The 453,088-nt window shown below is 67.0% G+C and carries 412 protein-coding genes, 1 tRNA gene and 9 pseudogenes (1 of these 422 cut by a window edge); 240 read left to right on the top strand and 182 right to left on the bottom strand.

Annotation, left to right across the window (positions count from 1 at the left end; translation table 11 throughout):
* Positions 1–70 (top strand): annotated as a pseudogene (locus NQV17_RS03325) (porin); the annotation flags it as partial.
* Between the two features lie 60 nt (positions 71–130).
* Here NQV17_RS03325 and NQV17_RS03330 read toward each other — a convergent pair.
* Positions 131–361, bottom strand: coding sequence for a hypothetical protein (locus NQV17_RS03330; RefSeq protein ID WP_257768839.1), 231 nt, complete (start codon positions 359–361; stop codon positions 131–133).
* 30 nt (positions 362–391) lie between these two features.
* On the opposite strand from NQV17_RS03330, the gene NQV17_RS03335 reads away from it, so the two are divergent.
* From NQV17_RS03335 to NQV17_RS03370, 8 genes are all read left to right on the top strand, one after another.
* Positions 392–1,957 carry a PQQ-binding-like beta-propeller repeat protein gene (locus NQV17_RS03335; protein WP_257768840.1) on the top strand — a complete coding sequence of 522 codons (1,566 nt, stop codon included), beginning with the start codon at positions 392–394 and terminating at the stop codon, positions 1,955–1,957.
* A 145-nt stretch (positions 1,958–2,102) separates the two neighbouring features.
* Entirely contained in the window at positions 2,103–2,708 is a 606-nt protein-coding gene (locus tag NQV17_RS03340) for a M17 family peptidase N-terminal domain-containing protein (RefSeq protein WP_257768841.1), read from the top strand.
* A 263-nt stretch (positions 2,709–2,971) separates the two neighbouring features.
* A complete protein-coding gene (locus tag NQV17_RS03345; RefSeq protein ID WP_044847783.1) occupies positions 2,972–3,925 on the top strand; it encodes a choline ABC transporter substrate-binding protein in 954 nt (317 codons plus the stop codon).
* 100 nt (positions 3,926–4,025) lie between these two features.
* Positions 4,026–4,955 carry a 3-keto-5-aminohexanoate cleavage protein gene (locus NQV17_RS03350; protein ID WP_006484708.1) on the top strand — a complete coding sequence of 310 codons (930 nt, stop codon included), beginning with the start codon at positions 4,026–4,028 and terminating at the stop codon, positions 4,953–4,955.
* Positions 4,956–5,040: 85 nt separating this feature from the next.
* Entirely contained in the window at positions 5,041–6,006 is a 966-nt protein-coding gene (locus NQV17_RS03355) for an L-carnitine dehydrogenase (RefSeq protein ID WP_044847784.1), read from the top strand.
* 6 nt (positions 6,007–6,012) lie between these two features.
* Entirely contained in the window at positions 6,013–6,501 is a 489-nt protein-coding gene (locus NQV17_RS03360) for a thioesterase family protein (RefSeq protein ID WP_257768842.1), read from the top strand.
* A gap of 36 nt (positions 6,502–6,537) precedes the next feature.
* Complete coding sequence (locus NQV17_RS03365; protein ID WP_257768843.1) at positions 6,538–7,497, top strand: alpha/beta hydrolase; 960 nt, start codon at positions 6,538–6,540, stop codon at positions 7,495–7,497.
* A gap of 23 nt (positions 7,498–7,520) precedes the next feature.
* Positions 7,521–8,717 (top strand): TauD/TfdA family dioxygenase, encoded by a 1,197-nt coding sequence (locus NQV17_RS03370; protein WP_257768848.1) that lies wholly within the window; start codon positions 7,521–7,523, stop codon positions 8,715–8,717.
* Between the two features lie 223 nt (positions 8,718–8,940).
* Here NQV17_RS03370 and NQV17_RS03375 read toward each other — a convergent pair whose 3' ends face one another.
* The 3 genes from NQV17_RS03375 to NQV17_RS03385 all read right to left on the bottom strand — a co-directional run bounded on the left by NQV17_RS03375 (position 8,941) and on the right by NQV17_RS03385 (position 10,905).
* A complete protein-coding gene (locus NQV17_RS03375; RefSeq protein ID WP_124485209.1) occupies positions 8,941–9,243 on the bottom strand; it encodes a DUF4148 domain-containing protein in 303 nt (100 codons plus the stop codon).
* A 214-nt stretch (positions 9,244–9,457) separates the two neighbouring features.
* Complete coding sequence (locus tag NQV17_RS03380; RefSeq protein ID WP_257768849.1) at positions 9,458–10,444, bottom strand: oxidoreductase; 987 nt, start codon at positions 10,442–10,444, stop codon at positions 9,458–9,460.
* Between the two features lie 170 nt (positions 10,445–10,614).
* Entirely contained in the window at positions 10,615–10,905 is a 291-nt protein-coding gene (locus NQV17_RS03385) for a DUF3331 domain-containing protein (protein ID WP_044847789.1), read from the bottom strand.
* A gap of 677 nt (positions 10,906–11,582) precedes the next feature.
* Between NQV17_RS03385 and NQV17_RS03390 the strand changes: the two genes are divergently transcribed.
* From NQV17_RS03390 to NQV17_RS03430, 9 genes are all read left to right on the top strand, one after another.
* Positions 11,583–12,347 carry an SDR family oxidoreductase gene (locus NQV17_RS03390; RefSeq protein ID WP_124668041.1) on the top strand — a complete coding sequence of 255 codons (765 nt, stop codon included), beginning with the start codon at positions 11,583–11,585 and terminating at the stop codon, positions 12,345–12,347.
* A 54-nt stretch (positions 12,348–12,401) separates the two neighbouring features.
* On the top strand, positions 12,402–13,244 hold the full coding sequence (locus NQV17_RS03395; RefSeq protein WP_257768854.1) for an ureidoglycolate lyase: 843 nt from the start codon (positions 12,402–12,404) through the stop codon (positions 13,242–13,244).
* 23 nt (positions 13,245–13,267) lie between these two features.
* On the top strand, positions 13,268–14,545 hold the full coding sequence (locus NQV17_RS03400) for an L-fuconate dehydratase (RefSeq protein WP_257768856.1): 1,278 nt from the start codon (positions 13,268–13,270) through the stop codon (positions 14,543–14,545).
* Between the two features lie 76 nt (positions 14,546–14,621).
* Positions 14,622–15,398, top strand: a complete 777-nt coding sequence (locus tag NQV17_RS03405) for an SDR family oxidoreductase (protein ID WP_257768858.1) — start codon at positions 14,622–14,624, stop codon at positions 15,396–15,398.
* Between the two features lie 12 nt (positions 15,399–15,410).
* The gene (locus tag NQV17_RS03410) at positions 15,411–16,955 is read left to right on the top strand and encodes a sugar ABC transporter ATP-binding protein (protein WP_257768860.1); all 1,545 of its coding nucleotides are present in this window, start codon (positions 15,411–15,413) and stop codon (positions 16,953–16,955) included.
* Positions 16,956–16,974: 19 nt separating this feature from the next.
* Positions 16,975–18,012: an ABC transporter permease gene (locus NQV17_RS03415; protein WP_257768862.1), complete on the top strand. Its 1,038-nt coding sequence runs from the start codon at positions 16,975–16,977 to the stop codon at positions 18,010–18,012.
* Between the two features lie 92 nt (positions 18,013–18,104).
* The gene (locus NQV17_RS03420) at positions 18,105–19,046 is read left to right on the top strand and encodes an ABC transporter substrate-binding protein (protein ID WP_044847796.1); all 942 of its coding nucleotides are present in this window, start codon (positions 18,105–18,107) and stop codon (positions 19,044–19,046) included.
* A gap of 43 nt (positions 19,047–19,089) precedes the next feature.
* Complete coding sequence (locus NQV17_RS03425) at positions 19,090–19,980, top strand: amidohydrolase (protein WP_257768866.1); 891 nt, start codon at positions 19,090–19,092, stop codon at positions 19,978–19,980.
* Between the two features lie 77 nt (positions 19,981–20,057).
* Entirely contained in the window at positions 20,058–20,819 is a 762-nt protein-coding gene (locus NQV17_RS03430) for a FadR/GntR family transcriptional regulator (RefSeq protein WP_044847798.1), read from the top strand.
* 16 nt (positions 20,820–20,835) lie between these two features.
* On the opposite strand, the gene NQV17_RS03435 is transcribed toward NQV17_RS03430, so the two are convergent.
* From NQV17_RS03435 to NQV17_RS03455, 5 genes are all read right to left on the bottom strand, one after another.
* Entirely contained in the window at positions 20,836–22,077 is a 1,242-nt protein-coding gene (locus NQV17_RS03435; RefSeq protein ID WP_124485219.1) for an FAD-binding oxidoreductase, read from the bottom strand.
* A 115-nt stretch (positions 22,078–22,192) separates the two neighbouring features.
* Positions 22,193–23,533: an amidase family protein gene (locus NQV17_RS03440; protein ID WP_257768870.1), complete on the bottom strand. Its 1,341-nt coding sequence runs from the start codon at positions 23,531–23,533 to the stop codon at positions 22,193–22,195.
* A gap of 14 nt (positions 23,534–23,547) precedes the next feature.
* Entirely contained in the window at positions 23,548–24,888 is a 1,341-nt protein-coding gene (locus tag NQV17_RS03445; protein WP_257768872.1) for an MFS transporter, read from the bottom strand.
* A 90-nt stretch (positions 24,889–24,978) separates the two neighbouring features.
* On the bottom strand, positions 24,979–26,415 hold the full coding sequence (locus NQV17_RS03450) for an amidohydrolase family protein (protein WP_257768874.1): 1,437 nt from the start codon (positions 26,413–26,415) through the stop codon (positions 24,979–24,981).
* Positions 26,416–26,573: 158 nt separating this feature from the next.
* A complete protein-coding gene (locus NQV17_RS03455) occupies positions 26,574–27,461 on the bottom strand; it encodes a LysR family transcriptional regulator (RefSeq protein WP_044847802.1) in 888 nt (295 codons plus the stop codon).
* 469 nt (positions 27,462–27,930) lie between these two features.
* Between NQV17_RS03455 and NQV17_RS03460 the strand changes: the two genes are divergently transcribed.
* The 13 genes from NQV17_RS03460 to NQV17_RS03520 all read left to right on the top strand — a co-directional run bounded on the left by NQV17_RS03460 (position 27,931) and on the right by NQV17_RS03520 (position 43,727).
* Entirely contained in the window at positions 27,931–28,638 is a 708-nt protein-coding gene (locus NQV17_RS03460; protein WP_257768877.1) for a YfiR family protein, read from the top strand.
* On the top strand, positions 28,635–29,903 hold the full coding sequence (locus NQV17_RS03465; RefSeq protein ID WP_257768891.1) for a diguanylate cyclase domain-containing protein: 1,269 nt from the start codon (positions 28,635–28,637) through the stop codon (positions 29,901–29,903). The genes NQV17_RS03460 and NQV17_RS03465 overlap by 4 nt, the downstream gene beginning before the upstream one ends.
* Before the next feature lie 84 nt (positions 29,904–29,987).
* Complete coding sequence (locus tag NQV17_RS03470) at positions 29,988–30,497, top strand: OmpA family protein (protein WP_257768893.1); 510 nt, start codon at positions 29,988–29,990, stop codon at positions 30,495–30,497.
* Positions 30,498–30,836: 339 nt separating this feature from the next.
* Positions 30,837–32,726 carry a type VI secretion system baseplate subunit TssF gene (gene tssF / locus NQV17_RS03475; protein WP_257768895.1) on the top strand — a complete coding sequence of 630 codons (1,890 nt, stop codon included), beginning with the start codon at positions 30,837–30,839 and terminating at the stop codon, positions 32,724–32,726.
* Between the two features lie 134 nt (positions 32,727–32,860).
* The gene (locus tag NQV17_RS03480) at positions 32,861–34,999 is read left to right on the top strand and encodes a type VI secretion system Vgr family protein (protein WP_257768897.1); all 2,139 of its coding nucleotides are present in this window, start codon (positions 32,861–32,863) and stop codon (positions 34,997–34,999) included.
* Between the two features lie 17 nt (positions 35,000–35,016).
* Positions 35,017–35,475 (top strand): DUF1795 domain-containing protein, encoded by a 459-nt coding sequence (locus tag NQV17_RS03485; protein WP_257768906.1) that lies wholly within the window; start codon positions 35,017–35,019, stop codon positions 35,473–35,475.
* A complete protein-coding gene (locus NQV17_RS03490; RefSeq protein WP_257768907.1) occupies positions 35,472–39,830 on the top strand; it encodes an RHS repeat-associated core domain-containing protein in 4,359 nt (1,452 codons plus the stop codon). The genes NQV17_RS03485 and NQV17_RS03490 overlap by 4 nt, the downstream gene beginning before the upstream one ends.
* Entirely contained in the window at positions 39,827–40,204 is a 378-nt protein-coding gene (locus NQV17_RS03495) for a hypothetical protein (protein ID WP_257768908.1), read from the top strand. The genes NQV17_RS03490 and NQV17_RS03495 overlap by 4 nt, the downstream gene beginning before the upstream one ends.
* Before the next feature lie 377 nt (positions 40,205–40,581).
* On the top strand, positions 40,582–41,100 hold the full coding sequence (locus NQV17_RS03500) for a pentapeptide repeat-containing protein (protein ID WP_257768909.1): 519 nt from the start codon (positions 40,582–40,584) through the stop codon (positions 41,098–41,100).
* Between the two features lie 26 nt (positions 41,101–41,126).
* Positions 41,127–41,615 (top strand): competence protein ComJ, encoded by a 489-nt coding sequence (comJ, locus tag NQV17_RS03505; protein WP_257768910.1) that lies wholly within the window; start codon positions 41,127–41,129, stop codon positions 41,613–41,615.
* A gap of 363 nt (positions 41,616–41,978) precedes the next feature.
* Complete coding sequence (locus NQV17_RS03510) at positions 41,979–42,464, top strand: hypothetical protein (RefSeq protein WP_257768911.1); 486 nt, start codon at positions 41,979–41,981, stop codon at positions 42,462–42,464.
* Between the two features lie 216 nt (positions 42,465–42,680).
* Positions 42,681–43,316 carry a hypothetical protein gene (locus NQV17_RS03515; protein WP_257768912.1) on the top strand — a complete coding sequence of 212 codons (636 nt, stop codon included), beginning with the start codon at positions 42,681–42,683 and terminating at the stop codon, positions 43,314–43,316.
* A gap of 147 nt (positions 43,317–43,463) precedes the next feature.
* Entirely contained in the window at positions 43,464–43,727 is a 264-nt protein-coding gene (locus tag NQV17_RS03520) for a hypothetical protein (RefSeq protein ID WP_257768913.1), read from the top strand.
* Positions 43,728–43,899: 172 nt separating this feature from the next.
* Here NQV17_RS03520 and NQV17_RS03525 read toward each other — a convergent pair whose 3' ends face one another.
* Complete coding sequence (locus NQV17_RS03525) at positions 43,900–44,247, bottom strand: hypothetical protein (RefSeq protein ID WP_257768914.1); 348 nt, start codon at positions 44,245–44,247, stop codon at positions 43,900–43,902.
* Between NQV17_RS03525 and NQV17_RS03530 the strand changes: the two genes are divergently transcribed.
* The gene (locus NQV17_RS03530; RefSeq protein WP_257768916.1) at positions 44,234–44,638 is read left to right on the top strand and encodes a hypothetical protein; all 405 of its coding nucleotides are present in this window, start codon (positions 44,234–44,236) and stop codon (positions 44,636–44,638) included. The genes NQV17_RS03525 and NQV17_RS03530 overlap by 14 nt on opposite strands.
* A gap of 189 nt (positions 44,639–44,827) precedes the next feature.
* Here the strand turns inward: NQV17_RS03530 and NQV17_RS03535 are convergent, their stop codons facing one another.
* On the bottom strand, positions 44,828–45,802 hold the full coding sequence (locus NQV17_RS03535; protein ID WP_257768918.1) for a helix-turn-helix transcriptional regulator: 975 nt from the start codon (positions 45,800–45,802) through the stop codon (positions 44,828–44,830).
* Positions 45,803–46,742: 940 nt separating this feature from the next.
* On the opposite strand from NQV17_RS03535, the gene NQV17_RS03540 reads away from it, so the two are divergent.
* Together NQV17_RS03540 and NQV17_RS03545 are read left to right on the top strand one after the other, a co-directional pair.
* Positions 46,743–48,701: an NACHT domain-containing NTPase gene (locus NQV17_RS03540; protein ID WP_257768920.1), complete on the top strand. Its 1,959-nt coding sequence runs from the start codon at positions 46,743–46,745 to the stop codon at positions 48,699–48,701.
* Between the two features lie 391 nt (positions 48,702–49,092).
* Complete coding sequence (locus NQV17_RS03545; protein ID WP_257768922.1) at positions 49,093–50,010, top strand: hypothetical protein; 918 nt, start codon at positions 49,093–49,095, stop codon at positions 50,008–50,010.
* Here the strand turns inward: NQV17_RS03545 and NQV17_RS03550 are convergent.
* The 4 genes from NQV17_RS03550 to NQV17_RS03565 all read right to left on the bottom strand — a co-directional run bounded on the left by NQV17_RS03550 (position 49,915) and on the right by NQV17_RS03565 (position 52,999).
* The gene (locus NQV17_RS03550) at positions 49,915–50,802 is read right to left on the bottom strand and encodes a transposase (RefSeq protein WP_257768935.1); all 888 of its coding nucleotides are present in this window, start codon (positions 50,800–50,802) and stop codon (positions 49,915–49,917) included. The two genes, NQV17_RS03545 and NQV17_RS03550, sit on opposite strands and share 96 nt — an antisense overlap.
* A 7-nt stretch (positions 50,803–50,809) precedes the next feature.
* Positions 50,810–51,340, bottom strand: coding sequence for a hypothetical protein (locus NQV17_RS03555; RefSeq protein WP_257768937.1), 531 nt, complete (start codon positions 51,338–51,340; stop codon positions 50,810–50,812).
* A 294-nt stretch (positions 51,341–51,634) separates the two neighbouring features.
* The gene (locus tag NQV17_RS03560; RefSeq protein ID WP_308235159.1) at positions 51,635–52,627 is read right to left on the bottom strand and encodes a 5'-nucleotidase; all 993 of its coding nucleotides are present in this window, start codon (positions 52,625–52,627) and stop codon (positions 51,635–51,637) included.
* A gap of 138 nt (positions 52,628–52,765) precedes the next feature.
* Complete coding sequence (locus NQV17_RS03565) at positions 52,766–52,999, bottom strand: hypothetical protein (protein ID WP_257768939.1); 234 nt, start codon at positions 52,997–52,999, stop codon at positions 52,766–52,768.
* A 771-nt stretch (positions 53,000–53,770) separates the two neighbouring features.
* Here NQV17_RS03565 and NQV17_RS03570 point away from each other — a divergent pair.
* Positions 53,771–53,989: a hypothetical protein gene (locus NQV17_RS03570; RefSeq protein ID WP_044846844.1), complete on the top strand. Its 219-nt coding sequence runs from the start codon at positions 53,771–53,773 to the stop codon at positions 53,987–53,989.
* An 85-nt stretch (positions 53,990–54,074) separates the two neighbouring features.
* On the opposite strand, the gene NQV17_RS03575 is transcribed toward NQV17_RS03570, so the two are convergent.
* Positions 54,075–54,719: a hypothetical protein gene (locus NQV17_RS03575; protein ID WP_374692671.1), complete on the bottom strand. Its 645-nt coding sequence runs from the start codon at positions 54,717–54,719 to the stop codon at positions 54,075–54,077.
* A gap of 787 nt (positions 54,720–55,506) precedes the next feature.
* Here NQV17_RS03575 and NQV17_RS03580 point away from each other — a divergent pair.
* The 5 genes from NQV17_RS03580 to NQV17_RS03600 all read left to right on the top strand — a co-directional run bounded on the left by NQV17_RS03580 (position 55,507) and on the right by NQV17_RS03600 (position 60,491).
* Entirely contained in the window at positions 55,507–56,625 is a 1,119-nt protein-coding gene (locus tag NQV17_RS03580; protein WP_257768943.1) for a branched-chain amino acid ABC transporter substrate-binding protein, read from the top strand.
* Positions 56,626–56,810: 185 nt separating this feature from the next.
* Positions 56,811–57,737, top strand: a complete 927-nt coding sequence (gene livH, locus NQV17_RS03585) for a high-affinity branched-chain amino acid ABC transporter permease LivH (RefSeq protein ID WP_044846846.1) — start codon at positions 56,811–56,813, stop codon at positions 57,735–57,737.
* Positions 57,738–57,748: 11 nt separating this feature from the next.
* Complete coding sequence (locus NQV17_RS03590; RefSeq protein ID WP_044846847.1) at positions 57,749–59,020, top strand: high-affinity branched-chain amino acid ABC transporter permease LivM; 1,272 nt, start codon at positions 57,749–57,751, stop codon at positions 59,018–59,020.
* A complete protein-coding gene (gene livG, locus NQV17_RS03595; RefSeq protein WP_044846848.1) occupies positions 59,017–59,790 on the top strand; it encodes a high-affinity branched-chain amino acid ABC transporter ATP-binding protein LivG in 774 nt (257 codons plus the stop codon). Before NQV17_RS03590 ends, livG begins: the two co-directional genes overlap by 4 nt.
* Positions 59,790–60,491, top strand: a complete 702-nt coding sequence (locus tag NQV17_RS03600) for an ABC transporter ATP-binding protein (RefSeq protein WP_044846849.1) — start codon at positions 59,790–59,792, stop codon at positions 60,489–60,491. The genes livG and NQV17_RS03600 overlap by 1 nt, the downstream gene beginning before the upstream one ends.
* Before the next feature lie 186 nt (positions 60,492–60,677).
* Here the strand turns inward: NQV17_RS03600 and NQV17_RS03605 are convergent, their stop codons facing one another.
* Positions 60,678–61,529, bottom strand: coding sequence for a LysR substrate-binding domain-containing protein (locus tag NQV17_RS03605; RefSeq protein WP_044846850.1), 852 nt, complete (start codon positions 61,527–61,529; stop codon positions 60,678–60,680).
* Positions 61,530–61,662: 133 nt separating this feature from the next.
* Here NQV17_RS03605 and NQV17_RS03610 point away from each other — a divergent pair, with 133 nt between their 5' ends.
* The 3 genes and pseudogenes from NQV17_RS03610 to NQV17_RS03620 all read left to right on the top strand — a co-directional run.
* Complete coding sequence (locus NQV17_RS03610; RefSeq protein WP_257768950.1) at positions 61,663–62,643, top strand: hypothetical protein; 981 nt, start codon at positions 61,663–61,665, stop codon at positions 62,641–62,643.
* A gap of 36 nt (positions 62,644–62,679) precedes the next feature.
* A complete protein-coding gene (locus NQV17_RS03615) occupies positions 62,680–63,666 on the top strand; it encodes a 2OG-Fe(II) oxygenase (protein ID WP_257768952.1) in 987 nt (328 codons plus the stop codon).
* Between the two features lie 14 nt (positions 63,667–63,680).
* Positions 63,681–64,484, top strand: a pseudogene (locus NQV17_RS03620) (DMT family transporter); the annotation flags it as partial.
* 136 nt (positions 64,485–64,620) lie between these two features.
* Here NQV17_RS03620 and NQV17_RS03625 read toward each other — a convergent pair.
* From NQV17_RS03625 to NQV17_RS03635, 3 genes are all read right to left on the bottom strand, one after another.
* Positions 64,621–65,028, bottom strand: coding sequence for a DUF2000 domain-containing protein (locus NQV17_RS03625; protein ID WP_082088634.1), 408 nt, complete (start codon positions 65,026–65,028; stop codon positions 64,621–64,623).
* 44 nt (positions 65,029–65,072) lie between these two features.
* Positions 65,073–65,942 carry an AraC family transcriptional regulator gene (locus tag NQV17_RS03630; RefSeq protein ID WP_257768955.1) on the bottom strand — a complete coding sequence of 290 codons (870 nt, stop codon included), beginning with the start codon at positions 65,940–65,942 and terminating at the stop codon, positions 65,073–65,075.
* Between the two features lie 86 nt (positions 65,943–66,028).
* Entirely contained in the window at positions 66,029–67,330 is a 1,302-nt protein-coding gene (locus NQV17_RS03635) for an aspartate aminotransferase family protein (protein ID WP_257768957.1), read from the bottom strand.
* Between the two features lie 77 nt (positions 67,331–67,407).
* On the opposite strand from NQV17_RS03635, the gene NQV17_RS03640 reads away from it, so the two are divergent.
* Together NQV17_RS03640 and NQV17_RS03650 are read left to right on the top strand one after the other, a co-directional pair.
* Entirely contained in the window at positions 67,408–68,292 is an 885-nt protein-coding gene (locus tag NQV17_RS03640) for a LysR family transcriptional regulator (protein ID WP_257768959.1), read from the top strand.
* A gap of 693 nt (positions 68,293–68,985) precedes the next feature.
* A complete protein-coding gene (locus tag NQV17_RS03650) occupies positions 68,986–70,191 on the top strand; it encodes an MFS transporter (RefSeq protein ID WP_257768961.1) in 1,206 nt (401 codons plus the stop codon).
* Here NQV17_RS03650 and NQV17_RS03655 read toward each other — a convergent pair.
* Positions 70,188–71,081, bottom strand: a complete 894-nt coding sequence (locus NQV17_RS03655; protein WP_257770207.1) for a LysR substrate-binding domain-containing protein — start codon at positions 71,079–71,081, stop codon at positions 70,188–70,190. The genes NQV17_RS03650 and NQV17_RS03655 overlap by 4 nt on opposite strands.
* Positions 71,082–71,176: 95 nt before the next feature.
* On the opposite strand from NQV17_RS03655, the gene NQV17_RS03665 reads away from it, so the two are divergent.
* The 7 genes from NQV17_RS03665 to NQV17_RS03695 all read left to right on the top strand — a co-directional run bounded on the left by NQV17_RS03665 (position 71,177) and on the right by NQV17_RS03695 (position 79,853).
* Positions 71,177–72,373 carry an MFS transporter gene (locus NQV17_RS03665; protein WP_308235168.1) on the top strand — a complete coding sequence of 399 codons (1,197 nt, stop codon included), beginning with the start codon at positions 71,177–71,179 and terminating at the stop codon, positions 72,371–72,373.
* A gap of 171 nt (positions 72,374–72,544) precedes the next feature.
* Complete coding sequence (locus NQV17_RS03670) at positions 72,545–73,414, top strand: MFS transporter (protein WP_257768963.1); 870 nt, start codon at positions 72,545–72,547, stop codon at positions 73,412–73,414.
* 562 nt (positions 73,415–73,976) lie between these two features.
* Complete coding sequence (locus NQV17_RS03675) at positions 73,977–75,134, top strand: M20 aminoacylase family protein (protein WP_257768965.1); 1,158 nt, start codon at positions 73,977–73,979, stop codon at positions 75,132–75,134.
* A gap of 51 nt (positions 75,135–75,185) precedes the next feature.
* A complete protein-coding gene (actP, locus tag NQV17_RS03680; protein ID WP_257768967.1) occupies positions 75,186–76,865 on the top strand; it encodes a cation acetate symporter in 1,680 nt (559 codons plus the stop codon).
* Positions 76,866–76,879: 14 nt separating this feature from the next.
* A complete protein-coding gene (locus NQV17_RS03685) occupies positions 76,880–77,215 on the top strand; it encodes a DUF485 domain-containing protein (RefSeq protein WP_257768969.1) in 336 nt (111 codons plus the stop codon).
* Between the two features lie 559 nt (positions 77,216–77,774).
* Complete coding sequence (locus NQV17_RS03690; protein WP_257768971.1) at positions 77,775–78,836, top strand: porin; 1,062 nt, start codon at positions 77,775–77,777, stop codon at positions 78,834–78,836.
* A 99-nt stretch (positions 78,837–78,935) separates the two neighbouring features.
* Entirely contained in the window at positions 78,936–79,853 is a 918-nt protein-coding gene (locus NQV17_RS03695; RefSeq protein WP_257768973.1) for a LysR family transcriptional regulator, read from the top strand.
* 109 nt (positions 79,854–79,962) lie between these two features.
* Here NQV17_RS03695 and NQV17_RS03700 read toward each other — a convergent pair.
* A pseudogene (locus NQV17_RS03700) lies at positions 79,963–80,154 on the bottom strand (aminotransferase class III-fold pyridoxal phosphate-dependent enzyme); the annotation flags it as partial.
* Between NQV17_RS03700 and NQV17_RS03705 the strand changes: the two are divergent.
* The 4 genes and pseudogenes from NQV17_RS03705 to NQV17_RS03720 all read left to right on the top strand — a co-directional run.
* A pseudogene (locus NQV17_RS03705) lies at positions 80,154–80,755 on the top strand (LysR substrate-binding domain-containing protein); the annotation flags it as partial. The pseudogenes NQV17_RS03700 and NQV17_RS03705 sit on opposite strands and share 1 nt — an antisense overlap.
* A gap of 624 nt (positions 80,756–81,379) precedes the next feature.
* Positions 81,380–81,823 (top strand): nuclear transport factor 2 family protein, encoded by a 444-nt coding sequence (locus tag NQV17_RS03710; protein WP_257768975.1) that lies wholly within the window; start codon positions 81,380–81,382, stop codon positions 81,821–81,823.
* 18 nt (positions 81,824–81,841) lie between these two features.
* A complete protein-coding gene (locus NQV17_RS03715) occupies positions 81,842–83,347 on the top strand; it encodes an FAD/NAD(P)-binding protein (RefSeq protein ID WP_257768977.1) in 1,506 nt (501 codons plus the stop codon).
* Positions 83,344–84,045 (top strand): glutathione S-transferase family protein, encoded by a 702-nt coding sequence (locus tag NQV17_RS03720; RefSeq protein ID WP_257768979.1) that lies wholly within the window; start codon positions 83,344–83,346, stop codon positions 84,043–84,045. Before NQV17_RS03715 ends, NQV17_RS03720 begins: the two co-directional genes overlap by 4 nt.
* Positions 84,046–84,067: 22 nt before the next feature.
* Here NQV17_RS03720 and NQV17_RS03725 read toward each other — a convergent pair whose 3' ends face one another.
* Positions 84,068–84,796 carry a helix-turn-helix transcriptional regulator gene (locus tag NQV17_RS03725; RefSeq protein ID WP_257768981.1) on the bottom strand — a complete coding sequence of 243 codons (729 nt, stop codon included), beginning with the start codon at positions 84,794–84,796 and terminating at the stop codon, positions 84,068–84,070.
* 194 nt (positions 84,797–84,990) lie between these two features.
* On the opposite strand from NQV17_RS03725, the gene NQV17_RS03730 reads away from it, so the two are divergent.
* The 6 genes from NQV17_RS03730 to NQV17_RS03755 all read left to right on the top strand — a co-directional run bounded on the left by NQV17_RS03730 (position 84,991) and on the right by NQV17_RS03755 (position 92,049).
* Complete coding sequence (locus NQV17_RS03730) at positions 84,991–86,337, top strand: MFS transporter (protein WP_257768983.1); 1,347 nt, start codon at positions 84,991–84,993, stop codon at positions 86,335–86,337.
* Between the two features lie 123 nt (positions 86,338–86,460).
* Positions 86,461–87,789: a lysine N(6)-hydroxylase/L-ornithine N(5)-oxygenase family protein gene (locus NQV17_RS03735; protein ID WP_257768985.1), complete on the top strand. Its 1,329-nt coding sequence runs from the start codon at positions 86,461–86,463 to the stop codon at positions 87,787–87,789.
* Positions 87,786–88,181 carry a cupin domain-containing protein gene (locus NQV17_RS03740; protein ID WP_257768987.1) on the top strand — a complete coding sequence of 132 codons (396 nt, stop codon included), beginning with the start codon at positions 87,786–87,788 and terminating at the stop codon, positions 88,179–88,181. Before NQV17_RS03735 ends, NQV17_RS03740 begins: the two co-directional genes overlap by 4 nt.
* A gap of 2 nt (positions 88,182–88,183) precedes the next feature.
* Positions 88,184–89,245: an FAD-binding oxidoreductase gene (locus NQV17_RS03745; RefSeq protein WP_257768990.1), complete on the top strand. Its 1,062-nt coding sequence runs from the start codon at positions 88,184–88,186 to the stop codon at positions 89,243–89,245.
* Positions 89,246–89,294: 49 nt separating this feature from the next.
* A complete protein-coding gene (locus NQV17_RS03750; protein WP_257768992.1) occupies positions 89,295–90,917 on the top strand; it encodes a methionine--tRNA ligase in 1,623 nt (540 codons plus the stop codon).
* The gene (locus NQV17_RS03755) at positions 90,910–92,049 is read left to right on the top strand and encodes an FAD-binding oxidoreductase (protein ID WP_257768994.1); all 1,140 of its coding nucleotides are present in this window, start codon (positions 90,910–90,912) and stop codon (positions 92,047–92,049) included. Before NQV17_RS03750 ends, NQV17_RS03755 begins: the two co-directional genes overlap by 8 nt.
* 151 nt (positions 92,050–92,200) lie before the next feature.
* Here the strand turns inward: NQV17_RS03755 and NQV17_RS03760 are convergent.
* A tRNA-Leu gene (locus tag NQV17_RS03760) sits at positions 92,201–92,285 on the bottom strand.
* Between the two features lie 149 nt (positions 92,286–92,434).
* On the opposite strand from NQV17_RS03760, the gene NQV17_RS03765 reads away from it, so the two are divergent.
* Complete coding sequence (locus tag NQV17_RS03765) at positions 92,435–93,760, top strand: leucine-rich repeat-containing protein kinase family protein (protein WP_257768996.1); 1,326 nt, start codon at positions 92,435–92,437, stop codon at positions 93,758–93,760.
* 44 nt (positions 93,761–93,804) lie between these two features.
* Here NQV17_RS03765 and NQV17_RS03770 read toward each other — a convergent pair whose 3' ends face one another.
* The 8 genes from NQV17_RS03770 to NQV17_RS03805 form a co-directional block, all read right to left on the bottom strand.
* The gene (locus NQV17_RS03770; RefSeq protein ID WP_257768998.1) at positions 93,805–94,434 is read right to left on the bottom strand and encodes a LysE family translocator; all 630 of its coding nucleotides are present in this window, start codon (positions 94,432–94,434) and stop codon (positions 93,805–93,807) included.
* Positions 94,435–94,518: 84 nt separating this feature from the next.
* A complete protein-coding gene (locus NQV17_RS03775; RefSeq protein ID WP_257769000.1) occupies positions 94,519–94,695 on the bottom strand; it encodes a hypothetical protein in 177 nt (58 codons plus the stop codon).
* Between the two features lie 32 nt (positions 94,696–94,727).
* Complete coding sequence (locus tag NQV17_RS03780) at positions 94,728–95,174, bottom strand: copper chaperone PCu(A)C (protein WP_044846864.1); 447 nt, start codon at positions 95,172–95,174, stop codon at positions 94,728–94,730.
* Between the two features lie 53 nt (positions 95,175–95,227).
* Positions 95,228–95,593: a copper homeostasis periplasmic binding protein CopC gene (gene copC, locus NQV17_RS03785; protein ID WP_257769003.1), complete on the bottom strand. Its 366-nt coding sequence runs from the start codon at positions 95,591–95,593 to the stop codon at positions 95,228–95,230.
* Between the two features lie 229 nt (positions 95,594–95,822).
* A complete protein-coding gene (locus NQV17_RS03790) occupies positions 95,823–96,200 on the bottom strand; it encodes a DUF2946 domain-containing protein (RefSeq protein ID WP_257769005.1) in 378 nt (125 codons plus the stop codon).
* A gap of 102 nt (positions 96,201–96,302) precedes the next feature.
* The gene (locus tag NQV17_RS03795) at positions 96,303–96,797 is read right to left on the bottom strand and encodes an SRPBCC family protein (RefSeq protein ID WP_257769006.1); all 495 of its coding nucleotides are present in this window, start codon (positions 96,795–96,797) and stop codon (positions 96,303–96,305) included.
* Between the two features lie 56 nt (positions 96,798–96,853).
* Complete coding sequence (locus NQV17_RS03800) at positions 96,854–97,156, bottom strand: 2Fe-2S iron-sulfur cluster-binding protein (RefSeq protein WP_257769007.1); 303 nt, start codon at positions 97,154–97,156, stop codon at positions 96,854–96,856.
* Between the two features lie 134 nt (positions 97,157–97,290).
* Positions 97,291–99,180: a sigma-54-dependent Fis family transcriptional regulator gene (locus NQV17_RS03805; RefSeq protein ID WP_257769008.1), complete on the bottom strand. Its 1,890-nt coding sequence runs from the start codon at positions 99,178–99,180 to the stop codon at positions 97,291–97,293.
* A 343-nt stretch (positions 99,181–99,523) separates the two neighbouring features.
* Here NQV17_RS03805 and NQV17_RS03810 point away from each other — a divergent pair, with 343 nt between their 5' ends.
* Entirely contained in the window at positions 99,524–99,799 is a 276-nt protein-coding gene (locus NQV17_RS03810; protein WP_308235363.1) for a DUF2964 family protein, read from the top strand.
* 243 nt (positions 99,800–100,042) lie between these two features.
* Positions 100,043–100,330, top strand: a complete 288-nt coding sequence (locus NQV17_RS03815; protein ID WP_014898618.1) for a DUF1488 domain-containing protein — start codon at positions 100,043–100,045, stop codon at positions 100,328–100,330.
* 167 nt (positions 100,331–100,497) lie between these two features.
* On the opposite strand, the gene NQV17_RS03820 is transcribed toward NQV17_RS03815, so the two are convergent.
* Genes NQV17_RS03820 through NQV17_RS03830 form a run of 3 tightly spaced genes read right to left on the bottom strand, consistent with a single transcriptional unit; the run spans position 100,498 to position 102,245 of the window.
* A complete protein-coding gene (locus NQV17_RS03820) occupies positions 100,498–101,361 on the bottom strand; it encodes an MBL fold metallo-hydrolase (RefSeq protein ID WP_257769011.1) in 864 nt (287 codons plus the stop codon).
* Between the two features lie 4 nt (positions 101,362–101,365).
* Entirely contained in the window at positions 101,366–101,692 is a 327-nt protein-coding gene (locus NQV17_RS03825) for a hypothetical protein (RefSeq protein ID WP_257769013.1), read from the bottom strand.
* Positions 101,693–101,705: 13 nt separating this feature from the next.
* Positions 101,706–102,245 (bottom strand): sugar ABC transporter, encoded by a 540-nt coding sequence (locus tag NQV17_RS03830; RefSeq protein WP_257769015.1) that lies wholly within the window; start codon positions 102,243–102,245, stop codon positions 101,706–101,708.
* A gap of 202 nt (positions 102,246–102,447) precedes the next feature.
* Between NQV17_RS03830 and NQV17_RS03835 the strand changes: the two genes are divergently transcribed.
* Positions 102,448–103,299, top strand: coding sequence for a LysR substrate-binding domain-containing protein (locus NQV17_RS03835; protein ID WP_257770209.1), 852 nt, complete (start codon positions 102,448–102,450; stop codon positions 103,297–103,299).
* Positions 103,300–103,473: 174 nt separating this feature from the next.
* Here the strand turns inward: NQV17_RS03835 and NQV17_RS03840 are convergent, their stop codons facing one another.
* Positions 103,474–104,775 (bottom strand): NCS2 family permease, encoded by a 1,302-nt coding sequence (locus NQV17_RS03840; RefSeq protein ID WP_257769017.1) that lies wholly within the window; start codon positions 104,773–104,775, stop codon positions 103,474–103,476.
* 767 nt (positions 104,776–105,542) lie between these two features.
* Between NQV17_RS03840 and NQV17_RS03845 the strand changes: the two genes are divergently transcribed.
* On the top strand, positions 105,543–105,821 hold the full coding sequence (locus NQV17_RS03845) for a hypothetical protein (RefSeq protein ID WP_027807295.1): 279 nt from the start codon (positions 105,543–105,545) through the stop codon (positions 105,819–105,821).
* 173 nt (positions 105,822–105,994) lie between these two features.
* Here the strand turns inward: NQV17_RS03845 and NQV17_RS03850 are convergent, their stop codons facing one another.
* From NQV17_RS03850 to NQV17_RS03870, 5 genes are all read right to left on the bottom strand, one after another.
* Positions 105,995–106,369 (bottom strand): DUF2917 domain-containing protein, encoded by a 375-nt coding sequence (locus tag NQV17_RS03850; RefSeq protein ID WP_257769020.1) that lies wholly within the window; start codon positions 106,367–106,369, stop codon positions 105,995–105,997.
* Between the two features lie 252 nt (positions 106,370–106,621).
* Complete coding sequence (locus tag NQV17_RS03855; protein WP_044846876.1) at positions 106,622–106,909, bottom strand: hypothetical protein; 288 nt, start codon at positions 106,907–106,909, stop codon at positions 106,622–106,624.
* Positions 106,910–106,999: 90 nt separating this feature from the next.
* Positions 107,000–107,905, bottom strand: coding sequence for a metal-dependent hydrolase (locus NQV17_RS03860; RefSeq protein ID WP_044846877.1), 906 nt, complete (start codon positions 107,903–107,905; stop codon positions 107,000–107,002).
* 34 nt (positions 107,906–107,939) lie between these two features.
* Positions 107,940–109,727 carry an SDR family oxidoreductase gene (locus NQV17_RS03865; protein ID WP_257769024.1) on the bottom strand — a complete coding sequence of 596 codons (1,788 nt, stop codon included), beginning with the start codon at positions 109,725–109,727 and terminating at the stop codon, positions 107,940–107,942.
* Positions 109,728–109,776: 49 nt separating this feature from the next.
* Positions 109,777–110,676, bottom strand: a complete 900-nt coding sequence (locus NQV17_RS03870; RefSeq protein WP_257769036.1) for a M24 family metallopeptidase — start codon at positions 110,674–110,676, stop codon at positions 109,777–109,779.
* Positions 110,677–111,174: 498 nt separating this feature from the next.
* Between NQV17_RS03870 and NQV17_RS03875 the strand changes: the two genes are divergently transcribed.
* Positions 111,175–112,452, top strand: a complete 1,278-nt coding sequence (locus NQV17_RS03875; RefSeq protein ID WP_044846880.1) for a haloacid dehalogenase-like hydrolase — start codon at positions 111,175–111,177, stop codon at positions 112,450–112,452.
* A gap of 113 nt (positions 112,453–112,565) precedes the next feature.
* Here the strand turns inward: NQV17_RS03875 and NQV17_RS03880 are convergent, their stop codons facing one another.
* From NQV17_RS03880 to NQV17_RS03890, 3 genes are all read right to left on the bottom strand, one after another.
* A complete protein-coding gene (locus NQV17_RS03880; RefSeq protein WP_044846881.1) occupies positions 112,566–113,339 on the bottom strand; it encodes a slipin family protein in 774 nt (257 codons plus the stop codon).
* Positions 113,336–114,895, bottom strand: coding sequence for a nodulation protein NfeD (locus NQV17_RS03885; protein ID WP_257769040.1), 1,560 nt, complete (start codon positions 114,893–114,895; stop codon positions 113,336–113,338). Before NQV17_RS03885 ends, NQV17_RS03880 begins: the two co-directional genes overlap by 4 nt.
* 121 nt (positions 114,896–115,016) lie before the next feature.
* Entirely contained in the window at positions 115,017–116,051 is a 1,035-nt protein-coding gene (locus NQV17_RS03890; protein WP_124485282.1) for an AraC family transcriptional regulator, read from the bottom strand.
* 137 nt (positions 116,052–116,188) lie between these two features.
* Here NQV17_RS03890 and NQV17_RS03895 point away from each other — a divergent pair, with 137 nt between their 5' ends.
* The 6 genes from NQV17_RS03895 (at position 116,189) to NQV17_RS03920 (ending at position 123,808) form a co-directional block, all read left to right on the top strand.
* The gene (locus tag NQV17_RS03895) at positions 116,189–117,322 is read left to right on the top strand and encodes an acyl-CoA dehydrogenase family protein (RefSeq protein ID WP_257769055.1); all 1,134 of its coding nucleotides are present in this window, start codon (positions 116,189–116,191) and stop codon (positions 117,320–117,322) included.
* Between the two features lie 289 nt (positions 117,323–117,611).
* Complete coding sequence (locus tag NQV17_RS03900) at positions 117,612–119,318, top strand: AMP-binding protein (RefSeq protein ID WP_257769057.1); 1,707 nt, start codon at positions 117,612–117,614, stop codon at positions 119,316–119,318.
* 115 nt (positions 119,319–119,433) lie between these two features.
* Entirely contained in the window at positions 119,434–120,963 is a 1,530-nt protein-coding gene (locus NQV17_RS03905) for a CoA-acylating methylmalonate-semialdehyde dehydrogenase (protein WP_124667451.1), read from the top strand.
* A gap of 18 nt (positions 120,964–120,981) precedes the next feature.
* Positions 120,982–121,884: a 3-hydroxyisobutyrate dehydrogenase gene (mmsB, locus tag NQV17_RS03910; protein ID WP_044846886.1), complete on the top strand. Its 903-nt coding sequence runs from the start codon at positions 120,982–120,984 to the stop codon at positions 121,882–121,884.
* A complete protein-coding gene (locus NQV17_RS03915; protein WP_044846887.1) occupies positions 121,881–122,672 on the top strand; it encodes an enoyl-CoA hydratase in 792 nt (263 codons plus the stop codon). The genes mmsB and NQV17_RS03915 overlap by 4 nt, the downstream gene beginning before the upstream one ends.
* Positions 122,669–123,808 carry an enoyl-CoA hydratase/isomerase family protein gene (locus NQV17_RS03920; protein ID WP_124667450.1) on the top strand — a complete coding sequence of 380 codons (1,140 nt, stop codon included), beginning with the start codon at positions 122,669–122,671 and terminating at the stop codon, positions 123,806–123,808. Before NQV17_RS03915 ends, NQV17_RS03920 begins: the two co-directional genes overlap by 4 nt.
* Before the next feature lie 42 nt (positions 123,809–123,850).
* Here the strand turns inward: NQV17_RS03920 and NQV17_RS03925 are convergent, their stop codons facing one another.
* A complete protein-coding gene (locus NQV17_RS03925; RefSeq protein ID WP_044846889.1) occupies positions 123,851–124,786 on the bottom strand; it encodes a LysR family transcriptional regulator in 936 nt (311 codons plus the stop codon).
* Positions 124,787–124,975: 189 nt separating this feature from the next.
* Between NQV17_RS03925 and NQV17_RS03930 the strand changes: the two genes are divergently transcribed.
* Positions 124,976–126,514 carry an MFS transporter gene (locus NQV17_RS03930; protein ID WP_257769064.1) on the top strand — a complete coding sequence of 513 codons (1,539 nt, stop codon included), beginning with the start codon at positions 124,976–124,978 and terminating at the stop codon, positions 126,512–126,514.
* Between the two features lie 44 nt (positions 126,515–126,558).
* Here the strand turns inward: NQV17_RS03930 and NQV17_RS03935 are convergent, their stop codons facing one another.
* The gene (locus NQV17_RS03935; protein ID WP_257769066.1) at positions 126,559–127,140 is read right to left on the bottom strand and encodes an HD domain-containing protein; all 582 of its coding nucleotides are present in this window, start codon (positions 127,138–127,140) and stop codon (positions 126,559–126,561) included.
* 109 nt (positions 127,141–127,249) lie between these two features.
* The gene (locus tag NQV17_RS03940; RefSeq protein WP_257769068.1) at positions 127,250–127,807 is read right to left on the bottom strand and encodes a helix-turn-helix transcriptional regulator; all 558 of its coding nucleotides are present in this window, start codon (positions 127,805–127,807) and stop codon (positions 127,250–127,252) included.
* 545 nt (positions 127,808–128,352) lie between these two features.
* On the opposite strand from NQV17_RS03940, the gene NQV17_RS03945 reads away from it, so the two are divergent.
* A complete protein-coding gene (locus tag NQV17_RS03945) occupies positions 128,353–129,756 on the top strand; it encodes an HdeD family acid-resistance protein (RefSeq protein ID WP_257769070.1) in 1,404 nt (467 codons plus the stop codon).
* 424 nt (positions 129,757–130,180) lie between these two features.
* Positions 130,181–130,912, top strand: a complete 732-nt coding sequence (locus NQV17_RS03950) for a ribonuclease T2 (RefSeq protein ID WP_257769072.1) — start codon at positions 130,181–130,183, stop codon at positions 130,910–130,912.
* Positions 130,913–130,991: 79 nt separating this feature from the next.
* On the opposite strand, the gene NQV17_RS03955 is transcribed toward NQV17_RS03950, so the two are convergent.
* A complete protein-coding gene (locus tag NQV17_RS03955) occupies positions 130,992–131,627 on the bottom strand; it encodes an isochorismatase family cysteine hydrolase (RefSeq protein WP_257769074.1) in 636 nt (211 codons plus the stop codon).
* Positions 131,628–131,897: 270 nt separating this feature from the next.
* Positions 131,898–135,911 carry an NACHT domain-containing NTPase gene (locus tag NQV17_RS03960; RefSeq protein WP_257769076.1) on the bottom strand — a complete coding sequence of 1,338 codons (4,014 nt, stop codon included), beginning with the start codon at positions 135,909–135,911 and terminating at the stop codon, positions 131,898–131,900.
* 463 nt (positions 135,912–136,374) lie between these two features.
* Here NQV17_RS03960 and NQV17_RS03965 point away from each other — a divergent pair, with 463 nt between their 5' ends.
* The gene (locus tag NQV17_RS03965) at positions 136,375–136,758 is read left to right on the top strand and encodes an ATP-dependent protease (protein WP_124523247.1); all 384 of its coding nucleotides are present in this window, start codon (positions 136,375–136,377) and stop codon (positions 136,756–136,758) included.
* Between the two features lie 149 nt (positions 136,759–136,907).
* Entirely contained in the window at positions 136,908–137,468 is a 561-nt protein-coding gene (locus NQV17_RS03970) for a hypothetical protein (RefSeq protein ID WP_257769079.1), read from the top strand.
* A 321-nt stretch (positions 137,469–137,789) separates the two neighbouring features.
* On the opposite strand, the gene NQV17_RS03975 is transcribed toward NQV17_RS03970, so the two are convergent.
* Both NQV17_RS03975 and NQV17_RS03980 read right to left on the bottom strand, forming a co-directional pair.
* On the bottom strand, positions 137,790–138,791 hold the full coding sequence (locus NQV17_RS03975) for an aldo/keto reductase (protein WP_257769080.1): 1,002 nt from the start codon (positions 138,789–138,791) through the stop codon (positions 137,790–137,792).
* Between the two features lie 77 nt (positions 138,792–138,868).
* A complete protein-coding gene (locus NQV17_RS03980) occupies positions 138,869–139,846 on the bottom strand; it encodes an oxidoreductase (RefSeq protein WP_257769081.1) in 978 nt (325 codons plus the stop codon).
* 152 nt (positions 139,847–139,998) lie between these two features.
* Between NQV17_RS03980 and NQV17_RS03985 the strand changes: the two genes are divergently transcribed.
* Positions 139,999–140,880 carry an AraC family transcriptional regulator gene (locus NQV17_RS03985; RefSeq protein WP_257769082.1) on the top strand — a complete coding sequence of 294 codons (882 nt, stop codon included), beginning with the start codon at positions 139,999–140,001 and terminating at the stop codon, positions 140,878–140,880.
* A 164-nt stretch (positions 140,881–141,044) separates the two neighbouring features.
* Here the strand turns inward: NQV17_RS03985 and NQV17_RS03990 are convergent, their stop codons facing one another.
* Positions 141,045–141,989 (bottom strand): LysR family transcriptional regulator, encoded by a 945-nt coding sequence (locus NQV17_RS03990; RefSeq protein ID WP_257769083.1) that lies wholly within the window; start codon positions 141,987–141,989, stop codon positions 141,045–141,047.
* Positions 141,990–142,127: 138 nt separating this feature from the next.
* Here NQV17_RS03990 and NQV17_RS03995 point away from each other — a divergent pair, with 138 nt between their 5' ends.
* Together NQV17_RS03995 and NQV17_RS04000 are read left to right on the top strand one after the other, a co-directional pair.
* Positions 142,128–142,892, top strand: a complete 765-nt coding sequence (locus tag NQV17_RS03995) for an SDR family oxidoreductase (protein ID WP_124485304.1) — start codon at positions 142,128–142,130, stop codon at positions 142,890–142,892.
* 75 nt (positions 142,893–142,967) lie between these two features.
* The gene (locus NQV17_RS04000; RefSeq protein WP_257769084.1) at positions 142,968–143,759 is read left to right on the top strand and encodes an SDR family NAD(P)-dependent oxidoreductase; all 792 of its coding nucleotides are present in this window, start codon (positions 142,968–142,970) and stop codon (positions 143,757–143,759) included.
* Between the two features lie 228 nt (positions 143,760–143,987).
* Here NQV17_RS04000 and NQV17_RS04005 read toward each other — a convergent pair whose 3' ends face one another.
* Entirely contained in the window at positions 143,988–144,902 is a 915-nt protein-coding gene (locus NQV17_RS04005; protein ID WP_257769085.1) for a glutaminase, read from the bottom strand.
* A 220-nt stretch (positions 144,903–145,122) separates the two neighbouring features.
* Here NQV17_RS04005 and NQV17_RS04010 point away from each other — a divergent pair, with 220 nt between their 5' ends.
* Both NQV17_RS04010 and NQV17_RS04015 read left to right on the top strand, forming a co-directional pair.
* Complete coding sequence (locus NQV17_RS04010; RefSeq protein ID WP_257769086.1) at positions 145,123–145,833, top strand: response regulator; 711 nt, start codon at positions 145,123–145,125, stop codon at positions 145,831–145,833.
* A gap of 64 nt (positions 145,834–145,897) precedes the next feature.
* Positions 145,898–147,028, top strand: a complete 1,131-nt coding sequence (locus NQV17_RS04015) for an ATP-binding protein (RefSeq protein ID WP_257769088.1) — start codon at positions 145,898–145,900, stop codon at positions 147,026–147,028.
* Between the two features lie 73 nt (positions 147,029–147,101).
* Here NQV17_RS04015 and NQV17_RS04020 read toward each other — a convergent pair whose 3' ends face one another.
* On the bottom strand, positions 147,102–149,519 hold the full coding sequence (locus NQV17_RS04020; protein WP_257769090.1) for a patatin-like phospholipase family protein: 2,418 nt from the start codon (positions 149,517–149,519) through the stop codon (positions 147,102–147,104).
* Positions 149,520–149,789: 270 nt separating this feature from the next.
* Between NQV17_RS04020 and NQV17_RS04025 the strand changes: the two genes are divergently transcribed.
* Positions 149,790–150,824, top strand: coding sequence for a rod shape-determining protein (locus NQV17_RS04025; protein ID WP_257769092.1), 1,035 nt, complete (start codon positions 149,790–149,792; stop codon positions 150,822–150,824).
* Positions 150,825–151,478: 654 nt separating this feature from the next.
* Here NQV17_RS04025 and NQV17_RS04030 read toward each other — a convergent pair.
* A complete protein-coding gene (locus NQV17_RS04030; RefSeq protein ID WP_257769094.1) occupies positions 151,479–151,697 on the bottom strand; it encodes a hypothetical protein in 219 nt (72 codons plus the stop codon).
* On the opposite strand from NQV17_RS04030, the gene NQV17_RS04035 reads away from it, so the two are divergent.
* The 3 genes from NQV17_RS04035 to NQV17_RS04045 all read left to right on the top strand — a co-directional run bounded on the left by NQV17_RS04035 (position 151,690) and on the right by NQV17_RS04045 (position 161,527).
* Entirely contained in the window at positions 151,690–158,790 is a 7,101-nt protein-coding gene (locus tag NQV17_RS04035) for an autotransporter-associated beta strand repeat-containing protein (RefSeq protein ID WP_257769096.1), read from the top strand. The two genes, NQV17_RS04030 and NQV17_RS04035, sit on opposite strands and share 8 nt — an antisense overlap.
* 156 nt (positions 158,791–158,946) lie before the next feature.
* On the top strand, positions 158,947–161,172 hold the full coding sequence (locus NQV17_RS04040; RefSeq protein WP_257769098.1) for an amylo-alpha-1,6-glucosidase: 2,226 nt from the start codon (positions 158,947–158,949) through the stop codon (positions 161,170–161,172).
* Between the two features lie 100 nt (positions 161,173–161,272).
* Positions 161,273–161,527 carry a hypothetical protein gene (locus NQV17_RS04045; protein WP_044847902.1) on the top strand — a complete coding sequence of 85 codons (255 nt, stop codon included), beginning with the start codon at positions 161,273–161,275 and terminating at the stop codon, positions 161,525–161,527.
* A 494-nt stretch (positions 161,528–162,021) separates the two neighbouring features.
* Here NQV17_RS04045 and penR read toward each other — a convergent pair whose 3' ends face one another.
* Positions 162,022–162,912 (bottom strand): beta-lactamase transcriptional regulator PenR, encoded by an 891-nt coding sequence (gene penR, locus NQV17_RS04050; RefSeq protein WP_257769102.1) that lies wholly within the window; start codon positions 162,910–162,912, stop codon positions 162,022–162,024.
* A 116-nt stretch (positions 162,913–163,028) separates the two neighbouring features.
* Between penR and blaPEN-bcc the strand changes: the two genes are divergently transcribed.
* Entirely contained in the window at positions 163,029–163,922 is an 894-nt protein-coding gene (blaPEN-bcc, locus tag NQV17_RS04055; RefSeq protein WP_257769104.1) for a PEN family class A beta-lactamase, Bcc-type, read from the top strand.
* A gap of 520 nt (positions 163,923–164,442) precedes the next feature.
* Here blaPEN-bcc and NQV17_RS04060 read toward each other — a convergent pair.
* The 3 genes from NQV17_RS04060 to NQV17_RS04070 form a co-directional block, all read right to left on the bottom strand.
* Positions 164,443–164,643 (bottom strand): DUF805 domain-containing protein, encoded by a 201-nt coding sequence (locus NQV17_RS04060; protein WP_257769106.1) that lies wholly within the window; start codon positions 164,641–164,643, stop codon positions 164,443–164,445.
* A gap of 859 nt (positions 164,644–165,502) precedes the next feature.
* On the bottom strand, positions 165,503–166,879 hold the full coding sequence (locus NQV17_RS04065) for an ATP-binding protein (protein ID WP_257769108.1): 1,377 nt from the start codon (positions 166,877–166,879) through the stop codon (positions 165,503–165,505).
* Positions 166,876–167,538 (bottom strand): response regulator, encoded by a 663-nt coding sequence (locus tag NQV17_RS04070; RefSeq protein WP_044847907.1) that lies wholly within the window; start codon positions 167,536–167,538, stop codon positions 166,876–166,878. Before NQV17_RS04070 ends, NQV17_RS04065 begins: the two co-directional genes overlap by 4 nt.
* 227 nt (positions 167,539–167,765) lie before the next feature.
* Here NQV17_RS04070 and NQV17_RS04075 point away from each other — a divergent pair, with 227 nt between their 5' ends.
* From NQV17_RS04075 to NQV17_RS04100, 6 genes are all read left to right on the top strand, one after another.
* Complete coding sequence (locus NQV17_RS04075; RefSeq protein WP_044847908.1) at positions 167,766–168,119, top strand: YgiW/YdeI family stress tolerance OB fold protein; 354 nt, start codon at positions 167,766–167,768, stop codon at positions 168,117–168,119.
* Between the two features lie 71 nt (positions 168,120–168,190).
* Entirely contained in the window at positions 168,191–169,051 is an 861-nt protein-coding gene (locus NQV17_RS04080; RefSeq protein ID WP_044847909.1) for a MurR/RpiR family transcriptional regulator, read from the top strand.
* 59 nt (positions 169,052–169,110) lie between these two features.
* The gene (locus NQV17_RS04085) at positions 169,111–169,251 is read left to right on the top strand and encodes a hypothetical protein (RefSeq protein WP_374692672.1); all 141 of its coding nucleotides are present in this window, start codon (positions 169,111–169,113) and stop codon (positions 169,249–169,251) included.
* 84 nt (positions 169,252–169,335) lie between these two features.
* Positions 169,336–170,193: an oxaloacetate decarboxylase gene (locus NQV17_RS04090; protein ID WP_257769113.1), complete on the top strand. Its 858-nt coding sequence runs from the start codon at positions 169,336–169,338 to the stop codon at positions 170,191–170,193.
* Positions 170,194–170,530: 337 nt separating this feature from the next.
* On the top strand, positions 170,531–170,797 hold the full coding sequence (locus NQV17_RS04095; protein ID WP_257769115.1) for a YodC family protein: 267 nt from the start codon (positions 170,531–170,533) through the stop codon (positions 170,795–170,797).
* A 169-nt stretch (positions 170,798–170,966) separates the two neighbouring features.
* A complete protein-coding gene (locus NQV17_RS04100; RefSeq protein ID WP_257769117.1) occupies positions 170,967–172,133 on the top strand; it encodes a cytochrome P450 in 1,167 nt (388 codons plus the stop codon).
* A 21-nt stretch (positions 172,134–172,154) separates the two neighbouring features.
* Here the strand turns inward: NQV17_RS04100 and NQV17_RS04105 are convergent, their stop codons facing one another.
* Both NQV17_RS04105 and NQV17_RS04110 read right to left on the bottom strand, forming a co-directional pair.
* Positions 172,155–172,481: a superinfection immunity protein gene (locus NQV17_RS04105; RefSeq protein WP_257769119.1), complete on the bottom strand. Its 327-nt coding sequence runs from the start codon at positions 172,479–172,481 to the stop codon at positions 172,155–172,157.
* 90 nt (positions 172,482–172,571) lie between these two features.
* Positions 172,572–172,991: a rhodanese-like domain-containing protein gene (locus NQV17_RS04110; protein ID WP_257769121.1), complete on the bottom strand. Its 420-nt coding sequence runs from the start codon at positions 172,989–172,991 to the stop codon at positions 172,572–172,574.
* A 111-nt stretch (positions 172,992–173,102) separates the two neighbouring features.
* On the opposite strand from NQV17_RS04110, the gene ftrA reads away from it, so the two are divergent.
* The gene (gene ftrA / locus NQV17_RS04115; RefSeq protein WP_257769123.1) at positions 173,103–174,077 is read left to right on the top strand and encodes a transcriptional regulator FtrA; all 975 of its coding nucleotides are present in this window, start codon (positions 173,103–173,105) and stop codon (positions 174,075–174,077) included.
* Positions 174,078–174,226: 149 nt separating this feature from the next.
* On the top strand, positions 174,227–174,970 hold the full coding sequence (locus NQV17_RS04120; protein ID WP_257769125.1) for a hypothetical protein: 744 nt from the start codon (positions 174,227–174,229) through the stop codon (positions 174,968–174,970).
* Positions 174,971–175,037: 67 nt separating this feature from the next.
* On the opposite strand, the gene NQV17_RS04125 is transcribed toward NQV17_RS04120, so the two are convergent.
* Positions 175,038–177,377, bottom strand: a complete 2,340-nt coding sequence (locus NQV17_RS04125) for an Orn/Lys/Arg decarboxylase N-terminal domain-containing protein (RefSeq protein WP_257769126.1) — start codon at positions 177,375–177,377, stop codon at positions 175,038–175,040.
* Between the two features lie 3 nt (positions 177,378–177,380).
* Positions 177,381–178,913 carry an arginine/agmatine antiporter gene (gene adiC / locus NQV17_RS04130; protein WP_044847919.1) on the bottom strand — a complete coding sequence of 511 codons (1,533 nt, stop codon included), beginning with the start codon at positions 178,911–178,913 and terminating at the stop codon, positions 177,381–177,383.
* A 428-nt stretch (positions 178,914–179,341) separates the two neighbouring features.
* On the opposite strand from adiC, the gene NQV17_RS04135 reads away from it, so the two are divergent.
* The 5 genes from NQV17_RS04135 (at position 179,342) to NQV17_RS04155 (ending at position 184,572) form a co-directional block, all read left to right on the top strand.
* A complete protein-coding gene (locus NQV17_RS04135; RefSeq protein ID WP_257769127.1) occupies positions 179,342–180,412 on the top strand; it encodes a nitronate monooxygenase family protein in 1,071 nt (356 codons plus the stop codon).
* Positions 180,413–180,538: 126 nt separating this feature from the next.
* Positions 180,539–181,993, top strand: coding sequence for a M20 family metallopeptidase (locus NQV17_RS04140; RefSeq protein ID WP_044847921.1), 1,455 nt, complete (start codon positions 180,539–180,541; stop codon positions 181,991–181,993).
* Between the two features lie 60 nt (positions 181,994–182,053).
* Positions 182,054–183,163 carry a malate/lactate/ureidoglycolate dehydrogenase gene (locus NQV17_RS04145; RefSeq protein ID WP_257769128.1) on the top strand — a complete coding sequence of 370 codons (1,110 nt, stop codon included), beginning with the start codon at positions 182,054–182,056 and terminating at the stop codon, positions 183,161–183,163.
* Positions 183,160–183,693, top strand: a complete 534-nt coding sequence (locus NQV17_RS04150) for a TfoX/Sxy family protein (protein ID WP_257769129.1) — start codon at positions 183,160–183,162, stop codon at positions 183,691–183,693. Before NQV17_RS04145 ends, NQV17_RS04150 begins: the two co-directional genes overlap by 4 nt.
* 300 nt (positions 183,694–183,993) lie before the next feature.
* Positions 183,994–184,572, top strand: coding sequence for an NnrU family protein (locus tag NQV17_RS04155; RefSeq protein ID WP_257769130.1), 579 nt, complete (start codon positions 183,994–183,996; stop codon positions 184,570–184,572).
* A gap of 184 nt (positions 184,573–184,756) precedes the next feature.
* Here NQV17_RS04155 and NQV17_RS04160 read toward each other — a convergent pair whose 3' ends face one another.
* Entirely contained in the window at positions 184,757–185,494 is a 738-nt protein-coding gene (locus NQV17_RS04160; protein WP_124485404.1) for a sulfite exporter TauE/SafE family protein, read from the bottom strand.
* Between the two features lie 252 nt (positions 185,495–185,746).
* On the opposite strand from NQV17_RS04160, the pseudogene NQV17_RS04165 reads away from it, so the two are divergent.
* The 3 genes and pseudogenes from NQV17_RS04165 to NQV17_RS04175 all read left to right on the top strand — a co-directional run.
* Positions 185,747–185,854 (top strand): annotated as a pseudogene (locus NQV17_RS04165) (DUF1016 domain-containing protein); the annotation flags it as partial.
* A gap of 440 nt (positions 185,855–186,294) precedes the next feature.
* Entirely contained in the window at positions 186,295–188,565 is a 2,271-nt protein-coding gene (locus NQV17_RS04170; RefSeq protein ID WP_257770219.1) for a LamG-like jellyroll fold domain-containing protein, read from the top strand.
* A gap of 148 nt (positions 188,566–188,713) precedes the next feature.
* A complete protein-coding gene (locus NQV17_RS04175) occupies positions 188,714–190,972 on the top strand; it encodes a dockerin (protein WP_257769132.1) in 2,259 nt (752 codons plus the stop codon).
* 155 nt (positions 190,973–191,127) lie between these two features.
* Here NQV17_RS04175 and NQV17_RS04180 read toward each other — a convergent pair whose 3' ends face one another.
* Positions 191,128–192,606 carry a sensor domain-containing diguanylate cyclase gene (locus NQV17_RS04180; RefSeq protein WP_257769134.1) on the bottom strand — a complete coding sequence of 493 codons (1,479 nt, stop codon included), beginning with the start codon at positions 192,604–192,606 and terminating at the stop codon, positions 191,128–191,130.
* A gap of 364 nt (positions 192,607–192,970) precedes the next feature.
* Between NQV17_RS04180 and NQV17_RS04185 the strand changes: the two genes are divergently transcribed.
* The 3 genes from NQV17_RS04185 (at position 192,971) to NQV17_RS04195 (ending at position 196,328) form a co-directional block, all read left to right on the top strand.
* Positions 192,971–194,260, top strand: coding sequence for an FAD-binding oxidoreductase (locus tag NQV17_RS04185; protein WP_257769136.1), 1,290 nt, complete (start codon positions 192,971–192,973; stop codon positions 194,258–194,260).
* Between the two features lie 16 nt (positions 194,261–194,276).
* Positions 194,277–194,834, top strand: coding sequence for a helix-turn-helix domain-containing protein (locus NQV17_RS04190; protein WP_257769138.1), 558 nt, complete (start codon positions 194,277–194,279; stop codon positions 194,832–194,834).
* Between the two features lie 147 nt (positions 194,835–194,981).
* Positions 194,982–196,328, top strand: a complete 1,347-nt coding sequence (locus tag NQV17_RS04195) for a glutamine synthetase family protein (RefSeq protein ID WP_257769140.1) — start codon at positions 194,982–194,984, stop codon at positions 196,326–196,328.
* A 23-nt stretch (positions 196,329–196,351) separates the two neighbouring features.
* On the opposite strand, the pseudogene NQV17_RS04200 reads toward NQV17_RS04195, so the two are convergent.
* From NQV17_RS04200 to NQV17_RS04220, 5 genes and pseudogenes are all read right to left on the bottom strand, one after another.
* Positions 196,352–196,879: pseudogene (locus NQV17_RS04200) on the bottom strand (GNAT family N-acetyltransferase).
* 108 nt (positions 196,880–196,987) lie between these two features.
* Entirely contained in the window at positions 196,988–197,377 is a 390-nt protein-coding gene (locus NQV17_RS04205) for a lysozyme inhibitor LprI family protein (RefSeq protein WP_257769142.1), read from the bottom strand.
* Positions 197,378–197,427: 50 nt separating this feature from the next.
* Positions 197,428–198,189 (bottom strand): N-acetylmuramoyl-L-alanine amidase, encoded by a 762-nt coding sequence (locus NQV17_RS04210; RefSeq protein WP_257769144.1) that lies wholly within the window; start codon positions 198,187–198,189, stop codon positions 197,428–197,430.
* Between the two features lie 147 nt (positions 198,190–198,336).
* Positions 198,337–199,956: an FAD-dependent oxidoreductase gene (locus tag NQV17_RS04215; protein WP_257769146.1), complete on the bottom strand. Its 1,620-nt coding sequence runs from the start codon at positions 199,954–199,956 to the stop codon at positions 198,337–198,339.
* Entirely contained in the window at positions 199,956–201,470 is a 1,515-nt protein-coding gene (locus NQV17_RS04220; protein ID WP_257769148.1) for a polyamine aminopropyltransferase, read from the bottom strand. Before NQV17_RS04220 ends, NQV17_RS04215 begins: the two co-directional genes overlap by 1 nt.
* Before the next feature lie 121 nt (positions 201,471–201,591).
* On the opposite strand from NQV17_RS04220, the gene NQV17_RS04225 reads away from it, so the two are divergent.
* The 6 genes from NQV17_RS04225 to NQV17_RS04250 all read left to right on the top strand — a co-directional run bounded on the left by NQV17_RS04225 (position 201,592) and on the right by NQV17_RS04250 (position 205,807).
* Positions 201,592–201,978 (top strand): DUF350 domain-containing protein, encoded by a 387-nt coding sequence (locus NQV17_RS04225; protein ID WP_014898735.1) that lies wholly within the window; start codon positions 201,592–201,594, stop codon positions 201,976–201,978.
* A 26-nt stretch (positions 201,979–202,004) separates the two neighbouring features.
* The gene (locus NQV17_RS04230; RefSeq protein ID WP_257769152.1) at positions 202,005–203,057 is read left to right on the top strand and encodes an SPFH domain-containing protein; all 1,053 of its coding nucleotides are present in this window, start codon (positions 202,005–202,007) and stop codon (positions 203,055–203,057) included.
* 9 nt (positions 203,058–203,066) lie between these two features.
* Positions 203,067–204,587, top strand: coding sequence for a DUF4178 domain-containing protein (locus NQV17_RS04235; protein ID WP_257769154.1), 1,521 nt, complete (start codon positions 203,067–203,069; stop codon positions 204,585–204,587).
* The gene (locus NQV17_RS04240) at positions 204,587–204,733 is read left to right on the top strand and encodes a hypothetical protein (protein ID WP_170296473.1); all 147 of its coding nucleotides are present in this window, start codon (positions 204,587–204,589) and stop codon (positions 204,731–204,733) included. Before NQV17_RS04235 ends, NQV17_RS04240 begins: the two co-directional genes overlap by 1 nt.
* On the top strand, positions 204,730–205,107 hold the full coding sequence (speD, locus tag NQV17_RS04245; protein ID WP_257769158.1) for an adenosylmethionine decarboxylase: 378 nt from the start codon (positions 204,730–204,732) through the stop codon (positions 205,105–205,107). The genes NQV17_RS04240 and speD overlap by 4 nt, the downstream gene beginning before the upstream one ends.
* Before the next feature lie 103 nt (positions 205,108–205,210).
* Positions 205,211–205,807, top strand: coding sequence for a DJ-1/PfpI family protein (locus NQV17_RS04250; RefSeq protein WP_124667354.1), 597 nt, complete (start codon positions 205,211–205,213; stop codon positions 205,805–205,807).
* Between the two features lie 18 nt (positions 205,808–205,825).
* Here NQV17_RS04250 and NQV17_RS04255 read toward each other — a convergent pair whose 3' ends face one another.
* Positions 205,826–206,278 (bottom strand): type II toxin-antitoxin system RatA family toxin, encoded by a 453-nt coding sequence (locus NQV17_RS04255; protein WP_124891782.1) that lies wholly within the window; start codon positions 206,276–206,278, stop codon positions 205,826–205,828.
* Positions 206,279–206,462: 184 nt separating this feature from the next.
* Here NQV17_RS04255 and NQV17_RS04260 point away from each other — a divergent pair, with 184 nt between their 5' ends.
* Positions 206,463–207,503 (top strand): bifunctional nicotinamide-nucleotide adenylyltransferase/Nudix hydroxylase, encoded by a 1,041-nt coding sequence (locus NQV17_RS04260; protein ID WP_257769163.1) that lies wholly within the window; start codon positions 206,463–206,465, stop codon positions 207,501–207,503.
* 74 nt (positions 207,504–207,577) lie between these two features.
* A complete protein-coding gene (locus tag NQV17_RS04265) occupies positions 207,578–209,011 on the top strand; it encodes a nicotinate phosphoribosyltransferase (protein ID WP_257769165.1) in 1,434 nt (477 codons plus the stop codon).
* 90 nt (positions 209,012–209,101) lie between these two features.
* Here the strand turns inward: NQV17_RS04265 and NQV17_RS04270 are convergent, their stop codons facing one another.
* Positions 209,102–210,013 carry a LysR family transcriptional regulator gene (locus tag NQV17_RS04270; protein WP_257770221.1) on the bottom strand — a complete coding sequence of 304 codons (912 nt, stop codon included), beginning with the start codon at positions 210,011–210,013 and terminating at the stop codon, positions 209,102–209,104.
* 119 nt (positions 210,014–210,132) lie between these two features.
* On the opposite strand from NQV17_RS04270, the gene NQV17_RS04275 reads away from it, so the two are divergent.
* The 5 genes from NQV17_RS04275 to NQV17_RS04295 all read left to right on the top strand — a co-directional run bounded on the left by NQV17_RS04275 (position 210,133) and on the right by NQV17_RS04295 (position 215,883).
* Positions 210,133–211,407 (top strand): CaiB/BaiF CoA-transferase family protein, encoded by a 1,275-nt coding sequence (locus NQV17_RS04275; RefSeq protein ID WP_257769167.1) that lies wholly within the window; start codon positions 210,133–210,135, stop codon positions 211,405–211,407.
* Complete coding sequence (locus NQV17_RS04280; RefSeq protein WP_257769169.1) at positions 211,400–212,539, top strand: acyl-CoA dehydrogenase family protein; 1,140 nt, start codon at positions 211,400–211,402, stop codon at positions 212,537–212,539. Before NQV17_RS04275 ends, NQV17_RS04280 begins: the two co-directional genes overlap by 8 nt.
* Positions 212,540–212,570: 31 nt before the next feature.
* Positions 212,571–213,320, top strand: a complete 750-nt coding sequence (locus tag NQV17_RS04285) for an electron transfer flavoprotein subunit beta/FixA family protein (RefSeq protein ID WP_257769171.1) — start codon at positions 212,571–212,573, stop codon at positions 213,318–213,320.
* Between the two features lie 16 nt (positions 213,321–213,336).
* Positions 213,337–214,308 (top strand): electron transfer flavoprotein subunit alpha/FixB family protein, encoded by a 972-nt coding sequence (locus NQV17_RS04290; protein WP_257769173.1) that lies wholly within the window; start codon positions 213,337–213,339, stop codon positions 214,306–214,308.
* A 144-nt stretch (positions 214,309–214,452) separates the two neighbouring features.
* Positions 214,453–215,883 carry a cytosine permease gene (locus NQV17_RS04295; RefSeq protein ID WP_257769175.1) on the top strand — a complete coding sequence of 477 codons (1,431 nt, stop codon included), beginning with the start codon at positions 214,453–214,455 and terminating at the stop codon, positions 215,881–215,883.
* Here NQV17_RS04295 and NQV17_RS04300 read toward each other — a convergent pair.
* The gene (locus tag NQV17_RS04300) at positions 215,880–217,361 is read right to left on the bottom strand and encodes a PLP-dependent aminotransferase family protein (RefSeq protein ID WP_257769177.1); all 1,482 of its coding nucleotides are present in this window, start codon (positions 217,359–217,361) and stop codon (positions 215,880–215,882) included. The two genes, NQV17_RS04295 and NQV17_RS04300, sit on opposite strands and share 4 nt — an antisense overlap.
* A gap of 126 nt (positions 217,362–217,487) precedes the next feature.
* Here NQV17_RS04300 and NQV17_RS04305 point away from each other — a divergent pair, with 126 nt between their 5' ends.
* Complete coding sequence (locus NQV17_RS04305) at positions 217,488–218,375, top strand: DMT family transporter (RefSeq protein ID WP_257769179.1); 888 nt, start codon at positions 217,488–217,490, stop codon at positions 218,373–218,375.
* A 53-nt stretch (positions 218,376–218,428) separates the two neighbouring features.
* Here NQV17_RS04305 and NQV17_RS04310 read toward each other — a convergent pair whose 3' ends face one another.
* From NQV17_RS04310 to NQV17_RS04345, 8 genes are all read right to left on the bottom strand, one after another.
* Positions 218,429–219,046, bottom strand: a complete 618-nt coding sequence (locus NQV17_RS04310) for a hypothetical protein (RefSeq protein WP_044848965.1) — start codon at positions 219,044–219,046, stop codon at positions 218,429–218,431.
* A gap of 70 nt (positions 219,047–219,116) precedes the next feature.
* Complete coding sequence (locus NQV17_RS04315) at positions 219,117–219,734, bottom strand: hypothetical protein (RefSeq protein WP_044848966.1); 618 nt, start codon at positions 219,732–219,734, stop codon at positions 219,117–219,119.
* A 111-nt stretch (positions 219,735–219,845) separates the two neighbouring features.
* Positions 219,846–220,466 carry a hypothetical protein gene (locus NQV17_RS04320; RefSeq protein ID WP_044848967.1) on the bottom strand — a complete coding sequence of 207 codons (621 nt, stop codon included), beginning with the start codon at positions 220,464–220,466 and terminating at the stop codon, positions 219,846–219,848.
* Complete coding sequence (locus NQV17_RS04325) at positions 220,463–221,005, bottom strand: hypothetical protein (protein ID WP_257769184.1); 543 nt, start codon at positions 221,003–221,005, stop codon at positions 220,463–220,465. The genes NQV17_RS04320 and NQV17_RS04325 overlap by 4 nt, the downstream gene beginning before the upstream one ends.
* Positions 221,006–221,060: 55 nt before the next feature.
* Positions 221,061–222,203, bottom strand: coding sequence for a poly(3-hydroxybutyrate) depolymerase (locus NQV17_RS04330; protein ID WP_257769186.1), 1,143 nt, complete (start codon positions 222,201–222,203; stop codon positions 221,061–221,063).
* Positions 222,204–222,369: 166 nt separating this feature from the next.
* Positions 222,370–222,816, bottom strand: coding sequence for a lysozyme (locus NQV17_RS04335; RefSeq protein WP_044848970.1), 447 nt, complete (start codon positions 222,814–222,816; stop codon positions 222,370–222,372).
* A complete protein-coding gene (locus NQV17_RS04340; RefSeq protein ID WP_257769189.1) occupies positions 222,800–223,786 on the bottom strand; it encodes a DUF2589 domain-containing protein in 987 nt (328 codons plus the stop codon). Before NQV17_RS04340 ends, NQV17_RS04335 begins: the two co-directional genes overlap by 17 nt.
* Before the next feature lie 15 nt (positions 223,787–223,801).
* Positions 223,802–224,494: a DUF2589 domain-containing protein gene (locus NQV17_RS04345; RefSeq protein ID WP_124485342.1), complete on the bottom strand. Its 693-nt coding sequence runs from the start codon at positions 224,492–224,494 to the stop codon at positions 223,802–223,804.
* A 283-nt stretch (positions 224,495–224,777) separates the two neighbouring features.
* Between NQV17_RS04345 and NQV17_RS04350 the strand changes: the two genes are divergently transcribed.
* Positions 224,778–225,461 carry a response regulator transcription factor gene (locus NQV17_RS04350; RefSeq protein ID WP_257769194.1) on the top strand — a complete coding sequence of 228 codons (684 nt, stop codon included), beginning with the start codon at positions 224,778–224,780 and terminating at the stop codon, positions 225,459–225,461.
* Between the two features lie 101 nt (positions 225,462–225,562).
* Here NQV17_RS04350 and NQV17_RS04355 read toward each other — a convergent pair whose 3' ends face one another.
* The 4 genes from NQV17_RS04355 to NQV17_RS04370 are packed head-to-tail and all read right to left on the bottom strand — an operon-like array spanning position 225,563 to position 229,077.
* A complete protein-coding gene (locus NQV17_RS04355; RefSeq protein ID WP_124522387.1) occupies positions 225,563–226,627 on the bottom strand; it encodes a hypothetical protein in 1,065 nt (354 codons plus the stop codon).
* 1 nt (position 226,628) lies between these two features.
* Entirely contained in the window at positions 226,629–227,747 is a 1,119-nt protein-coding gene (locus NQV17_RS04360; protein ID WP_257769197.1) for a hypothetical protein, read from the bottom strand.
* Positions 227,748–227,806: 59 nt separating this feature from the next.
* Positions 227,807–228,448, bottom strand: a complete 642-nt coding sequence (locus tag NQV17_RS04365) for a hypothetical protein (protein WP_257769199.1) — start codon at positions 228,446–228,448, stop codon at positions 227,807–227,809.
* A gap of 20 nt (positions 228,449–228,468) precedes the next feature.
* A complete protein-coding gene (locus NQV17_RS04370) occupies positions 228,469–229,077 on the bottom strand; it encodes a ribosome-inactivating family protein (RefSeq protein ID WP_124522381.1) in 609 nt (202 codons plus the stop codon).
* A gap of 214 nt (positions 229,078–229,291) precedes the next feature.
* On the opposite strand from NQV17_RS04370, the gene NQV17_RS04375 reads away from it, so the two are divergent.
* A complete protein-coding gene (locus NQV17_RS04375; protein ID WP_257769202.1) occupies positions 229,292–229,432 on the top strand; it encodes a hypothetical protein in 141 nt (46 codons plus the stop codon).
* Between the two features lie 7 nt (positions 229,433–229,439).
* Here NQV17_RS04375 and lysA read toward each other — a convergent pair whose 3' ends face one another.
* A complete protein-coding gene (lysA, locus tag NQV17_RS04380) occupies positions 229,440–230,678 on the bottom strand; it encodes a diaminopimelate decarboxylase (RefSeq protein ID WP_257769211.1) in 1,239 nt (412 codons plus the stop codon).
* A gap of 109 nt (positions 230,679–230,787) precedes the next feature.
* On the opposite strand from lysA, the gene NQV17_RS04385 reads away from it, so the two are divergent.
* Together NQV17_RS04385 and NQV17_RS04390 are read left to right on the top strand one after the other, a co-directional pair.
* Positions 230,788–231,702: a LysR family transcriptional regulator gene (locus NQV17_RS04385; protein WP_257770232.1), complete on the top strand. Its 915-nt coding sequence runs from the start codon at positions 230,788–230,790 to the stop codon at positions 231,700–231,702.
* A 75-nt stretch (positions 231,703–231,777) separates the two neighbouring features.
* Positions 231,778–232,377, top strand: a complete 600-nt coding sequence (locus NQV17_RS04390) for a GNAT family N-acetyltransferase (protein ID WP_257769212.1) — start codon at positions 231,778–231,780, stop codon at positions 232,375–232,377.
* Between the two features lie 100 nt (positions 232,378–232,477).
* On the opposite strand, the gene NQV17_RS04395 is transcribed toward NQV17_RS04390, so the two are convergent.
* A complete protein-coding gene (locus tag NQV17_RS04395; protein ID WP_257769213.1) occupies positions 232,478–233,050 on the bottom strand; it encodes a DUF4142 domain-containing protein in 573 nt (190 codons plus the stop codon).
* A gap of 386 nt (positions 233,051–233,436) precedes the next feature.
* Positions 233,437–234,060, bottom strand: coding sequence for an HAD hydrolase-like protein (locus NQV17_RS04400; RefSeq protein WP_257769215.1), 624 nt, complete (start codon positions 234,058–234,060; stop codon positions 233,437–233,439).
* A 226-nt stretch (positions 234,061–234,286) separates the two neighbouring features.
* On the opposite strand from NQV17_RS04400, the gene NQV17_RS04405 reads away from it, so the two are divergent.
* Positions 234,287–234,667, top strand: a complete 381-nt coding sequence (locus NQV17_RS04405; protein ID WP_257769216.1) for a DUF4087 domain-containing protein — start codon at positions 234,287–234,289, stop codon at positions 234,665–234,667.
* A gap of 28 nt (positions 234,668–234,695) precedes the next feature.
* Here NQV17_RS04405 and NQV17_RS04410 read toward each other — a convergent pair whose 3' ends face one another.
* Both NQV17_RS04410 and NQV17_RS04415 read right to left on the bottom strand, forming a co-directional pair.
* Positions 234,696–234,962, bottom strand: coding sequence for a Txe/YoeB family addiction module toxin (locus NQV17_RS04410; protein ID WP_012366508.1), 267 nt, complete (start codon positions 234,960–234,962; stop codon positions 234,696–234,698).
* Positions 234,959–235,219: a type II toxin-antitoxin system Phd/YefM family antitoxin gene (locus NQV17_RS04415; protein ID WP_059526792.1), complete on the bottom strand. Its 261-nt coding sequence runs from the start codon at positions 235,217–235,219 to the stop codon at positions 234,959–234,961. The genes NQV17_RS04410 and NQV17_RS04415 overlap by 4 nt, the downstream gene beginning before the upstream one ends.
* A gap of 147 nt (positions 235,220–235,366) precedes the next feature.
* Between NQV17_RS04415 and NQV17_RS04420 the strand changes: the two genes are divergently transcribed.
* Together NQV17_RS04420 and NQV17_RS04425 are read left to right on the top strand one after the other, a co-directional pair.
* Complete coding sequence (locus NQV17_RS04420; protein WP_257769217.1) at positions 235,367–235,810, top strand: GNAT family N-acetyltransferase; 444 nt, start codon at positions 235,367–235,369, stop codon at positions 235,808–235,810.
* Positions 235,811–235,865: 55 nt separating this feature from the next.
* Complete coding sequence (locus NQV17_RS04425; protein WP_006751720.1) at positions 235,866–236,084, top strand: DUF1653 domain-containing protein; 219 nt, start codon at positions 235,866–235,868, stop codon at positions 236,082–236,084.
* A 47-nt stretch (positions 236,085–236,131) separates the two neighbouring features.
* On the opposite strand, the gene atpC is transcribed toward NQV17_RS04425, so the two are convergent.
* Positions 236,132–236,593, bottom strand: coding sequence for an ATP synthase F1 subunit epsilon (gene atpC, locus NQV17_RS04430; RefSeq protein ID WP_257769219.1), 462 nt, complete (start codon positions 236,591–236,593; stop codon positions 236,132–236,134).
* Positions 236,594–236,604: 11 nt separating this feature from the next.
* Positions 236,605–237,474, bottom strand: coding sequence for an ATP synthase F1 subunit gamma (gene atpG, locus NQV17_RS04435; protein WP_257769221.1), 870 nt, complete (start codon positions 237,472–237,474; stop codon positions 236,605–236,607).
* A gap of 478 nt (positions 237,475–237,952) precedes the next feature.
* Between atpG and NQV17_RS04440 the strand changes: the two genes are divergently transcribed.
* Positions 237,953–239,011: an alpha/beta fold hydrolase gene (locus NQV17_RS04440; protein WP_308235368.1), complete on the top strand. Its 1,059-nt coding sequence runs from the start codon at positions 237,953–237,955 to the stop codon at positions 239,009–239,011.
* Between the two features lie 184 nt (positions 239,012–239,195).
* Here NQV17_RS04440 and NQV17_RS04445 read toward each other — a convergent pair whose 3' ends face one another.
* Together NQV17_RS04445 and NQV17_RS04450 are read right to left on the bottom strand one after the other, a co-directional pair.
* Complete coding sequence (locus NQV17_RS04445) at positions 239,196–240,407, bottom strand: winged helix-turn-helix domain-containing protein (RefSeq protein ID WP_257769224.1); 1,212 nt, start codon at positions 240,405–240,407, stop codon at positions 239,196–239,198.
* Positions 240,408–240,754: 347 nt separating this feature from the next.
* Positions 240,755–242,143 (bottom strand): MFS transporter, encoded by a 1,389-nt coding sequence (locus tag NQV17_RS04450; protein ID WP_257769226.1) that lies wholly within the window; start codon positions 242,141–242,143, stop codon positions 240,755–240,757.
* On the opposite strand from NQV17_RS04450, the gene NQV17_RS04455 reads away from it, so the two are divergent.
* A complete protein-coding gene (locus NQV17_RS04455) occupies positions 242,094–242,294 on the top strand; it encodes a hypothetical protein (protein WP_257770268.1) in 201 nt (66 codons plus the stop codon). The genes NQV17_RS04450 and NQV17_RS04455 overlap by 50 nt on opposite strands.
* Before the next feature lie 179 nt (positions 242,295–242,473).
* The gene (gene treA, locus NQV17_RS04460) at positions 242,474–244,189 is read left to right on the top strand and encodes an alpha,alpha-trehalase TreA (protein ID WP_257769228.1); all 1,716 of its coding nucleotides are present in this window, start codon (positions 242,474–242,476) and stop codon (positions 244,187–244,189) included.
* A 91-nt stretch (positions 244,190–244,280) separates the two neighbouring features.
* Here the strand turns inward: treA and NQV17_RS04465 are convergent, their stop codons facing one another.
* The 4 genes from NQV17_RS04465 to NQV17_RS04480 form a co-directional block, all read right to left on the bottom strand.
* Entirely contained in the window at positions 244,281–245,771 is a 1,491-nt protein-coding gene (locus NQV17_RS04465) for a carbohydrate porin (protein WP_257769230.1), read from the bottom strand.
* Positions 245,772–245,881: 110 nt separating this feature from the next.
* Entirely contained in the window at positions 245,882–246,151 is a 270-nt protein-coding gene (locus tag NQV17_RS04470) for a hypothetical protein (RefSeq protein ID WP_257769232.1), read from the bottom strand.
* Between the two features lie 487 nt (positions 246,152–246,638).
* Positions 246,639–246,968: a hypothetical protein gene (locus tag NQV17_RS04475; protein ID WP_185733790.1), complete on the bottom strand. Its 330-nt coding sequence runs from the start codon at positions 246,966–246,968 to the stop codon at positions 246,639–246,641.
* Positions 246,969–247,276: 308 nt separating this feature from the next.
* Entirely contained in the window at positions 247,277–247,471 is a 195-nt protein-coding gene (locus NQV17_RS04480) for a hypothetical protein (protein ID WP_257770270.1), read from the bottom strand.
* On the opposite strand from NQV17_RS04480, the gene NQV17_RS04485 reads away from it, so the two are divergent.
* A complete protein-coding gene (locus tag NQV17_RS04485; protein WP_257769235.1) occupies positions 247,470–249,116 on the top strand; it encodes an Nramp family divalent metal transporter in 1,647 nt (548 codons plus the stop codon). The two genes, NQV17_RS04480 and NQV17_RS04485, sit on opposite strands and share 2 nt — an antisense overlap.
* 86 nt (positions 249,117–249,202) lie before the next feature.
* Here the strand turns inward: NQV17_RS04485 and NQV17_RS04490 are convergent, their stop codons facing one another.
* Positions 249,203–250,108, bottom strand: a complete 906-nt coding sequence (locus NQV17_RS04490; RefSeq protein ID WP_257769237.1) for a LuxR family transcriptional regulator — start codon at positions 250,106–250,108, stop codon at positions 249,203–249,205.
* A 280-nt stretch (positions 250,109–250,388) separates the two neighbouring features.
* On the opposite strand from NQV17_RS04490, the gene NQV17_RS04495 reads away from it, so the two are divergent.
* The 15 genes from NQV17_RS04495 to asnB all read left to right on the top strand — a co-directional run bounded on the left by NQV17_RS04495 (position 250,389) and on the right by asnB (position 266,791).
* Positions 250,389–251,222 (top strand): autoinducer binding domain-containing protein, encoded by an 834-nt coding sequence (locus tag NQV17_RS04495; RefSeq protein WP_044847604.1) that lies wholly within the window; start codon positions 250,389–250,391, stop codon positions 251,220–251,222.
* Between the two features lie 238 nt (positions 251,223–251,460).
* A complete protein-coding gene (gene sctV, locus NQV17_RS04500) occupies positions 251,461–253,674 on the top strand; it encodes a type III secretion system export apparatus subunit SctV (protein WP_257769241.1) in 2,214 nt (737 codons plus the stop codon).
* Entirely contained in the window at positions 253,671–253,949 is a 279-nt protein-coding gene (gene sctS / locus NQV17_RS04505) for a type III secretion system export apparatus subunit SctS (protein ID WP_257769250.1), read from the top strand. Before sctV ends, sctS begins: the two co-directional genes overlap by 4 nt.
* Complete coding sequence (gene sctC / locus NQV17_RS04510; protein WP_257769251.1) at positions 253,949–255,988, top strand: type III secretion system outer membrane ring subunit SctC; 2,040 nt, start codon at positions 253,949–253,951, stop codon at positions 255,986–255,988. The genes sctS and sctC overlap by 1 nt, the downstream gene beginning before the upstream one ends.
* Positions 255,969–257,336 (top strand): type III secretion system inner membrane ring subunit SctD, encoded by a 1,368-nt coding sequence (gene sctD, locus NQV17_RS04515; RefSeq protein ID WP_257769254.1) that lies wholly within the window; start codon positions 255,969–255,971, stop codon positions 257,334–257,336. Before sctC ends, sctD begins: the two co-directional genes overlap by 20 nt.
* Before the next feature lie 151 nt (positions 257,337–257,487).
* Complete coding sequence (locus NQV17_RS04520; RefSeq protein WP_044847609.1) at positions 257,488–257,697, top strand: hypothetical protein; 210 nt, start codon at positions 257,488–257,490, stop codon at positions 257,695–257,697.
* A gap of 131 nt (positions 257,698–257,828) precedes the next feature.
* A complete protein-coding gene (locus tag NQV17_RS04525) occupies positions 257,829–258,317 on the top strand; it encodes a hypothetical protein (protein ID WP_124485407.1) in 489 nt (162 codons plus the stop codon).
* A 53-nt stretch (positions 258,318–258,370) separates the two neighbouring features.
* The gene (gene sctJ / locus NQV17_RS04530; protein WP_257769258.1) at positions 258,371–259,258 is read left to right on the top strand and encodes a type III secretion system inner membrane ring lipoprotein SctJ; all 888 of its coding nucleotides are present in this window, start codon (positions 258,371–258,373) and stop codon (positions 259,256–259,258) included.
* On the top strand, positions 259,255–260,001 hold the full coding sequence (locus NQV17_RS04535) for a Yop proteins translocation protein K (RefSeq protein ID WP_257769260.1): 747 nt from the start codon (positions 259,255–259,257) through the stop codon (positions 259,999–260,001). Before sctJ ends, NQV17_RS04535 begins: the two co-directional genes overlap by 4 nt.
* Positions 259,983–260,612 (top strand): type III secretion system stator protein SctL, encoded by a 630-nt coding sequence (gene sctL / locus NQV17_RS04540; protein ID WP_257769262.1) that lies wholly within the window; start codon positions 259,983–259,985, stop codon positions 260,610–260,612. The genes NQV17_RS04535 and sctL overlap by 19 nt, the downstream gene beginning before the upstream one ends.
* On the top strand, positions 260,609–261,994 hold the full coding sequence (locus tag NQV17_RS04545) for a FliI/YscN family ATPase (protein ID WP_257769264.1): 1,386 nt from the start codon (positions 260,609–260,611) through the stop codon (positions 261,992–261,994). Before sctL ends, NQV17_RS04545 begins: the two co-directional genes overlap by 4 nt.
* The gene (locus NQV17_RS04550) at positions 261,987–262,709 is read left to right on the top strand and encodes a hypothetical protein (RefSeq protein ID WP_257769265.1); all 723 of its coding nucleotides are present in this window, start codon (positions 261,987–261,989) and stop codon (positions 262,707–262,709) included. The genes NQV17_RS04545 and NQV17_RS04550 overlap by 8 nt, the downstream gene beginning before the upstream one ends.
* Positions 262,703–263,512 (top strand): type III secretion system export apparatus subunit SctT, encoded by an 810-nt coding sequence (sctT, locus tag NQV17_RS04555; RefSeq protein WP_124667327.1) that lies wholly within the window; start codon positions 262,703–262,705, stop codon positions 263,510–263,512. Before NQV17_RS04550 ends, sctT begins: the two co-directional genes overlap by 7 nt.
* Positions 263,513–263,536: 24 nt before the next feature.
* Positions 263,537–264,568, top strand: coding sequence for an EscU/YscU/HrcU family type III secretion system export apparatus switch protein (locus NQV17_RS04560; RefSeq protein ID WP_257769268.1), 1,032 nt, complete (start codon positions 263,537–263,539; stop codon positions 264,566–264,568).
* Between the two features lie 255 nt (positions 264,569–264,823).
* Positions 264,824–266,791, top strand: coding sequence for an asparagine synthase (glutamine-hydrolyzing) (gene asnB / locus NQV17_RS04565; protein ID WP_257769270.1), 1,968 nt, complete (start codon positions 264,824–264,826; stop codon positions 266,789–266,791).
* A 179-nt stretch (positions 266,792–266,970) separates the two neighbouring features.
* Here the strand turns inward: asnB and NQV17_RS04570 are convergent, their stop codons facing one another.
* From NQV17_RS04570 to NQV17_RS04595, 6 genes are all read right to left on the bottom strand, one after another.
* The gene (locus NQV17_RS04570) at positions 266,971–267,807 is read right to left on the bottom strand and encodes a lytic transglycosylase domain-containing protein (protein WP_374692673.1); all 837 of its coding nucleotides are present in this window, start codon (positions 267,805–267,807) and stop codon (positions 266,971–266,973) included.
* A complete protein-coding gene (sctR, locus tag NQV17_RS04575) occupies positions 267,804–268,478 on the bottom strand; it encodes a type III secretion system export apparatus subunit SctR (protein ID WP_124485378.1) in 675 nt (224 codons plus the stop codon). Before sctR ends, NQV17_RS04570 begins: the two co-directional genes overlap by 4 nt.
* A 3-nt stretch (positions 268,479–268,481) precedes the next feature.
* Positions 268,482–269,660, bottom strand: coding sequence for a type III secretion system cytoplasmic ring protein SctQ (gene sctQ, locus NQV17_RS04580; RefSeq protein ID WP_257769272.1), 1,179 nt, complete (start codon positions 269,658–269,660; stop codon positions 268,482–268,484).
* Positions 269,661–270,092: 432 nt separating this feature from the next.
* Positions 270,093–270,491: a winged helix-turn-helix domain-containing protein gene (locus NQV17_RS04585; protein WP_044846633.1), complete on the bottom strand. Its 399-nt coding sequence runs from the start codon at positions 270,489–270,491 to the stop codon at positions 270,093–270,095.
* A 472-nt stretch (positions 270,492–270,963) separates the two neighbouring features.
* A complete protein-coding gene (locus tag NQV17_RS04590) occupies positions 270,964–273,174 on the bottom strand; it encodes a xanthine dehydrogenase family protein molybdopterin-binding subunit (RefSeq protein ID WP_257769273.1) in 2,211 nt (736 codons plus the stop codon).
* A gap of 2 nt (positions 273,175–273,176) precedes the next feature.
* Positions 273,177–273,638, bottom strand: coding sequence for a (2Fe-2S)-binding protein (locus NQV17_RS04595; protein ID WP_151068530.1), 462 nt, complete (start codon positions 273,636–273,638; stop codon positions 273,177–273,179).
* Between the two features lie 180 nt (positions 273,639–273,818).
* Here NQV17_RS04595 and NQV17_RS04600 point away from each other — a divergent pair, with 180 nt between their 5' ends.
* Both NQV17_RS04600 and NQV17_RS04605 read left to right on the top strand, forming a co-directional pair.
* Positions 273,819–274,745: an AraC family transcriptional regulator gene (locus NQV17_RS04600; protein WP_257769274.1), complete on the top strand. Its 927-nt coding sequence runs from the start codon at positions 273,819–273,821 to the stop codon at positions 274,743–274,745.
* 882 nt (positions 274,746–275,627) lie between these two features.
* Positions 275,628–277,049 (top strand): sigma-54 dependent transcriptional regulator, encoded by a 1,422-nt coding sequence (locus NQV17_RS04605; protein ID WP_257769275.1) that lies wholly within the window; start codon positions 275,628–275,630, stop codon positions 277,047–277,049.
* A 51-nt stretch (positions 277,050–277,100) separates the two neighbouring features.
* Here the strand turns inward: NQV17_RS04605 and NQV17_RS04610 are convergent, their stop codons facing one another.
* Both NQV17_RS04610 and NQV17_RS04615 read right to left on the bottom strand, forming a co-directional pair.
* Positions 277,101–277,592 (bottom strand): hypothetical protein, encoded by a 492-nt coding sequence (locus NQV17_RS04610; RefSeq protein ID WP_044846642.1) that lies wholly within the window; start codon positions 277,590–277,592, stop codon positions 277,101–277,103.
* Between the two features lie 199 nt (positions 277,593–277,791).
* Positions 277,792–278,001: pseudogene (locus tag NQV17_RS04615) on the bottom strand (IS3 family transposase); the annotation flags it as partial.
* Positions 278,002–278,351: 350 nt separating this feature from the next.
* On the opposite strand from NQV17_RS04615, the gene NQV17_RS04620 reads away from it, so the two are divergent.
* The 10 genes from NQV17_RS04620 to NQV17_RS04665 all read left to right on the top strand — a co-directional run bounded on the left by NQV17_RS04620 (position 278,352) and on the right by NQV17_RS04665 (position 288,816).
* Positions 278,352–278,978 (top strand): DUF1120 domain-containing protein, encoded by a 627-nt coding sequence (locus NQV17_RS04620; RefSeq protein ID WP_257769277.1) that lies wholly within the window; start codon positions 278,352–278,354, stop codon positions 278,976–278,978.
* Between the two features lie 267 nt (positions 278,979–279,245).
* Complete coding sequence (locus tag NQV17_RS04625; protein ID WP_257769278.1) at positions 279,246–279,854, top strand: DUF1120 domain-containing protein; 609 nt, start codon at positions 279,246–279,248, stop codon at positions 279,852–279,854.
* A gap of 307 nt (positions 279,855–280,161) precedes the next feature.
* Positions 280,162–280,782: a DUF1120 domain-containing protein gene (locus NQV17_RS04630; RefSeq protein ID WP_257769279.1), complete on the top strand. Its 621-nt coding sequence runs from the start codon at positions 280,162–280,164 to the stop codon at positions 280,780–280,782.
* Between the two features lie 64 nt (positions 280,783–280,846).
* Positions 280,847–281,470 carry a DUF1120 domain-containing protein gene (locus NQV17_RS04635; RefSeq protein ID WP_257769280.1) on the top strand — a complete coding sequence of 208 codons (624 nt, stop codon included), beginning with the start codon at positions 280,847–280,849 and terminating at the stop codon, positions 281,468–281,470.
* 61 nt (positions 281,471–281,531) lie between these two features.
* A complete protein-coding gene (locus NQV17_RS04640) occupies positions 281,532–282,158 on the top strand; it encodes a DUF1120 domain-containing protein (protein ID WP_257769281.1) in 627 nt (208 codons plus the stop codon).
* A gap of 219 nt (positions 282,159–282,377) precedes the next feature.
* Positions 282,378–283,088: a fimbria/pilus chaperone family protein gene (locus NQV17_RS04645; protein WP_257769282.1), complete on the top strand. Its 711-nt coding sequence runs from the start codon at positions 282,378–282,380 to the stop codon at positions 283,086–283,088.
* A gap of 78 nt (positions 283,089–283,166) precedes the next feature.
* Positions 283,167–285,668 (top strand): fimbria/pilus outer membrane usher protein, encoded by a 2,502-nt coding sequence (locus NQV17_RS04650; RefSeq protein ID WP_257769286.1) that lies wholly within the window; start codon positions 283,167–283,169, stop codon positions 285,666–285,668.
* A gap of 71 nt (positions 285,669–285,739) precedes the next feature.
* A complete protein-coding gene (locus tag NQV17_RS04655) occupies positions 285,740–286,267 on the top strand; it encodes a hypothetical protein (RefSeq protein ID WP_257769288.1) in 528 nt (175 codons plus the stop codon).
* Between the two features lie 33 nt (positions 286,268–286,300).
* Positions 286,301–287,134, top strand: a complete 834-nt coding sequence (locus tag NQV17_RS04660) for a DUF1120 domain-containing protein (RefSeq protein WP_257769290.1) — start codon at positions 286,301–286,303, stop codon at positions 287,132–287,134.
* 1,001 nt (positions 287,135–288,135) lie between these two features.
* Complete coding sequence (locus NQV17_RS04665; RefSeq protein ID WP_257769291.1) at positions 288,136–288,816, top strand: response regulator transcription factor; 681 nt, start codon at positions 288,136–288,138, stop codon at positions 288,814–288,816.
* 120 nt (positions 288,817–288,936) lie between these two features.
* Here the strand turns inward: NQV17_RS04665 and NQV17_RS04670 are convergent, their stop codons facing one another.
* Positions 288,937–290,490: a methyl-accepting chemotaxis protein gene (locus NQV17_RS04670; RefSeq protein ID WP_257769292.1), complete on the bottom strand. Its 1,554-nt coding sequence runs from the start codon at positions 290,488–290,490 to the stop codon at positions 288,937–288,939.
* A gap of 246 nt (positions 290,491–290,736) precedes the next feature.
* On the opposite strand from NQV17_RS04670, the gene panE reads away from it, so the two are divergent.
* Complete coding sequence (panE, locus tag NQV17_RS04675; RefSeq protein WP_257769293.1) at positions 290,737–291,675, top strand: 2-dehydropantoate 2-reductase; 939 nt, start codon at positions 290,737–290,739, stop codon at positions 291,673–291,675.
* Positions 291,676–292,086: 411 nt separating this feature from the next.
* On the opposite strand, the gene NQV17_RS04680 is transcribed toward panE, so the two are convergent.
* The 6 genes from NQV17_RS04680 to NQV17_RS04705 form a co-directional block, all read right to left on the bottom strand.
* Complete coding sequence (locus tag NQV17_RS04680) at positions 292,087–292,671, bottom strand: NTP transferase domain-containing protein (protein WP_044846646.1); 585 nt, start codon at positions 292,669–292,671, stop codon at positions 292,087–292,089.
* A 369-nt stretch (positions 292,672–293,040) separates the two neighbouring features.
* A complete protein-coding gene (locus tag NQV17_RS04685; RefSeq protein WP_044846647.1) occupies positions 293,041–293,436 on the bottom strand; it encodes a type II toxin-antitoxin system VapC family toxin in 396 nt (131 codons plus the stop codon).
* A complete protein-coding gene (locus tag NQV17_RS04690) occupies positions 293,433–293,672 on the bottom strand; it encodes a type II toxin-antitoxin system Phd/YefM family antitoxin (protein WP_011659184.1) in 240 nt (79 codons plus the stop codon). The genes NQV17_RS04685 and NQV17_RS04690 overlap by 4 nt, the downstream gene beginning before the upstream one ends.
* Positions 293,673–293,802: 130 nt before the next feature.
* On the bottom strand, positions 293,803–294,486 hold the full coding sequence (locus tag NQV17_RS04695; protein WP_257769304.1) for a Fe2+-dependent dioxygenase: 684 nt from the start codon (positions 294,484–294,486) through the stop codon (positions 293,803–293,805).
* Complete coding sequence (locus NQV17_RS04700; protein WP_257769306.1) at positions 294,483–295,238, bottom strand: tetratricopeptide repeat protein; 756 nt, start codon at positions 295,236–295,238, stop codon at positions 294,483–294,485. The genes NQV17_RS04695 and NQV17_RS04700 overlap by 4 nt, the downstream gene beginning before the upstream one ends.
* A 3-nt stretch (positions 295,239–295,241) precedes the next feature.
* Positions 295,242–297,485 (bottom strand): TonB-dependent siderophore receptor, encoded by a 2,244-nt coding sequence (locus tag NQV17_RS04705; RefSeq protein WP_257769308.1) that lies wholly within the window; start codon positions 297,483–297,485, stop codon positions 295,242–295,244.
* A gap of 322 nt (positions 297,486–297,807) precedes the next feature.
* Between NQV17_RS04705 and NQV17_RS04710 the strand changes: the two genes are divergently transcribed.
* Together NQV17_RS04710 and NQV17_RS04715 are read left to right on the top strand one after the other, a co-directional pair.
* Positions 297,808–298,047 carry an Arc family DNA-binding protein gene (locus NQV17_RS04710; RefSeq protein ID WP_257769310.1) on the top strand — a complete coding sequence of 80 codons (240 nt, stop codon included), beginning with the start codon at positions 297,808–297,810 and terminating at the stop codon, positions 298,045–298,047.
* Positions 298,044–298,463: a type II toxin-antitoxin system VapC family toxin gene (locus tag NQV17_RS04715; RefSeq protein ID WP_257769312.1), complete on the top strand. Its 420-nt coding sequence runs from the start codon at positions 298,044–298,046 to the stop codon at positions 298,461–298,463. The genes NQV17_RS04710 and NQV17_RS04715 overlap by 4 nt, the downstream gene beginning before the upstream one ends.
* Before the next feature lie 136 nt (positions 298,464–298,599).
* Here NQV17_RS04715 and NQV17_RS04720 read toward each other — a convergent pair whose 3' ends face one another.
* On the bottom strand, positions 298,600–299,895 hold the full coding sequence (locus NQV17_RS04720) for an aspartate carbamoyltransferase (protein WP_257769314.1): 1,296 nt from the start codon (positions 299,893–299,895) through the stop codon (positions 298,600–298,602).
* A 234-nt stretch (positions 299,896–300,129) separates the two neighbouring features.
* On the opposite strand from NQV17_RS04720, the gene NQV17_RS04725 reads away from it, so the two are divergent.
* Positions 300,130–300,264, top strand: coding sequence for an entericidin A/B family lipoprotein (locus NQV17_RS04725; protein WP_006752948.1), 135 nt, complete (start codon positions 300,130–300,132; stop codon positions 300,262–300,264).
* Positions 300,265–300,356: 92 nt separating this feature from the next.
* On the opposite strand, the gene NQV17_RS04730 is transcribed toward NQV17_RS04725, so the two are convergent.
* The 3 genes from NQV17_RS04730 to NQV17_RS04740 form a co-directional block, all read right to left on the bottom strand.
* A complete protein-coding gene (locus NQV17_RS04730; protein ID WP_257769318.1) occupies positions 300,357–300,905 on the bottom strand; it encodes a permease in 549 nt (182 codons plus the stop codon).
* A gap of 125 nt (positions 300,906–301,030) precedes the next feature.
* Positions 301,031–301,990: a DMT family transporter gene (locus NQV17_RS04735; RefSeq protein WP_257769320.1), complete on the bottom strand. Its 960-nt coding sequence runs from the start codon at positions 301,988–301,990 to the stop codon at positions 301,031–301,033.
* A gap of 206 nt (positions 301,991–302,196) precedes the next feature.
* Positions 302,197–302,991 (bottom strand): AraC family transcriptional regulator, encoded by a 795-nt coding sequence (locus NQV17_RS04740; protein WP_257769322.1) that lies wholly within the window; start codon positions 302,989–302,991, stop codon positions 302,197–302,199.
* A gap of 169 nt (positions 302,992–303,160) precedes the next feature.
* Between NQV17_RS04740 and NQV17_RS04745 the strand changes: the two genes are divergently transcribed.
* A complete protein-coding gene (locus tag NQV17_RS04745; protein WP_257770251.1) occupies positions 303,161–303,994 on the top strand; it encodes a molybdenum cofactor biosynthesis F family protein in 834 nt (277 codons plus the stop codon).
* Positions 303,991–304,800 carry an SDR family oxidoreductase gene (locus NQV17_RS04750; protein ID WP_257769324.1) on the top strand — a complete coding sequence of 270 codons (810 nt, stop codon included), beginning with the start codon at positions 303,991–303,993 and terminating at the stop codon, positions 304,798–304,800. The genes NQV17_RS04745 and NQV17_RS04750 overlap by 4 nt, the downstream gene beginning before the upstream one ends.
* A gap of 81 nt (positions 304,801–304,881) precedes the next feature.
* Here NQV17_RS04750 and NQV17_RS04755 read toward each other — a convergent pair whose 3' ends face one another.
* Positions 304,882–305,559 (bottom strand): dihydrodipicolinate reductase C-terminal domain-containing protein, encoded by a 678-nt coding sequence (locus tag NQV17_RS04755; protein ID WP_257769332.1) that lies wholly within the window; start codon positions 305,557–305,559, stop codon positions 304,882–304,884.
* 394 nt (positions 305,560–305,953) lie between these two features.
* Between NQV17_RS04755 and NQV17_RS04760 the strand changes: the two genes are divergently transcribed.
* On the top strand, positions 305,954–306,667 hold the full coding sequence (locus tag NQV17_RS04760) for an SDR family NAD(P)-dependent oxidoreductase (RefSeq protein WP_257769334.1): 714 nt from the start codon (positions 305,954–305,956) through the stop codon (positions 306,665–306,667).
* 88 nt (positions 306,668–306,755) lie between these two features.
* Here the strand turns inward: NQV17_RS04760 and NQV17_RS04765 are convergent.
* Positions 306,756–306,851: pseudogene (locus tag NQV17_RS04765) on the bottom strand (RidA family protein); the annotation flags it as partial.
* A gap of 95 nt (positions 306,852–306,946) precedes the next feature.
* On the opposite strand from NQV17_RS04765, the gene NQV17_RS04770 reads away from it, so the two are divergent.
* Complete coding sequence (locus tag NQV17_RS04770) at positions 306,947–307,141, top strand: oxidoreductase-like domain-containing protein (RefSeq protein ID WP_374692674.1); 195 nt, start codon at positions 306,947–306,949, stop codon at positions 307,139–307,141.
* Positions 307,142–307,213: 72 nt separating this feature from the next.
* On the opposite strand, the gene NQV17_RS04775 is transcribed toward NQV17_RS04770, so the two are convergent.
* Positions 307,214–308,674 carry an MFS transporter gene (locus tag NQV17_RS04775; RefSeq protein WP_257769338.1) on the bottom strand — a complete coding sequence of 487 codons (1,461 nt, stop codon included), beginning with the start codon at positions 308,672–308,674 and terminating at the stop codon, positions 307,214–307,216.
* Positions 308,675–308,834: 160 nt separating this feature from the next.
* Between NQV17_RS04775 and NQV17_RS04780 the strand changes: the two genes are divergently transcribed.
* Genes NQV17_RS04780 through NQV17_RS04790 form a run of 3 tightly spaced genes read left to right on the top strand, consistent with a single transcriptional unit; the run spans position 308,835 to position 310,380 of the window.
* Positions 308,835–309,707, top strand: coding sequence for a LysR family transcriptional regulator (locus NQV17_RS04780; protein ID WP_044846723.1), 873 nt, complete (start codon positions 308,835–308,837; stop codon positions 309,705–309,707).
* Between the two features lie 59 nt (positions 309,708–309,766).
* Positions 309,767–310,033 (top strand): hypothetical protein, encoded by a 267-nt coding sequence (locus tag NQV17_RS04785; RefSeq protein ID WP_257769341.1) that lies wholly within the window; start codon positions 309,767–309,769, stop codon positions 310,031–310,033.
* A 26-nt stretch (positions 310,034–310,059) separates the two neighbouring features.
* The gene (locus tag NQV17_RS04790; RefSeq protein ID WP_257769343.1) at positions 310,060–310,380 is read left to right on the top strand and encodes a hypothetical protein; all 321 of its coding nucleotides are present in this window, start codon (positions 310,060–310,062) and stop codon (positions 310,378–310,380) included.
* A 43-nt stretch (positions 310,381–310,423) separates the two neighbouring features.
* On the opposite strand, the gene NQV17_RS04795 is transcribed toward NQV17_RS04790, so the two are convergent.
* Positions 310,424–311,323, bottom strand: a complete 900-nt coding sequence (locus NQV17_RS04795) for a LysR family transcriptional regulator (RefSeq protein WP_257769356.1) — start codon at positions 311,321–311,323, stop codon at positions 310,424–310,426.
* A 99-nt stretch (positions 311,324–311,422) separates the two neighbouring features.
* Here NQV17_RS04795 and NQV17_RS04800 point away from each other — a divergent pair, with 99 nt between their 5' ends.
* Complete coding sequence (locus NQV17_RS04800; protein WP_257769359.1) at positions 311,423–312,403, top strand: NAD-dependent epimerase/dehydratase family protein; 981 nt, start codon at positions 311,423–311,425, stop codon at positions 312,401–312,403.
* A 76-nt stretch (positions 312,404–312,479) separates the two neighbouring features.
* Here NQV17_RS04800 and NQV17_RS04805 read toward each other — a convergent pair whose 3' ends face one another.
* From NQV17_RS04805 to NQV17_RS04825, 5 genes are all read right to left on the bottom strand, one after another.
* Positions 312,480–313,181, bottom strand: a complete 702-nt coding sequence (locus NQV17_RS04805; protein WP_257769361.1) for a DUF2848 domain-containing protein — start codon at positions 313,179–313,181, stop codon at positions 312,480–312,482.
* A gap of 49 nt (positions 313,182–313,230) precedes the next feature.
* Positions 313,231–314,550, bottom strand: a complete 1,320-nt coding sequence (locus NQV17_RS04810) for an MFS transporter (protein WP_257769363.1) — start codon at positions 314,548–314,550, stop codon at positions 313,231–313,233.
* A gap of 90 nt (positions 314,551–314,640) precedes the next feature.
* The gene (locus NQV17_RS04815) at positions 314,641–315,327 is read right to left on the bottom strand and encodes a DUF4286 family protein (protein ID WP_257769365.1); all 687 of its coding nucleotides are present in this window, start codon (positions 315,325–315,327) and stop codon (positions 314,641–314,643) included.
* Positions 315,328–315,426: 99 nt separating this feature from the next.
* The gene (locus tag NQV17_RS04820; protein ID WP_257769367.1) at positions 315,427–316,527 is read right to left on the bottom strand and encodes a LysR family transcriptional regulator; all 1,101 of its coding nucleotides are present in this window, start codon (positions 316,525–316,527) and stop codon (positions 315,427–315,429) included.
* A 221-nt stretch (positions 316,528–316,748) separates the two neighbouring features.
* Complete coding sequence (locus tag NQV17_RS04825; RefSeq protein WP_257769369.1) at positions 316,749–317,540, bottom strand: SDR family NAD(P)-dependent oxidoreductase; 792 nt, start codon at positions 317,538–317,540, stop codon at positions 316,749–316,751.
* A 430-nt stretch (positions 317,541–317,970) separates the two neighbouring features.
* Between NQV17_RS04825 and NQV17_RS04830 the strand changes: the two genes are divergently transcribed.
* From NQV17_RS04830 to NQV17_RS04900, 15 genes are all read left to right on the top strand, one after another.
* Positions 317,971–320,115 (top strand): hydantoinase/oxoprolinase family protein, encoded by a 2,145-nt coding sequence (locus tag NQV17_RS04830; protein WP_193759819.1) that lies wholly within the window; start codon positions 317,971–317,973, stop codon positions 320,113–320,115.
* An 11-nt stretch (positions 320,116–320,126) separates the two neighbouring features.
* Positions 320,127–322,451 carry a hydantoinase B/oxoprolinase family protein gene (locus NQV17_RS04835; RefSeq protein WP_124668155.1) on the top strand — a complete coding sequence of 775 codons (2,325 nt, stop codon included), beginning with the start codon at positions 320,127–320,129 and terminating at the stop codon, positions 322,449–322,451.
* Between the two features lie 39 nt (positions 322,452–322,490).
* Complete coding sequence (locus NQV17_RS04840; RefSeq protein ID WP_034180969.1) at positions 322,491–322,997, top strand: acetone carboxylase subunit gamma; 507 nt, start codon at positions 322,491–322,493, stop codon at positions 322,995–322,997.
* Positions 322,998–323,345: 348 nt separating this feature from the next.
* The gene (locus NQV17_RS04845) at positions 323,346–325,373 is read left to right on the top strand and encodes a sigma-54-dependent Fis family transcriptional regulator (protein ID WP_257769385.1); all 2,028 of its coding nucleotides are present in this window, start codon (positions 323,346–323,348) and stop codon (positions 325,371–325,373) included.
* Positions 325,374–325,738: 365 nt separating this feature from the next.
* Complete coding sequence (locus tag NQV17_RS04850; protein WP_257769396.1) at positions 325,739–326,617, top strand: neutral zinc metallopeptidase; 879 nt, start codon at positions 325,739–325,741, stop codon at positions 326,615–326,617.
* A 525-nt stretch (positions 326,618–327,142) separates the two neighbouring features.
* Positions 327,143–327,874: a LuxR C-terminal-related transcriptional regulator gene (locus NQV17_RS04855; protein WP_257769398.1), complete on the top strand. Its 732-nt coding sequence runs from the start codon at positions 327,143–327,145 to the stop codon at positions 327,872–327,874.
* A 261-nt stretch (positions 327,875–328,135) separates the two neighbouring features.
* Positions 328,136–329,638 (top strand): aldehyde dehydrogenase family protein, encoded by a 1,503-nt coding sequence (locus tag NQV17_RS04860; protein WP_257769400.1) that lies wholly within the window; start codon positions 328,136–328,138, stop codon positions 329,636–329,638.
* A 105-nt stretch (positions 329,639–329,743) separates the two neighbouring features.
* Positions 329,744–331,084: an aspartate aminotransferase family protein gene (locus NQV17_RS04865; RefSeq protein WP_257769402.1), complete on the top strand. Its 1,341-nt coding sequence runs from the start codon at positions 329,744–329,746 to the stop codon at positions 331,082–331,084.
* A gap of 252 nt (positions 331,085–331,336) precedes the next feature.
* Positions 331,337–332,839 carry an APC family permease gene (locus NQV17_RS04870; protein WP_257769404.1) on the top strand — a complete coding sequence of 501 codons (1,503 nt, stop codon included), beginning with the start codon at positions 331,337–331,339 and terminating at the stop codon, positions 332,837–332,839.
* Positions 332,836–333,426, top strand: a complete 591-nt coding sequence (locus NQV17_RS04875) for a DUF3156 family protein (RefSeq protein ID WP_257769407.1) — start codon at positions 332,836–332,838, stop codon at positions 333,424–333,426. Before NQV17_RS04870 ends, NQV17_RS04875 begins: the two co-directional genes overlap by 4 nt.
* Before the next feature lie 60 nt (positions 333,427–333,486).
* Positions 333,487–334,425, top strand: a complete 939-nt coding sequence (locus NQV17_RS04880; RefSeq protein WP_044846726.1) for a helix-turn-helix domain-containing protein — start codon at positions 333,487–333,489, stop codon at positions 334,423–334,425.
* Between the two features lie 176 nt (positions 334,426–334,601).
* Positions 334,602–335,810 (top strand): porin, encoded by a 1,209-nt coding sequence (locus tag NQV17_RS04885; protein ID WP_257769418.1) that lies wholly within the window; start codon positions 334,602–334,604, stop codon positions 335,808–335,810.
* Positions 335,811–336,003: 193 nt separating this feature from the next.
* On the top strand, positions 336,004–337,242 hold the full coding sequence (locus NQV17_RS04890; RefSeq protein ID WP_257769420.1) for an ABC transporter substrate-binding protein: 1,239 nt from the start codon (positions 336,004–336,006) through the stop codon (positions 337,240–337,242).
* Between the two features lie 34 nt (positions 337,243–337,276).
* Positions 337,277–338,146, top strand: coding sequence for a carbohydrate ABC transporter permease (locus NQV17_RS04895; RefSeq protein ID WP_257769422.1), 870 nt, complete (start codon positions 337,277–337,279; stop codon positions 338,144–338,146).
* Positions 338,143–339,003 carry a carbohydrate ABC transporter permease gene (locus tag NQV17_RS04900; RefSeq protein ID WP_257769424.1) on the top strand — a complete coding sequence of 287 codons (861 nt, stop codon included), beginning with the start codon at positions 338,143–338,145 and terminating at the stop codon, positions 339,001–339,003. The genes NQV17_RS04895 and NQV17_RS04900 overlap by 4 nt, the downstream gene beginning before the upstream one ends.
* Positions 339,004–339,012: 9 nt before the next feature.
* On the opposite strand, the gene NQV17_RS04905 is transcribed toward NQV17_RS04900, so the two are convergent.
* A complete protein-coding gene (locus NQV17_RS04905; RefSeq protein WP_257769426.1) occupies positions 339,013–340,035 on the bottom strand; it encodes a LacI family DNA-binding transcriptional regulator in 1,023 nt (340 codons plus the stop codon).
* A gap of 6 nt (positions 340,036–340,041) precedes the next feature.
* Here NQV17_RS04905 and NQV17_RS04910 point away from each other — a divergent pair, with 6 nt between their 5' ends.
* Complete coding sequence (locus NQV17_RS04910) at positions 340,042–340,962, top strand: phosphatidylinositol-specific phospholipase C (protein WP_257769428.1); 921 nt, start codon at positions 340,042–340,044, stop codon at positions 340,960–340,962.
* A 114-nt stretch (positions 340,963–341,076) separates the two neighbouring features.
* Here the strand turns inward: NQV17_RS04910 and NQV17_RS04915 are convergent, their stop codons facing one another.
* Together NQV17_RS04915 and NQV17_RS04920 are read right to left on the bottom strand one after the other, a co-directional pair.
* A complete protein-coding gene (locus NQV17_RS04915; RefSeq protein ID WP_257769430.1) occupies positions 341,077–341,415 on the bottom strand; it encodes a hypothetical protein in 339 nt (112 codons plus the stop codon).
* Positions 341,416–341,455: 40 nt separating this feature from the next.
* A complete protein-coding gene (locus NQV17_RS04920; RefSeq protein ID WP_257769432.1) occupies positions 341,456–342,067 on the bottom strand; it encodes a LysE family translocator in 612 nt (203 codons plus the stop codon).
* Between the two features lie 83 nt (positions 342,068–342,150).
* On the opposite strand from NQV17_RS04920, the gene NQV17_RS04925 reads away from it, so the two are divergent.
* The gene (locus NQV17_RS04925; RefSeq protein WP_257769434.1) at positions 342,151–342,678 is read left to right on the top strand and encodes a GNAT family N-acetyltransferase; all 528 of its coding nucleotides are present in this window, start codon (positions 342,151–342,153) and stop codon (positions 342,676–342,678) included.
* 15 nt (positions 342,679–342,693) lie between these two features.
* Here the strand turns inward: NQV17_RS04925 and NQV17_RS04930 are convergent, their stop codons facing one another.
* The 3 genes and pseudogenes from NQV17_RS04930 to gcvA all read right to left on the bottom strand — a co-directional run bounded on the left by NQV17_RS04930 (position 342,694) and on the right by gcvA (position 345,156).
* Complete coding sequence (locus NQV17_RS04930) at positions 342,694–343,755, bottom strand: alkene reductase (RefSeq protein WP_257769436.1); 1,062 nt, start codon at positions 343,753–343,755, stop codon at positions 342,694–342,696.
* Between the two features lie 71 nt (positions 343,756–343,826).
* Complete coding sequence (locus tag NQV17_RS04935; RefSeq protein WP_059449595.1) at positions 343,827–344,135, bottom strand: helix-turn-helix transcriptional regulator; 309 nt, start codon at positions 344,133–344,135, stop codon at positions 343,827–343,829.
* A gap of 122 nt (positions 344,136–344,257) precedes the next feature.
* Positions 344,258–345,156: pseudogene (gcvA, locus tag NQV17_RS04940) on the bottom strand (transcriptional regulator GcvA).
* Between the two features lie 121 nt (positions 345,157–345,277).
* Between gcvA and NQV17_RS04945 the strand changes: the two are divergent.
* Complete coding sequence (locus tag NQV17_RS04945; RefSeq protein WP_257769441.1) at positions 345,278–345,982, top strand: SDR family oxidoreductase; 705 nt, start codon at positions 345,278–345,280, stop codon at positions 345,980–345,982.
* A 40-nt stretch (positions 345,983–346,022) separates the two neighbouring features.
* Here the strand turns inward: NQV17_RS04945 and NQV17_RS04950 are convergent, their stop codons facing one another.
* The 3 genes from NQV17_RS04950 to NQV17_RS04960 all read right to left on the bottom strand — a co-directional run bounded on the left by NQV17_RS04950 (position 346,023) and on the right by NQV17_RS04960 (position 348,619).
* Positions 346,023–347,162, bottom strand: coding sequence for a patatin-like phospholipase family protein (locus NQV17_RS04950; RefSeq protein WP_257769443.1), 1,140 nt, complete (start codon positions 347,160–347,162; stop codon positions 346,023–346,025).
* A gap of 123 nt (positions 347,163–347,285) precedes the next feature.
* Entirely contained in the window at positions 347,286–347,627 is a 342-nt protein-coding gene (locus tag NQV17_RS04955) for a cupredoxin domain-containing protein (RefSeq protein ID WP_257769445.1), read from the bottom strand.
* Between the two features lie 47 nt (positions 347,628–347,674).
* Entirely contained in the window at positions 347,675–348,619 is a 945-nt protein-coding gene (locus NQV17_RS04960; protein ID WP_044846687.1) for a metallophosphoesterase, read from the bottom strand.
* Positions 348,620–348,863: 244 nt separating this feature from the next.
* On the opposite strand from NQV17_RS04960, the gene NQV17_RS04965 reads away from it, so the two are divergent.
* The 3 genes from NQV17_RS04965 (at position 348,864) to NQV17_RS04975 (ending at position 352,310) form a co-directional block, all read left to right on the top strand.
* Positions 348,864–349,118 carry a phosphate transporter gene (locus NQV17_RS04965; RefSeq protein WP_257769458.1) on the top strand — a complete coding sequence of 85 codons (255 nt, stop codon included), beginning with the start codon at positions 348,864–348,866 and terminating at the stop codon, positions 349,116–349,118.
* 79 nt (positions 349,119–349,197) lie between these two features.
* Positions 349,198–350,952 (top strand): ABC transporter permease subunit, encoded by a 1,755-nt coding sequence (locus NQV17_RS04970; protein WP_257769460.1) that lies wholly within the window; start codon positions 349,198–349,200, stop codon positions 350,950–350,952.
* Between the two features lie 11 nt (positions 350,953–350,963).
* Positions 350,964–352,310 carry an AAA-associated domain-containing protein gene (locus tag NQV17_RS04975; RefSeq protein ID WP_044846689.1) on the top strand — a complete coding sequence of 449 codons (1,347 nt, stop codon included), beginning with the start codon at positions 350,964–350,966 and terminating at the stop codon, positions 352,308–352,310.
* 27 nt (positions 352,311–352,337) lie between these two features.
* Here NQV17_RS04975 and NQV17_RS04980 read toward each other — a convergent pair whose 3' ends face one another.
* On the bottom strand, positions 352,338–353,216 hold the full coding sequence (locus tag NQV17_RS04980) for a MurR/RpiR family transcriptional regulator (RefSeq protein WP_257769463.1): 879 nt from the start codon (positions 353,214–353,216) through the stop codon (positions 352,338–352,340).
* A 368-nt stretch (positions 353,217–353,584) separates the two neighbouring features.
* On the opposite strand from NQV17_RS04980, the gene ggt reads away from it, so the two are divergent.
* Both ggt and NQV17_RS04990 read left to right on the top strand, forming a co-directional pair.
* The gene (ggt, locus tag NQV17_RS04985) at positions 353,585–355,336 is read left to right on the top strand and encodes a gamma-glutamyltransferase (RefSeq protein WP_257769465.1); all 1,752 of its coding nucleotides are present in this window, start codon (positions 353,585–353,587) and stop codon (positions 355,334–355,336) included.
* A gap of 228 nt (positions 355,337–355,564) precedes the next feature.
* Complete coding sequence (locus tag NQV17_RS04990; RefSeq protein ID WP_044846692.1) at positions 355,565–356,893, top strand: dicarboxylate/amino acid:cation symporter; 1,329 nt, start codon at positions 355,565–355,567, stop codon at positions 356,891–356,893.
* On the opposite strand, the gene NQV17_RS04995 is transcribed toward NQV17_RS04990, so the two are convergent.
* Positions 356,890–357,279 (bottom strand): DUF3331 domain-containing protein, encoded by a 390-nt coding sequence (locus tag NQV17_RS04995; RefSeq protein ID WP_257769468.1) that lies wholly within the window; start codon positions 357,277–357,279, stop codon positions 356,890–356,892. The genes NQV17_RS04990 and NQV17_RS04995 overlap by 4 nt on opposite strands.
* Positions 357,280–357,323: 44 nt before the next feature.
* Positions 357,324–358,616 carry an NAD(P)/FAD-dependent oxidoreductase gene (locus tag NQV17_RS05000; RefSeq protein WP_257769470.1) on the bottom strand — a complete coding sequence of 431 codons (1,293 nt, stop codon included), beginning with the start codon at positions 358,614–358,616 and terminating at the stop codon, positions 357,324–357,326.
* A gap of 147 nt (positions 358,617–358,763) precedes the next feature.
* Between NQV17_RS05000 and NQV17_RS05005 the strand changes: the two genes are divergently transcribed.
* Positions 358,764–359,417 (top strand): TetR/AcrR family transcriptional regulator, encoded by a 654-nt coding sequence (locus NQV17_RS05005; RefSeq protein WP_257769472.1) that lies wholly within the window; start codon positions 358,764–358,766, stop codon positions 359,415–359,417.
* 209 nt (positions 359,418–359,626) lie between these two features.
* On the opposite strand, the gene soxR is transcribed toward NQV17_RS05005, so the two are convergent.
* Complete coding sequence (gene soxR, locus NQV17_RS05010; protein ID WP_257769485.1) at positions 359,627–360,103, bottom strand: redox-sensitive transcriptional activator SoxR; 477 nt, start codon at positions 360,101–360,103, stop codon at positions 359,627–359,629.
* A gap of 79 nt (positions 360,104–360,182) precedes the next feature.
* Between soxR and NQV17_RS05015 the strand changes: the two genes are divergently transcribed.
* From NQV17_RS05015 to NQV17_RS05030, 4 genes are all read left to right on the top strand, one after another.
* Entirely contained in the window at positions 360,183–361,409 is a 1,227-nt protein-coding gene (locus NQV17_RS05015) for an efflux RND transporter periplasmic adaptor subunit (protein ID WP_257769487.1), read from the top strand.
* Between the two features lie 13 nt (positions 361,410–361,422).
* The gene (locus NQV17_RS05020) at positions 361,423–364,596 is read left to right on the top strand and encodes an efflux RND transporter permease subunit (protein WP_257769489.1); all 3,174 of its coding nucleotides are present in this window, start codon (positions 361,423–361,425) and stop codon (positions 364,594–364,596) included.
* Entirely contained in the window at positions 364,593–366,089 is a 1,497-nt protein-coding gene (locus NQV17_RS05025; protein ID WP_257769491.1) for an efflux transporter outer membrane subunit, read from the top strand. Before NQV17_RS05020 ends, NQV17_RS05025 begins: the two co-directional genes overlap by 4 nt.
* A 487-nt stretch (positions 366,090–366,576) precedes the next feature.
* Positions 366,577–368,094, top strand: coding sequence for a cytosine permease (locus NQV17_RS05030; RefSeq protein ID WP_257769493.1), 1,518 nt, complete (start codon positions 366,577–366,579; stop codon positions 368,092–368,094).
* A gap of 195 nt (positions 368,095–368,289) precedes the next feature.
* On the opposite strand, the gene NQV17_RS05035 is transcribed toward NQV17_RS05030, so the two are convergent.
* The 3 genes from NQV17_RS05035 to NQV17_RS05045 all read right to left on the bottom strand — a co-directional run bounded on the left by NQV17_RS05035 (position 368,290) and on the right by NQV17_RS05045 (position 370,941).
* Positions 368,290–369,045 (bottom strand): glucose 1-dehydrogenase, encoded by a 756-nt coding sequence (locus tag NQV17_RS05035; protein WP_257769495.1) that lies wholly within the window; start codon positions 369,043–369,045, stop codon positions 368,290–368,292.
* 43 nt (positions 369,046–369,088) lie between these two features.
* Positions 369,089–369,622, bottom strand: a complete 534-nt coding sequence (locus NQV17_RS05040) for a VOC family protein (RefSeq protein WP_044846702.1) — start codon at positions 369,620–369,622, stop codon at positions 369,089–369,091.
* Positions 369,623–370,023: 401 nt separating this feature from the next.
* The gene (locus tag NQV17_RS05045; RefSeq protein ID WP_257769497.1) at positions 370,024–370,941 is read right to left on the bottom strand and encodes a LysR family transcriptional regulator; all 918 of its coding nucleotides are present in this window, start codon (positions 370,939–370,941) and stop codon (positions 370,024–370,026) included.
* Between the two features lie 293 nt (positions 370,942–371,234).
* Here NQV17_RS05045 and NQV17_RS05050 point away from each other — a divergent pair, with 293 nt between their 5' ends.
* Positions 371,235–372,551, top strand: coding sequence for an MFS transporter (locus NQV17_RS05050; protein WP_257769499.1), 1,317 nt, complete (start codon positions 371,235–371,237; stop codon positions 372,549–372,551).
* A 150-nt stretch (positions 372,552–372,701) separates the two neighbouring features.
* Positions 372,702–373,952, top strand: a complete 1,251-nt coding sequence (locus NQV17_RS05055; protein WP_257769501.1) for an MFS transporter — start codon at positions 372,702–372,704, stop codon at positions 373,950–373,952.
* A gap of 264 nt (positions 373,953–374,216) precedes the next feature.
* On the opposite strand, the gene NQV17_RS05060 is transcribed toward NQV17_RS05055, so the two are convergent.
* Entirely contained in the window at positions 374,217–374,693 is a 477-nt protein-coding gene (locus NQV17_RS05060) for a nuclear transport factor 2 family protein (RefSeq protein ID WP_257769503.1), read from the bottom strand.
* A 259-nt stretch (positions 374,694–374,952) separates the two neighbouring features.
* Here NQV17_RS05060 and NQV17_RS05065 point away from each other — a divergent pair, with 259 nt between their 5' ends.
* Positions 374,953–375,339 (top strand): helix-turn-helix domain-containing protein, encoded by a 387-nt coding sequence (locus NQV17_RS05065; protein WP_257769513.1) that lies wholly within the window; start codon positions 374,953–374,955, stop codon positions 375,337–375,339.
* A 300-nt stretch (positions 375,340–375,639) separates the two neighbouring features.
* Here the strand turns inward: NQV17_RS05065 and NQV17_RS05070 are convergent, their stop codons facing one another.
* Positions 375,640–376,014: a hypothetical protein gene (locus NQV17_RS05070; RefSeq protein ID WP_257769515.1), complete on the bottom strand. Its 375-nt coding sequence runs from the start codon at positions 376,012–376,014 to the stop codon at positions 375,640–375,642.
* 611 nt (positions 376,015–376,625) lie between these two features.
* Here NQV17_RS05070 and NQV17_RS05075 point away from each other — a divergent pair.
* Positions 376,626–377,732: a porin gene (locus NQV17_RS05075; protein ID WP_044846708.1), complete on the top strand. Its 1,107-nt coding sequence runs from the start codon at positions 376,626–376,628 to the stop codon at positions 377,730–377,732.
* A 171-nt stretch (positions 377,733–377,903) separates the two neighbouring features.
* Here the strand turns inward: NQV17_RS05075 and NQV17_RS05080 are convergent, their stop codons facing one another.
* A complete protein-coding gene (locus tag NQV17_RS05080) occupies positions 377,904–378,302 on the bottom strand; it encodes a GreA/GreB family elongation factor (RefSeq protein ID WP_044846709.1) in 399 nt (132 codons plus the stop codon).
* A gap of 514 nt (positions 378,303–378,816) precedes the next feature.
* Here NQV17_RS05080 and NQV17_RS05085 point away from each other — a divergent pair.
* On the top strand, positions 378,817–379,146 hold the full coding sequence (locus NQV17_RS05085) for a DUF4148 domain-containing protein (protein WP_044846710.1): 330 nt from the start codon (positions 378,817–378,819) through the stop codon (positions 379,144–379,146).
* A 153-nt stretch (positions 379,147–379,299) separates the two neighbouring features.
* Here NQV17_RS05085 and NQV17_RS05090 read toward each other — a convergent pair whose 3' ends face one another.
* Positions 379,300–379,761, bottom strand: coding sequence for a CBS domain-containing protein (locus NQV17_RS05090; RefSeq protein ID WP_044846711.1), 462 nt, complete (start codon positions 379,759–379,761; stop codon positions 379,300–379,302).
* 177 nt (positions 379,762–379,938) lie between these two features.
* Here NQV17_RS05090 and ribA point away from each other — a divergent pair, with 177 nt between their 5' ends.
* Together ribA and NQV17_RS05100 are read left to right on the top strand one after the other, a co-directional pair.
* Positions 379,939–380,589, top strand: a complete 651-nt coding sequence (gene ribA / locus NQV17_RS05095; RefSeq protein ID WP_044846712.1) for a GTP cyclohydrolase II — start codon at positions 379,939–379,941, stop codon at positions 380,587–380,589.
* 256 nt (positions 380,590–380,845) lie between these two features.
* Positions 380,846–381,415 carry a GNAT family N-acetyltransferase gene (locus NQV17_RS05100; RefSeq protein WP_257769541.1) on the top strand — a complete coding sequence of 190 codons (570 nt, stop codon included), beginning with the start codon at positions 380,846–380,848 and terminating at the stop codon, positions 381,413–381,415.
* Here NQV17_RS05100 and NQV17_RS05105 read toward each other — a convergent pair.
* The 4 genes from NQV17_RS05105 to NQV17_RS05120 form a co-directional block, all read right to left on the bottom strand.
* On the bottom strand, positions 381,400–381,825 hold the full coding sequence (locus NQV17_RS05105; RefSeq protein WP_257769543.1) for a VOC family protein: 426 nt from the start codon (positions 381,823–381,825) through the stop codon (positions 381,400–381,402). The two genes, NQV17_RS05100 and NQV17_RS05105, sit on opposite strands and share 16 nt — an antisense overlap.
* Positions 381,826–382,179: 354 nt before the next feature.
* Complete coding sequence (locus NQV17_RS05110) at positions 382,180–382,941, bottom strand: hypothetical protein (RefSeq protein WP_257769545.1); 762 nt, start codon at positions 382,939–382,941, stop codon at positions 382,180–382,182.
* A gap of 52 nt (positions 382,942–382,993) precedes the next feature.
* Positions 382,994–383,605: an acyl-homoserine-lactone synthase gene (locus NQV17_RS05115; RefSeq protein WP_257769547.1), complete on the bottom strand. Its 612-nt coding sequence runs from the start codon at positions 383,603–383,605 to the stop codon at positions 382,994–382,996.
* A gap of 209 nt (positions 383,606–383,814) precedes the next feature.
* The gene (locus NQV17_RS05120) at positions 383,815–384,258 is read right to left on the bottom strand and encodes a DUF4902 domain-containing protein (protein WP_257769549.1); all 444 of its coding nucleotides are present in this window, start codon (positions 384,256–384,258) and stop codon (positions 383,815–383,817) included.
* 73 nt (positions 384,259–384,331) lie between these two features.
* Here NQV17_RS05120 and NQV17_RS05125 point away from each other — a divergent pair, with 73 nt between their 5' ends.
* On the top strand, positions 384,332–385,051 hold the full coding sequence (locus tag NQV17_RS05125) for an autoinducer binding domain-containing protein (protein WP_124488191.1): 720 nt from the start codon (positions 384,332–384,334) through the stop codon (positions 385,049–385,051).
* 49 nt (positions 385,052–385,100) lie between these two features.
* On the opposite strand, the gene NQV17_RS05130 is transcribed toward NQV17_RS05125, so the two are convergent.
* The 5 genes from NQV17_RS05130 to NQV17_RS05150 all read right to left on the bottom strand — a co-directional run bounded on the left by NQV17_RS05130 (position 385,101) and on the right by NQV17_RS05150 (position 391,097).
* Positions 385,101–385,808, bottom strand: a complete 708-nt coding sequence (locus NQV17_RS05130; RefSeq protein ID WP_257769562.1) for an MgtC/SapB family protein — start codon at positions 385,806–385,808, stop codon at positions 385,101–385,103.
* 305 nt (positions 385,809–386,113) lie between these two features.
* A complete protein-coding gene (locus NQV17_RS05135) occupies positions 386,114–387,673 on the bottom strand; it encodes a TolC family protein (RefSeq protein ID WP_257769564.1) in 1,560 nt (519 codons plus the stop codon).
* Entirely contained in the window at positions 387,660–389,777 is a 2,118-nt protein-coding gene (locus NQV17_RS05140) for an FUSC family protein (RefSeq protein ID WP_257769575.1), read from the bottom strand. Before NQV17_RS05140 ends, NQV17_RS05135 begins: the two co-directional genes overlap by 14 nt.
* Positions 389,758–390,807 carry a multidrug transporter subunit MdtN gene (gene mdtN, locus NQV17_RS05145; protein WP_257769595.1) on the bottom strand — a complete coding sequence of 350 codons (1,050 nt, stop codon included), beginning with the start codon at positions 390,805–390,807 and terminating at the stop codon, positions 389,758–389,760. Before mdtN ends, NQV17_RS05140 begins: the two co-directional genes overlap by 20 nt.
* Positions 390,804–391,097, bottom strand: a complete 294-nt coding sequence (locus tag NQV17_RS05150; RefSeq protein ID WP_124488186.1) for a hypothetical protein — start codon at positions 391,095–391,097, stop codon at positions 390,804–390,806. The genes mdtN and NQV17_RS05150 overlap by 4 nt, the downstream gene beginning before the upstream one ends.
* Before the next feature lie 330 nt (positions 391,098–391,427).
* Between NQV17_RS05150 and NQV17_RS05155 the strand changes: the two genes are divergently transcribed.
* Positions 391,428–392,576, top strand: coding sequence for a metallophosphoesterase (locus NQV17_RS05155; protein ID WP_257769598.1), 1,149 nt, complete (start codon positions 391,428–391,430; stop codon positions 392,574–392,576).
* 9 nt (positions 392,577–392,585) lie between these two features.
* Here the strand turns inward: NQV17_RS05155 and NQV17_RS05160 are convergent, their stop codons facing one another.
* Positions 392,586–393,170, bottom strand: a complete 585-nt coding sequence (locus NQV17_RS05160) for a malonic semialdehyde reductase (protein WP_257769600.1) — start codon at positions 393,168–393,170, stop codon at positions 392,586–392,588.
* A 253-nt stretch (positions 393,171–393,423) separates the two neighbouring features.
* Here NQV17_RS05160 and NQV17_RS05165 point away from each other — a divergent pair, with 253 nt between their 5' ends.
* From NQV17_RS05165 to NQV17_RS05175, 3 genes are all read left to right on the top strand, one after another.
* On the top strand, positions 393,424–394,029 hold the full coding sequence (locus tag NQV17_RS05165) for an alpha-ketoglutarate-dependent dioxygenase AlkB (protein WP_044843167.1): 606 nt from the start codon (positions 393,424–393,426) through the stop codon (positions 394,027–394,029).
* 351 nt (positions 394,030–394,380) lie between these two features.
* On the top strand, positions 394,381–394,587 hold the full coding sequence (locus NQV17_RS05170; protein ID WP_044843168.1) for a hypothetical protein: 207 nt from the start codon (positions 394,381–394,383) through the stop codon (positions 394,585–394,587).
* Between the two features lie 378 nt (positions 394,588–394,965).
* The gene (locus NQV17_RS05175; RefSeq protein ID WP_257769615.1) at positions 394,966–395,910 is read left to right on the top strand and encodes an IclR family transcriptional regulator; all 945 of its coding nucleotides are present in this window, start codon (positions 394,966–394,968) and stop codon (positions 395,908–395,910) included.
* A gap of 120 nt (positions 395,911–396,030) precedes the next feature.
* Here NQV17_RS05175 and NQV17_RS05180 read toward each other — a convergent pair whose 3' ends face one another.
* On the bottom strand, positions 396,031–397,110 hold the full coding sequence (locus tag NQV17_RS05180) for a porin (RefSeq protein ID WP_257769617.1): 1,080 nt from the start codon (positions 397,108–397,110) through the stop codon (positions 396,031–396,033).
* A gap of 450 nt (positions 397,111–397,560) precedes the next feature.
* Here NQV17_RS05180 and NQV17_RS05185 point away from each other — a divergent pair, with 450 nt between their 5' ends.
* From NQV17_RS05185 to NQV17_RS05260, 16 genes are all read left to right on the top strand, one after another.
* Positions 397,561–397,878, top strand: a complete 318-nt coding sequence (locus NQV17_RS05185) for a non-heme iron oxygenase ferredoxin subunit (protein ID WP_006758060.1) — start codon at positions 397,561–397,563, stop codon at positions 397,876–397,878.
* A gap of 1 nt (position 397,879) precedes the next feature.
* On the top strand, positions 397,880–398,191 hold the full coding sequence (locus tag NQV17_RS05190; protein ID WP_044843171.1) for a recombinase-like helix-turn-helix domain-containing protein: 312 nt from the start codon (positions 397,880–397,882) through the stop codon (positions 398,189–398,191).
* A gap of 60 nt (positions 398,192–398,251) precedes the next feature.
* Positions 398,252–399,322: an aromatic ring-hydroxylating dioxygenase subunit alpha gene (locus NQV17_RS05195; protein WP_124488182.1), complete on the top strand. Its 1,071-nt coding sequence runs from the start codon at positions 398,252–398,254 to the stop codon at positions 399,320–399,322.
* Positions 399,315–400,085 carry an SDR family oxidoreductase gene (locus NQV17_RS05200; protein WP_257769632.1) on the top strand — a complete coding sequence of 257 codons (771 nt, stop codon included), beginning with the start codon at positions 399,315–399,317 and terminating at the stop codon, positions 400,083–400,085. Before NQV17_RS05195 ends, NQV17_RS05200 begins: the two co-directional genes overlap by 8 nt.
* Positions 400,086–400,118: 33 nt before the next feature.
* The gene (locus NQV17_RS05205; protein WP_034180369.1) at positions 400,119–400,646 is read left to right on the top strand and encodes a cupin domain-containing protein; all 528 of its coding nucleotides are present in this window, start codon (positions 400,119–400,121) and stop codon (positions 400,644–400,646) included.
* Between the two features lie 18 nt (positions 400,647–400,664).
* Entirely contained in the window at positions 400,665–401,576 is a 912-nt protein-coding gene (locus tag NQV17_RS05210) for an alpha/beta fold hydrolase (protein WP_257769635.1), read from the top strand.
* A gap of 100 nt (positions 401,577–401,676) precedes the next feature.
* Positions 401,677–402,534 carry an IclR family transcriptional regulator gene (locus tag NQV17_RS05215; RefSeq protein WP_044843175.1) on the top strand — a complete coding sequence of 286 codons (858 nt, stop codon included), beginning with the start codon at positions 401,677–401,679 and terminating at the stop codon, positions 402,532–402,534.
* A complete protein-coding gene (locus tag NQV17_RS05220) occupies positions 402,531–403,328 on the top strand; it encodes an SDR family oxidoreductase (protein ID WP_124488178.1) in 798 nt (265 codons plus the stop codon). The genes NQV17_RS05215 and NQV17_RS05220 overlap by 4 nt, the downstream gene beginning before the upstream one ends.
* Positions 403,321–404,991 (top strand): thiamine pyrophosphate-binding protein, encoded by a 1,671-nt coding sequence (locus NQV17_RS05225; protein ID WP_044843177.1) that lies wholly within the window; start codon positions 403,321–403,323, stop codon positions 404,989–404,991. Before NQV17_RS05220 ends, NQV17_RS05225 begins: the two co-directional genes overlap by 8 nt.
* On the top strand, positions 404,984–405,811 hold the full coding sequence (locus tag NQV17_RS05230; RefSeq protein WP_257769648.1) for an aspartate dehydrogenase: 828 nt from the start codon (positions 404,984–404,986) through the stop codon (positions 405,809–405,811). Before NQV17_RS05225 ends, NQV17_RS05230 begins: the two co-directional genes overlap by 8 nt.
* 111 nt (positions 405,812–405,922) lie before the next feature.
* A complete protein-coding gene (locus tag NQV17_RS05235; protein ID WP_257769665.1) occupies positions 405,923–407,413 on the top strand; it encodes an aldehyde dehydrogenase in 1,491 nt (496 codons plus the stop codon).
* A gap of 18 nt (positions 407,414–407,431) precedes the next feature.
* A complete protein-coding gene (locus NQV17_RS05240; RefSeq protein ID WP_124520782.1) occupies positions 407,432–408,394 on the top strand; it encodes a VOC family protein in 963 nt (320 codons plus the stop codon).
* Positions 408,391–409,635, top strand: a complete 1,245-nt coding sequence (locus tag NQV17_RS05245) for an NAD(P)/FAD-dependent oxidoreductase (protein WP_257769669.1) — start codon at positions 408,391–408,393, stop codon at positions 409,633–409,635. Before NQV17_RS05240 ends, NQV17_RS05245 begins: the two co-directional genes overlap by 4 nt.
* 38 nt (positions 409,636–409,673) lie before the next feature.
* Positions 409,674–411,074, top strand: a complete 1,401-nt coding sequence (locus NQV17_RS05250; protein WP_257769679.1) for an MFS transporter — start codon at positions 409,674–409,676, stop codon at positions 411,072–411,074.
* Positions 411,075–411,238: 164 nt separating this feature from the next.
* Positions 411,239–411,790 (top strand): GNAT family N-acetyltransferase, encoded by a 552-nt coding sequence (locus tag NQV17_RS05255; RefSeq protein WP_257769681.1) that lies wholly within the window; start codon positions 411,239–411,241, stop codon positions 411,788–411,790.
* Positions 411,791–411,950: 160 nt separating this feature from the next.
* Positions 411,951–412,352 carry a PPC domain-containing DNA-binding protein gene (locus tag NQV17_RS05260; RefSeq protein ID WP_124520778.1) on the top strand — a complete coding sequence of 134 codons (402 nt, stop codon included), beginning with the start codon at positions 411,951–411,953 and terminating at the stop codon, positions 412,350–412,352.
* A 67-nt stretch (positions 412,353–412,419) separates the two neighbouring features.
* On the opposite strand, the gene NQV17_RS05265 is transcribed toward NQV17_RS05260, so the two are convergent.
* The 4 genes from NQV17_RS05265 to NQV17_RS05280 form a co-directional block, all read right to left on the bottom strand.
* Positions 412,420–413,655, bottom strand: a complete 1,236-nt coding sequence (locus NQV17_RS05265; protein WP_257769684.1) for a DUF2252 domain-containing protein — start codon at positions 413,653–413,655, stop codon at positions 412,420–412,422.
* Between the two features lie 104 nt (positions 413,656–413,759).
* A complete protein-coding gene (locus NQV17_RS05270) occupies positions 413,760–415,046 on the bottom strand; it encodes an Nramp family divalent metal transporter (protein WP_257769696.1) in 1,287 nt (428 codons plus the stop codon).
* A gap of 467 nt (positions 415,047–415,513) precedes the next feature.
* On the bottom strand, positions 415,514–415,762 hold the full coding sequence (locus NQV17_RS05275; protein ID WP_124520772.1) for an adhesin: 249 nt from the start codon (positions 415,760–415,762) through the stop codon (positions 415,514–415,516).
* Positions 415,763–416,245: 483 nt separating this feature from the next.
* Positions 416,246–416,680 (bottom strand): universal stress protein, encoded by a 435-nt coding sequence (locus NQV17_RS05280; RefSeq protein ID WP_044843188.1) that lies wholly within the window; start codon positions 416,678–416,680, stop codon positions 416,246–416,248.
* A gap of 374 nt (positions 416,681–417,054) precedes the next feature.
* Here NQV17_RS05280 and NQV17_RS05285 point away from each other — a divergent pair, with 374 nt between their 5' ends.
* The 4 genes from NQV17_RS05285 to NQV17_RS05300 all read left to right on the top strand — a co-directional run bounded on the left by NQV17_RS05285 (position 417,055) and on the right by NQV17_RS05300 (position 421,515).
* The gene (locus tag NQV17_RS05285) at positions 417,055–418,539 is read left to right on the top strand and encodes an amidase (protein WP_257769699.1); all 1,485 of its coding nucleotides are present in this window, start codon (positions 417,055–417,057) and stop codon (positions 418,537–418,539) included.
* A gap of 377 nt (positions 418,540–418,916) precedes the next feature.
* A complete protein-coding gene (locus NQV17_RS05290) occupies positions 418,917–419,609 on the top strand; it encodes a hypothetical protein (RefSeq protein WP_257769710.1) in 693 nt (230 codons plus the stop codon).
* Between the two features lie 117 nt (positions 419,610–419,726).
* Positions 419,727–420,560, top strand: a complete 834-nt coding sequence (locus NQV17_RS05295; protein ID WP_044843191.1) for an arylamine N-acetyltransferase — start codon at positions 419,727–419,729, stop codon at positions 420,558–420,560.
* 94 nt (positions 420,561–420,654) lie between these two features.
* Positions 420,655–421,515: a class I SAM-dependent methyltransferase gene (locus NQV17_RS05300; RefSeq protein ID WP_257769712.1), complete on the top strand. Its 861-nt coding sequence runs from the start codon at positions 420,655–420,657 to the stop codon at positions 421,513–421,515.
* Positions 421,516–421,530: 15 nt separating this feature from the next.
* On the opposite strand, the gene NQV17_RS05305 is transcribed toward NQV17_RS05300, so the two are convergent.
* From NQV17_RS05305 to NQV17_RS05320, 4 genes are all read right to left on the bottom strand, one after another.
* Complete coding sequence (locus tag NQV17_RS05305; protein WP_257769724.1) at positions 421,531–426,372, bottom strand: NAD-glutamate dehydrogenase; 4,842 nt, start codon at positions 426,370–426,372, stop codon at positions 421,531–421,533.
* A 266-nt stretch (positions 426,373–426,638) separates the two neighbouring features.
* Positions 426,639–426,827, bottom strand: a complete 189-nt coding sequence (locus NQV17_RS05310; RefSeq protein WP_044843193.1) for a 4-oxalocrotonate tautomerase — start codon at positions 426,825–426,827, stop codon at positions 426,639–426,641.
* A gap of 49 nt (positions 426,828–426,876) precedes the next feature.
* Positions 426,877–427,653 (bottom strand): class II aldolase/adducin family protein, encoded by a 777-nt coding sequence (locus NQV17_RS05315; protein ID WP_257769727.1) that lies wholly within the window; start codon positions 427,651–427,653, stop codon positions 426,877–426,879.
* Positions 427,628–428,521: an urea transporter gene (locus NQV17_RS05320; RefSeq protein WP_257769729.1), complete on the bottom strand. Its 894-nt coding sequence runs from the start codon at positions 428,519–428,521 to the stop codon at positions 427,628–427,630. Before NQV17_RS05320 ends, NQV17_RS05315 begins: the two co-directional genes overlap by 26 nt.
* 242 nt (positions 428,522–428,763) lie before the next feature.
* On the opposite strand from NQV17_RS05320, the gene NQV17_RS05325 reads away from it, so the two are divergent.
* Entirely contained in the window at positions 428,764–429,318 is a 555-nt protein-coding gene (locus NQV17_RS05325) for a putative glycolipid-binding domain-containing protein (protein ID WP_124488162.1), read from the top strand.
* Here the strand turns inward: NQV17_RS05325 and NQV17_RS05330 are convergent.
* The 5 genes from NQV17_RS05330 to NQV17_RS05350 form a co-directional block, all read right to left on the bottom strand.
* Positions 429,279–430,202: an alpha/beta fold hydrolase gene (locus tag NQV17_RS05330; RefSeq protein WP_257769740.1), complete on the bottom strand. Its 924-nt coding sequence runs from the start codon at positions 430,200–430,202 to the stop codon at positions 429,279–429,281. The genes NQV17_RS05325 and NQV17_RS05330 overlap by 40 nt on opposite strands.
* A 4-nt stretch (positions 430,203–430,206) precedes the next feature.
* Positions 430,207–431,112, bottom strand: coding sequence for a metal-dependent hydrolase (locus NQV17_RS05335; RefSeq protein WP_257769751.1), 906 nt, complete (start codon positions 431,110–431,112; stop codon positions 430,207–430,209).
* Positions 431,109–432,047, bottom strand: coding sequence for an SDR family oxidoreductase (locus NQV17_RS05340; RefSeq protein ID WP_257769763.1), 939 nt, complete (start codon positions 432,045–432,047; stop codon positions 431,109–431,111). Before NQV17_RS05340 ends, NQV17_RS05335 begins: the two co-directional genes overlap by 4 nt.
* Positions 432,048–432,068: 21 nt before the next feature.
* On the bottom strand, positions 432,069–433,661 hold the full coding sequence (locus NQV17_RS05345) for an NAD(P)/FAD-dependent oxidoreductase (protein WP_257769775.1): 1,593 nt from the start codon (positions 433,659–433,661) through the stop codon (positions 432,069–432,071).
* Positions 433,662–433,908: 247 nt separating this feature from the next.
* Positions 433,909–434,580 (bottom strand): lysoplasmalogenase, encoded by a 672-nt coding sequence (locus NQV17_RS05350; RefSeq protein ID WP_257769777.1) that lies wholly within the window; start codon positions 434,578–434,580, stop codon positions 433,909–433,911.
* A 432-nt stretch (positions 434,581–435,012) separates the two neighbouring features.
* On the opposite strand from NQV17_RS05350, the gene speB reads away from it, so the two are divergent.
* Complete coding sequence (speB, locus tag NQV17_RS05355) at positions 435,013–435,975, top strand: agmatinase (RefSeq protein WP_257769789.1); 963 nt, start codon at positions 435,013–435,015, stop codon at positions 435,973–435,975.
* 136 nt (positions 435,976–436,111) lie between these two features.
* Here the strand turns inward: speB and NQV17_RS05360 are convergent, their stop codons facing one another.
* The 5 genes from NQV17_RS05360 to NQV17_RS05380 all read right to left on the bottom strand — a co-directional run bounded on the left by NQV17_RS05360 (position 436,112) and on the right by NQV17_RS05380 (position 440,300).
* Positions 436,112–436,513: a cupin domain-containing protein gene (locus tag NQV17_RS05360; protein ID WP_257769791.1), complete on the bottom strand. Its 402-nt coding sequence runs from the start codon at positions 436,511–436,513 to the stop codon at positions 436,112–436,114.
* A 248-nt stretch (positions 436,514–436,761) separates the two neighbouring features.
* Positions 436,762–437,742: a sulfonate ABC transporter substrate-binding protein gene (locus tag NQV17_RS05365; RefSeq protein ID WP_257769793.1), complete on the bottom strand. Its 981-nt coding sequence runs from the start codon at positions 437,740–437,742 to the stop codon at positions 436,762–436,764.
* 123 nt (positions 437,743–437,865) lie between these two features.
* Entirely contained in the window at positions 437,866–438,723 is an 858-nt protein-coding gene (locus NQV17_RS05370) for a MerR family transcriptional regulator (protein WP_257769795.1), read from the bottom strand.
* A gap of 9 nt (positions 438,724–438,732) precedes the next feature.
* Complete coding sequence (locus tag NQV17_RS05375; RefSeq protein WP_044843208.1) at positions 438,733–439,293, bottom strand: GNAT family N-acetyltransferase; 561 nt, start codon at positions 439,291–439,293, stop codon at positions 438,733–438,735.
* 101 nt (positions 439,294–439,394) lie between these two features.
* Positions 439,395–440,300, bottom strand: a complete 906-nt coding sequence (locus NQV17_RS05380) for a LysR family transcriptional regulator (RefSeq protein ID WP_257769809.1) — start codon at positions 440,298–440,300, stop codon at positions 439,395–439,397.
* Between the two features lie 125 nt (positions 440,301–440,425).
* Between NQV17_RS05380 and NQV17_RS05385 the strand changes: the two genes are divergently transcribed.
* Complete coding sequence (locus NQV17_RS05385; protein ID WP_257769812.1) at positions 440,426–441,424, top strand: quinone oxidoreductase; 999 nt, start codon at positions 440,426–440,428, stop codon at positions 441,422–441,424.
* A 91-nt stretch (positions 441,425–441,515) separates the two neighbouring features.
* Here NQV17_RS05385 and NQV17_RS05390 read toward each other — a convergent pair whose 3' ends face one another.
* Positions 441,516–443,030 (bottom strand): MDR family MFS transporter, encoded by a 1,515-nt coding sequence (locus NQV17_RS05390; RefSeq protein ID WP_044843210.1) that lies wholly within the window; start codon positions 443,028–443,030, stop codon positions 441,516–441,518.
* A 230-nt stretch (positions 443,031–443,260) separates the two neighbouring features.
* Here NQV17_RS05390 and NQV17_RS05395 point away from each other — a divergent pair, with 230 nt between their 5' ends.
* Complete coding sequence (locus NQV17_RS05395; RefSeq protein WP_257769824.1) at positions 443,261–444,820, top strand: methyl-accepting chemotaxis protein; 1,560 nt, start codon at positions 443,261–443,263, stop codon at positions 444,818–444,820.
* Positions 444,821–444,873: 53 nt separating this feature from the next.
* Here the strand turns inward: NQV17_RS05395 and NQV17_RS05400 are convergent, their stop codons facing one another.
* The 4 genes from NQV17_RS05400 to NQV17_RS05415 form a co-directional block, all read right to left on the bottom strand.
* Positions 444,874–445,317, bottom strand: a complete 444-nt coding sequence (locus NQV17_RS05400; protein WP_257769835.1) for a hypothetical protein — start codon at positions 445,315–445,317, stop codon at positions 444,874–444,876.
* A 21-nt stretch (positions 445,318–445,338) separates the two neighbouring features.
* The gene (locus NQV17_RS05405) at positions 445,339–446,322 is read right to left on the bottom strand and encodes a hypothetical protein (protein ID WP_257769837.1); all 984 of its coding nucleotides are present in this window, start codon (positions 446,320–446,322) and stop codon (positions 445,339–445,341) included.
* Positions 446,323–446,363: 41 nt separating this feature from the next.
* Positions 446,364–448,031 carry an ATP-dependent helicase gene (locus NQV17_RS05410; RefSeq protein WP_257769839.1) on the bottom strand — a complete coding sequence of 556 codons (1,668 nt, stop codon included), beginning with the start codon at positions 448,029–448,031 and terminating at the stop codon, positions 446,364–446,366.
* A 120-nt stretch (positions 448,032–448,151) separates the two neighbouring features.
* Entirely contained in the window at positions 448,152–449,006 is an 855-nt protein-coding gene (locus NQV17_RS05415; protein WP_257769841.1) for a helix-turn-helix domain-containing protein, read from the bottom strand.
* Between the two features lie 534 nt (positions 449,007–449,540).
* Between NQV17_RS05415 and NQV17_RS05420 the strand changes: the two genes are divergently transcribed.
* A complete protein-coding gene (locus tag NQV17_RS05420; RefSeq protein WP_044843214.1) occupies positions 449,541–449,750 on the top strand; it encodes a hypothetical protein in 210 nt (69 codons plus the stop codon).
* A gap of 354 nt (positions 449,751–450,104) precedes the next feature.
* Positions 450,105–450,389 carry a hypothetical protein gene (locus NQV17_RS05425; protein ID WP_257769852.1) on the top strand — a complete coding sequence of 95 codons (285 nt, stop codon included), beginning with the start codon at positions 450,105–450,107 and terminating at the stop codon, positions 450,387–450,389.
* A gap of 231 nt (positions 450,390–450,620) precedes the next feature.
* Here the strand turns inward: NQV17_RS05425 and NQV17_RS05430 are convergent, their stop codons facing one another.
* A complete protein-coding gene (locus NQV17_RS05430; RefSeq protein ID WP_257770253.1) occupies positions 450,621–451,268 on the bottom strand; it encodes a hypothetical protein in 648 nt (215 codons plus the stop codon).
* 246 nt (positions 451,269–451,514) lie between these two features.
* On the opposite strand from NQV17_RS05430, the gene NQV17_RS05435 reads away from it, so the two are divergent.
* Positions 451,515–452,849, top strand: a complete 1,335-nt coding sequence (locus NQV17_RS05435; RefSeq protein ID WP_257769854.1) for an FAD-binding oxidoreductase — start codon at positions 451,515–451,517, stop codon at positions 452,847–452,849.
* Positions 452,850–452,909: 60 nt separating this feature from the next.
* Positions 452,910–453,088, top strand: partial view of a TrkA family potassium uptake protein gene (locus tag NQV17_RS05440; RefSeq protein WP_257769856.1) — the 5' portion only. 916 nt of this gene lie beyond the right edge of the window; only the first 179 of its 1,095 coding nucleotides appear in the window; it begins with the start codon at positions 452,910–452,912; its stop codon lies beyond the right edge, outside the window.

A 453,088-nucleotide genomic window follows, 5' to 3' on the forward strand; every position in this document is an offset into this window, starting at 1 on the left:
ATCGGGCACGAGCCCGATGACGGGCGAGTCGCAGACGGGCGCGTATGTGGGGATGATGCATACGTTCTGAGCGGGGGATCCGCCGGTGCATCGGTTTCAGGGTTCGCGCGTCGTCACGGGCGCGCATGTTTCATCTGTGCACGTAGTAGTTTTCATGTAGTGTTCCTATGTTTTGCGCTTCGCAACCGAACTTTGGGTATTGATATTCACGCTGCGTCAAATGATTCATCCCGGCCATGTCGACCTTTTCCCCGCTTTTGAAAGCACGCGCAGGTTGGGTATCGCCAGGCGTGCCGGTCGCTTCCTGTCGCCCCGGCGCGCCAGTTTTCCTCACCGCGGCCGTTTCGGTTCGGCCGGTCATCAGTCACTCTTCTCTCGGTAAGGTGATGTCATGAAAACATCCAACAAGCAGCATCTCGGACTTGCCTCGTGGCGCCGGCGTACGCCGGCCATGATCGGAACGCTTGCCCTGTTCGGCATGATCGCAAGCGGCCCGGGTGCGGCGGCAGACTGGGTCTTTGCCGGGCAGGGTGTCGACAATACGCGTACCGCGCCGGACGAGCGCGTCATCGGCGTCGACAACGTCTCGCAGCTTGCGCCGCGCTGGACGCTGGATACCGACGGCAACGTGGCGGCCACGCCGACCGTCGCCAACGGCACCGTGTATGTGCCGGACTTCGGCGGCTCGCTGTGGGCGGTCGATGCCGCCAGCGGCAAGGTGAAGTGGAAGAAGAAGATCACCGAATACAGCGGCATCGACAACGATGCGTCGCGCACCAGCCCGGCCTACTGGGAAGGCACGCTGATCTTCGGGCAGGGCACCCAGGTTGCGAACAACCCGACCGGCGCGTTCGTGCTGGCAGCGAAGGCAGACGATGGCGCGCCGCTGTGGCGGACCAAGGTGGATTCGGATCCGACCGCGATCATTACCCAGTCGCCGATCGTCGATCGCGGCGTGGTGTACGTCGGCCTCTCGTCGCGTGCCGAGGCGCTCAAGGACAAGCCGACCTATCGCGGCGCGGTGGTCGCCCTCGACGCCAGGACCGGCAAGATGCTGTGGAAGACCTATATGGTGCCGAAGGGATATACCGGCGGCTCGGTGTGGGGCAACACGGCTGCGGTCGATCATGAGACCGGCCTGCTCTACGTGACCACGGGCAACAACTTCTCGGTTCCGCCGGGTCACTGCCGTTACCCGACCCAGAAGAACTGCAAACCCGATACGCCTGCCAACATGATCGACAGCTTTGTCGCGCTCGACCTGAAGACCGGCAGGATCGTCTGGCATACCCGTACGTTGGCGGCCGACATGTCGACCAACTACGACCACGACGACGGCCCGGACTACGATTTCGGCTCGGGGCCCAACCTGTTCAAGGCGACCATCAACGGGAAGGAGAGGACGTTGGTGGGCGCAGGCGCGAAGAGCGGCGTGTACTGGGCGCTCGATCCCAAGACCGGCAAGGTGGTCTGGCAGACGCAGGTCGGCCCGGGCAGCCTGCTGGGCGGCATGCTGTGGGGGACGGCCGCCGACGGCAAGCGCATCTACGTTTCGATCGGCAACCTGGACGGCAAATCGATCGACGTCGACAACGGTCCGAACGGCCAGAAGACGACCAAGGGCGGCATCTGGGCGGCGGTCGACGCCGCCACCGGCAAGGTGCTGTGGCGCACGGCCGACCCGCAGGGCAAGATGGACACGGTGGCGATGTCGGCCGCAAACGGTGTCGTCTATGCCGGCTCGTTGGCCGGGACGGGCGCGAGCATGTATGCGCTCGATGCGGCGACGGGCGAGATCAAGTGGAGCTACGAGAACAACGGCGCGGTGGTGTCGGGCGCTGCCATCGTCGACGGGTCGGTGTACTGGGGGGCGGGCTACCACACCAAGGTACTTGGTCTGCCGTACGACGGCACGAGTCACAAGCTCTATGCGTTTGGTCTTGCCGCCAGGCAATAAGCGCAACCCAGATACCGGCGTACGCGGAAGACGGGTTGCTCGTGCGCCGGCGCAAGCCCGGGCAGGCGGATGAAGAGGGGCAACGCCGGACGCCGGGGCGCGCGCTGCGCTCCGGACCCTGTTCCAATCTTGCGGGAGAGACGATTTGGTTCTTCGACAAAATATCGGTCGTTGGCGGGAGGTGGCCTTCGAGGTCGCCGCATGGGATGGCGTAGGCGCGCAGGTCGACCTCTCCTGTGGCTGCATGTTTGCCCGCGAGGCGACGGGCGATGGCCCGACCGGCGGGTTACGCCATCTCGATCTCGCACTGTCGGGGGCACTCACCGGCTTGCGGCGCGAGGGCCGTTTTCGGGCCGCGCCGATGGAAACGCTGTGGATCAGCCGTCCGCCCGCGGGCATCGCGGCGCGTGCCTTGTTGCTGGTCGGGCTCGGCGATCCGGCAAGCTGGACGATCGAAAGAACCGCGGATGCCGTCGCCACGGCCGCGCGGACGGCGATCCAGCAGGGTGTCGAAAGCGCAGCCTTTGCGCCGAGCATACTCGACGGCGGGCTGACGACCGCCGCCACCGAAGGCATGCCCCAAGCCATGGTGAAGGCCGTGCTGGCCGCGATCGACACCGGGTATCGGGTCGCGGAGCTGGGTCTTGCCGCGCCCCCCGCGCTGCGCCGCTGGGTGTTCGACGTCGGCGCGGCGCGCTTCGACGGCGCCGTCGAGCAATTCGCCAACGCGCTTGCGGCCGCACGGACCTGACTGACCCCGTCTGGTTGTCGCGTACGGCATCTCGTGACGCCGCATCCGGACAAACCCCTCCTCATCAAAATTCGCCCCAAACCCCCGCCATACAAGCCGCTGCCCGCGCATAGTGGTTTCCACTCATAGTCGCAAATAGTCAAGAACAGGTCGCCCGCGGTCGTCTTGCGGTGAATATGGCTCGTTACTTTTACTCCCACGATGCAGGCCGGGACGCACTCCGCGAATCCGCAGGACATCGGTCCAACCGAAGGGGAGAAACCATGAAGTCGACAAAGATCGCCGCGTTCGTCGCGGCCGTGCTGGCGACCGGCGCGTTCGCGACCGCGGCGCAGGCCGAAACGGATGCCGCGACTTGCCGCAACGTACGCTTCGCGGATATCGGCTGGACCGACATCACGTCCACCACGGCGCTCGCGTCGACGGTGTTCGAAGGGCTCGGCTACAAGCCGACGACGACGATCGCCTCGGTGCCGATCTCGTTCGCCGGCCTGAAGAGCAAGCAGCTGGACATCTCGCTCGGCTACTGGTGGCCGGTGCAGCAGAAGCAGCTCCAGCCGTTCCTCGACAGCAAGTCGATCAACGTGGTCGAACCGCCGAACCTGTCGGGCGCGAAGGCGACGCTCGCGGTGCCGAGCTACGAATACCAGGCCGGCCTGAAGACCTTCGAGGACATCGCGAAGCACCGCGCGGAGCTCGACGGCAAGATCTACGGGATCGAGCCGGGCAGCAGCGCGAACGCGACGATCCAGAAGATGATCGACACGAACCAGTACGGCCTCGGCGGCTTCAAGCTGGTCGAATCGAGCGAGGCGGGGATGCTCGTGACGGTCGAGCGCGCGATCCGCGACAAGAAGTGGGTCGTGTTTCTCGGCTGGGAACCGCATCCGATGAACATCCAGATCAGCATGAACTACCTGTCCGGCGGCGATGCGGCGTTCGGCCCGAACTACGGCGAAGCGCGCGTGTACACGCTGACGGCGCCCGACTTCATCTCGCGCTGCCCGAACGCGGGCAAGCTCGTCGAGAACCTGCGCTTCACGACGCAGCTGGAGAACCAGCTGATGCAGTCGGTGATGAACAAGACGAAGCCGGCCGACGCCGCGAAGGCATACCTGAAGAAGAATCCGCAGGTGCTCGACGCCTGGCTCGCCGGCGTCAAGACGTTCGACGGCAAGGACGGCCTGCCTGCCGTGAAGGCCTATCTCGGCCTGTAACGGCCCGCGCGCGCCGCGAGCGTGCGGCGCGCAGCGAAAAATCATCTGCAGTACGACGGAAATCGATCGACACGAACCGAAGCAAACGAGGGCACTCAGCATGAACCACGAAGTCATCATCACCTGCGCGGTCACCGGCGCGGGCGATACGGTCGGCAAACATCCGGCGATTCCGGTCACGCCGAAGGAGATCGCGGCCGCCGCGATCGAGGCCGCGAAGGCCGGCGCGACGGTGGCGCACTGCCACGTGCGCGATCCGCAGACGGGCCGCGGCAGCCGCGACCCGAACCTGTACCGCGAAGTGGTCGACCGGATTCGCTCGGCGGACGTCGACGTGATCATCAACCTGACGGCCGGCATGGGCGGCGATCTCGAGATCGGCCCGGGCGAAGACCCGATGCGCTTCGGCAAGGGCACCGATCTCGTCGGCGGCCTCACGCGTCTCGCGCACGTCGAGGAACTGCTGCCGGAAATCTGCACGCTCGACTGCGGCACGCTGAATTTCGGCGACGGCGACTACATCTACGTGTCGACGCCCGCGCAACTGCGCGCCGGCGCCAAGCGCATCCAGGAACTCGGCGTGAAGCCGGAACTGGAAATCTTCGATACGGGCCATCTGTGGTTCGCGAAGCAATTGCTGAAGGAAGGACTCCTTGACGATCCGCCGCTGTTCCAGCTGTGCCTCGGCATTCCGTGGGGCGCGCCGGCCGACACCGGCACGATGAAGGCGATGGTCGACAACCTGCCGCCGGGCGCGCACTGGGCCGGCTTCGGGATCGGCCGCATGCAGATGCCGATGGTCGCGCAGGCGATGCTGCTCGGCGGCCACGTGCGCGTGGGCCTCGAAGACAACATCTGGCTCGATCGCGGCGTGCACGCGACCAACGGCACGCTCGTCGAGCGTGCGCGGGAAATCGTCGAACGGCTCGGCGGCCGCGTGCTGACGCCGGCCGAAGGGCGTCGCAAGCTCGGCCTGCCGGCGCGTGGCGAGCGCCTGCTCGAACGCCGCGCGGTGGCCGAGTTCGCGTGAGTTTCAACGCTGATTCCGATTCAATGGGGCGGCGCGCACGGGTGCGCCGCCGTCCGATTCTCCTCGATTTGAAGGATGTGTTGACATGGCAGTGAAGACCGACATCAAGACGTTCGCCGCGATCGGCACCGGCGTGATCGGCAGCGGATGGATTTGCCGTGCGCTCGCGCACGGTCTGGACGTGGTCGTGTGGGACCCCGCGCCGGACGCGGAAGCGCGCTTGCGCGCGAGCGTCGCGAATGCATGGCCCGCGCTCGAGCGCGTCGGCCTCGCGCCGGGCGCCGATCCCGCGCGGCTGCGCTTCGAGTCGACGATCGAGGCCTGCGTCGCCGACGCGGACTTCATCCAGGAAAGCGCACCCGAGCGCGAGGCGCTGAAGCTCGAGCTGCACGAACAGATCAGCCGCGCGGCGAAGCCGGACGCGATCATCGCATCGTCGACGTCGGGGCTGCTGCCGACCGACTTCTATGCGCGGGCGACGCATCCGGAGCGCTGCGTGGTCGGTCATCCATTCAATCCGGTCTATCTGCTGCCGCTCGTCGAGGTGCTCGGCGGCGCGCGCACTTCGCCGGAAGCGGTCGAGGCGGCGATGGAGATCTATCGCAAGCTCGGCATGCGGCCGCTGCACGTGCGCAAGGAAGTGCCGGGCTTCATCGCGGACCGGCTGCTCGAAGCGCTGTGGCGCGAGGCGCTGCATCTCGTCAACGAGGGCGTCGCGACGACCGGCGAGATCGACGATGCGATCCGCTTCGGCGCGGGCATCCGCTGGTCGTTCATGGGCACGTTCCTGACCTACACGCTGGCCGGCGGCGACGCGGGCATGCGACACTTCATGCAGCAGTTCGGCCCCGCGCTCGAACTGCCATGGACGAAGCTGGTCGCGCCGAAGCTGACCGATGCGCTGATCGACAGCGTCGTCGAAGGCACGAGCGAGCAGCAGGGCACGCGCAGCATCAAGGAACTCGAACGCTATCGCGACGAGTGCATCACCGAGGTGCTGAAGGCGATCGCCGCGGTGAAGGCGCGGCACGGCATGCGATTCGAGGACTGAACGAACATGACAGGCGATACCCCGCTGACGATCTACCGCGACGTCGTGCGGCCCGAATGGGTCGACTACAACGGCCATCTGCGCGACGCGTTCTATCTGCTGATCTTCAGCTTCGCGACCGATGCGTTGCTGGACCGCATCGGTCTCGACGACGCCGCGCGTCGCGAGCGGGGCCGCTCGGTCTACACGCTCGAAGCGCACGTGAACTATCTGCAGGAGATCAAGGAGGGCACGCGCGTGCGCGTCGATGCGCGGGTGCTCGCGCACGACGCGAAGCGGCTGCACCTGTATCTCGAACTGTTCGCCGACGGGCACGACGGCGCGGTGTCGGCGAGCGAGCAGATGCTGCTGCACGTCGACACGCGCGACGGCGCGAAATCGGCGCCGTTCGACGACGACGTCGCCGCGCGCGTGGCCGAACTGCATGCGTTGCAGCGCGATTGCGCGGCCCCTGCGTATGCGGGCCGCGTGATCGGACTGCCGCCGCGCCGCTAGCGTCGACCTTCAACCCTGGACCGCGGAGCGCACTCGATGCTCGAACCGGAAATCGCGGCGTTCGTCGCGGCCGTCGACGCATGGTATCCGGCCGACGCGGCGGCGCGCTCGCCGGACGAGCAACGCCGCGTCTACGATCGCTTCGCGGCCGCGTGGACGCCCGCCGAACTGCCGGCCGGAATCGTCCGGCACGATGCGGTGTGGCATGCGGCGGACGGACACGCGATCGCGCTGCGGCGCTACGCGCCCGCGCAGGGCGAGCCGCGCGGCACCGTGCTGTTCTTTCATGGCGGCGGCTTCGTCGTCGGCTCGCTCGACAGTCATGCATTGATCACCGCGCAACTGGCGGCCGACACGGGGCTTGCCGTGATCGCGGTCGATTACCGGCTCGCACCCGAGTATCGCGCGCCGGCCGCGCTCGACGATTGCCTGGCCGTCACGCGCGCCGCGCGCGACGCAGCGCGCTGGCCGTTCGACGCGTGCGCGCGACCGCTGACGCTCGCCGGCGACAGTGCCGGCGGCAACCTCGCGGCCGCCGTCGCGACCGCGCTGCGCGATGCGGGCGAAGGCGGCATCGACGGGATCGCGCTCGTCTATCCGATGCTCGGCTTCGAACCGCAATCGCCGGCGCGCGAAACCGAGGCACACGCGCCGATGCTGACGCTCGACGACGTCCATCGCTATCGCGCGTCGTACTGGGGCAGTGAAGGCGACGATGCGCCGGGCGATGACGATCCGCTGCTGCGCGCTTCGGTGCCGCTCGCGGCGGCGCGTTTCGACGGGCTGCCGCCCGTGCTCGCGATCGGCGCGGAACACGATCCGCTGCGCGACGATGCGCGCGTGTATGTCGAACACATTCTCGCGGCCGGCGGCGCCGCGCGTTACTGGATGGGAGAGGGGCTGGTGCACGGCTGCTGGCGCGCGCTCGGAACGAGCCCGCAGGCGGCGCGGATGCACCGGATGATCGGCGGGTTTCTGCTCGCACCACACGCGTAGCGGGCGTTTTCCGGGAGGCAACGATGCAGGCAGCGCAACACCGTATCGAGGACTGGCGGACCTTTTCCGCCGACGCGGCCATTGCGGCGGCGACGATCGGCGAGGGTGCGGTGAACGTCGAGTGGAGCGACACGCGACGATCGCCGTTTCACTTCGACTGGTTGCGCGACAACTGCGCGTGCTCCGCGTGCGTGCATGCGCTCACGCGCGAACAGGTATTCGAGATCGCCGATGCGCGCGAGGATCTGTCGGCGCTCGTCGTGCATGTCGAAACCGACGGCGCGCTGCACGTCGAGTGGAACGACGGGCATCGCAGCGCCTGGTCGCCGGGATGGTTGCGCGCGCATGCTTACGACGATGCGTCCCGCGCGGAACGCCAGGCCGCGCACGGGCGGCACGTGTGGACCGGCGACGATGCGACGGCGATCGGCGTGTTCGCGTGGCGTGACGTGATGGAGGACGACGGCGCGTTGCTCGCCTGGCTCGCTGCGTTGCAGCGCACGGGGCTGACGCTCGTCGAGGGCGTGCCGGCCGAACCAGGCCGGGTCGACCGGATCGCGCGGCGTGTCGGCCTGATCCGCGAAAGCAATTTCGGTGTGCTGTTCGATGTCGAATCGAAGCCGCGGCCGGACAGCAATGCCTATACGTCGCTGAACCTGCCGCCGCACACTGACCTGCCGACGCGTGAATTGCAGCCGGGCGTGCAGTTCCTGCACTGCCTCGCGAACGACGCAACGGGCGGAGACAGCGTGTTTCTCGACGGCTTCGCGCTCGCGGATGCGCTGCGGCGCGAATATCCGGACGATTTCACGCAACTTGCGTCGACACCGTTCGAGTTCTGGAACAAGAGTGCGAACAGCGACTACCGCTGTTCGGCGCCGGTGATCGGACTCGATGCGCGCGGCAACGTGACCGAGGTGCGCGTCGCGAACTTCCTGCGCGGGCCGCTCGATGCGCCGGCCGGCGCCGTCGCGGCCGTCTACCGCGCGTACCGGCGGTTTCTCGCGCTCGCGCGCGAGCCGCGTTTCCGCGTGCAGCGCCGGCTGCGGGCGGGCGACATGTGGGCGTTCGACAATCGGCGCGTGCTGCATGCGCGCACCGAGTTCGATCCGTCGACGGGCCGCCGGCATCTGCAGGGCTGCTACGTCGATCGCGACGAACTGCTGTCGCGCTGGCGTGTGCTGTCGCGTGCGCTGCCCGCGGCTGCCGCCGGGCGCTGATCGGCGCATTCGACTGCCGCATTCGGCTTCCGCATTCGACTTCGTTACGCATACCTCGCCGGGGAAAAAGCGCCCGGACGCAAGGCGCCCGGGCGAAGCCACCCGCTGCCGGGCGGCGGAGGTATGCGTTTCACAAAAAAAGGACGAGCCCGCATGAGGGGCTCGTCCGGGTACAGCTTCTTCATCGCGCGATGCGCTGTGCGCCCGCCGGGGGCGCGTCGGCTTACTGGCCGAAGAAGACCGAGTCGCGTGCGTTCGACGACGCTGCGGCAGCCGGGGCGCCCGAGTGGACGACCGGAGCCGGTTGCGCGCCGTAGCCGCTGGCGTCGGCACCATGAACACGCGCTTCCGCCGACTGGATGTCGTTCGGGTAGTACGGGCTCGACACGCCCGGCTTGTAGCCGGCTTGTTCGAGTTGAACCAGTTCGTTGCGGACTTGCGCGCGGGTCACGGTGCTTTGTGCGAAAGCGCCGAACGAAGCGGACAGGGCGACAGCGGCAACAACTGCGGAAACGAGCGATTTCATGATGACCTCCGGTGTTTTATTCGGTTCGCGTGCGACACCATGTCTGCAGCGATTGACTAAATCTTAGTCACCGGGTCGTTCAGGGTAAACGCTGGTTTTGACGATAGATTGTTTCCAGGGCGGTAACAGTGGGACGCCGGATCAGGCTTTCATCCTGCTTTCGTTTCTGTAAGCGTAATAAGTATGAAGACTGTTGAGGCGACGCACGCAGGATTCAGCGCGCCTCGGCGGCCGCGTCGAACGGCTTGGCGGGCGGCCGGCCGGCGGGCGCGCCCGAACTCAGGAAACGCACGCCCGTCGCGGCTTCGGAAGCCTCCCACAGCAGAGCCGCGAGGGCCACGTCGCGTGTCGCGCGCGGCACGCTCGCCGGTGCCGGCAGGCCGCGCGACTCGAGCCAGCCGGACGGCCCGAGGTACGCGCCGCCGGCGAGGTCGGGCGACGTCGCCGCATGAATCGCGGGCAACGCACCCTGCTCGGCCGGTTGCGCGAGATAACGGTTCGCCGCGCGCATCAGCGCGGCGCGCGTGGGCGAACTGTCCATCGCGGGGCCCGCGAACTGCAGGTTGGTTGCCGCGTAGCCGGGATGCGCGGCGACGCTGATTCCCGCGAACCCCGCGCGCTGGAAGCGGCGCTGCAACTCGAGCGCGAACACCAGGTTCGCGAGTTTGCTGTCGCAGTAGGCGAGATAACGGTTGTAACGGTGCTCGGCGCGCAGGTCGTCGACCCGGATCCGGCCGCCGCGGTTGAAGCCGCTCGACATCGTCACGACGCGCGCGCGCCGGGCGGCGCGCAGCGCGGGCAGCAGATGGCCGGTCAGCGCGAAATGGCCGAGGTGGTTGGTGCCGAACTGCATCTCGAAGCCGTCGTGCGTGTGCCGCAGCGGCAAGAACATCACGCCGGCGTTGTTGCAGAGGATGTCGACGCGGCCGTGGCGGTCGGCGACACCGGCGGCGAAGCGCTGGATCGACGCGAGATCGGCGAGGTCGAGCGCATCGACTTCGACCCGTGCGGCGGGATGGAGCCGGTGAATCGCAGCGGCGGCCTGCGCGGCGCGCGTGGCATCGCGGCAGCCCATCACGACCGTCGCGCCCTTGGCGGCCAGCGTTTCCGCGATGTGCCAGCCGAGGCCGCTGTTGGCGCCGGTCACGACCGCGACCTTGCCGCCTTGCGCCGGGACGTGGCGCGCGCTCCATGCATGCATGTCTGCCTCCATCGGCGTGGCCGGGTGCGCCACGACGCGCAATCGTTACATTGAGTGGTGTAACGATAGTCCGCGCAGGCGGGGCAGACAAGCGGGGGAATTAGACCGGCGGTTCTAGGGCGCGCCAGCGCATCAGGCGGCGGGCCCCGGCACGCGGTGGCCGGCGGGCGTTACCGGCTGCCGGCCAGCGCGAGCACTTCGGCGGCGGAGATCATCGCCGCCGCGTTCGCGGGTGCCGGGCGCTCGGCCGGGCGGAACACTTCGTCGCCGCGCTGGATGACCTGGCGCGACAGCGCGCAGGTGCCGGTGCGCTGCGCGAAGCGGCGGCGCCAGCGCTGTTCGCCGTAGTGACAGCGGCCGGGTTCGACCCAGCGGACGACGAGCAGCGTATCGGAGCGTTCCAGAATTTCGACGTGGACGTCGGCGGGATCGAGCACAGGCAGGGATTTGGAGGCCTTCATTTGCCGTTTCCTAAAGCTCGTGCGGTTTCGGCCGTGGCAGTGGATGTCACTACCCGAGGGCGAATCCGTAGCGGTTTCCATGAGTGGTGCGCTAAATGTAAGCGTCTGTGACCGGAAAAAACATCCTGTCTGGCTCAAATTACCTTTTGCCGAATCAGAAACAATCGACGCGCATTTTCGTGAAAAAGCCAACGACAAAAGCGCCCCGGGCGTGTACGCCCGGGGCGGAAAATCGGCCCGCGCCCCCGTGTCTGCTCGCTCAGTCACGTGGACACCGCGGGGGACGGAGACGCCCGTCAGGGATCGGCGACGGGCGGGGGGCGGTGTCCGGGGAAGCGCGGTCCGGCAACACCATGATCGCGCGCGCCTGCCGTTGACACCCTGACGGGAAGATGACTTTTTTGTCAGTTTCGCGGTGCCGACGGCGCGATCCCGGCGCCCGGATATCGCGAAAACGCCCACCGGTATTGGCTTTGCGCGATACGCGGCCGATCGGCGGAACCTGAAAAATACGGTAATCGAAGCCCGCCGCAGCGCCTCCCGCCCGATTCTCCCGCTCGGGAAAATACTGAATCACGCGAACGTGACAAATCCGGAATCTGTTCCTACGATTGGTTGGACCTTTAGTCCTTTGTGCCAATCAGCCGGCCCGGCCGGCTTCTTCGGGAGAGGTGCTCATGAGATTGCAGGGCAAGCGCGCACTGGTGACGGCGGCCGGGCAGGGTATCGGCCGCGCGACCGCGCTGCGGTTCGCAAGCGAGGGTGCCGACGTGCTGGCGACCGACATCAACGAAGCCGCGCTCGCGCAACTCGCGGCCGACGCCGAACGCGCGGGCGGCCGGCTGGCCACGCGGCGGCTCGACGTGACCGACGCGGGTGACATTGCCGCACTCGCCGCGCAGGAGCGCGCGTTCGACGTGCTGTTCAACTGCGCGGGCTTCGTTCACCACGGCTCGATCCTCGACTGCGACGACGCCGCGTGGGCGTTCTCGCTGAACCTGAACGTCACGTCGATGTACCGGCTGATCCGCGCGCTGCTGCCGGCGATGCTGGCAGCAGGCGGCGCGTCGATCGTCAACATGGCGTCGGCCGCGTCGAGCGTGAAGGGCGTGCCGAACCGCTTCGTCTACGGCACGACCAAGGCGGCCGTGATCGGCCTGACCAAGTCGGTGGCCGCCGATTTCGTCGAGCAGCGCATCCGCTGCAACGCGATCTGCCCGGGCACGATCGAGTCGCCGTCGCTGGAGCAGCGGATCGCCGAGCAGGCGCGCACGCGCCAGGTGTCGACCGATACCGTGCGCCAGGCGTTCGTCGCGCGTCAGCCGATGGGCCGTATCGGCACCGCGGACGAAGTGGCCGCGCTCGCGCTGTATCTCGCGTCCGACGAAGCGTCGTTCACGACCGGCGCGATTCACCTGATCGATGGCGGCTGGTCGAACTGACCGCGTCCAGCCGACCGCGCCTTTCCACTCACTTTCCATTTCCGCCCACACCACATGAAACTGCTGAGATTTGGCGACAAACACCATGAAAAGCCGGGCTTGCTCGATGCGCAGGGCAGGATCCGCGACCTGTCGGGCGTGATCGACGACGTCGCCGGCGACGCGCTCGCACCCGCGTCGCTCGTGCGGCTGCGCGAGCTCGACCCGGCGTCGCTGCCGCTCGTCGAAGGCACGCCGCGGCTCGGCGCGTGCGTCGGCCGCGTCGGCAAGTTCATCTGCATCGGGCTCAACTATTCCGACCACGCGGCAGAATCGGGGATGGACGTCCCGAAGGAGCCGGTCGTGTTCGGCAAGTGGACGAGCGCGATCTCGGGGCCGAACGACGACGTCGAGATCCCGCGCGGCTCGGAGAAGACCGACTGGGAAGTCGAGCTGGGCGTCGTGATCGGCCGGGGCGGCCGCTATATCGACGAAGCCGACGCGCTGTCGCACGTCGCCGGCTACTGCGTGGTGAACGACGTGTCGGAGCGCGAGTACCAGCTCGAACGCGGCGGCACGTGGGACAAGGGCAAGGGCAACGACACGTTCGGCCCGCTCGGCCCGTGGCTCGTGACGGCCGACGAAGTGCCCGATCCGCACGCGCTGCGGCTGTGGCTGGACGTGGACGGCCACCGCTACCAGAACGGCACGACCGCGACGATGGTGTTCCGTGTGCCGCACCTGATCAGCTACCTGAGCCGCTTCATGAGCCTGCAGCCGGGCGACGTGATCTCGACCGGCACGCCGCCGGGCGTGGGCCTCGGGCAGAAGCCGCCCGTCTATCTGCGCGCCGGGCAGGTGATCACGCTCGGCATCGACGGGCTCGGCGAGCAGCGCCAGCGCACCGTGCAGGCCTGAAACCCTTTCCCGGACGGTTCGCCATGCCTATCATTCGATCGATGCGCGTCCTCGACGTGCGCTTCCCGACCTCGCGCCAGCTCGACGGTTCCGATGCGATGAATCCGGACCCCGATTATTCGGCCGCGTACGTCGTGCTCGAAACCGACCGCGACGGGCTCGAAGGCCACGGGCTCACGTTCACCATCGGGCGCGGCAACGAAATCTGCTGCGCGGCGATCGACGCGATGCGTCACCTCGTCGTCGGCCTCGACCTCGACTGGATCCGCGAGGACATGGGCCGCTTCTGGCGGCACGTGACCTCGGACAGCCAGTTGCGCTGGATCGGCCCTGACAAGGGCGCGATTCATCTGGCGACGGGCGCGGTCGTCAACGCGGTGTGGGACCTGTGGGCGAAGGCGGTCGGCAAACCGCTGTGGCGGCTCGTCGCCGACATGAGCCCCGAGGAGATCGTGCGCGCGATCGACTTCCGCTACCTGACCGACTGCCTGACGCCGGACGAAGCGCTCGACCTGCTGCGCCGGCAGGCGCCGGGCAAGGCCGCGCGGATCGCGACGCTCGAGCGCGAAGGCTACCCGTGCTACACGACGTCGGCCGGCTGGCTCGGCTACAGCGACGACAAGCTGCGCCGGTTGTGCCATGAAGCGGTGGACGCGGGTTTCGATTACGTGAAGCTGAAGGTCGGCGCGAACCTGGAGGACGACATCCGCCGCGTGACGATCGCACGCGAGGTGATCGGCCCGGACCGCAAGCTGATGATCGACGCGAACCAGGTGTGGGAAGTCGACGAGGCGATCGACTGGGTGCGCGAGCTGGCGTTCGCGAAACCGTGGTTCATCGAGGAGCCGACGAGCCCCGACGACGTCGAAGGGCATCGCAAGATCCGCGAGGCGATCGCTCCGGTGCAGGTCGCGACCGGCGAGATGTGCCAGAACCGCGTGATGTTCAAGCAGTTCATCGCGCGCGGCGCGATCGACGTCGTGCAGATCGACGCGTGCCGGCTCGGCGGCGTGAACGAGATTCTCGCGGTGATGCTGCTGGCCGCGAAATACGGGCTGCCGGTGTGTCCGCATGCGGGCGGCGTCGGGCTGTGCGAATACGTGCAGCATCTGTCGATGATCGACTACGTGTGCATTGCCGGCACGAAGGAAGGGCGCGTGACCGAATACGTCGATCACCTGCACGAGCATTTCGTCGAGCCCTGTGTCGTGCGCGGCGCGGCGTACATGCCGCCGACGGCACCCGGCTTTTCGATCGAGATGAAGCCGGCATCGCTCGAGCAGTACCGGTTCCGCGGCTGAAGCACGCAGCACGACGGCGCACGATGACCCGCGCATGGCCTGCGCGCGGCGACAACATGAACGACGGAGACGCGAAGTGGATTTGAATCTGCAAGACAAGGTCGTGATCGTGACCGGCGGCGCGTCGGGCATCGGCGCCGCGATCTCGATGCGGCTTGCCGGCGAAGGCGCGATTCCGGTCGTGTTCGCGCGCCACACGCCGGATGACGGTTTCTGGCGCGCACTCGCGCAGAAGCAGCCGCGCGCCGCGTGCGTGTCCGTCGAGCTGCAGGACGACGCACAGTGCCGCGACGCAGTCGCGCAGACCGTCGCGCGCTTCGGCCGCATCGACGGCCTCGTCAACAACGCCGGAATCAACGACGGCGTCGGGCTCGATGCCGGGCGCGACGCGTTCGTCGCATCGCTCGAACGCAACCTGATCCACTACTACGTGATGGCGCATTACTGCGTGCCGCACCTGAAGGCGACGCGCGGCGCGATCGTCAACATCTCGTCGAAGACGGCGGTCACCGGCCAGGGCAACACGAGCGGCTATTGCGCATCGAAGGGCGCGCAGCTCGCGCTCACGCGCGAATGGGCGGTCGCACTGCGCGACGACGGCGTGCGCGTGAACGCGGTGATCCCGGCCGAGGTGATGACGCCGCTTTACCAGAACTGGATCGCCGGTTTCGACGACCCGGAAGCGAAGCTCGCGGAAATCGCCGGCAAGGTGCCGCTCGGCAAGCGCTTCACGACCGCCGACGAGATTGCCGACACGGCCGTGTTCCTGCTGTCGGCGCGCGCGTCGCACACGACGGGCCAGTGGCTGTTCGTCGATGGCGGCTACACGCATCTCGATCGCGCGATCGGCTGAGGGCGGCGAGCCATGCAACCCGATCCGAACCCGACGACCCTCGCGCCCGCGGCGCTGATCGAGCTGACCGGCGTCAGCAAGCGCTTTCCGGGCGTGTTGGCGCTCGACGATTGCCGCTTCGACCTGCGCGCCGGCGAAGTGCATGCGCTGATGGGCGAGAACGGCGCGGGCAAGTCGACGCTGATGAAGATTCTCGCCGGCGTCTATCAGAAGGACGAAGGCGAGATCCGGATCGACGGCCGCGCGGTGGACATCGACGATCCGCGGGCCGCGCAGGCGCTCGGGATCGGCATCATCCATCAGGAACTGAACCTGATGAACCACCTGAGCGTCGCGCAGAACATCTTCATCGGCCGCGAGCCGCGCGGCCGCTTCGGCATGTTCGTCGACGAGGACAGGCTGAACCGCGACGCCGCCGCGATCTTCGCGCGGATGCGGCTCGATCTCGATCCGCGCACGCCGGTCGGCCGGCTGACGGTCGCGAAGCAGCAGATGGTCGAGATCGCGAAGGCGCTGTCGTTCGAGTCGCGCGTGCTGATCATGGATGAACCGACCGCCGCGCTGAACAACGCGGAAATCGCCGAGCTGTTCCGCATCATCGGCGACCTGCGCGCGCACGGCGTCGGCATCGTCTACATCTCGCACAAGATGGACGAGCTGCGCCAGATCGCCGATCGCGTGACGGTGATGCGCGACGGCAAGTACGTTGCGACCGTGCCGATGGCGGATACGTCGATGGAAGCGATCATCGCGATGATGGTCGGCCGCCAGCTCGATGCGACGTTCCGCACGCCGCCCGATACGTCGGCCAACGCGGTCGCGCTCGAGGTGCGCGGGCTGTCGCGCGGCCGTGCGATCCGCGACGTCGGCTTCACGTTGCGGCGCGGCGAGATCCTCGGCTTCGCTGGGCTGATGGGCGCGGGCCGCACCGAGGTCGCGCGCGCGGTGTTCGGCGCGGACCCGGTCGACGCGGGCGAGATCCGCGTGCACGGCAAGACCGTGACGATCCGCACGCCGGCCGACGCGGTCAGGCACGGGATCGGTTATCTCTCGGAGGACCGCAAGCACTTCGGGCTCGCGGTCGGGATGGACGTGCAGAACAACATCGCGCTGTCGAGCATGCGGCGTTTCGTGCGCCGCGGCCTGTTCCTCGATGCGCGCGGGATGCGCGACACCGCGCAGTCGTACGTGCGGCAGCTCGCGATCCGCACGCCGTCCGTCGCGCAGCCGGCGCGGCTCCTGTCGGGCGGCAACCAGCAGAAGATCGTGATCGCGAAGTGGCTGCTGCGCGACTGCGACATCCTGTTCTTCGACGAGCCGACCCGCGGCATCGATGTCGGCGCGAAAAGCGAGATCTACAAGCTGCTCGACGCGCTCGCCGCCGACGGCAAGGCGATCGTGATGATCTCGTCGGAGTTGCCCGAGGTGCTGCGCATGAGCCACCGGATCCTCGTGATGTGCGAAGGGCGCGTGACCGGCGAATTGCGCGCGGCCGACGCCACGCAGGAAAAGATCATGCAGCTCGCGACGCAGCGCGAGTCGACCGTATTGTCCTGATTCCGACGCTTACCCGATCATGTCCAACGATACGCATCCCGTTCCGCCTCTTGCCACCGGCGACACGCCGGCCGGCGCAGCGGGCCTCCGTGCCCGCTTCTTCAACCCGGCCGCGCGGCAGAAGCTGCTCGCGTTCGCGAGCCTCGTGCTGCTGATCGTGTTCTTCAGCTTCGCGTCGCCGAACTTCCTCGAAGTCGACAACCTCGTGACGATCCTGCAGGCCACCGCCGTGAACGGTGTGCTGGCCGTCGCGTGCACCTACGTGATCATCACGTCGGGCATCGACCTGTCGGTCGGCACGCTGATGACCTTCTGCGCGGTGATGGCCGGCGTCGTGCTGACGAAGTGGGGCATGCCGCTGCCGCTCGGGATCCTGGCCGCGTTGTTGTTCGGCGCGCTGTCGGGCAGCGTGTCGGGCTTCGTGATCGCGAAGATGAAGGTGCCGCCGTTCATCGCGACGCTCGGCATGATGATGCTGCTCAAGGGGCTGTCGCTCGTGATCTCGGGCACGCGGCCGATCTACTTCAACGACACGCCGGGCTTCACGTCGATCGCGCAGGATTCGCTGATCGGCAGCCTGATTCCCGCGCTGCCGATCCCGAACGCGGTGCTGATCCTGTTCCTCGTCGCGGTCGGCGCGTCGATCGTGCTGAACCGGACGATCTTCGGCCGCTACACGTTCGCGCTCGGCAGCAACGAGGAAGCGCTGCGGCTGTCCGGCGTGAATGTCGATGCGTGGAAGATCGCCGTCTACACGTTCAGCGGCGCGGTGTGCGGGATCGCAGGACTCCTGATCGCGTCGCGGCTGAATTCCGCGCAGCCCGCGCTCGGGCAGGGCTACGAGCTCGACGCGATCGCGGCCGTCGTGATCGGCGGCACGTCGCTGTCGGGCGGCGCGGGCAGCATCGTCGGCACCATCATCGGCGCGTTCATCATGAGCGTGCTGACCAACGGACTGCGCATCATGTCGGTCGCGCAGGAATGGCAGACGGTCGTGACGGGCGTGATCATCATCCTCGCCGTCTACGTGGACATCCTGCGCCGGCGCCGCCGCTGACGCATGCACGCACGAACCCGAACACGAACACACATGCGCTTCACCGCCGGCCGCGCCGGCATCCCAGTCGATACCAACCAAGGAGACGCGAAGTGATCAGGAGCAAGGTGTTGAACGCGATCGTCGGGCTGACGTTCGCCGTCGGCGTGACGGCCGGCGCGCAGGCGCAGGAATCCTACATCCCGCTGATCTCGAAGGGCTTCCAGCATCAGTTCTGGCAGGCCGTGAAGGCGGGCGCGATGCAGGCCGCGAAGGACTACAAGGTGAAGGTGACGTTCGAAGGCCCCGAAACCGAGGCGATGGTCGACAAGCAGATCGACATGCTGTCCGCCGCGATCGCGAAGAAGCCGGCCGCGCTCGGCTTCGCGGCACTCGACAGCAAGGCCGCGCTGCCGCTCCTGAAGAAGGCGCAGGCCGAGAAGATTCCGGTGATCGCGTTCGACTCGGGCGTCGACAGCGACATCCCGGTGACGACCGCCGCGACCAACAACAAGGCCGCCGCCGCGCTCGCCGCCGACAAGCTCGCCGCGCTGATCGGCGACGAAGGCGAGGTGGCCGTGGTCGCGCACGACCAGACGAGCCGCACGGGCATCGACCGCCGCGACGGCTTTCTCGAACGGATGAAGTCCGCGCACCCGAAGGTGCAGGTCGTGACCGTGCAGTATGGCGAGGGCGATCAGCTGAAGTCCACCGAAGTGACCAAGTCGATCCTGCAGGCGTATCCGAAGCTCAAGGGCTTGTTCGGCACGAACGAAGGCTCGGCGATCGGCGTGGTGAACGGCGTGCGCGAGATGAAGCGCAAGGTCGTGATCATCGGCTACGATTCGGGCAAGCAGCAGAAGGACGCGATCCGCAGCGGGCTGATGGCCGGCGCGATCACGCAGAACCCGGTCGGGATCGGCTACAAGACGGTCGAGGCGGCCGTGAAGGCGACCAAGGGCGAGAAGCTGCCGAAGGTCATCGATACCGGTTTCTACTGGTACGACAAGACCAATATCGACGACCCGAAAATCACGGCGGTGCTGTACGACTGAGCGCGACGTGACGCGGCGGGCAACGGTGAATCACGAGGACACCATGGGCGCAGTGCGTATCGATTCCCACCAGCACTTCTGGCGTTACCGCGCGGCCGACTATCCGTGGATCGGCCCCGGCATGGATGTGCTCGCCCGCGACTACCTGCCCGACGCGCTATGGCCGCAGATGCATGCGCAGGCGCTCGGTGCGTCGATCGCGGTGCAGGCGCGCGCCGGGCGCGACGAGACGGCGTTCCTGCTCGATCTCGCCCGCCACGACGCGCACATCGCGGCGGTGGTCGGCTGGGAGGATCTCGGTGCGCCGGAACTCGCCGAGCGCATCGCCGAATGGCGCAGCCCGAAGCTGCGCGGCTTTCGTCACCAGGTGCAGGACGAAGCCGACGTCGGCGCGTTCGTCGCGGATCCCGCGTTCAATCGCGGTGTCGCGTGGCTGCAGGCGAGCGGCTATGTGTACGACGTGCTCGTGTTCGAGCGCCAGTTGCCCGACGTGCGCGCGTTCTGCGCGCGGCACGATGCGCACTGGCTCGTGCTCGATCATGCCGGCAAGCCGCCGCTCGCCGAATTCCACCGCGATGGCGCTGCGCTCGCCCGCTGGCGTGCCGGGTTGCGCGAGCTGGGCGCGTTGCCGCACGTCGTGTGCAAGCTGTCGGGGCTCGTGACCGAGACGGACTGGCGGCGCGGCCTGCGCGGGCAGGACATCCGGCACATCGAGCAATGCCTCGACGCGGCGCTCGACGCGTTCGGCCCGCAGCGGCTGATGTTCGGGTCGGACTGGCCCGTGTGCCTGCTTGCGGCGTCGTATGACGAAGTGGCGTCGCTGGTCGAGCGCTGGGCCGAAGCGCGGTTGTCGGCGGCCGAGCGCGACGCGTTGTGGGGCGGCACGGCCGCGCGTTGCTATGCGCTGCCGGGCGATTCGAAGCCCCGCATATAAAATAGGCGCGAACGGCCCGACGCGCGTGCGCCATTCGTCAGACCGTCCGCAATGCAATCGCTTACCTGTATCAACGTATGTCCATCCAGCCGATTCAGAACCGCCGCCTCTACCAGCAGATCGCCGACAAGCTCAGCGCGATGATCGAGTCCGGCGACTTCCCGCCGGGCAGCTACCTGCCGCCCGAGCGCGAACTGGCCGAGCAGTTCGGCGTGTCGCGCACGTCGGTGCGCGAGGCGCTGATCGCGCTCGAAGTCAGCGGGCTCGTCAGCGTGCGTGTCGGCGACGGCGTGAAGGTGCGCCAACCCGAGGCGGCGGCCGCGCCGGAGCCGCGGCCCGATACGAAGGTTGCGCCGTTCCCGGTCGTCGAGATCGATCCCGAGCTCGGCATCGCGCTCGACCTCGATACCGAAATCCCGCCGTTCGCGCTGCTGCAGGCGCGCCGGCTGATCGAGCCGGAAGCCGCGTCGCTCGCCGCGAAGCATGGTTCGGACGCGCAGATCGAAGGGATTCACGCGGCGTTCCTGCGCAACCAGGAAGACAACCGCAGCGGCTCGCTCACGCATCCGGGCGACCGGCTGTTCCATATCCGTATCGCGGAAGCGAGCGACAACCCCGCGTATGCGCTGATGATCAAGCAGCTGCTCGCGCACAAGTACGACCTGATGTTCCAGCGGCTGCAGTCGCTGTACATGCCCAACGACATGCCGCACCGCTCGGAGCTCGAACACCGCGCGATCCTCGACGCGATCCGTGCGCGCGACCCGGAGGCCGCGCGCCGTGCGATGGCCGAGCATCTCGACGAGGTGATCCGGATCTTCGGCCGCGCGCTCGACTGAGCGCGGGCGAGCGCAATCAGAAGCGGTCGGCGCGGTAGGGCGTCGGGTCGGTGAACGGCGCTTCGCCCGTCATCATCTCGGCCAGCAGGCGGCCGGAGACGGGGCCGAGCGTGAGCCCGTGATGGTTGTGCCCGAACGAGAACCACAGCCCGCGATGCGCGGGCGCGGGGCCGATCACCGGCCGCATGTCGGGCGTGCACGGCCGGAAGCCGAGCCACGGCTGCGGGTCGAGCCGTTCGCCGAAGCCGAACACCGGGCGCGCGACGCGTTCCGCGCGCTCGAGCTGTACGCCGGTCGGCGGCAGGCCGCGCCGGGCGATCTCGACGCCGGTGGTCAGCCGCAAGCCGCGCCGCATCGGCGCGATCACGTAGCCGTATTCGCGATCGACGATCGGCGCCGACGGCGCGCCGCGTTCGGACGGCGCGTAGTGCATGTGATAGCCGCGCTTCTCGCGCAGCGGAATCTTGTAGCCGAACTTGCCGAACACCGTGTCCGACCACGGGCCGAGCGCGACGACCACGGCCGGCGCGGCGATCTTGCCGTCGTCCGTCGTGACCTGCCAGCCGGGCGACAGCGCGTCGAGGCTCGCCGCATCGCCGGTGAGCAGCGTGCCGCCGCCTTGCACGAAGAGTTGCGCGTAGGTTTTGACGAGCGCGGACGGATCGACGACGCTTTTCGGATCGAGCCAGTGCAGCGCGCCGCAGAACCCGGGCGCGAGGCTCGGTTCCTGCGCGCGCAGTGTCGCGGCATCGAGCGGCGTGATGCCGAGCCCGTGGCGGCGCGCGGTGAGTCCCGCATCGGTGACGGCGCGTTCGAACGCGGCCGGCGTGCGGAACGCTTCCATCCAGCCGCTCGCGCGGATCAGCTCGGTGGCGCCGGCGCGCGCGATCAACGCGTCGTGCTCGACGATGCAGCGCTCGATCAGCGGCAGCATGTCGCGCGAGGCCGCCGCGTGACGCAGCGGCGCCGATTCCCACCAGAAACGCGCGAGCCACGGCGCGAACGCGGGCAGCGACGTGCTGTGCCAGTAGAGATCGGTGGAGCGGTTCAGCGCGTAGCGCATCAGCGTGAACGGGCTGCGCGGGAACGGATACGGCTCGACCGACGAGCGTTCGATCAGCCCCGCGTTGCCGAAGCTCGTGCCTTCGCCGGGCGCGCCGCGGTCGACGAGGGCGACCTTGCGGCCGCGATCCTGCAGGTGCAGCGCGGCGGAGACGCCGACGATGCCCGCGCCCAGAACGATTACGTCGAAGTCCATCGGTGGTGATTGGCGGTTAGTGGGGCGCCGGATCGCAGTGCGGTGCGCGCGCCCAGATTGGAGAGGCTCGAACGACAAGCATACTCGCGGCGGCGCGGGTCACCAAGAGGGGGCGCTAACGGTGCAGCCCGCGCCACTTAGCCGCGAATTGCCGCGCGGCGTCGAAGCAAACCGCGTCGCGTTGCGGCGCGCCGATCAACTGCACGCCCACCGGCAATTCACCCCGCACGAAGCACGGTGCGCTGACGACCGGCAGCCCCGCAAACGAAATCGGCTGAGTGAGCAAGCCGAGCGTCTTCGCAGGTTCAAGCGCGACGCCGTTGACATCGACGGTCGCGTCGGTCAAGCGCGGCGCGGCATAGGGCGTCGCGGCCGCGAGCAGCACATCGTAGCGCGCGAACAGCGCTTCGACGCGCGCGCGCCACGCGGCACGGCAGGCAAGCGCTTCCCGGTGGGCGGCGTCGGACGTGGCGAGGCCGGTTGCGATGCGCGACCGCAGGCGTTCTGAGACGTGCGCCGCCGGCGCGTCGAGCAACCCGCGATGGTTGCGGGCCAGCTCTACGTTCGAGATCGTGATCGCGGCTTCCCGCACGCGTGCGACTTCGGCGCTGTCGACCGGCACCGCTTCCCCCGCATCCAGACACGCCGCCGCACGCCGCACCGCGCGTTGCGCATCCGCATCGGCATGTCGTTCGAAATCACCCGTCAGCACGGCGACGCGAAGCGGCGCGGCCGGATCGCGAGTCGGTTGCGAGGGCGCTGCATGCGCATCGCACAGCGTGTGATACAGCGCGGCCAGGTCGTCGATATCGTTCGCGAAGCCGCCGACGGTGTCGAGCGATTCGGCATAGGGGAGGCAACCGACCGTCGACAGCCGCCCGTCGCTCGGGCGAAACCCCCATACGCCGCATAGTGCCGCCGGTGCGCGGATCGAGCCGTTGGTATCGCTGCCGAGCGCGAGCGGCACGTAGCCGGCCGCGACGGCAGCGGCCGAGCCGCTCGACGAACCGCCCGTCATGCGCGCCGGATCCGCTGGCAGGCGCACGGCGCCATAGTGCGGATTCACGCCGGTGGCACCGCACGCGAGTTCGTCCATGTGCGTCGCGCCGATCGGTACCGCGCCGGCCGCGCACAGTCGCGCGACCATCGCGGCATCGGCGACGGCGGGCGGCAACGCGGCGCGCGCCGGCGAGCCGGCGACCGTCGTGTAGCCCGCCACGTCGATATTCCACTTCACGAGAAACGGCACGCCTGCCAGCGGCCCGGGATCGCGTCCGTCACGCACGAGCCGATCGATCCGCAGCGCGTCGCGCAGCGCCCGTTCGTCGAAGGTGCGGGCGCAGGCATGGATCGCGCCGTCGCGCGCGGCGATATCGGCGAGCACGGTTTGCACGAGCGACACAGCACTCACGCGTCCCGCACGAATCCCGGCCGCCAGCGCTAGCGCGTTGCGCATCGAAGGCACCGGGTTCACGTGCGTACCATCAGCCGGCGCGGAATCGACAGGATCAGCGCGGCGGCGGCGAACAGCGTGAAGGCGAGCAGCGCGACGCCGAGTTCGGTGCTGCCCGTCAATCCGGTCGCGTAGCCCATCAGCGTCGGGCCGACGAACCCGGCGACGGCCGCGCCGATGTTGACGAGCCCGGCGCCGCCCGCGGCCGCTTCACCGGCGAGAATCCGCGACGGCAGGCTCCAGAACATCGCGAGCGTGCTCATGATGCCGGCCACGCCGATGGTCAGGCACATGACGGCGAGCACCGGATGGGCGCGCATGCCGAGGCTCGCGAGCAGCGCGACGCCGCCGATCGCGACGGGCAGCGCCGTATGCCAGCGGCGTTCACCGGTGCGCACCGAGTGCTGCGCGTTCGCGACCATCGCGACCGATGCGACCAGATAAGGGATCGCGCTGACGAGGCCGACGCCGAGATTGCTCAGCGAACCGAGCGCCTTGATCATCGTCGGCATCCAGAACACCAGCCCGTAGTTGCCGACGTTGTAGAGGAACGACGTCGCGAACAGCAGCCACAGCGTCGGCTCGCGCAGCGCGGCGCCGAGCTTCGTGCGCTTGCCGGCGGCTTCCTGCGCCATCTCCGCGCGAATCATCCGTTTCTCCGCGTCGGTCAGCCAGGTCGCGTCGTCGATCCGCTCCGTCACGCGTGCGAGCAGGTACAGGCCGAGCACGATCGCCGGCAGCCCTTCGATCAGGAACATCCACTGCCAGCCGCGCAGCCCGAGGCCGCCATGCGTCGCGTCCATGATCCAGCCCGACAGCGGGCCGCCGACGACCACGCCCAGCGGCATCGCGAGAAACAGGAAGGCCATGACCTTCGCGAGCCGGTGCGACGGAAACCACACGCTGAAGTACGCGATCACGGCCGGAAAGAAGCTGGCCTCGGTCACGCCGAGCAGGAAGCGCAGCGCATAGAAGCTCGCGGTGTCGCGGGTCGCCAGCGTCGCGACCGACACGACGCCCCACGTCAGCATCGAGCCGGCGAGGCAGCGCTTCACGCCGATCCGCCGCACGAGCCAGCCGGCCGGCACCTGCAGCAGCAGGTAGCCGACGAAGAACAACCCTGCGCCGACGCCGTAGGCGGCGTCCGTGAGGTGCAGGTCCGTCACCATCTGCAGCTTCGCGAAGCCGACGTTGACGCGGTCGAGATAACCGAAGAAATAGCAGACCAGGATCAGCGGAATGATGCGCCGGCTCAGGCGCGCGTACAGCGCGTCGAGGCCGGGCGCGGCGGTGTCCGCGTGCGGGGCCGCGCCGGGTTGCATGCCGCGCGGCGTGGGGATGCCGTTGGAATTCGTCATGGTGACTCCGTGCAGGTTGATTCCGGGGCGACGGCCGCGCGGGCGGCGACCTTCGCGACGACGGACAGGCGTGCCATCGATCGGCCGACGCTAGCGTCCACGGCGCAGCGCCCGGCCGGGGCGCGCGCCGGTGTGCCGGCCGTGTTCGAGCACGGCACACCCGTTGACGAACACGTGCTCGATGCCTTCAGGGCGGAGCGTCGGGCTCGCGAACGTCGCACGGTCGATCACGCGGGCGGGATCGAACACGACGAGATCCGCGTAATGACCGACCGCGAGCCGCCCGCGCGCCGCGATGCCGAATTGCTCGGCCGTGAGGCCCGTCATCTTGCGCACGGCGGTTTCGAGCGGGAACAGGCCTCGCTCGCGCGAGAATTCGCCGAGCACGCGCGGGAACGTGCCCCACAGCCGCGGGTGCGGGCGCGTGTCGTTGGGCAGGCCGTCGGAGCCGATCATCGTCAGTTCGTGGCGCATGATGCGTTCCACGTCCGCCTCGTCCATCACGAAGTAGATCGCGCCGGCGGGGCGCAGCGCGTCGATCGCGGCGTCGACGGAGTCGCCGAACAGCGGCAGCAGTTCGCGGAAGTCGCGGCCCGCGAGCTCGGGATGCGGCTTCGACCAGGCCAGGATCACGTGCGACGACTGGCGGATGCGATCCGCGCGCAGCATCGTCGACGTGGCGGGATACGGATGGCAGTCGATGCACAGCGGTTGCCGTGCGCGCTGCGCGTCGATATGCGCGAGCGTTTCGACCGAGCGGCCGTGGTTGGCCTTGCCGGCCACCTTGTGATGCGACAGCACGACGCGCACGTCGAGCGCGCGTCCGATCGAGAACGCTTCGTCGAGCGACGCGATGATCGCGTCGGTTTCGTCGCGCAGGTGCGTCGCGAACACGCCGCCCGTCTCGCGCAGCGGCGCGCACACGTCGATCAGCTCGTCGGTCGTCGCCGCTGCCGCGGGCGGGTAGAAGGTGCCCGACGAGACGCCGAACGCGCCGGCCGTCATCGCTTCGCGCACGTCGGCCGCCATCGCCGCGATCTCCGCCGCGCTAGCCGCTCGATCGAGATCGGCCATGTGCCGCACGCGCAGCGTCGAATGGCCGAGCAGGGCCGCCGTGTTCACGGCGGCGGGCGTTGCGTCGAGCGCGTCGAGATATGCGCGAAACGACGGAAAGCGAAACGACTGCCAGGCACCCAGCAGGTCGAGCGGCTGCGGCACGTCGCGTTCGGCGAGCAGCGGGGCGAGACTGATCCCGCAGTTGCCGGCGATCACCGTCGTGACGCCTTGCGCGACCTTCGGTTCGACGTCGGGATCGGTCAGCACGAACGCGTCGTCGTGCGTGTGGCTGTCGATGAAGCCCGGCGCGACGACCAGGCCGCTCGCGTCGAGCGTGTGTGCCGCCGTCGCGCCGCCCAGGTCGCCGATCGCGGCGATGCGCTCGCCCGTCACGCCGAGATCGGCCTCGAAGCGCGCGGCCCCCGTACCGTCGATCAGCTCGCCGCGGCGCAGGATCACGTCGAAATGCATGATGGCTCCTCCGGAATCTGCCCGGACCCGCGTGCTGCCCGTGTCCGTCGTTCATGTTCGCCACCATCGTCACCAGCCATTTTTCAGGCGTCCAATGCCGTTCGGCTCGCGATTCATGCGAAACCGGCATCAATGCGAGTGACGCCGCGCCCGCCGCGCTACGCGAACGCGGCCTTCACCAGCGCAAGAAGATCGCTCGCGAAGCTCGACATCGAGATGGTGCGATGCCGTACGATGCCGACCGTGCGGTCGATCGTCGGGCTCGCGATCGGCACCGCGCGCACCGCCGGCGAGCCGTACGCACGCAGCGCGCTTTCGGGCAGGATCGCGCTGCCGACGCCGGCCGCCACCAGCGCGGCGACGCACGAGATGTGCTCGACCTCGTAGAACCAGCGGGTTCGCACCGCCTCCTGGCCCATCAGCATTTCGAGCAGCAGACGATTGCCGCTGTCGCGGCCGCCGATGATCAGCTTCGCGTGCCGCAGTTCGCCGAGCGTGACGGCGTCCGCGCGCGCCAGCGGATCGTCCTCGTGGGTCGCGAGCACGTAGCGGTCGGTGAAGAGCGGTTCGAACACCAGATCGTCGTCGTCGCCGGGGTGCAGGCTCACGCCGAACTCGGCGATCCCCGCGCGCACCTGCGACAGCACGAAGTCGTGATTGCCGTCGAGAATCTGCACGGCGACCTGCGGATACCTGGCCGCATAGTGGCGCAGCACGTCGGGCAGCGCCTGTGCGACGACCGTCGGGATCGACGCGAGCCGCACCTTGCCGTAGCGCTTTTGCGCGATCTCCTGGATCGACGACAGCATCATCCCGAGCTGCGCGATCTGCTCGCGCGCCATCGGCAGGAACTGGCGGCCGACGCCCGTGAGCGTCACGCTGCGCGTGGTGCGCTGGAACAACTCGACGCCGAGCGTCTGTTCGAGCTTCTGGATGCGGCGCGACAGCCCCGGCTGTGTGAGGTGCAGCTTTTCCGCCGCGCGATGGAACGTGCCGAGTTCCGCAACGGCGACGAAGGCTTCGAGTTCCGAGTTTTCGACTTTCATGGCGCTCCAATGTGCAGGCCGATTCCCGCATGCCGGCGTGTGGCGGCAGGATTCACGCACCGGTATTTTCGTCGATATCGATTCGTGGCCGGCGGTGTCGCTCGCACGGCGATCGTGACGGAAAAAAATGACGTGACCGCTTCTGGCAGAAGATGCGCGTCGGGCGGCGGATGAAGATCCGTCGAAGCCGGGACGAATGTATGAAGGTTGACGCGCCCGCACGCTCAATCCACTGATCAATTTTCGAAGGCGCGGCCCGATCGTCGTCGGCAAACACGTTCGCTCGCATCGTCGCGCATCGCACCGATTCGCCCTATTTTCCGATTGCGATTTGGCGGGAGTATCCCACTGGTTCGGGTTGCGAATTTTTACCTAAGATGGAAGCAATCATGTGCGTGACACGGTACCTGCGCGCGCGCATGGCAGGCAGGAGGCAGGGCCGGGAACGACTGCAACCGATGTTTCCATCATGGATGCGAGTGTGTGCGCGACGGCCGCGAATCATGCGGCCGCATCGACGCCAGCGGGCGCGGCGGCAATCGCCGCGCGGACGGCGTCCGGCCGGTCGGGCCGAGTCGCCTCGTTGCGCCACGCATTCATCGCAATCGTTTGCGTTCTGAGCGTTGTCCCTTCCGTCCTCGCCGGATCGCTTGCCGACAGGGACGAGCCGGTCGACACGATGCACGTCTCAGCCACCGCGACGCCCGCCGGCCCGACGGGTCCCGCCTTTTCGTCACACGACTCCAACGTACGCCAGGTCGTGCTCGGCATCGTCAGTTTCACGCGCTGGCCGACGACGCCCGTGCGCCTGCACCTGTGCGTGACGGGCAGGCCCGACTACGCGGGCGACCTCACCGACACGATGCAGGCCGGCTCGACCGTGCTCGACGTGCAGCGCGTCCGCTTCGACGATCCCTCGCTCGGCATCGCCTGCGACGTCGTGTATCTCGGCGCGCTCGGCAACGACGAGCGAATGCGGGTGAGAACCGCGCTCGCCGGCCATCCGGTGCTGACCATCGCCGAACACGATCCCTCGTGCACCGCGGGCAGCATGTTCTGTCTGACGGTCGAAGGCGAGCACGTGACGTTCGACATCAATCTCGACGCCGTCGCGCGCAGTGGCGTGCGCGTGCATCCGAACGTGCTCAACCTCGCGCGGCGGACGCTGACGCCATGACACGTTCCGCGCCCCCCATTGCATCCTCACGCGTGCCGCGCCCGACGCTGCAAAGCGTGTTGCGCCGCGCGCACCTGCGCCTGGCATTCGTCGCGGTGACGATGGCCGCCGTGTCGCTGATCGTCGTCGCCGTGATCGCGTTGCGTGCGTATGCCGGCAACAACCTGAACCTGCTGGCCCGCTCGCTCGGTTACACGGTCGAGGCGGCGCTCGTGTTCGGCGACCGTGCCGCGGCGAGCGAAGCGATCGCGACGATCGCCAGCGACGAGGACGTCGCGCAGGTGGTGGTCACGGACAACAAGGGGCAGTTGTTCGCGACCTGGAAGCTGCCTGCCGGCGGCCGGATCGCCGGGCTCGAGCGCGTCGTCGCCGATCTTGCGTTGCCGGGGGCCGTGACCGTACCGGTGATGCACGACGGCATCGTCGTCGGTCAGGTGATCGTGCGTGGCCGTGGGCATCAGTTCTTCGGCTTCCTGCTCGGCGGCATCGGCGGCATTCTCGGCTGTCTCGTCGTCAGCGTGTTCGGCGCTTACATCAGCTCGAAGCGTCTTCTGCGCAACATCGTCGCGCCGCTGCGCGCGCTCGCCGCCGTCGCGCACGCCGTGCGGCGCGAGCGTGCGTTCGCGCGGCGCGTCGAGCCCGTGGCGATCGCCGAACTGAACCAGCTCGGCGACGACTTCAATGCGCTGCTCGATGAACTCGAGGACTGGCAGAACACGCTGCGCGACGAGAACGCGTCGCTCGAATACAAGGCGACGCACGATGCGCTCACGGGTTTGCCCAACCGTATGCAGTTCGAGTCGCGTCTGTCGCTGGCATTCTGCGACGCCGTGGTGACGGGGCAGCGTGTCGCCATCCTGTATCTCGACTGCGACCGCTTCAAGGAAATCAACGACTGCCTTGGCCACGATGCCGGCGATGCGGTGCTGGTCGGCATCGCGGCACGGTTGCGCGCGCAGGTGCGTGAAACCGATCTCGTCGCTCGCCTGGGCGGCGATGAATTCGCGGTGATGCTGACGGGTGTGCGCGACACGGACAGCGTGTGCCAGATCGCCGACCAGATCTTGTCCGGCATGGTGTCGTCGATCGAGTTGCCCGTCGGACGCATGGTGGCCACCATGATGAGTGCCGGCGTTGCGCTGTATCCCGACCATGCGTCCGACGCGAGCGGCTTGCTGCGCGCGGCGGACGCCGCGATGTACCGCGCCAAGCGTGCGCGGCCGGGGTCGTGGCAGTTGGCGGAAGGCGTAGCCGGGCGGGTTTGAAGTCTATCGTTTCGCGCTGCGGGCGAGGCCGCGGCGGCGGGATAAGAAGCGCACGCGATGCGGGCGCATGCGAAGGGGACTGTGATGAAAAACGCGTTATCTGTGAGCATGGGGAGGATGTGCGTCGCGAGCGCGGTGCTGCTGTGCCTGCTGCTCGGCGGGTGCAAGACGCCGCCGCTTCATCGTGGGCTCACTCAGACGCAGGTCACGGCGCTGAAGTCGGCCGGGTTTCAGGAGACCGAGCAGGGGTTCGAGTTCGGGTCGACGGGGCCGATCCTGTTTGATTTCGATCGGTACAACCTCAAGCCGGTCGTCAGGCGGGTTGTCGAGCGAATCGGAAGGACGTTGAAGTCGGCCGGCATCAATGGTGTGCGGGTTTATGGGTACTCGGACGACGAAGGCGAGACGGCTTACGATCTCGAGTTGTCCCGGCGGCGGGCGGAGGTGGTGGCGATCGAGCTGGTGGATGTGGGGCTGGACGGCAAGCAGATCGCGGTGGTCGGGAAAGGGAAGAGCGATCCGGTGGGGGATAACCGGACACCGGCCGGGCGGGCGCAGAATCGGAGGGCAGCGATTGTCGTATCGCCGCGGTGAGCGCATCGCACAGTCGCACACAGCGATTGGAAGTCTCCGCCTGCCGACACGCAGCCTGGCCGCACTGCATGCGAAATGCGCAGACATTGAAGCGCGTCGATGCGTTCGGCTGTAACGGTTTGTCACCATTGCCGTGCCGAAGCACGAACGTCCATTCGCGAGCGGCGAACCTTGATGATCACGGCATCCGGGCCGGATCGGCGGCACGAAACGGACACGCGTGACTGGACGCTGCCCGGAAAATCTGAAACGAAGTTTTCGACTGCCTGAATAAAATCGTTCCGCCTTTTTTGAACGCTGCATGGCCAAGTGGCGAGTGCAGCGGCTACCGGAACGTGTATGGCCCTCGAACCCAACGACCTGCTTCGGCATTTCGAACGTGAGCTTGCGCTGCTGCGCCGTTCGATGCAGACGTTCGCGCAGCGTTTTCCCAAGATCGCCGCGCGCCTTGCGATCACTGGCGAGCATTCGGACGACCCGCACGTCGAACGCTTGTTGCAGTCGTTCGCGTTGCTGGCGGCGTCGCACGACATCCGTCTCGAGGATGACGTGCCTGCGTTTTCACACAGCCTGCTCGAATCGCTGCACGGCACGTTCCTGCGCCCGTTTCCTTCCTGCGCGATCGCGCAATTTCGTGGCGACCAGACCGACAAGCAGACCGCACCTCGCGTCATCCCCCGCGGTGACCGATTGATCGCGCCGGCCGGCCGCGAAGTATTTCGGATGACAGATGACGTCACGATCGTGCCGTTGACCGTCGCGGCCGTGCGTTACACGACGTCGGCGATCGCACCGCGAGATGCAGCGTTGCCCGCCGAAACGACCGGCTTCCTGAGCGTCACGTTCGAGCTGACTGCATCGGAGGCCACGTTTGCGATCGTGCCGGACAGGCTGCGCCTGCACTTCACCGGCACGCGCGAGGTTGTCGCGGCACTCGCAGACGCCGCGCTGCTGCTTGCCGTACGAAGTTTCGCCGAAGTGGGCGATTCCGGTCGCTGGAAGCGCCTGCCGGGCGTGGCGATCACGGCCGTCGGCGTCGAGCCGGCCGATGCGCTGCTCGCCGCGCCACCCGACGACACCCTCGGGCCGTTTCACCTGCTGATGACGTACTGCGCCGCGCCGGAGCGTTTCGACTTTGTCGACGTCGACATGAGGCCGCTCAAGCGTGCCGCCGGCGACGGTCGTCGCGTCGCGCTGCACCTCGCGATCGCCGGCGTGCATCGGGACTCGCATCGCGCCCAGCGTCTGGCCGCCGCGACGGCGGACCATGTGCGCTTGTTCTGTACGCCGGTGATCAACCTGTTCCCGGACGATGCCGCGCCGATCGAGACGCGTGCCGGTTGCGCGTATTACCCGGTGAAGGCGCTGGCTCAGGCCGGTGCGCCGCGCACGGACATCTGGTCGATCGACTCCGTGCGTGAGATTTCCGACGCGGGGACATCGGCTCTGGCGCCATTCCATTCCCTACGGCACGGCATGGACGGCCGCCCCGGGTTGTTCTGGACGGTATTGCGCGACGAGGCGAGGCGGGCACCGAAGCGGAAGCCAGTCGACTCCGACGCCAAACAGGCGGACAAAGCGCCGACACCGACGCCGGCCCCGGACGAGACGCCAGAGCCGCTCCACGGCGTCGAACTCCAGCTCACCGACCGGGACGGCCAACCTGCCGATCCGGGCAAGCGCAATCTGGCGATCCGGCTTTCCTGTACCCAGGGCGACCTGTCCGGGATGCAGGCGGGCGAACTGGCGCCGGCGGAAGGCGAGCCGGTCGGAACGATCATGTTGCTGAACCGGCCGACCCGGTGCCGGGCGCGGGCCTTCCGCTACGGGGAGCTGTGGGATCTGCTGTCGCTTCTCGTGCCCCAGGCGATCCGACTGGACAAAGGCGGCCTGGCTCAGCTCAGGCGGCTTTGCGCACGTTGGGCGGAGGATTCGGTCGATGCCGGCCGGCGCTTCGATGCGCTCGTCTCGTTGTCGACCGCGCGCGTGCGGTGCTGGCTGCCCGGCAAGCCGGCCTCGGCGTTCGTGCAAGGGCTGGAAGTGCGGCTGGTCGTGGACGAGCAGCGCTTCGCCGGGTTCAGCCTGGGCGGGTTCGCGCACGTGATGGACCGGTTTTTCGCGCCGTACGTTCCGGTTACCAGCTTCGTGCAGATCGCGCTGTTTTCAGCCCATACGGGTGCGCTGCTTCGGCGCGGGCAGCCTTGTCCCGGCACCCAGCCTTTGATCTAGTTCCCGACTATTGGGGCGAGAACGAAAACGTTTGCGAAGGCGTCTTTCGCGCCCTCGGGTTTTGACCTACATTATCGAGGCCTCGGCCCGGCGAACCGGCCGACAGAACCTGAGAACACAAGCAAGGAACAAGAATGAGTTTCGCTCCGAACGGGGGTATTCCCAACGGTCTGGGCGGCAGTGCGCTCGGCTCCCTGAGCGCGCTCGGCGGCCTCGCAGGTCCGATCGCGTCGAGTGTTGCCGGAAGCGTCGGCCCGCTCGCCGGCCTGGCCGGGCACGTCGACACCGTCCAGCGCGCGATGCAGCTCGCGCAAACCGGTTTCTCGCTGATGGACAAGACGCCCGGCGCGATTGCCGAGGCGATCAACGGCGCCGCCAACCCCGCGCGCCTGACCCAGCTCAATCGCTACGTGACGCTCGATACGCCGCTCGGCCCGGACGTGCTGCTGGTCAGCGCGGCCGTCGTCGACGAGTACGTGAACCGGCTGCCGGAGATTCACCTCGACCTGCTGTCGCATCGCCGCGACCTTCGCCCGGACGACCTGATCGGCCAGCAGGTCAAGATCCGTTTCGACCAGCAGGCGCGCCTGTCGACGCTCGAGCGCATCGTCGCAACCGGCACCGGCGACAACGACCGCTACTTCGACGGCTACGTCGCATCGTTCGACCGCGCCGGCAATCCCGGGAACGTCACGCAGTATCACCTGACGGCCGTGCCGTGGTTCTGGTTCCTGACGCGCTCCACCGACTGCCGGATCTTCCAGAACAAGACCGCGCAGGACATCCTCACCGAGATTTTCCAGGAGCACGGGTTTTCCGATTTCGTGTTCGATATCCGGACGAGCCAGAAGCCGCTCGAGTACGTCGTGATGTATCAGGAGACTTACTACAACTTTTGCGCGCGGCTGATGGAGCAGGAGGGGCTGGTCTGGACGCACCGCTACGAGAAGGACAAGCATTTCCTCGTGATCGGCGACACGAACCTGCTGTTCCGTCCGATCGACGGGCTGGCCACCGTGCCGTTCGCCGCGACCGAGGCGAGTGAGGACAGCGGTATCGACCAGTTGCACGAGGGCCGGCGCTTCGGGGTCGGCAAGGTCACGTTTCGCGACTTCAATTACCAGAATCCGTCGTCGCCGCTGATGCTGGTCGAGGCCGAGCCGCAGAACCTCAAGCATGCGCGGCTCGACGCGACCGAGCGGTTCGAGCACCAGTCGCTGTACGACCATGGCGACGACGGCAACCGCTACGCGCGTTTCGCGATGGAGGCGGAAGAGGCGCAGGCGCATCGCTATACCGGCGGCGGCTATGCGTGGCGCATGACGACGGCCGGTGCCGTCACGGTGGCGAATCATCCCGTCCTCGAGAACAACCAGGAATACGTGATCCTGCACGTGCGTCATGAAGCGGTGAACGACTACACGCAGCACAGCGCGAAGCTGCCGTATCGCAACAGCTTCGCGCTGCTGCCGAAGAAGATTCCGTACCGTGCGCCGCGTGCGACGCCGAAGCCGGTGATTCACGGCACGCAGTCGGCGATCGTCGTCGGGCCGAAGGGCGAGGAAATCTATACCAACGGCAGCGCCGTAAAAGTGCACTTTCCGTGGGACCGGCGCGGCAAGAAGGACGGCTCCGATTCGATGTGGGTGCGCGTGTCGCAACCGTGGGCGGGCGACGGCTGGGGCGCGGCCGCGATTCCGCGGATCAAGCAGGAAGTGCTGGTCGCGTTCAACCAGGGCGATCCCGACAACCCGGTGATCGTCGGTCGCGTGTTCAACGGCGAGCAAGGTAATCCGTACCACGGCGCGGCTGGCCAGACGATGGGGATCAAGAGCCAGACGCACAAGGGGCAGGGGTCGAACGAAATCCGCATGACCGATACGAACGGCATGCAGGAGTTCTTCATGCACGCGCAGAAGGACATGAACACCGTCGTCGAGAACAACGAGACGCACAAGGTGCTGGGCCCGATGCGTACCGTGCTGGTGGCGACGGGTAGCGAAGAGAAGCAGATTCCGCAGGGCAACCTGACCGAGACGATCGCCGAGAAGCGCAGCACGACCGCGACCGTCGTCGAGGTGACGACGCCGGCCAAGGACGGGGGCGGCGGCACGCAGATGTACGTGGCCGAGCGCGGCATCCTGCTGAAGGTGCAGGACAGCTCGATCTCGCTCGCGCCGGAAGGCATCCGCCTCGAACACAAGGGTTCCGTGATCCTGATGACCGACGACGGCGTGATGGTCAACGGCAAGCGCATCGATCTCAACAAATAACTCGAACAACACCAGCCATGCACTACGCAATCCACGAAGGCACCTTCGAACTGCCGGACGCGGCGCTCGACCGCACCGTCAACATCCTGATGATGAACGTCGGCCCCGGCGGCCTCAACCTCGTGATCGCCCGCGGGCGGTTTCGCGACGGCGAGAATCTCGACGCATTCGTCGCGCGCGAATGGGAAGTGGCGTCGCGCGACGCGCGGATGCTCACCGAGAAGGCGCGCCGGCCGATCGTGGTCGGCCGGCGCGCGGGCATTCAGATCGACTCCACGCACGAACGGGACGGCCGGCTCTGGCATCAGATGCAGACCATGTTCCCGTCGGACGACGCCGGCCGCGTGCTCGTGATGACGCTGACCAGCGCGGCGCCGCTGACCGACGAACAGCAGGCGATCGCCGACCGCATGCTCGCCAGTTTCCAGCCGCGCGCGGCTCGGCCGACTCTGCTCGGGCCGGGTGACGCGTCGTGAGCGCGGAACACTTCGCCGCCGCCCGCTTCGAAGACCCGATCCAGCACACGTCGTTCTGGGGCGAACTTGCCGGCACGGTCGGGTCGGTGATCGGCGGTGCCGTCGTCGGCGCGTTGGTGGCCGAGGCGATGGAGGGGCTGGTGTTCGTCGGCCTCGCCGCGCTCGAAATCGGCACGGCGGGGCTGGCGACGCCGCTCGTGATTGCGATCGGCGTGGGCGTCGCGGTGGGATCCGGCGCGCTGATGGAAGCGAGCGGCATGAACGAAGCCATCGACGACGGCGCGAAGGCGTTGGCCGATTCGATCGCGCCGCCCGAGATCAAGGGCAAGATTGCGAGCGGCTCCGGGAACGTGTACGTCAACGACAAGCCGGCGGCGCGGGCCGCGCAGCCGGGGGACCTCGACACCGTCGCGTGCACGGATCATCCCGGGCCGCAGATGATTGCCGATGGGTCGGGGAGCGTTTATATCAACGACCAGCCGGCGGCGCGCGTCGGCGACAAGACGACTTGCGACGGGACGATCGCCGAAGGCTCCGACAACGTTTTCATCGGCGGCGGCACGCAGCGCGTGCGGGACGTCAAGTCGGCGACGCGGCTCGGCTGGCTCGGCGCGGCGTTGGGGATTGCGCTGGCGGTTTGCGGCCGCGGCAAGATGAGCTGGGGGCAGTTCCTGAAGAGCAAGGTGCCGTGTATCGCGATGAATTTCGCGGCGAGCGCGTTCGGGACGTGGCTCGGCAGCCTGGCGAGACCTTCGGCTGGCCACCCGGTCAACGTCATCACCGGCGGCAAGGTTCTCGACGGCACGGACGACACCGACTTCGCATTGCCCGGGCCGCTGCCGATCGTGTGGCGGCGTTTTTACAGCAGCCATGACGATCGTGCGGACAGCCTGTTCGGCACCGGCTGGAGCGTGCCGATCAGCGTCGAGCTGCGGATTGCGCGCGAGCACGGCGAGGTCACGTCGATCACGTATTGGGATGAGCAGGGGCGCGATATCGAATTTCCGGCCGTGCCGCCCGGTGAGAGTCATTTCAGCGTGCCTGAAGGCATCTATCTGATCTGTACCGCCGGCGGTCACTATGTGGTCGAAACGGTCGACGGTCTGTATCGCGATTTCGGCCGTGCGCGCAGCGATTCGGACAGCGAGACGCTCAAGCTGTGGCGTCTCGAGGATCGCAACGGCAACTGGATCGAGGTGGAGCAGGAAGCGGCCGATGACGTCGTGCGGCCCGGGCTGCTGCGTGATAGCGCCGGTCGTTTGTTGACGCTTGTCTACGATTCGTCGCACCCCCGACGCATCGCCGCGATCGAACTCACGCATGGTGTGGACGGCGAACGTCCCGATACGCTGGTGTGTTACACGTACAACGACGCCGGCGAACTGGTGGCCGTGACCGATCGCAGCGGTCACGTCGGGCGACGGTTCGCGTACGAGCACGGACTGATGGTGCAGCACACGTTGCGCGGCGGCTTGACGTGCTTTTATGCGTGGCAGGGCGTCGGCCGCGACGCGCGTGTCGTGCGCCACTGGACCGACGACGGCGAAGCGTACACGTTCGATGCGGATCTCGTTCAGCGTTCGGTGACGATCACCGATCAGATCGGTCGCGTCACGCAATGGACGTGGAACGAGGATCGGCAACCGACGAGTCATACCGACGCCGAAGGCCATGTGTGGCGGCTCGAGTGGAACGCGATGCGGCAATTGGTCAGTACGACCGATCCGGCCGGAAACACGACGCGCTTCGAATATGACGAGCGCGGGCGGCAGACGCAGCGTATCGATGCGCTCGGGCAGGTCGAGCGGACCGAGTGGAACGGGCACTACGATCTGCCCGTCGCTGAAACCGATCCGGCCAATGCGCGCTGGATCTATCGCTACGACGAGCGCGGCAACCTGACGATGACGCGCGACCCGGCGGGTTTCGCGACCGAGTATTACCGGGACGATCGCGGGCTCGTTCATACGATTCGAGATGCGCGTGGCGGGTACAAGTTCCTCGAATGGAATGGTCGGGCGCAGTTGACGTCGTATACCGATTGCTCCGGCAAGGTCACGCGGTTCGCGTATGACGCACGTGGTGCGCTCGCGCGGGTGACGGATGCGGTCGGGCAGGCCACCGTATATGAAACGGATGCGATGGGGCGCGTTACCGGGATCGGGACAGCCGACGGTGCACATCAGACGTTTCGATACGATGCGGCCGGGCGGCTCGTCGAGGTCATTGATGCGAATCAGCGTAGTACGCGGTATGAACTCGATCCGCGTGGGTTGCTGTTGTCTCGCACGGATGCGGCGGATCGCGTGGTGCGGTTCGGTTACGACGATGCTTTCAGGCTTGCGAGCCTCACCAACGAAAATCGCGAGACATACCGTTTTCAGTATGACCGGCGCGATCTGGTTTCCGCGCAGATCGGGCTCGATGGCCACAAGCGTACCTACGAGTACGACGTGTGCGGGCAGGGCACGATTGTCCGCGATGGACAGATCGAGACGCGATACGAGCGCGACGCGATCGGGCAGCTGACGGCGAAGCAAGCTCCGCACGAGCGTTGTGAATACCTGTATGACAAGGCCGGCCGAATCACATCGGCGGAGTTGTACGCGCTTGCCGCGCGTGGGCCGTCGCTGAAGAACCGGGTCAGCCTGAAATACGACGCGCGCGGTGAGGTCGTCGAGGAGTACACGCCGACTGGCTGGCTCGCACACACCTACGATGAGCTTGGCAATCGCGTCAGCACGACGATTTCCGGCGAGCGCACGATCGATTGGCTGCATTACGGGTCGGGGCATGTGCACCAGATTCGTTTCGATGGCGCTGCAGTGGCGGATATCGAACGGGACGATCTGCATCGCGAGGTGCTTCGGACGCAGGGCAAGCTTACGAGTCACTTCGGGTATGACGCGGTGGGGCGTCGGGCGCGGCACGCTGCGCAGCGAGGTACGGTGGGTGGCGAGTTGCTTGCGAAGCAGTGGCAATACGATGCAGCGGGCGACGTGATTCAGAAGCGCGATCAGCGCTACGGCACCACGAGCTATCGGTATGACCCGACGGGGCGTATCGAGCAGGCCGTGGGGCCGGGATTACCGTCGGAAGTGTTTCGCTGGGACGCGGCGGCCAACCTGGTGTCGAGCGATCACCCGGGCGGCTTTGTCGAGCACAACCGGCTCAAAATGTTCGAGGACAAGCGCTTCGAGTACGACTCGTATGGGCGGCTGGTTCGCAAGCTGAGTGGGCACGGGCCGGCCAAAGAGCTGATTCTTGAATACGACGATTGGAACCAGTTGAAGTCGGTCGTGACGAAGGACCGGCTGGGCATCGCGACGACGCACTTCGAATACGACGCGTTCGGGCGGCGGATACGGAAGCTCAATGGGAGTTACGCGAGTACGGATTTCCTGTGGGATGGCATGCGGTTGGTGCAGGAGACGTATCACGATCGTCGCGGTGAGGAAGCGCTGACGTATTTGTACGAGTCCAATAGTTATGTGCCGTTGGCTCGGATTGATCAAGGCAAGGCGGCGGCTAATGATGCGGATGGACGGGACGCCGTTTACTACTTTCACAACGATGTTTCGGGGCTGCCGGAGGAACTGACTGACGCCGATGGCGAGCTGGTCTGGCAGGCACGCTACAAAGTGTGGGGCAATGCGGTGCAGGAGGAGTGGATTGCGCGGGTGCCGCAGCGGCCCATACCGTCATGGGGCGAGGTACAGGAAGCGACGCCAACGTCTGGCCATATACCAAGACCACAGAACCTGCGTTTCCAAGGGGAGTATCTGGACCGGGAGACAGGACTGCACTACAACCTGTTTCGGTACTACGATCCCGATATCGGGAGGTTCATTGCCCAGGATCCCATCGGACTAGCCGGTGGGATGAACCTGTATCAGTACGCGCCGAATCCGATAAGTTGGATTGATCCGCTGGGGTTAAGCCCACTGGATGCAATTCAGCAAAAAATAAATTCAATCCTTGAAAATCATTTGCCTGCAATACAGGCCATTGATCCGAATGCGACAGTTGGCTATAGAGGGAGTGCTGCAAGTGGGATTAGTAAGGCTCACGATCCCTCTATTTCTAGGCCAATAAATATAAATGATTTCGATGTTGATGGATTTATTCAATCTGATTACTTGGCAAATAATTCTGTCTTCACGAATAGACGTCGAGATGCTTCGAGGATACCTGGATTTTCTGAGATAGAAAAATCCATTGATAGCGATTTGAGGAAGGAATTTCCTGGGTTGAGGGAGGATCCTTTTGGATTTAGAATTTTCAAGACCCATGAATTGGATGCTCTCGCAAGGCAAGGGGATAGGCAGGTGAAAATTGGAGGGTGTTTTAAATGATTTCTAAGCGCGGTCGTTGCTTGAGCGTAGTTCTTCTAGAAGATGTTGATTTTCTTGATTTGGTTAGAAAAATCCAAAATGCATTTGGTGTGCGCCTTTCGGTGAAGGATAAAAAGGGACGTTATATCGCAGATTGGGGTGGAAATGATTTTTCCATCGAGGTCGTTGATAGAGTCGATCGCCTTGGTGATTTTTTGTCTGATGAAAATCATGTTGTGGATGTTTTTATCGAGTCGGATGAGAATTTCAATGAAGAATTTGAGGGTAAAATAAAATCCATCTTTAGAAATGGTGGGGTTGCGTGGAGTCGTGCGGTTTGGTCGCAAGTTAGTCGAGAGGAAAGTTTGCGAGAGATATATCCTGATTCGGATTGATTTTCAACGGTGAGTTTTGACGGGGTTTGGTATTGGTTACTCGGAATTTGAGTATAGAGACGTTATTTGTTGATGCAGAGACTGCTTTTAGTGCGACAGTTGTGACCTGATTTCCGTGCAGATCGTGTCGAAGGACCGATTTGATGGGGCTGAGGAACTCTGCTGGCAATCTGCTCAGGCCCGACTACCAGATTTACTTGCCGGGGGGAAGCTTGGTGCGTTCGATATAACAACTCCCGGGCAAGGACGAAGATCGATAAGTACGCTGCCGATGTCTGTCCGGGCTAATATATTTTACTGATATGAGTGACGCAAAAACAAATCAACTGCGGTGGGATGAGAGTCTATCCAAATCGACAAACCAAGAGATAAGCCTCATGGTGAAACGGATGGGCGCTCTTCCAGCGTCACCTTTCCATAAGACGGAAGATGGGCTTGCGGACTTTCGTGGTTTCCCCCTAAAGGTTCAGCTTTCCAGGGTGGCGATAAATGACGTTGATTTTTCTTATTCTATATGTCTCCTGGCGGGATCATTGAATAATTGCAATGTCAGGCGGAGTAAATTTTTCGGCGCCAATTTCGATGGAAGATTTTTTGGGGCTTTGTTTGAGAACTGTGATTTTGAAAAGTCATCACTGAAAAGCACTGCGCTTGGAGCGGCGTCTTTTTTAAATTGCAGTTTTTTTGGCGCGAAATTGATTGATGCGATGGCTCGGGGGGCTACCTTCGAAAAGTGTTCGTTTGACCGGGCAAATATGAAAAAGGCTGTCCTCATTGGCTGTACGTTCAATGAGTGTACGTTCGAGGGTGCAGAGTTTCGCAACGGGTCTTTGGTGGGTTGCAAATTTATAGGGAATCGCCCGAGTGATACTCAATTGGGTATCACAATGATTTAGCATGGTAATCGTCGGCTTTGAATTAAATGAGTGACAATCTCGGCCAAACAGTCGATCTATTGATTTCCCATAGCCAGATTCTAGTTAGGTCTAGACCGTATGACGAAGGTTTGAGCCAATGGGGAACGGGCAACCTTGATCAAGGTGCGGTACTTCACGACGACTACGTCATTTTTGATCCACTTCCGGACGACGCCTTTGGCGCAAAGGTGTATTTGCGAGTAGCGAATAAATTTGAGATGGACGAGCAGGCGGCGCGATGCATTGTTGCTCCGTTTAGTATCACTGATCCCGGCGCGTTGGAAGTTGCCTCGGCAACTGAAAAATTCAAGATTGCGCTGCCGTTACCGCTTGCTTCTTACGATGTGTATTACGAGGTCTGTGAGGGAGAGGAAGTATTCTATAAGTTTACATTTACCTCGGATGCCATGCATCGACAAGCAATGTATTTGCGCGATGACCCATGGGGTGGAAAGAAAGGAAAGCTGCTGTTGAGTGGAAGATTTGATAGGTAAAATATTTGCCTCTCTAATAATCGGAAGGGCTGGGCTTGAATCGTCGCTAACGAGGGCGGTGGGCTGATTTCTCCAGTTCTCCCCTATCCGAAGTGTTTATTGGACGAACCCATCCTCCGACAAGACCATCTCACTCACAAATGCGGGGGGCGTGCGGAGGAGATGGCTACGTTGGGCGGCAATAAAAAAATAGAATTATCTGCGTGTGAAGTTCTTTCGATTTTTTTTGAGGTGCGAAACGGATGCAATGGGGCGCGTTACCGGGTAGTAATGCGCTTCATCCATGTTTTCCGAATGCGTACCCCGTAAATTCCGTCGATAGGAACGAATTTAATGCGGATCGCGAGGCATATTCGAAACAACGTGCTGCTACGGAAGTTGAGCGAAGGAAAACTGTTGGGCGCTGTGGAGGTTGATATGCTGTCGAGTAAAATTATTTCGTTTTGTCGGAGTAAAAACTGGTGGTTTGATGATGTTGAGCCGACGTATAGTGCCGCCCTTTTGAAGATGTGGGGCGATATATCATCAGATTTTGCGCAATTTTATTTGCATGTCGAAGATGGTCCGACGTTCACGTCGAAGAATGGTGAGATATATCAAATTTGCTGGTTTTTGAATAATTCTGATTATATTGGTAGATTGAAGGTGGCTCGTGAGGTTCTCAAGATACCGGAGCCATATATTCCGTTGGATTCATTTTCGGGAGAGCGGGGGTATTTCTATAACATGGAGACTGGCGAGGTGTTTGATATTGGGCTGGGAGATGATCTTGAACGATTGACGAAGGGCGATCTCAAGGCTCGGTGGGCTGATTTCAACGAGTTCATTGAGTGGTTTTTTGGCATTTGAAAATGGTGCTTGTTTTCCTAAGGACACTGGTTCGCGCCTAGCCGGCGATCTGTCGATCGCCCATGGTGAGGAAGGCGCTCATAGTAACTCTTACAAACAATGCGTTTTCGATAATAACGTAAATGCGGCTCCTCGATTTTGGCGCCGGGTTGGATAAAATCAGAACCGATCTTGAGGATGGGGAGGCATTCCCAAAGAGGAAAAGATGGGTGAGAAATGAAGAAGGACGATCTTGTTGAGTTGCTGCATGAAAGCGATGGAGCTTATTCGAAGTTTTTGAGGTTAGCGAAAGAGGGCGCTAAATCAGAAGGGTGGGGAGCTGGTGCCGGTTCCCCATTTTCTCTCGAACCCTATCGCATTGAGATGCTTGGAGTGAAGCCCGGGCGTATGTTGAAAGGCAAATCGGAGCCGGGACCCCGACGGTATTGTTATTCGTACGATGATCAAGGGCGAGTAATACATATGGTTGCGTATGGCAAATTGGGCGGTCCACCCGGAAGCCAGGATTGGATGCGTTCCGATGATTTTTTTCAATACTCAGAAAGTGCTGCAACTCGGTACGTATATGGAAATACATTTAAAGAGAATCCTGATTCTCAGGTGACTCGAGTGGTGCGATTGAACTATGTAAATGGGAATGTCTCCAGTGTATTCCAGCTTGAAAAGCGAAATCTTGAGTATACAGAGACGAATTATTCGTATGATGCTGACGGGAGTATTGTTGGGATAGTGGTTAAATGGCCGGAGGGGCGTTTTCCTGATCGAGTGTTATCGGTGGAGGGCAGCGGGGGTGATGTGAGGATTTTTGAAATTCGTGGCGAAAAAAAGATTCCCGTTTATCCGGAGCCTTAACGCGATAGGTATTGGTGGTAACTTAAGTAGAAAAAGCAGCGGTTCTCGTGCGGCAATTTGTCCTCGCTCCCCCTGACGGGAAATTTCGAGAAGAGGGTGCTGGAGATATGCAATGAAAGTGAAACGGGGGCGGTAGTCGAAATCCATATGGATTACGATGGCCGTGCTGGATCCTGCATGCCACTTGTGAGAGGTCGGACGATGAATAGGGATGAATTGATCGTACTGGTCGGAAGAATGAGAGAGTCAAATTATGCCTCCGATGAGGAGGCTGAAAATGACATTGAAACTTTGAATAAGAATGTGATTGATCCGAGTGCAATGGATTATATATTTCAGAAAAAGTACGAGGATATGTCGCTGGGGGAAATTGTGGAGAAAATGCTTTCGTATAAACCGATGCAATTGTGATTTGTGTTAAGAAGGTGGGGATGGAAATGGCAGAGCCAGAGTCTTTCGCTATCGCGACAGATATATTCGTCGATTTGTGTATTTCGTTGGCTGACCCGAGCGTCACGGCGTCCAGAACGAAGGCGTTATTGGTTTTTCAAACTCCATATTGAGTGTGGGTAAGGGCATCGGCTTATACAGAAGTGTCAGGATCACCGCGGCCACGTAATGCTCGTAGTGGCCTTCGCGCCGGGTTCGCCGAACTTACGGTCCAAACATCAGCCGCTTCATCAATCCCGATCCCGCCAAGTCGCGTCTGCATGACCAATGACGTCAACTGCGCCGCCCGCGTCACTTCCGTCTTCGCATAGATCGACTTGATCTGCGAGCGGATCGTGCCGATCGACACGCCGCGCAGCTCGGCGCATTCCTGCGGCGAGCGTCCGTCGCAGCACAGCAGCACCGCAAGCCTGCCATCGGTAAGATATATGGCGAAGCGCGAGTTGTTAGAAATAGGAGAAATAAAATTGGATGCTGACATACTTCGTGACATGTTGCTCGGAGAGCGATTCCTTTATGCCGACTGTGTCGTCAATGGAAAATATGATGTGGTTGGTTATAGAATAAGAGATGGGCAGCCGGAAATGGATCGATCTATTCGTGTCGCAGAATATGATTTAACTGACGTGTTTAAGAATTTCACTGCGGATGTCGCGGGATCACTCTACGTTGGTGGTGAAGCGTCTGCTCACGGATCATGTGGCTTCTTTTATAAAATAACTAATGATGTTCTCGACTGGGCATTGATGTCTCTGGATTCTGAATCTTTTGTGTCTGTGGAGAAAATTCACGGGGGAGTCGCGTTTGTGTCAAGCGCGGGCCGTAAGTGGGTGGTGTGCGGAGATAATATAGAGAATGTGAAAATCGCATAATTTGTGCGTGGAGATGGGGCGTGATGGAAGCAGCCGTCTTGGCGTCAGGGTGGTCTCTGAACGTGGCGAATTTGGCTAGAGAGCTAGTCGTATCCCGGGCTCAATTTGTATCTATCCGGAAGTCGCGGATCCCAGAACTGGACGCAGTATTTCTTTTCCGAGCGGCATATCAATCCCGATCCCGCCAAGTCACGTCTGCATGACCAGCGACGTCAACTGCGCCGCCCGCGTTACTTCCGTCTTCGCATAGATCGACTTGATCTGCGAGCGGATCGTGCCGATCGACACGCCGCGCAGCTCGGCGCATTCCTGCGGCGAGCGTCCGTCGCAGCACAGCAGCACCGCGAGATCGGCTTCGGCCGACGACAGTCCGTAGAACACGCGCAGCCGCTGCGCGCGTGCCGCCGGCGAACGCAGGTCGGCTGCCGTCATCAATGCCGCGACACCGGGCCGCTCGCGCAAAAGGCGTGACTGTTCGGGCACCGGTATCAGCGCAAGCGGTAGCGGTTCACCCGTCGCACGGCGCAGCAATAGCCCACCGCGCGCGAACGCGTGCCGCCATTGCGCATCGTCGACGCAGCCTTCCGGCGCGAAGCGCCCGTTCACGATTCGCAGCGCAGGTTCCGCCGCGATCAGTTGATCGGCTGCGCGATTCGTATAGCGGAGTTCGCGTTGCGCGCCGAGCAAGAACACCGGCACCGGAAGCGCATCGAGCGCCGATTCCGCGGCGGCCAAGCGTGCTTCGAGTTCGCCGATGCGTGCCTCGATCCGCAATGCGCGGCTGATGTGTGCGCCCATGCTTTCGATCGCGACACGCTGTGCGTCCAACAGGCCCTGCGATTCGGGGCCGCTCTGTACGCTGAGGAATGCGCCGGTGTGCTCGCCGCGATGGATATACAGGCCGGCGATGCTGCCAATCCCGTATGGCCTCAGGAATTCCTGGTAGAACACGCAGTGTTCGCGCTGTGGGCGGGACAGTTGCTTGACGTCCTCGAACCAGCGACCAGTCGGCCAGTTGCCGGCGATCGGTACGACCGGGTCATACAGATAGAACTCGGTGTTGTATGCGCGGCGGCAATCGGCAACCCACGGCTCGTCGTCGCCCGCGGCCCGGTCGATGACCGGCACTCCCGCCGCATCGTCGAACGACAGCAGCGTGGCCATGCGTACGCCTACCGACGATCGCAAGCCGTCGAGCGCGACTTCCCATCTCTGATCGCCCAGTGCTGCAGCGTAGATGTCATCGAGCAATGCCGATGAAATCAACTCGTTCCGTTGCATTTGGCTACCCCGCGCGATGCGTTCTTGTCGACGGCCTTTCGGGCATATTACTCATTCTTGTGCTGGGCTCAATATGTGTGGGCGCTTTTTGCTAGGAACATATTGCTTCAGGTACGTTTCTCGTCAGACGTAATGGCAGCTTTAAATATTCTTGTGCGAATTTTCTGTATACAAGCCAAGGGTTGCGGTCGCCAGACGATCCTGACAATGGTCTTTCATTTCCTAGATATCGTCGCGCAAACGCATGTCGGGAAGGTTTTGGTGATCGTCCGCTATCCGTACGCGTTCCGCGTCGTTCAGTAAGCGCGCCAGTTTGCGCATGCAGATACGGATACTGGAATGTCTCAGTACAGCCAGGAAGAGACGTTCGACCATTCCGCCACCTAGTCGTTCGGACGGCGGCAGCACCCCGAGAACGGCCTTTCAGTAGCGATTCTTGACGACGGGTCTCACACCGGGCTACCGTCTGTACGTGCGGTTCGCACTAGCCGTATTTCTCACTTGGGATCTAGCGAGCCCCCTTTTCGTGTAGACGCCTTCATCCGCCCATTGGCGTACCGCATGTGAATGATTTTCTACATCTAGTAGATCGTGATTCCGGCCGTTCGCCAGTGCAGGATCCAGGCGATGCCAGACGGTCAGGTTTCAGCAGGCCCGAATCCCATGCGAGAATTCGACGACGCTCGCTCCGAGCCACAACCGTTTTCACGGGCCCTTCACCGTGGACCCGTGACGAAGATGATCGGCGGATAATATCCCAAACACAAGAGTAAAACTAATAATGAATCAGTGTCTGAATGGGGTGGCCAATTGCCTCGAGTGGATGACTAGGGCCTATGACTCACTGAAGATCGGCCCTTGGGGCAGGGCAACAGCTATAGCGCTGAGTGTGATTGTCGGGCTTGCCGGCGTACTCAAGTTCATCAACGAATTCAACCGGTGGCGCGCAACCCGTGGTGAGCGCCGCCGATCTTTGAGGACGCGGCTGTCTGAAAACATGGCGGCATTCGGAGATGAGGAAATCAGAAGAGCAGAACGACTCTACGTTGAACCGGATTGCGCCCAGACCGACCCAGCCAATGAATCCGATCTGTTACATGTTGCTGCGGTGCGCCAGTCCATTTTCAGTGCAGTAGACAATTTTTTCGGCGAACTTGAGAGTCATCGGTACCTTTTCGTCCTTGCAGACTCCGGGATGGGAAAAACGACTTTCTGTCTGAATTATTTTGTTCGGAAGCAGAGGTCGAAGAGAACTAAGGACCGGAAAGTTGCAGTTGTTCCGCTCGGTAGAAGCGACGCGTTGACACTGGTCGCAAAAATTTCTGAGCCTCGCGACACAGTGCTGTTGCTTGATGCTCTTGACGAAGATACTGAGGCAGTTCGTTCATTCAATGACCGGCTCACTGTGATCATGACAGCAGCGAGAGACTTCCGGCGAGTCATCATCACATGTCGGTCTCAGTTTTTCGCTGATGAAATGTCGATTCCGACGGAAACCGGGATTGCGCGCTTCGGAGCTCGTCCGGGCGGCGAACGTGGGGAGTACCAGTTCTACAAGCTGTATCTTCTGCCGTTTTCGGTGGCGCAGGTCAATCAGTATGTCGCATTGCACTTCCCCTTCTTCTTCATCCTCAAAAAGCGTCGCGCCCTTTCGCTTATCAAGTCGATTGGTGATCTTGGCGCGCGACCCATGCTGATCGAGCAGATACCAGATCTGGTACGACAGAAGAAATCGTATTCCGAGATATTCGATCTCTACGCATTTATGGTGGACCGCTGGCTTCAGCGAGAAAGTCGGTGGATCACTCCGGACAAGCTGTTGGCAGTGTCGAAAGTGATTGCGGTCGACATCTATCTAGGACGTACCCATCGACGGACAGAGAAGCTCACCAGCGTCGAACTGGCCGATCTTGGAAGCCGACATGGGACAAACATCGATCAATGGCATCTTACGTCGCGCTCGCTTCTGAACAGGGATAGTGCAGGAAACTACAAGTTTGCTCACCGCTCGATCATGGAATTTCTTTTCGTGCTCGCATTCATAACTGGCGACGGCTTGTGTGTGGAAGCTGCATGGACTGATCATATGCGCGAGCTGTTCTATAGTTGGGGCCGATCGGTTCATCCAACCAATAATCCCGAGACCATCTCAAAGGTCCTGACGTCTGATTTGAACAAGACAAACCTGCTGCCGTTTGCACACCCAATGAGGGTACCTGAGATATTAACAAAGAACCGGATATCAAGGATCGGGACGGAACGTCTTCCGCCTGCACACACATTACCGCCGCGGTGGCATGCGATGCTGATTCACGTGTCGATGCGGGGTGCAGAAATGTTGGTCGAAGATGCAGCCTATCAAGTGACGTATTCACTTCCCGCTACTGCTAAACTGGAAGTTAGTGATCGGATGATATACAGACATAGCACTCGTGAGCTGGGTGATCTCGTATTCAGTCACGAACAGTTGGATCTTCAGCCGCGGCTCCCTTCCGCAGATGAAATCCTGGCGTTATGGGAAGCGGAGAAAGATTTGCCGCACCCCATTTTTGATCGTGGAGAATACTACTGGATTGGCGATATTTTGGACAGCAGTCGGAGACTCGTTTTTAACCTTAATAAGGTTGTTACCGGAGATGATCGAGTAGTACTCGTCAGCCAGTTGAAGCGACGGATCGCTGGGAGCGAATCGATGAACATCTACGAAGTACGCAAACCACCGCGAATCTTACCGTTGGACCGGGGCTTCGGCGCCTTGGTGATTCGCCGGACAGCCAGATAATTCCGAGTCCGTGCTACGTCAGGAATCGGTCATTGAAATCGGCTCGTGCCGAACGGCCGGTTCCGGTCGACTACGGCCAGCCACGTCGGGCGGCCTCCGGCCAGGAAGAGCCGTCCGTCCGATTTGCTACCCCCGACATTCAGGCGGCAGTTCCGCTCAGCTAGCGGTCATTCGACCTCTGAAGCAGATGGAACGTCATGGTCGTTGTGATCATTCGTTTGCTTGTACAGGCTTGATTGCTATCAAGTGTAGATCTGCCGCTTCTTGACGATATCCAGGCGACTGTCGCTATCTGGCATTATCGAAGCTGTTGCCTATCAATCGATCTGCGATGACTAGAAACACAATCCACCCGCTACAACTTCCTGAGGCTTACCCTACCGATGCTGCAATGAATTCCTGGAAGCAGTCGAAGCTCCACTATGAGCCGGAATTCTGGGAGTTCGAGTACCGAACACATCGGTATCTAAGCAACCTGCCCCTCCCGGATTTGTGCCGGCGATACATCGGCATTGCCAAAAACCTTGTGCATCTCGTGTCGTCAGAACGCCATGTCATTCCTTCAAACACCTTTCTGAGTTCCTGGTATTGGTATCGGAAGGAGTACCAAACACGGCTGGAACTGCATCTCAGAGGTCAGGGAATTCCCATCGGTCTTCCCGTGCCGACGACGCTTGAACGATGCGACGACCCTCCACGTCCACGTTATCCGAATGCCGGCGACATTCTTTACCGCTTTGCAAGTGAGAAACGCATCACAGAACTTGCCCAACATGGAGCACTCAGAATGTGGCGCGCCGACTTCTACGCGACGCTGGAAAAGGATATTGCGCGCCAAGATGAAGAGATGACGAAGGTCAGTTTCCTCAACGGAAATCATGCGACGGTCACCACTCTAGACGGAAAACCTATCTCTATCGTTGGCGACATTAAGTCCAGTCATAGCGGACCTCCGTACTATTTGCTTTGCATGTCCTGCGACTGGGACCGGCGGCTCCTTACCGAATTCAACGTAGACCGATGCGCTGTTATCTCTGACGTTGACGAGTTCGCCCGTAGACTGGAAAGAGCCGCGTCAGAGCTTATGCCTGGTTGCATGTTTCATCACAACCCTGTTGAGTACTTTGATCCATATGAACTTCCTCCGCGTTCATTTGTAAGGCACTACAACTCTAAAGATTTCAGGTTCGCATACCAGCGCGAGTACAGATTCCTACTCGTGCATGCCGAGGCCGGACCTGGGGTGCAAGAATTTCTGGATGTCAAAATGGGACAGATGACAGATTGTCTCAATGTATGGCCGGATTAGGACGCACTGAGTTCGCCACACCAATCCATCCAACTTAAGCGAGCGTGACGTCAACATGTTTTCATCGCCATGAATTTGTGCGGCTTGCGTCGCGTTGGTCGAGGCAGCGTTCTGGCTGTGCGATGCACGATAGGTACGCCGCGCCAGCAGGCCAAGGGCGTCGGCGAGTTCTCGCGCGGTGGCTCGGCCAAGCAGCCGAGGAAGCAAGGGCCGCATGGCCGTGACGGCGAAGGTGCGATTGATATGGCTTTCGCTGGGCAGTTGCGCAGCGTCGTGGGCGGCCTGACTGAGCAACGAATGGATGTTGTCGCACAGAATCTTGACTGCGAGATGCCGCGCGACAGCGAGTTGTGACAGCCCGGTAACATGCTCGAGGGCGAATCGGTGCTTGAGGCGTTTGACGGTCTCCTCAATGCGCCAGCGCTGGTGGTACAGATCACCGATGATGGCGGCAGGGAAACACACGGCGTCGAACCGGTTGGTCATCAGGACACGGATCTTGCCGGTGGAGGCGACGTGGCGTACCGGCCGAACCGTGGTTGGCTGGCTATCGCATTCGTAATCGACAGCGTCGAGATAATCGGGGACACGCAGATGGACCACCTGTTCGGTCGGGCCGGAACGCAGGAAGTCGCGCACGCAGGCGAAACCGCCGTTGCCGGCCTTCTCGACGCGGACGCAGAACGAAATACCGCGTTTGTTCAGGAGTGCGGGCAAGCAGCGACAAGGATAGCTGCGATCGAGCAACAGCAGATCTTGCGTGCTGAGCCGATCGAGATGTTCGAACAGCATCTGGCGTTCACTCTCGGCTGTGCAGGGAAGCGGCCTGCATCATTTCGGCGCCCGGCAGATAGAGGCCGATTGCAATTGGATCGGCTGCAGTGGCCCGCGGGACATGACTGGCGCGCAGCCCAAGGCGCACGGCGGTGGCGTCGGCCGCAACCAAGCGCAGGCCATGCCAGCGCGCCACCCGAGCGTCGCGCTCGGCACGTGCAAGCAACCAGTCGCTAAGGTAAGGCACCACGGTGTTGGCCCGCTTGGCACGGGCGCGGGCGAAAGCTTGCTCGGAAACCTCATGCGCGAGACTGGCCTGCTGCCGAAGATAGCCGAAGAACTTATTGAGTTCGGCGCGGACGCTTTTACGCATCCCGCCCAGCATGACGGCCACCAGCGTCGGCAATGGCAGTTTGGGACGACGGTAAAGCTCGGTGACATGGTCGCTGTTACTTGCGCGTTCACGAAATTGCGGGGAATGCAGCAGTGCGGAGAAATCAGCAAACAACGAGGACAGCGGCATGGACGGCCAACGAAGCTCAAGAATGATCTCCATTGGCCGCTGCCCTGCCCGCGAAACAAATCTTCGCGGGCAGGGCGGCGACCGCGCGAACCGCATCAACTATCAAGCGTTTTTACGCTAATCAGGCGTCGTCCTGATAAGGCTACTCGTTAAGTTGGGTGGATCAGTTCGCTTGTAGTTGCTTTGCCGCAAGCGAACGGTTTATATCGGTGTTGCGATCTTGTTGGGTGCGTTTATTCGACCGACGCTTTTCGAAGCGTGGGCTTTCGTTTTATCGATATCGATCTGCGGCGACAGCGAACGCGCGAGGTCGAGCGAGAATTGCTCTCATCGGTTCCGTACTCCGAACGGTATATGAACGCAAGGGAGCGTTCCTGCTGCGGCATCTAGATGTAATCGCTGATCGTCGAAAAAAATATGCGGTTGCAAGACTTCAAGGACGAGTTTCTTTTCGATGCCACCCAAAAAGAATGCTTCGTTGATCGATATGCCCCACGTTCGCATGGTGTTGACTACTCTTTCGTGCGACGGTGCATTTCGTGCTGTAACAATTGAGATCCTTAGTTTTTGCTTGTACTGAGGGTCGCTTGATAATCTTTTTTGCTCAATTTCCTGAATGGTGGAAAGTTTTTTTAAAAACTCGGCCAACGGTCCAGGGTTGTGTGGAACATCGATTAAATCTTGTTCGTGTTGATGAAAATCGTCAAGCTGGTTGTGGGCTTGATAAACCGCTTCGGCAGCATCGTCGGCAATAACACCATCAAAGTCAAATGCGATTCGAAGTTCGCCAGAATCATTGTCGCCAGGAGTTACGCCAGATAATACTTGGCCTGCCGGGTGCCCGGCGAGTATTGCTTGTTGTACATCGACTTGATTCGCCGATAAAAATAAAGCTATATTGAGTGGGGCAATATACCGTTGCGGTGCTCCACCTTGCAGAAAAAGTGCTCGACTAATATTAAGTTGGTATTTTTTTATCGAATCCATAACCCTCATTCCGGTATCTGGATCATTTCTTGACAGTAAAATAACTTCAACCAATGGATCGTCTTTGTTTAGTTCATTCAAGGAGAGAAGGCGGCGAATGAATGCGAAGGCAACGCCTGGTTCGAGGGGGATGTGCTGCTTTTTTCTCTGGTATGCTCTATATGCATCTTCGCCTTCATTGCGAAATACCTCATCTGATTCGGTTAAGTCGAAGAGTGCGCTGGACACAAGTCCGATTACAAGGCGGCTAGTTAAATCGTAAGGCATTGAGATGGTGTGATGGCGATTGGTAATTGGCGGTTGGTGGTCGATTTCAAAAATCGCTGCGATCAAGTTTGTGTTGAAGTCGCTCGCGGGATTTCTGTTTCCGGTGTCTCCAAATAAAAAGAGCGATCCATCGTGGCTCGCCCTTTAGTTAAGATTTTGAAGGATTTAATTGAATCGGTGTGAATGTGTGTTGTTATAATGTTTTTACTGTTGAACTGGGTAAACTAAAAGCTGCCAGGAGATTTTTCCGTTATTGGGGTTGTGTTGCTTGTGGTTTTGAGGCGGCAGTACGTGACCGCCAGCAATGGCTATTTCATCTCCGCAGTTCGTGCATCTATAAATTCCGGGATGCGGTGCCGCCGAACCTGGCGCATGCGTGGCGTCGAATGCTGCATCGCTTGATTTAGTAAGGCGATTTTCATTCTTATATAAAGCCATTCTATGGTCCTCGCTTTGGTTGAACAGCTGTCAGATCAATGCTGGCGACTTGTAACGTTTTGTTACGTTCTCATGGTACCTTGAAATGCAAAGGGCGTAGGTATTAGGGATAACCCGCTCATTCATGATGCGGAGATTCGAGTGTGCCATCTCGATGAAATGGGGTACGATGCTATTGTCCAAGTTTGATCGAATGGTACGGAGAGGGTGATGGGGATCGAGGTGCAGATTCCTGATAATTTGCAGTCCAATAATAAAATAAGCATTATCGGTTTGTATTTATGTGTATGAACCGAGTTTCATCGATTTGTTGTGAATTGTTACGTGACCGATCAGTCGAGTCATGATGTGGATCGATAGTTATGCTAACTTGACAATCGCACTCAAGCATTGCAGCTAGAAGCATCCCCATAGCGCGCTGAAATACCTCTTACCTCCCGATTTTTATCGCTCGATGAGCTCGGCAACCTAGTGTGAGGCTGTGCGCGGAATTACAAGATCCCCTCCACTAGATATGGTGTTATACCATGTGGCTAACGTTCATCCCGGCCGTAAACAACGGGCGTATACGATGGTCTAATAGAGAGTGTCTAGCGGATGGTAACTGAGTGTGCGTCGTGCGCGAATGTAAACGCCGCATGCTGTTGATTCATCAATTGTCAACAAAGGAGGAATCGAAATCATCAACATGCCGCAGTAAACGAGCGCGGGCCGCAAGTGCTACCAACACTCGCGACCCGCTAACCAAAGCCAACTACCAAGGAGTTGCCCATGGCTAAGCCGAATCATAAAGCACGACCACCGAAGACGGAACGTTTCGTCACGATCCAGGAAATGTGGGGTACACCGAAAACGGATATCAAGCCGGAGAAGTTCTACCCGTACATGAAGATTGGTGGAATGTGGCTGATTGAAGATGCGTGTTTTGTACCCGGCCAGAAGGCGCGGATCGATATTGAGCCTGGCAGGCTGATCATCACGAAACTGTAAAAGGCAACGCCGCGAGATGCGGCCGCGCTGCGCGACGTCGCGCAGCGCGCCGGGCAGGGTAGCCGCTATCGGCCGCCCCAATGTATCACCAGGCGATATTGCACGATGACCGCGAAGTTCCCGCGCCACCAGTAGCCGTGCAATGGGTACCGGCGCCGTTGTCGTAGAACGTCCGGGTCTCCGGTTGCGGCACTGACGGATCAAACGGATTCGGCGTACCGTGCGGCCCGCGCGCGGCATCGTAAGTCCGCGTTGGTGCATACGAGCCGCCGCTGCCGACAGGTCGCGAACCATTCGCCCGCAGGTATTCGTCCCAGTTCTGCGCGCGCTGTTCATATCCGGGCAAAGCGCGCCCAAGGCTGTCGCTCCCACCCGCGCCGAGCGCAACGCGATTCGCGGGCAATACGAAATCGGATTCGTGTTCGGACGGAGTGTGCGATTCGAGCGTATCGCCTGACACACGCACCGGCCGCGCATCAGGCGTATCGAACGGGCTGCGTTCAGCCGGCGCAGCGTACTTTACGCGTCGGGTTGCGCGTGCCGAGCGCCCATCATCGCGAGCCACGGCCTGACGTTCCGAACGAAACACGTTGGCACCGCCCGAGCGATCGACCAGCGAATCGCGGCCCGAGGCGTCGACGGTAGAAACAGAAAGCGCACAAGCAAGCGCGGCGGCGGAAGAAAGACGGAAGGGATGATTCATATGCGATCCGAAGCAGGTGATGTGCATTGAAAAAACGGCAGATCACTGGCTGGCGAGACTGAACGGCGGACGGGCGTTGAAGCGGCCCTGAAGCGACGGCGAAGCGCGGCGGGCGCGGTTCGCGGGGAGGCTGGCTGGATTGCAGAGGCGAGTTCGCATTATTTCATAAAAATAACAACGAGCTTTCGCATGTGTCGTAAACGTCAGCATATGGAAGGATTAACCGATCCAACCCGCCGCCCCGCGTTGGTGCGCGCCCACGCAATCCTCAGTCGATTGATTTAAAAAGCACCGACCCCTAAAAAACGAAAAATCGCACGATCCACAACCACAAATCGCCGCAAAGCCCCACCCATCAAGCCACAACCCCAAAACCAGACCCAAAATCGCAACCCAATTGCACCCACCGCAAACGTTCCCCGCCTACCCGAGTTGCTCCCCAATCGCCACCTGGCGCGAGCCAAGTTTCTCCGTGTTTTCCCTCATAGAAGCGGCATTTTTGACAGACGATTTAAAAACCCCCATATAATTTCGACTGCCTTGCCAACGGCTGTCGGACCATCCCTCCGAACAAGCAGTTGGCAAGCGGGGCAGGCGAAACGCTTGCGCAATGCAAGACGCATCACGATGTCTTTCCGAACCAGACGTCCCCCTTGGGGGACTGCAAGAGCCGGGCCCCGCTACGCAACATCCATCCGCAGGTCCGTCTTCATGTGTCTCGGGCGTGTCCCATGTCCTCGCCCCGGGTGCTGTTCGATTGCGCAAGTCATGCCGCCTTTGCCCGTATGACTAAACAACATCGAGGAGCTCCCAGATGACGCTGTCCCGTCTTACGTCCATTTCCGTCGCCGCCGTGCTGTTCGCCGCCGGCGCCGCCGCCGCGCAAGCGGAAACCGTGAAGATCGCCATCGCTGGTCCGATGAGCGGCTCGGTCGCCCAATACGGCGACATGGTGAAGGCCGGCGCGCTGACCGCGATCGAACAGATCAACGCGGCAGGCGGCGCGGGCGGCAACAAGTTCGAAGTCGTGCAGATGGACGACGCATGCGAACCGAAGCAGGCCGTCGCCGTCGCCAACAAGATCGTCAGCCAGAAGATCAAGTACGTGATCGGCCACGTGTGCTCGGGTTCGACGATCCCCGCCTCCGACATCTACGAGAACGAAGGCATCGTGATGGTCACGCCGTCGGCCACCGCGCCGCAGCTGACGGAAGGCAAGAAGCGCCACTTCATCTTCCGCACGATCGGCCGTGACGACCAGCAAGGCCCGGCCGCCGCGCACTACATCATCAACAACGTGAAGCCGAAGAAGGTCGCGATCCTGCACGACAAGCAGTCGTACGGCCAGGGCATCGCGTCGTCGGTGAAGAAGGACCTCGAAGGCGCGAAGATCCCGGTCGTGCTGTTCGAAGGCATCAACGCCGGCGATTCGGACTACTCGGCGATCATCACGAAGCTGAAGTCGCAAGGCGTCGACTTCGTCTACTTCGGCGGCTATCACCCGGAAATGGGCCTGCTGATGCGCCAGGCGCGCGAGCAGGGCGTGAAGGCGATGTTCATGGGCCCTGAAGGCGTGGGCAACAAGGACGTGACGGCGATCGCCGGCCCGGCTTCGGAAGGCATGCTCGTCACGTTGCCGGCAGATTTCTCGGCCGACCCGGCCAACGCGGCGCTCGTGAAGGCGTTCGCGGACAAGAAGCGCGACCCGAACGGCCCGTTCCAGATGCCGTCGTACGCAGCGGTGAAGATCATCGCCGACGCGATCGCCGGCGCGAAGACGACCGACCCGACGAAGGTCGCCGCGTACATGCACAAGACGACGTTCGACACGCCGATCGGCAAGGTCGCGTATGACGCCCAGGGCGACCTGAAGGCGTTCAAGTTCGTCGTCTACACGTGGCACAAGGACGCGACGAAGACCGCCGCCAAGTAATCCGGCGTACCCGCCCGCGCGCCCGCCCTGTCCGAGACCCGGACGGGGCGGGCGTGCATTCGCGCCGCGCATGACCGCATTGCGCGGCCGACGGGCGGCCCGAGACGACACCGTGCGTTGCGCGCGGCCGACCGCCGTGATCCGGCGACGGCACGCGACCCAGCGCCAACGGGAGCTTCCCGCACATGACTGACTTCTTTCCTCAATTCGCCCAGCAGCTGGTCAACGGCCTGACGCTGGGTGCGATCTATGCGTTGATCGCCATCGGCTACTCGATGGTCTACGGCATCATCGGCATGATCAACTTCGCCCACGGCGAGATCTACATGATCGGCGCATACGTGGGCCTCGTGACCCTCACCGCCATCGGCATCTCCGCCGGTTATCCGCTGCCGCTCGTGCTCGGCGCCGCGCTGATCGTGTCGGTGCTCGTCACCGGCCTGTACGGCTTCGCGGTCGAACGCGTTGCCTATCGTCCGCTACGCGGCGGCCCGCGCCTCGTGCCGCTGATCTCCGCGATCGGCATGTCGATCTTCCTGCAGAACTACGTGCAGATCGGCCAGGGCGCGCGCGACGTGTCCGTGCCGGTGCTGATCTCCGGCGCATTCGACATCCATCTCGGCGGCGATTACGACGTGACGATTCCGTATGCGCGTCTGCTGATCGTCTGCGTGACGGTCGTGCTGATGATCGCGCTCACGCTGTTCATCTCGCATTCGCGGATGGGCCGCGCGTGCCGCGCGTGCGCCGAAGACATGAAGATGGCGAACCTGCTCGGCATCGACACGAACCGCGTGATCTCGTTCACGTTCGTGCTCGGCGCGATGCTGGCGGCCGTCGGCGGCGTGCTGATCGGGCTGACGATCGGCAAGCTGAACCCGTACATCGGCTTCGTCGCGGGCATCAAGGCGTTCACCGCCGCGGTGCTGGGCGGGATCGGCAGCATCCCGGGCGCGATGCTCGGCGGCGTGCTGCTGGGCCTCGCCGAAACCTTCGCCGCAGGCTACATGCCGGCCGAGTACAAGGACGTGGTCGCGTTCGGCCTGCTCGTGCTGATCCTGCTCTTCCGCCCGACCGGCCTGCTCGGCAAGTCGGACATCGAAAAGGTCTGAGGGAGACGCAGATGAGTCAAGTCATTTCCGTTCGCCGCCCGGCCGCCGACGCGTCGGTCGGCCAGGCGCTGAAGAATGCCGCGGCCGCCGCGCTGCTGACGGCGATCCTCACGATCCCGGTGCTCGGCCTGCAGCTGAAGCTCGACGGCTATCAGGTGGTGCTGACGCCGCACTGGCGTCCGGTGTGGATCGCGGTCGCGGCCGTGTTCCTGTTCCAGCTGTTCAAGCCGTGGCTCGTGCGCGCGAAATCGGCGGTGAAGCTGCCGGCGATGCCCGCGATGGGCGCGCAGCAGCAGCGCGCGATCATCTGGGTGCTGCTCGCGGTCGGCCTCGTGTGGCCGTTCTTCGGTTCGCGCGGTGCGGTGGACGTCGCGACGCTCGCGCTGATTTACGTGATCCTCGGCCTCGGGCTGAACATCGTGGTCGGTTTCGCGGGGCTGCTGGATCTCGGCTATGTCGGGTTCTACGCGGTCGGCGGCTATACGTACGCGATGCTGAACCAGTATTTCGGGCTGTCGTTCTGGGAGTGCCTGCCGATCGCGGCGATCGCCGCGGCGACGTTCGGCTTCCTGCTCGGCTTCCCGGTGCTGCGCCTGCGCGGCGACTATCTCGCGATCGTCACGCTCGGCTTCGGCGAAATCATCCGCCTGCTGGCAAACAACCTGACGAGCCTCACCGGCGGCCCGGACGGCATCTCGAGCATTCCGAAGCCGACGGTGTTCGGCTTCGAGATGGCGCGCTCGGCGAGCGTCGAAGGCGCGAAGACCTTCCATGAACTGATCGGGCTGGAATACAGCGGTGAGCACATGGTGATCTTCCTGTACCTGATCGCGCTGGTGCTGGTCGGCTTCACGCTGTTCGTGACGAGCCGCCTGATCCGCATGCCGATGGGCCGCGCGTGGGAAGCGCTGCGCGACGACGAGATCGCCTGCCGCTCGCTGGGTCTCAACCCGACGCGCATCAAGCTGTCGGCGTTCACGCTCGGCGCGGCGTTCGCGGGCATCGGCGGCGCGTTCTTCGCGGCGCGTCAGGGCCTCGTGAATCCTGAATCGTTCACCTTCATCGAATCGGCGCTGATCCTCGCGATCGTCGTGCTCGGCGGGATGGGCTCGCAGCTCGGCGTGATCCTCGCGGCGATCCTGCTGACCGTGCTGCCGGAAGTCGCGCGTGGCTTCGCCGAGTACCGGATGCTGATCTTCGGCCTGGTGATGGTGTTGATGATGATGTGGCGTCCGCAGGGCCTGCTGCCCGCGAGCCGTCCCCACGTGGAGCTGCCGCAATGAGCGCGAATACGGAACTGTTGAAGGTCGCCGGGCTGCAGATGCGCTTCGGCGGGTTGCTCGCGGTGGACGGCATCGATTTCGACGTGCGCCGCAACGAGGTGTTCGCGATCATCGGGCCGAACGGCGCGGGCAAGACCACGGTGTTCAACTGCGTCGGCGGCTTCTACAAGCCGACCGGCGGCGACGTCGTGCTCGACGGCCACGCGATCGCCGGGCTGCCGAGCCACCAGATCGCGTTGAAGGGCCTGGTGCGCACGTTCCAGAACATCCGCCTGTTCAAGTCGCTGACGGTGGTCGAGAACCTGCTCGTCGCGCAGCACCGCAAGGTGAAGTCCGGGCTGTTGCCGGGCCTGTTCTCGACGCCCGCGTATCGTCGCGCCGAGAAGGAAGCGCTCGAACGCGCGGCCGTGTGGCTCGACCGGATGGGGCTGAAGTCGGTCGCCAACCGGCAGGCCGGCACGCTGTCGTACGGGCACCAGCGGCGCCTGGAGATCGCGCGCTGCATGATCACCGAGCCGCGTCTCCTGATGCTGGACGAACCGGCGGCCGGTCTGAACCCGCAGGAGAAGATCGAGCTGCAGCACCTGATCGACAAGCTGCGCCACGAGTTCGGCGTGTCGGTGCTGCTGATCGAACACGACATGAGCCTCGTGATGGGCGTGTCGGACCGCATCCTCGTGATGGAGCACGGCCGGCCGATCGTGATCGGCACGCCGGAAGCGGTCCGCAACGACCCGCGCGTGATCAAGGCGTATCTGGGGGAAGAGTGATGCTGAAGCTGGAACAGGTCCATACGCACTATGGCGCGGTCGAGGCGCTCGCGGGCGTGTCGATCGAGGTAAAGAAGGGCGAGATCGTCACGCTGATCGGCAGCAACGGCGCCGGCAAGACGACGCTGATGATGACCGTGTGCGGCACGCCGCGCGCGTCGTCGGGCCGCGTGCTGTTCGAGGGCAACGACATTACCGCGATGTCGACGCACCAGATCATGCGGCAGGGGATGGCGATCTCGCCGGAAGGACGGCGCGTGTTCCCGAGCCTGACGGTGCTCGAGAACCTGAAGATGGGCGGGTTCTTCGCGAGCCGTCATGAGATCGACGACGGCATCGAGCACGTGTTCAAGCTGTTTCCGCGCCTGAAGGAACGCGCGGCGCAGCGGGCCGGCACGATGTCGGGCGGCGAGCAGCAGATGCTGGCGATCGGCCGCGCGCTAATGAGCAAGCCGCGCCTGCTGCTGCTCGACGAGCCGACGCTCGGCCTCGCGCCGCTCGTGATCGCGCAGATCTTCGACATCATCCGGACGATTCGTGACGAGGGTGTCACGGTGTTCCTGGTCGAGCAGAACGCGAACAAGGCGCTGGGTGTGGCCGATCGTGGCTACGTGCTCGAAACGGGGCGCGTGGTGCTCGCCGACACGGGCGCGAACCTGCTCGCGAACGACCGGATCAAGCAGGCGTATCTCGGCGGTTGACGAGAGAAAGCCGCCGGCCTGCAACGGGCCGGCGGTCTACGGGAATGGTGTAGCCGATTCGGCTTCGATCGTAGCAATTTCGACTACACCTGGCGAAGCACTCGGATCGACGCAAAATCACTACGACGACGCGAGACACCTCTATCAGCAGCGGTTCGGCCTCGACCTGCTGATGACTTTTCTACCCTAGCCGATCCTGAACGTGCTTTTCAGCACGTCGCGCAAATGCAGCGCGGCGCGATTGCTGTCGTCCGTGAGGATCGTGATCAGGTGCGGCGGCAGATCCGGCAGCGCGATCCCCGCGACGTTGCTCGTCAGGTTGCCGGACACGCGATCGTGCTCGATGATGCCGACCGCGAGGCCATTCGCGATGCACGCCTCGACCGCCGGCGAGCTCGCGCTCTCGAGCAGCATCCGGTGCGCGATCTTCGCCTTCTTCAGCGCGTTCAGCGCGGTATCGCGGTACGGACATCCCTGCAGCTGCACGGCGATCGGCAGCGGCGCGTCGGGATTGAACTTGAAGGTGCGCGCGGCGACCCACACCGGATGGGTCTTGCTGAGCAGTTCCGCGTGCGGCAGCGCTTTCGGCACGACGGCAATCGTGATGTCGAGCTGGCCGCGGGAAAACAGCTGCTGCAGTTCCTCGCTGGAGCGCGCTTCGACGGTCAGTTCGAGCAACGGCCGGTCGGCGGCGAAGCGCGGCAGGAATTCCGCCATGAAATGCGCGGCATACGAATCGGGGATGCCGAGCCGCAACTTGCCGGTCAGGATCTGCGGCGACAGCGATTCGACCAGGCGGTCGTGGCTCGACAGGAACTCGGTGGTGTCGCCGAGCAGCTTGTGGCCGAACTGCGTGAGCTCGACGGCCTGGTTGTTTCGCGTAAACAGCCGCTGCGCGACCATCTCCTCGAGCTTCTGGATCTGTGCGGTGACCGACGACGGGCTGCGATTTACATACGCAGCTGCATCCTTGAAGCGGCCGAGCTTCGCGACGGCGTGGAAGGTACGCAGCAGGTCGACGTCCAGGGTGCGCGGCATGATTTTGATTTTCCGAATCAGTGATTCAGGTAATGTCGATTGACGGAATTATTGCGCCTCCCTATCCTCGGGTCAACAGGCGGACGACGGCAGGCATTCGATCGAGCGTGACACGTATCCCGGGGAACGATTCATGTCTATCAATGATTTTGTAGTGGATGCATTGGTGCGGGACAGGAAGCTGAAGGCGGAGTCGGTATGGACGGTCGAGAATCACGAGAAGTATTCGACGTTGCAGCGCACGGACGATGCCGCGCGGCAGCGCGAGGCGGGGCGTGAAGTCTTCTCCTTGATGCGGAATCTGAACGAATTGGGGGTTCGGAGTCCTGCATTATGTGCGGATCACAACGGAAAAGGATCGTTGCGGGAAGCGATCGGTGCGTTGAGCGAGCGTCTCGCCACGTTGTCGCGCGGCCGCCATGTTCACTACATCGAACTCGGGCCCGAGCCGGTCAAGACGACCGAACTGATGAAGGGCGTCAGCGGCGGCGGGCCGGACCATCTGCGCTACACGGCGGTCGACATCAACGAGTCGTCGGAACACGCGATGCGCGACGCGATCATGCCGTTCCTGAAGACGCCCGGCTGTTTCAACTACATCGCCGACGATTACCGGAACGTGCAGTGGAACCACATCGATCTGGGCCAGGACATGACCTTCATCACGATGCTCGGGTTCCAGGAAGGCAACGAATTGCCGGTGACGATCGGCCGGCTGATCCGCAATCTCGGCGGCAAGTCGACCTACGTGGTGTCGGAGATGCAGCTGTTCGTCGAAGGCCGCGAAGCGCACATCTACGACTTCTACCGCAACGAGAACATGGTGCGGTTCTCCGAAGTCGTGAGCCGGCAGCAGGGCTTCGAGCCGCACGGCGAGCATGACGTGTCGATCGTCCGGCTGAACCTGCTGGGCGATCAGTTCCACGTTGCGGTTACGCTGCAGCCGGTATCGAAGGCGGGCGTCCACGGGCATCTGATCACCAACGTCTGCCTGAAATACACGCCCGAGCAATTCCGCCACGTGCGCAGCAGCCACGGCAACTGCCGGGTGATCGAAGAGCTGCGCAGCGGGGACGGCAGCGTCGTGTACCAGATTGCGCAGTTCAAGGGCTAGCGCCCCGGGGCCGCAACGACGAGAGCGAGGCACGCGATGAACAAGGGACATGCACTGCCGGTGTTTGCGCGCGGGTTCGATCGGGTGAGGCTTGCGCTGCGGACCTCGCTGGCCGGCGACGCGAATGTCGCGGACGACACGGTTACCGTTGCGGAACGGATGCGCTGGACGAGCGGCCTTCTGCGCGATGGCTATCAGGTGCGGTATCGCCGCAACCTCGACGATCTCGGCTATCGCGACGTGCCGATGCGCGGCACGCGGTCGAACGCGCTCAACGCGGTGTGCAGCCTGCGCGGTTTGTTCTCCGACGAAGCGGTTCACGCGCTGCGCGAGATCGGCCGCACGCTGGAACGCAGCGCGTCGCACAGCAACTGGATCATCTCGAAGCGGGTGCGTGCGGTGACGAACCGCTCGCGCTTCATCGACGCGATGATGCACGACCGCGCGTTCCTGCTGCGGCTGTCGCGTCTGGCCGGCGCGCCGTTGATTCCGTATCCGATGATCAATGCGCGCTCGCAGTTCAACTATTACTACCCGACGCGCGAGCGCGACGACAAGGAACAGGTCGGCATGTGGCACACCGACGGCACCAGTTTCGTGCTGAACATCGTGCTGTCGGATCGATCCGAATACGAGGGCGGAAACTTTCTGTTCTACGAATCGACTGCCGAGACGTTCGATCGGCACGATCGCGAACGCGCGCATGTGAAGACGGCGGATTTGAGCCAGGCGGGCGACGCGCTGCTGATCTACGGCAGCAAGCTGTTTCACGGCGTCGAACCGGTCGAGGCAGGGCGGCGCATGTCGCTGGTGCTGTCGTTTCATTGCCCGTACACGCGCGAGGACGACAACGGCTTCTGGCATCTCGCGTCGGACGACGGCATCCCGCGCACGGTCGTCAACTGGCTGGCATTGCAACGCAGCCTCCGCGACGACGCCGCGATGCAGTACCTTCGCCTCGGTCTCGAACCGATCCGGTTCGACGAGCTGGGCGACGCGCACACATCCACGGTCACGTTCTGAGGGGCGCCGTTCCGATGCAGCTTTTCCTGATCCAGCTCGTTTTCGTGTTGTCGTGGAGTTCCGGCTTCATCGGTGCCAAGCTCGGCGCGGAGACGGCCGGTGCGTTCAACCTGCTGTTCTGGCGTTTTCTGCTCGTCACGCTCTGTCTGGCGATCGTCCTCAACAGGCGGCTCGGGCGCCTGACGCTGGAGAAGATCCGCTATCACGCGGTGATCGGCTTTCTGTCGCAGTTTCTCTACCTGGCCTGCGTCTACGTCGCGATCCAGCATGGGCTGCCGCCGGGCATCGCGGCGATCGTCGCGGCGTTGCAGCCGCTCATCACGGCGGCGATGACGACGTTCGAAGGCAGCGAGCGCAGCGGCGCGCGCCAGTGGGCCGGGCTCGTGCTCGGATTCATCGGCGTCGGCATCGTTATCGGCGGGCAATACGCGCTGCCGACCGAATCGGTCGGCATCGTCATGTACATGCTGCCGCTGGTGTCCGCGCTGGGGCTGTCGATCGCGACGATCTATCAGCGGCGGCGCGCGCTCACGACGGCGCGCAGCAACGAGGACGGGTTGTTTCTGCCGCTGTTCGTGCAGGGGTGCGTGAGCCTCGTGCTGTTCGCGGCATGCGGGCTCGTCACCGGCGATCTGCATGTGCCGACGCAGCCGAACGTCTGGTTGTCCGTCGTGTGGCTGACGGTATTCTCGACGTTCATCGCTTACCTGACGTTATGGGCGCTGCTCAAGCGCATGCCCGCGACGCGCGTGGCGACGCTCGTCTATCTCGAACCGCCCGTGACGCTGACCTGGGCCGCGTGGATGTTCGGCGACCGGATTCCGGTGACGACCTATCTCGGCATCGTCGTCGTCGCGCTCGGCGTGTGGCTCGCCAGCAAGCACGGCGAACGGTTCGGCCGGGCGCGGCGGGCAGGCATGGAAGCGGCCCGCGGCAGCGAGCCGGACGCCGGGTTCACGCGTGCAACGCCAGACCCTTCACGGCCTTATCCACGGCCTTCTTCGGCCCGTGCAATGCAAGGCCGACCAGATCGAGATTCGTCGCGTCCCCGGCGCGAAACGCTTCGCGATTGGCCGCGTCGTGCCCGGTCGAGAACATCGCGCGCACGTACGGCACGATCCTGACTTCGCGCGACAGCGCGTGCCGATGCGCGGCCTGCAGGCCGTCGAGATCGGCCGCGAACACCAGCATCGGCTGGCCGAACATGCGGCCGTAGCGATTCCCGGCCGCATCCTCGTAAGGCTCGCCGAGCGCTTCGGGCGCGCCGGCCGCGACGCCCGTCGCGAGAAATGCGACCACGTTGAGTTTCTGCCACGCCGCGAGATCGTCGCGCACGATCAATGCCACTTTCGTATCGAACATGAGTGCTCCTCGTTGGAGCGCTCATGATCGGATGGCCGGCGCGATCAGTCTGGAACGTTTGTGCACATGCGCCGATAGGCGGCCGGCGTCATCCGGTACGCGCGGCGGAACCAGCGGCCGAGGTGACTCTGGTCGGCGAAGCCGACGTCCGCGGCGGCCTGCGCCGGCGTGCGGCCCGCCGCGAGCAGCCGGCGCGCCGCGCGCAGGCGCAGGCGAACCAGGTACGCGTGCGGCGACGTGCCGTATGCGCGCTGGAACTGCCGCGTGAGCCGGAAGCGATCGATGCCGGCTAGTTCGGCGAGTTCGTCGAGGCCGAGGTTGCCGTCCAGATGCGCGTGCAGCAGGTCGCGCACGCGCACGATCGCCGGCGGCACGGTGCGCGTGCTCGTGTCGGCGCTTGCCGCGACCGAATCGCGCAATTGGCTGCCGAGGCGCGTGAGCAGACGGTCGAGCGTCTGGTCGCGCGCGAGCTTGCCTTCGTTGCCGTGGATCGCGAGAAACGCGTGGCGGATCGCGTCGACGAGGCTGCGATCGTCGACGAGCGTATGGCCGAACGCGGCTTCGACGCCGCTCAGGCCGGGAAGATCGATTCGGCGTGCCGCACGTTCGACCCACGCCTGCGGCAGGTACAGCATCGAGTAGGTGAAGCCGCCGGCTTCCGGCGCATGGCCGTCGTGCAGCGCGCCCGGCTCGATCAGGATCGCGCGGCCCGGCACGCTCGTGTGCAGCGACCGATGACACTGGAAACGCTGCACGCCTTGTTCCGTAAAGCCGATCAGCATGTCGTCGTGATCGTGCGGATCGTACGCATGCCCGCTGAAATGCGCGCGCAGGCTTTCGATCCCCGTTTCCGGATCGCGGCGCGCGACGAGCCAGTGTTCGTTCGTGCCGTTGTCGTTTGCCGCGCTCGCCATCGCTCGCCTCGCTGCCCGTCGTCGTTGCCTGCCGGATAGTGTACGCAGATCGTACGCGCTTCGTGCGGCAGCGACGGGCGGCGGGGTTACAGCGCGCGTGCGATCGCCTGTTCCAGCAGCGACAGCCCGAGATCGATTTCCGCTTCGCTGACGGTCAGCGGCGGCGCGATCCGGAACACGCCGCCCATGCCCGGCAACTGCACGATGTTCATGCTGAGCCCGAGGTTCATGCACTCGCGCGTGATCTTCGCGCCAAGGCCATCCGCCGGTTCCTTCGTCCGCCGGTCCTTGACGATCTCGACGCCGAGCAGCAGGCCGCGCCCGCGCACGTCGCCGATGCAGTCGAAGCGCTCCATCAGGTCGAGCAGCCCGCGCCGCAGCCGGTCGCCCATCACGTTCGCCCGCTGGACGAGGCCGTCGCGCTGCACCACGTCGAGCACGCGCAGGCCGACCGCGGCCGGCAGCGGGTCCGACACGTGCGTCGTGTAGAACAGGTAGCCGAGTTCGTGCGCGCGTTCCTCGATCCGCGCGGACGTGACGACCGCCGCGAGCGGCAGCCCCGCGCCGAGCGTCTTCGACAGCGTGAGGAGGTCGGGCGTCACGCCGTCGCGCTGGCACGCGAACATCGTGCCGGTGCGCCCGACGCCGGTTTGCGCTTCGTCGAGGATCAGCAGCATCCCGCGCTCTTCGCACTTGCGCTTGAGCGCCGCCATGTAGCCTTCCGGCAGTTCGATGATGCCGCCCGAACTGAGGATCGGCTCCGCGATGAACGCGGCGAGGTTGCCGCTCGACTGGCGATCGATCAGGTCGAATGCGTAGTCGAGTTCGGCGAGATAGTCGTAGGTGCCGTTGCGCTCGAAGCGCGGCCGGTACGCGAATGGCGCCGGAATCGCGAACGAGCCGACGGCGGCCGGGCCGACACCCTTGCGGCCTGCGCTGTACGTGGCGGATGCCGCCGCGCCCGTCATCCCGTGCCACGACTGCGCGAAGCCGACGATCTCGTACTTGCCGGTGACGAGCTTCGCCATCCGGATCGCCGCTTCGTTCGATTCCGCGCCGGTGCTCAGCAGCAGCGCGCGATCGAGCCCGGGCGGCGTGAGGTCGGCGAGGCGCGTCGCGAGGTCGACGACGGGGCGCGACAGCATCCCGCTGAACAGGTGATCGAGCTTGCCCGCGTATTCGTTGATGACGGAGACGATCTCCGGATGGCTGTGCCCGAGCACCGCGCTCATCTGTCCCGACGTGAAATCGAGGATCGCGCGGCCGTCCGCGTCGTAGACGAAGCTGCCTTGCGCGCGCTCGATGATCATCGGCTCGAACGTGCCGCCGTAGCGGATTAGGTGCTGCCTGGCGTTGTGCCAGAAGGTTGCGTCGTCGTTCAGGGACATCGGGCTTCTCCGGACAAGGGCCAAGGATCGCTTGCAGTCTAGGCGCCGGTCTGGTTTTATGGAAACGAATAGTTCTTATGCAAGGTAGAAAAGGAGCTAATACCTTGGCACGTTCGCTCGAAATCGACTTGCTGCGCTCGTTCGTCGTCATCGCCGAGGTGCGCTCGCTCAGCCGCGCGGCGGCGCGGGTCGGCCGCACGCAGTCGGCGCTCAGCCAGCAGATGCGGCGGCTCGAGGAAAGCGTCGACCAGCCGCTGTTCCAGCGCACCGGCCGCGGCGTGCTGCTCACGCATCCTGGCGAGCGGCTGCTCGTGCATGCGCAGCGCATCCTGCGGCAGCACGACGAGGCGATGGCCGACCTGTGCGGCACCGGGTTGTCGGGCACGATCCGGTTCGGCTGCCCGGACGATTACGCGGGCGTGTTCCTGCCGTCGCTGCTCCGGCAGTTCTCGAGCCAGCATCCGCAGGCGATCGTCGAGGTCGTGTGCGGGCCGACGCCGCGGCTGCTCGAACAGCTCGACAAGCGGGCGGTCGATCTGGCGATGGTGTCCGTGCCGGACGATGGTTCGGACGGCGACTTCATCCGCCGCGAGCAACTGGTCTGGATCGGCTATCCGGGGCTCGATGCCGCGCGGTTCGATCCGTTGCCGCTCGCGCTGTCCGATCCCGATACGCTCGATCACATCGCGGCCTGTGAGGCGCTGCATCGCGCCGGCCGCGATTATCGCGTCGCGTATGCGAGCAGCAGCCTCGCGGGGCTGACCGCGCTGGTGCGTTCGGGGCAGGCGTTCGCGGTGATGACGCAGACGGCGGTGCCGGCGGATCTCGCGATCCTCGCCGGCGATCGCGGATTGCCGCCGCTGCCGGCGGTCGGCATTACGCTGCGGTTCGACCGGAAGCGGCCGTCGCTTCTGACGGCGGCGTTTGCGGAGCATATTCGGGCGGTGTTGCCGGTGCTGTGAGGACGGGGTAGGGCGTGTGGGTGATCGGTCGTTCCTCAAGCTGCCCGGCCCACGCATCCACCACGCTCGGACCCTTGCGCTTGAGGTACTTCGGTTCAGTCGCTTCTGGCTGTCGCAACCACGTCCGGCTCGTGTTCCGGGACAGCCCCGTTCGCGTGCAATCTTTCGCAGCGGCACCTTCTCGCGGAAATACATCCGCCTGATCTTGGCCAGCCTGTCCACCGTGATCACTCCCATGCCCCTTGCTCAAGAATTGAGCAGGACATTCAATCACCTGGGTCAAATTTAGATGCAAACTACCCGGCCAAGTGGGGCAATTCCGCTCGCGCGTTAACACGTGACACGCGCAATTCGCACAGTTATTCGTGAAATGAACGCCGGAGAAGTCGGTGATCGTGGCGAGCAGCTCATCGAGCAGTTCGAACACGACCGGCCTGCTCGAGTACCCGAGCAGGCCGACCGAGGGACGTTCTGGTTTATCATCAACACATTCCTATGTGCAGCCAGGCACTGCGCGCAATCAGCGAGCACATCGATATCGTCGATAGCCGGAAGCACAGATCGGCGTGTCTGAATTGCCGATCGCCTGCGGCAAATTCGCGATGCTTCCATCTCAATGAGCTCGCTACTCCGCCGCTTGGTCTCCAGGAATGATGGCGAACCGCGACCAACATCCGGCACATAATCAATGAAATGAGCGCTTTGAAAAGCGAAGTCTCTCGTGAGGCACTGCATGGCCCCGATCCGTCCCGTCGTCGCTCGCTGATCGCCGCCTGCGGCGCGCACGCCGTACACGACGGGCTGACCGACGTCATTTACGTGCTGCTTCCGATCTGGCAGGCGCAGTTCGCGATCAATTACGCGCAGATCGGCTTGTTACGCGGGCTCTATTCCGGAGTGATGGCGAGTTTTCAGTTGCTTGCGAGCCGGGCCGCGCGGCGATGTGGGCGCGAGCGCATGCTAGTGGCCGGGACCGCCCTCGCGGGCGTTGCCTACCTGATCGCCAGTCAGGCCGATGGGCTGACGGTACTGCTGATCACACTGGCGCTGGGCGGCCTGGGCGCCAGCACGCAGCATCCTCTGGCATCGTCGATGGTCACCGATTCCCACGAGGCAGGCGGAGGCGTGAAGGAGGCGCTGGCCCAATACAACTTCTCCGGAGACATCGGCAAGACGCTGATACCGGGCCTGATCGGCCTTCTGTTGACGGTCGTGACGTGGCGAACCGGCGCCACGCTGATTGGCCTGCTGGGCGTGGTTTCGGCGGGCCTGCTGTGGTGGCTGATTCCGCCGCGCGACTCGTCGCGCGCGGCGCGCGACAAGACGCCGAAAGCGGCCACCGGCAGCGGTTCGTCCGGCGGCTTGCGTGCGCTGCTCGCGACCGGCACCCTCGACAGTGCCGTGCGGATGGGCTTTCTGACGTTTCTGCCGTTCCTGCTCAAAAGCAAGGGGGCTGGCACTGCCGGTATCGGTCTTGCGCTCACGTTGCTGTTCGTGGGCGGCGCGTTCGGCAAGCTCTTTTGCGGCTATCTGGGGGCGCGCATCGGGATGATGAAGACGGTGTGGCTCACGGAGTCCGCCACGTCGCTGCTGGTCGTGCTCGCTGTGTTCTCGCCACTCTTCGCCATGATGGCGATGCTGCCGCTGCTTGGACTGGCGCTGAACGGAACATCGTCCGTGCTCTACGGCGTCGTGCCAGAACTGGCCGGTGTCGGCAAGCGCGAGCAGGCGTTCGCCTTGTTCTATACGGGCACAATCGGCGGCGGCGCGCTGTCGCCGGTTCTTTTCGGCCGTCTGGGCGACATCGCGGGAGTCCCGACCGCGCTGCTCGCGCTGGCCTCAGTCCTGCTGTTGACACTGCCGTTGTCGTGGTACGTGCAGAAGGGCCTGGAAGCCTAGCCGGCCGCGGCCGACCTGGCGAATTCGATGAACTGCCCGACGCAGGTCGACGAGAACGGTTCGGACCATGTGACGACCAACTCGAGAACATGCGGCGTCGCCAGCGGCACGTAGGCGACGCCCGAGCGTTGTAGCGTCGACGTGAAGCCGGGCACGATGGCGACGCCGCGTTCCGCTGCCACCAGCGACACCAGCGTCGTCATCTGCGATGCGGTAGGCCCTATCTGCGGCGCAACCCCCTCCTGGGCGCACAGATCCTCGAGCGCCGCATTCAGCGCGGAACCGTAACCCGCCGGGAACGTGACGAAATTCTCCTTGACGAGTTCACGGAACGCGATCGTCGCCTTACCCGCGTGTCGACTCTGCGCTGGGACCGCGGCGACGAGCGGCTCCCGCGACACGACGAGGGACCGGATGCCCTCCCCGGACGTCTTTGCCGCCGACCAGCCGAATCCGACGTCCATCGTGCCGACAGCGATCTGCTGGCGTTGACTCGCGGTCGATACTTCCCGAAACGCCAACTCGACTTCCGGCATGCTGCGGCTCACCTTGCGGATGATGTCCGAAAACGCGTCGGACATCGGAATGGAACTCGCATAGCCGATCACGACACGACCGACCATCCCTTGCGTCATCTTGCGCGCCGTTGCCTCCGCCTCGTCGACTGCATGAATGACGCTCCTCGCGTGTTCGAGAAACAGTGCGCCTGCCGGCGTGAGCTGGACCGCGCGTGTCGATCGTTCGAACAGCCGGATACCTAGGTCAGTTTCCAGCGCGGCGATATGGCGCGTCAAAGGCGGCTGGGCGATACGCAAACGCAACGCCGCGCGTCCGAAGTGCAATTCATCGGCGACGGTCACGAAATAGCGGAGGCGGCGTAGGTCGAGCATTCTTGTCTTTTCGGTATCAATGGCCATGAAAACAGTATTGGCACGCGTGTCGCCCACTCGTCAGACTGTCATACAAACTAGATAGGGCGTCACCAGTGGGCAACAGAACCATTCGATTCGCATTTTTCCTGTGCGGATTTGCGGCTTTTCTCAATCTTTATTCGACTCAGGGCATCCTGCACGAACTCGCTGCGGCATTCCACGTGAGCGCCGAACAGGCGGGTCAGGGCATCAGCGCCACCACCTTGGCGGTTGCCATTATCGCTCCGTTCGTCGGTGCGCTGGCTGCCCGCTTCGATCGCCGAACGGTCATTTCGTGCGCCGCTGTGGCATGTGCGCTCCCCGTTCTCTGGTCCGCGCACGCGGCGAGCTTTTCATCGTTCCTCGCTGCCCGGTTTGCCGCGGGCATGCTGATGCCGTTCATCTTCGCGATCTCGATCGCCTGCATCGGCGAGATCTTCAGTCACGACGCGGCGACGGAAGTCAGTGCGCTCTTCGTCGCCGGCACGACGCTCGGCGGATTCGCCGGACGCTTCGTGACCAATACCCTGACGTCCGCGTTCGGCTGGCGTCACGCGCTCGATTTCGTCGCGTTCCTGTGTCTCGCAACGGGCCTCGCGATCCACGCGGGCCTGCCGGCGTCTGGCGCCGCGCGTCCGGACGACGAAGGTGCGTCGACGTCTCGCTGGACGCTCTTGACGCGTGGCCCGCTGCTCGCGTCGTTTCTGATCGGAGCATGCGTGCTCGCATCGCAAGTCGCGACGTTCACCTTCGTCGGACTACGACTGGCCGGTGCGCCATTCGGCTTCAATACGGTCGAGATCGGCGCGATCTATGCGGTATTTCTCGTCGCAGTCGTCGTCACGCCGCTCGCGGGCCGCGTTGCGGCGCAACGCGGCCCGCGCGATCTCGCCCTCGCGGCGACCGGGCTCGCGATCGTCGGTGCACTGCTGACGCTGTCGAGCAGTGTCAGCGCGATCCTGACCGGTCTCGCGCTCAGTTCCACCGCGGTGTTCGTCGAGCAGGCGTCGGCCAATGCGTTCATCTCGCGAGCGGCACGGGGTGCAAGATCGACGGCGATCGGCATTTACCTGTCCTTCTACTACTTTGGCGGAAGCCTCGGCTCGGTCCTGCCCGTTCCCGCATGGAATCGCTGGGGCTGGGTGGGCTGCGCCGCATTCGTCGTCGGTGCACAGGCGCTCGCAGGCACACTCGTGTTTTTCTTCTGGCGCGGGATACCTCCCGCCAGCGCAGGCAGACCGCGCTCACCTGAAGTGCGGCTGACTCGGTAGTTCGCTTCAAATCACACCTAGAACCGGAGAGAAAAAGATGGATACCCGGACGCACAGGAGCGGGCCGGGGCGATCAGCGTCTGGGCCGGTTGTGGCGGCATCGCGATGGCGGCCGGCCCGCTCGCGGGTGGTCTCCTGATCCACTGGTTCGGATAGCGAAGCATCTTTTTCGTGAACGTTCCGCTCGCCGTTTGTGGTGCATGGCTGACGACGCACATTCCTCGCGCATCGCATCGCCAGGGGGGGGCGCATATGGATTTTGCCGGCCAGGTGGCGGCGATCATCGCGCTCGGAAGTTCCGTTGCGATCCTGATCGAGGGCGCGAAACTGGGATGGGGATCGACGCCGATTCTCGGCGGCATCGTGCTGGCCGTCGCGGCCTGGACCGGTTTCGTCACGATCGAGCGCCGCCGCGCGCAACCGATGCTTCCGCCCGGCCTGTTTCGTCTTCCGGTGTTTTCCGCATCGGTATTCGTCTCACTGGTGTCGGCGTTGATTTTCTACGGATTGCTGTTCCTGCTCAGCCTGTATTTCCAGGAGAACCGCGGCTGGCCGCCGTTGCAGACCGGTCTCGCATTTCTGCCGCTCACCGTGCTGGTGACGGCCGGCAGTTTCTCGGCAGGCCGGTTGTGCCGGTCGTTCGGCGCGCGCCGGGTCGTGGTCGCGGGATTCCTGCTCTACGCAGCGGGTTTCGCGGGGTTGCTGGCGTTGGCGAGCGATGCGCCGTACTGGCGCGTGGCGTTGTGTTTTCCCGCGGTCGGATTCGGCTCGGGCGTGATCACGCCGGCCGTCACGGCCGCGATGATGGGCGTCGTCGAGAAGAGCCGTGCGGGCATCGCGGCTGGCGTGCTCAATGCGAGCAGGCAAAGCGGCTCGGCATTCGGCGTGGCGATCTTCGGCGCGCTGATGAGCACCGCGCAGACGCGGGGCGCAGGCGTGCGTGTCGCGATCTTCGTGGCGATTGGGTTGTCGCTGGCGGCGGCTGGATGCTGGCGCGTCACGCTCGTGCGAGCAGTCCGCGAGCCGAAAACCGCAATCTGATTCCATTCAATCGAACAATTCAACCGGATCGCCGTCGGACGCGGTCTGCGACGCCGTGTCGGCGCGCATTGCGTGTCCGGGCCGCCGTTTCGCGCATCGACGGCGCGACGCCAGCCGGCAGCCGCGTCTCGTTCTTCGATGACGCGCCGGTCCACGCATCGGACCGGTTTGCCGATGCAATAAAAAAACCGCGAAGCCTTGCGCTGTCGCGGTTCTTTTAACGTGCCCGAAACACGGTGCAACCGTGTTCTGGTGCCGATAGCGAGACTCGAACTCGCACAGCTTTCGCCACTACTCCCTCAAGGTAGCGTGTCTACCAATTCGGCGGCTATCTGATCTGGCGACCGCATTTGCGCTCACGGAGGTCGCTGCGCATGGCGGCCGACCAATCCGCCGGTGTCGTCGCGTGCCTATGTGCTCTCTGCATAGGAAATGCCGAAACTTTGCATTGGACCGCATATTTTGCGATTTCTAGAATCGGGCGAACGTCGAGCCTTGTTCGACAGGTTCGTTCAGCCACGTCGCGCTTGCCGCGCGGCAGCAATCCCCGAGGAATCGTTCCATGCAGATCAGTACACCCGTCGCCGCACTGTCCGAGGACATGAAAGCGTGGCGTCGACAGATTCACAGTCGTCCGGAAATCGCGTTTCAGGAAACCGGCACGGCAGCGTTCGTCGCGGAGTTGCTGCGCTCGTTCGGCATCGATACGCATACCGGAATCGGCCGCACCGGCGTGGTGGGCGTGATCGACGGTAACGGCGGGCCGGGCCCCACGATTGCGTTGCGCGCCGACATGGATGCGCTGCCGATCCAGGAGGAGGGCCGGCCGGTTTATCGCTCGGTCCATCACGGACTGTTTCATGGCTGCGGTCACGATGGACACACCGCGATCCTGCTCGGCGCGGCGAAGCTGCTGGCCGGCCATCGCCAGTTCAAGGGGCGGGTCGTGCTGGTATTCCAGCCGGCCGAGGAAATCGTCAAAGGCAGTCAGGCGATGCTCGACGATCAGTTGCTCGCGCGTTTCCCGTTCGACGAAATCTACGGGTTGCACAACCATCCGCAGCTCGAACCGGGCAAGATCGGCGTGCGCGTCGGATCGCAGCTTGCCGCGGTGGATTTTTTCTCGATCGAGATTCGCGGCATCGGCAGTCATGGCGGAACGCCGCATCGTAGCGTCGATCCGATCGCCATCGGCGCGTTGCTCGTCACTGCATTGCAGACCGTCGTCAGCCGCGCGATCGATCCGCTCGACAGCGCGGTGCTGAGCATCTGCCAGTTCGTTGCGGGGGCGACGGCGAACGTCATTCCCGATCGCGCGTCGCTGCAAGGCACCACGCGCGCGCTGTCGCCGCTGGCGCGCGAGCGCGTGCATCGGCGCATGCGAGAGATCTGCGACGGCGTTGCGCTATCGCACGGATGCGCGATCGATCTCGACATTTCTCACGGCACGCCGGCCACGATCAATGCGGAAGCTCCGGCGCGATGTGTCATGGCAGCCGCCGAGACCGTGGTCGGCGCGGCGAACGTGCTGACCGACGTGGCACCGTTGATGGCGGGTGACGACGTCGCGCGCTTTCTTGAGGCGCGGCCCGGCTGTTATTTCTTTCTCGGGCAGGGCGGTCACATGTGCCATCACCCCGAATACGACTTCAACGACGACGTGGCACCGATCGGCGTCGCGATTTTCGACGAAGTCGTGCGTCGCCGTCTCGGCGTTTGACGGAAAGCGTCGCGCGACCGAAGCATTCATAAAAAAACGGAGGAGAACATCATGGAACATGCAACGTTTCGCGCCCGGCGGACGATGGCCGCGCTGTCGGCAGGCGTGTGCGCCGCGGCCGCAACGGGCGCGGCATGCGCGGCCGAAGCCCCGGCGCAGCGCGTCGCAAGCGGGTATACGCTTGCGCCGTTTCTGCTCTTCGTTGCGTTGACGCTCGGCATCACGTACTGGGCATCGCGTCGCAACCGCTCGGTTTCGCAGTTCTATACGGCCGGCGGCAGTGTCACGCCGTTGCAGAACGGCTTCGCGCTTGCAGGCGACTACATGTCCGCATCGTCGTTCCTCGGTGCGGTCGGCATGATGGCCGGCTCGGGCTACGACTCCATCATTTACGGCGTCGGCACGCTGATCGGCTGGCCGATCCTGCTGTTTCTCGTCGCGGAACCGCTACGCAATCTCGGACGCTTCACGCTCGCCGATGTCGTCGCATTCCGTCTCGCGGAGCGTCCGGTTCGGAGCCTGGCCGCCGTGAATTCGCTGGTGATCGTGCTGTTCTATCTCGTCATCCAGCTGGTCGGCGCCGGCAAGTTGATCCAGCTGCTGTTCGGCGTGCCTTACATGGTGGCGATGCTCGCGGTTGGCGCGCTGGTGCTCGTGTATGTGCTGATCGGCGGGATGCTGGCCACCACGTGGGTGCAGATCGTGAAGGCGGTGCTGATGGTCGCGATCGGCACGTATCTGGCGTTCAAGGTGCTGCAGGCGACCGGCTTCAGCGCCAGTCGGCTGATCGCCACGGTGGTGCAGTCTCATCCGGCCGGCTCGGCCGTGCTGGCGCCGAGCCGGCTCGTCACGAACCCCGTGGATGCGATTTCGCTCGGCATGTCGTTGATCTTCGGCATGGTAGGCCTGCCACATATCCTGAGTCGCCTGTTCACCGTACGCGACGGCGCCGCGGCCAGGCAATCGGCGTTCTACGCAACCGCGCTCATTGCGTGGTTCTATACCGCGGTCGTCGTGATCGGCGCCGGTGCGATCGTATTCGTGCTCCGCAATCCCGCTTTCCTGGATCCGGTCACGCACACGCTGATCGGCGGCGGAAACATGACGGCGATGCATCTGAGCCATTACTTCGGCGGCGACGTGTTCCTCGGCATCATGTCAGCAGTTGCGTTCGCAACGATCCTGGCGGTCGTCGCGGGGCTCACGATTTCGGGCGCATCGGCGGTCGGTCACGATCTGTACAAGCGCATCCTGTGCCGGGGGCAAGCCGATCCGGCGCGCGAACTGGCGGTATCGCGCCGGGCCACGTTCGTACTGGTCGCGGCCGCATTGCTGCTGTCGCATCTCGTGCAAAACCTGAACATCAGCTTCCTGGTCGGGCTCGCGTTCTCCATTTCGGCGAGCACCAACTTCCCAATCCTGATGCTGTCGATGTTCTGGCGAGGATTGACGACGCGCGGCGTACTGGCTGGCGGGATAGTCGGGTTGGTGTCGTCGGTCGGGCTGCTCGTGACCGGGCCGACGATCTGGGTGGGCATCCTGAAGCACGACAGTGCGCTCTTTCCGTACGCGAATCCGACTCTGTTCTCGATGACGCTGGCGTTCGGCGTCGCATGGCTCGCATCGATTACCGACTCGTCCGCTCGTGCGGCGGCGGAGCGTGCGGGATTCGATGCGCAGATGTTCCGCAGCGCGACCGGCATCGGCATCAGCGCTCCCCAAACTCACTGATCACTGGAGCAACCATGTCGAACGTCAATCACCCGGCAGTCGTCGCACGCAGCACCGATGCGAACGCAAGCGTCGACGCACGCACGCGCGACGTGGCCCGTCTGGTCCGGCGTCGCACACGCCTGAGCATCGGCATGAGCGTGCTCGTGCTGGGCATCTACTTTGCGTTCATCCTGACCGTCGCGTTCGCTCCGGCCGTGTTGACACGCCACTTCCCGGTCGAATCGCCGATGACGATCGGGATCGTCGTCGGGATCGGGCTTTACTGGTTCTGCGCGATCTCAACGGGCGCGTACGTGTGGATAGCCGGCCGCTGGATCGACCCGCTCGTCGAGCGGATTGCCCGATGAACGGGCGGGCGCGTCCGGGTTCGCGATGACGAAGCCTGTTGCGCGGTCGCATGGCGACCGGTACGAATCGATATGCCGCGCTGTCGGAACCACGCCGATTTGTCCGGGACTTGCCGTCGAGCCGAATGGATGTCCGGATCGTCGTGCGTCGCGGTAGTCCAAGGTCACAACGCGTCGTTCGTGCAATCCGCATCAGAGCCGTGTCTCCTTGTGCGCGTGTCAGTCATGAAACTGATACGCGCTTTTTTTTGACGAGGATGGCCATGTCGGTCGTGACCGACATGATCGGAACGCCCGCTCGTGTGTTCCGCACACAGTCATCGGAGGGTCATGCAACTCTTGCATCGCCCGACGACAAGAATCTCATTGGATGGTGATTTTTTAGCTGAATACGATGCATCGCGGTCTCGAAGATTCACGCGAACGCATACACCTGTGCCGCGCATGCGATGAAGAAGATCGGTTTCCAAACGATTCGGTATGCGAAATTGATATGCCGTAGCGAGCGGGAATGCGTGGGGCCGGATCGCAGCACAATCCAATCAATCGATGGGGCGACATGAAAAACAGAAAATCAGTGAGGAGACTGGCGACGACCGCATTGACACTTGCGTGCGCGACGGGTGCGGATGGCGCCCGCGCGCAGAGCTCGGTGGTCATGTACGGCATCCTGGATATCGGCATCCAGAGCTTGACCAACGCCGGATCGAACGGGAAGTCGTCGCTTGGCATGCTGGGCAGTGCGTTTCTGCCGTCCCGCTTCGGCATCAAGGGCGACGAGGATCTCGGCGGGGGCTACGGTGCAATCTTTCAGCTCGAAAACGGCTTCGACCTCGGCAAGGGCACCCTCGTGACGCCGGGCACGTTGTTCAACCGCCTTTCGAGCGTCGGGTTTCGATCGCCTTATGGCCGGCTGACGTTCGGGCGGCAATACAGCGTACAGTTCGACAAGACGGTGCTCTATGACCCTACGTATTTCGCCAACGACTCGACGCTTTCGCTGAACGCGATCCCGCTGGCGACGCTGAGGCTGAGCAATGCGGTGAAATTCCAGTCGCAGCCGTTTTACGGATTCAATGTCGAGGCTGAATATGGCTTCGGTCAACAACTTCCGGGCAACGGCCTGGCCGGCCGGTATGTCGGTGCGGCGCTCGAATATGAGCGGGGAGCGCTTGCCGCTCGCGTGCTTTACGAGCAGAGTCGCGGTACGAGCGCAGGCGGCATCGATGCGTCGGGGCGGGTCGACGAGCGGTACGGCGCGGCGCTTCGTTATACGGTGGGCGGCGTGACCGTTGCCGCGGGCGTCACGCGCGTGGTCGGAGACCTCCAGTTGACGCCGCGCGGCGTGGCTTACTGGGGCAGTGCGAAGGGTTTCGCGACGCCGACGATTCAATGGTACGTGCTGGGCGGCCGCTACGCGTTCCAGAGCACGCCGGGACACCCGACGCTGTTGGTCGGCGGAGGCGAGTATCTGCTGTCGAAGGCGACGTTTCTGTATGCGCATGTCGGCACGGTCTGGAACTCCGACGAGAGCGCGTTCGGCGTCAACAGCTTTTCCAGTGTGGGCCAGCCTGGCAAGAGTCAGGTCGGCGTGAGCGTCGGCATTCATCACCGGTTCTGATACGGCACACGGGCGCCACGATCGAGCCGTTGCGGCGAAGGGCGCGACTATACTTTCCGCACGTGGGCAGCGTCGCTGCCCGTGAACGCCTGATTTCACATGAACCTTCGCAAACTGCAACACGTCCTCGCGCTCGCTCGGTGCCAGAATTTCAGTCGCGCTTGCGCGGAGGTGCATCTGAGTCAATCCGCGCTGTCCCGCAGTATCCAGTCGATCGAAGCGGAGTTCGGTATTTCGCTGTTCGATCGCAGCGCGCAACGTATCACGCTGACGCCGCACGGCAAGGTATTCGTCGAGCGGGCGCGCCGGATCGATTTCGAAGTGCGGGAGCTCAGGCGCGACCTCGCGCTGCTCGAGCGCGGGGAGTTCGGCGATCTCTGCATCGGGCTGGGCGCGACGCCAGCCGCGCTGCTCAGGCAACCCATCCTGACGTTCGGGGCCGTTAATGCGCCCCAAGTACGCGTGGTACTCAAGCGCGGCGATACCGCTGACTTGCTCGGCATGTTGCTGGCGGAGCGCATCGACATGTTCGTTGGCGATATCGCGTCGCTCACGCAGCAGCCGGAAATCGAGATCGTGCCGCTGCCGAGATGGCGGGCCGCATTCTTCTGCGGTCACGCGCATCCGCTCGCGGGCATGGCTGGCGTATCGCCCGAGAATCTATTGAAGTATCCGGTCGGCTGCACGCATCTGTCGAAGTACGCGCTCGACGATCTTCAGCAGCATCTCGGATATCCAATCGCGGATCGCATCAAGCTCCAGAGCGACGATTTCGGCGAGCTGGAGGCGGCGGCAGCCGTCAGCGATGTCGTCATTCTTGGCAGCCGGCCAGTATTCGACGAGGCGGTTCGGGCGGGAAGGTTGCATCCGGTGCCGCTCGATCCGCCGCTGGCTGGATCGGCCTGTTTCGGGATCGTCACGCTCGCGGGCAGAACCCAGTCGGCCACGATGCTGAGAATCAATGCCCTGGTGCAACGTGTGTTCGACAATTTCGCGGAAGACTTGCCGACACGCTAGCTCGGTGAGCGGGATCCTGTTTCTCTATGAGCCAGACGATATCGACACGGCGCGGCGACTCGGGCACGAAGACCCGTTCAACACGGAAGGGGTCTGGAGGACGGTCGATATCGAGCCCGGGCGGCGTGATGTCGGCGAGGCGCGTCGCGAGGTCGACGACGGGGCGCGACAGCATCCCACTGAACAGGTGATCGAGCTTGCCCGCGTATTCGTTGATGACGGAGACGATTTCCGGGTGGCTGTGCCCGCGCACCGCGCTCATCTGGCCCGACGTGAAATCGAGGATCGCGCGGCCGTCCGCTGTGCGGCACCGGGTTGTCGGGCACGATCCGGTTCGGCTGTCCGGACGATTACGCGGGCGTGTTCCTGCCGTCGCTGCTGCGGCAGTTCTCGAGCCAGCATCCGCAGGCGATCGTCGAGGTCGTGTGCGGGCCGACGCCGCGGTTGCTCGAACAACTCGACAAGCGGGCGGTCGATCTGGCGATGGTGTCCGTGCCGGACGATGGTTCGGACGGCGACTTCATCCGCCGCGAGCAACTGGTCTGGATCGGCTATCCGGGGCTCGATGCGACGCGGTTCGATCCGTTGCCGCTCGCGCTGTCCGATCCCGATAGCTCGATCACATCGCGGCCTGCGAGGCGCTGCATCGCGCTGGCCGCGATTATCGCGTCGCTTATGCGAGCAGCAGCCTCGCGGGGCTGACCGCGCTGGTGCGTTCAGGGCAGGCATTCGCGGTGATGACGCAGGCGGCGGTGCCTGCCGATCTCGCGATCCTCGCCGGCGATCGCGGGCTGCCGCCGTCGCCGGCGGTGGGCATCACGCTGCGGTTCGGCAGGAAGCGGCCGTCGCATCTGACGGCGGCGTTTGCGGAGCATATTCGGTTGACCCTGCCGTTGTTGTGAGGCATGGCGTGTGGTCGCCATGGCCTCATGTTCCGATATTGATTGGCTAAGCTGAATGTCGTGTCCGGCGCGCTTCGCGATTACATGCACGTGCCGCACGATGTCTCGCGCCGGCACGACGAATCGTAAGCCGGTCTGTATCGCCGATACAACTTCGGCCCGCGCCCCGTCCTACGATGTCCTCAGGGCTTCTGTCCGATTTACGCGCGCCCACGGCGAAATAGACTTCCAAGCGAGCGAAATGATCGTCCGGGTCCGAACACGAAGCCGGCCGCCCCACGTTGCTCGCGCAAGATGACGCAGTGTCCGGCGCCGCGACCTCGAATGCGGCATCGCCAGCGTTCCGGATCCACGGGATGCCGTTCGGGCGATGTTGCCGGCGCCTTGACGGGAAGTCGTCGCTCAGGATGATGCTGCTGCCGCCGTCAATCGGCCGGCATCGATGATGTTCGACGCGAACCCTGCGGCGGAAGTCGGCGCGCGTCACGTTGCGGGTCCGCGGCATGCGGCGCGGCACGATACTTCGACACGCGTCGAAACGAGACGCGGCGGGACTCCGATATAGTCGGGCATCGAACACGATGCTGGCCGTCATGCGCAGGTCGACCCTGCCTGGAGATTCCGATGAATGATTCCGTCGATGCCGACATGAACCGTATTTTCACCGCGTGGCACGACACGGTGTGCAAGCGCGACCTTGCGGGAACGGCTGCGCTTTATGCCGAGCGCGCGGTACTCGAGACGCCGCTCGCGCTGGCCGTTTATCCGGAGCGGAACAGCGGGTTGGTGGTCGGGCGCGACGCGATCCTGACGTTCTTCGAGGACAGCATCCGCAAGTTTCCCGGCGACCTCGCACAGTGGTACCGCACGGGTGTCTATTTCGTCAACGGCAAGCAGCTCACGTGGGAATATCCGCGCGTCGCGCCGGCCGGCGATCAGGTTGACCTGATGGAGATGATGGACATCGATGGCGGTCAGATCGTCAGCCACCGCGTGTACTGGGGCTGGTACGGCGTCAGATTGCTCGGCGGCGTGCTGGCTGCGGCGAATGCCGGTGTATCGCGATAGACGAGACTGACGTAACCCATGGAAAACGCACGAGTAGCGAGCGATGCGCGCGGGCGGCGCCGGCTGGTTATCGTCGGAGGGGGCGCGAGCGGCGTCGCCGCGTTCGCGGCAGCGGTCCGATTCGGTGTCGCGCAGTCGATCGACATCGTCGATCCGCTCGGAATCGGGCAGGGCGTTGCGTTCTCCGCGCTCGATCCGGCGCTGCTGTGCAATACGTCGGTCGAGACGATGTCGATGCTCGACGACGATCCGGACGATTTCCGCGCCTATTTGCTATCCATCGGCGTGTCCGTGTCGCGCGACGCGTTCGTCCCGCGTCGCTATGTGTCGGGCTATCTGGTTGCGTGCCATGCGCGCTTCAGCCAGCAGGCCCGCGACGCGGGTATCGATCACCGTCTGGTGAGAGCCGGTGCGCGGCATGTCGAAAGAATGGCGGCGGGCGGCTACCGTTGCTGGCTGGACGACGATACGGCGCTCGACGCGACTGACGTGCTCGTGTGTACGGGTAACGGCGAATCGGCCATACCGGAGCCCGTGAAGGCGCACGTCGGCGCGCCGCGAATTTTCGCGCGGTTTTATCCGGAAGGGGCGGTGCTCGCCCAGCTCGCGCCGCAATCGCGCGTGCTCGTGCTGGGCAGCCGGCTGACGGCGGTCGACGCGGCGTTGCTGCTGTGCCGGAGCGGTCATTCGATCGTCATCGCGTCGCCGTCGGGCCGATTGCCGGCGGTGCGCACGGCGACGACGCGCGTGGCACCGGTACCGGTCGACACCGCCGCGTACGCCCGTCTCGATCTGAACTCGAGCGCATTGTCGTGGCGTCTGATGCGCATCATCGCGCGGTCGGCGCGCGCGGTGCGCGGGCGCGCGCTGCGCGACCAGGTGGTGCGGCTGCGCGATCCGGTCGAACGACTGCGGCGCGAAGTGACGCTGGCACGCGACGGCGCGACGCACTGGCAACACATTCTGGTGGCGAACATGGACGCGGCGGAAGCGCGCCTGCGCAGCGAACCGCTGGCGCGTCAGAAGCTGGCGATCGACGCGTGCTCGCGTGCGATGGGCCGATATCTGTTCGCATGCCCGCTCGGGAATGGCGAGAAACTGCTCGGCTTTGTGGAGCAAGGGCGGCTGCGCGTCCAGGCTGGCGTGCCGGCGGCGCTGCACGAGGTCGGCGGCCGCTGGCGGATTGACTGGCAGGATGGTGCGTCGGAAACATACGACGCGGTGGTGTGCGCGACCGGCTTCCAGAAGGCGCCGCTGCGCGCGAGCGAACACGCGCTGGCGTTGTCGGCCGATGCGGATGTCACGGGCGGCGTACCGCGCGTGTCGCACGACCTCCGGGTCTGGCTCGCGGGCGCCGCGCGGCCGGAGCGAATCTGGACGCTTGGCGTCGCGTCTTATGCCGGCGCACCGCTGATCAACGCGGTTTATCAGGCTGCGCGACAGGCGGGCGAGCTGTGCCGGCGCTGGCGCGCCGACGACGAACGCCTTGATGAACGAAATACCGTTGCAACGGAGGCAGGATGAAACTGTATGGCGACCGCGGGTCGAGCAACACGCGGCGGGTATTGACCGTCGTGATGCATGAGTCGCTCGACGTCGAATTCACGCCGATCAACTTGTTCGCCGGCGAGAACCGCACGGAGGCCTATCTCGCACTCAATCCGAACGGAACCATTCCGACGCTGACCGACGGTGATGTCGCGCTGTTCGAGGCGTCGGCGATTGCCATTTACCTGGCCGAACGGTCTGGCTCGTCATTATGGCCGGCAGGCACGGCACGCGTCGACGTGCTCAAATGGATGTTCTGGGCCGCCGAGCATTTCCGGCGCGGGCCCTCGGTGCTGATCGACGAGCGCTTCATCCACCGGCTGCAGGGACGAGAGGAAGACCCGGTGCTGGTGGCCGACGCACTGCGATCGATTCGCCGGTATGCGCAGGTGCTCGACGACCATCTCCGCGATCGCACGTTCGTGGTCGGCGACGTGCCGACGCTGGCCGACATCGATCTCGCCGCGCCGTTCAGCCATGTGCCGCGTACTCGCGCGCCGTTTGGCGACTACCCGCATCTGTCCGCGTGGCATGCTCGGTTGCTGGACGCGATACCCGCGTGGCGCCGGACAGGCGAGGATCTGGAGCGGCGCATCGTGGAAATCGAGGCGGCTTTCGCGTCCGGCGCTTACCGCCGCCAACCGGCGTTGCAGGCGGCCGACGCACCTGCGTGATGCCGCCGGTGCCGCCTGCCGGTCAGGCCGTCTCGCGATATTCGGCGAACCGCGGCGCACCCCGCTGTGCCTGCGCGTCCAGTTCGGTGTGGCGCTCGATGCCGAAATGTTCACGCAGCGCGTCCCAGCCGGCCGGCGTCACGGCGACGACGCGGGTCTCATGACCGCGGGTCATCCATCCCCATGTGCAGAATGCGTTCATCAAATGGGCGCCGAGCGCGCCGGCAATATGATATTGCCGCTCGGTCCAGTCGAGGCAACGGTGCGCGTGTCCTGCCTGATTGGCGAACGGGCCGCCGACGTCGAGGCCGAGTTGCTGCAGCCACGAATGCCCGCTCGGTGTGAGTTCGTACGCGTATTCGCCGTGCTCGACGAGGTAGCCGCGCTCGAGCATGCGCTGCGTGACGGCAACGCCGATCTGGCCGGCGAGATGGTCGTAGCAGCACCGCGCAAAGCGCAATTCCCGTGCGGAACGATTCGGCGTCGTGCGCCATGCCCGCGAGACGGGGCCGACGGACGCGAGGCTCTCGAGCACGCGGGGAACGTGCGGGCCGGCCAGGCTGTAGTAGCGGTGCCGGCCCTTGCTTTCCACCTTCAGCAGGCCGCCGTCAAGCAGTTTTGCGAGGTGCGAGCTCGCCGTCTGTGCGGTGACGCCGGCGGCTTCCGCAAGCGCGCTCGCCGAGCGGGCACAACCGTCTGTCAGCGTGATGAGGATTACTGCACGAACGGGCTCCGCGATCAAATGGGCCACGGTTGAAATATTGTGCTGACTCACTGTTTCTCTCCGGTTCTATTTATTGTCTTCTTCGTATCGCGAACCGACGTTCGATCCGGCACACTTCGATACGCTCCGAAGCATTGTCGATGGCCCCACGCTTATAGTCAACACGCTATTCCGTAGGGGGCCTCATTCACGTGAATGAAACAATCGCATACAAGAAAAGCGTGCTGTTGGCAACGAGCCTCAGCTATGTCGTCGTCATACTCGACACGTCGATCGTCAACGTTGCGCTCGCGCGGATCGCGGCAACACTCGGCTCGGATGTATCGGGGCTGCAGTGGGTCGTCAATGCCTACACGCTGACGTTCGCGAGCCTGCTGCTGACGGGAGGCTTGCTCGGCGATCGTCTCGGCGCGAAGAACGTGTACCTGACCGGCTTGCTGGTGTTTGCAGCCGCGTCGGCGTTATGCGGCGCCGCGCCTGATCTCGCGACGCTGGTCATTGCGCGCGTGCTGCAGGGTGTCGGCGCCGCGCTGCTCGTGCCGTGTTCGCTGACGCTGATCACCTCGGCGTATCCGGACGCACAGGAGCGGGCCGGGGCGATCAGCGTCTGGGCCGGTTGTGGCGGCATCGCGATGGCGGCCGGCCCGCTCGCGGGCGGTCTGCTGATTCACTGGTTCGGATGGCGAAGCATCTTTTTCGTGAACGTTCCGCTCGCCGTTTGTGGTGCATGGCTGACGACGCGCGTTCCTCGCGCATCGCATCGCCAGGGGGGAGCGCATATGGATTTTGCCGGCCAGGTGGCGGCGATCATCGCGCTCGGGAGTTCGGTTGCGATCCTGATCGAGGGCGCGAAACTGGGATGGGGATCGACGCCGATTCTCGGCGGCATCGTGCTGGCCGTCGCGGCCTGGACCGGCTTCGTCACGATCGAGCGCCGCCGCGCGCAGCCGATGCTTCCACCCGGCCTGTTTCGTCTTCCGGTGTTTTCCGCATCGGTGTTCGTCTCGCTGGTGTCGGCGTTGATTTTCTACGGACTGCTGTTCCTGCTCAGCCTGTATTTCCAGGAGAACCGCGGCTGGCCGCCGTTGCAGACCGGTCTCGCATTTCTGCCGCTCACCGTGCTGGTGACGGGCGGCAGTTTCTCGGCAGGCCGGTTGTGCCGGTCGTTCGGTGCGCGCCGGGTCGTGGTCGCGGGATTCCTGCTCTACGCAGCGGGTTTCGCGGGGTTGCTGGCGTTGGCGAGCGATGCGCCGTACTGGCGCGTGGCGTTGTGTTTTCCCGCGGTCGGATTCGGCTCGGGCGTGATCACGCCGGCCGTCACGGCCGCGATGATGGGCGCCGTCGAGAAGAGTCGTGCGGGCATCGCGGCTGGCGTGCTCAATGCGAGCAGGCAAAGCGGCTCGGCATTCGGCGTGGCGATCTTCGGCGCGCTGATGAGCACCGCGCAGACCCCGGGGGGAGGTGTGCGCGTCGCGATCTTCGTTGCGATCGGGTTGTCGCTGGCGGCGGCTGGATGCTGGCGCGTCACGCTCGTGCGGGCAGTCCGCGAGCCGAAACCCGCAATCTGATTCCATTCACTCGAGCATTTCAACCGGATCGCCGTTGGACGCGGTCTGCGACGCCGTGTCGGCGCGCATTGCGTGTCCGGGCCGCCGTTTCGCTGTCGCTTTGATTATCTAAGGACTTTAACCATGCGCTACTCGCTTACGGAAGCACCGATGGATGTCGTGGGGATCGGGATCGGGCCGGCCAATCTCAGCCTCGCCGCGCTCCTCAAGCCGCACCCGACGATTCGCAGCCGCTTTTTCGACCGGCGTGCCGAATTTCAGTGGCACGCGGGGCTGATGCTGCCGAACGCCGCGCTGCAGGTCTCGTTCCTGAAGGATCTCGTCAGCCTGGTCGATCCGACCAGCGCGCTGTCGTTCCTGCAGTTTCTGGCGAGCCAGAAGCGGCTGCTCTGTTTCATCAACGCGAATTTCCCGCAGGTCATGCGGCGCGAATTCAACCAGTACTATCGCTGGGCCTGCGAACAACTGCCGAATCTCGAGTTCAACCGCGAAGTCGAGGCGGTCGAGACCGACGGCGACCTGATCGTCGTGCACGGGTCGGACTGGAAGCAGGCCACGCGCCATCTCGTGCTCGGCACGGGGCAGCAGCCCAGCGTTCCCGACTGCGCGAAGCCGTATCTCGGCACGACGCTGCTGCATGCGTCGCAGTACCTGACCAACAACAATCCGGTGGAGGGCAAGCGCGTCGTCGTGATCGGCGGTGGGCAGACCGGTGCGGAGGTGTTCCAGCATCTGATTTCCGACGCGAGTGCGATGCCGGCGAGCGTCACGTGGGCGTCGCGTCGCTGGAATTTCGCGCCGCTCGACGAATCGTCGTTCACCAACGAACTCTATACGCCCGGCTATGCGGACTACTTCTACGATCTGCCGGCAACGCGTCGCGCGTCGCTGCTAGCTGAGCAGAAACTCGCGAGCGACGGGGTATCGTCCGCGCTGCTCGAGGCGATCTACCGGCGCGTATACGAATTGCGCCACGTGACGGGCCTGCCGTGCGATCTTCAGTTGCGCCCGGCGCGCGAGCTGGTTTCGGTAGCCCGCAACGGAAGCGGCTGGTCGCTGACGCTCAGGCACGCGCAGCGCGACGTGCACGAAGCACTCGAGGCCGACATCGTCGTGCTCTGCACGGGCTACACATATGGCATGCCCGCATGCCTCGACCCGATCGCCGACCGGATCGAGTGGCGCGACGACGGCTTCGTCGTCGACCACGACTATGCGATCCGCTGGAACGGCCCGTCCGGTAGCCGCATCTATGTGCAGAACGCTGCCCGGCACCAGCGCGGCATCGCCGACCCGAATCTCGGCCTGATTCCCTGGCGTTGCGCGCGCATCATCAACAGCATCGCCGGGGCGCAGTGCTACGACCTGGATGAGCGCGCGCCGTTCGTCCACTGGGAAGCGCAGGACCGCGTCGTCCAGCACGGCTTGCAGGATCTGGAGGTGATCTCGTGACTCGGATCGCAGAAGGTACGCGCGGAGACGATCAGGTGGCGTGCCAGGCGCCGGGCGCCCCCGTGTCGGTCGAGCCTCTCGTCGTCGAAGCCGAGGAGGCGGTCGGTCTCGCCGGCGTGCGGCTGTTCATGCACACGTTCTGCGAGCGGATGGCGCAGGCCCCGCTGCGCAGTTCCCGTTTCACGATCGAACCCGGATGCGGCACGCAGGAAGACCGTCATGCGGTGCATGAGATCTGGTTCGTGTCGAACGGGAAGCTCGATGTCTGCTACGACGGTGCGTGGCATCGCGTCGACGCGGGACAGGCCGTGTTCTTCGAACCGTGGCGGCCACATTTCGCGCGCAATGTCGGCGAAGTGGACGCGCAAATCTTTTCGATATGGTGGCAATGAGCATGGCGCTTGAATATGATCTCGCGATCGTCGGCGGCGGCATCGTTGGCGCGTGGACTCTCCATCTTGCACAGCGGCGCTTTCCTCAATGGCGGATCTGTCTCGTGGAGCGATTCCGCGTCGGCGACGGCGCGACCGCGCATTCCGCCGGCGTGCTGCTGGCGACGGGCAGCACGCCGAGGGAGCGGAGGCTGGCAGCGCTGAGCGCCGAACGCTATCGCGACATCCGGGGCCCGCTCGGACTGCGTACGACTGCCGCCGACGTGTTCTGGGTGACGCAAGCCGCGCGCGCGAGCGAACTGCAGCAGGTTGCGGTGGATTTCACGATCGGGGATGCGCACGTGCCACCCGACGTCCTGCGCGACAAGCTCGTCGGACCGCTCGTACTGGGCGAGACCGAGGTGTTGCTGCGCGGCGGGACGGCGGTCAGTCACGATCCTGCGCAGATCGCGCGTGGCCTGATCGCCGCAAGCATGCGGTCGTCGAACGTGAGTTGTGTGGAAGGCGCGGGTGTGCGCGAATTGAATGCGAGGGCATCGGGTGTCGAGCTCCGGCTCGACGACGGCACGACGCTGCGTGCCGTGCGCGCGGTGGTGGCGGCCGGGCCGTGGCTTGCCGGCGATCCGTTCAGAGCATTCGCCGCGGCCGCGTCGGTGCGCGTGAAGAAAGTCGTCGCGCTGCATGTAGATCGCGTTCCGCCACCGGACGCCGCCGCCGTGTTCTTTCCGCAATCGGACGCCTATCTCATGCCATTACCGGCACGCAACCAGTGGCTGTTCAGCTTCCGCGCCGACGAGTGGGACTGCCGGCCGCTCAAGCACGCGCTCGAAATCTCCGCGCAGGACCGGTCGCTCGCGATGCGCGTCGTCGAGCGCTACCTGCCGGGCTCGAGCGATGCGTTCGTGGGCGGGCGCGTGTTCTGCGACGCCTATACGCCGAGCGGCGAGCCGCTCGTCGAACGTGTGCCAGGGATTCCCGTGGTGATCGCCGGTGCGGGTAGCGGCGCCGGTTTCCGGCTGTCGCCCGGCCTCGCCGATGAGGCGTTGCGTCGTTTCGAGGCGTGATGCGGTCGCGCCGGTCAGTGCCAGCTCATTCGAATTCGTGAAATCGACCATGAAAACCCAATCCCGGAAATTCTTCCTGATGCCGATTCCGCCGACGCCGAACGGGCGTCTGCATCTCGGCCACATTGCCGGCCCGTACCTGCGCATGGACATGCTGGGCCGCCATCTTCGCAGCCACGGTCATCACGTCGACATCGTGTCGGCGGTCGATGGCTTCGATTCCTACGTGTTGTGGAAGGCGCTACAGGAATCGCGCTCACCGCAAGCGGTTTGCCGCGACTATCACAGCCGGATCGCGCACGATCTGGCGGCACTCGACGTCGAAGTCGACGCATTCGTCGATCTCGTGCAGGGCCCGCATGCGGATCGTCATGCGGCGAATGCGCGCCGCGCCGTCGAGCAGCTGATCGAGCGCGGCCTGACCGAAACCGTGATCGAAAAAGTGCTGTACAGCCGTGCGACGGGCCGTTATCTGGCGGGCGCGTGGCTCGTCGGCCGGTGTCCGCAGTGCGATGCGCCGAGCGGCGGCTACTTCTGCGAGGCATGCGGCGCGCATTTCCGCCCGGAGGCGATGCGCGATCCGGAGCCGCGTGTCGGCGATGCGGAACTCGAATGGCGCGAGGTCGAAAGCCTGTTCCTGCGGATTCCCGACGAGGCCGCGCTCGTGCGCCGTCTCGCGTCTTCGGGCGCACCGCCGCAATTCATCGACGTGATTCGGCGGTTCCTTGAGCAGGAGCGCGGCCTCGTGCGGCTGACGGCGCCAGGTGACTGGGGCATCGCGTGGCCCGCGGATCGCCTGGGCAATCCGCGCGTGCTGTTCGAATCGGGTTGGGAGTACGCGCTGACCTGCGGCGACCTGTGCGCGGACGGCACGGAAGCGGCGCATCCGATGCAGCGCGACGGCGACGTGACGACGTTCGTCAGTTTCGGCATTGACAATGCGGTGCTGCTGCTCGCGGGCAGCGCGGCCGTGATGGGTGCGTTGCCGGGTCGCAAACCGTTCGATCACGTGCTGACGAACTACTTCTACAACCTGCAGGGCGCGAAATTCTCGACGAGCCGTCTGCACGTTGTGTGGGCTGCCGACATCGTCGAGGCGACGCCCGCGTCGAGCGACGCGGTCCGCTACTTCCTCGCGCGCGAGAGCCCCGAAACGGGCACGGCGAACTTCGACGTCGACGCCTTCATCGGGTTCGTCAACGACGAACTCGCAACGACACTGCAGGCGCGCATGCGCATCGCTGCCGCGGCGCTGGAGTCGATCGTCGGCGAACCGGTCGACATCGCGGCGCCGTTGCGCGAGCAGCTGACCGCGTCGCTGCATCTGCTCGATGCGTCGTTCCGGTTCGACGCGGTGAGCGTGCGATCCGCATCCGCGGTGCTGCGATCGTGGATCGCGCTGCCGAACGTCGATCTGAACGACGCGGCGCAGGCGTATGGGTGGCTGAAGGGGCTCGCGTGCATCGCCGCGCCGCTGATGCCGCGGTTGGCGAACGACCTGTGGCACGCGATCGGGCATGACGGCGCGCCGCGCCGCAGCGAATGGTCGACGGCATCCCGGCCGCGTGGCGGAATCGCCGCGCGCGTGTGGTTCTCGCCGCTGTCGCGCGACGCGCTCGATCCGTGTCTGCCGCCTGCGCTGGTCCGCGAAAGGAGTGCCGCGCATGCGTGAAACGGCGGACGTCGTCGTGGTGGGGGGCGGTACCACCGGGTGCGGCATCGCATGGCATCTCGCGCAGGCGGGTACGCAAGTGCGGTTGCTCGAACGAGCGGATATCGCGGCCGGTTCCTCCGGTGCTTCGCCGGGCATCGTGCGGCAGTACTACGCGGATCCGGCGCTTGTCGCGCTTGCGTCGGACGGATCGCATGCGTACCGCCACTGGCGCGAGACCGTCGGCGGCGATTGCCGGTTCAGGCGCACGGGTTTCGTGACCGCGGTGGCGCCTGAGGACTGGGACGCGACGCAAGCATATGTCGAATCGCTGCGGTCGAAGGGTGTCGCGCTGTCGCTGCTGTCGACGGGCGACCTACGCGGCCTGTGCGCGGATATCGATGTCGAAGGTCTGGCCGGCGCCGTGTACGAAGCCGACGCGGGCTACTGCGATGCGCGCGCGACTGCGCTGGCGTTCGCGCAGGGCGCGCGCATGCACGGTGCGCTGATCGAAACGCGGTGTGCGGTCCGGGGAATCCGCGCGCGGAGCGGCCGCGTCGTGGGTGTCGATACGGACCGCGGCAGCATCGACTGCGCGGTCGTCGTCAATGCGGCGGGGCCGTGGGCGGCGCGGCTCGCGGCGAGCGGCGGCGTTGAACTGCCGATCACGGCGTCGCGCCAGTGCGTCGCAATCGTCCGGGCCGAAGACGGCGAGCGAGCGCCGTTGCCGGGATTTTCGGACCGCGGCGCCGGGTTTTACCTGCGTCCCGACTTGCCCTGGCATTACTTCATCGGATCATTGCAGGCGGGCGACAGCGGTGCGATCGATGTGGACGGGTTCGACCGGCGCATGGGCGACGTGGAGCAGACGCGCTTCCGCATTCGCGCGGCGCGGCGCTTCGCGCGCCTCGACGGCGCGACGCCAGCCGGCAGCCGCGTATCGTTCTTCGACGACACGCCGGACGGCAATCCGCTGTTCGGCCCGGATCCAAGGTTGCCAGGGTTGTTCGTTGCAGCCGGATTGTCGGGGCATGGCTTCAAGTTCGCGCCGGTGTTCGGGCAGGCGGTTGCCGGCTGGCTGAGGACTGGCCGACTCCGGCCGGAGTTGCGGGCATTCGACGTCGAGCGCTTCGAGCAACGTGCGCTGCGATAGAGGATCGCAGGTCAGCCGATGTCACCTGAGCCGCGATCACGTTCCGTCAGCGGCCCACGCGTTGCCCCGGCTTGCTGACGCAACAAAAAACCCGCGAAGCCATGCGCTGTCGCGGGTTCTGCAAATGCACGAAACACGGAAAAACCGTATCTGGTGCCGACGGCGAGACTCGAACTCGCACAGCTTTCGCCACTACCCCCTCAAGATAGCGTGTCTACCAATTTCACCACGTCGGCACTTCAGTACTGCAAGGGGCGCAATTCTAGCGCCACATTGCGCGTTTGTGAAGGGGGTGTGACGCGATCGCGAGGCAGGCGAGGGGGAAGCCGGTAAAATTCGCCGGATCGATCCGACGATCCTCGCAACCGCAACCCGTTTTTTCCCCGTGACGACGACCCTCGAACAACTGCAGGCCGGCCAGCTGTCGGGCGCCCGGCAACTGAAGCTCGCGTGCGGGCTGACCGAATTTCCGCGCGAGATCTTCGATCTGGCGGACACGCTCGAAGTGCTCGACCTGTCCGGCAATGCGCTGTCCGCGCTGCCGGACGACCTGTCGCGGCTGCATCGCCTGCGCATCCTGTTCGCGTCCGGCAATCGCTTCACCGAATTTCCTGAAGTGCTCGGCACGTGCGCGCAGCTCGACATGATCGGCTTCAAGGCGAACCGGATCCGCACGGTGCCGCGCGACTCGCTGCCGCGTGCGCTGCGCTGGCTGATCCTGACCGACAACGCAATCGACGCGCTGCCCGCCGAGATCGGCGATTGCGCGCGCCTGCAGAAGCTGATGCTCGCGGGTAACCGGCTGCGTGCGTTGCCGCCCGAAATGGCCGCCTGCCGTGCGCTGGAGCTGGTGCGGCTGTCGGCGAACCGGCTCGACGCGCTGCCGGACTGGCTGTTGCGCCTGCCGCGCCTCGCGTGGCTCGCGTCGGCGGGCAATCCGTTCGGCGCCGCGCCGGAAGCCGCGGCTTCGGCCGAGCCGGGCGTCGCGGATATCGATTGGACGTCGCTGACCTGCGACGAGAAGCTCGGCGAAGGCGCGTCGGGCGTAATCTACCGCGCGCAATGGCGTGTGGACGGCGCCGTGCCGCGAGCGGTCGCGGTCAAGCTGTTCAAGGGCGCGGTGACGAGCGACGGCATGCCCGATTGCGAAATGGCCGCCTGCCTGCACGCCGGGCGCCATCCGAACATGATTCCGGTGATCGGCAAGGTGCGCGGTCATCCCGACGGCACGCACGGCCTCGTGATGGAACTGGTCGATCCGGCGCTGACCAATCTCGCCGGGCCGCCGAGCTTCGCGTCCTGCACGCGCGACGTATATGCGGCCGATGCGCGATTCGCGCCGGCCGACGCGTCGCGGATCGCGCTCGGCATCGCGTCGGTCGCCGCGCATCTGCACGCGCGCGGCATCATGCACGGCGACCTGTACGCGCACAACATCCTGCACGACGGCAACGGCGGCGCGCTGCTCGGCGATTTCGGCGCGGCGTCGGTCTACGACGTGAACGACCGCGAGCGCGCGGCGCGGCTCGAACGGCTGGAGGTCAGGGCGTTCGGCCATCTGCTCGGCGAGTTGCTGGCGCGCTGCGAGCCGCGTGAGTGGGAAGGCTCGCACGCACTCGACGCGCTGGCGGCCGCGTGCCTGAACGAAGATATCGACGCGCGGCCGTCGTTCGGCGAGATTGCGGCAGCGCTGGCCGCATCGAAGGACTGACGATTCCGCCCGCGCCGCGACGCGGGCCGTCGCCGTGCGGATGCTTACGCCTGCCGCGCGGTCAGCAGCTTGATCCCGAGCCCGACGAACAGCAGCCCGCTCGCGCGCTTGGCCGCGCGTACCCACGGGCTGATGCCGAGGCCACGATGGAGCCGGCGCACGCCGAACGAATAGACGCTGTGCACGATGACGACGGTGCAGGCGATCGTCGCGTACATCACGACGAACTGCATCGCGAGCGGGCGATCGTGCGCGATGAACTGCGGCATGAATGCCGACAGGAAGATCATCGTCTTCGGATTGCTGCCCGACACGAACAGCGCTTCGCGGAACAGTTTCCTGCGGTCGGGCTCGACGATCGCGGCCTCGCCGTCCGGCGAACGGGGGTTGCGCCCGCCGCGCAGTTGCCGGATGCCCAGATAGATCAGATACGCGGCGCCGACGACCTTCATCGCGATGAACAGCGGCGGCATCTCGGCCAGCACGGCGCCGACGCCGAACGCGACGAGCATGACCACCGCGCCTTGCGCGACGAGGTTGCCCGCGATCGTCGCGGCGGTGCCGCGCGAGCCGTAGCGCACCGTGTTGCGGATGACGAGCAGCACGTTGGGGCCCGGCGACAGCGTGGTGGCGAGATAGGCGGCGGCAAACAGCAGCCAGGTCTGAATGGACATGCGGCGCTCCGAAAGGCGGGTTCTGCGGTCGGGGTGAATCCGTGCATGATGCCACGGCGGCGCGGTTTACCCCGACACACGGCGTCAACGCGCGTCGCGCACGCAGTAGGCGGCGATCGACGACGGCGAATCGATCGCGGACGGCCGCGTCATCCAGGCGATCCAGCCCGCCCATAACCCGCAGACGATCAGCACGGCGACATTCAACGGCGTCCGGTAGCGGACGATCAGGTTGGCCAGCGACAGGCGTTCCTTGCTCATGTGTGTCTCCTTCGGTCGTTGCGCGGCCGGCGTTACTGGCCGGTGTAGGACGGCGCCTTCGCGTCGCAGGTCACGGACGCCGTCGCGCCGTCGGCGAAATGCAGCCGCAACGGCACCTTCGCGCCGGGCGCGACGGGCTGGCGCGGCTCCTCCAGCATCACGTGATAGCCCTTCGGCCTGAACGTCACCGTGCCGTGCGCGGGCACGTCGACCGCTTCGACGTGAACCATCTTCGCGGTGCTGCCGGCCGTCTGCGTTTCGTGCATCATTGCCATCCCGAACGCGGGCGTATCGATGCCCGTGAGCGTGACGGGCTTGTCGCCGTCGTTCTTCAGCGTGAAATAGCCGGACGACGGCACCGTCGCCGGCATCGTGCGGATCCAGCATGCATCGGCCTGGACGGCCGACGCGGCGAACGTGGCGGGCGCCTGCAGCGCCAGCAGTGCGAACAGCAGGCTGGTCGGAATCGAGCGTTTCATTGTTTGTGTTCCTGATCGGGTAGGGAAGCGCGCCGTGCGGGCGGCGTGTGCGGTTACTTCAGCGTGAACGCGTAGCGGCCCTGCGTGCGATGGCCGTCGCTCGCCACCGCAACCCATGCGACCGTGTACGTGCCGGGCGTCAGGTCCGCCAGTGCGACATGCATCCGCTTCCGGTTGCCGGCGTCGACCGCGGATTTCCCGTCGGCGACCGACTGGCCGTGGCTGTCGGTGACGGCGATCGAACTGAATGCGGGTTCGAGCGTCTCGCTGAAGTCGATCGTGACCGCGTGCGGCGCGCTCGACAGCGTGGCGTCGGCGGCCGGTTCCAGGGTTTTCGGGTGCGCGTGCGCGTGTGCGGCCTGGGCGACGACGAAGCCGAGCGCGACGAGTGCGCCGCGGAGGAATGCAGTGGTTTTCATGACGGGATGATCCGGTTGGAAATGATAAGGAAAACGATGTATTCGAATTCGGCACACGGCCGCGCGTTCGCGCATGCGCAACCGCCTGAAGCGGGCGAGCGCACGCACGGCACGGCGCCGCGAGCAATACGGTCGAACATGGTCGCCCTTCGAAACGTGACACGGCATGCACGCGCGGACGCGTGCGGACGGCGCGATGCGCTGCGGCATCACGCGCGGTGACGACGAATCAGGACGCGAGCGGCGGGGCGCGCGGCTGCGCGGCCGTGAGCGGCAGCGCGCGGCGCAGGCTGTCGAAGCGGGTTGCTTCGCGGTGCTGGAGCGGGTGGACGTTGGCCGCGAACGTCAGTTCGGGCGCGGGCAGGGCCGGCGTATGGGCGAGCAGGCTGCAATAGCCGCAGGCCTGCAGATGCGCCTGCAGGCTTTTCGACGACGCATCGCCGGCGTGGCCGCCGTCAGCCGGCGCAACCGTGCAGTGGCCGGCAAGCAGCGCGTCGACGCGGCCTTGCGTCGTCAGCGCCTGCGAGATCGTCGGCGCGAGCGCCGTCATCAGGATGGCGAGCATCCCGATCAGACTGACGATCTTCCGGAAACGACGACTCAGCATGCGATGCGCAGTGGCGTAGGAACGACAATGGAGCGGATTATGCCACGCACCCGCCGCGCGGGCATGCGGGCACGCGGATACCGTGCATGACGCGCGGTGCGCTCACGCGTGCTTCGCCAGATATTTCGTGATCAGCATCATCTGCGCGGCCCAGCCGTGATCGTTCATCTCGCGCGCCTTCGCACGGCGCGCTTCGATCAGCTGGTCGAAACCCGTCTCGGTGACCGTCAGCAGCGTGCCGCCGTCCTTTTCCGCGAGCGCGAACGTGACGAGCGTCATCGGCTCGGACGTGTAATCGAAGTTCGGGTCGATCGCGAACGGGTGCCAGCGAAAGGAGAACAGTCGTTTCGGCTCGACGCGATCGACGACGATTTCGAACACAGTGCCCGCATACGGCTCCTGTGCCTTGGCGATGTCGTCGTCGACGCGCGTCGGCGTGATGCGGCCGAACAGCGGCTGGTCGGGCACGAACGGCCCGTCGAACGACACGCCGAACCAGATGCCGAATTCGCCGGCATTGCTGACGGCTTCCCAGACGCGCGCCAGCGGCGCGGCGAGCACGGCTTGCTTCTCGATGCGATCGGTGGACTGGGTCATCATCTTCTCCAGGCAGGCATCATCGTTGCGGGACGGCGCGCGGCAGCGCGCCGCGTTCAGTCGATCATGACCGCGTCGGGCACGTCGAGCACGACATCCGAAGTCGCGACGGCCACGCACGGCAGCGTATAGCCGTCGGCCTTCTCCTCGCGGCTCAGGCCCGGCCATTCGATCGTATAGCGTACGCTGCCGCTGACGATCCTGCACAGGCAACTTCGGCACGTGCCGTTGCGGCACGAGCGCGGCAGCCGGACGTGCGCGAACGCGGCGGCCTCGAGCAGCGTCAGCGAACCGGGCGCGTCGAACGTCGCGCCGAGCGGCTCGATGCGCACGAGAGGCGGGTGGTCGGGATCGGTCATGGGTGAAAGCGGGCGGCGAATCGGCAGCGAAGCGAGGCAAGGCAGCGCGATGCCGGAAGGCAACGCAAGCGCCAAGCATACCCGAAGCCGCCTGCGGCCGGCGCCCGTCGGGCGGGTGACCGGCCCGGAACGTGTCAGTGCCGGCGCAGGTAACGGTACACGGTATTGCGCGCGAGCCCGAGCTCCCGCGCGGCGGCCGATACGTTGCCGCCGTGCCGTGCGAGCACGGCATCGATCACCGCGGCCTGGTGGCTCTGCAGCGTCGTCGCTTCGCGCACGTCGGCCGGTGCGGCTTGCGCCGCGGGTGCGTCGTCGCAGTCGAGCCAGAAATCGTCGGGCAGGTGCGCGAGCGTGATTTCGGCTTCGTCTTCGGCGAGCATGCCGGCCGTGCGCAGCACGTTGGTCATTTGCCGCAGGTTGCCGGGCCAGCGGTGCCGCATGAACGCGTCGAGCACGTCGGCCGCGAGGCGGCCCGGCATCGGCTCGCTGCGCGCGAGCCGCGCGAGGATCCGCTCGACCAGCGCGGGCAGGTCGGTGCGCGCGGCGAGCGGCGGCAGCGTGACCGCGAGCCCGTTGATCCGGTAGAACAGGTCTTCGCGGAACGTGCCTGCGGCGATCATCGCGCGCAGGTCGCGGTGCGTCGCGCAGACCACGCGCACGTCGACCGGCACCGCGCGTGCGCCGCCGAGCGGCATCACCGCGCGCTCCTGCAGCACGCGCATCAGCCTGACCTGCTGCGCGAGCGGCATGTCGCCGATTTCGTCGAGAAACAGCGTGCCGCCGTCGGCCTGCACGATCTTGCCGGGGCTGCCGCGCTTGCGCGCGCCGGTGAACGCGCCGTCCTCATAGCCGAACAGTTCGGCCTCGATCAGCGAATCCGGCAGCGCCGCGCAGTTGACCGCGACGAACGGGCCGTCCGCGCGCGGCGATGCCTGGTGCAGCGCACGCGCGAGCCATTCCTTGCCGGTGCCGGTCTGGCCGAGGATCAGCAACGGCAGGTCGCGTCCGCGGATCTTCGCGACGCGTTCGAGCACGGCGGCCATCCGCGCATCGCCGGTGTCGAGCGTCGCGAACGTGATCGCGTCGGGGTCCGGCGCCCGCGTGCGCACGGCGGCGGCGGGCGGCGTGACGGCGACGGTCGTCTTGTGCGCTTCCGCGAATTCGCAGCGGGCGAGCACGCGCACGCCGGTCGACAGCGTGAGGCGGAACGGCGTGCCGGCCGCGCGGGCCGCCTGCTGCGCGAGCTGGCCGAAGTGCATGCCGAACAGCGCGTCGCAGCCTTGATGCTGCAATGCATCGAACGTCGCGCCGAGCTGGAATTGCGCGCTCCGGTTCGCGGCGATCAGTCCGCCGTCGGGGCCGAACGCGACGAGCCCGGCGAACAGCGAGTCGACGCAATCCTCGTGGGCGTGGAAGCGCAGCCGCAGCGCTTCCGCGCACTGGTTCGCGAACAGATGGTTCTCGATCAGCTGCGCGGACATCCGCACCAGCGCGAGCGTATGGGGGCTGAAGCCGCGCGGGTCGCCGCTCACGTCGAGCGTGCCGAGGGTGCGGCCGAACGGATCGATGATCGGCGCGCACGAGCAGGTCAGGATATGGTTCGCGCGCAGGAAGTGTTCCGAGCCGTGCACGGCGACGGCCTGGCCCGATGCGAGCGCGGTGCCGATCGCGTTGGTGCCGCGTGCGCCTTCGGCCCATGACACGCCGGTGCACAGCGCGACGCGGTTCGCCTTCTCGATGAAGTCCGCGTCGCCGATGCTGTGCAGGATCACGCCGTCGGCATCGGTGAGCAGAACGAGGCTTTGCGTGTCGGCGATTTGCGCGTGGAGGTTTTCCATCACCGGGCGCGCGTGCGCGAACAATGCGTGGTTCGTGTCGAGCAGTTCGCGCAGCGCGAGCCGCGACAGCGGCGAGAAATCGGGGCGCTCGTTCGCGCGCAGGCCGACCGCGGTCGAACGGGCATGCGCCTGCGCGAGCAGGTCGGTGCGGCCCGCGGTGGCGGGCAGCACGAAAGATTGAGGCATGTCTTGTCTCCTGTCGACCAGAGTTAGCGCTTTAGCGCTTACTCTGGTCCCATGCTTCGCGGTCGGCCGGAGTTGGCGCTTCAGCGCTTACTCTGGTCCCATGCTTCGCGATCGGCCTAAGTTGGCGCTTCAGCGCTTGCTCTGGTCCCACGCTTCGCGGTCAACCCGAATCCGCACATCAGCGCATTCCGAGGCCCCCGCTTCGCAGTCGAACCCCTTGGACGCCCTGCACCGCACCATCCGCCACCCGGGCCGCCGCCGTCGATATCGCCTCATCATACAAGCGCCGCGCACGTTGTGCGACTGCGTACAAAAACCCCTTGCTTTTAAGCGCCCGCCTGCAATGATGGAAATGGAACACGCGCGCGCCGTGTTCCGCAACGCAACATGCATGCGACGCGACATGCATCCGTTCGGGAGACGCATCATGGTTCGGACGGAACTGAGAGTCGTGCTGGCGGCCATCGCCACTTTCATCATGCTGGGCGGCATCGCCGTGGCGATCCACGGTCTGTTGTTCGACCTGAGCGACGCGGTGCAATACGGAGCGGCCGCGATCGCGGCGGGCGCCACGACCGCCGCGATCGCGCTGAACGTCTGGCCCACCGATCCTCACTGACGCCATTCGGCAAAACGGTGCCGGATGTCGCGCTGGTCAGAGGAAATGCGCGTCGGAACGACGCACATCGCAAATTTTGCCTCCTGCGCGAAACCGTCTAAAGTGGAATGCAACCGGCATGCATTAGTCCGCGCCATACCCCCGTGGATCGTGCCTCTGCCGACGAGCCCGCGTACATTTTCGTCCGGCCGGTAGCGGACGACGGACGCGGTCATTTGCTTTCTACCGGTCGAGGCGGCTCCCATGCAGATCCATTTCACGAATGAGAAGCCCGAATATTCGGGGCGCGACCTGATGCTTGGTTTCACGGCGCTGGTCAATGGCGAGCGCGTCCAATGTCAGATCACCGCCGAGGCGCTGGAGGATCATTTCGGTGCGGCATCGCCGCGCTTCGAGGACATGGTCGGTGCGTACGATCAGCACCGCGAGCGGATCGAGGCAGCCGCACGGCGGTTGCTGTCCGAGACGCGCGCGCAATGCGTGACGCTGCGCAGCGGCTACGTGCGCTTCTACGAAGCGAACTGGCGCTGAGCCGGACGACCGGGCAGCGACGGAGCGGGCGCCGGATACCGGCGCCCGTGTCATATCGGCGCAGGCTCGTCCGCTAGATCGCCCGCGCGGGACGATGCGCTGCACGGTCCGGGCAGCGTGCGGCGCGATGGCGTGCCCGCGTTCCGTTTCGCTCGATCCCGTTTCGCTCAATCAGAGTCGATCAGCGCATACGCGCCGCCCGTTGCGTCGTGCGTGCGCGCGATGCGTGCGAAGCCTGCGCCGGCGAGGTGCATGCCGGCAATCAGCAAGCGATCCGAAGCGACTTCGGCGAGCGTGGCCGCGCGGGTCGCCGATGCCTGCGACGGATCGTGATCGAACGCGATCGACACGTCGGGGCGAGTAACCTGGATCGGCGCGAAATGCACGAGATCGCCCCAGATCAGCAGGCGCTCGCCCTGCGATTCGACGCGATAGCCGGTGTGGCCGGGCGTGTGCCCCGGCAGCGGCACGGCGGCGATACCGGGCAGCACGTCGCCTGCCGCGATGGTGCGCAGTTGCGCCGCGCAGGCGTCGAACGCGCGCCGCGCGATTCGGACATTGACGCGCGCGCGCTCGCTGGCCCTCTCGTACATATCGTCGTCCAGCCAGAACATGCGTTCCCGTCCGTCGATGAGCACCTCCGCTTGCGGAAAGGCCGGGCGCCCGTCTGCGTCGAGCAGGCCGCCGATGTGGTCCGGATGCGCGTGCGTCAGCAGGACCGTGTCGATCTCGCGTGCATTGATGCCGGCTTGCGACAGCGACGGACGCAGCAGGCCGCCCCAGTTCCGGATGCCGCCGGCACCGGTGTCGACGAGCACGGTGCGGCCGTTGCCGCGTATCACGTAGCAGTTGATGTTGACCGCCGACGGCGTATGCATGCCGGCCCGGTGCATGATGCGGGTCGCGTCGTCGACGTCGATGTTCGACAGCAGATCGAGGCCGGCCGTCAGCGTGCCGTCGCTGATCGCGGTCACCGTGAAATCGCCGACTTGGCGGCGCGGGAAAGAAGGGCGTGGAACGGGTGCGCTCATGGGGTCAATGTCGGGCGTGAAGGTGGGTGGTGTCGTAGCCGCAGCAGCGGATGCGTGCGACGAATCCGGTGTGGCGGAGAATCTCGCGATCCAGTTCGGCCATGAACCGGTCCATCAATTCAGTGGTGCGAAATGATGCGATGCGAAAGCGGATCTCCGCGCTGACCGGATGCCCGCGGCCGTGTCGGATCGGCACGTACGCGACGTGGATCGTGCCGGGTGCGGCGCGCAACACCTCGGTGCAGAGCGTTTCGCAGGCTGACGACAGTGCATCGAGTGCCGCGTTGGACGGCATGCTCGTCCCGGGGATGAAAATCGTGACGCTGGGCATGGCCGGGCTCCCGTCAGCGTGAGGCCGACGTTGCCGTCGCGCTGACGAGCCGGTCGCCCATCGGCGCATAGCACCGGATCGCGGCGCCCGACGCATCGGACGCGAGCCGCGCCTGGTCGTGATCGAGAACCGCCAGCCAGCGAGCGGCCGGCTGGCGGTCCAGCGCGACCGCATGCATGGCGGTGGCTGCGATACCTGCTCGCGCGAACGGCGCGGCGTCGTCGCAAACGGCCAGCCATTGATGGCCGGAGACGGCCGGCGCGGGTGCCGCGCTGTCGTACACGTTGCGGCGCCATTCGACGATGTGCGGCTGCCAGCGCGCGAAATTGCCGCCGCCCTTGTCGCGATACTCGGCCGATGTCAGCACGTCCGGGCCGTCGATCGTATGCAGCGCGAGGTAGACGGGGCCGTCGCCGCCGAGGGCGCGAAAGCGTTGCGACGTGCGGAAGCCGGATACCGAGATCAGCGCCGGCAGTTTGACGCGGCTGTAGAAGTCGTTCCACTCGGCTTCGACGGCGGGCTCGGCGATGCTGCATTCAACGGCATAGATCATGACATTTCCACGGGTGGCGAGCGGCCTTCGGAAGCGATCGGCCGGCTCGACGGGTTGAGTTTTTGTCATGATAATGAGCGGAAGAATGGGCGGAAAACGATGATTCGTCACCGTTCAATGACATTTGATCAAGCCATGACCGACGGCGGTCGGACCGGGAGCAATCGTGACGCGACGCAGGATTCCGAGCAATTCGGCATTGATGGCATTCGAGGCCGCGGCGCGGCATGGGAGCTTCGCGCGCGCCGCCGACGAGCTGGCGTTGACGGAAGGCGCGATCAGCCGGCAGATCGGCCGGCTGGAGACGTTCCTGGGCGTCGCGCTGTTCGACCGGGTCGGCAACCGCGTGCGGGTGGCGCCGAACGGCGCGCGCTACGCGGCGCAGGTTCGCGAAGTGCTGGACCGGCTCGAGCGCGACAGCCAGTACATGATGGGGCAGCCCGGCGACGGCGGCAGCGTCGATATCGCCGTGACGCCGACGTTTGCGACGCGCTGGCTGATTCCGCGGCTCAAGGGATTCCAGACGCAGCATCCGAACATCACGGTGCATTTCGCCGATCGCGCCGAGCCGTTCGTGCTGGCCGGCAGCGGCTTCGACGCGGCGATTCACTTCGAGCATCCGGCCTGGGCCGGCATGCATACGTACCGGTTGTGCGAGGAGGTGCTGGTGCCGGTCTGCCATCCGTCGCTGCTCGCGGGCGGGCAGCCGGACACCTTGCTGGGCACGTTGCCGCGCCTGCACAAGCGCCAGACGCCCGATGCTTGGTCGGCGTACGTGCAGGAAACGGGGTTGCCCGTGAACAATCCGGCCGCCGGCGCCCGCTACGATCTTTACTCGATGCTGATCGCCGCGGCGCTGGCCGGGCTCGGCGTCGCGCTGGTGCCGCGCCTCTATGTCGACGCCGAAATCGCGCAGGGGCTGCTCGCGGCGCCCTGGCCGGACGGGCGGGGCGTGGTCAAGCGCTTCTGTCTCGTGCTGCCGGAGGCGCTGGAACTGGGCGAGGGGCCGTTGCAGACCTTCGCTCGGTGGGTGCTCCGGCAGGCGGACGCGTGACCTGATGCCGCTCGCACCAGGCGGGCGCCCATGTGAAACGACCCGGCCGCAAATGCGACCGGGTCGTCAGGGCCCGTCTTTCTCGCCATGCCGTGCGGTTCCGCGACGGGAACCGGGCGGCACTACACCCGAAGGTGGCGTCGTTTCATCATGCAGCGCACCGATGCGCGTGCGTCACTCGCTGCCGAGATAGAAGAAGCGGAACAGGAACACGGCCGCGATGATCCACACGATCGGCTTGACCGTGCGGGCCTGGCCCGTCAGCAGCTTCAGGCCGCCGTACGCGATGAAGCCGAACGCGACGCCGTTCGCGATCGAGTACGTGAACGGCATCAGCAGCGCGGTCAGCGCGGCCGGCACGGCTTCGGTCGCGTCGTCCCACGGCACGTCGACCATCTCGCGCAGCATCAGGCACGACACGTACAGCAGTGCCGGTGCCGTTGCGTAGCCCGGCACGACGCCGGCGAGCGGCGCGATGAACAGGCACGCGAGGAACAGCACGGCGACGGTGATCGCCGTCACGCCGGTGCGGCCGCCGGCCTGCACGCCCGACGCGCTTTCGATATACGCGGTGGTCGACGACGTGCCGAGCACCGAGCCCGCGACGATCGCGGTGCTGTCGGCGAGCAGCGCCTTGTTCAGGCGGTTCATCTTGCCTTCGACGAGCAGGCCCGCGCGGTTCGCGACGCCCATCAGCGTGCCGGTCGCATCGAACAGCTCGACGAGGAAGAACACGAGGATCACGTTGATGATGCCGGTCGACAGCGCGGCGCCGATGTCGAGCTTGAACAGCGTCGCGTCGATCGACGGCGGCGCGGAGAACACGCCGTGGAACTGGTTGCCGCCGAAGAAGAACGACAGGATCGTGACACCGATGATGCCGATCAGGATCGCGCCGCGCACGCGCAGGTGGTCGAGCGTGACGATCGTGAAGAAGCCGATGATCGCGAGGATCGTCGTGGGCTTGTGCAGGTCGCCGAGCGTGACGAGCGTGGCCGGGCTGCCGACGATCACGCCCGAGGTCTTCAGCGAGATGATGCCGAGGAACAGGCCGATGCCGGCGGTGATCGAGATGCGCAGCGATTTCGGAATGCCGTTGACGATCGCCTCGCGCACGCGGAACAGCGTGACGAGCAGGAACAGGCAGCCGGAGATGAACACCGCACCGAGCGCGGCCTGCCACGTGAAGCCCATCCCCTTGACGACCGTATACGCGAAATACGCGTTCAGGCCCATGCCGGGCGCGCAGGCGATCGGATAGTTCGCGTACAGCCCCATGATGATCGATGCCAGCGCCGCGACGAGGCAGGTCGCGACGAACACGGATTCCTTCGGCATGCCGGCATCGCCGAGGATCGCCGGGTTGACGAAGATGATGTAGGCCATCGTCAGGAACGTGGTGACGCCCGCGAGTATTTCGGTGCGGAAGTCGGTGCCGGCTTCAGCGAAGCCGAAATACCGCTTGATGGATTCCATGAAGGCGTTTTCTCCGGTCGGGTTGTCGTGTTGCTTGTTGTTCGTGCCGAATTGTTGTAAGGCAGCGCGAGGCCGGCCTACTGTAACCAGCCACTATTGGCGCGCTATCGGCGGATTGTAATAGCGCGGATAGCTCGGACGATATAGTTGCGGGGCACGATCGGCTGCGTTCGCGCGAACGGTCGGACAGGCCGGCCGCGCGAGGAAGGCGCGCATTTTACCGGTTCGGACGCAGCGGGCAGGTAGAAACGATGGAAACGATTCGATGAGGGGCGGCGGGCCGGGGCGGCCGATGCGGGCGCAACGGCATGACCGGCATGCGGCGTGCGATGGCATGTGATGACACGCGACTGCAATGGCGCACCCGCGTGCCGGACGAACGCAGGACGGTCGCAATGCATGCGCGAACGCGTGCGGCATGACCGGCGCGGGTGCGCAGCGGCCTGCAGCGGCCGTTCACTAGTCCAGGCGGTTGCAGATATCGGGCTATCCTGCGCCGAACCCGTTCCGTCCGCAACTGTCATTTCGCGATGCGGGCCCGACTGTGGTTTCTGTGTAAAAGATTGCAATACGTCATCGCGTTAACCGGCAAGTCTTTCTAGGATAGATACACCGCGCGCACACGCCGGCCAGTCGTTGCCGACGCGGGGGAGTCGCAGTCCGTGCAGGGCAGGCGGTGAAGTGCGGTGACGGTCGTTGCGCATTCGGGCAGGCGCGACCGGTTGCGATTGCCCGATGCGGGTTCGTCCGTCATCCCGGAGGTGAGCATGTTGAACTGGATCAGCCGTTGGGCGATGCGGCACGCCCCCACGCCGGAAAAAACCGCTGCGTCGATGCTCGTGACGGCGCGCATGGAACTGTTCGCAGCCGAACAGCGCGTCATCGATGCGAAATTACAGGCGGATTACTGGCGTACGCGGGTGTCATTTCTCGAGGAGGTGCAAAAGCAAGGCATCGACCCGTGGGTGACCTCGCAGGCGGCGCAACGCCCCGACCTCGATGCCACTCCCCGCAGCACGGGCCCGCGTCTCGCCGCCAGCACCTGATGCACGCGATGCATGCAAGGGTTGCGCACGGCGCGCGATCGCGCGCGGCACGCACGCGCGTGCCGCGTCATTCGATGCGCACCCGCGACGCATGGCGCCGCGGGTGCGTCCGTTTCCGGACGCGTTGATTCCGCGCGCTCCGGTGTCCCGTCGCGCGACGGAATCGCGCATCGTCACTCCCGTCTTCGCCATCGTCCGGCGAGCAAACGTTGCATTCGCGCGAGCGTGCGTCTCAGCCGTTCGCCGCGCCGCACGTACGCCGTCGTGATCGACGCTTCGGCCGGCCGGTCGTCATCGGTGCCGAGCCAGATGCGATCGCCGCGCGCGATGCGCAGCACGTCGCCGGGTTGCACCCAGTAGTCGTCGACGCTCGGCGGCCGCGTGATCCACAGCGGTGCACCGTGCGCACGAATTTCCGCATCGCCCGGCGCGCGCCAGGTGAGCGTCGTGCGCGGCGCAACCGCGAAACGGATCACGACGGTCGGTAACGCGATCGCGCCGGCGCGGCGTGAATCGGGACGGTCGAACAACGGGCTTGCCTGGTCCATCGTCTTCTCCATTCGTTGAGCCGGACGGATGACGCGCACCAGAACAAAAAGGCCTCATCCGTTTCCGGTGAGGCCTCGTGTGACATGCGGTACTGCTCGGATGCTAACGCACAAGCGCCTCCCGTGATCCATTCTTTCGAATGTTCACCGGGCAATGATTCGCGATGGCGATGAGCTTGAACGTAGGCATGCGAACGAGTTTGTCGATGTCGTACGGCGTTGTCAACGACTATTTTCGAGAAACGTGGCGCGTCACGCGTCGCGCTGGGCGAGGCCGTTGACGAGCAGTTCGGACAGCAGGCCCGTCATGCCGTTCGGATGCGTGGCGGCGCGTGCCTTCAGCTGTTCGACGAGTTCGGCGTTGAGCTTGCACGCGAACGGCACGAGGCCCTGTTCCTGGTCGAGCTTGCGCTGCGCGCGGCGATCGAGCTTCGCCGCGTCCTCGGCGCCCTTGCCGAAACGGGCGGAGCTCGACTGCTTCATCGCGTGCGTCAGCTTGAGCGCCTTGTTCTTTTCTAGATCGGTTTTCTTCATGGCCATCGCGGCACCTCCGGGAAATGAAGCCGCGATTGTACGCATTTCGGCGGACGCCGCCCGCCGATGCGGTGACGAAGCCGTCGACGAGCCGGCTCACGCGCCCTTCGTCGTGCCCCAGTTGCCGCCGTGCGCGGCCGCCTGCGCGGCCGGCGAGCGCGCCAGATACGCGAGCGCCTGCTCGGTCGAGCCTTCGTGGTGCGGCGTATAGCCCGGCTTGAAATAGCGCAGCGCTGCGCCGATCACTTTCCAGAACGACGGCAGGTGCCCGCGCCGCGAACCCTTCCACCACGCGAGCACGAAACCCGGATAGCGGCCCGCGGCCGGATCGCGCCGGTACATGAACTTCGCGCCGCTCGTGATGAAGTAGAGCAGCAGCACGATCACGAACGCCATGTGCAGGCAGCGCTCCGGGTAGTTGCCGCCCATGTGGTTGTAGATGTCGAACGCGACGGTCCGGTGCTCGACTTCCTCCGCGCCGTGCCAGCGCAGCAGGTCGACCATCGTCGGGTCGGCGCGGCCTTCGTCGAGCCCGTGCGCGTTGAGCACCCAGTTGCCGAGATAGCCGAAGAAATGCTCGAGCGACGCGATCACCGCGAGCTGCTGCCGCAGCCAGAAGCGCGTATGGCCGATCTTCAGCCCGAACGGCGCTTCGCCCAGCACGCGCGTGAACAGCCAGTTCAGCTTCTGCGTGAACGGCTTCGTGTCGATCCCGTGCCGGTCGTAATAATGCTTGAGCACGCCGCCGTGCGAGCGCGAATGCACCGCTTCCTGGCGCAGGAAGCCTTCGGCTTCGTCACGCAGGCGCGCATCGGTGATGTGCGGCAGCGCCTTGTTGTACACGCGGCAGAACCACAGTTCGCCTTCCGGGAACAGCAGGTTCAGCGTGTTGATGATGTGCGTGCTGCCCGGGTCGTTCGGCACCCAGGTGATCGGCGTGTCGCTGAAGTCGAACTTCACGTGCCGGGCCTTGATCTTGTGATAGTCGGCGGTAGCGGTCATCTGTGTCTCCGTTCCTGTGCGGCGCGCTGCGCCGTCAATGCGATGCCATGCTGATGCGGGCCAGCATCCGGCCGAGCCACGGCATGAAGCGGCCGACGAAGCGCAGCGCATGCGCCTCGGTGCCCACCGCCACGACCGGCCGGTTGCGCAGCACGCCGTCAACCATCGCCTGCGCGACGGTTTCCGGCTTCAGGCCGCGCATCTGGTACAGCTTCGTCGCGCGCTTGCGCAGCCGCGCTTCGTCCTGTGCGTTGGCGCCCGCGTATTGCGTCGAGGCCATGATTCCGGTTTCCGCGAAACCCGGGCATACGGCCGTCACGCCGATGCCTTTGTCCGCGAGTTCCGCGCGCATGCATTCGCTGAGCATGAGCACGGCGGCCTTCGTCGTCGCGTAAGCGGGCAGGTCGCGCGACGGCCCGAACGCGGCCGCCGACGCGGTGTTGACGATGTGGCCGCCCGCGCCGCGCGCGGCCATCTGCTGCGCGAACAGCCGCGAGCCGTGGATCACGCCCCACAGGTTCACGTGCAGGATGCGCTCCCAGTGCCGCTCGCTCGTGTCGAGGATGCCGCCGGCCATGCCGATGCCCGCGTTGTTGATCACGATGTCCGCGCCGCCGAGCTCGCTGCCGACCCATGCCGCGAGCACTTCCATCTCGTCGGCGGCGCCGACGTCCACGCGTTTCGCGTATGCCCGCGCGCCGGTCAGCCCGAGCAGCAGCGCGGTGCGCTCGGCGCTCGCGAGATCGATGTCGCACGCGACGACGGTCGCGCCTTCGCGGGCGAACGCGAGCGCCGCGCAGCGGCCGATGCCGCTGCCCGCGCCGGTGACGACCGCGACCTTGCCGCTGAACCGGCCGCTGGTCGCGCGGCGGCGTGCGTTCGCGAGCGCGGGCGGCTCTTCGCCCGATTCGACCGCGTCGATCAACTGCTCGGCGAGGCCCGCGAAGCGCGCGGGATCGGCGAGCGGCAGCCAATGGCCGGCCGCGACTTCACGGCGGTAGTACTGCGGTACCCAGCGCGACAGGTTCTCGGACAGCGCCGGGCTCACGTATTTGTCGCCGAGCGGCACGATCGTCTGCACCGGTGCGTGCGCGTAGCGCTCGCGCGGCGCGAACAGGCAGCGGATGAAGTTCGCGCGATAAAGGCGCACGCCGCGCGCGCCGTCGTCGGCCTGCGTCGGGCGCGGCGTGGCCGGGGTCTTCTCGATCCGGCGCAACAGGCCCGGCCACGCGCGGCCCAGCCACAGTCGCCAGCCGAGTTCAGGGACGAACGGCAGGTGGAACAGGTACACGTACCACGAGCGCACGAGCTGGCCGCCGAGTTTGCCGAGCGATGCGGGCGTCGGGTGCAGCACGCGTTCGCGCAACCAGAAGCCGACGTGGTCGAGGCACGGCCCCGAGCACGACGTGTACGACGCGATGCGGCCGGCGAGCCGCGGATCGGTGACGAACTCCCAGCCCTGGATCGAACCCCAGTCGTGCGCGATCAGGTGCACCGCGCGGCCGGGGCAGAGCGCGTCGATCACCGCGACGAAGTCGTCGGTCAGCTTCGCGAGGTGATAGTCGGCCGTGCGCTTCGGCACGCCGGACAGGCCCGCGCCGCGCACGTCGTAGGCGATCACGTAGTGCTTGCGCGCGAGCAGCGGCGCGACCTGCTGCCAGACGCTGCTGTCGTCGGGGTAGCCGTGCACGAGCACGACCGGCGAGCGGGCCGGGTCGCCCCAGGTTCGCACCGCGAGCGTGAGGTCGCCGGAGGCGACGGCCGTTTCGCTGTGGACCGATTCGAACAGGGCCAGCGGCGCTTCGTCGGAAAGAGGCTGCATCGTGAGTCCGTCGTTCAGGGATTCGGGAGGAAGGTGCAACGCGCGCGTGTCAGGCGGCGGCCTGCACGGTCGCGACGGCCGGCGCGCGTTCGGCCTGGCGGCGCTGCCAGCGGCGCACGTGCGGCAGGTCGTCGTCGAGCCAGTACGCGTCGTCGTCGGTGATCACCAGCAGCTCCTCGAATTTCGCGCCGACACCGGCGAAGCCGAGATGCGGCTCCACGGCCCACAGGCCCGGCACGGGTGCATGCTCGGAGCGGCGGTCGATCGACCACAGCGGCGACCAGCCCTGCTGCTTCGCCGCGCGGCCCTGGTCGAGCAGCAGGTTGCGCGTCGCGTTCAGCCCGAAGCGCGCGACGAAGCGCGGCTTCGACAGCTTGTGGATCTTCGCGACGCGATGCGCGAGCACCTTGAACGGATAGGCCTTGTGGCGCGGCTCGACGCCCTGGTGACGGCACAGCGCGTCGACCGCCTGCGCGACCTCGGCCATCGGGCGGCGCGCCTTCACGAGCTGCACGATCAGGTCGCGATGGTCCATCAGGTCGTCCTGCAGCTGTTCGAGGATCGGGTTGTGGCCGAGGCAGTGCGCGTAGCCGACGTCCGCGACGATCCCGTCGAGCACGGGCGCGACGTCGAGGATCACCGGCATGTCGGTTTCGAGCTGGCGGTTGCTGGGGAAGAACGCGAGGTTGAAGCCGCCCATGTGCTTCAGGCCCGAGAAGCCCTGGAACGCGGTGCGGTCGCCGAACCACGCGAACGGCTTGTGCAGCCAGTCGTGCACGCCGTTGTCCTGCAGCCATTCGGTCAGCAGGCGCGCGGCTTCCTTCTCGGTGATGCCGGGGTAGAGCATCGCGCCGACGGTCTCGACGCAGCGGTACGCGAGCTGCTGGACCGCGCGGAATTGCGGCAGCTCGTCGAGGTGGACTTCCGGCAGCGAATGGTGGGCGGTCATGATGCGTCTCCGTGTGTCGGCCCGGGTTCGCGCGTCGGCGCGACGCGGGTCCGGTGCAAGGCTGGGGCGCTGATCCGGAATGCATCCGCCGGTGATCCGCAGGCGGGTTATTCAGTCAGCATTTAATGTGTCATTGATCGATGTAAAGATCATAGCGGGTTCGACGTGGCGCGGAGGTGAGGACTTCTCCTAATGAAGGCCGAAATGGAGGGGAAGCTCTAGGTTTGCGGCGGTCGGGGCGGATGGCGTCGCTGCACACGCGTCCCGAGCGGGGCAGCCGGCCGGGGAGCGCCACGCGAGGCCGCGGCGCGGGCCTGGCATGTCGCGCTGGATCAACTCCCTGTCGTGTCGCGGCGAGACGCTGTCAAATTGCCGAAATAATTTCGTCACATCATTCGCCCCCGATTCGAAGCCTTCGCGGCTTCGCGGGGCCGGTGTGCCGCGCGTCGCGCGGGGGCAGCGACCGAAGCCGATTCGACCTTCCTGTGGAGACAGACCATGCAACGCCGCAAGTTCATGAACACCCTGGCCGCGGCGACCGCTGCGACGCCGCTGATGCTCAAGGCCGGCATGGCCGGCGCGAAGAGCGCAACCGCGCCGGACGCGCTGGACCCGGGCCGCTGGTCGCCGTTCAACGCCGCGCGCCTGCAGGCGGTGCTCGACCAGCACGGCGTCGCGAGCGCGCGCTACGACGGGAAGCGCCGCCCGTACGCGGTGTTCGACTGGGACAACACGTGCATCATGAACGACTGCGAAGAGGCGTTGCTGATGTACCAGATCAACCATCTGCAGTACAAGCTGACGCCGGACGAGTTCGTCGGCGTGATGTGGAAGGACGTGCCGAAGGGCGCGTTCATGAAGGACTACACGACCGTCGACGGCAAGCCGGTGACGATGGAGGATCTCGCCGCCGACGTCGAGTCCGACTACCGCTGGCTCTACGCGAACTACAAGGGTTTCGGCGGCGACAAGAGCCTCGACGAGATTCGCGAGACCGACCAGTTCAAGGATTTTCGCGCGAAGCTGTACTTCATGTACGACGCGATCTGCGATACGCATCCGCTCGAAGTCGGCTACAAGTGGATCATCTACTTCTACAAGAACATGACGACCGCCGAGCTGCAGGCGATGGCGGAAGCGTCGAACAACTACGGTATCGGCGACGCGCTGCGCAAGGTCCGCTACGAAAGCCCGAAGGCGCTGCCGGGCAAGGCCGGCGTGGTGGCCGACACGCATTTCCACGGCATCCGCATTCACGAGGAAATCCGCGCGGTGATGCATACGCTGCGTGCGAACGGCATCGACGTGTACGTGAGCACCGCGTCGCTCGACGATGTCGTGCGCGTATTCGCCGGCAATCCGAACTATGGTTACGGCGTGCCGCCCGAGAACGTGATCGGCCTGCGTCTCGACATGCAGGACGGCAAGTACACGAGCACCTATCCGGCCGGATGGCATTTCAACTGGGGGCCCGGCAAGACGGTGGGCATCCGCAACGTCCTCGCGTCGAAGAAGGGCTACGGCCCGCTGCTGGTGTTCGGCGACAGCGACGGCGACGCGTGGATGCTGCGCGACTTCAAGGACACCGCGGCCGGCGTGATCGTCAACCGGATGAAGAAGGGCGAGATCGGCGCGGACAGCAAGCTCGCGGCCGAGCAGATCGGCAAGCCGGACGCGCGCTTTCTGCTGCAGGGCCGCGACGAGCACACGGGGCTGATGATCCCGGACGAGAAGTCGATCAAGTACGGCAAGACCGACCGCAAGCTGCTGGCCTGACGCGGGCCGGGCGACGGGCGGCGGGCATCCGGCATCCGGCCGCGGCGGCCCCGCGCCCGAGCGTCGCCCGTCGGCATCGGCCGCGGCGTCGCTCGGGCCGGCGCCGGCCCGTCTCACTGCTCGCGCGGCGGCCTCAATCGCTCCAGCAACGCCCCCAGCAGATCCACCGGCAGCGGAAACACGATCGTCGAATTCTTGTCCGCCGCGATCGTCGTCAGTGTCTGCAGGTAGCGCAGCTGCATCGCCTGCGGCTGAAGTGCGAGCCGCTGCGCGGCCTGCAGCAGCTTCTCCGACGCCTGCAGTTCGCCTTCCGCATGGATCACCTTCGCGCGCCGCTCGCGTTCGGCCTCGGCCTGCCGCGCGATCGCGCGGATCATCGTCTCGTTCAGGTCGACGTGCTTGATCTCGACCGTCGACACCTTGATGCCCCACGCATCGGTCTGCGCGTCGAGCGTCTTCTGGATGTCGGCATTCAACTGCTCGCGTTCGGCGAGCAACGCGTCGAGCTCGTGCTTGCCGAGCACCGCGCGCAGCGTCGTCTGCGCGAGCTGGCTCGTCGCCTCGAAGAAGCGCGCGACCTGGATCACGGCCTTCTCCGGATCGACGACGCGGAAATACACGACCGCATTGACCTTCACCGACACGTTGTCGCGCGTGATCACGTCCTGCGCGGGCACGTCGAACACGACGGTGCGCAGGTCGATCCGCACGACCTGCTGGACGATCGGGATGATCAGCACGAGCCCCGGCCCCTTCACCTTCCAGAACCGGCCGAGCATGAAGACGACGCCGCGCTCGTACTCGCGGAAGATGCGGATCGACGATGCGACGAGCACCACGACGAAGACGATCAGGACGCTGCTGAAGCCAAACGTGTAGCCCATCATGACGGTGCTCCCTGGTGTTGTTGTTCGTGTGCCGGCACGTCGTAGAGCGGCGCGACGGTGAGCGTCAGCCCGTGGCGGCCGGTCACGCGCACGCGGCAACCGGCGGCCAGCGGCGTGCTGCTCGCGACGCGCCAGCGCTCGCCGTGCACGCGCGCCCAGCCCGCCGCCGACGGTGCGGCGCCGGCCGCGCCCTGCGGCTGGTCGGCGTGCAGGCCGTCGTCGAGCACTTCGCCGATGCTGCCGACCATCGCCTCGGCGCCCGTCACCACCGGCCGCCGCCGCGCGCGCAGCGCGACGCTCGACACGACGGCGACGAGCAGCCCGCCGCCGGCCGCGAGGCCCACGATCACCGGCCACGGAATGCCGTAGCCGGGCACGTCGGTGTCGATCAGCATCAGCGCGCCGATCGTGAAGGCGACGATCCCGCCGAAACCGAGCACGCCGAAGGTCGGCAGGAACGCCTCGGCGACGAGGCAGCCGAGCCCGAGCAGCACGAGCCCGAGGCCCGCATAGCTGACCGGCAGCAACTGCATCGCGAACAGCCCGATCAGCAGGCAGATGGTGCCGGCGACGCCCGGCAGCACGAAGCCGGGATTCGCGAACTCGAAGAACAGCCCGTAGATGCCGATCGTCAGCAGGATCAGCGCGACGTTCGGATCGGTGATGATCGACAGGAAGCGGCTGCGCCAGTCGGGCGCCAGCACGACGAGCGGTGCATGCGCGGTCGCGAGGTGCAGCGTGCCGGCGGTCGTCGTCACGGTGCGCCCGTCGAGTTGGCGCGCGAGGTCGGCCGGGTCCTGCGCGACCAGGTCGACGACATGTTGCGCGCGCGCCTCCGTTGCCGACAGGCTCAACGCCTCGCGCACCGCGCGCTCGGCCCACTCGGCATTGCGTCCGCGCAACTGCGCGAGGCCGCGGATGTACGCGGCGGCGTCCTGGGTCGCCTTGCGGATCTCGGTCGACTGCGTGTCGTTCGGCAACTCGGCCGGTGTCGCGGATGCGCCGGACGCGCCGGCCGGCGACGGCTTCGTCGCACCTGGCGCTCCCGGCGCGCCGCCGCCGATGCCGAACTGCACCGGCGATGCCGCGCCGAGATTGGTGCCGGGCGCCATCGCGGCAATGTGGCTCGCGTAGACGATATAGGTGCCGGCGCTCGCGGCCCGTGCGCCACCCGGCGCGACGAACGCGGCGACCGGCACCGGCGAGCCGAGGATCGCCTTGATGATCAGCCGCATCGACGTGTCGAGCCCGCCGGGCGTATCGAGTTGCAGGATCGCGAGCGGCGCGTGCTCGCGCGCCGCGCGGTCGAGCGAGCGGACGATGAAGTCGGCGCTGGCCGGCCCGATCGCGCCGTTGACCGGAATCACGACGACCGGTGGTGCGGCGACGGGTGCGGTGGCGGGCTGGGTAGCGGGGGGCGGCGCGGCAACCGCCGCGCACACGACGAGCAGCGCCGCGAACAGCGCGGCGCGCGCGACCCGCGCGGACAGCGGGTGACGGGGGCGGGCGCCGGGCGATGCAGGCGCCGGCGGCGGCCCATGACGGTGAATGTGCATCGGGGCGTCCGGGCGGCGCGCGGCCGCACGCCGTCCGGCTCGCGGAAAGGGCGTTGGCCCGATATTTGAAGATTAGGCGGTTTCGGCGGAAAGCGCGAAGGCGGTGCCGCCGGCCGCGCACTCAGCCGGCGCCGCCGCCCCGCGCGAGCGCTTCTTCCCGGTACTCGGCCGGGCTGCGCCCGCTCCATTTGCGAAACGCGCGGTAGAACGCGCTCGGTTCCGCGAAACCGGCGGCGGCGGCAACGTCGGCGATGGTCCGCGCCGGATCGGCCAGCGCCTCGAACGCGAGGTCGCGCCGCAGCGTGTCCTTGATCGACTGGTACGCGTGGCCTTCCTGGTGCAGCTTGCGGCGCAGCGTCGCCTCGGCCACGTGCAGCCGCGCGGCCATCCCGCCGGCGCCGGGCCACGCGGCGGGCGGCATCCCGCGCAGCACCGTGCGCACGCGCTGCGCGAGCGCGTTCGGGTTGCGGTACTTGACGATGAAGCTGGCCGGCGCGTTGCGCAGGAAGGTCTTCAGCGTCTTCGCGTTCTGCACGACCGGCAGCGTCGCGAATTCGGGATCGAAATCGACATACGAATCGGGCTGGTTGAAGCGCATGTCGTCGCACAGCATCGACGGATATTCGTGGTCGGCCGGCGGCGTGTCGCAGCGGAAGCTCGCGTGCAGCACCGGGATCCGTCGCCCGATCAGCCAGCAGGTGAGCCCGTACACGATGATGAAATAGGTCGCGTACGTAAACATCGCGGGCGCCGCGGCGCTGTTGCGGTGCACGAAGCGCAGCCGCACGCGCTGCGGGTTGGCGTCGAGCTCCGCGTGCAGGTCGTCGAGCACGCAGTGCATGAAATTCACCGCGCGCGCCATCGCGTGCAGTCCGTCCTGCGCGGACAGCGCGGCCTGGCTCATCGCAATGAAGCTGCCGCTGCGCATCGGGTGGCGATCCTGCCCGAAAAACTCGTCGTCGAGCGCGCGCGCAATCGCGTTCCACAGCGCGCCGTATTGCTGCGCCGACACCCGCGCGCGCGGCTGCGCGAGCAGCGCGGGCGCGATGCCGGCCTGCGCGAGCAGCGGCTCGGCCGCGACGCCGCGCCGGGTGGCGAGCGCGACGCTGTAGGCGACGAGGCTGATCGCGACGGTTCCCTTCTCTTCCTGCTTCATCGAAGCCGCCGGTATGGCAAAAACGCTCAGTGTAAATGAGCGGCGCGAGCATCGAACAGTCGCGCGCGCTTGCCTACACTTGTTGCATCGAAACGAAAGGTCGGTCGCGGCATGCGGCCGCGGGAGACAGCAGCGCCATGGACGAGCTTTACACCGAAGACCAGCGGATGATCCGCGACGCCGCGCGCGCTTTTGCCACCGAGGTGCTGGCACCGAACGCCGCGCGGTGGGACCACGACGCGCACCTGCCCGACGCCGTCGTCGCGCAGCTCGGCGAACTCGGCCTGCTCGGGATGATCGTGCCGCAGGAGCTGGGCGGCGCGTATACGGATTACGTCGCCTATGCGCTGGCGATGGAAGAGATCGCGGCGGGCGACGCCGCTTGCGCGACGATGATGAGCGTGCACAACTCGGTCGGCTGCGGGCCGATCCTCGGCTTCGGCACGCCCGCGCAGAAGGATCGCTGGCTGGCCGAGATGGCGGCGGGCCGCATCATCGGCGCGTTCTGCCTGACCGAGCCGCAGGCCGGCTCCGAGGCGCACAACCTGCGTACGCGGGCGGAGCTGCGCGACGGCAAGTGGGTGCTGAACGGCGCGAAGCAGTTCGTGACCAACGGCCAGCGCGCCGGCGTAGCGATCGTTTTTGCCATGACCGATCCGGAAGCCGGCAAGCGCGGCATTTCCGCGTTCCTGGTGCCGACCGACACGCCGGGCTTCATCGTCGGCAAGCCGGAGAAGAAGATGGGCATCCGCGCGTCCGACACGTGCCCGATCACGTTCGAGAACTGCGCGATTCCGGAAGAGAACCTGCTCGGCAATCGCGGCGAAGGGCTGAAGATCGCGCTGTCGAACCTGGAAGGCGGGCGCATCGGCATCGCGGCGCAGGCGCTCGGCATCGCGCGCGCCGCATTCGACAAGGCGCGCCGCTATGCGGGCGAGCGCGTGCAGTTCGGCAAGCCGCTCGCCGAGCACCAGGCGATCCAGCAGAAGCTCGCCGACATGGCCACCCAGATCAACGCGGCGCGCCTGCTCGTGCATCACGCGGCGAAGCTGCGCACGGCCGGGCTGCCGTGCCTGTCGGAAGCATCGCAGGCGAAGCTGTTCGCGTCCGAGATGGCCGAGCGCGTGTGCTCGGACGCGATCCAGATCCACGGCGGCTACGGCTACCTCGTCGATTACGAAGTCGAGCGTCACTATCGCGACGCGCGCATCACGCAGATTTACGAAGGCACCAGCGAAGTGCAGCGGATGGTGATCGCGCGACAGCTTTGAGTCGCGACGGGCGCTCCATCGACAACCACGCAAACAACAAGACCGGCAGGCAAACAGGCAGGGCACGAGGGCAGCGCGGCAAACGCGGCACGCAACGACGTGACCGTGCGCCGCGCGATACGGAACCGGGCATTCGCTGCAGCGCGTGCCCGGTTGACCGCTGGGCATGGAGACTCGCCAAGGCATGGGACGTGGGTAAGCACTAAAGCGCTAACTCACGTCGACCGCACGAGGCATGGGACGTGAGTAAGCGCTAAAGCGCTAACTCACGTCGACAGGAGACGACACGATGACGGTACAGGCATTCCTGGACGCACGCGACTTTCTGCTGCGCCATCGCACCGACTACGAAACCGCTTACCGCGATTTCGAATGGCCGGTGCTCGATGCGTTCAACTGGGCGCTCGACTACTTCGACCCGATGGCGCGCGGCAACGACAAGCCCGCGCTGTGGATCGTCGATGCGGCAACCGGCACGGGCGACCCGTATTCGTTCGCGCAGATGTCCGAGCGCTCGTCGCGGATCGCGAACTGGCTGCGCGGCATCGGCGTCGTGCGCGGCGACCGGATCCTGCTGATGCTGCCGAACCGTGTCGAGCTGTGGGACGCGATGCTCGCCGCGATGAAGCTCGGCGCAATCGTGCTGCCCGCGACCACGCAGCTGTCGGCCGACGACGTACGCGATCGCGTGCAGATCGGCGGCGCGAAATACGCGATCGTCGACGAGAACGAAACCGCGAAGTTCGAACAGGCCGATCTCGGCCTCGCGCAGAAGATCGTCGCCGGCGCGCCGCGCGCGGGCTGGCTCGCGATGAACGACGGCTATGCGGCGAGCGCCGCGTTCGAGCCGGACGCCGTCACGCACGCGAGCGATCCGATGCTGCTGTACTTCACGTCGGGCACGACGTCGAAGCCGAAGCTCGTCGAGCATACGCATCGCACCTATCCGGTCGGGCACCTGTCGACGATGTACTGGGTCGGCCTGCAGCCGGGCGACATCCACTGGAACATCAGCTCGCCGGGCTGGGCGAAGCATGCATGGAGCTGCTTCTTCGCGCCGTGGAATGCACAGGCGTGCGTGTTCGCGTTCAACTACGCGCGCTTCGAGCCGAAGGTCGTGCTCGATGCGCTCGTCAAATACCAGGTGACCACGCTGTGCGCGCCGCCGACCGTGTGGCGCATGCTCGTGCAGCAGCCGCTCGCGTCGTTCGACGTGAAGCTGCGCGAGATCGTCGGCGCGGGCGAACCGCTGAATCCCGAGATCATCGAGCGCGTGAAGAAGGCGTGGGGCATCACGATTCGCGACGGCTACGGCCAGACCGAAACCACCTGCCTGATCGGCAACACGCCGGGCCAGCCGGTCGTCGCGGGCTCGATGGGGCGGCCGCTGCCCGGTTACCGGATCGCGCTGCTCGACCCGGACGGCGCGCCGGTGACCGAAGGCGAGGTCGCGCTGCCGATCGGCGCCGGCGTGACGCGCCCGGTCGGCCTGATGACCGGCTATGCGAACAATCCCGACGCGACGACCCACGCGATGCGCGACGGCCATTACCGCACGTCGGACATCGCGATGCGCGGCGACGACGGCTACTACGTGTACATCGGCCGCGCGGACGACGTGTTCAAGTCGTCCGACTACCGGCTGAGCCCGTTCGAACTGGAAAGCGTGCTGATCGAGCATCCGGCGATCGCGGAAGCGGCCGTCGTGCCGAGCCCGGACCCGCTGCGGCTGTCGGTGCCGAAGACTTTCATCACGCTGCGCCAGGGCTACGAGGAAAGCCCCGCGCTCGCGCTGGAGATCTTCCGCTTCTCGCGCGAGAAGCTCGCGCCGTACAAGCGCATCCGCCGCCTGCAGTTCGCGGAGCTGCCGAAGACCATCTCGGGGAAGATCCGCCGCGTCGAGCTGCGCCGCCGCGAGATCGAGCGCGGCGACGATGCGACCACGCGGATGCCCGGCGAATACTGGGAAGAAGATTTCGCCGCCGAACTGAAATGACCGGCCGCGGGCCGCGCGTGCCGCGTTTTTGCCGTGCGTCGCCGGCCACCATACTGAACCGAACCGGCCGCGCGTGGCATCACGCCATGCGGCCCACTGCAAGGAGAGTGCACTGATGAACGCGAATCCGACGCCCCGCACGGGGCAAGACGTGCCGACGGTCAAGCTGCTGATCGACGGCGCCTTCGTCGAGTCCACCACGAGCGAGTGGCGCGACATCGTCAACCCGGCGACGCAGCAGGTGCTCGCGCGCGTGCCGTTCGCGACCGTCGCCGAAGTCGACGCGGCCGTGCAGGCCGCGCACGCCGCGTTTGCGACGTGGAAGAACACGCCGATCGCCGCGCGCATGCGCATCATGCTGAAGTTCCAGGATCTGGTGCGCGCGAACCTGCAGCGCATCGCGAAGACGCTGACGGCCGAGCAGGGCAAGACGCTGCCCGATGCCGAAGGCGACATCTTCCGCGGCCTCGAAGTAGTCGAGCATGCGTGCTCGATCGGTACGCTGCAACTCGGCGAATTCGCGGAGAACGTCGCGGGCGGCGTCGACACCTACACGCTGCGCCAGCCGCTCGGCGTGTGCGCGGGCATCACGCCGTTCAACTTCCCCGCGATGATTCCGCTGTGGATGTTCCCGATGGCGATCGTGTGCGGCAATACGTTCGTGCTGAAGCCGTCGGAGCAGGATCCGATGTCGACGATGCAGCTCGTCGAACTCGCGATCGAGGCCGGCGTGCCGAAGGGCGTGCTGAACGTCGTGCACGGCGGCAAGGAAGTCGTCGACGCGATCTGCACGCATCCGCTCGTGAAGGCGATCTCGTTCGTCGGTTCGACGGCCGTCGGCACGCACGTGTACAACCTCGGCAGCCAGCACGGCAAGCGCGTGCAGTCGATGATGGGCGCGAAGAACCACGCAGTGGTGCTGCCCGATGCGAATCGCGAGCAGACCCTCAACGCGCTGGTCGGCGCGGGCTTCGGCGCGGCCGGGCAGCGCTGCATGGCGACGTCGGTCGCGGTGCTGGTCGGCGAGGCGCGCGACTGGCTGCCCGATCTCGTCGCGAAGGCGAAGCTGCTGAAGGTGAACGCGGGCGCGGAAGCCGGCACCGACGTCGGCCCGGTCGTGTCGCGCGGAGCGAAGGCGCGCATCCTGTCGCTGATCGAAGCGGGCGTGAAGGAAGGCGCGAAGCTCGAGCTCGACGGCCGCGACGTGAAGGTGGCCGGTTACGAGGAGGGCAATTTCGTCGGCCCGACGATCTTCTCCGGCGTAAAGACCGACATGTCGATCTACACGCACGAGATCTTCGGTCCGGTGCTGGTCGTGCTCGAAGCCGACACGCTCGACGAAGCGATCGCGCTCGTCAACGCGAACCCGATGGGCAACGGCGTGGGCATCTTCACGCAGAGCGGCGCGGCCGCGCGCAAGTTCCAGAGCGAGATCGACGTCGGCCAGGTCGGCATCAACATCCCGATCCCGGTGCCGGTGCCGTTCTTCAGCTTCACCGGCTCGCGCGGCTCGAAGCTCGGCGATCTCGGCCCGTACGGCAAGCAGGTCGTGCAGTTCTACACGCAGACCAAGACGGTCACCGCGCGCTGGTTCGACGACGACACGACGGCCGGCCCGGTGAACACGACGATCCGGCTGCATTGAGCCGCGGAGGACACGAACATGAAGATCGGTTTTATCGGACTGGGCCACATGGGGGCGCCGATGGCGCTGAACCTGTTGAAGGCCGGCCATGAAGTGCATGCGTTCGACCTGAGTGCCGACGCATTGCGCGCGCTGCAGGACGCCGGCGCGCAGGTTGCCGCATCGCCGCGCGACGCGGCGTCGGGCGCGGCGTTCGTGATCACGATGCTGCCGGCCGCGCCGCACGTGCGCTCGGTGCTCGCCGGCGAGAACGGCGTGCTGGCCGGCCTCGGCGCCGGCGCGACCGTGATCGATTCGAGCACGATCGACCCGGCGAGCGCGCAGGCGTTCGGCGCGCTCGTGCGCGAGCACGGCGGCGCGTTCGTCGACGCGCCGGTGTCGGGCGGCACCGGCGGTGCAGCGGCCGGCACCTTGACCTTCATGGTCGGCGGCAGCGATGCGGATTTCGAGCGCGTGAAGCCGGTGCTCGCCGGGATGGGCAAGAACATCGTCCACTGCGGGCCGACGGGGATGGGGCAGGTCGCGAAGGTCTGCAACAACCTCGTGCTCGGCATCTCGATGGCGGCCGTGTCGGAGGCGATGTCGCTCGGCGTCGCGCTCGGCATCGACCCGAAGGTGCTGGCCGGCATCGTCAACACGTCGACGGGCCGCTGCTGGAGCTCGGACACCTACAACCCGTATCCGGGCGTGATCGACACCGCGCCGTCGTCGCGCGGCTACAGCGGCGGCTTCGGCACCGACCTGATGCTGAAGGATCTCGGCCTCGCGAACGACGCCGCGAAGCAGGCGCGCCAGCCCGTCTATCTCGGTGCGCTCGCGCAGCAGCTGTACCAGACGATGAGCAGCCGCGGCGACGGGCAGCTCGATTTCTCGGCGGTGATCCGCCTGTACCAACCGGCCACCAAGAAGGACGCCTCATGATCGAACTGGACTACGTCGACGACGGCGCGATCGCGTGCGCGACGCTCAAGCGTCCGCCCGCGAACGCCTTCACCGCCGACGGGCTGCAGCAGCTGCAGGCCACCGTCGCCGAATTGAATGCGAACCCGCGCGTGCGCGCGCTGGTGATCACCGGCGACGGCCCGAAGTTCTTCAGCGCGGGCGCGGACCTGAACACGTTCGCCGACGGCGATCGCGCGGTCGCGCGCGCGATGGCCGCGCGTTTCGGCGCGGCATTCGAGGCGCTGCACGACGCGCGCGTCGTGACGATCGCGGCGATCAACGGCTATGCGATGGGCGGCGGCCTCGAATGCGCGCTCGCGTGCGACCTGCGGATCGCCGAGACGCACGCGCAGATGGCGCTGCCCGAGCCGTCGGTCGGCCTGCTGCCGTGCGGGCTCGGCACGCAGACGCTGCCCTGGCTCGTCGGTGAAGGCTGGGCGAAGAAGATCATCCTGGCCGGCACGCGCGTCGACGCGGCGACGGCCCTCAGGATCGGCCTCGTCGAGGACGTGGTCGAAAGCGGCGCGGCCCGCGACGCGGCGCTCGCGCTCGCGCGCAACGTCGCGCGGCAGAGCCCGCATGCGGTCGCCTACAGCAAGGAGCTGATCGGGCTCGCGCGCCGCGGCGTGCCGCGCGGCGCGGCGCTCGCGGTCGAGCGCGAGCGCTTCGTCGACCTGTTCGACACGAACGATCCGCGCGAGGGCGTGGCCGCGTTTCTCGGCAAGCGCGCGCCGCAATGGCACACCGACGGGGAGCCGCAACGATGAGCACGCCGGTGACGACTCATGACAGCTTCGCGCAACCCGCGCCGGAGGTGCTGTTTCGCGTGGTGAACCGCGTGGCGCTCATTACGCTGAACCGGCCGGCCGCGCTCAATGCGTTGTCCTATTCGATGATCGGCGAGCTGGCCGCGCTGCTCGAACGTTGCCGCACCGACGACCAGATCGTCGCGGTCGTGCTGCGCGGTGCAGGCGAGAAGGGCTTCTGCGCGGGCGGCGACGTGCGCGCGCTGCACCGAATGGTCGCGCAGCGCGAGACCTGGCTGCCGTTCTTCGTCGACGAATACCGGCTCGATTACGCGATCCACACGTTCCCGAAGCCGGTGGTCGCGCTGATGGACGGCGTGACGATGGGCGGCGGAATGGGGCTCGCGCAAGGCGCGGCGCTGCGCGTCGCGACCGAGCGCAGCAAGATCGCGATGCCCGAGACGCGCATCGGCCTCGTGCCCGACGTCGGCGCGACGCATTTCCTGTCGCGCATGCCGGTCGAGCTCGAGCTGTACGTGGGGCTGACGGGCGCGATGCTGTCGGGCGCCGACGCGCTGAGCGCGAAGCTCGCGGATCTGTGCGTGCCGTCGGCGTGGCTCGATACGTTCGAGACGCGCATCGACAGCATCAAATGGGACGGCGACGTGCTGCCGGCGCTGCGCAAGGTGTTCGAGCCGCCGTGCAACGTCGTGCCGCATGCGGCGCTCGATACGCAGATGGCGTGGATCGTCCGTCACTTCGACAAGCGCTCGACCGTCGAGCGGATCGTCGCGACGCTCACGCAGGAGCTCGCGCGCGACGAGCTGTCGCGCGAGCATCGTCAATGGCTGCAGGCGACGCTCGATGCACTCGCCGGCCATTCACCGACGATGTTGTGCGTGACGCGCGAAGCGCTGCTGCGCGGACGGCAGATGACGCTCGCCGAATCGTTCCGGATGGAGCTCGGCATCGTCGCGCGCGCAATCGAGGAGGGCGACTTCTGCGAAGGCGTGCGCGCGCATCTCGTCGACAAGGATCGCAAGCCGCGCTGGGCGCCGGCGTCGCTCGTCGAGCTGCGCGCCGAGCGCGTGCGGCATTTCCTGACGTCGCCGTGGAAGCTGTTCGCGCATCCGCTCGCCGATCTCGGCGCGGCGTGAGCGCCGCGTGACGGCCCGGCGCGCCCGTGCGGCGCGTCGGTTTCAACCGGTTTTCTTGAGGCTCGCGGGCTCCGGCCGCTCGATCATCGGCGGCACCGCCTGCACGAGCGCGTCGATCACGCAGCGCGTCTTGCGCGGCAGGTAGCGCGTTTTCGGCCAAATCGCGTGAATGTCGCCTTCGCACACGAAGCAGCGATCGAGCACGACGACCATCTCGCCGCGCTTCACGTAATGATCGAGCAGCCAGCTCGGCAGCCACGCGATCCCGAACCCCGATGCGCCGGCCGCCGCGATCGCCTGCACGTCGTCGAAGCTGAGCTGGTGCGGCATGTCGATGCGCACCGTCGAGCCGTCCGGCGCGCGCAGGTCCCACGGCTGCGCGACGCCCGAGCGCGAGTACGCGATCGTCCGGTGGTTCCGCAGATCGTCGAGCGATTGCGGCATCCCGTAGCGCGCGAGATACGACGGCGCGGCGCCGAGGCTCCCGTATTGCGTGCCGAGCCGCCGCACCGCGAGGCTCGTGCTGTCCGCGAGCGAACCGATCCGCACTGCGAGGTCGATGCCTTCCTCGACCAGGTCGACGAAGCGGTCGGTGATCGACACGTCGATCCGCAGGTGCGGATAGGTGCGCGCGAGATCGAGCACGATCGGCGTCACGCAGTGATGCCCGAACGCGAGCGGCACGCTCAGCCGCAGCTTGCCGCGCGCTTCGTTGCGGCCGCAATCGAGATCGGCTTCGGCCGCTTCCAGCTCCGCCAGCGCGCGCACGCAGCGATCGTAGTACGCCTGGCCGTCGTCGGTCAGGCTCTGGCTGCGCGTCGTGCGCTGCAGCAGCCGCGCGCCGAGCCGCTTCTCGAGCCGCGCGATCGCCTTGCCGACCGCCGAGCGCGTCATGTCGAGCCGTTCCGCGGCGAGCGCGAAGCTGCCGGATTCCACGACCTGGACGAAGGTCGTTACGCCGTCGAGTTTGTCGGTCATGGCGGGGGGGTGCTGAGGTTGCCCTGATTGCGTCCTGCGATTCCCTAGTCCGGGGAAATGGACGCATCAATGGGGAGGGAAATTCTCACTATAGTACCGATTCCCGCCCAGCGTGCGTTGCCGGCCGCACGCGGCGCATCCTTCTCACCTGGAGGCGCACGGCCTGTCGAGGGCCGTCGCGCAATACGCATGACCCTATCCGACTCCCGCAGGAATGCGGTCGCGCTGGCGGCCGTCTGTCTCACGTCGCTGATGTTCGGCCTCGAGATATCGAGCGTGCCGGTGATCTTGCCGACGCTCGAACGCGTGCTGCACGGCGACTTCAACGGCATGCAGTGGATCATGAACGCGTACACGATCGCGTGCACGACGGTGCTGATGGCGGCCGGCACGCTCGCCGACCGGTTCGGCCGCAAGCGCGTGTACGTGATCGGCACCGTGCTGTTCGGCGCGACGTCGCTGCTGTGCGGGCTCGCGCCGAACGTGCCGGTGCTGGTCGCGGGCCGGCTGCTGCAGGGCGCGAGCGGCGGCGCGATGCTGATCTGCCAGATCGCGGTGCTGTCGCATCAGTTCCGCGAGGGGCGCGAGCGCGGCCGCGCGTTCGGGATCTGGGGCATCGTGTTCGGGATCGGCCTCGGCTTCGGGCCGATCGTCGGCGGCGCGATCGTCGCGGCGGCGAGCTGGCCGTGGGTGTTTCTCGTGCATGCGCCACTCGCGGCCGTCGCGCTCGTGCTGATCGGCGGCGCGGTGCAGGAGTCGCGCGATCCGCATGCGGGCACGCTCGACGTCGCGGGCATCGTCACGCTGTCGCTCGCGGTGCTCGGTCTCGCGTTCTACATTACCCAGAGCGCGGAATTGGGGCTCACGAGCGCGGCCGGCCTCGGCGTGCTCGGCGCGACCGTGCTCGCGCTGGCCGGCTTCTTCGTCGCGGAGCGCACGAGCGCGCGGCCGATGTTCGACTTCTCCGTGTTCCGGATTCGCGCGTTCACCGGTGCGATCTTCGGCTCGATGGGGATGAACTTCAGCTTCTGGCCGTTCATGATCTACCTGCCGATCTGGTTCCAGGTCGCACTCGGCTACGACAGCGTGACGGCCGGCCTCGCGCTGCTCGCGTACACGCTGCCGACGCTGGTCGCGCCGCCGTTCGGCGAGCGGCTCGCGCTGCGCTACGGGCCCGGCGTCGTGATTCCGGGCGGCCTGTTTACGATCGCAGCCGGCTTCGCGCTGATGCGGATCGGCAGCGGCGTCGAGCACGCGAACTGGCTCACGATGCTGCCCGGCTGCGTGATCGCCGGCATCGGGCTCGGGCTCACCAACACGCCGGTCACGAACACGACAACGGGCGCGGTGCCGAGTTCGCGGGCCGGGATGGCGTCGGGCATCGACATGAGCGCGCGGATGATCTCGCTCGCGCTGAACATCGCGACGATGGGCTTCGTGCTGGTCGCGGGGATCGTCGCGAGCCTGAGGGCCGGCGTCGCGGGAGCGGTCGATGCGGAGGCGCTGCGCGCGCTGGCGCAGCAGATCGCGTCGGGCCGCACCGACGGGCTGCAGGCGATCGCGCCGGCGCTCGCCAAGGCCGACCCGAACGGTGCGGCGCTGCACGCGGCGCTCGTGCACGGCTTCGGCTGGGTGATGGTGTACGGCGCGGCCGGCGCGGCGGTGCTCGCGACGGCAAGCGCGGTGGCGTTCGCGCCGGCACGGCGTAGGGCGACGGTGTGTGAATGACGCGTGCGCCGCGCGCGGCGTCGTGCGCGGCCGGTTCCGCGCGCTTACGCGCCGTCGCCGCGTGTGTCGATCCTGCGTTGCGTGTCCGCGTCGACGATCGCACGGATCGCGTTGAACAGCGGTACCGCGTCGGTGTAGCGCCGGCCGTAGCCGAGATTGAACGCGTAGTCGAAGTCGGGCGGATTGCTGCCCTGGTTGTGCTGCAGGATCGTCTCGAGCTTGTCGAGTGCCTTCGCGGCGCGCGCCTCCGGTGATGCCGCCGCCTCGTATTCGTCCCACAATGCGACGATCTCGTCGCGCAGTGCGCGATCGAGCCCGGCCGTCAGCGTCAGCAGGTCGTCGCGTTCGTGCGTGCTCTTGTCCGGATGCGCGGCTTGCTCGATCGCGGGGATGTCGCCGTGCAGCGCTTCGCCGAGATCGTGGACGACGCACAGTTTCAGCAGCTTCGTCGTGTCGACGTCGGGCAGCGCGTCGGCGAACACGAGCGCCATCAGGCACAGCCGCCAGCTGTGCTCGGCCGTGCTTTCGGCGCGCCCGTTCGACGTGTGGCCGCTGCGCAGCACGTCTTTCAGGCGTTCGGCTTCGCGCAGGAAATCGAGCCGCGCGTGGATCGTGTCGAGGTTCATGGCTGGAGGAAATGCTCGAATCGTGCCGTCAAGCGTACGCCGTGCGGCCGCGCTGCGTCCACGCATGAAATATGCGCGCCGCGCTCGCCCCCCGCGCCCGCCGCGCGTGCTACAGCGTTTCGACGAGGCGCGCGGCGGAGCCGTCCGACAGCGTCATCCGCGTCCATCGGCAGGTGCTGCCGCGGATCGGCACGACGCGCGACGCATTGGCGCCGGTCGCGAATTCGACGCTCGGCGGCCCCGCATGATCGTGCCAGCCGAGCGGGTCGAGCGCGGCTTCCATGCGGACGATCTCCGGCGACGCATAGCGCCACAGCGACGTGCCGAGCAGCGTCGGCAGCGGCCGCGAGAACTCGGCCGCGCGCGACGGCGAGCACGCGAGCAGACGGTGCGTGAGGTCGCACACGAGATGCATGCGCGCCGTGCTGCTCGCGATCAGCCGCGCGAGCGCGCGGTCGCCCGCCGAATCGAGCCGCGCGGCAAGCAGCCGCTCGGCCGTCGCGCGCTCGTCCGGCGACATCTGCTGGATGCCGGCTTCCCAGCGCGAGATCGTCGATTGGGCGACGCCGAACAACTCGGCAGCATGGCTCTGCTTCACGCGATGCAGCGTGCGCCAGCGCTTGAGTTGCGGGCCGAGCGGCGGGGTGTGAAGCGGTGAGGCGGGCATGTTCGTATTCCGTTCGGGATGCGGGCCGCGCAGGCGCCGCGTTGCGCAATGGATGAATGGGGCCGTCATTTCCGGGATGCCTGGATTACGACGAACCCGATCGGAACGCGCGTCGTCCGCCAAGGGCGGGTGAGCCGTCGGCGGTGATCGGTGTGCGCTGCATCGTGAGATCCAGACCTGCGATCGCCATCGTGACATGCCGAGCTTAGATCGTGTACGGCTGGTCGAGCAACGGTGCGGCCATCCCGGACGGTACGTCGAAACCCTCGGCGGAATAGCAGCCGCAACTCCGCCAATCGCGCCGTCTCTATCGACACGCCGGGCATCCGGCTCCGCCGGCAATGTTTTCGCCAGGCTTTCAACCGGCTCCGCCATATCTTATTATTCGGCGAAAGCGGCGCGCGCCGGCCGCCATTGGTCATGTCGACGCATGACGCGCCGGTCAGCATTGCCGCCTTCCGACTCCCGCATCGCACGATGCGCGGTTGGAACGACAGGGCACGCGTGACCTGCGCGTATCCAGAAAAAATCAATACGAGGGCGCCATGGTACGACTGGTCTTGCTGCTGCTGGGCATCGAGTATCTGCGAACGCGCTGGCGCGGGCTGACCGTGCTGGGCTGGCTGTGGGTCGTCGCGGGTGTCGGCATCTTCGTCGACGCACTCGACGGCGCGCTGCATTTTCCGATCGAACTGTTCGCGTGGCTGTTCCTGATCGAGGGGCTCGCGACGCTCGCGGTGGCCGGCAGCGGCGTCGGCGGGCAACGCATCCTGCGCTACGTGAAGGGCATCGCGGTCGTGGTGGCCGCCGCGCTCGTGTTCGCCGGCCATCATCACGGACACTTCCTGCTGTCGATGATCTTCGGCACGCTGTTTCTCGTCGACGGGCTGCTGCAGTGCACGTCCGCGTGGATGGTGCGTTACCGGCGCTGGCACGTCGCATTCGCGTGGGGCGTCGTCGAGATCCTGCTCGCGATCTTCTTCTACCAGCCGTATCCGACTCATTATGTGGGCACCGTGCCGTACTGCCTCGGCCTGCTGCTGATGTTCGGCGGGATGCACATGCTGAGCCTTGCCGCGCGCGTGCGGCGGCTGACGCGCAACCCCGCGTTCGTCACGTCGCCGGCGCCGGCGATCGTCCCCGACATCGACACGGCTGCCGACCTCCCGCGCTTCACGCAATCCGAATGGGACGGCCCGCCGGCCGACCACGAGCACGCGCTGACCGTGCACGTGTGGACGCCGACCGGCACGTCGAAGGCCGAGGCGCAGCGCTATCCGGTGATCGACCGCTACATCGCGGCGGTGGACGTCAACGGCGTGATCTCCACCGGCCATGCGGCGCTGGAGTCGCCCGAGGGCATCTACATCAGCCTGTATCCGGCCGTCGAGATCGATCGTTCTCCCGATGAATTCACGCGGATCCTGCGTGCGACGCGCGAGAACGACGTGCCCGGGCTGTTCCAGCCCGACTATGCGACCGAGTCGAAGGCGTGGTGTCCGTCGACCGTGCGCGTGCGGATCCGCAACTACGATCCGGCGAAGCTGGCCGCGTTCTGGTCGTCGTACCGGCAGACGGTCACGTACAACCTCACGCACCGCAACTGTTCGAGCACCGTGTCGAACGCGCTCGAAGCGGCGCTCGACGGCGCGGTGTGGCGGCTCAAGGGCACGCGCGCCGGGTGGGGCGCATTCGTGCGGCTGCTGCTCACGCCCGAGCTGTGGGTTGCCGCGCAGATCCGCAAGCGCGCTGTGACGATGGCCTGGACGCCCGGGCTCACGCTCGACTATGCGCGCGCGCTCAGCATGCTCGCCGATCCGCGGCCGTTCGCGTGGTGGAAGGTCGCGCGCTCGGCCGTGCAGGCGATCATCGCGTCGCGCCGCGCGTGGCGCGAGCAGGACAGCGCGGCGCTATCGTCCGGCGGATCGGAAGCCGCGTCGGTGAAATGATCGCGTGGCGCCGGACGAGGGCCGGCGCGTGAGCATCGGCGTGTGGCAGATTCTCGCGCTCGAAGGCGCGGATTCGGCCGCGCGTGCGCGCATGCAGCTTGGCAGCGAGCCGTGAGCCGTGAGCAGGGGCATGCTGTCCGCGAGTTCGATGCTTTGCCCGTTCCGATCGCGACGCGATAGGGCCTGCCCGGCCGGCAGGCCGTCATCGTGGGGATGCTCCGTTGCAGGGTTGGGCGGCGTCTCCGGCGGAGAAGGGCGCGTATTGGTTGGTACCGATGTCGGCGCTGACAAGGGTGGCGTTCGACTACGAATTCCTTCGTCTACCTTCATATTGATGCCACGTTGCGCGAGCAACAATCGCGGGCAGACATTCGACAACCTTGTGGCGCATCCCGCGACCGCAAGCCTTTTCCGAGGAAACGCCATGCTCAAGACGCTCGCCCGCGCCGCGGCCGCACTCGCCGTCGCATCCGCCTCGCTGCACGCCGTCGCGCAGACCAGCTACGACTACCTGCTGCTCGCCGCTTCGTGGGAACCCGGCTTCTGCGCGTCGCACGACACGCCGGAGTGTACGAGCCTCGCCGGCACGTATGCGGCGACGAGCCTGTCGCTGCATGGTCTCTGGCCGAACCGGTACGACGGCAACCAGCCGTTCTACTGCGGCGTGCCGCAGAGCGACGTCGATCTCGACAACGCGCACCAGTGGTGCAGCATGGATGCGTATCCGGTCAGCACAGCGACTCGCAATACGCTGTCGACCTACATGCCGGGCGTGGCGTCGTGCCTCGACAAGCACGAATGGTTCAAGCACGGCACCTGCTCGAACTCGGCGTCGCCGGATGCGTACTGGAATCAGGCGGCGGGCATGATCAGCCGGCTCGGCAACACGTCGTTCAACGCGTTCCTGCAGGCGAACGCGGGCAAGACGGTGACGCGCAACCAGCTGCTGTCCGCGTTCGAAGGCGCGTTCGGCAGCAATACGCGCAGCGCGGTGTCGCTGAAGTGCACGAAGACCAATGGCGTCAGCTATTTCACGGAAGCGTGGATCGCGGTCAAGACGAACGCGACCACGCAGTTTCCGAGCGCGGCGTCGCTCGTGACGGACGGGAATACGCAGGGGACGTGCCCGACGTCGGGCGTGTATATCGCGAAGTAACGCGCGAAGTTGCGCACGGCGTGATGCGCGAGGCGCCGGCCGGAAGCGTTCCGGCCGGCGTGGCGTGGATATCGCGCGCCTAAGCGAGCAGCCGCAGCGCGTCCGCGAGCGACAGCACCGTCGTGCGCGTCTCGAACGCCGTCGCGAACAGATGCTCGTGCACGACCTGATCCGGGTCGTAGCAGCAGTCCTTCACCGTATACAGCCGGAAATCCGCGTCGCTGGCGTGCGCGACCGACGACAGCACGACACCGGTCGACGCAATCCCGACCAGGATCAGCGTATCGATACCGCGCGCGATGAGCCGCGCCTGCAGGTCGGTGCGGAAGAACACGCTCGCGCGATGCGCGATAGTCAGCGGCTCGCTGTCGAGCCGGCCGAGCTCCGGGCACGGGCCGTCGTCGACGAACAGTCCGAGTTGCCTGATCCCTTGCCCGTTCTTGTTGCGCGGACTGACTTCCGGGTAGCCGGGGCTGAAGCGGAGATTCGCGAAGCAGACGTGGACACCGCCGGAGCGCGCCGCATCGCACAGCTTGCGCGTGTTGGCGAGCAGGGTGGGGGCGACTGACGGAAAGAGGCCGAGGATGTCGGTCTGGTAGTGCATCACGATGAGCGCGGTTTGTGCCGGAACGATCGGGGGAAGCGGCGCGTGCGTGCCGCCTTCCGCGCCTGCATGGCGAGTCGTTGCGAGATCTGAAGCGTGTTCCGGTTGCATGACTGATGCTCTCCCATGAGTCACTTCGGTGTTTTCGGAAAATCGACCGCTGCTTACACGTCGTCAACCATTCCAGTGCAAGCGTGCCAGAAGTCGGTCAATATGATCTGAGATGAAATCCGGTCGGGCGAATGGCGAGGCCGTCGACGACAGTCCTTGGCCAGTAACTGCCGTTGCCTGAGCGCTTCCTCGCCGTCGTGGCGTGCCTTCTGGCCTGGCTGCCACGAACGCTCTTGACGCCGCCACAGGTGGCGTAAACAAGGGGGCGGCTTAGTTCCCACGAACCGAACAATCGAGCACGTGGATTGTGATTGAGCGTTTTTCTTCATCCGATAAGCCTGCTTCGAGCATTGCCTGAAGTTCCTCAGGCGTTTGCGGCCGCGAGCCGGAGGGTGGTAGGGTGATCCGCGTTGGATCACCGAACCAGAGCACGACGTAAATGCCGTGTCCTTTAGCCCGCGGATCGGTCGCATACCGTGCTATCAACTGTCCCCGGGTGGCAGTCCAAAGTTCGCCATGGCGATCGCGCTTGACCTCGATCGGCACGCCGCCCAGTGTGCCAGTGGTGCACCATACATCGGAGCGCTTTCCGTCGGCGTGGTGAGTTTCGGGCAAGCAGGCAACCTCGAACCGTTCAAGCCTGATGCGAAGTTGGTCGGTGAACGTATCGCGGCAAAGCTCTTCGTGTCTAGGCGTCGTTACCCTCTTGTGGGAATCTGCGTTCCAATACTGGCGGTTCAGGTTCAAGTCACTGCGACAGACTTGTTCCTTTAGATCTTCTATGGTGTCGTTTACGATCGCGGCGATCTCGACCGGGCTGGATGGCCTCCCTCGCTGCAGTGCCGCGCAGACCTGCGACCAAGTCGGCCGCTCGTACGTTGCATTGCGCCAGACGACCTGCTGGGCGGCTAGGGCTTCACGCACCTTTGATTGCCATTCGGCGAGCGTCGGCAGGCTTTCGATTCGTTTGAGCTGCTCGGTACTTTCCGCATCCGGCCTGCTGGCCAAATCGTGGAGGAATCGCCTGACAAGGTCGGCACGATTCATCGCGGGGCTCACCCAGCCGGAATCGGTGAGGCGAGTGGGCGAGCATCCAACTGAAAAATGCTCAATCAGCAGCCCTAGCACGTTCGAAGGCCATGAAATTTCGTCGCTACCGACCTTGCGGCGGTGCAAGAAGTCGGCGAAGTGTTCGACGGCAGGTGGGCGCCGCAGCAAGTAGCAGTTGGCGAGAGGCAGATAATGGTCCGGGGCTAGGAGTATCCCCGCAGCTAGCCAGTAAGCGCGCTGGGGTCCATCCATTTTCGGCGCGTCGAGGCGCACTCGGATGAGGGGAAGCAATTCCTCACGCGTGGGCAGTTTTAACGCCTCGTGAAGCATGTCCATGAGCGTGCTGCGGAGATTGGGGCGCGTGTGCAATGGGAACTGTGCTAGCAGCGACAGCAAGCACGTCTTAGAAACTTCCGCGTAGGCTGGGTCGCTAAAAAGATGTGTGACATTCGGGCTGCGGCTATTCCACTGCATTGCGGCCGTCAAGTATGCGCTCAAGGCATCGAGGAAGCATTGCGGTCGGGTTGCAGCCGCTGTAGCTACCCACGAGGGGCGATCATTGATTGGGTGCGCAAAATGAGCCAGCAATACCGCCACGAGGCGCTCGTCGGACAGCGAGTCGAGGACCAGATGACCGTCGCGATCGGCTAGCTCCAAGCTGATCAGCGCCGGTGTATTCAGCACCATACGCTTGCCCTTGGCGATGGCCACCGAGGTTTCTTCGACGGATGGCAAGTCCGCCCGGTTGATCGCATTGCGCAGCGTCGAGAGTGCAGCCTGAACCAGCTCCTCGTCGCCCGCGAAGAAACTGGTCAACTTTTCCTGCGGCGTTTTACCCTCGATTTCGTAGTACGTGTGTTCATAGATATCGGCCACGGAACGCAGAATCGCAAGAGGCACAAGTGGCAGAGCGAAATCGGCGAGCCGTGCACGATAAAAGTCGCGCCGCTGGGTCGCCTCGCGATTGCGTTCGTGTCGGTGTGTGGCTTCGTCCAATTTCCATTGCCACTGCTCGAAGCTGCAAGTGAGCCTGCCGGCGATCAAATCCTGCCACCCCCGTGATGCAGCTAGTTGTTCACACGCAATCAACCTCTCCTCAAGATCGAGTTGGGGTTCATCGGGAACAGCCTGGAGAGCCCGGACGAAAAACGCCTTTGCCCCTGCCTCATCGTCGGTCGCTTGGGCCTTTGCAAGCCACCACTCCACCTCATTCTCCGGTGCCGCTGCCCCATGCAGCCGGGCCTCGGCATGCCACACTCGGTTCTCCGTACTCGCATACCGGTTCAGTGCGAGGTCCAGCAGCGCAAAATAGCGGTTCGGACGAGCTTGCAGCCACTGTTGGACCGCTTGCTTATCGTTTTGCTCCAGCAAACTTTCTGAATGTGGGCCGCATGCCGCATCCAGCCAGTTCAGCAACTGTTCATCTGGTGTTTCCTCCGCGTCGTCAGCTAAGACGCGCGCCAGCAAACCGCCGACGGCCTCGGCGTACTCGCGCAGGGTGCCCCCTTTGCTCAATTCTGTCCGCGCCGCGAATGCGTCCAGTAGGCTAGGCGCTTCAGCCACATCAATCTTGTCTAGGTCATGCCGCCAGAACATCGTGTACTTGCCGATAAGGTTCTTTCGTTTCGGCGGATGAAGGAAGTCGGGGAGGTCCGCGGACGAAAGCGCGCGCGGGTACATCGCTTTGAGCAATGCGCCAAGCAGTTCGTCATCGCTGTCCGTCACCGCGCCAGCGTTGATGTCGTCTAGCAAAGTGCGTATGGACGGATCGTCTACGCCAACCCACCGCCGATAGATTTTCAAGGCACGGCCGCGTACGGCTGGCCACCGGGACGCGTCCCGGACGATGGATAGCATGAGATGCACTAAGCCCGAGTCCGACGGCGCATCGAGCAGTCCATCGAGCAGCGCGAACACGAGAAGTTGATGGTTCTCCGAGAGGTCCACATCGGCAAGTTGCTGGCTGACCACCACGCGCATCTCCGGTGTGACCAATGCCGTAAACGGTCGGCCTTCCCACTCATACCAGCGGAATGACGCAGAAACCGCGATGTCGCCACCTAGGCGCTTCATCAATGCCGACTTTTCGCCAATCGAGAAATCCTTCGCGTCTCCATACAGGAGGACACCAAGTGAGTCGAGTCGAACAAGGGTGGCCCGAGCCAAGGAAGACATTGACGCCAACCAACCGGCGAGGCCGCGCATGCTGCTGACGATCCCGCCGTCTGAGCCGCAGATCAACGTGAGCACACGCCGCAATGTGAGTTGCTCCTGGAGACGGTCAGTCAGGCAGCGGGCGGTAAGAAATTCGGCCACCGTTCGATGTACCGGGGCGAATACATCGCGTCCTATCGACTTGAATAGGCGGCTGGTCAACGCTTCGTCCAGGGGCAGTCCTCGGGGATTCGGCACGGCATTTAGTCTGAGCACCCGGTCTGGCGGGTTCGGAGAGCGCGTGAAGCCGGCGAGGTCTGCGATTAGCTGGATAGCGCAAAGGTATGCCGCGGCCTGATGAAGCGCTCCCTGATCCGACGCGGTTTTGCGAGTAGCTGCGACGTGCTCCTCGTTGTGCTCCTGCACCAGCCGCTCACACGCCATTTCATACACAGCCAGCCGAGTCTCCGGCCAGTGATTGTCCGGGCCGACCGCCATCGCGAGCATTCCCAGAGTCTGCGGGTTGAACAGGAGATCGGTCAGTCCATGTCGTTCGGCTGACGTGATGAAGGCCTGCGGGTCGGTGATGCCGTGGTTAGCGGGGAGGATGGCGGCAATATCGTCCAGCGCAAGTGGATGCAAGGTGAAGACTTGGAGCTGCTCCCCCGCCGGTAGTATCGATTGCAGCTTGGCCGCGTCCGGGTTGCCCAGCCAATCGGCAGCACGGCACGAGAGGCGGAAACGGCGGCATCCCAGTTGCTGCAGCTTCCTACGAATATTGTCCAGGGGTACCCTGCCGTCTACGGTGCCGGCCCGCGTTTCGTCGAGTCCGTCGATGAACACCGGCAATGTCGAGTCCTGCAGTTCAGGATGAGCCAGCGCAAGAAAGTCGCCCGCGCTGATGCGATGGCCGCCGCCAGCATCGATCTCCTGCACGAACGCCTCGGTTTTGCCTGAGCCGGGATCGCCGAGCAACACATATGCCGTCAAGGCTCGCGTGTCGCTCAACAGGGTCGGTTCTGCAACCGGCTCACCTTTGATGTCGGATTGGCGCACGCATGTGCGCGGGACCAGCAGCATCTACGTCTCTTATCGTTTAGTTGAGTTTATCGCTCAGCGAGTGCCAATAACCGGACACCGGAATCGCTCGCGCAGCGTCTTCTGTGCATTGTGTTGGCTTTGGGTCGTTTTGAGCCGGTAACGGACCACCGGGGAGGCCGACGGCGTTCGGTTCGGCTCATTATGAGCCATTCACGACCGGCGCCCGCATTGCCGGAGTGACGCCTGCGGCGATACGCTGGAAACTTGTTCCGCGATTTGCCGCGCCCGGTTGCTTTCTTCACTGTGCTCGCAATGCGGCAAAATGAGTGTCCTGTTGCCGGGCGGCCCCGATGAGTGGCGCACTGGAAGACGTGCCCCGATCACGGTGCCTTTGCTCCGGCCCAACGGTGGCGCGAGGCGGTGTGTTGCACCGTCCGGATTCGCGGCACCTGCCCGGGTGCGGCCCGTGCGATGATGTGCCATGACCGACATGAGAGATGGAATGACGACTACCTTCGACGAAGCGACAACGGCGGCAATTGCCGCGTTCGCCCAATTGGATTTCTACACGGCTGTGCAAGCGATGCGCGCCGAGGCCGATTACGACCGCGAACTGGACCAGTGGATCTCGCGCTATATCGACGAGCACGGCGGCGGCGCGGACGATGCCGCATACGACGCCCTGCACGCGCAGGCGCAGGCAACCCCGGAATATGCGCAGTTCGTCGATGCGGTTCGCCGGGAAATCCTGGAATACTTCGGCGTGACCGACGATCAACTGGACTGGATGGTCGTGCTGCGCAATGACGACAGCGACGAGCTTTGGGCGGAAGTCAACCGGCAGCGCAGCGCGCTGGGAACCGGTGAAGTGCGCGGAGATCTCTGATCGTTGCCATCGAACGGGTCGAATCAATCGAGGACACCAACTCGGCTGGAGTCGCGAGAAAAGGCGGCATATGTCAGGAAAAAAGCGCACGGCGAGGATGATCGTTCGCTATGCTGCCTGCGACAACGCACCTACTCCAGCCGATACACATGAGCACGACTGCGCGGACCATTCTCAAAGCCATTCTGAGCATCCCCATTGCGTTTGGGCTCGCCTATCCCCTTATCCATCCCGCTGAAGGCGGAGGCGTTCTCGGCGAAATGGAGATGCTTGGGCCGGTCGGTGGCATCGTCGTCATCGCGGTTTTCCTGGCGCTGGTCTATGCCTACGCGAGCGACCTCAGGACCACCCTGAAATCGGTCAACCGAGGATCGCGTGCGGCCGAACCCAACAGCGTCTGGCTCATGTTCCTCTTGCCATACAACTTCATCGAGGACTTCTTCATTATTTCCAACGTCGCGAAGTCCCTGGAAGCGGAGTCTCGTATCAATCCGGCTCTGTCGGGTTTGCGCTCGTTCGGCTGGATCAGCGGGATCGGGTGGTGTCTTGCCCAGGTTCTTTCGCTAATACCCAATACCATTGGCTCCATCGCGGGCGGAGTTGCGGTTTTCCTCTGGGTTTGGCACTGGGTGTTCGTGCGCCGAGCGAACAGGATGCTCGCCGGCAGTCAGGTCTCCGTGGCTGCTCTACCTGGACGAACAGAATCGTAGCCCTCGTTGGAAGCCGGATCGCGTACCGCACCGCCTTCGGCGAATAGGATGGGCGGGAGTTGTGGTGCACGGCGGGGAGTTGCGAAGCAAACCCGCTCCCGAGAACAAGAGTCATGCATCTTTCAAACTTGCGCGAAATCGCAAGATGTCCGACAGGCCACAGCTCGTATACGTCGTGGCGCTGCCCTGGTTACTTACGTCGTGTTGACCACAGTCTGGCTGAGGCGCGCGCCTTCAAGGCCGGATTCTGCCGGATCAAAACCTGTCAACGTCGATCACTGCCTGCGCAAACGCTCGCGGCGCCTCCTGCGAGTTGCTGTCCTAATGACCGAGTGTGGCCATCATTCCGGACGAATAGCGCTCGCCAGCTGCAGCGCCGAACGGAGCGGCCGCATCCAGGGCGTTCATCTCGTCCTGGGTCAGCGTGATATCGACTGCGGCGACGTTTTCTTCGAGATACCTGATGCGTCGCGTTCCCGGAATGGGCACCGTTCCGGTACTCGTCACCCATGCAAGGGCGAGCTGAGACGGCATGACGCCCTTTGCTTCAGCGATCTCGGTGATGCGGTCGACCAACAGTAGATTGGACTGGAGGTTCTCTCCCAGGAAGCGCGGATCGAACCGGCGGAAGTCGGTCGGATGCAGGTTATCCAGATGCTTCAGCGCACCGGTCAAGAAGCCCCGGCCGAGCGGCGAGTAGGAGACAAAACCGATTCCCAGCTCTCGGACGGTCGCCAGCACATCGTTGTGCTCGACGCCACGCTCGAACAGGGAATATTCCATTTGGACGGCCGTGAGCGGATGAACCGCGTGGGCTTTCCGGATCGTCTTTGCCGATGCCTCGGAAAGGCCGAGGTAGCGGATCTTGCCTTCGTGCACGAGGTCGGCGAGCGCGCCGATCGTCACTTCGATCGGCGTTGCTGGATCGATGCGATGCAGGTAGACGAGGTCGATGACGTCGGTCCTCAAGCGTCGCAGCGATCCTTCGACCGACTTTCGGATATGCGACGGATCGCCCGTGACCAAGGGCTTCTCACCTTCCATGGCGAGCTTGCCGTGCTCGGTGTAGCGAAATCCTGCCTTGGTCGACAGGATGACCTTGTCGCGCTTGCCTATGAAGGCCTTGCCGAGAAGCTCCTCGTTCATGAATGGGCCGTAGACCTCCGCCGTATCAAAGAACGTCACACCGAGGTCGAGGGCGCGCATGAGGGTCGCAAGGCCTTCCTGCTCGTCGCTGGGCCCATAGGTAGTACTCATTCCCATGCACCCAAGGCCTTGCGCGCTGACCGCCATGCCTTGGCTACCGAGTGATACCGTTCGCATGTTTTTTCTCCTGGCTACGTTGCCATAGTGGTTGGTGATAAGGCGCGACTGGTTGTCCCGAGTCGCATCGAATTTGCTCAATCCAGCGTCACGCCCGTCAGTTGTTCGCTGAGCTGCCACAAACGGCCGGCGGAGACGGGGTCGATGGCACGGGGCCTGACGCCGTGCATTTCAGGGCTCCCGTCGCTGGGAAGCGCGATGGCGATGTCGCAATCGGCGCAGTAGACGCCGCCCATGCCGGCTAGTTGAGGGCTCGTCGCGCACCACACGGAGGTGGCCGCCCCCTGTCCGGGCGTCTTCTTGTTGTTTTCCGGATCAATGACCGGCTTGCCCTCGGCATCGAAGATCCGGCTCGCTTCGATCTCGGAGGGCAGCATGTGGCGCGCTAGCGGGGTGGCAATGCCACCGGGATGGACGGCGAATGCGCGCACGTTCCAGTGGCGGCCGATTGAATCCAGCGCGACGGCGAACAAGGCGTTCGCGGTTTTGGCCTGGCCGTAGGCTATCCATCGGTCGTACTCACGCCGCTCGAAATGAGGGTCGCGAAAATCGATGCCGGCGCGGCGATGTCCGTAGGAGCTCAGCGCTACGACGCGAGCCCCCTCCGCGCGCACGAGTGCGGGCCATAGCCGGCAGGTGAGTTGGAAATGGCCGAGGTGGTTGGCCGCGAACTGCATTTCGTAGCCGCGCGCATCGCGTGTCAGCGGTGCGGCCATGACTCCAGCGTTATTGACAAGCATGTCCAGCGTGTCCGTCAGCGACAGTACGCGACTGGCGAATCGGTCTATCGCTGCAGGCTCCAGCAGGTCCATCGCTTCCACGATGACGTCAGGCATGGTCGCGAGGGCTGCTTTGGCCTGGGCTGTATCGCGGGCCGGCACGATGACTCTGGCGCCTGCGGAACGAAATGCACGGACGGTCTCGATTCCGATACCTGAAGCGCCGCCGGTTACCACGACGGTCTTGCCCGTAAGATTGATGCCACGGATCACCTCGTCGGCGGTCGAGGCGGGGCCGAAGCCTGAACCGATTGGTTTTTGAGGCGTGTGCGTCATACGGTTTCCTCGTTCAATTCTGCGTTTGGGACGCTCCATTGAATCGCAGCGACCGTTCGCGGCGGTAGCGCAATGCCGCCAATCTCTTGCACAATCCTGTCAATTGATGTTTCCGGAGCGGGTGCAATGCCCTGAGGTGTTTGGAGGCAGGCTTGGACCACTTGTACGAACTTCGCGCGCTGGTCGAGCGCCATGGCGGGGAAGGCCCGACTGAAACCGCCGTTGGCGGGCTGACGCTTTATGTCGAGACGGATCTTTCGGTGGTCACCTACGTGGTCCACCGGCCGGTTTTGGCCCTAATCCTCGGTGGGGCAAAGCGGACGGTGCTCGGAGGCCGGCTATTCGACATCGTGCCGGGCGACTACGTAGCCGTGTCCGTGGACCTGCCAGCGACAGGGCAGGTCACCCTGGCGCCATACTCCGCCGTCACGCTGGACCTGGACTTGGGCATGCTCGCGAGCTTGATCGCCGAGCCAATGGCGCCACAGGGCGGCGGCGCCGGCGTGGAGGTCAACCAGGCTGGGCCCGATTTGCTTGATGCGATGTGGAGATTGGTCAGGTTGCTCGACCGGCCGGAGGACATTGCAGTCCTTGCGCCCATGATCCGGCGCGAGGTGTTCTGGCGGATTCTGCAAAGCCCGTGTGGCCCCATGGTCCGCCAGATTGCCATGGCGGACAGCCGCCTCTCGCAGGTGAGCCGTGCCATCACATGGCTGCGCACCAATTTTTCGGAGTCGGTGCGGGTCGAACGCCTGGCCGCGTTGGCAGGGATGAGCCCGGTATCTTTCCACCGCCATTTCAAGGCGGCAACCGCCATGAGCCCGCTTCAATATCAAAAGCAAATCCGCCTCCAGACCGCTCGCGCCCGGCTTTTAGCGCAACAAGGAGATGTCGCAGGCGTCGGCTTTAGCGTGGGCTATGAAAGCCCGAGTCAATTCAGCCGTGAATATGCACGCCAATTCGGAGTGTCTCCCGCGCGTGACATGGCCCGTTTCCACGGGGCAGGAGCGCGCGCCCATTGCGTTGCAGACTAGCGATGCCGTTTCTCTCGTTCGACTTTCCCCCACGGGGCGTGCGGCCCGCAACGGACACCCGTCAATAATCAAATTTGCAACGTATGGAATGCCAGAGCACGGAACGATCGCGCTCCCGCAGCCTGAATGCCCGACGATGGCGGACGCATGTTCGGGATGCGCCTTCAACGCATCGCCGGCGTGGCACCTGCCCGATTTCCGTCATCCCGGTCCCACGGCGGCACTCCACCGAACGCATCGACCAGGAAATCGATCATGACGCGCACTCTGGCGCTCAAGTGTCGGCGGCTCGGGTAGACAGCAAGTATGTCGATCTCGGGTAGGCGATACTCAGGCAACACGTGAACGAGTTTGCCTGCACGCAGATCGTCGTTGATCAGGAACGTGGGTTGCCAGATCAGCCCTTGCCCGGCGAGCGCTGCCGAGCGCGCGGTATCGCCGTTATTAGTATGCATATGGCAGTCGACCCTCACAGGATGGGTCTTGCCGTTGCCATCGATCAGTTCCCATTCGTCGCCGGTGGCCGCATATGTGTACCCGATGCAGCGATGCTCGATCAGGTCCGTCGGCGCGGTCGGATGTCCGAAGCGGGCCAGATAGGCCGGCGACGCACACAGAATGTTTCGCGATGTCGCCAGCTTGCGTGCCGCGTGGGTCGTCGAGCCGGCGCGCGAGATGCGAATGGCGAGATCGTAGCCCTCGTCGACGATATCGACGACGCGGTCGATCAGCCCGATGTCGAGTTCGATTCGCGGATATTTCTGCATGAACCCGGGCCATAGCGGCGCCAGATACAGAATGCCGAAGCTCACGGGCGCATTGATGCGCAGTCGTCCACGTGGTTCGACCGACGCGGACGACACAAGCCCCTCCGTCTCCGCAACCTCGTCGAGGATGGACTTGCAGCGGGCGTAGAGGGTCTCGCCGCCCTCGGTAAGGGACAGCGTGCGTGACGTGCGATTCAGGAGGCGCGTGCCGAGGTGCGCTTCCAGTTCATGCACGTACCGCGTGACGTTGGCCGGCGACGTGCCGAGCGCTTCCGCCGCGCGCGCGAAGCCGCCACGGCTCACCACCGTCACGAAAACCTCGAAGGCGCGAAGGCGATCCATACCAATCCTCGATCATTCACAAAAACTTAATGATAGAACCATTTTTTATGCCTTTCTGCAATCAAGACTGAAGCCTATATTGCTCTCACGGGCCAACGCATTGGGCGCTGGCCGATGCAGCGGATCAGGAGATTGAAAATGCAACGTTTGACAGGAAAAGTCGCCATCGTGACGGGTGCCAGCGCAGGTATTGGCCGCGCTACTGCAAAGCTGTTCGCGAAGGAAGGCGCCAAGGTGGTCATTGCGGCGCGGCGCGCGGCGGAACTCGAAGCGCTCGCGGCGGAGATCGCCAGCGAAGGCGGCGAAGCCGCGTATCTGGCCGGCGACGTGCAGTCGGAGGACTTCGCGAAGGCGCTGGTCGCGCTTGCAGTGAGCCGCTTCGGCCGTCTGGACATCGCCTATAACAACGCAGGTACGCTCGGCGAGATGGGCCCGACCACCGGTATTTCCGAAGCAGGCTGGAACGCCGCGCTGGCGACCAATCTGACCAGTGCCTTCCTGGGCGCGAAGCATCAGATTCCCGAAATGCTGAAGCAAGGCGGCGGATCGATCATCTTCACGTCGACCTTCGTCGGTTACTCGTTCGCGTTTCCCGGCACGGCGGCCTACGCGGCGAGCAAGGCCGGGCTGATCGGCTTGACGCAGGCACTCGCCGCGGAGTACGGCGCGCAAGGCGTGCGGGTCAACGCGGTGTTGCCGGGTGCCGTGGACACGGAGATGTATCGCGGCATGAACGACACTCAAGAATCGCAGGCGTTCGTGACCGGACTGCATGCGCTCAAGCGCGTGGCAAAGCCGGAAGAACTGGCGCGTTCAGTGCTTTATCTCGCATCGGACGATTCGTCCTTTGTCACCGGCACTGCCTCGCTGGTCGATGGCGGCGCATCGATTACGCGTACGTAAACCCGTTGGCGACATCCGGTCGTTCGAGACTCGATGTCGTCACGTCTACTTTGTCCACGGAAAAAGGAATCACTCATGAACCTGAATCTGACAGGCAAACTCGCACTGGTGAGCGGCAGCACAGCCGGCATTGGCCTCGCTATCGCCAGCACGCTGGCCCAGGAAGGCGCTCGTGTGATCGTGAACGGACGCTCCCAGTCATCTGTCGATGACGTAGTCGCGCAACTGAAAGCGGATATCGGCGGCGATGTGGCGGGATTTGCGGGCGACCTGAGTACGGCCGAAGCGGCCGACGAACTGGCGCAACGCTATCCGGGCGTGGAAATCCTGATCAATAACCTCGGCATCTTCGAGCCCAAGCCATTCGAAGAGATTCCTGACGCGGACTGGAAGCGTTTCTTCGAGGTCAACGTCCTGAGTGGCGTACGCCTCGCCCGGCTGTTCCTGCCGGCGATGAAGCAGGCCAACTGGGGGCGCATCATTTTCATTTCGAGCGAAAGCGGGGTGCAGATTCCGGCCGAAATGATCCACTACGGGGTGACGAAGACCGCGCAGATCGCGGTTGCGCGCGGGTTGGCCGAAGCCGTTGCCGGCATGGGTATCACGGTCAACAGCGTCCTGCCGGGGCCGACGAAATCGCGCGGCGTGGGCGAATTCGTGGAGACGCTCGCGAAGGCCGACGGCAAATCGTTTGAAGCGTTCGAGAAGGAATTCTTCGAGAAGGTCCGGCCCACATCGCTCATCAAGCGATTCGGCTCGCCGCAGGAAGTGGCGTCCCTCGTGGCGTATATCGCCAGCCCGCTTTCGTCGGCGACGACCGGCGCTGCGTTGCGAGCCGACGGGGGCGTGATAAAGAGCGCCTTCTAGCTGCGTGGCCGGACTTGCGCCGGCCTGTCCGAATTTTGCGCGCTCAGTGTTCCGATGCGATGAGTTGACGCGTGCGAATTGTGACGAGCGCAACGTTCGGTTTCGGGAGCGGCGAGTGTGTCCTCCGGGTCGATCGCTACCCGAGGACGCATTCCCGATTCAACCTGCAGGTGCGTGCCGAATCGATCGTCACATTTCAAAGAATGCGTTGCGCGTGAATTCGGTGCGTCAAAAAATCGACCTTTCCGTATAAGTCGTCAACCACTCCAGCGCCAACGTCCCCGCCAGCGAGTTCCCGTTCGCATCGAGCCCCGGCGCCCACACGCACACGGCCATCTCCCCCGGCAGCACCGCGACGATCCCGCCGCCGACACCGCTCTTCGCAGGCAAGCCGACGCGATAAACGAAGTCGCCCGCCGCGTCATAGGTGCCGCAGGTCAGCATCAGCGCCGACAGCCGCTTCGCCGAACTCGCGTCGACGACCCGCTCGCCGGTGACGGGCGCGACGCCCCCGTTCGCAAGAAACAGTGCGGCCTGCGCCAGCTCGACGCAGTTCATCGTGATCGCGCACTGGCGGCAATACGCGTCGATCACCGTATCGGGCGGCATCTGCATGTTGCCGAAGCTCGCCATGAAATGCGCCATCGCGCGGTTGCGTTCCGCGTGCTGCAGCTCCGACAGCGCGACGCGCGAATCATAGTCGAGGTCGGTCGCGCCGATCAGCCGCCGCACGAACTCGACGAGCGCCGTCTCGGCCCTGACGAAGCGGCGGCACAGCACGTCGGTGACGACCAGCGCGCCGGCGTTGATGAACGGGTTGCGCGGCTTGCCGCGCTCGCTCTCGAGCTGAACGAGCGAATTGAACGCGGTGCCGGACGGCTCGCGGCCGACCCGTTCCCACAGCGCGTCGCCCAGCAACTGGAACGCGAGCGTGCACGCGAACAGCTTCGAGATGCTCTGGATCGAGAAGCGCTCCCGCGCGTCGCCGACCGTATAAACGTTTCCGTCGAGCGTCACGACGGCCATCCCGAACTTGTCGGCGGGCACTTTCGCGAGCTCGGGAATGTAATCGGCGACGCGTCCCTGGCCGATCCAGGGGGCGAGTTCGGTATGGATGCGTTCGAGGATCCGCTGATAGTTCATCGCGTGCGAGGCAGGGCGGGCGGCCCGGTTTCCAAAGAGCCCGTATGGAACCGTTTCGGCGCCGGTTCGTCAAGCGCCGCAGCAATCGCACCCTTATTTCTCGGATCGGCAAACAGGCAAGCAGCGGGCGCAGTATCATGCGGTACGTTTCGACCGATGGCCGGCAGCCGGTGCAAACCTGCCGCCGCCGCGGTCTCCCCGTACGATCCGACCGTTGCCCATGCCTTTTCGCATCCTGCTCGTCGAAGACGACACCCGCCTGTCCACGCTGATCGCCGGCTACCTGCGCAAGAACGACTATGAAGTCGACACTGTGCTGCATGGTGACGCCGCCGTGCCGGCGATCCTGTCCACGCGCCCGGATCTCGTCATTCTCGACGTGAACCTGCCGGGCAAGGACGGGTTCGAGATCTGCCGCGAGGCACGCAAGCAGTACGACGGCGTGATCATCATGGTGACGGCGCGCGACGAGCCGTTCGACGAACTGCTCGGCCTCGAATTCGGCGCCGACGACTACGTGCACAAGCCGGTCGAGCCGCGCATCCTGCTCGCGCGGATCAAGGCGCAGCTGCGCCGCGTCCCCGCGCGCGCGGCCGAGGGCGCCGCGCCGCAGCCGGAGCGCTACACGTTCGGCCAGTTCTCGATCGACCGCACCGACCGCTCGGTCGTGCTGCCCGGCGGCGGCTCGCCCGACCTCACGTCGGCCGAGTTCGACCTGCTGTGGGTGCTGGTGTGCCATGCGGGGGAGGTCGTCAGCCGCGACGACCTGATGCTGCAGCTGCGCGGCGTCGAATTCGACGGGCTCGACCGCACGATCGACGGGCGCATCTCGAAGCTGCGCCGCAAGCTGCACGACGATGCAGGCAACCCGCAGCGGATCAAGACGATCCGCAGCAAGGGTTACCAGTTCAGCAAGCATGCGTGGGAATGACGCCACCCTGGCGCGAGCCCGTCGGCCGCCGCCTCCCCGCATCGCACGATAGCCGGAAGCCGCGATGATCCGACGCACCCGTTCGCATCCCGACGCAGCGCCGCTTTCCGCGCTGCGCTATGTCAAATGGCGCTGGCTGCATTTCCGCCGCGCGTGGACCGACACGCGCGCCGACCGCATTCCGAGCTGGTCGCGCCTGTACGTGCGCACCTACCTGCACCTGCTCGGCCTCGTGCTGCTGACCGCGCTGGTGCCGGCGCTCGCGCTGTGCGTGGTGCTATCGCCGGAAGTCGTGTGGCATGCGTTCGACGCGCTGCCGGGCGATATCTGGATCGTGCTCGCGTTCGTGTTCACCGCGCCCGCACTCGCCGCGTATCGGTGGATGCGGCCGGTCTGGTCGGATCTCGTGATGGTGCGCGAGCGCGCGATCGATTTCACCGGCGGGCGCTTCAACACGCGCGCACGGGAGTCGCACAGCGTGATCATCGGCCCGCTCGCGCGCACGCTGAATGCGCTCGCGATGCGCATGGAGCGGCTGATCGCCGCGCAGCGCGACCTGACGAACGGGATCTCGCACGAGCTGCGCACGCCGCTCGCGCGCGTGCGCTTCGCGCTCGAGATGCTGCGCGAGCCGGGCTCGGCCGCCGAATACCACGGTGCGCTGGAGAGCATCGCGCAGGACGTGACGGAACTCGAGGAGCTGATCGACATGAGCCTCACGTACGCGCGGCTCGAATACAGCTCGCTGCAGTCCAACCTCGAGCTGACCGCGCCGGTCGCGTGGTTCGAGCACCAGGTCAGCGACGCGCAGCTGCTGTATCCGGAGCGCGCGATCGAGTCGCGCATCGCGATCGCGTCGGACCTGCGCGTGAAGATGGACCGGCGGCTGATGTCGTACGCGATGCGCAACCTGCTGCGCAATGCGAGCAAATATGCGGCGTCGCGGATCATCGTCGGGATCGCGATCGAGCACGGCAACATCGCGATCTATGTCGAGGACGACGGGCCGGGCGTGCCGGAGAGCGAACGCGAGCGGATCTTCGACGCGTTCGTGCGGCTCGATCGCCGCACCGGCGGCTACGGGCTCGGCCTCGCGATCACGCGGCAGGTGCTGCACGCGCACAACGGCCGGATCGCGGTCGTCGATCCGGCCGAACTCGGCGGCGCGCGCTTCGAGATCAGCTGGCCGATCTAGCCGGCGTCCGGCTGCGCAAGGCGCGGGCGGTGATGCGGCGGATGCCCGGCGCCGCCATCCGCGCGCGCCGCCATCAGTATGTGCGGCCGAGCTGCAGGTAGATGTTGCGCCGGCCGCCCGGCGCGAGTGCGACACCCATGTACAGCGGACCGAACGCGGTCGACAGGCTCGTGAAGAACGTATAGCTCTGCTTGAGCGTGCCGCCGCCGACGTTCACGCCGCTCGACCACACGTTGCCGACTTCCGCGCTGGCACCGACCGACAGCGCCTTGATCGGGGACGCGTTGAACGTCATCAGCTGGTTCATGTAGGTCACGTTGCCGTACGCGAGTTCGTTGCCCGTCAGCTGGTCGGCCGCATACGCGGCCAGATGCTGGAACCCGCCGAGCGTGAAGTTGAACGCATTGATCAGGTTGGTGCCGCCGATGCTCTTGCCGCCCTCGATCGTTGCACTGACGCTGTGCCGGCCGAACTGCTGCGCGATCATCGCCTTGGCGTAGAGCTCGGTGTAAGGCCTGTTGGATGTATCGGCGAGGTTCTCCGCGGACTGGCTGTTGTGCGACCACAGCGACCGTTCGACACGGAATTCGCCGTAGTAGCCGCGGCGCGGGAACATCGGATCGTCGAGCTGATCGATGACGAGCCGCGCACGCGCGGTCAGCGCCTGCGACGTGAAGCTCGGCCAGATCAGCGTCGAGCTGCCGTCATCGAACGGGAACGGCAGGTTGTAGTTCGGCGAGCCGTGCCCGGTCGCATAGCCGATACCCATCCGGAAGTCGCCGAGCCGCGCGATCGGCAGGCCGAAGTCGAGCCCGGTGCGCGCCGTCTGCATCAGATACTTGTTCAGCTTCACTTCGCCGCTGTCGTCGTACAGGTTCACGTAGCGACGCTGGTATTCCGCATAGGGCGAAATGTACAAGCCGTATGCGGCCGGCAACGGCTGGCGCAGTTCGACGCGCGCCGACTGCAGGTCGCTGCCGATCGTCGTGTCCGCGCGGAACTCGAGGCCCGATTCGGTGAGCCACGGCCGCCGGTAGCCGACGTGCAGGCGGAAGCCGCCTTCGTCGGTCGAGCTGCTCGACATCCCGACGCCGAACAGCAGGAAATTCGGCCCCCAGTATTTCTCCCGCGCATCGATCTCGAGCACGTTCTCGTCGCCGTGGCTCACGATCTGCTGCGTCACGCTCTCGAAATTGCCGCCGGTCGTCAGCCCGAGCAGATCCTGGCTGACGGTCGCCGGATCGTAGGTGTCGCCCGGTTTCACGTGCAGCGCATCGGCGACGACGCGCTTCGGCACGCCGCCGGTCGTCTTGATCTCGATCCGCGTGATGCGGATCGGCGGCGGCAGCGGCTGCGCATGCGCGGACCGGTAGGCCGCGTACTGTTCCGGCGTGAGCGCGAGGTGCCTGAGCCGCGGCAGCGCCGCGGTCGCGGCGGCCGCGCCGGCGGCGATCGCCTGCTTCGCGTTCTGGAAATCGGTGAACGCGAGCGCGCCGAGGTCGGGCGTGAGCAGCACGTCCTGCGCGGCGAGCTGCTTGCGCTGCGACGTCACGTTCTGGCGGATCAGGATGCCGACCATCTGCTGCATCACGTCGGCCGGCGACGCGAGCGCGTCGAGCGGACGCAGCGGCGAGCCGATGTCGACGGCGATCACGACCTTCGCACCCATCTGCCGCGCGGTGTCGACCGGCAGGTTGCTGACGAGCCCGCCGTCGACGAGCGCGCGGCCGTTGATCTCGGCCGGCGCGAACAGGCCGGGCATCGCCATGCTCGCGCGGATCGCGAGCGGCAGCGAGCCGCGGTCCAGCACGACCATCTGGCCCGTCTGCAGGTCGGTCGCGACCGCGCGATACGGGATCGGCAGCTGGTCGAACGGCTGGTTGGTCGGCACGGCGGCGGTCCAGTTCGCGAGCAGCGCCTGCAGCCGGTTGCCCTGCACGAGGCCGACCGGCGCCTTCACGCCTTTCTTGCCGAAGCCCAGCGTCAGGCTGTTGATGTACAGGCGCTCGTCCTCGCGGCTGGTTTGCGGCAGGTCGGCGCGGTCGGTCACGTCGAACGCGATGTCGGCCAGGTTCACCTCCGACAGCTGCTTCTGCATCTCGTCGGCGGCCATCCCGCTCGCATACAGGCCGCCGACCACGGCGCCCATGCTCGTGCCGGCGATGCAGTCGATCGGGATGCGGTTCTCCTCGAGCACCTTCAGCACGCCCAGGTGCGCGTACCCGCGCGCGCCGCCGCCGGACAGCACGAGGCCGACCGGCGGCCGGCCGGCCGGACCGCCGTCGGCGTTGCAGGTCGAGGCGGGCGTGGCGGCGGGGGCGGCCGTCGTGGCAGGGGCGGCCGGTGCGGCGGCAGTGGCCGCCGTCGCGGTGCGCGCGGCGGTGTCGGCGGCCGGCAAGGGCTGCGCGGCAACGGTGCAGCACCACAGCGCAACGAGCGTGGCGCCGAGCCGGCGCACCCCGAGCCAGCGGAGAGAGGCGGTCGCTGTCATGGTGGAATACCTGGCGTGATCGGGCGTCGGGCGCCTGCCGGGAGCAGGCAAGACCGAGAGATTACCGTGTTTTACAAGCGCAACGCGAGCGGCCGATGCGTAGCCGCGGGCCTGCCGAAACGCGGTTTCGGCAATTTCGTCGCGAAATAATCATTGGAATTGCTTAAAGTATCGGCACGATTTGCCGCTAAGACTTCAATGGGGCGGCGAAGGTGCGCCGCGGGGATGCGGCCTGGCCGCTTCGGCCGTTTGTTCAAGAAAAGGGTAACCATGTCGACACCGCTGTTCGGAAAGTTGTTTGCGCAACCCGTTGCGATCGACCCTGGAACGGCGAGTACGCGGATTTATACGCACGAGCGTGGCGTGGTGCTGGACCAGCCGTCGGTCGTCTGCTTTCGCAAGGTCGGCGCGTCCGACGCGCGACCGACGCTCGAGGCGGTCGGCGAACTCGCGAAGGCGCTGCTCGGCCGCGAGCCGGGGCATCTCGAGGCCGTGCGGCCCATGCGGCACGGCGTGATCGCCGATGCGCACGCCGCCGAACAGATGTTTCGCCGCTTCATCGACATGTCGCGCACGCGCTCGCGCTTCAGCCGCCGCGTCGAGGTCACGCTGTGCGTGCCGTCGGATGCGACGGCGGTCGAGCGCCGCGCGATGCGCGAGGCGGCGTTCGCGGCCGGTGTATCGGACGTCGAACTGATCGAGGAAGCGCTCGCCGCCGCGCTCGGCGCGGGCCTGCCGGTGACCGAGCCGGTCGGCTCGATGGTCGTCGACATCGGCGCCGGGACGACCGAAGTCGCGGTGATCGCGCTCGGCGGCGTCGTCTATCGCGAGGCGATCCGCGTCGGCGGCAACCAGTTCGACGCGGCGATCGTCAATCACGTGCGCAACCTGTACGGCGTGCTGCTCGGCGAGCAGACTGCCGAGCGCGTGAAGGAGACGATCGGCTCGGCCACCAGCGCCGTGCCGCGCGCGTCGACGCGCGCGATCGGGCGCAGCGTCAAGGACGGCCTGCCGCGTTCGATCGAGCTGTCCAACCACGATGTGGCGGACGCGCTGGCCGCGCCGCTCAAGCAGGTGATCGGCGCGGTGAAGTCGGTGCTGGAAAACGCGCCGGCCGAACTCGTGACCGACATCGCGCATCGCGGCGTGGTGCTGACGGGCGGCGGCGCGCTGCTCGCGGATCTCGAGCGCCTGCTGCGCGACGAGACCGGGCTGAGCGCGCGGATCGCCGACGAGCCGGCCACCTGCGCGGTGCGCGGCGCCGGGGAGGCGATGGGGCGGCTCGCGATGTGTCCGGTGGATTGACGCCGGCCGGGCAGGCCCGTTGATGTTCGTTGATGTCCGCTGAAAATTCTTCGAACCCCGAAGCTCCGGCATGCCGAACATCGCCCGGCTGCTCCGGACGCGCTCGACACGCCGTGTCGACCGCGGTGCCTGGCCATGCGCGAGCGGGCCGTGGCAGCATGCCGGGCCGCGTGCCGTGCAAGCCGGCGGCACGCTTCTCCTGAAGTCCGATACCTTTGAACCCGCGTTTCTAGCGGGGCCGCGCGGCAGGGAGTCGATTGACCTTGCGGCTTTCATTTTTCATTTCAAGGCGGCGGAATCATGTGCGCCATATTCGAAAGCGCTCTGCAAGTGTGTTGAGAATCCATGCTCTCAATCTTTTAAATAAAATGGGTTCGGATTATTTGCGCCGCCTGCCGCCGTCATCATTTAATTGAGTCGCGAAAAATCCGGCTGGCTATTAGTATGAATTATCGGTGTTTTCACTGATCTCGTGGTGCAGGCAGCTTTGCCTGGTATGACGGAATGACCGAAAGATCCTTTTAATCCGATCGTTTAACGCAATCTAACGAGTAAAAAATACGTACTCGATCGACCTCGCTCCGATAACCAAACATCGACTGGAAAACCCTGTTTATTTGATATAGCCTTGTCTGACAAAAAGCAGGGCGGTAATCAAATCAACCAGAAAGTCGCTGCATAAGAACAGGGGGCCACGATCATGTCGTCCGGTTGATTTTGCGTTCGCAAACGAGAATCGATTAACCCGCAGTTCATCCACGAATAGACCGACGTCGTTCCGCGACCGCCGGAGGGCACGCTTGCGTCCCGGATTTTCCGCCGCCGCCGGATCGATTCACCGGCCATGCCGAGCACGAGGGGAAGCATGAACATTGCGCATTCGAAGAAGAGCGGAGAGCCGTTTCCGAAATTCCTGTTGCCGACGGGCGTCTTCCTGGCCTTGTCCGGCGCGGGCATCGTCCCCGCGTACGCGACCTGCAGCACGGCAGGCACCACGGTGACCTGCACGGGCGTCGCGAATCCGCTGGCGCCGAGCTATGCAAACAGCGCCAACAACCTGAACGTCACTGTCAACCCGGGCGCGAGCGTCGGCGTGCTGCTGGGCGTCGGCGGCACCGCGATGTCGCTGACCGGCAACAACAACACGCTGACCAACAACGGCACGATCGACCCGTCCGCGCTCGGCTCGGGGCTCGGCGTGCTGTCGAGCGGCGCGGTGCTCGGCAATGCGTCGGCGAGCAACACCACCGTCACCAACAACGGCACGATGAACGGCTCGACCGGGGTCGCGATCAGCGGCGTGACCGGCATGGCGCTATCGGTCCAGAACGGCACCGGCGGCACGTCGACCATCAACAACACCGGCACGATCGGTTCGAACCCGCTGGTCGGCGCGACGCTGTCCGGCGCGGATGCGCCCGTGGTCGCCGCATACGGCGGCGGCACCGTCAACATGACGAACAGCGGCACGATCAACGGCCGCGTGTCGCTCGCCACGAACGGCACGCCCGGGGGCGGCAACACGTTCACCAACTCGGGCACGATCAACGGCAGCGTGTCGATGGGCGCGAACAGCACCAACACGTTCAACGCGGTGACGGGCTCGTCGGTCAACGCGGCGGGCGGCACCGGCGGCGCGTTCAACATCACGGTCGGCCCGAACACGCTCAACGTGGCGGCGACGGGGATCGTCGACGGCGGCGCGGGCGGCAACAACACGCTGAACCTGCAGCAGGGCACCTCCGCGAACGGCACGATCGCGATCAACAACTACATCAACTTCAATCACCTCGACGTCGCGAGCGGCAACTGGACGATCAACGGCGCGTCGACCGTGCAGGACGCGACGCTGTCGAGCGGCGGCGTCGCGATCATCAACGACAACGCGTCGCTCGGCACCGGCACGATCACGGCCAACGGCGGCGCGCTGCAGGCGGGCACTGCCGGGCTCAACGTGTCGAACAACGTGACGCTCGGCACCGGGCTGACGGTGCAGGGCGCGACCGGGCTCACGTTGTCGGGCACGGTGTCGGGCAGCGGCGCGCTGACGAAGAACGACGGCGGCACGCTGGCGCTGTCGGGTGCCAATACCTATACGGGCGGCACGAACCTGAACGGCGGCAACCTCGTGGTCGGCAACAACGGGGCGCTCGGCACCGGCGCGGTGAACGTCAATGCGTCGGCGTTGCTCGACACGAGCACGAACGTCACGCTGAACAATGCGGTCAATCTCAACAACAGCGCGACGCTGACGCTCGGCGGCAGCAACAGCCTCGGGCTGTCCGGCACGATCAGCGGAAACGGCGGCCTCGTGAAGAACGGCTCCGCGACAGCCACGCTGACGGCCGCGAACACCTACACGGGCGACACGACGATCAACAGCGGCACGCTCGCACTGAGCGGCGCCGGCAGCCTCGCGGCGACCGGCACGGTGAACCTGACCGGCGCGGGCGCGACGTTCGACCTGAGCGGCGCGTCGGGCGCGCAGACGATCGGTGCGCTGGCGGGAGCGGCCGGCACGAACGTGGACCTCGGCAGCAATTCGCTGACGCTCAACGGCACCATCAACGCGACCTACGCGGGCACGATCGGCGGCTCGGGCAGCGTGACGCTGTCCGGCCCCGGGACGCAATCGCTGACCGGCACGAACGTCTACACCGGCGGCACGAACCTGAACGGCGGCAACCTCGTCGTCGGCAGCAACACGGCGCTGGGCTCCGGCGCGGTGAACGTCAACGGCTCGTCGACGCTCGATGCGACCACCAACGTATCGCTCGCGAACGGCATCAACGTCGCCACCGGCACGACGCTGACGCTGGGCGGCAGCACCGATCTCGGGCTCGGCGGCACGATCTCCGGCGGCGGCGGGCTCGTGAAGAACGGCGCGGCGGCGCTGACGCTGAGCGGCGCGAACAATTACACGGGCGGCACGACGCTGAACGCCGGCGCCCTCGTGCTCGGCAACGCCGCGGCGCTGGGCACCGGCACGCTGACCGTCGGCGGTGCGGCGACGCTCGATGCGAATACGAGCCTGTCGGTCGCCAACGCGATCGATCTCGGCACGAGTGCGGCGCTCACGCTCGGCGGCAGCAATGCGCTCGCGCTGGGCGGGGTGATTTCCGGCGCCGGCGCGCTCGTGAAGGACGGCGCGGCGACCGTGACGCTGACGGGCGCGAACACCTACACGGGCGGCACGACGATCAATGCCGGCACGCTGGCGATCGGCGCGGGCGGCAGCCTGGCGGCGACCGGCACGATGAATCTTGCGAACGCGGGCGCGGCGCTCGACCTGAGCAATGCGTCGGGCGCGCAAACGCTCGGCGCGCTGTCGGGCGTCGCGGGCACGAACGTGAATCTCGGCGCGAACGCGCTGACGCTGGGCGGAACGGCCAGCGGCACGTTCAGCGGCGTAATCGGCGGCACCGGCAGCCTGACGCTGGATGGCACCGGCACGCAGACGCTGAACGGCGCGAGCACTTATTCGGGCGGCACGAACCTCAATAGTGGCGGACTGGTGCTCGGCAACGCCGCGGCGCTGGGCACCGGCACGCTGACCGTCGGCGGTGCGGCGACGCTCGATACGAATACGAGCCTGTCGGTCGCCAACGCGATCGATCTCGGCACGGGTGCGGCGCTCACGCTCGGCGGCAGCAACGCGCTCGGATTGGGCGGCGCGATTACCGGTACGGGCGCGCTCGTGAAGAACGGCGCGGCGACGACCACGCTGACGGGCGCGAACACCTACACCGGCGGCACGACGATCAACGCGGGCACGCTCGCGATCGGCGCAGGCGGCAGCCTTGCATCGACCGGCGCGATGAATCTCGCGAACGCGGGCGCGACGCTCGACCTGAGCAATGCGTCGGGTGCGCAAACGCTCGGCGCGCTGTCGGGCGTGGCCGGCACGAACGTGAATCTCGGCGCGAACGCGCTCACGCTCGGCGGAACCGCGAGCGGCACGTACAGCGGCGTAATCGGCGGCACCGGCAGCCTGACGCTGGCCGGCACCGGCACGCAGACGCTGAACGGCGCGAGCACTTATTCGGGCGGCACGAACCTCAATAGTGGCGGACTGGTGCTCGGCAACGCCGCGGCACTCGGCACCGGCGCGCTGAATGTCGGCGGTTCGGCGACACTCGATACGAACACGAACCTGACGGTGGCGAATGCAATCGGTCTCGGCGCGGGCGCGACGCTCACGCTCGGCGGCAGCAACGCGCTCGGATTGGGCGGCGCGATTACCGGTACGGGCGCGCTCGTGAAGGAGGGCGCGGCGACGACCACGCTGACGGGCGCGAACACCTACACCGGCGGCACGACGATCAACGCGGGCACGCTCGCGATCGGCGCAGGCGGCAGCCTCGCATCGACCGGCACGATGAACCTCGCGAACGCGGGCGCGACGCTCGACCTGAGCGGCGCGTCGGGTGCGCAGACGCTCGGTGCGCTGTCGGGCGTGGCCGGCACGAACGTGAGCCTCGGCGGCAACGCGCTGACGCTGGGCGGAACCGCCAGCGGCACGTTCAGCGGCGTGATCGGCGGCACCGGCGGACTGACGCTCGCGGGTACCGGCACGCAGACGCTGTCCGGCGCGAACACATATACGGGCGGCACGACGATCAACGGCGGCAGCACGCTGGCGCTGGGCGCGGGCGGCAGCCTCGCGGCGAGCGGCACGGTGAATCTCGCCGGCGCGGGCGCGACATTCGACCTGGGCAGCGCGTCCGGTGCGCAGACGATCGGCGCGCTGACCGGCGCGGCCGGCACGAACGTGAATCTCGGCGCGACTGCGCTGACGCTGAGCGGCAACGGCAGCAACACCTTCGGCGGTGCGATCGGCGGCACCGGCAGCCTGACGCTGGCCGGCACCGGTACGCAGACACTGACGGGCGCGAACACGTACACCGGCGGCACGACGATCAACGCCGGCACGCTGGCGCTGGGCGCGGGCGGCAGCCTTGCGTCGAGCGGCGCGGTGAACCTGGCCGGCACGGGCGCGACGTTCGACCTGAGCGGCGCAACGGGCGCGCAGACGATCGGCACGCTGACCGGCGCGGCGGGCACGAGCGTGAACCTCGGCGGCAACGCGCTGACGCTGAACGGCAGCACCGCCGGCACATTCGGCGGGACGATCGGCGGCAGCGGCGGCGTGACGGTCGCGGGCGTCGGCACGCAGACGCTGACGGGCGCGAACACGTACACCGGCGGCACGACGATCAACGGGGGCAGCACGCTCGCGCTCGGCGCGGGCGGCAGCCTCGCCGCGGGCAGCACGGTGAACCTGGCCGGCACGGGCGCGACGTTCGACCTGAGCGGCGCCGCAGGCGCGCAGACGCTCGGCACGCTGACCGGCACGGCCGGCACGAACGTGAACCTCGGCGCGAATGCGCTGACGCTGAACGGCAGCGGCAACGGCACGTTCGGCGGCGCGATCGGCGGCACCGGCGGCGTGACGCTCGCGGGCACCGGCACGCAGACGCTGACGGGCGCGAATACGTATACCGGCGGCACGACGATCAACGGCGGCAGCACGCTCGCGCTCGGTTCGGGCGGCAGCCTCGCGGCGAGCGGCGCGGTGAATCTGGCCGGCGCGGGCGCGACGTTCGACGTGAGCGGCGCAACGGGCGCGCAGACGATCGGCGCGCTGTCGGGCGCGGCGGGCAGCACCGTAAACCTCGGCGCGAACGCCCTCGCGCTGAGCGGTAGCGGCGCCAGCACGTTCGGCGGGACGATCGGCGGCAGCGGCGGCGTGACGCTCGCGGGCAGCGGCACGCAGACGCTGACGGGCGCGAACACCTACACCGGCGGCACGACGATCAACGGCGGCAGCACGCTCGCGCTCAGCGCGGGCGGCAGCCTCGCGTCGACCGGCGCGGTGAACCTCGCCGGCGCGGGTGCGACGTTCGACGTGAGCGGCGCAGCGGGTGCGCAGACGATCGGCGCGCTGTCGGGCGCGGCGGGCAGCACCGTGAACCTCGGCGCGAATGCGCTGGCGCTGAACGGCAGCGGCGCCAGCACGTTCGGCGGGACGATCGGCGGCACCGGCGGCCTGACGGTCGCGGGCACCGGCATTCAGACGCTGACCGGCAGCAACACCTATACCGGCGGCACGACGATCGCATCGGGCGGCACGCTGCAGCTCGGCAACGGCGGCACGTCGGGCAGCGTGGTCGGCAATATCGTCGACAACGGCGCGCTGATCTTCAACCAGTCCGCGAACGTGACGCTCGCGAGCGTGCTGTCCGGCACCGGTTCGCTGACCCAGGCCGGCAGCGGGCAGCTGACGCTGACCGGTACCAGTACGCTGAGCGGCCCGACCACCGTCGCGGCGGGTACGCTCGCGATCGACGGTTCGCTCGGCCAGTCGACCGTGACCGTGCAGAACGGCGCGACGCTGACGGGCACCGGCACGGTTGGCGGCCTCGTCGTGCAGGGCGGCGCGCTCGCGGCCGCGTCGCAGCCGGGCGCGGCGCTGAACGTGGCCGGCAATGTCACGTTCCAGCCGGGCTCGACGCTGCAGGTCGCGGTGACGCCGCAGCAGGCCGGCAGCATCGCGGCGGGCGGCACGGCCACGCTGAACGGCGGCACCGTGCAGGTGCTCGCGAACCAGGCCAGCTACCAGCCGACCACGAAGTACACGATCCTCAGCGCATCGGCGGGCGTGCAGGGCACGTTCAGCCAGGTGAATTCGAACTACGCGTTCCTGATGCCGACGCTCAGCTACGATCCGGACCACGTGTACCTGCAGCTCGTCGCGAACGGCACGGCGCTGCCCGATGTCGCGGCGACGCCGAACCAGCGCGCGGTCGCGACCGCGATCGGTGGGCTCGGCGCGGGCAACCCGCTCTACGACACGGTGCTGACGACCGATGCGGCCACCGCGCGGCGGGCCTACGGGATGCTCGACGGGGAACTGCAGGCGAGCCTGAAGAGCATGCTGCTGCTCGACAGCCGCTACGTGCGCGAAGCCGTGACCGATCGCGTGCGCCAGGGCCTCGCGCCCGGAGCGGGGCCGCTCGCCGCGCTGTCGTCGGGCGGTGCCGCGCTGTGCGGCGACAACACGGCGGGCGCGACCGATCCGACGCTGCCGCCGGAACGCCGGATCGGTTCGCGCGCAGGTTGCTACGGCGGCACGCCGTATCAGCCGGTGGTCTGGGGGCAGGCGTTCGGCGGCCGCAGCCGGCTCGCGGGCGACGGCAACGCGTCGACGATCAACCGCAGCATGACGGGCTTCATCGCCGGTGCCGACATGGCGCTCAACGACCAGTGGCGTGCCGGTCTCGCCGCGGGCGTCACGCACAGCTCGCTCGACAACGACCAGAGCGCGTCGGCGTCGGTCAACAGCTACTACCTGTCGCTGTACGGCGGCGCGCAGTACGGTGCGCTCGGCGTGCGCGGCGGCGCGTCGTACACGTGGTACCGCATCAACAGCGACCGCAATCCGGGCTTCGCGGGCTTCTCCGATCACGATTCGGCCGGCTACAACGCGCATTCCGCGCAGGTGTTCGGTGAAGTCGGCTATGCGCTGCCGGTCGGGCCGGTCGCGCTCGAACCGTTCGCGGGTCTTGCCTACGTGAACCTGCATACCGACGGCTATACGGAAACCGGCGGCGCGGCCGCGCTGCAGGCCGGCGGCCAGACGACCCACGTCGGTTTCTCGACGCTCGGCGTGCGCGCGGCCTCGCAGCTCGGCATGCTCGCGAGCGGCACGTTCACCGCGCGCGGGACGGTCGGCTGGCGGCATGCGTTCGGCAACGTGCGGCCGTCGTCGGCGTTCACGTTCGCGAACGGCGGCACGTCGTTCCAGGTGTCGGGCGTGCCGATCGCGCGCGACAGCGCGGTGCTCGAAGCGGGCATCGACGCGACCATCACGAAGCGCCTGACGCTCGGTCTCACGTTCAGCGGCCAGTACGGCAGCGGCGTGCGCGACAACGCGGTGCTCGGCAACATCCTGTGGAAGTTCTGACCGGCGCCTGAGGTGCCTGTGCGCGATCCCGATGCGACGGCAATGCCCGCATCGGGGTCGCGTCTTTTTCGGCGCTGCGCGCGTCCCCCGTTCTGGCCTATCCTGTGCGAAACACGCGACGCGCGCCGCGCGTTGCGCCTCGACACAGGAGCATCGATGCCGAATCACGCCGAAGCCACCACGACGCAGGCGCCGCAAGTCGCGCCCGTCCCCCCGACCCAGGCGACAGGCCCCGCATTCATCGCGCCCGAAGCCGATCCGCAGGCGCTCGCACGCAACAACCAGTACGTGCTGAAATCCGGCGACGCGTTCGTCGTCAGCGACGCGCTCGGCGACGTCGGCGGCCACGACGACGGCCTGTTCGTCGACGACATGCGCGTGCTGTCGACCTGGCGCCTGACGTTCGGCGGCCGCGCGCCGTCGCTGCTGTCGGGCGCGACGAGCGCGGACAACGCGTCGTTCACCGCGCACCTGACGAACCGCCCGCTGCCGCCGCTCGGCGGACGCGAGACGCCCGAGGGCGTGATCCACATCGAACGGATGCGCGTGCTCGCGGGCGACGTGCTGTACGAAGCGCTGACGCTGACCAACTATGGCGCGAGCGAGGCCGAGGTGCCGCTGTCGCTGTCGTTCGCGGCGGATTTCAAGGACATGTTCGAAGTGCGCGGCACGCCGCGCCCGAAGCGCGGCACGGTGGTTGCGCCGCGCGTCGACGGCGGGGCGGTGCGGCTGCGCTACGACGGCCTCGACAAGGTCGAGCGCAACGTGACCGTGCATTTCTCGCCGGCGCCCGACGCGTTGTCGGTCGATCGTGCCGATTACACGCTGACGATCGCCGCGCAGGCGTGCGTGTCGATCTACCTGACCGTCGACGCGACGCTCGGCCGCGCGCACGACGGTGAAGGCCCGGGATGCGGGCGCGTCGCGCTGCGCACCGCGCTCGTCGGCGTGCATCGCGAGATGCGCTCGCGCCGCGAATCGATGGCGCGCGTGCACACCGGCAATCCGCTGTTCGATGCATGGCTCGACCGGTCGCTCGCGGATCTCGGGCTGCTCACGACGCAGCTCGATACCGGGCCGTATCCGTATGCGGGCATTCCGTGGTTCTCGACGCCGTTCGGCCGCGACGCGGTGATCACGTCGCTGCAGATGCTGTGGCTGCAGCCGTCGCTCGCGCGCGGCGTGCTGCGCTTTCTCGCGGAGCACCAGGCGCGCGAGACGTCTGCGTTTCGCGATGCGGAGCCCGGCAAGATCATGCACGAGTTCCGCCGCAGCGAGATGGCCGCGACGGGCGAGGTGCCGTTCGCGCTGTATTACGGCGGCGTCGACACGACCCCGCTGTTCATCGTGCTCGCGGGCGCGTACGTCGAACACACCGGCGACGATGCGCTGATCGACGAGCTGTGGCCCGCGCTCGAGCGCGCCGCGCAGTGGGTGACCGACAAGTGCGACCGCAATCCGTACGGGCTGCTCGATTACCAGCGCACGTCGGAGCGCGGTCTCGCGAACCAGGGCTGGAAGGACAGCCACGATTCGGTGTTTCATGCGGACGGCCGTTTTCCCGACGGCCCGATCGCGCTCGTCGAAGTGCAGGCGTATGCGTGCGCGGCGCTCGATGCGATGTCGATGTGCTCGCACCGGCGCGGCCACGCGGCCGACGCGACCCGCTATGCGCTGCGCGCGAAGGCGCTGCGCGACCAGGTCGAGACGCTGTTCTGGATGCCGGACGGCCAGTTCTACGGGATCGCGCTCGACGGTCACGGCGACCTGTGCCGCGTGCTGGCGTCGAACGCGGGCCATCTGCTCGCGTTCGGCCTGCCCGACGCCGAGCGCGGCGCGGCGGTCGCCGGCGTGCTCGGCTCGACGCTGTTCCAGACGGGCTGGGGCGTGCGCACGCTCGCGGCCGGCCAGCCGCGCTTCAACCCGATGGCCTATCACAACGGCTCGGTGTGGCCGCACGACAATGCGCTGATCGCGCGCGGGCTCGCGCGCTACGGCGACAAGACGGCCGCGGTGAACCTGCTGCGCGCGCTGTTCGAAGCCGCGGTCAGCTTCGAGATGCGGCTGCCGGAGCTGTTCTGCGGGTTCCCGCGCCGGCGCGGCGAGCCGCCGACCGCCTATCCGGTCGCGTGCCTGCCGCAGGCGTGGGCGGCCGGTGCGCCGTTCATGATGCTGCAGGCGTGTCTCGGCGTGAGCGTCGACGCGGCACGCCACGAGGTGCGGGTCGAGCGCCCGGCGCTGCCCGAAGGTGTCGACTGGCTGCGCATCGACGAACTGCGCGTCGGCGACGAAACGGTATCGCTGACGTTCCGGCGCGTCGACGGCCAGGTGATCGCGTCGGCGGAGCAGCCGGGGCGGGTGAAGGTGGTCGCGGTGCTGTAGCGCATGCGGCTGCACGGACGTTGCGCGATGTCGTGCCACGTCCGCACGCAGCGGCATAGAATCGTGACATGACCCTTGAACGATGGCGGAGGCACCTACGATGACGACCGACAACCGGCCCGACGACGGCGAGCAGAAGAAGCTCGAGAACCTGGAAGCGGCGGTCGACCACCTGCACAAGTCGATCGAGTCGCAGAGCATCGCGGCTGGCGCGGCGAAGGGCATCCTGTTCAGCCTGATCGAAACGCTCGGCGCGCTGATCGGCGATCCCGACCTGCCCGAACATGCGCGCTCCGGGTACGAGGCGCTGCGCGACAAGGCGAGCGAATTGCGCCGCGGGCTCGACCGGCATTGACGAAGCGGCAGCCGGCGTCGGCCGCGTGGCCCGCGCCGGCGCTGCCCAATCCTGCACGGCGCGCACAAAACCCCGTGCGCTCAATGAGTTAGCCGGCCGGTGCGCAGGATATCCACAAGCTTGCCAACACAATCTGTGGAGAACCGGCCGGCCCCCGACCGGCCGCGCAAGCGGCGCCGCGAGGCCGCACACGATGACGCGTCATTGACCTGTCTGGCCCGATCTACTGAATCCCCTTTTGTATCAGGATGTTACGCGTCACATTGGTGGAATATCCACAGGCTTGCCAACAAAATCTGTGGATAAGTCTGACGTGATTGCTTCCTGATGGTTGACGATCCGGCGCGCGGCGGCCGCGGCGTCGAAGCCTTTGCGCACGGGCTGCCCGCTGCGTGCATCGGCGCGATAATTCGTGCGCGATCAACGGGTTAGGCCTCGGGTACCCAGGATATCCACATCCTTGCCAACACAATCTGTGGACAAGCAGGGCCGCATCATTCGACCGGCGCAGTGTCGGCCGCCTCCGCGACGATCCAGTCGCGAAACAGCGTCATCGCCGGCGTGAGCGGCTTCGACTTCAGCGACGTGAGCCAGTAGCCGCCCGCACGCACGTCGATGTCGAACGGCCGCGCCAGCAGCCCGAGCTGCAGTTCGCGCGCGAACATGCAGGCTGGCGCGAGCGCGATGCCGGCGCCCTGCATCGCGGCCTCGACCATCAGCCGCGACGAATCGAACACGGGCCCGTTCACCGCCCACGGTTCGAGCGGCGCGGCATCGAACCAGCCGAGCCATTCGTCGGTGCGGTACGAGCGCAGCAGCGTTTCGTTCGCGAGATCGGCCGGCCGCGCGAGGCGCCGCGCGATCTCCGGCGCGCACAGCGCGGTGAGCGGGGCGTCGAGCAGCCGCTCGTTGCGCGTCGCCGGCCAGTTGCCTTCCCCGAAGCGGATCGCGAAATCGAGACCCTCGGCCGCGAGGTCGACGACGTTGTTGTGGGTCCGCAGCCGCAGCTCGACGAACGGGTGCGTGTCGCCGAAGCGCTTCAGCCGTGGCATTAGCCAGCCTATGGCAAAGGTGCCGACCGCGCCGAGCGTCAGCACTTCGTGGAAGCGCCCGCCGTCGAACTGCTTGAGCACGGTTTCGATCCGGCTGAATGCGTCGCTGAGCACCGGCAACAGCGCGCGCCCTTCGTCGGTGAGCCCGAGGCCGCGTGGCAAGCGGGTGAACAGCGCACAGCCGAGCCGCTCCTCGAGCGAGCGCACCTGCTGGCTCACGGCCGCCTGGGTCACGCTCAGCTCGAGGCCGGCGCGCGTGAAGTTCAGGTGGCGCGCCGACGATTCGAACGCGCGCAACGCATTGAGCGGAAGATGAGGGCGGAGCTTAGTCATAAGAATTTCTTTTGTCAGCGCTCAATTATCGTTGCTTGTCAGGCAACCGTAAAGTCACGATAGTGCTGTCTCGCCGGCCGGCCATTCTGCCTCCACTCCACCACGAGAGACACCCCATGACCTACTCATCGCAACGTCGAACCCTGCTGCTGGCCGCCGCGACGGCGCCGCTCGTCCTGACCGTCAGCGCGTGCGCGTCGCCGCCGGCTGCCGCGCAGGACGTTTCGTCCGCGACGTCGTTTGCCGCGCTCGAGCGCGCGGCGGGCGGCCGTCTCGGCGTGTGCGCGATCGACACCGCGGGCGGCCGGCGCGCGCAGCATCGCGCGGACGAGCGCTTCCCGTTCTGCAGCACGTTCAAGGCGATGCTGAGTGCGGCGGTGCTCGCGCAGAGCGTCGAGCGTCCGGGGCTGCTGCAGCAGCGCGTGGCCGTTGCGCAGTCCGATCTCGTGAACTATTCGCCGGTGTCGGGCAAGCATGTCGGCACCGGGATGACCGTCGCCGAGTTGTGCGAGGCGGCGATCCAGTACAGCGACAACTCGGCCGCGAACCTGGCGATGAAGCTGATCGGCGGGCCGGCGGCGGTGACCGCGTTTGCACGTTCGATCGGCGACGACACGTTCCGGCTCGATCGCTGGGAGACCGAACTGAACACCGCGTTGCCGGGCGACCTGCGCGACACGACGACGCCGGCCGCGATGGCCGCGAGCCTGCGCGTGCTCACGCTCGGCGACGCGCTGCCGCCCGCGCAGCGTGCGCAGCTCGTCGCGTGGCTGCGCGGCAACAAGGTCGGCGACAAGCGGATTCGCGTGGGCGTGCCGGCCGGGTGGCAGGTGGCCGACAAGACCGGCACCGGCGACTACGGGACGACGAACGACGCGGGCGTGATCTGGCCGCCGTCGCGTGCGCCGATCGTGCTGGCCGTGTATTACACGCAGGCGCGTGCCGATGCGAAGGCGAAGGACGACGTGATCGCGGCCGCCGCGCGCATCGCGGTCGCGACGTTCGCGTGAGCGGGCGGCGCGGCGTGCGTTCATCGATGAACGGATGGATCGATGAAGCGATGTGTCGATGAATGCACGCCGTGCCGCAGTCGTGACCGGCATGTCGAAACGTTGTGCGATCAACGACTTAGGTCACGCATGCTCAGGATATCCACATCCTTGCCAACAAAAATTGTGGACAAGCCCGCCCGCGGCCGCGTTCATCGCGCAGCGGGCGCGGCGCGGGCGTGCGTCAGGCTTGCCTGCCCGGTTCGAAGCGGCACGGACAAAACCTTTCGGATCAAGTGCTTGTGCGTGGTATGCGCAGGCTATCCACACGCTTGCCAACAAAATCTGTGGACAAGCGGCGTGGCTCGCGCGACATGCGGTCCGTCGCGTCGCGCGACGATGCGTGAACGGCACATCGCGTGGCCGCGTGCCCGATTCGAAGCGGCGCGGATAAAGTCTTACGGATCAAGCGCTTGATCGCGGTATGCGCAGGCTATCCACATGCTTGCCAACACAATCTGTGGACAAGCCCGCCCGATGTTCAGCCATGCCGATCGTCGATCGAGGGCCAGCGCGCGAACGCGAACACCCACAGCATGATGAAGTTCAGGACCGGGACGAACATCGTCAGGATCCACCAGCCTGAATGCCCGGTACGCCGAACGATGCGGACATACGGATAGACGACGATCGCGACGAGCACGAGCGAGACGATCAACTGCCCTGCGGTGAAGTGTTCCATGGTCTTCCTCGGAATGATGTGTCGTTGTCCGATGCGGGCGCAACGGCCGGCACCGTGGTGCCGCTGCGTGAAGTCTCGCGATGCGTGGCGCGTGCGGCTCGTGTGATCGTGACGCGTGGCAGGTGCGGGCGTCAAGCGGCGGGCAGGGTGCCGCTGTTGCGCCGGATCGTCCGTCTGCGCGCGCGGGCGAACCGCGTGCTGCCGCAACGGTGACGCGGCGCATGAATCATTGGCCGATCAACGGGTTAGCCGATGCTTGCGCAGGATATCCACAAGCTTGCCAACAAAATCTGTGGGTAAGTGCTGCGACGATCGCATCGCACATCATTGGGGCATCGACGTGGCATCGTGATGCGAAGTGCGGCGAACCGGCGCGTGTGACGGCCCGGCGCGCGCCGCGTCTGCATCACGCGTGCCAAAGTCCGTCGGATCAACGGCTTAGCGTTGCGGTGCGCAGGATATCCACAAGCTTGCCAACATTTTCTGTGGAGAAGTCCGCGTGGTGATCGCGCGGCGCGGCACATCGTGCAAACCGCCTCGTCTGCCGGATCCACCGTGAAGATGTTGAGGAGCACGACGGGTTGCGCGTCGACGCCGAACTGTTGCCGGATCGGGAAGTTCGGGTCCATCGATTCGAAATGTGGCATTGGGCGCCCCTGCAAGTAGTGCGGCGACGACTCGGAGGGAAGGGATCGGTACGCGATGTCGCGTCGAGGCGAGCGCCTGCTCGACGCGGGTTGGCGCATTCGCTGCGCACGAGCGCCAAACCCTTTCGGATCAATGGTTTGCTGCCGTTAGCGGCCGGTTGTCCACAAGCTTGCCAACACAATCTGTGGAAAAGCCGCCCGTCGGGCATCTGTCAGGCCGGCGCCGGAAAGCGCACCGTCACGGTCAGCCCGCGCCCGCCTTGCGTCGTGCCGAGCGCGACGGTTGCGCGATGCTGTTCGGCGATCCGCTTGACGATCGACAGCCCGAGCCCGCTGCCCGACGCCGTGACCGCCTGCGCGCCTTCGCCGCGATAGAAGCGCTCCCACACGTCCGTGCGCTCGGCTTCCGGAATGCCGGGGCCGTCGTCGGCGACTTCGAGCACGGGCGTCGCGCCGTCGAGACGCGCGGACACGTCGACGCGCGCGCCTGCGCCCGCGTAGCGGATCGCGTTGTCGACGAGGTTGTTCAGCAGCACGCGCAACGTGTCGATGTTGCCGGCGGCCATCACCGGCGACGACACGATCGCGCCGAGGTCGATGCGGTGTGCATCCGCGACGCGCGTGCGATCGGCGACCACCGAGCGGCACAGCGCGGCGAGATCGATGGGCGCGGAGGCCGCGGCGGACGCCGGCGCGTCGGGTTCGAGGCGCGCGAGCGTCAGCAATTGTTCGGCGAGGTGGCCGAGGCGTGTCGTGCCGGCATGGATCTGCGCGAGGATCTGCTCGCGTTCGTCGGCCGTCGACGCGCGCCGCAGCAATTGCGACTGGATCGACAGCCCCATGATCGGCGTGCGCAATTCGTGCGCGGCATCGGCGATGAAGTGCCGCTGCAGCGTGAACGAGCGGTCGAGCCGCGCGAGCAGGTCGTTGATCGCTTCGGCGAGCGGGCGGACTTCGTTCGGCATCGACGCGACGTCGACCGGCTCGAGATTGTTCGCATTCCTGCGCTTCAGGCCGGCCGCGATCGTGCGCAGCGGCCGCAGCCCCGCGCCGATGCCGAACCACAGCCCGATCGCGAGCACCGGCAGCATCGAGAACACCGGCCACAGCAGGTGCACCGCGATGCCCGCGATCGCTTCCCAGCGCGCGTGGCGCGCCTGCGCGAGCCGGATCGTCGTGCCGCCGCGTTCGGTCACGTAGGTGCGCCACGGCTGGCCGCCGACGTCGACGCTGCCGATGCCCGTCTGCGCGGGCGGCGGCAGCGCGGACTTGCGATCGGTCGAATACACCAGCGTGCCGTTGCGCCAGACCTGCAGCAGCACGGCGTCGGGGTCACCGGCCTCGAATTCGTGCTTGCCGTCGCGATGGTTGCTGAACGACAGTTCGCCGTTCGGGCCGACGACGATCTGCTTCGACATGCTGCGCATCTGGTCGTCGAGGAGATCGTCGAGCTCGCGCAGTGCGCCCCAGTAGGTGCCCGCGCTTGCGACCAGCCCGATCACGCACGCGGCCGGCAGCAGCCACGTCAACAGGCGCCGCCGCAGCGATGCGCTGCGCCAGCGCGCGATCGCGTGTTGCAGACGCATCATGCGGCGTCACCGATCCGGTAGCCGACGCCGCGCACCGTGCGGATCATGTCGTGGCCGAGCTTCTTGCGCAGGTTGTGGATGTGCACCTGCACCGCGTTGCTCTCGATTTCCTCGCCCCAGCTGTACAACCGTTCCTCGAACTGTTCGCGCGAGATCACGGCGCCGGGGTCGCGCATCAGTTCGTGCAGCAGCACGAACTCCTTCGGCGACAGCGTGACTTCTTCGTCGTTGAGCCAGACCAGGTGCTTGACCGGATCGAGCCGCAGCGGGCCGATCGCGAGCGTCGTCTGCGCGCGCCCCGCATGGCGGCGATTGACCGCGCGAATGCGGGCGAGCAGTTCCTCGAGCACGAACGGCTTGACGAGGTAGTCGTCGGCACCGCTGTCGAGGCCGGCGATGCGGTCCGGCACGCCGTCGCGCGCGGTGATGATGATCGCGGGCAGGGTTTCGTCGCGGCGGCGCAGCGACGCGAGCACCGACAGGCCGTCGCGGTTCGGCAGCCCGAGGTCGAGCAGCAGCAGGCCGTAGCCGGTCGAGCGCAGCGCGAGCGTCGCGGCGTCGCCGTCCTTGACCCAGTCGACCGCGAAGCCTTCCTGTTTGAGGCCCTGTTCGAGCCCGCTGCCGATCAGCGGATCGTCCTCGACGAGCAGTACGCGCATGGATTCGTGTCTGTTGGCGGGCGCGGGCGCCCCGGGGTTCCCATGATAAGCGCTGGTGTCTTAGGCGGAGCTTAAACACGGGCGCCCGCGTGCGTTCGCGCACCGGAACGTTGCGACGGCATGCCGCGGCGCAGGGCCTTCAGCTTTGCTTAATCTTACGGTCCGTAATCTGAGGCCGTCGCGTTCAACGGAGCGCGGCGCACTCGAAAAAATGGAGGAACGAGATCATGAAACACCTGACGAGAATCCTGGCGGTCGCGCTTGCCGTGCTGCCCGCCGCCGTCTACGCGCAATACACGGGGCCGTCCGCGCTGACCACGACGACCGTGAAGGAACTGCTCGCGAACGGCAAGGACGACCAGCACGTGCAGTTGCAGGGGCGCATCGTCAAGCATGCCGGCGGCGAGGACTACGAGTTCGCCGATGCGACGGGCACGATCCGCGTCGAGATCGACCACAAGCTGTGGGCGGCCGGCCAGCCCGTCAGCGACAAGAACGAAGTGAAGCTGACCGGCGAGTTCGAGCGCAAGTGGTCGGGCAAGGTGAAGGTCGACGCCGATCACGTCGAAGTGCTGCGCTGACCGGTGCACCCGTGCACCGGTGCGCACGGGGCCGGTGATACCATGGACGACCGGTTCCCGTTCTCACCAAGATGGCTGCCAATTTCGATGAACTCGCGTCCCGGATCCGGGCGCAATTTTCCGAACTGAGCCCGCAATTCCAGGCGGGCGCTGCATTTCTGCTCGATCATCCCGACGAGGTCGCCACCTCGTCGATGCGCAAGGTCGCGCAGCGCGCGCAGGTTCAACCCGCATCGCTCGTGCGGCTCGCGCAGCAATTCGGTTTCCCCGGCTGGAACGAGCTGCGCGACCTGTGCGTCGCGCGCGTGCGCACGCGTCCCGAGCCGCTCACGCAGCGTGCGCGTTCGCTCGTGCGGCCCGATGCGAAGGCGTCGCTCGCGCACGACCTGCTCGCCGCACAGCAGCACAATCTTGCCGCCACCGCCGCACAAAACGGGCACGCGCTCGCGGACGCCGCGAAGCTGATCCGCAAGGCGTCGCACGTGCATGTCGCGGGGTTCCGGTCGTGCTATCCGGTTGCGTTCGGTTTCGTGTACGGCTACCGGCTGTTCCGGCCGACCGTGTCGTTGCTCAACGGTGTCGCCGGTTCGCTCGAGATGGAGTTGCGCACGATCGCGAAGCAGAGCGTGACCGTGATCATCAGTTTCGCGCCGTATTCGGCGGAAGCGACGCGCGTCGCGCAGGCGGCGAAAGCGCAGGGCAGCAGGATCGTCGCGATCACCGACAGCGCGGTGTCGCCGATCGCGCTGCATGCGGACGCGCAGCTGATCTTCACGCACGACAGCCCGTCGTTCTTTCCGTCGCTGGTCGCCGCGCATGCGATGGCCGAGGCGCTGGTCGCGCAGTTGCTGGCGCTCGAAGGCAGCGATGCGATCACGGCGCTCGAGCGCACGGAAGCGGAACTGCATGCGAAGGGCGCGTATGTCGTGTAGCCGCACACACGGCTTCCACTGTCTTCCGCTCCCGTTTTCTCCTTGATCCGACGTAACCGATGACGTTCACCTACGACGTGACCGACGCCGGCGACGTGAACGGCCGCAAGCAGATCGCGGCGCCACTCGTCCGGTTCAACGAAAGCCAGGCCGGCCCGACCGACTTCCGGCCGCACACCGCGCCGCGCGCGCGGCCCTGACATCCGCATCGATATTTCATCGCGACCTGAACCGTCGCGTACCGCGCGCGCGTATGCTGGCGTCTCCATTCCGAGGAGACATCAATGTCCGATTCCAACGTGCAGTTCCGCCAGGCCGAAACCTTCCGTGCGCTGCACACGCGCCCCGGCGCCTTCATCATCCCGAACCCGTGGGATGCCGGGTCCGCCCGGCTGCTCGCGATGGCCGGCTTCGAATCGCTCGCCACCACGAGCGCCGGTTTCGCGTTTTCGAGAGGGCGGCCCGACAACGCGATCGGCCGTGACGAAATGCTCGCCCACATCGCCGAGATCGTCGCGGCGGGCGGACTGCCGGTCAGCGCCGATCTCGAGAACGGCTTCGGCGACGCGCCCGACACGGTCGCCGAGACGATCCGCCTGGCGGCCGGCGCCGGCGCGGTGGGCGGCTCGATCGAGGATGCGACCGGCCGCGCCGATGCACCGATCTATCCGTACGACGCGGCGGTCGAGCGCATCGCGGCGGCGGTCGACGCGGCGCGCGCGCTGCCGTTTCCGTTCACGCTGACCGCGCGCTGCGAGAACTACCTGCACGGCCGCCACGACCTCGCCGACACGATCGCGCGGCTGGTCGCGTACCGCGACGCGGGCGCCGACGTGCTGTACGCGCCGGGCGTGACCGATCCCGACGACATCGCGGCGCTCACGCGCGCGGTCGGCGCGCCGGTCAACGTCGTGATGGGGCTGCAGGGCGGGTTGCTGAGCCTCGAAGCGCTCGCGGCGCTCGGCGTGAAGCGCGTCAGCGTCGGCGGCGCGCTGGCGCGGGCCGCATTCGGCGCGTTCCTGCGCGCCGCGACGGAAATGGCGCGCGACGGCACGTTCACGTTCACGCAGGCGGCGGTGCCGGGGCGCGACCTCAATCGCTGGTTTTCGGCGCCGGACAATTCGCCCGTTCAGTTCGAATAATAAGGGCCGGTAAAAGGTGGGAACGTTTCCAGCCGAAAATCGATTGACGGTAATCAATCGAAACCGCTGCCGATTTGAAGTTCGATGACGGCGCGAAAACCATCGACTATTCTCCGTATTCCGGCTGTTTGACCAGAATCGACGCGCAAGCCGCGCCGGTTCTGGTGTCAGAAGCCCGTCGCGCGAACCGGTGCCGCGTATTGTTGCGATTTTCCGGTCGACGTTTTTTTGATATTCGGTAGTTGCCGGTTATTTATTGGATTGGTAATCTGCCGCATATCCGAATGACCTGCCAGCGGGCCGCCGGAAAATGAATATATAAAAAATCGAGAGAGCGATGATGATCCGAGAAAATCACCGCAGTGGCGTTCGCGTCGGCGATGTCGTGACGCTGAAAACCGGCGGGCCGCGCATGACCGTCACCTACGCGGGGCCGGTCGTGTTCGACGATGCCGACTGGCTGATCTGCCAGTGGTTCGACGACAGCGGCCACTTCCGGCAGGAAATGTTTCATCACGAAACGGTGGTGCCCGAACCGCGCGCGATTTCCGCCGGGCGTGTCCGCGTGCGCATGCAGGGGCACCGTTACCGGTCGGCAGCCTGACGCCGCATCCCCGTATCCCCGGATCCCCGAGTCCGTTACGGCGCGGCGCCGCGTGCCGCCCGTGTGCTGCTGCGTCGCAGCAGCCTGCCACGGCGGCACCGCCGCGACATCCACGACATTTCACGTCAACCCGAAACATGCGGCGGCCCGGCGCGCCGATACTGCACGCATGAACCCGACCCATCCGATTGCCGCGGTCACGCACCGCGATCCCTACCCGTATTACGCGACGCTCGTCGACGGGCCGCCGCTTGCGTTCGACGCCTCGCTCGGCCTGTGGGTCGCGAGCCGGGCGGCGAGCGTGACGGCCGTGCTCGGCCACCCGGCGTGCCGCGTCAGGCCGCTCGATGCGCCGGTACCGCCCGCGTTGCGCGGGTCGACGGCGGGTGCGCTGTTCGGCGAACTGGTGCGCATGAACGACGGCGCATTGCGGCACGACGTGCCGAAGCAGGCGCTGCGCGCGGCGTTCGCGCCGATCGATGCGAACGCGTTGCGCGAACGGGCCGCCCAACTCGCCGGCAGCCGGCTGCGCGCGCCGTATGACGCCGATGCATTGAACGCGTGGTGCCTGACGGTGCCCGTTTGCGCGGTCGCCGATCTGCTCGGCTTCGACAGCGCGCAACTCGACGATATCGCCGCGCTGGTCGTCGACTTCGTCGCCGCGCTGTCGCCGCTGTCGGACGACGCCGCGCTGGCCCGCGCGAGCGAAGCCGCGCGGCAACTGCTCGACCGCATGACGGAACGCGTCGCGCGCACGCATGCGCAGGACGGTTCACTCGTCGCCGCGGTTCAGCAGGCGGCCGGCGCCGCGGGCTGGCACGCGAGCGGCGCGCTGGTCGCGAATCTGGTAGGGTTGCTGTCGCAGACGTGCGAGGCGACGGCCGCGTGGCTCGGCAACGTGCTGGTCGCATGGGACGGCACGGACGACGAACGCGCGATGCCGGATACGGCCGCCCTCGACGCATTCGTCGCCGAGGTCGGCCGATTCGATGCGCCGGTGCAGAACACGCGCCGCTTCGTCGCGTCGCGCACGACGATCGACGGCATGACCGTCGATGCCGGTGCGGCCATCCTGGTCGTGCTCGCGGCGGCGAACCGCGATCCGGCCGTGCATCGCGAGCCGCACCGATTGCTGCCGGGCCGCGCGCCGGGGCCGAACTTCGGGTTCGGCACGGGGCCGCACGGCTGTCCGGGCGAGCGGATCGCGCGGGCGGTCACGGCGGGGGCGTTCGGGGCGTGGTTGCGCGCGGGCGGTGACGCGCCGCGCGACAGGCTGGTGTGGGACTACCGGGCCTCGACCAATGTCAGGATACCGAAGTTCGGCGCGGCGAGGTAGGCGGAACGGCGGGGCTGCTGCCTAGCGGCAACCTTGCTTCTCGGCCCATTGTTGCTGGGCGGCGACGCGGCGCTGCACGCGTTCGACGAGACCGGTCGAGAAGGTCCGCATGCTGATGCCGCGGCGCTTCGCGAGGATGGTTTGCGCGACGTCGGTCTGCGGGTTCGGCTGGCATGCCCAGTACAGCGTCATCAGCCAGCCGATGCCCGTCCACGCGAACAGCGCGTTGAACATCGCGATCATCAGCTTGTCGTGCCGGCTGCGCCGATCGGCGACGATGGCCGGAAGAAAATAGAGTGCGATCGCTGCGACCGAACCGGCCACCTGAATCAGGACTGCGTGTTCCATGTTGCTGCTCCATCCGAACTGCAATGAGGCCGATTGTCGCGCTTTTTCCGTTCGTGTGCCGGCAATTGATTGTTGCGTTTTCAATAACGATCAGCGCATGACGACGCACTCCGGCGGCACTTCGTTGCTCAATGCGAAACCTTCGTCGAGCCAGCCCGTGACGCCGCCGATCATCAACTTCACCGGGCGGCCGAGGCGCGCGAGCCGGATCGCCGCGCGCGCGGCGCCGTTGCAGTGCGGGCCCGCGCAGTAGACGACGAACAGCGTGTCGGCCGGATGGTCGGCGAGCTTGCCGGCGACGATCTTGCGGTGCGGCAGATTGCGCGCGCCGGGCACGTGGCCGGCGGCGAACTGCTCGGGACTCCGGACGTCGAGCAGCACGAAATCCGGCGCGCCGGACGCAAGTGCATCGTGGACGTCCCAGCAATCGGTCTCGAAGCGCAGCGATGCTTCGAAGTGCGCAAGGGCGGTGGCGCTGTCGGCGGGGGGGACGTCGGTGACGTATGACATGAAAGGCGCTCCTGAAGGACGGCGCGGGATGCGCCGGAATGCAGGGCAGTATCGCGGTTCGGCGGCCGTCGCGGCAGTGGCGCGATCGACAAGTTCCGGTAACATCGCGCCATGCACAATCATCTCGTCGTCGCGCTCGCCTACGATCGCCTCTGCACCTTCGAGTTCGGCTGCGTGGTCGAACTGTTCGCGCTCGAACGCCCGGAACTCGGCGTCGACTGGTATCGCTTCGCGGTCTGCGCGAGCGAGCCCGGGCCCGTGCGCGCGGCGGGCGGCATCACGGTCGCCGCGCCGTACCGGCTCGCGATGCTCGATCGCGCGGACACCATCGTGATTCCCGGCTGGCGCGATCCGGACGAGCTGCCGCCGGAGCCGCTGCTGAAGAAGCTGCGTGCCGCGCATCGTCGCGGCGCGCGGCTCTGTTCGATCTGCTCGGGCGTGTTCGTGCTCGCGGCGGCCGGCGTGCTCGACGGGCTCACCGTGACCACGCACTGGCGCTACGCCGAGCGCCTGCAGGCGCGCTATCCGGCGCTGCGCGTGAATCCCGATGCGCTGTACGTCGACGAAGGGCAGATCGTCACGTCTGCCGGCTCGGCGGCGGGGCTCGACATGCTGCTGCATCTCGTGCGCCGCGATCACGGCGGCGCGATCGCGAACCGCGTCGCGCAGCGCCTCGTGCTGCCGCCGCATCGCGACGGCGGCCAGGCGCAGTTCGTGCCGCGCCCGGTCGCGCCGGGCGGCAGCGACCGGCTCGCGAAGCTGATCGACTGGATGCGCGCGCATGCGGCCGAGCCGCACACGCTCGCGTCGCTGGCCGCGCAGGCCGCGATGAGCACGCGCACGCTGCAGCGGCAGTTCGCGGATGCAACGGGGATGTCGCCGCTCGCATGGCTGATCCGCGAGCGCGTGAACGTCGCGAAGGACATGCTCGAAGCGCATCCCGGGCTGTCGCTCGCGCAGATTGCCGCGCGCGCGGGGTTCGGTTCCGAGGAATCGTTGCGCCGGCATTTCCGGCGCGTCGCGGCGACGAGCCCCGCCGCGTACCGGCGCGGGATGGATCGCGGTATGAGGTCCGCGGACGCGTGAGCGTCGCGTCTTTTCGCGCAGCGGCGGCACCGGTCCGTCGTTTGCTTCTTGTCGACTTCGAGCACGCGTAAGATGGCGATCGCCGTGCGGCGACCGTAGATGCGGCGCCGCCATTCCCGCTCGCAACGACAACGACAAGGACAATCATCATGGGCCTGCTGGGCAAGCTGTTCGGAAAGAAAACGCGTGACGAAGCGGCAGCGCCTGCGCGTTCCGCGCACGACGCACGCGGAGCGTCGGAAGCAACGGAAGGATCCGGCGATACGAACGAACAAGGCGGCCCCGACATCGCGCCGGAACTCGCGCCCGCGCTGAGGGCATTCCAGGCCGGCCGGCACGAGGATGCGATCGCGGCCGCCGCGCCGCACGTGGAGCGGCTGGCCGACGCGGCGCGCCTGTGCGCGCTGTCGTACTCGGCGATGAGCCGTTACCGGGAAGAGTTCCCGTACTGGCTCGCGCTGTTCGACCACGAGCCGAGCGCGCACAACGCGGTGCAGCTCGCGACGACGTCGGTGATGTGCGACGAAGTGGAGCGCGGCGAAGCGTGGATGCAGAAGGCCGCCGAGGTCAATCACGACACGCACGAGCAATCCGACGTCGCCGCGCGCGTGAACTTCATTTCGGCGCTGATGCAAGGCGGCCACCTGCGCGAGGCGCTGCCGCATCTCGCGTGGGTGCGCGACGTGTACGGCCACGTGCGGATCACCGATTCGACCTTCCTCTACATGCGCGACATTCCGTTCTTTTCGTCGTTCCTGGAGAACAGTCTCGAGATCCTGAAGGCCACGCAGCCGGCCGACGCGATCGCGCCGTGGTACGGCGAACTGAAGGGCAAGCTCGACGAAGAAGGCGAAGCGCAGCTTGCCGCGTGGGTTAATCAGTTACCGGCATGACCGGCCGGTTAATCGCGCGTCGCGACGCCGGCCGCGTCCTGCCGGCGCGGCGTCGCGGCGCGCATGCTCAGCGCGTGTTGGTGTCGCGCGCGGTTCGCTTGATGCACGCGATCCGGTACACGCCGTCCTCGACTTCGACGCCATGCGTGTCGTGCGTGAAGCCGGGGAAGCGCAGGTCGTACTGCTCGAGCGCCTTCAGGTAGCCGAGCAGCGGGCCGTCGGCCGGCCCCGCGTTCTCGCCGGGCATCAGCAGCGGAATGCCGGGCGGATAGGGCACCACGCCCGTCGCGACGGTGCGGCCCGCCATCTCGGCGAGTTCCAGCATCTCGATGTCGTTGTGCACGAGATGCTCGTACGCCTCGGCCGGGCTGAAGTCGGGCTGCGGCAGCGTCGAGAAGCCGCGCGACATCATCTCGGTCGTCTTCAGGTCGCTCATCGCGCTGAACATCAGGTCGCACAGGTCGCGCAGGCCGAGCGTGCCGTAGCGGTCCGGATAGCGCGCGACCAGCTCCGGCAGCGCCTGTTCGAGCGGCGCGTTCGCGTCGTAGTCGCGCTTGAAGTCGAGCAGCGTGTTGACGAGCGTGCCCCACTTGCCCTTCGTCACGCCGAGCGAGAACAGGAACAGGATCGTGAAGTCGGTCGTCTTCTCGACGACGATCCCGTGCCGGTCCAGGTACGCGGTGACGACCGACGCCGGAATGCCGACCGGCATCAGCCCGCCATGCGGCGCGACGCCCGGCGTGACGATCGACACCTTGATCGGATCGAGCATGCAGTAATCGTCCTCGATCTCGCCGAAGCCGTGCCATGTGTCGCCCGGATGCAGCACCCAGCATGACGGATCGGTGGCGAGCAGCGTCTCGTCCGCTTCATGGAAGCGCACGCGCCGGCCCGTCTTGCGATCGACCACGGTGTCCGGCTGCCAGCCGTTGAAGAACCAGTCGTCGTTCTCCTCGCATTCCGCATGCAGCCGAGCGAGCATCCGGCGGAACGACACGGCCTCGCGGATCGCGTCGGTGGTCAGCGCCTCGCCGCCGGGGCCGTCCATCATCGCGGCGCTCACGTCGTTCGACGCGATGATCGCGTAGTTCGGCGACGTCGATGCATGCATCATGTACGCCTCGTTGAAGCGCGCGTGCTCGATCGGGTTGCGGCCGTTGCGGACATGGATGAACGACGCCTGCGACAGCGCGGCGAGCAGCTTGTGCGTCGACTGTGTCGCGAACACGGTCGGCTTGCTCGCGTCGTGCTGCGACGGATCGCCGTGCATCGCGTGGCGATCGCGGTAGATCGGGTTGAAGCGCGCGTAGCCGTACCACGCCTCGTCGAAATGCAGCCGGTCGACGCTCTGGCCGAGCAGTTCCTCGATGCGCGTGACGTTGTAGCAGAGGCCGTCGTACGTCGAGTTCGTGATCAGCGCATGCACGGGCGTCGGGTCGATGCCGTCGCGGCCGCGCACGAGCGGGTTCGCGTCGATCGCGAGACGCACGGCGGCGGCCGTGAGCCGTTCCGGCATGATCGGCCCGATGATCCCGTAATGGTTGCGCGACGGAATCAGGTAGGTCGGAATCGCGCCGGACATCGTCATCGCATGCTCGGCCGACTTGTGGCAGTTGCGATCGCACAGCGCGACCTGGTTGCGCGTGACGCTCGCCATCAGGATCACGCGGTTCGACATCGACGAGCCGTTCGTCACGTGATACGTGCGGTGCGCGCCGAACACGCGCGCCGCGTAGCGCTCGCTTTCGCCGATCGGGCCCGAGTGGTCGAGCAGCGAGCCGAGCTCGCCGACCGAGATCGACAGGTCCGAGCGGAACAGCGCTTCGCCGAAGAATTCGAAGTACGCGCGGCCGACCGGCGATTTCAGGAACGCGGTGCCGCCCGTGTGGCCCGGCGTGTGCCACGAGTATTCGTACACGCGCGAGAACTGCGCGAGCGCGCGGAACATCGGCGGCAGCACGGTTTCGCGGTAGCGTTCGATCGCGGCGACGATCCGCCCGCCGATGAACGCGGTCGTGTCCTCCAGCATCCAGATGAAGTCGTCGGCCTTGCGCATCGCGTCGACGGGAATCGCCGCCGCGCTCGCGCGGCTCGCGAGCAGGAACACCGGCACCGTCGCATTGCGCGCGCGCATCGCGTCGAGCACGGCCTGCGCGGGCGCATGAGCGGGATCGTTGCCGAGCTCCCAGTTGAGCAGCAGGCACTGGATCGCGGGATCGGCGTCGACCATCGCGCGTGCGTCTTCGGCTGAGGTCGCGATCACGACGTCGACGAGCCGCGTGCGCAATTCTTCGACGAGCGCGGTGGCCGCGCGTCCGGTGGCCGTGCGTTCGTCGATGTCGTGCTGCACGAGCAGCGCCTTCATGCCGAGGCGGCGGAACGCCGGTTGGGTCAAGGAAGCGGTCATGGGTCATTCCCCCGTTTGTTGAGTTGCCGGGATGCCTGCTGCGGCGGCCGGCGAGCGTGCGTGAAGGCGGGCGGCCTCGTGTTGGCCGACGGAGATCCAGAAGGCCGCGACGAGCGCGACGATGGTCACGCCGAGCGCGAGGTAGCGCACCCAGCGCGGCGAGCGGCCGCCCGGATGGACGTGGGTTTCCTCGATTTCGCGCTGGCGGTTGATCGACAGCTCGTAGAACACGATCGTCGCGATCACGAAGATCAGCGACCAGCGCGTCTGCTGGCCGTCGGAGCCGACCATCGCCCACAGCGCGTAGACGGCGCCGATCAGGCCGACGATCGTGTAGAAGGTGAACTGGTGCGACGGCATCTTGCCGTAGCCGAGCACCTTGATCGCGATGCACGAGTAGATGTACGGCAACAGCGTCATGATCACGGCGATCGACGCGATCTTGCCGAACTGCTCGCTCGCGCTCGGCGACATCGTCGCGAGCACCTGCACCGACATGATGACCGCGACGATCGCGAGGCCGGCCGACGGCACGTTCTTCGAGTTGACGCGGGCGAACACGCCGGCGAACAGGCCGTCGTCGGCCGCGGCCTTCGCGGTCTGGCCGACCAGCAGCGTCCAGCCCGCGAGCGAGCCGAGGCAGCCGAGCGCCGCGCAGATCGCGACCGCGTTCGCGGCGGTGTCGCCGAGCGCGAGGCGCGCGGCATCCGCGAACGGCGCGCTCGACGCGAGCAGCGCCTTGTTCGGGATCATCCCCATGATCACGGTCGAGCTGAGCACGTAGCAGACGGCCGCGAGCACGACGCCGCCGACGGTCGCGATCGGCACGTTGCGCGACGGGTTCTCGACGACGCCGGCCGACACCGACGCGCTCTCGACGCCGATGAACGCCCACAGCGTGAAGTTCAGCGTCGCGCCGATCGCGCTGAAGCTGCTCGCGCCCGACACGTTCCAGCCGGCGAAGTACACGTCCTTGCTGAACCAGAACCAGCCGAACACGGCCATCCCGAGGATCGGCACGAGCGCGAAGATCGTCGTGACCGACTGCACGCGGCCGACCACGTTCGGCCCGAGGATGTTCGCGTAGGTGAACAGCCAGATCACGAAGATCTGCGCGAGCGCGAACACGAGCGGGTCGTGCAGGACCGGGAAGAAGTGCGTGAGATAGCCGAGGCCGGCGACCGCGAGGCCGACGTTGCCGAGCACGTTCGCGAGCCAGTAGATCAGGTTGGTCTGGTAGCCGATGTACGGGCCGAAGGCCTTGCGCGCATACGCATACGGGCCGCCGGCGGCCGGGTCGATCGCCGCGAGCTTCGCGAACACCAGCGCGAGCGACACGGCGCCGACCACGGTGATCAGCCAGCCGAAGATCGCGATGCCGCCGGTGGCGGCGAGGTTCGCGGGCAGCATGAAGACGCCGGAGCCCATCATGTTGCCCGCGACCATCAGCGTGGCGGGGATGACGCCGATTTTCGGCGCGGCGGTCGCGGCTGGCGCGGCGGCGGAACGGGAGGAGGACGAGCTGGCATCGGACATGCGAGGCTCCTTGAATGGTCGTGATGCGGTTGAGGTGGCGCGGCCCGGCGCCGGTCGACGATTCCGGAATGGATCGTCGTTTTATTGAACGACAGCATCTTATCGCCTAATGAAGTTTAATAAGGGTAAGTGATGCCATTTAATATCTTGAATATTGATGTCGATCATTGAAAAGGGTGAAACGCTTTGGTGCGGCTGACGGTGGCTGCACCGGGACGAATGACCTGTCTGGGCCCTCCGGACGGTGGTTCCGGGGTGAAGGCGAGATGCGGGGCAGGTTGAACGGATAATCGATTTTTGCCGAACTGGTTAATTCAATTTACGGGCTGAATGAGTCGGCAAACCCTGATTGAATCAGTCGGTTATTATCGAGCGCTCGAAATGCGCTCGCCGGCGCCATTGAATACTTCTACCGAACGGTGATTCCGATGACGATGCTGCCTTCCCGCCTGCCGCTGATCCAGGCTCCGATGGTCGGTTCCCTGAGCCCGCTGACGATTGCGGTCTGCGAGGCGGGCGGGCTCGGCTCGCTCGCATGCGCGGCGCTCGGCCCGCAGCAGTTGCGCGACGAGATCGCGGCGATCCACGCACGCACGCCGGCGCCGTTCAACGTCAACTTCTTCTGTCATGCGCCGCCCGCGCCCGACGCCGAGGTCGACGCGCGCTGGCGCGCGGCGCTGGCCGGCTACTACGCGGAAGCCGGGCTCGATCCGGCCGACGTGAAGGGCGGCCCCGGTCGCGCGCCGTTCGACGACGCGATGTGCGCGGTCGTCGAGGAACTGCGCCCGGCCGTCGTGAGCTTCCATTTCGGTTTGCCGGACGAAGCGCTGCTCGAACGGGTGCGGCGCACGGGCGCGTTGATCGTCTCGTCCGCGACGACCGTCGAGGAAGCGCGCTGGCTCGATGCGCGCGGCGTCGATGCGATCGTCGCGCAGGGCGCCGAGGCGGGCGGGCATCGCGGGATGTTCCTGACCGACGACATCCACGCGCAGCCGGGCCTGTTCGCGCTGCTGCCGCAGATCGTCGATGCGGTGCGCGCGCCGGTGATCGCCGCCGGTGCGATCGCCGATGGCCGCGGCATCGCGGCCGCGTTCGCGCTCGGCGCACGCGCGGTGCAGATCGGCACCGGCTACCTGCTGACGCCGCAGGCCGGCCGCTCGGCGCAGCATCGCGCGGCGCTGCGAGCCGCACGCGACGACGGCACGCGCGTGACCAACCTCTACACGGGCCGCCCCGGACGCGGCCTGCTGACGCGCTTCATGCGCGAGCAGGGGCCGATGAGCGCGCTTGCGCCCGCGTTCCCGCTCGCGACGGCGGCGGTCGATCCGCTGCGCGGCGCGTTCGAGCGGCAGGGGCGCGACGATTTCTCGCTGCTGTGGTCGGGCGAGGCCGCGGCGCTCGCGCGGGAAGAGGATGCCGGGGCGCTGACCCGGCGGCTGTGGGACGACGCGCTCGCGTGCGCGGCGGGGTTGCGCGACGCATTCCCGCAGGCCGTTTGAGCGGGTGCGCGACGCGCTGCGGGAAACGGGCCCGAACGGGCCCTGAATACGGCACGGAAAGCGCCCCGGGGCGGGGCCATCGGCGTATCATCCGGTTTTTCGTCAGCCCTATCCAGGCACGCCACCATGACCTCCGTCGACACTACCCCCGTCCTCGACCATGACAAGCTCGTTACCTTCGTCGAGCGCAAGTGGAACGATGAAATCCTCCACGCACTGACCGACTACATCGCGATCCCCGCGAAGAGCCCCGCCTTCGACCCCGACTGGGCGAAGCGCGGCTATCTCGAACGGGTCGTCACCGATGCCGCGCAGTGGGCCGAACGCCAGCCGGTGAAAGGCCTGAAGCTCGAGATCGTGCGCTTGCCCGGCCGTACGCCGGTGATCTTCTTCGAAACCCCCGCAACCCGCTCGGGCAGCACCGACACGATCCTGCTGTACGGCCACCTCGACAAGCAGCCCGAATTCGACGGCTGGCGCGCGGACCTCGGCCCGTGGACGCCGAAGTTCGAGAACGGCAAGCTGTACGGCCGCGGCGGCGCGGACGACGGCTACGCGATCTACGCGAGCCTCGCCGCGCTCGGCGCGCTCGACGAGCAGGGCGTCGAACGCCCGCGCTGCGTCGGCCTGATCGAGACCTGCGAGGAGTCGGGCAGCTACGACCTGCTGCCGTACGTCGATGCGCTGCGCGACCGGCTCGGCCAGGTATCGCTCGTCGTGTGCCTCGATTCGGGCGCCGGCAACTACGACCAGATGTGGCTCACGACGTCGCTGCGCGGGCTGGTGTCCGGCGACCTGCAGGTCGAGGTGCTCGAGGAAGGCGTGCACTCGGGCGTGTTCGGCGGCATCGCGCCGTCGAGCTTCCGCGTGATGCGCCAGCTGTTCGAGCGCCTGGAAGACGCGAAGAACGGCAACCTGCTGCCGGGCGTGTTCCATTGCGAGATTCCCGACAGCCGCGTGCGCGAAGCCGACGCGGCCGCCGCGATCCTCGGCGACGCCGTATGGAAGGGGCTGCCGTGGGCATGCGGCGCGGACGGCAAGCCGGTGCTGCCGACCACCACCGATCCGCGCGAGGCGCTGCTGAATTCGACGTGGCGTCCGTCGCTGTCGGTGACGGGCGCGGCCGGCCTGCCGGCGCTCGCCGACGCGGGCAACGTGCTGCGTCCGCGCACCGCGTTCAAGCTGTCGCTGCGCCTGCCGCCGCTCGTCGATGCCGCTCAGGCCGTGCAGCAGCTGAAGGCACTGCTCGAACTCGATCCGCCGTACAACGCGAAGGTCACGTTCAAGCCGGATGCGGGCGCCGCGACCGGCTGGAGCGCGCCGGATCTCGCGCCGTGGCTCGCGTCGTCGCTCGACGCCGCGTCGCGCCGCCACTTCGGCGCGGACTGCGCGTACATGGGCCTCGGCGGCACGATCCCGCTGATGAACGTGCTGCAGGCCGGCTTCCCGTCCGCGCAGTTCATGGTGTGCGGCGTGCTCGGGCCGAAGTCGAATGCGCACGGCCCGAACGAGTTCCTGCACGTGCCGTACGCGAAGAAGCTGACCGCGGCGGTGGCGGACGTGATCGCGTCCGCGCGCTGAGCGTTCGCGCCGTCCGTCCCGACCCGACCGGATCCAACCCGACCTGACGGAGCCTTGCCGATGACCGCGTTGCCGACCCCCGATACCGACCCGCTGCGCATGCGCGCCGAACCGCTGCACGCGTTCGTCGCGGCACTGTGGGAGCGGGCCGGCAGCAGCGAGCGCGAGGCGCGGCTCGTCGCCGATCATCTGGTCGGCGCGAATCTGGCCGGTCACGATTCGCACGGGATCGGGATGATCCCGAACTACGTCGCGTCGTGGCGGGAAGGGCAGTTGCAGTTGAACGGGCACGCGTCGATCGTCCGCGACGGCGGCGCGGTGCTCACCATCGACGGCGGGCGCGGCTTCGGCCAGGTGATCGCATTCGAGGCGATGGTCGAAGGCATCGAGCGCGCGCGACGCATGGGCATCTGCGCGATCGGGCTGCGCGACGTCCATCACCTCGGCCGCATCGGGCACTGGGCCGAGCAGTGCGCGCGCTCGGGGCTCGTGTCGTTCCATTTCGTCAACGTGCCGGGCGACTTGCTCGTCGCGCCGCTGCACGGCACCGATGCGCGCTTCGGCACGAATCCGTTCTGCGCCGCGTATCCGCGCGCGGGGCGGCCGCCGCTGCTGCTCGATTTCGCGACGAGCGCGATCGCGTACGGCAAGACGCGGGTCGCGTACAACCAGGGCAAGCGCGTGCCGGCCGGGTCGCTGATCGATCATCGCGGCCAGCCGACCGACGATCCGGCCGTCATGCACGAGCAGCCGTTCGGCGCGCTGCTGCCGTTCGGGCTGCACAAGGGGTATGCGCTGGCCGCGATGTGCGAGATCTTCGGCGGCGCGCTGGTCGGCGGGCATACGACCTACGGCGACACGCTGCAGAAGACGAGCGCGATCGTCAACGGGATGCTGTCGGTGCTGATCGATCCGGACGCGTTCGATGCGGCCGATGCGCAGCGCGAAGCCGATGCGTTCGTCGCATGGGCGAAGGCGTCGCCGCAGGCGGGCGATGCGCCGGTGCGGATGCCCGGCGAGCCGGAGGCGGCGAGCCGCGCCGCACGCGGCGTGGACGGCATTCCGGTCGATCGCGCGACGTGGCGGCAGATCCGCGAGAGCGCGGCGGCCGTCGGCTTCGACGACGCGGAACTCGACGTGTGGACACAGCGCTGCACGGAGCCCGCATGAGCTGGCAATCGGAGAAGGCGCACGGCGAGGAGATCGCGTACCGGCTCGCGCCGCTCGGCAAGGTAGAGGTCGTGCGGTTCTTCAGCGGCGCCGCGATGCGGCTCGACGGCGTGATGTTCGGCTTCATGTCGCGCGGGTCGCTGTTCCTGCGCGTCGACGACGTGAACCGTCCCGCGTTCGTGGCGGCAGGGATGGGGCCGTTCTCGTATGAGCGCCCTACGCGCACCGTTGCGCTCGAGGGTTATTACGAAACGCCGGCCGACGTGCTCGAGGATGCGGGCGCGCTGTTCGACTGGTGCCGCGGCGCGTATCGGGCGGCGTTGCTGGCGGGGGCGCCGAAGCGCAAGGCGAAGGTGAAGGCGGCGCCGAAGCCGCCTGCGGAGCCGAAGACGGCAGCCGCGTCGACGCCGGCTGCGAAACGGAGTGCGAAGCCGTCTGCGAAAGCATCTGTGAAACCATCCGCGAAAGCGGCGCCGAAACCCGTTTCGAAACCGGCCACGAAATCCGTGGCGAAGCGCAAGCAACCGTAGCGTCGGCTGCCCATCGTCGCTGCGCCACGATTTACGTTGTCCTGAGTTTGCGACTCACGACTCATGAAGCGCGGGTAGAGGCGCCTGATTCCTGCCAACCGCACGGGATGTACGAAAGCATCAACCTTGCCGAACCGTGCGTGCGTCATGCTTCACAACGGCGGCTACGGCGTTTATGATCGGCGCGGATCGCGTCCACGTCTGGCGCGACCCGCGCCGGCCGTGTCGCCGGCTTCGCGAACGGCGCATCGAAAGCCGCGCGAATGATTCCCCACTCATCGTTCCAGACGGAGACAACCGATGCTCGTCCTGATTCTCGGTTTAGCGATCTTCCTCGGTGTGCATTCGATTCGGATCGTCGCGGACGGCTGGCGATCCGCGACCATCGAGCGGATCGGCGAGAAACGCTGGAAGGGCCCCTATGCGATCGCGTCGATCGTCGGCTTCGTGCTGATCATCTGGGGTTACGGGATCGCGCGCCAGGGCGGGACGCTGCTGTGGGTGTCGCCCGTCGGCGTTCGCCATCTCACCGGCATGCTGACCGCGATCGCGTTCGTGCTGATCGCCGCGTCCTACGTGCCGCGCAACCGCATCAAGACGCTCGTCGGCCATCCGATGGTGGCCGGCGTGATGGTATGGGCGATCGCGCACCTGCTCGCGAACGGCACGCTGCACGCGGTCGTGCTGTTCGGCGCATTCTTCGTGTGGTCGCTGGTCGATTTCGTCGTGTGGCGCGCGCGCGATCGCCGCAACGGCGTCCGCTATCCGGCCGGCAGCCTGTCGGGCGATGCCGTGACGATCGTCACCGGACTCGTCGTATGGGCCGTCTTCGCTTGGTTCCTGCACGGCCCGCTGATCGGCGTGCGGCCGTTCGGCTGAACGCGCGCACTGCACGCATTGACGAGCGCGGCGCGCAGGCCGCCCGCCGCGCCCGCGAATCCGCCGCGACATCGAGGCGGGCGCATCGCCCGCCGTCGCTCGGCGCACGGGGCGCCTGCCCATCGATGGCGAGTTCGTCGCGACCGACGGCATGCGTGTCGTCCGCGCGATCGGCGCGCGTGCGTCAGATCGGCTTGACGAACAGCCCCACGGTCAGCGCGGCGCCGATGCAGACGATCGCGATCCGCAGCACGCGTTCGTTCACGCGGTGCAGCGCCCACGCGCCGAGCAGGCCGCCGACGATCGCGCCGCCGCCGAGCGCGATCGCCGCCTGCCAGTGGAGGTGCGGCGAGGTCAGGAACAGCACGACCGCCGACGCGTTCATCACGCCCGCGAGTGCGTTCTTGGTCGACATCGCGTGACGCGGCGACAGGCCGGCCATCGTCAGCGCGGCCATCATCAGGAAGCCGATGCCGCCGCCGAAGTAGCCGCCGTAGATCGCGATCAGGAACTGCGAGATCGCGGCCGTGACGGGACCGACATGCTGCGTGCCGGCCCCGGTCTTGCGGAAGAAGCTGCCCCATGCGAACACGACCGTCGCGAACAGCACGAGCCACGGCACGAGGTGCGAGAAGATCGACGACGGGGTTTTCAGCAGCAGCAGCCCGCCGAGCGCGCCGCCGACCACGCTGATCGCGAACAGCGCGCGAAACGACAGCTTGCCCGCGCCGCGCACCATGTTCCGGCTGGCCCAGCCCGTCGTGACCTGGCCGGGAAACAGCGCGACCGTCGACGTGATGTTCGCCGCGAGCGGCGACATTCCCGACACGATCAGCGCGGGCAGCGTGACGAACGAGCCGCCGCCCGCGAGGGCGTTTTGCAGGCCGGCCCACAGGCCGGCGACGATGATGAGGGCGAGCATTGGTGCGGAAGCGGAAAAGTGGCGGGGCGCGCGGGTACGCGCGGCGGACGCCCGATGGTAATGCAGGATCGCGGCGGCGCAAAGCGGGCCGGCGCGCGGCGTTGCAGGTGCGCGCGGGCGCGGGCGATCGACATGGGGCGTTGCGTCGGGCATGACGCTCTCGCACCGTTTCGCCGTCACGCACCCGACCGGTGTCGCGTCACGCGTTCGGCTGCGTGTCGGCGTTTCCGCTGGCGCATCGCCTTCGACGTCCGGATAGAATTGCTCGAACTCGGCAAAAGCGGGATCTACGCCGCCGAGTATCTCACCGTGCTGCCGCCACGCGAGACGCTGCAGGCGAAGCTGCATCAATCAATCGCGCGGCACGATCACCTGTTCAAACTCGGGTTTCGCACAACGCGGGGCTTGAACGCCGGCACCGCAGAGGGGTTGACACCGGTCTTCGTGACACCACGGTCGGTGACGATTTTATTTCGTAGAGCGAAGAGATGCGATTTCGCGACAGTTTTTCGATTCCACGTCAGTGTCGACCGGCGAAGTGACATCGTTACTTCGCAAATGGTGACAACTTTGCCTTGTTCTACGGCTGCGCCCACCCGCTTCGCGCGCTTCAATCCCTGCATCACCGATGTGACAAGTGCGTGTCATGGTTGAATTTGTTTTTTTCCGCTTGATTGAATCCCTATCACACTGGCTAGAATGCTACCTGTTTCTGACAATTACGGAATGGTTAGTACATTTTTGTTCGACTATAGCTAAAAACAGCGGATCTAGACATGCGAGACAAGGGAGCACCGACGATGCTGTCTGAGGAAATCGTCCCACTCGGTGACATCGAGAATATTGCACGACGCCATTTCGTGATGGGGCTCGGTGCAACGCTGCTGGCCGGATGCGGCGGTGACGGAGGTAACGCGGTTACGGACGGTGAGCGTACAGCGGCAAACAACGGCGGCCAAGCGTCCGGAGTTGCCCCAACTTCGGACGGTATCGACGCAGGTGCGACGTCGGCAGGCACTGCCCAGACCCGCACCTTCACGCATCCTGGCTTGCTGCATACCGAGGCGGATTTCGAACGCATGCGCACTAAAGTCGGCGCGCACGCTTCCCCGTGGATCGATAGCTGGAACGTGCTCGTCGCCAACGGTCACACGCGCCTGACGAACACGCCGAACCCGCAGGTCGGCATCTATCGCGGCAATGATCCCACGCATGGTCAGAACTACGGTGTCCTCTACAACGACATCGCCGCCGCCTATGGCGACGCGCTGCGCTGGAAGGTGTCGGACGACAAACGCTATGCCGACAAAGCCGTGGAGTATCTGGACCAATGGGCCTCGACGCTGACGACGCTTGGCGGCAGCGACGTGGCGCTCGCCGCCGGCATCTACGGCTACGAGTTCGCCAACGCGGCCGAAATCATGCGCAGCTACAGCGGCTGGAGTCCGGCCGGACTCGCCGCGTTTCAGGCAATGATGCGCAATGTCTTCTACCCGGTCAGCCATGCTTTCCTGACCCGTATCGACACCGCGATGGACACGCACTACTGGGCCAACTGGGGCCTGGCCAACATCGCGTGCGTCCTGGCCATTGGCGTGCTGTGCGACGATGCCGAACTCGTCGACGAAGCCATCACTCATTTCAAGTCCGGTGGGAGTAACGGCTGTATCCGGCAAGCCGTGTACTACATGCACCCCGGCAATCTCGGGCAATGGCAGGAAGCCGGGCGGGACCAGGGCCACAGCACGCTCGGCATTGCATTGACGGGCGCCATTTGCGAGATGGCGTGGAATCAGGGCATCGACCTGTACGGCCATGACAACAATCGCTTTCTGGCGGGCGCCGAATACGTGGCCAAGGCCAACCTGAAGCAGGCAGACGGCGCGTTCTACACGGTGCCTTTCGTCACGTACCAGAACAGCGCCGGCGTCATCCAGACGCAGTTCGCCGCCGGCGGGCAAGGCGGCGCCCTGGAGCGCCCCTGCTGGGCGCTGGTGGCCAACCACTACATCAACCGCAAAGGTCTGGCGGCGCCTTACACCAGGCGCGCTGCCGAGCTTGTGGCACCGGAAGGCGGCGGCGGCAACTATGGCCCGAACAGTGGCGGCTTCGACCAGCTTGGCTACGGCACGCTCACCTGCACGCTCGACCCCGGCACCCCTGCCGCAACGCCGACCGGCCTGACCGGCTACGCCAGCGCGGGCAAGGTGGTGCTGTCGTGGTGGGGCAGCAGCAACGCCACCAGCTACAACGTCAAGCGCGCCACCATTGCCGGCGGACCGTACAGCACCATCCGGAGCGGCATCACCGATCTGCTGACCTATACCGATACGCCAGCCGGTGCCGGAACGTATTTTTATGTCGTGACCGCGCAAACGATTGCGGGCGAATCGGCGCTCTCCAACGAAGTGAAAGTGATCACGGCGCAGCAGCTGCTCGCGCACTTCGCGTTTGATGAAGGCAGCGGCATCACGGCTGCCGATAGCTCGGGCAACGGGCGCAATGGCACGCTCAACGGCGCAACGTGGGCAGCGGGGCGCAGCGGCAACGCGGTCTCGCTCAACGGCTCGGGCGCGTATGTGGCCTTGCCCGACGATCTGCTGGCCGATGTGTCGGACTTCACCATCGCCAGCTGGGTGTTCTGGAACGGCTCGCAAACGTGGGCACGCCTGTTCGACTTCGGCACGGGCTTCCACCGCTACATGATGTTCACGCCGCGCGGACAGTCGCGCAACGGCTGGGCCGGCATGCGTTTCGCCATGACGGCCAACGGCCCCGGTGACGGACCTCCGGAACAGATCATCGATGCCCCCACCGAGCTGCCGAGCAAGCGATGGGTGCATGTGGCCGTCACGCTATCGGGTTCGACCGGCACGATGTACGTGGACGGCACGCCCGTCAGTACCAACACGGCGATGTTCCAGGCGCCGTTCCGCCTTGGCAGTACCACGCAGAACTGGCTGGGAAAATCGCAGTACAACGACGCCACGTTCAACGGCCTGATCGACGATTTCCGCATCTATCGCGGTGCGCTCGGCGCTGCGCAGATCGCATCGCTCATGGCGAATTGATTGCGCAGGGCCCGATGGCGGGTCCGGCGATGGACCTTTTCCTTTAAGGACTTTTCGGATGACTATGTTTTCTCGACGATGGATTGCCGCTGCGGCGATGGCGTGTACGCTATGGGGCTGTGGTGACGGATCCGATAGCGCGACAGGCGTGACCAATGCGGGTGCCAATGTAGCCGCCAGTCGTGGCCAGATCGGCGGAGCCGGCAGCGGCATCACCTCCGGTGGCAACCTTCCGGCGGCCAGCTGGACCAGCGTCAAGTGGGGCGGCGGTGGCTACGTCACCGGCCTGGTCTACCATCCAGCCAACGCGAGCCTGCTGTACGCACGCACCGACGTTGGTGGCGCGTACCGCTGGAACGCGACCAACTCGACGTGGATGCCCATCACCGACGGCGTCGGTTTCGGCGCAGGCGAGGGCGATTTCCACGGCGTCGAAAGCCTCGCGCTCGACCCGAACAACGACCAGCTCGTCTACATGATGACCGGCATTACCGTGACGCAGGGTCACAACGGTCGCATCTACATCTCCAGCGATCGTGGCAACACCTGGACGCACTACGACCTGCCGTTCCCGGTAGGCGGCAACGACAACGGCCGTGCCACCGGCGAGCGCCTGCAGGTGGACCCCAATAATCCCTCGACGCTGTTCTACGGATCGCGCACGGCCGGCTTGTGGAAGAGTGCCGATTCGGGCCGCACCTGGGCGCAGGTCGCGGGGCTGTCCTCTACCACGATCAGCGGCGGCGGCTCCCCGCTGGGCGTCGAGCAGGTCATCTTCGATTCCTCGGGCAAAGGAAGCGGCCAGCCGACCTGGATCATGTGGGCCACCGTCGCCCCGGACTACGCCAACGCGGCGGGCCTGACGTCGACCCTGTACAAGTCCACCAACGGCGGCTTTTCGTGGACGCCGGTGCCCGTCCCGCCGGCGGTGTCCGGCTACTACATCCCGCACGTCGTGCGTACGTCCGACGGCGCCTTTTACGTGGTGTTCAACGCGGGCGTCGGCCAGGGCATCGGCGGACCGAGCTATCTCTACAAGTTCGGCGGCAGCAACAACAGCAACTGGACGCTGCTCAACAGCTCCAGCAGCAACGGCTTTGGCGGCCTGTCCGTCTCCGGTCTGGGCTCGTCCGCGCGCATCGCACTGGGCATGACTGGCTGGAGCGACACCAGCAAGACCATCCAGCTATCCGACGACGGCGGCAGTACGTGGCGCGAAATCGAGGCCGGCATGCCGCATACCGGCATTGCCGCGGGTGGCTGCGCCGGCTGGGTCGAGGGCGTCACCATCGACCCGGCCAACCGCGACCACATCATGCACGTCCACGGCGGCGGCATCTGTGAAACCATGAACGCCTCGTCGCCCACGCCAACCTGGAGCGCGAAGGTCGACAACCTCGAGGAAACCGTGACGCTGGCGCTCGTCACGGCGCCGCCCGGTGCGTCGTACAACTTCATCAACAGCGCCGGCGACATCGGCACGTGGGTCAATACGAACCTCTCGACGAGGCCGACGAAAGGCCCCTTGAACACGTGGAGCAGCGGCAATTCGGCCGATATGTCGTGGTCCGATCCGACGTACATCGCCGCCGCGGGCGTCGACAACGCCAACGGCCATGCCACCAAGGGCTTCTGGTCGGGAGACAGCGGCAATAGCTGGGCGACGTTCGCGTCGCTGCCCAACGGCGCCGCGGCAAGCCAGAGCAACGTGGGCAATCTGGTCGTCCCGTCCCGCAACAAGGTGACCTGGGCACCGCCGGACTCGGTGCCGTCGTACACGACAAACAATGGCGCCAGCTGGACGGCGACCAACCTGCCGGCGTTCAGTGCCACCTGGAACGGCTTCCCGCGTGCCTACCGCCTGGCCGCAGACCGCAAGAACCCGAACAAGGTCTATGCCTACGACTCCGGCGGCGCATCGTGGAGCTGGCAGCGCGGCAAGATCTACGTCTCGAACGACGGCGGCCACACGTTCACGCTGAGCCAGGGCTCGGTGAACGCGAACCTGGCCTGGAATGCGTGGCGGGATACGTCGATGGCGGTCAATCCGAACGTCGAGGGCGACCTCTGGCTGGCCGACGGCACGGCCGTGTACCACTCGGTGGACTCGGGGGCGACCTGGACGAAGCTCAGCGTCTTTGCGTCGACCAACGACGCACCGGGCGCTACCGTGATCGCCTTGGGCAAAGCAAAGACCGGTTCGCCGTACTCGGCCGCGGTCTACGTGGAAGGCACGTTGAACGGCGTCTGGGGCATTTACCATTCCGACGACGGTGGTGCAACGTGGGCGCGCTTCAACGATGACACGCACCAGTTCGGCGACTCCGGCGTGATGGCTGGCGACTGGAACACATATGGCCGGATTTACGTCAATGGCGCCGCTCGCGGTCTGATCTTCAGCAATTGAGGTTGATCGACCTGCCGACCGTCCGGTTGCGGTTTGCAACCGGACGGCGCGCTTGGGTGAATGGCGCGCTACGGCGTTGATCGGGCGCTTGCGATCGCCGTGGCAGCCATTGCAGCCTGCGACGCTGGATTGTCAGCGCCCGGCCTGCACGTCGTTCACACCTCGAACGGAAAGGTCGACACCTTGTTCCGGCCGGTCGTCTTCGCGTAGTACAGCGCCTCGTCGGCCGCCTTGATGACCGTACCGGGATCGCCTTCCTGGCCGGCCTTCCAGCTTGCCAAACCAATGCTGGTCGTGAGGCGCCCGTATTCGCTGCCGACGTGCTCCAGCGCCAGATCGTCAATTGACGCGCGAATCCGTTCGGCAATCGCCATGCCACCTTCGGGCGGCGTATCGGGGAGCAACACCACGAATTCCTCTCCACCGTAGCGGGCCGCGGTATCGCCCGGCCGGCGGATGTTCTCGCCAATGCAGCGCGCGACGGCCGCCAGCGCATCGTCGCCGGCCTGGTGCCCGTAGGTGTCGTTGTAGGCCTTGAAGCGGTCGACGTCAACGAACAGCAGCGAGAACACCGAGCGCGCGCGTTGTGCGCGGCGCCATTCCCGTTCGAGTACCTCACCGAAACTGCGACGATTGCTCAGGCCGGTCAGCCCGTCCGTGCGGGCGAGCAGCACCAGTTCCGACTCGGCGCGCATGCGGCGGCGCAGTTGTCCGCCGAGCATGATCGACAGAGCGATGAAAGAGGCGCCGAAGGTTGCCACCAGCGCGCCGATCGTCACGGCGCGGTGCCGCCACGCGGCATAGATATCCTGCTCGGCCTCCGCGACCATGATGATCAGAGGCAGAGTCGGCAGGTTCTTGAAGTAGTAGAGCCGGCGTACGCCGTCAATCGACGCTGTTTCCGAGAACACGCCTTCGGGCGCGCTCCGAAATCGTCGAAACGTCGCGGCTTTGCTGATGTCGCGGCCGACGATGCTGACGTTATACGGCTGGCGCATCACCATAATGCCGTCCTTGCCGATCAGCGACATCGAACCGTGTTGCCCCAGCGACAGGCCTGCAAACAGCCGGTGGAAGTACTCGAGGTTGACCGCAATCAGCGCAATGCCGGCGAACGACCCGTCCGGGTTCGATATACGCCGCGACAGCACAAGGATGAGCATGCCGGCACGCAGACGCGACGCGAACGGATCGCTGACGTAAAGACCAACATTCGGGTTGTCGCGATGGACGGTGAAGTACTTGCGATCGGCGAAATTTCCCTTGCGCGGCACGTCGTTGGCCGAATCCAGGATGATGTTGCCCTCGGCATCGAGCACCAGCATCGAACCGATGAAGTTGGCACTCATTGCGTGGTCGAACAGCACGCCGCGTCGCACCGCGGGTGCCGCCGCCATCACGTCGGGCCGCTGCAGGCCATGGATCACCGCCTGCAGGGACAGGTCGTACAGTTCGAAGTTGCGCTCGATATCGCGCTCGGCAATGAGGCCGAGATTGCGCGAGGTTTCGCTGGCGCGGTCGAGTGCGTCGTGGCGGCTCTGGAACAACTGCAGCACGCACAGGCCCATCAGCGCGCAGGCGATCACGACACCGATCGCCACAATCAGGTAGGGGGCTGCCGTCCGCCGGTGCATCGGTCGCCTCGCTGCATTTTGGGTGCGCCGGGCCCGGCGCACGCATTCGGCATACTAAAAAGGCAAGCTCGTATTGGCAAGGACCAGTGGGGGCCGCGCAAACAGCGCGACGCGACGGCGGCATGACTGGCGCACGGAACCCGTTCGGCATTCGGAACTGCCATTACAAAATGACCAATCGAAATTCCTCTGCTGCCACATCCCAAACCGACCAGCCGGACTACTTCACGCGCGTCAATTCGCATGTCCAGGTCGCGGTTGACCGGCCTTCAGGCGCAAATCGCCCATCCTCCCGCTTGCCTCCGTGAAATTGACATGATAATTTTTCATGAAATTAGCCGACTGAAATTTCACGGGAGCCCGCATGTTCGTGCAGTCCGACCGTCACGTCGCAAGCTACTACGCCGGCACCTACCCGGCGCCGATCCCGCAGCGTCCCGAACTGGACGAACGCATCGACGCCGACGTGCTGGTCGTCGGCGCGGGCTTCAGCGGGCTGCACACGGCGTTGCGCCTGGCGCTCGCGGGCAAGCGCGTGGTGGTGCTCGAAGCGAGCCGCGTCGCGTGGGCCGCATCGGGCCGCAACGGCGGACAGGCGCTGCTCGGCTGGTCGTGCGACATGCAGCCGCTCGAGGATTCGCTCGGCCGCGACGGCGCGCGCATGCTGTGGGACAGCATGCGCTGGGCCGCGGCCGAAGTGCGCGAACTGCCTGCGCGGCACGGCTTCGACATCGACTATCGGCCCGGCAGCCTGTGGGCCGCGGTGCGGCCGCGTCGCGTTGCGCTGCTCGCACAGGCCCGCGACGAAGCCGCGCAGCGCTGGGGCTACGACCGGCTGCGCGTGATCGGGCAGGACGAGATGCCCGAATGGATCGGCAGCGCGCGCTATCTCGCCGCGCTCTACGATCCCGAGGCCGGCCATCTCAATCCGCTGAAGCTCGCGCTCGGTCTCGCGCAGACGATCGAACGGGCCGGCGGCCGCATCTTCGAGCAAAGCCGCGTGCTCGACTGTCGCGAGACGGCCGGCGGTCACGTCGCACGCACCGCGCACGGCGAAGTGCGCGCGGACGTGCTGGTGCTCGCGTGCAACGCGTACGTCGACCGGCTCGATCCCGAGCTGTCGCGCCGGTTGCTGCCGGTCGGCACCTACCAGGTCGCGACCGCGCCGCTTTCGGCGGACGTCGCCCGCTCGCTGCTGCCGCGGAACAGCTGTGTGATCGACAACCAGTTCGTGCCCGACTACTTCCGCCTGAGCCCCGACAACCGCCTGCTGTTCGGCGGCGGCTGCACGTATCTCGGCGGGATTCCGGCCGACATCGCGGCCGCGACGCGCCCGCATCTCGAACGCGTGTTCCCGCAACTGGCCGGCGTGCCGCTCGGCTACGTATGGGGCGGTCACATCGACATCAGCATGCGCCGCACGCCCGACATCGGCCGTCGCGGCCAGCGTTTCTGGCTGCAGGGCTTCTCGGGGCACGGCGTGCTGCCGACGCTCGCGGGTGCGCGCGCGGTCGCCGATGCCGTGCTCGGCGACGATCGCCTGCTCGCGCAGTACCAGCGCATCCGCAACCCGCGCTTTCCCGGCGGCGACCGCCTCGCCGCGCCGCTGGAAGCGATCGGCAAGGCCTGGTACCGTTTGCGCGATACCGTCTGACGTACCGGAACTCATCATGAACGAACAGGAAGAGATAGAAAGTCTGGCGATCCTGATCCGCGACCTGCGCAAGCATCGCAAGGTCACGCTCAACGATCTCGCGGAACGGATCGGCCGCTCGGTCGGCTTTCTGTCGCAGGTCGAACGCGGGCTGTCGCGCCCGACGGTCGCGGATCTCACCGCGATCGGCGAGGCGCTCGGCGTGCCGACCACGTATTTCTACAGCCTGAGCAAGCCGCGCAGCGTGCCGTGGGTCACGCGGCCCGACGAGCGGCGCACCGTCTATTACGCGGCCGGCATCACGGACATCCTCGTGTCGCCGAACATGCGCTCGCGCTTCTCGATCCTCGAGAGCCATCTCGCGCCCGGCGCGAGCAGCGGCGAGCGCTCCGTCGACGACAGCGACGAGCAGGGCGGCTTCGTGCTCGAAGGCGAGCTGACGATCTGGATCGACGGCGACGACACGCCTGTCACGCTCGGCCCGAACGACGCATTCCAGCTTCCCGCGCACAAGCGGTTTCGTTACGCGAACCTGGGCGACGCGCCGACACGCGTGATCTGGGTGTTCACCTGAGTTCGCCGGCGGGCGGTCCCACGGATCGTCGCGCCGTGCTGCTGGTTTGCAGTACTGATCGATATCGGGCATGTGGCGTGCCGCATGCCGATGAGTCCGGTTCGCCGCGCTGCGGCACCGTCATACAAGACATGGAAAGGATGAGACATGGCTGACGTCGTTCCCGTGCTGGTCGATGAAGTCCGCGCATTCCGGCAGGCGCATCCCGAGACCCGTTATGTCGACCTGATCTGTCTCGACCTGCCGGGCCATTTCTACGGCAAGCGTTATCCGATCGATGCGCTCGAGAAGGTCGCGTCGGGCTCGTTGCTGAAGCTGCCGCAGAACTGCGTGCTGCTCGGCACGCAGGGCGGCCTCTACAAGATCGGCGATTACTGCTTCAACGACGGCGACCCCGACGCGCCGCGCCGCCTGATTCCCGGCACGCTGAAGCCGGTGCGCTGGGAGCGGCAGCCGCTCGCGCAGATGCTGATCAGCTCCGACGGCACGGACGCGCCGATCGAGTTCGAGCCGCGCGAGGTGCTGGCGCGCGTGCTGCGGCGGTTCGCGGCGCGCGGCATCCGGCCGGTCGTCGCGTTCGAGCTCGAGTTCTACCTGTTCGCCGCGCAACTCGCGGACGGGCTGCCGCAGTATCCGCGCGACCGCTTGAGCGACGACCGCGACGACCAGCCGAACATGCACATCGAACGCCTGTCGCGGTTTTCCGATGTGCTGCACGAGATGGTCGAGGCCGCGCGCGAGCAGGGCGTCGACGCGACGGTGATCACGGCCGAGCTCGGCCCCGGCCAGTTCGAGATCAACTTCGGCCATACCGACGACGCGCTGCGCGCGGCCGACTGGTCGGCGCTGTTCTGCCGCAGCACGCGCGGCGTCGCGCTGCAGCACGGCTACCGTGCGAGCTTCATGGGCAAGCCGTACCTGCATGCGCCGGGCAGCGGGATGCACGTGCACGTGAGCCTGTATGACGACGTGGGCCGCAACCTGCTCGCCGCGGACGCGCAGCGGCCGCTGCGGCATGCGGTGGCCGGCTGCCTCGCGCTGCTGCCGCACTGCATGCCGGTATTCGCGCCGAACCACAATGCGTTCCGCCGCTACGGCTCGATGGTGAATGCGGCGAGCCGCGCAAGCTGGGGCTTCGAGGATCGCGACGCGTGCATCCGGATTCCGGAATCGGATGCGCGCAATCTGCGCATCGAGCATCGGCTCGCGAGCGCGGACGCGAATCCGTACCTGGTGCTCGCGGCGATCCTGTCCGGGATGGAGCATGGGCTCGACGCACGGATCGAGCCGATCGCGCCGCTCAACGACGATCGCGGCAGCGGGATCGATTTCCCGAAGGAGATGCTGTCGGCCGTCGCAGCGATGCAGGATCACGCGGCCGTGCGCGACGGGCTCGGCAGTGAATTCGTGATGGTGTATTGCGAGAACAAGCGGCAGGAGGAGCTGGATTTTCGCAACGAGATCGGGGCGCGCGAGTATCGATGGTTTCTTTGACGTGCTGCGCCGACCGGCGCGGACTATGGAAGTGCGCGCCAGTAGCGCACTTCGTCGATCGACGTCCCGTCGATGTCGAACGTCTTGATGTCGCTTTCGGCGACGAAGCCTTCACGTTCGTAGAACGCGCGCGCGCGGCGGTTCTCGACGATTGCCCAGAGCGACACCCATGCATGCCCCCCGTCGTGCAGCGACCGGCAAGCATGCTGGACCAGCGCCGTGCCGATTCCTTTGCCGCAATGCAGCGGATGCAGATAGATCGCGTGGATTTCACCCCACGCGCGATCCTTGTCGGCGTCGCGCGTCGTGCCGTACGCGACCTAGCCCGTCACGCCGTCCGCGTCGATTGCGACCGTGACGCGCGCTTCGCCTGCGGCGAGCGCGCGGTGCCAGAAGGCGGTATGTTGTTCGACCGACAAAGCCGCAAGGAACGACGCCGGCATGATGCCGTCGTAGGTTGCCCGCCACGATGCGACGTGAATGGCGGCGATGGCTGCGGCATCGGCCGGCGTGGCTGCGCGGATGGCGATCGTGGTCGTGTTCGATGGCATGCGTGCGTGGTTTGAACGGTTGCCGGATACAACGATGCAGCGGCCCCGTTCAACGCCGTGAATCGGGCGTGCATGCAGGTGCGGTGTCGCGCCGCACCTGCACCGTCCTTACTCGCCGAGCTTCGCCGTCACGCACCCCGTGCTCGAGCATTCGCGCTCGCGTTCGCGCAGGAACGACAGGCGTGATTGCGTGAAGTCGATCGCGCATTGCAGGTTCACGAGATAGCCGTCGTCGCGCGTTTCGCTGCAGCGGTCGTCGCGCCGCTTCATCCACGCGAGCTGGCCGGTCTTCAGCTTCGCCTGCTGGTCGCCGCTCAGTTGCTTGCGCACGCGGCCGTACTCGTCGTTCAGTTCGCGGTCGACCTGCGAGAACTCGTTGCTGCTGCAGTACACCTGGTCGAACGCACTGCGCGGTTTGCCGCAGCCGGCCGCCTGCGCGGCGAACGGCACGGCAAGCGCGAGCAGCGCGCAGGATACGAGCAGATTCTTCATCATCATTGTGGTGCTCCTCACTGGGTGAAAACCGTTGAAACCAACTGGCGGCGCCTTTACCTGGCCGCCGAACACGCGTCGATCCCGCCCGCGATCGCGGTGGCGAGGCGCTGGATCGTCTCTCGCTGCGCGAGTCGCTTTTCCTCGTCGGGATTGACGATCACGCCCGCCTCGACCAGTACGGCCGGGATCGGCGCGGTACGCAGCACGACGAGATCGTCGAAGCGGTGGATGCCGAGTTGCGGATCGATCAGCGGGCGGTTCTCGCCCTTGATCGGCTGCGCGTGATACAGCGACGGCCGTTCGCCGGCCGCGACCAGGCGCTCGGCGATCGCCTTCGCGCAACGCAGGCTTTCCGCGTAGTGCGGATTGCGCTCGGACACGAACACGGCGAAACCGCGGAATTCGCGCTGCCGGCCCGCGTCGATGAACTGCTGCTGCATCGAATCGTGATGGATCGACACGAACAGATTTGCGTCCGGCGCCTGCGTCGAGCGCTGGTCGAGCGCGATCTCGCGGCCGTCGGCCGACGTGCGCAGCACGCGATCGCCGTGCGCGGCGAGCGTCTGCGCGACGGCGGTGGACAGGTCGAGGTTGTACCGGTATTCGACGCGGCCGCTTGCGCCGGTGGCACCCGGGTGGGCCGGCGTATGGCCGGTGTCGACGACGACGTAGCGGCCGGAGGCCGGCTGTGCGTCCGGACCTGCTGCATCGGCCGCATGCAGCGCGAGCGGCGCGCCGAGCAGCGGGACGCATGCGAGCAGGCGCGCGGCGGCGCGCACGAACGGACGAAGGCGTCGAAGGGTTCGGTTTGTCATTGTTGTTGTCGAGGAGGGCATGCGGCGCGTCGTATGACGCGCACCGTCGGCCTGCTCAATGCAGTCGGAATGTCGCGCGATTATAGCGGTTGCCGGCGGCGCCGCAATGACGGAATGCGCGGCGTCGCGCGCGGCGGAAACCGGCGCTCAGGCGAGCACGCGTCGGGCCGCCAGCATGCCCCAGTACGATGCTTCCTCGAACAGCGACAGCCCTGACAGGTCCGCATGCGCGAACACGACGGGGCCATCGGCCTCGCGCAGCGCGAGCAGCCCCGGCCGGCTCAGGAAGCCGACATCGGGTGTCGCCATCGCGTGGCCGCGCACGGTGATCTCGAGCGCGGTCGCGTGCTTCCACAGTTCGCGTCCGTAGACGGCCTGCAGGTCGATCGCCGCCTGTTCGCGCAACGCATCGGGCTTTGCCTGGGCAAGCCAGCGGCGCGTGTCGTCCGGCGTTTGCGTACTCAACGCCTGATAGGCGGAGAACACGGAGCGGGTCGGCGGCGACATCCGGATCAGCTGGTGCGTCGACACGACATAGCCGAGCCCCGCGCCGTCGTAGACGACGTTGTCCCACGCGAGCGGCACGCCGGCTGCCTCGGCCGGCATCCCGTCGAGCAGGAAATTGGACACGAGCCACGGCGCGCGCGGCGGCAGGTCGCGCGCAGGATCGAAGCCGTACGCGCGCAACTGCGGAAACACGCGAGCCGCGACGAACAGCGGCATGGCGCTGACGACGCGCCGCGCCTTCAGCGTGAACGTCGACAGCGTGCCGTCGTCGGCGATGCGCGCACACAGCACGTCGACGCCGCCCGCGCGCTCGGTCGCGCGAACGGCGAAGCCGCGCCGCGACCACGCGTTCGAGCCGGTGCGCGCGGTGATCGAGTCGCTCAGCTTCGTCACCATCGTATGCAGCCCGTCGGGCCAGGTCAGCACGGCGCCGTCGCTCGCATCGCTCGCGTGGCCGCCGCGCGACGAGAAATAGTGCAGGCCGGCCCACGCGGACACGTGCTCGTAACCCGCACCGTAGTCGTCGCGGCAGCAGTAGTTCAGGTACCAGTGCAGCGCGGTCGCGGTGTAGCCCTCGTCGAGCAGCCACTGCCTGAACGAGCGCCGGTCGAGCGCGCGCCAGCGCGGGTCGCGCGACGATTCCGCGAGCGGGATGCAGAACACCTTGCGGCCGTCCGCGCCGCGCGCGGAGCGCAGGCTGTCGGTGTAGGCGAAGAAGCGCGTTTGCTGCGCGAGCGCGTCGGCGTCGAGGCCGGCCGTCGGCACGATGCCGTCCTGCCACTGGCCTCCGATGAACAGCCGTTCGTCGGGTGCGTGCACGAGCGCGCGTTCGTCGTACGCGGGTTGCGCGGAGAACGGCGCCGCTTCGATCACGCCGAGATCGGCGAGCATGTCGCGCAGATGTGCGGATTCGAGCGACGGCAGCGGCAGGTAGTGCGCGCCCTTCGGATAGCCGAGTTCGCCGAAGCGGCCGCCGGCCGCATTGCCGCCGAATTCAGGGCCGGCGAGCACGACGAAGCGTGTGTGCCCCGCGCGCGCGAGCTGCCACGCGCACGACAACCCGGCCGCGCCCGCGCCGAGGACCGCGACCTCGGTCTCGATCGTGCCGGACGGCGGCGGCAGCGCCGCGTGGTCGCGCAGCGCATGGCCTTCGCGCATGCCGGGGTAGCCGACGCGCGGCGTCGTCTCGATCCAGCCGGTGCGGCCGCACGCGGCGAGCGACGCCGCCGCGGACGCGACGAGGAACGTGCGGCGATCCATCAGCGCAGCACGTGCTTCCAGTCGTCGTCGAAGCGGCGCACGAGCGGCTGGTCGTTGAGTTCGTTCGGCGACATCGGCAGCGCCGGCATGTCGGCCGGGAAGTGGAACATCTCGGCGGCCGTCTGCGCGTCGAGCCAGCGCGTCGGCACCGAATAGCGTGTCGGCACGGTGAAGTCGCGGCGCTTGCCGGCGATCACGAAGCCCCAGTCGCCGAACGACGGCACGTAGCAGTGGTACGGCCAGGTGTTGAGGCCGGCTTCGTGCAGCGTCGCGATGATCGTCCAGTACGCGTGCGGCGCGAAGTACGGCGACGTCGACTGGATCACCGCATAGCCGTTCTCGGACAGGTGGCGCGCGAGCAGCCGGAACACCGGCACCGAATACAGCCGGCCGAGCCCGAAGTTGGTCGGATCGGGGAAGTCGACGACGATCGCGTCGTACACGTCGGCGTTCGATTCGAGCCAGCGCACCGCATCGTCGTTGATCACCTGCACGCGCGAGTCCTTCAGCGAACCCTGGTTCAGCTTCACGAGCGGCGCCGAAGTCGAGAACAGCTTCGTCATCGCGGGGTCGAGATCGACGAGCGTGATCCGTTCGAGATTGCGGTGCTTGAGCAGTTCGCGCACCGCGAGGCCGTCGCCGCCGCCGAGCACGAGCACACGCTTCGCCCACGGCAGCGCCTCGATCGTCGGATGGATCAGCGCCTCGTGATAGCGATGCTCGTCGCGCGACGAGAACTGCAGGTTGCCGTTCAGGTACAGCCGCATGTCGTCGTGCCACTGCGTGAGCACGATGCGCTGGTACGGCGTCGTTTCCGAATAGATGGTCTCGTCGCCGTACACGCCGTGCTCGGCCCAGTGCGTGATGCGGTCCGACAGCGCGAAGCCGGCGACGAGCAGCCCGATCACGAGCGACGCGCGCATCAGCTTGCCGCGCACGTTGCGGATCTCGGCGCGGAACAGGTGCGTGGTCCACAGTGCGACGAACGCGTTCAGCAGCCCGAACAGGAAGCTCGTGCGCAACAGGCCGAGACGCGGCGCGAGCACGAGCGGGAAGATCAGCGACACGGCGAGCGAGCCGAGATAGTCGAAGGTCAGCACTTCGCTGACGGTATGGCGGAACGCCTGGCGGCGCTGCTGGAACGCGCGCATCACGAGCGGAATCTCCATCCCGATCAGCAGGCCGAGCGCGAGCACGAGCGCGTAGAGCGCCGCGCGGAAGGGCGCAGCCAGCCACGCGAACACCGCGAACAGCAGCGCTGCCGACACGCCGCCGAGCAGGCCGACGAGCAGCTCGATGTCGACGAAGCGGTCGAGCACGTCGTCGTCCTCGACGAACTTCGCGAGCCACGAGCCGATCCCCATCGCGAACAGGTAGCTGCCGATCACCGACGAGAACTGCAGGATCGAATCGCCGAGCAGGTAGCTCGACAGCGCGCTGCTGATCAGTTCGTAGCCGAGCCCGCACGACGCGAGCACGAGGATCGACAGGACGAGCGCGCGCTTATGCAGCATGGCGCGTCCGTTGTGCAGTGCTCGTCAATGTGGATATACTGGCGCGGATTTTCGTGGGGTGGCCCGCCATGGGCCAGCCTGCGACGGGGCGGCGAACCGAGCACAAAATCCGAGGAAAAGAATGAATAGTGCCTATCTTTATGCGGTTCATTTGCTGTCGGCGTTCGTGCTGCTTTTCGTGTTCGCGGCAGTGTACCTGAAGGTCACCCCGTTCGACGAACTGGCCTTGATCCGCGACGGCAACGCGGCCGCGACGCTGTCGTTCGGCGGCGCGCTGGTCGGCTTCTGCCTGACGCTCGCGTCCAGCATCGCGCACAACTCGACGCTCGGCGAAGTCGTGCTGTGGGCCGTCGGCGCGATGGCCGTGCAGCTCGTCACCTATGCGGTGCTGACCCGCCTGATTCCCGGCATGAACCATGCGATCGAGGATCGCAACGTCGCGATGGGTGGCCTGATGGGCACCGCGTCGCTCGTCGTCGGCATCATCAATGCCGCCTGCCTGACCTGACACGCCACGCGTCCTGGGAGACCGACATGAGTCTGGGTTCGTTTATCCGCAAGCAGTTCATCGACGTCCTGCAATGGACGGAAGACACCGACGGCGTGCTGGCCTGGCGCTATCCGATGGAAGACCAGGAGATTCAGTACGGCGGCCAGCTGACCGTGCGCGAAACGCAGGTCGCGATCTTCGTCAACGAAGGCAAGGTCGCCGACGTGTTCCAGCCCGGGCTGTACAAGCTGGAAACGCGCACGCTGCCGGTGCTCACGTACCTGAAGAACTGGGACAAGTTCTTTCAGTCGCCTTTCAAGTCGGATGTCTACTTCTTCAGCACGCGGCTGCAGCTCGGCCGGCGCTGGGGCACCGCCCAGCCGGTGACGATCCGCGATCGCGAATTCGGCTTCGTGCAGCTGCGCGCGTTCGGCATCTACTCGTACCGGATCGTCGATGCGGCCGCGTTCCACCGCGAGGTGAGCGGCACGCGCGCGCAGTACACGGTCGACGATCTCGAGCAGCAGCTGCGCAACCTGGTCGTCACCGCGATGAGCACGACGTTCGGTTCCGCCGACGTGCCGTTCGTCGACATGGCCGCGAACCAGACGCTGCTGTCGCAACGCGTCGCCGAGGCGCTGGTGCCGGTGTTCACGCGCTACGGCCTCGCGCTCGATGCATTCGCGGTCGAAAGCGTGTCGCTGCCGGCCGAGCTGCAGAAGGCGCTCGACCTGCGGATCGGCGCGGGGATGGCCGGCGATCTCGCCCGCGCGACGCAATATCAGACGGCGCAGGCGATTCCGCTGGCCGCGCAGAACCCGGGCGGCATCGCGGGTGTCGGCGCGGGGCTCGCGGCCGGCGCGGCGATCGGGCAGGCGATGGCCGGCCAGATCGCGGGCGCCGCGCAACCGGCGCCGGCCGCACCGCCCGCGCCCGTCGCGGCACCGGTTGCCGCCACGCAGCCGGCCGCACTGGCCGAAGGGACCGATTACGTGCAACGCCTCGAACAGCTGAAGGCGCTGCTCGACAAGGGCCTCGTCACCGAAGAGGACTATGCGCGCGCGAAGGCGGACATCCTCGCGAAGCTCACCCGGTAAGCGTCGCGCATGTTCAGTACTTCGTGCCCCCAGTGCGGCGCGCCGGTCGAGTTTCGCTCGGCGGCGGCGGTGATGGCCGTCTGCGCGTTCTGTCGCAGCACGCTGCTCAAGCGCGGCGCCGACGTCGAGCGCATCGGCGAGCTGGCCACGGTGCTCGACGACGCGTCGCCGATCCAGATCGGCACGGCCGGGCGCTACGGCAAGCGCACGTTCACGGTGCTCGGCCGCATCCAGATGACCTACGACGCCGGCACGTGGAGCGAGTGGTACGTCGTGTTCGACGACGGCGCGTTCGGCTGGCTGTCGGATGCGTCGGGCCAGTATGCGGTCACGGTGCGCGAGCCCGACGATGCGTCGGGCGGCGCGTGGCCCGCGTTCGGCACGCTCGAACCGGGCATGCGGATCGACCACGGCGGCCGCGCGTATCTCGTGTCCGACGTGCGTACCGCGCGCTGCACGGGCGGCGACGGCGAGTTGCCGTTCCGCATCGATGCGGGCTGGGAAGCGCGCGTCGTCGACCTGCGCACCGGCAATGCATTCGCGACTTACGACTATTCCGACGCCGACGCGAACGGCGGGAGCCCGGCCGTCTACAGCGGCGAAGCGATGGAATTCGACGCGCTCGCATTCACGGGGCTGCGCGATACCGACAACGACACGCGGGAGAAACGGGGCGCGCAGATGGTGCCGTTCGCGTGCCCGAGCTGCGGCGCGCCGCTGTCGTATGCACCGAACCTCGCCGACTACGTCGTGTGCGGCAGCTGCCACGCGGGCGTGCAGTGCACGGCCGAGCAGCAGACCGTGTTCGCCGCGCAGCGCAAGCTCGATGCGGTGAAGGGCGCGCTTGAGCTCGGTGCGACCGGCACGTTCGACGGCGTGAAGTACACGGTGATCGGCATGATGCGTTGCCGCGTGCCGGGCGACGACGAGACGTGGGACGAATACCTGCTGCTGAACCCGAAGCGCGGCTTCCTGTGGCTCGTGCAGAGCGAAGGGCGCTGGGAACGCGTGCAGGTGCTCGATCACTGGCCGACGATCGGCGGCGAGTCCGACGTCACCGACGAAGGCAAGACCTATCGACTGCGCGAGACGTACGAGTCGGAAGTCGTGTACGTGGTCGGCGCGTTCAACTGGCGCGTGCAGGTCGGCGACCGCACGTCGATCGCCGACTACGGCTGGCAGAAGGACAAGCTCACGCGTGAGCGCAGCGCCGCGGAAATCGTCTGGTCGCGTGCGCGGCCGTTGTCGGCCGGCGCACTGGCCGAACGCTTCGCGACGCCGGCGCTCGCGACGGCAGCGGTTGCGTCCGCAACGGGTTCCGCCGGGACGTCGACGGGCCTGTTCGGCGCGAAGCAGCCGCACAGCTTCGCGCCGCTGCCGATCGTGTTCAGCGCGATGCTCGTGATCTTCAACCTGGGTTCGCTGTTCTCGTTCAGCGGCCGCTCCGTCTACGTGCTGATCGGCCTGCTCGTGCTGTGGCTGCCGGAATGGCTGTGGAAGGGCTTCGCGTCCGACGGGGGCAACTCGTAATGCGTTACATCCTCTACGGACTTTACGGGCTGATCGTCGTCACGCTGTTCAGCTGCGCGTCGCTCGGCGGCAGCGGTTCGGGCGGCAGCGGGTGGGGCAGTTCGTCGGCGCGCAGCGGCTATTCGTCGTACGGGTCGCACAAATGACGGCGCGCGACGGTATCGCCGCGCCGCGAGCGGCGCTCGGCTCGCACGTGCTGGCCGATCTCGCCGGCATCGACGCGGCACTGCTGCGCGACGCCGCGCGGCTCGAGACGATACTCACCGACGCCGCGCAGCAGGCCGGCGCACGCGTGATCGGCGCGCATTTCCATCACTTCGGCGGTGAGCATGGGGTGACGGGTGTCGTGCTGCTCGCGGAGTCGCACATCACGATTCATACGTGGCCGGAGCACGGCTTCGCGGCCGTCGATGCGTTCATGTGCGGCGCCGCGCGCGCCGCCGAGGCGGTCGATGCGATCGCCGCCGCGCTCGGCACGCACGCGCGGGTCCGGCAGCAGGTGGCGCGCGGCGTCGCATGAGCGACCGGGGCGACAGCGGTGGTCGCGCATGCGACGACGCGCTGCACCGATTTCGCGAACCGCTTATGATCGTGCGGTACGACGTCCCCACGCAGAGGTCCCCATGCACATCGCCATCCTGACCTTCGACGGTTTCAACGAACTCGATTCGCTGATCGCGCTCGGGATTCTCAACCGGGTCAGGCAGCCGGGCTGGCGGGTGTCGATCGCGAGCCCGACCGGCCGCGTGCGCTCGATGAACGGCGTGACGATCGACGCGCAAGCGTCGCTGCAGGACGCCCGCGACGCGGACGCCGTGCTGGTGGGCAGCGGCGTGCGGACCCGCGACGTCGTCGCTGATGCCGCGTTGATGGCGCAATTGCAGTTCGACCCCGCGCGGCAGTTGCTCGGCGCGCAGTGCTCGGGCACGCTCGTGCTGGCGAAGCTGGGCTGGCTCGGCGATGTCCCCGCGTGTACCGACCTGACCACGAAGCCGTGGGTGCAGGAAGCCGGCGTGGCTGTGCTCGACCAGCCGTTCGTGGCCAGCGGGAACGTCGCGACCGCCGGCGGGTGCCTGTCGTCGCAGTATCTGGCCGCGTGGTTCATCGCGCGTCTGGCCGGCATCGAGGCCGCGCGCAGTGCGATTCACTATGTCGCGCCGGTGGGCGAGAAGGACGATTACGTCGCGCGCGCGATCGCGAACATTTCGCCGTTCCTCTGATGCGTGCGGCGTCGCGCGTCAGCGCGGCAGCGCTTCGGCTTCGGCCCAACGCTTGAACGAGTCGAGACGCCGGCGCGTGTGCACGAGATAGAACGCGCCGATCAGCGGTTCGAGCAGCCAGCGCAGCCAGTACGGCTGCGCACGGAAGTGATACGTGAACTTCACTTCGGTCGTGCCCGGTGTGTGCTCGGTGAAATTCCAGCTGCCGCTGAAGCGTTCGAGCACCTTCGGCCCGTCGACCATTTCGACGGCCGCGACCTGCGGCGGACGGTACGAGATGTAGCGCGACACCATCGTCGCGCCCGACTGGCTGCGGCAGAACGCATCGACGCCGACGTCGGCCGTCATCCCGTCGGGCAGATACGCGTCGGCAAGGAAGCTGTCCCACACGAGCCGCCGCGCGTAGTCCTGCGACCACGTGAAGAGGCGTCTGCGATCGACGCCGACGATCCGGCTGACTGAGATCCTCATGATGGGTAGCAAGCGCAACGCTGTAATCGGGATGAAATCGAGTGTAACCCGCCAAAGCCGCGCAATTCTTCAGACTTCGTCAAGTCGAGCGCGCGCTCGATTGACCTTCTCCGGGAATTCCCCTACGATCGATTCCATGCCTTCGGGAAAGACCCGAAGCGTTTCAATCTCTTGAGGGAGCCTCATGAGTACGCAACAGAACCGGCGCTTCGACGCGCTCGTTTTCATTGGTCGTTTCCAGCCTCCGCATCGTGGTCACCTGAACGTGCTGAAGTCCGCACTGAGCCGGGCCGAGCGCGTATGCGTGCTGATCGGATCGACCGACAAGCCCCGCACCATCAAGGATCCGTTCTCGTTCGACGAGCGCCGCCAGATGCTGGCTTCGCTGCTCGAGCCGTCCGAGCGCGAGCGCGTGACGGTCGCGCCCGTGCAGGATACGACGTACAACGACGGCGACTGGGTGCGCTGGGTGCAGGATGCCGTGGCCGCCTCGCTCGGCGACGTTGCGCAGCGCAGGGTCGGGCTGATCGGCCACGAGAAGGACGCCACGTCGTATTACCTGCGGATGTTCCCGCAATGGGAGCTCGTCGACGTCGATGCGACCGAAGACATCTCCGCCACCGAAATCCGCGATCAGTATTTCGCCGAACGCACCAACAGCTTCGTGCAATGGGCCGTGCCGGAACCGGTGTTCGGCTGGCTCGAACGCTTTCGCACGCAGCCGGCATTCGCGCAGCTGAAGGCCGAGGCCGAATTCATCGCCGGCTATCGCAAGGCGTGGTCGGCCGCACCGTATCCGGTCACGTTCGTGACGGTCGACGCGGTGGTCGTGCACTCGGGCCATCTCCTGCTCGTGCGCCGGCGCAGCGAACCGGGCCGCGGCCTGTGGGCGTTGCCGGGCGGGTTCGTGAACCAGGACGAACGGCTCGACGCGGCCTGCATCCGCGAACTGCGCGAGGAGACCGGCCTGAAGCTGCCGGAGCCCGTGCTGCGCGGCTCGATCAAGGATCGCCAGGTATTCGATCATCCGACCCGCTCGCTGCGCGGCCGCACGATCACGCACGCATGCCTGTTCAACTTCCCGACCGGCGAGTTACCGCGCGTGAAGGGCAGCGACGACGCCGACAAGGCGCGCTGGGTGCCGCTCAACGAATTCGCGCAGATGCGCAACGTGATGTTCGAGGATCACTTCGAGATCGCGTATCACTTCCTGGGGAAGCTGTGACACGCTGATTCCCCGGATTCCGGTCCGCCGCGACAGACGCGGTGGCACTTCAACGGCCTAGAGGAGCTCTAGCCATGCAAAACGATCCCGGCGGCTTTGCCGCGGTTCTCGCCAATCCGATCCTCAACACGGATTCGTACAAGGCTTCCCACTTCCTGCAATACCCGCCCGACGCGCAGGCGATGTTCTCGTACGTCGAGTCGCGCGGCGGCCGCTATGACCGCACGCTGTTCTTCGGCCTGCAGATGTTGCTGAAGGACTATCTGTGCCGGCCGGTCACGCACGCGATGATCGACGACGCGCGCGATTTCTTCGCGGTGCACGGCGAGCCGTTCAACGAGGACGGCTGGCGTCATGTCGTCGAGCACTACGACGGCTACCTGCCCGTCAGGATCCGCGCGGTGCCCGAAGGTTCGATCGTGCCCGTGCACAACGTGCTGATGACCGTCGAATGCGACGACCCGAAGGTGTTCTGGCTCGCGTCGTATCTGGAGACGATGCTGCTGCGCGTGTGGTACCCGGTGACGGTCGCGACGCGCAGCTGGCATCTGCGGCAGACGATCCGCCGCTTTCTCGAGAAGACCGACGACGATCTCGCGCAGCTGCCGTTCAAGCTGCACGACTTCGGCGCGCGCGGCGTATCGAGCGCGGAGTCGGCCGCGATCGGCGGCGCGGCGCACCTCGTGAGCTTCATGGGTTCGGACACGGTGCTCGGCGTGCTGGCCGCGAACCGCTTCTATCGCGAGCCGATGGCCGCGTACTCGGTGCCCGCGGCCGAGCACAGCACGATCACGTCGTGGGGGCGCGAGCACGAAGCCGATGCATACCGGAACATGATCGCTCGCTTCGGTTTGCCCGGCGCGATCGTGTCGGTCGTGTCGGACTCCTATGATCTGTTCGCCGCGCTTGAACTGTGGGGCGGCCCGCTGCGCCAGGCGGTGATCGATTCGGGCGCGACGCTCGTCGTGCGTCCCGATTCGGGCGACCCGGTGAAGATCGTGCTGCAGACCGTGCGCGCGCTCGACGCTTCGTTCGGCTCGTCCGTGAACGGCAAGGGACGGCGCGTGCTGAATCGCGTGCGCGTGATCCAGGGCGACGGCGTCGACGAGCTGTCGATCGACGCGATCCTGTCCGCACTCGACGACGCGGGTTATGCGGCCGGCAACGTCGTGTTCGGGATGGGCGGCGCGCTGCTGCAGCAGGTGAATCGCGATACGCAGCGCTTCGCGATGAAGTGCTCGGCGATCCGGCGCGGCGACGTGTGGCATGGCGTGAGCAAGGATCCGGTTACCGATCCGGGCAAGCGCTCGAAGCAGGGCCGGCTAACGCTGCTGCGCAATCGGCGCACGGGAGAATACCGGACGGTGACGCTGCCGGTTGCGTGGGACGATCGCGCGCTGGAAGGCGAGTGGGATGACGCGCTCGAAACGGTGTTCGATACCGGGCGGATGCTGGTCGATACGACGTTCGCCGAGGTGCGGGCGAGGGCGCACGCGGGCGAGCAGTGACACACGCGCCGGGGTGAGGTGGCAACGCGCGTCACCCCGGCGACGTCAGGGCGTGTCGTGCAGCCGGCCTCGCACGGGTAGTCCGCTGTTTCAAGGCCCGGTTCGTGTGCGCATCGCATCGGCGATTGCGTCGCGCACGCAACCCGCGGCGATTTCCGACGCGCGCGTGCGTGCCGCCCGCGCCAGACGCGCGATCACCAGCGGCTGGATCACGGTGGATTCCCGAATCGCACATTCGACGACGAGCGGCGAGCGCGAGACCACCGGGCTTTGCGTGATCAGCAGCGACACGCCGAGCCCGCTCGCGACCATTGCCCGAACCAGTTCGATCGAGACCGCGCGATAGCGCACGTTCGGCGACAAGCCGCATTGCCAGAACGGCGCCATCAGGAAGTCGCGGCTGTGCGGCAGGTCGATCAGGATGAACGGATACGCGGCGAGATCGCGCAACGAAATCGCGCGCTTGCGTTTCGCCAGCGCGGACCCTGCAGGTACGAGCGCATAGGGCCGCAATTCGGCGAGGCACTCGCGCTCGATGTCTTCGGGCAGGCCGACGTCGTACATCAACGCGAAATCGATCTGCTGCTTGTGCAGGGCAATGTCGAGCTGTGCCAGATCGCCTTCCACGAAACGGATTTCGAGGCGCGGATGGCGCTGCTGCGCGAGTTCCAGCACGCGCGGCAAATAGACCGGCGCGATCGTGCTGAATACGCCGATATGGACGATGCCGCCCGGCTCGTCACCGATGTCGTCGGTCGCGAATGCGGACGCCGACGCCAGCAACTGGCGCGCCTCGGCGAGCTTGCGTTCGCCGAAATGCGTCAGCGTCATCCGCGTGCCCGCGCCGCGCGTGAACAGCCGGTCGTCGAACAGCGCTTCGAGCTCGCGGATCGCGACCGAGATCGACGGTTGCGACACGTTGAGCTGGACCGCAGCTGCGGTTGTGCTGCCCGATTCGGCGGCAGCGACGAAATAGCGAAGCAGTCTCAGCGACAGAGCCATGGCGAACCCATATGAAAATCCTATAGGCGTTAATTTATTCCGATATTTTATCTGATTGCCCCGCTCGAACAGAATCACTGCATCGGCCGATTCGGCCCGACCTTCAGGAGAAAGATGCCGTGACTGTATCCAGGCTGCCGCTCGACGGCATACGCGTGATCGATTTTTCCCGGGTGCTGGCGGGGCCGCTGTGTTCGGCGTTGCTCGGCGATCTCGGCGCCGACGTGATCAAGATCGAGCCGCCCGCCGGTGACGACTATCGGGCGATCGGCCCGTTTGCGAATGGCGAGAGCGGGCTGTTCGGCGCGATGAATCGCAACAAGCGTAGTGTCGTGATCGACCTGAAGACCTCCGACGGCCAGGCGCTTGCGCAGTCGTTGTGCACCGGCGCGGATGTCGTCGTCGAGAATTTTCGCCCCGGCGTGGCCGATCGGCTCGGGATCGGTTATGCGACGCTGTCTGCCCGAAAGCCGGCGCTGGTGTACGCGAGCGTGTCCGGATTCGGGCAGACTGGCCCGGAATCGCGCCGGCCGGCGTACGACATCATCCTGCAGGCGATGTGCGGGCTGATGGATGCGACCGGTGCACCCGACGGCGAGCCGACACTCGTCGGCGATTCGGTGTCCGATGTGGTCAGCGGGATTTTTGCGTCATGGGGCGTGCTCGCGGCGCTGATCGCGCGCGATCGCACCGGACAGGGCACGCACGTCGACGTGTCGATGTTCGATGCGACGATGAGCCTGACCGCCGCACTGGTCGCGCGTTATGCGACAACCGGCATTGCGCCGCGGCGCGTTGGCAATCGCCATCCGACGTCCGCGCCGTTCGGCGCATATCGTGCCGCGGATGGCCATTTCGTCGTCGCGGTGCTCAACAACAAGCTGTTCGGATTGCTTGCCGACACGATCGGCCAGCCGGTGCTGGTCGACGATGCACGTTTCGCGTCCGACACGTTGCGCTGTGAACACGAAGCGGCGTTGCGCGCGTACATCGAGCGGTGGGCCGCGACGCGCTCGGTCGACGAGGTCAACGCGACGCTGGCCGCGGCGGGCATTCCGGTCGCACCGATCCGGAACATACGGCAAGCGCTCGAAAGCGAGCAGGCACGTACACGGCGACTGCTCGTCGATACCACCGCGGCCGACGGCTCGCCGATCCGGTTGCCCGCGCAACCTCTGAAGTTTTCCGCGTATCCCGACACCCGCACCACCCGCGCACCGCAGCTCGGCGAACACACGCACGCCGTGCTTGGGCAGGTGCTCGGCCTCGACGAAGCAGCGATCGCCGCATTGGCGAAGACCGGCGTGATTCGCGCGGCGCCCGACCCGACCGACGGCGGCGCTGCCGAGCCGTCACGACAGACCGAAACCCATCAGGAGATGAACGATGCTTAAACGACTGGGCGTCGGCGATGCCGACCTCGAAATTGCCGACGCGATCCGCCGTTTCGCACAAGCCGAACTCGCACCGCACGCGGCGCAGGTCGATCGCGACGAGACGTCGACCACGCGTTACGTGCCCGCGCTGGCCGAACTCGGCGTGATGGGGATGAACCTGCCGGAGCGCTGGGGCGGAATCGGCGCGTCGCCGGCCGCGATCATCCTGTCGCTGGCCGAAATCGCGAACGCCTGCGCGGCGACGTCGTCGATGATCGGCGCGCACTATCTGGCGACCGATTCGATGCTGATCGGCGGCGACGACGCGTTGCGCGCGCGCTACCTGCCGGACGCCGCAAGCGGCGCGAAGCTGGGTGCGTTTGCGCTGACCGAGCCGCAGGCCGGCTCCAATCCGGCCGGCATGACGACCCAGGCCGTGCGCGACGGCGACACCTACCGGATACGCGGCGTCAAGCACTTCATCTCGAACGCCGATGCTGCGCAGTTCATCGTCGTCTATGCGAAAACCTCGCCCGAACTCGGGACGCGAGGCATCAGCGCGTTCGTCGTCGATCGCGATACGCCCGGCGTGTCGGTGTCGTCGCCGGAGAAACTGATGGGCATTCACGGCGCGCCCGCGCACGAAGTCGCATTCGATTGCATGGTGCCGGCATCGAACCGGCTCGGCGATGAAGGGAGCGGCTTTCGCACTGCGATGAAGGTGCTCGACAACAGCCGGCTCGACGTCGCGGCGACGAGCCTGGGCATTGCGGAGGCCGCTCTGGGCGACGCGATCGACTGGGCGAAGCAGCGTCACGTCGGCGGCGAGGCGCTCGCGAACAAGCAGGGGCTGCAATGGCGATTCGCCGACATGAAGACGCAGCTCGAAGCCGCATGGCTGCTGACGCTGCAGGCCGCGGCGCGGCGCGCTGCCGGCGAACCGTTTACCGACCTGGCATCGATGGCGAAACTGTATGCATCGGAGATGGTCGCGTTCGTGACCGATGCGGCACTGCAGATTCACGGCGGCTATGGGTTCACGCGCGAAATGCGGATCGAACGACTCGTTCGGGACGCGCGCATTCTGCGGATCTACGAAGGATCGTCGGAGATCCAGCGCACGGTGATTGCACGCACGATGCTGGCATGACGGCACGTGAAATCGAACAAGGAGACGCGTGGTGAAAGTACTGGTGACTGTGAAAAGGGTCGTCGACGCGAATGTGAAGGTCGGCGTGAAATCCGATCAATCCGGCGTCGACATCGCGAACGTGAAGATGTCGATGAACCCGTTCGACGAAATCGCGGTGGAAGAAGCGGTGCGGCTGAAGGAAGCGGGTGTCGCGACCGAAGTGATCGCGGTGTCGGTGGGCGTCACGCAAGCGCAGGAAACGCTGCGCACGGCGCTGGCGATCGGCGCGGATCGCGCGATCCTCGTCGAAGCTGGCGACGCGGTCGAGCCGCTCGGTGTCGCGAAGATCCTGAAGGCGCTGGTCGACAAGGAACAGCCGCAACTGGTGATCCTCGGCAAGCAGGCGATCGACGACGATTCGAACCAGACCGGTCAGATGCTCGCTGCGCTGGCTAGCCTGCCGCAGGCGACGTTCGCGTCGAAGGTGGCGATCGCCGACGGCCGTGCGACGGTCGCACGTGAAGTCGACGGCGGCGCGGAAACGCTGTCGCTGACGCTGCCGGCGGTGGTGACGACCGACCTGCGCCTGAACGAGCCGCGCTACGTGACGCTGCCGAACATCATGAAGGCGAAGAAGAAGCCGCTGGAAACCGTGAAGCCGGAAGACCTGGGCGTGGACGTCGCGCCGCGTCTGAAGACGCTGAAGGTGGCCGAGCCGCCGAAGCGCGCGGCCGGCGTGAAGGTGCCGGACGTGAAGACGCTGGTCGAGAAGCTGAAGACCGAAGCCAAGGTGCTGTAAGAGGGAGCGGAAAGAAATGACGATTCTGGTGATTGCAGAGTGCGACGCCCCGAAGGAAGCCCCCTTGGGGGGCAACGTGTCGATCAAGGCCGCGACGCTGAATACGGTGGCAGCGGCAGCCGAGGTTGGCAAATTCGTCGGTGGTGACATCCACGTGCTGGTCGCGGGCCACAACGCGCAAGGCGCGGCCGATGCAGCAGCAAAGATTGCAGGTGTTTCGAAAGTGCTGCTGGCCGATGCGCCGCAACTCGAAGCGGGCCTCGCGGAAAACGTCGAAGCGACCGCGCTGAACATCGCGAAGGACTACTCGCACATCCTCGCGCCGGCAACGGCTTACGGCAAGAACATCGCGCCGCGGATCGCCGCGAAGCTGGACGTCGCGCAGATTTCGGACATCACGGCGGTCGACAGTGCCGACACGTTCGAGCGCCCGATCTACGCGGGAAACGCGATCGCGACGGTGCAGTCGAGCGACCCGATCAAGGTCATCACGGTGCGCGCGACGGGCTTCGATCCGGTGGCAGCGGAAGGCGGCAGCGCAGCGGTCGAGAAGATCGAAGCGGCGGCGGACGCAGGCAAGTCGCAGTTCGTGAGCCGTGAAGTGACGAAGCTGGACCGTCCGGAACTGACGTCGGCGAGCATCATCGTGTCGGGTGGCCGCGGCCTGGGCAGCGGCGAGAACTATACGAAGGTTCTCGAGCCGCTGGCCGACAAGCTGAGCGCTGCACTCGGCGCATCGCGCGCGGCAGTCGATGCCGGCTACGTGCCGAACGACTATCAAGTCGGCCAGACCGGCAAGATCGTCGCACCGCAGCTGTACATCGCGGTCGGCATCTCGGGTGCGATCCAGCACTTGGCCGGCATGAAGGATTCGAAGGTGATCGTCGCGATCAACAAGGATCCGGAAGCGCCGATCTTCAGCGTGGCCGACTACGGCCTCGTCGGCGATCTGCACGAACTCGTCCCGCAGCTGACCGCGTCGCTCTGATTCGTGTACCCCGTCAGGGTCCATCGATCCTGCCAGCACGCCGTGTCATCGCGACCGGCGCGCGATCCACGCGAAGGACCGTAGCCTGATGCCGCGGTCCGAGCGAACCCCCAAGCGCAGTTTTCCACCGGTCAGGAGCCGAGCATGGAACGTATCGCTTCATCTGTCGCCAATCCGTCACTGATCGAGCGTCGCTCGATCGACCATATTCCCGATGCCGAGCGCCACGGCAACCTGTTCAGTCAATTCACCCTGTGGTTCGGCGCGAACCTGCAGGTCACGGCAGTCGTCGTCGGCGCGCTGGCGGTGGTGCTCGGCGGTGACGTGTTCTGGTCGCTGGTCGGTTTGCTGGCAGGCCAGGTCCTCGGCGGCGCGGTGATGGCGCTGCACGGGGCGCAAGGGCCGCAGCTCGGGCTGCCGCAGATGGTGTCGAGCCGCGTGCAGTTCGGCGTGTACGGCGCGATCGTGCCGCTCGCGCTCGTCTGCGTGATGTATGTCGGATTCTCGGCGGGCGGAACGGTCCTCGCCGGGCAGGCGATCGCGGAATTGCTGCACGTCGGCCATACCGCCGCGATCCTGATCTTCTCCGCGCTCGTCGTTCTGCTCACCGGTCTCGGCTACCGGACGATTCATGTCATGGGGCGCGTATCGAGCATCGTCGGCACGCTCGCCTTCCTGTATCTGTTTGCGAGCTTGCTGCACGGGCACGCGTTCGGCACGTTGCTCGCGAATCGCCACTTCACGCCGGCCTCGTTCCTGCTCGCGGTGTCGTTGTCCGCGTCGTGGCAGATCGCGTACGGACCGTACGTCGCCGACTATTCCCGCTACCTGCCCAGAGCGACGTCGCCCTTCAAGACCTTTGCCGCGGTGTTCTGCGGCACCGTGATCGGCGCGCAGGTGTCGATGACCTTCGGCGTGCTTGCCGCCGCGCTCGCCGGCGATCGCTTCTCCGGGCACGAGGTCGCGTTCATCGTCGGTCTCGGTGCGACCGGCGCGATCGCTGCCGTGCTTTATTTTACGATCGCGCTGGGCAAGCTGACGATCACGACGCTCAACGCGTATGGCAGCGTGATGTCGGTCGCGGCGATCCTGACCGGCTTCGGCGGGCGGCGCGAGATCTCTCCGCGCACGCGCATCGCATTCGTGCTGTTGACCGTCGCCGCATCGAGCGGGATCGCCCTGGCCGGGCAGCACGATTTCCTGAAGGCGTTCTCGTCGTTCCTGCTGTTTCTGCTGGTGTTCTTCACGCCGTGGAGCGCGATCAACCTCGTCGACTATTACTGCGTCACGCGGGAACGTTACGACGTGCCGGCATTGTTCGAACCGGCCGGCCGGTACGGCCGCTGGAACGTCGTCGGCATCGCGGTCTATGCGGTCGGCGTGCTCGTGCAGATGCCGTTCGTCGCGACGGGCTTTTACACCGGGCCGTGGGTCGATGCGCTGGGCGGCGTCGACGTGTCGTGGATCGTCGGCATCGTCGTGCCGGGCCTGCTGTACTTCGTCGCTTCGCGCGGCGCGCTGGCAAGGGTGCCGGATCGCATGATCCTTTCCGACCCGGCCCGCGACGCCGACTAGGGCGCGGTCCGCGCGCGCCGGCGCGCACCGGGAGGTGGCGTTTCGAGGGCATGCGACACGGTACGCGCCGCCTCCATCGCCCGCCCGAGCGCATCGAACACCGCCGGCCCCTTGCAGCGCGACACGTTGAAGCGCATGAACGACGTCGCGCCGTGCGACGCACTGAACACGTTGCCCGGCGCGAGCACCACATCGTGGTCGAGCGCATGGCGCGCGACGCGCGCGGCATCGAGCCCGTCGGGCAGCTCGGCCCACACGAACAACCCGCCGCGCGGTTCCGTCCAGATCCCGAGCCCGGCACGCGCGAGCCGCCGGATCGTTTCGCCCATCGCATCGGCCAACTGCATACGCAGGCCGTCGAGATGGCGCCGGTAGGTGCCGTCGACCAGCAGCCGGTGCACGACGTTCGCGCCGATCTGCGCATTGCCGAACGACGTCGCGAGCTTCAGGTCGACGAGCGCGTCGATCCATTCGGGGCGCGCGGCGATGTAGCCGCAGCGGATCGCGGCCGACAGCGTCTTCGAGAAGCTACCGATCGACACGACGCGCGACAACCCGTCGAATGCCGCGAGGCGCGGCGCGGGCGTGCTTTCGAAATCCGCGAAGATGTCGTCCTCGACGATCAGCAGGCCGTGCTCGGCCGCGAGCGTGAGCAACCGGTGCGCGACCGGCGGCGCGAGCGTCGCGCCGGTCGGGTTGTGCAGCGCCGCGTTCGTGATGTACAGGCGCGGGCGGTGTTCGGCGAGCACCTGCTCGAAGCGCGCGAGATCGGGGCCGTTCGGCGTGTACGGCACGCTGACGATCCGTGCGCGATGCGCGCGCAGCAGCGCCTGGAAGTTGAAGTAGCACGGATCGTCGAGCACGACGGTGTCGCCCGGCTCCAGCAGCAGCCGGCACACGAGATCGAGCGCGTGCGTGCCGCCGTCGGTCAGCATGATCTGCGCGGGCTCCGCATGAACGCCGTGCTGCGCGAGCCGCCATGCGAGTTGCTGGCGCAACGCGGGCAGCCCGAGCGGCGTCGCGTAGTCGGTCAGCGCGTCGGGTTCGTCGCGCGACACCGCGCGCAGCGCACGCCGCAGGCTCTCGTCCGGCAGCCACGACGACGGCAGCCAGCCGCAACCGGGCTTCACCGAGCCGGGCGCTGCCTCGAGCGACTGGCGCGACAGCCACAGCGGATCGAGTTCGCGATCGAGGCGCGGGCCGAGTTCGGCGAGCGCGAGCGGCGGCGCGTGGCCCGACACGTAGAAGCCGGAGCCGCGCCGCGCGACGAGCACGCCTTCGCTCGCGAGCCGCTCGTACGCGTCGACGACGGTCGATTTCGACACGTGCAGCGCGTCGGCCATCATCCGGATCGACGGCACGCGCGTGCCGGGCATCAGCGCGCGGCTCGCGATCCGCGCGCGCAGCGTGTCCATCACGGTTTCCACGCGCGTGCGCGACGGCGCGGGCGGAGCAGGGTCTTGCACGGAACGGCTCATGGCGGCAGGGAACTGTACGGCCGGTTGTCCAGTACAGTTTGTCCGAATTGTATTGGGGTGTAGCTTACGCGCTTTTCGCGGGCGGCGGATCATCGGTCATCCACCTTGTTCCGACCAGGATTTCCCGTGCAAAAGACGACCGACGGATGGCTCAGCGGCCTGCTGGGCGTGATCATCTTCAGTGGCTCGCTGCCCGCGACGCGCGTCGCGGTGCAGGGGCTCGACCCGCTGTTCCTCACGTTCGCGCGCGCGACGATCGCCGGCGTGCTCGGCCTGATCCTGCTCGTCGCGCTGAAGCAGAAGCGGCCGACGCGTGTCGAGACCGCGTCGCTCATCGTCGTCGCGCTCGGGGTCGTGGTCGGTTTTCCGCTGCTGACCGCGCTCGCGCTCAAGCACGTGACGTCCGCGCATGCGATCGTGTTCGTCGGGCTGCTGCCGCTCGCGACCGCGCTGTTCGGCGTCTGGCGCGGCGGCGAACGGCCGCGGCTGCCGTTCTGGGTCTTCTCGCTGGTCGGCAGCGGCGCGGTGGCCGCGTTCGCGCTGCGCAACGGCGGTCGAGCGTCGGTGGCGGGCGATGCGTTGATGCTGGCCGCGATCGTCGCGTGCGGGCTCGGCTATGCGGAGGGCGCGCGGCTGTCGCGCCAGCTCGGCGGCTGGCAGGTGATCTCGTGGGCGCTCGTGCTGTCGCTGCCGGTGATGCTGCCGCTCGCGTGGTTCACGTGGCCCGCGACGTTCGACGGCGTCGATGCCGCCGCGCTGTGGGGGCTCGCATACGTGTCGCTGTTCAGCATGCTGATCGGCTTCGTGTTCTGGTATCGCGGCCTCGCGCTCGGCGGGATCGCGGGCGTCGGCCAGTTGCAGCTGCTGCAGCCGTTCTTCGGTTTCCTGCTCGCGGCCGGGCTGCTGCATGAGACGGTGCCGCCGTCGATGCTCGTCGTGACGATCGTGGTCGTCGGCTGCGTGGCCGGTGCGAAGTATTTCTCGAAGATGGCGCCGGTGCGGCGCGCGGGCTGATTCACGCACGGAGCGGTCGCGCGACGACGTGACGGGTGCCGCCCGTGCGCCGTTTACCCCATCACCACGTTCGCGAGCCGGAACTGGTACGCGGTCGCGGTCGTGCCGCCACCGCCGCCCGTCATCACGATGTCGGCGCTCTTGATGCCGAGCAGCGACAGTTCGGTGTTGATGTCGGACAGCACGGCCGAATTCATCACCGCGCCCTGTTCGATCTGCGACGCGGTGCCGATCCACAGCGTCGGCTTGAACTCGAACACGGCCTTCTGGCCCGGCACGATCCCCGTCTTGTGCGCGAGCAGCCGGTTGTCCTTGAAGACCGACGCGGTGATCGCTCCCTGGCTCAGGTCGTTGCGCAGCTGGATCTCGCGCGAGGTTGGCGCGGGGCCGGCGAGCGCGAGCACGTTGCCCGACGTCGAGCGCGACACGTTGAAGACCTGTCCGTTGTCCGCGCGCTTTTGCGGCATGTAGTTGCCGTCGGCATCGCTCGCGGAGACGGTCGTCAACAACGGGAACACGAACGGATGGTTGTCGCCGCGTCCGCAGTTGGTGATGACCTTCCACGCGATCGCGAGCTCGTCGAAGTCCGTCGACACGTTCTTCTGGAAGATCACGATCTGGCTGTTGTTGACGTCGTTCGACAGGTTGACGAAGTTGAGATTGATGTCCATGAGTCACCTTGATTCGATTCGGATAACTGATTGAACGGGCGCCGGCCGTGCATCGCCGGCGCACGGACCGTTACGCCATCACCACGTTTTCCAGCCGGAACGTGAACGGCGTCGAGCGCGGGCCGGGGCCGCCGCCGGTCATCACGATGTCGGCGCTCGCGATGCCGAGCAGCGACAGTTCCGTGTTGATGTCGGAGATCACCGCGGAATTCATCAGCGCGCCCTGTTCGATCTGCGACGCGACGCCGATCCAGATCGTCGGCTTGAACTGGAACACCGCCTTCTGGCCCGGCGCGACGGAGGTCTTGCGCGCGAGCGCGTTGCCGTCCTTGTAGATCGTCGCGTTGATCGCACCGGCCGGCAGGTCGTTGCGCACCTGCACCTCGGAGCTCGCGCCCGGGTCGCCGCCGAGCTGCAGCACGTCGCCCGAGCTGGAGCGCACGACCTGGAACACCTGGCCGTTCGCCGCGACCTGCTGCGGCATGTAGTTGCCCCAGCTGTCGCTCGCGCTCACGCTCATCGTCATCGGGAACTTGAACGGATGGTTGTCGCCCTGGCCGCAATTGCGGATCACCTTCCACGCGATCGCGAGTTCGTCGAAGTCGGTCGCCACGTTCTTCTGGAAGATCACGACGCTCGAGTTGTTGGCGTCGTTCGAGCGGTTGATCAGGTTCAGTTGGATATCCACGTCGTTGCTCCTTGAGTTTGAAAAAACGGCAGTCGGTCTGCCGCACACCTTTCCCGCCGGCCCGGCCGAGAAGCCGTGCCGTCAAGCCGGTTCAAGCCGTGTCGGGCGGCACTACGCGCGCACGATGTGTTCGAGCGCGAACGCGAACGGCTGCGCGTCGGTGCCGGTGCCGCCGCCCGTCATCACGATGTCGGCCGCGGCGACGCCCGCCAGCGGCAGCATCGTGTTCGCGCTCGACATCACCGCCGCGTGCAGTGCGCGGCTTTCCTGTACCTGCGACGCCACGCCGATCCACAGCGTCGGCGTGAAGCGGAATACCGCCTTCTGCCCGGGTGCGACCGCTTCCTTCACCGCGATCAGCCGGCCCGCGCTGAACGCGTTGACGTTCACGGCGCCGCGCCGCAGCCGATTGACGATTTCGATGTCGCCGCCCGGTGCGTCGGCCGGGTCGGGCACGAGCCGGCCGCGTCCGGTCGGCTGCGCGTCGATCACGAAGCGCACGCCGGCGGGCGCCGTGACGCGCGGCGAGAAGTTGCCGTGCTCGTCGCCGAGCGCGACGTCGATGTCGGTCGAGTAGTCGAACGGATGGAAGCAGTCGCGTCCGCAATAACGGATCACCTTCCACGCGATCGCGAACGTATCCAGATCGGGGATCACGTCGCGCTGGAACAGCACGACCTCGCTGTTGCCGCAGTCGTTCGAGCGGTTCACGAAGCGGAGCTTGATGTTCATGATGCTTGCTCCTCATCCGGCGTGCCGCGTTCGTCGCGCAGCGTGCGGTCGGCCCACTGCGCGAGCGCGGGCGCGACGCCGTTCGCGAGCGACGCGACGTGCAGCGCATGCGCACGCGCCTGCGCCTGCAGGTCGCCGGCGAAGCGCCCGAGCGCCATCGCGGCATCGGCCGGGCCGCGCGTGCGGCCGAGATCGTCGAGGTATTGCGCGGCCGCGTCGGCCATCGCGCCCGCGTGCTGGAGGTGACTCTGCGTGAAGCGCGTCGCGAGATCCGCGTTCAGGGCCGCCAGCTCCTTGACCGCGGCGGCCGAACTGCCGAGCCCGAACCGTTCGAGCTGGCCGCGCCACAATGCGTCGGTCGCGGCCTGGCATGCATCCGTGTAGCGATGGCCGGCGAGCAGCGCGGTGTGCGCGAACGCGCGCCACGCGGGGCTGGCGGACGGGCCGCCGGTGCCGGTCGTCTGCGCGGCGAGCTTGCCGAACAGCTGGAGCGCGTCGGCGTGCGCGCGTTCCCATTGGGCGATGAACGTGGAGAACATGGCGATTCCTCGTGAAGAAGGAGCGATGACGGCGCGACGGCAGCCGCTACGCGGATTACCGACGCGCGGCGCCGAGGCGCTGCACCATCTGCATCACGGCGGCCATCTGCGGCGCGTCGCGGCGGTAGAAGCCGGGTTGGAGCGGATCGGTGCTCGTATAACCCCAGAAATCCCAGCAGCCGAGCGGATTGACGGCCGATTTCTCGACCTGCGGATACAGCACGATCAGCCGGTTCGTGTCGGCGATCTCGTTGTAGCCGACGCCGCGAATCATCCGCTCGCCGACGGTCGCGACGTTCTGCACGCAGCCGTGGAAGACGACGTGCACCGCGCAGGTCGCGCGTTCGCAATCGGCCGGCACGTACGCGTAGCCCGTATCGCCGAGCGACGCGCGGCGCTGCGGATCGAACGCGCGCTGGTCGAACGCCAGCAGCTTGCCGCCAGCCTGCGCGGCGGGCGCGTTGAGCGGCTTGTCGGGCGTGCCGTAGATCCAGCGCACGATGTCGTGCGCCTGTTGAAAGCCGCAGTTGTCGATATACGGGCTCGCGTTCGCACTGCACGTGTTGTCCTCGGGGCGGTTCGTGATGAACGCATGCCCGGCGTCCGGCGATTGGCGATACTGAAGGTTCGCGGCCGGAACCTGCGCGAGCGTGTAGAAGCGCGCGGTCTGGTCGACGACGCGCGTGAACACCACCGTATCCTTCGCCCCGCTGAACACGTAGATGCGTTGGCCGCGCAGGTTGGCCGGATCGTCGATCTCGTCGCGCTGCGCGAACGTGCGCGCGGCGCGCCATGCGTCGGTCGCGGATGGCGCGGGGCCGATCGGCTGCATGCACAGCGTGGTCGCGGCCACCGCCGGCGGGATCAGCGCGTTCACGCCCGCGCAGTAGAACGGCCCGCCCGCGACGATGCCCGCGCCGATCAGCCGGCTCGAGAACGCGACGTCGAACTGCGCGGCCATGAAGCCGCCGGACGACAGCCCCGACACCGACGTGCGCTGCAGGTCGGCGCCGTATGCGGGAAGCGGATCGGCGGGGGCGGCGAGCGCGGCGTGCGGCGCGAGCGCAGCCAGGGCGGCGACGGCAACGGTTACGGTGGCGGTGACGGCGGCGCAAGCGGCGCCCAGCGCGCGGCGCACTACGTGCGAGGCGGCGGTGCGGGGCAGCGTCGTGCGGCCGGGCGAGCGGGTGACGTTCATGCGGGGCTCCTGTCGTGACGAGTGGTGAATGACAAGGGTTGTAACGGTACGGATGCAGCAAGACTTCAGCGACGGTTTCAGCTTACGGGCAGCCGACGCGCTGCGAAATGGCGCGAACGACACGCACGACGACCCGTGACGTTCGGCCGGTGCGGCGTCACGGCGCTCACGACAGAAACAGCGCGCGCTCGGCCCGGCGGCGCTTCGTGAGGCCCGCGAGCGGCTTGCCGCCGGCCTTGTTCCAGACGAGGAACTGGTCGGCCGCCCGCGCGCTCGCGCCGGCGTTCAGGTAGCGCAGCAACGTCGACGAGCGCAGCCGTCCGGCGCCGAGGTTGAAGACGAACGACATCAGCGCATCGAACTGCTGCTGCGTGACCGGCACGCGCAACAGCTTGCGCAGGTTCAGCTCGGCGCCGCGCAGGTCATGCCGCAGCAGCGCCTCCGCTTCGGCCGGCGTCAGCGGGCGCGTGAAGCGCTCGTTCGGCAGGATCAGGTGCCCGTAGCCGATCGTCGGCTTGCCGACCGCGTCGAGATAGCGCGCGAGCCGCAGCCCCTCGAACTGCTTGATCAGCGCGATGCCTTGCTCGCCGGTGCGTTCAGGCTGGTTCGCCATCGTCGTTCTCCTCGCCGCCCGGCCGTGCGCGCGGCACCAGGCGATGCGTGTATTCGTCGATCACGCGCATGATCGCTTCGGGCGGCGGCAGCGCCGCGAACTGCATTTCGATGTCGATGTGCTCGGTGTCGCGCTGCCGCGCACTGCCCGGCGCGGCGTCCTTCTTCTCCGAGCGCGGCGCGAACGTCACGTAGAAGCGGCCGCGCTGGTCGTCGTTGCCCGAGATGCCGCCGGCCGGCAGCGCCTCGGTGAAGTCGCCGCGCACGGTCAGGTGCACGACCATCCGGTCGAGCGCGAGCCCGCGCGGCGTGGCGAGCGCGACGAGCGGCACCGGCATCGTGTGCTCCGCGTCGAGTGCGACCGTGACCTCGCGCGGCGCGAGCAGGCCGTCGTCGCGCAGATCGAAGAACTGGTCGAGCACGGCGGTGTACTGGTGCGCGAGCAACTGGTTCGCGGCGGCGGCCGCGTGCTGCATCCCGCGTGCGATCTCGTCGAGCGCGATGCCGCGCGGCGGCGGGCGTTCGTCGTCTGCCGGGGCGCCGGGCGGCGGGGCGGGCGGCGCGGGTGGCGCGGGTGGCGTAGGCGGCGTAGGCGGCGTCGGCGTAGCGGGTGGTGTCGGCGCAGCCGGCGACACAGGCGCAGCGGGCGGCAAGCCGCCGGTCGATGCGCCGGCCGCGGCGGTGGGGGCATCATTCACCCCCGACGCGGCGCCGGCCGGCCAGCCGGCGGCATCGGTCGGCGCGTGGCGCGCCGGATCGACGCCTGCCGCCGCCGGCACCGCGCCGCCCGTGCCGGCGACCGCGTCCGGGCCCGCGCCGGCGACCGCGCCGCTACGGCCCGCCACCGCCCCGTCCGGCGGCGGGACCGGCCCGTCCGGTTCCTGCCGGGCTGTGCCGCCACCCGGACGCGCATCCGCGTCGTCGTGCCCGCCGCCGCCCGCGCGGCGCGACCGTCTGAAGAGCCTGAACATGGCCGGTCCGCGCGCTTACGCGTGCGCCGGCTGCTGGGCGCCCGCATCGGCTCCGGCCGGCGCGGCCGCCTTGCCGCCGGCACCCGACGCGTCGCCGACCAGCTTGCCGTCGGTCGGCGTCGCCGGCAGCGGCTTCACGTCCTTCGCGTTGCCTTCGGTGACGACCGGCTTGGTCGCGGCCTCGGTCAGGAAGTCGATCACGCGCATCAGCGCTTCGGGCGGCGACTGGCGCTTCACCTGCGTATGGATCGAGTATTTCGCGCGCGTGTCGGTGCTGCGCGTCTGCTCCGCCTTGTGCGACACGCGCCCGGACACGCTGACGCTGATCGGCCCCCAGCCGAACTTCGCCTGGAATTCGCCGCCGGCTTCGGTCGACGACGACGACTTCTCCGACTGCGTGATCTCCATCTCGAAGTCGATCGTGCCTTCCTCGATCGCGATGATCGGATGGACGATCGCCGCGAGCAGCGGGATGCGCATCGTCTTCTGCACGACGCCTTTCGACACGCCGCTTTCGTCCACCAGCGTCTCGTCGTAGTCGAACTGGACGGCCACGGCCTTGCCGCCCTGGATGCAGACCTGCATCAGGAAATCCGCGTAGCTCTTCGCGGCCTGCGTCTGCGCGCTGATCATCGCCTTTAACGGGCCGGCGATCATTTGATCCATGGGTAAAGCGTTAATCACCGAGCCAATGAAATTCGCGTCCATGAATAAACTCCTCTTCGTGTTGAAGACAACGGAAATTCGCTGTCGTTATTCACATTAGGGAATTGAAGACGTTTACCAAATATGACGTCCGTCACGTCCGGCGGCCCGGGCCGGCCCGCGGCGGGCGTCGGTGCGCGCGGCGGGGCGCGGCGTGGACGAATTAGGCCATTCGTCACGGAGCGACGGGCCTAGTGCGCGGTGCGTAAAACAGCGGTAAAAAAAACGCCGGGTAGGGAAGCAAAAAATCCTAAACCGAGCATCCCGATTTCGAGGAAACCGCGCAATGAACGTTCTGATGATCGATAGCCCGCCGTTATTCGTCGCGGGCGTGGCGGACGTACTGTGTAAACGCGATGTCGACTGGCATGTGTGGTCGGCCCGCCGTCCCGAGGACGTCTTGCGCTTGCGCGACGCGTTGCTGCCCGGGACGGTCGAGGCGATCACGATCGAATGCGGCGAGCACGCCGCGCGGCCGAGCTGGCCGAGCGTGCTGAACGAGGCATTCGCCGGCGCGCCGTGGCTGTGCGTGGTGGCCGCCGTGTGCCGCCGGACGATTGCCGATGCGCTGCTGGCGGGGGCGGCCGGCATCATCGACCGGCATGCGAGCGCCGACGAGTTCGCGGATGCGCTCGGGCGCGTCGCGGCCGGCGCGATCTACGTGCCGCCGAACGACGGCGGCGCGACGCAGGCGCCCCCGGGCGGCGTGCCGGCCGGCGACGATCGCGCATTCGAGCGCCTCACGCCGCGCCAGCGCGAGGTGCTGCGGCTGCTGGCCGAAGGCAAGTCGAACAAGCAGATCTGCCGTGTACTGAATGTCGCGGAGGGCACGATCAAGAACCATCTGTACGCGTTGTTCCGCCAGATCGGCGTGAGCAACCGGACGGAGGCCGCATTGTGGCTCGCGCGCCACGTGCCGGCCGAGCCGGCCGGTTTCACGTTCGCGCCGGCGTGCCATTCGCCCGGCTGATGCGTGCGACGGGCGCACCGATCGGGCCGGCACGCGAGCGTGCCGCGAGCGAAGGCGGGCTTCGCGCGGCGGCGGCAATGGCGCGCCCGCGCCGCGTCGCGCTACTGCCGGGGCGCGTCGGGCGGAAGCGGATCGTCCGCGGCCGACGGCGCGGGGTGGGCCGCGAGCATCGCGCGCGTGAATTCGGCGAGGCGCGCGCGGACGGCCTCGGCGGATGCCGCGCCGTCGAGCGACTGCTGCAGATCGAGCAGGTTGGCCGCCAGTTCGCCCTGCCACTGCGCGCGTTCGCTGGCGGCGCGCGCGCGATTCGCGGCGAGCGCCGCGCCGACGTCGGTCGAGCGGTCGCCCTGCACCAGCGTCTCGAGCGTCTCGACGAGCCTTTGCAGCACACGATGCACGGCCGTCGCCGAGAAGCCGCCGAGCATCGCGAGCGCCGGCCGCCCGAAGTTGTGCATGCTGCCCTGTGCGAACAACTGGGCCGGCAGCATCTGGACGATGATCAGGCCGGCGATCACGCCGAGAATCAGCCGCGCGCCATACGATGCGTCGTATTTCGGATCGTAGGTCGACGCGGCGACGTAGTGGTGCGCCTGGAACAGCGTCGCGAACGATGCGCCGAGCCCCGCGCAGCACAGCAGGAAGGTGGTGTTCCACAGCAGCTGCACGCCGTTGGATTGCAGGAAGCCGCGCTCGATGTTCTCGCCCGACACATGCGGCGACAGGCTCGTCAGCACGACCGCGAGCAGGAAACCGAGCGCCGACCCGGTCAGCAGCCGGATCAGCGGCACCGGGCCGAGCCACGCGAACGGGTGCGCCTGGCGCCGGTGCATGTCGAGCAGCGTGACGGCCTGCGGCGTCGCGGGCGCGACGAGCGTCGCGAGCTTGCGGTGGATCGCCGCGAGCGCGTGCTGCTGCGCGGGCGCCAGCGGCGTGGTGGTCGACGCGCCCGGCGCCGGGTTGGCCGCCGGGTTGGACGAAGCGGCGGCCGCGATCAGCGCCGCGAGCCGCGCGACGAGTTCGGGCTCGATCGGCAGCCCGTGATGGAGCGCGTAGCGCGCCATCGCCTCGCATTCGTCGCACAGTTGCGCGGCGAGATCGTCCGGCGCGCGTGGCGGCTCCGGCAGCGCCGGCCGCGCGCGCCAGCGCCCGAAGCGCGGGGCGCCCATGTCACGGTGCGCCGTCCGCATCCGGCACGTCCACGTCGAACGCGTGGATTGCGACGCGTTCGCGTTCCGCGCTCGACAGGTGGCGCACGCACGGCGCTTCGGCGACCCGCTGCCAGTGCGTCTGCGTGCGGTCGACCGCGAACACGACGACTTCCTTGTGGCGGCGGCCGTCGTTGTGCGCGATGTATTGCAGCGAGTCGGGCACGTCGAACGCGTCATCGGTCGGATTCACGCCGTACGACAGCACGAAGTCGAGCACGAGCGCGCCGTCGTCGAGATGCGGCGGCTTGACGTCGTTGCCGGGATACTCGCGCCATTCGAGGAAGTCGAGGCAGATGTCGATGCCGAACGGCGGCGCTTCGCCCAGCCGATTGTCGAAGCTGTCCGAAAGGCGCGGGCCCTGATACGGCGACGACGGCGGCGCGTCGGCCGTCGCGCTTTGCGGCGACACGTCGCTCGTCTTCAGCACCTCGACCAGCGTGCCGTCGCCGAGCTGGAACGTGTGGGCGAGCGGCGTATCGAGCTCGTCGACCGAGTCGCCGTAGTCGATCCACGACGTATGCCGCTTCGGCCAGATCGCCGCGCGGCGCGTTCCGTCGTCGTCGCCGTCACCATCGCCGCCTTCGCCGCGCGCCAGCGGCGGCAGGAAATTGGTCGTCGCGAACGTAAAATTCAGCGACACGTACGGCCCGACGAACGCGCCGTCATCGGGCACGTCGGCCGCCGTCTCGTGCTTGACGAGCATCGCGATGGTACCGGGCAGGAACACGATCGGCCCGTACTGATCCACCGGAAAGCGATCGGCGATCGCGCCGATCGCGCGCCGCACCGGATCGAGCTGCAAGTCGACGATCGCATGGAGTTCGTCGACGTCGTGCAGCGCGTCCCACGGCACGTTCCAGTAGAACTCGGGTGCAGTGACGAACGTGACGCGGCGCGCATCGTCGTCTTTCGCGTCGCGCCGCACGGCTTCGAACGCGCTCGACAGCGCACCGTTCAGGTGATTGAACACGACCCCCTGCACGCGCGCTGCATACGCATCGAGCGCTTCGTCGGGCGCACGCAGGGGTTTGCAGTCGCATGAATAGCGCACGGAAACGATTCGGACTGGCTGTTTCATGATGGTTTCCTCTTCCTTGATGATGGCGGCGCGGCGCTTCAGGCCGCACCGCCGCGGCGTCAGACGGACGTGATGTCGGTGATCCAGAACCACGGGTTCGCGTATGGCCCGTCGATGACCTTGGCGACGGTCTGTCCGGGCCCCGGATCGAGCGTGCCGGGCACCCAGGCTTCGTAATGGATCGGCGAGAAGTACAGGCGGCCGAACACGTAGTCGAACGCGATGCGCGCGCGATTGCCGCCGCGGAACAGCGCATTCGTGCCGGCCGTGTATTCGACGTAGCCGGTCGTTTGCGCGCCGCCGCCGCGACCGTTCGAATTCGCCTTGAACGTGGCCGCATAGCGTTCGTACAGCTTCGCGCGCTCGGTGAGCCCGTCGAACGGGTCCGTCGTCGTGCCGTAGGTGAAGCTCGGCAGGTAGCGCGGCACGTTCTGGTGGATCTGCCGCATCGCGCCGAGCACGTCGCCGCCGATGTGGCGCCCGGGCGTGCCGCGATCGACGACGCGCGCGGACGTGGCGATTTCGGACATCAGCGCCCGCAACTCGGGCGGCGCGTCGAGCCGCGCGAACGGAATCACGTACATCGGCAATGCGCAGCCGGTCTGCTGCTTGCCCGCGCGCGGCGTATCGCCGGCATTCGCGATCAGGCCGAGTACGAACGTTTCCCAGCGCAGCGACGCGTTGAAGTCGAGTCCAGACATGAGTGGCTCCTTCGCCGGCATCAGGCCGGCTCGCCGAGCGGGAAACCCTTCGCCGCCCAGTTGTTGAAGCAGGCCGTGCGATCGTCGTTCGGCGCGTAGGTCGCGAGCGTGCCGTCGAGCAGGCCGGCGATCGCATGCTCGGTGCGCGCGAAGCGCAGCGCCTCGGACAACGCGATCACGAGCCGTGTGAGATCGGGCTTGAACGGTGCGGGCTTCGACGCGTCCGCCGGCTTGAGTTTCGACAGCGTCCACACGGCCTGATGGAGGTTGCTCGGATTGATCGTCGGCAATGGGTCGGTCGCGTAGCCGAGCCAGCCGTACGAACCGTCGCCGCCGAGCGCTGCCGCACCTGCCGGCGTGCCGCCCGGAAACGGCCGGATGTCGAATACGAAGGTGCCGCCCTGGCTGACGAAGCCGAGCGTGTACAGCGACGCATCGACGGCGGGGCCGTTCTTCGCGGCTTGCCACGCGAGGTTCAACAACAGCGACACGCGCGGCGCGCCGGTGTCGTCGCCGATCACGACGTCGACGGCTTGCCGCGTCGCGCGCGTGCCGTTCTGGCGGATCGCGTCGCGGAGTGCCGTGAGGTCGTCCTGGTAGTCACGGCCGGTGGTGAGTCGAAGTTGCACGATGTTCGCTCCTGCAGATAACCCGGCGTTGCTCGGCCGTCGAGACGGCGCGCGGGTCGAAGCGAATGCGCTGCCGTGCGGCCACTGTGCGTGGTGCGCGGCGGGCGAACAATGCGGCAGAAGTCACTGTCCGGGCCGTGACCGAACACCCGGGAAGCGGGTGTCGGAATCGGTCGGCGCAGGTGGTGAAGGGGCGAAGGGGCGAGGCGACCGCGTGTGGAAGATCGGCAACTTCGGCGGCATGCTTCATGCGTTGCCGGGCGGCATGAGCGCCGCGCGCCGAAAAGCACAACGGCCAGGTTTACCGATAGCGGCAAACCTGGCCGTTGACGTGACTGCTGTCGAACGCGTGTGAACGCGTGTTACGCGAACGTTTCGAGCGCGAGCAGTTCGTCGATCGTCTGCCGGCGGCGGATCAGCCGCGGCGTGCCGCGATCGACGAGCACTTCCGGCGCGAGCGGCCGGCTGTTGTAGTTCGAGGACATCGACGCGCCGTAGGCGCCAGCATCGTGCAGGAACAGCAGGTCGCCGATCTGCGGCTGCGCGAGCTTGCGGTGCGTGACCACGCCGCCTGCGTCCTGCGTGAACACGTCGCCGGATTCGCACAGCGGCCCCGCGATCGCGATGTCGACGAGCGGCCGGCCGGCCGGCAGCGCGCCGTCCTGCGTGTGGACGGACACCGCGTGGTAGCTGCCGTACATCGACGGACGCATCAGGTCGTTGAAGCCCGCGTCGATCAGCACGAAGTCGTGCTTCGGACGGCGGTTCACGGCCTGCACTTCGGTGACGAGCGTGCCGGCCTCGGCGACGAGGAAGCGGCCCGGTTCGATCTCGATGCGCACCGCGTGGCCGAGATGCCGTTCGATCCGCTTGCGCGCGGCATCCCACTGGCTGAAGTAGTGACCGACGTCGACGCGCGGCTCGCCGTCGCGATACGGAATCGACAGCCCGCCGCCGGCGGAGATCGCTTCGATGTCGTGGCCGAGCGACGTGACGAGGTCGACCATCGCATCGCACACCTGCGACAGGTGGCCGTAGTCGACGCCCGAGCCGATATGCATGTGGATGCCGACCAGCTTCAGCCCGTACTGGCGCACGATCTCGATCGCGCGCGGCACGTCGTCGATCCAGATCCCGTGCTTGCTCTGCGGGCCGCCGGTGTTGGTCTTGTTGCTGTGGCCGTGGCCGAAGCCGGGATTCACGCGCAGCCACACGCGATGGCCGGGCGCATGCTCGCCGACGCGTGCGAGCATGTCGAGCGAGCCGGCGTTCACGGTCACGCCGTGCTTCAGCACGGCCGCGAGCGTCGGACGGTCGATCAGGTCGGCCGTGAACACGACGCCTTCCGGCTCGCCCGCCGGACTGAACCCGGCCGCGAGGCTGCGCTCGATCTCGCCGAGCGACACGGCGTCGACGCACGCGCCTTCCTCGCGTATCAGCTTCAGGATATGCAGGTTCGAGTTCGCCTTCTGCGCATAGCGGATCACGTCGAACTGGCGCAGTTGGGCGATGCGGTCGCGGATGACGTCGGCGTCGTACACCCACAGCGGGGTGCCATATTGCTGCGCGAGCGTCGCGAACTGGCGGGAATCGAGGGACATGGCGGATGAATCGGATCGAATGAACGGACAGCGTGAATGATGCGCCTGAATGGCTATACAGTAAAATGCCTGTTTGTCGACATTCGATTCATTCCTGATATAGATGGCCATGCTCACACACCGGCACATCGAGGTCTTCCGCGCGCTGATGGTCACCGGCAGCACGACGCGCGCGGCCGAGATGCTCTATACGTCGCAGCCCACGATCAGCCGCGAGCTCGCGCGGATGGAGCAGGTGGTCGGCTTCACGCTGTTCGAGCGCTCGCACGGCCGGCTGCGGCCGACGATGGCCGCGCTCACGCTGTTCGACGACGTGCGGCTCGCGTATGTGGGGCTCGAGCGCGTCGCGGCGACGGCCGCGCGGCTGCGCGAGTTTCGCGACGGCCAGTTGTCGGTGATCGCGCTGCCGGCGTTTTCTCATGCGATCCTGCCCGGCGCATGTCGGCGCTTTCACGACGCGCATGCGGGCGTCAGCGTGTCGGTCGCGACGCAGGAGTCGCCGGTGCTCGAGGAGTGGCTGACGGCGCAGCGCTACGATCTCGGGCTGACCGAGCACGACGTCGCGCCGGCCGGCACCGTGCTCACGCCGCTGCTCGAAGTCGACGAGGTGTGCGTGTTGCCGGACGGTCATCCGCTGCTCGCGCGGCGCGCGATCGATCTCGCGGATCTCGCCGATCGCCCGTTCGTGAGCCTGTCGCTGAACGACCCGTACCGGATCCTGATCGACGAGGCGTTCGCGCAGCTCGGTGTCGCGCCGCGTTCGGTGGTCGAGACGCCGTCGGCCGTGTCGGTGTGCGCGTTCGTGCGGCAGGGGCTCGGCGCCGCGATCGTCAATCCGCTGACCGCGCTCGATTTCGTCGGGCGCGACCTGCACGTGCGGCCGCTCACGCGCTCGTTTCCCTACCGCGTCAGCGTGATCGTGCCCGAGCACCGGCCGAAGAGCCTGCTCGTCGACGCATTCGCCGAAGCGCTGCGCGGCGAAGCGCAGGCGATTCGCGAGCGGCTCGCCGCGCTGCCCGGCTGACGACGGCCGTATGATGGGCGTTTCGCTGCGCGCAGCCTGCTCCTCTTCGTCATCTTCACGGAAACGGAACCCGTCATGACCGACGCTGCATCTTCCCCCGGACAACCGACGCTCACCGGCGAGCGCATCGCGCTGCGGCCGCTCGAAGCATCCGACCGGCAGGCTTTGCTCGATGCGGCGGCGGACGGCGAGCTGTGGAACCTGAAGGTCACGGTCGTGCCGGGCGAGGAGACGGTCGACGCCTATCTCGACACGGCGCTGCAAGGCCGCGCGGCCGGCACCGTGATGCCGTTCGTGATCGTCGAGCGTGCGTCGGGCCGCGTGATCGGCAGCACGCGTTTCTGGAAGATCGACCGCAAGAACCGCAAGCTCGAGATCGGTCATACGTGGCTGAGCGCATCGGCGCAGCGCACGCGCGCGAATACCGAAGCGAAATGGCTGCTGCTCGCGTATGCGTTCGATACGCTGCACTGTGTGCGCGTGCAGTTCACGACCGACGAGCTGAACGAGAAGTCACGCGCGGCGATTCTGCGGCTCGGTGCGAAGCAGGAAGGGATCGTGCGTCACGAGCGGATCATGCCCGATGGCCGCAAGCGCAATTCGGTGCGCTTCAGCATCATCGACGACGAATGGCCGGAGGTGAGCGAGCGGTTGCGGGCGAAGCTCGCGATCTGACGCGAGGGAGCCGCAGGCGTCGCGCCGCCGGAGAGGGGGGCGGCGACGCGACGAGGGGGGGAAGCGGCGTGCCGCGCGCGATGCGCGGCGGGGCAGCGCGTTACTGCGCCGATGCGAGGTGATGACGCTGCGCGAGCTTCTGCGCGGCCGCGTAGTGCGCCTGCAGGATCGGCAGCGCCTGGCGTGCGACTTCCTTCAGCTTCGTGTCGCGGCCCGACGCGATTTCGGCCTGGAATGCCGACATCGTCTTCTGCTGGCCGGCGAGCGCGACCTGCTCGATATACGCCTTGTCGAATTCCGCGCCGCGCAGGGTCTTGATGCTGTCCAGCACGGCCGTGTCGGGGTCGTTGGCCGGCACGTCGATGCCGCGCGGGCTGGCCGCGCGCATCGCCTGGATGATCTTCTCATCGTCGGTCGACACGCGTTGCGCGAACGCCTTCACCTGGCTGTCCGACGTGCGCGCATCGGCGATGCGTGCGGCGTCGTGCTGGGTCGACACGGTTTTCGTGCCGTCGTTGATGAAGGCCTGGTCGGCTTCGTGGATGCGCGTCTGCGTGGCGGCGGCCGGTGCGGCCGGCGCCGGCTGCGCGGTTTGCGCGGTCGCCGTCACGGCGACGAGAAGCAGGCCAGCGGCAGACAATGCAAGGCGCGAGACTTGGGGAAAGCGGTTCATGGGACCTCCTTTCTATCGGGGCTCTGATTAACGGACGGATCGCGTGATCCGCAGCTGTGCGAGAGACCGGGCGCGCCCGGGCCGGGCTCGATCGCCGCTCTGCCGCGGCGGCGTTCGAAGTGTTTCCCGGCCCGACTGATTCTAGGAGAGCGCTCAGGTAGCAGGTGCAACCGCGCTGTGGTTTGTGTAACGGTTGGTAAGACGAAGCGATGGGTGCGCGCGCGGCCAGGTAGTGCGTACCTGTTGCGTGCATCGTGGCGGCAATTTTTGCGTGCGCGGCGTGCATGCGATGGCGGCGATGCGCGCGCGTGTCATCGACGTTACATCGTCTCGTGGGCGGTTTTTTCGCGATTCGTCGAATCGAACGCGCGATTCGTACGGCGTCCTTAAACGCGATCGAGCAATGCGTCGAGACGCGGCAGCAACGGCGTCGCGCAATGCGCCTGCAGCGCGTCGGGCGCCGTGTAACCCCATGCGACGCCTTGGAATGCGATACGCGCGCGGCGCGCCGCTTCGGCATCGCGGATCTCGTCGCCGACATACAGCACGTCGTCGGGCTGCATGCCCGCTTCGCGCACGAGCGCGCGCAGCCGGCGCGCCTTGCCGAACAGCGGAATGCCGCACGCGAACGTGTCGACGCAGCGGCTCGCGTGCGGGCCGAGCCGGTCGCGCACGATGTCCTCGGTGTTCGACGTCGCGATCGCGATGCGGATGCCGCGTGTGGCGAGCGCGTCGAAGGTCGCGTCGACGCCGGGGAACAGCTTCACGTGCGCGATGCGCGGCCGCATCAGCCGGCGCATGTCGAGCGTCACACGCGGCACTTTCCACATCGGCACCTCGAGCGCGCGGATGATCTCGCGCGCCGACATGCCGCGCAGCGCGGGGCGCAGCTCGGGCGTCGCGTCGCGAAAGCCGTGCAGGCGCGATGCCTCCGTGAGCGCCGCGAGAAAGCAGTCGAGCGAATCGGCGAGGGTGCCGTCGAAGTCGAACGCGATGAGTCGATAAGGCATGAAGCGATGCCGCGAGTTGATCGAGCCGGTGACGATATCACCGAATCGAGCCGCGCGGCCCGCGCGAGCGGTTGGGTCCGTGGCGAAGCGGGATGGTCGGGCAGCTTCCATGCATCGACCGGAATGCCGCCCGCGAAACGCGGTGCATGACATGACGCGCATGAAAGCCCGGTATGCTGTCGACGCTATCGTTTCCCGCCGTTTCCTTCGTCCGGACTTCCCTGAAATGAAAATCGCCCGTGCCCGTTCCGCGATGTGGATGCTTGGTGTGTTCGTCGCGTTGACGTCCGCGACGCCCGCGGCCGCCGCCGCGGAAAAGCGCTGCGGATGGCTCGAGAATCCGACGCCGGCCAACTGGTGGCTCGTCGACAAGGACAACAGCTGGACGCTGTCGACCCAGGGCAGCCCGCCGGTGCCGGGCCTCGACGAGATGCCGGACATGTCGACGCGCGGCTGGGTCGTCACCAATGCGGGGATGCACGGTTACGGCTGCGCGTGCCTCGACCTGGAAATCGATCCGCGCACCCGCGCGGTCACGCGGATCGTGGCGGCCCGGCCGCTGCCGCTGAAGCGTTGCAAGGCCGATCGAGCGTTGCCGGCGCCTTGAAGAGGCGGGGACGGCGGCGGGATTGGTGCTACGCGTAGTGGTAGCGGCAGGACACGATGCTGATTTGAAGATCGTCCGCTTCGTAGACGAGGCGGTTCGTATCGTCGATGCGGCGGGACCAGAACCCGGACAGATTGGCCTTCAGCGGTTCGGGTTTGCCGATCCCTTCGAACGGCGTCCGTTGGGCTTCGCGAATGAGCTGGTTGATGCGCTTGAGCGTCTTGCGGTCTTGCCCTTGCCAATAAACGTAGTCGTCCCACGCGTCGGAAGTAAAGAGCACGCGGCGTACGCTCATTCATCGTCCCCCGCCAGCTTGTGCTCTTTCGTCTTGCCCTTGCGCAGTTGCGCGATCGAGCGTTCGAGGTGGGCGACGTTGGCCGGCGAGCGGAGCAGATGAACCGTCTCCATCAGGCTGTCATAGTATTCCTGCGACATGATGACCGCGTTCGGCGCATCGCGACGCGTGATGAGCGTCACGTCCGCGTCGTCGACGACCTGGTCGATGACCGTCTTCAGATTGCCGCGGGCATCCGAAAAGTGAATCGTGCGCATGATTCGCCTCACTTGTACTTTTAACCGTACAAGTATAGCATGGGCGTCCATTGTACGGAATGTTGTACATGTCGAGGCGGCATCGCTTGTCGCCCACCCCGCGCCGCGCTATCGTTGCTGCTCCCCCCAGCCGACCGGAGAGCCGACGTGCCCGCAGCCACCCCCGCCCCGCTGAGATTTTCCACCGACAAGCGCGAGCTCGACATCGACGCGATCTTCGATTTCCTGCATCGCGATGCGTACTGGTCGCAGGGCATTCCGCGCGACGTCGTCGAGCGCGCGATCGACGGCTCGCTGTGCTTCGGCGCGTATGTGGGCGACGGGCTCGTCGGGTTCGCGCGGCTCGTGACCGACCACGCGACGTTCGCCTACCTGTGCGACGTATTCGTCTTGCCGGCCGAGCGCGGCAACGGCTATGGCCGCGCGCTGATCGACCACGTATTCGCGCAGCCGATGGTGCAGAGCCTGCGCCGCATCATGCTCGTGACGACCGACGCGCACGAACTGTACCGGCCGGTCGGCTTCGGGCCGTCCGCGAATCCCGAGCGGCTGATGGAAATCCGCCGCCCCGATATCTACGCGAAACGCTGACGCGCGGCGAGCGCATACAATACGCGCTTTCGTTTTTGCCGAAGGGAAGCAGATCATGACCGAACAGGAAGCCGAACAGCTCGCCACGCATCGTCACTACAAGGGCGGGCTGTATCGCTACATCGGCGTCGCCCGTCATTCCGAAACCGAGGAGTCGGTGGTCGTGTACGAGCATCTGTGGCCGCATGCGCGCGGCTTGTGGGTGCGGCCGGAAGCGATGTTCAACGAGAACCTGCCGGACGGCACGCCGCGCTTTCGCAAGCTGCGCGACTGAACCGAGCGCGCTCGCCGACCGCACGACGAGCGGTGCCGGCGCCCGGCCTAGCCGGCGGCGCCCGGCGTGTCGCGCGGCGCGGACTCCCGGTGCATCGCCAGCGCGAAGAAGCGCCGGATTTCGTCCATCAACTCCGCACGCGCCGATGCGAAATCGAAGGCGCGCCGGTTGTCGTGCGCGAAGCGCCGGCGCCACTCGTCCGCCGCATGCCGTGCTTCGCGTGCGCGCAGGTCGTCGAGTTCGGGCGTGCGCAGCGCGTGGTCGGCAATCAGCGTCACGCCGTCGCGGCTGACTTCCAGCAGGCCGCCCGCGACGAGCAGCCGGCGGTGTTCGCCGCCCGGTGCAACAACGAGCGTCACGACGCCGGGCCGCAGCCGCGTGAGCAGCGGCGCGTGATGCGGGTAGATGCCCAGCTCGCCGCTTTCCCCGGGCACGACGACGAAATGTGCGTCGCCCGAATACAGCACGTCTTCCACGCTGAGGATGTCGAGCTTCATCGACGTCGGCATGCGTGCCTCCTTCAGACCGCCGCCGCGCCGGCGACGATCTCGCACAGCTCGGTGGTGATCTGCGCCTGGCGCGTCTTCTGATACAGGTGCCGCAGCTCGCGCAACACGCGATCGGCGTTCTCCGTCGCGGTCTGCATGCTGAACATCCGCGCGCACTGCTCGCACGCGTAATTCTCGACGACGGCCTGGTAGAGCGTCGCCTCGACGTAGCGCAGCAGCAAGGTATCCACGGCCGGTTTCGGCGCGGGCTCGTACAGATAGTCGGATGTCGCGGTGTCGCCGGGCGGCGTGCCGGTGTCGAGGCCGGTGAGCGGCAGCACCGCGTCGATGCGCGGCGAATACGCGAGCGGGCTCGTCAACCGGTTGTACGCGATGTGCAGTTCGTCCAGTTCGCCGTTGACGAATGCGGTGAGCGGCACGAGCAGCGCGCCGAGCAGCTGCTCGAAGTGCGGCGCGGCGGCGAGGCCGCTGGCGCGGGCGGTGATGGTCGCGCCGTGGCGCATCAGCGGGGCAATGCCACGTGCACCGATCACGCTGAGTTCGCACGCGACGCCGGCGCCGTCCCAGCGTTCGAGCGCATTCACGCATTCGACCAGCAGCCGTGTGTTGAGCGGGCCGCACAGCCCGCGATCGGTGCTGACGACGATCAGGCCGACGCGGCGCACGGGCGTGCGTCTCGCCATCAGCGCGGAGACGTGGCCGGACCGGTCGCGCAGCACGCGCTCGGCCATCTCCCGGATGCGCGCCGCATAGGGCCGGAAATCGCGCGCCCGCCGCTGCGCGCCCGCCATCTTGGTGCGAGCCATCATTTCCATCGCCTTCGTGATCTTGCGCGTGGACGAGGTACTGCTGATCTTCGAGCGGATTTCGCGGATGTGCATGTGAGGCGGGGAGGCAGGTCGCCCGGTGTCGCCGGTGCGCTGTGGCGACGCGATGTCGGCCGCGAGGCCGGCAGATACTGCGCCGCGGCCATCGAACTATCATCGCGCGATTTCATGCTATCGGGATTTCACCTGAAACGATTGACGGCGATCAAGCGATCGCTTCCGGTTACGGACCAGAATGGTTTCGCCGATCGTCGCACCGGGCGTTCGATGACCGATTGCCGCCCGCATCGGAAGATCGTTGCGGACGCATCGAAAGACGCAAACGTCACGCATACGTCACGGCCGCGCGCGTGACGTGCGATTCGCCGCGGGTGTAGCGCGGACGATCGTCGCGCAGCCCGCGTACGGCTTTTTCCCCTTCATGTTCCCAGTAGCCAGGAATTCGATGAATTCAATGAATTCGAGCGATACCGATACCATCCCGCTTTCCGCGACGTCCGCCAGCGCGCCGGCGTTGCCGATCTTCTGGCCGATGGCCGCCGCCGCCGCGATGGTCCGGCTCGGCTCGGCACTCACCGCGCGCAACCTGCGTTTCGTCGCGGAAGAGGAGAAGCTGCATTGCGAACCGCATCCGGCGCTGGCGTCGCCGAACCGCGCGCTGCTGGAACTGCGCACGATGACGTTCCGCGATTATTCGGTCGCGCCGGCGCACGGGCTGCCGACGATCGTCGAAGCGCCGTATGCGGGACACCGGGCGATGATCGCCGACTATCAGCCGGGGCAGAGTTTGATGCAGACGCTGCGCGAGCACGGCGTGACGCGCTTGTACCTGACCGACTGGCGTTCGGCGACCGAAGACATGCGGGACCTCGAGATCGACCAGTACCTGGCCGAGCTGAACGTCTGCGTCGACGAGCTCGGCGGGCGCGTGAATCTCGTCGGTCTGTGCCAGGGCGGGTGGATGTCCGCGATGTATGCGGCGCGCTTTCCGCACAAGGTCGCGAGCCTCGTGCTCGCGGGCGCGCCGATCGACACGGATGCGGGCGACGGTCCGATCAAGCGGATGGCGCACACCTATCCGACGTCGTTCTACGAGGAACTGGTGACGATGGGCGGCGGCCTGATGCGCGGGCGTTTCATGCTGCGCGGCTGGAAGAACATGCATCCCGACCAGCACTATCTCGCCGAGCACGTCGACCTGTACGAACACCTCGACGATGCAGACTACCTGCGCAAGCGCGAAGCATTCGCGAACTGGTACGAAAGTCCGATCGACCTGCCGGGGCGCTGGTATCTGCAGGCGATCGTGCAGATCTTCAAGGAGAACCGGCTCGCGAAGGGCACGTTCGTCGCGCTCGGGCGGATGCTCGACCTGAAGGCGATCACGTGCCCCGTTTATCTGCTTGCCGGCGCTGCCGACGACATCACGACGCAGGAGCAGGTGTTCGCCGCGCAGGAGCTGGTGGGAACGCCCGCCTCGCAGGTGACGCGCCAGCTCGTGCCGGGCGGACATATCGGGCTGTTCATGGGATCGCGCACGCTGAAGGACGTGTGGCCGGGCATTGCCCGCTGGATTGCCGCGAAGCGGTAGCGGTTGCAGCGGAGGCCCACCGCGCGGCGGGCATGCGCGGCGGCGTCTCGATGCGTCGGCGCCTCGATGCGTCGGCGCGTCGATGGGTCGATGGGTCGATGGGTCGATGCGGCAGTGCGTCGATACGGCAACGGTGCCGGCGCGCATGCATGCGGCGGGCGAGCGGTCGCGCCGCCGCGGCAGATCAGCCGCCGAGCAGTGCGTCCGCGAGCGCTGGCGGCGCGTGCCCGACCGTGACTTCCGGCGTGCCATGCCACGCCGCCAGCCGTTTCACGGCCTTCGCGACGTCGGCCGCGAGCCCCGTGCCGAACCGCACGCCCGGCTCGACATGCACCGTCTTCAACTCGAACGTGCCGAGCGAGCGATGCGCTTTCGCGTCGACGCGCCCGATCAGCCGGCCGCGATGCAGCACCGGCAGGCAGAAGTAGCCGTAGCGCCGCTTGTGCGCGGGCGTATAGCACTCGATCGTGTAGTCGAACCCGAACAGCGTCGAGGCGCGCCGCCGGTCCCACACCACCGGATCGAACGGCGACAGCAGCGTCGTGACCGTCGAGCGCAGCGTGTCTGCCGCGGCGGCCGGCAGCAGCGCGTCGAGCGAGCGATGCACGTAGGCCGGCTCCTTCCAGTCGGCGACCTGCACCGGGATCAGCTCGCCCGCGTCCGCGAGTCGCTCGAGTTCCGCGCGGTACGAACGGCGCGGCAGCCGGTAGTAATCGGCCACCCAGTCCGCGCGCACGATCCCGAGTGCGCGGCACGTGTAGTCGAGCAGCGCGGGCAGCACCGCGTCGCGCGGCGGCAGGTCGCGCGCATCGTCCCAGCCGGGCAGCACGCGCTCGCGCACGTCGTAGATGCGCTGGAAATTGCGGCGCTCGGACACCATGAGGTGGCCGGTCGTGAACAGCACTTCCAGGTGTTTTTTCTCGGGCTTGCGGTCCCACCAGCCGTTGCCTTTCACCCCGTTTTCGCGGATGAAATCGGCGGACCGCACGGGGCCTTCGTCGCGAATCCGCGCGAGCAGCCGCTCGATCTCGGCGCGGTTCTGCGCGTGCCAGTCGGCCGCGTATTTCCAGCCCATTCCCGACGGATCGAGCATCTTGTAGCGCATCAGCCCGAATTGCTCGACCGGCAGGAAGCACGCTTCGTGCGACCAGTATTCGAACAGGCGCGCCTCGGCGAGATGCTCGTCGAGCCACTGCGGGGCGAAGTCGCCGAGACGGCTGAACAGCACGAGATACGGACTGCGCGCGACGACATGAATCGTATCGATCTGTAACTGCGCCATCCGGCGGATCGTGTCGAGCACGTCGGCCTTGGTGGCCTTGCGGCGGGGCGGGGTCAGCAGGCCCTGCGCGGCGAGATGCAGCGCGCGGGCGGCGGCGGGCGAAAGCGTGAGCATCGGAGCGGCGGCTGAAGGTGGCGGTCGGGCACCACTTTAGCGCGAAAGCGGCGCACGTGTGCGACGCGTGCACGGGACACGTCTGACAATGCTTGACAGATGCGCGGCGCGACTTTCCCTATAGTGCAGTCATGGCGCGACGAAATGTGCGCGCAACGATTCGGCTTCCGACGCACATATGTCCATGGCACGCAGGAAGCAGATCCGGGATTCTCAACCCCCAACGAGAGACCCGGAGCCCTGAGCGGACATCCATGCGGCTGTGCACCGGCCCCGTGTGGATGTCCGCTGATTTTTTTTGTTGTTTCGCTTTTCCGCCGCCAGCCTTTTCCCGCCAGCCCGCCCGTTCATTGCCGCTTGCCGCGCGCGACTTCGTCGCCGGCGCCGGGCGGCAGCCGCCGCGTGATCGGAATCGATGCGAACGAACACAGCCCGACCACGACGAACGCGGGCCAGAAATCCGACCACACCATCGTCTGATGCCCCTGCAGCCAGTGCGACAGGTGCAGCACGAGGCCGGCAACCGTCACACCGAGCCCGAGCGACATCTGCTGCACGACACTGCCGAGGCTCGTCGCGCGGCCTGCATCGGCCTGCGAAATATCCGCGTAGATCATCGAATTCAGGCTCGTGAACTGCAGCGCGGGGAAGATCCCGCCGACCAGCACGATCATCCAGATCGCCCAGGTCGCCATGCCCGGATGGAACACGCCGTAGGCGGCGATCGCGAGCCCGGCGAACGCGGCGTTGTAGATCAGCACCGTGCGAAAGCCGAAGCGGCGCAGCGTATGGGTGGCCGTCGAGCGGCTCACCGCGCCGCCGAGAGCCGATGCGCAGGTGATCAGCCCGGAGTGGAACGCGCTCATGCCGAGGCCTTCCTGCAGCGCGAGCGGCAGCAGGAACGGCACGGCGCCGAGGCCGATGCGGAACAGCGACCCGCCGACCACGCTCGCGTGGTAAGTCGGGATCTTCAGGAAACTGAGGTCGAGCACGGGGCGCGCCTTGCGGCGCGCGTACGGCACGTAAAGCGCGAGCATCGCCGCGCCGGCCGCGCACATCAGGAGCGCGTTGCCGCGCGACGTGAGCGCGCCGTCGATCAGCGTGAGCCCCATCAGCAGCAGCGCGGCGCCGCTCGCCGACAGCAGGAAGCCGAACCAGTCGAGCGGGCCGGGATCGGCCTCGTGCGTGTTCGCGATGTGCTTGCTCGCGAGGTAGATCCCGTAGATGCCGATCGGCACGTTGATGAAGAAGATCATCCGCCAGTGCAGGTAGGTCGTGATGAAGCCGCCGACGAGCGGCCCGACCGTCGGCCCGAACAGCGCGGGAATCGCGAGGTAGTTCATCGCGCGCACGAGATCGGAGCGCGGCACCGCGCGGAAGATGATGATCCGGCCGACCGGCACCATCATCGCGCCGCCGACGCCCTGCACGAAGCGCGCGAACGTGAGCACGCCGAGGGAATTGGAGGCCGCGCACATCAGCGAGCCGGCAACGAAGATGCCGATCGCGGTGCGGAACACGGCGCGCGCGCTGAAGCGGTCGGCAAGCCATCCGCAGATCGGGATGAAGACGCCGAGGCCGACCACGTAGGCCGTGATCGCAATGTTCAGTGTGACGGGATTGTGCCCGAAGTCCCTCGCCATCGCGGGCAGGGCGGTGACGATGATGTTCGCGTCGACGCTTTCCATGAACAACGCACAGGCAACGATGAGCGGTGCTAGAAAGACGGGCGACATGGGCTGGGCGCGCGGTAAAGACGCCATTATGCCCACAATGTGGTCGTTGCGTCACGCGAGACAACGCTCGTTCCGCATGTTGCAACAGTCGTTCCTGTTAGCGCGTGTGGAAGAAGAGACGACCGCGCTGCCGGTGCGGTCCATGACATGAATATGACGCGCGCGCCGCGGGGGCGGCCGCGAAACTTGCGTGCGATGCGCGTTTCGTGCGACAGTCGGAACTCATCCGCGGATGACAACGACGCGCATCGATCGACGGCCATCGAGACGAGCGCACGCGCGAACGAGACCCCTGCCGAACCATTCATCATCGAAAGGAGGGGACACGTCATGACGTCACGTCGCGCCGCATCGACCGCATCGCATCCTGCCTCGCATCCATCCGTGCCCGCGCCGCGTCTGCGCTGGGCCGCCGTGCTCGCCGTCGCTTACCTCGCGGTCGCCGGCTGCGCCGCGCAGGCCGACAGTGCGAACCAGGCCGCGAACCAGGCCGCGATGCAGGCGGCCAGCCAGTCCGCCGCGCCCGCCACGGCGGCGGCTTCCGGCACGCTGCTGCCGCCGCCGAGCCAGCTCTACGGCGACCTGTTCGTCGCGGTGCAGACGGCGCAACTCTATCCCGACCAGAAGACCTTCGTCGACGCGACGCCCAACGCCGATCCGGCGACGATCGTACAGTTGTATCAGCAACAGAAGTCGCAGCCGGGCTTCTCGTTGAAGGCGTTCGTCGACCAGCACTTCACGCCGCCGCCGGAAGGCGGGGTCACGCCGCCCGCGAACCAGACGCTGCGCCAGCACATCGACTGGCTGTGGCCGCAGCTCACGCGCACCAGCACGACGGTGCCGCCGTACAGTTCGCTGATCGCGTTGCCGAAGCCGTATGTGGTGCCGGGCGGCCGCTTCCGCGAAGGCTACTACTGGGATACCTATTTCACGATGCTCGGGCTGCAGGTGTCGGGGCGCGAGGATCTCGTCGACGACATGCTCGACAACTTCGCATACCTGATCGACACGATCGGCCACATCCCGAACGGCAACCGCACGTACTACGCGAGCCGCTCGCAGCCGCCGTTCTTCGCGTACATGGTCACGCTCGCCGCGCAGGCCGAAGGCGACAAGGTCTACCAGAAATACCTGCCGGCGCTGCGCAAGGAGCATGCGTACTGGATGCAGGGCGAAACGACGACGCCGCGCGGGCAGGCCGCGCGCAACGTGGTCGCGATGCCGGACGGTGCGGTGCTGAACCGCTACTGGGACGCGAGCGACACGCCGCGCGACGAGTCGTATCTCGAGGACGTGACGACCGCGAAGGCCGTGCCGGATCGCCCCGCGAACGAGGTGTACCGCGACCTGCGCGCGGGTGCCGAAAGCGGCTGGGACTACAGCTCGCGCTGGTTCGGCGACGGCCGGACGCTCGCGACCATCCGCACGACGGCGATCGTGCCGGTCGACCTGAACAGCCTGATGTTCCATCTCGAGACGACGATCGTGAAGGGCTGCGCGGTCACGCGCGACTTCGCGTGTGTCGCGGATTTCTCCGGACGGGCGGCGCGGCGCGCGGCCGCGATCAACCACTATCTGTGGAACCGCCGCGGCTATTACGGCGACTACGACTGGCAGTTGCGCAAGCCGCGCGACGGCGTGACGGCGGCCGCGCTGTATCCGCTGTTCGCGGGTGTCGCGTGGCCCGAGCGTGCGAAGGCCACCGCGCGCGAGGTGCGCAAGACGCTGCTGCAGCCGGGCGGCCTCGCGACGACGACCGCGAACACGGGCCAGCAGTGGGATGCGCCGAACGGCTGGGCGCCGCTGCAGTGGATCGCGATCGACGGGCTGCGCCGCTACGGCGAGCCGGCGCTCGCGAAGGACATCGGAACGCGCTTTCTGGCCGACGTGAAGCATGTATATGCAACCGAAGGCAAGCTCGTCGAGAAGTACGTGGTCGAAGGGGCTGGCGCGGGCGGCGGCGGGGGTGGCGAATATCCACTGCAGGACGGCTTCGGCTGGACCAACGGCGTCACGCTGAAACTGCTCGGGCTGTATGGCGAGTGACGGGCCGCGTGCATTGCATGCACGCACCTGAACGAGCACGGGCCGGATCGCCGCGCGCGCGGCAGTCCGGCCCGTTTCGCATGCGCGGATGTCAGAACGTGATCGTCGTGCGCACGCCGACCACCGTTTCGTCGCCGATGCGCGCGCCGGCCGCGTTCGGGTCCGGAATGCCGCCGCCCGGCCGGAAGAAGTGCTGCAGGTCGGCCTGCACCTGCCACCACGGCGCGACCTGGTACTGGTAGGTCGCCTCGATCACCGTTTCCGCGCGCCGCACCGGATAGCCGGGCGTCGCAAGCCTGCCGGTGTCGCCGTCGAGCGCACGCGCATGCGAGCCTATCTTCGCGTAGCCGACCGCGATGCCGGCCGTATCGTCGTCGCGGCCCTTGAACGGCGCCTTGAGCGTCACGCCCGCATTCGCCGCGAAATCGACGACGTTGCGATCGCCCGGCGCGCCCATCACGCGCGCGAACACGCCGACCGAGCGCGGGCTGTCCGCCGACGGCCGCCATACCATCTGATCCGCGACCGCATAGAAACCGTAGTTACCGCGATGCGTGGCGGGGATCCCGTTGCTGGCCGGATCCGCGAGCGACAGCCCGTCGGTGCCGACGCGCGGATCGTTCGCGTGCTGCGACTGATACCAGAAGCCGAGCTTGTACGTGCCGGGCAGGCCGGCCGGTTGCGGTGCCTTCGGGTCGGCGGGCGGCGCGTTCAGCGCGTACTGGAGTTCGCCGATCACGAACGCGCCGCTGCGCAGGTTGAAGTTGGTGCCGTGCGCGTTCAGCACCTGCGCGTCGCCGTCGCTGCGGCCGGCCGGGTTGCCGTCGAACACGCCGACCATCGCGGTCCACGCGTCGGCCGGCTTCACGCGCAGCCGCACGCCGAGCGACGACAGCGGATAGGCAGCACCGCCGGCCGGCAGGTCGGTCGCCGGCAGCACGGGCCAGCCGAACGTCGCGTTCATGAACGTCGCCGCGTACTGGCTGACCATGAATTCCTGGTCGACGCTTTGCTGGCCGACCTTCACGTCGGCCTTGCCGGCGAGGAACGCCTGCTGGTACCAGAGCTCCCACAGCCGCGTGGTCGAATTCGCCTCGATGCCGGTCGCGGTCTGCAGCGTCTGCAAATAGCGCTGCGTGAGGTTGGTGCCGTGGATCTGCAACCCGGACACGTTGAACGTGCCGCCCGGCAGGCCGATCGCCTTCTCCGTATCGACGTTGAAGCCGAATTGCGTGAGGCCCTGGTAGGCACCGCCGCGCTGCGTGCCGCCCGCGGCGTTGTACAGGTATTCGCTGGTTTCCTGCAGGTTCAGCGTGACGCCGTGATCGCCGAGCACGTCGCGCAGGCCGCCCATGTTGCCGAGCAGGTTCGACCGTTCCCAGAAACCGGTGGGGGCGGGCGCAGCAGCATCGGCGGCCGGTGCGGGGGCGGCGGCAGTGTCGCTGGCTCCGGCGGCCGGTTCGGCCGCGCTGGCCGGTGACGACGATTGCGCGAACGCAGGCGCGGCCGCGAGCGACAGCAACAGCGCGGCGAGCGCGTCGAGGCGCGGTGTGCGCGGAGCGGATTCGAAGCGATTCTTCATGCGGGCTCCATTATTCGATTGATTAGTTAGGCTGAAGAAATGAAAACGTGGAGCGATGGCTCGGGTACGGGCGGCGGCGCGCAGGCATGCGGCGCGTTGCACGCGACCGGTCACGGCAGCCAGCCGCCGATCCGCCATACGTGCGCGAAGCCGAGGCGCGATGCGGTCGCACAGAGCAGCGCGACGAGCGCGACGGCGGCCGCCATCGCGCCGGCCAGCACGCATTCGAGCGGGCGCGGTGCCGCCGGCAGGTGCGCGAGCGCGCTGCCGCGCCAGTTGCCGAACGTGTGGGCGAGCGGTGCAAGGGCCGAAGCGAACGAGCGGTCGGACACGACACGCGCGAGTTGCCTGAGTCTGACCATGAGCGATTGAAACGACATGACGTGCCTCCGTCCGGTCCGGCGCCTGCCGGACGACGTGATCGAGCGCGGGAGCATGACGCGACCGGCGCTCGGCGGTTGGAACGTAACGGAGCGTGCGACACGGACGATCCGGCGATGCCGGCCCGGGAGGAAGCGCGCTAACCCGACGATGGCGAGCTAGCGGCGAAAGACATGCGCCTGGCTGCTATCTCGCGATGGCTTGGCCGGCCTCGACCGGCATCGAACTGCAACTGGAGCATGCGTCCACGAAGGGACTCCCTTGATGAATTGGGGCGGATTGTAGTCGCGAGTTTTGCTGCGGTGCAAGCAAAAAAGGCGGCGACGTTGCGCATTTCGCACCGCCTGCGGCGCCCCATCCGGGCCGGTCGATGCCCGCTGCGACTGCCTGCCGGCGGCGCGCGGCGACTGTTGCTCGCATGCATCGGCGGCGCGTGCGCTTCGAGGCGCTGAAAGGTTGCGGCGCGTCATTCCGGGCGCGAATCTTTCAGTCCGCATGAACCCGAAAAAATATTCCGTCAAGCCGGTTCCAAAGGGTTGACTTCCGTTTCGGCCGGTCCATAGAATCCGCCATCTTCACTCTTGGGGCCGCCGCCTTGGACGCCTGCAGTAGTCGATCTTCGAACGAAGTTTCCGCCTGAGCGACCGACGTCCGCGCCTCATCGAAGCCGCCGTTTGTCCCCCAGGCAAACGGTGCGCGCAGCAGTATTTCGCAGTAACCCCCTCGTGCACCCTGATTCGCGCCGGTCAGCGTGATGCGTTTGCGCATGCGCCATCCGGTTTCGCCGCCGCCCGGCGCGCGGCCGCGTTCGCGCATGCGTTTCGCATGCATCCGAACGGCGGCCCGCGCGCCGGGCGGCGGCCAACCGTGTTCTCCGGAACACCGCACAGGAGCCGCCATGAACGACAGTGACAGTTGTCCCTTATGCCCGTTGCACCAACACACCCTTTTGAACCCGGGTCGCAGGGACATGCCGGCCGACTAGCCTGACACGTCGTTCAGGCCCCGGACTGGCCCCGCACCCACCACGCGGCCGGCATGCATGCCGCTGCCGCCAGGAGCCAGACCATGAACTTCGGCCTTCTGCTGTCGAATCTTCCGCAAGTCACGCGATCGCATCCGCACTACGACGCGATGCCGATGCTCGACGCCCGTCCGCGGGTGTTTTCCCGCTTGTTCAACCGGTTCATATCGCTGCTTTGCTGAACTGAAACGCCGAGCGCGTCTCGGCATGCGCGCGCGGGCTTCGGGCCTGTTATGCGCGCGTATTCCAAGACCACACGCTTGACCGAAAAAAACAGCCGTACGGAATTCATCATGTCCACGCCATCAAACGTCTCTCCACCGATCGCCGTCGAACGCGCCGCCGTGCTCGACGAAGCCCACCTGGGCGACATCCGCGGCGCGCTCGGCACCATCGCGCATCACGACACCGCCGCGCGCGGCACGTGGTGGGCGCGCCTGCGCACGCTGCTCGCGATCATCGGGCCCGGCCTCATCGTGATGGTCGGCGACAACGACGCGGGCGCGTTCGGCACCTATACGCAGGCCGGCCAGAACTACGGGACGACGCTGCTGTGGACGCTGCTGCTGCTCGTGCCGGTGCTGTACGTGAACCAGGAAATGGTGCTGCGCCTCGGCGCGGTCACGGGCGTCGGCCATGCGCGCCTGATCTTCGAGCGCTTCGGCAAGTTCTGGGGCGCGTTCAGCGTGATCGACCTGTTCCTGCTCAACGCGCTGACGATCGTCACCGAGTTCATCGGCATCACGTTCGTGCTGGCTTTCTTCGGGCTCCCGAAGGTCGCGGGCGTATGCGTGGCGGCCGCGCTGACGATGGCGGCCGTGAGTACCGGCGACTTCAGGCGCTTCGAGCGGTTCGCGATCGTGCTGTGCGTGCTGAGCCTGCTGCTCGTGCCGGTGCTCGTGTCGATCCACCCGCCGGCGGCGCAGATGTCGCGCGACTTCTTCGTGCCGAACTGGCCCGCGCACGCGAAGCTGTCCGACGTGATGCTGCTCGTGATCGGCATCGTCGGCACGACGGTCGCGCCGTGGCAACTGTTCTTCCAGCAGAGCTACGTGATCGACAAGCGCATCACGCCGCGCTTCATGAAGTACGAGAAGGTCGATCTGTGGATCGGCATCGCGTTCGTGCTGATCGGCGCGGTCGCGATGATCGGCTTCAGCGCCGCGCTGTTCGGCGGCCATCCGGAAGCGGGCAACTTCAGCGACGCGGGCGGCGTGATCGCGGGCCTCGAGAAGTATGCGGGCCGCACCAGCGCGACGCTGTTCGCGGTCGCGCTGCTCGACGCGTGCATCATCGGCGCGGCGGCGGTGTCGCTGTCGACCGCGTACGCGATCGGCGACGTGTTCAAGATCCGTCATTCGCTGCATCGCGGCGTGTCCGACGCGAAGGGCTTCTATCTCGTCTACTTCGGGATCGTCGCGGCCGCCGCCGCGCTCGTGCTGATCCCGGGCAGCCCGCTCGGCCTGCTGACCGAAGCGGTGCAGACGCTCGCGGGCGTGCTGCTGCCGAGCGCGACGGTGTTCCTGCTCGTGTTGTGCAACGATCGCCAGGTGCTCGGCCCGTGGGTCAACTCGACGAAGCTCAACATCTTCACGGGCGCGGTGATCTGGGTGCTCGTGCTGCTGTCGATCATCCTCACCGCCTCGGTGATGTATCCGGACATCAGCGGCGAAGCGATCGTCGACGTGCTGGTCGGCGGCACGGTGCTCGCGATCGTCGGTTATCTCGCGACGGTGCTGATCCGCCGCAACAAGCGCGTCGTCGAGCCGGGCATCGATCGCGCGCTGCGCGCCACCTGGCGCATGCCGCCGCTCGACACGCTCGAACCGCAGAACATGACGGTCGCGACGCGCGTCTGGATGGCCGTGCTGCGCGGCTATCTGGTGATCGCGGTCGGTCTCGTGATCGTCAAGGTCGTGCAGATGACGCTGCTGAAGTAACGCCGTTCGGCGTCATCTCCTGGTGTTGCGCACATGCCGGCCCGCGAGGCCGGCATGTGCGTTTACGCGGGCAGAGCGCGTGCGCGTCAGATCAGCTCGAGCTTCGACGTCAGGTACGTGAGCTGGATCCGGTTCGCGACGCCGAAGCGCTTGCGCAGCTTGCGCAGGTGATAGTCGACGTTGTGCGCGCTGGTGTCGAGGCGCCGGCCGATCTCCTTGTCCGACGCGCCTTCCGCGATGCCCAGCAGCAGTTCCTGCTCGAACGGCGTGAGCCCGTTCACGGCGCGTTCGCGCGACGTCGCGATCAGTTGCGGCGACGCGAACTTGTGCACCGACAGCCCGATCGACAGCGCCTGCTCGATCGTCGCCGGCGTGATCCACTCGCGCGTGCGGCGCGGCGCGGTGAAGCTCATGAACGCATGCAGCCGCGTGCCGGGCACGGCCATCGAATACATGATGCCGCTGCACATGCCGTCGTCCTGCATCGTCTGCAGGAAACCGTCGAGCGCGGCCGGGCTCACGCACGGGCCGCCGTCGCGCGCGCGGTGTTCGCGGCGCAGCTGCTGCAGGTCCCACACGATCGGCATGTTGCACACGCGCGCGTCGAGCGTGCGCGGATCGATGTCGTGATGGTTGTGCCGGACGTAGTCGCCGCGATAGGTGGGCGGCGTGAACGCCTCGTGCAGGTAGAGACTTTCGACACGCTCCCGCGAGAATTCGAGCGCGAAATACGCGAACGTCGAGAAGCCCGTCAGGTGCAGCAGGCTGGTGACGATCCGGTTGCGTTCGGCAGTGCTTTGCGCGTGCGCGAGCGTATCGGCGACACCGAGCTTCGGCGCGTGCGGCTGCGCGATGTCGTCGCGCTTGACGTCGTCGCACCAGACGACCTGCACCGGGCGCTCTCTCGACGCACCGGCGCAGGCGACCGTCCGCCGCGGCGGACGGGACAAGGTTGGGGCGACCGCTTCTTCTTGCAATGCAATATCGGACATGAATCATCCCTCGGAATCGACGCGCATCGCGCAGCGGCCGCCGTGTCGTGCACGGTGCCCGCGACGATGCGATCGAGCATCTTTATGATATGCGCCGATCGTCATCCAGACGAAACGCGGGGGCATTGTACAAAAATGCCTGTCTGCGCGTAATATGCCGTAATACTAATTCGGGCGAAAGGTTCATATTCGCGCCGGTATAGAGTCGACCAGAAAATCATAAAGAAAAGACCAAATCGTGACGGGGCAGGTTCACATATTGGGAAAGGGTGGGCTCCTCATGACATATGCTGACGACGCGCCACGCGTCGAGTGGTTCTCGCAAGCCGATATCGCGGCCGCTGCCGCTTATTCGAAAGAAATTCATGCAATCGAGCGCGACGTTTTTACCGGCATTCAAATCGCGCCCGGTAAATCCGACCTCGCTTCCGTCGATTTCTCCCAATGCCATGCGCGATTGCGGCAAATCGGTTTCAGCACGCTCGGCTACGGCGCCTACGAGATGATCGGGCGGCGCATCCTGTGCGCGCATCTGCTGCGTGACCTCGCGCCCGCGACGTTCATGCAGCCGTATATCGAGGGCATGCTCTACGAGAGCGACCCGCGTTTCGCGCAAGTGCGCAGCAGCGGCTTCCCCGTCGCGTGGCGGCTCGACGAGATCGAGTCGGCCGCGCAGGGCAGCGGCGACCGCAAGGTGCTCGCGCTGGCCGGCCATCTGCGTGCGCACGCAATGAACAGCGGCGTGATCTTCAGCCTGTCGGCGCCGCGGCTCGACCTGCGCGTTGCCGTGAACGTGACGTCGGAAGCCCACGGCACCGAATGGATCGACGATCGCGTGATCGGCGGTGCGCTGTCGGTGAGCCTCGCCGTGCATCGCGTCGCGCTGCCGTTTCTCGAGGCGCGCATCGCGCGCATGCGCGGCTTCGCGCTCGGCGACGAGCAGCAGCAGGTGCTCGACCGGCTCGTGCACGGGCTGTCCGACCAGGAGATCGCGAGCGCGCTGCGCACGTCGCTGCACAAGGTCGGTCACCATATCCGCTCGCTCGAAAAACTCTTCAACGTGCAGAACCGCGCGCAGCTCGCGTATCTCGCCGCGCGCCGTCTGGAGTCCTGACCCTGTCTTCCCGCGCGGCGCCCGCCGCGCGATGGAAGCGGTTCCGGCGATGCGCGCGCGCAGGCGCCGCCGGGTTTCGTAGTCCGATCCGATCGTCACCGGAAAACGGCCGCGACGCTACGAGGCGCTTCCCTTTTTGCGCGGTTGCGCGTCGCTACACTCGTCCCATTCAACGGTCCGCGCGACGCGGGGCATGACGGCCCGCGTCCGCTGGCGACAACGACAGGACGACGGCACGATGGCAGAACCGAAGGCGCTCCCTCGCGACTGGCAGCGGATCTTTTCCGCTGGCCGCAGCGTGTCCGGGCGCCGTCTCGGGGCATCGCCGCGCGCCGACCTGTTTCTCGCCGCGTTCATCGTGTCGGTGGTCGCGCTGTTCATCCTGCCGCTGCCGCAAGCCGCGCTCGACGGGATGATCTCGCTGAACCTCGCCGCGAGCGTCGTGCTGCTGACGGTGTCGACCTACGTGCCGTCGGCGGTCAGCTTCTCGTCGTTTCCCGCGCTGCTGCTGTTCACCACGCTGTTCCGGCTCGCGCTGAACATCGCGTCGTGCAAGCTGATCCTGCTGCACGCGAACGCGGGCCACGTGATCGACGCGTTCGGCCGGCTCGTGGTCGGCAACAACGTCGTGGTAGGCGGCGTGGTGTTCCTGGTGATCGCCGTCGTGCAGTTCATCGTGATCGCGAAGGGTTCGGAGCGGGTCGCCGAAGTCGGCGCGCGCTTCTCGCTCGACGCGATGCCGGGCAAGCAGATGAGCATCGACGCGGACCTGCGCGCGGGCATCATCAGCGCCGACGAAGCGCGCGAGCGCCGCGAGAAGCTCGAACAGGAATCGCAGATGCACGGCGCGATGGACGGCGCGATGAAGTTCGTGAAGGGCGATGCGATCGCGGGCCTCGTGATCGCGTTCATCAACATCGTCGCGGGCATCGCGGTCGGCACGCTGATGCACGGGATGGATATCGGCGAGGCGCTGCAGCGCTACGCGATCCTGACGGTCGGCGACGGGATGGCGTCGCAGATCCCGTCGCTGCTGGTGTCGATCGCGGCGGGCATCGTGACGACGCGCGTCGCAACGCGCGACACGCGGCAGCGCCAGCTCGGCGAACAGCTGGGCGAGCAGCTCGGCGCGCATCCGCGCGCGCTGCTGATCGCGGCGCTGGTGCTGGCCGGGTTCCTCGTCGTGCCCGGTTTTCCGAAATGGTCGTTCGCGCTGATCGCGCTCGGCCTCGGCGCGTTCGCCTTCATGCAGCTCAAGCGCAAGACGACCGCGCCGAGCTTCAACCTGATTCATATCGCGGGCCGCATCGGCGCGACCGACGACGGCCAGCCGGCGAAGGTGTCGCACGCGGCAGGCGTCACGTCGCTGATCGCGGTGTCGCTGTCGGACGACCTGCGCACGACGCTGAACCTCGCGCAGTTGCAGGCCGCGCTGTCGAGCGCGAAGGCGCGCGTCGACGCGGACATCGGCACGGTTTTTCCGCGCATCACGCTGAACGACGACGAAGGGGCGGCGCCCGGCACGTACCGGATCTATCTGCAGGACGTGCTCGCCGCGCATGGCGCGCTGAAGCCGGGCTGGCTGCTGTGGGACGGCGTCGCGCCGCTGCCGGAGCGCGCGGAGCGCCAGCCGGCCGAGGCGTTCGGCCCGTTCGCGACCGCGCTGTGGATCAAGCCCGACGGCGCGGCGCCGGACGGCAAGTGGCTGACGAGCGAAGGCGCGCTCGCCGCGCACGTCGAGCAGATCGTGCGCCAGCATGCGGACGAGCTGCTCGGCATCCAGGAAACGCAGGCGCTCGTGCACCTGGTGCGCCGCGAGCATCCGGAACTCGTCGGCGAACTGACGCGGCTCGTGCCGCTGCAACGCGTGACCGAGGTGCTGCGCCGGCTGCTGGCCGAACAGGTGCCGATCCGCAACCTGCGCGTGATTTTCGAAAGCCTGATCACGTGGGCGCCGAACGAGCCGGACGACGTGATCGCGCTGGTCGAGCTGGTGCGCGTCGACTTGCGCCGGATGATCACCGATCGCCATGCGGGCGCGACGCGGCAGCTGCGCGTCGTGCTGTTCGAGCAGAACCTGCAGGAGCGGATCGAGAACGCGGTGATGCGCACGAAGCAGGGCAATTTCCTCGCGCTGTCGAGCGCGATCAAGCAGGACATCGGCGAACAGGTGCGCGCGATCGTGCAGGCCGCGACGGCGGCGCAGCCGGCAGGCGCGGGCGGCCACGGCAACCCGCCGGGCGCCGCGCGGGTCGCGGTGATGGTCGCGCTCGGCGCGCGCCGCTACGTGAAGACGATTTTGCAGCCGGTGCTGCCGGAACTCGCGGTGCTGTCGTACCAGGAGGTCGAGGAGGACGTGCAGCTGCATACGGTCGGCTGGGTGAAGAACCCGCCCGACGACGGCACGCTCGGCGCGGGTGCCGGCGTGCGTGCGCCGGGAGTCGTGCAATGACGAGCTCGACCATCCTCGACCTGACCCGGCAGGCGCTGATGCTGGTGCTGCTGCTGTCGTTGCCGATCGTGCTGATTGCCACCGTCACCGGCCTCGTCGTCGCGATCCTGCAGGCCGTCACGCAGGTGCAGGACGCCAACCTCGGCATCGCGGTGCGGCTGATCGCCGTGATGGTCGCGCTCGTGCTGCTGTCAGGCTGGCTCGGCAGCGAGGTGCTGCGCTTCGCGCAGCAGGCGCTGGAACGCATGTTCGTTTCTTCCACAGGAGTGTATTGATGCGTCAACGCGTCGCCCCGATCCGGTTTCAACCGCGCCGCCTGCAACGGGCCGCGCTCGCCATGTGCGCGACCGCGCTGCTCGCGGCGTCGCTGTGCGTGACGGTCGCGCAGCCGGCGCGCGCGGCGGACCTGCGCTGGCGCAACAAGCCGTTCACGATCGTCGCGAACGGCAAGAAGATCGGCGACTTCATTCGCGAGCTCGCGTCGTCGCAGGGCGTGACGGCCGTGGTCGACCCGAAGGTCGACGGCGTGATCAGCGGCCGCTTCTCGGGCACGCCGCAGCAGACGCTCGACACGATCTGCTCGACCTACGGGCTCACGTGGTACTACGACGGCTCGTTCCTGTACGTCGACCCGGCCGACCAGTCGCAGACGCAGATGATCCCGATCCCGCCGAACGCGGCCGGCGAGATCGGCCGCGCGCTGCAGGCGATGCAGATTCCCGACAAGCGCTACACGCTCGTGATCAACGATCGCGCGAACAGCGTGTACGTGGCCGGCCCGCGTCGTTACGTGGAGCTCGTGCGGCAGGCGGTCGGCTCGGTCGGCGATCCGTCGGCGAACGGCGCGCATGCGGACATCCGCGCGTTCCGGCTCCGGTACGGCTGGGCGTCCGACTTCACGATCAACCGCTCGGGCAAGGAAGTGACGGTGCCGGGCGTCGCGACGATCCTGCGCCGGCTGTTCGGCAAGGGCGGCGGCACGAGCGAGCTGCCGTCGAGCACGCCGCTCGGGCAGGCCGCACGCCAGGTGAAGCTCGGCTCGGGGCTGACGATCGCGGTGCCGCGGCTCGACTTCCCGGACATTGCCGGCGGCCCGCGCCAGGCCGGCTATGGCGGTGCCGACGGCGCTGCCGGCGGTGTCTCGCCGTTCTCGAGCGGCGGCGGTGGCGACACGCTGCCGCAGATCGTTGCCGATCCGGCGATCAACGCGGTGATCGTGCGCGACCTGCCGGAGAACATGTACCGCTACCAGTCGCTGATCAACCAGCTCGACGAGCGGCCGCGCATCGTCGAGATCAACGTGACGATCATCGACATCAACGAGGATTCGCTCGACAGCCTCGGGATCGACTGGCGCCTGCACACGACGCACGGCGACGTGCAGATCGGCAACGGCGCGAATCCGCTGAACGGCAACACGCAGTACAACGGCGCCGGCAATCCGCCGCTGACGTTCGGCGTCGGCGCGTCGGAAACCGGGCAGACCGGCACCTTCATGCCGACCGGCATCGCGCTGACCGCGTCGATCGGCGGCTCGCTGCGCAACTACCTGCTCACGCGCGTGAACGCGCTCGCGCAGAAGGGGCAGGCGCAACTGCGCTCGAAGCCGAAGGTTCTCGCGCTCGACAACACCGAGGCCATTCTCGAGAACCTCACGCAGTTCTACGTGCAGGTGCAGGGCTACCAGGATTCGTCGCTGTACAGCGTGACGACCGGCACCAGCATCAAGGTGACGCCGATGATCGTCGACGAGGCGATCCGCAACGCGGCCGCCGTGTCCGGCAACCCGCAGAGCGTGATGATGTCGATCGACATCCAGGACGGCAACATCGTGCCGGGCCAGGCCGTGTCGAACGTGCCGGTGATCCAGCAGCGCAACATCGTCACCAAGACGATGATCGACGAAGGCAAGAGCCTCCTGATCGCGGGCTTCAACGACGACGATGTGCGGCTGAACAAGAGCGGCGTGCCGTGGCTGTCGGACATCCCGCTGATCGGCAACCTGTTCAAGTACACCGACAAGTCGGGCAACCACATGGAGCGGTTCTACCTGCTGACGCCGCGCGTGGTGACGACCGCGTCGATGTACGCGCCGGACGGCTCGCCGGTGAACCCGGGCGCGGACGGGCCGGCCGGTTCGAACGGCACGTCGATGTATCGCCCGCCGGACAACGACATCGCGGTGCCGCTCACGCCCGCGCCGCTGCCCGGCACCAAGTTCGGCCCGCCCGCGCTGCCGCCGCCGAAGGATTCGGCGGCGCAGCCGGTGGCGACGACCGCAGGAGCGTCCACCCATGTCGACGACCATCATTGACCCGCACGGCGACGGCGCATTGTCCGGCGGCGCGGCGGGCGCCGCGGCCGGGGCGCCCGCGCTCGCGTCGCCGTGGAACCTGTGTTTCCTCAGCGGGCCGATGTACGGCCGCACGATGTCGCTCGCGCGCGGCGCGAACTGGGTCGGCACCGCGGCCGACTGCGAAGTGATCCTGCCCGATCGCGAGATCGGCGCGAAACAGGTGTGCCTGCAGGTCGGCGCGCTCGCGGTGACGGTGCAGAACCACGGCGGCGACGGCGGCGCGCCGGTGCTGTTCAACGACGCGCCGCTCGGCGCGGGCCGCCGCTCGATGACGCCGCAGGACGTCGTGACGGTCGGCTCGATCAAGCTCGGCATCGCGCGTCACGCGCAGGCGAGCGTCGCGGTGCCCGACGAGGCCGACGCGCCGGACGCCGCGCGCGAGGCCGCGTGGCTCGGCTGGCTCACCGGCGGGCTGCGCCGTCTCGGCAGCCGGCGGCTCGTGATCGCGGTCGTCGCACTGTGGATCGGCGTGCTGCTCGGCGCGCTCGGTTACGGCTTCGTCGCATGGTCGGGGCGCCTGCCGTGGCAGCACGAGTCGGTGCTCGCGCGCACGCACCGGCTGCAGCAGCTGCTGCACGCGTATCCGGAGCTCGCCGTCGCGCCGCGCGACGACGGCGTGATCGTGTCGGGTTACGTGAGCGACCCGGCCGCGCGGGAACGCGTCGCGCAGATCGTCGCGGGCGTCGACAACGCGGCGCTCGGCAATCTCTACGTGGTCAGCGATCTCGTCGCGACCGCGCAGACGTATTTCAGCGACACGGCGCTGACGGTCACCTATCTCGGCCGCGGCCGGATCGAATTGACGGGGGCGGCCGAGCGAGCGCAGATCGAGCCGCGTATCCGCAACTACATGAAGGACGCGCGCCCGGCGCTCGAGGTGGTCGACCACGTGCGCGACGCCGATGCGGCCGCGCCGCGCACCGCGACGACGCTCGGCGGCGTCGCGGGGATTCCGGAGATCACGACGGTGTTCGCGGGCGATGGCGACCAGCGCTACATCGAGACCGCCGACGGCAGCCGCTATTTCGAAGGCGCGCGGCTGAAGGAAGGGCCGACCGTGGTGTCGATCGGCCCGGACGAAGTGGTGTTCGAACGCAACGGCCAGCGCATCACGATGCCGCTCGGCGGCCCGTCCGCGAGCGCGCCCGAGCGGGCGCCGGCGCCGCCCGTGCCGCCGCTCGCGAGCGGCGCGGCGGCCGGCGTCGCGCAGCCGGTGCCCGGGCCGGCGTTGTTGCCGGATGCGCCGGCGGTACCGGCCGCACCAGCAGTTGCCGCGGCCGGCGCATCGAAGGCGGCGGCGCACTAGCGCCGCGACAGGACTTGCGCATCGCGTGTCGCGCGGTGCGCGCATTACGCGACACGCCGCGTGCATGCGGCGCGTCACGTCGCCGGCGGGGCATGGGGCCGCCGCCGGAACAGGCAAGCAGTTCAATGACGTACATGCAAAGGAGCGAAACATGAGTACCCCCCCGACTGGTGCCAACAACACGCAACAGGTCCAGCAGCAGGCGGACGACCTGACCAAGACGCAGCTCGAACTGACGAAGATCAACTTCCAGGTCCAGCAGTCGACCGCGACGTTCGAAACCAGCAACGCAGTGACCGCGCAGGAAGGGACGGCGAACGCCCAGGTTGCGCAACACCTGAGTTCCGCCGGCCGCGCATGACGCCGGTCGCCGGCCGTGCCGCGCGACGCCGGATGCCGGATGCCGGGGCCGCCCGTGACGGGCGCCCGGCGGGGCGTATGCGCGTGGCGGCCGGCCCGTTCCCGGCGCTGCCGGTCAAGGAGGACACGATCATGTCGGTAACAGGCGTAGGCGCGGCACCACCGGGCGCAGCCGCGCTCGCGGGTGCCGTGCAGCAGGCGGGCACGGCGTCCGATCCGGCGCAGGTGCGCCAGTTCGATGCGTTGATGCAGCCGGGTGCCGCGCCGGCCGCGGCGTCGCCGTCGGCGTCGGGCGTCGCGATGTCGCGTGCGCCGGCCGATGCGGCGCCGGCCGTGCAGATGACGCCCGCGACACCCGCGCAGGCGAACCATTCGTCGCTCGTCGAGCGGTTGCGCACCTACGGCAACGATCTCGACACGCGGTACGCGAACATCGACAAGCATCGCACCGAGATGCTGACGTCGATGGCGGACAACCGCAGCGATCCGCTGATGACGATGGTGAAGGCGATGGATTTCCAGTGGACGGCGACCACCACGATTTCGGAATACCAGTTGAGCCTGTCGGTCGCGCAGGCGGCGAACGGCTTCACGCACACGGTGCTGAAGACCCAGGAGTAGCGAAAGCCGGTGCGTGCGCCTGAACCGGCCGCGCGCCCTGAAGCGGACAAACGATGACGACGATCGATTCGACGCCGCGCCTGCATGCGTGGCGCAGCCGGGCGGCGCGTGCGCTGCTCGCGGGGCTGCTCGCGCTGCTGGCGGGCTGCCAGAAGGAGCTTTACTCCGGCCTGTCGGAGCGCGATGCGAACCAGATGGTTGCCGTGCTCGGCGATGCAGGGATCAGCGCGGCGAAGGACAACGACGCGCGCGACACGTCGGATCGCAACGCATGGCAGGTGAGCGTCGCGGACGGCGACATGCAGTCGGCGCTCACCGTGCTGCAGGCGAACGGGCTGCCGAAGCCGAGCTACGCGAGCCTCGGCGAGCTGTTCCAGAAGCAGGGGCTCGTGTCGACGCCGGCCGAGGAGCGCGTGCGCTACCTGTACGGCGTGTCGCAGGACCTGTCGCGCACGCTGCAGGACATCGAGGGCGTGGTGGTCGCGCGCGTGCAGGTCGTGATCCCGGAGAACGATCCGCTTGCGGACAAGATCAGGCCGTCGTCGGCGGCCGTGTACATCCGCTACCGGCCCGGCGTGGACCTGCGCGCGATGGCGCCGATGGTGAAGGATCTCGTCGCGCACAGCATCGAAGGGCTGCAGTACGACAACGTGTCGCTGTTCCTGCAGCCGGCCGCCGCGCGCACGGCGCGCGTGGACGGGATCGGCAGCGCGGTGTCGGACATCCTGCGGCTGCGCTCGCCGCTCGGCTGGCTGGTGTTCGCGCTGATCCTGCTGACCTGCGCGGTGATCGCGCTGTCGGCCGCGCGGCGCGGGATGTTCGGCGCGCGGCTGGCCGGGCTGGTCGGCGGCGCACCGCGCGGCGCGAACGGTGCAGGCGGCGCGTCCGCGCAGTCGGGCGGCAGCCTGCGCACGCCGGACGGCGCGCGCGACGGCGCATGAGCGAGCCGCATGTGCTGCCGCTGCCGCCGGGCGTTGCGCCCGACGCCGTGTCGCTGCCGTGGCTGCAATCTCTCGCGCCGCCGCCCGCCGCGCGGCGCGCGGCGTTTCATGCGCTCGTCTGCGAATTCAACCTGCGGCCCGACCGTTATCTGCACGTGACGCGCGTGCCGGCCGACTGGCCCGCGCGTTACCGCTCGCCCGACGCGTTCGGCCCGGCCGGTCGCAAGCTGCTTGCGCGCCATCTGCTCGATGCGAACGGCGTGGCCGAACATCACGACTTCGACCTCGCGAATCCGTGCGCGCGGCTCGCGCTGCTGCCCGGCGCGGCGCTCGAACAGCTCGCGTCGTATGCGGGCTTGCTGCTGCATCGCGGCTGGCTGCGCGACGCGCTGGCCGTGCGCCGCATTCGCGCGGAAGTCGCGGCGAAGCTCGGCGGCGATGCATTGGAGCTCGCGCTCGAGCGCGCGCCGGAGTTCGGTGCGCTCGCGGACACGCTCGAACCGTGGCGCGCCGATCCGGCCGCGCTGCCGGTGGTGATCCGTGCACGCGGCGGGCGGCTGCTCGCGGATTTCATCGGCGTGGCGGGCGACGCGGTCGCGCGGCGCGCGCGCCTGAAATTCAACCGCGCGATCGACGACGAAGCGCCGTACTGGCTGAACCGCGCGCAGCGCGACCAGTTCGGCGAATTGCTGTTCCTGTTTCTGATTCCCGAGAGGCTTGCGTCATGGGACTGGCTTTTCTGATCACGAGCGACAACCTGCAGCTGCTGTCGGAGCGCAAGGTACTCAAGGAGCGCGAATACGCGGCGCTGCTCGACGCGTCCGCGGTGATCGCGACCGCGCGCGACGAGGCCGCGCGCATCGTCGCCGATGCGCAGCGCGAATTCGACAAGCGCCAGGCGGCCGGCTACGACGAAGGGATGCGCCGCGCGCAGCGCGAGCATGCGGCGCAGGCCTATACGCAGGCGCTGGCCGCCGCGCGCACGATGGAGTCGATGAAGGATTCGATGGCCGACATCGTCGTGAAGGCCGTGCGCGCGATCGTCGGCGAGATGCCCACGCAGAAGCTGTACGAGGCCGCGCTCGCGCGGATCGCGCCGCTCGTGCGCGACGAGGCGTTCCTGATCGTGCGGGTCGCGCCGGGCCGCGAGGACGAGATGCGCGACGCGCTCGAGCGCGCGTTCGTCGGCCAGTCGAACCGGCAACGGATTCGCATCGTCGAGGATGCGCAGCTCGAACGCCACGCGTGCACGGTCGAGACGCCGTCCGGGCGCATCGATGCGAGCCTCGACCTGCAGATCGACGCGCTGCGCCAGGCGATCCGCCGCGATGCATTGAAGGGCGCGACACGATGAACGCGCCGCTCGACGATCCGCAACCGAACGGCCGCGAGAGCGACGACGATGCCGCGCCGTTCGATCGCGGCCGCCTCGTCGGCGATCTCGACGCGGGGCTCGCGTTCTTCTCGCCGGTGTCGGTGCAGGGCCGCGTCAATCACGCGGTCGGGCAGATCCTCAATGCAACGGGCATCCGCGCGCGGCTCGGCGAGATCTGCGAGCTGCGCACGCCGAACCAGCCGACGCTGCTCGCCGAAGTGGTCGGCTTCTCGCGGCAGACCACGCTGCTTACGCCGCTCGGCGACGTGGCCGGGCTGTCGCCGGAGACGAGCGTCGTGGCGTCCGGGCGCGAGCATGTGTTTCCGGTCGGCGAAGCGCTGTTCGGCCGCGTGCTCGACGGGCTCGGCCGGCCGCTCGACGATCGCGGGCCGGTGACGGGCGCCGCGTGGGTGTCGACGCAGCAGGACCCGCCGAACCCGCTCGCGCGCAAGCTGATCGACACGCCGTTTCCGACCGGCGTGCGCGTGATCGACGGCCTGATGACGCTCGGCATCGGCCAGCGCGTCGGCATCTTCGCGCCGTCCGGCGTCGGCAAGAGCACGCTGCTCGGGATGATCGCGCGTGGCGCGCAGGCCGACGTGAACGTGATCGCGCTGGTCGGCGAACGCGGCCGCGAAGTGCGCGAGTTCATCGAGCACAGCCTGTCGCCCGAGGTGCGCGCGCGCTCGATCGTCGTCGTGTCGACGTCCGATCGTCCCGCGATGGAGCGCGTGAAATCCGCGCTGGTCGCGACCGCGATCGCCGAGCACTTCCGCGATGCGGGCAAGCGCGTGCTGCTGCTGGTCGATTCGCTGACGCGTTTCGCGCGCGCGCAGCGCGAGGTCGGCCTCGCGAGCGGCGAGCCGCCGACGCGGCGCAGCTTCCCGCCGTCGACGTTCGCGGTGCTGCCGCGCCTGCTCGAACGCGCGGGGCAGGGCGCGACCGGCTCGATCACCGCGCTGTACACGGTGCTCGTCGAAGGCGATGAGGAATCCGATCCGATCGCCGAGGAAGTGCGCTCGATCCTCGACGGTCACATCGTGCTGTCGCGCAAGATCGCGCTCGCGAACCGCTATCCGGCGATCGACGTGCTCGCGAGCCTGTCGCGCGTGATGCCGCTCGTCGCGGGCCGCGCGCATCAGCAAGCGGCCGCGCGCGTGCGCGAGCTGATCGCGAAGTACCAGGAAATCGAGCTGCTCGTGCAGATCGGCGAGTACCGCGAAGGCAGCGACCGGCTCGGCGATCTCGCGCTGCGTGCGCGCGATGCGATCGGTGCGTTCTGCGCGCAGGCGTCGCACGAGGACGTGCGTTTCGACGCGCTGCTCGCGAAGCTGACGAAACTCGCGAACGACCATGTCTGAAGCCGACGACCGTCTCGTGCTCGCGACGCTCGCCCGCCTGAAGCGCGTGCGCGAGATGCGCAGCCAGATCGCGCGCGTGGCGGCCGCGCGCCAGCAGGGCATCGCCGCGCAGAGCCGGCGCGCGCTCGATGCCGCGCACGCGCAGCTTGCGCAGCAGGTCGCGGCGAAGGCCGCGATCCAGACGCGCCTCGCCGACGACGTGCGCGAGGCGCGCGCGTTGCAGAACGCGGCGGCCGATACGCGCACGTTCGATCGCCATATCGGTGTCGCGCACGCGTCGGTCAGCGAGGCCGCGCACCTTCACCGCGGTCACGAGGCCACGCTCGCCGACCTGCAGCGCGCCGCGCGCAAGGCGAAAGCCGCCGAGGACAAGCTCGACAAGGCCGGCGAGAAGGCCCTGCACGCGCGCGCCGCGCGGGTCGAGCGCGACGCCGACGAAGTCGCGGATGCGCATGCGGTGCGGCGCTTCGCGACGGCCGGCGTGTGGGCGGGCGACGCGCAGGGGCATGCATCGGGGCAGCGTGACATGGCCGCCGCGTTCGATGCGGAAATGGTGTCGCGACCGGCGGGGGCAGACGCGACGGACGCGACGGACACGGCAAACACGGCAAACACGCGCGCAGCGGCCGGCAACGCCGATCCGGGCGGCGCAACTGTCCCGGCCGCCACCATCGACGATCCGGCGCCGCCCGCCGCCGCGGAGCGCCGATGCTAGACCACGCCGCGAACTTCAACGACATCGCCGGCACGCTGCGTCCGCTGCTCTACGTGATGCCGCGCCTGCTGCCGATCATGTTCGTCGTGCCGGTGTTCAACGAGCAGATCGTCACGGGCCTCGTGCGCAACGGCATCGCGGTCGTGATCGCCGCGTTCGTCGCGCCGGTGATCGACCCGGCACAGGTCGCCGCGCTGCCGTTCCTGATGTGGTGCCTGCTCGTCGCGAAGGAGGCGGTGATCGGCATGCTGCTCGCGGGCGCGTTCAGCGCGGTGCTGTTCGCGATCCAGGGCGTCGGCTACCTGATCGATTTCCAGACCGGCAGCGGCAGCGCCGCGTTCTTCGATCCGATGGGCGGGCACGAGGGCGGCCCGACGTCAGGGTTCCTGAATTTCGTCGCGATCGCGCTGTTCGTCACCGCGGGCGGGCTGCAGGTGCTCGTGCAACTGTTCGCGCAGTCGTACGCGTGGTGGCCGATCGGCTCGCTCGGCCCCGATTTCTCGTCGATGCTGCAGACCTTCGTCGTGCGGCAGACCGACACGATCTTCGAATGGATGGTGAAGCTCGCCGCGCCGGTGATCATCGTGCTGGTGCTGGTCGAGCTCGGCATCGGCCTCGTCGGGCGCGCGGTGCCGCAGCTGAACATCTTCGTGTTCGCGCAGCCGCTGAAGAGCGCGCTCGCGGTGCTGATGATGGTGCTGTTCCTGCCGGTGGTATACGCGTCGCTGCACGCGCTGCTGAGCCCCGACAGCGGGCTGATGGCGCTGCTGCGCGCGCTGTTCGCCGCGCACGGCGGCGCGTGACGGCCCACCGGAACCGGAGCGACGATGGCCGAAAAGAACCAGCAGCCGACCGCGAAGCGCCTGCGCGAGGCCCGCCGGAAAGGCGACGTGCCGAAGAGCGCGGAGACGATCTCGTCCGCGTTCTTCGTCGGCGTGTGCGTCGCGCTCGCGGTCGGGCTCGGCACGCTGTTCGCGCGGCTGCAGGCGCTGTTCCGGCTCGTGTTCGATGCGGCCGGCGCCAGCGATCCTTCCGCGCGGCTCGCGGTGCTGATCGACGGCGCCGCGCGCGACTGGGCGCTGCTGTCCGCGCAGATCGTCGCGGCCGGGCTGCTGGCCGGCCTGCTCGCGGGCTTCGTGCAGGTGGGCGGCGTGATGGCGTGGAGCCGGCTCGTGCCGCAGCTGTCGCGGCTCAATCCCGCCGAGGGGCTGAAGAACATGGTGTCGATGCGTAACCTCGTGAACCTCGCGAAGATGCTGCTGAAGACCGTGCTGCTGGTCGCGACGCTCGGCTGGCTGATCGTCGAGTCGCTCGACCCGGCGGTGCAGTCCGGCTTCACGCGGCCGATGTCGATTCTCGCGCTGATCGTGAAGCTGCTGATGCTGCTGTTCGGCTGGGCCGCGCTGATCTATATCGTGATGGCGCTGATCGACATCGTGCATCAGCGGCGCGAGTTCAATCAGAAGATGAAGATGTCGATCGAGGAAGTGCGGCGCGAGCACAAGGAAGACGAAGGCGACCCGCACATCGAGGCGAAGCGCCGGCAGCTCGCGCGCGAAGCGCAGTTCTCGTCGCTGCCCGACCGGATCGGCTTCGCGTCGGTGGTCGTCTATTCGTCGAGCGTCGCGGTCGCGCTCTATTACGGCGGCGTCGGCACGTTGCCATGGGTGCTCGCGCGCGGCGAGGGCGAGGCGGCCGAGCGGATCGTACGGCTCGCGCGCGACGCGCTGCGTCCGACGCTCGCGAACGCCGGCCTCGCGCAGGCGCTGTACGAGAGCACGCCTGAAAAGGGCACGATCCAGCAACGGCATTTCCGCGAAGTCGCGCAATTGCTGAAGTGGGCGACCGGCGCGGCCTGACGGACTCGAACCGTCGGGGCCGGAACATCGGCAGGCAGGCGGTTCATCGATGCGTCGTGATGCGGCCCCGTTTCCGCTTCGCCGGGCCGGTCGCATGCCGTGCTTGACGCCGGTTTTTTTCCGGGTTCATCCAACATTCACCCATGAATTATTGCTGATTTATTTCTTCGTAATATGGCTCGACCGTCAGCCGGACGGCGGGCTGCGAGGTTGCGCCGCCGCTGACGGAACAGGTCAACAGAGGCAGACAAATCAATGTGCGGAATCGACGGCTTTCTGAATAGCGTCGCCTTCGATGAGGAGACAGCGCGCGGCACGCTCGCGCGAATGACGGCGAGCCTCGCGCATCGCGGGCCCGACGGGCAGGGCCTCTGGGTCGACCCGGAAGCCGGTATCGCGCTCGGCCACCGGCGGCTTGCGATCGTCGATCTGTCGGTCCACGGCCGGCAGCCGATGGCATCCGCGTGCGGCCGCTACGTCATGGTCTTCAACGGCGAAATCTATAACCATCGCGAGTTGCGCGCGGAGCTCGGGCGCGCGGGTCGCGCACCGGCGTGGCGCGGCCACTCCGACAGCGAGGTGCTGATCGCGGCGATCGCCGCGTGGGGCGTCGAGGCGGCGCTGCGGCGCGCGACCGGCATGTTCGCGTTCGCGCTGTGGAATCGCGCGTCGCGGGTGCTGACGCTCGCGCGCGACCGGATCGGCGAGAAGCCGCTCTACTACGGCCGGATCGGCGACGCACTGGTGTTCGCGTCGGAGCTCAAGGCGCTGCGCGGCTACCCGGGCTTCGACGGCACGATCGATCGCGACGCGCTGTGCCTGTACCTGCGCCAGTCGAGCGTGCCCGCGCCGCATACGATCTATCGCGGCATCAGCAAGCTGCCGCCGGGCACCTTCATCCAGTTCGAGCATGCGCGCGACACGCCGCGCCCGCGCGCGTACTGGACGCTCGAGCAGGCGATCGAAGCCGGCCGCGAGCAGCCGTTCGAGGGTAGCGCCGACGAGGCCGTCGGTCAGCTCGACACGATCCTGCGCCAGGCCGTCGCGCGGCAGATGGAAGCCGACGTACCGCTCGGCGCGTTCCTGTCGGGCGGCATCGATTCGTCGGCGATCGTCGCGCTGATGCAGGCACAGTCGGCGAAGCCGGTCGACACGTTCACGATCGGCTTTCACGAGGCCGGCTACGACGAGGCCGGCTATGCGAAGGCGGTCGCGCGTCACCTCGGCACGCGGCATACCGAGCTCTACGTGACGGCCGACCATGCGCTCGGCGTCGTGCCGAAACTGCCGACGATCTATGACGAGCCGTTCTCCGATGCGTCGCAGATTCCGACCTTCCTCGTGTCGGAACTGACGCGCCGGCACGTGAAGGTGAGCCTGTCCGGCGACGGCGGCGACGAGCTGTTCGGCGGCTATACGCGCTACTTCCTGACGCCGCGCCTGTGGCGCAAGCTGCATCGCGTGCCGGCGGCGGTGCGTGCGCGGATCGCCGCCGCGCTGCATGCGCTGCGTCCCGATCATGCGGACCAGCTCGCGGCGGTCGCGCAGGGCGCATGGAGCGGCGTGGAAGCCCGCGACTCGGCGACCCGCATCGGCGACCGGCTGCACAAGCTCGGCCACGTGATGACGGCCGAAAGCCGCATCGCGCTGTACCGGCTGCTGATGTCGTCGGTGCATCATCCGGAGCGCATCGCGCTGGCCGGACAGGAGCCGCCGACGCCGCTCGATACGGTGTCCGCGTGGCCCGCGAACCTGAGCTTCGCCGAGCAGGCGATGGCGATCGACACGCTCACGTACCTGCCGACCGACATCCTCGCGAAAGTCGACCGCGCGGCGATGGCGGTGAGCCTCGAGACGCGCATGCCGTTCCTCGATCATCACGTCGTCGAATTCGCATGGCGCGTGCCCGCGTCGGTGCGTTTGCCGGAAGGGCAGTCGAAGGCGCTGCTGCGCCGGCTGCTGGACCGGTACGTGCCGTCGGCGCTGATCGACCGGCCGAAGCAGGGCTTCTGCGCGCCCGTCGATCACTGGCTGCGCGGCGCGCTGCGCGACTGGGCCGACACGTTGCTGCAGCCGTCGCGGCTGCGTGACGAGGGGTTCTTCGATGCGGCGGCGGTCGAGCGGCTGTGGCGCCAGCACCAGACGGGCCGGATGAACTGGCAGCATCAGCTATGGACGGTGTTGATGTTCCAGGCGTGGCTGGAGGCACAGCGCGCTGCGTGAAGCGGGGCGGTGCCGAAGTTTCGCGCACGCTTGGAGGCACAGCGCGTTGCATGAAGCGGGATGACGCGGCCCGGTTCGGATGTGCCAGGCGTGGCTGGAGGCGCAGCGCGCTACGTGAAGCAGGGCGACGCGGCACGCCGCGTCATCCGATGCACGTCATGCCGGCGTCGCGTCGACGCTCACTGATCGAGACAGCGCACGCACAGCCGCTTCGCCTGGCTCGCCGGCAAGCCGCGGCACATCATCACGACCGGGCGCGCATGGCACGACGGCGCGTCGGTGGAGGCCGCGGGCGATGCGAGCCTGCGCGCGCGTTCGGGCGGCGTGGTCGCGGCCGCGTCCATGCGCCGTTGTCGCGCGGGCGGCGGCGTATCGCTCACCACCGGAATCGGCTCGACGCCGCCTTCGCGCGCGTTGCGCCGCGCGCTCGCGACGACGCGGCTCACGTAGCCGCTCGAGAACCCGGTCGTGAAGTTGCCGCTGTAGTAGCACGACAGCGCCGCGCGCAACGCGGCCTGCGCGGGACGGCCGGTGTTCGACGAGCGCGCGAAGCATTCGGTCAGGATCGCGCCGCCCGCCCGCAGGTTGCGGCACGGCTCGAACATCGTCGTGTCGTCGAGGCCGTATTTCGCGAAGTTTCGTTCGTTCACCTGAGCGAGGCCGACGCTGTAGCTGAAGCCGCGCGCGGCCAGCTCGCTCGCGGTCGCGCGCGCTTCGTCGAGCGACGCGGGCTGGCGCGTCAGGTGGCCGCCTACCACGCCGATCGCATACGGGTTGAAACCGGATTCGGTGCGCACCAGCGCGGCGAGCGTGTCGGGATCGACGTTCGGCGCGCACGCGCGCGCGAGCTGCGCGAAGCCGGCGGCGCTGCCGGCCGCGTGCGCGCTGCGCGGTTGCAGGCCCGCGCAGGCGAGCGTCAACGCCAGCGCGATCATCACGATCGGCGCGACCGGCGCGACCGGCGCGATCACCGCGCGCAGGTTCGGCACGACGCTGCGCAACGCGCGCGCGTTCATCCCGCCCCCGATACGCGGTACGACAGCACGAGCCCATGCACGAGCAGCGACCAGCCGTCGAGCGCGACGAACAGCAGCAGCTTGAACGGCACCGAGATCGTCGTCGGCGAGATCATCTGCATCCCGAGCGCGAGCAGGATGTTCGCGACCAGCAGGTCGACGACGATGAACACGATGTAGATCACGAAGCCGATCTGGAACGCCTTGGTCAGCTCGGCGAGCGTGAAGCTCGGCACCAGCACGAGCAGGTCGTCGTCCTTGATGCCGTCCGCGCGGTTCTTCGGCCAGACCGAGGTTGCCGTGCGCACGAAGAATTCGCGGTCGCGCTGCCGTGTGTGCGACACCAGGAAATCCTTGACCGGCGGCAGCGCGGCATCGGCGAGCGCGCCGATATCGGCGGTCGACAACTGCCCCGACGCGTCGAAGTGGCGTGCCTGCAGCGCGTCGCGGATCGACATGCCGACCGGCGCCATGATGAACAGCGACAGGATCAGCGCGATGCCGTTCAGCACGAGGTTCGGCGGCACCTGCTGGATTCCGAGCGCGGAGCGCAGCAGGCCGAGCACGACCACGAGCTTCGTATAGCTCGTCACCATCAGCGCGGCGAACGGCGCGATGCCGAGCGCGGCGATCACCGCGATCAGCGCGACCGGATTCGGCAGGCTGCCCATCGTTCAGCGCTCGCGCGGCGCGGGCTGCGTCAGCGTGACGACGCGCACGCCGAGCTTCTGGCCGACCGCGATCAGGTGGCCGGTGCCGATCAGCATCCCGTTCGCGACGAGATGGATCACGCTCTGATTGATGCCTTGCTGCAGCTCGATTACCGCGCCCGGTTGCAGCGCGCCGAGTTCGCCGAGCGGGATCGACGTGGGCGGCAATTCGAAACGCAGGTCGACCGCGAGGCCGTCGAGCGAGCGCGGCGCATCGTCGGGCGGCGCATCGTGCGCGCTCGCGGGCGGGGTGTCGGTGCGGGTCGGTTCCAAAGGCATCTCCCTGATTCGTTCGACGGTCAGCCGGTTGCCCGACGGCCGTCCGGTGATCTCCCACGCCGGCGCGGCCGGCACCCGCGCGACGCACAGCAGGTTCTGCTCGTGCGCGCGCCAGCGTTCGATCGCGATGATGTCGCCGCCGACGACGTCGGCCAGCTCGGCCATCGTCAGCTCCGTCCGGCCGATCTCGAATACCAGCGGCACCGGCAGGCCCGCGTACGCGGCGCGCGTGTCGGGCCGCGTGGCCGCCGGCGTCGGTGCTGCGAAGAACACCGCGAGCGCGTCCGGCGCATCGAACAGCAGCGCGCCGTGGCAGCGCCAGGCGCCGTCGGCGCGACGCAGCTCGAAGCGCAGCGCGGCCGGCGCGGTGCGCCACGCGGGCACGCTCGCCGGCGGCGGCAGCAATTCCACGCGCTGCCGCGTCGCGGCCTGCAACACGGCTGAGAGCGGCGCGGCGAGGTCGGCGAGCAGCGCCGCGCGGATCACGGCCGGCACGGCCGGGTCGGCCGCGTCGCCGAGCCATGCGCTTTCCGCGACCGGATCGATCCACAGCGTGCCGGCGGCCGGGCCGATGACGAAGCGGTAGGCATGCGCGTCGGCGGCCGGTTCGGCATCGACGCGCCAGCGCACTTCGTACGCGTGTTCGCCGAGCGTGACCGGGACCGCGGCCGTCGCGCCGTATGCATGCGACAGCCCGCGCGCGGCGGCGGCGGACAGGCGCGGCAGCCAGGGCGACGCGTCGAGCGCGACCGCGGCCGGCGGGGGCGGGATGGCGGGCGCGGCGGCGGCCGGGGCGGCGGCGGCGGGCAGGGCCCGGTTCGCGGCGTCGCCGGCGTCGGCATTCGTCAGGGACAGCGCAGGCACGGCGGGATCAGGGCGGATTCGGCGTTGGTTCGACGGGTTGTTGTGGCCGGCGGCGCAGGGGGCGCGCGGCTGCTGCGTCGATTGTAGGGACGCAGCCGGCCGCGTGCCGCGCCGGAATCCGTAGTCGTGTGCAGCGCGGGGCCGCGCGGGTGGCGGTGAGCTACGAAGCCTTTTGTCGGGGGGCGTGGCGGGGCGGTGGTGCGTCGGCGCGGTGTTGCGGCGGCGTGGCGTGCGACAGCGCGGCCGCTAATCGACGGCACGCGCGCTTGCATGCGACTGCCGCAAACGCGGCCGCCACCCGATAGCGGCGGTCGTGTCGCGGCGGGGAAGGCGTGCCCGGCCACGAGACGCTCCGGGTCGCGCGTGCAGCGCGGTGGGAGGAGCCTTGCCGGTGCGCCGCGCTGCGGCGGCGCGCGGGTGAGCCGCTACGCGTTACGCGTAGTCGGCGGCCAGCGCCTGCTGCGGTGCGGCGCGCAGGATCGGCGCCACATCGTGGCGTTCGACGTGCGTCATGGCCGCGCCGAACAGCACCAGCCGATAGCCGACCGCATAGATCGGGATGATCCGCAGGTTCTTGTCGTGATCGAGCTGCAGCTTCGAACGGATGCGCGAGATATGGGTGTCGAGCGTGCGCGACGACACGCCGAGCTCGCGGCCCCAGACCGCTTCTTGAATCGCTTGCCGCGGCACGATCTTGTTCATGTTGTCGAGCAGGAATTCGACGACATCGAATTCACGCGGCGTGACGTCGACGACTTTGTTGTCGATTTCGATCGTGCGGCGCACGAAGTTGATTTTTATGTTGTCGATGTACAGGTATTTGCAATCCATGTTGGCCCTCGCATGTCCGTAAAGGAGTGTTTGCGGGTCATGTACCGCAACTTCCGGGCCAGGGACAGACTGACAGGAATCGACGGGCGGTCGGAGCGGGGTGGGCGGCGCGCCAGCCTTGAATCTAAAAGAATTTTTAACGCGGGACGGGCGCGTCCCACCGGAAGGGTCGGAGCAACATTGAAGGATTGTTACGTAGCATCCGGCGGGAACGTTACGGGCGTTACGGACGTTACGGGTGGCGTAACGTGGGGAACGCGCGGTTCGCCCAGCGCGAACGAGGTTTCGGGCGGATGACGAACCCTACATCGAACCCTACCCGGGTTAGTCGTTTTTATAAGCGAATCAATGGTTTGCAGAAGATTTTTGCGGACTTGGAACCCTACATTGGAAGCCGCAGGCTCGGCAATAAAAAACCGGCCGCGCAACGTTCCCGTCACGCGGCCGGCCCGGCGTCTCTTCGTTCCGTCCGTCAAGCCTTCGCCGTATCGCCCGAATCGAACGGCAGCACGTAATGCCGCTTGCCGGTCGCCGCGAAGATCGCGTTGGCGACCGCCGGCCCGACCGGAGCGACACCCGGCTCGCCGACGCCGGTCGGCGCCTCGGCCGACGGCACGATATGCACCTCGACCTTCGGCATCTCGGCCATCCGCAGCACGTGATAGCCGTCGAAGTTGCGCTGCTCGACATGGCCGTCCTTCAGCGTGATCGCGCTGTGCAGCGCCGCGCCGAGCCCGAAGCCGATACCGCCTTCCATCTGCGCGGCGACGATGTCGGGATTGATCGCGATCCCGCAGTCGACCGCGCACACCACGCGCTCGACCTTCACCTTGCCGTCGGCGTCGACCGACACTTCCGCGACCTGCGCGACATAGCTCTTGAACGCCTCGGCCACCGCGATCCCGCGCCCGCGGCCCTTCGGCAGCGGCTTCGCCGGATCCCAGCCGGCCTTCTGCGCGGCCAGCTCGAGCACCGCACGCATCCGCGGCTCCTTCGCGAGCAGGTCGCGGCGGAACAGGTATGGATCCTTGCCCGCCGCGTGCGCGGCTTCGTCGATGAACGCCTCGACCGCGTAGGCCGTGTGCGAGCTGCCGACCACGCGCCACCACAGCACGGGCAGGCCGACCTTGGTGGTGGTCAGTTCGACCGACACGTTCGGCACCGCGTACGGCAGGTTCGCCGCACCCTCGACCGACGTCGCGTCGATTCCGTCCTTGACCATGAACGCCTCGAACGGCGTGCCGGCGAGGATCGACTGGCCGACGATCCGGTGGCGCCAGCCGACCAGCCGGCCGTCCGCGGTCAGCCCCGCGTCGAGCTTGTGGAAGTACATCGGGCGATAGAAGCCGCCCTGGATGTCGTCCTCGCGCGTCCACTGCAGCTTGACCGGCTTGCCGTCCGCGCCGAGCGCCTTCGCGATCGACACGGCCTCGACCACGTAGTCCGACCACGCGTTCGCGCGCCGGCCGAAGCTGCCGCCCGCGTACAGCGTGTGGATCTGCACCTGCTCGGGCTTCAGGCCCGCGACCCTGGCGGCGTTGCCCTGGTCGACCGTCTGGAACTGGTCGCCGGCCCAGATCTCGCAGCTGTTCGCGGTCAGCTTGACGACCGCGTCGAGCGGCTCCATCGGCGCGTGCGCGAGATACGGAAATTCGTAGGTCGCGCTGACCTTGCGCGCCGCACCCGCGATCGCCGCGTCGGCATCGCCGTCCTTGCGGGCCGACGCGCCGGGCTGCGCGGCGAGTTGCCGGTACTCGCGCATGATCTCGTCCGAGCCGCGCTTTTCGGCGTTGGTTTCGTCCCAGTCGACCTTCAGCGCGTCGCGGCCCTGCTTCGCGGCCCAGAAACCGTTCGCGACGACCGCGACGCCGCCCGGCACCTGCACGACCGACACTACGCCCGGGACGGCCTTCGCGGCCGTCGCGTCGAACGACTTGACCGTCGCGCCGAAGCGCGGCGGGCGCTGCAGCAGCGCGACGCGCATGCCGGGGAACGTCGTGTCGAGCGTGAAATGCGCGGTGCCGTTCGACTTGGCCGACCCGTCGACGCGCTCAATGCGATGGCCGATCAGCTTGAAGTCGGCCGGCTGCTTCAGTGTGACCTTGTCGGGCACCGGCAGTTTCGACGCGTCGGCGACGAGCGTGCCGTAGGCGGCCGTCTTGCCGCTCTTCGCATGCGTGACGACGCCGTTGGCGGTGGTCAGTTCGCCGGCCGGCACCTTCCAGCGCGCCGCCGCGGCCGACACGAGCATCGCGCGGGCCTTGCCGCCCGCTTCGCGCAATTGCTGCCACGAGTTCGACATGGCCGAGCTGCCGCCCGTGCCCTGCATCGTGCCGAACGCGAGGTTCGCATAGCGCTTCGCATCGGCCGGCGCGCTTTCGACGCGCACGCTCGACCAGTCCGCGTCGAGTTCCTCGGCGACGATCGTCGCGATGCCCGTATAGGCACCCTGGCCCATTTCGACATGTTTTGCGATGACCGTGACCGTGCCGTCGGGCGTGATGCGCAGGAATGCATTCGGCGCGAAGTCGGCGGCGGGCGCCGTCGCGGCGAGCGCGCGGCGGCCGAGGCCGGCCCATTCGAAGCCGATCGTCAGGCTGACGGCGGCCGCGGCACCCGCGGCCTTCAGGAACGTGCGGCGCGACGGTCGCACCGAGCCGGCGTTGTCGAGTTCGATCGTCATGGTCAGGCTCCCAGCGTCGCGGCCGCGTCGTGGATCGCGGCCCGGATCCGGGCGTAGGTCGCACAGCGGCAGATGTTGCCGTTCATCGCGGCGTCGATGTCCGCGTCGGTCGGCTTCGGGTTCTGTTCGAGCAAGGCGGTTGCCGACATGATCTGGCCGGACTGGCAATAGCCGCACTGCGGCACCTGCAGCTTCACCCAGGCGGCCTGCACGGCCTGCGCGGGCTTGCTCTGCAGGCCTTCGATCGTCGTGATGTGCTTGCCCGCGATGCCGGCGAGCGGCAGCACGCACGAGCGCACGGCCTGGCCTTCGAGATGGACGGTGCACGCGCCGCACTGCGCCATGCCGCAGCCGAACTTCGTGCCGGTCAGCCCCGCGTGCTCGCGGATTGCCCAGAGGACGGGCATCGACGGATCGGCGTCGAGCGTGACACTCTTGCCGTTCAGGACAAACGTGGTGGGCATTTTTTGTCTCCGTGGGGAAAACCCGGCATGCGCCGGATCAGGTGGCAGTGTGCGCGAACGGCCGATTTTTACGTCTACCCAATCCTGCAAATTTATTGAACAATCCTGCAAATCCCCGGCGCGGCGGCGAGCGATTCGCTATGCTCCCGCGATTCAGGGAAATCAAGCGAGGAATCCGTCATGGATATGACCGATATCGCGGCGTCGCGCGAATCCGGGCGGCGCGAACTGGCGTCGCTGATCGGCCGTTTCGCGCCGACGGACGGCTCCCACTCGACGGCCGTGCCGGCACTGATGCTGCATCGGCATGCGCATCCGGTCGATCTCGGCTGCGGCGTGTCGCGTGCCGCGCTCGTGATCGCCGCGCAGGGCGCGAAGCGCGTGATCGTGGCCGGCCAGGCCTACGAATACGACACGCGCAATTGCCTGATTACGTCGATCGACTTGCCGATTCTCTCGCGCGTCACGCAGGCGTCGCCCGACGCGCCTTACCTGTGCCTGTCGCTCACGCTCGATCTGCAGCGCATCGTCGAACTTGCGGCCGAGATGCGGCTGCCCGAGCCCGATGCGGGCCCGGAAGGCGAGGGCATCGCGCTCGCCGAGTTGACGCCGCCGCTACTCGATGCCGCGCTGCGGCTGTTGCGGCTGCTCGATACGCCGGCCGACATTCCGGTGATCGCGCCGCTGATCGAAAAGGAACTGCTGTACCGGCTGATGACGAGCGGGCAGGGCACGCGGCTGCGGCACATGGCCGTCGCGAGCAGCCAGACGCACCGGATCGCACGCGCGATCGAATGGATCCGCGATCACTACGCGGAGCCGATGCGCGTCGACACGCTCGCACAGGCGGTCAACATGAGCGTGTCGTCGCTGCACCATCACTTCAAGCACGTGACCACGCTGAGTCCGCTGCAGTACCAGAAGCAGCTGCGGCTGCACGAGGCGCGGCGGTTGCTGTTGCGGCAGGGCGGCGACGTCGGGTCGGTGGCGGCGACCGTCGGCTATGAAAGCGCGTCGCAGTTCAGCCGCGAATACAGCCGGCTGTTCGGCGCGCCGCCGATGCGCGATGTCGGGCATCTGCGCAAGAAGGAATTGCTCGGCACCTGACGGCAGTGCCGGTCGTGTCGATCGCAGCGGGCCTGGTTTCGTCGCACGATGCGCGGCGCGACGAATCGAGGCGACATACAATCGGCATCCCAGGGCCGCTGAACGCGGGCGCGCTGGGCCGCGGACCATTCTGCCGCGCCGCGCATGGACTCCCGTTTCACGCCTGCATCCTGGGTCGCGCGAACCGACCGGTCGAAACGCGCAGCATGTCGGCCTGCGCAGTAATTGCCGCACATCCGCATTGTCAGTCGACATGCTGATCCCGTCGGTATTTTCACGGATGAATCAATTGCATTCGCGGCGACTGGCGTGCACATCCGGAAACTGGCCGATATCCGCCGTGCCGGCCCAGCCGAACCGGGCGCCACGCATGTCGATTCATCATTTTTCGGGCAGGGCAACGCTGTCGAACGGGCTGCGCAAGGCAGTCCGGCCGGGCTGATGTGCATATCGGCCGCAATGCGCGACCCCGCGCTGGCGAGGCGCTCAATGATCGGCGCAAGCGGCCGATGGTTGTCGCGATACATTCCTGAAACACAACGTGCGAGTCCCGGCGATAAGGCCGGGCGTCGCGGACGGTACGCATCGCGCAACCGTTGATGGAATCACGCGTGGCATGCCGCTTGCGATATTGGACGCACCGGCGAGCGGTCGACCTGATGCGACAAGGATGAGGGGCGACGCGTTCGTCAATAAGCAGTCGGGAAACAGCGATGAAGACCCCGTTATTGCCACGATGACATGCATGTTTTCGATGGCACTGCATTTTGAGGTGGACAACCACTTTCACGTATCGGCAGCGTCGCGCGCGGGCAGGGGAGCCTGCCGGGCACCGTTTCGCGCCGCCTGTTCCGTCAGACAACCCCATGCGGCGAGGTCATCGTGAACCATTGCTGCCCGATCAGATTGTCAGGCCCGCGGGAGGGCGAACAGGCCGCATGCACGCCGCCGTTCGTCGCGGTCCGGCATCGCCATACCGTGCCGTCGCGGCCGCTCGTGTATCTGTCGCAGCATCCCGATGCGGGGCTCGTCGACTGCCTCGCGTCACGCGGCTGGGAGGTGTGGCGCGCGAAATCCGTTGCGGACGCACTCAATCTCGTGAAGGCGGATCGCCTGCATGCGGGCATCGTCGATGTCGGCGGCTTCGCGTCGCCCGACGTCGCGTCGTTCGAGGCGCTGCTGCGCGATCCGCGGATCGGCTGGGTCGCGCTCGCCGACGGCGAGCGGCTGCGCGATGCCAACATCGCGCGCCTGATCCGCCAGTGCTGCTTCGACTACGTGCGCAATGCGACGGCCTACACGACGATCGGTTATCTCGTCGGCCATGCGTACGGGATGCTGAAACTGGCGGAAAGCGATCCGGCCGTCGATGCCGCGCCGCCCGGCGGCGCGATGATCGGCGCGTGCGCCGCGATGCGCCGCCTGTTCGCGACGATCCGCAAGGTCGCGAACACCGAGGCCACCGTGTTCATCGCCGGCGAATCCGGCACCGGCAAGGAGTTGACCGCAGCGGCGATCCACCGGCATTCGTCGCGCGCCGATGCGCCGTTCGTTGCCGTGAATTGCGCGGCGATTCCGTCGACGCTGCTGCAGGCCGAACTGTTCGGTCATGAGCGTGGCGCGTTCACCGGCGCGCATCAGCGCAATATCGGCCGCATCGAGGCCGCGCACGGCGGCACGCTGTTTCTCGACGAAATCGGCGACATGCCGTTCGAGAGCCAGGCGAGCCTGCTGCGGTTCCTGCAGGAGGGCAAGATCGAGCGGCTCGGCGGGCGCGCGTCGATTCCGGTCGACGTGCGGATCGTGTCCGCGACTCACGTCGATCTCGAGTCCGCGATGCAGGCGGGGCGGTTCCGCCCGGACCTGTACTACCGGCTGTGCGTGCTGCGCATCGACGAGCCGCCGCTGCGCGCGCGCGGCCGCGACATCATGCTGCTCGCCGATCATGTGTTGCGGCGCTATCGCGGCGAAAGTTCGCACCGGATTCGCGGCTTCATGCCGTGCGCGATCGAGGCGATCCACAACTATGCGTGGCCTGGCAACGTGCGCGAACTGATCAACCGGATCCGTTTCGCGGTCGTGATGACGAACGGCCCGCTGATCTCGGCCGTCGATCTCCAACTGAACCAGTACACGTCGCACCGGCCGCCGACGCTCGCGGAATCGCGCCGTCAGGCCGAGCGGCGCACGATCGAGGAAACGCTGGTGCGGCATCGGCATCAGCATGCCGACGTCGCGGCGGAACTCGGCATCTCGCGCGCGACGCTGTACCGGCTGATGACCGCGCTCGGCCTGCACGGCTGACGCCGGTTGCGGCCGCGCGGCACGCGGCCCGACGTCGCGCGGCCCGCGGCGTCAGGCCGGCCGTTCGAAGCCCGATTCGACCCAGCGTGCGGCGCTGGCCTTGTTGAGCTTGAACCCGGCGGACACTTTCGCGTCGGCCAGCAGTTCGCCGTACGGGTCGAACGCCTTCAGTTGCGCATACGGCTCGAACTCGTCCGGCACGATGTCGAGCGTGACCGACACATCCTGCCCGTCGCCGTCCTGCACCGTCACTTCCTTGTGCAGCATCGCGCGGCGCTGCTGCTCGTGACGCATCAGCACCTCGGTCGCGGTCTTCACCAGCGTGCGGAACGCGTTCGCGTCCATCGGCTTCGGGTTCTTCTTGTCGCGACCCATGGTCCACGGGCCGACGAGCGCGGGCTCGGCTTCGCCGTCCTTGATCATCTCGACGGCCCAGCCGTCGTCGTCTTCGTTCTTGATGATGCGGGCCGTCCAGCCGTTGTCGCGCCAGAGGCCGTCTTCGTGGATGGTGGTGTCGTCGGATTGCAGATCGGATTCGGTCATGGAGGAAGCGGGGAGTACGGGCCGCCGGCGAACGGGCGGGGCGCGCGGCCGGCAACGGCGCGCTGCCCCTGGCCGGTCGCCCGGAATGGCATGCAAAGGCCGCAATTTTACCCCGCGGGCCGTCGGTGCGGCCCGGGCGACCTGTAACGTTGGCTGTTCGTACGAGGGCAGTGTGGACCGGCCTGAGTTTCATGGACACTCACGAGCCGTTTGGCGCATGGCGTCGCTCAAACTCTACAGGCGACAGGTTGCCGGCGAGACCGTGCCGGAGAATGCGGTTGTAGAACATTTCGATGTGATCGAACACATCTGCGGTTGCCGTCGCCCTGGTCGTGTAAATCTGCCGTTTGATTCGTTCCATTTTCAGCGCACTGAAGAAGCTCTCCCCCCCCCCACGGCGTTGTCGCGACAGAAGGCCTTTTTTACGGTTCCAGACTTCTCGACGCGGTTGCTTGATGCCAATGAGCCGCTCATCGGTGCAATAAATTCGGAATACGAAATATTTTAAGATCTGGCGATTGAGCGGGAGCCGATCTCTGGATCGAATTCGGCTTGGCGATGAAACGGGCCGAGTGGCGTTTCAGATATTTCTAGCAAAAAGATAGAAATATCTCGCTGGAAAACAGATTCTTCCTACTGTCGTGAACGGGCGAGCGGCTGTCAGACTTACCGCCGCGGTGACGCTATGGCTTTTCCGGCACCAGCACGCTTGGTGCCGGCCATCATTTTTTTCAGTTCATTTGTTATTGGAGCAAGGCGATGAAGAGAAGGCTGGCAGGATTGGGGTTGGTTGCCGGTGCGTTGTTTGCCGGTAATGCGCAGGCACAAACTGCGGAAATCAAGGTCATTGGCAAAATCGTTCCCGATGCGTGCACTCTCACGATCGGCAACGGCGGCGTCTATGATTTCGGCAACATTGCGTCGGACAAGCTCAGCCAGGATGCCACGACGACACTCGACGCCAAGACGCAGTCCGTGGCGATCTCATGCAATGCGGCAGCCAAGGTCGCGTTGAACGTGCGGGACAATCGCTCGGGTACGGCCGCCGGCGGCAAGGGTGACGACAGTGAGTTCGGCCTGGGCAAGGAGAAGGCGGGGTATTACACGCTGGCTCTGAATAGGGCAGTCGGCGACAGCAATGCGCTGGACGTCGTGGCGGCGCCCGCTGGCTCCGACGCCTGGGCGCTCGACGGCTCGGGCTTGATGGCGAACGGCTCGGCGCGTAAATCGTTCTCGGAATCGGGCAGCACGGCGCCCGGGGCATACAAGACCATCTCGGCTGATCTGACCGTCACCCCGACGATCAACAAGCTGTCGGATCTGGATCTTTCCAATGGCGGCGTTGCGCTGGATGGCTCCGCGACTCTCGAACTGACCTATCTGTAAGCATAGCGAACGAAGTTGGCCGGAGCGTCGGGCGGCTGCGATGGCTGGCGCTCGGGCCAACTTCTATCGGACACTGCTGTTCGCCGGGCAAGCAGGGGCGGGCGATTTGGATAGCTGACGCTATGCGCAGTGTTCCGATTTGGCGGGTTTTTCGAAAGGCGGACATTTCGGTCGGGACTTTACGAAACTGGCGATGAGTATCTGCTCGTGTGCTTGCTGCCGCGATATGCGTTTGCCCATGCAATTTCAACTGAGTGAGATATTCAGATGACCTTGAAGCAATGGATTGTTCTTTCCGTGCTGGCCTGCGCGTTGTCAAGTACGGGCGTGACGTTGGCCGCCGACCTCAGCGTCAACGGTCATATCCGATCAGGCGGCGCTTGCGACGTAGCACTGGGCAATGGCGGTGTTGCCGATTTCGGTAATGTGTCGCGCAAGGAAAATTTCCCTACGTCGCACCACGTTTTTTCGCGCAACATCCCGTTGGCGATCAACTGTCAGCATCCAACCAAGGTCGGCCTTGACGTAATCGACAATCGCAAAGGTACGGCACCTAAAGATCGTCCCTATTATTTTGGTCTGGGTAATCCCGCGATCGGCTGCTACACGATAAACAACAATACCTTCTTCCAGGTCGATGGGAAGAAGGGTTACCGGATTGGCCGCTGGAAAGGTGAGACTACCTGGCAGGGGATGGGCGTTTGGAGCCAGGATGCTACCTATTCGTGGGACCTGGGTGGGCCGCAAAGTGAGCCAGTGGCGTTCGAGGCGCTGACTGGTACCTTGAATATCACCGTCAATCCAAGGTACGACTCCGTGTTCACCGATGAACTCGAGTTCGATGGTTCCGCTACCTTGGAACTCGTGTATCTGTAACGTCAGCGTGTCACGAATTCCCGCATTTCAAAGACTTCGCTATGAGAAATCGGACCCAGTCGGCTAGCGGCGGCGATTAAGTCGGTGCGTGCGCGAGGCCGAGCGTCGGCTGATTGCACGTTCGAGCGGCGTTTGCAGTCCGGGGGACTAGGAGAGCCGACGCAATCTGAAAAAGCACGAAGCGGATTTCGATAGAGAGGCATACGGTTCGACGCGTAGTGACGTTGGAACTGTGAGCCATCCGCCGGCGTGCTTGCTGCATCAGCATTCGTTAATCCATGCAGTTTCGAATGAGAGAGATATTCATATGAGCTTGAAACAATGGTGTGGTGTTTCCATGCTGGCCTGTGCGTTGTCGAGCCCGGGCGTGGCGTCGGCGGCGGACCTCAGCGTCAGCGGTCAAATTCGAGCGGACAGCGCTTGCAGCATAGCGCTGGGCAATGGCGGGGTCGTCGATCTGGGCACGATTTCGTCCAGGAATCTTCAGGAGGCGGACGAGACCAACTTCAATTCAAATATGCCATTCGGCGTCCACTGCCAGGCGCCCACCAAGGTCGCCTTCCGCTTGCTTGACAATCGCGCAGGAACGTCGTCTTACCACAACATGTTCGGCTTGGGCGCATCTGGCGGTAAGAACGTTGGCGCCGTCGTCCTCGCGCTCGACGAGATTTTTGGCGATGGCGCCAAGCTCACTCATTTGGCGCACTGGAAGGGAGGCAGTGGCTGGGGGGAGGGCTGGGGGGACATCAAGGCGGAGGATGTGCTTCTTTCCTCGTGGGCTGAGCCTGGCCAGAGTTCGCCGCAGGCGTACCAGAACATCGACAGCTCGCTGCGCTTCTACACACGGATCGCCCCCGCCAAAGATCTCGATCTGAGTCAGGAAATCGCGATCGATGGCTCCATCACGATGGAACTGGTCTACCTGTAAAGCGGCAAGGCCGGTGCGCGGGCTCCCTTCTCGCGCGCACACTTCCAACCCGAGAGATCGCACCATGCACCGCAAACACCTGCTTGCTCCGTCGCTGCTCGCCAGCGCCTTGCTGCTGTGCGCTGGCCATGCGCTGGCGGGCACTGACCTGAGCGTCAGCGGCCAGATAGGGGCAGGCAGTGCCTGCAGCTTGGCGCTGGGCAACGGTGGCACCGTCGATATGGGCACGATTTCGCCCAAGGATCTGCAAACCACCTTCGACAAGCATGAGATCTCACTGAGCATCCAGTGCCAGGCGCCCACCAAGGTTGCTTTCCGGGTACTCGACAATCGTGCAGGAACCGAGTTCCAAGGATTCGGGTTCGGCTTGGGCGCATCTGGTGGCAAGAAAGTCGGCAGGTACCACCTCCTGCCGAAGGACCGCATTGGCGACGGCACAGCGCTCTCCCACCTGGTGCGATGGGGGAACGGTTCCTGGAACGCGGCTGGCGGTGAGATGTACACATGGAAGGTCAGTCCGTCCATGACTTCCTCGTGGTCCAAGCCTGGCTATAACTTGCCGCAGGCGTTCCAGAACATCAGTAGCAGGCTGGGCTTCGAAATATACATAGCCCCTGCGAGCAACCTCGACGTGAGCCAGGAAATTGCCATCGACGGCTCCGCCACGGTGGAGCTGGTCTACCTGTAAGCGGTGGCAGGCCAGTGCGCCGGCCCCTTCTCCCCACACTTTTAACCCGAGAGATCGCATCATGCACCGCAAACACCCGCTGGTTTCGTCGCTGCTCGCCAGCGCCGTGCTGCTGTGCTCCGGACATGCGCTGGCCGGCACCGACCTCAGTGTCAGCGGACGCATCCAGCCCGGCGCCTGCAGCCTTGCGCTGGGCAATGGCGGCACCGTCGATCTGGGCACGATTTCGCGCAAGGATCTGCGGGAAGACAGTGTTAGTTTCTTAAAAACGCAGCGGATCTCACTGGGCATCCAGTGCCAGGCGCCCACCACGGTTGCCTTCCGGGCACTCGACAATCGCGCAGGAACGCCGATTTACGGCAACGCGTTCGGCTTGAGTGCATCTGGCGGCAAGAACGTCGGCGGGTACTACCTCGTGCCTGTGGACCGCATTGGCGATGGCAACCCCCTCGTCCACTTGGTGGGCAAGGGGGGCGCCGGTGGCTGGGAGGTGGTTGGCGGTACTGCGTGGCTCAGTCCGACCTGGCTTTCCTCATGGGCCGAGCGTGGCCAGAGCTTGCCGCAGGCATTCCAGAACATCAGCAGCACTTTGGAGGTCGTGATCATGATCGCCCCCACCAAAGACCTCGACCTGAGCCAGCAAGTCTCCATCGACGGCTCCGCCACGATGGAGCTGATTTACCTGTAGCACCCACTCGTCGCGAATATCGCACCTGGCGTCGGCAACCTCGCCGACGTGGCGATCAATCCCGCCGCCCCTCGAATTTCCTCGCCCTCCGGGGCGCATCGGGCATTCGCGTCCTTTAAATTAATTTGCATTGGATACCTAATCATGTTTGGCTGTTTCACGCGTTTCCCGTCATGGTCAGCATCCCATGTCCGATCTGTGGCGTCGTGCCGACGCGCATTGGCTAAAGCCGTTCTGACAGGCGGACTGCCGATCTTCCTGAGCATGCCGACCATTGCGGCGGCCTCGGGTGTCCTGCCTGAATCGTCCGTGGTGATCCTGAACGAGGCGGACGGCGAAGTCACCATGAACGTGAAGAACACGGAGTCGATTCCGCTGTTGCTGCATACGACCATACAGAACACGCCGGACGACCAGGAACTGCTGGTCGTGGCGGTGCCGCCGGTGAGCCGGGTAGAAGGCCAGGATACCCAGTTGGTGCGTTTCCTGCTGCAAAGCCCGGCGCCGCTGCGGGTGCAGCGGCTCAAGCGCGTGACGTTCGAGGGCATCCCGCCCAAAGGCCCCGACGGCAAGGCGCGCATCAGCATGACGGTCCGCCAGAACCTGCCACTGATCGTGCATCCCGCCACGCTCGCGAAGCACGCGTCTCCATGGACGCTGCTGCAGTGGTCGGTGGCCGACGGCAAGCTGCGCGTGCGCAACGATAGCCCGTATGTAGTGCGTTTGGGGCAGGGTGTGCAACTTCTGCCGGACAAGACCGCCGTGGATCTGGGTAAGACGTATGTGCTTCCCGAAAGCACCGTGGAGGTCTCGTTGCCGCCGGGGGCGGGGGCACGGACAACCGGCGTCAAGCTGTCGCCCGCGACGATCTACGGCTACGAGGTTGATACCTACGACGCGCCGCTCGTCAACGCCGCGACGCAACAGTAATGCGGTCCGACCGTACGTCGCGCCGAAAACGGCGCCACCGCGAATCGGGCGTGTACTGCAGCGGGACGGCCGCGTCGCATGTTGATGCTGCTGGCCGGTGCCTATCCGCCACGGGCGCATGCGCAGGCGGCTACGCCGCCTGACGCAGCGCCTGCCGCGCAAACGACCACCGCCCAAACCACGGTTGATTCGGTCGCTGCCGATGCGGCCTTCGACACGAGCATCTTGCAGCAGCGCGGGCTGGATCCGCAGATCGCCGACTATTTTCGCGCCGCGCCGCGTTATCGGCCTGGCCGCAGCCGCGTTGTTGTGTACGTCAACGACATTCGGCGCGGGCGGATCAATACGCGGTTCAACGAAGACGGCGCGCCGTGCTTCGACAAAACCTTCCTTGGGGCGGCCGGCCTGGTCGTGCCCGACGCGAAGTACGCGGTGGACGGCGATGTCGGCCCCGACACCTGCTACGACTTCGCGCGGGCCTTCCCCGGCACGGACGTGACGCTCAAGCCTGGGCGGGAAGAAGTGCGGCTGCTCGTGCCGACCGCGGCGTTGCGTCAGGCGGTGGCGGACTTCTCCGGCTACAGCCGGGGTGGCAATGCGGCGCTGCTCAACTACGAGCTGATGGCCATGCGCAGCGAAGCGAGCGGCATGCCGGGCTCGAACTTCCTGTCGCTCAATTCCGAACTCGGCGTGAACGCAGGCGACTGGATCCTGCGCAGCCGTGCCTACTCGCAAAGCCAGGATCACTCAGGGTTTCAAAGCCGACACCTCTATGCCTACGGCCAGCGAACCTGGCTGCGGCTGGGTGCCACGGTGCAGGGTGGGCAGATCAATATCGCCAATTCGGTGCTCACCGGCGCGCCACTGACCGGCATCCAGATTTTTCCAGATGCCGCGTTGAGCAAGCAGGAGCGCAACGTCGTCATGGTCGAGGGCGTGGCGCAATCGCAGGCGCGCGTCGAGGTGCGCCAGGCGGGCGGGTTGATCTATACCACCGTCGTACCAGTCGGCCCGTTCGCGCTTACCGACCTGCCGTTGCTCAACAACAGCAGCGACCTGGAGGTGACCGTCATCGAATCCGATGGCGCGCGGCGAAGCTTTGTCGTGCCTGCCGCGTCGATCAGTGCGGGGACTCTCGGACAGCGGCCGGGCTATGCTTTCGCGATCGGCAAGAGCCGCAATCTCGACGGCAACAAGGCCCGTAGTCCGTGGGTGGCGAGCGCGAGCGGTAGCTGGGCGCTGGGGCGGCGAAACAACGTTGGCGCCGCCGCGTTGTTCGCTCCCGGATACCAGGCCGCCAGCTGGGGCGTGGATATGCGCGTGTCATCGTCGAGCAGCGTCAAGCTGCAACAGCGCGCCTCGCTGCAGGCCAGGAAGTCGGGCACGCAGGTCGAGGTCTCGGGCATTTTCGGCGGCCTGCACGAGAACCTGAGCATGAGTTTCAGCAGTGCGTACCAGAGCAACGGCTATCGCACGCTGGACGATTTCACCGTGGATGTCGGCCAGCCCGGGTTCGCTGCATCGCGCTTCCGGAGCCGGCATACCGCGGCCGTGGCCTGGTCCGATTCCAAATTGGGCGGTTTGACGTTCGGCTACGCCTTCTCCAACCAGCAGAACGGGGAGCGTACCCAGCGGCTGAACTTTTCCTGGGGCAAGAGCTTCGCCTTCGGCACCGTGTCGCTGAACGTGGAGCGCGACCTCAGCCCGCGCCGGGAAACCCGGTATTACGGCAGCAGAGCCTATGACAGGCCAGACAACACCTATTACGTGTCGCTGAGCATCCCGTTCGGCAAGCGCAGCGTCCGCACCTATGCCAGCAACACGAGCGGCTATACGCGCTTCGGGGCCAACTACAACGAGCGGATTAGCGATCGCCTGAATTACTCGCTGAACGCGGAGCGCAACACGCGCGACGGGAGCAATGCCGTGTCGGGGCAAGCGGCCGCGACGTCGCGCATCGCGCAAGTCAACCTGGGGTTTTCCGATACCGGCAAGCGCGCCCGCTCGTACTATGGCGGCGCTTCGGGCGGGGTGGTGGTGCACGCCAACGGGGTGACGCTTTCGCCCTATCCGGTGCAGGACACGTTCGGCATCGTGTCGGCGTCGGGCGTCTCGAATGTGAAGATCAACACCCCTCAGGGGCCGGTATGGACCGACCTTTGGGGACGTGCCGTGGTGCCCCGGCTTTCCCCGTACAGCAGCAATCGTGTGGAGGTGATGACCACCACTCTGCCGCGCAACGTCGACATCGGCAACGGATTCCACCAGGTCGATCCCGGGCGCGGGTCGGTGAACCGGATCGACTTCGAACTCACCCGCGTGCGCCGGGCGCTGCTCAACGCGCGCGACTCCGAGGGCAATCTGCTCCCCTCCGGCGCCTATGTGCTCGACGGCCGCCAGCAGTATGTCGGCACGGTGCTCGAGCAGGGGCAGGTGTTCCTCAACAATGGCGCCGGGACCGATGGGTTGACGGTGGCATTGCCGGACGGCAGGCAGTGCCTGTTGAAGTATGTGCTGCCCGAGCGGCCAAGTCCCGGCACCCTGTTCGAAAGCGCCGATGCCCGTTGCACATTCCAATGAGACCGCTGGCCTTGAGAGACGATATGTCGCGACAATCGAAGTTTGTCTGCCGGTACGCGCGGACCATGTGCATGGGCTTGATGATGAGCAACGCTGCGATGGCGGCGGACAATTGCCAGGTGCATACGGCGCCTGCGCAGCTGGACTACGGTGTTCAGTACCGACGGACCATCCTGGCGCAACCCGCATCGGCCCAGGGACACTCGTTGGGAAAACGCCTGGTTTCCGTGAGCGTCGTCTGCAAGGACCCGGTGCGCATGGCGATTTTCCTCCGTGGCGAAGCTCTAAATGAGAGCGCGTTCCGGTTTGGCCCACAGGGCGTTCTTTTCGTGATGGTCGGCGACGCGAATCTGGATGGCAGGACCGTTGCGTTGGGGAGTGTGGAACATGCCGGCCAACATCCCTCGGAGCAGGCCGGCAAAGTCGGCTTGCATCCGAACAAGGGCGCCGTCGTGCTGGAGCAAGGCGTGCCGGCGACGGGCAGCCGGCTGGCCTTGCAACTGGAACTGGATCCCGTGATTCCCGGTGCCTCGATCGAGGGCGTCAACAGCGAATCCGATTGGTCCAGCAGCCACTTCCTGGAACTGATCCCGTTCTGAGTGGTGTGCCAGATTTTCTCGCCGGAAATATAGATGCTTCTCGCTGCAAAACAGACGCTTCCGAGTGGTTTCAACAGGCACAGGGTCGGCAGACTTGCTGGCGCGGTGGCCAATGTATTTTCGGAGGCCACCGCGCTTGGCGCAGCTCATCTAATTTTCCGGCTCTTCGGATCGCCGGCGCAGCGCGCGGTCACGATTCGAAGGTCAATCCGATTTGAACGAGAGAGAAGGGGTATTCAAATGGAATTGAATCAGTGGTGTGTTCTTTCCGTGCTGGCCTGCACGTTGTCGGGCCCGGCCATGGCGTCGGCTGTCGACCTGAGCGTCAGCGGCCGCATCCAGCCCGGCGCATGCAGCCTGACGCTGGGCAATGGCGGCACCATCGATATGGGCACGCTCTCGCCCAAGGATCTGACGGAAGACAAGATAACCTTCTTCAAGCAGCATCAGATCTCAATGGACATCCGCTGCCAGGCGCCCACCAAGGTTGCCTTCCGGGCACTTGACAATCGCACAGGCACGGCGCTTTCTGACGACGAGTTCGGGTTGGGTGCATCTGGCGGCAAGAACGTCGGCAAGTACTACTTCCTGACGAGTCACCGCATTGGTGATGGCGCCGAGCTGGTCCAATTGATGGATACGGGCTATGGATCTGGCTGGTTTGTTAGCGGTACTACATGGTCCCATTGGATCGGCCCGTTCGAGCTTGTATCGTGGGCCAAGCCTGGCCAAACCTTGCCGCAGGCGTTCCAGAACATCAGCAGCAGGCTGGAGTTCTTTATCACCATAGCCCCCGCCAAAGACCTCGACCTGAACCAGGAAATCGCCATCGACGGCTCCGCCACCATGGAACTGGTCTACCTGTGACACCCCGCACCAGGGCCCGTGGCGTCGTCCGGTCCCGGAGCAGTCCGGGGGGCACGCCTTGTCGCGCATCCCGCTGGCGCTCTGCCTCCCGGCGCGGCACCGCCTTCGTGCCTACGGCCGGGAGCGCGTCGGGCGCGACAGGGCGAGCGTTGGCTGAGTTGAAGACCGTGGTTGGGCATTTGCAGCATCATTGGGCGTTCGCCGGGATCAGCTCCAAATACGGATTGTCGATAGGCTGTTCGCCGAACAGGATGGTATCCGTCCAAGGCGTCGCAATCAGCTTGACGCCGATGGCCGGACGGTACGGAATCCGGAGGGCGACGAATGAAACGCCGATGGTCGGGCGAGGTCTGCGCAGGTTGCGCAGATTCTAGGTTGCCTCTTCGGTGTTGGTGCTGCTGATCTCTCAGACGTTGCTGTACATGCCCGTCTCGACGCTCAGGCGGTGAATTTCCTTGCGCGCGGTTTCCTCCGAACAGAGGCCGCCGAGATACGCGGGCCGGCCATCGTCATCCTCGGCGATGAGCCTTGAAACCGACCTACATGGTGGAAATCCTTTCACGGGCGTCCGAAAACGTTAATTTCGTGGCAATTTTCTCCTAAAACGGTAACGGCCCGCTCGAGCTCCAAAACGCGAATCTCCGATCAAAATCATTAACGGAGCGCGGTCTGCATGTAAAAACACTCATTCCTTCTTCCTTCCCTGAATGAATCCGGGGGCTGCATGTCGGCGGTCGCCGAGCGCGCAGGGATGGCTTGCACTCGCCAGCAGATGCAGAGCGATTGGCGGAAGTTCCTGGAAAGTCGAAGTGGAGCCGGCGCAAAAAATCAAACTCGTATTAGGTTCCTGAGGGCTGCTCTATACGCCGTCCGATATCCCGGCCGCGCGCCGCTTCCTAGAATGACGGTTGGGATAAATATATCCCGAACGTCATTCAACGCCGATCCGGCCGCGCACGCATTCCGTGTCGCGCGGCCCGGTGAACCTTCTGGAACTGCGCATGGGGAAATTCAGTATTCGCACCGTTTTCGCGTACGACTGGCCGCTGACGCTCGCGGGCATGGAACACATTGCCGGCGACGGGTGCGCGATCGATCTCGTCGGCGTCGCCCGGACTCCGGGCGAACTGGTCGAGGCGCTCGGCAGTCTCGACTGCGACATCGTGCTGGTCGACTATGCGATCCGTGGCGACACGCAGATGGACGGCCTCGCGCTATTCGACTGGCTGTGCCGCATGCGCCCGAACGTCGGGATCGTGGCGCTGGTCGGGAACGAGAATCCGGTGATCTTCCGCTCGATCCTCGCGCAAGGCGGCGCGAGCCTCGTCAGCAAGTTCGATGACGTCGGCCACATCGTCACCGCGATCCATTCGAGTTACAGTGGCGGGCGCTACCTGTCGCCGCTCGTCCGGCGCGCGCTCGATGCGCTCGCCGAACACGACCAACTGCCGGTGAAACTGTCGACGCGCGAGATCGAGGTGATTCGCCTCTATCTCGCTGGCGTGCCGATCAAGACGATCGCGCAGCGGTTGAACAAGGGCAAGCAGACGGTCAGTGCGCAGAAGATCAGCGCGATGAAGAAACTCGGCGTGACCAACGACATCGAGCTGGTCCAGCGGGCGGCCGGGATGGGGATCGGTGCCGTCAAGGCCGTGAGCCGGCCGTGCGGTGCGGCGGGGTAGGCGTGGAAGGGGCGAGGGTCAGGCAGGAGCGGGCAGGGGGCAGGGGGCAGGCACCGCGCGTCGCCGCCCGTCAGGCGGAATCCGTCGGAATCCTATGGGATTCCGACGGATGAGGCGACGTCAAGCCGGCAACGCGAACCGCGTAACGGCGTCGCGCAGCGCTTCGGCCTGGTCGCGCAGCGAATGCGCGGCCGCCGCGGCTTCCTCGACGAGTGCCGCGTTTTGCTGCGTGACCTGATCCATCTCGCCCACTGCACGGTTGACCTGCTCGATCCCCGCGCTCTGCTCGCGCGATGCATGGCTGATCTCGTCGAGGATCTCGTTCACGCGCCGCACCGACTGCACGATCTCGGCCATCGTTTCGCCCGCGTGCGTGACGAGTGTCGCGCCGTGCCCGACGGTTTCGTTCGATGATTCGATCAGTGACTTGATCTCCTTCGCGGCCGTGGCCGAGCGTTGCGCGAGCGAGCGCACCTCGGCCGCGACCACCGCGAAGCCGCGGCCCTGTTCGCCCGCGCGCGCCGCTTCGACGGCTGCGTTCAGCGCGAGGATGTTGGTCTGGAACGCGATCCCGTCGATCACGCCGATGATGTCGCCGATCTTGTGCGAGCGGTCGGTGATCTCGTTCATCGTGCGCACGACATCGTCGACCACCTTGCTGCCACGCGTCGCGACCTGCGCGGCCTGGCCGGCGAGCGTGGCGGCTTGCGCGGCGCTGTCCGCGTTCTGCTTCACGTTCGCGGTCATCTGATCCATGCTCGACGCAGTCTGCACGAGCGCGGCCGCCTGTTCCTCGGTGCGCTGCGACAGGTCGGTGTTGCCCGACGCGATCTCGCTCGCGCCGACGTTGATGTTCTCCGTGCCCATCCGCACGCGCGACACCATGTCGATCAGTCCGCTCTGCATCGTGTGCAGCGCATGCAGCAGGCTGCCGCGGTCGTCATGCTTGACGTTCACGCGCGCGGTCAGGTCGCCCTGCGCGATGCGCTGCGCGGCGTCGAGCGCCACTTCGAGTTCGCCGCCGAGGTTCGCGCGCACGCTTTTCAGCACGAGCACCATCACGGCGGTCGCGATCGCGCCGAGCACGGCCGTCATCGCAAGCCAGCGGCCGACGCTCGCGAGCACGGCCGACCGCACGTCGTCCATGTACATGCCCGTCACGAGATACCAGTCCCACGGCGCGAAGCGCTGCACCGCACTGGTCTTGTCCTGCGGCTTGTCGGCACCCGGCTTCGGCCACAGATACTCGACGAAACCCTTGCCGCCTTCCATGTTGCCGGCCTTCACGATCTCGACGAACAGGTGCTTGCCGCTCGGGTCCGCGAAATTCGACACGTCCTTGCCGTTGAGCTCGGTCTTGATCGGATGCATCACGATCACCGGCTTCGAATCGTTGATCGAGATGTAGCCGTCGGTGCCGTAGCGCATCGCGGCGATCGCCTCGAGCGCCTTCTGCTTCGCGTCGGCCTCCGGCAATGCATTCTGTTGCGACAGCTTGTAGTAGTGGTCGGCGACGTTCGCCGCCTGCGCGACCAGCGACGCGAGCTGATCGCGGCGGTCCGTGATCATCGACGCGCGCGTCTGCCACGCGCCGATGCCGGCGATCACGAGCAGGCCGAGCCACAGAATGACGATCATCGAGGCGAGTTTCTGATTCAGGGAAAGGGTGCGCATGGGTAGTGAGGTCGGTCGGTCGAACAGGCGCGCCGGAACGGCGTGACGGGATAACTCGTTGACGGCATGCAACGAACGTTGCCGTAGGCGGGAAATCCCTTAGAAACGGCAGCGGCCCGATACCGGCGAGCGCAGTGCGGGCATCTATGCATATACATATTCTGCGTCGCTATACTGTCGGGCGATGGCGCGCCGTGCCCCGACGGTCGGGCGCACGGCGGCGAACGAACCTGAAAGGAGGCAACGATGCGAATTCTGGTGGTGGGGGCCGGCGCGGTCGGCGGATACTTCGGCGGCCGGCTCGCGGCGGCGGGGCGCGACGTGACGTTCCTGGTGCGCGACGGCCGCGCGGCCGCGCTCGCGCGCGACGGGCTCCTGATCCGCAGCCCGCGCGGCGACCTGACGCTCGCGAACGTGCAGACGGTGCGCGCGAGCGACACGGCCGGGCCGTTCGACCTGGTGCTGCTGAGCTGCAAGGCCTACAGCCTCGACGATGCGATTGCATCGTTCGCGCCATTCGTCGGGCCGTCGACGCTGATCCTGCCGATGCTCAACGGGATGCGCCATCTCGACGTGCTGCGCGAACGGTTCGGTGCCGCGCAGGTGCTCGGCGGCCTGTGCGTGATCGCGGCGACGCTCGATCGCGAACAGCGGGTCGTGCACCTGAACGACACGGCAGGGCTGTCGTTCGGCGAACTCGCCGGCGGCGAATCGGCACGCGTGCGCGCGGTGGCCGACGTGCTCGGCGGCGCGGGCTTCGATGCGACGCTCAGCGACGACATCGCCGCGCGGATGTGGGACAAGTGGGTGTTCCTCGCGACGCTCGCGGCGAGCACGTCGCTGTTTCGCGGTTCGATCGGCGACATCCTGGCCGCGCCGGACGGCCGCCGCCTGCTCGAGACGATGCTCGACGAATGCAGCGCGATCGCCGCGCACAACGGTTACCGGCCCGATCCCGCCGCGGTCGAGCGGATGCAGCGGATGGTGCTGACGCCGTCGCCGCTGACCGCGTCGATGCTGCGCGACGTCGAAAATCGCGCGCGGGTCGAAGCCGATCACGTGATCGGCGACCTGCTCGCGCGCCGCGACCCGCAGGCGGCGGATGCGCTGTCGCTGCTGCGGATCGCGTACAACCACCTCAAGACGTACGAGGTGCGCGTGGCGCGGGAAGGCGCGGCGGCGTAGCCGCGGCAGCGGCCGTGTCGTTTGTCAGGACGAGTGCCGGAGCAGGTCCGATGGCGCGGGCGGATGCCGCTAGACAGGATCCTTGCTCGGCGGTCCGTTGGGTTGCTGCGGATTGTCGTGAGGATGCCCCGGTGGCGGCGGTGACAGCGGATCGTCTTCCGGATCGCGGTTCGGGTCGGCCGGGGGCTCGGGCATCGGGGTCGTGTGGTCCATGGGGAACTCGCGCAAGGCGTGACGGCGGTGGCGCGGCGGGCGCGTCTCGTCTCCGTTATAGGCAATCGGGCGGGTGTTTGCCGGGGGATTCTCGCGGCGGCATGCGGATTGCCGGCGACAGGCGAGCCGCTGCAGGTATCGCGCCGGATCACGCGCGGACAGCGCCACGATGCGTGGTGCGCCCGGCGCGCGCCGAGGTCAGCGCAGATCGGCGGGCGTATCGACGTCGCGCAGGATGCCGGGATCGTCGACCTCGAGCAGGTTCACCGGCGCGCTGGCGAACAGCGCGCGGGCGCCCGTATCGCCGTCCAGCGCGGCGAGCGCCTCGTAGTGGTGCGCGGCAAAGCCGACCGGATGGCCGCGCACGCCGCGGTGCACGGGGGCGACGATCGATGCATCGTCGGCGTCGAGCGCGCGTGTGACCGCTTCGTAGGTGGACGCCGCAATCCACGGCATGTCGCCGAGCGCGACCAGCCAGCCGGGCGCGTCCGGCGAGGTGCGAACGCCGGCTGCCAGGCTCGCGCCCATGCCGCGCATCGCGTCGGGGGCATAGACGACCTGGCAGCCGGCGTCGTTCAGCAAAATCGCGAGTTTTTCGGCGCCGGGACGCACGACGGCGATCACCTCGGCCGTGGCCGCCGCCAGACGACGGGCGGCGGCGACCGCAACCGGCGTGCCGTCGGGAAGCCGCGCGAGCAGCTTGCTGTGCAGACCGCTTGGGTCGAAGCGTTGACCGAGACCGCCGGCGAGCAGGACGCCGGTGGCGAGTGACGCATAGGACATCGGCGCGGGAGGAGGGAAGGCAGGTGGCCCGATTGTGCGGGAGCGGGCGGGGATCGGCAAGTGCGGATGTTACCGACGCGGGGGCGTTGTCGTCGGAAAGAATGTCGGCGGGCGCGTTCGTCGAGCATGGTTTCCTCGACGGGGCCGTTTAAGGAGTGCGATTCTCGTTACATCACGGTTCAATCGCGGTCGCTGAACGGCTAATGCCGCTAACCCGACGGGTAATACGTGAAGTGGGTGCGAGGTAAAGCGTCGATCGGTCATGGACGGCTTCGCGTGATCGCCGTCATCGGTTCCGTCAGACGATTCGTCTGTCGAGTGGCGTGCGGATGTGTCGGTGTTGCGATTCGGCCGACGTGCCCATGACCGTCACCAAAGTGTCTTGACGTGCGCGTATGCACGGATCTTTTCGTCACGGGTGACGAGCGGCGCACCGAGCCGGCGCGCAGTCGCGACGATCATGCGGTCGGCTGGATCCTTGTGAAAAGTGCCGGGCAGCGCGGTGGACCTCGCGGCGATGTCGGCGTCGACCGGCACGAAGCGCATGCCGTCGATTTGCGCGACCGTCGCGAGCCACGCATCGACGTCCATCGTCAATGCGAGGCGCTCGTTGCGCACCAGCATCGCGATTTCCCATGCGGAGATCGCGGACGCAGCGAGTGCGCCCTCGCCGCGCGCGCGATCGATCGCGCTTCGCGCTTTCTTGCTGAGCGACGGATCACCCGCCACCCACCACACCAATGCATGCGTATCCAGCACGATCACCGCGACGCCTCCCAGTCATCTTCCGCAATCGGATCGAGAGGATTGTCGTAGCGCATGACCGAGCCGCGCAATATGTCCAACGGCTGAGCCTCGCGTGCGTGATACGGCCGGATTTCGAGCGTTGGCTTGCCGTGGTCGGTGACGATCAGACTTTCGCCCGACGCCTCGACGAGCCGGAAGTATTCGAGTGCGCGAGCCTTGAATTCGGATTTCGATACGGGAGCGTGAGGCATCATGATATGAGCATGGTCATTTGACGATGGTCATTTTAGTTGTCGGGATGAAGTGGTGCAAGTAGCGTAGTCGGCCTTCCTGGCCGGGTGGGGCGGCTCTGACAGGCGGGGCGGCGCTGGGCGGGTTGCCACCCTACGCATCCGCCCACTTCCTCAACAGGTTGTGATAAATCCCGGTCAGTGAAATGACCATCGGCTCCGTCGCGCCTTTTTCCGCGGAAAGCGCCTGAATCTGCGTATCGAGCTGAAACAGCAGCGTGCGGTCGCCATCGTCGCGCACCATGCTCTGGATCCAGAAGAACGACGCGACGCGCTCGCCGCGCGTGACCGGCGTGACGTGATGCAGGCTCGACGCCGGATACAGCACGAGATCGCCGGCCGGCAGCTTCGCGCGATGCACGCCGTACGTATCTTCGACGCACAGCTCGCCGCCGTCGTACGCGTCCGGTTCCTCGAGAAACAACGTCGCCGACAGATCGCTGCGCACACGAAAATCCGTGCCGCGCAGCAGCCGGATCGCGTTGTCGACATGCGTGCCGAACGTCTCGCCGCCTTCATAGCGATTGAACAGCGGCGGAAACACCTTCAGCGGCAGCGCCGCCGAAAAGAACAGCGCATGCCGGGCCAGCGCATCCTGGATCGCATCGCCCGCCGCGCGCGCGACCGGCGAGCCTTCCGGCAACTGCCGGTTGCGTTTCGCGAGCGCCGACTGCGCGCCGGATGTCGCGTTGCCGTCGACCCAGTCGGCGGCATCGAGCATCTCGCGGCATTGCGCGACCTGCGCCTTGGTCAGCACGCCGGGGACATGAAGCATCATGATTCGGATTCCGTGCCTTGAGACGGCAACTGCAGCGCCGCCGCGCGCAACGCATCGAGCGGCGACGACGCGAGAAATGCGCGCATCTTCGCGACGAACGCGGGGGTAGCGGTGGCCGGCACGCGCGCGAGCCAGACGAGGGCTTCGTCGACGCGCCCGCGCTCGGCGAGCAGCCGCGCATAGTTGAACTGGCCGCGAAAATCGCCGGCCTCGGCGGCGCGGCGATAGTGGTCGAACGCGGCGTCGGCATCGGCGGTCACGACCCAGCCGTCCTCGTAGAAGCCGCCGATCAGGTTGATCGATTTCGCATGGCCGAGCGCGGCCGCGCGGCGAAACCAGTCGAGCGCGGCGGCGCGATCCGCGTCGATGCCGTTGCCGAGCGCGAGCGCCGTCGCGTAGTTGTACATGCCCCAGTCGAGCCCGGCCTGCGCGGCGAGCCGGTACCAGTAGACGGCCACCGGCGCGCATGCGGCCGTCCCCCAGCCGAACTCGTAACAGCGGCCGAGCATGTTCATCGCCATCGGGTGACCGGCCCGCGCCGCGTGCCGGAACCAGCCGCATGCGGCGGCCGGATCGCGCGCGACGCCGTGCCCGTCGAGCAGGTACTGGCCGTAGACGGCCTGCGCGTCGACGATCCCGTTATCGGCGGCCGCCGCGACCCACGCGGCGGCGCGCTCGGGCGGCCCGGCCAGGATGTCGGCGAACGCGCGCGGCGACACCGACGCGAGCGCCTTCAGCGAGACGGTTTCCATCGATCAGTAGCGCGCGTTCAGCGTGACGAACGCCGAGCGGCCCGGCGCGATCGACGCGTAGTGTGCCGGATACGCCTGATCGAAGTACGTGCGGTTGAACAGGTTGTTCACGTTCAGCTGCAGGTCGAGCTTCTTGTTGATCCGGTATTGCGCCATCGCGTCGAAGCGCCAGTACGACGGCACCGCACGCAGGTTCGCGGGATCGCCGAACACTTCCGACATGTAGAACGCGCCGCCGCCGACCGTGAACTTCGGCGTTACGTCGTAGTTCGACCACATCGTCAGGCTGTGCTTCGGCGTATTCGGGAAGCGGTTGCCGTCGTTCGCTGCATCCTTGCCGTTGTCGCGCAGCTCGCTCTTCATGTACGTATAGCCGCCGAACACCTGCCACTGCTTCGTGATCTGCCCGGCGACGCCGAGTTCGAGACCCTGCACGCGCTTGTTGCCGACCATCGCGTACTGGTTGTTCGGCAGCGTCACGCGCGCATTCGTCGTGTCGATCTGGAACAGCGCGGCGGTCAGCGACAGCTTGTCGTTCAGCACGTTCCACTTCGTGCCGAGCTCGATGCTGCGGTTCTTCTCGGGGGCCATCTGATCGGCGTTCGGGCCGACGCCGCCGCGGCCCGGCGTGAGCGACTGCGTTTCGCTGCCTTCGCCGAGCAGCATGCCGGCCGGCGTCGACGACGTCGCATACGACGCGTAGATGCTGCCGTTCTGCGCGGGCTTGAACACGAGGCCTGCCTGCCAGTTGAAGAGCGTGTCGTCGCGCGTGTAGGTCTTGCTGCCGTTGGCCTTGGTGTCGGTGAAGCGGGTCGAGTAATCGTCGACGCGCACGCCGGCGTTCACCTGCCAGCGCGGCGTGAGCTCGATCGTGTCGAAGCCGTAGATCGACTTGGTCGTGGTGCGTGCATGCGCATAGTCGTTGTTGCGCGTGACGGAGCCGGCCCACGGATCGTTCGGATCAGGCGACCACAGGCTCGTGCAGTTGTAGCCGGACGGCGCGCCGATACCCTTCTGGCAGATGGTGCCCTTGTCGGTCGCGACCGTGTACGAATCGCGCTTGCCCCATTCGCGCGTCAGCTCGATGCCGGTCGTGAAGCTGTGCTTGAACGGGCCGGTGCGGAATTCGCCGAACAGTTCGGTCAGGTTCGCGAGGCTGTTGATCGAGCTGTCGCGGTTGTTGTTGCGGCGCCAGACACGGCCGTTGACCACGTTGCCCTGGCTGTCGTCGGGCTGCGTCCAGATGTAGTCCTGCGTCGATTCCGTGTAGCGCGTGGTGTTGCGCACCGTCAGATTCGACGTGATGTCGTGCTCGATCTTGATCGTGCTGATGTCCGACGTGGTCTTGCGGAAGTCGCGGTCGATCAGGCCGTAGAAGTTGTGACGGTCGACGGGCGCCGGATAGATCGTGCCGACGTTCGCGGGCTTGTTCGACGTCGTGTAGAAGTACGGGATGCCGCCGTCGGGCATGTCGTCGGTCGACAGGTGGTAGTAGCTCGCGGTCACGCGTGTCGGCGTGCCGAGGCCGAACGCGATCGACGGCGCGACGCCCCAGCGCTCGTTGTTGACGGCGTCGCGGCCGGCGACGTCGTTGTTGTGGCTCATCAGGTTCAGGCGGAACGCCGCGTGATCGGCGAACTGCCAGTTGCCGTCGGCGGTGAAGCGGCGGTAGCGGTCGGTGCCGAGGCCCGCGCTCGCGGCGGCCGTCGTGCCGAGGTGCGGCGCCTTCGTGATCAGGTTGATGCTGCCGCCCGCGCCGCCGCGGCCGCCGTACGCGCCGTCGGAGCCCTTGGTGATCTCGACGCGTTCCGTGTTGAAGATCTCGCGCGTGGTCGCGCCAGTGTCGCGCATCCCGTCGACGAACATGCTGCCCTGCGTGTCGTAGCCGCGGATGAACGGGCGGTCGCCGAGCGGGTTGCCGCCTTCGCCGGCGCCGAACGTGATGCCGGGCACGGTGCGCAGCGCTTCGGTCAGCGTCGCCGCGCCGCTGTTCCGGATCAGTTCCTGCGGGATCACGGTCACCGACTTCGGCGTGTCGACGAGCGGCGCGGTGAATTTCGCGGATGCGGAAAAGTCGGCCTTGTAGCTGTGCTCGGCCTTGCCCTGGACCTCGATCGGCGCGAGATGGCCTTCGGTGCTGACCGGGGCGGGTGGCGGCGTGCCGTCGGCGAATGCCGGGCTCGCGGCGAGCACGCTGCACAGGGTGGTGAATTTGCCGAGCTTCTGCTCGTCGGGACGGGACTTCATGGTGCGCTTCGACCTCGCGGTGTGGCCCCGGGAACGACGCGCTACGGAAATGTGCATGCCGCCCGGAATTATTACGATTTGTTTTCAGGCGGCATTCTATGTAATTTCTTTTTAAATGAGAAGCGTTCTTGTTCGCATTTACGAGGAGAATGTTGACGAATGTGGCGGAGGGCTGCCGAGCGCGTGGGGGCCGCGGCGATGGCCGAATGGCCGAGTGGGAAAGGCGTGTCGGGCGATTTACAGTGATCGGATCTTCACTCGTCCAAAATGACAGCAAGGTGATAATATGACTGCATTGCAAGCAAATGTAGTGAGGCGCATCATGCCTGTGATCACTGTTAGAAACCTGCCCGACGAGGTGCATCGCGCGCTTCGAATCCGTGCTGCACAACATGGCCGCAGTACCGAGGCCGAGGTGCGCGATATCCTCGAGCAGGCCGTTCGGCCCGGCGGACGGCCCAAGCTGGGAACGCTGCTCGCGGAGATCGGGCGAGAGGCTGGCGGCATCGATTTCGAGGTTCAGCGCGATCAATCGCCAACCGATCCGATGAGCTTCGAATGATTCTGGTCGATACCAGCGTCATTTCCGAGCCGCTGCGACGCGAACCGAGTGCGGCCGTGATCGAATGGCTCGATGCGCAAAACGTCGAGACGCTGTTTCTTGCCGCGATCAGTCTGGCCGAGATGCGATTCGGCGTGGCCGCGTTGCCGGAGGGGCGCAGGCGAGACTGGCTGCACCAAAACATCGAGCAACGCGTCGTGCCGTTGTTTCGCGGGCGGATTCTGCCGTTCGACGATGCGGCCAGTGACGCATATGCGAGCCTTCGTGCGAAGGCGCGCGCCATGGGGCGCACGATGGCGCCTGCCGATGGCTTCATCGCTGCAACCGCCGCAGCCAACGGGTTGATCGTGGCCACGCGCGACGTTGCACCGTTCGAAGCAGCGGGCCTGCGCGTGATCGATCCGTGGGTTCGCTAACTTCCGGCCGGTCGCCTCGACATCACCCACGCCGAAAATGAAAACGCGCCGTCCAAGGCGGCGCGTCGTGCGTTGCTTCGGCGCGGCGCTCGATCTTCAGCAATCTCGAGTCCGGCCGCGCGACACTGGATGCGGGTCAATCGATTCCGTGAAACACCGCATCCTCCGGCCCGAGGTACGCAGGCGGGCGCCACGTCGCATCGCGCATCGAATGCTGGACGAGATTCTCGACGCCGAGCAGCACCGCGAAGATCGCCATCCGCACCGGAATGCCGTTGTCGGTCTGCCGGAAGATCGCGAGTCGCGGATCGCGGTTCAAGTCGACCGACAGGTCGTTCGCGCCGGGCCGGCTGTCGCGCGGCAGCGGGTGCATGATCAGCGTGTCGGGCTTGCAGACGGAGTCGACGAGCGCCTGATTGATCTGGAAATCCGGCGTATAGCCCTCGAACGACTCGTCGGTGAAGCGCTCCTTCTGGATCCGCGTCGCATAGACGACGTCCGCGCCGCGCAGCCCGGCCGCGAGGTCGTTCGTCTGCTCGATCACGTGGCCGTTCGTCGCGATCTGGTCGATGATGTACGCGGGCATTTCGAGCGTCGGCGGCGACACGAGCGTGAACTTCAGCCCGCGGTACAGCGCGAGCAGCTTGACGAGCGAATGCACGGTACGGCCGTATTTCAGGTCGCCGACGAGCGCGATATGCGCGCCGTCGACGATCTTGCCGAGCCGCGAGAACTCGCGCTGGATCGTATAGAGATCGAGGAGTGCCTGGCTCGGGTGCTCGCCCGGGCCGTCGCCGCCGTTGATTACCGGCAGGTTGGTCGCGCGCGCGAATTCGGCAACCGAGCCTTTCTCCGGGTGGCGGATCACGAGTGCGTCGACGTAGCCGGCCATCACGCGGCTCGTGTCGTAGATCGATTCGCCCTTGGCCATCGACGAGAACGTGAAGCCGGTCGTGTCGCACACCGAGCCGCCGAGCCGGCAGAAGGCCGCGCCGAACGACACGCGCGTGCGCGTGCTGGCTTCGAAGAACAGGTTGCCGAGCACCGCGCCTTCGAGCACGCGCGAGATCTTGTGGCGGCGCGCGATCGGCTGCATCACGTCGGCGACGCGGAACAGCGCCTCGACCGAGTCGCGCGAAAACTGGTCCACCGAGATCAGCTGCGGCTTGCCTTCGAACAGGAATTGCTTTGCGAGCCCCTGTTTGTCTACGCTTTGCGTATAGTCCGCGCCTTCCGGTGCCGAGCGCTCGACGATTTCCGACACGAAGCGTTCGACGATCTCGGGCATCCCGCGCGATTCCTGCGAGTCGTCGGGCAACAGCCACGTGTCCAGTGCGCGGCGGCTTACACCGATGCGGTTCGCGAACGCTTCGCGGGTCATGTTGAGGCGGCGCATCGCGTCGCGCAGGAAGGCTTGCTGGGAAACGGTCATCGGCGGCACCTGATGAGAAATATACGCGGTGCGTATATTAATTCGCGCGCCGACGAAGTCAAGGAAAATCTGCGCGACCCGGCCGTGTCGTGCGCGGGACGCCGGCGCGGTCGGCACTGGCGCACGGCGGCCGTCTCCGTATAATCAGGTCAGGCCCCGTGTCCTGCACGCCGCAGGGCACCACGCCGCATACGATTCGCCCGGTCGGGCATGTTGACTCGAAGGAGAATGAGCATGACGCGTACGATTGCTGCAGTGCTGCTGGTGGTGACCGCCGCGCTCGCCGGTTGCAATACCGTTGCAGGCGTGGGGCAGGACATTTCGAAGGGTGGCCAGGCAATCAGCGATACGGCTGAGAAGGCCAAATAAGCCGCCGGGTTCCGGAATGCAGAAGGCGCCGGGCCGTCCCGCGATTGCGGGGCGGCGCGGCGCCTTTTTTTCACGGTGCGTGGTGTGCGGTATCAGGCGGTTTCCACGAACGCGTAACGGCCCTCGACCTTGCGCGGCGTGAACCAGCCGAAGTCGGGGAACAGCCGGTTGCGGACGAACCAGACGTAGCCGACCAGGATGACGGTCACCCCGAGGGTAGGCAGCGCGGCTGATGGATCGCGGCCGAGATCGGCGATGGTCTTCGGTACCTGCAGCAGCGACAGAATGATGAACGCGTGATATGTGCCGACGCGATGGGTCGCGAAGCCCCAGATGAACAGCAGCGACAGCGGCACCGTCAGTGCGAGGAACAGCACCGCGGCGCCGACGCTGAGTGTGTCCACCAGGATGAGATAGGCGAGTGCGACGCTGATCACCAACTGCGCGATGCCGAGCCCGATCAGGACCCGCGTATGCACCTTGTTCTTCCTGCACAGCCCGGGGTCGGGGCGCGACGCGATCAGGCGCGCGAGCACGCGATCCTTGAGGCCCTGTCCGGCCAGCTCGGCCAGCACGTCGGCTTTCCTCGCACCCGCGGACAGCAGCGCCGCGATTCTTGTCTTGGCTTCCTTCTTGTTCATGGTGATGCGAATTATTGTTCGGTGGTTGTCGAATGGCCCGGCCACGCGAATATTGCATCTTGTGCGACAGTGCGCAACGATTTTGCCGCGGCCGGACACATTCCTACAGTCGCCGCGCACGCGGATCAATCGGTAGCGGTCGACGTGGATGCCGCCGGCCGCGCTGGCGACCTCGACCGTGCGTCCGTTGCGCGTGCCGGCGGCTCGCGCCGGCGTGTCGCGCCCACCAGCATTCCCGCGACGACGAGCGCGATGCCGAGGAGCCGCGTGCCGCCCAGGGGCTCGCCGAACAGCGTGACCGCGAACAGCACGGCCGAGACCGGCGCAACCGCCGTGAACAGCGCGGCTTCGGTGCCGCTCGTGCGCGCCGAACCCGCATACCAGCACAGATAGCCGAGCACGGTCGGCACCAGCGCGTAGTACACGATCGCCGACACCGCGCCGATATTCCAGTTCGTCGCCAGCGCGTGCCATTCGAACGCGGCCGGCACCAGTGCGAGCACGAAGCCGAGGCCCGACATCGCCGTCGACAGCGTGAGCGGCGGCAACGGTACCGACAGCCGCCGGTTGAGCAGGATGAACACGGCCTCGCATGCGACGGCGGCCAGCACCAGCGCGTCGCCGGCGAGCGTCCGGAGCGACGGCATGGCCTGGCCGGGCGCGAACGTGACCAACAGCACGCCGGCGGTGGCGAGCGCGGCCGCGCTCCAGTCGCGCCGCGTCTGCCGCTCGCGCAGCACGACCGCCGCGATCAGCGTCGACATCGCCGGCAGCGTGCCGAGCATCACGCCTGCATCGACCGGCGACGACAGCTTCGTGCCGCTGATCAGCAGCACTGTGTAGCCGACCCCGCCCGCCGCAGCCTGCACGACCAGCAGCACGGCGTCGCGTGCGGAGAGCCGCGGCCATCGCAGCCGCTGCGCCCGCATCAGTGCGAACAGCAGCGGGGTTGCGATAAGGAAGCGCAGCGCGGTGGCGGCGAACGGCGGCAGGCCTCCGGCCGCGAGGCGGCTCGCGATGACGGTGCTGCCGACGCCCGCCATGGCGGTGGCGAGATAGAGATAGCCGATCAGTCGTGTTTTCATGTGCCGCATGGTCGCGTGCGGCGGCGCGGGCGTCTTGAACGAAATTGCAGCGGCGCCGGCGAGCGGAGCGGGTGAGTGGAAGGGTATTGCGCTCGGTGTCTCCGGATGACCGGTGGCGCTGCCATCGAGCGCCAGCGCTGGTGCCGAACGGCGGCGATCGATGACATCGCGCCACGGCGGCGGCCGTGCCGGGACCGAGACGTCCGTCAGCCGGCCTGCGTGAATCGTCCCGGCGTGATCCCGAACTGGCGTGCGAACGCGCGCGTCAGGTGGCTCTGGTCGGCAAAACCGGCTTCGGCCGCGGCATCCGCGATCGGCCGGCCGCTCGCGAGCAGTGCCCGCGCCAGCCGCGTGCGCGACTGCACCAGGTACGCGTGCGGCGTGATGCCGAGTTCGCGTGCGAACCCGCGCAGCAACTGGAAGCGGCTCACGCCGCTCAGGCCGGCGAGTTCGGCCAGCGAGACGGATGCGGCGGGCGCCGCATCGAGCCGCTCGCGGGCCACGCGGATCGCCGGCGCGACGCCGGCGGTCGGCAGCGCCCGGTTCGAATGCCGCGCAAGCAGCCCGGCGACCAGTGTCACGAGCGCCTCGTCGCGGGCGAGCGGCATGGTATCTCCTGCGACGATTCGAGCATGCAACCGGCCGAACGCGGCCGCGAGCCGCGCGTCGCGCACCGCCGGATGCGCGAGCTCGACGCCGCCGAGGCCTTCTTCCGCCGCGACGCCCGCGACCAGCGCCGGCGCGAGGTACAGCATCCGCCAGCGCCGGGCCGTGCCCGTTCCGATCGGCATGCCGTCGTGCATCTCGCCCGGATTGACCATGATCGCGTCGCCGGCCAGCGCATCGACCTGCCCGCGGCCGCTCCAGGACCGGTGCGCGCCGCTGACGATCACGCCGACCCCGAATTCGTCGTGCGCGTGCCGCGGAAACGTGCGGTCGGACTCGAGGCTGATCGCCTCGATGCCTTCATCGGTCCGTCGGTAGTGGGTGACACGGTGCATGGGGGCTCCTCGCGCCGGCCGCGGCCGGATCACGTGCACTGTAGCGCGTTCCGGCGCCGCGCGCCCTTCATCCTTTTGGCCGATACCGTGCGGCGCGCGCAGCCCGCACCATGTGCACATGAGCAGCGTACACGGCCCGCCGGGCCTGAAGCTGCGCGGGAGACGGCAGGTGGAACGACAGGATCCGGTATTCATTCAGGTTGGCGCGCTCGCGGACGGCTTTGCGCCGGACGCGAACATCCTCACGCCCGTGAACGCGCTCGTCGGGCGGTCGCTGGCCCTTGGCGACGTAACGGGCGCATGGCGCGTCTATACGTTCGAGGCGGGTGCGCTGCAATGGCGCGATGCGGCGACCGACACGGGCGGCCGTGCGCCGTGCCGCGTCACGCGGCTGCGCGACGACCTGTACTTCGTCGACTACATCGATCCGGTGGCGCGCGCGACGTCCGTCAGCCTCGTGATCGACGTCGGCAGCGGCGTGTGGACGTCGGTGATCGGCACGCTGCCGACCGAGGCCGACACACATGTCGACGCGTTCACGCGCGTCGCGCGCGGGTTGCCGCTGACTGGCGTCGACGCGGCATTCCGGCACGGCACGCTCGGTGGCCATGCGCAGCCGGGCCCGCTGCATGGGCCCACGCGCGAACTGATCGGCAAGCGGACGATGTATCGCTACAGCCCGACCGAATGCTACGAGCACATCTACCTGAACGAGAACTTCTACGCATGGCAGTGCCTGCAGGGCGTCGAAGGCGGGCTGGCGGACGTGGATCGCTGCCATTACTTCAGGATTGCCGATGAACTGTATCTGTTCGTGTGGCGCGAAAAGGTGGTGCCGACGCTCGGCGTCGTGCTGATCGACCTCGCGCAACGCAAGACGGACGGCAAGATCTTCGGCTATCAGGGCGGCGACTTCGGCACGTTGTCGAACTTCCCGGTCGGCGCGTATGCGCAGGTGCTGAACGAAACCGTGCATCCGCTCGGCGGCGAGGCGCAGCGATGAACGCCGTGCCGGGCAGCGCCCGCCTGCGTGCGGATTTCAGCGGACGCGTCGTGCTGGTCACGGGCGCCGCGCAGGGGATCGGCGCGGCAATCGCGCGCCGTTTCGCGGAATCCGATGCGTTCGTCGCGCTCGCCGATCTCGACGGCGATGCCGCCGCCGCGCAGGCGGACGCGCTCGCCGGTGCGGGCGGCGATGCGCGCGCGTATCGCGTCGACGCCGCGAGCCGCGACGAACTCGGCGCGCTCGTCGCGACGGTCGAGCGCGACGGCGGCCGGCTCGACGTCGTCGTTCACAACGCTGCGTACTTCCCGCTGACCCCGTTTGCGCAGATCGACGAGCCGATGCTCGAGCGCACGCTGTCGGTCAACCTGTCGGCGCTGTTCTGGCTCGCGCAGGCCGCGCTGCCGGCGTTCGAGCGTGCGGGAGCGGGGCGGCTGCTCGTCACGTCGTCGGTGACCGGGCCGCGCGTCGTCTATCCGGGGCTCGCGCACTACGCGGCGTCGAAGGCCGGCGTGAACGGCTTCATCCGCGCGGCGGCGCTCGAACTCGCGCGTCGCAACGTGACGGTCAACGGCGTCGAGCCGGGGATGATCCGCACGCCGGCCGCCGGCAATCTCGGCGATGCGTCGGTCGCCGCGCAGATCGCGCGCGACATTCCGCTCGCGCGGATGGGCGAGCCGGAGGACATCGCGAGCGCGATGCTGTTTCTCGCGTCGGCCGATGCGGCGTACATCACCGGGCAGACGATCGTCGTCGACGGCGGCGCGACGCTGCCGGAGAGCGGGGCCGTGCTGGGCGACGGGTAAGCGGCGCGTGCGCGATCGTGCGATCGCGGCCGTCGAATGTGCCGGCCGCGGTGTCGTCGGCCGAGCCGCGCACCGTCGCGGCTACAGCCAGCCGTTGCGGATGAACTCCACGATCGAGTATCGGCGAGGTTCGAGTTCGTGCTGCCGCACGGTCTCGACGATCCGCGACACGCCGTCCGCGTAAGGCGACGCGCCGTACACGCGCGACTCGAACTGCAGGCTGCATGCGCCATCCTCGATGCGGATCCGGTGGAACGCATGGCGGCCGAGCTGATCGTCGGGAATCTGCAGGGCGTCGCGCTGTTCGTCGGGGTCGCGCACGGAGCGGATGTCCTGCGCCGGCACGCCGAGCGCCTGACCGATGCCGACCGCGGTGCCCGGCACGGACGTCTTGCTGGCCTGGTGCGACTCCGTCACGCTGATGCGGCAGTCGCGAAACAGATGGCCGCTGGTTTCCAGCATGCTCATGAACTTGAGCATCAGGATGTTCGTATTCGGACAAAGCACGACGGGGAAGTCGTGCGATCCGGTTTCGAGCTCGGAGCCGGTGGACAGCTCGACGAGCGGCGAGCCCGTTGCGCGGCAGAATTCGATCGCGGCAGGCAGCTCGCGGCCGGATCCGGCGTGCACGACGATCGAACGCGTATCGGTGCGTGCGGGGTCCGACCAGGGCGTCACGCGACAGGTTGCGGGATCGAGCCGGTGCGAGCCGAGCAGTTCGGTTGCCAGCTTGCCGGTGCCAACGACGAGTACTTGCATGGGATAGACGGGTTGAGGTTCGGGTTTCGTTACGGAAACGGCGCGGGCCGTTCAAGGACCCGGCGCGATCACGGGGCACCGCGCGGCGCACCGTGTTCGCGCATTATGCCCGGCCGTCGGCTGTCCGCTGTCCACCGTCCACCGTCCACCGTCCGCTGGCCGCTGGCCGCTGGCCGCTGCCTGCCGCTTACCGCCCACCGTCATGCGCGGTGCGCGCCTTCACGGCTGCGAATCAACCGAGCGGCTGCGTTGGCGGGGACGCATTGATCGCCGTGCGCGCGCAAGCATGAACGGCGCTACGCTGTCGAAACGCTGGCCACGCGCGTCCGTATCGGTACCGGCATCGCCTCGAACCACGTATCATCCAACCCCCTCGACCCAGGAGAGCACATCGATGGAACACGACCTGAAAGGCAAGGCAGTCGCGATCACCGGCGGATTCGGCCATCTCGGCGTCGCCACGGCCGCCTGGCTCGGCCAGCGCGGCGCGCGCGTCGCGCTGATCGGCCGCGGCGCGGCGCCGGACGCGCAGGCGCTGCCCGGCGTGCCGGCCGATGCGCTGCGCATCGGCGGCATCGACCTCGTCGATCCGCAGGCGGCTGCGCGCGCCCTTGAAGCGGTGAATCGCGAATTCGGCCGGGTCGACGCGCTGCTGAACATCGCGGGCGCGTTCGTCTGGCAGACGATCGCCGACGGCGACGCGGCCACGTGGGACCGCATGTACGAACTGAACGTGAAGACGGCATTGAACGCGTCGAAGGCCGCGCTGCCGTATCTGGTGACGAGCCCGGCCGGCCGCATCGTCAACATCGGCGCGGGCGCGGCGTTCAAGGCGGGCACCGGGATGGGTGCCTATGCAGCCGCGAAGGCGGGCGTCGCGCGGCTCACCGAGGCGCTGGCGGCGGAACTGCTCGATCGCGGCGTGACCGTGAACGCGCTGCTGCCGAGCATCATCGACACGCCGCCAAACCGTGCGGACATGCCGGATGCGGATTTCACGCGCTGGGTCCGGCCCGAGCAGCTTGCGGCGACGATCGGGTTCCTGCTGTCGCCCGACGCGCAGGCGATCACCGGCGCATCGATTCCGGTGAGCGGTCGCGTGGCGTAGTCGGGAGCGGGTTATCGCACTCGAGTGCGACGTCGGGGCATGCGAAATCGCGCACGCGCGATTTCCACGATCGCCGCGATTTCGATCAGATCCGGCCGTCGCCCTGGACCGCGGCCATCGAGAGGGCGCCGAATGGCGCCCGTCGTTCCGGCGGATTCACGGCTTCGGCCATGGCGCGGCTCATGTCCGTGGGGTGGATGCGCGGCTGCGCCCGGTGCGTGCCTGCATGCCGCCGACCATCACCGTATACTGGGCGTTCCACACCATATGACTGAAGCCGTGACCAAGCCTGCCTCCGCGGATACGCTCGCCGACGATCCGCGTCCGACCCCGCCCGAACAACCCGAACTGGAAGACTGCTGCAACAGCGGCTGCTCGCCGTGCGTGTTCGACCTGTACGACGAAGCGCTGGCGCGCTATCGCGTCGAACTGGCCGAATGGGAAGCACGGCACGCGCAACACAAGCATCATTAGCGAGCCCGTCGCCGACAAGCAGTCGCGCATGCCGCGATTCGCTGCCGGCGAGGGCTTCCCTGGCCGGCGTCGTCACGCGATGGCCCGCCCCCGCCGATGCATCGGTCCCAATGCGGCCGACAACGCGACGCACGCCAGCAGCACGGCCGTCAGCGCCCACATTGCCGTCCTGAACCCTTGTACGTAGTCGAGCGCACGCGGCTGCGTGCCGAGCCGCGCGAAGAACAGCCCGCCCAGCGTCGCGGCGCCGACGGCCGCGCCGATCTGCAGCATCGCGGTGACCATGCCGGACGCGACCCCGGCGCGCGCCGCGTCGACTTCCGCGAGCACGATCCGCACGACCGACGGCAGCACGAGGCCTTGCCCGATGCCGATCGCCGCGATACCCGCGTAAAAGCCCGGGCCGGGCGCATGATCGCCGGCCAGCGCGGCGGCGGTCGCGACCCCGGCCGCGAGCATCGCGAAGCCGAGCGTGAGCACGCGATAGCCGCCGAACCGCTCGACGAGACGCGGCATCAGCAGCGGGCTCGCGAGGAAGCCGATGCCGAGCGGCAGGATCGCCAGCCCCGACGCGAGCGGCGACCAGTTCAGGCAGCCCTGCAGATAGATGCCGTAGCTCAGGAAGAACGCGCTCAGCATGTAGAACAGGAACGCGAGCGTGAGCCCGAGCGCGACGACCGGATTGCGCAGCAGGCGCACGTCGAGCAGCGGATCACGGCCGCTGGCGAGCCGGCGCGCTTCGACCGCCAGCAGCGCGCCGAGCATCGGCAGCGCACCGACGACGCACGCGATCATCCACAGCGGCCAGCCCGCCTCGCGTCCGTGCGTGAGCGGATAGACAAGCATCAGCAGGAACAGCGACAGCAGCACCGTGCCGGGCACGTCGATGCGCTGGCCGCGCGGCGGCCGGCTTTCCGGGATGAAGCGCCAGCTGCCGAGCAGCGCGAGGATGCCGATCGGCACGTTGACCAGGAAGATCGCGCGCCAGCCGAGCCCGAACGGATGCAGGTCGATCAGCGCGCCGCCGCCGAGCTGGCCGATCACGGCCGCGAGGCCGAACACGAAACCGTAGAAGCCCATCACGCGCACCTGCTCCTGCGGGCTGAACACGCTGCGGATCGTCGCGAGCACCTGCGGCGCGAGGATCGCGGCGAACAGGCCCTGCAGCACGCGGCCGCCGACCAGCACCGCGCCGCTGCCGGCGAGCCCGCACAGCGCCGACGCGACGACGAACCCGGCCATCCCGATCATGAACATCCGCTTGCGGCCGTACAGGTCGCCGAGACGCCCGCCGGTGATCTGCACGACCGCGTTCGCGCACGCGTAGGCCGACACGACGAGCTGCAGCTCGGCCGGCCGCGCGCCGATGCCGTCGCGGATGGCGGGCAGCGCGAGATTCACGATGAAGTAGTCGAGCGGCGGCAGAATGGCGCCGACCAGCAGGACCACGAGCGCCCAGCCGTGATGGCTGCGCGGCGGTGCCGCGGCGGCCGCGCCGGCCGGCGCGCAAGGGGCGAGGGTGTTGTCGGTCATGAACGGAAATCCGGAAGAATGGCGGCCGCAACGCATGCCGAATTCCCGTGGAAACGGGTTCGGCGGGCCGTTGAACCGATATTCTGCGGACCGCCGATGAATCGGAAAAGCGGGAATTGGTGGTAGCATCCATCGGGTTATTCGATGGATGGAGAGGGCGATGCGCGGTTTCGACCTGGATCAGTTACGCACGTTCGCGGCGGTGGCGGATGCGGGCAGCCTTACGGCGGCTGCGCCGCTGCTGCATCTGTCACAGTCGACGGTCAGCGAGCAGGTGCGCAAGCTCGAGTCGCGCGCCGGCGTGCCGCTGTTCGTGCGCAGCAAGCGCGGCGTCGAGCCGACGCCGGCCGGCGCGCGCCTGCTGCAGCATGCGCGGCGCATCGTCGCGCTGAACGAGGCCGCGTTCGACGAAGTGCGCGGACAGGCGATCAAGGGCGAATTGCGCGTCGCGATCACCGACTACTACCGGACGCATGAAGTCGCGGGCCTGCTCGCGCGGTTGCGGGAGTGCTACCCGCAACTGAGCCTGCACGTGAGCGCGATGAAGAGCGCGGAGATCGAAGCTGCCCACGCGCGCGGGCAGATCGATCTCGGCGTCGTGATGAACCTGTCGAGCGGCCCGTTCCGGCCCGCGTCGGCCGATACGCGCTGGGTGCTGCGGCGCGAGCCGCTGTCGTGGGTCACGTCGCCCGCGCTCGCCGAGCAGTTGCCCGAGCCGTTGCCGCTCGTGCTGCTGCCGGACGACTGCATGATGCATCAGATCGCGGTGCGCTCGCTCGACGAGCAGCACGCGCCGTACGTGCTCGTGCACAGCGCGTCGGGCGTCGCGGGGCTGCAGTCGATGCTGGCGGCGGGGCTTGGCGTCGGCTGCCTGTGCGCGTCGGCGATCGGCGAGGGCCTCGTGCGGCTCGGCGCGAAATACCGGCTGCCGACGCTGCCCGACGCGGTGTTCTCGCTGACGCCGCCGATGCCGGGCGAGCGCGAGACGGTCACGCAGGCGCGCGAGGTGCTGTCGCGGCAGTTGCTGATGTGAAGCGTGAAGCACGCATGCGCGTCGGCGCAGCGGCACGTATTCGACGGGAGTCGGTACCGATGAAAATATCGAGAGATTTCGGGATCGTCGTTCGACGCGCGGCGCTGGTCGAGAAAGAGATCGACCTGTCCGCGCTCATGCGCGAATTCAATTTCGCCGACTGTTTCGACGAGTCGGACCGGCTGGTGTCGCTCGGCCCGTTCTTCGGCGGCGACGCCGCCGATGCGTGCATGAGGTCGCTCGAACGGCTCGGGCTGGTCTACTTCGACGATTTCTTCATCGTCGAGGAAACGTATCCCGGTTGGTGCGAGCTGGAAGCGTTCTGAACGTTGCGTAGCAGGGGGCGATACGCATGAACGACGAACTGAAAAGCGAGATGGCCGCGCGGTTGGCGCACGCGCTCGAGCGGGTGATCGACGAGCGCTCGCTGATCCGTTTCCTGCGCGTGCTCGGCCATGACTGGCACAAGGAGCGCCAGCTCGAGGCCGACTTGCCGCCGGCGCCGTATGCGGCCGCCGCGCTCGGCTGGGAAAACCGCTCGATCGGCGAGTACCTGGAGGCGATGGTCGACTGGGCCGAGGCGTCCGACGAGGGGCTGCGCTGCTACGACCTGCCCGACAACCCGTGGCGGCGCATGGCCGACATCCTGTTCGCCGGCAAGATCCACGAATAGCGCGCGCCGCGGCGATTTGCGTGCGCGGCGGGCGGGGAACGGCCTAGTCGGCCGTCCCTTCCGCATACCCACGCAGCCCGTTCGCCAGCGCATCGAATACGGCCCGGCAACGCGGGCTCGTCCGCAGATCCTCGTGCATGACCATCCAGGTTTCCAGTTTCGTCGCGGGCCCGTCCGGCAGCACGCGCACGAGCCGTGCATCGCGCTGCGCGAGCCGGTTCTGGCAGAAGCCGATCCCGTAGCCCGCGCGAATCATCGCGAGCTGCGCGAGATTGCTGTCAGTGCGCAGCGCGAACGCGTCGCGATTCCACAGCGGCATCCCGCGCCCCGCCGCGCGGATGAACGGCGTGACCGTATCGAAGCCGATCAGCGCGTGATGGGCGAGTTCGTCCGTCGATGACGGCGTACCGTTGCGCGCCAGATAGTCGTCGCGCGCATGCAGCCCGACTTCCAGCTCGCCGATGCGCCGCGCGACGAGCGCCTCCTGCGCGGGCGGCGCCATCCGCACCGCGATGTCGGCTTCGCGATTCAGGACGTCCTGGATGCGGTCGGTCGGCACCAGTTCGATCACGAGCCCCGGATGGTCGCGCCGCAACTGCGCGAGCATCGGCGGCAGCACCTCGACCGCGATCACGTCGCTGGCCGAGATCCGCACGGTGCCGCGCACGCCCGCGCCGTGGCTCGCGGCCGCGCGCTCGAACGCGGCCGCCGCGCTGCGCAGCGCCTCGGCATGGCCGCGCAGCGCCAGGGCCGCCTCGGTCGGCAGCAGCCCCGACGGCGAGCGCGTGAACAGCGTCTGGCCGAACGCGGCTTCGAGCGCCGCGACGTGGCGGCCGGCCGTCGGCTGCGTGATGCCGAGCGCGCGCGCCGCGGCCGACAGCGAGCCTTCCGTCAGCACGGCGAGGAAGGTGCGGTAGCGTTCCCAGTTCAGATCGATGGCCATGCATAAATGTATAGCCGATGCATCGGGTTCGGCAATTCCTTGTTAGGCTGCCTCGCGCCAGAATGGGTGCTGACAACGGTTCATTCACGGAGAACGGCAATGACGGCGAACGCAGGCGGGACGCAACGACAGGCACTCGTGCTCGGCGCGAGCGGAGGTATCGGCGGCGAGGTCGCGCGTCAGTTGCGCGATGCCGGCTGGCAGGTGCGCGCGCTCAAGCGCGGGCTCGACGCCGAGACCGTGGAGCGCGACGGGATTGCATGGCTGCGCGGCGACGCGCTCGACCGCGAGGCGGTGGTTCGCGCGGCGCGCGGCTGCAGCGTGATCGTGCATGCGGTGAATCCGCCCGGCTACCGGAACTGGTCGACGCAGGTGCTGCCGATGCTCGACAACACGATCGCGGCGGCGACGCTGGCGCAGGCCACCGTCGTGCTGCCGGGGACGGTCTACAACTATGGCCCCGACGCATTTCCGGTGTTGCGCGAAGAGGCGCCGCAGCATCCGGTGACGCGCAAGGGCGCGATCCGCGTCGAGATGGAGCGGCGGTTGCAGGCGACGACCGCGCAGGGCGTCCGGACGATCATCGTGCGGGCCGGCGATTTCTTCGGGGCGCACGCGGGCAACAACTGGTTCGGGCAGGCGCTCGTCAAGGCCGGGCGGCCCGTCGCGGCCATCAGCGTGCCGGGCCGGCCGGGCGTCGGCCATCAATGGGCGTACCTGCCGGACGTCGCGCGCACGATGGTCGAGCTGCTCGAGCGGCGCGACACGCTGGCGCCGTTCGCGCGCTTCCACTTCGGCGGTCACTGGGACGCGGACGGCACGCAGATGGCGCAGGCCGTGCGCCGCGTCGCACAGCGGCACGGGATGCGGCCGACGGTGCGGCGTTTCCCGTGGTGGCTCGTGTGGGGCGCGGCGCCGTTCGTCACGACGATGCGCGAGATGCTCGAGATGCGCTATCTGTGGCGCGAGCCGCTCCGGATGGACAACGCGCGGGTGACGGCGGTGCTGGGCCGCGAGCCGGTGACGCCGCTCGATACGGCGGTGGAGGCGACGCTGGCCGGGCTGGGCTGCTTGCGATGACGGCGAGCGCTGAAGGCGGGTGACGGGGCCGCGTGCCGGTCAGGCTCTTTATTGCCTGAGCATCCGCCACCGTCCTTTACGCGACAACCGGCAATACCTCGAGCTCATACCGGTGCCGCAGGCTGCGCCCGAGCACCGGATCGTGGAGTTCCATTTCGAACGCGTCACCGTCGCCCATCGCCGCGATCGCGCCGTGTACGGCGACCGTGCCGCCGAACATCGCGCAGCGCGCGGGCATCGTGCGCCGGTCGTCGAAGCGGTGCCACAGCGCGGCGGGCGCAAGCAGCCCGCTGACCGCGCCGTGCTGATATGCGACGCGCTCGCCGCCGGCTTTGATCCACCACGAACGCATCTCGATCGCGTCCCAATGATCGGCAACGTCCGCATGACGCCACGCGTCGCGGCCGAGCGGTTTCGCGCACACCTGTTTCGACACCGCGACGCCGTAGGCCTCGACTTCCCGATCCGTATGATCGGAGCCGACCGTCACCAGCGTGCCGACCGGGCTGTCGATCAGCACGCACTCGATCTCGCCGCCCGAGCGTGCGCCGAGCACGCCGATCGACGGCGCCTGCGTGAGCAGCGCGGACGACACGCGATAGAAACACGGCGTGGCCGACGGCGGCGCGACGCCGAGCGCCGCGAGTTCGTCGATGTGTGCGCGGATCGCGTCCGGATCGCGCCCGGCCCAGCCGGCGATCACGACACGTTCGATCTCGACGTCGACCTGGGCGGGCGCGCCTTGCAGGGACATCACGTTGAACGACAGGGCTTGCATGCGGGTATCCGTTCGAAGTGCGAATGAGTGAAACGACCGGCGGGGATGTTCAATCCGCGAGCGGCCGGTGCGCGGTCTCGCGCGCGGCCAGCAGCGCGATCGACGTGACGACGAGCGCCGCGGTGACGTACAGCGATACGGCCGTCGTCGTGCCCGTCTGGCGGAACAGCGTGGCGATCACGAGCGGTGCGAAGCCGCCGCCGGCGATGCCGGCGAGCGTGTAGGCCAGCGACGAGCCCGCATAACGCACGCGGGTCGGGAACTGTTCGGTGACGAACGCGCCTTGCGGGCCGTACATCACAGCATGGATCACGAGGCCGATCGCAACCGCCGCGACGATCGCGCCCGGCCGCGCCGAATCGAGCATCGCGAAGAACACGAACGCCCACACGATCCCGGCGATCGCGCCGGCGAGGTATACCGGACGGCGTCCGAAGCGGTCCGACAGCGCGCCGAAGAACGGCACGGCGAGCGCGTTGCAGGCCGTGCCGATCATCACGGCCGTCAGCGCGACCGGCCGCGACAGGTGCAGCACGGTCGTCACGTAGGTCAGCGTGAACACGACGATCAGCGCGTACAGCACGTCGGAGCCGATCCGCGAGCCGCCGGCGATCAGCAGGCGCCGCCAGTGACACTTCAGCACTTCGGCGACAGGCACGTCGGCGGTCGCGTGCGATTCGGCGAGCTGCTCGAACTGCGGCGTTTCGTCGACGCCGCGCCGCAGCCAGAAACCAAATACGACGAGCAGCGCGCTGGCCGCGAACGGCACGCGCCAGCCCCACGACAGGAAGGCGTCGGACGTGGTGGAGAGCGTCACGAGCGCGATGCAGCCGGTGCCGAGCAGCGTGCCGAACGACGGGCCGATCTGTGTCCATGACGCGGACAGTCCGCGCCGTTTCTGGTCGCCGTGCTCGACCGACAGCAGCACCGCGCCGGCCCATTCGCCGCCGAGCGCGACACCCTGCACGAAGCGCAGCGCGACGAGCAGGATCGGGCTCAGGATGCCGGCCTGCGCATAGGTCGGCAGCGCGCCCATCAGCGCGGTCGTGACACCCATCAGCACGAGCGTGAGCATCAGCACGGCGCGGCGGCCGATGCGGTCGCCGAGGTTGCCGAACACGAAGCCGCCGAGCGGACGCGACACGTAGCCGACCGCATAGGTCGAGAACGCGAGGATCGTGCCGGCCAGCGGATCGACCGACGGAAAGAACAGGTGGTTGAAGACGAGCGCGGCGAGCGTGTTGTAGATCGTGAAGTCGTACCACTCGAGCGACGTGCCGATCATGCTCGCGGTCGCGAGTCGGCTGTTGCGGACGCGGCGGGGCGCGTGGGCGGCGGGCTGGGCGAAAGTGCTCATGGTGTCGGGCATGTCGTGAAGGAGGACGGGGGTGACGCGCGGGGACCGATGCGCGGGCCGCGTGCGGATCACGGACGGCGCGGCCGGTGGCGGCGTCGGCGTTCAGGCCGGCAGCGCGGAGGCGGCCGGTTCGGCTTCGGCGTCGCGACCGGCGGCCGGCTGCGGCGCGGCGGCGCGCCACAGCAGGTCGAAGGTGCGCACGTCGTCGTGACCGGCGATCGCGGCGGCGACGCGGCGCGTGGCCGCGGCATCGCTGCCCTCGATCAGCACGAGCGCGTCGGCGGCCGGACGCGCGGCCGCGTCGGCGCCGATCGGCGCGGACAGGTCCGGCGCGGTGCGGAACAGCCGGGCCGCGTGGATGCCCGGTTCGTGCAGCGCCGCGTCGAAGCGCTCGCGCAGGTGCGGCACGTCGACGCGCTCCGGCGGCAGCACGAACAGCGCGAGATGCACGCCTTCGCCGTCGCCGGCCTCGATCGTCAGGTCGCCGACCCGCCGCTGCGTGCCCGTCATCCGTTCGAAGTTCGCGAGCGACCACGCGGTCTGCTGCGTGAACGCGCGCCGGTACGCGTCGCTATGGAATACGTCGAGCGTGTCCGTCACGTACAGCGCGAGGTACTTGCGCGGGCCGCCGTCGGTCGCGCGAAACCGCCGCGCATGCGTGAAGCCGGGAATCGCGACACGCTCCTGCATGTGCTCGCGGTCGTACCACGCGTTGAAATCGGCTTCGTGCGCGGGATCGATGTCCGTCCAGACGCAGAGCTGGCCGTGCGGAAGGGAAAGGCGGGACATGGCGGGTTCCTTGTGACGGGGTGTGTCAGGAACCGCAGTGTCCCGAAGACGGGCCGCACCCGTCCAACAAGAAAACAAATTCGCGGTGAACAGGTTTTCTTATGGGCGGCGCGGGCGGCGTTTCGCCGGGGGGGCGGGCGACGCGGATTTCGGGGTGCGTCTTGCCGACGCGGGTCGGGCTCTTTTCGCCGGGCAGGCGGGGGACTCGTCGACGATGTCGGCCCCGGCCCCGGCCCCGGCCCCGGCCTCGGTCTCGGTTTCGGTTTCGGTTTCGGTTTCGGCCTCGGCCTTTGCCGATGCGGCGGGCTTCGCATGACTGGAAGCCGCCGGCATCGCGCGCGCGACCTCGCTCGCCAGTTCCGCGATGCGCGCGGCAACCGGCAGGCCCTGCGTGCGATACGACGCGACGAGCGGCAGCGCGGGGAATTCGGGTTCGACGTCGAGCAGTTCGAGCGCGCCTTCCTGCAGTTCGCGCCCGATGATCGCAGGCGGCAGCGCGGCCACGCCGAAGCCGTCGGCGACGAGCCGGATCATCGCGGCGACCGACGTGATGCAGTTGATGCTGGCCGGCCGCTCGACGGCCGCGAACAGACGCTCGATCGTCGCGTGCGGGCCCGAGTGGCGCGAGAAGCTGATGATCGGGTACGCGGCAAGCCGCGCGACGTCGAGCCGTTCGCCGCCGAGCCCGAGACGCGGGCTCGCCGCCCAGCGCACCGGGAATTCGCACAGCGGCAGGTTCGTGAAGTCGGGGCCCGGCACCGGGTCGGTCTGCAGGATCAGGTCGACGCCGTCGGTGCTCAGCAGGCGGATCAGGTGCAGTGTCGTGTCGCTGGTGATCTCGACGTCGAGGCGCGGATAGCGCTCGCGCAATTGCGCCATCAGTGCCGGAAACCAGCTGTGGACGATCGACTCGATCACGCCGATCCGGATCAGCCCCGCGTCGCTCGCCGCGTCGATGTCGCGCCGCATCTCGCTGTCGAGCCGCACGATCCGCTCCGCGTACGCGAGCATGCGCCGCCCCGCGGGCGTGAGCGTCGCCGAGCGCGTGTTGCGGTCGAACAGCCGCACGTCGAACGCTTCTTCCAGCGACGCGATGCGGCTCGACACGGCCGCCTGCGTCGTGTGCAGTTTCTCGGCCGTGAGCCGGAAGTTCTCCAGCTTCGCGAGCCAGACGAAGGTTTCAAGAAACCGGATGTTCATCGAATGCCGATCGGGGAGGCAGGGCCGCGCGGGGGCGGCGGGATCGGTCGATGTTAGCGGATTTCCGGGGTGGGAAGCGCGCGCGGCGTGGTGCATGCGCCGGGCGAGGGAACAGGCGGTCGCGTACCGGCGGCGAGCGCGGCCGCCCGTCACGATGCGCGCGCGGGCGATGCGTCCCAGTGCAACGAAGATGCGTCGTGCGGGCGGCGTATCCCCATGCATCAAAGCGTGTCGAACGCGAGCGTCGGCACGTCGACGACCGTTGCGCCGCCGTCGGCGACGAGCGTCGCGCCCGTTACGAACGACGCATCCGGTGATGCCAGGAATGCGCATACGGCCGCGATCTCGTCCGGATCGGCCGCGCGCCGCAGCGGCACGTCGGCGCTCACGCGGGCATACGCGCCGTCGAGCGTGTCGCCGTATGCGGACATCAGCGGTTCCATTTCCGCATCGGCCATCGGCGTGCGGACCCAGCCCGGGCACACCGCGTTCGCGCGCACACCGTGCGGCCCGTAGTCGCGTGCCAGTGATCGCGCGAGCCCGAGCAGCGCATGCTTGCCGACCGTATAGCCGCATACGCCGGGCCCGGCCGCGAGCGCGGCGATCGACGCGACCAGCACGAGGCTGCCGCGCTGCGCGATCAGGTCGGGCAGGCACGCGCGTGCGCTGACGAACGCGGTGTCGAGGTTCGCATGCAGCGCGTCGCGCCATTGCGCGTCGTCGGTTGCGTCCGCGCGACCGAGACCGTGGCCGCCCGCGCACGCGACGAGCGCATCGACGGGGCCGAACCGCCCGGCGATCTCCGGCAGGAAGCGGGCCCAGTCGGCCGTGCTCGCGGCGTCGCCGGCGAGCGCGAGGCCGCCCGTCTCGGCGGCGAGCGCGTCGAGCGGTGCGCGGCGCCGCCCGATCAGTACGACGCGGTCGCCGCGGGCGGCGAAGCGGCGCGCGCACGCGGCGCCGATGCCGGTGCCGGCGCCGGTGAGCGCGATCGTACGGGGTTGCGGGTGCGTCATGTCGTTCTCCGTAAGGGGGGCGTTTCCGGTCACTTTAGGCGGCACGGATGAATGCCGGTATCAGCCGAAAGGATGAACGTGAATGAGGGGCGACGGCCGGCGATGACGTCACGCCGCACGGCGAGGCGCCCGCGCTGCCTCCGTTCCTGATCCGGGGCAAGCGTGCACCCGCCCGCCGGGGGAGCCGACTGATATTCGGACGCCTGACCAGTCCGGAATCCGGACGTCCAAGGTGAGTCGCCTGCCCGAAGCAACCCGCTCCATCCGATGGGCGCCCCGCCTGGCTTGACCGGGGCGCGCCGATCGGCCGGATCCACCGAATGGCACGGTTGTTGCCTCCTTGCAGATGAGCCGACGCCCGGGATCGAACGATGACCCCGTTCGAACCGGAGCGCGGCTCATCACGACTTCAATCATTGGAGACATCACCATGGAAGGACTTTCGCAAGTCCAGGTCTTGGGCATCGACGCGGGCGGCACGATGACCGACACCTTCTTCGTGCGCGAGGACGGACGGTTTGTCGTCGGCAAGGCGCAAAGCAATCCGGAGGATGAGTCACTCGCGATCTTCAACTCGTCGCAGGACGCGCTCGCGCATTGGCAACGCGACGTCGACGACGTCTATCCGGAACTGGTCACCTGCGTGTATTCCGGCACTGCGATGCTCAACCGCGTCGTGCAGCGCAAGGGGCTCGACGTCGGGTTGCTCGTCAACAAGGGCTTCGAGCACGTGCACCTGATGGGGCGGGCGATCCAGAGCTACCTCGGGTACGCGCTCGAAGAGCGCATCCACCTGAATACGCACCGCTACGACGAGCCGCTCGTGCCGTTGTCGCGAACGCGAGGTGTCACCGAGCGTACGGACGTCCAGGGCGAGATCGTGATTCCGCTGCGGGAAAACGAAGTGCGGCAGGCTACGCGGGAGCTCGTCGCCGCCGGTGCGAAAGCGATCGTCATCTGTTTTCTTCAGTCGCACAAGAACGCCGCGAGCGAGCGCCAGGCGCGGGACATCGTGCGCGACGAGCTGGCTGCGCGCGGCGTCGATCTCCCGGTGTTCGCATCGGTCGACTACTACCCGCAGCGCAAGGAAAGCCACCGGATGAACACGACGGTGCTCGAAGCGTATGCGGCCGAGCCGTCGCGGCAGACGCTCAGGAAAGTCAGCGACCGCTTCCGCAAGCACGGCGCGAAATTCGACCTGCGCGTGATGGCGACGCACGGCGGCACGATCAGCTGGAAAGCGAAGGAACTGGCGCGCACCATCGTGTCGGGGCCGATCGGCGGCGTGATCGGCTCGAAGCTCCTCGGCGAGGCGCTCGGCTACGACAACATCGCATGCTCGGACATCGGCGGCACGTCGTTCGACATGGCGCTCATCACGAAGGGCAAATTCGCGATCGCGTCCGACCCGGACATGGCGCGCCTGGTGCTGTCGCTGCCGCTCGTCACGATGGATTCGGTCGGCGCGGGCGCCGGCAGCTTCGTGCGGCTCGATCCGTACAGCGGGGCCATCAAGCTCGGGCCGGACAGCGCCGGCTATCGCGTCGGCACGTGCTGGCCCGACAGCGGCCTGACGACGGTGTCCGTATCCGATTGCCACGTCGTGCTCGGCTACCTGAACCCGGACAACTTCCTCGGCGGCCAGATCAAGCTCGACGTGAATCGCGCCCGCGAGCACATTCGCGTGCAGATCGCCGAGCCGCTCGGACTCTCCGTGGAGGATGCGGCGGCCGGCGTGATCGAGCTGCTCGACCTGCAACTGCGCGAATACCTGCGCTCGAACGTCAGCGCGAAAGGGTACAACCCGACCGAATTCGTGTGCTTCTCGTATGGCGGCGCGGGGCCGGTTCATACCTATGGCTACACCGAGGGCCTCGGCTTCAAGGATGTCGTCGTGCCGGCGTGGGCGGCGGGCTTCTCGGCATTCGGCTGCGCGTGCGCGGATTTCGAGTATCGCTACGACAAGAGCGTCGATCTCGCGCTGCCGCAGCTCGCGTCCGACGCCGATAAGGCGCAGGCCGCGCAGACGATCCAGAAGGCCTGGGCCGAACTGACCGCCAAGGTGATCGACGAGTTTCGCATCAACGGTTTCGGCGAGCGGGACGTGATATTGCGGCCGGGCTTCCGGATGCAGTACATGGGCCAGCTCAACGACCTCGAAATCGAATCGCCGATCGCGGGCGCGTCCGGTGCGGACGACTGGGACAAGATCGTGACGGCCTTCGAAGAGACCTACGGCCGCGTGTACGCGAGCTCCGCGCGCTCGCCGGAGCTGGGCTTCTCGGTCACGGGCGCGATCATGCGCGGCATGGTCGTCACGCAGAAGCCGGTATTGCCGGAAGACGCCATTGCCGGCCCCACGCCGCCGGCGGACGCGCGTATCGGCACGCGGCGTCTGTATCGGCACAAGCAGTGGCATGACGCGGTGATCTGGCGAATGGAGTCGCTCAAGCCGGGCAACGAGATCGCGGGGCCCGCGATCATCGAATCCGACGCGACGACGTTCGTCGTCCCGAAGGGCTTCGCCACCACGCTCGACAAGCACCGCCTCTTCCATCTCAGCGAAGTCAAGTAAGGAGACATGCGATGAACATGATGTCCAGCCAGGAAGTCGGCTTCGCCGATCTGCTAAAGAACGGCCAGACGCTCAAGCAGTTTCGCGACGGCATTCTCGAGCGCACCGCGCAAACCGGCCATTACAACGGGCTCGAACGGCTCGAGCTGCGCGAGCGCGATCCGATCCGCTACGAGAAGATCTTCTCGAAGCTGCGCGGCGGCCTCGTGCATGCGCGCGAAACGGCCAAGAAGATTGCCGCGAGCCCGATCGTCGAGCAGGAAGGGGAGCTGTGCTTCACGCTCTACAACGCGGCGGGCGATTGCGTGCTCACGTCGACCGGAATCATCATCCACGTCGGCACGATGGGCGCGGCGATCAAGTACATGATCGAAAACAACTGGGAAGCCAATCCGGGCATTCAGCCCGGCGACATGTTCACCAACAACGACTGCTCGATCGGCAACGTCCACCCGTGCGACATCGCAACGATCGTGCCGATTTTCGCGCACGGCAAGCTAGTCGGGTGGGTTGGCGGCGTCACGCACGTGATCGATACCGGCGCGGTGACGCCGGGCTCGATGTCGACGGGCCAGGTGCAGCGTTTCGGCGACGGCTACATGATTACGTGCCGTAAGACAGGGGTGAACGACACGCCGCTGCGCGACTGGCTGCACGAGAGCCAGCGCTCGGTTCGCACGCCGAAGTACTGGATTCTCGACGAGCGAACGCGCATCGCCGGCTGCCACATGATCCGTGATCTGATCGAGGAAGTGATCGACGAGGAGGGCCTCGACGCCTACGAGAAATTCGGCTTCGAGGTGATCGAGGAAGGACGGCGCGGGTTGCAGACGCGCCTCAAGGCGATGACGCTGCCGGGCAAGTATCGCAAGGTCGCGTTCGTCGACGTGCCGTACGACCATCCGGACGTGCAGACGTCGTCGGCGTTTGCGAAGCTCGACTCGATCATGCATTCGCCGGTCGAGATGGAGATCCGCAAGGACGGCTCGTGGCGTCTCGATTTCGAAGGCGCGAGCCGCTGGGGCTGGCACTCGTACAACGCGCACCAGGTCGCGTTCACGAGCGGCATCTGGGTGATGATGACGCAGACGCTGGTGCCGACGCAGCGCATCAACGACGGCGCGTATTTCGGCACCGAATTCCACCTGCCCAAGGGCGCGTGGATGAACCCGGACGACCGCCGCACCGGACACGCTTACGCGTGGCACTTCCTGGTGTCGGGCTGGAGCGCGATGTGGCGCGCCCTGTCGCAGGCGTACTTCAGCCGCGGCTATCTCGAGGAGGTCAACGCGGGGAACGCCAACACGTCGAACTGGCTGCAGGGCGGCGGGATCAACCAGGACGGCGACATCCATGCGGTGAACAGCTTCGAGGCGTCGTCGTGCGGCACCGGCGCGTGCGCGATCAAGGACGGTCTGAATCACGCGGCCGCGATCTGGAACCCCGAAGGCGACATGGGCGACATCGAGATCTGGGAGATGGCCGAGCCGCTGCTGTACCTCGGCCGCAACGTGAAGTCGAATTCGGGCGGCTACGGCAAGTATCGCGGCGGTTGCGGATTCGAGACGCTGCGCATGGTCTGGAAGGCGCAGGACTGGACGATGTTCTTCATGGGCAACGGCTACATGAACAGCGACTGGGGCCTGATGGGCGGCTACCCGCCCGCCACCGGCTATCGTTTCGAAGCGCATCGCACGGGCATCGAGGAGCGCATCGCGCTCGGCGAGAGCCTGCCGCTCGGCGGCGATACGAATCCGGACCTGCCGGATTACGAAAACCACCTGAACGCCGGCGCGGTCGTCAAGCGCGACCAGCAATGCATGACCACGGAGGACTGCTACAGCAACTACGATCTCTACCTGAACTATCTGCGCGGCGGCCCCGGCTTCGGCGATCCGCTCGACCGCGAGATCGACGCGATCGAACGCGATCTCAACAACGCGGTGCTGCTGCCCGAATACGCGCAGAAGGTCTATGGAGCGGTGGCGACGCGGGATGCCAACGGCATCTGGACGGTCGATCCGCAAGCGACCGCGCTGCGGCGCATCGAGATCCGCAACGCGCGTCTCGCGCGCTCGCAACCGACTCGCGAATGGATGAAGGGCGAGCGCGAGCGGATCCTGCTCAAGCATGCATCGACACAGGTGCGGCACATGTTCGCGACGAGCTTCGGCCTGTCGACGAAATTCGAGCAGCAGTTCCGCGCGTTCTGGGAGTTGCCGGACACGTGGACGCTCACCGAGGACGAGCTCGACGTGCCGACCTACGGCTCGAAATTCCGCATGGACCTGTCGAAGATGCCCGACGTCAATACGGTGGTGCTGGTCGAGGAGTGAACCGGACCTGCGCACTATCACCCACATGGAGGACTGGAGATGTCTACCTACACCAAGGAACAGATCAGGAACATGGTCGACGGCAAGCTCGACTGGGACACCACGTTGCGCATGCTGTCGATGCCGAAGGACGGCGAGCGCTTCCGGATGTATGTCGATGCGCTGCAGCAGAAGCTCGGCTGGAAGGACCGCATCGTGTTGCCGCTCGGCCCGCACCTGTACATCGTGCAGCAATGGGCGACGAAGCACTGGGTCACGCAATGCGACTGCGGCCATGTGTTCTGCGATTACCGCGACAACTGGAAACTGCACGCGAACATCTTCGTGCGCGAATCCGAAGAGGCGATGGACGAGGTCTACCCACGCTTGATGGCGCCCGACACGCAATGGCAGGTCTATCGCGAATACTACTGCCCGACCTGCGGCGCGATGCACGACGTCGAGGCGCCCACGCCGTGGTATCCGGTCATTCACGACTTCGAACCCGACATCGATGCGTTCTACGCGGAATGGGTGAAGCTGCCGGTTCCGGAGCGCGTGCAATGATCTGACATTTGACGCTGTCCGCGGGGCTCGGCGTTCGCCGCCTCGCTTCGGCTTCGTTCGCGGGAAGCGTTCGATTTCCGGCCGTTCGATTTTCGAACGGCCGGTTTCTTTTCGGCCAGTGGTTCTCGACGGCGTGCCGAGCCGCGCGACGATGTGCGGGCGACCGCTTGCTGGCGCGCGCATTGCTTGCAGTGGTTGATATCCGGACGGGCGTCGAGGCGCCGGGACGGAGTACGATAGTCGCTACGCTCGCCGCCGGCTGCGGTCGGGCGCCCCCACAAAGTCGACAAAATGGCCGCTGCGACGGCCGTGCGGTTCGTGCCGTCACGACACCGCCAGGAGACAGACATGCAACAGAGAGGCACGCCGATGGACTGGTTTCCCAGTCCACGCCATGACGCGAGCATCATGGCCGCATGGGAGCATCTGGTGACCGGCAGCGAGTGGCGTTCGCCCGACGTACGCGGCGTGGTCGACGATTCGTGGCAGCGCTGTCTCGTCAGCCGCGTCGATCCCGGTGTCGACCGTGCGCCGCCGCCGCTCGATGAAGACGGGCTCGTGCGGTGGCGCACGTCGAACCGTCGCCTCGTCGATGCGAGCCTGCCGCTGATGCAGCACACCCGGGATTTTCTTTCGCAGACGGGCACGGTGATGCTGCTGGCCGATCCGAGCGGGATGATCCTCCAGCAGGAGGGCGACATGCGGATCGTCGAGCCTGCGCGCGAGGTCGGCCTCGTTCCGGGCTGCGAGTGGACCGAGCTGAATTGCGGCACCAATGCGATCGGCACCGCGCTCGCGCTCAGGCAGCCGGTCCAGATCCATGGCGCGGAGCACTTCTGCGCGGGCATCAAGCGCTGGACCTGCTCGGCGACCGTCATCCAGGATCCGCGCGACGGTCACGTATTGGGCGTGATCGACATTTCGGGGCTCGCGCAGACTTACAACCCATACAGCCTTGCGCTCGCGGTATCGCTTGCGGGCCGCATCGAAAGCCGGCTCGCGAAGGAGGGCATGGCGCGCCGCCTGAGCCTGCTCGACCGCTGCGCGTCACGCTTCGGTGCGTCTTCCTCCGATGCGGTGATCGTCGTCGACGAACGCGGCCGACTCGTCAAGGCCAACGCGCAGGTCGTTCCGGTGTTGCGCCGGCTCGGATTCGATATCCGGTGCGACGCGGCGTTCGCGCTGCCCGAACTCGAGCACTACGCGGGCGACGGCCGCCTGTCGGCGAGTGCGCCGGCATGGCTGTCGCGCAGCCACATCGAAACCGTGCGTGACGGTGCGGACGTGCTCGGCTACATGATCGTGACGCCGGGCATCACGAATCCCCGCGGGGCCGTCCCGATCGCGCGCGGACGGGAACGGCACGGCGGCGAGCCGCGAGGGTTCGAGCGTATCGTCGGCGACAGCGCCGCATTGCGGGCGGCCGTGAATCGTGCGCGCCAGCTCGCGCCGTCCAGGGTGCCGGTGCTGCTGCTCGGCGAAACCGGCGTCGGCAAGGAGCTGTTCGCGCAGGGTATCCACCAGGCGAGCGATCGCGCCGACGGTCCGTTCGTTGCGCTCAACTGCGGCGGGTTGTCGAGAGACCTCCTGGCCAGCGAGTTGTTCGGCTACGCGGAAGGCGCATTTACCGGCGCACGCAAGTCCGGTGCGGCGGGCAAGATCGAAGCGGCCGATGGCGGCACGCTGTTTCTCGACGAGATCGGGGAAATGCCGCTCGACATCCAGCCGCACCTGCTGCGCGTGCTGGAGGAGAGCGAAATCTATCGCCTGGGCGAGAATACGCCGCGCAGGGTGAATTTCCGGCTGGTCGCGGCGACGCACCGGGATCTGAAGGACGCCGTCGCGAACGGCCGGTTCCGGATGGATCTGTACTACCGGATCGCGGTCACGACCGTGTCGATACCGAACTTGCGCGAGCGCGGCGAGGACCTGCCGGCGCTGATTGCGCATTGGCTCGGGCATCTGTGCGAGTCGTATGGCCTCTCCCCGAGGTCGTTCGACGACGATGCGTATGCACGCCTGTTGCGCTATCCGTGGCCCGGCAATGTGCGCGAACTGCGGAACGCGATCGAGGGGGCGCTGCTGCTGTCGGACAGCCCGGTGATAAAGGCCGACAAGCTGCCTGCCGAGATCGGCGCGGGGGCGCCGATCGATGCATGCGCCACGCGGGCCGTCGACGCGCTCGCGCCGGATGCGGGCGACTCGTTGAAGATGGCCGAAGCGGAATCGATCCGCCGCGCGCTTGCGCGTCATGCCGGCAATCTGACGAAGGCGGCGAGTCAGCTCGGCATCGCGAAGAGCACGCTCTATGAAAAGATCCGCAAGTACCGCTTGCTCGACGCAGTGAGCGACGTTCGCCGAGGTCACGCGAAGTAAGTCGCGACAGGCCTGGCCGAGCGGCAGGCGGGCAAGCCCGGTTTTTCCGCCGGTCATCTCGTCCTCCCGGGCCGCACGCGCCGTCATTTTGCAAAGAATGACGATGTCGCCGGTCCGGTCGCTCTATGCTCCTTATTTTGCGATAAGACGCCAAGGTCGGCAAAATGGCGCGTGCGCCAGACTGTCGTCCGGGTGCCGCGTGCGTCGTGTAACGATGAGGCGGCGCGGTACTGCATGGTGCCGCACCACTGACCGGGCGGTGCCACCGTGCGATGGCGCGCCGGACGCTGCACGTCGCAATGGGAATCAATCGTCTGCCGGGGGCTGTCCGGTCAGCACAACGACAAGGAAGGGAGGGGCCGGCAATGAGGCTGGACGACGAAAGGGAAAGCGTGAACGTCGAGGATCGACGCGGTGGCGGCGGGTTCGGCGGCGGACGCGCGACGATCGGCATCGGCACGATCGTGGTCGCGCTGGCCGCATCGTATTTCTTCGGGATCGACCCGCGCGTCGTGCTCGAAGGCGCATCGGCGCTGCAGGGCCGCCAGCAGCAGGCGCAGCCCGCGCCCACGCAGCACCAGGGCGCGCCGGCGAACGATCCCGGCGCGGTATTTACGCGCAAGGTGCTCGGCAATATCGAGCGCACGTGGACGGGCGTCTTCAACACCCAGCTGCATGCGCAGTACCAGCCGCCGAAGCTCGTGATGTTCACGAACTCGACGCCGACCGCGTGCGGCACCGGCCAGACCGCGATGGGGCCGTTCTACTGTCCGGGCGATCGCAACGTGTACATCGATCTCGGCTTCTACGACGAACTGCGCAAGCGCTTCGGCGCGGGTGGCGATTTCGCGCAGGCCTACGTGATCGCGCACGAAGTCGGCCATCACGTGCAGAACCTGCTCGGCATTTCCGACAAGGTCGATGCCGCGCGCCGCCGTTCGAGCGAAGCGCGCTCGAACGCGCTGTCGGTGCGGATGGAGCTGCAGGCCGACTGCTTCGCCGGCGTGTGGGCGAACAACGCGCAGCGCGCGAACCAGCGACTGATGGAGCCTGGCGATTTCGAGCAGGGGCTGAAGGCGGCGGCTGCGATCGGCGACGATCGGCTGCAGCAGCAAGGCCAGGGCTATGTCGTGCCGGAGAGCTTCACGCACGGCACCAGCGAGCAGCGCGTGTACTGGCTGCGGCGCGGGATGGAGTCGGGTGAAGTAAGCGCCTGCGACACGTTCGCCGCGAACGCGCACTGACGCGGACCCTGACTGACCGGGCGCGGCGCACACGCTGCCGCGCCGCCGTTTCGCGGCCGCAGGTGCGGCCGCTCCGCGCATTTCGCTGATCATTCCGATTGTGCTCGATCGGCGCGCGAGGTTCCGCGCTACCCTCGGCGTCCATATTCGATCGCACGGCTCGCGGCGCATGCCTCGCGACGCGCGGATTCTGTCGTCGGGACGCGGCCGGCGCGTGCGACGTCTCGCGTCACCCTCGACGTCCATTTTCGACCGCACGGCTCACGGCGCATGCCTTTCGGACGAGGATTCTGTCGTCGGGACACGGCCGGCGCGTGCGACGTCTCGCGCCACCCTCGACAGCCATCATCGTCCGCACGGCGTGCGGCGCATGCCTTCCCGACGCCGACTCCGTTGTCGCGACATGGCCGGCAGCTTCGTCATCCGCCCCCCTGCGGACGAATTGCCGATTTGTGCTCACCGGCCCATTTCGGCGCCGGTAGGCTGGCCCGACCTTCGACGCGTCGGCCGCCGGCCGCTTCCATCATGCCGACCTCATCCGCTTCCGCCGACCACGAAGCCGCCGACTGGCAGCGCGCGCTGCGCGCGTGCGTTGATGCGTTCGACGCGTTTGCGAGCCCGTCCGCGACCGTGTTCTACCGGCTCGACCTGAGCGGCGAGCCGGCCGATTTCGAGCTGTTCGGGATGCCGGAGGCGATGCATCGCACCTACATCGCGCGCTACCGGATGCTCGATCCGCTGCACCCGTCGCGCTGCGCGGCAGGCGAACGTGCGGTCGTGACGCTCGCGTCCCAGTTGCCTGACGAAAGACGCGATGCGTCCGCGTACTGGACCCGTTTCCTGCGGCGGCACGATGTGGCCGACGTCGTCGAGATCTGGCTGCGCGACGACGCGGGCCGCACGGTCGGCGCGTTTTCGCTGCTGCGCTTCGGGACGCGCGACGCGGACGGCAACCGCACGGCGGGCCGGTTCGCACCGGGCGAGATCGACGCGCTGGCACGGCTGCAGCCGGTCGCCGAAGCCGCGCTGGCGCCGCTGCTGCGCGCGCGGCGCGGGATTCATCGGATCGGCTGCGAGGAGCGGTTGACTTATCGCGAGGAGCAGATCGCGCGACTCGTACGCGACGGCCGCTCGAACAAGGAAATCGCACGCGATCTCGCGCTCGGCCAGCCGACCATCAAGACACATCTGATGCGCATGTACCGGAAGCTCGGCGTGTCGAACCGCACCGAGCTGGTCGGCGCGTTGTTCCTGTAGCTTTTCCGCCCCCGCACCCGCATCCGGTCCCACGTCCGCGTCCGCATCCACGTCGCACCGATCGCATCGCACCACGCCATTGATCCGACGATAACGCGACGCTCGCCCGCCGCCATTCCACGTTCCCGAGTCACCCTCGTTCCGGTCCCGCACGCGCTTGCCAATTTGCGCTCACCGGGCGCGATCCCCCGTCGATAAAGTGATTCGACACCCGCATGCCGAAGCGCACGCGGCCCAGTCATGACAATCATCGAGACGCCCATGAGCACCACGAACTTCGTCGCGGTCAGCGACACCGTGCGCACCTTCGTCGCACGCGACTTCGGCCTTTTCATCGACGGCGCCATGCAGCGCGCGCACTCGCCCGCGCGGCTCGACGTGTACGACCCGGCGACGGGCGAGCGGCTCGCGACGGTCGCCGATGCCGACGCGCACGACGTCGACCGTGCGGTCGCGAGCGCAAAGCACGCATTCGACACCCGCGTGTGGAGCGGGCTGCGCCCGGCCGACCGCGAGCGCATCCTGCTGAAGCTCGCCGACCTGATCGAGGCCGACGCCGAAACGCTCGCGCAGCTCGAAACGCTGAACCAGGGCAAGTCGATCCACGTGTCGCGCGCGATCGAGGTCGGCGCGAGTGTCGAATACGTGCGCTACATGGCCGGCTGGGCGACCAAGATCACCGGCCAGACGCTCGACGTGTCGATCCCGTTCCCGCCCGGCTCGCGCTATACGGCCTATACGCGCAAGGAGCCGGTCGGCGTGGTCGCGGCGATCGTGCCGTGGAATTTCCCGCTGATGATCGCGGTGTGGAAGCTGATACCGGCGCTCGCGGCCGGCTGCACGATCGTGCTGAAGCCGTCGCCGGAAACGCCGCTCACCGCGCTGCGCCTCGCCGAACTCGCCCTCGACGCCGGCGTGCCGCCCGGCGTGTTCAACGTCGTCACCGGCGGCCGCACGTGCGGCGCCGCGCTGTCGAGCCACCCGTCGATCGCGAAGATCTCGTTCACGGGTTCGACCGCGACCGGCAAGCTGGTCGGCGCGGCGGCCGTGCAGAACATGACGCGCTTCTCGCTCGAGCTCGGCGGCAAGAACCCGATCGTGATGCTCGACGACGTCGACGTCGCGCAGGCGCTCGACGGCGTCGCCGCCGGCGCGTTCTTCAACCAGGGACAGGTGTGCGCGGCCGCATCGCGCATTTACGTCCATCGCAGCAAATTCGGGCAGCTCGCGGACGGCCTCGCGGGCGTCGCGCAGTCGATGAAGCTCGGCGCGGGGCTCGATACCACCGCGCAGATCAACCCGCTCGTCTCCGCGCACCATCGCGACAAGGTCGTCCAGCACATCGAAGGCGCGCGCCGCGCGGGCCTCACGTTCCTCGCGGGCGGCACGCCGGCCGACGACCTGCCCGGCTACTACGTGAAGCCGGCCGTGATCGCCGATCCGCATCCGGACAGCGCGATCGTGCGCGACGAAGTGTTCGGCCCGGTGATCGTCGTGGTGCCGTTCGACGATGCGGCCGACGCCGTGCGACTCGCGAACGCGTCGCCGTACGGCCTCGCCGCGAGCATCTGGAGCAACGACCTGAAGCGCGTGATGAACCTCGTGCCGCAGATCGAGGCCGGCACCGTGTGGGTGAACTGTCACATTCCCCTCGACCCGTCGATGCCGTTCGGCGGCTACAAGCAATCGGGCATCGGCCGCGAGTTCGGCCAGTACGCGATCGAAGGCTTCACCGAAACCAAATCCGTCTGCATCGCGCACTGACGCGCGGCGCCTGCTCCGAACACCACGAACCCGCGAACACCCCGAAAACCTCGAACCTCGACCACCGACAGTCGAGGTTCAAACGATCCGAAAGTGGAGATTGCAATGAGCTACAACGAAGCGAAGTTCTGGCACCCGATGCTGCACCCGAACGAAATGAAACAGCGCAAGCCGATCCGCATCGTGCGCGGCGACGGCTGCTACGTGTTCGACGAAACCGGCAAGCAGCTGGTCGACGGCGTCGCGGGCCTGTGGAACGTGAACGTCGGGCACAACCGCCAGGAAGTGAAGGATGCGATCGTGCGCCAGCTCGACGAACTCGAATACTTCCAGTTGTTCGACGGCATCTCGCATCCGCGCGCGGAAGAGCTGTCGAAGAAGCTGATCGACATGCTGGAGCCGGAAGGGATGCGCCGCGTGCTGTACAGCTCGGGCGGCTCGGACTCGATCGAGACCGCGCTGAAGATCGCGCGCCAGTACTGGAAGGTGCGCGGCCAGGCCGACCGCACCAAGTTCATCTCGTTGAAGCAGGGCTATCACGGCACGCACTTCGGCGGCGCGTCGGTGAACGGCAACACGGTGTTCCGCCGCAATTACGAGCCGAACCTGCCCGGCTGTTTCCACGTCGAGACGCCGTGGCTGTACCGCAACCCGTTCACGCAGGATCCGGAGGAACTCGGGCGGATCTGCGCGGAAATGCTGGAGCGCGAGATCCAGTTCCAGAGCCCCGACACGGTCGCCGCGTTCATCGCCGAGCCGGTGCAGGGCGCGGGCGGCGTGATCGTGCCGCCGGCCAACTACTGGCCGCTCGTGCGCGAGGTGTGCGACCGCTACGGCGTGCTGCTGATCGCCGACGAAGTCGTGACCGGCTTTGGCCGCAGCGGCAGCCTGTTCGGTAGCCGCGGCTGGGGCGTGCGCCCCGACATCATGTGTCTCGCGAAGGGGATCTCGTCCGGCTACGTGCCGCTCGGCGCGACGGCCGTGAACGCGCGGATCGAGGATGCGTTCGCCGCGAACGCGGACTTCGGCGGCGCGATCATGCACGGCTACACGTACGCAGGGCACCCGGTCGCCTGCGCGGCCGCGATCGCGAGCCTCGACATCGTCGTGAAGGAAGACCTGCCGGCGAACGCGGCGAAGCAGGGCGCGTATCTGCTCGAAGCGCTGCAGTCGTTCCCGGAACGCTTCGCGGCGGTCGGCGAGGTGCGCGGCAAGGGGCTGATGCTCGCGCTCGATCTCGTCGCGAACAAGCAGACCCGCGAGCCGATCGACCCGCTGTCCGGCTATGCGAACGCGGTTGCGGAAGTGGCGCGCGAGCACGGCGTGCTGGTGCGGCCGGTCGGCACGAAGATCATCCTGTCGCCGCCGCTCGTGATCCAGCGCGAGCAGCTCGACCGGATCGTCGACGCGCTCGCGGCAGGCTTCGAGGCCGTGCCGTTCGCATGAGGCCGTGACGGCATGAGCGCATGACGCCGAACCGGCGGTGGAGGGCGGGATAACCCGTTCGCCACCGCCGGTTTGCCGATTTGCGCTATGACCGGATTATTTTGCCTGCGTATTTTTTCGACATCGGATCAGGTTTGGATCGACAGGGGCCCGGGTGCCGGCGCTTAGGCGCCGCCCCGGGCCGACCGCGAAGCATGGCTCGGAGCGGGCGCCACAGCGCCGGTTCCGGCCCGAAAAGGGAAGGAGACGAAGATGTCGGGATGGTCTGGAATGACCGGCGCAGCGGGCGATACGCCCGCCGGTGCGTCGGCTGAAGCGGGCGGCGGCACGGTGCTGAAGGCCGGTGCGGTCGGGTTTCCGACTGCGCTGGCGAGCGCCGTCGGCCTCATCATGGCGAGCCCGGTGATTCTCACCGCGACCTCGGGCTTCGGGATGGGCGGCTGGGCGTTCGCGGTCGCGATGATCATCGCGTTCGTGATGATGCAGGCGCAGGCCACGACGTTCTCCGAAGCCGCCGCGATGCTGCCGACGGCCGGCTCGGTTTACGATTACCTGTCATGCGGGCTCGGCCGCTTCTGGGCGATCACCGGCACGATTTCCGCGTATTTCCTCGTGCACGTGTTCGCCGGCACGGCGGAGACGATCCTGAGCGGCATCATGGCGCTCGTGAACTTCGAATCGCTGAACGCCGCGCTCGAGAAGCACAACAGCTCGTGGCTCGTCGGCGTCGGCCTCGTGGTCACGTTCGCGATCACCAACATCATCGGCATCAAGGTATTCAGCAAGCTCGAGATCGTGCTGACGGCCGGCATGTGGCTGTCGCTGATGATCTTCGGCATCCTCGGCCTCGCGGCCGCGCCGGCCGTGCATCTCGACGGCTGGTTCGGCGGCTCGGAAGTCGGCACGTCGGTGCCGGCCGTGCTGTCGCTGGTCGGGATGGCGATGTTCATGTTCGTCGGCTGCGAGTTCGTCACGCCGCTGGCGCCCGAAATGAAGGCGCCGGGCCGCACGATTCCGCGCGCGATGGCGCTCGGCCTCGTCGGCGTCGCGATCTGCATGTTCCTGTACGGCGCGGCGATCCGGCGCCAGGTCGCGAACGTGCCGGTGAGCCCGGACGGCCTTACGCACCTGCTCGACACGCCGGGCGCGATTCCCGCGTTCGCGCTGCAGGTGCTCGGGCCCTTGGGCCGCATCTGGTTCGGCATCGCGTTCCTGTGCGCGGGCGCCGCGACGATCAACACGCTGATGGCCGGGCTGCCGCGCATCCTGTACGGGATGGCGATCGACGGCGCGCTGCCGCGCTGCTTCGCGTATCTGCATCCGCGCTTCAAGACGCCGGTGGTCGGCATCGTCGCGGCGGCGGTCGTGCCGATCTTCCATGCGTGGCTGATCAACGGCAATCTCGACAGCATCCTGCATCTCGTGCTCGCCGCGACCTGCGCATGGGGCACCGCCTACCTGCTCGTGACCGCGTCGGTCGTGATGCTGCGCATCCGCCGCCCGGACCTGCCGCGCCCGTACCGTTCGCCGCTGTTTCCGCTGCCGCAGATCGTGTCGAGCGTCGGCATCGTGCTCGCGATCTGGTACATCACGCCGCCCGGCATGAACGCGCGCGACATCTACGTGCCGTTCGGCGTGATGCTTGGGCTCACCGCGCTGTACGCGCTGTTCTGGACGCTCGTCGTGCAGCGCCGGCATCCGTTCAGGCCGGTGCCGGTCGAGGAAGTGCTGCGCAACGAGCACGTCGCATCGTGAAGGCCGCGCTCGCCCGCTGGCGCGCGGCGCCCGACGCACCGCCGCCCGGCCACCGGCCCGGCGCGATCGCCGCGCGCGTGCTCGCCGACCTCGGTGCGGTGCGCGACGCGAACGGCGGCGCGGCCGAAATCCTGGCCCGGCTGCCGAACGGCGTGCGCGTGAGCGTCGAAGAGCGCGTCGACCGGCAATTCCTGATGCATACGGTCAGCGTGCAGGTGTCGATCAGCGCCGACGGCCCGGCCGGGCAGGGTCTTGCGCGCGTGCTGCAGACCGGCTGGCTGCGGCGCACCGGCATCGCGGCCGCGCCCGAGCCGGGAAGCGACCCCGGCTTCGCGCGGACGGTGGCCGCACTCGCCGCGCAGCCGTCGCTCGCCGGCGCGCTGCGCCCGCTGCACCTGACCGACTGTACGATCGCCGCACGCGACGGCCGCTGGACGCTCGCCGTCGTGCCGTTCGGCGGCAGCGAGGTCGTGAACCGGATGCCGTCGTTTCGCCGCTACGTGCGCGTGACCGGCGAGCAGGCCGCCGCGCTGTCGGCGGCCTGTCTTGCATTCGAAACTGCACTGCGCGGAATTTTGCGGGAGTAAGCTGTGGCGCTGCGCGCCGCGCGGCCGCAGCGTGGAATCAGGGTTTTACCGGAGATGCCGATGCTGTTCCAGTCACGCTCACACGAAGACGTGCATGACCACGGGCTCGCGATCGCGGGTTGGCATCAGGTCTACCGCCAGATGACGCCGGGCCGCTTCAGGGGCACCGTCACGCAGGTGCTGTACGACGACTTCCATTTCTTCCGCGAGACGACCAACCGGCGTGTCGCGCAAACCGGCCTCGCACCGGCCGGGCGCACGTCGCTCGCGGTGCCGCTGTCGGTGCCGCTCGCCGGCACGTTCCAGAGCCAGCCGGTCGACGGCTATGCGCTGCTCGCGCTGCGCGCCGGCGAGGATTTCGAATTCCATACGCCGGAAGGGATGGGGCTGGTCGGGATCAGCGCGGCGTCGGACATGGTCGACGAGCTCTGCGAGGCCGAATTCGGTGCGGCCGGCGCGCGCAAGCTGCGGCACGTCACGCGGCTGTCGGACGCGCAAGGCGTCGCGCTCGGCGCGCGGCTGTCGTCGCTGATCGACGACGCGCAGCGCAACCCCGGCTGCCTCGAATACGCGGCCACCCGCAAGATGTTCCGCGACACGATGCTCGGCATGTTCCTCGATGCGCTCGAGCAGGGCATCGGCGTCGAGCGCCGCGACATCACGCACGCCACCTACAGCGATATCGTCAGCCGTTGCGAGAAACACCTGCGCGACCGGCCCGAGGAACCCGTCACCGTGCTCGAGCTGTGCCGCGCGCTGCGCTGCAGCCGCCGCACGCTGCAGACGAGCTTCCAGCGCGTCGCCGACGTCACGCCCGTCGGCTATCTGCGCACGATCCGGCTGAACGCGGTGCGGCGCCTGCTGCGCACGACGTCCGCGCATCAGCTCGGCGTCGGCGAGGCCGCAGCAAGCTGGGGCTTCACGCATCTCGGCTATTTCGCGCGCGAGTATCGCGACCTGTTCGGCGAGCTGCCGTCGCAAACCTTGCGCCCCGAATGACGTCTTCGCACCGCGACGGTGCCGCCGGGCGTCGCCGCGTGCCGCCCGTTCCGTTCGCTTCACCATTTGCTGATTTGGGATAGGGGTCCTGAATTTTCGCTGGATAGAGTCCTGTCACCGATATCGACAACACCATCGATTTGCACTGCGAATCGATGACAACAGAGGGACGGGACATGAAGATCGGACGAAGACTGGCCGCGGCCGCGGCCACGCTGGGTTGCATGCACGCGCACGCGCAGACCTCCGGCAGCGTGACGCTGTACGGCACCGTGGACACCGGCATCATCTATTCGACGAACCAGCAGTTCACGCGCGCCGACGGCAGCACGGGCGGCGGCCATGCATGGCAGATGGGCGGCGGCAACCTCGTGCCGTCCCGCTTCGGATTTCAGGGTGCCGAGCCGCTCGGCGGCGGGCTCGACGCGGTGTTTTCGCTCGAGCAGCAGTTCCTGTCCGCGAACGGGCAGGCGCTGCAGGGCGGCACCGCGTTCAGCCGGCAGGCGTGGGTCGGGCTGCGCCAGGAGGCGATCGGCACGCTCGGCCTCGGCCGGCAATATGACTCGTACACGGACATGCTCGGCGCCTATGTATCGAGCAACAACTGGGCGACGCCGTACGGCTCGCACCTCGGCGATGTCGACAACCTGAACGCCGCGTTCAACTTCAACAACGCGGTGAAGTTCACCAGCGCGGATTTCAACGGCCTGACGTTCGGCGGCACGTTCAGCTTCGGCGGCCAGGCCGGCGACTTTTCCGCGAAGCGCGGCTATGCGGTCGCCGCGACCTACACGCGTGCGCCGGTCGCGTTCTCGGTCGGCTATCTCGACCTGCACCAGCCGCTCGACGCGGCGCTCGGCGGCGCGAGCGGCTATATCGGCGACTTCGCGTGCAGCAACCCGGGCGCGATGTACTGCCTGCTGCAGGACGCCGGCTCGATGCGCGCGTTCGGCGCGGGCGGCTCGGTGACGCTCGGCGCGGCGACGGTCGCGCTGACCTACACGCACACGCGCCTCGGCGACAGCCGCTATTTCTCGACCGGCGCGCAGCCGCGCACGCAAGCGTTCACGTTCGACATCGGCGAGCTGAACGTCACGTACATGTTCACGCCCGCGCTGCAGGGCGGCGTCGCGTACATCTTCAACGCCGCGCACACGGACGGCCGCGGCACGACGCGCTTTCACCAGGTCAACGTCGGCACGAACTACAGCCTGTCGAAGCGAACCGCGCTGTATGCGGTCGCGATCGGCCAGATCGCGAGCGGCACGGGGCTCGGCACCGACGCGAACGGCAATGCGGTGAACTACGCGCAGATTCCGGTGCTCGCGAACAGCAATTCGAGCCGGCAGCTCGCGGTGATGGCCGGGATTCGCGTGAACTTCTGACGGCACGCACACGACGGCACGGGCGGCGGGCGGGGCGGGCGGCCGCACCGTCGGCCGCTTTCGCCGCGTGCCACAAATTCTTAACGATCGACGTGAACAATGGCGTTCGCTTCAGGCCGCCCGAAGCGTCGCCCGCGTTGCACACGTGTGCAACGCCCGGCGGCTCGCCACCACGCCGATCGAGAGAGACCACATGACCCTGCTGAGCCGCCTGCGCGGGCTGTCCGCCGCCGTTGCGCTGTCCGTTGCCGCCTCGCACGCCTTCGCGGCGGACCTCGTCATCGCGGGCCGCGACGACATCTACGGCAAGGGGCTGGCCGACGCCGTCGCCGGCTTCACCAAGCTGCATCCGGGCACCGACATCGAGTTGCTCAAGCTGCCGAACGCGAACCTGTACCAGAAGCTGAAGCTGTCGATGCGCGAAGGCACCGGCACGTACGACCTCGTGATGATGGACGATACGTGGGCACCCGAATTCATCGGCAACGGCTGGCTGAAGCCGCTGCCGGCAGCGCTCGCCGACGCCGATCTCGTGCCGTCCGCGGTCGCGCTCGGCCGCAACGCGGCGGGCGCGCTGTACGCGCTGCCGATCGTCGGCAACGTCGAGATGTTCGCGTACCGGAAGGACCTGCTCGCGAAGTACCAGCTGCAGCCGCCGCGCAACTGGGACGACGTGCTGAAGATCGCGCAGACCATTGGCGGCGCGGACAAGAGCGTGTCGGGCGTCGTGTTCCGCGGCACCAAGGGCAACCCGGTCGTGACGGGCTTCCTGCCGATCCTGTGGGCCTACGGCGGCGACGTGTTCGACCGTGCCGGCAACGTGACGATCGATTCGCGCGAGTCGCAGGCCGCGCTCAAGACTTTCCTTGCGCTGAAGACCGCCGCGCCGAAGGACGTCGACGTATACGGCGCCGCCGAGGTGCGCGACGCACTGCAGCGCGGCACGGCCGCGCAGTCGATCGAGGTGTGGCCGGCGTGGATCCCGGCGCTCGACGATCCGAAGCAGTCGCGCGTGGTCGGGCAGATCGCGCTGCAGCCGCCGCCCGGGCAGACGGCCGGCCCGGCGCCGATGCTCGGCATCTGGCAGATGGGCATTCCGAAGGATGCGCCGCACGCGAAGCTCGCGCAGGATTTCCTGGCCTACCTGAGCTCGCGCGACACGCAAACGCGTCTCGCCGGGATCGGCATTCCGCCGACGCGCCGCAGCGTGTTCGCCGATCCGGCGCTGGTGCGCCAGTACCGCTGGTACCCCGATCAGCTGAAGGCGCTCGAGGCCGGCCGTGCGCGGCCGCGCGTGAAGGACTGGCAGCAGGTCGAGAGCATTCTCGGCGACCAGCTGCAGCTCGCGCTGACCGGGCAGGCCGCTCCCGACGCCGCGCTGCGCCAGGCGCAGCAGAAGATCGCGCAGGCGATGGCCGCGGCCGGCAAGTGACGGCACGCCGCCACGCATCGTCCGGAATCCGCGCATGAAAGCCCTCGGCCGCAGCCTGCCGTTCGTCGCGCTGCTCGGGCCCGCGCTGCTGGTGCTGGCCGCGCTCGCGCTGTACCCGGTCGCGCAGGTGCTGATCGACTCGTTCTGCCAGGTCGACTATGCGGCCGGCCGGCGCGCGTTCATCGGGCTCGCGAATTATCGCGCGGTGCTCGGCGACGACGCGTTCGCGGCCGGTTTCGGCAACACGCTGCGCTTCACGATCGCGGCGTCGCTCGTCGAGGTCGCGCTCGGCTTCGGTCTCGCGCTGCTGTTTGTGCGCGCGTTTCCGGGGCGGCGCATTGCGCTGCCGCTCGCGATCCTGCCGATGATGCTCTCGACGCTCGTGTGCTCGGCGATCTGGCGCAACTGGCTCAACTTCGACGGCTTCCTGAACGCGCTGCTCGCCGCGTTCGGCGTCGAAGGCGTGCGCTGGCTGTCCGATCCGCATCTTGCGTTGTGGTCGCTCGCGCTCGTCGACGTGTGGCAGTGGACGCCGATGGCGTTCCTGATCGTGCTGGCCGGGCTGCAATCGATCCCGCAGGAACTGTACGAAGCCGCGCGCACCGACGGCGCGAGCGAATGGCAGTGCCTGCGCGACATCACGCTGCCGCTCGCGGCGCCGCAGATCGGCCTCGCGCTGCTGCTGCGCTCGATCGACACGTTCAAGCTGTTCGACAAGGTCTATGCGTTGACGGGCGGCGGCCCCGGCAACGCGACGCAGACGCTGTCGACCTACATCTACGACACGGGCTTCCGCTTCTTCAACGTCGGGCCGGCGAGCGCCGCGTCGGTGCTGATGCTCGCGGCGTCCGCGCTGCTCGTTTCGGGGTACGTATGGCAGACGGTTCGCAAGCGGCGCGCATGACGGCGCGATCCGCGTACCTCGCGCACGCGCGAAACGGTGCCGCGTTCGCGCATGCCGCGCCGTGGGCGCTGCGCATCATTGCGCTCGCGCTGTTGTTGCTGCCATGTCTGTGGATGGCCGGCGCGGCGTTCATGCCGACGCTCGAACGCCTCGATCATCCGCTGCGGATCTGGCCGGCCGCACCGACGTTCGAGCATTTCGCGTCGGTGTGGTCGAACGGCATCGGCGCGCCGCTCGCCAATTCGCTGCTGGTCGGGTTCGGCACGACGCTGCTCGCGCTGACGCTCGCGTTTCCGGCCGCATACGCGCTCGTGCGGCTGCGGTTTCCGGCGCGGCTGGATGTGCTGTTCCTGATGCTCGTGCTGGCCTTGAAGCTGATGCCGCCGATCACGATCGCGGTGCCGCTGTTCGCGCTCGCGAAGCGGTTGCATCTGCTCGATTCGACGCTCGGGCTGATGCTTGCTTACCAGATCTACGCGCTGCCGATGGCGATCTGGATGCTGCTCGCGTTCGTGCGCGACGTGCCCGTCGAATACGAGGAAGCCGCGTGCATCGACGGCGCGGGGCTCGCGCGGCGGCTGGTGCAGATCGTGCTGCCGCTGTGCGCGCCGGGGCTGATCGCGACCGCGATCTTCGTGTTCATCGCCGCATGGAACGAGTTCCTGATCGCGCTGCTGTTCGTGTCGACGCCAAGCCGCTTCACGCTGCCGCTCGCGATTGCCGGCTACGTGACGGAGAACGGCATCGACTGGGGCGACCTGATGAGCGCGGGGCTGCTGGCGTCGCTGCCGACCCTTGCGGTGGCCGGCTACGTGCAGCGCTACCTGCTGCGCGGATTTGCCGGCGGCCTGAAGTGACGCGACGCGTTACGCGCAGCTATGCCGCACCACGTGCGTAACCGGCACGACCCGCGTGCGCGACGCGCCATCGAACGTCTGGATTCGGTCGGCGAGCAGGTCGACGGCCGCGTGCGCGAGGCCTTGCGTGTCCTGGCGCAGCGTCGAGAGCCGGTAGGCGTCGTATGCGGCGGCGGGGATGTCGTCGAAGCCGATCACGCGCAGGTCGTCGGGCACGCGCAAGCCGAAGGCGTCGCGCGCGGCGTCGATCATGCCGAGCGCGAGCAGGTCGGACGAGCAGAACACACCGTCCGGCCGCTCGCCCGTCTCGAACAGTTGCCGTGCGGCGTCGAGGCCGCATGCATACGCGTCGGAGCCCGTATCGATTACGCGGACGAGCGCCGCATCGTAAACATCGCCGCATTGCAGCGCCTGCGCGAACGCATCCACGCGCGAGCGTGCGCTATAGCTCGCGGTACGCGGCCCGACGAACGCGAGCCGGCGCGCGCCGGCTCGCACGAGCCGTTGCGCCGCATGGGCGGCGCCCGCCGCGTTGTCGCTGACGACGACATCCGCGCCCGGCAGGTTCGCTTCGCGGTTGATCATCACGACGGGAATCCGGTGGTCGAGATACTGTCGTGCGACCGACAGCGGCGGCGAAGCGGACGTCATCACGAGGCCCGCGATCCGGTAGCTGAGCAGCCGCTCGAGCGATTGCCGGACCTGATGCGGATCGTCCGCATTGGTCACGAGCGGCGTGAACGCGCGCTGCCCGAGCGCGGCCATCAGGTCCGACAGCAGCCGCGCGCGGAACGGATTCTCGAACCCGGCCGTCACGACGCCGATCATGCTGCTGCGCTGCGTGATCATGTCGCGCGCGATCAGGTTGACCTGGTAGCCGAGCGCACGCGCGGCCGCCATCACGCGTTCGCGCGTCTCGGGCGCGATGCTCGCCGTCGGCGAGAACGCGCGCGACACCGCGGAGCGCGACACGCCGGCCCGCACGGCGACATCCGACGCGGTCACCCACGTCTTTCTTTCCTTGTCAGTCATCGATTCATGATCCCTTCGCGACACGAAGCCTCCACGCCGCTGGCCGACTGGATGTCGGCGCTCGACGACGCGCGGCCGCTGCATACGCTGACCCTACCGGGCAGCCATGACACCTGTGCGTATACGGTCGACGATCCGCTCGTGCGCACGCAGCGCGCGCCGCTTGATGCGCAGCTCGCGCATGGCGTGCGGCTGCTCGACATTCGCTGCCGGCACCGGGGCGATACGTTCGACATCCATCATGGCGGGATCGCGCTCGGCCTGTCGTTCGACGACGTGCTCGCGGACTGCACGCGCTTTCTCGATGCGCATCCGCGCGAATGCATCGTGATGTCGGTGAAGGACGAATGGCCCGCGCATGCGTGCACGCGCAGTTTCGACGCGACGTTCGATGCGCATTGCGCGCGGCATCCGCGGCTGCGCTGGCATGCGGGCCGCGCGCTGCCGGCGCTCGGCGACGTGCGCGGCGCGGTGGTGCTGTTGCGGCGGTTCCGCAGCAGCCGGCCGCTGGGCATCGACCTGACCGCGTGGCCCGACAATGCGACGTTTACGGTCGATCATCCGGATGCGGCGTTCGTGATCCAGGATGAATACCGTGTGCCTGTCGCCGGGTCGATCCACTACAAGTGGCGTGTGATCGATGCGCTGCTGAGCCGCATGCCGTCGCCGGAGAGCGGGCGCTGGGCGATCAATTTCTGCAGCGGCACGGGGATGGGCGCGAATCCGTCGGTGGTCGCGCGCGGCGACGGCAGGGTGGTCGGGATTCAGGCGCGGCTCGCGGCGCGGTTGCGTGAAACGCGCGGGCCGTGCGGCGCGATGCTCCTCGATTTCTGCGACGACGATGACTGGGCGCTGGTGCGGGCGTTGGTTGAGTGTAATGAGGATGTGCCCGTGGCGGGTGGCAGGCGCAGGTCGGTGGGTTGTTAGCGCATTCGCATTGACGATCGCGAACTAGCTGATCGGGGCACTGCCTGAGAAAGGTGAAATGCGTGGCATTCGAGACGCCGTCGATATCGAGGACCGATCGCGCGGGTGGGGCAATCAGTACGTGTCGCCGATCGTGATGCAGAAATGCAGCTGGTCGGTTGTCCCGGGGTATTCGTTGTGCCACACCTTCGATTCGGACACCATCGTGCTGCGGCAGAACGCGGCGGCCTCCGCCAGCGGCCAATCATCAAGACTCACGGTGCCCTGCGGAGCGCTGCCATGTCCGACACGTCCGTCGGCAGTCAGGACCCAACCTTCCCAACCATAGATCGGAATGCGATGACGCTCGCAATAGTCAATGCATTCGAGCGCGGCGTCGAGCGGAAGCACGATCTCGCGACGAGAAATCGACAGTGCGGCAAGTGCCGCGGGAATTTTCTCGAGTTGCGGCATCGCAGGTCTGCAGAGAGCGGTAGGGTGTGCGATCGACGGACTACCGCGTCGCGATCGCCACCGCCGCACCCGCCATCGCGGTCGCGCTCGTGCGGTTAGCGACCCGCTTCGCGCGTGCCGACGTCAGAAATGCCCGCGCACGCGCCGCGAGCAGCGACCAGAAGCAGTCGGCGAGAATCAGGATCGCGAGCATCGTGCCGACCAGCTCGGCCCACGCGAGCACACCGACATGCGTCAGATCGACGATCGTCGGCAGCAGCGCAAGATAGAACAGCATGATCTTCGGATTGCCGAGCGTGACCAGCGTGCCCGCGACGAACATGCGCCACGGCGACTGGCCGCGCGGCAGGTCGCCGGCCTGCGTGTCGGTCGGCGCGGTCCACATCTTCCACGCGAGGAACAGCAGGTACGCGACGCCGAGCAGCTTCAGCACGAGCAGGCCCGTCTCGAACGTGCGCGCGAACGCCGACAGCCCGGCCACCGCCAGCGTGAGCCACAGCGCCTCGCCGATCCACATCGCGGCGAGGAACGGCAGCACGTCTCGCACGCCGTTCGTCAGCACGCGCGCGACGAGCGCGGCGACGCTCGGGCCGGGCGTGCCGGCGGTGACGAGCAGGGCGATGGCGAACACGGCGAGCGCGGACAGCGTCATGGCGAACCTCGTGGGCAAGGCGTTCGAAAGGTATGAAGTTTCGATTATAGTGACGGCCGTTCCTGCCTGCCTACCTCGTCGTGATGACAGTATCGATCCGGATTCGTCCCGCCACGCGGGAAGACGCGGTCGCGATGGCCGCCGTGGAAGTGGCCGCTGCCCAGCGCTTTCGCGACATCGGCATGTCCGACATCGCCGAAGGCGAGCCGACCGATGCGGCCGACGTGCTCGCACGCATCGACGACGGCCGCGCGTATGTGGCGACGGACGAAGCGGGGGCCTGCGTGGGTTTCGCATTCTACCGGCTGCTCGATGCGCAGCGGCTTTATCTGGAGGAGCTGGACGTCGCGCCGTCGCATGCGGGGCAGCGGATCGGCGCGCGCCTGATCGATCGGATCATGACGCGCGCCGCGCAAGACGGCATCGCGCAGGTCGTGCTGTCGACGTTTCGCGACGCGCCGTGGAATGCGCCGTACTACGCGCGCCTGGGCTTTGACATCATCGACGACGCATCGCTCGACGACACGCTGCATGCGATCCGCGCGCATCACGTTGCACGCGGGCTCGACGAGACGCAGCGCGTGTTCATGCGCGCGGACGTGCGCACATGAACGTGCCGCCGGCCGTCAGGCCGCGTCGCTGAGCGCCGGGTAGTCGGTGTAACCCGTCTCGCCTTCGGCGTAGAACGTCTCCGGCACCGGCTTGTTCAGCGGTGCGCCGAGTTCGAGTCGACGCGGCAGGTCCGGATTCGCGATGAACAGCTTGCCCCACGCGATCGCGTCGGCGTGGCCGCTCGCGAGCGTGTCCTGCGCCGATTCGAGCGTGAACTGCTCGTTCGCGATCAGCGGGCCGCCGAACGCCTCCTTCAGGCGCGGGCTCAGCTGGTCGCCCGAATACGATTCACGCGTGAAGATGAACGCGATCTTGCGGCGGCCGAGTTCGCGTGCGACGTAGCCGAACGTCGCGGCCGGATCGGAATCGCCCATCGTGTGCGCGTCGCCGCGCGGTGCGAGGTGCACGCCGACACGGCCCGCGCCCCACACGTCGATCGCCGCGTCGACCACTTCGAGCAGCAGGCGCGCGCGGTTCTCGATCGGGCCGCCGTACGCGTCGGTGCGCAGGTTGGTGCTGTCCTGCAGGAACTGATCGAGCAGGTAGCCGTTCGCGCCGTGGATCTCGACGCCGTCGAAGCCCGCCTTCTTCGCGTTCTCCGCGCCCTTGCGGTACGCGGCGACGATGCCCGGAATTTCATCGATGTCGAGCGCGCGCGGCGTCACGTACGGACGCGGCGGCCGCACGAGGCTCACGTGACCGCCCGCGGCGATCGCGCTCGGCGCGACCGGCAGGTCGCCGTCCAGGAACACGGGATCGGAAATCCGGCCGACGTGCCAGAGCTGCAAAACGATGCGGCCGCCCGCCGCGTGCACGGCCTGCGTCACGCGCTTCCAGCCTTCCACCTGCTCGTCGGACCAGATGCCCGGCGTGTCCGCGTAGCCGACGCCCTGCGGCGTGACCGAAGTCGCTTCGCTGATGATCAGGCCGGCCGATGCGCGCTCGGCGTAATAGCGGGCCATCAGGTCGTTGGGCACGCGCGCGCTGCCGGCGCGGGCACGGGTGAGCGGCGCCATCACGACGCGGTTCGGCAGAGTCAGGTCGCCGAGGGTAACGGGATCGAACAGGGTAGGCATGGAGATAACCTCTTCACGAAAGGCGGGATGGCCGTCGCGTCGTGCGCGACGGGTGGCCCGCATGGCCTGGGTCAGAGTTCGCGACGCAGGGCGTCGAGAAATGCGTCGATGACGGCCTCGTTGCGCCGGAAGAACGCCCACTGGCCGATCCGCGTCGACGTCACGAGCCCCGCGCGCTGCAGCGTCGCGAGGTGCGCGGAAACCGTCGACTGCGACAGCCCGCAGCGCGCGTCGATCTGCCCGGCGCAGACGCCGTGGTCGTACGGCAGCGTCTGCTCCGGGAAATGCGCGCCCGGCGTTTTCAGCCAGACGAGGATTTCCCGGCGCACGGGGTTCGAGAGCGCTTTCAGGATCGCGTCGATGTCGAGTTCGGTCGGCATGGAAGGGCGTAGTGTTCGGGGCAAACGGGTATCGTCGATGGGCGAATCATATATCGGAAAATAACGATACGTGCGAAGGCACTGATGAAAGTGGGGTTGTTGATCTGTCGGACTTCAGCGCGTCACCCGTTCCCGTACTGCGCGAACAGCCACCGCCGCATCGCATCGAGCGCCTCCGAATGCGCATTGGCCTGCGGAAAGACGACGTAAAACCCGAGCGACATCGGAAACGAAAAATCGAACACGCGCCGCAGCCGGCCTTCCGCGATATCGCGTTCGACCAGCGGCTCGCTCGTCAGCGCGATGCCCTGGCCGGCGACCGCGGCGTCGATCGCGAGCAGCGACTGGCTGAACCGCGGCCCTTTCGTCGGATCGGCCCGGCCTTGGCCGCCGAGCTTGTCGATGAACTCGGGCCACAGATCGTGCGCGTCGTGCAACAGCACGTGCTTTGCGAGGTCCGCGGGCGTCCGGATCGGCGAGCCGCTGTCGAGCAGTTTCGGGCTGGCGACGGCAAAGATGTCGAGCGGAAACAGCAACTCGGCGACCAGGCCGGCCGGGAACGGCGGCTTGCTGAGTCGATCGCGATGTCGACGCCGTCGGCCCGGAACGACGCAAGCCTTTCGTCGGCGATCACGCGCACCTCGATGTCGGGATGCAGCCGGCCGAAGTCCGACAGGCGCGGAATCAGCCACTTCGACGCGAACGACGGCGTCGTGCTGACCGCCAGAACCGTCGGGCGCTGCCCGAGCGCGTCCGTGGCGTCGGAGATGATCTGGAGCGCACGCTGGACCGACGAAAAATACTCGAGCCCTTCGCGCGTCAGCGCCAGCCCCCTGGGCAGCCGCCGGAACAGCTGAACCTCCACGACGTCCTCCAGATGCCTGACCTGTTGCGCCACCGCGCCCTGGGTCACGCCGAGTTCGTCGGCGGCCAGCCGGAAATTGAGGTGTCGCGCGGCGGCTTCGAACGCGCGAAGCGCATTGAGCGGCGGGAACCGGCGGGTACGCGTTAGCGCCTTCATGCAGTAGAAATTCTACAGGGTGGGTGGAGAAATCATGATTCGACAAGCCGATTATAGAGTCCTACAGTGCTGCCATGGATCGATGATCGCGGCGCTGCGCCGACCCATTCAGGAGAACAGCATGACTGTAGAGAAAGTGGCCTTGGTGACGGCGGCGGGCAAGGGCATGGGCGCCGCAATTGCGCGGGATCTCGCGAGCAACGGTTATCGCGTCGCGCTGATGTCGCCGTCCGGCAGCGCGGTCGAACTGGCGAAGGAACTCGGCGGGTTCGGTGTGGCGGGGTCGGTCACCGAAGACGCCGACATCGCGCGCTTCGTGAACGAGACGCTCGCGAAGTACGGCCGTATCGATGCGGTCGTCAACAATACCGGGCATCCGCCGAAGGGCGACCTGCTCTCGATCGGTGACGACAAATGGCACGAAGGGCTCGACCTGATCGTGCTCAACGTCGCGCGCGTGCTGCGGCGCGTGACACCGGTCTTCCTGAAGCAGGGCGGCGGCGCGGTGGTCAACATTTCGAGCTTCGCGGCCGACGCGCCCGAGCAGGCGATGCCGGTGTCGTCCGCGCTGCGCGCGGCGCTCAGTGCCTTCACGCGCCTGTACGCCGACCGGTACGCGAAGGACAACATCCGCATCAATTCGGTGCTGCCCGGCTTCATCGACAGCTGGCCGGAGACGCCCGAGATCGTGGCCCGCATTCCGGCCGGCCGTTTCGGCAAGACACAGGAGATCGCGCAGACCGTGACGTTCCTGCTGTCGGAAGGCGCCGGCTACATCACCGGGCAGAACATTCGCGTCGACGGCGGCATCGTGCGCGCGCTTTAAGCCGGTGGGCGGTACGCGCGCGGACGTTGCGCCGGCTGCCTCAGTTGTGCCGTTCGCCGATCCGGTTCTCTTCCGGGCTCCAGACGCTGAGCCCTTCCGTCGGGTCCATCGGCTGATCCCACGGCCGCGCGGCGATCGCCTGCATCGTCGCGTCGAACCCGGCCTGCCGGCGCGCCGCGATGCCGTCCGGCGTGAAATCGATGTCCTTCCACTGATCGTCGCCGTCGAGCCGCGGCGCCGCGAGCTTGATCACGTGCATCGTCGTCTGGCAGCCCCACGCGGCGAGCGCCTGCACGTCGGCCGACGTGCGCTCCGCCTCCGGCAGCCGCATCACCAGTTCCTTGATCACGTGGCGCAGCCGGTGGATCTGCTGTTGCCGCGCGATGTTGCCGTCCGTGCGGCTCGCGTACTGGATGTCCTTCTGTCGCTCCGACACCTGCCAGATGCTTTGCGGCTCGGGCCCGACCGGATTCCACATCTGCACCGAGAAGATGATCGAGCTGCGGCGCGGCGCATCGTCGAGCACGACCTCGACCGGCGTATTCGAATAGATGCCGCCGTCCCAGTAGGGCGCGCCGTCGATCCGCACGGCCGGAAACGCGGGCGGCAGCGCGCCCGAGCCCATCACGTGGTCGAGGCCGAGCGGCCGGTCGCGCGAATCGAAATAGCGCATCGTGCCGGTGCACGCGTTGACCGCGCCGACGGTCAGCCGCGGCCGGCACGCATTCAGCAGGTCGAGGTCGATCAGCGACGCGAGCGTGTCGCGCAGCGGCTCGACCACGTAGTACGACGCGTGCTCGACGCCGACCCGCGCGAGCGGCCCGAGCCACGCGGCGGGATTCGGCCGGAAGAATCCCGTGAGGCCCGCGCCGATCACCGCGAGTTCCGAGCCGATCTTGTCCCAGGTCGTCGGGAAGCCCGGCACGGTCACGGCGGGCCGTTCAGTGACGTGGCGCCAGAATTCGGCCATGCGCTGCGCGCGGTGCGCGGGCGCGTTGCCGGCGATCAGCGCCGCGTTGATCGCGCCGATCGACGTGCCGATCACCCAGTCGGGCTGGATGCCCGCCGCGTCCATCGCCTCGAATACGCCGAGCTGGTATGCGCCCAGTGCGCCGCCGCCCTGGAGCACGAGCACGACCTGTCCAGGTAGCTTCGGGTGTGCGGGTTGACTTGCCGTCATCGCTGGCCTCGTGGTCGGTGACGGCCGGCGGGGGCCGGCCGGTTGGAACCAGTGTAGGCGATCGGCGGGCGTCGCTCCGCGGTGCCGGATCTTCGCGCGCATGGTGCGGCTCGGCGCGCCGCGTCATTCCACGGTGATGGTCTCCTTCATGTACGGATGAATCCCGCAGAACACCTTGTAGACCCCCGGCTTGTCGAAGCGGAACGAGTAGGTCTCGTCCTGGTCGAGCGCGTTCGAATGGAAGACGCCCGCGTCGTTGACGACGGTATGCGGTTCCGCGTCGAGGTTCTTCCACGTGACCGTCGTGCCGGCCTTGATCGTGGTCGACATCGGCGAAAACATGAAGTTGTGGATCGTCACGAGCGGGCCGGCCGGGGGTTGCGCGAATGCGGCGAGCGGCGTGCCGGCGGCGGCCGCGCACAGGGTCAGCGCCGCCAGCAGCGTCGAGGGCTTGAGGATGGTCATGTCGGTCTCCTTGCGTAGCGGAATCGGGCGAGGGATCAGGCGAGGGATCAGGCCAGCGTCGTGTCGCGCAGCGACGCCGCCACGGGATGGCCGGCGAAGTCGACGGTCGTCACGCCGAGCATCGCGGGCAGCCGGTCGCGCGGCACCGTGAGCGGCACCGGGCCGGGGCCGTTGCCGGCGGTCGGCTGCGGGAACGCGGTGGAGCGCGCGGTGTGGAACGTCACGTTGCCTTCGACCTTCGACACGATCTGGTGAATGTGCCCGTTCAGCACGGTGACTGAGCCGAAGCGGCGCAGCAGCGCCATCGTCTGCGGTGCGTCGCCGGTGCCCCAGCCCCACGGCTCGTAGATGGTCCACATCGGCATGTGCGAGAACACGACGATCGGCGTGCTCGACGATTGCCCCTTCAGATCCTGCGCGAGCCACGCGAGCTGCTCGTCGCCGAAGCTGCCGAGTCCGTTCGGCTTGAAGTGCATCACGTTGACGAGCGCGACGAAGTGCACGCCCGCGTGATCGAAGCTGTAGTAGCCGCGGTTGTCCGACGCCTTGCCGAAGCGGCTGAAATATTCGGCGCCCGAGCCGTCGGTCACGTCGTGTTCGCCGGGCACCGTATGCAGCTCCGGCACGCGCAGCGCGGACAGCAGCTGCGACGCCTGGTCGAACTCCGCTGCCTTGGACAGATGCGTGATGTCGCCGGTATGGATCGCGAGCGCGGGCGTGGCAGGCATCGCGTTGACGAGCTCGATGGTCTGCCGCAGCGTGGCCGCGACGTCGGGATTCGCGTCCTTGTTGAAGCCGATGTGCGTGTCGCTGATCTGCACGAACAGCGGCCGGCCCTTGTCCGCGGGGAGTGCGGCGCCGCTTTGCGCGAGCGCGAGGTCGAACGGCGTCAGGATGCCGCCCGACAGCGTAAACAGCGTGCCGAGGCCGCCGAACGCCATGCATTGCAAGGCTTTACGGCGCGACGGGCGGGTGGGATTCGATGAAGACATGTGAGCCTCGCATTCGTGTGACGGAACCGGACGGCCGGATCGTCCTGGAGTAAGCCGGCGCCTTCGTATGCCATACCGCTGCGGCGGCGGATTTATTCCCGCGGGTTGCGAGGTTGCTCGCGGCTTGCGGCGCAATGGCGGACCACCGGCGGATGACCTGTCAATGTCCTGTAAGTGACACGTCACGTTTGCGTCATGTCCGCCCGATAGCCTGCGACACCGAATCACTTCTCCGGAGCCCCTCATGCCGAATCTCGCGGCAACGGAAACCAGCGGTGCGGCCCGTCATCGCGCGCGCACCATCAGCCTCGCGCCGTTCTTGCCGATCGTTGCCTGCGGCATCGTCTACGTCGGCGTTCACCTGAGCGCGGATCCCGGTCCGGTCAAGGAGGGTTCGGTCCTGCCGATCATGCTGCCCGCCGTCGCGCGGGTGCTGGTCTTGCCTGCGTCGATCGCGCGTTCGGCGGTCCTGTGCCGGGCCCGCAACAAGCCGTTCTGAGCCGCGCCGGCTAACGGCGCATCCGGCCGCGCGTCAGCGGCCGATCCCATCGATTTTCAATTCGACCAAGACGCTACCGATGGATATCAGTTTCTTCGATCCGAATCGCACCGCCAACGCGTCCGCGTGGCGCGTGCTTCCCAACCGCTGGGATGCGGTCGCGTTTCCGCTGATCATCGGCATACTCGCAATGGCGATCGTCGGCTTTCATCAGACGATGGCGCCGATCGCCGTGCTGCAGACGCAGAAGATCTCGCTCGATCCGTCGAACCTGCCCGAATACGCGTTGCGCACCACGCTGCGGATGCTCGCCGCGATGGTCGCGTCGCTGGTATTCACGCTTGTATACGGCACGCTCGCCGCGAAAAGCCGCCGTGCCGGCATGGTGCTGATCCCGATCCTCGACATCCTGCAGTCGGTGCCGGTGCTCGGCTATATCTCGTTTACGGTCACGTTCTTCCTCGCACTGTTCCCGGGCCGCGTGCTCGGCGCCGAGCTCGCGGCGATCTTCGCGATCTTCACGAGCCAGGCGTGGAACATGACGTTCAGCTTCTACCAGTCGCTGCGCACGGTGCCGCGCGACCTGAGCGAAGTGTCGCGCGGCTTCCACCTGACGCCGTGGCAGCGCTTCTGGAAGCTCGAAGTGCCGTTCTCGATGCCGGGGCTGATCTGGAACATGATGATGTCGATGTCGGGCGGCTGGTTCTTCGTCGTCGCGTCGGAGGCGATCACCGTCGGCAACCAGACGATCACGCTGCCGGGCATCGGCGCGTATCTCGCGCAGGCGATCGCCGACCAGAACCTCGGCGCGGTGGGCTGGGTGATCGTCGCGATGTCGGTCGTGATCCTCGCGTACGACCAGTTCCTGTTCCGCCCGCTCGTCGCGTGGGCCGACAAGTTCCGGATGGAAAACACCGCGTCGGGCGATGCGCCGCAGTCCTGGCTGCTCGACATGCTGCGCCGCACGCACCTGATCCACCAGCTGCTCGTGCCGGCCGGCTGGCTGCTGTCGCAGGCCGCGCGGATTCCGTTGCGCGTGCCGGCGCTCACGGGCAAGCGCTCGCGCGGCACGTCGGCGCGCGGTTCGTCGCGCGTCGGCGATATCGTGTGGGGCGCGTTCGTGATCCTGCTGACGGTGTACGTCGGGTGGCGCGTCGTCAGCTTCGTCGCGACCGGCGTGACGATGGGCGAGGTCGGCCATGTGCTGGTGCTCGGGCTGCTCACGTTGCTGCGCGTGCTGGTGCTGATCGCGATCGCGTCGGTGGTCTGGGTGCCGCTCGGCGTGCTGATCGGGCTGCGCCCCGCGCTAGCCGAGAAGATCCAGCCGCTCGCGCAGTTCCTCGCCGCGTTCCCGGCGAACCTGCTGTTCCCGGTGTTCGTGATCGTGATCGTCCACTTCCATCTGAACGCGGACATCTGGCTGTCGCCGCTGATCGTGCTCGGCACGCAGTGGTACATCCTGTTCAACGTGATCGCCGGCGCGATGTCCTATCCGAACGACTACAAGGAAGCGACGAAGAACTTCCGCATTCGCGGCTGGCAGTGGTGGCGGCAGGCGATGCTGCCCGGCATCTTCCCTTACTACGTGACCGGTGCGATCACCGCATCCGGCGGCGCGTGGAACGCGAGCATCGTGTCGGAGTTCGTGCAGTGGGGCGACACCAGGGTCGTCGCGCATGGCCTCGGCTCGTACATCGCACAGATGACCGCCGCCGGCGATTTTCCGAAGATCATCCTGGGCATCGCCGTGATGTCCCTGTTCGTCACCCTGTTCAACCGTCTGCTGTGGCGTCCGATGTACGCCTATGCGGAATCCCGGCTCCGTCTCGATTGAGAGTAAGCGCGATGCAAAACCAGACCGTAATCAACGCTCCTGTCCAGACGTCCCAGCCGCTTCAGCCGCCGCGCCTCGGCGAGGAAATCCTGCGCGTCGAACATGTGAATCGCGGCTTCAACAAGTCGCAGGGCGAGTTGCTCGTGCTCGACGACGCGAACCTGTCGTTGCGCGAAGGCGAGATCGTCGGGCTGCTCGGCCGCTCCGGTTCGGGCAAGTCCACGCTGCTGCGGATCATCGCCGGGCTGATCGAGCCGACCGGCGGTGACGTGACCTATCTCGGCAAGCCGCTGCGCGGCCCGGCCGAAGGCGTCGCGATGGTGTTCCAGACCTTCGCGCTGTTTCCGTGGCTGACCGTGCTGCAGAACGTGGAGGCCGGGCTTGAGGCGCTCGGCGTCGGCGCACGCGAGCGGCGCGAACGCGCGCTCGCCGCGATCGACCTGATCGGTCTCGACGGCTTCGAGAACGCGTATCCGCGCGAACTGTCGGGCGGCATGCGCCAGCGCGTGGGCTTCGCGCGCGCGCTCGTGGTCGATCCGACGATCCTGCTGATGGACGAGCCGTTCTCGGCACTCGACGTGCTGACCGCCGAAACGCTGCGTACCGACCTGCTCGACCTGTGGACGCAAGGCCGCATGCCGATCAAGTCGGTGCTGATCGTCACGCACAACATCGAGGAGGCGGTGTTCATGTGCGACCGGATTCTCGTGCTGTCGTCGAACCCGGGCCGCGTGATCGCCGAGATCAAGGTGCCGTTCAAGCATCCGCGCAACCGGCTGGATCCGGATTTCCGCAAGCTGGTCGACGACATCTACGCGAAGATGACGGCCCGTCAGACCGGCGAGGCGACGAAGAAGGGGCTCGAGCTCGGCAGCTGGATGCCGCGCGTGTCGACCAACCTGATGGCCGGCCTGATCGAGACGCTCGCGATGGCGCCGTACCACGGCCGCGCGGACATGCCGGAAATCGCGCGCACGCTGCATCTGGAAGTGGACGAACTGTTTCCGATCGCCGAAGTGCTGCAGTACCTCGGCTTCGCCGACGTGCGCGAAGGCGACGTGTTCCTGACGCCGCCCGCGCGCGTGTTCGCGGAGTTCGGCACGCAGGAGCGCAAGCTGATGTTCGCGGATCATCTGTTGAAGCACGTGCCGCTCGCCGCGCGGATCCGAAAGGTGCTGAACGAGCGCCCGGGCCATCGTGCGCCGCGCGTGCGTTTCGAGCAGGAGCTGGAGGATTTCCTGTCGGACGAGGCGGCCGAGGAAACGCTCGATGCGGTGATCGACTGGGGGCGTTACGGCGAAGTCTTTTCGTACAACGACAAGACGGAAGTGTTCAGTCTCGAGGACGTGGAGAGCTGACGTCCGCGCCCGAATGACGCGCGACCGTCATTCGGGCAAATCCCGCTGATTCGCGTCCTGCTCGCTGCCGCCCGTACTGAGCCGCTCGATCTTTTCCATCCGCTGCCGCGCCAACTCAGGAAGCCGGTTCGTCACGCCGATCACCAGCGCTTCGGCGAGCGCCAGCGCTGGCACATTGGTCTGCAGCATCGCGAACGGGCGCCCCTGGATCCGCAGCACGATCTCGGCGAACGCGCTGATCGGCGAGCGCCATTCGTCGGTGATCAGCAGCACGCGCACGCCGAGCTGGTGCGCGGCCTGCGCGAACCGGATGCTGTCTTTCTGATAGCGGCGAAAATCGAAAATGACCAGCACGTCGCCGGGCCCCATGTCGGTCAGCGACACCGACGAGAGATTCAGGTTCGGCTCGACGTACTGCACATGCGGGCGCGCATACGCGAGCGTGAACGAAAACAGCGACGCGAGCGGCGCGGTATAACGCCCGCCGCCGCAGAACACGCGGATTTCCGGATCGGCCAGCAGCGTCACCGCTTCGTCGAACGCCGCCGCGTCGAGTCCCTCGATCGTGGTGGCAAGCGATTGCGAGAGCCGCTGGAAGATCGCCGCATGGCTGTCGCGCATCCCCGATTCCGAGTGGAACGCATCCATCCGCGCGAGCGGCGAATTCATCGCGGTATCGATCTCGTCGTGCAGCGCCTGCTGGAACGACGAGTAGTTCGGGAAGCCGATGCGCACGACGAAGCGGAACACGGTCGGGTCGCTGACTTCGGCTTGCTTCGCGAAGCTCGCGATCGGCCCGAGCCCGAGGCTCGGATAGCGCTCCAGAAGCGCGTGCGCGACCTTCTGTTCCGACGGCGTGAAGCTATCCATCTGGGATAGCAGCAACGCCCTGATGCTTGTCCCCATCGGGCACTCCGGCTTGTTTTTATCTGAATGAATGACAAACGGCAGGCATGCGTCTGCCGGCGACGCCGTGCATGTTAGCCGATCGCCGCGCCGCGGACCGTGTGAGGCCACAGATTAGAGGGGCGCATCATTCGGGTCGTCAATCGGCTGATTATGTAATGTATTAAACATTATCGATCGGAACCTTTCCATAAATTCATCGGGAATTCAGTAATTACCCTAGGTTTTGACATGAAAATGCCGATGCTATGATCGCGGCCTCGCCGGAATGTATGGTTTATTACATGCCGGATCAGCAGCGTCGTCCGGCCTTCCGAGTCGGTTGCGCATCCCGGTATGGCCCGGTCATTCGTCTGGAGGATTCCGTCATGAGGCGGCTCGTCGTACTCACCCTGTTGTCGGCCATCAGCGCAGGCGCGCTCGCCGCTTCGGAACCCGCGGTGGAAGCGAAGAGCGGCATGGTCGTGTCGTCGCAGCACTTCGCGTCGCAGATCGGCGTCGACATCCTCAAGGAAGGCGGCAACGCGGTGGACGCTGCCGTGGCGGTCGGCTACGCGCAAGCGGTGACCAATCCGTGCTGCGGCAACATCGGCGGCGGCGGCTTCATGACCCTGCACCTGGCCGACGGCCGCGACCGCTTCATCAACTTCCGCGAGACCGCGCCGGCCGCGGCGTCGGCGAACATGTATCTCGATGCGAACGGCAACGTCATTCCGGACGACAGCCTGTACGGCTATCGCGCGGTCGGCGTGCCGGGCACGGTCGCGGGTCTCGACCTCGCGCAGCGCAAGTACGGCAAGCTGACGCGCAGGCAGGTGATGGCGCCGGCGATCCGGCTCGCGCGCGACGGCTTCGTGCTGACGCGCGGCGATACGGACATTCTCGACACGACGATCGAGCGCTTCAGGAAGGACCCGGAAGCCGCGCGCATCTTCCTGCGCCCGGACGGCACGCCGCTGCAGCCGGGCGACCGCCTGGTGCAGAAGGACCTGGCACGCACGCTCGAGCGCATCGCGGAGCAGGGCCCCGACGCGTTCTATCACGGCGAGATTCCGAAGATCGTCGAAGCCGCGGCGAAGCGCGGCGGCGGGGTGATCACGGCGGCCGATTTCGCGTCGTATCGTGCGCAGGACATGGCGCCGCTGACCTGCACGTATCGCGGCTACGAGTTCGTGTCGGCTCCGCCGCCGAGCTCGGGCGGCGTGACGATGTGCGAGACGCTGAACGTGCTCGAAGGGTATGACCTGCGCAAGTTCGGCTACCAGTCGGCGTCGGTGGTCCACTACATGACCGAGGCGATGCGCCACGCGTACGAGGATCGCAACACGCTGCTGGGCGACCCGAACTTCATCGACAATCCGGTCGCGAAGCTGACGAGCAAGCAGTATGCGGCCGAGATCCGCAAGCAGATCAGCGGCGACATGGCGACGGCATCGATCGACGTGCAGCCCGGTGTCGGCGTGCACGAGAAGCCGGAGACGACCCACTACTCGATCATCGACCGCGACGGCAACGCGGTGTCGACCACGTACACCGTCAACGGCCGCTTCGGCGCCGTGGTGATCGCGCCGGGCACGGGCTTCTTCCTGAACGACGAGATGGACGACTTCACGGTCAAGGTCGGCGCGCAGAACCTGTTCGGCCTCGTGCAGGGCACGCGCAACTCGATCGCGCCGGGCAAGCGCCCGCTGTCGTCGATGGCGCCGACGATCGTGAAGAAGGACGGCAAGGTGTTCATGGTGGTCGGCTCGCCGGGCGGCTCGCGCATCATCACGATCACGCTGCAGACCGTGCTGAACGTGATCGACTACGGGATGACGCCGCAGGATGCGGTCGGTGCGCCGCGCATCCATCATCAATGGCTGCCGGACCAGGTCTATTACGAGACCCGCGGCCTGTCGCCCGACACGCTCGCGATCCTGCGCAACATGGGCTACAAGATGGTCGAGCAGACGCCGTGGGGCGCCGCCGAGCTGATCATGGTCGGCCTGCCCGGCACCGAGGCGGTGAGCCATCAGAGTTCCGGCAACGATTCGTCGGTGTCGGGCAACGTGCGCGTCGGCTACATCTACGGCGTCAACGATCCGCGCCGCCCGGCCGGTTCGGCAATCGGCTACTGACCTGAGCTGATTTGATTTGATCTGATTGCACCAGGCTGAACGGTTGCCCCGGCGTTCGCCATCGCGCGAGCGCCGGGGCAGCGACAGCGCGTCCGTTCGCGGACGTCCGCAGTATCGGGCGGGGCGGGTGCCCGGAATGCCGGGCCCGACCGACCCGCAATGCGCGCCGTGGCACGGCACTGACGCGCGCATTTTTTTTCATTCCTGCTCCGTGCGTCGAGTTCCGTTATGAACAAACGAATGTCTGCGGCAGTCTGGATCCTGCTCGCGATGGCGGCCGGCATCTTCATCGGCTACATGATCTATACGCAGTTTCCGGACAAGCAGTCGGCGACCGAGATCGCCGGCTACATCTCCCTCGTGTCCGACGTGTTCCTGCGGTTGATCAAGATGGTGATCGGCCCGCTGGTGTTCTCGACGCTCGTCGTCGGCATCGCGCACATGGGCGACGCTTCGTCGGTGGGACGCGTGTTCGTGAAGGCGTTCGGCTGGTTCGTCACCGCGTCGCTGATCTCGCTGCTGCTCGGGCTGCTGATGGCGAACCTGCTGCGCCCGGGCGAGAACCTCGGCCTGCCGCTGCCGGATATCGGCGCATCCGCGCATCTCGCGACCTCCAAGTTCACGCTGAAGGATTTCGTCAGCCACATGGTGCCGAAGTCGATCGCCGAGGCGATGGCGAACAACGAGATCCTGCAGATCGTCGTGTTCTCGATGTTCTTCGGCGTCGCGCTGTCGGCGCTCGGCGAGCGCGGCAAGATCCTCGTCGCCGCGATCGACCAGCTGGCGCACGTGATGCTGAAGATCACCGGTTACGTGATGAAGCTCGCGCCGCTCGCGGTGCTGGCGGCGATGGCCGCGACCGTCGCGGTCAACGGGCTGTCGGTGTTGTTGAAGTTCGCGGTGTTCATGGGCGACTTCTACGTGAGCCTGTTCCTGCTGTGGAGCACGCTCGTGATCGCCGGCCTGCTGTTCCTCGGGCCGCGCGTATTCAAGCTGCTGGTGCTGATCAAGGAAGCGTTCATGCTGTCGTTCGCGACGGCGAGCTCCGAAGCCGCGTATCCGAAGATCCTCGACGCGCTCGACCGCTTCGGCGTGAAGCGCAAGATCTCGAGCTTCGTGATGCCGATGGGCTATTCGTTCAATCTCGACGGCTCGATGATGTACTGCACGTTCGCGTCGCTGTTCATCGCGCAGGCGTACAACATTCACCTGTCGCTCGGCACGCAGGTCACGATGCTGCTGGTCCTGATGCTGACGTCGAAGGGGATGGCCGGCGTGCCGCGCGCATCGCTCGTCGTGATCGCCGCCACGCTCCATCAGTTCGACATCCCGGAAGCGGGGCTGCTGCTGATTCTCGGCGTCGACACGTTCCTCGACATGGGGCGCTCGGCCACCAATGCGGTCGGCAATTCGATCGCCAGCGCAGTGGTCGCGAAGTGGGAGGGCGAGCTGATGTCGGAGTCCGAAGCACAAGCGCATGCCGCGCATCTCGACGCGGAACTGGAACGGCAGAACCGCGATCCGGCCTATGGTGCCGGTCAGGCGACGTCCGTTTAAGCGGCACACGCCTCGTCGATGCACGCCGCCAGCACCATCGCGGCGGCGTTGCCCGGCGCCGAGCCGAGCAGTTGCGGCGCGTAGACGCTGTCGCCGCGCGCGATCGGCCGCCCCGACAGCGCGCAGACGCCGCGCTTGCGCGTCGTGAACAGCCGCCACTTCTGGTAGCCGTAGTGGCCGGTGCACGCGTCGCACCACGAAATCATCACGGTGTCGGCCGTGGGCCGCTCGAGCACGCTGATCGACGGCTGGCTCGTCGCATCCCACGACGGCAGGCGATCACGCGTGATGCTGCGCCGTCGCGGGGCGACCCAGGAAACGGACGGCATGTCGAAGCTGCCGATCGCGGCGACGGTCCTGAGCCAGGCAACTGCACTGTTGCTCATCTTTGCTTTCCTCGAAACGTTGGGCGACGCCGCGAAACGCGGCGTCACGACAGGCGGATGCGCGGCTGCACGCAGCCGTTGATCCGTTCGGCGAGCCACAGCAGCGTCGCCTTGGAGAATCCGTGCAGCGCCTGCTGGTGGCGCCGGTACAGCATCAGGTGGCTGAATTGCGCGAAACGCCCCTGGATGAAGCCGCCGCGGAAGAACCCGAATTGGCCGAGCGTGCCGAACGCGTCGTAGTCGCTGATCGACACGAGCGCGCCGAAATCGTGGAACGCGAACGGCGGCAGCGGCTTGCCGTCGAGCCATGCGGGCAGGTGCTTCGCGAGATGTTCGGCCTGCTGGGTCGCCACCTGCGCGGTGGGCGGCAGCGGCCGTTCCTGGCCGTCGGGCTGCAGGCTCGCGCAATCGCCGATCGCGAACACGTGCTCGTCGGCCGTGGCCTGCAGCGTGGGCCCGACCAGGATCTGGTTCGCGCGGTTCGTGTCGAGCCCGCCGAGTGCCTGCATGAAATCGGGCGCCTTCACACCCGCCGCCCACACCATCAGATCCGCTTCGGCGAACGAACCGTCGCCGTAGTGGAAGCCGTTCGCATCGGCCGCCGTCACGCGCGTGGACGTCAGCACGTGAAAGCCGATCTGCTCGAGCCGTCGCTGCGCCGACGCGGAAATCCGCGGCGGAAATGCGGCGAGGATGCGCGGGCCGCTCTCGAGCAGCGTGAGCCGCAGCCGTTCGCGCACCGTCGCGTCGCCATACGCCTGCGCGACTTCCAGCAGCCGGCTCAGTTCCGCCGCCAGCTCCACGCCTGTCGCGCCCGCGCCGACGATCGCGACGCGAAACGGCTCGTCGCGCGCGATGCTGCGGAACACGCGCATCCGCAGCGCTTCGTTGAAGGTTTCGGCCTGCCGCTGGCTGTCGATGAAGTAGCAGTGCTCGCGCACGCCCGGCACGCCGAAATCGTTGGCCTGGCTGCCGAGCGCGAGGATCAGCACGTCGTATTCGAGTTCGCGCGCGTCGATCACGCGTTCGCCGTCCTGCGAGCGAATCTCGCCGAGCTGCACGCGGCGGCGCGCGCGATCGAGCCCCGTCAATTCGCCGGGCTGGTACGTGTAGCCGTGATCGCGCGCATGGGCGAGAAAGATCACCTGCTGTTGCTGCACGTCGCGCGTACCGGCCGCGATCGTGTGCAGCATCGGCTTCCAGACATGGGTCGGGCTGCGGTCGACCACGGTGACCTGGGCGCGCCCTGTACGGCCGAGACGTTCGCCGAGGCGGGTTGCGAGCTGCAATCCGGCGATGCCGCCGCCGACGATCACGATGCGAGTAGGGGTTGTCATGAATAAATCATCACGTGATGAATAAGGTATGATCCTAGCGCTTCCCGGCTTCGCGTGTCAACGGAGCCGGGCAGGCGACCCGGTTCCGCGGACGCGAACCGGGGCCCGGACACGGGCATTCGATTCATTCAACGGGAGCAGGAAAACGTGGCTGAAGTCACTGAGCGCGCGCCGTCGAAGCGGCGTACGCGCGGGCGGCCGCTGGCGGAGGCGTCCGTCGGACCGGACGTGATATTGCGGGCCGCGCGCCGCACGTTCGCGAAGCGCGGCTACGACGCGACGAGCGTGCGCGAGGTCGCACGCGAGCTGGGCATCGACGCGGCGCTGATCGCCCATCATTTCGGCACGAAGGAGACGTTGTGGCTGGCTGTCGTCGAGCAGATCGTCGACCTGGCCGAGCCGCTGTTCGACGCGTTGCGCGCACTGCGCACGTCGTCATTGCCGCATCGCGAGCGCGTGCGGCGCGCGATCGAGCTGTGCGTCGATCACGAGTTCGCGGAGCCGGACATCGGCATGTTCTTCTCGACGGCAGCGACCGAGGAGGGCGGGCGGCTCGACTGCCTGCAGCAGCGGATCGTGCGCCCGTATCACGACGCGATGTTTCCGCTGCTGGCCGACGCGGTCGAGGCCGGCGAGATCCGCCCGGTCGACCCGGACGTGCTGTTCTTCATGATCGCGAGCGCGGTCGGCACGACGGTGTCGTACAGCCACATGATGCTGGAGTTCACGTCGCTGCCCACGCGGCAGGATGCGTTCCGGCAGGCCGTGCTCGACGTCGCGCTCGGCATCCTGAGCGTCTGAGCGCCGCGCGGCGCGAAGTCGGCCTGCGCGCTGGCGTGATTGACCCGGCGCGGTGTCGTGCCCGGACTGTCATTGTTTCCAACCGTCAACATTCAGGCAGACTGGCGCCCTCACGGGCACGGCGATCGCGGTGAACGGCGGGGCGGGCCGGTCGGGTGACGCGGGAAGCCGGCGCGGCATCGTGCATCGCACCGGCCGCCGCGCATGCGTCAGTCGAGATCGGGCGGCGTATCACCGAGCCAGCGCCGTGCGCCCGGCCCGTTGCGTCCCGCGCGGTCCTCGGGATTGGTCAGCTTGCAGCGCTTCAGCGACAGGCAGCCGCAACCGATGCATTCGTCGAGATTGATGTAGAGCCGCTGCAGTTCCTCGATCCGGTTCGCGACGCGCTGTTTCCAGCCGCGCGACAGCCGCTGCCAGTCCTTGTTGGTCGGCGCGGTGTCTTCCGGCAGGCTCACGAGCTGTTCGGCGATCTCGTCGAGCGAATAGCCGATCTTCTGCGCGAACACGATGAACGCGATCAGCCGCAGCACCGTGCGCGAATAGTGGCGATGGCTCGAGCCGTTGCGGTGCGACTTGATGAGCCCGCGCGTCTCGTAGAAACGCAGCGTCGATGCCGGCACGCCGCTGCGCGCGGCCACTTCGCGAATCGACATCAGCGGCCATTGCGGGGTTTCGTCGATACCCATGACGCCCTCCGGGAAAGCTTGACTTGAAGTTAACTTCAACTTTTATGCTACGCGGCAGTTTAACCCGTCGCGAGGCATCATGCTCTCCTTATCCCTACGCAGGACCTCGCCTTTGGGCGCGGCCTGCGTATTGCTGCTGGCGTTGTCGGGCTGTCACGACGGCAAAGGCGAAACGTCGGCCCAGCCGCTTCCCGAAGTCGGCGTGACGACCGTCGCGCCGCGCACGATCCGCCTCGCGGACGAATTCAACGGACGCGTCGAAGCAGTCGACGCGGTCGAGCTGCGGCCGCGCGTGAGCGGCTATCTGCAGCGCATCGCGTACAAGGAGGGCGACCTCGTCGCGCAGGGCGCGGTGCTGTTCGAGATCGATCCGCGTCCGTACCGGATCGCGCTCGACCGCGCGAACGCACAGCAGCAGCGGGCGCGCGCGGCCGCGAGCCTCGCCGACGTGCAGCTCAAGCGCGTGCGGACACTGATCGATGCGCATGCAACTTCCCAGGAGGAACTCGACAACGCGCGCGCGACCGCCGAGCAGGCGCGCGCCGACCTGCGGGCGGCCGACGCGGCCGTCGCCGACGCGAAGCTCAATCTCGGTTTCACCGAGGTGCGTGCGCCGATCGCGGGGCGTGTCGGCCGCGCGATCGCGACCGCCGGCAACCTCGCGCGCGCCGACGACACGCTGCTCACGACCGTCGTGTCGCAAGACCCCGTCTACGTGTATTTCGACTGCGACGAGCAGAGCTACCTGCGCTACAACGCACGGCGCGCCGACCCGAAGCATCGCGCGATCGGCGCCGATCCGGTGCGCGTGGGTCTCGCGAACGAGACGGGTTTCCCGCACGCGGGCACCGTCGATTTCCTCGACAACCGGCTCGATCCGCAAACCGGCACGATTCGTGCGCGCGTGCGGCTGCCGAACGCGGACCACACGTTCACGCCGGGCCTCTATGCGCGCGTCCAGCTCGTCAGCGGTCGCGACCAGGATGCGCTGCTCATCGACGACAAGGCGGTGCTCACCGACCAGGACCGCAAGTACGTGTACGTGATCGGCGCCGGCGACAAGGCGCTGCGTCGCGACGTCACGATCGGCCGTGCGCTGGACGGCGAGCGGATCGTCGAGAAGGGGCTGGAGCCGGGCGATCGCGTGGTCGTCGACGGCGTGCAGCGGATCTACTATCCGGGTGCGCAGGTGAAGCCGAAGGTGCTGCCTGCACGCGCGGATGCGGACACCGGCACCGGCCCGGGCAGCGGCACGCAGGCCGTGGCGGTGGCCGTGGCCGACGCCGGCGCGCCGGCCGCGCGGTAACGGGAGGCCCGCAATGGATTTCTCCCGCTTCTTCATCGACCGGCCGATTTTCGCGGTCGTGCTGTCGATCGTCATCTTCGCGATCGGCCTGATCTCGATCCCGATGCTGCCGGCCGGCGAATATCCGGAAGTCGTGCCGCCGAGCGTCGTCGTGCGCGCGACGTACCCGGGCGCGAACCCGAAGGAAATCGCCGAATCGGTCGCCGAACCGCTGGAAGAGGCGATCAACGGCGTCGAAGGCATCATGTACATGAAGTCGGTCGCCGGTTCGGACGGCAGCCTGCAGGTCGTCGTCACGTTCCTGCAGGGCGTCGATCCCGATACGGCCGCCGTGCGCGTGCAGAACCGCGTGAGCCAGGCGTTGTCGCGCCTGCCGGACGAGGTGCGCCAGTACGGCGTGACCACGCAGAAGCAGTCGCCGACGCCGCTGATGTACGTGAGCCTCCATTCGCCGGACAACAGCCGCGATTCGCTGTACCTGCGCAACTACCTGACGCTGCACGTGAAGGACGAGCTGTCGCGCCTGACCGGCATCGGCGACGTCGGCGTGTACGGCTCGGGCGACTACGCGATGCGGCTCTGGCTCGACCCGAACCGGCTGGCGTCGCGCGGGCTGACCGCGAGCGACGTGATCGCCGCGGTGCGCGAGCAGAACGTGCAGGTGTCGGCCGGCCAGCTCGGCGCGGAGCCGACGCCGAAGAAAAACGACTTCCTCGTGTCGATCAACGTGCGGGGCCGGCTGCGCACCGCGCAGGAATTCGGCGACATCGTGCTGCGCAACGGCGACGACGGCCAGGTCGTGAAGCTGTCCGACGTCGCGCGCATCGAGCTCGGCGCGGGCGACTATACGCTGCGCTCGTACTTCAACGACAAGCATTCGTCCGTGGTCGGCATTTTCCTGTCGCCTGGCGCGAACGCGCTCGACGTCGCGAAGGCGGTGTATGCGAAGCTCGACGAACTGTCGAAACGTTTCCCGCCGGGCGTCGCCTATCGTCCGGTGTGGGACCCGACCGTGTTCGTGCGCGAATCGATCCGCGCGGTGCAGCACACGCTGATCGAGGCCGTCGTGCTGGTCGTGCTCGTCGTGATCCTGTTCCTGCAGACCTGGCGCGCGTCGATCATTCCGCTCGTCGCGGTGCCCGTGTCGGTGGTCGGCACGTTCGCGTGGCTCTACCTGCTCGGCTATTCGATCAACACGCTGACGCTGTTCGGGCTCGTGCTCGCGATCGGGATCGTCGTCGACGATGCGATCGTGGTGGTCGAGAACGTCGAGCGCAACATCGCACAGGGTTTGAGCCCGCGCGACGCCGCGCACCAGGCGATGCGCGAGGTGTCGGGGCCGATCGTCGCGATCGCGCTCGTGCTGTGCGCGGTGTTCGTGCCGATGGCGTTCATGTCGGGTGTGACGGGCCAGTTCTACAGGCAGTTCGCGGTGACGATCGCGATCTCGACGGTGATCTCCGCGGTGAACTCGCTGACGCTGTCGCCCGCGCTCGCCGCGAAACTGCTGCGTCCGCACGGCGCGCCGAAGGATGCGTTGACCCGCGTGCTCGACCGTGCATTCGGCTGGCTGTTTCATCCGTTCAACCGCTTCTTCGAGCGCAGCTCCGATCGCTATCACGGCGTGGTCGCGCGCACGCTGAAGCGGCGCGGCGCGGTGTTCGCGGTCTGTGCGGCCTTGCTCGCCGCGACCGCGCTGCTATTCAACGCGGTGCCGGGCGGCTTCATCCCCGTGCAGGACAAGCTGTACCTGTTCGCCGGCGCGAAGCTGCCGGAGGGCGCGTCGCTCGCCCGCACCAGCGCGGTCACCGAGCAGATGACGAAGATCGCGCTCGGCACCGACGGCGTCGAGATGGTCCCGGCGTTCGCCGGGCTGAACGCGCTGCAGGGCGTGAACACGCCGAACATCACGAACTCGTACGTGATCCTGAAGCCGTTCGACCAGCGTCACCGCAGCGCCGCGCAGATCAACGCGGACCTGAACGCACGCTTCGCGGCGATCGGCGGCGGCATCACCTATGCGCTGATGCCGCCGCCGATCCAGGGCCTCGGCAACGGTTCGGGCTACTCGCTTTACCTCGAGGATCGCGGCGGGCTTGGCTACGGTGAATTGCAGAAGGCGCTGACGGCGTTCCAGGCCGCGGTCGCGAAAACGCCGGGGATGAGTTACCCCGTCAGCTCGTACCAGGCGAACATCCCGCAGCTGAAAGTGAAGGTCGACCGGCTGAAGGCGAAGGCGCAAGGCGTCGCGCTCACCGACCTGTTCAACACGCTGCAGGTCTATCTCGGCTCGATGTACGTGAACGACTTCAACGCGTTCGGCCGCGTGTACCGCGTGATGGCGCAGGCCGATGCCGGTCACCGGCAGACGGCCGCGGACATCGCGAACCTGCGCACGCGCAACGCGAAAGGCGAGATGGTGCCGATCGGCTCGATGGTGACGGTCGCGCCCGCGTATGGGCCGGACCCGGTCGTCCGCTACAACGGCTATCCGGCCGCGGACCTGATCGGCGACGCCGATCCGAAGGCGATGTCCTCGTCGCAGGCGATCGCGAAGCTGCAGCAGATCGCGAAGGACGTGCTGCCATCGGGCATCACGCTCGAATGGACCGATCTCAGTTACCAGCAGGTCACGCAGAGCAACGCGGCGATCGTCGTGTTCCCGCTCGCGGTGATGCTCGTGTTCCTGGTGCTCGCGTCGCTGTACGAGAGCTGGACGCTGCCGCTTGCGGTGATCCTGATCGTGCCGGTGTGCATGTGCGCGGCGCTGTTCGGCGTGTGGCTGTCCGGCGGCGACAACAACGTGTTCGTGCAGGTCGGTCTCGTCGTGCTGATGGGGCTCGCGTGCAAGAACGCGATCCTGATCGTCGAGTTCGCGCGTGAACTCGAAATCCAGGGCAAGGGCGCGATCGCAGCGGCGCTCGAGGCATGCAGGCTGCGGCTGCGCCCGATCGTGATGACGTCGGTCGCGTTCATCGCGGGCTCGGTGCCGCTCCTGATCGGCGGCGGCGCGGGCAGCGAAGTGCGGGCGGCTACCGGCGTCACGGTGTTCGCGGGGATGCTCGGCGTCACGTTGTTCGGGCTGTTCCTCACGCCCGTGTTCTACGTGGCGATCCGCAAGCTCGCGCGCGGCACGCCGGCCGTGTGGAGCGAACAGCACGGCACGCTCGAAGGAGAAAACCGATGAGCGCCGCATTCCGTCTTTCCGCGCTCGCGCTGTCGGTGACGCTCGCCGCGTGCGCGGTCGGCCCCGATTTCAAGCGGCCCGATACGGCGAGCGCCGCGCGCTTCGCGCGCGACGCGCATGCGACCACGCCCGATGCGTCGCCGCCCGTTGCGTCGGCCGCTGCCGATGCCGCGTTCTGGCGCGGCTTCGGCGATCCGGCGCTCACGCAGCTGATCGATGCGGCGCTCGCCGCGAACCAGGACCTGCAGGTCGCCGTATCGCGCTACGACGCATCGAACGCGCTGCTGTCGCAGGCCGCGTTCGACCGCTTTCCGACGATTACCGCGAGCGGCCGGATCGGCCATCAGTTGATGAGCAAGGACCAGGCGTTCGGCGCGCCGCGCAGCCAGCGCGATACGCCGATCTCCAATGTCGGGATCAATGCGGCGTGGGAACTCGACCTGTTCGGCCGCGTGCGCCGCTCGATCGAGTCGCAGCGGGCGGAAACGGCTGCGAGTGCGGCCGACGTGCGCGCGGTGCGCGTCGCGATCGCGGGCGAGGTCGCGAGCACGTACGTGGATCTGCGCGGCTCGCAGGAGCGGCTGCGGATCGCACGCGAGAACGCCGACAACCAGAAGCAGACGCTCGCGCTGATCAATGCGCGCGTCGGCGCGGGACGCGGCTCCGAACTCGATGCGGCGCGGGCGCGCGCGCAGTACGAATCGACGACGTCGCGGATCGCCGTGTACGAAGCGGCGATCGGCGTCGACGAGCATCGGCTCGCGGTGTTGACCGGGCAGACGCCGGATGCGCTGATCGGCCGGTTCGACATCACGAACGCAGGCGCATCGAAAGGCGCGCCGGTACCGCTGCCGGCGCTTGCAGCCGACATCGATCCCGGCACGCCGGGCGACCTGCTGCGCCGCCGCCCCGATGTCGCTGCCGCCGAAGCACGGCTGCACGCGGCGACCGCGCGGGTCGGCGTCGCGACAGCCGACCTGTTTCCGCGCTTCACGCTGTCGGGGCTGCTCGGCAGCGCGACGAGCAGCTACGGATTCTTCCGTGCGGGCAGCGATACGAACCTGATCGCGCTCGGCATCGACTGGTCGTTCCTCGATGTCGGCCGCGTGCGCGCGCGGATCGCGGCGAGCGACGCGGACGCGGCCGGCCAGCTCGCGCAGTACCGGCAGACCGTGCTCGGCGCGCTGGAGGAAACGGAGAACGCGCTGCTGCGTGTCGCTCGCACGCGGGAGGAGACCGCGCACCTCGTGCGCGCGGCGGACGACAGCGCTCGCGCGGCACAGCTTGCACAGACGCGCTTCTCGGCCGGTGCGATCGACTACTACGAAGTGCTCGACGCGCAACGGACGTTGCTGCAGGCGCAGGACGCGGCGGCCGACGGGCGGATGCGCAGCGCGGCATCGACGGTCGCGCTGTACAAGGCGCTCGCGGGCGGCTGGCCGTCGGGAACGGCGCAGACTGCACCGGGGCCGCTCGCGGGATCGGCGCAATAGTACGCCGGGGCGCGCGGCGGGCTGGGGCGGTGCGTCCGTGCGCCGTGCGGCCGATTCCGCATCGCCGGTCCGGTGCTCGAACCTTGTAGCCGGCCCGGCCCGGCCCGGCCCGCGAGCGCGTCGCATGGATTGACGGCTGTGGATGCGGTGCCGCTCGGGCGGATCGGCATGGCGCTCGGTACGGCGGTTTCGCGTCGATGCCAGTCGGCCGTTCAACAAGGCGGATCGCCGGCCCGGCGGTCGGCTGTCCGCTGGCGGCGGCTCCGCGCTTCGCCGTCGCTCCTGTCTTGCATCGCCCGCGCCGCCCGCGCGGCGCGGCAACCGGCCGATTCCCCGTCGCGAAACATTGTTCTGCCTCGTCGTAAACGTCTCGAATGCGTGATATTCGCGCTGCCCGATCCGGTTTAGAGTGGCCGCAAATCGATGACGATGTGTCGTATGGCCGCAGTCGCGGGCCGTACCGACGCACCAGAGGAGCTGGAGACAAATGACTGAAGGCAGGATTACCCAAGTCGAATCGTTCGGTTTCGAGCGCATTCCCGACGTATCGCGCTATGCGCGCCCGATCGATCTGTTCCGGTTGCTGTTCGGCGGCTGCAACACGTTTTCCACGTCGGTGCTCGGCAGCTTTCCCGTGCTGGTCGGGCTGTCGTTCAAGGCCGGCATGTGCGCGATCGTGCTGGGCGTGCTCGCCGGCACCTGCATCCTCGCGCCGATGAGCCTGTTCGGCCCGCGCAACGGCACGAGCGACCCCGTGTCGTCCGGCGCGCATTTCGGTATTCATGGCCGAATCGTCGGGTCGTTCCTCGCGCTGCTCACGTCGATCGCGTTCTTCTCGCTCGCGGTGTGGAGCTCGGGCGATGCGCTCGTCGGCGGCGCGCACGACATGGTCGGCGTGCCGGTCAACGGCTTCACGCTCGGCGCCGCGTACATGGTGTTCGCGGTGCTCGTGCTGATCGTCTGCATCTACGGCTTTCGCTTCATGCTGTGGGTCAACAAGATCGCCGTGTGGGCGGCGAGCCTGCTGTTCGTCGCCGGCCTGTTCGCGTTCGCGGGGATGTTCGACCTGAACTACGCGGGCACGCTGAACCAGGGCGGCGCAGGCTTCTGGGCCGCGTTCGTCGGCGCCGTGCTGGTTGCATTGAGCAATCCGGTATCGTTCGCGTCGACGCTCGGCGACTGGGCGCGCTACATTCCGCAGCAGACGCCGAAGCGGCGCGTGATGGCCGCCGTGTTCGCCGCGCAGATCGCGACCTTCGTGCCGTTCTTCTTCGGGCTCGCGACCGCGACCATCATCGCGTCGAAGGCGCCCGCGTTCATCGCGTCGAACGACTACGTCGGCGGGCTGCTCGCCGTGTCGCCGCGCTGGTTCCTGCTGCCGATGTGCCTGATCGCGATCATCGGCGGGATGTCGACCGGAACGACCGCGCTGTACGGCACGGGCCTCGACGTGTCGAGCATGTTCCCGCGCTTCCTGAACCGTGTGCGCGCGACGCTGCTGATCGGCACGATCGCGATCGCGTTCATCTTCGTCGGCCGCTTCTGGTTCAACCTCGTCGAAAGCGTCGCGACGTTCTCGACGCTGATCGACACGTTCAGCTGCCCGTGGATGGCGATCATGGTGATCGGCTACGTGACGCGCCGCGGTTTCTATCTCGCGGACGACCTGCAGGTGTTCAACCGCGGGCTGCGCGGCGGCCACTACTGGTTCACGCACGGCTGGAACCTGCGCGCGATGGGCGCGTGGCTGCCGGCGGCCTTCATCGGACTGTCGTTCGTGAACCTGCCGGGCCAGTTCGTCGGGCCGCTCGGCAACCTCGCGGGTGGGCTCGATCTCAGCGTGCCGATGTCGCTGGTGGTCGGCGGGCTGCTGTATTACGTGCTGCTGACGGTGTATCCGGAAGCGGAAGGCGTGTACGGCGCGCGCGGACGTTTCCTCGTGCGCGGTGGCAGGCAGGCGGCGCGCGGCGTCGGTGCACCGGCGATCCAGCCGAAGGGGTATTGAGCGCCGCGTTGCATCTGACTTCGAATCGGCTTCGGAAACGACAGTGCCGCCGTGCGGAAGAACCGCCGGCGGCATTGTCGTTTCCGGACGATTGATTCGGAATGCGTATGAGTTGTCGGTCTTGGTCGACCACGTCGCTCGCTGGGAGCGAAAACGCCCGCCATGCAGGCGGGCGTATGTCGACCGGAACGCGGATCAGTGGAACGTGCTGCCCGCGAGCATCCCGCCGTCGACGATGAATTCGGAACCCGTGCAATACGCGGATTCGTCGGACGCGAGGAACAGCACGAGGCTCGCCACTTCGTCGGGTTTGCCGATGCGTGCGATCGGCAGGCCGCTGTAGATCGACGACGGGTCGAAATCCACGTATTCCGGCGGCCGCGCCATCACGGTGTCGATGCCGCCCGGGTGGACCGAGTTCACGCGGATCCCGTAGCGGCCGAACTCGAGCGCGGCGGCCTTCGTCATCCCGCGCACCGCGAACTTGCTCGATACATACGCGCTGCCGCCGGCCACGCCTTCCATCCCGGCCGTCGACGACACGTTGACGATCGAGCCGCCGCCCGCATCCTTCAGCGCGGCCAATGCCGATTTCATGCCGAGCCAGCAGCCGACCTGGTTCACGTCGATCACCTTGCGATAGTCGTCGAGCGAACACGACTCGATCGGCACGAGCTTCAGGATCGCCGCGTTGTTCACGAGAATGTCGAGCCGCTCGAAATGCGCGAGCGTCGCATTGACGGCGGTGTGCCAGTCGTCTTCGTCCGTCACGTCGAGATGCTGATAGCGCGCGGCGTCGCCGAGTTCGGCCGCGACGCGCCGGCCCGCGTCGTCCAGCACGTCGGCGATCACCACGCGTGCGCCTTCGGCGACGAACCGGCGTGCCTCCGCCTCGCCCTGGCCGCGGGCGCCGCCCGTGATCAGCGCTACCTTGCCTTCGAGTCGTTTCATCGTGTGTGCTCCTGTGAGTGTAGGGGGACGCGCGCGGGCCCGCTCAGGCGGCAGCTGACGCGTCGATGATGCGAACCGGATCGGCGCCGTCCCAGGTACGCGCTTCCGCGATGCCGTGCGCGATCATCGCGCGCATGCCTGCACCTTCGATCACTTCGACGCGCACGCCGGGATCGTCGGCGTCGTCGAGATAGGCGACGCGCGTGGCCGGGTTGTGCGCGTCGAACACCACGCGCAGCCCGCGCGCCGTAAGTTGCGCGACGGCGGCATCGAGATCGTCGACCACCCATGCGACGTGATGCAGGCCCGTGAGCAGTTGTCCGTGCGCATCGCGGTACGGCGACGGCGCGTCGTTCGTCACGTGGATCAGTTCGATCTGCAGATCGGCGCGATACGCGAGCCCGACATCCATCGTGACCGTTGTCGCTTCGCCGAGGCAGCGGCCGTCGAGCCGCACGTTGCGGAACACGGTCCATGGGCCGACATCGTGGCGGGCGCGCCAGCGCGCGATGCTGCGGTCGAGATCGGCGACCACATAGCCGATCTGGTCGATGGGGCCGAGGATAGGGTCGTTCATGGTGTCTCCGTGGCGGGCGCGAGCGGACGCGGCGCCGTTTCGTGCGGCAATCGGCGCGCGATGAATGACGGTCATGATGGCAACAAAGGCGGCGCGGCGTGCCGTCCAAACGGACTAGCTGCGCGCTAACCGGACGGCGCTGGCCGCTGCATCGCTGACGCCGGATTTACGTACAGGACGGGACGAGCGAGGAAGGCGAGAGAGGCGAGGAAAGCGAGGAAGCGAGGAACGCGAGGAAGCGGGCAAGCGGGCAAGCGGCAAGCGGCAAGCGGCAAGTGGCAAGTGGCAAGCGGGCAAGCGGGGAAAGCGGAAAAGCAGGAAAGCAGGAAAGCAGGAAAGCAGGAAAGCAGGAAAGCGGGGAGGAGCCGAAGCTGACGAAGCGCGTAAACCGGATTCGCGCATTACCCCGCGTTCGGCCTCTTGACCGTCAGTCGGCACACCGTTGCGAGCGCAAGCAGGTTCGGATCGCGTTCGCGCCGATGCAGGAAGCTCAGGCCGATCGTCTGGCGGATCGTCGGTCCGGCGAGCGGCACCAGTGCGATCTTGTGCGAGAACAGGTCGCGCACGCGGCCCGGCAGCAGCGAATGGCCGACACCGCCCGACACGAGGTTGATCAGCGAAAAGATGTCGCCCACGCGCATCACGACGTTCGCCGTGACGCCCGCGGCCCGGAACGCTTTCGTGAAACCGTCTTGCGTCGCGAAACCTTCGCCGAGCGACACGAACGGCGCGTCGCCGCACGCGGCGAGATCGATCGCCTCGCATCGCGCATACGGCGAATCGACCGGCGCCGCAAAAAACATCTCGTCCTCGAACAGCGCGATCGACTCGATTTCGGCGTCCGGTTCGGGCAGCGCCATCAGCGTCGCATCAATCGCGCCTTGCCGCAGCTTGTCAAGCAGGTCGGCGTTCGAGCCGAGCACGAGCTCGGCCTGCAACTCGGGCCGACGCTCCTTCAGCGCGATCACGACCTCGGGCACCGTACGGATCGTCAGCGAATAGAGCGAGCCGATCTTCAATTGCCCGGCGCCGTAGCCGGCCGCTTCGCGCGTCGAGCGGATTCCGTCCGTCATCGTCTTTAGCACGTCGCCCGCGACCTCCGCGAGCACCTGCGCGGCGTCGGTCGGAATCAGGTTCCGTCCTTCGTGGCGAAACAGCGCGCAATGCATCCCTTCCTCGAGCGTGTGCAGCGCACGATGCACGCTGACCGTGCTGACGTTGAGCGCCTCGGCGGCTTTCGCGAGGCTGCCGGCTTCCATGAAGGCGAGAAGCACCTCGAGCTTGCGGAAGGTGATCTCTTCGTTGATGCGATTGCGCATGGTCGGGGCAGCGGGAAGGGCGATCGACGATTCTGCCGCAGAACGCCGGCAGCAACAATGCGCGAATGTCCGGAATATCCGCATCGCGGCGGTACGCGATGACGACGTTTAATCTGCGGCTAAGTATCGACCGCTCCCGTTAATTGATGCGGGTTTTCGGCGTCCCTATGATCGGTTCATGCCGGTTGCGCTCGGGCGCGGGACGATCTTGCGTGTCCCGTCGCGCGCAGCGGTTCGCGATCGCCCGCCCGGGCGGCGGCCGACACGGCCCCACGAGACTGCAGGAGACAAGCATGCGCGACCTACGTCGGAACACGCGGCATCGGCAAGTCATTGCCGCCGTCGTCGGCAATACCCTCGAGTGGTACGACTTCATCGTCTACGGTTTCTTTTCCGGCATCATCGCGCGGCTGTTCTTTCCCGCCGAAAGCCAGTATGCGTCGCTGCTGATGTCGCTCGCGACGTTCGGCGTCGGCTTCTTCATGCGTCCCGTGGGCGGCATCCTGCTCGGGCTCTATGCGGACCGCAAGGGCCGCAAGGCCGCGATGCAGCTCATCATCTTCCTGATGACGCTGTCGATCGCGCTGATCACGTTCGCGCCGTCGTACGCGACGATCGGCCCGGCGGCGCCGATCCTGATCGTCGTCGCGCGGCTGCTGCAGGGCTTCGCGACCGGCGGCGAATACGCGAGCGCCACCGCGTTCCTGGTCGAAAGCGCTCCCGCGCACCGGCGCGGCCTGTACGGCTCGTGGCAACTGATCGGCCAGTGCCTCGCCGTGTTCTCGGGCGCGGCGATGGGCGCGTGGGCCACGCAGGCGCTGTCGGATGCGGCGCTGCACAGCTGGGGCTGGCGCGTGCCGTTCGCGCTCGGGCTGCTGATCGGGCCGGTTGGCTTGTGGATCCGCCGTCACATGGAGGAGACCGAAGCGTTCCTTGATGCGAGCAAGTCGACGGTCGAGCCGCCGGCGAGCGTGTCGCGCGTGCTGCGCGACAACCTGCGCGGCGTGCTGGTGTCGATGGGGCAGACGATCACCGGCACGGCGGTGTTCTACGTGATGCTCGTCAACATGCCGACGTTCGTGCACAAGACCTTCGGGCTGCCGCTCGACCAGGTCTTCAAGGTGCAGATGGTGGCGGTCGCGCTGCTGACGGTGACGATTCCGGTCGCGGCGATCGTGTCCGACCGCATCGGCCGGCGGCCCGTGCTGATCGCCGGCACGCTGTCGCTGCTGACGCTCACGTATCCGCTGTTCTCGTGGCTGGCCGCCGCGCCTGGCATCGGGCGCCTGCTCGTGATGCAGCTCGTGATCTGCACGATCATCGGCATCTGCTACGGTCCCGCGCCGACCACGCTCGCCGAGCAGTTCGCGACGCGATCGAGATCGACCGGCGTCGCGCTCGCGTACAACGTTGCCGTGATGGTGTTCGGCGGTTTCGCGCCGTTCATCGTCACCTGGCTGACGCGTGCGAGCGGGTCGCCCGTCGCGCCCGCGTGGTACGTGCTGTTCGCCGCGTCGTTCGGGCTGGCCGCAAGCGTGTTCATGCACGACGGCGCGCCGTGCGTGCTCGCGCGCCGGCAGTTCTCGGGCGAGCCGCTGAGCGCCAAATAGCCGTTCGCCGTTCGGGGCGATCAGCCATCGGCCCGGGCGGCATGCGGCGTATCGGCGCCGCCGATGGTCAGCATCGCGGGCGGCGGCCTACCGGGGCCGCCGCCCGCTCGTTACGCTTGCGCGATCATCCACTCTGTCCGGAAGGTCGCCATGTCCCGGCTCGATTACACGCTGCTCGGCCCCTGCCTGCTCGCCATCGCGATCGACGCGATGGGGTTCGGGCTGGTCTACCCGATGATGTCCGCGATCTTCAGCGATCCGCACGCGGGCATCCTGCCGGCCGACGCCGGCGAACACGCGCGCAATTTCTACCTCGGTGTCGGCTACGGGATCTATCCGCTCTGCATGTTCTTCGGCTCGTCGCTGATGGGCGAGTTGTCGGACCGTTACGGCCGCCGCCGGATCCTGCTGCTGTGCGTGCTCGGCCTTGCGGCCGGCTACGCGCTGATGGCGGCCGGCGCGTGGCACGGGAGCGTCGCGCTGCTGCTGGCCGGGCGCGGGCTCACCGGTTTGATGGCCGGCTGCCAGGGCATCGCGCAGGCGGCCATCACCGACCTGAGCACGCCCGGGAACAAGGCGTACAACATGAGCATCATGTCGCTCGCGTTCAGCGCCGGCGTGATCGTCGGCCCCGTGCTCGGCGGCGTCACGTCCGACCGGACGATCTCGCCGCTGTTCGACTACGGCACGCCGTTCGTGCTCGTCGCCGCGCTGTCGCTCGTGTGCGCGTTCTGGACCTGGGCGTCGTATCGCGACACGGCCGCGCCGCGCGGCGACACGCGCATCGATCCGCTGCTGCCGCTGCGGATCATCGGGGAAGCCGCACGTCAGCACAACGTCGCGTTCCTGTCGGTGGTGTTCTTCCTGATGCAGGTCGGCTACGGACTCTACCTGCAGACCATCATGCTGCTGCTGCAGGCGAAGTTCGGCTATACGAGCGCGCGGCTCGGGCTGTTCAGCGGCGTGATCGGCATCTGCTTCGTGTTCGGCCTGCTGTTCGTCGTGCGGCGGATGCTGCGCGTGTGGCGTGTGGTCGACATCGCGAAGACGGGCCTGCTCGTCGCGGGCCTCGGCCAGGTCGCGTCGGCACTGTTCCCGCACGAGCCGGTGCTGTGGGTGCTCGCGATGGTGGTCGGCTGTTTCGACATGGTCGCCTACACGACCATGTATACGGCGTTTTCCGATGCCGTCAGCGAGGACCGGCAGGGCTGGGCGCTCGGCGTCGCGGGCTCGGTGATGGCCGTCGCATGGGTCGTGACGGGCGCGCTCACGAACCTGCTGCCGGTATTCGGCGAGCGCGGGCTGCTGCTGATCGGCGGCGCGGGCTTCCTGCTCAGCTTCGTGATGATGGTGAGCTACGGGCGCAAGCAGGCCGGCGGGCCCGCGGCCGCGCTGTCGTAGACGGTTGCGCGCAGGTCGGCCCGATCCTGTCGGACGTTGTCCCGCGGGCCGCTGTCGCGCGTGAGCGCGCGGCCCGACACCAGTGCCTCGCGGTCACGGCGGGTCAGCCCGCGGCGGCAATCTGGCGCGGGGCCGCGTGCGGCGACGTGCTGACGACCGGGCAGGTGCTCGCGCTCGACGTCGCACGACGCATGCGCGGCCGGTGCGCTGGCCGCGTTCAAGGTGCGAAGCGGTCGGCCGCGCATCGGCGCGCGGCCCGCCCGGTCAGAACATCGTGTTCCCGTTCGCGGCTTTTTCGGGCACCGGCTGGATCACGTCCCAGTGCTCGACGATCTTGCCATCCTTCACGCGGAAGATGTCGACCACCGCTTCGCCGCGATCGCCCGGGCGCTCGGTCGCATGAACGTGCAGATAGACGAGGTCGCCGTCGGTCGCGCTGCGGACGATTTGTGCGCGTGATTCGGGGTTCTTCCGGAACGCGCCGACGAAGTACGACACGAACGGCTTCTTGCCATCGGGCACGCGCGGGTTATGCTGCTTGTAGTCGTCGGCGACGACGGCGGCAGCCTCGAGCGCTTCGTGCTTGTTGAAGAAGCGGTCGTAGAACGCCAGCACGAGCTGGCGGTTGGCTTCCTCGGCGGCCAGGTCGCGCGCGGGCGGGCCGGCGGCCGGCGCGGCGGTCGACGCGGCGAGCAGGACGAGCGCGGCAACGGTGCGAACGGGCGAGCGGAGCGATGACATGCGGCAGGTTCCTTGTCGGGAGATGCGTGGACGGACGCGCGGTGCGTGGTGTGCGACTGCGGATGACGCCGATCGTCGTCATCGGCGGCGACGGGGTGCCGGCGGTGCGCGTGCGCATGCTTCGTAGAACTGGCAAATCCGCGCGGCCATCGAGTCGATCGAATGGTACAGTTGCCGCGAACCCGTCACAAGAAGTCACCGCGGTGTGAACAGGTCACACCGCGGTGACCGTGCATTGCCCGTGAAAGAGAATCCCGTCATGTCGTTTCCGTCCGCCGACGAATCCGTCGAATTCGATCAGCCGTGCCCGATCCGCGATGTGCTCGACCGCATCGGCGACCAGTGGAGCCTGCTCGTGCTCGAGGCGCTGTCCGGCGGCACGATGCGTTTCAACGAACTCGCCCGTGCGATCGGCGACGTGTCGAAGCAGATGCTGTCGCGCACGCTCAAGCGGCTCGAGCAGGACGGCTTCGTCAGCCGCACGCTGTATGCCGAGGTGCCGCCGCGCGTCGAATATGCGCTGACGGACCTCGGGCGTTCGTTCCTGACGCCGATGCACGCGCTGATCCGCTGGGCAGACGAACATCATCGTGCGATTTGCGCGGCCCGTCGCCGCGCGCGCGAGCAGGAAAGCAGCGCGCGTTGAGCGGAGTGCGTCGTGCGGTCGCGTGACGACCGGCGACGGGATGCGTGCGTTGCGGCAGAAGCGGGTGATTTCGTTATCCGAACGTTTCGGGGGGGCGCTGCTTTCGCATGCGGTGTCGCGAAGGGCGCAACGCACGCGTGGCGATCGGCGTTTGAAGGGTGCCGACGACTGTCGTGACCGGGGCAAGCGCGATCGGCCTCCGCCCGGTCGGTCAGCTCGTAGGCAGGACAGGGCGGCGTGTCGATCGGCAAGGGCGCGGAAGCGGCGGATTCGCGCCGACCGACGGCCGGCGCGGACGACTTAACGCCAGGTGCCGTCGACGTAGACCCACACTTGACCCTGGCGCCGCCAGTATCCAGGTACCCACCTGCGCCCGGGGTGGCGGGCGACCCAGCGTCCGTGCACCCATATATAGTGGCCGCGCTGCCAGCGCCAGTAGCCGTCGGTCCAGACATAGCCGTGCGGCCGCGGAGGTGGCGGCCGGCGATCATGCCGCGGTGCAGGCGGTGCGAAGCCCGGGTGATCTGAATAAGGCGGCCTGCCGGGGCCCGGAGGCGGTCCGGGCGGCCGGTACCCGGGCGGGGCGGGCTGGGCGGAGACGGTACGCAGCCAGCCGCCGGTGGCGGCAAAGGCGGCGGTCAGTCCGACGGCGCGTAGCAACGAGCGTCGATCCATGCGGGTCCTCTATATAGGTAGTCGAAGCCGCCTTACATTAGCCCGCCGGTCCCGGAGCCGGGTTACGCGGGTCGTTAAGGCTGTTACCGCATGTCACGACGACCCGGCGGCAGCCGGGGCGCCGCCGTCGATCTCCCCGTTGAAGTTGGCGCCGACGGCCAATGGGGTCGGCTACGGCCGCGCGGCCGAATGTTTACCGTTCAATCGCTGCGTTTTAGGCGGCCAGGCCCAATATTTGAGATCGATTTGGGTAAAAATTACCGTTTTCGTGTGATTCCATCGATTCCGTTTGTTGTTTCTATGCAACCGTCAAGCCGATGACACGAAAGAATGGTGGGATGAAAGCCTCCAAAAAGCATCCGTCAAGAGGTCAAAAAAATACGTTAAAACAAATACTTATGACGCGTCCCCACTTTCATTATTTCTAGTTCTGGAAAAGCTTATTTCTTTATTTGCAGATCGCGCCCCTAGGGTACACCCCTAAACTCACGGTTCCCAAACGGGCAACTATCCGGGCGCGGCCAGAAGGACCGATGGCGTTCCCGGGCGGTTGCAGACCGTTTATGAACAAGGTCGCGAGACCTGCCTCTTTTTAGAAGGGAGCTCCACGAATGAACAAGACTCTGATCGTTGCAGCAGCTGCAGCATCGTTCGCTACCGTCGCTCACGCGCAAAGCAGCGTCACGCTGTACGGCGTGCTGGACGCAGGCATCACCTACCAAAGCAACGTCCAGAACGCAGCCGGCCAAGGCAAGTCGCTGTGGTCGATGGGTTCGGGCATTGACCAGAGCCGCTTCGGCCTGCGTGGTTCGGAAGACCTCGGTGGCGGCCTGAAGGCAATCTTCACGTTGGAAAGCGGCTTCAACATCGGCAACGGCAAGTTCGCGAACAACAACGGCATGTTCAACCGCCAGGCTTTCGTCGGCCTGTCGAGCCAGTACGGCACGGTTACGCTGGGTAAGCAGTACGACTCCGTCCAGGACTACCTGGCACCGCTGACCGCAACGGGCTCGTGGGGCGGTACGTACTTCGCTCACCCGTTCAACAACGACAACCTGAGCACGAACGGCGGCTACTCGGCTAACAACACGATCAAGTTCGCAAGCGCGAACTACGCTGGCCTGCAATTCGGCGGCACGTACTCGTTCTCGAACAGCACGAACTTCGGCAACAACCGTGCTTACAGCGGCGGCGTGTCGTACCAGTACCAAGGCCTGAAGCTGGGTGCAGCTTACTCGCAAGCGAACAACCCGAACAACAACGGCACGGGCGCAGTTGACTCGTCGTCGGCTCTGTTCAACGGCCAAGGCCGCCTGCGCACGTACGGCGCGGCTGCTGCATACGCATTCGGCCCGGCGCAAGTTGGCGCAGCATGGACGCAATCGCGTGTCGACAACCAAGCTAACGGCGCGGCTACGTTCCACGCTGACAACTACGAAGTCAACGCGAAGTACAACCTGACGCCGGCTCTGGGCCTGGGCGCAGCGTACACGTACACGAACGCGAAGGTTGCTGGCGAAAGCACGCACTGGAACCAGTTCGGCCTGCAAGCTGACTACTCGCTGTCGAAGCGCACCGACGTCTACGCACAAGCTGTGTACCAGCGCGCTGCGAAGAACGGCGTTGGCGCATCGATCTACAACGGCGACGTCAACACGCTGCCGAGCTCGTCGATCAACCAAACCGCAGCAACGGTTGGTCTGCGTCACCGCTTCTAAGCGTGACGGCTGGGTAACCAGCTTCGCAGTATCGAAAAAGGCGCCTTCGGGCGCCTTTTTTTTCGCCCGCCGCATCGGCGACGCTGCGTATCGTCCGGCCGCAAAAAAAGCGAGGCGCTGAGCCTCGCTTTTTGCTTGGTGTGCCGACGTGTGCGCTGCCGGCCGGCAGCATCAGCGCGTGTATTCGCCGTTGGCTTCCGGCTGGAACACGATCGCGGCGACCTTCATCAGCCTTTCGGCGCCGCTCGGTTGCAGCACTTTCACCAGCTGACCGCGTTGCGTGCCGAGCAGCGCCATGCCGACCGGCGAGAACACGTTCAGGCGGCCGAGCTCGAGATTGGCGGCGTCCGGATAAACAATCGTCCAGGTGGCCTGCTCCTGGGTCGCTTCGTCGAGCAGCGTGATCTGCGAGTTCATCGTGACGACGTTTGCCTTGATGGCGTCCGGTTGCACGATGTCTGCGCGCTCGAGCAGTGTGTCGAGCATCGTCTGGAAGCGCGGGTTGTGTTCGGCGTGCTTCTCGAGGCGAGCAACGTCGAGTTCGGTCAACTGGTAAAGGCGTTGTTTCATGGCAGTTCTCCAAATGATCGGCATGGGGCAGGCGGGGCGTGCCTATGGGGATCGCCCGGAGCCTGTCTGACCTGGCTCCGGGAAGGAGACCGAGCCGTCAGATCAGGCGCCGGGCAGGCGCGAGCGGCGCCTGGGCCGTGCGTCGAGCGAGGGGATGCGCCGGCTGGCCGGCGCGCACGCGCACGCCGACCGGGCCGGGCGGCGAAACCGAAGCGAGCATGGGCGCGTGCATGGTGAATGGGGTATCGAGAGGTGAATAAAACCTTACGATTCTACAACACAACCTTCCGGATCGGTGCTTCGGCTGTCGGCCTTTCGTCAGGCATTGTTGTGAAAATGATTTAAGTAATAGCGATCGCGCACGGTGACAGCGGTCGATTTTTTCCGAAAATGCAACGCTGTATGTTCAAACCAAGGGTTTCCCCTTGGTATGGCCAGCACTACACTTGATCCATCGCTTCAGACAGTCCCGCCGGGAGCGACGTCAAAAGAGAACATATTTCGGAGGTCCACCATGAAGTCGATCATCTACGCAGCGATCGCTGCATCCGTTCTTGCCGCCCCGATCGCATCGTTCGCACAGTCCGAGCAGGGCTTGACTCGCGACCAGGTTCGGGCCGAGCTCGTGCAACTCGAACAGAACGGCTACAAGCCGCTCGCGAGCGATTCGCAATATCCGGACAACATCCAGGCCGCGGAACAACGGATCCAGCCGAACCAGCCGATGCTCGCCCAAGCCGATACGAGCGGTTATGGTGCGGTGGCGACGGGCGCAGGCCAGTCGGGCCGCCGCATGACGCATGAAGCCGCGAATCCCGTGAACTCCGTCTACTTCGGCAACTGAACATTCCCGGGTCTGCCCGAGCACAGCATGTGACCGACGGGACGCGCACCGCTTGCGCGCGTCTGCGTCAGCAGAGCAGAACCTCCGTCGCCGCATTCCGGCGGCTTTTCCGCCCAGACGCTCGCGCGTTTGGGCCTTTTTCGCTGGGACGGATCAGGCGGACGTGACCGTCGGGGTGCCGTGGATATAGTGTTCGAGTTGGCTGATCGTGAATTGCTGGTCGGCAATCACACTCTTCACGAGGTCGCCGATCGAGATCAGGCCGATCAGCTTGCCGTCCTGGATGACGGGCAGGTGGCGCATCCGGTGCTCGGTCATCAGTGCCATGCACTCGTCGGTGGATTGCGACGGTTCGACGTAGCGCACCTTGGCCGTCATGATTTCCTCGACGCGGGTGGCTTTCGACGAACGGTCCTGCAGCACGACCTTGCGCGCGTAGTCGCGCTCGGTGACGATGCCCGCGATGTCGTCGCCGTCCATGACCAGCAATGCGCCGATTCCCTTTTCCGCCATCAGCTTGATGGCGTCATAGACGAAATCGGCTTTCTTGACGGTGTAGATCGTGCGGCCGGAATCCGGCTTGGCTTTGAGAATTTGCGCGACAGTCGTGCTCATTTGCTTTCTCCGTGTGCGGGACGATGCAGGGAAGGCAGGGCGTGATGCGCGGCACCCGACGGGCCCAGTATAGCCGGGCCTGCTGCGGCAGTCGCGTGACGTTTCCAGATTAGCGGTAAACTCCGGTCACGCACTATCCACACAACTCCTACATTCCAGATCGTTTCGATTGAATTCATGATGTCTTCGCGTCCCCAATCGCCCACGCAGGGCAATGGCCAGGCAGACGAGTGCGTGACGCTCGTCGCCACCGCGTCGCTGCCCACGCGCTACGGTACGTTCACGTCGTACGCTTTCCGCGTATCGGGCAGCGATGCCGAACATCTCGCGCTCGTGATGGGTGACGTCACCGGCGAGCAGTCCGTGCTCACGCGGCTGCATTCCGAATGCCTGACCGGCGACGTGTTCGGCTCCTTCCGCTGCGATTGCGGCGAGCAGCTCGATCTCGCGCTGCGCTACATCGCGGCGGAAGATCGCGGCGTGCTGCTGTATCTGCGCGGCCACGAGGGGCGCGGCATCGGCTTGAGCAACAAGATCCGCGCATATGCGCTGCAGGAGCAGGGGCGCGACACCGTCGAGGCGAATCTCGACCTCGGCCTGCCCGACGACGCTCGCGAATACGATTCGGCCGCCGCGATCCTGCGGATCCTCGGCGTGACGTCGGTGCGACTGATGAGCAACAACCCGAAGAAGTTCGACACGCTCGTGAAGCACGGCATTCCCGTGTGTGAACGCGTGGCGCTCGCAGTGCCCGTGCGAGAGGAAAACGAGCGTTACATCCGGACCAAGCAGGTCAAGTTCGGGCATTACTTCGAAGAGAACGAGTAATCGCGTTCGACGCGTGGGCGCCCGATCGGGCGTCGCGCTTATTCCGTGAACGCCGGGCGGGACGATGCGTCCCGCTGCATTCGATTCCCGTCGCCGGTTCTCGCGACTGTCGCCGCTGGTTGCCGGCGCAGCTGACGAGCGCGGTTGCTTCGTCCCTCCGCTTCGCCTTCGAGCTCGCTCCTGCGTTACGAGAACGGTGTACGCGGCCCGACGCACCCCACGCCTTCTGCACATCCCGATCACGGTTGATCCGCCATTGAAGATCGAAACCGAACGTTTGACGTTGCGTCGCTGGCGGCCGGGCGATGCCGGTGCGCTGGCTGCAATGCACGCGGATCCCGATGTGACCGCGTGGCTGGCGCGTGGCCCGATGTCCTTCGATGAGGCGGAGGCCGTCATCGCACGCTTCGAAGCGCATTTCGACACGCACGGTTTCGGTGTGTGGGCGATCGAGCGCCGTGCGGATGGCGCGCTGATCGGGCTCTGCGGGTTGTCGCGTGAAGTTCGTGACGAGCATCCGATGGCGCCGTGCGTCGAGATCATATGGCGCCAGGCCCGCGCATCGTGGGGGCATGGCCATGTCGCGGAAGCGGCCGCTGCGGTATTGGTCGACGGGTTCGACCGGGTTGGGCTCGGCGAGATCTTTGCGTGGACGGCTGCTGCCAACCAGCGATCGCAGCGTGTTGCACAGCAACTCGGGATGGCGCGGCAACCGATGCGCGATTTCGATCATCCTGCGTTGCCGCCGGGGCATGCGCTGCGACCGCATGTGGTGTTTGTCGCGCGCGCAACACCCGTTCGTCCGGCTGATTACATCAGCGCGTAACGCGCCCCGGGCACGCCTGCCCGCTCACGCCACCTCGCGTTCTGCAGCACGATCCGGTAGCCGTCGGCGTCCTCGAACGTCTGTCCGCACGCATCCCAATATGGATTGAACGATGTCGCCCGCATGAAGCCGTGCGCGACTGCGCGTGCGCACGCGGCTTCCCATGCCGGGCGGTCGGGAAGATAGAAGACGATCAGGTCTTCGGGTGTCGGCGACGGGGCGACCGGATGCGCCGGACAGTGCGTGAACTCAAAGTGGTAGTCGAGTTCTTCGCGTCCGAGCATCACGCCGGAGAAACCGTCGTGATCGTCGAAGCGCGCGAGCACTGCTAGCTCGAATGCGTCGCGGTACATGTGCTCGGTTCTGGCGAGGTCGGCGACGGGGCGGGCGATGCGCAGGTGGGCGTGCATGACGACGTCGGCTCTGGGTGAGCGATTCGTCGATGATAAGCCGACGGGCAGGCCCGCGCGCGCTGCGGGCGGCTCGCAGGGAACTTCGATATGTCCCCGATAAATTATCGCAGGCAAGAAAAAGCCCGCTACTGGAGCGGGCTGAATCCATGTTTGGAGACATGGAGGAGACGGATGTAACTTTAAGGGAAAACCCGAGGGATGGCAAGCCCTAGTTGTAATTGTGCAACGCAGCGCGCCTTGAGCTGTCCTGACTAGGCTGGTGCTGCACGCCATCCAGCTGTCGCGGGCGTTCCACCGTGTCGTGCCGAACAGCCGCCGCACCGTCGCGTATCCGCGGAGCCGCCGCCGGTCCTACATTGCGCCTGCCCGCGCGTGCGCGGCAAACGCGCCGAACCGCTCCTGCGCAACCGGCACCGCGTACTTGTCGCGCATTTCCGTCTCGATCCACGCGCAGGCCTCGCGCGCGCAGTCGGTCAGCGCATGTCGTGTCGCGTGTCCGTCGATGTCGTAGACGAAGCGCACGCCCACCTCGTCGTCGGCGACTTGCCGTTGCAGCTGATTGAGCTGCAGTTGCGGCCCGTGTCGCTGCGACAGCGCGCGCAGCTCGTCGAAGTGATATTCGAGCCAGTCGGCAAAGAACAGCGCGTCGCTATGGCAGCGCAGACGGAACGCCGCACTACGCGACGGACGCTGCGCGCCGTCGCCCGCGGCCTGCGGCTCGCCGTTCGGCGCGATGGCCGCATCGACGGGCGCAAGCGGCTGCCCGGTCTGCCGGTACGGTTTGCGGTCGCGCAGTGCGTGCCACAGCAGTTCGTCGCCGGCGGCACCGGACGGCTGCATCGTCAGGTCGCGCCGGCCGTCGCCGACAGCGGCGACGTCGCGGATCACGAGGCGCAGCGAGCAGAGCGGCTCGTCTGCCACCAGCAGCGTCGCCGTGCGCGGCAGCCCGCACACGAGCGGCGTGGCGCCGGCGGCCCGGAACACGAGCCCGCGGCGATCGAGCCGCACGAGCGGCAGCGGCCGCGCAAACGTCGGGTAGGCGACTGCGATGCGGGCGCCCCCGGCACCCGTCAACCCGGGCATCATCGCGCGAAAGACCTGAGACTGGTCCACGGTGGTTCTCCTTCGTTACGGTGCCGCCCGGCCGGACTACGCGCGTTCCGGCTCAGGCGGCGATGGCTTGCCGGGCAGCCCTTCCCGGTTCGATTCCTAGTGCGGCAAACGTTTGCGGATCGATGTCGATCCAGCACGCGACAACCAGGCGACCGTCCACCTGTTTCGGGGGACCTGCCCGGTGCGCGTGCACGCCGATCCGGCGGAACAGCCGCTCCATGCTCGCGAACGTCACGCCGATCAGCTGCCGCGCGCCCCGTTGCGCCGCGCAGTCGACGACCGCGGCGAGCATCGGGCGGACGGCCCACTCGGCATTGCCCGGACCGCCTTCGTCGTCGCCGGTCGCCGCGAACCGCGACAGCTCCCAGACGGCAGCCGATTGCGGCAGTGCGACGTCCTCGGCGATCAGGTCGGCGAACAGCGACTTCAGCAGATACGGGCGGGTGGTCGGCAACAGGCGCGCACATCCGCACACTTCGCCGCCGGCATTTCTCGCGAACACGTAGACGGTATCGTCGCGATCGAACTGGTCGCGCTCGAAACATTCGTTCGCCGACGGGAGCGCCCAACCGAGCTGTTCGACGAACACATGGCGCCGATAGCGCCCGAGATCCGCTGCAAGTTCGTGTGGTAACCGCCCTTCCGCGTGAACGAAGGTCCGCATGGTGTCCTCGGATCGGTACTTTGGTATGCCCGCATTACATCGCGCGTCCCGAGGAGGCGGTAACTGGTAACTCTTACAGGGTGAGGCCGCGCCGACACCATTCGACCGGTGGTAACGGTTTCTTGATCGGCGGGATTGAAATACCGGCGGCTTTTGCTTATAAAGAGCGCCAGTCTTGTGGAAATGTCAGACGAAAGCGCGGCCGGTTGTCACTGGAGCACGGGACCGGCATGATAGACGTCGTTGCGACCGAGCAATGCCGACGCAACCGCGGCCGGCCAGTCGATGTCTGCGAGCCGCGCGGCCAGCACGGCGGCGGTGCGGAACATGCCGAGGTCGGCGCCGGTGGCGTCGACGGCCATGATGTTGCTGCGGACGTCGCCGCCCGCGATCGCGAACGTGCCCGTCGCGCGCTCGAGATACCAGTCCCAGCCGACCGTCAGGTACGCGAGGCCGGCACTGGCCGGGCGGTGCCATTCGGTGTAGCCGGCCAGGCGCGCGTCGACGGCGCTGTCGCGCAGCTCCGCGAGCAGCGATGCATCGAGGCCGCTCGCGACATGGTCGAGCGCGAGCGCGGCCAGCGCGCTTTCGGACAGGCGCACATAGCCGTCCGGAGACGGGCCGCGGACCGGGTGCAACAAAGGTGAAGTCATGCGCGGAATGTATCAGCCCCGAACCGGCGCTGGCACCTGACAGGTATGACAGCGTAACGTTGTCGGAGAACGAATGGAACTGCGCTGGCAGGATGCCTACCAACAATTCAGCGCCGCGGAAGACGAGCAGCAGCTCTTCCAGCGGATCGCCGCTTATTCTAAACGCCTCGGCTTCGAATATTGCTGTTACGGCATTCGCGTGCCGTTGCCCGTGTCGAAGCCGGCCGTCGCGATCTTCGATACCTATCCGGACGGCTGGATGGCCCACTACCAGGCGCAGAACTACATCGAGATCGACTCGACGGTTCGTGACGGCGCGCTCAGCACCAACATGATCGTCTGGCCGGACGTCGACCGGATCGATCCGTGTCCGCTGTGGCGGGACGCGCGCGACCACGGGCTGTCGGTGGGCGTCGCGCAGTCGAGCTGGGCGGCGCGCGGCGCGTTCGGGCTGCTGAGCATCGCGCGTCATGCGGACCGGCTCACACCGGCCGAGATCAACATGCTGACGCTGCAGACCAACTGGCTCGCGAACCTGTCGCATTCGCTGATGAGCCGCTTCATGGTGCCGAAGCTGTCGCCCGAGGCGAGCGTCACGCTGACCGCGCGCGAGCGCGAGGTGCTGTGCTGGACGGCGGAAGGGAAGACCGCGTGCGAGATCGGCCAGATACTCAGCATCTCGGAGCGCACGGTCAACTTCCACGTGAACAACATCCTCGAGAAGCTCGCCGCGACCAACAAGGTCCAGGCGGTGGTGAAGGCGATCTCGGCCGGGCTCATCGATACGCCCTGACGCGGCACCGGCGGCGGGGCGGTCGTGCCGAGCCGGCCGCCGTTTGCGCTCACTCCATCATCGGCTCCGCTTCCTTCGCGGTCCAGCTCACGCTGGAAATGCTCTTCTCCATGCTCATCCGGCTCGCGATCTGCTCGAGCTTCTGCTGATCCTTCGGATGCAGCTTCAGCGTCGCGGTCACCTTCAATCGGTCCGGCTGCTCGGGCACGTCCTCGCTCGTCAGGCTCTGGAACGACAGCGGTTTCGCATACATCGCATTCGACAGCAGCATGCGGATGTGTACTTCGTCGGCGGCGAGGCAGATCACGGTGATCTGGTATTCGCGCACGAGGTCGGCATTCGACACGGGGGTCGCGTTGATCGCCTGGCTGACGCCGCGCAGCACCGTGTTGGTGAGCAGCACGACGCCCGTGCCGGCCAGGGCCGGCACGTAGTGGCCGGAGCCGGCCAGCACGCCGACGGCCGCCGAGCACCACAGCGTCGCGGCCGTGTTGATGCCCTGGATCGAACCCTTGTCGCGCATGATCACGCCGCCGCCGAGAAAGCCGACGCCCGACACGACGTAAGCGGCGATCTGCGTGACGCCGGCCACGCCGTTGCCGGTCAGCACGCCGAGTGTGACGAACAGGCATGCGCCGCTTGCGACGAGCGTGATCGTGCGCAGCCCCGCCGTGCGTTGCCGCATCTGGCGTTCGAGGCCGATCGCGACGCCGCAGGCGAACGCAGTGAAAAGACGGAGTGCGAAATCGAGAGTCATGATGGTCCTGCCGTGCCAAGTGCGCATGCCGGCCCGCGGCGCGGCGGCGCGAAGCCGAACGCGGCACGATGGCCGTCATCGCGCGGTACTGTACCGCGCGGATGCGTCATTCAATGTGAAACGGATGGCGTGCGGGCTCGCGGAACGCGAGCCGCGGCAGGAGAACTGCGTCGGACAGGCGTTCAGGCGGCAAGCGGCGCACGCAATGGAGTGCTGCAACTGTCCACGATGGTTCCTGAAGGAAGAATGGGCGGCATTCTAGTGGGCCGCCCGCGCAGGCGTCAACCCGTCTGGCGGCCCGTGCGTCACTGCGACGGTGACTGCGACGCGCCGATCGTCCCTGTCGCGAGCGCGAGCGCGGCGGCGGCCGACAGCGCGCCGGCGTAGCTGTCGACCTCCGCGTTGCGGGCCGCGAGCAGCTGGCTTTGCGCGATAGTCGCATCGGTGACCGAGCCGACGCCGTTGCGGTACGCGGTCAGTGCCGCGTCGTAGCTCGTCTGCGCGGCATCGACGAGCGCCTTCGCCGCGTCGTGCGACGCGAGGCTCGTCTGCACCGCGTTCTGCGCGGCGACGACCTGGCGGACGGCTTCCTCCTTGGTCCGCGTGAGGCGCGCGGATGCGCTTTGCGCATCGTTGCGCGCCTGCATCAGCACCGCCGAGCGCAGGCCGCCGTCGTACAGCGGAATCGTCACGCCGAGGAACACGCCGCCGCCGTAGTGGCTGCCGTTCAGGTTCACGGTCGGGGCCTGGTCGCCGATCGCGGGCAGCGCGGTGATCGCCGTGCCGCCGCTGGCGTAGGACGTCGACGCCGACAGGAAGATCTTCGGCATGAACGCGGCTTGAGCGGCCTTGATCTTCGCGCGGTTGGCCTGCTCGAGCGCATAGGCGCCCTGCAGGTCGGGGCGGCGCGCGATCGCGTCCGACACGATCGCGTCGACCGACGACGCGAGCGCGGGCGGCAGCGCTCGCCTGGGCAGCGCGGCGATCGACGGTTTCGACAGCGGCGAGATGCCGAGCGCGGAAACCAGCGCGAGGTAGCCGTCGCTTTCCGTGCCGTTCGCCTGGACCAGCGCGAGGTTCGCCTGTGCGCGATTCTGTGTCGCCTGCGCGAGTTCGACGACGGTGCCGACGCCTTGCCTGAGCCGTGCGCGCGACGCCGCGAGGATCGCGTCCGCGTTCGCCAGGCCCTGCTGCGCGCTGACCGCGCGCGAGCGGGCGGCTTCGTAACGGTAATACGCGACGGTCACGTCGTGGATCACCTGCTGATGCACGGCCGTGAACGCGACGTTCGACGCGACCGACACCTGCTCGGCCGCCTCGACGCGTGCGGCGCGGCCGCCGAAATCGAACAGCAGCCATTGCAGCGACAGCGCCGAGATCGTGCCGTGCACGGTCGTGTTGCTCGACGCGTCGCCGAGGATCGTCGACGTCGAGCCGTGACTCGCCTGGTACGCGCCCATCGCGGTCGCGGACAGGTTCGGCAGGTACGCGGCCTTCGCGATGCCGACCGCGAGCGCCGCGTTGCGCGCGTCGTTCCATGCAATGCGGGTCAGCGGGTTCGTCGATTCGGCGAGATCGATCAGCTCGGGCAGCGTGTACGGATGCGCGGCATCGAGCGCTGCCGGCGGCGACACCGATGCGAGCGCGGGCGAGGCCGGCAGCGTGTAGTCGTGCGGCGCACGTTGCGCGGATGCAAGCGGCGGCGCCGGCACGATGTCGCCGGCGGCCGACGTTTGCGGCTGCCACGGGCGGTCGGGGGCCTGCGGCGCGAGATCGACCGACGACGTGGCACAACCGGTCAGCGCGATGGCGGTCGCGAGCGCGGCGGCGGCGATCGATGCGGCCGGCGGTTCAGGGACGCGCATGAGGGGCAGGCTCCTTCGGGGTGTCTGGGCGCGCGGCGTCGGCGATGTGCGCGAGCCGCGTGTCGATCAGGTTCAGCAGCGCGTCGCGTGCAGGGTCGGTGGAGATGGCGGCCGGCGGTCGGGCCGGCACGGCTGCCGCGCCTGCCGTCGACGACGGCGGCGCCGAAGCGGCGTCGGCAGTCGGGGCGTCGTCGCGCAATTCGACCACGCGCGCGAGGTGCGCGCCGATCGCCGCATCGCCCGGCGTGCGCTCGGCGAGCAGGAACAGCGGGCCTTCGAGCGCGCCGAGTTCCGCGAGCGCGCGTCGCCGGGTGGCGAGCCACGTGGCGGCCGGCCGCACCCACGACGGTTCGTAGTGGATCAGGCCGAGCTCCTGCGCGATCGCGCCGTGGCTCGCGAACGCTTCGGCGGCGAGCGTGCGGCGTTCGGCAGGCTGCACGACCTGCGCGATACGGCGCCATTGATCGAGCAGCGCCGCGAACGCGACGTCGATCTGCTTGCCGATGCTGACGGGCCAGATGCGCGTGAACACGAGATACACGACGACGTTGCCGAGCAGGATGCCGATCGTGCGATCGCGCGCGAGCGTCAGGTCGAAGCCGGGGCCCGCGCCCTGGATCACGCACAGGAAGAACGCGAACGCGACCTGGAAGCCCGCGTACGCAATGCGCGGCGAACCGAACGCGATCCACGCGGACAGCCACGCGCCGACGAACACGAGCGCCATCAGCTCGCCGATCGACGACAGCGCCGGCACGACGAACACGAGCGCCGCGGTCCCGATCAGTGCGCCGACGATGCAGCCGGCGATCCGCAGCGTGAGCTTCTCGACCGTTTCGGCCGTCGAGCCGAGCGACACCATGTAGCAGGTGATGAAGCAGGTATGGATGCCCGACCAGTCGAGCTGCGAGTAGAGCAGGTAGCAGAACATCGCCGCGACGGTCGTCTTCAGCGCGTAGCGGATGTGGTCGGGGTTGGTGCGGGCGTCCGGCAGGAAGAAGCCGCCGCGCGGCGCGGCGGGTGCGTTGGCGGTTGCAGCCGATGCGTCGGGCGGACTCGCCGTCGGTGCGGCAGATGCGGCAGCGATAGCAGGCGCGGCCGGTGCAGTCGCTGCAGTCGATTCAGCAGGTGTGGCCGGCTCGGCGAACTGCGTGATGGCCGTGTGCAGATCGGCTGCGACGACGCGCGCGAGCGGCGGCAGCGTATCGACCGGCGGCAGCGCCAGCGTCACGTCGACCGGATAGCCGCCTTGCTCGAGGATGCCGGCCATCTCGTCGAGTGTCGCCGCAGCCGGTTGCGCGAACGCGGCGGGCAGCCGCGCGTCCGGCTCGCGGTCGGCGAGCGAGACCGCGACGAGCAGCGCGGTGCTCGACGCGATGGCTTGCCGTATCGCGGGTGCGTCGGCGGCGGGCGTCGACCCTTCGAGCGTCGACAGCTTGAGCCACGTGAGCAGCTGCTTGTCGCCTTCGCGCAGGCTCGCGTCGAAGGCCGCGCGCGCGTCCTCGTCGCCGCGCAGCCGCTGCGCGGCGAGCCGCAGCCGTTTCGCGAGCTGCGCGAGCGCGAGCTTGCGCGGCGACGGCGCGATCAGCAGGTTGACGACGATCGCGACGCCGACCGGAATCGCGACCATCAGCCATGCGTAGAGCAGCGCGCGCGTCGCGGCTTCGCCGACCGGCGCGAGGCCGAGCTGGTCGAGCCCGAAGCCGACGATCATCGCGAGGATCGCGCCGACCGGGCGCAGCTTGCTCGCCGACGTGAGGTACAGCAACCCGGCCGACAGCACGGCCATGCACGCGACGCGCAGCACCGAATAGTCGATGCTGAAGATCGCGACGCCGATCACGAGCGCGATCACGAGCGTGATGAGCAGCAGCATCGCGACCGCGAGCACGACGCTCGTCACGCGGTCGGCGCGGTTCAGGAAGAACACGACGTACGCGGAGATCGCGGCTTCCGGCGTACCGTAGCCGCTCGTCACGAGCACGACGAGCGCGCAGATCAGCGCGACCCGCGCGGCCATCGCGGCGCGCCCCGGAAACGGCGCGAGCAGTCGCAGGACTTCGCGCGGGCCGGGCGAGCGGACTTCAGCGGCAGGCTGAGCCATGCCGGACCTCGACGATCGCGCTCGCGCCGACGCGCACGAGCTTGCCGTCGGGTTCGTCGAGCTTCACACGCACCGGGAAGCGCTGCGCGACATGTACCCAGTTCACCGAGCGCTGCACGATCGGCAGCGCGCGCGGCAGGTTGATGCGGTCGCTGTCCGAGATGCCCGCGCCGATCCCGACGACCTTGCCCGTCAGCGGCCGGCTGCGGTCGATCATCGAATAGACGGTCGCGCAGTCGCCGACCGCGATGCGGTTCAACGACGTTTCGCGGAAATTGCCGACGGCGAACCATTCGCTCGCATCGATCAGCGTGAAGATCGACTGGTTCGGCGCGAGGGTTTCGCCGGCGAGCACGGTCAGGCCCGTCACGAGCCCGTCGTGCGGCGCGCGCACCACCGTGTCGTCGAGCGCGTGCTGCGCGCGGGCGAGTGCGGCTTCGCGTGCATGGAGCGTGGCGATCGCGTCGGCGTCGTCGCCGATCGTTTGCGCGGACGATCGCTGCTGTTCCTGCGCCTGCGCGAGCGACACGGCCGCGTCGCGCTGCCGGACCTTCGCCTGGTCGAACTGCTGTGCGCTGACGTAGCCCTGCGCCGCGAGCGGTGCGAGCCGGTTCACATCGCGCGTCGCGAGATCGTGATTCTGCGTCGCGCGCTTGACCTGCTCGGCGGCGACGGCTGCGCTCGAGCGCTCGCCGATCAGCGACCGGCGGCGCGTGTCGAGCGACGCGCGCGCGAGTTCGAGATCGGCCTGCGCCTGCGCAACCGTGAGTCGGTACGGAACCGGATCGATCTGATACAGCAGGTCGCCTTTCGCGACGCGCTGGTTCTCGTGCACGGCGAGCTGCACGATGCGACCGCCGACGGGCGATGCGACGTGCACGACGTCCGCGTCGATCGACGCGTCGTCGGTGGACGGGTAGGCCGTCGTGCGGTGGTACGCGTACGCGAGCGCCGCGATGCCGAGCGCGACGATCGCCAGCGCGATCACGCGGCCTTTCGTGGACGGGCGGGCGGTGCCGGCGGCCTTCATGCGAACGGCCCCGTGCCGGTGAGCCATACGATCACGGCGACCACGAGCCCGATCGCGGTGCAGACGGCGAGCTGGTAGGGCACCGTGGCGGCCCAGCCGGTCGCGACGAACACGCGGTGCGCGACGATCGCGCCGACGATGCCGACGATCGCGCTGACGAGCCAGAGCGGGAAATACGCGCCGAACAGGACGTACGACGGTGCGCCGCGCGACGTGCAGCCCGCGAGCGGCAGGGCGGGCGCGAGGACGGCGGCGACGCGCAGCGGCGCGCGCGGCGTTGTTTTTCTCATGGTGTGACGAGCTCGACGTTGGGGGTGGATGCCGGGCGCGGCGCAAGGCGGTTCGTCGCCGCGACGACGATTCCGCGATACGGAGCCGATAATAAATCAGCGCGATGTAGACCGCCAGCGATGCGGCGTGCATCGGCGGCATGCGGCAGCCGTCCGGCGGGCCGCCGCACCCGCCACACCCACCGCGCCCGTGACCGGTCGTGCCGGCCGGTATCTGTGTACCATCGTGCGAAGGGCGCGGCGCGTGGCGCGGGGCATGACGAGACCTGGCGTCACGGTCCCGTCCGACGCGCGGCGCGGAAGCGGTATCGCAACGAGGACGAGTATTCCATGCGAAGTTTCTTTGTCCGGTTCATCGCAATCGGCGTTGTGTTCCATTTGTATGTCGGTCTGCGGATCATTCCCGACGCCTTCACGTCGCCGCTCGCGCGCGCGATCGCGGCGCTCGTGCTGGCGAGCTTCGTCGTGCTGATCCCGGTCGGCATGTTCTCGCGCCGCTTCGACGAAGGCTGGGCCGCGACGCTGGTCGGCTGGCTGGGTTCAATCGCGATGGGTTTCTTCTCGTCACTGCTGGTGCTGACATTCCTGCGCGAGCTGGTGCTGCTCGGCGTCGTCGTCTGGCGGCATCTGGGGCACGACGGTGCCTGGAGCGGCGCGGCATCCGACACGGCGCTCGGCGTGCTGGCGGGTGCGGTGCTGGTCAGCGCGATCGGATTCGTCGGCGCGCGCCGCACGGCGGCGGTCAAGCGCGTGTCGATTCCGGTCGACGGGCTGCCGGCCGCGCTCGACGGGCTGACGATCGTGCAATTGTCGGACATTCACGTCGGGCCGACGATCAAGCGCCCGTATATCGAGCGGATCGTGCGCGCGGTCAATGCGCTCGAGGCCGATCTCGTCGTGGTGACGGGCGACGTGGTCGACGGCTCGGTCAAGCGGCTGCGCGAACACACGGCGCCGCTCGGCCGCATGCAGTCGCGGCACGGCAGCTTCCTCGTGACGGGCAACCACGAGTACTACGCCGGCGCGCACGCATGGATCGACGAGTTCCGGCGGATCGGGTTGACGGTGCTGCTCAACGAGCACGTGCTGATCGAGCACGACGGTGCGCGCGCGGTGCTCGCGGGCGTCACCGATTTCACGGCGGGCGGGTTCGATCCCGCGCATCGCAGCGATCCCGAGCAGGCGCTGGCGGGCGCGCCGCGCGACGTCGCCACGAAGATCCTGCTCGCGCACCAGCCGCGCAGCGCGGAAGCGGCGAGCCGCGCCGGTTACACCGTGCAGCTGTCCGGCCATACGCACGGCGGGCAGTTCCTGCCGTGGCCGCCGTTCGTGCGTCTGCAGCAGCCCGTGATCGGCGGGCTGAACCGGTTCGGCGCGATGTGGCTCTATACCAGCCGCGGCACCGGCTACTGGGGGCCGCCGAACCGCTTCGGCGTGCCGTCCGAGATCACGCTGATCCGGTTGACCCGCAGCCGCTAGCGCGCGGCATCAGACGATGCGCGCGATATCGTCGAAATCGAAGCGCGGGCTGCGCGGGAACAGGCCCGCCGGGTCGCCGTAGCCGAGATTCACGAGGAAGTTGGTCCGGATCGCGGTGCCCGCGAAGAACTCGGCATCGACCTTCGCGGCGTCGAAGCCCGACATCGGGCCCGCGTCGAGGCCGAGCGCGCGCGCGGCGAGGATCAGGTACGCACCCTGCAGCGACGAGTTGCGGAATGCGGTGGCTTCGATCAGCGCGTCGTTGCCGGCGAACCAGCTGCGCGCGTCGGCATGCGGGAACAGGCGCGGCAAGTGCTCGTGGAACGCGAAGTCCATGCCGACGATCACGGTGACGGGCGCGGCCATCGTCTTCGCGCGATTGCCTTCGGACAGCGCGGGTTTCAGGCGCGCCTTCGCTTCGGGCGACTTGACGAACACGAAGCGCGCGGGGCTCGCGTTCGCCGACGTCGGGCCGAATTTCGTCAGGTCGATCAGCCGGTGCAGCAGCGCGTCGTCGACGGGTTTGTCCTGCCATGCGTTGTGCGTGCGCGCGGTGAGGAACAGTTGGTCGAGGGCGGAATCGGAGAGCGTCATGGTGGGTCCGGGAAGAAATCGGCCGGGTCGCGCCGGCCGGCGTGGCGGAAGATGGCCGCGCGCTGGATAAGGGCGCGCCGCGACACGGCGCGATGATAGCGTGGCACGCGAAAACGCATCGGCTTCGCGACCGGCGATGCAAGCGCGCGGGTGTGTCACGCGCCGGAATGACAGCGCATGGCGGCGCGCGTCGCCGTTGGCTACCATGCAGGCATGGCTCGCCCGCACCGTTCATTTGCTGCCTGATCCCGACATGTCGACGCCCGATCTTTTCGCCGATTCGCCCGTGCCCGACGTGGACTGGTACCCGGACTGGCTCGCACCGGCCGACGCCGATCGCGTGCTGGCCGCGCTGATCGACGAGGTCGCGTGGCGGCAGGACACGATCCGCACGCCGCGCGGCCGCATTCCGCTGCCGCGGCTCACCGCGTGGCAGGGCGAGCCCGACGCCGTCTACGTGTATTCGGGGATCCGCAACGTGCCCGCGCCGTGGACGCCGGCCGTGCTCGACCTGAAGCGCGCGGTCGAGGCGACCTGCGGCGCGCGATTCAACAGCGTGCTGCTCAATCGGTATCGCAACGGGCAGGACAGTCTCGGCTGGCATGCCGACAACGAGCCGGAGCTCGGCGACGCGCCGGTCATCGCGTCGGTGAGCCTCGGCGCGATGCGCGTGTTCGACCTGCGGCATCGTGCGACCGGCGTCGTGCACGCGTACCGGCTGACACACGGCAGCCTGCTCGTGATGCGCGGCCGCACGCAGGCCGAATGGCAGCACCGCGTGCCGAAGGCGCCGGCCGTGCAGGGCGAGCGCGTCAACCTGACGTTCCGGCGGGTGGTGTCGGCGGGAAGCGGCCGGTAGCGGCCGGAGATGTCGACCGGCGGACGCCGCGGGCCGACGATCGCGGTGGTCCGGCACTCGTGCAGGTCGCACCCCGTTTTCATCCAGGCGAGGCAAGCCGCCGTCGATGCGGCACGTTGCCGCACGCAGGTGTCCGGGGCGGCTGGAACCGGCCTGCGAGGCCCGTCCCATAAGGGTTTCAGGTGGTTTTGATCGACCGTCCGGTTCTGATAGGCAGGTGTAAGCCCTGATGGTGCGTCGCAGCATTCATTGACTAGACTGTCGAATGGCTGAAACGCGCCGGACGCCGGCGCACTATTTCGACATGCCTGACGCGTCGCCGATGCGATGCGCAGTGCAGGAGCATAACCCGTGACCGTACTGGACTCATCCCTCGAACCCTCGCTGCACGTCTTCGAACAAGACGGCGGATGGCAATGGGCGCTGACGGTGAAGCGGGCGTCGGGTGTCGGTGTGAAAGTCGTCGCATTCAGCACGGACGGCTTTCGCGGCGAAGCCGACGCATACGCCGCCGGCCAGCTCGCCCGTGCCGAGTACGACGCCGCCGTAACGGCCTGACGTCGCATCGCGCCGATCCCGCTCGCGGATCGGTACGGTCGTTTGTTCCCTCGCGTTTCTTCCCCCTTTCGTTTTCTAGTCGCACATCGGCCGTGATCGTGCCGGCCGGTACCGCACGTGATGCATCCCGTCGCAGATGAGCAGGGCCGGCGGCCCGCCTTGCCCACGGCGACGTTCCGGTGGGCAGTCCTGTCTATCGCTGTTATCCTTTCGATCGCATCAGGCTATATGAGTCCGGCTACCCGATCGGGCGCACCGGGCCATCGGCCGCCTGCGCCGGATCGTGTTGATCCGGTCCGGTCGAAAATCCATAATCAAGCATTGCGGGTCATTCGTGAACGCTTCCATTCCGTCCATGTGCACAGGATCAATCCAACGATGAGCGGCGCATCGAAACCGCCGGCGAAGCCGGCAAGCGCGCCGCGCGCGACAGCCGGCGACGACGTCGACCACGACGCGTCGAAGCCGGGCGCGGGCGACGACGAATCGTCGGCCGGCGCGTCGTCGTATCTGGTGCCGGGCCTCGAGCGCGGGCTGCGGATCCTCGCCGAATTCTCCGCGCGCGAGCCGGTGCTCGGCGCGCCCGAGCTGTCGAAGCGCATCGGCATTCCGCGCACGACCACCTTCCGCCTGCTGCAGACGCTCGAAGCGCTCGGCTTTCTCGAGCGCGTGAACGGCGACCGTTATTTCCGGCTCGGCGTCGGCGTGCTGCGGCTCGGCTTCGAATACCTGAATTCGCTGGAACTGACCGATCTCGGCACGCCCGTGCTCGAACGATTGCGCGATGCGACCGGCCTGTCGACGCACCTGCTGATCCGCGACCAGCGCGATGTCGTGTTCGTCGCGAAGGCGCAGAGCAACACGTCGATGTTCGGTTCGGTGAAGGTGCACGTCGGTACGCGGCTGCCCGCGCACGCGACCGTGCATGGCCATGTGCTGATGGGCGACCTCACGCGCGACGCGCTGCGCCAGCTGTATCCGGAGAAGCGCCTCGAACAGTTCACCGAGCGCACGCCGGGCACGGTCGACGAGTTGTACGAGCGCGTGCGCCATTACGCGCGGCTCGGCTACGCGGTCAGCGAAGCCGCGTTCGAGAGCGGCATCTCGGCTGTGACGGCACCGGTGCGCGACCATTCGGGCGCGATCGTCGCGGCGATCACCGCGACGGTGCCGCGCTCGGAAATCGGCGAGGCCGGCGAGAAGGAGCGGCTCGTCGAAGCGGTATGCGGCGCGGCGGTCGATCTGTCGCAGCGGCTGAACTACCGGCCGCTCGAAAGCGACCCGACGTTCGCGCACGCGCGCCATCGGGTCGCGATGTTCTGATTCGCGGCACGAGCCGCGTCGCGCGGCTTCGTCAGAAGCCTGTCGCAAGTAGCAAAAAAAAGAGCAGCCCGCGGGCTGCTCTCTTCTTTTTCGGCCCCGGGCGCATCCGCCCGCCGCCGCTCAGAACGAGTGATGGATGCCGGTCAGCACGATCACCTGGTTCGCGGTGCTCGACGCGCCGGCCGTGAAGAACGCGGCCTTCGCGCCGCCCGAACCGTGCTCGTACAGCACGTTCGCATACAACTGCGTGCGCTTCGACAGCGCATAGATGTCGCCGAGCTCGACCTGCGTCCAGCGGCGGCCGGCCAGCGTCGTGGTCGCCGCGCCGCCCGCGATCGTGTTGAACGCGCTGCTGCGGTAGTTCACGCCCGCATCGTAGCTCTGGAACGTGTCGGAAAACCCGTTCGACTGCATCTTCACGCGCGTGTAGAGGCCGTGCACGAGGAAGTCGCCGATCTGGTAGGACGCGCCCGCGCCGATGTTCTCGACCTTGTTCGCGATGTAGCCGTTCGCGGTGTTCTGCTTCTGGAACGACGTGATGCCCGTCTGGCCGATCAGGATCGCGCGGTCGTGCTCGTTCGAGTAGACGGCCGACGCCTTGAACGGCCCGTTCGCGTAGTTCAGCGCGACCCCGACCGACTTGCCGGTCGAGAAGTTCGTCGTGTTGCCGAGCGCCATCGCCGCCGCGGCCGAGAAGCCGGCGAAGCTCGGCGAACGGTACTTGACCGCGTTGTTGTACGGCACGTTGCCGGTCGCGGCGAGCCCGTCGATGTTGCCCGGATGGAACGCATACCAGCTCAGCGCGAGATACGCGGTGCTGAGCGGATCGAGATAGTCGAACGTCAGCGGCGTCTGGCGGCCGAGCGTCAGCGTGCCGTAGCGGTCCGAGCTGAGGCCGACGAAGGCCGCGCGGTTCCAGATCGTGTTCGCGGTCGCGAACTGGCCGTTGTTCGTATAGAAGCCGTTTTCGAGCTGGAAGATCGCCGACAGGCCGCTGCCGAGGTCTTCCTTGCCTTTCAGGCCCCACCGGTCGGGTTGCGTGTTGCCCTGGATCATCGCCCACTTCGCGTGGCCGCCGACGTTGTTCACATAGGCGACGCCCGCATCCAGGCTGCCGTACAGCACCACGCTGCTTTGTGCCCAGGCGCCCGACATCGCGCCCATTCCGATGATTGCTGCTGCTACCGCTTGCTTGACCATTTGATCTCCTGACTCTCCAAACCTGATGAGAAACGTGCCGGGGCGGCGGGCGCGGGGGACGGCCGGCCGTCGCGCGTTCTTCACCACCGGGCGGGCATTTTTAATGTTCCATATAAGGAACGATGTGCCTCTGATGGAATGGAGTATAGAGGCGTCACGCGCCGGATCAAAAATAAATTTATCGGGCCAGAAGCGGATGGTGACGATCCGCAACATGGGATCGAGCGTCCTGAGAAAAGGCCTTAAATCCCCGCCGCTAAACAAAAAATCATCTTTTTCAAGATGGGTGGCGGTGACCGTCGACCCGGCGGTCGGTGTTTTCCCTAGGACGTGCAGCTTTTTGTTTTACTCGTGGGAAGTCACTCCTATAATCACCATCCATAAACTGCTGTTCCGGGTATGGAACAAACCCGGGGCGAACCGAGAGTCGATCAGAAGGAAGGGTGTGAGATGTCTGAACAATGGGTTTGTGCCGGGCACGCCGGCGCGCTGTCGGAAGACACGCCGATCGAGTTCAAGCGGACCGACGGCGTCGAAATCGGGATCTACCGCGTCGGCGACGAGGTGTATGCGCTCGAGAACGTGTGCCCGCATGCCTACGCGCTGCTGACGCAGGGGTTCGTCGACGAAGGCACGGTCGAATGTCCGCTGCACGAGGCCGTGTTCGACATCAAGACGGGCGAATGCCTGAAGGGCCCGGGCGGGCGCGCGCTGAAGCAGTACGCGGTGCGCCTGGCCGGTGAAGAAATCCAGATCAAGGTGGAATGACATGAAAGAAGCGACCGTCAACTTCAATCCGTTCCTGAAGCCGTGGGTGGCGCCGCAGCCGAACAACGTTGCCGGCAAGGGGCAGATCGAGATCCCGGGCCAGGTCGAGAACCGCATCTGGCAAAACCGCAAGGCCGAGCCGACGCAGTACGAGAACGATCTGGGCGATGCGCTCGAACGCGTGTTCGAGAGCGGCGCGACCGAGCTGGACGAGGTCGTCGCGGGCCTGAACCGCATCGGCTTCCGCGCGCCGGACGGCACGGCGTGGACGCCCGAGCGCTTCCGCGCCGAAATGGCCTCGCTGGCGGAATGAGCGCACCGACCGCGCCGCACGCCTGAGCGCCGACCCGACAACCGCATCCGGAGCACACTGATGACGTCCCCCGCACAACACGAAACACAACACGACCCGGTCCGCGACTACCTCGACCGCGGCATCAAGAACTACTGGTATCCCGTCGCCCCGAGCTGGCAGGTGTCGAACGCGCCGGTCGGCCTCACGCGCCTGTCCGAGCAAATCGTGCTGTGGCGCGATCACGAAGGGAAGGTCCACGCGCTGGAAGATCGCTGTCCGCACCGCGGCGCGCGCCTGTCGCTCGGCTGGAACCTCGGCGGCAGCATCGCGTGCTGGTATCACGGCATCGAAGTCGACGGCGGCGGCACGGTCAACCGCGTGCCGGCCGTATCGAACTGTCCGCTCGAAGGCACGAAGTGCGTGAAGTCGTATCCGGTCGAAGAGAAGGCCGGCGCGATCTTCCTGTGGTTCGGCGACGAAGCGCACGGCGAGCCGGCGCCGCTGAACCTGCCGGAAGAACTGGTCGCCGACGAATACGCGCACTTCCTTTGCGTGTCGAACTGGAAGTGCAATTACCAGTACGCGATCGACAACGTGATGGACCCGATGCACGGCGCGTACCTGCACGCGACGTCGCACTCGATGGCCGAAGGCGACAAGCAGGCCGACATGCGCGTGCGCAAGACGGAAACGGGCCTGATGTTCGAGAAGATCGGCCAGCGCGACGTGAACTTCGACTGGGTCGAGCTCGGCGAAACGGGCTGCCTGTGGATGCGTCTCGCGATTCCGTACAAGCAGAAGTTCGGCCCGGGCGGCAACTTCGGGATCATCGGCTTCGCGACGCCGGTCGACGGCGACAACTGCCAGGTCTACTTCTGGCGTACCCGCAAGGTCAGCGGCTGGCAGCGCGACGTGTGGCGCTTCATGTACCGCAACCGCCTCGAGGGCCTGCACTGGGACGTGCTCGAGCAGGACCGCTACGTCCTCGAAAGCCTCGCGCCGCACGCGCGCGATCACGAATACCTGTACCAGCACGACGTCGGCATCACGCGCGTGCGCCGGATGCTGCGCCAGCGCGCGCAGGAACACCTGTCCGCGCTCGACGCGCATCGCGCGGCGCACGCCGCGGCGGAGCCCGCGAATGGCTGAGTTCGCACCGGTCGTGTCTCTGCCGGGGCGCCGCGTGCTCGTCACGGGCGGCGCGCGCGGTCTCGGCGCCGCGTTCGTGAAGGCGCTCGTCGAAGCGGGCGCGCAGGTCGCGTTCGGCGACGTGCTCGTCGAAGAGGGCCGCGCGCTGGCCGCGCAGCTCACGCAAGCCGGCCACACCGCGCATTTCTTCACGCTCGACCTGGGCGATCCGGCGAGCGTCACGGCTTTCGTCGCGCAGGGCGCGGCGGCGCTCGGCGGCATCGACGCACTGATCAACAACGCGGCGATCACGAATTCGGGCGGCAAGCTGTCGACGGAACTCGACGTGTCGACCTGGGATGCCGTGATGAACGTGAACGTGCGCGGCGTATGGCTCGTCAGCAATGCGGCGCTGCCGTACCTCGCGCAATCGGGCCGCGGCGCGATCGTGAACCTCGCATCGGACACCGCGCTGTGGGGCGCGCCGAAGCTGCTCGCGTACGTCGCCAGCAAGGGCGCGGTGATCGCGATGACGCATGCGCAGGCGCGCGAGTTCGGCGCGCACGGCGTGACGGTCAACGCGATCGCGCCGGGGCTCACCGAAGTCGAGGCGACGGCCTACGTGCCGGCGGAACGCCACGCGTTCTACATGCAGGGCCGCGCGCTGACGCGCGCGCAGGTGCCCGACGACGTGACGGGCCCCGTGCTGTTCCTGCTGTCGGACGGCGCGCGCTTCGTGACGGGTCAATTGCTGCCGGTGAACGGCGGCTTCGTAATGAATTGAATTGAAGTTTTCACTCTGATGAAGGAGAGGACGATGGCGGACGCCGATCTCGAACGCAAGTCGTGGGACCAGCCGGAAGGCGCAAGCTTCAACGACTGGATGGAAGGGCGCGTCGCGCGCTACGCGACGCGGCGCTACGACTGGGACGCACTGAAGTTCCAGGCCGACTACGACCCGAAGTACCGCCGTGCGCAGATGCGCTACGTCGGCACGGGCGGCACGGGCGTCGCGAAGGACGTCAACACGGTGCCGGCCGGCAACTTCACGTTCTCGACGATGGTCATTCCGGCCGGCAACATCGGCCCGAGCCACATCCATATCGACGTGGAAGAAATCTTCTTCGTGCTGCGCGGCAAGATGAAGGTGATCTGCGAGCGCGACGGCGAGACCTGGGAAGCGATCCTCGGCGAGCGCGACCTGATCTCGGTGCCGCCGGGCGTGTACCGCACGGAAATCAACATCGGCGAGGAAGACGCGCTGATGTGCGTGATGCTCGGTTCGCCGAAGCCCATCACGCCGACGTATCCGCCGGATTCGCCGCTCGCGAAGATCAAGCGCTGAGACGGGGCGGAGCAAGCAATGCGTGTCATCGACAAACGTGAACGCGACCGCACCGCGGCGTTCGCCGCGCTGCTCGGGCAGTTTCCCGAACAGCGCTGCGCGGCCGGCGCGGCGGGCACGATCGGCTACCGTGAGGCTGGCGCAGGCGAGGCCGGCGCGCAGCATGCGGGCCGCGCGCTGCCCGTCGTGCTGCTGCACGGGATCGGCTCGGGCGCCGCGTCGTGGGTGTGCCAGCTCGACACGCTGGGCGCGTCGCGCCGCGTGCTCGCGTGGGATGCGCCAGGCTACGGCGTGTCGACGCCCGTGCACGGCGCGTCGCCGGCGGCCGCCGATTATGCGGCGTCGCTGAACGCGTGGCTCGAGGCACTCGGCATCGAACGCTGCGTGCTGGTCGGGCATTCGCTCGGCGCGATCGTCGCGGGCGGGTTGGCCCGCGTGATGCCCGCGCGGATCGCCGGCCTGCTGCTGATCTCGCCCGCGGGTGGGTACGGTAGCGCGCCCGCGGAAACGCGCGACACGCGCCGCGATGCACGCCTCGCGATGCTCGACGAACTCGGCCCGGCCGGGCTCGCCGAACAGCGCAGCGGCAACATGCTGTCGGGTTTCGCGAGCGAGGATGCGCGTGCATGGGTACGCTGGAACATGGCGCGCATCGTGCCGGCCGGTTATGCGCAGGCCACGCATCTGCTCGCGAACGCCGATCTCGCGTCCGATCTCGCCGGCTTTCGCGGCCGCACGGCGGTGGCGGTCGGCGCGAACGACGCGATCACGCCGCCGGCTGCCTGCGAGCGGATCGCCGCTGCCGCGCACGTCGGGCTGCAGGTGATTCCGCAGGCCGGTCATGCGGGCTACGTGGAAGCGCCGGCGGTCTACTCGTCGCTGATCGACGCGTTCTGCCGTCAATGCGACCGTCAACGGGGGCTGGAATGAACTACCCCCACGCTCACATTCGTTCGCTTGGGGGGGCGCAGCCCGCCCAATCCCGACATGCATTTCAACGTGCCCCTGGGGCGGCCCGACCGGAGGCATCATGAGCGAACCGTTGCAACAACAGGATGCGGACACCGCGAAGTCCGAGGCCAACTACGTGGTGCCGGGCCTCGAACGCGGGTTGCGGATTCTCGCCGAATTCTCGCCGCGCGAGCCGGTGCTCGGCGCGCCGGAACTGTCCAAGCGCCTCGGCATTCCGCGCACGACGGTGTTCCGTCTGCTGCAGACGCTCGAATCGCTCGGCTTTCTCGAGCGCGCTGACAAGGATCGCAACTACAAGCTCGGCATCGCCGTGCTGCGGCTCGGCTTCGAATACCTGAGCTCGCTGGAACTGACCGATCTCGGCCTGCCGGTGATCGAGAGCCTGCGCGATGCGACCGGCTTCACGACGCACATCGTGATCCGCGACGGCCGCGACGTGGTGTTCGTCGCGAAGGCGCAGAGCCAGTCGCCGGTGTTCAGCTCGATTCGCGTGAACGTCGGCACGCGGCTGCCCGCGCATGCGACGACCCACGGCCACGTGCTGATGGGCGACCTGTCGCTGAAGGAGTTGCGGGCGCTGTATCCGGAAGGCGCGCTGAACCGGATGACGAGTGCGACGCCGGAATCCGTCGACGCGCTCTACGAAGTGATCCGGGAAGATGCGCTGCGCGGCTACGGCGTCAGCAATTCGTCGTTCGAGCGCGGCATTTCGGTGGTCACGGCGCCGGTGCGCAACGACACGCAGAGGATCGTCGCGTGCATCACGGTGACGGTGCCGCGGCCGGAGATCGACGCGGCGCTGATCGCCGACGGCCTGATCGACAAGGTGCAGCGCGCGGCGGCGGAATTGTCGCGGCGGCTCAATTACCGCTCGGATGACGAGCACACGTTTCTCAAGGCTTTAGGACTCCGATGATTCAGATCGATCTGACCGGGCAGGTGGCGGTGGTGACGGGCGGTTCGTCCGGCATCGGCCTCGCGACTGCCGAACGGTTCTTGCAGGCCGGCGCATCGGTCGCGATTTGCGGCCGCGACGGCGAGCGTCTCGCGCGCGCCGAGGCGATGCTCGGCGAGAAATATCCGGGCGCGCCGCTGCTCGCGGTGCGCTGCAACGTGCTCGACGAAGCCGACGTGGCCGCGTTCGCGCAGGCCGTGTCCGACCGCTTCGGCCGCGCCGACATGCTCGTCAACAACGCGGGCCAGGGCCGCGTGTCGACTTTCGCCGACACGACCGACGACGCGTGGCGCGAAGAGCTCGAACTGAAGTACTTCAGCATCATCCGCCCGACGCGCGCATTCCTGCCGCTGTTGCGCGATGCGGCCGCGCCGACGATCACCTGCGTGAATTCGCTGCTCGCGCTGCAGCCGGAGCCGCACATGGTCGCGACGTCGTCGGCGCGGGCGGGTGTGCTGAGCCTCGTGAAGTCGCTCGCGACCGAACTCGCGCCGCAGCGCATCCGCGTGAACTCGATCCTGATCGGCATCGTCGAGTCGGGGCAGTGGCGCCGCCGCTACGAAGCGCAGGCGCCGGCCGGCGAGAGCTGGGAGGACTGGACGGGCGCGCTCGCCCGCAAGAAGAACATTCCGCTGAACCGCTTCGGCAAGCCCGACGAGGCAGCCTGGGCACTTTTTTATCTCGCAACGCATCTGTCGTCCTACACGACGGGCAGCCATATCGACGTTTCTGGAGGCTTTGCACGCCATGTCTAAAAAAACCACGGTTGGCGAGCTGATTGCCGCCTTTCTCGAGCAGTGCGACGTCAAAACCGCATTCGGTGTCATCTCGATCCACAACATGCCGATCCTCGACGCGATCAACTCGCGCGGCAACATCCGGTATGTCGGCGCGCGCGGCGAAGCGGGCGCGGTGAACATGGCCGACGGGCTGGCCCGCGTGTCGGGCGGTCTCGGTGTCGCGTTCACGAGCACCGGCACGGCGGCGGGCAACGCGGCCGGCGCGATGGTCGAGGCACTGACGGCCGGCACGGCACTGCTGCACATCACGGGGCAGATCGAGACGCCGTACCTCGACCAGGATCTGGCGTACATCCACGAAGCGCCGGACCAGCTCACGATGCTCGATGCGATCTCGAAGGCCGCGTTCCGCGTGCGCACGGTCGAGACCGTGCTGCCGACGATCCGCGAAGCCGTGCGCATCGCGCAGACGGCGCCGACGGGCCCCGTGTCGGTCGAGATCCCGATCGACATCCAGGCCGCCGAAATCGAATGGCCGGAAGATCTCGCGCCGGCGCACGTCGCGGTGCGCGAGCACGACGATGCACGCGTCGCGAAGCTCGCCGACGCGCTGGCGGCCAAGCGCCGTCCGCTGCTGTGGCTCGGCGGCGGCGCGCGTCATGCGCGTGCGGAAGTCGAACGCCTGGTGAAGCTCGGCTTCGGCGTCGTGACGAGCGTGCAGGGCCGCGGCGTGCTGCCCGAGGATCACCCGGCGACGCTCGGCGCGTTCAACGTGCATTCGGCGGTCGAAGCGTTCTACAAGACCTGCGACGCGCTGGTCGTGGTCGGCTCGCGCCTGCGCGGCAACGAGACGCTGAAGTACAAGCTCGCGCTGCCGCAGCCGCTGTTCCGCGTCGACGCCGATGCGCTCGCCGACAACCGCGGCTATCGCAACGAGCTGTTCGTGCACGGCGATTCGAAACGCGTGCTGGCCGAGCTGGCCGATCGCCTCGAAGGCCGCCTGTCGGTCGATCCGCAGTTCGCGGGCGATCTCGCGGCGGCGCGCGAAGCGGCCGTCGCGAGCGTGGCGGAAGGCCTCGGGCCGTACAAGAAGCTGGTCGATACGCTGCAGGGCGCAGTGGGCCGCGACTACAACTGGGTGCGCGACGTGACGATCTCGAACAGCACGTGGGGCAACCGCCTGCTGAAGATCTTCGAACCGCGCGCGGGCGTGCATGCGCTCGGCGGCGGCATCGGCCAGGGCATCCAGATGGGCATCGGCGCGGCGCTGGCCGGCTCGGCGGCGAAGACGGTCTGCCTGGTCGGCGACGGCGGCCTGATGGTCAACGTCGGCGAGCTCGTGACGGCCGTGCAGGAAAACGCGAACGTGATGATCGTGCTGATGAACGACCAGTGCTACGGCGTGATCCGCAACATCCAGGACGCGCACTACGGCGGGCGCCGCTGCTTCGTGCAGCTGCACCAGCCGGATTTCGCGCAGTTCTGCGCGAGCTTCGGCCTCACGCACTACCGGATCACGTCGCTCGACCAGGCGGAAGCGATCGTGCGCGAAGGGATCGCGAAGGAAGGGCCGGTGATGGTCGAAGTCGACATGCTGTCGGTCGGCTCGTTCGCATCGCAGTTCGCGGGCCCGCCGGTGAAGAAGGAAGAGACGCCGTCGGAGCGCCAGTATGCATAACGGCCAGCGACACGGGCATGCGCCCGTCGACGTCGCGATGATCGGCTTCGGCGCGATCGGTGCCGCCGTGTATCACGCGGTCGAGCACGATGCGTCGTTGCACGTCGCGCACGTGATCGTGCCCGAGCATCAGCGCGACGCGGTGCAGCGCGAGCTCGGCGGTGCGGTGGAGGTCGTGTCGTCGGTCGACGCGCTGGCTCGCCGCCCCGAGTTCGCGCTCGAATGCGCGGGTCACAGCGCGCTCGTCGATCACGTCGTGCCGTTGCTGAAGGCCGGCACCGACTGCGCGGTCGCATCGATCGGCGCGTTGTCCGACCTCGCGCTGCTCGACGTGCTGTCGCAGGCGGCCGACGAGGGCGGCACGACGGTGACGCTGCTGTCCGGCGCGATCGGCGGGATCGACGCGCTGGCGTCCGCGAAGCAGGGCGGCCTCGACGAAGTGCTGTACGTCGGCCGCAAGCCGCCGCTCGGCTGGCTCGGCACGCCCGCCGAGGAGCTGTGCGACTTGCGTGCGATGACCGGGGAAAAGGTGATCTTCGAAGGCAGTGCGCGCGACGCCGCGCGCCTGTATCCGAAGAACGCGAACGTCGCGGCGACGGTCGCGCTCGCGGGCCTCGGCCTCGACGCGACGCACGTGCGCCTGATCGCCGACCCGGCGGTCGAACGCAACGTGCACCGCATCACCGCGCGCGGCGCGTTCGGCGAGATGTCGCTCGAAATGAGCGGCAAGCCGTTGCCTGACAACCCGAAGACGTCCGCGTTGACCGCGTACAGCGCGATCCGCGCGCTGCGCAACCGCGCGGCCCGCTGCGTGATCTGAGCAGGCAGACAACCCGGACAACCAGGCCGACGCGGCCATTCGGGCCATTGAACGGCCGCCGGCGCCACGGCGCGGGCGGCTGCGCAGAGACAGATTTGTGGGACTTGTGACATGACTCCATTCGATACGAGCCTCGTACCCAACGGCGACATCCTGATCGGCGGCGAGTGGCGGCGCGGCCGCGGCGCGCCTTACGCGAGCATCTATCCGGCCGACCAGTCGCTGAACATGGAAGTCTCGACGGCGAACGCGGAAGACGCGGCCGACGCCGTCGTGGCCGCCGACGCCGCGTGGCGGCGCGCCGACTGGGCCGGCCTCAAGCCGCACCAGCGCGCGCTGGTGCTGTACCGGATCGCCGACCTGATCATGCAGCGTCACGAGACGCTCGCGAACCTGCAACGCCGCGACAACGGCAAGCCGATCGGCGAGACGCGCGTGCTGGTGGCGAGTGCGGCCAACACGTTCCGCTATTTCGCGGCGTGCCTGGAAACGCTCGACGAAGAACTGACGCCGTCGCGCGGCGACTACCTGACGATGAGCGTGCACGAGCCGATCGGCGTGATCGCGGCGATCACGCCGTGGAATTCGCCGATCGCGTCCGACGCGCAGAAGCTCGCGCCGGCGCTCGCCGGCGGCAACGCGGTGGTGCTCAAGCCGGCCGAGGTGACGCCGCTCGTGTCGCTCGCGCTGGCCCGCATCTGCGAGGAAGCAGGCGTGCCGAAGGGCGTGCTGAGCGTGCTGCCGGGCAAGGGCTCGGTGATCGGCGACGTGCTGGTGCGCCATCCGCTCGTGAAGAAAGTGTCGTTTACCGGCGGCACCGAAGTGGGTCGCGGCATCGCGCGCATCGCGGCGGAAAAGCTGATGCCCGTGTCGCTCGAACTCGGCGGCAAGTCGCCGACGATCGTATGCGACGACGCCGATCTCGATCACGCGGTGAACGGCGTGCTGTACGGCATCTTCAGCTCGTCGGGCGAAGCGTGCATCGCGGGTTCGCGGCTGTTCGTGCAGCGCTCGGTATACGACGCGTTCATGAAGCGCCTGGTCGCGGGCGCACGCAAGTTGCGCGTGGGCGACCCGACGCGGCCCGACACGCAGATGGGCCCGCTGATCACCGCGAAGCATCGTGAATCGGTGGAACGCTACGTCGCGCTCGGGCTGGAGGAAGGCGGCCGCCTGCTGTGCGGCGGCGAGCGGCCGTCGGGCGACGGGCGCGAGGACGGCTTCTTCTACCAGCCGACGATTCTCGAAGGCTTGCCGAACAGCGCGCGCATCTGCCAGGAGGAAATCTTCGGGCCGGTGCTGGTCGCGATGCCGTTCGACGACGAAGCGTCGCTGATCGCGCAGGCGAACGACAGCGTGTTCGGCCTCGCCGCCGGCATCTGGACGCGCGACTACAAGCGCGCATGGCGCATCGCACGCGCGCTCGAGACGGGCACCGTCTGGATCAACACGTACAAGCTGTTTTCGATCTCCACGCCGTTCTCGGGCTGGAAGGAGAGCGGGATGGGCCGCGAGAAGGGCCGTCTCGGCATCCGCGAGTACATGCAGCAGAAGAGCCTCTACTGGGGCTTGAACGACGCGCCGCTGCCGTGGGCGAACTGAGCGAAGGGGAATGACGCAATGAGCATCTTGGGTATCGAGCAGATCACGTACGGTGTCGACGACCTCGCGACGTGCCGGCGCTTTTTCGCCGACTGGGGCCTGAAGGAAGTCGCGCACGACGACACGCGCGCACGTTTCGAGACGCTGAACGGCTGCACCGTGCTGGTCGTCAAGGCCGACGATCCGTCGCTGCCGCCCGCGTTCGAAGCGGGCCCGACGCTGCGTGAAGTCACGTGGGGCGTCGCGACGCAGCAGGAAGTCGACGCGCTGCGCACGAAGCTGGCCGGCCAGCCCGGCTATTACGCGCAGGACGATGCGGTCGGCTGCATCGATCCGAACGGGATGGCGATCCGCATCGAGGTGACGCGCAAGCGCGCGCTCGACATCACCGGCTCGCCGTCGAACGTGTGGGGCCGGACGGCGCGGGTGGACCAGCCGAGTCCAATCTATGCGCGCGCCGAGCCGGTCGAGGTGGGCCACGTCGTGTTCTTCACGAACTGCCTCGACGCGCAGGAGAAGTTCTATCACGAACTGCTCGGCTTCGAGACGTCGGACCGCTATCCGGGCCGCGGCGCGTTCATGCGCTGCGCGCCGCACGGCGGCCACCACGACCTGTTCCTGCTCGCGCTACCCAATGGCAAGCGCGGCCTGAACCACGTCGCGTTCACCGTGCGCGACATCCACGAAGTGTTCGGCGGCGGCATGCACATCGACCGCTGCGGCTGGGAAACGCAGCTCGGCCCGGGGCGTCATCCGGTGTCGTCCGCGTATTTCTGGTACTTCCAGAACCCTGCCGGCGCGCTGATCGAGTACTACGCGGACGAAGACGTGCTGACGCCCGAATGGCAGCCGCGCGAATTCGAACCGGGCCCGACCGTGTTCGCCGAATGGGCCGTCGACGGCGGCCTCGACGGCAACACGCGCCGGCAGAAGAATGCGAAGGCGCCGGAAGGCAAGTTCATGACGGAGCGCAAATCATGAGCGAAGCAAACACGCAGGAATCGGCCGCGCCTCGCACGGTCGTCGTGATCGGCGGCGGCCAGGCCGCCGGCTGGGTGCTGAAGACGCTGCGCGCGGAAGGCTTCGCGGGCAGCCTCGTGATGATCGCCGACGAGCCGCACCTGCCGTACGAGCGTCCGCCGCTGTCGAAGGCCGTGCTGGCCGGCGACGCCGATATCGAGACCGTGCGCGTCGTGCGCCCGGACGAATTCGACGCGCTGAACGTCGAGGCGTGGCAGCCGGAACGCGCGGTGTCGATCGACCGTGCGCGCCGCGTGGTGAAGACCGAAAGCGGCCGCGAGATCGAATACGACCGCCTCGTGATCGCGACCGGCGGAACGTCGCGCCGCTTGCCTGAATCAATCGTCAGGACACCGAATCTGCATTACCTGCGCACGCTCGACGAAGCGGCCGCGCTCGGCGAGAAGCTGCGCGCGAGCCGGCGTGTACTCGTGATCGGCGGCGGCTGGATCGGCCTGGAGGTCGCGGCGACCGCGCGCAAGCTCGGCGTCGAAGCGGTGGTCGTCGAAGGCGCGCCGCGGCTGTGCGGCCGCTCGGTGCCGCAGGTCGTGTCGGACTTCCTGCTCGACCTGCATCGCGCGAACGGTGTCGACGTGCGGCTCGGCGCGGCGCTCGCGTCGCTCGACGCGCAGCCGGACGACGCATCGAAGGTGCGCGCGACGCTTGCGGACGGCACGACGATCGACGCCGATTTCGCGGTGGCCGGCATCGGCCTCGCGCTGAACGCGACACTCGCGAGCGACGCGGGCCTCGCAGTCGACGACGGCATCGTGGTCGACGAATTCGGCGCGACCAGCGATCCGGCGATCTTCGCGTGCGGCGACGTCGCGAACCATCACAACGGCTGGCTGAAGCGGCGCGTGCGGCTCGAATCGTGGGCGAACGCGCAGAACCAGGCGATCGCGGCCGCGAAGGCCGTGCTCGGCGTGCGCGCGCCTTACGCCGAGATTCCGTGGTTCTGGTCCGATCAATACGACGTGAACTTGCAGATCCTCGGCGATCTGCCGGCCGATGCGCAGCTCGTCGTGCGCGGCGATCTCGCCGCGCGACGCGCGACGCTGTTTTTCGTGGGCGATGGGCATGTGAGAGGTGTCATCGCCATCAACAACGCACGCGAGCTCAAGCTCGCACGCAAGTGGATGAACCAGGGCCGGGCAGTGGACACGGAAGCCCTGGCGGACACGACCAAAGCGCTTGCCTGACCGGCGAGACCGGTACAAAGACCCAGGAGACACCCCGCATGAGCACTTTCGACAACGTCGTGGCCGGCAGGGCCACGATGGAAGCTGCCGCCTCCACGCCCGGCGCGATCATCGCGCGGCTCGAGCGGCTTCCGGCCAACGCGATGCAGATCCGCGCGCGCGTGCTGATCGGCACCGCGACGTTCTTCGACGGCTTCGACGTGATCACGATCGCGGCGACGCTGCCGCTGCTGATTCACAAGTGGGGGCTGTCGCCGACGCAGATCGGCATGCTGATCGCGTCCGGCGCGATCGGCCAGCTGATCGGCGCATTCCTGTTTCCCGCGCTCGCGGAGAAGCATGGCCGCGTGAAGGCGATCGCGTGGAGCTCGGCCGTGATCGGCATCACGAGTATCGCGTGCGGCTTCGCGCCGACGTTCGAGGTGTTCGTGCTGCTGCGGATCCTGCAGGGGCTCGGCCTCGGTGGCGAGCTGCCGGTCGCGGCGACGTACATCAACGAAATCACGCGCGCGCACGGCCGCGGCCGCTTCGTGCTGCTGTACGAAATCGTGTTCCCGATCGGCCTGCTGGTATCGATGGCGCTCGGCGCGTGGCTCGTGCCGCGGTTCGGCTGGGAGATCATGTACTTCGTCGGCGGGCTGCCGCTGATCCTCGCGCTGGTGCTCACGCGTCTGGTGCCGGAATCGCCGCGCTGGCTCGCGTCGCGCGGGCGTCTCCCGGAAGCCGGGCGCGCGGTCGGCGCGTTCGAAGCGTCGGTGCGCGGCGAACTGCCGCCGGTCACGCAGGTGGCCGCGTACGACGAGATGGTGCGCCAGCACCCGAAGCGCCGGATGAGCGACCTGTTCAGCGCCGCATATCGCAAGCGCACGCTCGCGGTGGCGACGCTGTGGGCGACCTGCGGGTTCATCCAGTACGGGCTGTCCACGTGGCTGCCGACGATCTACAAGAACTTCTATCACGCGCCGCTGCAGCTCGCGTTGAATCTCGCGGTGATCGGCTCGGTGATGGGCGTGCTCGGTTCGCTCGCGTCCGCGCTGCTGGTCGACAAGCTCGGCCGCAAGCCGGTGATCGTGTGGTCGTTCGTGCTGTGCGCGCTGTCGCTGGCGTTCGCGGGCATCTACCACGCGTCGTCGGTGTATGTCGTCGCGACCTTCTGCTCGCTGTCGCTGGGGCTGATGGCATCGGGCTTCATCACCGCGTACGTCTATACGCCGGAACAGTATCCGACGAGCATCCGCGCGTCGGGCTGCGGGCTCGGCAGCGCGTGGCTGAAGATTGCGTCGTTCGCCGCGCCGATGATCGTGCCGCACGCGATCATCGGCGGCAATCTCGCGCCGGCGTTCTACTTGATCGGCATCGTGCCGCTGATCGCCGCCGTGACCGTTCATTTCGTCGGGATCGAGACGAAGGGGAAGGTGCTCGAAGCGCTCGAGGCATAAGCGCGGCGCGCGGCAAAGGCGATGTGGAAGGCCCGGACGATGTGTCCGGGCTTTTTCGTTTCGGGCAGCGGATCGTGCGTGGCGGACAGCGCGAACACACGCGATGGCCGGCCTCCGGATAGCGTGTTCTAATTCATGCTTGCGTTTTTTCCCCGGCCGCCGCGATGCCCTTGTTCGAACCCGTCACGCTGCATACGTCCCGACTCGTCCTGCGTCCGCTTCGCGACACGGACGCTCACGCGTTCTTCGACCTCTGGTCCGATGCGCAGGCGATGCGCTATGCGTCGTTCGCGCCGCTCACGGATTGGCGGCAGGCCGCCGAGCGCGTCGCGCGCAACCTCGCAACGACCGCCAGCGGCCAGGATCTCGTCTGCGTGCTCGAAGCGCGGGACACCGGCGACGTGCTCGGCGAATGCGTGCTGTTTCATGCGCACGAGCAATGCCGGCGTGCGGAAATCGGCTTCAGCCTGCGGCGCCGCTACTGGCGCGGCGGCTATATGCGCGAGGCCGCGTCGGCGGTCGTCGAGCATGCGTTCGGCACGCTGAGCCTGAACCGCATCGAGGCCGACATCGATCCGCGGAATGTCGCATCGGCCGCGCTGCTCGAACGGCTCGGGTTCGTCAGGGAAGGCGTGCTGCGCGAACGCTGGATCGTCGGCGACGAGGTGTCGGACAGCGCGCTGTACGGGTTGCTCGCGCGCGATCGTCGCGGGTGATGCGGGTGACGCGGCGTGTCCCGTGCGAACGAATGACGCATCGGCATCGTTCCCGTGGTCGCGACGCAGGCGCGGCGGCCGATCCGGCTGGCGGCTTGCCGGATTGCCGTGTCGAACGTACGCTTTGCCTACACCCGACTCCATCAGCAGGTTACCGCCCATGCAAGCCCATCCTCTGCGTCTTTCCCCCGGCGACGATCTGCGCGCGTCGATCGAGCAGGCGTTGCGTCGACTCGACGCGCATGCAGCATTCGTGATCCAGGGCATCGGCAGCCTGAACGTCGCGCAGCTGCGCTATGCCGGCGTCGCTGCGCCGACCGAGCTGCGTGGGGATCTCGAGATCCTCACGCTAGCCGGTTCGGTCTCGCCGGACGGCGCGCACCTGCACATGGCGGTGTCCGACGCGCACGGCCGCGTCTCGGGCGGCCACGTCGCGAGCGGCTGCGTGGTGCGCACGACCGCCGAGATCCTGCTCGTATCGTTGCCCGCGCATCGTTTTTCCCGCGAGCACGATGCGCTCACCGGGTTCAACGAGCTGGTGGTCCGTCCGGCGAAAGACTGAGATCGCGCGGACCGAGCCGTTCACGATCGTGCGTCCATCGCAACGGCGCACGACCGGCGGCGACGATTCAACGGGCCGTCTTGCCGACCACATGGCGCCGGCAATGTTCGAGATACGCCTCTTCGTGTGCGACCATCAGTTCGATGATGCTTCGCCACAGCCATGACGGCGCGTCGGCCGTCTTCGGGTGCTGGCGCCGCAACTCGCTGCGCCACGCGCGTTGCGTCGTGTGGTCCATCTGCGCGGCATGCGCGCTGCCGATCACCAGCGCCAGATAGCGCGCGACTTTGACCGCATCGGCCTCCGACATCCGTTCCGCGTCCAGTTTCAGATCCTGCGGCATCAATTCGCGTATGACGACGGGGCATCCGTCGAGGCGTGCCGCGCACATCCGGCTGCCCAGCATCGGCGATACGTGCCGCGCGCCTTCGAGCACCCGTTGCGCGGGATCGCGCGGCATGCGCACGCCGGGATCCTTCGGGGCCTTCGCCGCCGCGGCCTCCTTGATGTCGATCAGATACGGCGGATGGCCGTCGGAACACGCGTCGTCGATATCGAGCATGACCGCGAAGCGGCGCCGTCCGAGCGAGCTGCATCCCTTTACCCAGAAGGCGGCGTCGAGCACCTTCATCCTCGCGTCGCGGTGTGGCGCGCGGCTGAGTGCCGCGCCGATCGGTGAATCCAGCGTGGATTCGAACAGCGCGTGGATGGCGCTCCGCTCGCGCTCGGACAACGGCCAGAAGCGTTTGCCGAGCGGAATGCGCGGCGTGACGTTCTGGATCGTCTGCCGGTCGAGCTTGCGCCACGATCGGTGCAGCGCCGCCTTCATCGCGATCTTGATCGCGGTTGGGCGTTGCAGGTGACCGGTTTCGGCGCGGTGCCGGCTGTCGAACGCCTGCTCGTATCCGGCGATGAGCGCTTCGACCATCCGCCACGTGATGATGCCGGGCAGATCGGAGCTGCGCGCCGCGGTCGCGAGCGAGAAGCCGAGACGCAGCAGGTCGTGTACGGGATTGCCGATCACGCTCTGGTCGAGATCGCGGATCTGCACGGCAACCTCGCCCGTCTTCGCCGCGACAGGCCCCAGATTGCCGAGATGGCAGTCGCCGCCGATCCACACCGCGGGGCCGTCGGGCAGGGTGCCGGAGCGATGGTCGGCGAGCCATGCGTAGAAGCGCTCGGCGCTGCCGCGCGTATACGTGTGTATCGAGCGCGCCATCTTGCGGCTGCGCAGGCGCGCGAGAATCTGTGCGCGCTGGTCGCTGGACGGCAGCCGTGCCGATCCCGATGCTTCCTTCGCCACGATGCGTTCTCCTTCTGTTCCGCGGCATGCGTCGCCGGTGCGTGTGCCGGCTCGCGTGACGTCGGTGTATCCGGCGCCGCGCCGGCCGGCGCGGCTCCACCTGCTCAACCCGGTACGAACACGCCCAACGCCGCGACCGCCATCGCGAACGTCGCGAGCCAGCCGCCCCAGGCCAGCAGGCCGGTGATCGCGAACTTGCCCATGATGCGCGTGCTGTGGGCCATCAGCATCATCACGACCATGATTGGCACGGCGGTCACGCCGTTGATGACCGCACTCCAGTAGAGCGCGCGGATCGGGTCGAAATGCATGAACGTGATCGCGACGCCGCCGATGATCGCCAGTGCGATGACCGCATAGAACTCGCGCGCGACGCCGAATTGCAGCGCGAGGCTGTTGCGCCAGCGGAAGGTGCCCGCGGCCGCATAGGCGGCCGATCCCGCGAGGACCGGCAGCGCCAGCAGGCCGGTGCCGATGATCCCGAGCGCGAACAGCACGTACGCGAAGTGCCCGCCGATCGGCTCGAGCGCCCGCGCGGCATCCGCCGACGTCTTCACGTCGATGTGGTGCAGGTTCAGCGTGGCCGCGGCCGTCAGCGTGATGAAGAACGCGATGACGTTCGACACGCCCATCCCGACCCACGTATCGAAGTTGATCCGGCGCAGCTGCGCGGGGGCCTGGTGAGGCGCGTGCCGCAACGACTGCTGGTTCGGCACCGCGCGCAACTCCTCGACTTCCTGCGATGCCTGCCAGAAGAACAGGTACGGGCTGATCGTGGTGCCGAGCACGGCGATGACCGTGGTCAGGTAGGCGGCGGACAACTGGACGCGCGGCAACACGAGCGCACGGCCCACCTCGCCCCACGGGACGGGCACGATGAGCGCCACGGCGACGTAGGCGAGCAGGATCAGCGCGGTCCATTTGAGCAGGCGCGCGTAGCGGTCGTACGGCACGAGGATCTGCAGCAGGGCCGATGCGCCGCCGAGGCACACGACGTAGAGTTCTTGCGGGCCGTGCAGCAGCAGCTTGACCGCCGCGCCCATCGCCGACAGGTCGGCCGCGATGTTGATCACGTTCGCGACGATCAGCAGCACGACGGTGACGTAGAGCAGCCACGGCGGATAGTGCGTGCGCATGTTCGACGCGAGGCCCTTGCCCGTCACGCGGCCGATGCGCGCGCTGACCAGCTGGATCGCCGTCATCAGCGGATACGTCAGCAAGAGCGCCCACAGCAATTCGAAGCCGAACTGCGCGCCCGCCTGCGAGTACGTGCCGATGCCGGACGGATCGTCGTCCGCGGCACCGGTGACGAGGCCCGGCCCGAGGCGGCGGAGCCACGTTGCGGCACGCGGACGCTGCTCCGCGGAATCGAGGGACTCGTTGTCGTTCATGATCGCGACTCGTGGGGAGGGGGCAATCGAGTCGCAATTGGCATGCCCAGGAGGAAGGGGCGGCTGGGGCGGGCGGGTTACGGGATGCGGCCGCCAGACGCGGTGCAACCGAACGCAACTTGACGCGATGGAAAACCCGCTCGGCTAACGGGCGGGAAGCGGCGGTACGGCAGGGAGCGCACGACGTGCTCGCGTGCTCGTGACGGGGGGAACCCGAACCCAGTTGGAGAAGCGACGGACGGTGCCGAGCGATTCGCGCAAGTCGCTATCGCTGCGACGTGCGTGACGTGTCGCGGCGAACGCTCATCGGTCGCCGCGATCGTCGGATGGTTGGCGTATTCGTACTGCCGCTGCCGGCGAGCCAATGCCGCCGGTGGCAAGCGAAAGAACCTCGGAAGGCGCCACGGATCACAGTTGGTGCTCAGGCGCCGCGACACGCATGCGACCGGCGCGGCGCCCGGTCGGCCTCAACGGGCCGCCACCGCGACGTCCTGATTGCCGCGCCCGGACACGAGGCAGCTCGACATGAACGCTTCGCTCTGGCTGTCGGCCGCCGCGCTGCCGAAGCCCTTGCCGAGCGCGGCGTATTTCACCTGCTCGGCGCCCTGCGAGCAGGCGGTCGGGCTGGCGTCGCGGCCTTGCGCATGCAGCAGCGCGCGATCGCCGATCAGATAGACCAGCAGCGCGAAAAAAGCGATGTGTACGACTCGTCTCATGGTTCGTCTCCTCGTCGCTCAAGCGTAACGCGGAGACGTTTCTCGAAGCACTTGGGGCTTCCCCCGGTAAACGTCTGCAGAAATGGCGACGAGCCCGGCTGATCGCGTCCCGTTTTTACCGTGCGGACGACGAAAAGGCACGTTGGCCGCCCGCATCGCCGCGCGATTGACGCGACTTTGACGAATGTCAGACGGCGGGCAGGGCGAGACGGTCGTGCCGACGGTCACGGCGATAGCATGAATACATGTTTCAACGGAACGCGATGCGCGGCAGGCGATGGGCGCCGCGGCTCCGAATGCAGCGGGTACGTATTGAACATCGCTATCGAATTAGTGAGGAATCCAAATGCTTAACGTATCGTCCGTCCTGATCAGTCTCGCGCCGATGTGGGCGATTCTGCTGGTTGCATCGTCCGCCGCGACCTATCTCGTGTTCTGGCGCAAGGTCATCAAGTAAGCGGCGAGCGCCGCACCGCGTGCCGCTTATCTGACCGCCGTCACCGGCACGTTCGAAATCCGCACGAGGCGGCCCATCATGCTGCGACCGAACATCGACAGCATCTGATGAAACGGATCGTGCCGCGGCGCGACCACGACGATTTCGTCGCAGCCCGTCTCGGCCGCAACGGCCGCGATCGTGTCGGCCACCGGCCCGACCTTCTTCACGACGCTGTATCGGACGCCGGCTTCCCGCAGCACCCGCTCGGCCGTCGCCAGATCGTCGCACGCGAACTGGTCCTCGATCGAGCGCAGTCGCGACAGCGAGTGAAATGCCTCGAGCCGCGTCGCTTCGAGCGGCGGCTGGACGTTGATCAGCACGATTTCCGACGCGCAGCGTTCGCGATACAGGAAGGTCGCATGGCGGACCGCCTGCAGCGAACGCGGCGAATGGCCGACCGGAACCAGCAGTTTGAGCATGGAAGATGCTCCGGAATCGAGATGTTTGCAGCGTAGCGCGGCGCCGGATCGACCGACCTAAAGAGATCGGGCGGCCGCGTAAAAATGTCGTCAACGTCCGCCGCGCCTATTAGAAATATAAGAAATTTAAGTTTATGCGCATAAACGTTTTCACCGACCGGCCGGGCGGCGGCGCGGGGCGGGCCGCGCCGATTTAGTCGGATCCTCAATGAATCGCGGCGGAAAATATCGGAGGTCGGCGATCCGGCGTCGCGTAGAGTAGAGCGTCGGCCGCGGCGCGGCCTTCTCCCGGCTCCGGCGCCATCCCGGCCGTTCGGGACGGACCGCCGCCACGCCGCGGCCCGCCATTCCATTCCGATTCCAGGAGACCTCGCATGCCGCATGGCGCCCCGCAGCTTCTCGCACCCGCTTCCATCACCGTCGACCCGATCGTGCGCCTGTCGGCCGGCGAACTCGCGTCGGCGATCCGCGGCAAGGCGGTCTCGTGCGTCGAGACGATGCGTGCGTATCTCGATCACATCGAGCGCGTGAACGGCGCGGTGAACGCGTTGATTTCGCTGCGCGATCGCGCCACGCTGCTCGCCGAGGCGGCGGAGAAGGACGCGGCGCTCGCCCGCGGCGAGTACCACGGCTGGCTGCACGGGATGCCGCAGGCGCCGAAGGATCTCGCGATGACGAAAGGGCTGCGCACGACCTACGGCTCGCCGATCTTCCGCGATCACGTGCCGCAGGCCGATTCGGTCGGTGTCGGCCGGATGCGCGCGGCGGGCGCGATCTTCATCGGCAAGACCAACACGCCGGAGTTCGGCCTCGGCTCGCATACGTTCAACGAAATCCACGGCGCGACGCGCAATCCGTACGACCTGACGAAGAGCGCGGGCGGCAGCAGCGGCGGCACGGCGGCGGCGCTGGCCGCGCGCATGCTGCCGGTCGCGGACGGCAGCGACTTCGGCGGCTCGCTGCGCAATCCGGCCGCGTTCTGCAACATCTACGGCTTGCGTCCGTCGCAGGGCCGCGTGCCGCGCTGGCCGGGCGTCGACGTGTTCATGCAGCAGCTCGGCATCGAAGGGCCGATGGGCCGCACGGTCGGCGACGTCGCGCAGCTGCTCGCGATCCAGGCCGGCTACGACCCGAACGATCCGCTGTCGCTCGCGGAAGATCCGGCCGTGTTCGCGAAGCCGCTCGACACGGACCTGCGCGGCAAGCGCATCGCGTGGGTCGGCGACTGGAACGGCTATCTCGCGACCGAGCCGGGCGTGCTCGCGCAGTGCGAACAGGGCCTCGCGACGCTGCGCGAGATCGGCTGCGACGTCGATGCCGCGCTGCCGCCGTTCGCACCGGAGCGCATCTGGCGGCTATGGCTCGCGCATCGGCACCTGCTGTCCGGCGGCGGGCTGCTCGCGCACTATCGCGACCCGGCACGGCGTGCGCTGCTGAAGCCCGAGGCGATCTACGAGGTCGAAGGGCTGCTCGCGATGCAGGGGGCCGAGGTGTTCGACGCGAGCGTCGAGCGCACCGCGTGGCACCAGGCCGTGCTGGGCTTCTTCGATCGCTACGACTTCATCGCCGCGCCGACCGCGCAGGTGTTCCCGTTCGACGTCGAGCAGCGCTGGCCGCAGGAAATCGCGGGCCGCGCGATGGATACCTACCACCGCTGGATGGAAACGGTCGTGCCGTGGACGCTGGCCGGCTGCCCGGTGATCAGCGTGCCGGTGGGCTTCAACGACGCGGGGTTGCCGATGGGGATGCAGCTGATCGGCCGGCCGCGCGCGGATCTCGCCGTGCTGCAGCTCGCGCGCGGCTACGAGCAGGCGGCCGACTGGGTCGGCCGGCGGCTGCCGGGCTGGATGGCTGCGTAATGCGACGGCCGGCGGGCCGGTGACACACGCCGAACGCAAGTGACGAACCGGGCGGCCGCGTGCCGCCCGGTTCGTTTCCACACCTCGAAACGCGCCGGCTAATCCTGCCATTCGTGCGCCGGGCATCACGCTGTCGCACAACAGCGCCGGCCGACACCGGCGCAGCGCCGGCGCATACCGGGCGTCGCCGGGATTGCCGCGGTGCAGGAACGAATCGCGACGCCAGCCCGATATCGCGCGGCAAATCCGGATGAATCCGCGCGCCGGGCGACGGTCGTGCCGGGCGATTTCGTATCGATGTGTTTCAGTCGTTGCGGCGGCGCGCGGCGCGCTTCGACAATATCGGCCTCAAACAAATTCGGGCACGAGGGAAACACATGAAGCACATTCGCGCGACGGGCAAGCACCTGGCATCGGCGGGCATCGCCTTCGGCATCATGCTCGGCGTGAACGGCACCGCCCATGCACAACTCGACCTCCAGTCGATCGGCTCGGCGCTGCTCGGCGGCGGGCAACAGCAGGCCGCACCCGCGCAGGGCGGCGTCGCGCAGTTGATGCAGGCGTACGTTGGCGCGAACCAGCAGGTGCTGGTCGGCCAGTCGTCGCTCGCGTCGGCGATGGGGCTCACCGGCGCGGCCGGTCAGGCGCAGCAGGCCGCCGGCCTGCTCGGCGGCGGCAATGCGCTGACGCCGGCCGCGCTGTCGCAGATGGGCGGCGCGCAGCAGTCGGTGTCGCAGGCGCTCGGCCAGGCGTTCGCGAGCGGCGGGGCGTCGCACGGCCCGATCGACAAGCAGGCGTTCAGCAACGGCCTGGCGTCGCTCGGCCAGGGCCTGACGCAGTACTCGCAGCTGCAGTCGGGGCTCGGTAATCTCGGTTCGACCAGCGCGGCATCGCTGCTGCAGTCGGGCCTGAATCCGCAGAACATGCAGGCCGCGTCGTATATCGCGCAAAGCGCGCCGGGCCAGTTGCAGTCGCTCGCGTCGACGCTCAGCCAGGCCGTGCAGTTCGCGACGAGCCAGGGCATTACGGTGCCGTCGGTCGCGTCGTCCGCGCTGAAGCTGCTGCCGTAACGCGGCCGCACCCGCTACGGAGCCGGCAGCGCGCGCGGCGATCCGGGATGGCCCCGCGCAACATGGGGATATCGCTCGATGCTATCGTGGCGTGTTCCCCGTTACCGGTGCCGGTTCATGACTGACTCGTTCGACCTCTCGCGCTACTTCGCCCGCATCGGCTACGACGGCCCGGCCGAGCCGACGCTCGACGTGCTGCGACGGCTGCACCTGCTGCAGCCGCAGGCCATTCCGTTCGAAAATCTCAATCCGCTGACCGGCGCGCGCGTCGCGCTCGACCTGCCCGCGATCGTCGACAAGGTGGTCGGGCGCCGCCGCGGCGGCTACTGCTTCGAACTCAACAAGCTCTTCTACACCGCGCTCACGACGATCGGCTTTCGCGTGACGCCGCTGATCGCGCGCGTGCGCTGGATGCGGCCGCCCGAGCTCGTCACCGCGCAGACCCACATGCTGCTGCGCATTGATCTCGACGGCGCGGCGTGGCTCGCCGACATCGGCTTCGGCAGCGCGACGCTCACCGCGCCGCTGCGCTTCGTGCCGGGCGAGCGGCAGCTGACGCCGCATGGGGCGTTTCGCGTCGTCGACGCGCCGGTCGACGGCGAATTCGACATGCAGTTCCAGATCCCCGACGGCTGGCAGACGACTTACCGCTTTTCGCTGAAGCCGGCCGAGTGGATCGATTACGACGCCGCGAACTGGTTCACGTCGACCTATCCCGAGTCGATCTTCGTCAACGACCTGATCGCCTGCCGCGTGCTGCCGGACGGCCGCGCGGCACTGTTCAACACCGTGCTGACGCTGCGCGACGCGGCGGGCGCGGGGCGCACCGTCACGTTCGACGACGCGGCCGCGTGGGGCGCGTGCCTGCGCGACACGATCGGCATCGATACGACCGGCTTCGACCTCGACGCGTTGTTCGCGCGGGTGGCGGCGCGGGCGAACCCGATGTAATGCGTCGCGGGCCGCGACATGACCGTATGCAATCCCGCCGGCCGTGCGTGGCGCCTGCAGGCGCCGCACCAGCCGCGCGCATGAGGACGAGACGATGACCGACCTTCATCCGGACGCCCCTGACAGCACCGCCGCGCGCGTCGCGCTGTGGCGCGCGCTGCACGTCGAGCTCGATGCGCCGCCGCACGTGCTCGTGGACGAAACCGGACTGCGCCTGCTCGCGCCGGCGCCCGGCTGGCAGCAGCGCGGCGACATGGATCCGCAATTCACGCGGCCGTTTCGCGCGTCGATCGTCGCGCGGGCGCGCTTCATCGAGGATCTCGTCGTCGAGCAGGCCGCGCGGGGAGTGAGCCAGTACGTGATCCTCGGCGCGGGCCTCGACAGCTTCGCGCAGCGCCGGCCCGAGATGGCGTCGCGCCTGACCGTCTTCGAGGTCGATCCGCCCGCGCCGCAGGCGTGGAAGCGCCGCCGGCTGACCGAGCTCGGCTTCGGCGTGCCGGACTGGCTGCGGTTCGTGCCGGTCGATTTCGAAGCGAAGCAGTCGTGGCGCGACGCGCTCGTGCGCGCGGGCTTCGATGCAGGCAAGCCGGCGGTCGTCGTGTCCACCGGCGTCAGCATGTACCTGACGCGCGACGCGAACGCGGCGGCGCTGCGCGAAGTCGCGTCGCTCGCGCCGGGCTCGACGTTCGCGATGACGTTCCTGCTGCCGCTCGAGCATGCCGATCCGGACGTGCGCCCGGCGCTCGAAATGGCCGCGATGGGCGCGCGCGCGAGCGGCACGCCATTCATCAGCTTCTTCATGCCGGCGGAGATCCGCGCGCTCGCGACCGGGGCCGGCTTCGCGCGGGCCGAGCATGTGTCGGCCGCGGATCTCACGCGCCGCTACTTCGCCGATCGGACCGACGGCCTGCGCCCGCCGGACAACGCGGAAGAGCTGCTGGTCGCGACGGTGTGACGTCGCGACCTTCCATCACGCGCGTTCGAGCACGGCCATCTCGCGCACGATCACGAGCAGCACCGCGAGGCTTGCGCCGCCCGATGCGCGCAGGTCGGCGAGCAGGTGCTCGTAGCGTTGCAGCGCCGCTTCGCGGCGTTCGCGCCACGCGTGGACGATCGTCTCGGGCGCCGTCGAGTCGGCCGACTCCGCGAGCGCGCTGGTGGCGAGCGTGCGCTTGAGCCGCGCGACTTCCGCGAGCGCGGCCGCGCGCGCCAGCATGTCCCAGTGCGTCGGGGTCGGCAGCGAGGCCGCGCGTTCGCCGATCCACCCGTAGTTCAACAGCGTGCCGAGCGAGAAGTAGACGCCCGCGACCAGCTCGAGGCTGCGATCGCAGGTCGCGGCCACTTCGGCGATGTCGAGCAGCGCGGCCGAGATGTCGCCGCTCGCGACGCGTACCGCGAGCGCGCTCTCGACGCCGGCTTCGACCAGCGCGCGCTGCCGCTCGGACAGCGCCTCCAGATCGGCGGTTGGCAGCAACGACGGCAATTGCGGCGCGATGCGCTGCACCGCGTCGCGGCACCGCGCGATCAGGCCGGCGACACCGCCGTCGGCCACCGTGCCCGACTGCAGCTGCCGCAGGAACCACAGCGCCGCGCGCTCCAGCAGCCGCGCGACGTCGACGAACATGCGCGCCTGCACGTCGTCGGCGACGCGGTTGTCGAGCGCGTCGATGTCGCGCCACACCGCATCGAGATCGAACACGTCGCGCGCCATGATGCAGGCGCGTACGATGTCGCCCGGCTTCGCGTCGGTTTCCTCCATCAGCCGGTGCACGAACGCGCAGCCGACCCGGTTGACGAGCGCGTTGGTCAGGTGCGTCGCGAGAATCTCGCGGCGCAGCGGGTGGCGCTGCATCGGTTCGCTGAAGCGCTGTTGCAGCGGCTTCGGGAAATAGTCGACGAGCATCGCGGCGACGAGCGGATCCTCGGGCACGTCGGATTCGAGCAGCGCGTCGTACAGCCACATCTTGCTGTACGCGAGCAGCACCGCGCGCTCCGGCGACGTGAGGCCCTGTTTCGCGGCCTGCCGTTCGGCGATCTCGTCGTCGGTCGGCAGGAATTCGATCACGCGGTTCAGGCGGCCCGCGCGTTCGAGCCAGCGCATCAGGCGCGCCTCGGCGTCGAGCAGCTCGACGCCGTAGCGGCCCGCGATCGACAGCGCCTGCGTCTGGTAGTAGTTGTCGCGCAGCACGAGCAGCCCGACTTCGTCGGTCATTTCCGCGAGCAGGGCATTGCGCTGCTTCTCGGTCATCTCGCCGTCGCCGACGACGAGCCCGAGCAGGATCTTGATGTTGACTTCGTGATCCGAACAATCGACGCCGGCCGAGTTGTCGATCGCGTCGGTGTTGATGCGCCCGCCGCGCTGCGCGAACTCGATGCGGCCGAACTGCGTGCAGCCGAGGTTGCCGCCTTCGCCGACGACCTTGCAGCGCAGGTCCGCGCCGTTCACGCGTACCGCGTCGTTCGCGCGATCGCCGACCTGCTGGTGGGTTTCGCGCGCGGCCTTCACGTAGGTGCCGATGCCGCCGTTGTACAGCAGGTCGACCGGTGCCTGCAGGATCGCGCGGATCAGCTCGGTCGGCGGCAGCGCCTGCGCGTCGATGCCGAGCGCGGCCTGCACGGCCGGCGACAGCGGGATCGTCTTCGCGGTGCGCGGGTAGACGCCGCCGCCCGCCGAGATCACCGACGTGTCGTAGTCGGCCCAGCTCGAGCGTTCGAGCGCGAACATCCGCTGGCGCTCCGCGAAGCTCGTCGCCGGGTCGGGGTTCGGGTCGAGGAACACGTGGCGATGATCGAACGCCGCGACGAGCCGGATATGCGGCGACAGCAGCATCCCGTTGCCGAACACGTCGCCCGACATGTCGCCGACGCCGACCACCGTGAAGTCGGTCGTCTGCGTATCGATGCCCATCTCGCGGAAGTGCCGCTTCACCGATTCCCACGCGCCGCGCGCGGTGATCGCCATCTTCTTGTGGTCGTAGCCGACCGAGCCGCCGGACGCGAACGCGTCGTCGAGCCAGAAACCGTATTCGTGCGAGATCGCGTTCGCGTAGTCGGAGAAGGTGGCCGTGCCCTTGTCGGCCGCGACGACGAGATACGGATCGTCGGGGTCGTGGCGCACCACGTCGGGCGGCGGCACGATCACGTTGCCGGCGAGATTGTCGGTCAGGTCGAGCAGGCCGCGCAGGAAGGTCTGGTAGCACGCGATGCCTTCGCGCATCCACGCTTCGCGATCGCTCGGCGGCGGCGGGTTCTTCACGACGAACCCGCCTTTCGATCCGACCGGCACGATCACGACGTTCTTCACCATCTGCGCCTTCATCAGCCCGAGCACCTCGGTGCGGAAATCCTCGCGACGGTCGGACCAGCGCAGCCCGCCGCGCGCGACGCGCCCGCCGCGCAGGTGCACGCCCTCGACGCGCGGCGAGTACACCCAGATCTCGAACATCGGCTTCGGCTCGGGCAGGCCGGGCACCTTCGCCGGATTGAACTTGAACGACAGGTACGGCTTCGATTCGCCGTTCGCGTCGTGCAGGAAATAGTTGGTGCGCTCGGTCGCGTTGATCACGCCGAGAAACTGGCGCAGGATCCGGTCCTCGTCGAGGTTCGGCACCTGGTCGAGCGCCGTCTCGATCGCCTTCAGCAGGCGTTCGGCCTGCACGTCGCGCGTGCCGCCCGTGGCCGGGTCGAAGCGCACCAGGAACAGCTCGACGAGCTGCCGTGCGATCGCCGGGTTGCCGGTCAGCGCGCGTTCGATATAGGCGTCGCTGAACGTCGAGCCGACCTGCCGCAGGTATTTCGCATACGCGCGCAGGATCGTGACTTCGCGCGCGCTCAGGTGCGCGCGCAGCACGAGGCGGTTGAAGTCGTCGTTCTCGATCCGGCCGCTCCAGATCCGGTCGAACGCATCCTCGAACAGGCCTTTCACGCGCTCGATGTCGAACTCGGTATCGTCGGCGAGTTCGAGGCCGAAGTCGTGCACCCAGGCGGGCGCGGCATCCTGCGTCTGGATCCGGTACGGCCGCTCCTCGTCGACGCGCACGCCGAGATGCTCGAGCATCGGCAGGCTGCGCGACAGCGCGATCGGGTCGCCCGCGCGATACACCTTGAAGCGGAACGCGCGCGCGTCGGCCTCGATCGGGCGGTACAGGTTCATCGCCAGCTGGCCCGACGCCTTCACGCGCTCGATCAGCTCGATGTCGCGCACGGCCGTGCGCGCCGGATAGTCGTCGCGATAGCCGGCCGGGAACGAGTCCGCATAGTGCTGCAGCAGGCGGTTGCCTTGTTCTTCGCCGAACGCGTCGAGCAGCGCGTCGGCGAGATCGTCCTGCCAGCGGCGTGCCACCTGCACGAGCCGCGTTTCGAGCTCGCGCGTGTCGACGTCGGGCATCGTGCCCGGTTCCGCATGGACGACGAAATGAATCCGCGCGATCGCCGATTCCGACAGCAGCGGCGTGAACTCGACGTTCACGCCGTTGTACGCATCGACGAGCAGCTTCGCGATGCGGCGGCGCAGGTCGGTGTTGTACTTGTCGCGCGGCACGAACGCGAGGCACGACACGAAGCGGTCGAAGCGGTCGCGCCGGACGAACAGGCGCGTGCGCTGGTGTTCCTGCAGGCGCAGGATGCCGAGCGCGATGTCGTAGAGCTGGTCTTCGTCGGCCTGGAACAGTTCGTCGCGCGGATAGGTTTCGAGCACCGTCACCAGCGACTTGCCGAGATGCCCCTTCGGCAGGAAGCCCGCGCGCCGCACGATGTTCGCGCATTTGCGGCGCACGATCGGTATCTCGGTGTACGAACCGAAATAGGACGTCGACGTGTAGAGTCCGATGAAGCGGCGTTCGCCGGTCACCTTGCCGTCGGCGCCGACCAGTTTCACGCCGACGTAGTCGAGATAGCCGGGCCGGTGCACGGTCGCGCGCGAGTTCGCTTTCGTCAGGAAGATCGGCCAGGGGCCGGTGATGATCTCCGCGGCGGCCGGCGGCAGCGGCGTCACGTCCGGCGCGCCGGGCGCGCGCAGCGATTCGCGCAGCAGGCCGCAGCCGGAGCCTTCGACGCCGCGCAGGCCGAAACCCGTGCCGTCCGACACGAGCGCGTAGTCGCGCTGGCCGAGGAAGGTGAAGTGGTCGGCGACCATCCATTCGAGGAACGCGCGCGCCTCGATGTCTTCCGCGGTGGATTCGCGGGCCTTCATGTCCTTGATCGTCGCGCGCGCGATGTCGACGATCTTCGGCCAGTCCTCGACCGATGCGCGCACGTCGCCGAGCACGCGCGCGATGTCGTTGCGCAGCGTGTTGAGCAGCGCGGCGTCGCCGCAGCGGTCGACTTCGAAGTGGATGAACGACGCGAGCTGCGACTGGCCGTCGCCGGCCGTCGCGCCGCCGGCGTCGACGCGCTCGATCGCGCCGTCGCCGCCGCGCCAGATGCGGAACACCGGGTGCAGCGCCGAGTGCAGCGCGAGCCCGAGGCGGTTGACGGCCATCGTCACCGAATCGACGAGGAACGGCATGTCGTCGTTGACGATCTCGATCACCGTGTGGTCGGAGTGCCAGCCGTGCTGTTCGAGGATCGGGTTGTACACGCGCAGCCGCTCGCTGCCGGGCACGAATTTCTGGGCGGTCTGCCAGTGCGCCATCGCGGCGCCGTAGAGGTCAGCGATGCCGCGATTCTGCAGATCATCGGCGTCGACGAAATCGTAGTAATGACGCAGGAACGGTTCGACGATCCGGAACGTGGCTTCGGGCAGGCGTCCGCGCGCGAATTCGACGACATCGGAGAGCAGGTGTGCGACGACTTCTTCGTTCTTCGCTTCCATGGCGGTCTCCTGGTCGGGTGGCCATTGGCTGCTGCGTCAGTGCCGCATTATATGCGCCGATTGCGTGACAACGCGATGTGCGGGCGCACAACGCGGCGCAGGGAACGAAGGCCGCGTGAAACGCCGGTAGCTGGCGTCGCGCGGGCGAGTCAGGCGAGGCCGGCGGCTTCACGTCGAGCCGCATCGTGCGGCGCATTCGTCCGGATGTCACCGCAACTCGAACGCCTGTCGCCAGGCAGGTTCCGCCACCGCTGAACGCAGCGGTGTCAGCGTTCGTCGCTCCACAGCTTGCCGCCCGTCGCCCAGTTCTCTTTCTTCACGTCGGCGAGGATGATGTCGACCGAGCCCGGGTCGCAGCCGAGCGTCTCGCATGTGACGCGCGTGATCGCTTCGACGAATGCGCGTTTCTGCTCGACCGTGCGGCCTTCGAACAACTGGATATTGAAAGTCGGCATGACTGGATGCTCCGATGGTTGGGGTAGGGAAGTCGGGACGCGAGCGGCGTCAGTCGCGATACGACGGATCGATCCGGTCGAGGCGGCGCAGCAGCGCCGGCCATTCCAGTTCGCCCTCGATCGCGCCGCCGTCGCGCAACTGCGCGGCGGTGCGCTCGGCGACGGCCGGCTCGGGCAGCACGAGCGGCCCGCCGCCTGCCTGCGCGCGCACCTGGATGTCGCAGGCCTTGATCAGCGTATCCATCAGCACATATGCCTCGGCGACGGTCCGGCCGACCGTCAGCGTGCCATGGTTGCGCAGCAGCATCGCGGATTTCGCGCCGAGGCTGGCGGTCAGCCGCGTGCCTTCGGCCGGCGAGAACGCGAGCGCCTCGTAGTCGTGGTACGCGAGGTCGCCGTGAAACCGCAGCGCGTGCTGCGACGCGGGCAGCAGCCCGTCGCGCTGGATCGAGACGGCGATGCCGGCCGTATTGTGCAGGTGCATCACGCAGACGGCGTCCGGCCGCGCGGCATGCACGGCCGCGTGCAGTGCAAAGCCGGTTACGTTGACTGCGTATTCGCTCTCGCCGATCCGGTTGCCGGCCAGGTCGATCTTCACGAGATTCGATGCGCGAACCTCGTCGAACGCGAGGCCGAACGGGTTGATCAGGAAATGCCCGGGTTCGCCGGGCACGGTCGCGGAAAGATGCGTGTAGATCAGGTCGTCCCAGCCGTTCAGCGCGATGAGGCGATAGGCGGCGGCGAGATCGACGCGCAATCGGCGCTCGGCGTCCGAGATCGGGCCGCCGGGCTTCACGGTGTCAGGACGGTGTGCGAATGACGACATCGGGTTCTCCGAGGGTGAAGCGGCGCGCGACGATCACCGTGATCCATGCAGCGATCGCAAACGGGGCCGTGAACGCGGGGAGGCCCGCGCGCGTCGCGAGCCACTGGATCAGCGCGGCGAGCGCGGCGGCCGCGAACGCCGCGCGCGGCCCGCGCGGCATCAGCGCGAGTGCGGCGAGCGCGCCGTTGAAGCCGAGCAGGCCGTCGGCGAACGACGCGCCGTTCGCGCCGGCCGCGATCAGCAGCACGGTCGACACGATCGTGCCGCCGAGCGCGAACGCGGCCGCGCGGCGCGACGCGACGGCGAGGCCGGCGACGACCAGCGCGCCGGCCCACGGGCCTTGCGCAAAGGTGGTTTGCGCGACGCCCGACAGCAGCGCGTCGGCGATGGAAGGAAGCGTCAGCGGCGCACCGGCTGTCGCGTCGCCCGCATGCTGCGGCGCGACAAACGGCAGCCACAGCGCGGTGACGGCGAGGCACGGGCTCGAATACGGGCACTGGCGCCAGCGGGCGAGCGGCACACGCATCGCGCGCTGCACGAGCGCCGCGCCGATCGCGACCAGCGGTACCAGCGCGACGGCGGCGGGCGAAGCGGGCGCGAACAGCACGGCGATCAGCGCGGCGAGCGCGCCGTTGAAGCCGTGCAGTCCCTGTTCGACGTCGCGGCGCTCGGCACCCGTCAGCACCGCCGTCATGCTGGCGGCGGCCGAGCCGACCAGCGCCGCGGACGCGAGCCGCAGGTCGGTCAGCGCCAGCGCGGCGAGCAGCAGCGCGCCGGTGACGGCATGCGCCTGCAGCACGATCTGCCCGATGCCGCGCAGCAGGATGCGCAGGTCGATCGACGGCGAGATGGGGCGGGCGGTAGGCATGGCGGCGGTGGAGCAGGACGAGCCGCGAGCATAGGACACAATGCCGTGCACCGGAATAGGGAATTCTGGATAGTCAGGATTTGTGGCGCATGCCCTGAGTTGGGGCGGGGTGCGTGTTTCGGCGTCTTGTCTGCCCGGGACAATGGCGCTTTCGCGGGATTGCCGGGCCGGGAAACGAAATTTTGGCCGCAGCCGGATTTTTCGTGCGTATGCTGACGCGTCGGCGTTTTCGAGGAGGAACGATGCGTGAACTGCGCTGGGCGTCGCTCGAGGGCGACGGAATCGAACACCTGACGTTCGACCGGGGGGACGCCGGCATCGTCGTCGAAAGTGCCGTGGTCGGCCAGCGGTACGGCCGCGCATACGGGCTTGCGTACCGGGTCGAGTGCGATCCGCAATGGCGGGTCAGGTATGCGGTGCTCAAGGTGATGGGCGGCGGCACGCTGGAACTGCACGGCGACGGGGCCGGGCACTGGCGCGACGGTTCAGGCAGCGCGCTGCCGGAACTGGATGGCTGCGTCGACATCGACATCGCGGCGACGCCGTTCACGAACGCGCTGCCGATCGGCCGCCTCGGGCTCGCACGCGGCGAGCGGCGACCGATCGACGTCGCATACATCTCGACGCCGGACCTGAAGGTGACGCCGGTCAAGCAGGCTTACGCGTGCATCGAGCCGGGCCGGCGCTACCGCTACGAAGGCATCTTCCGGAATTTCACGGCCGAGATGGACGTCGACGCCGACGGGCTCGTGATCGACTACGAAACGCTGTTCAAGCGCCTGCCACCGTTGCGCTGAACCGCCGCCCGCGGTGCCGCGGGTGCTGCCGCGACCGCCGGTTGTTCATGCGCCGAGGCAAACCGGTCGATCCGCGCTGCGATCAGGTCGGGATTGCGTACCACGACCCAGTGCCCGCCGTCGATTTCCTCGCGCACGTGCTCGCCGAGCCAGCGCTCGAGATCGACCGACATTTCGGGTGTCACGTAGCGGTCGCGCACCGGCACGAGGATCTGCACCGGCGCCTGCGCATACCGCTCGCGCGGCTTTCTCGCCCGCGCGAGGAAATTCGCGCGGTAGAGCTGCAACCCGTTCAGCGCGTTCTTCAATTGCGCGGGATCGCGCTCGGCCCGCACGCGTTCGGTCAACTGCAGCCAGCGCGGCCACAGTGCGGCGCCGCCGAGGCGCCACACCAGCGACGGCACGACCGGCAGGTGGAAGAACGCGATGTACCACGATTTCAGGCTCTGCCTGAGCCGCATCTTCGCGCGGAACACGTGGTCGAGGCACGGGCCGGAGATCGACGTGTACGACGCGATCCGGCCGCGCAACGCAGGGTCGGTCACGGCCTCCCAGCACTGGATCGACCCCCAGTCGTGACCGACCAGATGGAACGGCCGCGCGCCGCAGGTCGCGTCGGCGACGGCCTTCAGGTCGTCGGCGAGCCGCGCCAGCGTGTAGTCCGCGCGGCGGCGCGGCGCATCGGATGCGCCGGCGCCGCGCACGTCGTACGCGATCACGCGGTAGCGCTTCGCGAGCCGCGCACGGACCGGCGCCCACACGGCCGACGAATCGGGATAGCCGTGCACGAGGATCAGCGGCGGCGCGCGGCGCGGGCCGCTGACATGGACGGCGAGTTTGACGTCGCCGGAGCGGACGGTCAGCATCTCGTGCGTGCGCGCCATGACGTCATGCCTGCGGAACCGGATGCAGCGGCACGCGTCGCGGGGCGGCCTGCGCCGCGTGGCGTGCATTGGTCGCGTCGATGTTCGCGAGCAGCGTGTCGAGCCCCTGCAGGTACTGATGGTTGTCGTGGTCCCACGGATGGAAGCCCGGACGGAAGTAGTCGAGCCATTCGCGCGCGATGCTCGGGAACACGCCGGTCCGCGGGCTGTACAGATACTTCACGAGCCGCCACATGCCGCCGAACCTGCCGTGTTCGCGACGGTGCGCGCGCATCAGGCGCACGTGGAAGTCGAACACGATCGTCCAGAACAATACCGTCGTCGTCAGCATCGTGCCCGTGCGCAGCAGGTAGCTGCCGAGGCCCGGCTTCATCACGGCGTTCCATACGTCGTACGACACCGCCTTGTGCTCGGTTTCCTCCATCGCGTGCCACATCCACATCTGCTGATAGCCTTCGACCGACCCGTCGATCCGGTGCTCGTGGCCCGACAGCAGCTGGTTCGCGAGGATCGCCGTGTAGTGCTCGAGCGCGATCGTGATCGCGAGCTGCATCGAATGCGGCAGCGTCTTCTTGAAGAAGCCGAGGATCGTCCACAGCCGCTTGTCGAGCTTGTGCGCGGGCAGGCCGGACGACTGCAGCAGGTCGTTGTACTCGATGTGCTCGCGCGTGTGCATCGCTTCCTGGCCGATGAAGCCGAGCACCTGCTTCTTCAGCTCCGGATCCTCGATGCGGTCGCGGTAGTGGCGCACCGAATCCATGAAGAAGCGCTCGCCGGCCGGGAACAGGAGCGACAGCGCGTTCATGAAGTGCGTGACCGGCACGCCCTGGACGTGCCAGTCCTTCGCGCGTTCGGGCGGCAGCGCGAAACGGATGTCGCGCCGCACCGGCATCATGTTCGGGGTCTTCATGATTGTTCTCCTCCCTGATTGCCTGCGTTATTGTAGGTGGCGTGAAGCGGCGTGGCGGCCGGCGTGCCGTAGCGGGCGGCCGCGCGGCGAGCCTTCGCGGCCTCGCGGCGCGTCGTGAGCACGACGAGCGCCTGGTACGCGGCCGGCAGGATGCGCGCCATCCAGTCCGCGGCCTTCGCGTCGCGGCCGATCAGCACACGCCGCTTGTTGCGGCGCACGCCGGCGAGGATCGTGCGCGCGGCGTCGTCGGCGGTCGTGATGAAGAACTTCTCGAAGCTGTCCTTGCCTTGCTGCTCGCTCTCGACGATGAAGCCGACCATGTTCTTCGCGACGCGGCTCGACTGCGCGATGTTGGTGCGGATGCCGCCCGGATGCACGCAGGTGGCCGACACGCCGCACTTCATCATGTCGAGTTCCTGGCGCAGCGATTCGGTGAAGCCGCGCACCGCGAACTTGGTCGCGTTGTAGCCGCTCATGCCCGGCTGCGCGAAGATCCCGAAGATGCTCGACGTGTTGATCACGTGACCGTCGCCGCTCGCCTTCAGGTGCGGCAGGAACGCCTTCGTGCCATGCACGACGCCCCAGAAGTTGATGTTCACGATCCACTCGAGATCGCCGTATTCCATCCCTTCGATCGTGCTCGACAGCGCGACGCCCGCGTTGTTGAAGATCAGGTTGACCTTGCCGTGTTCCTGCGCGGTGTCGTCCGCCCACGCGAACATCGCGTCGCGGTCGCCGACGTCGAGCACGCGCGTCGACACGCGCACGTTCGGCGCGATCGCGCGGACGATCCGCTCGGTTTCGGCGAGGCCGACGCCATTCTTGTCGGCGAGCGACACGTGGCAGCCGGCCTGCGCGAGCTGGATCGCGAGCGAGCGGCCCATGCCCGAGCCTGCGCCCGTGATCGCGGCGACCTTGTTGGCGAAATCTCTCATGTCGTTGGCTCCTTGTCTGGCTCAGGCCGCTTCGGCGGACGTGGAAGCGGAAGCGGCGGACGCGGCGGGCGCGGCGACGGGCCGCGCGCTCGTGTCGTGGTGCGGCGCGCGATACGCGTGGTAATCGGCGATCGAGAAGTGCGCGGTCGCCTGGCGGAAGCGCCAGGTGAAGCCCGGCCACAGCGTCGTGTTCTTGCCGGTGCGCGGGTCGAGGTACCAGCTCTTGCAGCCGCCCGTCGACCAGATCGCCTTTTTGAGCCGGCCCTGCAGGTCGCTGTTGAACTGCGCCTCGACGAGCGGGCGCACCTCGATCGCATCCGCGCGTTCGCGCTGCATCGCGTTCAGCGCGCCGAGGATGTATTCGATCTGCGACTCGATCATGAACACCATCGAGTTGTGGCCGAGGCCGGTGTTCGGGCCGACGATCATGAAGAAGTTCGGGTAGCCCGGCAGCGTCGTGCCGAGATACGCGTGCGCGCCGTCGCGCCACGCATCGACGATGTCGAGGCCGCCGCGGCCGATGATCGCGCCGCGCGGATACGGATCGGCGACCTGGAAGCCCGTGCCGTAGATCAGGCAGTCGACTTCATGACGCTTGCCGTCGGTCGTCACGACCGCGTCGGCTTCGATGCGCTCGATGCCGGTCGTGATCACGTCGACGTTCTTGCGCGACAGCGCCGGGTAGTAGTCGTTCGAGATCAGCACGCGCTTGCAGCCGAGCGTGTAGTCCGGCGTGACCGCACGGCGCAGTTCCGGATCGGGAACCTGCTTGCGGATATGGCGCAGCGCGAGCTTCTGCACGTTCTTCATCAGCGACGGATGGATCGCGAAGCCGAGCACGCGCGATTCGAGCATCCAGTAGATGCCGCTGCGCACCGCCTTCTGCGTGAACGGCAGCGTGCGGAACAGCCACTTCTCGAAGCCGGTCAGGTTGCGGTCGGGCTTCGGCATGATCCACGGCGGCGTGCGCTGGAACAGCGCGAGTGTCTTCACGCGCGGCGCGATCTGCGGCACGAACTGGATCGCGCTCGCGCCGGTGCCGATTACCGCGACGCGCTTGCCTTCGAGTGGGTAGTCGTGATCCCACTGCTGCGAATGGAACGCACGGCCCTTGAAGGTCTCGACGCCGGGAATCGCAGGCAGCGCGGCGCGCGACAGCCCGCCCATCCCCGATACCAGCACGCGCGCCGACAGTCGCTTGCCGTTCGCGAACGTGAGGCGCCAGCGTCGCGCGGCCTCGTCGTATTCGGCACGCTGCAGCTCATGGTTCAGGCGCAGGTGCGGGCCGACGCCGAAGCGCTGCACGCAGTCTTCCAGGTACGCGCGGATCTCCGGCTGCGGCGCGAACATGCGCGTCCAGCGCGGGTTCGGCGCGAACGAGAACGAATAGACGTGCGATTGCACGTCGCACGCACACCCGGGGTAATGATTGTCGCGCCACGTGCCGCCGACCGACGCGGCCTTCTCGAGCACGACGAAGTCGGTCACGCCGGTCTGCCGCAGGCGAATGGCCATCCCGAGACCGGCGAAGCCGGTGCCGATGATGGCGATGTCGGTGGTTTCGTCCGGGCCGTCGTGGCCGGGCGGGCCGAAAGGCAACGTGCGAGCATTCATCCGGGTGTCTCCGATTTGGCTCATTTTTTAATGTTACATTGGTTGATGTAACGATAGTGGGTGAACCCGGAAACCGCAAGAGCCTAGAAGCGGCGCTCTAAGGGCCGGAAGCCGCGCGGGAAAAGGCTGAGCGGGGTTTGGAACGGTCTGGTTTCCGCATTGCGGAATGTGCGGAAACGGCCGTCGGCAGGGCTGGAGAGGCGGGAGACGAAGGCCGCCGACACGCGGCGGCCTGTTTGAAACACTATCAGGGACGGATCGGGCGGGCGGCCGTCTCATGGAAAACCCCGGCGACGATCGTGATCTGCGCGAGCGCGTAGAGGCCCCAGATCAGGTAGTCGATGCCGGGGAAGCCGCCGAGGAAGCGTCCGACGCCGATCAGCGTGTCCGATCCGACGAAGATCAGGCTGCCGACGGCGACCAGCGGGCCGCGCGTGCGGGCCGCGAGCGCGAAGCTCGCCATCGCGCACAGCACGAGCATGTAGACGGCGACGGGTACGAGCAGTTCGCCCAGATGCGGAAGGAACGCCGCATAGAACGCCGGCGCGGCGATCCACAGCCCGATCAGTGCGAGGAAGCGCCAGCCGTGCGGCCGCGCGCGCCAGCGCACGAAGATCGCGCAGTAGCACAGGTGCGTGAGCAGGAACGCGCCGAGGCCTAGGACGAACGACAGCGGCCACTCGGGCAGCGCGAGCAGCACGTCGCCGAGCACGGCCGTGACGAGCGCCGCGCACAGCCACGCGCGTTCGCGCGGTGCCGCGCAGGTGCTGCCGGCCGCGAGCAGCAGGATGCCCATCGCGGCTTTCGCGGCGGCCTGGCCGGGATAGGGCGCGGCGGCGAGCGACAGCCCGTACAGCAGCGCGGCGGCGATGGCGAGCGGCCAGAGCCGGCGATAGGTGGCGGGAAGCGTGGCGATCAAGGCGGGTGTCTCCGGGGTTGTCGTCGTCTGCGGTGGACGGCGCGCCGTCGGGGGCGCGGCTGCGGCCATTATCCGGAAGAAAGCGCGGGCGAAAACCGGCGAATCCTTCTAGGCGCGGCATGGCGACGGGGGCGGTGGTGCGACGGTGCGGCGGCACGGGATCGGGCCATGCGGTGCCGGTGCGCCTGCCGCCGCGCCGATCGTTTCGATGCGTTTGCCCCGGTCGAACCGGGGCAACACGGCGGTTTCGGCTTGCTATCATCGCCGCGTATCGACGTTGTCCCGCCCGGCCGCGCTACAGGGTTCGCAGGCCGGCGCGACGGCCGCGCCCGGCGAGGGCATGCCGCCGCGCTTTCAATGAATCCGTGCCGAGTCCCGCCAGCGCGCCCGATGCAGTGGCCGGGGCCGGTCCTCCCGACCAACAGGTTCGACATGACCGAACTGCTCCACGGCGACGGCGCGATCCGTCGCACGACGCCATACGGCTCCTCGATCGAAAACACCTATGCGGGCGTGCTGTCGTTCATGCGCCGCAACTATTCGCGCGCGCTCGACGGCGTCGACGTCGCGATTTCCGGCGTGCCGCTCGACCTCGCGACGACCTATCGCTCGGGCGCGCGGCTCGGGCCGGCCGCGATCCGCGCGGCGAGCGTGCAGCTCGCGGAGCTCAAGCCGTATCCGTGGGGCTTCGATCCGTTCGAGGATCTCGCGGCCGTCGATTACGGCGATTGCTGGTTCGATGCGCACAACCCGCTGTCGATCAAGCCGGCGATCGTCGAGCATGCGCGCACGATCCTGCGCTCGGGCGCGAAGATGCTGACGCTCGGCGGCGATCACTACATCACGTATCCGCTGCTGGTCGCGCACGCGGAGCGCTACGGCAAGCCGTTGTCGCTGATCCACTTCGATGCGCACTGCGATACGTGGGCCGACGACGAGCCCGACAGCCTCAATCACGGCACGATGTTCTACAAGGCGGTGAAGGAAGGGCTGATCGATCCGGCGACGTCGGTGCAGGTCGGTATCCGTACATGGAACGACGATTTCCTCGGGATCGAGCGGCTCGATGCCGCGTGGGTGCATGAACATGGTCCGCGCGCGGCGGTGGAGCGGATCGTCGACATCGTCGGCGCGCGGCCCGCGTACCTGACGTTCGATATCGACTGTCTCGATCCGGCGTTCGCGCCCGGCACGGGGACGCCGGTCGCGGGCGGGTTGTCGTCCGCGCAGGCGCTCGCGATCGTGCGTGCGCTCGGGGCGGTGAATCTGGTCGGCGCGGATGTCGTCGAGGTTGCGCCTGCGTACGATCACGCGGACATTACCGCGATCGCTGCTGCGCATGTTGCGTGTGATTTGCTGTGTCTGTGGCGGCAGAAGAAGGTGGCGGGGCGTTGAAGTGGGGTGGGGCTGGTGGGCACGGCCATAGCTTCCCGGCCCATTGCCGACCTTCAACGCCCCAACGTCAAGCCGAAAAGAGGATGTTCAACCCGACGCATAAAGCCCCATGCAGCCCGGCAACACCGCTTGCCGCTCAGGGATCGTTGACCGTTTCGGGCTCTGCCGGGATCAGGATTTCGAGCAGTTCGCAATCATCCGACCAGCCTATTACGGTATGGCGGATGCCCGGTGGCTGAATCCAGCACGAACCGGCCACCAGCCGCTGCGGTCCAATGCCTTCAAAGTCGGTCTGAAACCAGCCCTTCAGGCAGTAAACCAGCTGAAACTGCACGTCGTGGTGATGTCGCACGCTCAATTCCGGACGGAACGGCGCAACCATGCGGATCACGTGCGCGCTGACAAAGCCGCTGGTTGCCGCCGCAACGCCCAAGTCCCGGTAAGTGGAGTAGCCGCGCAGGCCGCCAGTCTTGAAGTCGTCCTCCGCGTAATGGCTGATGACGAAACGCTGCGGCGCGTCGGGAAGAAAATGTTCCATGCCCCCCTCCGAAGGAATGGGTCAGTGGGAAATGAAATACCGAACTGATCCGGAAAGCAATCGGTAGCGGCACGCACCCGGGACGTCGACGTAATTGTCCGAGCAGAAACGACGGTTGAATGGCGGTGCGAAAGTGCGGGCAGATGGCCGAACGCCGCCAGCGCGCCCGACGTTCCGCCCGAAAATTCCAAAAAAAAGCCGACGGGCAGGGTACCCGTCGGCCTGTTCGAAAGAGTGCGAACCGTGCGTTACTTCGCCGCGAGCGCGCTTGCCACGCCCTTGTCGGTCCACGCGTTATCGGCCACGTTCAGCTTCTGCGGAATCAGCTTCGCCGCATAGAACGCATCGGCCACCCCCTGCTGAACCGCGACGATCTTCTCGTCGACCGGCACCGCGCCGAACGGCACACGCTTGATCCACGTTTCCACGAGCGGCTGCGGCAGGCCGACCTTCGGCGCGATCAGCGCGGCCGTCTCGGCCGGATGCCCGTTGACCCACAGGCCCGTCTCGCGCAATTGCTTCAGGATCGTGCCGACCACGTCGGCGTGTTGCTCCGCGAAGCCACGCGTTGCCTCGTAGAAGTTGTTCGCGGGCGTGAGGCCCGTGTAGTCGGACAGCGTGCGGATCTTCAGCGAATTCTGCGCGGCCGCGTAATACGGATCCCACACGGCCCACGCATCGACGTTGCCGCTCTCGAACGCGGCACGCGCATCCGCGGGCGGAAGGTACACGGGGCGGATCTCGTCGTAGCGCACACCCGCTTTCTTCAGCGCTTCGAGCAACAGATAGTTCGCGCTCGAACCCTTCTGCAGCGCGACCGTCTTGCCGCGCAGATCGGCGAGCGAGCGGACCGGCGAATCGGCCTTCACGAACACGGCTTCGTTGTGCGGCGACGGCGGCTCCGCGGCGACGTACACGAAGCGCACGCCGGCCGCCTGCGCGAACACCGGCGGCGGCGCGCCCGTATAACCGAAGTCGATGCTGTTCGCGTTCAGCGCCTCGAGCAGTTGCGGGCCCGCCGGGAATTCGAACCACTGGACGGTGTAGCCGAGCGGCTTGAGCCGCGTCTCGAGCGAGCCCTGCGTCTTGACGACCGACAGCAGGCCGGCCTTCTGGTAGCCGATGCGCACGACCTTGTCGGCGCTGCCTTGCGCGAAGGCCGATGTGGCGGCGACGGCGACGAGCGCCGTCGCGGCGGTGCGGGTGATCCAGCGGGTGAAACGAATCATCGAACGGACTCCATGCGAAACGTCTTCGGGGAGCGGCGCGTGCCGCTCGGTTGGAAGAATCGTCGCACGGGCGATCGGGCCCGCAAACCAAGCAATGCCGATATGAATATGACGGCGGCGGTCCTATGCTTTGTCGCCGTCGCGTTGCGGGCCGGACGTATCGGACGTATCGGCCGTGCCGGCCTGGCGTGCTGCTTCGTCGCTGAGTTTCCGGTCGAGGATCGTCGCGACACGGCCGCCCAGATACGCACTGGCGGCGTTCTCGAGCGCGCGGTTCGTCTCGCCCTCGACGAACACGGCCGCGAGCGGGCGCAGGCGCCAGATCGCATCGACGAGCGCGGGCACGTCGGTGACGGGCGGCAGCGTGCCTTCGTCATAGCGGTCGAGCCGCTTCACGACGAGATCGACGAGCAGCCGCGCGATCGCATCGAAGTGCGGCCGCGCGAGGCTGATCACGTCGAGCAGCTCGCGCGGCGGGATGCCTTCCTTCGTCATCGCGGCTGCCGCCTCGAGCAGCGCGGGGCTTTTCGCGACGAACGACAGGCCGCGCCGTTCGAGCAGGCCGAGTTCGGTCACCCGCGACAGTTGCGACGCCGTCTGCGGGCCGAACATCTGCGCGAGTTGCGCGAGCGAATAGGTTTTCGGCAGTTCGTGCGACCAGCGGCCGCCGATCGCGTTTTCCAGGCCGAGGATCGAGCGCAGGTCGTGACCCTCGTCGATCGCCATGATCAGGTCCTGGATGTTCGACAGCGTGTAGCCGCGCGCGAGCAGGTGGTTGATCAGCTTCAGGCGCGCGACGTGCGTGTCGTCGTAGATGCCGACGCGCCCGCGCTTCTCGGGCGGCGCGAGCAGCCCGCGATCCTGGTACGCGCGCACGTTGCGCACGGTCGTATCGGACACGCGTGCGAGTTCGTCGACCGTGTACTCGTTGCGGGAATCCGGCGCGGCCTCGTCTGGCATGGTTGGAGTCTGTTTTGACATGCGGCCATTCTAGCGCGGCGCGACAGGCTCGGGCGCGGCGGGGAGCGTGCGTGCGCCGTCGCCGAGCGCGCGCTGCATCAGCGCGGTGTCGATCCAGCGGCCGTGCTTGAAACCGACCGCCTTCAGCACGCCGGCCGGCTCGAAACCGAACGCGCGGTGCAGCGACGTCGACCCGCCGGTGCCGCCGTCGGCGATCACCGCGATCATCTGCCGCCACGGGCCGGCTTCGCAACGCGCGATCAGTGCCGCGAGCAGCGCGCGGCCGATGCCGCGGCCGCGCTGCGCGTCGTCGATGTAGATCGAATCCTCGATCGTGTGGCGGTACGCGCTGCGCGTGCGATAGGGCGTCGCGTACGCGTAGCCGGCGATGCGGCCGTCGCATTCCGCGACGAGATAGGGCAGCCCGTGGCGCAGCACCGCGTCGCGGCGCGTGCGCAGTTCGTCGACGTCGGGCGGCGTCTCCTCGAACGACGCGACGCTGTGGCGCACGTGGTGCGCATAGATCGCGTGAATGGCGTCGAGATCGGCATCGGTCGCGTCGCGGACGACGCAGGCGGGAGCGGCGGGCATGGTGGCGGAGCAGGCGGATGAAACCGCTACTATGCCGGCCGTCGGGCGGTGCGGTAAAGGCATTGGCCGCGTCGCCTGCGTGCAGGGCCTGCCCGACCCGCCTACAGATGGCCGTCCGCGTCGCGAACCGCGTCGGCGATCGCCTCCGCGACGCGCTGCACGCGCGGCGAGCGGCGCACGTCCGGGTGGACGACGAGCCAGATCTCGCGCTCGACGTCGCAACGAGGCACGGACGTCAGTTCGACGAGCGTTGCGGGGGCCGACAACGACGGATCGGCCGCGGCCGGGCCCGAGCTCGTGGCCGGCACGTCGACGAGAAAGCGCGGCAGCAACGCGATTCCCGCACCGGCCACGCACGCACGATGCAGCGCGGCCAGGTCGTTGGCGACGAACGCGAAGCGGCGCCCGGCCGCGAAGCGCTCGAGCCATTGCTGCTGCGGCATTTGCGCGAGCGCGTCGTCGTAACCGAGGAATGCCCAGGTGTCGGGCGGCGCGGTGGCCCAGTCGGGCGATGCGCACAGCGCGAAGCGCATCGTGCCGAGCCGGCGCGCGGCCAGCCCCGGCTCGTTCGGTCGTGACAAGCGCACGGCGAGGTCGGCTTCGCGCGCGTACAGGTTCGCCGCGTGCATTTCGCCCATCAGGTCGATCCGCAGCGCGGGCCACGCGCGCTGCGCGCGGGCGAGCCGCGGCGCGAGGAAGTGGCTCGCGAACACCGGCGACGCGGACACGCGCACCACCCCGTCGAGCGCCGCCGCCCCTTGCGCGGCGCGCGCGAACGCATGGACGTCGGTTTCGACGCGCGCCGCATGTTCGGCGAGATGCAGCCCTTCGTCGGTCGGCGGCCAGCCGCGCGGCAGCCGGTCGAACAGCCGGATGCCGAGCGCGGACTCCAGCGCGTCGATGCGCCGGGCAACCGTCGAATGCTGGACCTGCAGCGTCCGCGCCGCGGCCGACAGGCTGCCGCCGCGCATCACCGCGAGGAAATAGCGGAGGTCGTCCCAGCTCATCGGCGGCGCGGACACTGCCGTTGGTTCGGTCGAATTTTGCACAGTAGATGGGCGCGTAACGGGAATTCCGTTCGATTATGCACGATGGGATGATCGTGTCACTTCATTCGATTGCGAGGAACGTCATGACCCAAACTGCCACCGCCACCCGGATCGGGATCGACCGCTACGGCGACGCCGGCGTGCTGCGCCGTGTCGATGCGCCCGTCGTGCCGCCCGGTGCCGGTGAGGTACGGATTCGCCAGACCGCCGTCGGCGTGAATTTCGTCGACATTTATTTCAGGACCGGCGCGCACCCGTTGCTGGCACTGCCGGACGCGCTCGGCGTGGAGGCGGCCGGCGTGGTCGAGGCGGTCGGGCCCGGCGTGACGGCGCTCGTCCCGGGCCAGCGCGTTGCCTATGCGGGACTGCCGACCGGCAGCTACGCGAGCCTGCGCACGCTGCCCGCCGAGCGCGTGGTGCCCGTGCCCGACGGCGTGAGCGACGAAGCGGCCGCGGCCGGGCTGCTGAAAGGCATTACCGTCTACATGCTGCTGCACCGCGTGCGGCAGGTCGGTGCCGGCGAGACCGTGCTCGTGCATGCGGCGGCCGGCGGCGTCGGCTTGCTGGCGACGCAGTGGGCGCGCGCGCTCGGCGCACGGGTGATCGGCACGGTCGGCTCGGCCGCGAAGGCGGCGCTGGTGCGCGCGCACGGGGCGGAAGCGGTGGTCGATTATCGCGAGGCGGATTTCGTCGCGGCGGCCCGCGCGTTCGGCGGCGGCGCGGGCGTCGACTACGCGATCGACGGAATCGGCGGCGACGTGCTGACGCGTACGCTCGGCGCGGTCCGGCCGTTCGGGATGGTCGCGAGCATCGGGCAGGTCGCCGCGATCGGCGCGCGGCAGACGATCGATCTCGACGAACTCGGGCCGGCCCGCTCGATCGCGCTGGCGCGGCCGAGCGTGCTGGGTTTCATCGCGCGTGACGTGGCGGGGTATCGGGAAGCGGCGCGCGCGACGCTGGAACGGCTCGCGGACGGGATGCACGTGGAGATCGGCGCGCGGCTGCCGCTCGAACAGGCGGCCGACGCGCATCGCTTGCTGGAGTCGCGGCAGACGACGGGCGGGGTGGTGCTGGTGCCGTGACGGCGCGCGGGGCGGCACGGCAATCGCAAATCGGGAGAACGGTCGCCACGTGGCGTCGATCGGCCGGCGAGCGCTGCCGCCGGCCCGCAAATCAGTGGTGCTTGCGCAGCGGCGCGCTCTCGACGAACCACGCAAGCACGAACGCGATCGCGATCACGCCGGCCGCCGCGAGATACACCACATGCAGCGATCCGGCGAACGCATGCAGGTAAGCATCGCGCACCGCATCCGGCAACTGGTGCACGGCCGCCGGGCCGAGCGCGGGCGGCAGCTCGGTGCCGGCCGGCAGCGCCTGCACGATCCGCGACTGCAGCCCGTGCGAGAACAGTGCGCCGAACGCGGCGACGCCGAGCGAGCCGCCGATCGAGCGGAACAGCGTCGCGCCCGACGTCGCGACCCCCATGTGCCGGAATTCGACCGTGTTCTGCACCGCGAGCGTCAGCACCGGCATCACCATGCCGAGCCCGATCCCGAGCAGCGCCATGTACGCGTACATCGTGTGCAGCGGCGTGTCGAGCGACAGCGTCGACAGCAGCGCCATCGCGACACCGCCGATCAGCGTGCCCGCGATCGGAAACGGCCGATACGTGCCGAGCCGCGAGATCAGCCGGCCGCTGACGACCGACATCGCGAGCATCCCGCCCATCATCGGCAGCAGCTGCATCCCGGCCTGCGACGGCGTCGAGCCTTTCACGACCTGCAGATAGAGCGGAATGAACGTGACCGACCCGAACAGCGCGATGCCGACGACGAAGCCGATCAGGCTCATCAGCACGAAGGTGCGCTGGCGGAACAGTTCGAGCGGCATGATCGGCTCGGCCGCGAGCCGCTCCTCGTAGATGAAGCCGCCGACCGCGACCACGCCGAGCACCAGCGTCATCCATAGTTGCGGCGACGACCACGGCAGCAGCGAACCGCCTTCGCTCGTGAACAGGATCACGCAGGTGAGGGCCGTCGCGAGGAACGCGGCGCCCATGTAGTCGATCCGGTGCTTCACGTGCGCGGTATGCGGCCGGAACGCGATGCCGATCACCGCGAGCGCGAGCAGGCCGAGCGGCAGGTTGATCGTGAAGATCCAGCGCCACGACAGGTGTTCGACCAGGAAGCCGCCGAGCAGCGGCCCGACGATCGTCGCGAGGCCGTACACGCCGCCGAACATCCCCTGATAGCGCGCGCGGCGGTCGGGCGGCACGAGGTCGCCGATCGCGGCCATCGTGACGACCATCAGCCCGCCGCCGCCGAGCCCCTGCAGCGCGCGCAGCACGATCAGTTGCGTCATGTCCTGCGCGATGCCGCACAGCGCGGAGCCGGCGAGAAACAGCACGATCGCGGCCTGCAGCACGATCTTGCGGCCGTACAGGTCGCCGAGCTTGCCGTACAGCGGCAGCACGACCGTCGACGACAGCAGGTACGCGGTGACGACCCATGACAACTGGTCGAGGCCGCCGAGCTCGCCGACGATGGTCGGCAGCGCGGTCGACACGATCGTCTGGTCGAGCGCGGACAGCAGCATGACGAGCAGCAGCGCGGCGACGATCAGCCCGGTCGGTGCGTCTCGGCGGGCCGCGTCGGCGGCCGGCGGGGCAAGGAGGGTATCGGTTCTCATCGAGATATCTGCCATGGCAGGGAATTGAGCGAAATATAGGGATGATTTGTTGCCTGGTCAATTTCTGCCGGGCCTCGATTTGTTGCATCGGTAACAGGAGATTGCCGACGGGGAAAAATTGATCGCGATCAGCCCGACGGCGGGCCGGGCTCAAGTTTTTTGCAGGCAAACCGTAATCCAGAGTGCAGCGGACCGATTGCCGCGGCACCCTTTATCGCTCCCGTCCCGTCATGAACCTGAACGCCCTGTTTTCCCGTTTCTCGATCCGTACGCGGATTTTTTCCACGCTCGGGCTCGTCGCCGCGCTGCTCGTCGTGTCGGGCCTGATCGGCCTGACCGGCATGCAGCGCTCGAACCGCGCGCTCGACGAAGCCTATACGCGCGAGCTGGCCGCGAAGACCGCGCTGTCCGCCGCGAGCCTGAACCTGACGATCGTGCGCACCACGCTCGACCGCGCGATGCTGCATCCGGAGGCGCCGGAAGTGCCCGAGATCGTCAACAAGGCCGAGGGCTATCTCGCGAAGGCCGACACCGCGTGGCGCACCTACGCGACGATGCCGCACGACGGCGACGAAGGCCCGCTCGCGACCCGGCTCGACGCCGCGCGCCAGGCGTTGATCGGACAGGCGTTGAAGCCGCTGATCGACGCGATCCGCGCGGGACGCCGCGACGACGCCGACCGCCTGCTGATGACGGTCGCGCCGCCGCTGTCGGTCGCGCTCACGCAGGCGACCGACGCGCTCGACGCGTACCAGGCCGCGCGCGGCAAGGACGTCTACGACACCGCGCAGACCTATTACGGCTGGATGCGCGCGGGCGCGATCGCCGGCATCGCGTTCGGTCTTGCCGCGTGTCTCGGCTGCGCGGTCGGCCTGCATTTCGCGATCACGCAACCGGTGAACCGCCTGCTGTCGCATTTCCGCCGCCTGTCGGACGGCGACCTGACGTCGGAAGTGCGCTGGTCGTCGCGCGACGAGATGGCCGAGCTGGTCGAGGGCGTGACGGGCATGCAGCGCAGCCTCGCCGATACGGTGCGCCAGGTCAGCCAGGGTTCCGAAGCGATCTCGACCGCGACGCACCAGATCGCGGCCGGCAACACCGACCTGTCGCAGCGTACCGAGGAGCAGGCGTCCGCGCTGCAGGAGACGGCCGCGAGCATGGAACAGCTGACGGCGACCGTGAAGCAGAACGCCGATCACGCGGTCGAGGCGCAGGCGTGCGCGGACAACGCGAGCGAGATCGCGACGCGCGGCGCGACGGTCGTCGGCGAGGTGATCGGCACGATGAACGAGATCGACCAGAGTTCGCAGAAGGTGGCCGACATCATCGGCACGATCGAGGGCATCGCGTTCCAGACCAACATCCTCGCGCTGAATGCGGCGGTCGAAGCCGCGCGCGCGGGCGAGCAGGGCCGCGGCTTCGCGGTGGTCGCGGGCGAGGTGCGCACGCTCGCGCAGCGCTCGGCGTCGGCCGCGAAGGAGATCCGCACGCTGATCGGCGAGTCGGTCGAGCGCGTCGCGACGGGGTCGCGGCTGGTCGGCGTGGCCGGCGCGACGATGCAGGACATCCAGCAGGCGATCGGCCGCGTGACGGGCATCATGACCGAGATCGCGGCCGCGTCGAACGAGCAGCGCGACGGGATCGAGCAGGTGAACCGCGCGGTGTCGCAGATGGATCAGGTCTCGCAGCAGAACGCGGCGCTGGTCGAGCAGGCGGCGGCTGCGGCGGCGTCGCTCGAGGAGCAGGCCGATGGGCTGCGGCGGGCGGTGGGGGCGTTTCGGGTGGCGTGAGGAACGGTGGTTACCTCGATATGTTTCACCGTCGACGTGACGCCGTCTGATGTTCAGACGGCGGGATGAGCGCTGAACCCGATCGACTCGCACAAGACCGCGACCTCTGCGCCGCATGATGGATCGAGTACGAACAGCGCCTTTCGACCTGCGCCGAAATCGGCCAGATACTGATTTGCCAGAGACTCGTCGATATTCGCCGCCTCGAAATCCTCTCTGCTGTTGATCCATTTCAACCACTGGCACACCTCCGCTGCCGAGAACGGGTAGGCAGGGGAAATCAGAAGGCGTGACACGACGTTCTGTTCTGCAAAATCGAGCACTCGCTGGCAGATGACGCCGGTGAAGCGGAAGGTGTTGACGTCACCGCCGACTCGACTGAATCGAAGGCGCAACTCTCGATCGGTCGGACGATGGTCGATCGTGACGAGTTCGGCATCGTGGAAGGACGGCATTTTCTCGAGCCCGATCATGCTTTGATAAGTCACGTTTCCCATGAATGAAATTCCGGTTCATGTTCAAGGAAGAATAGATAACGGTACACCCGGCCCCCGGCGCAATCTCCCGCTAAGTGGGTCGAGCGCCCAGTTATGAGCATGAGGAATACCTTGACCGTGATCGTGGTCGAAATCGATGTCGACCGCAGGTTGGCCACCGTTGCCGTACAAACGCATTTGTCCGCTGCCGGGATTCGTATACCAGGTTCCAGGGTCACCTACGTTCGGCGTCTTTGCAATATTGAAGGGTTCCGCGTGCTGCGCGGCTTCCAGATACTCGAACGGTTGCGCGTCGCCGAGTTGCGCCGGGGCCGGGACTTTACCCGCCAGCGGGTCAGCGTCGTGAGATTCAAAATCCCCTACAACGCTTTGCAGATAATTCCAGAGCTCGTCGGTGCTTACGTCGCTGGGTGTGGCCCAACTGCGGGTAATGGTCGTGTTGCGAGATGACGACCGTACGCTGACCGGGGTGACTCTTTCCAGATCCGAGAACGGACTGAACGACGGCCCAGCCACCGTAGACTTACGGATAGCCGGTCTGCCAGTTCCCCCGGACTCACCGGACCGCGTAGTCGTCCGCTCGATCACGACGGAAACGCGTCCATTCTGTATTGCCGAGCGAAGTACGGTGGCAGCATCGCCGACGGCCGCGCCATGTGACGCGTGCAGACCGAGTCGTCGTATATGGTCAAGCGCTCGGTGGGTTTCATTTTCGGCTGATGCCGTGGGCCAGGCCCGCAGGAACTCGTCCGCATCTCGCTTCTGCTGCGATGTCAATACGCGCGGAGAAACGAGCGGATTCAATCTAGCTTGCCTGCCGAAACCCAATGCGATTTTCACTGCGACCATGGATCGACACCTTTCAAATGCCATGCGAGACGGCTTGGCATCGTAACGACAGGTAGCGAGCGGATAAATCAGCAGCGGTAGCGGGAACCGGGCGAAACGCGAGCAGATCAGGGCATCAGGCAGAACGAAATGTGCCCGATTGTCAACGAGCATCATGGCGGAGAGCGTCCTCGTGCAGGAAGAGTCGTTCCGCCGCGTCATCCCCCCGCAAGCTGCGCTGCCGAGCGCGCCGACGCGACGAGCAGCAGCTTCATCGTCGCGCGCGTCGCGCCGACGAACAGCTTGCGGGCCGCACGTGCATCGAGCGTGTCGAAGTCGATCTCGGTGAGGATCACGCACGGCGCGGACTGGCCCTTGAAGCGGTAGATCGAATCGAGCAGCACGTCGCCTTCGCGATATTCAGGGTTGCCGAACAGGTCGTACTTGCCGGTGAAGCGCTTGACCCGGTGCGGGCCGAGCTGGTCGAGCCGCGCGAGCACCGAGCTTTCGCGGCCGCGATACGACAGCACCGCGATGTCCTGCTTGCGGAAGCCGAGCGACAGCGCGTGCGTGATCGCGCGCTTGGTCGCGTCGATGCACGCTTCGGCGAGTGCGTCGCCCGACGCGCCGTCTTCCCCGTATGACGACACCGACGGATCGGAACCGTCGAACGGGCTGCCCGAGCGCAGTTCGGCCGCGAGCGGCTCGACGCGGCCGACGACGTCGCGCACGAATTTGAGCAGGTCGCGCGGGCTGCGGTAATTCGTCAGCGCCTTCAGCGTGACCCAGCCGGGCAGCGCGACGGGCTCGCGCAGATAGAGGTTCTGCAGCGGGTCTTCCAGCCACCACCATGCGGCGTCCGGCGCCAGCAGGCGCTCCAGTGCCGCCGCCCACGGCGCGTGGAAGTCCTGTCCTTCGTCGACGATCAGCACATCGAAGCGCCAGCGTTCCGGAATCGGCGCTTGCGCGAAGCGCGCCTCGAGCCGCTCGAACGCGCCGGGCGTGTCGAAGTCGGGCGTATAGCCGCCGTCGCGGGCGACCCAGTCGCACAGCTGATGGTAGTTCGCGATCTTCGCGCCGGGCGGCGCGATGCGCGCGATGTAGTCGGCGAGCGGCCGGTTGAAACACACGTAGAGCACGCGCTTGCCGGCCGCGACCGCGTCGCGCATCGCCTGCACCGCGAGCTGCGTCTTGCCCGAACCCGCGGTGCCCGTCACGCGCAAGCGGAACGGCGTGAATTCGAGCTGGCGCGCCCACTCGGCAAGCCCGCCCGACAGCCGCGTGACGAGCGTTCCGGCCTGCCCGACGAGCGCGCTCGTGTCGGGCGTGAGCGCCAGTTCGTCCGCGAGGAAGTGATGCAGCTTCGCTGCGTTCGGCAACGGCTCGTCGTGCTCGGGCAGGATCTGCTGGATCACCTGCGCGAGCTGCGCCTTGCGCGACGCGTCGACGATGCGGTCGGCCGCGACGCCGGCGATCGCCGTCTCGCGGATCGCGTAGTCGGGGCAGTACAGCAGCGCCTCGACGCCATAGACGCCCGCGCCGAGCGCGGCGGTCAGCCGCCGGTGCAGCGTCTCCTGCGTGCGCGCGAGCTGGATCGGGACGTTGCGCTCCTTCTGCAGGTAGACCTTCACGAGCCCCTTCGGCGTTTCGCGCAGGAAGCCGGCCTTCTGCTCGATCAGCAGCACGCGGCCGGCCGGGCTCACGACGACGAACGCGGCTTCGCCGAACACCGAGAAACCCTGGTCGGCACGCGTCCAGTGCACGCCGTGATAGACGGTGTAGCTGTCCGGCAGCGCATGTTCGAGGGCGGCAAGCGTCTCGCGCTCGCGTTCGGCCGCGCCGGTGGCGGCGAGGCTTTTCCAGTCGTCGGGAATGAGGCGGGCCATGAAGTCGGGCGGCGAATGCCGGTCGTGAACGGGGTCCGGCTATTGTACTGAGGAACCTGTTCACGACCGCCGCGCCGCAGGGGCGCCGGCCATGCGAAAGAGGTAGACGGCGTGCGGGAATTACCCGCGTGCGAGCCGCTTCGCGAGGTCGGCGCTGAGGATCGCCATGCGCGCGGGTTTTTCGTAGCAGACGACGTCGAATGCGCGGATCACTTCGCTGATGTCCGCTTCGCTCGCGCGGCCGGTGAGCAGGTCGCCCGTCAGCACGAAGATCGGCGCGCCCGGATTGTCGGACGTGCGCACCGCCTTGATCGCGGTGGCGGCCGTGCTGCCGTCGAACAGCCATTCGGTGACGACCGCGTCGAACGCCTGGCCCTGCAGCGCGTCGACGAACGGCGCGAGGCCGTCGAACGCGGCCGTCGAGAATCCCTGCCGCTCGAGATAGCGGCACAACTCGGTCGCGCTGACGCGATCGGGATCGATCACCGCGACGACGAGCTTGTCGCTCTCCGCGCGGCGCGGATAGATCTCGATCTTGTGCACGTCGTACGCGTTCTGATACAGCACGCCCGTATGGCGCAGCACGCGCCAGCGGCCGTTCTGTTCGTACGCGACGAACTCGGGGCGCGCGCCGGCTTCGAGCGGCGCGCCGATCCAGGCGGTGCACGGAATTTCGGCGACGCCGGCGTACAGGACGGCCTCCTGCGAATAGGCGCCGACCATGCCGGGGTCGAGCGTCTGCGCGCCGAACAGTTGAGCGGCGGGCTCGCCGTAGGCTTCGGCGACTTTCTTGATCTGCGCGAGCGTCCAGGGGCTGCTGCCGCGCAGCTTGCGGTGACCCTGCGAAAAGCTCAGGTCGAGGATGCGGCACAGCTCGGTGGTTTGCTGGCGCTTGCCGATGCCGTTGCGGGTCATCAGCTCGCGCACGCGCTCGGCAACCGCGAGGGAATCCGTGGTGATTGCTTCAGTGGTCATGCTACGGGAACGGATCGTGACGTTCAGAACGACGCCTTGCGGCAGTCTCGGCGGACAGTCTTTACGACGTCCAGGGGCGAGCCGACCGGCCACGCGCGGAAAAGATAACTTTACCGCAAAATGAGAGTCATTCCATGTCGCAATCGGTGCCTTTCTGTGAAAGGTGTGTCACGACGTTACGCTGGATCCGCAGGCGTACGTCGGGCACAACTGGCCCGTTCGCAACCTTCGGACGCGGATCGCGCGGCACCGGGACACGATTGCCCGACGAGCGGCACGTAATCGCACCGCACTGCCGACGAAATGCACCAGAGCAGGGCGTGTCGGCGACCCGAACCGCGGCATCGTGCCGCTGCGTCGGCGACAAATTTTTACATCGCCTCGCATGTCGGGCCGGATCGCCCGGCATCTTGTACGCGAATGATTCGACGGCTTACTCTAATGAAACGGACGGGAATGCCCTGGTCGAGCACGCGCATGAACGCGGCGGAACCCCATGCTACGATTCGCCCGTCTCAAGATAGTGTTGAAGCGATGCAGAAGAAATTTGTGATGCGCGGGTACGAGATGAACTGCGAACCGCGCGTGACGGAGGACGGCAAATATGCCGCCCAGGTCGAGGTCACGAAGCTGGGTTTCAGCCGCGAGGCCGCTTTCCGCAAGCTGGGCGAATTCGATACCGAAGCAGACGCCGTCGCCTACGCGAAAGCATTTTCCGAAGCGTGGTTGAGCCGCTACGCGTAGCGCGTCGTTTGCCCGTGCAAGACAGGCGCCGGTTCGACCGGCCGGTGCATGCACCGTGAGCCATTAGGGCGCCGAACGGGCGCGCGCCCCATTCAAAGCGAAAATCACGAGGGACGCCCGGATGCGCGGCGGGGTCGCGCGCACCTGCGCGCCTTTGCCGCGTGGCGCCGTCGCCGCATGGCGACGCGCCCGGATCGTCGCGCCAGGCAGAAAGGTTCGCGGAAGGCGATGGACGGCCGGCCTGCAATTGATTCCTGGTCGTTTCGAATATCCGGGGAAGTGGGTAGATTCATCGCCCGGGTTGTGAGGTATCGTTCGATGCTCGATTGAAGGCAACGCAATTGGAGGCAGCGAATGGCCACTTTGTGCATGCAGATCGTCGTTCTCGGTAAAACGGTCCAGCTCGTGTTGTCGCCGGAGCACCGTACCGCCAGGATTTACATCGTCGACGACGACGCGGGCAGCCATCCGCCTCGAACGATGAGCATCGAACAGTACGTCGACGCCGGCATGACGGACGACGAGATCGCACGGCATGTGCTCGAAGTCGTCACGATGTCGATCGAACAGCTTGCGCGGCTTCAGCCGTACAACCGCGCGGCGCGCGCGCAAACGCGTCAGTTGCGCTATCCATACTGATCACCCCGATACCGGTTGCATCGGGATCGTCCCGGCGCGAACCGCGCCTTTCGATCTTCGAAAACGTCCATGTGGTGCGATGACCTCGCGGTCATCGCGCCTTTCGGCATTGATCTATGAAGCACGGCCTGCCCGACGCATTGCGCGGGAAAGTATCGTCATGTCGTCATGATCAGGAAAACGAACGACATCGAAGAACCCTCGACAAATGACCGCCGAATTCGAATTGCCTTACGCCGGCATATACGTGAACGGCTCGCCGTCTTCCCGCTCGACGGACAGCAGCCGCTTGAGTTGATCGAGCGCGAACAACTGCTTGCCTTCCGCCGCCGCTTCGGCGATCGCGGCATCGACGAGTTTTCGCGCGCGCGCGAGGATCACGGATCGCTGACGCGCGATCTCGAGCACCATGCGTTGCTCGATGTTCTGCCGGCTCGATTGCTTGTCGCTCAGGTGACGCCAGCGATCGCGCAGCTCGGCCCAGGTGACGCGCCGGAATTCCGGAATCGTGCAGGGGAGCGTGCCGGCTTCCGCGGGTTCGGGCTGCGCGCGCAATGCACATCGCAGCGCTTCGCGCGCGCGCCATTCATCGGAAAACGGTGCATACACGTCGCGCGAGCGGCCGATCGGATTCGCGCGCTCGATTTCCTTTTCGAGCAGGTAGGTCAGCCGTCTCAGTGCGGAGCCGTGCGCGAGCATGGCCGGATCGAGCACGCGGATCCCGCGCGATGCATCCGCGACGTGTGCTTTCAGTTCCCATAGCGTCAGGCGAAGGTGCTGCACCTCGAGGATCAGGCGCTGGACGTCGGCGTAGGTGCACTTCGTCCACCATTCGGTGAGGTCGTTCAGCTTCGGGGGATCGAATGGGGGGAGGATCATGTTACTGCTGAAGAAATACTGTATGGATATACAGTTTATCGCGCGGTAACATAGCGCCGTCAAGGCGAAAAAACAGGGACGGTCGACGGGCAACCGTCACCGGCGGCGGGGCCGCGGCCGCGCACCGGATCGTTCATCGACTTTCCCGCACGTTCGCCATCCCGATCCTCAATCCGGGCGCCGGTCCGGCGCATGCCATCGCGAACGCCGATGCGTGTGCCGGCGTATCGACGTCAACAGAGAACAATGACGACCACCTATCCGCTGCACGATGCATTGACGCACGCCGACACGGCGTTTCCGGCCGAAGCCGACATCGTGATCGCCGGCGCCGGCATCATGGGCTGCGCGGCCGCCTACTACCTCGGCCTGCGCGGCCTGAAGGCCGTCGTGCTCGACAAGTCGCGCATCGCCGGCCAGCAATCGACGCGCGCATGGGGCTTCGTGCGGCAGCAGGGCCGCGAGTCCGCCGAAGTGCCGCTGATGATGGCCGGCATGCGGATCTGGGAAGGGCTCGAGCAGGCGCTCGGCTTCGACCTCGAATGGCGGCAGGGCGGTTGCCTCTATATGGCCGACAACGACGACGACTGGGCGTCGTTCCAGGCGTGGCTCGCCGTTGCGCGCGAACACGGGCTCGACACGCGCACGTTGACGCGCGCGGAAATCGACGAACGCGTGACCGGGCTGTCGACACAGGCGCGCACGCTCGGCGGGCTATATACGGCGACCGACGGGCAGGCCGAACCGCGCCGCGTGGCCGCCGCGTTCGCGGCGCGCGCGACGGAAGCCGGCGCGCGTTTCTTCGAAGGCTGCGGCGTGACGGCGATCGAGACGGCCGGCGGCGTGGTCGTCGGCGTCGTGACCGAGCGCGGCACGATCCGCACGCGGCGCGTGATCTGCGCGGCCGGCGCGACCAGCTTCCGGCTGCTCGACGGCGTCGGCATCCGGCTGCCGCAGCAGGCCGTGCGCGGCACCTGCATGCGCACCAACGTGTTGCCCGACGTGTCCGCGTCGACGATCTGGGGGCACGGCCTCGGCATCCGGCAACGCAGCAACGGCGCGATCAATCTCGCCGACGACATGCAGGTCGACGTCGACCTGACGCTCGGCCATCTGCGCGGCCTGAGCCTGTTCTGGCCGGAATTCTGGTCGCAGCGCGAGAAGTTCCGGCTGCATCTGAATGGCGCCGCGTGGCGCGATGCCTGCGCGCGCATCGGCGGCGGAGGCGGGCCGATCGAGCCGCGCGATCCGCAGCCGCAGCCGAATCGCGCGCACGCGCCGCGCGCGCTCGCGAAGCTGAAGGCGATCTTCCCCGCGCTGAAGGACGCGCAGATCGTCGAGGCCTGGGCCGGCCTGATCGACGTGCTGCCCGACGGGATTCCGGTGATCGACGCGCCCGGCACGCCGTCCGGGCTCGCGATCGCGACCGGCTTCTGCGGGCATGGTTTCGCGATGGGGCCGATCGTCGGGCGGCTGCTGGCCGAATGGATCGATACGGGCGCGCCGTCGCTCGACCTGACGGCGTTCCGCGCACGGCGTTTCGCCGACGGGACGATGGTGCGGCCGCGCAGCATGCTGTAGCGGACGGCCCCGCGTGTTCCCGTCGTAGAATCGAGCCCGCAATCTTCAGGAGATTCCCCGTTGGCAACGCCCTCCGACAAGCGCCGCTCGTTGCGCTCACGCCTGCGTCGTACCCGCGATCCGTGGCGGGCGCCGCGTGCGCGCACGCTGTTCACGCGTCCCGCGACGTCGCCGCGGCGCACGCTGCTGTTCCGTCTCGGCGCGGTCGTGGTGCTGTGCATGCTCGCGTTTCTCGTGCT

This window comes from Burkholderia sp. SCN-KJ, assembly GCF_024656005.1.
Lineage (GTDB): Bacteria > Pseudomonadota > Gammaproteobacteria > Burkholderiales > Burkholderiaceae > Burkholderia.

Excerpts from the sequence above, each read along its gene's own strand:
- NQV17_RS05380 (WP_257769809.1), bottom strand. The coding sequence starts at position 440,300 with ATGAGCTGGGACGACCTCCGCTATTTCCTCGCGGTGATGCGCGGCGGC.
- NQV17_RS03410 (WP_257768860.1), top strand. The coding sequence starts at position 15,411 with ATGCAACCCGATCCGAACCCGACGACCCTCGCGCCCGCGGCGCTGATC.
- NQV17_RS04630 (WP_257769279.1), top strand. The coding sequence starts at position 280,162 with ATGAGCTTGAAACAATGGTGTGGTGTTTCCATGCTGGCCTGTGCGTTG.
- NQV17_RS04270 (WP_257770221.1), bottom strand. The coding sequence starts at position 210,013 with ATGGCTCTGTCGCTGAGACTGCTTCGCTATTTCGTCGCTGCCGCCGAA.
- NQV17_RS04105 (WP_257769119.1), bottom strand. The coding sequence starts at position 172,481 with ATGGAACACGCAGTCCTGATTCAGGTGGCCGGTTCGGTCGCAGCGATC.
- NQV17_RS05055 (WP_257769501.1), top strand. The coding sequence starts at position 372,702 with ATGTCCCGGCTCGATTACACGCTGCTCGGCCCCTGCCTGCTCGCCATC.
- NQV17_RS03920 (WP_124667450.1), top strand. The coding sequence starts at position 122,669 with ATGAGCACGCCGGTGACGACTCATGACAGCTTCGCGCAACCCGCGCCG.
- NQV17_RS05015 (WP_257769487.1), top strand. The coding sequence starts at position 360,183 with ATGCTCTCCTTATCCCTACGCAGGACCTCGCCTTTGGGCGCGGCCTGC.
- treA (WP_257769228.1), top strand. The coding sequence starts at position 242,474 with ATGACGTCACGTCGCGCCGCATCGACCGCATCGCATCCTGCCTCGCAT.
- NQV17_RS04135 (WP_257769127.1), top strand. The coding sequence starts at position 179,342 with ATGACGATGCTGCCTTCCCGCCTGCCGCTGATCCAGGCTCCGATGGTC.
- NQV17_RS04820 (WP_257769367.1), bottom strand. The coding sequence starts at position 316,527 with ATGAACATCCGGTTTCTTGAAACCTTCGTCTGGCTCGCGAAGCTGGAG.
- NQV17_RS04670 (WP_257769292.1), bottom strand. The coding sequence starts at position 290,490 with ATGCGCACCCTTTCCCTGAATCAGAAACTCGCCTCGATGATCGTCATT.
- NQV17_RS04030 (WP_257769094.1), bottom strand. The coding sequence starts at position 151,697 with ATGTTCATGCTTCCCCTCGTGCTCGGCATGGCCGGTGAATCGATCCGG.
- NQV17_RS03355 (WP_044847784.1), top strand. The coding sequence starts at position 5,041 with ATGGCAGTGAAGACCGACATCAAGACGTTCGCCGCGATCGGCACCGGC.
- NQV17_RS04090 (WP_257769113.1), top strand. The coding sequence starts at position 169,336 with ATGTCCGATTCCAACGTGCAGTTCCGCCAGGCCGAAACCTTCCGTGCG.
- NQV17_RS03435 (WP_124485219.1), bottom strand. The coding sequence starts at position 22,077 with ATGGACTTCGACGTAATCGTTCTGGGCGCGGGCATCGTCGGCGTCTCC.
- NQV17_RS04545 (WP_257769264.1), top strand. The coding sequence starts at position 260,609 with ATGAACGCGCCGCTCGACGATCCGCAACCGAACGGCCGCGAGAGCGAC.
- NQV17_RS05210 (WP_257769635.1), top strand. The coding sequence starts at position 400,665 with ATGCGTGTCATCGACAAACGTGAACGCGACCGCACCGCGGCGTTCGCC.
- NQV17_RS04990 (WP_044846692.1), top strand. The coding sequence starts at position 355,565 with ATGAACAAACGAATGTCTGCGGCAGTCTGGATCCTGCTCGCGATGGCG.
- NQV17_RS05390 (WP_044843210.1), bottom strand. The coding sequence starts at position 443,030 with ATGAGAACCGATACCCTCCTTGCCCCGCCGGCCGCCGACGCGGCCCGC.
- NQV17_RS03400 (WP_257768856.1), top strand. The coding sequence starts at position 13,268 with ATGCCTATCATTCGATCGATGCGCGTCCTCGACGTGCGCTTCCCGACC.
- NQV17_RS03600 (WP_044846849.1), top strand. The coding sequence starts at position 59,790 with ATGCTGAAGCTGGAACAGGTCCATACGCACTATGGCGCGGTCGAGGCG.
- NQV17_RS04800 (WP_257769359.1), top strand. The coding sequence starts at position 311,423 with ATGACGGCGAACGCAGGCGGGACGCAACGACAGGCACTCGTGCTCGGC.
- NQV17_RS04635 (WP_257769280.1), top strand. The coding sequence starts at position 280,847 with ATGCACCGCAAACACCTGCTTGCTCCGTCGCTGCTCGCCAGCGCCTTG.
- NQV17_RS04665 (WP_257769291.1), top strand. The coding sequence starts at position 288,136 with ATGGGGAAATTCAGTATTCGCACCGTTTTCGCGTACGACTGGCCGCTG.
- NQV17_RS04230 (WP_257769152.1), top strand. The coding sequence starts at position 202,005 with ATGAGTCTGGGTTCGTTTATCCGCAAGCAGTTCATCGACGTCCTGCAA.
- NQV17_RS03810 (WP_308235363.1), top strand. The coding sequence starts at position 99,524 with ATGATGGAAATGGAACACGCGCGCGCCGTGTTCCGCAACGCAACATGC.
- NQV17_RS05370 (WP_257769795.1), bottom strand. The coding sequence starts at position 438,723 with ATGTCAAAACAGACTCCAACCATGCCAGACGAGGCCGCGCCGGATTCC.
- NQV17_RS04355 (WP_124522387.1), bottom strand. The coding sequence starts at position 226,627 with ATGGGCGCCCCGCGCTTCGGGCGCTGGCGCGCGCGGCCGGCGCTGCCG.
- NQV17_RS04405 (WP_257769216.1), top strand. The coding sequence starts at position 234,287 with ATGAAAATCGCCCGTGCCCGTTCCGCGATGTGGATGCTTGGTGTGTTC.
- NQV17_RS03350 (WP_006484708.1), top strand. The coding sequence starts at position 4,026 with ATGAACCACGAAGTCATCATCACCTGCGCGGTCACCGGCGCGGGCGAT.
- NQV17_RS04715 (WP_257769312.1), top strand. The coding sequence starts at position 298,044 with ATGATTCTGGTCGATACCAGCGTCATTTCCGAGCCGCTGCGACGCGAA.
- NQV17_RS04845 (WP_257769385.1), top strand. The coding sequence starts at position 323,346 with ATGCAACAGAGAGGCACGCCGATGGACTGGTTTCCCAGTCCACGCCAT.
- NQV17_RS05025 (WP_257769491.1), top strand. The coding sequence starts at position 364,593 with ATGAGCGCCGCATTCCGTCTTTCCGCGCTCGCGCTGTCGGTGACGCTC.
- NQV17_RS04035 (WP_257769096.1), top strand. The coding sequence starts at position 151,690 with ATGAACATTGCGCATTCGAAGAAGAGCGGAGAGCCGTTTCCGAAATTC.
- NQV17_RS04600 (WP_257769274.1), top strand. The coding sequence starts at position 273,819 with ATGGATATGACCGATATCGCGGCGTCGCGCGAATCCGGGCGGCGCGAA.
- NQV17_RS04710 (WP_257769310.1), top strand. The coding sequence starts at position 297,808 with ATGCCTGTGATCACTGTTAGAAACCTGCCCGACGAGGTGCATCGCGCG.
- NQV17_RS03550 (WP_257768935.1), bottom strand. The coding sequence starts at position 50,802 with ATGCTGTTCGAACATCTCGATCGGCTCAGCACGCAAGATCTGCTGTTG.
- NQV17_RS04680 (WP_044846646.1), bottom strand. The coding sequence starts at position 292,671 with ATGTCCTATGCGTCACTCGCCACCGGCGTCCTGCTCGCCGGCGGTCTC.
- NQV17_RS03775 (WP_257769000.1), bottom strand. The coding sequence starts at position 94,695 with ATGAGCAAGGAACGCCTGTCGCTGGCCAACCTGATCGTCCGCTACCGG.
- NQV17_RS04205 (WP_257769142.1), bottom strand. The coding sequence starts at position 197,377 with ATGATGATGAAGAATCTGCTCGTATCCTGCGCGCTGCTCGCGCTTGCC.
- adiC (WP_044847919.1), bottom strand. The coding sequence starts at position 178,913 with ATGTCCGATGCCAGCTCGTCCTCCTCCCGTTCCGCCGCCGCGCCAGCC.
- ggt (WP_257769465.1), top strand. The coding sequence starts at position 353,585 with ATGAGGCGGCTCGTCGTACTCACCCTGTTGTCGGCCATCAGCGCAGGC.
- NQV17_RS04235 (WP_257769154.1), top strand. The coding sequence starts at position 203,067 with ATGTTCAGTACTTCGTGCCCCCAGTGCGGCGCGCCGGTCGAGTTTCGC.
- NQV17_RS04900 (WP_257769424.1), top strand. The coding sequence starts at position 338,143 with ATGACGGCGCGATCCGCGTACCTCGCGCACGCGCGAAACGGTGCCGCG.
- NQV17_RS05385 (WP_257769812.1), top strand. The coding sequence starts at position 440,426 with ATGACCCAAACTGCCACCGCCACCCGGATCGGGATCGACCGCTACGGC.
- NQV17_RS05215 (WP_044843175.1), top strand. The coding sequence starts at position 401,677 with ATGAGCGAACCGTTGCAACAACAGGATGCGGACACCGCGAAGTCCGAG.
- NQV17_RS05260 (WP_124520778.1), top strand. The coding sequence starts at position 411,951 with ATGCAAGCCCATCCTCTGCGTCTTTCCCCCGGCGACGATCTGCGCGCG.
- NQV17_RS04335 (WP_044848970.1), bottom strand. The coding sequence starts at position 222,816 with ATGGCGAACCAGCCTGAACGCACCGGCGAGCAAGGCATCGCGCTGATC.
- sctV (WP_257769241.1), top strand. The coding sequence starts at position 251,461 with ATGGCAGAACCGAAGGCGCTCCCTCGCGACTGGCAGCGGATCTTTTCC.
- sctD (WP_257769254.1), top strand. The coding sequence starts at position 255,969 with ATGTCGACGACCATCATTGACCCGCACGGCGACGGCGCATTGTCCGGC.
- NQV17_RS05065 (WP_257769513.1), top strand. The coding sequence starts at position 374,953 with ATGTCGTTTCCGTCCGCCGACGAATCCGTCGAATTCGATCAGCCGTGC.
- speD (WP_257769158.1), top strand. The coding sequence starts at position 204,730 with ATGACGGCGCGCGACGGTATCGCCGCGCCGCGAGCGGCGCTCGGCTCG.
- NQV17_RS05075 (WP_044846708.1), top strand. The coding sequence starts at position 376,626 with ATGAACAAGACTCTGATCGTTGCAGCAGCTGCAGCATCGTTCGCTACC.
- NQV17_RS04585 (WP_044846633.1), bottom strand. The coding sequence starts at position 270,491 with ATGGATTGCAAATACCTGTACATCGACAACATAAAAATCAACTTCGTG.
- NQV17_RS04735 (WP_257769320.1), bottom strand. The coding sequence starts at position 301,990 with ATGAAAACACGACTGATCGGCTATCTCTATCTCGCCACCGCCATGGCG.
- NQV17_RS04145 (WP_257769128.1), top strand. The coding sequence starts at position 182,054 with ATGACCGCGTTGCCGACCCCCGATACCGACCCGCTGCGCATGCGCGCC.
- NQV17_RS04095 (WP_257769115.1), top strand. The coding sequence starts at position 170,531 with ATGATGATCCGAGAAAATCACCGCAGTGGCGTTCGCGTCGGCGATGTC.
- NQV17_RS04880 (WP_044846726.1), top strand. The coding sequence starts at position 333,487 with ATGCTGTTCCAGTCACGCTCACACGAAGACGTGCATGACCACGGGCTC.
- NQV17_RS03720 (WP_257768979.1), top strand. The coding sequence starts at position 83,344 with ATGAAACTGTATGGCGACCGCGGGTCGAGCAACACGCGGCGGGTATTG.
- NQV17_RS05115 (WP_257769547.1), bottom strand. The coding sequence starts at position 383,605 with ATGCGGACCTTCGTTCACGCGGAAGGGCGGTTACCACACGAACTTGCA.
- NQV17_RS04110 (WP_257769121.1), bottom strand. The coding sequence starts at position 172,991 with ATGTCATACGTCACCGACGTCCCCCCCGCCGACAGCGCCACCGCCCTT.
- NQV17_RS03635 (WP_257768957.1), bottom strand. The coding sequence starts at position 67,330 with ATGTCCCTGAACGACGACGCAACCTTCTGGCACAACGCCAGGCAGCAC.
- NQV17_RS04190 (WP_257769138.1), top strand. The coding sequence starts at position 194,277 with ATGAACGAACAGGAAGAGATAGAAAGTCTGGCGATCCTGATCCGCGAC.
- NQV17_RS05040 (WP_044846702.1), bottom strand. The coding sequence starts at position 369,622 with ATGAACGACCCTATCCTCGGCCCCATCGACCAGATCGGCTATGTGGTC.
- NQV17_RS05280 (WP_044843188.1), bottom strand. The coding sequence starts at position 416,680 with ATGCTCAAACTGCTGGTTCCGGTCGGCCATTCGCCGCGTTCGCTGCAG.
- blaPEN-bcc (WP_257769104.1), top strand. The coding sequence starts at position 163,029 with ATGACCTACTCATCGCAACGTCGAACCCTGCTGCTGGCCGCCGCGACG.
- NQV17_RS03545 (WP_257768922.1), top strand. The coding sequence starts at position 49,093 with ATGAATTCCTGGAAGCAGTCGAAGCTCCACTATGAGCCGGAATTCTGG.
- NQV17_RS03335 (WP_257768840.1), top strand. The coding sequence starts at position 392 with ATGAAAACATCCAACAAGCAGCATCTCGGACTTGCCTCGTGGCGCCGG.
- NQV17_RS03370 (WP_257768848.1), top strand. The coding sequence starts at position 7,521 with ATGCAGGCAGCGCAACACCGTATCGAGGACTGGCGGACCTTTTCCGCC.
- NQV17_RS03495 (WP_257768908.1), top strand. The coding sequence starts at position 39,827 with ATGATTTCTAAGCGCGGTCGTTGCTTGAGCGTAGTTCTTCTAGAAGAT.
- NQV17_RS03330 (WP_257768839.1), bottom strand. The coding sequence starts at position 361 with ATGACCGGCCGAACCGAAACGGCCGCGGTGAGGAAAACTGGCGCGCCG.
- NQV17_RS04790 (WP_257769343.1), top strand. The coding sequence starts at position 310,060 with ATGAACGACGAACTGAAAAGCGAGATGGCCGCGCGGTTGGCGCACGCG.
- comJ (WP_257768910.1), top strand. The coding sequence starts at position 41,127 with ATGAGTGACAATCTCGGCCAAACAGTCGATCTATTGATTTCCCATAGC.
- NQV17_RS04860 (WP_257769400.1), top strand. The coding sequence starts at position 328,136 with ATGAGCACCACGAACTTCGTCGCGGTCAGCGACACCGTGCGCACCTTC.
- NQV17_RS04590 (WP_257769273.1), bottom strand. The coding sequence starts at position 273,174 with ATGACGATCGAACTCGACAACGCCGGCTCGGTGCGACCGTCGCGCCGC.
- NQV17_RS05160 (WP_257769600.1), bottom strand. The coding sequence starts at position 393,170 with ATGACGCTCTCCGATTCCGCCCTCGACCAACTGTTCCTCACCGCGCGC.
- NQV17_RS03690 (WP_257768971.1), top strand. The coding sequence starts at position 77,775 with ATGAAAAACAGAAAATCAGTGAGGAGACTGGCGACGACCGCATTGACA.
- NQV17_RS04290 (WP_257769173.1), top strand. The coding sequence starts at position 213,337 with ATGACGATTCTGGTGATTGCAGAGTGCGACGCCCCGAAGGAAGCCCCC.
- NQV17_RS04120 (WP_257769125.1), top strand. The coding sequence starts at position 174,227 with ATGGGCCTGCTGGGCAAGCTGTTCGGAAAGAAAACGCGTGACGAAGCG.
- NQV17_RS03845 (WP_027807295.1), top strand. The coding sequence starts at position 105,543 with ATGTTGAACTGGATCAGCCGTTGGGCGATGCGGCACGCCCCCACGCCG.
- NQV17_RS04340 (WP_257769189.1), bottom strand. The coding sequence starts at position 223,786 with ATGTTCAGGCTCTTCAGACGGTCGCGCCGCGCGGGCGGCGGCGGGCAC.
- NQV17_RS04865 (WP_257769402.1), top strand. The coding sequence starts at position 329,744 with ATGAGCTACAACGAAGCGAAGTTCTGGCACCCGATGCTGCACCCGAAC.
- NQV17_RS03990 (WP_257769083.1), bottom strand. The coding sequence starts at position 141,989 with ATGGATCGCCTTCGCGCCTTCGAGGTTTTCGTGACGGTGGTGAGCCGT.
- NQV17_RS04425 (WP_006751720.1), top strand. The coding sequence starts at position 235,866 with ATGACCGAACAGGAAGCCGAACAGCTCGCCACGCATCGTCACTACAAG.
- NQV17_RS04780 (WP_044846723.1), top strand. The coding sequence starts at position 308,835 with ATGCGCGGTTTCGACCTGGATCAGTTACGCACGTTCGCGGCGGTGGCG.
- NQV17_RS03425 (WP_257768866.1), top strand. The coding sequence starts at position 19,090 with ATGGGCGCAGTGCGTATCGATTCCCACCAGCACTTCTGGCGTTACCGC.
- NQV17_RS03895 (WP_257769055.1), top strand. The coding sequence starts at position 116,189 with ATGGACGAGCTTTACACCGAAGACCAGCGGATGATCCGCGACGCCGCG.
- penR (WP_257769102.1), bottom strand. The coding sequence starts at position 162,912 with ATGACTAAGCTCCGCCCTCATCTTCCGCTCAATGCGTTGCGCGCGTTC.
- NQV17_RS03865 (WP_257769024.1), bottom strand. The coding sequence starts at position 109,727 with ATGCAGCCTCTTTCCGACGAAGCGCCGCTGGCCCTGTTCGAATCGGTC.
- NQV17_RS04240 (WP_170296473.1), top strand. The coding sequence starts at position 204,587 with ATGCGTTACATCCTCTACGGACTTTACGGGCTGATCGTCGTCACGCTG.
- NQV17_RS05090 (WP_044846711.1), bottom strand. The coding sequence starts at position 379,761 with ATGAGCACGACTGTCGCGCAAATTCTCAAAGCCAAGCCGGATTCCGGC.
- NQV17_RS04265 (WP_257769165.1), top strand. The coding sequence starts at position 207,578 with ATGCAAAACGATCCCGGCGGCTTTGCCGCGGTTCTCGCCAATCCGATC.
- NQV17_RS04640 (WP_257769281.1), top strand. The coding sequence starts at position 281,532 with ATGCACCGCAAACACCCGCTGGTTTCGTCGCTGCTCGCCAGCGCCGTG.
- livG (WP_044846848.1), top strand. The coding sequence starts at position 59,017 with ATGAGCGCGAATACGGAACTGTTGAAGGTCGCCGGGCTGCAGATGCGC.
- NQV17_RS05150 (WP_124488186.1), bottom strand. The coding sequence starts at position 391,097 with ATGAGAAAAACAACGCCGCGCGCGCCGCTGCGCGTCGCCGCCGTCCTC.
- NQV17_RS04000 (WP_257769084.1), top strand. The coding sequence starts at position 142,968 with ATGAACCTGAATCTGACAGGCAAACTCGCACTGGTGAGCGGCAGCACA.
- speB (WP_257769789.1), top strand. The coding sequence starts at position 435,013 with ATGACCGAACTGCTCCACGGCGACGGCGCGATCCGTCGCACGACGCCA.
- NQV17_RS03415 (WP_257768862.1), top strand. The coding sequence starts at position 16,975 with ATGTCCAACGATACGCATCCCGTTCCGCCTCTTGCCACCGGCGACACG.
- NQV17_RS03630 (WP_257768955.1), bottom strand. The coding sequence starts at position 65,942 with ATGGCGAGCGCGGCAAACGACAACGGCACGAACGAACACTGGCTCGTC.
- NQV17_RS03860 (WP_044846877.1), bottom strand. The coding sequence starts at position 107,905 with ATGACCGCTACCGCCGACTATCACAAGATCAAGGCCCGGCACGTGAAG.
- NQV17_RS04830 (WP_193759819.1), top strand. The coding sequence starts at position 317,971 with ATGGAAGGACTTTCGCAAGTCCAGGTCTTGGGCATCGACGCGGGCGGC.
- NQV17_RS04155 (WP_257769130.1), top strand. The coding sequence starts at position 183,994 with ATGCTCGTCCTGATTCTCGGTTTAGCGATCTTCCTCGGTGTGCATTCG.
- NQV17_RS05360 (WP_257769791.1), bottom strand. The coding sequence starts at position 436,513 with ATGGAACATTTTCTTCCCGACGCGCCGCAGCGTTTCGTCATCAGCCAT.
- NQV17_RS04890 (WP_257769420.1), top strand. The coding sequence starts at position 336,004 with ATGACCCTGCTGAGCCGCCTGCGCGGGCTGTCCGCCGCCGTTGCGCTG.
- NQV17_RS05305 (WP_257769724.1), bottom strand. The coding sequence starts at position 426,372 with ATGGAAGCGAAGAACGAAGAAGTCGTCGCACACCTGCTCTCCGATGTC.
- NQV17_RS03615 (WP_257768952.1), top strand. The coding sequence starts at position 62,680 with ATGAACAAGGGACATGCACTGCCGGTGTTTGCGCGCGGGTTCGATCGG.
- NQV17_RS03820 (WP_257769011.1), bottom strand. The coding sequence starts at position 101,361 with ATGAGCGCACCCGTTCCACGCCCTTCTTTCCCGCGCCGCCAAGTCGGC.
- NQV17_RS03455 (WP_044847802.1), bottom strand. The coding sequence starts at position 27,461 with ATGAAAGTCGAAAACTCGGAACTCGAAGCCTTCGTCGCCGTTGCGGAA.
- NQV17_RS05300 (WP_257769712.1), top strand. The coding sequence starts at position 420,655 with ATGACCGACCTTCATCCGGACGCCCCTGACAGCACCGCCGCGCGCGTC.
- NQV17_RS03345 (WP_044847783.1), top strand. The coding sequence starts at position 2,972 with ATGAAGTCGACAAAGATCGCCGCGTTCGTCGCGGCCGTGCTGGCGACC.
- NQV17_RS04725 (WP_006752948.1), top strand. The coding sequence starts at position 300,130 with ATGACGCGTACGATTGCTGCAGTGCTGCTGGTGGTGACCGCCGCGCTC.
- NQV17_RS03625 (WP_082088634.1), bottom strand. The coding sequence starts at position 65,028 with ATGTTCGATACGAAAGTGGCATTGATCGTGCGCGACGATCTCGCGGCG.
- NQV17_RS04815 (WP_257769365.1), bottom strand. The coding sequence starts at position 315,327 with ATGTCCCGCCTTTCCCTTCCGCACGGCCAGCTCTGCGTCTGGACGGAC.
- NQV17_RS04445 (WP_257769224.1), bottom strand. The coding sequence starts at position 240,407 with ATGCTCACGCTTTCGCCCGCCGCCGCCCGCGCGCTGCATCTCGCCGCG.
- NQV17_RS03390 (WP_124668041.1), top strand. The coding sequence starts at position 11,583 with ATGAGATTGCAGGGCAAGCGCGCACTGGTGACGGCGGCCGGGCAGGGT.
- NQV17_RS05240 (WP_124520782.1), top strand. The coding sequence starts at position 407,432 with ATGAGCATCTTGGGTATCGAGCAGATCACGTACGGTGTCGACGACCTC.
- NQV17_RS04440 (WP_308235368.1), top strand. The coding sequence starts at position 237,953 with ATGGCCGCCGCCGCCGCGATGGTCCGGCTCGGCTCGGCACTCACCGCG.
- NQV17_RS05035 (WP_257769495.1), bottom strand. The coding sequence starts at position 369,045 with ATGAAACGACTCGAAGGCAAGGTAGCGCTGATCACGGGCGGCGCCCGC.
- NQV17_RS05320 (WP_257769729.1), bottom strand. The coding sequence starts at position 428,521 with ATGCCTACCGCCCGCCCCATCTCGCCGTCGATCGACCTGCGCATCCTG.
- NQV17_RS04700 (WP_257769306.1), bottom strand. The coding sequence starts at position 295,238 with ATGGAAACCGTCTCGCTGAAGGCGCTCGCGTCGGTGTCGCCGCGCGCG.
- NQV17_RS03835 (WP_257770209.1), top strand. The coding sequence starts at position 102,448 with ATGGCATTCGAGGCCGCGGCGCGGCATGGGAGCTTCGCGCGCGCCGCC.
- NQV17_RS05180 (WP_257769617.1), bottom strand. The coding sequence starts at position 397,110 with ATGGTCAAGCAAGCGGTAGCAGCAGCAATCATCGGAATGGGCGCGATG.
- NQV17_RS03790 (WP_257769005.1), bottom strand. The coding sequence starts at position 96,200 with ATGCTGAGTCGTCGTTTCCGGAAGATCGTCAGTCTGATCGGGATGCTC.
- NQV17_RS04495 (WP_044847604.1), top strand. The coding sequence starts at position 250,389 with ATGACATATGCTGACGACGCGCCACGCGTCGAGTGGTTCTCGCAAGCC.
- NQV17_RS04870 (WP_257769404.1), top strand. The coding sequence starts at position 331,337 with ATGTCGGGATGGTCTGGAATGACCGGCGCAGCGGGCGATACGCCCGCC.
- NQV17_RS03780 (WP_044846864.1), bottom strand. The coding sequence starts at position 95,174 with ATGAAACGCTCGATTCCGACCAGCCTGCTGTTCGCACTGCTGGCGCTG.
- NQV17_RS05410 (WP_257769839.1), bottom strand. The coding sequence starts at position 448,031 with ATGGCCCGCCTCATTCCCGACGACTGGAAAAGCCTCGCCGCCACCGGC.
- NQV17_RS04935 (WP_059449595.1), bottom strand. The coding sequence starts at position 344,135 with ATGCCGACCGAACTCGACATCGACGCGATCCTGAAAGCGCTCTCGAAC.
- NQV17_RS05310 (WP_044843193.1), bottom strand. The coding sequence starts at position 426,827 with ATGCCGACTTTCAATATCCAGTTGTTCGAAGGCCGCACGGTCGAGCAG.
- NQV17_RS05285 (WP_257769699.1), top strand. The coding sequence starts at position 417,055 with ATGCCGCATGGCGCCCCGCAGCTTCTCGCACCCGCTTCCATCACCGTC.
- NQV17_RS04660 (WP_257769290.1), top strand. The coding sequence starts at position 286,301 with ATGCTTCTCGCTGCAAAACAGACGCTTCCGAGTGGTTTCAACAGGCAC.
- NQV17_RS04475 (WP_185733790.1), bottom strand. The coding sequence starts at position 246,968 with ATGCGCGAACGCGGCCGCGCGCCGGGCGGCGGCGAAACCGGATGGCGC.
- NQV17_RS04920 (WP_257769432.1), bottom strand. The coding sequence starts at position 342,067 with ATGACGCTGTCCGCGCTCGCCGTGTTCGCCATCGCCCTGCTCGTCACC.
- NQV17_RS04570 (WP_374692673.1), bottom strand. The coding sequence starts at position 267,807 with ATGAACGCGCGCGCGTTGCGCAGCGTCGTGCCGAACCTGCGCGCGGTG.
- NQV17_RS04220 (WP_257769148.1), bottom strand. The coding sequence starts at position 201,470 with ATGCTGCATAAGCGCGCGCTCGTCCTGTCGATCCTCGTGCTCGCGTCG.
- NQV17_RS04360 (WP_257769197.1), bottom strand. The coding sequence starts at position 227,747 with ATGAAACAGCCAGTCCGAATCGTTTCCGTGCGCTATTCATGCGACTGC.
- NQV17_RS03735 (WP_257768985.1), top strand. The coding sequence starts at position 86,461 with ATGCGCTACTCGCTTACGGAAGCACCGATGGATGTCGTGGGGATCGGG.
- NQV17_RS03575 (WP_374692671.1), bottom strand. The coding sequence starts at position 54,719 with ATGCACATCACCTGCTTCGGATCGCATATGAATCATCCCTTCCGTCTT.
- NQV17_RS04485 (WP_257769235.1), top strand. The coding sequence starts at position 247,470 with ATGTCCACGCCATCAAACGTCTCTCCACCGATCGCCGTCGAACGCGCC.
- NQV17_RS03580 (WP_257768943.1), top strand. The coding sequence starts at position 55,507 with ATGACGCTGTCCCGTCTTACGTCCATTTCCGTCGCCGCCGTGCTGTTC.
- NQV17_RS05270 (WP_257769696.1), bottom strand. The coding sequence starts at position 415,046 with ATGAACGACAACGAGTCCCTCGATTCCGCGGAGCAGCGTCCGCGTGCC.
- NQV17_RS05250 (WP_257769679.1), top strand. The coding sequence starts at position 409,674 with ATGAGCACTTTCGACAACGTCGTGGCCGGCAGGGCCACGATGGAAGCT.
- asnB (WP_257769270.1), top strand. The coding sequence starts at position 264,824 with ATGTGCGGAATCGACGGCTTTCTGAATAGCGTCGCCTTCGATGAGGAG.
- NQV17_RS05415 (WP_257769841.1), bottom strand. The coding sequence starts at position 449,006 with ATGACCACTGAAGCAATCACCACGGATTCCCTCGCGGTTGCCGAGCGC.
- NQV17_RS04320 (WP_044848967.1), bottom strand. The coding sequence starts at position 220,466 with ATGAACATCAAGCTCCGCTTCGTGAACCGCTCGAACGACTGCGGCAAC.
- NQV17_RS03605 (WP_044846850.1), bottom strand. The coding sequence starts at position 61,529 with ATGCCGCGCACCCTGGACGTCGACCTGCTGCGTACCTTCCACGCCGTC.
- NQV17_RS04260 (WP_257769163.1), top strand. The coding sequence starts at position 206,463 with ATGAGTACGCAACAGAACCGGCGCTTCGACGCGCTCGTTTTCATTGGT.
- NQV17_RS04610 (WP_044846642.1), bottom strand. The coding sequence starts at position 277,592 with ATGACCGAATCCGATCTGCAATCCGACGACACCACCATCCACGAAGAC.
- NQV17_RS04740 (WP_257769322.1), bottom strand. The coding sequence starts at position 302,991 with ATGCACCGTGTCACCCACTACCGACGGACCGATGAAGGCATCGAGGCG.
- NQV17_RS03535 (WP_257768918.1), bottom strand. The coding sequence starts at position 45,802 with ATGGCCACGCTGCTGTCGTTCGACGATGCGGCGGGAGTGCCGGTCATC.
- NQV17_RS05235 (WP_257769665.1), top strand. The coding sequence starts at position 405,923 with ATGACTCCATTCGATACGAGCCTCGTACCCAACGGCGACATCCTGATC.
- NQV17_RS04255 (WP_124891782.1), bottom strand. The coding sequence starts at position 206,278 with ATGAGGATCTCAGTCAGCCGGATCGTCGGCGTCGATCGCAGACGCCTC.
- NQV17_RS04070 (WP_044847907.1), bottom strand. The coding sequence starts at position 167,538 with ATGCGCGTACTGCTCGTCGAGGACGATCCGCTGATCGGCAGCGGGCTC.
- NQV17_RS05195 (WP_124488182.1), top strand. The coding sequence starts at position 398,252 with ATGACGTCCCCCGCACAACACGAAACACAACACGACCCGGTCCGCGAC.
- NQV17_RS04080 (WP_044847909.1), top strand. The coding sequence starts at position 168,191 with ATGGCTGCCAATTTCGATGAACTCGCGTCCCGGATCCGGGCGCAATTT.
- NQV17_RS04300 (WP_257769177.1), bottom strand. The coding sequence starts at position 217,361 with ATGAGCCGTTCCGTGCAAGACCCTGCTCCGCCCGCGCCGTCGCGCACG.
- NQV17_RS04465 (WP_257769230.1), bottom strand. The coding sequence starts at position 245,771 with ATGAAGAATCGCTTCGAATCCGCTCCGCGCACACCGCGCCTCGACGCG.
- mdtN (WP_257769595.1), bottom strand. The coding sequence starts at position 390,807 with ATGAAGGCCGCCGGCACCGCCCGCCCGTCCACGAAAGGCCGCGTGATC.
- NQV17_RS03480 (WP_257768897.1), top strand. The coding sequence starts at position 32,861 with ATGAGTTTCGCTCCGAACGGGGGTATTCCCAACGGTCTGGGCGGCAGT.
- NQV17_RS04945 (WP_257769441.1), top strand. The coding sequence starts at position 345,278 with ATGACTGTAGAGAAAGTGGCCTTGGTGACGGCGGCGGGCAAGGGCATG.
- NQV17_RS05290 (WP_257769710.1), top strand. The coding sequence starts at position 418,917 with ATGAAGCACATTCGCGCGACGGGCAAGCACCTGGCATCGGCGGGCATC.
- NQV17_RS05335 (WP_257769751.1), bottom strand. The coding sequence starts at position 431,112 with ATGAAGACCCCGAACATGATGCCGGTGCGGCGCGACATCCGTTTCGCG.
- NQV17_RS04400 (WP_257769215.1), bottom strand. The coding sequence starts at position 234,060 with ATGCCTTATCGACTCATCGCGTTCGACTTCGACGGCACCCTCGCCGAT.
- NQV17_RS04180 (WP_257769134.1), bottom strand. The coding sequence starts at position 192,606 with ATGCACCGGCGGACGGCAGCCCCCTACCTGATTGTGGCGATCGGTGTC.
- NQV17_RS03945 (WP_257769070.1), top strand. The coding sequence starts at position 128,353 with ATGGTACGACTGGTCTTGCTGCTGCTGGGCATCGAGTATCTGCGAACG.
- NQV17_RS05080 (WP_044846709.1), bottom strand. The coding sequence starts at position 378,302 with ATGAAACAACGCCTTTACCAGTTGACCGAACTCGACGTTGCTCGCCTC.
- NQV17_RS04760 (WP_257769334.1), top strand. The coding sequence starts at position 305,954 with ATGGAACACGACCTGAAAGGCAAGGCAGTCGCGATCACCGGCGGATTC.
- sctL (WP_257769262.1), top strand. The coding sequence starts at position 259,983 with ATGGGACTGGCTTTTCTGATCACGAGCGACAACCTGCAGCTGCTGTCG.
- NQV17_RS05020 (WP_257769489.1), top strand. The coding sequence starts at position 361,423 with ATGGATTTCTCCCGCTTCTTCATCGACCGGCCGATTTTCGCGGTCGTG.
- NQV17_RS05135 (WP_257769564.1), bottom strand. The coding sequence starts at position 387,673 with ATGCGCGTCCCTGAACCGCCGGCCGCATCGATCGCCGCCGCCGCGCTC.
- NQV17_RS05105 (WP_257769543.1), bottom strand. The coding sequence starts at position 381,825 with ATGCACGCCCACCTGCGCATCGCCCGCCCCGTCGCCGACCTCGCCAGA.
- NQV17_RS04005 (WP_257769085.1), bottom strand. The coding sequence starts at position 144,902 with ATGAACTATCAGCGGATCCTCGAACGCATCCATACCGAACTCGCCCCC.
- NQV17_RS04280 (WP_257769169.1), top strand. The coding sequence starts at position 211,400 with ATGCTTAAACGACTGGGCGTCGGCGATGCCGACCTCGAAATTGCCGAC.
- NQV17_RS03815 (WP_014898618.1), top strand. The coding sequence starts at position 100,043 with ATGCAGATCCATTTCACGAATGAGAAGCCCGAATATTCGGGGCGCGAC.
- NQV17_RS04470 (WP_257769232.1), bottom strand. The coding sequence starts at position 246,151 with ATGTCGTTTCAATCGCTCATGGTCAGACTCAGGCAACTCGCGCGTGTC.
- NQV17_RS04395 (WP_257769213.1), bottom strand. The coding sequence starts at position 233,050 with ATGAACCGCTTTCCCCAAGTCTCGCGCCTTGCATTGTCTGCCGCTGGC.
- NQV17_RS03825 (WP_257769013.1), bottom strand. The coding sequence starts at position 101,692 with ATGCCCAGCGTCACGATTTTCATCCCCGGGACGAGCATGCCGTCCAAC.
- NQV17_RS04075 (WP_044847908.1), top strand. The coding sequence starts at position 167,766 with ATGAAACACCTGACGAGAATCCTGGCGGTCGCGCTTGCCGTGCTGCCC.
- NQV17_RS04345 (WP_124485342.1), bottom strand. The coding sequence starts at position 224,494 with ATGGACGCGAATTTCATTGGCTCGGTGATTAACGCTTTACCCATGGAT.
- NQV17_RS04150 (WP_257769129.1), top strand. The coding sequence starts at position 183,160 with ATGAGCTGGCAATCGGAGAAGGCGCACGGCGAGGAGATCGCGTACCGG.
- NQV17_RS04295 (WP_257769175.1), top strand. The coding sequence starts at position 214,453 with ATGGAACGTATCGCTTCATCTGTCGCCAATCCGTCACTGATCGAGCGT.
- NQV17_RS04550 (WP_257769265.1), top strand. The coding sequence starts at position 261,987 with ATGTCTGAAGCCGACGACCGTCTCGTGCTCGCGACGCTCGCCCGCCTG.
- livH (WP_044846846.1), top strand. The coding sequence starts at position 56,811 with ATGACTGACTTCTTTCCTCAATTCGCCCAGCAGCTGGTCAACGGCCTG.
- NQV17_RS04310 (WP_044848965.1), bottom strand. The coding sequence starts at position 219,046 with ATGGACATCAATCTCAACTTCGTCAACCTGTCGAACGACGTCAACAAC.
- NQV17_RS05155 (WP_257769598.1), top strand. The coding sequence starts at position 391,428 with ATGCGAAGTTTCTTTGTCCGGTTCATCGCAATCGGCGTTGTGTTCCAT.
- NQV17_RS03770 (WP_257768998.1), bottom strand. The coding sequence starts at position 94,434 with ATGTCCATTCAGACCTGGCTGCTGTTTGCCGCCGCCTATCTCGCCACC.
- NQV17_RS05000 (WP_257769470.1), bottom strand. The coding sequence starts at position 358,616 with ATGACAACCCCTACTCGCATCGTGATCGTCGGCGGCGGCATCGCCGGA.
- NQV17_RS05200 (WP_257769632.1), top strand. The coding sequence starts at position 399,315 with ATGGCTGAGTTCGCACCGGTCGTGTCTCTGCCGGGGCGCCGCGTGCTC.
- NQV17_RS03745 (WP_257768990.1), top strand. The coding sequence starts at position 88,184 with ATGGCGCTTGAATATGATCTCGCGATCGTCGGCGGCGGCATCGTTGGC.
- NQV17_RS03525 (WP_257768914.1), bottom strand. The coding sequence starts at position 44,247 with ATGTCAGCATCCAATTTTATTTCTCCTATTTCTAACAACTCGCGCTTC.
- NQV17_RS03445 (WP_257768872.1), bottom strand. The coding sequence starts at position 24,888 with ATGACGAATTCCAACGGCATCCCCACGCCGCGCGGCATGCAACCCGGC.
- NQV17_RS04480 (WP_257770270.1), bottom strand. The coding sequence starts at position 247,471 with ATGATGAATTCCGTACGGCTGTTTTTTTCGGTCAAGCGTGTGGTCTTG.
- NQV17_RS03800 (WP_257769007.1), bottom strand. The coding sequence starts at position 97,156 with ATGACCGATCCCGACCACCCGCCTCTCGTGCGCATCGAGCCGCTCGGC.
- NQV17_RS05295 (WP_044843191.1), top strand. The coding sequence starts at position 419,727 with ATGACTGACTCGTTCGACCTCTCGCGCTACTTCGCCCGCATCGGCTAC.
- mmsB (WP_044846886.1), top strand. The coding sequence starts at position 120,982 with ATGAAGATCGGTTTTATCGGACTGGGCCACATGGGGGCGCCGATGGCG.
- NQV17_RS05220 (WP_124488178.1), top strand. The coding sequence starts at position 402,531 with ATGATTCAGATCGATCTGACCGGGCAGGTGGCGGTGGTGACGGGCGGT.
- copC (WP_257769003.1), bottom strand. The coding sequence starts at position 95,593 with ATGAAAACCACTGCATTCCTCCGCGGCGCACTCGTCGCGCTCGGCTTC.
- NQV17_RS04855 (WP_257769398.1), top strand. The coding sequence starts at position 327,143 with ATGCCGACCTCATCCGCTTCCGCCGACCACGAAGCCGCCGACTGGCAG.
- NQV17_RS05030 (WP_257769493.1), top strand. The coding sequence starts at position 366,577 with ATGACTGAAGGCAGGATTACCCAAGTCGAATCGTTCGGTTTCGAGCGC.
- NQV17_RS05425 (WP_257769852.1), top strand. The coding sequence starts at position 450,105 with ATGGCCACTTTGTGCATGCAGATCGTCGTTCTCGGTAAAACGGTCCAG.
- NQV17_RS04100 (WP_257769117.1), top strand. The coding sequence starts at position 170,967 with ATGAACCCGACCCATCCGATTGCCGCGGTCACGCACCGCGATCCCTAC.
- NQV17_RS03890 (WP_124485282.1), bottom strand. The coding sequence starts at position 116,051 with ATGAAGCAGGAAGAGAAGGGAACCGTCGCGATCAGCCTCGTCGCCTAC.
- NQV17_RS04975 (WP_044846689.1), top strand. The coding sequence starts at position 350,964 with ATGCAAAACCAGACCGTAATCAACGCTCCTGTCCAGACGTCCCAGCCG.
- panE (WP_257769293.1), top strand. The coding sequence starts at position 290,737 with ATGCGAATTCTGGTGGTGGGGGCCGGCGCGGTCGGCGGATACTTCGGC.
- NQV17_RS03715 (WP_257768977.1), top strand. The coding sequence starts at position 81,842 with ATGGAAAACGCACGAGTAGCGAGCGATGCGCGCGGGCGGCGCCGGCTG.
- NQV17_RS03995 (WP_124485304.1), top strand. The coding sequence starts at position 142,128 with ATGCAACGTTTGACAGGAAAAGTCGCCATCGTGACGGGTGCCAGCGCA.
- NQV17_RS03375 (WP_124485209.1), bottom strand. The coding sequence starts at position 9,243 with ATGAAATCGCTCGTTTCCGCAGTTGTTGCCGCTGTCGCCCTGTCCGCT.
- lysA (WP_257769211.1), bottom strand. The coding sequence starts at position 230,678 with ATGTCCCTCGATTCCCGCCAGTTCGCGACGCTCGCGCAGCAATATGGC.
- NQV17_RS03930 (WP_257769064.1), top strand. The coding sequence starts at position 124,976 with ATGACCCTATCCGACTCCCGCAGGAATGCGGTCGCGCTGGCGGCCGTC.
- NQV17_RS04330 (WP_257769186.1), bottom strand. The coding sequence starts at position 222,203 with ATGAACGTCACCCGCTCGCCCGGCCGCACGACGCTGCCCCGCACCGCC.
- NQV17_RS05330 (WP_257769740.1), bottom strand. The coding sequence starts at position 430,202 with ATGGCGCGCACGCACGAGATGCTGACCGTCCGCTCCGGCGACGTCAAA.
- NQV17_RS03885 (WP_257769040.1), bottom strand. The coding sequence starts at position 114,895 with ATGCACATTCACCGTCATGGGCCGCCGCCGGCGCCTGCATCGCCCGGC.
- NQV17_RS04025 (WP_257769092.1), top strand. The coding sequence starts at position 149,790 with ATGTCGACACCGCTGTTCGGAAAGTTGTTTGCGCAACCCGTTGCGATC.
- NQV17_RS03840 (WP_257769017.1), bottom strand. The coding sequence starts at position 104,775 with ATGGAATCCATCAAGCGGTATTTCGGCTTCGCTGAAGCCGGCACCGAC.
- NQV17_RS04750 (WP_257769324.1), top strand. The coding sequence starts at position 303,991 with ATGAACGCCGTGCCGGGCAGCGCCCGCCTGCGTGCGGATTTCAGCGGA.
- NQV17_RS03915 (WP_044846887.1), top strand. The coding sequence starts at position 121,881 with ATGATCGAACTGGACTACGTCGACGACGGCGCGATCGCGTGCGCGACG.
- NQV17_RS03515 (WP_257768912.1), top strand. The coding sequence starts at position 42,681 with ATGAAGAAGGACGATCTTGTTGAGTTGCTGCATGAAAGCGATGGAGCT.
- NQV17_RS04905 (WP_257769426.1), bottom strand. The coding sequence starts at position 340,035 with ATGACTGACAAGGAAAGAAAGACGTGGGTGACCGCGTCGGATGTCGCC.
- NQV17_RS05400 (WP_257769835.1), bottom strand. The coding sequence starts at position 445,317 with ATGGGAAACGTGACTTATCAAAGCATGATCGGGCTCGAGAAAATGCCG.
- atpC (WP_257769219.1), bottom strand. The coding sequence starts at position 236,593 with ATGCCGACGTCGATGAAGCTCGACATCCTCAGCGTGGAAGACGTGCTG.
- NQV17_RS04325 (WP_257769184.1), bottom strand. The coding sequence starts at position 221,005 with ATGTTCTCCACGTTCATCGCCCAATGGGAACGCGCGCACGCCGACGCG.
- NQV17_RS04490 (WP_257769237.1), bottom strand. The coding sequence starts at position 250,108 with ATGTCCGATATTGCATTGCAAGAAGAAGCGGTCGCCCCAACCTTGTCC.
- NQV17_RS04885 (WP_257769418.1), top strand. The coding sequence starts at position 334,602 with ATGAAGATCGGACGAAGACTGGCCGCGGCCGCGGCCACGCTGGGTTGC.
- NQV17_RS05060 (WP_257769503.1), bottom strand. The coding sequence starts at position 374,693 with ATGTCATCGCTCCGCTCGCCCGTTCGCACCGTTGCCGCGCTCGTCCTG.
- NQV17_RS04810 (WP_257769363.1), bottom strand. The coding sequence starts at position 314,550 with ATGCCCGACACCATGAGCACTTTCGCCCAGCCCGCCGCCCACGCGCCC.
- NQV17_RS04650 (WP_257769286.1), top strand. The coding sequence starts at position 283,167 with ATGTTGATGCTGCTGGCCGGTGCCTATCCGCCACGGGCGCATGCGCAG.
- NQV17_RS04225 (WP_014898735.1), top strand. The coding sequence starts at position 201,592 with ATGAATAGTGCCTATCTTTATGCGGTTCATTTGCTGTCGGCGTTCGTG.
- NQV17_RS03935 (WP_257769066.1), bottom strand. The coding sequence starts at position 127,140 with ATGAACCTCGACACGATCCACGCGCGGCTCGATTTCCTGCGCGAAGCC.
- NQV17_RS03955 (WP_257769074.1), bottom strand. The coding sequence starts at position 131,627 with ATGCAACCGGAACACGCTTCAGATCTCGCAACGACTCGCCATGCAGGC.
- NQV17_RS04730 (WP_257769318.1), bottom strand. The coding sequence starts at position 300,905 with ATGAACAAGAAGGAAGCCAAGACAAGAATCGCGGCGCTGCTGTCCGCG.
- NQV17_RS03795 (WP_257769006.1), bottom strand. The coding sequence starts at position 96,797 with ATGACCCAGTCCACCGATCGCATCGAGAAGCAAGCCGTGCTCGCCGCG.
- NQV17_RS04955 (WP_257769445.1), bottom strand. The coding sequence starts at position 347,627 with ATGACCATCCTCAAGCCCTCGACGCTGCTGGCGGCGCTGACCCTGTGC.
- ribA (WP_044846712.1), top strand. The coding sequence starts at position 379,939 with ATGATGTCTTCGCGTCCCCAATCGCCCACGCAGGGCAATGGCCAGGCA.
- soxR (WP_257769485.1), bottom strand. The coding sequence starts at position 360,103 with ATGGGTATCGACGAAACCCCGCAATGGCCGCTGATGTCGATTCGCGAA.
- NQV17_RS04560 (WP_257769268.1), top strand. The coding sequence starts at position 263,537 with ATGGCCGAAAAGAACCAGCAGCCGACCGCGAAGCGCCTGCGCGAGGCC.
- NQV17_RS05245 (WP_257769669.1), top strand. The coding sequence starts at position 408,391 with ATGAGCGAAGCAAACACGCAGGAATCGGCCGCGCCTCGCACGGTCGTC.
- NQV17_RS03980 (WP_257769081.1), bottom strand. The coding sequence starts at position 139,846 with ATGACGCACACGCCTCAAAAACCAATCGGTTCAGGCTTCGGCCCCGCC.
- NQV17_RS04755 (WP_257769332.1), bottom strand. The coding sequence starts at position 305,559 with ATGCAAGTACTCGTCGTTGGCACCGGCAAGCTGGCAACCGAACTGCTC.
- NQV17_RS04910 (WP_257769428.1), top strand. The coding sequence starts at position 340,042 with ATGATCCCTTCGCGACACGAAGCCTCCACGCCGCTGGCCGACTGGATG.
- NQV17_RS03385 (WP_044847789.1), bottom strand. The coding sequence starts at position 10,905 with ATGAAGGCCTCCAAATCCCTGCCTGTGCTCGATCCCGCCGACGTCCAC.
- NQV17_RS03900 (WP_257769057.1), top strand. The coding sequence starts at position 117,612 with ATGACGGTACAGGCATTCCTGGACGCACGCGACTTTCTGCTGCGCCAT.
- NQV17_RS03430 (WP_044847798.1), top strand. The coding sequence starts at position 20,058 with ATGTCCATCCAGCCGATTCAGAACCGCCGCCTCTACCAGCAGATCGCC.
- NQV17_RS04065 (WP_257769108.1), bottom strand. The coding sequence starts at position 166,879 with ATGATGCGTCTGCAACACGCGATCGCGCGCTGGCGCAGCGCATCGCTG.
- sctC (WP_257769251.1), top strand. The coding sequence starts at position 253,949 with ATGCGTCAACGCGTCGCCCCGATCCGGTTTCAACCGCGCCGCCTGCAA.
- NQV17_RS04995 (WP_257769468.1), bottom strand. The coding sequence starts at position 357,279 with ATGAGCAACAGTGCAGTTGCCTGGCTCAGGACCGTCGCCGCGATCGGC.
- NQV17_RS04020 (WP_257769090.1), bottom strand. The coding sequence starts at position 149,519 with ATGACAGCGACCGCCTCTCTCCGCTGGCTCGGGGTGCGCCGGCTCGGC.
- NQV17_RS05405 (WP_257769837.1), bottom strand. The coding sequence starts at position 446,322 with ATGATGCTCGTTGACAATCGGGCACATTTCGTTCTGCCTGATGCCCTG.
- NQV17_RS04350 (WP_257769194.1), top strand. The coding sequence starts at position 224,778 with ATGAACGTTCTGATGATCGATAGCCCGCCGTTATTCGTCGCGGGCGTG.
- NQV17_RS03855 (WP_044846876.1), bottom strand. The coding sequence starts at position 106,909 with ATGGCCATGAAGAAAACCGATCTAGAAAAGAACAAGGCGCTCAAGCTG.
- NQV17_RS05140 (WP_257769575.1), bottom strand. The coding sequence starts at position 389,777 with ATGGCTCAGCCTGCCGCTGAAGTCCGCTCGCCCGGCCCGCGCGAAGTC.
- NQV17_RS03655 (WP_257770207.1), bottom strand. The coding sequence starts at position 71,081 with ATGCTCGACCTACGCCGCCTCCGCTATTTCGTGACCGTCGCCGATGAA.
- NQV17_RS03610 (WP_257768950.1), top strand. The coding sequence starts at position 61,663 with ATGTCTATCAATGATTTTGTAGTGGATGCATTGGTGCGGGACAGGAAG.
- NQV17_RS03650 (WP_257768961.1), top strand. The coding sequence starts at position 68,986 with ATGAGCGCTTTGAAAAGCGAAGTCTCTCGTGAGGCACTGCATGGCCCC.
- NQV17_RS03870 (WP_257769036.1), bottom strand. The coding sequence starts at position 110,676 with ATGACCGCCCACCATTCGCTGCCGGAAGTCCACCTCGACGAGCTGCCG.
- NQV17_RS04625 (WP_257769278.1), top strand. The coding sequence starts at position 279,246 with ATGACCTTGAAGCAATGGATTGTTCTTTCCGTGCTGGCCTGCGCGTTG.
- NQV17_RS03880 (WP_044846881.1), bottom strand. The coding sequence starts at position 113,339 with ATGATGGGCTACACGTTTGGCTTCAGCAGCGTCCTGATCGTCTTCGTC.
- NQV17_RS03395 (WP_257768854.1), top strand. The coding sequence starts at position 12,402 with ATGAAACTGCTGAGATTTGGCGACAAACACCATGAAAAGCCGGGCTTG.
- NQV17_RS03905 (WP_124667451.1), top strand. The coding sequence starts at position 119,434 with ATGAACGCGAATCCGACGCCCCGCACGGGGCAAGACGTGCCGACGGTC.
- NQV17_RS04520 (WP_044847609.1), top strand. The coding sequence starts at position 257,488 with ATGAGTACCCCCCCGACTGGTGCCAACAACACGCAACAGGTCCAGCAG.
- NQV17_RS03755 (WP_257768994.1), top strand. The coding sequence starts at position 90,910 with ATGCGTGAAACGGCGGACGTCGTCGTGGTGGGGGGCGGTACCACCGGG.
- NQV17_RS03805 (WP_257769008.1), bottom strand. The coding sequence starts at position 99,180 with ATGCCTCAATCTTTCGTGCTGCCCGCCACCGCGGGCCGCACCGACCTG.
- NQV17_RS04010 (WP_257769086.1), top strand. The coding sequence starts at position 145,123 with ATGCCTTTTCGCATCCTGCTCGTCGAAGACGACACCCGCCTGTCCACG.
- NQV17_RS04365 (WP_257769199.1), bottom strand. The coding sequence starts at position 228,448 with ATGTCTGGACTCGACTTCAACGCGTCGCTGCGCTGGGAAACGTTCGTA.
- NQV17_RS04825 (WP_257769369.1), bottom strand. The coding sequence starts at position 317,540 with ATGACGCACCCGCAACCCCGTACGATCGCGCTCACCGGCGCCGGCACC.
- ftrA (WP_257769123.1), top strand. The coding sequence starts at position 173,103 with ATGCACAATCATCTCGTCGTCGCGCTCGCCTACGATCGCCTCTGCACC.
- NQV17_RS05190 (WP_044843171.1), top strand. The coding sequence starts at position 397,880 with ATGAAAGAAGCGACCGTCAACTTCAATCCGTTCCTGAAGCCGTGGGTG.
- NQV17_RS04455 (WP_257770268.1), top strand. The coding sequence starts at position 242,094 with ATGAACAACGCACAGGCAACGATGAGCGGTGCTAGAAAGACGGGCGAC.
- atpG (WP_257769221.1), bottom strand. The coding sequence starts at position 237,474 with ATGCACATCCGCGAAATCCGCTCGAAGATCAGCAGTACCTCGTCCACG.
- NQV17_RS03685 (WP_257768969.1), top strand. The coding sequence starts at position 76,880 with ATGTCGAACGTCAATCACCCGGCAGTCGTCGCACGCAGCACCGATGCG.
- NQV17_RS04655 (WP_257769288.1), top strand. The coding sequence starts at position 285,740 with ATGGGCTTGATGATGAGCAACGCTGCGATGGCGGCGGACAATTGCCAG.
- NQV17_RS03965 (WP_124523247.1), top strand. The coding sequence starts at position 136,375 with ATGACGACTACCTTCGACGAAGCGACAACGGCGGCAATTGCCGCGTTC.
- NQV17_RS05070 (WP_257769515.1), bottom strand. The coding sequence starts at position 376,014 with ATGGATCGACGCTCGTTGCTACGCGCCGTCGGACTGACCGCCGCCTTT.
- NQV17_RS05275 (WP_124520772.1), bottom strand. The coding sequence starts at position 415,762 with ATGAGACGAGTCGTACACATCGCTTTTTTCGCGCTGCTGGTCTATCTG.
- NQV17_RS04210 (WP_257769144.1), bottom strand. The coding sequence starts at position 198,189 with ATGACAAACCGAACCCTTCGACGCCTTCGTCCGTTCGTGCGCGCCGCC.
- NQV17_RS04835 (WP_124668155.1), top strand. The coding sequence starts at position 320,127 with ATGAACATGATGTCCAGCCAGGAAGTCGGCTTCGCCGATCTGCTAAAG.
- NQV17_RS04040 (WP_257769098.1), top strand. The coding sequence starts at position 158,947 with ATGCCGAATCACGCCGAAGCCACCACGACGCAGGCGCCGCAAGTCGCG.
- NQV17_RS04915 (WP_257769430.1), bottom strand. The coding sequence starts at position 341,415 with ATGCCGCAACTCGAGAAAATTCCCGCGGCACTTGCCGCACTGTCGATT.
- NQV17_RS03850 (WP_257769020.1), bottom strand. The coding sequence starts at position 106,369 with ATGGACCAGGCAAGCCCGTTGTTCGACCGTCCCGATTCACGCCGCGCC.
- NQV17_RS04895 (WP_257769422.1), top strand. The coding sequence starts at position 337,277 with ATGAAAGCCCTCGGCCGCAGCCTGCCGTTCGTCGCGCTGCTCGGGCCC.
- sctR (WP_124485378.1), bottom strand. The coding sequence starts at position 268,478 with ATGGGCAGCCTGCCGAATCCGGTCGCGCTGATCGCGGTGATCGCCGCG.
- NQV17_RS04085 (WP_374692672.1), top strand. The coding sequence starts at position 169,111 with ATGACGTTCACCTACGACGTGACCGACGCCGGCGACGTGAACGGCCGC.
- NQV17_RS04125 (WP_257769126.1), bottom strand. The coding sequence starts at position 177,377 with ATGACCGCTTCCTTGACCCAACCGGCGTTCCGCCGCCTCGGCATGAAG.
- NQV17_RS04060 (WP_257769106.1), bottom strand. The coding sequence starts at position 164,643 with ATGGAACACTTCACCGCAGGGCAGTTGATCGTCTCGCTCGTGCTCGTC.
- NQV17_RS04970 (WP_257769460.1), top strand. The coding sequence starts at position 349,198 with ATGGATATCAGTTTCTTCGATCCGAATCGCACCGCCAACGCGTCCGCG.
- NQV17_RS03380 (WP_257768849.1), bottom strand. The coding sequence starts at position 10,444 with ATGCATGCATGGAGCGCGCGCCACGTCCCGGCGCAAGGCGGCAAGGTC.
- NQV17_RS05050 (WP_257769499.1), top strand. The coding sequence starts at position 371,235 with ATGCGCGACCTACGTCGGAACACGCGGCATCGGCAAGTCATTGCCGCC.
- NQV17_RS04170 (WP_257770219.1), top strand. The coding sequence starts at position 186,295 with ATGCTGTCTGAGGAAATCGTCCCACTCGGTGACATCGAGAATATTGCA.
- NQV17_RS05365 (WP_257769793.1), bottom strand. The coding sequence starts at position 437,742 with ATGATTCGTTTCACCCGCTGGATCACCCGCACCGCCGCGACGGCGCTC.
- NQV17_RS05395 (WP_257769824.1), top strand. The coding sequence starts at position 443,261 with ATGAACCTGAACGCCCTGTTTTCCCGTTTCTCGATCCGTACGCGGATT.
- NQV17_RS03925 (WP_044846889.1), bottom strand. The coding sequence starts at position 124,786 with ATGACCGACAAACTCGACGGCGTAACGACCTTCGTCCAGGTCGTGGAA.
- NQV17_RS03470 (WP_257768893.1), top strand. The coding sequence starts at position 29,988 with ATGAAAAACGCGTTATCTGTGAGCATGGGGAGGATGTGCGTCGCGAGC.
- NQV17_RS03555 (WP_257768937.1), bottom strand. The coding sequence starts at position 51,340 with ATGGAGATCATTCTTGAGCTTCGTTGGCCGTCCATGCCGCTGTCCTCG.
- NQV17_RS04195 (WP_257769140.1), top strand. The coding sequence starts at position 194,982 with ATGGCTGACGTCGTTCCCGTGCTGGTCGATGAAGTCCGCGCATTCCGG.
- NQV17_RS03960 (WP_257769076.1), bottom strand. The coding sequence starts at position 135,911 with ATGCTGCTGGTCCCGCGCACATGCGTGCGCCAATCCGACATCAAAGGT.
- NQV17_RS03520 (WP_257768913.1), top strand. The coding sequence starts at position 43,464 with ATGGATTACGATGGCCGTGCTGGATCCTGCATGCCACTTGTGAGAGGT.
- actP (WP_257768967.1), top strand. The coding sequence starts at position 75,186 with ATGGAACATGCAACGTTTCGCGCCCGGCGGACGATGGCCGCGCTGTCG.
- sctJ (WP_257769258.1), top strand. The coding sequence starts at position 258,371 with ATGACGACGATCGATTCGACGCCGCGCCTGCATGCGTGGCGCAGCCGG.
- NQV17_RS03500 (WP_257768909.1), top strand. The coding sequence starts at position 40,582 with ATGGTGAAACGGATGGGCGCTCTTCCAGCGTCACCTTTCCATAAGACG.
- NQV17_RS04410 (WP_012366508.1), bottom strand. The coding sequence starts at position 234,962 with ATGAGCGTACGCCGCGTGCTCTTTACTTCCGACGCGTGGGACGACTAC.
- NQV17_RS03675 (WP_257768965.1), top strand. The coding sequence starts at position 73,977 with ATGCAGATCAGTACACCCGTCGCCGCACTGTCCGAGGACATGAAAGCG.
- NQV17_RS03710 (WP_257768975.1), top strand. The coding sequence starts at position 81,380 with ATGAATGATTCCGTCGATGCCGACATGAACCGTATTTTCACCGCGTGG.
- NQV17_RS04390 (WP_257769212.1), top strand. The coding sequence starts at position 231,778 with ATGACCGACGCTGCATCTTCCCCCGGACAACCGACGCTCACCGGCGAG.
- NQV17_RS05130 (WP_257769562.1), bottom strand. The coding sequence starts at position 385,808 with ATGACTCTCGATTTCGCACTCCGTCTTTTCACTGCGTTCGCCTGCGGC.
- NQV17_RS05085 (WP_044846710.1), top strand. The coding sequence starts at position 378,817 with ATGAAGTCGATCATCTACGCAGCGATCGCTGCATCCGTTCTTGCCGCC.
- NQV17_RS04045 (WP_044847902.1), top strand. The coding sequence starts at position 161,273 with ATGACGACCGACAACCGGCCCGACGACGGCGAGCAGAAGAAGCTCGAG.
- NQV17_RS05165 (WP_044843167.1), top strand. The coding sequence starts at position 393,424 with ATGTCGACGCCCGATCTTTTCGCCGATTCGCCCGTGCCCGACGTGGAC.
- NQV17_RS03570 (WP_044846844.1), top strand. The coding sequence starts at position 53,771 with ATGGCTAAGCCGAATCATAAAGCACGACCACCGAAGACGGAACGTTTC.
- NQV17_RS04215 (WP_257769146.1), bottom strand. The coding sequence starts at position 199,956 with ATGGATCGCCGCACGTTCCTCGTCGCGTCCGCGGCGGCGTCGCTCGCC.
- NQV17_RS03365 (WP_257768843.1), top strand. The coding sequence starts at position 6,538 with ATGCTCGAACCGGAAATCGCGGCGTTCGTCGCGGCCGTCGACGCATGG.
- NQV17_RS04720 (WP_257769314.1), bottom strand. The coding sequence starts at position 299,895 with ATGACCGTTTCCCAGCAAGCCTTCCTGCGCGACGCGATGCGCCGCCTC.
- NQV17_RS05230 (WP_257769648.1), top strand. The coding sequence starts at position 404,984 with ATGCATAACGGCCAGCGACACGGGCATGCGCCCGTCGACGTCGCGATG.
- NQV17_RS03875 (WP_044846880.1), top strand. The coding sequence starts at position 111,175 with ATGCAACGCCGCAAGTTCATGAACACCCTGGCCGCGGCGACCGCTGCG.
- NQV17_RS03695 (WP_257768973.1), top strand. The coding sequence starts at position 78,936 with ATGAACCTTCGCAAACTGCAACACGTCCTCGCGCTCGCTCGGTGCCAG.
- NQV17_RS04525 (WP_124485407.1), top strand. The coding sequence starts at position 257,829 with ATGTCGGTAACAGGCGTAGGCGCGGCACCACCGGGCGCAGCCGCGCTC.
- NQV17_RS04415 (WP_059526792.1), bottom strand. The coding sequence starts at position 235,219 with ATGCGCACGATTCACTTTTCGGATGCCCGCGGCAATCTGAAGACGGTC.
- NQV17_RS05340 (WP_257769763.1), bottom strand. The coding sequence starts at position 432,047 with ATGAGAGATTTCGCCAACAAGGTCGCCGCGATCACGGGCGCAGGCTCG.
- NQV17_RS03950 (WP_257769072.1), top strand. The coding sequence starts at position 130,181 with ATGCTCAAGACGCTCGCCCGCGCCGCGGCCGCACTCGCCGTCGCATCC.
- NQV17_RS04840 (WP_034180969.1), top strand. The coding sequence starts at position 322,491 with ATGTCTACCTACACCAAGGAACAGATCAGGAACATGGTCGACGGCAAG.
- NQV17_RS05315 (WP_257769727.1), bottom strand. The coding sequence starts at position 427,653 with ATGTCGTCATTCGCACACCGTCCTGACACCGTGAAGCCCGGCGGCCCG.
- NQV17_RS03970 (WP_257769079.1), top strand. The coding sequence starts at position 136,908 with ATGAGCACGACTGCGCGGACCATTCTCAAAGCCATTCTGAGCATCCCC.
- NQV17_RS05435 (WP_257769854.1), top strand. The coding sequence starts at position 451,515 with ATGACGACCACCTATCCGCTGCACGATGCATTGACGCACGCCGACACG.
- NQV17_RS03460 (WP_257768877.1), top strand. The coding sequence starts at position 27,931 with ATGGATGCGAGTGTGTGCGCGACGGCCGCGAATCATGCGGCCGCATCG.
- NQV17_RS05375 (WP_044843208.1), bottom strand. The coding sequence starts at position 439,293 with ATGCCCGCCGCTCCCGCCTGCGTCGTCCGCGACGCGACCGATGCCGAT.
- NQV17_RS04250 (WP_124667354.1), top strand. The coding sequence starts at position 205,211 with ATGCACATCGCCATCCTGACCTTCGACGGTTTCAACGAACTCGATTCG.
- NQV17_RS03940 (WP_257769068.1), bottom strand. The coding sequence starts at position 127,807 with ATGCCCGCCTCACCGCTTCACACCCCGCCGCTCGGCCCGCAACTCAAG.
- NQV17_RS03440 (WP_257768870.1), bottom strand. The coding sequence starts at position 23,533 with ATGCGCAACGCGCTAGCGCTGGCGGCCGGGATTCGTGCGGGACGCGTG.
- NQV17_RS04015 (WP_257769088.1), top strand. The coding sequence starts at position 145,898 with ATGATCCGACGCACCCGTTCGCATCCCGACGCAGCGCCGCTTTCCGCG.
- NQV17_RS05185 (WP_006758060.1), top strand. The coding sequence starts at position 397,561 with ATGTCTGAACAATGGGTTTGTGCCGGGCACGCCGGCGCGCTGTCGGAA.
- sctT (WP_124667327.1), top strand. The coding sequence starts at position 262,703 with ATGCTAGACCACGCCGCGAACTTCAACGACATCGCCGGCACGCTGCGT.
- NQV17_RS04160 (WP_124485404.1), bottom strand. The coding sequence starts at position 185,494 with ATGCTCGCCCTCATCATCGTCGCCGGCCTGTGGGCCGGCCTGCAAAAC.
- NQV17_RS03750 (WP_257768992.1), top strand. The coding sequence starts at position 89,295 with ATGAAAACCCAATCCCGGAAATTCTTCCTGATGCCGATTCCGCCGACG.
- NQV17_RS04850 (WP_257769396.1), top strand. The coding sequence starts at position 325,739 with ATGAGGCTGGACGACGAAAGGGAAAGCGTGAACGTCGAGGATCGACGC.
- NQV17_RS05430 (WP_257770253.1), bottom strand. The coding sequence starts at position 451,268 with ATGATCCTCCCCCCATTCGATCCCCCGAAGCTGAACGACCTCACCGAA.
- NQV17_RS04690 (WP_011659184.1), bottom strand. The coding sequence starts at position 293,672 with ATGATGCCTCACGCTCCCGTATCGAAATCCGAATTCAAGGCTCGCGCA.
- NQV17_RS04140 (WP_044847921.1), top strand. The coding sequence starts at position 180,539 with ATGACCTCCGTCGACACTACCCCCGTCCTCGACCATGACAAGCTCGTT.
- NQV17_RS03590 (WP_044846847.1), top strand. The coding sequence starts at position 57,749 with ATGAGTCAAGTCATTTCCGTTCGCCGCCCGGCCGCCGACGCGTCGGTC.
- NQV17_RS05045 (WP_257769497.1), bottom strand. The coding sequence starts at position 370,941 with ATGCGCAATCGCATCAACGAAGAGATCACCTTCCGCAAGCTCGAGGTG.
- NQV17_RS05345 (WP_257769775.1), bottom strand. The coding sequence starts at position 433,661 with ATGAATGCTCGCACGTTGCCTTTCGGCCCGCCCGGCCACGACGGCCCG.
- NQV17_RS03830 (WP_257769015.1), bottom strand. The coding sequence starts at position 102,245 with ATGATCTATGCCGTTGAATGCAGCATCGCCGAGCCCGCCGTCGAAGCC.
- NQV17_RS03485 (WP_257768906.1), top strand. The coding sequence starts at position 35,017 with ATGCACTACGCAATCCACGAAGGCACCTTCGAACTGCCGGACGCGGCG.
- NQV17_RS04695 (WP_257769304.1), bottom strand. The coding sequence starts at position 294,486 with ATGATGCTTCATGTCCCCGGCGTGCTGACCAAGGCGCAGGTCGCGCAA.
- NQV17_RS04595 (WP_151068530.1), bottom strand. The coding sequence starts at position 273,638 with ATGCCCACCACGTTTGTCCTGAACGGCAAGAGTGTCACGCTCGACGCC.
- NQV17_RS04950 (WP_257769443.1), bottom strand. The coding sequence starts at position 347,162 with ATGACGGCAAGTCAACCCGCACACCCGAAGCTACCTGGACAGGTCGTG.
- NQV17_RS03540 (WP_257768920.1), top strand. The coding sequence starts at position 46,743 with ATGACTAGGGCCTATGACTCACTGAAGATCGGCCCTTGGGGCAGGGCA.
- sctS (WP_257769250.1), top strand. The coding sequence starts at position 253,671 with ATGACGAGCTCGACCATCCTCGACCTGACCCGGCAGGCGCTGATGCTG.
- NQV17_RS03565 (WP_257768939.1), bottom strand. The coding sequence starts at position 52,999 with ATGGCTTTATATAAGAATGAAAATCGCCTTACTAAATCAAGCGATGCA.
- NQV17_RS04385 (WP_257770232.1), top strand. The coding sequence starts at position 230,788 with ATGCTCACACACCGGCACATCGAGGTCTTCCGCGCGCTGATGGTCACC.
- NQV17_RS04980 (WP_257769463.1), bottom strand. The coding sequence starts at position 353,216 with ATGGGGACAAGCATCAGGGCGTTGCTGCTATCCCAGATGGATAGCTTC.
- NQV17_RS04620 (WP_257769277.1), top strand. The coding sequence starts at position 278,352 with ATGAAGAGAAGGCTGGCAGGATTGGGGTTGGTTGCCGGTGCGTTGTTT.
- NQV17_RS04805 (WP_257769361.1), bottom strand. The coding sequence starts at position 313,181 with ATGCAAGCCCTGTCGTTCAACGTGATGTCCCTGCAAGGCGCGCCCGCC.
- NQV17_RS04705 (WP_257769308.1), bottom strand. The coding sequence starts at position 297,485 with ATGAAGTCCCGTCCCGACGAGCAGAAGCTCGGCAAATTCACCACCCTG.
- NQV17_RS05325 (WP_124488162.1), top strand. The coding sequence starts at position 428,764 with ATGCGTGAACTGCGCTGGGCGTCGCTCGAGGGCGACGGAATCGAACAC.
- NQV17_RS03975 (WP_257769080.1), bottom strand. The coding sequence starts at position 138,791 with ATGCGAACGGTATCACTCGGTAGCCAAGGCATGGCGGTCAGCGCGCAA.
- NQV17_RS04960 (WP_044846687.1), bottom strand. The coding sequence starts at position 348,619 with ATGTCTTCATCGAATCCCACCCGCCCGTCGCGCCGTAAAGCCTTGCAA.
- NQV17_RS04450 (WP_257769226.1), bottom strand. The coding sequence starts at position 242,143 with ATGTCGCCCGTCTTTCTAGCACCGCTCATCGTTGCCTGTGCGTTGTTC.
- NQV17_RS05120 (WP_257769549.1), bottom strand. The coding sequence starts at position 384,258 with ATGACTTCACCTTTGTTGCACCCGGTCCGCGGCCCGTCTCCGGACGGC.
- NQV17_RS03465 (WP_257768891.1), top strand. The coding sequence starts at position 28,635 with ATGACACGTTCCGCGCCCCCCATTGCATCCTCACGCGTGCCGCGCCCG.
- NQV17_RS05225 (WP_044843177.1), top strand. The coding sequence starts at position 403,321 with ATGTCTAAAAAAACCACGGTTGGCGAGCTGATTGCCGCCTTTCTCGAG.
- tssF (WP_257768895.1), top strand. The coding sequence starts at position 30,837 with ATGGCCCTCGAACCCAACGACCTGCTTCGGCATTTCGAACGTGAGCTT.
- NQV17_RS05255 (WP_257769681.1), top strand. The coding sequence starts at position 411,239 with ATGCCCTTGTTCGAACCCGTCACGCTGCATACGTCCCGACTCGTCCTG.
- NQV17_RS04185 (WP_257769136.1), top strand. The coding sequence starts at position 192,971 with ATGTTCGTGCAGTCCGACCGTCACGTCGCAAGCTACTACGCCGGCACC.
- NQV17_RS05175 (WP_257769615.1), top strand. The coding sequence starts at position 394,966 with ATGAGCGGCGCATCGAAACCGCCGGCGAAGCCGGCAAGCGCGCCGCGC.
- NQV17_RS03450 (WP_257768874.1), bottom strand. The coding sequence starts at position 26,415 with ATGCATTTCGACGTGATCCTGCGCCGCGGCGAGCTGATCGACGGTACG.
- NQV17_RS04930 (WP_257769436.1), bottom strand. The coding sequence starts at position 343,755 with ATGCCTACCCTGTTCGATCCCGTTACCCTCGGCGACCTGACTCTGCCG.
- NQV17_RS04965 (WP_257769458.1), top strand. The coding sequence starts at position 348,864 with ATGCCGAATCTCGCGGCAACGGAAACCAGCGGTGCGGCCCGTCATCGC.
- NQV17_RS04785 (WP_257769341.1), top strand. The coding sequence starts at position 309,767 with ATGAAAATATCGAGAGATTTCGGGATCGTCGTTCGACGCGCGGCGCTG.
- NQV17_RS05125 (WP_124488191.1), top strand. The coding sequence starts at position 384,332 with ATGGAACTGCGCTGGCAGGATGCCTACCAACAATTCAGCGCCGCGGAA.
- NQV17_RS04795 (WP_257769356.1), bottom strand. The coding sequence starts at position 311,323 with ATGGCCATCGATCTGAACTGGGAACGCTACCGCACCTTCCTCGCCGTG.
- NQV17_RS03360 (WP_257768842.1), top strand. The coding sequence starts at position 6,013 with ATGACAGGCGATACCCCGCTGACGATCTACCGCGACGTCGTGCGGCCC.
- NQV17_RS04535 (WP_257769260.1), top strand. The coding sequence starts at position 259,255 with ATGAGCGAGCCGCATGTGCTGCCGCTGCCGCCGGGCGTTGCGCCCGAC.
- NQV17_RS05420 (WP_044843214.1), top strand. The coding sequence starts at position 449,541 with ATGCAGAAGAAATTTGTGATGCGCGGGTACGAGATGAACTGCGAACCG.
- NQV17_RS04775 (WP_257769338.1), bottom strand. The coding sequence starts at position 308,674 with ATGACCGACAACACCCTCGCCCCTTGCGCGCCGGCCGGCGCGGCCGCC.
- NQV17_RS04925 (WP_257769434.1), top strand. The coding sequence starts at position 342,151 with ATGACAGTATCGATCCGGATTCGTCCCGCCACGCGGGAAGACGCGGTC.
- NQV17_RS05205 (WP_034180369.1), top strand. The coding sequence starts at position 400,119 with ATGGCGGACGCCGATCTCGAACGCAAGTCGTGGGACCAGCCGGAAGGC.
- NQV17_RS03640 (WP_257768959.1), top strand. The coding sequence starts at position 67,408 with ATGCAAGGTAGAAAAGGAGCTAATACCTTGGCACGTTCGCTCGAAATC.